Annotated in this window: 436 protein-coding genes, 8 tRNA genes, 20 pseudogenes, 2 riboswitches and 1 other annotated feature (1 of these 467 only partly in view); of the genes and pseudogenes, 175 read left to right on the top strand and 289 right to left on the bottom strand. The window is 50.2% G+C overall.

The window, feature by feature from the left end; all coding sequences use genetic code 11:
* Window positions 1–150 carry the 3' portion of a fructosamine kinase family protein gene (locus ABVN44_RS00885; RefSeq protein WP_000267686.1) on the top strand. It extends 711 nt beyond the left edge of the window, so 150 of the gene's 861 nt are visible here — the last part of the coding sequence; its start codon lies beyond the left edge, outside the window; the stop codon is at window positions 148–150.
* Window positions 151–192: 42 nt separating this feature from the next.
* Here ABVN44_RS00885 and ABVN44_RS00890 read toward each other — a convergent pair whose 3' ends face one another.
* On the bottom strand, window positions 193–729 hold the full coding sequence (locus tag ABVN44_RS00890; RefSeq protein WP_023231501.1) for a YniB family protein: 537 nt from the start codon (window positions 727–729) through the stop codon (window positions 193–195).
* 148 nt (window positions 730–877) lie between these two features.
* Here ABVN44_RS00890 and hxpB point away from each other — a divergent pair, with 148 nt between their 5' ends.
* The 3 genes from hxpB to tcyP all read left to right on the top strand — a co-directional run bounded on the left by hxpB (window position 878) and on the right by tcyP (window position 3811).
* Complete coding sequence (hxpB, locus tag ABVN44_RS00895) at window positions 878–1546, top strand: hexitol phosphatase HxpB (protein ID WP_000106854.1); 669 nt, start codon at window positions 878–880, stop codon at window positions 1544–1546.
* Between the two features lie 137 nt (window positions 1547–1683).
* The gene (locus ABVN44_RS00900; protein WP_000505804.1) at window positions 1684–2283 is read left to right on the top strand and encodes a metal-dependent hydrolase; all 600 of its coding nucleotides are present in this window, start codon (window positions 1684–1686) and stop codon (window positions 2281–2283) included.
* Between the two features lie 136 nt (window positions 2284–2419).
* Window positions 2420–3811 (top strand): cystine/sulfocysteine:cation symporter, encoded by a 1392-nt coding sequence (gene tcyP / locus ABVN44_RS00905; protein ID WP_001010662.1) that lies wholly within the window; start codon window positions 2420–2422, stop codon window positions 3809–3811.
* 102 nt (window positions 3812–3913) lie between these two features.
* Here tcyP and cedA read toward each other — a convergent pair whose 3' ends face one another.
* Window positions 3914–4156: a cell division activator CedA gene (gene cedA, locus ABVN44_RS00910; RefSeq protein ID WP_000977510.1), complete on the bottom strand. Its 243-nt coding sequence runs from the start codon at window positions 4154–4156 to the stop codon at window positions 3914–3916.
* A 364-nt stretch (window positions 4157–4520) separates the two neighbouring features.
* Here cedA and katE point away from each other — a divergent pair, with 364 nt between their 5' ends.
* Complete coding sequence (gene katE / locus ABVN44_RS00915; protein WP_023231503.1) at window positions 4521–6773, top strand: catalase HPII; 2253 nt, start codon at window positions 4521–4523, stop codon at window positions 6771–6773.
* Window positions 6774–6816: 43 nt separating this feature from the next.
* Here the strand turns inward: katE and chbG are convergent, their stop codons facing one another.
* The 7 genes from chbG to osmE form a co-directional block, all read right to left on the bottom strand.
* A complete protein-coding gene (gene chbG / locus ABVN44_RS00920; RefSeq protein WP_000442730.1) occupies window positions 6817–7575 on the bottom strand; it encodes a chitin disaccharide deacetylase in 759 nt (252 codons plus the stop codon).
* Window positions 7576–7587: 12 nt separating this feature from the next.
* The gene (locus ABVN44_RS00925) at window positions 7588–8943 is read right to left on the bottom strand and encodes a 6-phospho-beta-glucosidase (RefSeq protein WP_023231504.1); all 1356 of its coding nucleotides are present in this window, start codon (window positions 8941–8943) and stop codon (window positions 7588–7590) included.
* A gap of 124 nt (window positions 8944–9067) precedes the next feature.
* Complete coding sequence (gene chbR / locus ABVN44_RS00930; RefSeq protein ID WP_000983393.1) at window positions 9068–9910, bottom strand: transcriptional regulator ChbR; 843 nt, start codon at window positions 9908–9910, stop codon at window positions 9068–9070.
* A 10-nt stretch (window positions 9911–9920) separates the two neighbouring features.
* Window positions 9921–10268, bottom strand: a complete 348-nt coding sequence (gene chbA / locus ABVN44_RS00935; RefSeq protein ID WP_000459883.1) for a PTS N,N'-diacetylchitobiose transporter subunit IIA — start codon at window positions 10266–10268, stop codon at window positions 9921–9923.
* 50 nt (window positions 10269–10318) lie between these two features.
* Entirely contained in the window at window positions 10319–11677 is a 1359-nt protein-coding gene (gene chbC / locus ABVN44_RS00940) for a PTS N,N'-diacetylchitobiose transporter subunit IIC (protein WP_000073067.1), read from the bottom strand.
* An 82-nt stretch (window positions 11678–11759) separates the two neighbouring features.
* Window positions 11760–12080, bottom strand: a complete 321-nt coding sequence (chbB, locus tag ABVN44_RS00945; protein ID WP_000412161.1) for a PTS N,N'-diacetylchitobiose transporter subunit IIB — start codon at window positions 12078–12080, stop codon at window positions 11760–11762.
* Between the two features lie 300 nt (window positions 12081–12380).
* On the bottom strand, window positions 12381–12722 hold the full coding sequence (gene osmE / locus ABVN44_RS00950) for an osmotically-inducible lipoprotein OsmE (protein WP_001039301.1): 342 nt from the start codon (window positions 12720–12722) through the stop codon (window positions 12381–12383).
* 218 nt (window positions 12723–12940) lie between these two features.
* Between osmE and nadE the strand changes: the two genes are divergently transcribed.
* Together nadE and cho are read left to right on the top strand one after the other, a co-directional pair.
* Window positions 12941–13768 carry an ammonia-dependent NAD(+) synthetase gene (gene nadE / locus ABVN44_RS00955; protein ID WP_000174982.1) on the top strand — a complete coding sequence of 276 codons (828 nt, stop codon included), beginning with the start codon at window positions 12941–12943 and terminating at the stop codon, window positions 13766–13768.
* Window positions 13769–13888: 120 nt separating this feature from the next.
* Window positions 13889–14770: an excinuclease Cho gene (cho, locus tag ABVN44_RS00960; RefSeq protein WP_023231505.1), complete on the top strand. Its 882-nt coding sequence runs from the start codon at window positions 13889–13891 to the stop codon at window positions 14768–14770.
* A gap of 74 nt (window positions 14771–14844) precedes the next feature.
* Here cho and spy read toward each other — a convergent pair whose 3' ends face one another.
* The 6 genes and pseudogenes from spy to ABVN44_RS00990 all read right to left on the bottom strand — a co-directional run bounded on the left by spy (window position 14845) and on the right by ABVN44_RS00990 (window position 21693).
* On the bottom strand, window positions 14845–15330 hold the full coding sequence (gene spy, locus ABVN44_RS00965; protein ID WP_001229001.1) for an ATP-independent periplasmic protein-refolding chaperone Spy: 486 nt from the start codon (window positions 15328–15330) through the stop codon (window positions 14845–14847).
* A gap of 335 nt (window positions 15331–15665) precedes the next feature.
* On the bottom strand, window positions 15666–16634 hold the full coding sequence (gene astE, locus ABVN44_RS00970; protein ID WP_023231506.1) for a succinylglutamate desuccinylase: 969 nt from the start codon (window positions 16632–16634) through the stop codon (window positions 15666–15668).
* Window positions 16627–17970: an N-succinylarginine dihydrolase gene (astB, locus tag ABVN44_RS00975; protein ID WP_048348860.1), complete on the bottom strand. Its 1344-nt coding sequence runs from the start codon at window positions 17968–17970 to the stop codon at window positions 16627–16629. Before astB ends, astE begins: the two co-directional genes overlap by 8 nt.
* Window positions 17967–19445 (bottom strand): annotated as a pseudogene (gene astD, locus ABVN44_RS00980) (succinylglutamate-semialdehyde dehydrogenase). The gene astB and the pseudogene astD overlap by 4 nt, the downstream one beginning before the upstream one ends.
* Window positions 19442–20476: an arginine N-succinyltransferase gene (gene astA / locus ABVN44_RS00985; RefSeq protein ID WP_023231775.1), complete on the bottom strand. Its 1035-nt coding sequence runs from the start codon at window positions 20474–20476 to the stop codon at window positions 19442–19444. The pseudogene astD and the gene astA overlap by 4 nt, the downstream one beginning before the upstream one ends.
* Window positions 20467–21693, bottom strand: a complete 1227-nt coding sequence (locus ABVN44_RS00990) for an aspartate aminotransferase family protein (RefSeq protein ID WP_023231774.1) — start codon at window positions 21691–21693, stop codon at window positions 20467–20469. Before ABVN44_RS00990 ends, astA begins: the two co-directional genes overlap by 10 nt.
* Before the next feature lie 445 nt (window positions 21694–22138).
* On the opposite strand from ABVN44_RS00990, the gene xthA reads away from it, so the two are divergent.
* Complete coding sequence (gene xthA, locus ABVN44_RS00995; protein ID WP_000673954.1) at window positions 22139–22945, top strand: exodeoxyribonuclease III; 807 nt, start codon at window positions 22139–22141, stop codon at window positions 22943–22945.
* Between the two features lie 72 nt (window positions 22946–23017).
* Window positions 23018–23434: a pyrimidine (deoxy)nucleoside triphosphate diphosphatase gene (locus ABVN44_RS01000; RefSeq protein WP_001527820.1), complete on the top strand. Its 417-nt coding sequence runs from the start codon at window positions 23018–23020 to the stop codon at window positions 23432–23434.
* On the opposite strand, the gene ABVN44_RS01005 is transcribed toward ABVN44_RS01000, so the two are convergent.
* Window positions 23394–23669 carry a YnjH family protein gene (locus tag ABVN44_RS01005; protein ID WP_001254682.1) on the bottom strand — a complete coding sequence of 92 codons (276 nt, stop codon included), beginning with the start codon at window positions 23667–23669 and terminating at the stop codon, window positions 23394–23396. The genes ABVN44_RS01000 and ABVN44_RS01005 overlap by 41 nt on opposite strands.
* Window positions 23670–23907: 238 nt before the next feature.
* Here ABVN44_RS01005 and gdhA point away from each other — a divergent pair, with 238 nt between their 5' ends.
* A complete protein-coding gene (gene gdhA, locus ABVN44_RS01010) occupies window positions 23908–25251 on the top strand; it encodes an NADP-specific glutamate dehydrogenase (protein WP_129339441.1) in 1344 nt (447 codons plus the stop codon).
* 29 nt (window positions 25252–25280) lie between these two features.
* On the opposite strand, the gene topB is transcribed toward gdhA, so the two are convergent.
* From topB to ABVN44_RS01025, 3 genes are all read right to left on the bottom strand, one after another.
* The gene (gene topB / locus ABVN44_RS01015) at window positions 25281–27230 is read right to left on the bottom strand and encodes a DNA topoisomerase III (RefSeq protein WP_001235874.1); all 1950 of its coding nucleotides are present in this window, start codon (window positions 27228–27230) and stop codon (window positions 25281–25283) included.
* Between the two features lie 4 nt (window positions 27231–27234).
* Window positions 27235–28278: a selenide, water dikinase SelD gene (gene selD, locus ABVN44_RS01020; RefSeq protein WP_001294900.1), complete on the bottom strand. Its 1044-nt coding sequence runs from the start codon at window positions 28276–28278 to the stop codon at window positions 27235–27237.
* 117 nt (window positions 28279–28395) lie between these two features.
* Window positions 28396–28947, bottom strand: coding sequence for an NAD(P)H nitroreductase (locus ABVN44_RS01025; protein ID WP_023231453.1), 552 nt, complete (start codon window positions 28945–28947; stop codon window positions 28396–28398).
* A gap of 173 nt (window positions 28948–29120) precedes the next feature.
* Between ABVN44_RS01025 and sppA the strand changes: the two genes are divergently transcribed.
* The 3 genes from sppA to pncA all read left to right on the top strand — a co-directional run bounded on the left by sppA (window position 29121) and on the right by pncA (window position 32772).
* Window positions 29121–30977, top strand: coding sequence for a signal peptide peptidase SppA (gene sppA, locus ABVN44_RS01030; RefSeq protein ID WP_001259884.1), 1857 nt, complete (start codon window positions 29121–29123; stop codon window positions 30975–30977).
* Window positions 30978–31072: 95 nt separating this feature from the next.
* Window positions 31073–32089 (top strand): asparaginase, encoded by a 1017-nt coding sequence (gene ansA, locus ABVN44_RS01035; RefSeq protein ID WP_001170134.1) that lies wholly within the window; start codon window positions 31073–31075, stop codon window positions 32087–32089.
* A 26-nt stretch (window positions 32090–32115) separates the two neighbouring features.
* Window positions 32116–32772 carry a bifunctional nicotinamidase/pyrazinamidase gene (gene pncA / locus ABVN44_RS01040; protein WP_000184708.1) on the top strand — a complete coding sequence of 219 codons (657 nt, stop codon included), beginning with the start codon at window positions 32116–32118 and terminating at the stop codon, window positions 32770–32772.
* 351 nt (window positions 32773–33123) lie between these two features.
* Here the strand turns inward: pncA and ABVN44_RS01045 are convergent, their stop codons facing one another.
* Together ABVN44_RS01045 and msrB are read right to left on the bottom strand one after the other, a co-directional pair.
* Window positions 33124–33402, bottom strand: coding sequence for a YeaC family protein (locus ABVN44_RS01045; RefSeq protein WP_023232111.1), 279 nt, complete (start codon window positions 33400–33402; stop codon window positions 33124–33126).
* A 41-nt stretch (window positions 33403–33443) separates the two neighbouring features.
* The gene (msrB, locus tag ABVN44_RS01050) at window positions 33444–33857 is read right to left on the bottom strand and encodes a peptide-methionine (R)-S-oxide reductase MsrB (RefSeq protein WP_001519539.1); all 414 of its coding nucleotides are present in this window, start codon (window positions 33855–33857) and stop codon (window positions 33444–33446) included.
* Between the two features lie 341 nt (window positions 33858–34198).
* On the opposite strand from msrB, the gene gapA reads away from it, so the two are divergent.
* Window positions 34199–35194 (top strand): glyceraldehyde-3-phosphate dehydrogenase, encoded by a 996-nt coding sequence (gene gapA, locus ABVN44_RS01055; RefSeq protein WP_000153505.1) that lies wholly within the window; start codon window positions 34199–34201, stop codon window positions 35192–35194.
* A gap of 334 nt (window positions 35195–35528) precedes the next feature.
* Complete coding sequence (locus ABVN44_RS01060) at window positions 35529–36413, top strand: D-hexose-6-phosphate mutarotase (protein ID WP_000608659.1); 885 nt, start codon at window positions 35529–35531, stop codon at window positions 36411–36413.
* 98 nt (window positions 36414–36511) lie between these two features.
* Here ABVN44_RS01060 and ABVN44_RS01065 read toward each other — a convergent pair whose 3' ends face one another.
* The 3 genes from ABVN44_RS01065 to ABVN44_RS01075 form a co-directional block, all read right to left on the bottom strand.
* On the bottom strand, window positions 36512–37369 hold the full coding sequence (locus ABVN44_RS01065; RefSeq protein WP_023231334.1) for an aldo/keto reductase: 858 nt from the start codon (window positions 37367–37369) through the stop codon (window positions 36512–36514).
* A gap of 97 nt (window positions 37370–37466) precedes the next feature.
* Window positions 37467–38663 (bottom strand): anaerobic sulfatase maturase, encoded by a 1197-nt coding sequence (locus ABVN44_RS01070; RefSeq protein WP_000029234.1) that lies wholly within the window; start codon window positions 38661–38663, stop codon window positions 37467–37469.
* 289 nt (window positions 38664–38952) lie between these two features.
* Window positions 38953–39699 (bottom strand): MipA/OmpV family protein, encoded by a 747-nt coding sequence (locus ABVN44_RS01075; RefSeq protein WP_000163762.1) that lies wholly within the window; start codon window positions 39697–39699, stop codon window positions 38953–38955.
* A gap of 426 nt (window positions 39700–40125) precedes the next feature.
* Here ABVN44_RS01075 and yeaG point away from each other — a divergent pair, with 426 nt between their 5' ends.
* Both yeaG and ABVN44_RS01085 read left to right on the top strand, forming a co-directional pair.
* Entirely contained in the window at window positions 40126–42060 is a 1935-nt protein-coding gene (gene yeaG, locus ABVN44_RS01080) for a protein kinase YeaG (RefSeq protein ID WP_001518010.1), read from the top strand.
* Between the two features lie 122 nt (window positions 42061–42182).
* Window positions 42183–43469, top strand: coding sequence for a YeaH/YhbH family protein (locus ABVN44_RS01085; RefSeq protein ID WP_023258651.1), 1287 nt, complete (start codon window positions 42183–42185; stop codon window positions 43467–43469).
* Window positions 43470–43613: 144 nt separating this feature from the next.
* On the opposite strand, the gene ABVN44_RS01090 is transcribed toward ABVN44_RS01085, so the two are convergent.
* Window positions 43614–43814: a hypothetical protein gene (locus ABVN44_RS01090; protein ID WP_024148491.1), complete on the bottom strand. Its 201-nt coding sequence runs from the start codon at window positions 43812–43814 to the stop codon at window positions 43614–43616.
* Between the two features lie 294 nt (window positions 43815–44108).
* Between ABVN44_RS01090 and dgcJ the strand changes: the two genes are divergently transcribed.
* Window positions 44109–45602, top strand: coding sequence for a diguanylate cyclase DgcJ (dgcJ, locus tag ABVN44_RS01095; RefSeq protein WP_023182066.1), 1494 nt, complete (start codon window positions 44109–44111; stop codon window positions 45600–45602).
* Window positions 45603–45651: 49 nt separating this feature from the next.
* On the top strand, window positions 45652–46170 hold the full coding sequence (locus ABVN44_RS01100) for a YbaK/prolyl-tRNA synthetase associated domain-containing protein (protein WP_161397179.1): 519 nt from the start codon (window positions 45652–45654) through the stop codon (window positions 46168–46170).
* Between the two features lie 144 nt (window positions 46171–46314).
* On the opposite strand, the gene yoaI is transcribed toward ABVN44_RS01100, so the two are convergent.
* Entirely contained in the window at window positions 46315–46422 is a 108-nt protein-coding gene (yoaI, locus tag ABVN44_RS01105; RefSeq protein WP_000272239.1) for a small membrane protein YoaI, read from the bottom strand.
* 205 nt (window positions 46423–46627) lie between these two features.
* On the opposite strand from yoaI, the gene ABVN44_RS01110 reads away from it, so the two are divergent.
* Complete coding sequence (locus tag ABVN44_RS01110) at window positions 46628–47074, top strand: DUF441 domain-containing protein (RefSeq protein ID WP_000460698.1); 447 nt, start codon at window positions 46628–46630, stop codon at window positions 47072–47074.
* On the opposite strand, the gene ABVN44_RS01115 is transcribed toward ABVN44_RS01110, so the two are convergent.
* Complete coding sequence (locus ABVN44_RS01115; RefSeq protein ID WP_048348861.1) at window positions 47054–47848, bottom strand: helix-turn-helix transcriptional regulator; 795 nt, start codon at window positions 47846–47848, stop codon at window positions 47054–47056. The two genes, ABVN44_RS01110 and ABVN44_RS01115, sit on opposite strands and share 21 nt — an antisense overlap.
* 100 nt (window positions 47849–47948) lie before the next feature.
* On the opposite strand from ABVN44_RS01115, the gene ABVN44_RS01120 reads away from it, so the two are divergent.
* The gene (locus ABVN44_RS01120) at window positions 47949–49133 is read left to right on the top strand and encodes a CynX/NimT family MFS transporter (protein WP_000205342.1); all 1185 of its coding nucleotides are present in this window, start codon (window positions 47949–47951) and stop codon (window positions 49131–49133) included.
* A gap of 118 nt (window positions 49134–49251) precedes the next feature.
* The gene (locus tag ABVN44_RS01125; RefSeq protein ID WP_001222527.1) at window positions 49252–49599 is read left to right on the top strand and encodes a DUF488 domain-containing protein; all 348 of its coding nucleotides are present in this window, start codon (window positions 49252–49254) and stop codon (window positions 49597–49599) included.
* Here ABVN44_RS01125 and ABVN44_RS01130 read toward each other — a convergent pair.
* Both ABVN44_RS01130 and ABVN44_RS01135 read right to left on the bottom strand, forming a co-directional pair.
* A complete protein-coding gene (locus ABVN44_RS01130; RefSeq protein WP_000487126.1) occupies window positions 49585–49896 on the bottom strand; it encodes a hypothetical protein in 312 nt (103 codons plus the stop codon). The two genes, ABVN44_RS01125 and ABVN44_RS01130, sit on opposite strands and share 15 nt — an antisense overlap.
* A 68-nt stretch (window positions 49897–49964) precedes the next feature.
* A complete protein-coding gene (locus tag ABVN44_RS01135; protein ID WP_000673492.1) occupies window positions 49965–50216 on the bottom strand; it encodes a DUF333 domain-containing protein in 252 nt (83 codons plus the stop codon).
* Window positions 50217–50411: 195 nt separating this feature from the next.
* Between ABVN44_RS01135 and ABVN44_RS01140 the strand changes: the two genes are divergently transcribed.
* The gene (locus ABVN44_RS01140; RefSeq protein WP_001589065.1) at window positions 50412–50510 is read left to right on the top strand and encodes a YoaK family small membrane protein; all 99 of its coding nucleotides are present in this window, start codon (window positions 50412–50414) and stop codon (window positions 50508–50510) included.
* Between the two features lie 138 nt (window positions 50511–50648).
* Here the strand turns inward: ABVN44_RS01140 and ABVN44_RS01145 are convergent, their stop codons facing one another.
* The 6 genes from ABVN44_RS01145 to ABVN44_RS01170 form a co-directional block, all read right to left on the bottom strand.
* Complete coding sequence (locus ABVN44_RS01145) at window positions 50649–50897, bottom strand: GlsB/YeaQ/YmgE family stress response membrane protein (RefSeq protein ID WP_000512149.1); 249 nt, start codon at window positions 50895–50897, stop codon at window positions 50649–50651.
* 313 nt (window positions 50898–51210) lie between these two features.
* Window positions 51211–51852, bottom strand: coding sequence for a hypothetical protein (locus tag ABVN44_RS01150; protein ID WP_001532438.1), 642 nt, complete (start codon window positions 51850–51852; stop codon window positions 51211–51213).
* 229 nt (window positions 51853–52081) lie between these two features.
* Window positions 52082–52264, bottom strand: coding sequence for a DUF1869 domain-containing protein (locus ABVN44_RS01155; RefSeq protein WP_000513733.1), 183 nt, complete (start codon window positions 52262–52264; stop codon window positions 52082–52084).
* Window positions 52265–52266: 2 nt separating this feature from the next.
* The gene (gene yeaR / locus ABVN44_RS01160) at window positions 52267–52629 is read right to left on the bottom strand and encodes a DUF1971 domain-containing protein YeaR (RefSeq protein WP_001248993.1); all 363 of its coding nucleotides are present in this window, start codon (window positions 52627–52629) and stop codon (window positions 52267–52269) included.
* Between the two features lie 172 nt (window positions 52630–52801).
* Window positions 52802–53440 (bottom strand): leucine efflux protein LeuE, encoded by a 639-nt coding sequence (gene leuE, locus ABVN44_RS01165; RefSeq protein WP_000457190.1) that lies wholly within the window; start codon window positions 53438–53440, stop codon window positions 52802–52804.
* A gap of 196 nt (window positions 53441–53636) precedes the next feature.
* Window positions 53637–54182 carry a chorismate mutase gene (locus ABVN44_RS01170; protein WP_000617988.1) on the bottom strand — a complete coding sequence of 182 codons (546 nt, stop codon included), beginning with the start codon at window positions 54180–54182 and terminating at the stop codon, window positions 53637–53639.
* A gap of 82 nt (window positions 54183–54264) precedes the next feature.
* Between ABVN44_RS01170 and ABVN44_RS01175 the strand changes: the two are divergent.
* Together ABVN44_RS01175 and ABVN44_RS01180 are read left to right on the top strand one after the other, a co-directional pair.
* Window positions 54265–54419 (top strand): annotated as a pseudogene (locus ABVN44_RS01175) (hypothetical protein).
* 78 nt (window positions 54420–54497) lie between these two features.
* Window positions 54498–54746: a biofilm/acid-resistance regulator YmgB/AriR gene (locus ABVN44_RS01180; RefSeq protein WP_000208086.1), complete on the top strand. Its 249-nt coding sequence runs from the start codon at window positions 54498–54500 to the stop codon at window positions 54744–54746.
* 254 nt (window positions 54747–55000) lie between these two features.
* On the opposite strand, the gene ABVN44_RS01185 is transcribed toward ABVN44_RS01180, so the two are convergent.
* From ABVN44_RS01185 to ABVN44_RS01210, 6 genes are all read right to left on the bottom strand, one after another.
* Window positions 55001–55849 (bottom strand): MerR family transcriptional regulator, encoded by an 849-nt coding sequence (locus tag ABVN44_RS01185; RefSeq protein WP_000190260.1) that lies wholly within the window; start codon window positions 55847–55849, stop codon window positions 55001–55003.
* Window positions 55850–55917: 68 nt separating this feature from the next.
* Complete coding sequence (locus ABVN44_RS01190; RefSeq protein ID WP_023232223.1) at window positions 55918–56511, bottom strand: helix-turn-helix transcriptional regulator; 594 nt, start codon at window positions 56509–56511, stop codon at window positions 55918–55920.
* A gap of 144 nt (window positions 56512–56655) precedes the next feature.
* Complete coding sequence (gene aadA / locus ABVN44_RS01195; RefSeq protein WP_023232224.1) at window positions 56656–57444, bottom strand: cryptic aminoglycoside nucleotidyltransferase ANT(3'')/ANT(9); 789 nt, start codon at window positions 57442–57444, stop codon at window positions 56656–56658.
* 108 nt (window positions 57445–57552) lie between these two features.
* Window positions 57553–58200 carry a metal-binding protein ZinT gene (zinT, locus tag ABVN44_RS01200; RefSeq protein WP_164525745.1) on the bottom strand — a complete coding sequence of 216 codons (648 nt, stop codon included), beginning with the start codon at window positions 58198–58200 and terminating at the stop codon, window positions 57553–57555.
* Window positions 58201–58311: 111 nt separating this feature from the next.
* Window positions 58312–58388: transfer RNA gene (locus tag ABVN44_RS01205), tRNA-Arg, on the bottom strand.
* Between the two features lie 8 nt (window positions 58389–58396).
* Window positions 58397–58723, bottom strand: coding sequence for a four-helix bundle copper-binding protein (locus tag ABVN44_RS01210; protein ID WP_001183699.1), 327 nt, complete (start codon window positions 58721–58723; stop codon window positions 58397–58399).
* Window positions 58724–58916: 193 nt separating this feature from the next.
* Here ABVN44_RS01210 and ABVN44_RS01215 point away from each other — a divergent pair, with 193 nt between their 5' ends.
* Entirely contained in the window at window positions 58917–60050 is a 1134-nt protein-coding gene (locus ABVN44_RS01215) for a mechanosensitive ion channel family protein (RefSeq protein ID WP_048348862.1), read from the top strand.
* Window positions 60051–60131: 81 nt separating this feature from the next.
* Here ABVN44_RS01215 and ABVN44_RS01220 read toward each other — a convergent pair whose 3' ends face one another.
* Genes ABVN44_RS01220 through ABVN44_RS01240 form a run of 5 tightly spaced genes read right to left on the bottom strand, consistent with a single transcriptional unit; the run spans window position 60132 to window position 64917 of the window.
* The gene (locus ABVN44_RS01220) at window positions 60132–60722 is read right to left on the bottom strand and encodes an ATP-binding cassette domain-containing protein (protein WP_000947459.1); all 591 of its coding nucleotides are present in this window, start codon (window positions 60720–60722) and stop codon (window positions 60132–60134) included.
* A complete protein-coding gene (locus ABVN44_RS01225) occupies window positions 60716–61513 on the bottom strand; it encodes an ATP-binding cassette domain-containing protein (protein WP_000950209.1) in 798 nt (265 codons plus the stop codon). The genes ABVN44_RS01220 and ABVN44_RS01225 overlap by 7 nt, the downstream gene beginning before the upstream one ends.
* Complete coding sequence (locus ABVN44_RS01230) at window positions 61507–62319, bottom strand: ABC transporter permease (RefSeq protein ID WP_000966638.1); 813 nt, start codon at window positions 62317–62319, stop codon at window positions 61507–61509. Before ABVN44_RS01230 ends, ABVN44_RS01225 begins: the two co-directional genes overlap by 7 nt.
* Window positions 62309–63283, bottom strand: a complete 975-nt coding sequence (locus ABVN44_RS01235; protein WP_001520270.1) for an ABC transporter permease — start codon at window positions 63281–63283, stop codon at window positions 62309–62311. The genes ABVN44_RS01230 and ABVN44_RS01235 overlap by 11 nt, the downstream gene beginning before the upstream one ends.
* Window positions 63283–64917: an ABC transporter substrate-binding protein gene (locus tag ABVN44_RS01240; protein WP_000946087.1), complete on the bottom strand. Its 1635-nt coding sequence runs from the start codon at window positions 64915–64917 to the stop codon at window positions 63283–63285. Before ABVN44_RS01240 ends, ABVN44_RS01235 begins: the two co-directional genes overlap by 1 nt.
* Before the next feature lie 681 nt (window positions 64918–65598).
* On the opposite strand from ABVN44_RS01240, the gene ABVN44_RS01245 reads away from it, so the two are divergent.
* Entirely contained in the window at window positions 65599–65913 is a 315-nt protein-coding gene (locus ABVN44_RS01245) for a TRL-like family protein (protein ID WP_000182479.1), read from the top strand.
* 148 nt (window positions 65914–66061) lie between these two features.
* Window positions 66062–66592: a cytochrome b gene (locus tag ABVN44_RS01250; protein WP_000929974.1), complete on the top strand. Its 531-nt coding sequence runs from the start codon at window positions 66062–66064 to the stop codon at window positions 66590–66592.
* Window positions 66593–66674: 82 nt separating this feature from the next.
* Here ABVN44_RS01250 and ABVN44_RS01255 read toward each other — a convergent pair whose 3' ends face one another.
* The 4 genes from ABVN44_RS01255 to ABVN44_RS01270 form a co-directional block, all read right to left on the bottom strand.
* Entirely contained in the window at window positions 66675–67718 is a 1044-nt protein-coding gene (locus tag ABVN44_RS01255) for an exo-alpha-sialidase (protein WP_000761735.1), read from the bottom strand.
* A 338-nt stretch (window positions 67719–68056) separates the two neighbouring features.
* On the bottom strand, window positions 68057–68524 hold the full coding sequence (locus ABVN44_RS01260; RefSeq protein WP_001218120.1) for an Hsp20 family protein: 468 nt from the start codon (window positions 68522–68524) through the stop codon (window positions 68057–68059).
* Between the two features lie 152 nt (window positions 68525–68676).
* On the bottom strand, window positions 68677–68949 hold the full coding sequence (locus ABVN44_RS01265) for a hypothetical protein (RefSeq protein WP_000927827.1): 273 nt from the start codon (window positions 68947–68949) through the stop codon (window positions 68677–68679).
* 199 nt (window positions 68950–69148) lie between these two features.
* Complete coding sequence (locus tag ABVN44_RS01270; protein ID WP_000758947.1) at window positions 69149–69274, bottom strand: lipoprotein; 126 nt, start codon at window positions 69272–69274, stop codon at window positions 69149–69151.
* Between the two features lie 377 nt (window positions 69275–69651).
* Here ABVN44_RS01270 and ABVN44_RS01275 point away from each other — a divergent pair, with 377 nt between their 5' ends.
* A complete protein-coding gene (locus ABVN44_RS01275; RefSeq protein WP_000977722.1) occupies window positions 69652–69996 on the top strand; it encodes a c-type lysozyme inhibitor in 345 nt (114 codons plus the stop codon).
* A 754-nt stretch (window positions 69997–70750) separates the two neighbouring features.
* Here the strand turns inward: ABVN44_RS01275 and ABVN44_RS01280 are convergent.
* Together ABVN44_RS01280 and pagC are read right to left on the bottom strand one after the other, a co-directional pair.
* A tRNA-Arg gene (locus tag ABVN44_RS01280) sits at window positions 70751–70827 on the bottom strand.
* Between the two features lie 390 nt (window positions 70828–71217).
* Window positions 71218–71775: a virulence membrane protein PagC gene (gene pagC / locus ABVN44_RS01285; protein WP_000789471.1), complete on the bottom strand. Its 558-nt coding sequence runs from the start codon at window positions 71773–71775 to the stop codon at window positions 71218–71220.
* Between the two features lie 804 nt (window positions 71776–72579).
* Here pagC and pagD point away from each other — a divergent pair.
* From pagD to ABVN44_RS01325, 8 genes and pseudogenes are all read left to right on the top strand, one after another.
* Complete coding sequence (pagD, locus tag ABVN44_RS01290) at window positions 72580–72843, top strand: virulence protein PagD (protein WP_024148494.1); 264 nt, start codon at window positions 72580–72582, stop codon at window positions 72841–72843.
* 131 nt (window positions 72844–72974) lie between these two features.
* Window positions 72975–73187 carry a cold shock-like protein CspF gene (gene cspF, locus ABVN44_RS01295; RefSeq protein ID WP_001537306.1) on the top strand — a complete coding sequence of 71 codons (213 nt, stop codon included), beginning with the start codon at window positions 72975–72977 and terminating at the stop codon, window positions 73185–73187.
* Window positions 73188–73601: 414 nt separating this feature from the next.
* Window positions 73602–74123: an RICIN domain-containing protein gene (locus ABVN44_RS01300; RefSeq protein ID WP_001520581.1), complete on the top strand. Its 522-nt coding sequence runs from the start codon at window positions 73602–73604 to the stop codon at window positions 74121–74123.
* A gap of 180 nt (window positions 74124–74303) precedes the next feature.
* The gene (msgA, locus tag ABVN44_RS01305) at window positions 74304–74543 is read left to right on the top strand and encodes a virulence protein MsgA (RefSeq protein ID WP_000497451.1); all 240 of its coding nucleotides are present in this window, start codon (window positions 74304–74306) and stop codon (window positions 74541–74543) included.
* 488 nt (window positions 74544–75031) lie between these two features.
* Window positions 75032–75820 (top strand): hypothetical protein, encoded by a 789-nt coding sequence (locus ABVN44_RS01310; protein ID WP_001033410.1) that lies wholly within the window; start codon window positions 75032–75034, stop codon window positions 75818–75820.
* 321 nt (window positions 75821–76141) lie between these two features.
* On the top strand, window positions 76142–76348 hold the full coding sequence (locus ABVN44_RS01315) for a hypothetical protein (protein WP_048348863.1): 207 nt from the start codon (window positions 76142–76144) through the stop codon (window positions 76346–76348).
* Window positions 76349–76509: 161 nt separating this feature from the next.
* Window positions 76510–76611 (top strand): annotated as a pseudogene (locus tag ABVN44_RS01320) (tail fiber assembly protein); the annotation flags it as partial.
* Between the two features lie 394 nt (window positions 76612–77005).
* Window positions 77006–77188, top strand: a pseudogene (locus tag ABVN44_RS01325) (hypothetical protein); the annotation flags it as partial.
* A 285-nt stretch (window positions 77189–77473) separates the two neighbouring features.
* Here the strand turns inward: ABVN44_RS01325 and sopF are convergent.
* Window positions 77474–78598 (bottom strand): type III secretion system effector SopF, encoded by a 1125-nt coding sequence (gene sopF / locus ABVN44_RS01330; protein ID WP_000917279.1) that lies wholly within the window; start codon window positions 78596–78598, stop codon window positions 77474–77476.
* A 457-nt stretch (window positions 78599–79055) separates the two neighbouring features.
* A complete protein-coding gene (gene icd, locus ABVN44_RS01335) occupies window positions 79056–80306 on the bottom strand; it encodes an NADP-dependent isocitrate dehydrogenase (RefSeq protein ID WP_000444508.1) in 1251 nt (416 codons plus the stop codon).
* Window positions 80307–80477: 171 nt separating this feature from the next.
* Here icd and rluE point away from each other — a divergent pair, with 171 nt between their 5' ends.
* From rluE to ABVN44_RS01380, 9 genes are all read left to right on the top strand, one after another.
* On the top strand, window positions 80478–81143 hold the full coding sequence (gene rluE / locus ABVN44_RS01340) for a 23S rRNA pseudouridine(2457) synthase RluE (RefSeq protein ID WP_023232466.1): 666 nt from the start codon (window positions 80478–80480) through the stop codon (window positions 81141–81143).
* Complete coding sequence (locus tag ABVN44_RS01345) at window positions 81140–81469, top strand: lysozyme inhibitor LprI family protein (protein WP_000825956.1); 330 nt, start codon at window positions 81140–81142, stop codon at window positions 81467–81469. Before rluE ends, ABVN44_RS01345 begins: the two co-directional genes overlap by 4 nt.
* A gap of 11 nt (window positions 81470–81480) precedes the next feature.
* Window positions 81481–81942 carry an NUDIX hydrolase gene (locus ABVN44_RS01350; RefSeq protein WP_000476071.1) on the top strand — a complete coding sequence of 154 codons (462 nt, stop codon included), beginning with the start codon at window positions 81481–81483 and terminating at the stop codon, window positions 81940–81942.
* A gap of 53 nt (window positions 81943–81995) precedes the next feature.
* Complete coding sequence (gene mnmA / locus ABVN44_RS01355; RefSeq protein ID WP_000004540.1) at window positions 81996–83102, top strand: tRNA 2-thiouridine(34) synthase MnmA; 1107 nt, start codon at window positions 81996–81998, stop codon at window positions 83100–83102.
* An 86-nt stretch (window positions 83103–83188) separates the two neighbouring features.
* Window positions 83189–83830, top strand: a complete 642-nt coding sequence (gene hflD, locus ABVN44_RS01360) for a high frequency lysogenization protein HflD (RefSeq protein ID WP_001519653.1) — start codon at window positions 83189–83191, stop codon at window positions 83828–83830.
* Between the two features lie 3 nt (window positions 83831–83833).
* Window positions 83834–85204, top strand: coding sequence for an adenylosuccinate lyase (purB, locus tag ABVN44_RS01365; RefSeq protein ID WP_023232467.1), 1371 nt, complete (start codon window positions 83834–83836; stop codon window positions 85202–85204).
* 126 nt (window positions 85205–85330) lie between these two features.
* Window positions 85331–86002 carry a two-component system response regulator PhoP gene (gene phoP / locus ABVN44_RS01370; protein ID WP_001537766.1) on the top strand — a complete coding sequence of 224 codons (672 nt, stop codon included), beginning with the start codon at window positions 85331–85333 and terminating at the stop codon, window positions 86000–86002.
* The gene (gene phoQ / locus ABVN44_RS01375) at window positions 86002–87465 is read left to right on the top strand and encodes a two-component system sensor histidine kinase PhoQ (RefSeq protein ID WP_001031687.1); all 1464 of its coding nucleotides are present in this window, start codon (window positions 86002–86004) and stop codon (window positions 87463–87465) included. The genes phoP and phoQ overlap by 1 nt, the downstream gene beginning before the upstream one ends.
* Before the next feature lie 80 nt (window positions 87466–87545).
* The gene (locus ABVN44_RS01380) at window positions 87546–88667 is read left to right on the top strand and encodes a cupin domain-containing protein (protein ID WP_023232468.1); all 1122 of its coding nucleotides are present in this window, start codon (window positions 87546–87548) and stop codon (window positions 88665–88667) included.
* Between the two features lie 39 nt (window positions 88668–88706).
* On the opposite strand, the gene ABVN44_RS01385 is transcribed toward ABVN44_RS01380, so the two are convergent.
* Together ABVN44_RS01385 and pepT are read right to left on the bottom strand one after the other, a co-directional pair.
* Complete coding sequence (locus ABVN44_RS01385; RefSeq protein ID WP_023232469.1) at window positions 88707–90041, bottom strand: periplasmic protein; 1335 nt, start codon at window positions 90039–90041, stop codon at window positions 88707–88709.
* A 3-nt stretch (window positions 90042–90044) separates the two neighbouring features.
* Window positions 90045–91274 carry a peptidase T gene (gene pepT / locus ABVN44_RS01390; RefSeq protein ID WP_000359412.1) on the bottom strand — a complete coding sequence of 410 codons (1230 nt, stop codon included), beginning with the start codon at window positions 91272–91274 and terminating at the stop codon, window positions 90045–90047.
* A 250-nt stretch (window positions 91275–91524) separates the two neighbouring features.
* Here pepT and potA point away from each other — a divergent pair, with 250 nt between their 5' ends.
* The 5 genes from potA to potD all read left to right on the top strand — a co-directional run bounded on the left by potA (window position 91525) and on the right by potD (window position 97013).
* Window positions 91525–92661: a spermidine/putrescine ABC transporter ATP-binding protein PotA gene (gene potA, locus ABVN44_RS01395; protein WP_048348864.1), complete on the top strand. Its 1137-nt coding sequence runs from the start codon at window positions 91525–91527 to the stop codon at window positions 92659–92661.
* Window positions 92645–93508, top strand: coding sequence for a spermidine/putrescine ABC transporter permease PotB (potB, locus tag ABVN44_RS01400; protein WP_000799391.1), 864 nt, complete (start codon window positions 92645–92647; stop codon window positions 93506–93508). The genes potA and potB overlap by 17 nt, the downstream gene beginning before the upstream one ends.
* Window positions 93509–93836: 328 nt before the next feature.
* On the top strand, window positions 93837–94847 hold the full coding sequence (sifA, locus tag ABVN44_RS01405) for an SPI-2 type III secretion system effector SifA (RefSeq protein WP_023232336.1): 1011 nt from the start codon (window positions 93837–93839) through the stop codon (window positions 94845–94847).
* A 315-nt stretch (window positions 94848–95162) separates the two neighbouring features.
* Entirely contained in the window at window positions 95163–95942 is a 780-nt protein-coding gene (gene potC / locus ABVN44_RS01410) for a spermidine/putrescine ABC transporter permease PotC (RefSeq protein ID WP_000580299.1), read from the top strand.
* Between the two features lie 24 nt (window positions 95943–95966).
* Window positions 95967–97013 carry a spermidine/putrescine ABC transporter substrate-binding protein PotD gene (gene potD, locus ABVN44_RS01415; protein ID WP_000759329.1) on the top strand — a complete coding sequence of 349 codons (1047 nt, stop codon included), beginning with the start codon at window positions 95967–95969 and terminating at the stop codon, window positions 97011–97013.
* An 81-nt stretch (window positions 97014–97094) separates the two neighbouring features.
* On the opposite strand, the gene cobB is transcribed toward potD, so the two are convergent.
* The 5 genes from cobB to lolC are packed head-to-tail and all read right to left on the bottom strand — an operon-like array spanning window position 97095 to window position 102012.
* Entirely contained in the window at window positions 97095–97916 is an 822-nt protein-coding gene (cobB, locus tag ABVN44_RS01420; protein WP_001191856.1) for a Sir2 family NAD+-dependent deacetylase, read from the bottom strand.
* An 18-nt stretch (window positions 97917–97934) separates the two neighbouring features.
* Window positions 97935–98846 carry an N-acetylglucosamine kinase gene (gene nagK / locus ABVN44_RS01425; RefSeq protein ID WP_000291330.1) on the bottom strand — a complete coding sequence of 304 codons (912 nt, stop codon included), beginning with the start codon at window positions 98844–98846 and terminating at the stop codon, window positions 97935–97937.
* 28 nt (window positions 98847–98874) lie between these two features.
* Window positions 98875–100119 (bottom strand): lipoprotein-releasing ABC transporter permease subunit LolE, encoded by a 1245-nt coding sequence (gene lolE, locus ABVN44_RS01430; protein ID WP_000168091.1) that lies wholly within the window; start codon window positions 100117–100119, stop codon window positions 98875–98877.
* Window positions 100119–100820 carry a lipoprotein-releasing ABC transporter ATP-binding protein LolD gene (gene lolD / locus ABVN44_RS01435; RefSeq protein WP_001033714.1) on the bottom strand — a complete coding sequence of 234 codons (702 nt, stop codon included), beginning with the start codon at window positions 100818–100820 and terminating at the stop codon, window positions 100119–100121. Before lolD ends, lolE begins: the two co-directional genes overlap by 1 nt.
* Window positions 100813–102012: a lipoprotein-releasing ABC transporter permease subunit LolC gene (lolC, locus tag ABVN44_RS01440; RefSeq protein ID WP_001518787.1), complete on the bottom strand. Its 1200-nt coding sequence runs from the start codon at window positions 102010–102012 to the stop codon at window positions 100813–100815. Before lolC ends, lolD begins: the two co-directional genes overlap by 8 nt.
* A gap of 337 nt (window positions 102013–102349) precedes the next feature.
* Between lolC and mfd the strand changes: the two genes are divergently transcribed.
* Together mfd and ABVN44_RS01450 are read left to right on the top strand one after the other, a co-directional pair.
* Window positions 102350–105796 carry a transcription-repair coupling factor gene (gene mfd, locus ABVN44_RS01445; protein WP_001114323.1) on the top strand — a complete coding sequence of 1149 codons (3447 nt, stop codon included), beginning with the start codon at window positions 102350–102352 and terminating at the stop codon, window positions 105794–105796.
* A 148-nt stretch (window positions 105797–105944) separates the two neighbouring features.
* Window positions 105945–106910, top strand: a complete 966-nt coding sequence (locus ABVN44_RS01450; protein ID WP_000482967.1) for a L,D-transpeptidase family protein — start codon at window positions 105945–105947, stop codon at window positions 106908–106910.
* Window positions 106911–107006: 96 nt separating this feature from the next.
* Here ABVN44_RS01450 and bhsA read toward each other — a convergent pair whose 3' ends face one another.
* Window positions 107007–107264 (bottom strand): multiple stress resistance protein BhsA, encoded by a 258-nt coding sequence (gene bhsA, locus ABVN44_RS01455; protein ID WP_000800159.1) that lies wholly within the window; start codon window positions 107262–107264, stop codon window positions 107007–107009.
* A gap of 241 nt (window positions 107265–107505) precedes the next feature.
* Here bhsA and comR point away from each other — a divergent pair, with 241 nt between their 5' ends.
* Complete coding sequence (gene comR / locus ABVN44_RS01460) at window positions 107506–108141, top strand: TetR family copper-responsive transcriptional repressor ComR (RefSeq protein WP_000205986.1); 636 nt, start codon at window positions 107506–107508, stop codon at window positions 108139–108141.
* 74 nt (window positions 108142–108215) lie between these two features.
* Here the strand turns inward: comR and ABVN44_RS01465 are convergent, their stop codons facing one another.
* The 8 genes from ABVN44_RS01465 to hinT form a co-directional block, all read right to left on the bottom strand.
* Window positions 108216–108755 (bottom strand): glycine zipper 2TM domain-containing protein, encoded by a 540-nt coding sequence (locus ABVN44_RS01465; RefSeq protein ID WP_001043449.1) that lies wholly within the window; start codon window positions 108753–108755, stop codon window positions 108216–108218.
* 178 nt (window positions 108756–108933) lie between these two features.
* Window positions 108934–110238 (bottom strand): NADH-quinone dehydrogenase, encoded by a 1305-nt coding sequence (ndh, locus tag ABVN44_RS01470; protein ID WP_000211053.1) that lies wholly within the window; start codon window positions 110236–110238, stop codon window positions 108934–108936.
* Window positions 110239–110492: 254 nt separating this feature from the next.
* On the bottom strand, window positions 110493–111035 hold the full coding sequence (ycfP, locus tag ABVN44_RS01475) for an alpha/beta hydrolase YcfP (RefSeq protein ID WP_000587943.1): 543 nt from the start codon (window positions 111033–111035) through the stop codon (window positions 110493–110495).
* Between the two features lie 24 nt (window positions 111036–111059).
* The gene (gene nagZ, locus ABVN44_RS01480) at window positions 111060–112085 is read right to left on the bottom strand and encodes a beta-N-acetylhexosaminidase (RefSeq protein WP_000529340.1); all 1026 of its coding nucleotides are present in this window, start codon (window positions 112083–112085) and stop codon (window positions 111060–111062) included.
* 10 nt (window positions 112086–112095) lie between these two features.
* Window positions 112096–112920: a thiamine kinase gene (gene thiK, locus ABVN44_RS01485; protein ID WP_023232569.1), complete on the bottom strand. Its 825-nt coding sequence runs from the start codon at window positions 112918–112920 to the stop codon at window positions 112096–112098.
* On the bottom strand, window positions 112901–113539 hold the full coding sequence (lpoB, locus tag ABVN44_RS01490; RefSeq protein ID WP_000164359.1) for a penicillin-binding protein activator LpoB: 639 nt from the start codon (window positions 113537–113539) through the stop codon (window positions 112901–112903). The genes thiK and lpoB overlap by 20 nt, the downstream gene beginning before the upstream one ends.
* Before the next feature lie 13 nt (window positions 113540–113552).
* Window positions 113553–113927 (bottom strand): YcfL family protein, encoded by a 375-nt coding sequence (locus tag ABVN44_RS01495; protein WP_000589563.1) that lies wholly within the window; start codon window positions 113925–113927, stop codon window positions 113553–113555.
* Window positions 113928–113929: 2 nt separating this feature from the next.
* On the bottom strand, window positions 113930–114289 hold the full coding sequence (hinT, locus tag ABVN44_RS01500) for a purine nucleoside phosphoramidase (protein ID WP_001532068.1): 360 nt from the start codon (window positions 114287–114289) through the stop codon (window positions 113930–113932).
* Window positions 114290–114630: 341 nt separating this feature from the next.
* Between hinT and fhuE the strand changes: the two genes are divergently transcribed.
* On the top strand, window positions 114631–116805 hold the full coding sequence (fhuE, locus tag ABVN44_RS01505) for a ferric-rhodotorulic acid/ferric-coprogen receptor FhuE (protein ID WP_020839417.1): 2175 nt from the start codon (window positions 114631–114633) through the stop codon (window positions 116803–116805).
* Between the two features lie 84 nt (window positions 116806–116889).
* Here the strand turns inward: fhuE and ptsG are convergent, their stop codons facing one another.
* The 14 genes from ptsG to yceD form a co-directional block, all read right to left on the bottom strand.
* Complete coding sequence (gene ptsG, locus ABVN44_RS01510; RefSeq protein WP_000475705.1) at window positions 116890–118323, bottom strand: PTS glucose transporter subunit IIBC; 1434 nt, start codon at window positions 118321–118323, stop codon at window positions 116890–116892.
* Between the two features lie 294 nt (window positions 118324–118617).
* Complete coding sequence (locus ABVN44_RS01515) at window positions 118618–119415, bottom strand: metal-dependent hydrolase (RefSeq protein WP_000480277.1); 798 nt, start codon at window positions 119413–119415, stop codon at window positions 118618–118620.
* Window positions 119416–119425: 10 nt separating this feature from the next.
* Window positions 119426–120430 carry a DNA polymerase III subunit delta' gene (holB, locus tag ABVN44_RS01520; protein ID WP_000872450.1) on the bottom strand — a complete coding sequence of 335 codons (1005 nt, stop codon included), beginning with the start codon at window positions 120428–120430 and terminating at the stop codon, window positions 119426–119428.
* Complete coding sequence (gene tmk, locus ABVN44_RS01525) at window positions 120427–121068, bottom strand: dTMP kinase (protein WP_000535396.1); 642 nt, start codon at window positions 121066–121068, stop codon at window positions 120427–120429. The genes holB and tmk overlap by 4 nt, the downstream gene beginning before the upstream one ends.
* Entirely contained in the window at window positions 121058–122080 is a 1023-nt protein-coding gene (gene yceG / locus ABVN44_RS01530; protein WP_000736459.1) for a cell division protein YceG, read from the bottom strand. The genes tmk and yceG overlap by 11 nt, the downstream gene beginning before the upstream one ends.
* 2 nt (window positions 122081–122082) lie before the next feature.
* Entirely contained in the window at window positions 122083–122892 is an 810-nt protein-coding gene (pabC, locus tag ABVN44_RS01535) for an aminodeoxychorismate lyase (protein WP_023232719.1), read from the bottom strand.
* Window positions 122893–123015: 123 nt separating this feature from the next.
* Window positions 123016–124257 (bottom strand): beta-ketoacyl-ACP synthase II, encoded by a 1242-nt coding sequence (gene fabF, locus ABVN44_RS01540; RefSeq protein WP_052908369.1) that lies wholly within the window; start codon window positions 124255–124257, stop codon window positions 123016–123018.
* Between the two features lie 85 nt (window positions 124258–124342).
* On the bottom strand, window positions 124343–124579 hold the full coding sequence (acpP, locus tag ABVN44_RS01545) for an acyl carrier protein (protein ID WP_000103754.1): 237 nt from the start codon (window positions 124577–124579) through the stop codon (window positions 124343–124345).
* 155 nt (window positions 124580–124734) lie between these two features.
* Entirely contained in the window at window positions 124735–125469 is a 735-nt protein-coding gene (fabG, locus tag ABVN44_RS01550) for a 3-oxoacyl-ACP reductase FabG (protein WP_000007236.1), read from the bottom strand.
* A gap of 12 nt (window positions 125470–125481) precedes the next feature.
* On the bottom strand, window positions 125482–126411 hold the full coding sequence (fabD, locus tag ABVN44_RS01555; RefSeq protein ID WP_023232720.1) for an ACP S-malonyltransferase: 930 nt from the start codon (window positions 126409–126411) through the stop codon (window positions 125482–125484).
* Between the two features lie 15 nt (window positions 126412–126426).
* Window positions 126427–127380, bottom strand: coding sequence for a beta-ketoacyl-ACP synthase III (gene fabH / locus ABVN44_RS01560; RefSeq protein ID WP_000288148.1), 954 nt, complete (start codon window positions 127378–127380; stop codon window positions 126427–126429).
* A 79-nt stretch (window positions 127381–127459) separates the two neighbouring features.
* Window positions 127460–128539: a phosphate acyltransferase PlsX gene (gene plsX, locus ABVN44_RS01565; RefSeq protein WP_001518286.1), complete on the bottom strand. Its 1080-nt coding sequence runs from the start codon at window positions 128537–128539 to the stop codon at window positions 127460–127462.
* A gap of 133 nt (window positions 128540–128672) precedes the next feature.
* Complete coding sequence (gene rpmF / locus ABVN44_RS01570) at window positions 128673–128846, bottom strand: 50S ribosomal protein L32 (protein WP_023232721.1); 174 nt, start codon at window positions 128844–128846, stop codon at window positions 128673–128675.
* 51 nt (window positions 128847–128897) lie between these two features.
* The gene (yceD, locus tag ABVN44_RS01575; RefSeq protein WP_001174492.1) at window positions 128898–129419 is read right to left on the bottom strand and encodes a 23S rRNA accumulation protein YceD; all 522 of its coding nucleotides are present in this window, start codon (window positions 129417–129419) and stop codon (window positions 128898–128900) included.
* A gap of 197 nt (window positions 129420–129616) precedes the next feature.
* On the opposite strand from yceD, the gene ABVN44_RS01580 reads away from it, so the two are divergent.
* Window positions 129617–130201: a nucleoside triphosphate pyrophosphatase gene (locus ABVN44_RS01580; protein ID WP_001137607.1), complete on the top strand. Its 585-nt coding sequence runs from the start codon at window positions 129617–129619 to the stop codon at window positions 130199–130201.
* Between the two features lie 71 nt (window positions 130202–130272).
* Here ABVN44_RS01580 and ABVN44_RS01585 read toward each other — a convergent pair whose 3' ends face one another.
* The 3 genes from ABVN44_RS01585 to rluC all read right to left on the bottom strand — a co-directional run bounded on the left by ABVN44_RS01585 (window position 130273) and on the right by rluC (window position 132558).
* Complete coding sequence (locus tag ABVN44_RS01585) at window positions 130273–130497, bottom strand: hypothetical protein (RefSeq protein WP_023232722.1); 225 nt, start codon at window positions 130495–130497, stop codon at window positions 130273–130275.
* A gap of 202 nt (window positions 130498–130699) precedes the next feature.
* Window positions 130700–131443: a DUF3053 domain-containing protein gene (locus ABVN44_RS01590; protein ID WP_077248367.1), complete on the bottom strand. Its 744-nt coding sequence runs from the start codon at window positions 131441–131443 to the stop codon at window positions 130700–130702.
* Window positions 131444–131598: 155 nt separating this feature from the next.
* Complete coding sequence (gene rluC / locus ABVN44_RS01595; RefSeq protein WP_000846319.1) at window positions 131599–132558, bottom strand: 23S rRNA pseudouridine(955/2504/2580) synthase RluC; 960 nt, start codon at window positions 132556–132558, stop codon at window positions 131599–131601.
* A gap of 573 nt (window positions 132559–133131) precedes the next feature.
* Between rluC and rne the strand changes: the two genes are divergently transcribed.
* On the top strand, window positions 133132–136335 hold the full coding sequence (gene rne, locus ABVN44_RS01600; RefSeq protein WP_198870401.1) for a ribonuclease E: 3204 nt from the start codon (window positions 133132–133134) through the stop codon (window positions 136333–136335).
* Between the two features lie 256 nt (window positions 136336–136591).
* Here the strand turns inward: rne and flgL are convergent, their stop codons facing one another.
* The 11 genes from flgL to flgB form a co-directional block, all read right to left on the bottom strand.
* Window positions 136592–137545, bottom strand: a complete 954-nt coding sequence (gene flgL / locus ABVN44_RS01605; RefSeq protein ID WP_001223032.1) for a flagellar hook-associated protein FlgL — start codon at window positions 137543–137545, stop codon at window positions 136592–136594.
* A gap of 14 nt (window positions 137546–137559) precedes the next feature.
* A complete protein-coding gene (gene flgK / locus ABVN44_RS01610; protein ID WP_000096422.1) occupies window positions 137560–139221 on the bottom strand; it encodes a flagellar hook-associated protein FlgK in 1662 nt (553 codons plus the stop codon).
* Between the two features lie 64 nt (window positions 139222–139285).
* Complete coding sequence (gene flgJ / locus ABVN44_RS01615; RefSeq protein WP_000578685.1) at window positions 139286–140236, bottom strand: flagellar assembly peptidoglycan hydrolase FlgJ; 951 nt, start codon at window positions 140234–140236, stop codon at window positions 139286–139288.
* A complete protein-coding gene (locus ABVN44_RS01620; protein ID WP_001518955.1) occupies window positions 140236–141333 on the bottom strand; it encodes a flagellar basal body P-ring protein FlgI in 1098 nt (365 codons plus the stop codon). Before ABVN44_RS01620 ends, flgJ begins: the two co-directional genes overlap by 1 nt.
* A gap of 11 nt (window positions 141334–141344) precedes the next feature.
* Window positions 141345–142043, bottom strand: coding sequence for a flagellar basal body L-ring protein FlgH (flgH, locus tag ABVN44_RS01625; RefSeq protein ID WP_001174897.1), 699 nt, complete (start codon window positions 142041–142043; stop codon window positions 141345–141347).
* 53 nt (window positions 142044–142096) lie between these two features.
* Window positions 142097–142879 (bottom strand): flagellar basal-body rod protein FlgG, encoded by a 783-nt coding sequence (gene flgG / locus ABVN44_RS01630; RefSeq protein WP_000625851.1) that lies wholly within the window; start codon window positions 142877–142879, stop codon window positions 142097–142099.
* 13 nt (window positions 142880–142892) lie between these two features.
* A complete protein-coding gene (locus tag ABVN44_RS01635) occupies window positions 142893–143648 on the bottom strand; it encodes a flagellar basal body rod protein FlgF (protein WP_129339439.1) in 756 nt (251 codons plus the stop codon).
* A gap of 20 nt (window positions 143649–143668) precedes the next feature.
* Entirely contained in the window at window positions 143669–144880 is a 1212-nt protein-coding gene (gene flgE / locus ABVN44_RS01640) for a flagellar hook protein FlgE (RefSeq protein WP_000010567.1), read from the bottom strand.
* Between the two features lie 26 nt (window positions 144881–144906).
* Window positions 144907–145605, bottom strand: coding sequence for a flagellar hook assembly protein FlgD (gene flgD, locus ABVN44_RS01645; protein WP_000020450.1), 699 nt, complete (start codon window positions 145603–145605; stop codon window positions 144907–144909).
* An 11-nt stretch (window positions 145606–145616) separates the two neighbouring features.
* On the bottom strand, window positions 145617–146021 hold the full coding sequence (gene flgC, locus ABVN44_RS01650; protein WP_023231472.1) for a flagellar basal body rod protein FlgC: 405 nt from the start codon (window positions 146019–146021) through the stop codon (window positions 145617–145619).
* Window positions 146022–146024: 3 nt separating this feature from the next.
* A complete protein-coding gene (gene flgB, locus ABVN44_RS01655; protein ID WP_000887043.1) occupies window positions 146025–146441 on the bottom strand; it encodes a flagellar basal body rod protein FlgB in 417 nt (138 codons plus the stop codon).
* 156 nt (window positions 146442–146597) lie between these two features.
* On the opposite strand from flgB, the gene flgA reads away from it, so the two are divergent.
* From flgA to flgN, 3 genes are all read left to right on the top strand, one after another.
* Window positions 146598–147257: a flagellar basal body P-ring formation chaperone FlgA gene (gene flgA / locus ABVN44_RS01660; RefSeq protein WP_001194086.1), complete on the top strand. Its 660-nt coding sequence runs from the start codon at window positions 146598–146600 to the stop codon at window positions 147255–147257.
* A gap of 91 nt (window positions 147258–147348) precedes the next feature.
* On the top strand, window positions 147349–147642 hold the full coding sequence (gene flgM / locus ABVN44_RS01665) for a flagellar biosynthesis anti-sigma factor FlgM (RefSeq protein WP_000020893.1): 294 nt from the start codon (window positions 147349–147351) through the stop codon (window positions 147640–147642).
* A 4-nt stretch (window positions 147643–147646) separates the two neighbouring features.
* Window positions 147647–148069, top strand: coding sequence for a flagella biosynthesis chaperone FlgN (gene flgN / locus ABVN44_RS01670; RefSeq protein ID WP_000197547.1), 423 nt, complete (start codon window positions 147647–147649; stop codon window positions 148067–148069).
* An 81-nt stretch (window positions 148070–148150) separates the two neighbouring features.
* Here flgN and murJ read toward each other — a convergent pair whose 3' ends face one another.
* The 4 genes from murJ to rimJ form a co-directional block, all read right to left on the bottom strand.
* Window positions 148151–149686, bottom strand: a complete 1536-nt coding sequence (murJ, locus tag ABVN44_RS01675; protein WP_001537775.1) for a murein biosynthesis integral membrane protein MurJ — start codon at window positions 149684–149686, stop codon at window positions 148151–148153.
* Between the two features lie 303 nt (window positions 149687–149989).
* Window positions 149990–150913 (bottom strand): Gfo/Idh/MocA family protein, encoded by a 924-nt coding sequence (locus ABVN44_RS01680; RefSeq protein WP_001259725.1) that lies wholly within the window; start codon window positions 150911–150913, stop codon window positions 149990–149992.
* 1 nt (window position 150914) lies between these two features.
* Window positions 150915–151562 (bottom strand): YceH family protein, encoded by a 648-nt coding sequence (locus ABVN44_RS01685; RefSeq protein ID WP_000873048.1) that lies wholly within the window; start codon window positions 151560–151562, stop codon window positions 150915–150917.
* A 35-nt stretch (window positions 151563–151597) separates the two neighbouring features.
* On the bottom strand, window positions 151598–152182 hold the full coding sequence (gene rimJ / locus ABVN44_RS01690) for a ribosomal protein S5-alanine N-acetyltransferase (RefSeq protein WP_000468204.1): 585 nt from the start codon (window positions 152180–152182) through the stop codon (window positions 151598–151600).
* 236 nt (window positions 152183–152418) lie between these two features.
* Here rimJ and mdtH point away from each other — a divergent pair, with 236 nt between their 5' ends.
* From mdtH to ABVN44_RS01740, 10 genes are all read left to right on the top strand, one after another.
* On the top strand, window positions 152419–153627 hold the full coding sequence (gene mdtH / locus ABVN44_RS01695; protein WP_000092178.1) for a multidrug efflux MFS transporter MdtH: 1209 nt from the start codon (window positions 152419–152421) through the stop codon (window positions 153625–153627).
* Between the two features lie 63 nt (window positions 153628–153690).
* Window positions 153691–154338: a glutaredoxin 2 gene (grxB, locus tag ABVN44_RS01700; protein WP_000780893.1), complete on the top strand. Its 648-nt coding sequence runs from the start codon at window positions 153691–153693 to the stop codon at window positions 154336–154338.
* Window positions 154339–154462: 124 nt separating this feature from the next.
* Entirely contained in the window at window positions 154463–155023 is a 561-nt protein-coding gene (locus ABVN44_RS01705; RefSeq protein WP_000713057.1) for a lipoprotein, read from the top strand.
* 104 nt (window positions 155024–155127) lie between these two features.
* Window positions 155128–156174, top strand: coding sequence for a dihydroorotase (gene pyrC / locus ABVN44_RS01710; protein WP_000126604.1), 1047 nt, complete (start codon window positions 155128–155130; stop codon window positions 156172–156174).
* Window positions 156175–156247: 73 nt separating this feature from the next.
* Window positions 156248–156493 carry a DNA damage-inducible protein I gene (gene dinI, locus ABVN44_RS01715; protein WP_001217763.1) on the top strand — a complete coding sequence of 82 codons (246 nt, stop codon included), beginning with the start codon at window positions 156248–156250 and terminating at the stop codon, window positions 156491–156493.
* 289 nt (window positions 156494–156782) lie between these two features.
* A complete protein-coding gene (gene bssS, locus ABVN44_RS01720) occupies window positions 156783–157037 on the top strand; it encodes a biofilm formation regulator BssS (RefSeq protein WP_000414441.1) in 255 nt (84 codons plus the stop codon).
* A gap of 112 nt (window positions 157038–157149) precedes the next feature.
* Entirely contained in the window at window positions 157150–158268 is a 1119-nt protein-coding gene (gene solA / locus ABVN44_RS01725; RefSeq protein ID WP_023231287.1) for an N-methyl-L-tryptophan oxidase, read from the top strand.
* A gap of 40 nt (window positions 158269–158308) precedes the next feature.
* Window positions 158309–158422: a YceO family protein gene (locus tag ABVN44_RS01730; RefSeq protein WP_052908370.1), complete on the top strand. Its 114-nt coding sequence runs from the start codon at window positions 158309–158311 to the stop codon at window positions 158420–158422.
* A 262-nt stretch (window positions 158423–158684) separates the two neighbouring features.
* Complete coding sequence (locus ABVN44_RS01735) at window positions 158685–159257, top strand: cytochrome b (protein WP_001159784.1); 573 nt, start codon at window positions 158685–158687, stop codon at window positions 159255–159257.
* The gene (locus ABVN44_RS01740) at window positions 159254–159829 is read left to right on the top strand and encodes a YceI family protein (protein ID WP_000739886.1); all 576 of its coding nucleotides are present in this window, start codon (window positions 159254–159256) and stop codon (window positions 159827–159829) included. The genes ABVN44_RS01735 and ABVN44_RS01740 overlap by 4 nt, the downstream gene beginning before the upstream one ends.
* A 51-nt stretch (window positions 159830–159880) precedes the next feature.
* Here ABVN44_RS01740 and ABVN44_RS01745 read toward each other — a convergent pair whose 3' ends face one another.
* Entirely contained in the window at window positions 159881–160933 is a 1053-nt protein-coding gene (locus tag ABVN44_RS01745; RefSeq protein ID WP_001144624.1) for a rhodanese-related sulfurtransferase, read from the bottom strand.
* A gap of 219 nt (window positions 160934–161152) precedes the next feature.
* On the opposite strand from ABVN44_RS01745, the gene ABVN44_RS01750 reads away from it, so the two are divergent.
* The 3 genes from ABVN44_RS01750 to ABVN44_RS01760 all read left to right on the top strand — a co-directional run bounded on the left by ABVN44_RS01750 (window position 161153) and on the right by ABVN44_RS01760 (window position 163898).
* Window positions 161153–162073 (top strand): Kdo(2)-lipid IV(A) acyltransferase, encoded by a 921-nt coding sequence (locus ABVN44_RS01750; protein WP_000163977.1) that lies wholly within the window; start codon window positions 161153–161155, stop codon window positions 162071–162073.
* A 154-nt stretch (window positions 162074–162227) separates the two neighbouring features.
* Window positions 162228–163442, top strand: a complete 1215-nt coding sequence (mdtG, locus tag ABVN44_RS01755; RefSeq protein ID WP_000075053.1) for a multidrug efflux MFS transporter MdtG — start codon at window positions 162228–162230, stop codon at window positions 163440–163442.
* A gap of 81 nt (window positions 163443–163523) precedes the next feature.
* Window positions 163524–163898, top strand: coding sequence for a MysB family protein (locus ABVN44_RS01760; RefSeq protein ID WP_000180050.1), 375 nt, complete (start codon window positions 163524–163526; stop codon window positions 163896–163898).
* Here the strand turns inward: ABVN44_RS01760 and ABVN44_RS01765 are convergent, their stop codons facing one another.
* The 3 genes from ABVN44_RS01765 to mdoG all read right to left on the bottom strand — a co-directional run bounded on the left by ABVN44_RS01765 (window position 163899) and on the right by mdoG (window position 168271).
* Window positions 163899–164126 carry a YceK/YidQ family lipoprotein gene (locus ABVN44_RS01765; RefSeq protein ID WP_001217832.1) on the bottom strand — a complete coding sequence of 76 codons (228 nt, stop codon included), beginning with the start codon at window positions 164124–164126 and terminating at the stop codon, window positions 163899–163901.
* Window positions 164127–164199: 73 nt separating this feature from the next.
* Window positions 164200–166743, bottom strand: a complete 2544-nt coding sequence (gene mdoH, locus ABVN44_RS01770) for a glucans biosynthesis glucosyltransferase MdoH (RefSeq protein WP_023232327.1) — start codon at window positions 166741–166743, stop codon at window positions 164200–164202.
* The gene (gene mdoG, locus ABVN44_RS01775; RefSeq protein ID WP_001562609.1) at window positions 166736–168271 is read right to left on the bottom strand and encodes a glucans biosynthesis protein MdoG; all 1536 of its coding nucleotides are present in this window, start codon (window positions 168269–168271) and stop codon (window positions 166736–166738) included. The genes mdoH and mdoG overlap by 8 nt, the downstream gene beginning before the upstream one ends.
* Window positions 168272–168542: 271 nt before the next feature.
* Here mdoG and mdoC point away from each other — a divergent pair, with 271 nt between their 5' ends.
* Window positions 168543–169697, top strand: a complete 1155-nt coding sequence (mdoC, locus tag ABVN44_RS01780; RefSeq protein WP_048348866.1) for a glucans biosynthesis protein MdoC — start codon at window positions 168543–168545, stop codon at window positions 169695–169697.
* Window positions 169698–169713: 16 nt separating this feature from the next.
* On the opposite strand, the gene ABVN44_RS01785 is transcribed toward mdoC, so the two are convergent.
* The 6 genes from ABVN44_RS01785 to csgB all read right to left on the bottom strand — a co-directional run bounded on the left by ABVN44_RS01785 (window position 169714) and on the right by csgB (window position 173553).
* Window positions 169714–171201, bottom strand: a complete 1488-nt coding sequence (locus ABVN44_RS01785) for a phospholipase D family protein (protein ID WP_000976323.1) — start codon at window positions 171199–171201, stop codon at window positions 169714–169716.
* Window positions 171137–171676 (bottom strand): O-acetyl-ADP-ribose deacetylase, encoded by a 540-nt coding sequence (ymdB, locus tag ABVN44_RS01790; RefSeq protein WP_000203944.1) that lies wholly within the window; start codon window positions 171674–171676, stop codon window positions 171137–171139. Before ymdB ends, ABVN44_RS01785 begins: the two co-directional genes overlap by 65 nt.
* 85 nt (window positions 171677–171761) lie before the next feature.
* Complete coding sequence (locus tag ABVN44_RS01795) at window positions 171762–172082, bottom strand: type 1 fimbrial protein (RefSeq protein ID WP_000111254.1); 321 nt, start codon at window positions 172080–172082, stop codon at window positions 171762–171764.
* A gap of 130 nt (window positions 172083–172212) precedes the next feature.
* On the bottom strand, window positions 172213–172539 hold the full coding sequence (gene csgC / locus ABVN44_RS01800; protein ID WP_000557256.1) for a curli assembly chaperone CsgC: 327 nt from the start codon (window positions 172537–172539) through the stop codon (window positions 172213–172215).
* A gap of 61 nt (window positions 172540–172600) precedes the next feature.
* Complete coding sequence (gene csgA, locus ABVN44_RS01805) at window positions 172601–173056, bottom strand: curli major subunit CsgA (protein ID WP_000771416.1); 456 nt, start codon at window positions 173054–173056, stop codon at window positions 172601–172603.
* A gap of 41 nt (window positions 173057–173097) precedes the next feature.
* Window positions 173098–173553, bottom strand: a complete 456-nt coding sequence (gene csgB, locus ABVN44_RS01810; protein ID WP_000791655.1) for a curli minor subunit CsgB — start codon at window positions 173551–173553, stop codon at window positions 173098–173100.
* A 754-nt stretch (window positions 173554–174307) separates the two neighbouring features.
* Here csgB and csgD point away from each other — a divergent pair.
* From csgD to csgG, 4 genes are read left to right on the top strand one after another with little or no spacing between them, the layout of a single operon-like run.
* Complete coding sequence (csgD, locus tag ABVN44_RS01815; protein ID WP_000481517.1) at window positions 174308–174958, top strand: biofilm master transcriptional regulator CsgD; 651 nt, start codon at window positions 174308–174310, stop codon at window positions 174956–174958.
* Between the two features lie 4 nt (window positions 174959–174962).
* Window positions 174963–175358, top strand: a complete 396-nt coding sequence (csgE, locus tag ABVN44_RS01820; protein ID WP_000833307.1) for a curli production assembly/transport protein CsgE — start codon at window positions 174963–174965, stop codon at window positions 175356–175358.
* A 26-nt stretch (window positions 175359–175384) separates the two neighbouring features.
* A complete protein-coding gene (gene csgF / locus ABVN44_RS01825; protein WP_001264073.1) occupies window positions 175385–175801 on the top strand; it encodes a curli production assembly/transport protein CsgF in 417 nt (138 codons plus the stop codon).
* Between the two features lie 26 nt (window positions 175802–175827).
* Entirely contained in the window at window positions 175828–176661 is an 834-nt protein-coding gene (gene csgG / locus ABVN44_RS01830; RefSeq protein WP_001137620.1) for a curli production assembly/transport protein CsgG, read from the top strand.
* Between the two features lie 38 nt (window positions 176662–176699).
* Here the strand turns inward: csgG and ABVN44_RS01835 are convergent, their stop codons facing one another.
* The 4 genes from ABVN44_RS01835 to ghrA all read right to left on the bottom strand — a co-directional run bounded on the left by ABVN44_RS01835 (window position 176700) and on the right by ghrA (window position 179621).
* Window positions 176700–177182 carry a DUF1097 domain-containing protein gene (locus tag ABVN44_RS01835; RefSeq protein WP_023204999.1) on the bottom strand — a complete coding sequence of 161 codons (483 nt, stop codon included), beginning with the start codon at window positions 177180–177182 and terminating at the stop codon, window positions 176700–176702.
* Window positions 177183–177282: 100 nt separating this feature from the next.
* Entirely contained in the window at window positions 177283–177837 is a 555-nt protein-coding gene (locus ABVN44_RS01840) for a molecular chaperone (protein ID WP_001001890.1), read from the bottom strand.
* Window positions 177838–177860: 23 nt separating this feature from the next.
* Window positions 177861–178598: a phosphatase gene (locus tag ABVN44_RS01845; protein WP_000283643.1), complete on the bottom strand. Its 738-nt coding sequence runs from the start codon at window positions 178596–178598 to the stop codon at window positions 177861–177863.
* Between the two features lie 84 nt (window positions 178599–178682).
* Window positions 178683–179621 carry a glyoxylate/hydroxypyruvate reductase GhrA gene (gene ghrA, locus ABVN44_RS01850; protein ID WP_000402551.1) on the bottom strand — a complete coding sequence of 313 codons (939 nt, stop codon included), beginning with the start codon at window positions 179619–179621 and terminating at the stop codon, window positions 178683–178685.
* Window positions 179622–179856: 235 nt separating this feature from the next.
* Between ghrA and ABVN44_RS01855 the strand changes: the two genes are divergently transcribed.
* Window positions 179857–179944, top strand: a tRNA-Ser gene (locus ABVN44_RS01855).
* A 685-nt stretch (window positions 179945–180629) separates the two neighbouring features.
* A pseudogene (locus tag ABVN44_RS01860) lies at window positions 180630–180881 on the top strand (transposase); the annotation flags it as partial.
* A gap of 260 nt (window positions 180882–181141) precedes the next feature.
* On the opposite strand, the gene ABVN44_RS01865 reads toward ABVN44_RS01860, so the two are convergent.
* From ABVN44_RS01865 to ABVN44_RS01875, 3 genes and pseudogenes are all read right to left on the bottom strand, one after another.
* Window positions 181142–181960: a hypothetical protein gene (locus tag ABVN44_RS01865; RefSeq protein ID WP_023231764.1), complete on the bottom strand. Its 819-nt coding sequence runs from the start codon at window positions 181958–181960 to the stop codon at window positions 181142–181144.
* 480 nt (window positions 181961–182440) lie between these two features.
* Window positions 182441–182686: pseudogene (locus tag ABVN44_RS01870) on the bottom strand (hypothetical protein); the annotation flags it as partial.
* Between the two features lie 290 nt (window positions 182687–182976).
* Window positions 182977–183066: transfer RNA gene (locus ABVN44_RS01875), tRNA-Ser, on the bottom strand.
* Window positions 183067–183154: 88 nt separating this feature from the next.
* Between ABVN44_RS01875 and mtfA the strand changes: the two genes are divergently transcribed.
* From mtfA to ABVN44_RS01900, 5 genes and pseudogenes are all read left to right on the top strand, one after another.
* A complete protein-coding gene (gene mtfA / locus ABVN44_RS01880; RefSeq protein WP_000598920.1) occupies window positions 183155–183952 on the top strand; it encodes a DgsA anti-repressor MtfA in 798 nt (265 codons plus the stop codon).
* A gap of 100 nt (window positions 183953–184052) precedes the next feature.
* Window positions 184053–184128 (top strand) — tRNA-Asn (locus ABVN44_RS01885).
* A 167-nt stretch (window positions 184129–184295) separates the two neighbouring features.
* Window positions 184296–184601 (top strand): annotated as a pseudogene (locus ABVN44_RS01890) (Arm DNA-binding domain-containing protein); the annotation flags it as partial.
* Between the two features lie 421 nt (window positions 184602–185022).
* Window positions 185023–185098, top strand: a tRNA-Asn gene (locus tag ABVN44_RS01895).
* A 179-nt stretch (window positions 185099–185277) separates the two neighbouring features.
* Window positions 185278–186552: an integrase arm-type DNA-binding domain-containing protein gene (locus ABVN44_RS01900; RefSeq protein WP_023231763.1), complete on the top strand. Its 1275-nt coding sequence runs from the start codon at window positions 185278–185280 to the stop codon at window positions 186550–186552.
* A gap of 66 nt (window positions 186553–186618) precedes the next feature.
* Here ABVN44_RS01900 and ABVN44_RS01905 read toward each other — a convergent pair whose 3' ends face one another.
* The gene (locus ABVN44_RS01905; protein WP_000042271.1) at window positions 186619–186870 is read right to left on the bottom strand and encodes a hypothetical protein; all 252 of its coding nucleotides are present in this window, start codon (window positions 186868–186870) and stop codon (window positions 186619–186621) included.
* Window positions 186871–187798: 928 nt separating this feature from the next.
* On the opposite strand from ABVN44_RS01905, the gene ABVN44_RS01910 reads away from it, so the two are divergent.
* Window positions 187799–188911, top strand: coding sequence for an AIPR family protein (locus ABVN44_RS01910; RefSeq protein ID WP_023231762.1), 1113 nt, complete (start codon window positions 187799–187801; stop codon window positions 188909–188911).
* Window positions 188912–189149: 238 nt separating this feature from the next.
* On the opposite strand, the gene pilV is transcribed toward ABVN44_RS01910, so the two are convergent.
* The 3 genes from pilV to ABVN44_RS01925 form a co-directional block, all read right to left on the bottom strand.
* Entirely contained in the window at window positions 189150–190637 is a 1488-nt protein-coding gene (gene pilV, locus ABVN44_RS01915; protein WP_024148454.1) for a shufflon system plasmid conjugative transfer pilus tip adhesin PilV, read from the bottom strand.
* Between the two features lie 52 nt (window positions 190638–190689).
* Window positions 190690–191247 carry a type 4 pilus major pilin gene (locus tag ABVN44_RS01920; protein ID WP_023231760.1) on the bottom strand — a complete coding sequence of 186 codons (558 nt, stop codon included), beginning with the start codon at window positions 191245–191247 and terminating at the stop codon, window positions 190690–190692.
* Between the two features lie 406 nt (window positions 191248–191653).
* The gene (locus tag ABVN44_RS01925) at window positions 191654–191959 is read right to left on the bottom strand and encodes a conjugal transfer protein TraD (protein ID WP_023231759.1); all 306 of its coding nucleotides are present in this window, start codon (window positions 191957–191959) and stop codon (window positions 191654–191656) included.
* A 659-nt stretch (window positions 191960–192618) separates the two neighbouring features.
* On the opposite strand from ABVN44_RS01925, the gene mobQ reads away from it, so the two are divergent.
* Both mobQ and ABVN44_RS01935 read left to right on the top strand, forming a co-directional pair.
* Window positions 192619–194133 carry a MobQ family relaxase gene (gene mobQ / locus ABVN44_RS01930; RefSeq protein WP_024148453.1) on the top strand — a complete coding sequence of 505 codons (1515 nt, stop codon included), beginning with the start codon at window positions 192619–192621 and terminating at the stop codon, window positions 194131–194133.
* Between the two features lie 120 nt (window positions 194134–194253).
* Window positions 194254–194988: an abortive infection system antitoxin AbiGi family protein gene (locus ABVN44_RS01935; protein WP_052895215.1), complete on the top strand. Its 735-nt coding sequence runs from the start codon at window positions 194254–194256 to the stop codon at window positions 194986–194988.
* Between the two features lie 44 nt (window positions 194989–195032).
* Here ABVN44_RS01935 and ABVN44_RS01940 read toward each other — a convergent pair.
* The 3 genes and pseudogenes from ABVN44_RS01940 to ABVN44_RS01950 form a co-directional block, all read right to left on the bottom strand.
* Window positions 195033–195153 (bottom strand): annotated as a pseudogene (locus ABVN44_RS01940) (IS630 family transposase); the annotation flags it as partial.
* A gap of 193 nt (window positions 195154–195346) precedes the next feature.
* Window positions 195347–195922 carry a hypothetical protein gene (locus ABVN44_RS01945; protein ID WP_023231756.1) on the bottom strand — a complete coding sequence of 192 codons (576 nt, stop codon included), beginning with the start codon at window positions 195920–195922 and terminating at the stop codon, window positions 195347–195349.
* 403 nt (window positions 195923–196325) lie between these two features.
* Window positions 196326–196856, bottom strand: coding sequence for a hypothetical protein (locus ABVN44_RS01950; RefSeq protein WP_023231755.1), 531 nt, complete (start codon window positions 196854–196856; stop codon window positions 196326–196328).
* Window positions 196857–197145: 289 nt separating this feature from the next.
* On the opposite strand from ABVN44_RS01950, the gene ABVN44_RS01955 reads away from it, so the two are divergent.
* The 3 genes from ABVN44_RS01955 (at window position 197146) to ABVN44_RS01965 (ending at window position 198786) form a co-directional block, all read left to right on the top strand.
* A complete protein-coding gene (locus ABVN44_RS01955; RefSeq protein WP_071786839.1) occupies window positions 197146–197487 on the top strand; it encodes a hypothetical protein in 342 nt (113 codons plus the stop codon).
* Window positions 197488–197603: 116 nt separating this feature from the next.
* The gene (locus ABVN44_RS01960; protein WP_023231754.1) at window positions 197604–198074 is read left to right on the top strand and encodes a hypothetical protein; all 471 of its coding nucleotides are present in this window, start codon (window positions 197604–197606) and stop codon (window positions 198072–198074) included.
* A 160-nt stretch (window positions 198075–198234) separates the two neighbouring features.
* Entirely contained in the window at window positions 198235–198786 is a 552-nt protein-coding gene (locus ABVN44_RS01965) for a hypothetical protein (protein ID WP_023231753.1), read from the top strand.
* A gap of 709 nt (window positions 198787–199495) precedes the next feature.
* Here ABVN44_RS01965 and ABVN44_RS01970 read toward each other — a convergent pair.
* The 6 genes from ABVN44_RS01970 to ABVN44_RS01995 form a co-directional block, all read right to left on the bottom strand.
* Window positions 199496–200746, bottom strand: coding sequence for a hypothetical protein (locus tag ABVN44_RS01970; protein ID WP_023231751.1), 1251 nt, complete (start codon window positions 200744–200746; stop codon window positions 199496–199498).
* Window positions 200747–201103: 357 nt separating this feature from the next.
* Window positions 201104–201541: a hypothetical protein gene (locus ABVN44_RS01975; protein WP_023231750.1), complete on the bottom strand. Its 438-nt coding sequence runs from the start codon at window positions 201539–201541 to the stop codon at window positions 201104–201106.
* Between the two features lie 145 nt (window positions 201542–201686).
* A complete protein-coding gene (locus ABVN44_RS01980; RefSeq protein WP_094204684.1) occupies window positions 201687–202244 on the bottom strand; it encodes a hypothetical protein in 558 nt (185 codons plus the stop codon).
* Window positions 202245–203186: 942 nt separating this feature from the next.
* Window positions 203187–203915, bottom strand: coding sequence for a hypothetical protein (locus ABVN44_RS01985; RefSeq protein WP_023231747.1), 729 nt, complete (start codon window positions 203913–203915; stop codon window positions 203187–203189).
* A gap of 527 nt (window positions 203916–204442) precedes the next feature.
* A complete protein-coding gene (locus ABVN44_RS01990) occupies window positions 204443–207172 on the bottom strand; it encodes a DotA/TraY family protein (RefSeq protein ID WP_223174525.1) in 2730 nt (909 codons plus the stop codon).
* A gap of 107 nt (window positions 207173–207279) precedes the next feature.
* Window positions 207280–207783, bottom strand: coding sequence for a hypothetical protein (locus tag ABVN44_RS01995; protein ID WP_023231746.1), 504 nt, complete (start codon window positions 207781–207783; stop codon window positions 207280–207282).
* Window positions 207784–208128: 345 nt separating this feature from the next.
* On the opposite strand from ABVN44_RS01995, the gene ABVN44_RS02000 reads away from it, so the two are divergent.
* The gene (locus tag ABVN44_RS02000; RefSeq protein ID WP_023231745.1) at window positions 208129–208998 is read left to right on the top strand and encodes a restriction endonuclease; all 870 of its coding nucleotides are present in this window, start codon (window positions 208129–208131) and stop codon (window positions 208996–208998) included.
* A gap of 167 nt (window positions 208999–209165) precedes the next feature.
* Here ABVN44_RS02000 and ABVN44_RS02005 read toward each other — a convergent pair whose 3' ends face one another.
* From ABVN44_RS02005 to ABVN44_RS02025, 5 genes are all read right to left on the bottom strand, one after another.
* The gene (locus ABVN44_RS02005; RefSeq protein WP_023231744.1) at window positions 209166–209753 is read right to left on the bottom strand and encodes a hypothetical protein; all 588 of its coding nucleotides are present in this window, start codon (window positions 209751–209753) and stop codon (window positions 209166–209168) included.
* A gap of 378 nt (window positions 209754–210131) precedes the next feature.
* Window positions 210132–211115, bottom strand: a complete 984-nt coding sequence (locus ABVN44_RS02010; RefSeq protein ID WP_023231743.1) for a hypothetical protein — start codon at window positions 211113–211115, stop codon at window positions 210132–210134.
* Between the two features lie 35 nt (window positions 211116–211150).
* Window positions 211151–211594: an NUDIX hydrolase gene (locus tag ABVN44_RS02015; protein ID WP_023231742.1), complete on the bottom strand. Its 444-nt coding sequence runs from the start codon at window positions 211592–211594 to the stop codon at window positions 211151–211153.
* 39 nt (window positions 211595–211633) lie between these two features.
* Window positions 211634–212152, bottom strand: a complete 519-nt coding sequence (locus ABVN44_RS02020; protein WP_023231741.1) for a ClbS/DfsB family four-helix bundle protein — start codon at window positions 212150–212152, stop codon at window positions 211634–211636.
* A 284-nt stretch (window positions 212153–212436) separates the two neighbouring features.
* Entirely contained in the window at window positions 212437–212697 is a 261-nt protein-coding gene (locus tag ABVN44_RS02025; RefSeq protein ID WP_023231740.1) for a hypothetical protein, read from the bottom strand.
* 1354 nt (window positions 212698–214051) lie between these two features.
* On the opposite strand from ABVN44_RS02025, the gene ABVN44_RS02030 reads away from it, so the two are divergent.
* The 5 genes and pseudogenes from ABVN44_RS02030 to ABVN44_RS02050 form a co-directional block, all read left to right on the top strand.
* Window positions 214052–214786, top strand: coding sequence for a replication/maintenance protein RepL (locus ABVN44_RS02030; RefSeq protein WP_023231739.1), 735 nt, complete (start codon window positions 214052–214054; stop codon window positions 214784–214786).
* 30 nt (window positions 214787–214816) lie between these two features.
* Window positions 214817–215607, top strand: a pseudogene (locus ABVN44_RS02035) (hypothetical protein).
* 85 nt (window positions 215608–215692) lie between these two features.
* Entirely contained in the window at window positions 215693–216172 is a 480-nt protein-coding gene (locus ABVN44_RS02040; RefSeq protein ID WP_001233371.1) for a DUF4756 family protein, read from the top strand.
* Window positions 216173–216332: 160 nt separating this feature from the next.
* Window positions 216333–216737: an H-NS family nucleoid-associated regulatory protein gene (locus tag ABVN44_RS02045; protein ID WP_001287371.1), complete on the top strand. Its 405-nt coding sequence runs from the start codon at window positions 216333–216335 to the stop codon at window positions 216735–216737.
* 47 nt (window positions 216738–216784) lie between these two features.
* Window positions 216785–217061: pseudogene (locus ABVN44_RS02050) on the top strand (IS481 family transposase); the annotation flags it as partial.
* Between the two features lie 87 nt (window positions 217062–217148).
* On the opposite strand, the gene ABVN44_RS02055 reads toward ABVN44_RS02050, so the two are convergent.
* From ABVN44_RS02055 to ABVN44_RS02080, 6 genes are all read right to left on the bottom strand, one after another.
* Window positions 217149–217697: an SLATT domain-containing protein gene (locus ABVN44_RS02055; protein WP_000369761.1), complete on the bottom strand. Its 549-nt coding sequence runs from the start codon at window positions 217695–217697 to the stop codon at window positions 217149–217151.
* Window positions 217698–217761: 64 nt separating this feature from the next.
* Window positions 217762–219033, bottom strand: coding sequence for a nucleotidyltransferase (locus ABVN44_RS02060; RefSeq protein WP_000102010.1), 1272 nt, complete (start codon window positions 219031–219033; stop codon window positions 217762–217764).
* 245 nt (window positions 219034–219278) lie between these two features.
* Window positions 219279–219575 (bottom strand): hypothetical protein, encoded by a 297-nt coding sequence (locus tag ABVN44_RS02065; protein ID WP_023231737.1) that lies wholly within the window; start codon window positions 219573–219575, stop codon window positions 219279–219281.
* 52 nt (window positions 219576–219627) lie between these two features.
* Window positions 219628–219918: a hypothetical protein gene (locus tag ABVN44_RS02070; protein WP_024148450.1), complete on the bottom strand. Its 291-nt coding sequence runs from the start codon at window positions 219916–219918 to the stop codon at window positions 219628–219630.
* 80 nt (window positions 219919–219998) lie between these two features.
* On the bottom strand, window positions 219999–220217 hold the full coding sequence (locus tag ABVN44_RS02075) for an AlpA family transcriptional regulator (RefSeq protein ID WP_000240779.1): 219 nt from the start codon (window positions 220215–220217) through the stop codon (window positions 219999–220001).
* A 150-nt stretch (window positions 220218–220367) separates the two neighbouring features.
* A complete protein-coding gene (locus ABVN44_RS02080; RefSeq protein ID WP_000166882.1) occupies window positions 220368–221243 on the bottom strand; it encodes a DUF6387 family protein in 876 nt (291 codons plus the stop codon).
* A gap of 542 nt (window positions 221244–221785) precedes the next feature.
* Between ABVN44_RS02080 and ABVN44_RS02085 the strand changes: the two genes are divergently transcribed.
* A complete protein-coding gene (locus ABVN44_RS02085; RefSeq protein WP_001219023.1) occupies window positions 221786–222310 on the top strand; it encodes a peptidase in 525 nt (174 codons plus the stop codon).
* A 97-nt stretch (window positions 222311–222407) separates the two neighbouring features.
* Here the strand turns inward: ABVN44_RS02085 and ABVN44_RS02090 are convergent, their stop codons facing one another.
* A complete protein-coding gene (locus tag ABVN44_RS02090; protein WP_254889434.1) occupies window positions 222408–222542 on the bottom strand; it encodes a hypothetical protein in 135 nt (44 codons plus the stop codon).
* A gap of 242 nt (window positions 222543–222784) precedes the next feature.
* Between ABVN44_RS02090 and ABVN44_RS02095 the strand changes: the two genes are divergently transcribed.
* From ABVN44_RS02095 to ABVN44_RS02110, 4 genes and pseudogenes are all read left to right on the top strand, one after another.
* Entirely contained in the window at window positions 222785–223657 is an 873-nt protein-coding gene (locus tag ABVN44_RS02095; RefSeq protein WP_023231734.1) for an integrase domain-containing protein, read from the top strand.
* Window positions 223658–223680: 23 nt separating this feature from the next.
* Window positions 223681–223959 (top strand): annotated as a pseudogene (locus ABVN44_RS02100) (transposase); the annotation flags it as partial.
* Between the two features lie 683 nt (window positions 223960–224642).
* Window positions 224643–226337, top strand: coding sequence for an SEL1-like repeat protein (locus tag ABVN44_RS02105; protein WP_077248385.1), 1695 nt, complete (start codon window positions 224643–224645; stop codon window positions 226335–226337).
* A 56-nt stretch (window positions 226338–226393) separates the two neighbouring features.
* Entirely contained in the window at window positions 226394–228124 is a 1731-nt protein-coding gene (locus ABVN44_RS02110; RefSeq protein WP_023231732.1) for a hypothetical protein, read from the top strand.
* 57 nt (window positions 228125–228181) lie between these two features.
* On the opposite strand, the pseudogene ABVN44_RS02115 reads toward ABVN44_RS02110, so the two are convergent.
* Window positions 228182–228286 (bottom strand): annotated as a pseudogene (locus ABVN44_RS02115) (DUF520 family protein); the annotation flags it as partial.
* Window positions 228287–228333: 47 nt separating this feature from the next.
* Between ABVN44_RS02115 and ABVN44_RS02120 the strand changes: the two are divergent.
* Window positions 228334–228507, top strand: a complete 174-nt coding sequence (locus ABVN44_RS02120; protein ID WP_000957535.1) for a hypothetical protein — start codon at window positions 228334–228336, stop codon at window positions 228505–228507.
* 506 nt (window positions 228508–229013) lie between these two features.
* On the opposite strand, the gene ABVN44_RS02125 is transcribed toward ABVN44_RS02120, so the two are convergent.
* Window positions 229014–230468, bottom strand: a complete 1455-nt coding sequence (locus tag ABVN44_RS02125; RefSeq protein WP_017441829.1) for an AMP nucleosidase — start codon at window positions 230466–230468, stop codon at window positions 229014–229016.
* A 45-nt stretch (window positions 230469–230513) separates the two neighbouring features.
* Here ABVN44_RS02125 and ABVN44_RS02130 point away from each other — a divergent pair, with 45 nt between their 5' ends.
* Window positions 230514–230675 (top strand): hypothetical protein, encoded by a 162-nt coding sequence (locus tag ABVN44_RS02130; RefSeq protein ID WP_031602446.1) that lies wholly within the window; start codon window positions 230514–230516, stop codon window positions 230673–230675.
* Here the strand turns inward: ABVN44_RS02130 and ABVN44_RS02135 are convergent.
* From ABVN44_RS02135 to ABVN44_RS02150, 4 genes are all read right to left on the bottom strand, one after another.
* Window positions 230664–230990, bottom strand: a complete 327-nt coding sequence (locus ABVN44_RS02135; protein WP_000228159.1) for a DUF1493 family protein — start codon at window positions 230988–230990, stop codon at window positions 230664–230666. The genes ABVN44_RS02130 and ABVN44_RS02135 overlap by 12 nt on opposite strands.
* A complete protein-coding gene (locus tag ABVN44_RS02140) occupies window positions 230984–231448 on the bottom strand; it encodes an STM2901 family protein (RefSeq protein WP_000381834.1) in 465 nt (154 codons plus the stop codon). The genes ABVN44_RS02135 and ABVN44_RS02140 overlap by 7 nt, the downstream gene beginning before the upstream one ends.
* A 420-nt stretch (window positions 231449–231868) precedes the next feature.
* Window positions 231869–231944 (bottom strand) — tRNA-Asn (locus ABVN44_RS02145).
* 140 nt (window positions 231945–232084) lie between these two features.
* The gene (locus ABVN44_RS02150; RefSeq protein ID WP_023231731.1) at window positions 232085–233542 is read right to left on the bottom strand and encodes an EmmdR/YeeO family multidrug/toxin efflux MATE transporter; all 1458 of its coding nucleotides are present in this window, start codon (window positions 233540–233542) and stop codon (window positions 232085–232087) included.
* Window positions 233543–233701: 159 nt separating this feature from the next.
* Here ABVN44_RS02150 and ABVN44_RS02155 point away from each other — a divergent pair.
* Window positions 233702–233777, top strand: a tRNA-Asn gene (locus ABVN44_RS02155).
* 165 nt (window positions 233778–233942) lie between these two features.
* Window positions 233943–234245 carry an Arm DNA-binding domain-containing protein gene (locus ABVN44_RS02160; protein WP_023231730.1) on the top strand — a complete coding sequence of 101 codons (303 nt, stop codon included), beginning with the start codon at window positions 233943–233945 and terminating at the stop codon, window positions 234243–234245.
* Window positions 234246–234263: 18 nt separating this feature from the next.
* Here ABVN44_RS02160 and arsB read toward each other — a convergent pair whose 3' ends face one another.
* Genes arsB through ABVN44_RS02185 form a run of 5 tightly spaced genes read right to left on the bottom strand, consistent with a single transcriptional unit; the run spans window position 234264 to window position 238378 of the window.
* Window positions 234264–235313, bottom strand: a complete 1050-nt coding sequence (arsB, locus tag ABVN44_RS02165; protein ID WP_001276040.1) for an ACR3 family arsenite efflux transporter — start codon at window positions 235311–235313, stop codon at window positions 234264–234266.
* Window positions 235314–235330: 17 nt separating this feature from the next.
* Window positions 235331–237091 (bottom strand): arsenical pump-driving ATPase, encoded by a 1761-nt coding sequence (arsA, locus tag ABVN44_RS02170; RefSeq protein WP_023231729.1) that lies wholly within the window; start codon window positions 237089–237091, stop codon window positions 235331–235333.
* A gap of 43 nt (window positions 237092–237134) precedes the next feature.
* A complete protein-coding gene (gene arsD / locus ABVN44_RS02175; protein WP_000849418.1) occupies window positions 237135–237497 on the bottom strand; it encodes an arsenite efflux transporter metallochaperone ArsD in 363 nt (120 codons plus the stop codon).
* A gap of 33 nt (window positions 237498–237530) precedes the next feature.
* Window positions 237531–238007: an arsenate reductase ArsC gene (locus tag ABVN44_RS02180; RefSeq protein WP_001101540.1), complete on the bottom strand. Its 477-nt coding sequence runs from the start codon at window positions 238005–238007 to the stop codon at window positions 237531–237533.
* Window positions 238004–238378 carry a helix-turn-helix transcriptional regulator gene (locus ABVN44_RS02185; protein ID WP_001041817.1) on the bottom strand — a complete coding sequence of 125 codons (375 nt, stop codon included), beginning with the start codon at window positions 238376–238378 and terminating at the stop codon, window positions 238004–238006. The genes ABVN44_RS02180 and ABVN44_RS02185 overlap by 4 nt, the downstream gene beginning before the upstream one ends.
* A gap of 413 nt (window positions 238379–238791) precedes the next feature.
* Here ABVN44_RS02185 and ABVN44_RS02190 point away from each other — a divergent pair, with 413 nt between their 5' ends.
* A complete protein-coding gene (locus ABVN44_RS02190; protein WP_023231728.1) occupies window positions 238792–238977 on the top strand; it encodes an Arm DNA-binding domain-containing protein in 186 nt (61 codons plus the stop codon).
* 147 nt (window positions 238978–239124) lie between these two features.
* Here the strand turns inward: ABVN44_RS02190 and ldtA are convergent, their stop codons facing one another.
* The 23 genes from ldtA to pduF form a co-directional block, all read right to left on the bottom strand.
* Entirely contained in the window at window positions 239125–240054 is a 930-nt protein-coding gene (gene ldtA, locus ABVN44_RS02195) for a L,D-transpeptidase (RefSeq protein WP_023195176.1), read from the bottom strand.
* Window positions 240055–240131: 77 nt separating this feature from the next.
* Window positions 240132–241202, bottom strand: a complete 1071-nt coding sequence (gene cobT, locus ABVN44_RS02200; RefSeq protein ID WP_001193976.1) for a nicotinate-nucleotide--dimethylbenzimidazole phosphoribosyltransferase — start codon at window positions 241200–241202, stop codon at window positions 240132–240134.
* Between the two features lie 26 nt (window positions 241203–241228).
* Window positions 241229–241972 carry an adenosylcobinamide-GDP ribazoletransferase gene (gene cobS, locus ABVN44_RS02205; RefSeq protein WP_000040003.1) on the bottom strand — a complete coding sequence of 248 codons (744 nt, stop codon included), beginning with the start codon at window positions 241970–241972 and terminating at the stop codon, window positions 241229–241231.
* Window positions 241969–242514 carry a bifunctional adenosylcobinamide kinase/adenosylcobinamide-phosphate guanylyltransferase gene (cobU, locus tag ABVN44_RS02210; RefSeq protein ID WP_129339438.1) on the bottom strand — a complete coding sequence of 182 codons (546 nt, stop codon included), beginning with the start codon at window positions 242512–242514 and terminating at the stop codon, window positions 241969–241971. The genes cobS and cobU overlap by 4 nt, the downstream gene beginning before the upstream one ends.
* A complete protein-coding gene (locus tag ABVN44_RS02215; RefSeq protein ID WP_001528462.1) occupies window positions 242511–244031 on the bottom strand; it encodes a cobyric acid synthase in 1521 nt (506 codons plus the stop codon). Before ABVN44_RS02215 ends, cobU begins: the two co-directional genes overlap by 4 nt.
* Entirely contained in the window at window positions 244028–244843 is an 816-nt protein-coding gene (locus ABVN44_RS02220; protein ID WP_048348870.1) for an energy-coupling factor ABC transporter ATP-binding protein, read from the bottom strand. The genes ABVN44_RS02215 and ABVN44_RS02220 overlap by 4 nt, the downstream gene beginning before the upstream one ends.
* 8 nt (window positions 244844–244851) lie before the next feature.
* Window positions 244852–245529, bottom strand: a complete 678-nt coding sequence (locus tag ABVN44_RS02225; protein WP_000147137.1) for an energy-coupling factor ABC transporter transmembrane protein — start codon at window positions 245527–245529, stop codon at window positions 244852–244854.
* Window positions 245516–245797 (bottom strand): energy-coupling factor ABC transporter substrate-binding protein, encoded by a 282-nt coding sequence (locus tag ABVN44_RS02230; RefSeq protein WP_000753212.1) that lies wholly within the window; start codon window positions 245795–245797, stop codon window positions 245516–245518. Before ABVN44_RS02230 ends, ABVN44_RS02225 begins: the two co-directional genes overlap by 14 nt.
* A 1-nt stretch (window position 245798) precedes the next feature.
* Window positions 245799–246536: a cobalt ECF transporter S component CbiM gene (gene cbiM / locus ABVN44_RS02235; RefSeq protein WP_000764336.1), complete on the bottom strand. Its 738-nt coding sequence runs from the start codon at window positions 246534–246536 to the stop codon at window positions 245799–245801.
* Window positions 246533–247246 carry a cobalt-factor II C(20)-methyltransferase gene (locus tag ABVN44_RS02240; RefSeq protein ID WP_001013552.1) on the bottom strand — a complete coding sequence of 238 codons (714 nt, stop codon included), beginning with the start codon at window positions 247244–247246 and terminating at the stop codon, window positions 246533–246535. The genes cbiM and ABVN44_RS02240 overlap by 4 nt, the downstream gene beginning before the upstream one ends.
* Window positions 247243–248037, bottom strand: coding sequence for a sirohydrochlorin cobaltochelatase (locus tag ABVN44_RS02245; RefSeq protein WP_023231725.1), 795 nt, complete (start codon window positions 248035–248037; stop codon window positions 247243–247245). The genes ABVN44_RS02240 and ABVN44_RS02245 overlap by 4 nt, the downstream gene beginning before the upstream one ends.
* 2 nt (window positions 248038–248039) lie before the next feature.
* Window positions 248040–248831, bottom strand: a complete 792-nt coding sequence (locus tag ABVN44_RS02250) for a cobalt-precorrin-6A reductase (RefSeq protein ID WP_023231724.1) — start codon at window positions 248829–248831, stop codon at window positions 248040–248042.
* Window positions 248828–249553 (bottom strand): precorrin-3B C(17)-methyltransferase, encoded by a 726-nt coding sequence (locus ABVN44_RS02255; RefSeq protein ID WP_000953637.1) that lies wholly within the window; start codon window positions 249551–249553, stop codon window positions 248828–248830. The genes ABVN44_RS02250 and ABVN44_RS02255 overlap by 4 nt, the downstream gene beginning before the upstream one ends.
* Complete coding sequence (cbiG, locus tag ABVN44_RS02260) at window positions 249553–250608, bottom strand: cobalt-precorrin 5A hydrolase (protein WP_048348871.1); 1056 nt, start codon at window positions 250606–250608, stop codon at window positions 249553–249555. The genes ABVN44_RS02255 and cbiG overlap by 1 nt, the downstream gene beginning before the upstream one ends.
* Window positions 250589–251362: a cobalt-precorrin-4 methyltransferase gene (locus ABVN44_RS02265; RefSeq protein ID WP_000004867.1), complete on the bottom strand. Its 774-nt coding sequence runs from the start codon at window positions 251360–251362 to the stop codon at window positions 250589–250591. Before ABVN44_RS02265 ends, cbiG begins: the two co-directional genes overlap by 20 nt.
* Complete coding sequence (locus tag ABVN44_RS02270) at window positions 251346–251924, bottom strand: decarboxylating cobalt-precorrin-6B (C(15))-methyltransferase (RefSeq protein WP_023231721.1); 579 nt, start codon at window positions 251922–251924, stop codon at window positions 251346–251348. The genes ABVN44_RS02265 and ABVN44_RS02270 overlap by 17 nt, the downstream gene beginning before the upstream one ends.
* Window positions 251914–252519, bottom strand: a complete 606-nt coding sequence (locus ABVN44_RS02275; RefSeq protein WP_000958841.1) for a cobalt-precorrin-7 (C(5))-methyltransferase — start codon at window positions 252517–252519, stop codon at window positions 251914–251916. Before ABVN44_RS02275 ends, ABVN44_RS02270 begins: the two co-directional genes overlap by 11 nt.
* Complete coding sequence (cbiD, locus tag ABVN44_RS02280) at window positions 252513–253652, bottom strand: cobalt-precorrin-5B (C(1))-methyltransferase CbiD (RefSeq protein WP_001292917.1); 1140 nt, start codon at window positions 253650–253652, stop codon at window positions 252513–252515. The genes ABVN44_RS02275 and cbiD overlap by 7 nt, the downstream gene beginning before the upstream one ends.
* Window positions 253652–254284: a cobalt-precorrin-8 methylmutase gene (locus ABVN44_RS02285; protein ID WP_023214779.1), complete on the bottom strand. Its 633-nt coding sequence runs from the start codon at window positions 254282–254284 to the stop codon at window positions 253652–253654. The genes cbiD and ABVN44_RS02285 overlap by 1 nt, the downstream gene beginning before the upstream one ends.
* A gap of 10 nt (window positions 254285–254294) precedes the next feature.
* A complete protein-coding gene (gene cbiB / locus ABVN44_RS02290) occupies window positions 254295–255254 on the bottom strand; it encodes an adenosylcobinamide-phosphate synthase CbiB (protein ID WP_000153654.1) in 960 nt (319 codons plus the stop codon).
* Complete coding sequence (locus ABVN44_RS02295) at window positions 255251–256630, bottom strand: cobyrinate a,c-diamide synthase (protein ID WP_023231720.1); 1380 nt, start codon at window positions 256628–256630, stop codon at window positions 255251–255253. The genes cbiB and ABVN44_RS02295 overlap by 4 nt, the downstream gene beginning before the upstream one ends.
* A 96-nt stretch (window positions 256631–256726) precedes the next feature.
* Window positions 256727–256902: riboswitch (cobalamin riboswitch) on the bottom strand.
* A 325-nt stretch (window positions 256903–257227) separates the two neighbouring features.
* The gene (gene pocR / locus ABVN44_RS02300; RefSeq protein WP_023231719.1) at window positions 257228–258139 is read right to left on the bottom strand and encodes a regulatory protein PocR; all 912 of its coding nucleotides are present in this window, start codon (window positions 258137–258139) and stop codon (window positions 257228–257230) included.
* Between the two features lie 216 nt (window positions 258140–258355).
* Window positions 258356–259150, bottom strand: a complete 795-nt coding sequence (gene pduF / locus ABVN44_RS02305; RefSeq protein ID WP_001000023.1) for a propanediol diffusion facilitator PduF — start codon at window positions 259148–259150, stop codon at window positions 258356–258358.
* 524 nt (window positions 259151–259674) lie between these two features.
* On the opposite strand from pduF, the gene pduA reads away from it, so the two are divergent.
* From pduA to pduX, 21 genes are all read left to right on the top strand, one after another.
* Window positions 259675–259959: a propanediol utilization microcompartment protein PduA gene (gene pduA / locus ABVN44_RS02310; protein ID WP_001183618.1), complete on the top strand. Its 285-nt coding sequence runs from the start codon at window positions 259675–259677 to the stop codon at window positions 259957–259959.
* The gene (gene pduB / locus ABVN44_RS02315) at window positions 259956–260768 is read left to right on the top strand and encodes a propanediol utilization microcompartment protein PduB (RefSeq protein WP_000097492.1); all 813 of its coding nucleotides are present in this window, start codon (window positions 259956–259958) and stop codon (window positions 260766–260768) included. Before pduA ends, pduB begins: the two co-directional genes overlap by 4 nt.
* A gap of 18 nt (window positions 260769–260786) precedes the next feature.
* Entirely contained in the window at window positions 260787–262451 is a 1665-nt protein-coding gene (pduC, locus tag ABVN44_RS02320; RefSeq protein ID WP_001256899.1) for a propanediol dehydratase large subunit PduC, read from the top strand.
* A 10-nt stretch (window positions 262452–262461) separates the two neighbouring features.
* Window positions 262462–263136 (top strand): propanediol dehydratase medium subunit PduD, encoded by a 675-nt coding sequence (gene pduD, locus ABVN44_RS02325; RefSeq protein WP_000405048.1) that lies wholly within the window; start codon window positions 262462–262464, stop codon window positions 263134–263136.
* 14 nt (window positions 263137–263150) lie between these two features.
* Entirely contained in the window at window positions 263151–263672 is a 522-nt protein-coding gene (pduE, locus tag ABVN44_RS02330) for a propanediol dehydratase small subunit PduE (protein WP_001090599.1), read from the top strand.
* A 206-nt stretch (window positions 263673–263878) separates the two neighbouring features.
* Window positions 263879–265711: a propanediol dehydratase reactivase alpha subunit PduG gene (pduG, locus tag ABVN44_RS02335; RefSeq protein WP_023231718.1), complete on the top strand. Its 1833-nt coding sequence runs from the start codon at window positions 263879–263881 to the stop codon at window positions 265709–265711.
* On the top strand, window positions 265701–266051 hold the full coding sequence (pduH, locus tag ABVN44_RS02340) for a propanediol dehydratase reactivase beta subunit PduH (RefSeq protein ID WP_000377969.1): 351 nt from the start codon (window positions 265701–265703) through the stop codon (window positions 266049–266051). The genes pduG and pduH overlap by 11 nt, the downstream gene beginning before the upstream one ends.
* Window positions 266052–266069: 18 nt before the next feature.
* Window positions 266070–266345 (top strand): propanediol utilization microcompartment protein PduJ, encoded by a 276-nt coding sequence (pduJ, locus tag ABVN44_RS02345; protein WP_001057755.1) that lies wholly within the window; start codon window positions 266070–266072, stop codon window positions 266343–266345.
* A 3-nt stretch (window positions 266346–266348) separates the two neighbouring features.
* Entirely contained in the window at window positions 266349–266831 is a 483-nt protein-coding gene (gene pduK / locus ABVN44_RS02350) for a propanediol utilization microcompartment protein PduK (protein WP_077248383.1), read from the top strand.
* Window positions 266831–267463, top strand: a complete 633-nt coding sequence (locus tag ABVN44_RS02355) for a phosphate propanoyltransferase (RefSeq protein WP_023231315.1) — start codon at window positions 266831–266833, stop codon at window positions 267461–267463. Before pduK ends, ABVN44_RS02355 begins: the two co-directional genes overlap by 1 nt.
* Window positions 267460–267951: a propanediol utilization microcompartment protein PduM gene (gene pduM / locus ABVN44_RS02360; RefSeq protein WP_048348872.1), complete on the top strand. Its 492-nt coding sequence runs from the start codon at window positions 267460–267462 to the stop codon at window positions 267949–267951. The genes ABVN44_RS02355 and pduM overlap by 4 nt, the downstream gene beginning before the upstream one ends.
* Before the next feature lie 3 nt (window positions 267952–267954).
* Window positions 267955–268230: a propanediol utilization microcompartment protein PduN gene (gene pduN, locus ABVN44_RS02365; protein ID WP_000549825.1), complete on the top strand. Its 276-nt coding sequence runs from the start codon at window positions 267955–267957 to the stop codon at window positions 268228–268230.
* Between the two features lie 9 nt (window positions 268231–268239).
* A complete protein-coding gene (gene pduO / locus ABVN44_RS02370) occupies window positions 268240–269250 on the top strand; it encodes a two-domain cob(I)yrinic acid a,c-diamide adenosyltransferase PduO (RefSeq protein WP_023231312.1) in 1011 nt (336 codons plus the stop codon).
* Window positions 269247–270641 carry a CoA-acylating propionaldehyde dehydrogenase PduP gene (gene pduP, locus ABVN44_RS02375; protein WP_023202805.1) on the top strand — a complete coding sequence of 465 codons (1395 nt, stop codon included), beginning with the start codon at window positions 269247–269249 and terminating at the stop codon, window positions 270639–270641. Before pduO ends, pduP begins: the two co-directional genes overlap by 4 nt.
* A gap of 11 nt (window positions 270642–270652) precedes the next feature.
* Window positions 270653–271765 carry a 1-propanol dehydrogenase PduQ gene (gene pduQ / locus ABVN44_RS02380; RefSeq protein WP_023231311.1) on the top strand — a complete coding sequence of 371 codons (1113 nt, stop codon included), beginning with the start codon at window positions 270653–270655 and terminating at the stop codon, window positions 271763–271765.
* Window positions 271762–273117, top strand: a complete 1356-nt coding sequence (gene pduS / locus ABVN44_RS02385) for a cobalamin reductase PduS (protein ID WP_023231310.1) — start codon at window positions 271762–271764, stop codon at window positions 273115–273117. Before pduQ ends, pduS begins: the two co-directional genes overlap by 4 nt.
* A 2-nt stretch (window positions 273118–273119) precedes the next feature.
* On the top strand, window positions 273120–273674 hold the full coding sequence (pduT, locus tag ABVN44_RS02390; protein ID WP_000075777.1) for a propanediol utilization microcompartment protein PduT: 555 nt from the start codon (window positions 273120–273122) through the stop codon (window positions 273672–273674).
* Window positions 273674–274024 (top strand): propanediol utilization microcompartment protein PduU, encoded by a 351-nt coding sequence (gene pduU, locus ABVN44_RS02395; RefSeq protein ID WP_000441103.1) that lies wholly within the window; start codon window positions 273674–273676, stop codon window positions 274022–274024. Before pduT ends, pduU begins: the two co-directional genes overlap by 1 nt.
* A gap of 4 nt (window positions 274025–274028) precedes the next feature.
* The gene (gene pduV / locus ABVN44_RS02400) at window positions 274029–274481 is read left to right on the top strand and encodes a propanediol utilization protein PduV (protein ID WP_000826272.1); all 453 of its coding nucleotides are present in this window, start codon (window positions 274029–274031) and stop codon (window positions 274479–274481) included.
* On the top strand, window positions 274466–275680 hold the full coding sequence (pduW, locus tag ABVN44_RS02405) for a propanediol utilization propionate kinase PduW (RefSeq protein ID WP_023231309.1): 1215 nt from the start codon (window positions 274466–274468) through the stop codon (window positions 275678–275680). Before pduV ends, pduW begins: the two co-directional genes overlap by 16 nt.
* Window positions 275681–275773: 93 nt before the next feature.
* A complete protein-coding gene (gene pduX, locus ABVN44_RS02410; RefSeq protein WP_001805106.1) occupies window positions 275774–276640 on the top strand; it encodes an L-threonine kinase PduX in 867 nt (288 codons plus the stop codon).
* A 33-nt stretch (window positions 276641–276673) separates the two neighbouring features.
* Here the strand turns inward: pduX and ABVN44_RS02415 are convergent, their stop codons facing one another.
* The 8 genes and pseudogenes from ABVN44_RS02415 to ABVN44_RS02450 form a co-directional block, all read right to left on the bottom strand.
* A complete protein-coding gene (locus tag ABVN44_RS02415; RefSeq protein WP_000450405.1) occupies window positions 276674–277009 on the bottom strand; it encodes a DUF496 family protein in 336 nt (111 codons plus the stop codon).
* 244 nt (window positions 277010–277253) lie between these two features.
* Window positions 277254–278312: an FUSC family protein gene (locus ABVN44_RS02420; protein ID WP_001200858.1), complete on the bottom strand. Its 1059-nt coding sequence runs from the start codon at window positions 278310–278312 to the stop codon at window positions 277254–277256.
* Window positions 278313–278430: 118 nt separating this feature from the next.
* Window positions 278431–278898, bottom strand: a complete 468-nt coding sequence (gene sbmC / locus ABVN44_RS02425; RefSeq protein ID WP_020898962.1) for a DNA gyrase inhibitor SbmC — start codon at window positions 278896–278898, stop codon at window positions 278431–278433.
* A 150-nt stretch (window positions 278899–279048) separates the two neighbouring features.
* Window positions 279049–280221: a serine-type D-Ala-D-Ala carboxypeptidase DacD gene (gene dacD / locus ABVN44_RS02430; RefSeq protein WP_000925042.1), complete on the bottom strand. Its 1173-nt coding sequence runs from the start codon at window positions 280219–280221 to the stop codon at window positions 279049–279051.
* 123 nt (window positions 280222–280344) lie between these two features.
* Window positions 280345–281109: a thiosulfate reductase cytochrome B subunit gene (gene phsC, locus ABVN44_RS02435; protein ID WP_001092553.1), complete on the bottom strand. Its 765-nt coding sequence runs from the start codon at window positions 281107–281109 to the stop codon at window positions 280345–280347.
* The gene (gene phsB / locus ABVN44_RS02440; protein ID WP_001016236.1) at window positions 281106–281684 is read right to left on the bottom strand and encodes a thiosulfate reductase electron transport protein PhsB; all 579 of its coding nucleotides are present in this window, start codon (window positions 281682–281684) and stop codon (window positions 281106–281108) included. Before phsB ends, phsC begins: the two co-directional genes overlap by 4 nt.
* A 14-nt stretch (window positions 281685–281698) precedes the next feature.
* Complete coding sequence (gene phsA, locus ABVN44_RS02445) at window positions 281699–283975, bottom strand: thiosulfate reductase PhsA (protein ID WP_023231308.1); 2277 nt, start codon at window positions 283973–283975, stop codon at window positions 281699–281701.
* Window positions 283976–284234: 259 nt separating this feature from the next.
* Window positions 284235–284327 (bottom strand): annotated as a pseudogene (locus ABVN44_RS02450) (heavy metal-binding domain-containing protein); the annotation flags it as partial.
* A 266-nt stretch (window positions 284328–284593) separates the two neighbouring features.
* On the opposite strand from ABVN44_RS02450, the gene sopA reads away from it, so the two are divergent.
* Window positions 284594–286942, top strand: coding sequence for an SPI-1 type III secretion system effector HECT-type E3 ubiquitin transferase SopA (gene sopA, locus ABVN44_RS02455; RefSeq protein ID WP_023231307.1), 2349 nt, complete (start codon window positions 284594–284596; stop codon window positions 286940–286942).
* A 129-nt stretch (window positions 286943–287071) separates the two neighbouring features.
* Here the strand turns inward: sopA and ABVN44_RS02460 are convergent.
* Window positions 287072–287149, bottom strand: a pseudogene (locus tag ABVN44_RS02460) (hypothetical protein); the annotation flags it as partial.
* A 159-nt stretch (window positions 287150–287308) separates the two neighbouring features.
* Between ABVN44_RS02460 and sbcB the strand changes: the two are divergent.
* Window positions 287309–288739 carry an exodeoxyribonuclease I gene (sbcB, locus tag ABVN44_RS02465; protein ID WP_000216702.1) on the top strand — a complete coding sequence of 477 codons (1431 nt, stop codon included), beginning with the start codon at window positions 287309–287311 and terminating at the stop codon, window positions 288737–288739.
* 135 nt (window positions 288740–288874) lie between these two features.
* On the opposite strand, the gene plaP is transcribed toward sbcB, so the two are convergent.
* The 4 genes from plaP to ABVN44_RS02485 form a co-directional block, all read right to left on the bottom strand.
* A complete protein-coding gene (gene plaP, locus ABVN44_RS02470; protein ID WP_001519005.1) occupies window positions 288875–290233 on the bottom strand; it encodes a putrescine/proton symporter PlaP in 1359 nt (452 codons plus the stop codon).
* Window positions 290223–290285, bottom strand: coding sequence for a membrane protein YoeI (gene yoeI, locus ABVN44_RS02475; protein ID WP_096335044.1), 63 nt, complete (start codon window positions 290283–290285; stop codon window positions 290223–290225). The genes plaP and yoeI overlap by 11 nt, the downstream gene beginning before the upstream one ends.
* A gap of 233 nt (window positions 290286–290518) precedes the next feature.
* The gene (locus ABVN44_RS02480) at window positions 290519–291433 is read right to left on the bottom strand and encodes a LysR family transcriptional regulator (RefSeq protein WP_000803316.1); all 915 of its coding nucleotides are present in this window, start codon (window positions 291431–291433) and stop codon (window positions 290519–290521) included.
* A gap of 45 nt (window positions 291434–291478) precedes the next feature.
* Window positions 291479–292303: an SDR family oxidoreductase gene (locus tag ABVN44_RS02485; protein ID WP_000754712.1), complete on the bottom strand. Its 825-nt coding sequence runs from the start codon at window positions 292301–292303 to the stop codon at window positions 291479–291481.
* A 162-nt stretch (window positions 292304–292465) separates the two neighbouring features.
* On the opposite strand from ABVN44_RS02485, the gene hisL reads away from it, so the two are divergent.
* From hisL to hisIE, 9 genes are all read left to right on the top strand, one after another.
* Window positions 292466–292516 (top strand): his operon leader peptide, encoded by a 51-nt coding sequence (hisL, locus tag ABVN44_RS02490; RefSeq protein ID WP_001364200.1) that lies wholly within the window; start codon window positions 292466–292468, stop codon window positions 292514–292516.
* Window positions 292492–292615 (top strand) — a sequence feature (His leader region). Its footprint overlaps the gene before it by 25 nt.
* A 46-nt stretch (window positions 292616–292661) precedes the next feature.
* Window positions 292662–293561: an ATP phosphoribosyltransferase gene (hisG, locus tag ABVN44_RS02495; RefSeq protein ID WP_000886600.1), complete on the top strand. Its 900-nt coding sequence runs from the start codon at window positions 292662–292664 to the stop codon at window positions 293559–293561.
* A gap of 102 nt (window positions 293562–293663) precedes the next feature.
* Entirely contained in the window at window positions 293664–294968 is a 1305-nt protein-coding gene (hisD, locus tag ABVN44_RS02500; protein WP_023231306.1) for a histidinol dehydrogenase, read from the top strand.
* A complete protein-coding gene (gene hisC / locus ABVN44_RS02505; protein WP_000102715.1) occupies window positions 294965–296044 on the top strand; it encodes a histidinol-phosphate transaminase in 1080 nt (359 codons plus the stop codon). The genes hisD and hisC overlap by 4 nt, the downstream gene beginning before the upstream one ends.
* Entirely contained in the window at window positions 296041–297108 is a 1068-nt protein-coding gene (gene hisB / locus ABVN44_RS02510; protein WP_023231305.1) for a bifunctional histidinol-phosphatase/imidazoleglycerol-phosphate dehydratase HisB, read from the top strand. Before hisC ends, hisB begins: the two co-directional genes overlap by 4 nt.
* Window positions 297108–297698 (top strand): imidazole glycerol phosphate synthase subunit HisH, encoded by a 591-nt coding sequence (gene hisH / locus ABVN44_RS02515; RefSeq protein ID WP_001103591.1) that lies wholly within the window; start codon window positions 297108–297110, stop codon window positions 297696–297698. Before hisB ends, hisH begins: the two co-directional genes overlap by 1 nt.
* A complete protein-coding gene (gene hisA, locus ABVN44_RS02520) occupies window positions 297698–298435 on the top strand; it encodes a 1-(5-phosphoribosyl)-5-[(5-phosphoribosylamino)methylideneamino]imidazole-4-carboxamide isomerase (protein ID WP_000586406.1) in 738 nt (245 codons plus the stop codon). The genes hisH and hisA overlap by 1 nt, the downstream gene beginning before the upstream one ends.
* Complete coding sequence (gene hisF / locus ABVN44_RS02525) at window positions 298417–299193, top strand: imidazole glycerol phosphate synthase subunit HisF (protein ID WP_000880125.1); 777 nt, start codon at window positions 298417–298419, stop codon at window positions 299191–299193. The genes hisA and hisF overlap by 19 nt, the downstream gene beginning before the upstream one ends.
* A complete protein-coding gene (gene hisIE, locus ABVN44_RS02530; RefSeq protein ID WP_017441797.1) occupies window positions 299187–299798 on the top strand; it encodes a bifunctional phosphoribosyl-AMP cyclohydrolase/phosphoribosyl-ATP diphosphatase HisIE in 612 nt (203 codons plus the stop codon). Before hisF ends, hisIE begins: the two co-directional genes overlap by 7 nt.
* Window positions 299799–299877: 79 nt before the next feature.
* Here the strand turns inward: hisIE and wzzB are convergent, their stop codons facing one another.
* The 40 genes and pseudogenes from wzzB to ABVN44_RS02730 form a co-directional block, all read right to left on the bottom strand.
* A complete protein-coding gene (wzzB, locus tag ABVN44_RS02535) occupies window positions 299878–300861 on the bottom strand; it encodes an LPS O-antigen chain length determinant protein WzzB (protein ID WP_023231304.1) in 984 nt (327 codons plus the stop codon).
* Window positions 300862–301003: 142 nt separating this feature from the next.
* Complete coding sequence (gene ugd, locus ABVN44_RS02540) at window positions 301004–302170, bottom strand: UDP-glucose 6-dehydrogenase (RefSeq protein ID WP_000704825.1); 1167 nt, start codon at window positions 302168–302170, stop codon at window positions 301004–301006.
* A 236-nt stretch (window positions 302171–302406) separates the two neighbouring features.
* Window positions 302407–303813 carry an NADP-dependent phosphogluconate dehydrogenase gene (gndA, locus tag ABVN44_RS02545; RefSeq protein WP_023231303.1) on the bottom strand — a complete coding sequence of 469 codons (1407 nt, stop codon included), beginning with the start codon at window positions 303811–303813 and terminating at the stop codon, window positions 302407–302409.
* Between the two features lie 163 nt (window positions 303814–303976).
* Window positions 303977–305407, bottom strand: coding sequence for an undecaprenyl-phosphate galactose phosphotransferase (locus ABVN44_RS02550; RefSeq protein WP_023181972.1), 1431 nt, complete (start codon window positions 305405–305407; stop codon window positions 303977–303979).
* 71 nt (window positions 305408–305478) lie between these two features.
* Entirely contained in the window at window positions 305479–306912 is a 1434-nt protein-coding gene (gene rfbK / locus ABVN44_RS02555) for an O-antigen biosynthesis phosphomannomutase RfbK (RefSeq protein WP_023181971.1), read from the bottom strand.
* Window positions 306899–308338, bottom strand: coding sequence for a mannose-1-phosphate guanylyltransferase/mannose-6-phosphate isomerase (locus tag ABVN44_RS02560; protein ID WP_023231302.1), 1440 nt, complete (start codon window positions 308336–308338; stop codon window positions 306899–306901). Before ABVN44_RS02560 ends, rfbK begins: the two co-directional genes overlap by 14 nt.
* Window positions 308339–309283, bottom strand: a complete 945-nt coding sequence (gene rfbN, locus ABVN44_RS02565) for an O antigen biosynthesis rhamnosyltransferase RfbN (RefSeq protein WP_198870404.1) — start codon at window positions 309281–309283, stop codon at window positions 308339–308341.
* Entirely contained in the window at window positions 309284–310345 is a 1062-nt protein-coding gene (locus ABVN44_RS02570; protein ID WP_048348874.1) for a glycosyltransferase family 1 protein, read from the bottom strand.
* A gap of 318 nt (window positions 310346–310663) precedes the next feature.
* Window positions 310664–311665 carry an abequosyltransferase RfbV gene (rfbV, locus tag ABVN44_RS02575; RefSeq protein WP_023231300.1) on the bottom strand — a complete coding sequence of 334 codons (1002 nt, stop codon included), beginning with the start codon at window positions 311663–311665 and terminating at the stop codon, window positions 310664–310666.
* A 4-nt stretch (window positions 311666–311669) separates the two neighbouring features.
* Window positions 311670–312962 carry an MATE family efflux transporter gene (locus tag ABVN44_RS02580; RefSeq protein WP_077941719.1) on the bottom strand — a complete coding sequence of 431 codons (1293 nt, stop codon included), beginning with the start codon at window positions 312960–312962 and terminating at the stop codon, window positions 311670–311672.
* 81 nt (window positions 312963–313043) lie between these two features.
* Window positions 313044–313943: a CDP-abequose synthase gene (locus ABVN44_RS02585; protein WP_023231298.1), complete on the bottom strand. Its 900-nt coding sequence runs from the start codon at window positions 313941–313943 to the stop codon at window positions 313044–313046.
* A 27-nt stretch (window positions 313944–313970) separates the two neighbouring features.
* The gene (rfbH, locus tag ABVN44_RS02590) at window positions 313971–315284 is read right to left on the bottom strand and encodes a lipopolysaccharide biosynthesis protein RfbH (protein ID WP_023231297.1); all 1314 of its coding nucleotides are present in this window, start codon (window positions 315282–315284) and stop codon (window positions 313971–313973) included.
* Window positions 315285–315310: 26 nt separating this feature from the next.
* Window positions 315311–316390 carry a CDP-glucose 4,6-dehydratase gene (gene rfbG, locus ABVN44_RS02595; protein WP_023231296.1) on the bottom strand — a complete coding sequence of 360 codons (1080 nt, stop codon included), beginning with the start codon at window positions 316388–316390 and terminating at the stop codon, window positions 315311–315313.
* Window positions 316391–316394: 4 nt separating this feature from the next.
* Window positions 316395–317168 carry a glucose-1-phosphate cytidylyltransferase gene (gene rfbF / locus ABVN44_RS02600; protein WP_000648783.1) on the bottom strand — a complete coding sequence of 258 codons (774 nt, stop codon included), beginning with the start codon at window positions 317166–317168 and terminating at the stop codon, window positions 316395–316397.
* Window positions 317165–318158, bottom strand: a pseudogene (locus ABVN44_RS02605) (CDP-6-deoxy-delta-3,4-glucoseen reductase). Before ABVN44_RS02605 ends, rfbF begins: the two are co-directional and overlap by 4 nt.
* A gap of 5 nt (window positions 318159–318163) precedes the next feature.
* Window positions 318164–318715 (bottom strand): dTDP-4-dehydrorhamnose 3,5-epimerase, encoded by a 552-nt coding sequence (rfbC, locus tag ABVN44_RS02610; RefSeq protein ID WP_000973709.1) that lies wholly within the window; start codon window positions 318713–318715, stop codon window positions 318164–318166.
* Window positions 318716–319594: a glucose-1-phosphate thymidylyltransferase RfbA gene (rfbA, locus tag ABVN44_RS02615; protein ID WP_000857531.1), complete on the bottom strand. Its 879-nt coding sequence runs from the start codon at window positions 319592–319594 to the stop codon at window positions 318716–318718.
* A gap of 47 nt (window positions 319595–319641) precedes the next feature.
* Entirely contained in the window at window positions 319642–320541 is a 900-nt protein-coding gene (rfbD, locus tag ABVN44_RS02620; protein ID WP_001023658.1) for a dTDP-4-dehydrorhamnose reductase, read from the bottom strand.
* On the bottom strand, window positions 320541–321626 hold the full coding sequence (rfbB, locus tag ABVN44_RS02625; protein ID WP_023231295.1) for a dTDP-glucose 4,6-dehydratase: 1086 nt from the start codon (window positions 321624–321626) through the stop codon (window positions 320541–320543). The genes rfbD and rfbB overlap by 1 nt, the downstream gene beginning before the upstream one ends.
* Before the next feature lie 376 nt (window positions 321627–322002).
* On the bottom strand, window positions 322003–322896 hold the full coding sequence (gene galF / locus ABVN44_RS02630) for a GalU regulator GalF (RefSeq protein ID WP_000981469.1): 894 nt from the start codon (window positions 322894–322896) through the stop codon (window positions 322003–322005).
* Window positions 322897–323073: 177 nt separating this feature from the next.
* Window positions 323074–324477 carry a colanic acid biosynthesis protein WcaM gene (wcaM, locus tag ABVN44_RS02635; protein ID WP_023231294.1) on the bottom strand — a complete coding sequence of 468 codons (1404 nt, stop codon included), beginning with the start codon at window positions 324475–324477 and terminating at the stop codon, window positions 323074–323076.
* A 10-nt stretch (window positions 324478–324487) separates the two neighbouring features.
* The gene (gene wcaL, locus ABVN44_RS02640) at window positions 324488–325708 is read right to left on the bottom strand and encodes a colanic acid biosynthesis glycosyltransferase WcaL (RefSeq protein ID WP_023231293.1); all 1221 of its coding nucleotides are present in this window, start codon (window positions 325706–325708) and stop codon (window positions 324488–324490) included.
* Window positions 325705–326985 carry a colanic acid biosynthesis pyruvyl transferase WcaK gene (wcaK, locus tag ABVN44_RS02645; protein ID WP_023231292.1) on the bottom strand — a complete coding sequence of 427 codons (1281 nt, stop codon included), beginning with the start codon at window positions 326983–326985 and terminating at the stop codon, window positions 325705–325707. The genes wcaL and wcaK overlap by 4 nt, the downstream gene beginning before the upstream one ends.
* A 21-nt stretch (window positions 326986–327006) precedes the next feature.
* Window positions 327007–328485, bottom strand: coding sequence for a colanic acid undecaprenyl disphosphate flippase WzxC (gene wzxC / locus ABVN44_RS02650; RefSeq protein WP_000058681.1), 1479 nt, complete (start codon window positions 328483–328485; stop codon window positions 327007–327009).
* A gap of 101 nt (window positions 328486–328586) precedes the next feature.
* Complete coding sequence (gene wcaJ / locus ABVN44_RS02655; RefSeq protein ID WP_000183163.1) at window positions 328587–329981, bottom strand: undecaprenyl-phosphate glucose phosphotransferase; 1395 nt, start codon at window positions 329979–329981, stop codon at window positions 328587–328589.
* Window positions 329982–330034: 53 nt separating this feature from the next.
* Window positions 330035–331405, bottom strand: a complete 1371-nt coding sequence (cpsG, locus tag ABVN44_RS02660) for a colanic acid biosynthesis phosphomannomutase CpsG (protein ID WP_023231291.1) — start codon at window positions 331403–331405, stop codon at window positions 330035–330037.
* A gap of 110 nt (window positions 331406–331515) precedes the next feature.
* Window positions 331516–332958: a mannose-1-phosphate guanyltransferase gene (gene cpsB, locus ABVN44_RS02665; RefSeq protein WP_000605946.1), complete on the bottom strand. Its 1443-nt coding sequence runs from the start codon at window positions 332956–332958 to the stop codon at window positions 331516–331518.
* Window positions 332955–334178, bottom strand: a complete 1224-nt coding sequence (wcaI, locus tag ABVN44_RS02670) for a colanic acid biosynthesis fucosyltransferase WcaI (RefSeq protein ID WP_023231347.1) — start codon at window positions 334176–334178, stop codon at window positions 332955–332957. Before wcaI ends, cpsB begins: the two co-directional genes overlap by 4 nt.
* The gene (locus ABVN44_RS02675; RefSeq protein ID WP_001748574.1) at window positions 334175–334648 is read right to left on the bottom strand and encodes a GDP-mannose mannosyl hydrolase; all 474 of its coding nucleotides are present in this window, start codon (window positions 334646–334648) and stop codon (window positions 334175–334177) included. Before ABVN44_RS02675 ends, wcaI begins: the two co-directional genes overlap by 4 nt.
* Window positions 334649–334650: 2 nt before the next feature.
* Window positions 334651–335616: a GDP-L-fucose synthase gene (locus ABVN44_RS02680; protein WP_023231345.1), complete on the bottom strand. Its 966-nt coding sequence runs from the start codon at window positions 335614–335616 to the stop codon at window positions 334651–334653.
* A 2-nt stretch (window positions 335617–335618) separates the two neighbouring features.
* Complete coding sequence (gene gmd, locus ABVN44_RS02685) at window positions 335619–336740, bottom strand: GDP-mannose 4,6-dehydratase (RefSeq protein WP_000048165.1); 1122 nt, start codon at window positions 336738–336740, stop codon at window positions 335619–335621.
* A gap of 23 nt (window positions 336741–336763) precedes the next feature.
* Complete coding sequence (gene wcaF, locus ABVN44_RS02690) at window positions 336764–337318, bottom strand: colanic acid biosynthesis acetyltransferase WcaF (protein ID WP_001153603.1); 555 nt, start codon at window positions 337316–337318, stop codon at window positions 336764–336766.
* Between the two features lie 15 nt (window positions 337319–337333).
* Window positions 337334–338080, bottom strand: a complete 747-nt coding sequence (gene wcaE, locus ABVN44_RS02695) for a colanic acid biosynthesis glycosyltransferase WcaE (RefSeq protein WP_000480132.1) — start codon at window positions 338078–338080, stop codon at window positions 337334–337336.
* 12 nt (window positions 338081–338092) lie between these two features.
* Window positions 338093–339307 carry a colanic acid polymerase WcaD gene (wcaD, locus tag ABVN44_RS02700; RefSeq protein ID WP_000091392.1) on the bottom strand — a complete coding sequence of 405 codons (1215 nt, stop codon included), beginning with the start codon at window positions 339305–339307 and terminating at the stop codon, window positions 338093–338095.
* Entirely contained in the window at window positions 339282–340499 is a 1218-nt protein-coding gene (gene wcaC, locus ABVN44_RS02705) for a colanic acid biosynthesis glycosyltransferase WcaC (RefSeq protein ID WP_023231344.1), read from the bottom strand. The genes wcaD and wcaC overlap by 26 nt, the downstream gene beginning before the upstream one ends.
* Entirely contained in the window at window positions 340496–340984 is a 489-nt protein-coding gene (gene wcaB / locus ABVN44_RS02710; RefSeq protein WP_000888724.1) for a colanic acid biosynthesis acetyltransferase WcaB, read from the bottom strand. The genes wcaC and wcaB overlap by 4 nt, the downstream gene beginning before the upstream one ends.
* A gap of 2 nt (window positions 340985–340986) precedes the next feature.
* The gene (wcaA, locus tag ABVN44_RS02715; protein WP_000205695.1) at window positions 340987–341829 is read right to left on the bottom strand and encodes a colanic acid biosynthesis glycosyltransferase WcaA; all 843 of its coding nucleotides are present in this window, start codon (window positions 341827–341829) and stop codon (window positions 340987–340989) included.
* A gap of 86 nt (window positions 341830–341915) precedes the next feature.
* Window positions 341916–344075 (bottom strand): tyrosine-protein kinase Wzc, encoded by a 2160-nt coding sequence (gene wzc / locus ABVN44_RS02720; RefSeq protein WP_023231343.1) that lies wholly within the window; start codon window positions 344073–344075, stop codon window positions 341916–341918.
* On the bottom strand, window positions 344072–344521 hold the full coding sequence (gene wzb / locus ABVN44_RS02725) for a low molecular weight protein-tyrosine-phosphatase Wzb (RefSeq protein ID WP_000482226.1): 450 nt from the start codon (window positions 344519–344521) through the stop codon (window positions 344072–344074). The genes wzc and wzb overlap by 4 nt, the downstream gene beginning before the upstream one ends.
* Before the next feature lie 5 nt (window positions 344522–344526).
* Complete coding sequence (locus ABVN44_RS02730; RefSeq protein WP_000978076.1) at window positions 344527–345666, bottom strand: polysaccharide export protein; 1140 nt, start codon at window positions 345664–345666, stop codon at window positions 344527–344529.
* A 674-nt stretch (window positions 345667–346340) separates the two neighbouring features.
* On the opposite strand from ABVN44_RS02730, the gene ABVN44_RS02735 reads away from it, so the two are divergent.
* Complete coding sequence (locus tag ABVN44_RS02735) at window positions 346341–347921, top strand: TerC family protein (protein ID WP_023231342.1); 1581 nt, start codon at window positions 346341–346343, stop codon at window positions 347919–347921.
* Between the two features lie 85 nt (window positions 347922–348006).
* Here ABVN44_RS02735 and asmA read toward each other — a convergent pair whose 3' ends face one another.
* The 3 genes from asmA to udk form a co-directional block, all read right to left on the bottom strand.
* Window positions 348007–349863 (bottom strand): outer membrane assembly protein AsmA, encoded by a 1857-nt coding sequence (gene asmA / locus ABVN44_RS02740; RefSeq protein ID WP_023231341.1) that lies wholly within the window; start codon window positions 349861–349863, stop codon window positions 348007–348009.
* A 38-nt stretch (window positions 349864–349901) separates the two neighbouring features.
* Window positions 349902–350483, bottom strand: coding sequence for a dCTP deaminase (dcd, locus tag ABVN44_RS02745; RefSeq protein WP_001234783.1), 582 nt, complete (start codon window positions 350481–350483; stop codon window positions 349902–349904).
* A 90-nt stretch (window positions 350484–350573) separates the two neighbouring features.
* On the bottom strand, window positions 350574–351215 hold the full coding sequence (gene udk / locus ABVN44_RS02750) for a uridine kinase (RefSeq protein ID WP_000132082.1): 642 nt from the start codon (window positions 351213–351215) through the stop codon (window positions 350574–350576).
* A gap of 330 nt (window positions 351216–351545) precedes the next feature.
* On the opposite strand from udk, the gene ABVN44_RS02755 reads away from it, so the two are divergent.
* On the top strand, window positions 351546–354536 hold the full coding sequence (locus ABVN44_RS02755) for an MASE1 domain-containing protein (protein WP_023231340.1): 2991 nt from the start codon (window positions 351546–351548) through the stop codon (window positions 354534–354536).
* Here the strand turns inward: ABVN44_RS02755 and alkA are convergent.
* Window positions 354504–355373, bottom strand: a complete 870-nt coding sequence (alkA, locus tag ABVN44_RS02760; protein ID WP_023195399.1) for a DNA-3-methyladenine glycosylase 2 — start codon at window positions 355371–355373, stop codon at window positions 354504–354506. The genes ABVN44_RS02755 and alkA overlap by 33 nt on opposite strands.
* 133 nt (window positions 355374–355506) lie before the next feature.
* Between alkA and yegD the strand changes: the two genes are divergently transcribed.
* The gene (gene yegD / locus ABVN44_RS02765; protein WP_048348879.1) at window positions 355507–356859 is read left to right on the top strand and encodes a molecular chaperone; all 1353 of its coding nucleotides are present in this window, start codon (window positions 355507–355509) and stop codon (window positions 356857–356859) included.
* A 98-nt stretch (window positions 356860–356957) separates the two neighbouring features.
* Here the strand turns inward: yegD and ibsA are convergent, their stop codons facing one another.
* Entirely contained in the window at window positions 356958–357017 is a 60-nt protein-coding gene (gene ibsA / locus ABVN44_RS02770; protein ID WP_001805500.1) for a type I toxin-antitoxin system Ibs family toxin, read from the bottom strand.
* 282 nt (window positions 357018–357299) lie between these two features.
* Here ibsA and mdtA point away from each other — a divergent pair, with 282 nt between their 5' ends.
* The 10 genes from mdtA (at window position 357300) to ABVN44_RS02820 (ending at window position 373308) form a co-directional block, all read left to right on the top strand.
* Window positions 357300–358541, top strand: a complete 1242-nt coding sequence (mdtA, locus tag ABVN44_RS02775) for a multidrug efflux RND transporter subunit MdtA (protein WP_000678814.1) — start codon at window positions 357300–357302, stop codon at window positions 358539–358541.
* Complete coding sequence (gene mdtB / locus ABVN44_RS02780; protein ID WP_023231577.1) at window positions 358541–361663, top strand: multidrug efflux RND transporter permease subunit MdtB; 3123 nt, start codon at window positions 358541–358543, stop codon at window positions 361661–361663. The genes mdtA and mdtB overlap by 1 nt, the downstream gene beginning before the upstream one ends.
* Window positions 361664–364744 (top strand): multidrug efflux RND transporter permease subunit MdtC, encoded by a 3081-nt coding sequence (gene mdtC, locus ABVN44_RS02785; RefSeq protein ID WP_038390113.1) that lies wholly within the window; start codon window positions 361664–361666, stop codon window positions 364742–364744.
* Window positions 364741–366153, top strand: coding sequence for an MFS transporter (locus ABVN44_RS02790; RefSeq protein ID WP_000137826.1), 1413 nt, complete (start codon window positions 364741–364743; stop codon window positions 366151–366153). The genes mdtC and ABVN44_RS02790 overlap by 4 nt, the downstream gene beginning before the upstream one ends.
* The gene (gene baeS, locus ABVN44_RS02795) at window positions 366153–367556 is read left to right on the top strand and encodes a two-component system sensor histidine kinase BaeS (protein ID WP_000870077.1); all 1404 of its coding nucleotides are present in this window, start codon (window positions 366153–366155) and stop codon (window positions 367554–367556) included. Before ABVN44_RS02790 ends, baeS begins: the two co-directional genes overlap by 1 nt.
* A complete protein-coding gene (baeR, locus tag ABVN44_RS02800; RefSeq protein WP_000137854.1) occupies window positions 367553–368275 on the top strand; it encodes a two-component system response regulator BaeR in 723 nt (240 codons plus the stop codon). The genes baeS and baeR overlap by 4 nt, the downstream gene beginning before the upstream one ends.
* Before the next feature lie 268 nt (window positions 368276–368543).
* On the top strand, window positions 368544–369746 hold the full coding sequence (locus tag ABVN44_RS02805; protein ID WP_023232003.1) for a hypothetical protein: 1203 nt from the start codon (window positions 368544–368546) through the stop codon (window positions 369744–369746).
* Window positions 369746–370462 (top strand): DUF1266 domain-containing protein, encoded by a 717-nt coding sequence (locus ABVN44_RS02810; RefSeq protein WP_000498586.1) that lies wholly within the window; start codon window positions 369746–369748, stop codon window positions 370460–370462. The genes ABVN44_RS02805 and ABVN44_RS02810 overlap by 1 nt, the downstream gene beginning before the upstream one ends.
* Before the next feature lie 10 nt (window positions 370463–370472).
* Window positions 370473–372584: a DUF4034 domain-containing protein gene (locus ABVN44_RS02815; protein WP_023232004.1), complete on the top strand. Its 2112-nt coding sequence runs from the start codon at window positions 370473–370475 to the stop codon at window positions 372582–372584.
* A gap of 4 nt (window positions 372585–372588) precedes the next feature.
* Window positions 372589–373308, top strand: coding sequence for a tetratricopeptide repeat protein (locus ABVN44_RS02820; protein ID WP_023232005.1), 720 nt, complete (start codon window positions 372589–372591; stop codon window positions 373306–373308).
* A gap of 127 nt (window positions 373309–373435) precedes the next feature.
* Here ABVN44_RS02820 and ABVN44_RS02825 read toward each other — a convergent pair whose 3' ends face one another.
* The 20 genes and pseudogenes from ABVN44_RS02825 to ABVN44_RS02920 all read right to left on the bottom strand — a co-directional run bounded on the left by ABVN44_RS02825 (window position 373436) and on the right by ABVN44_RS02920 (window position 384115).
* Window positions 373436–374167, bottom strand: coding sequence for a hypothetical protein (locus ABVN44_RS02825; protein WP_170873654.1), 732 nt, complete (start codon window positions 374165–374167; stop codon window positions 373436–373438).
* Window positions 374168–374288: 121 nt separating this feature from the next.
* Window positions 374289–374489, bottom strand: a pseudogene (locus ABVN44_RS02830) (IS1-like element transposase); the annotation flags it as partial.
* Between the two features lie 139 nt (window positions 374490–374628).
* Window positions 374629–375126, bottom strand: coding sequence for a hypothetical protein (locus tag ABVN44_RS02835; protein ID WP_000037401.1), 498 nt, complete (start codon window positions 375124–375126; stop codon window positions 374629–374631).
* A 199-nt stretch (window positions 375127–375325) separates the two neighbouring features.
* A complete protein-coding gene (locus ABVN44_RS02840; protein WP_063054272.1) occupies window positions 375326–375703 on the bottom strand; it encodes a hypothetical protein in 378 nt (125 codons plus the stop codon).
* 374 nt (window positions 375704–376077) lie between these two features.
* Complete coding sequence (locus tag ABVN44_RS02845) at window positions 376078–376512, bottom strand: sel1 repeat family protein (protein ID WP_001213036.1); 435 nt, start codon at window positions 376510–376512, stop codon at window positions 376078–376080.
* A 204-nt stretch (window positions 376513–376716) separates the two neighbouring features.
* On the bottom strand, window positions 376717–377583 hold the full coding sequence (locus ABVN44_RS02850; RefSeq protein ID WP_023232010.1) for a HEAT repeat domain-containing protein: 867 nt from the start codon (window positions 377581–377583) through the stop codon (window positions 376717–376719).
* A gap of 61 nt (window positions 377584–377644) precedes the next feature.
* On the bottom strand, window positions 377645–377848 hold the full coding sequence (locus ABVN44_RS02855) for a polymorphic toxin type 34 domain-containing protein (protein WP_071786847.1): 204 nt from the start codon (window positions 377846–377848) through the stop codon (window positions 377645–377647).
* Window positions 377799–378027, bottom strand: a pseudogene (locus ABVN44_RS02860) (type IV secretion protein Rhs); the annotation flags it as partial. The gene ABVN44_RS02855 and the pseudogene ABVN44_RS02860, both read right to left, overlap by 50 nt.
* Window positions 378028–378084: 57 nt before the next feature.
* On the bottom strand, window positions 378085–378426 hold the full coding sequence (locus ABVN44_RS02865) for a hypothetical protein (RefSeq protein WP_023232012.1): 342 nt from the start codon (window positions 378424–378426) through the stop codon (window positions 378085–378087).
* Window positions 378426–378881: a hypothetical protein gene (locus ABVN44_RS02870; protein ID WP_179122116.1), complete on the bottom strand. Its 456-nt coding sequence runs from the start codon at window positions 378879–378881 to the stop codon at window positions 378426–378428. The genes ABVN44_RS02865 and ABVN44_RS02870 overlap by 1 nt, the downstream gene beginning before the upstream one ends.
* Before the next feature lie 54 nt (window positions 378882–378935).
* Window positions 378936–379112: pseudogene (locus ABVN44_RS02875) on the bottom strand (RHS repeat-associated core domain-containing protein); the annotation flags it as partial.
* Window positions 379113–379196: 84 nt separating this feature from the next.
* The gene (locus tag ABVN44_RS02880) at window positions 379197–379565 is read right to left on the bottom strand and encodes a hypothetical protein (protein WP_023232013.1); all 369 of its coding nucleotides are present in this window, start codon (window positions 379563–379565) and stop codon (window positions 379197–379199) included.
* Window positions 379566–379576: 11 nt separating this feature from the next.
* Window positions 379577–379816 carry a hypothetical protein gene (locus ABVN44_RS02885; protein ID WP_023232014.1) on the bottom strand — a complete coding sequence of 80 codons (240 nt, stop codon included), beginning with the start codon at window positions 379814–379816 and terminating at the stop codon, window positions 379577–379579.
* 173 nt (window positions 379817–379989) lie between these two features.
* Window positions 379990–380243 (bottom strand): annotated as a pseudogene (locus ABVN44_RS02890) (RHS repeat-associated core domain-containing protein); the annotation flags it as partial.
* A 52-nt stretch (window positions 380244–380295) separates the two neighbouring features.
* Window positions 380296–380619 carry a hypothetical protein gene (locus ABVN44_RS02895; protein WP_023232016.1) on the bottom strand — a complete coding sequence of 108 codons (324 nt, stop codon included), beginning with the start codon at window positions 380617–380619 and terminating at the stop codon, window positions 380296–380298.
* 115 nt (window positions 380620–380734) lie between these two features.
* Window positions 380735–380944 (bottom strand): ISAs1 family transposase, encoded by a 210-nt coding sequence (locus ABVN44_RS02900; protein ID WP_254889437.1) that lies wholly within the window; start codon window positions 380942–380944, stop codon window positions 380735–380737.
* A 488-nt stretch (window positions 380945–381432) separates the two neighbouring features.
* Window positions 381433–381876 carry a hypothetical protein gene (locus tag ABVN44_RS02905; protein ID WP_023232018.1) on the bottom strand — a complete coding sequence of 148 codons (444 nt, stop codon included), beginning with the start codon at window positions 381874–381876 and terminating at the stop codon, window positions 381433–381435.
* Between the two features lie 546 nt (window positions 381877–382422).
* On the bottom strand, window positions 382423–382842 hold the full coding sequence (locus ABVN44_RS02910) for a hypothetical protein (protein ID WP_001618914.1): 420 nt from the start codon (window positions 382840–382842) through the stop codon (window positions 382423–382425).
* A 433-nt stretch (window positions 382843–383275) separates the two neighbouring features.
* A pseudogene (locus ABVN44_RS02915) lies at window positions 383276–383473 on the bottom strand (hypothetical protein).
* A gap of 24 nt (window positions 383474–383497) precedes the next feature.
* Window positions 383498–384115: a hypothetical protein gene (locus ABVN44_RS02920; RefSeq protein ID WP_020437436.1), complete on the bottom strand. Its 618-nt coding sequence runs from the start codon at window positions 384113–384115 to the stop codon at window positions 383498–383500.
* A 163-nt stretch (window positions 384116–384278) separates the two neighbouring features.
* On the opposite strand from ABVN44_RS02920, the gene yegQ reads away from it, so the two are divergent.
* Window positions 384279–385640 (top strand): tRNA 5-hydroxyuridine modification protein YegQ, encoded by a 1362-nt coding sequence (gene yegQ, locus ABVN44_RS02925; RefSeq protein WP_001517981.1) that lies wholly within the window; start codon window positions 384279–384281, stop codon window positions 385638–385640.
* Window positions 385641–386090: 450 nt separating this feature from the next.
* A complete protein-coding gene (gene sseK2 / locus ABVN44_RS02930; RefSeq protein ID WP_077941720.1) occupies window positions 386091–387137 on the top strand; it encodes a type III secretion system effector arginine glycosyltransferase SseK2 in 1047 nt (348 codons plus the stop codon).
* A 35-nt stretch (window positions 387138–387172) separates the two neighbouring features.
* Here sseK2 and ABVN44_RS02935 read toward each other — a convergent pair whose 3' ends face one another.
* Window positions 387173–387589: a CesT family type III secretion system chaperone gene (locus ABVN44_RS02935; protein ID WP_001747580.1), complete on the bottom strand. Its 417-nt coding sequence runs from the start codon at window positions 387587–387589 to the stop codon at window positions 387173–387175.
* A 121-nt stretch (window positions 387590–387710) separates the two neighbouring features.
* Window positions 387711–388046, bottom strand: a complete 336-nt coding sequence (gene steD / locus ABVN44_RS02940; RefSeq protein WP_006497691.1) for a type III secretion system effector SteD — start codon at window positions 388044–388046, stop codon at window positions 387711–387713.
* A 564-nt stretch (window positions 388047–388610) separates the two neighbouring features.
* On the opposite strand from steD, the gene yegS reads away from it, so the two are divergent.
* The gene (gene yegS / locus ABVN44_RS02945) at window positions 388611–389510 is read left to right on the top strand and encodes a lipid kinase YegS (protein WP_001273393.1); all 900 of its coding nucleotides are present in this window, start codon (window positions 388611–388613) and stop codon (window positions 389508–389510) included.
* A 52-nt stretch (window positions 389511–389562) separates the two neighbouring features.
* On the opposite strand, the gene fbaB is transcribed toward yegS, so the two are convergent.
* A complete protein-coding gene (gene fbaB / locus ABVN44_RS02950) occupies window positions 389563–390615 on the bottom strand; it encodes a class I fructose-bisphosphate aldolase (protein ID WP_000129590.1) in 1053 nt (350 codons plus the stop codon).
* 253 nt (window positions 390616–390868) lie between these two features.
* Between fbaB and ABVN44_RS02955 the strand changes: the two genes are divergently transcribed.
* Genes ABVN44_RS02955 through ABVN44_RS02965 form a run of 3 tightly spaced genes read left to right on the top strand, consistent with a single transcriptional unit; the run spans window position 390869 to window position 394103 of the window.
* The gene (locus tag ABVN44_RS02955) at window positions 390869–392140 is read left to right on the top strand and encodes a nucleoside permease (RefSeq protein WP_000858692.1); all 1272 of its coding nucleotides are present in this window, start codon (window positions 390869–390871) and stop codon (window positions 392138–392140) included.
* Window positions 392137–393141, top strand: a complete 1005-nt coding sequence (locus ABVN44_RS02960) for an ADP-ribosylglycohydrolase family protein (protein ID WP_000642793.1) — start codon at window positions 392137–392139, stop codon at window positions 393139–393141. Before ABVN44_RS02955 ends, ABVN44_RS02960 begins: the two co-directional genes overlap by 4 nt.
* Window positions 393138–394103, top strand: a complete 966-nt coding sequence (locus ABVN44_RS02965; RefSeq protein WP_001012652.1) for a PfkB family carbohydrate kinase — start codon at window positions 393138–393140, stop codon at window positions 394101–394103. Before ABVN44_RS02960 ends, ABVN44_RS02965 begins: the two co-directional genes overlap by 4 nt.
* On the opposite strand, the gene ABVN44_RS02970 is transcribed toward ABVN44_RS02965, so the two are convergent.
* The 3 genes from ABVN44_RS02970 to thiM are packed head-to-tail and all read right to left on the bottom strand — an operon-like array spanning window position 394077 to window position 396443.
* On the bottom strand, window positions 394077–394823 hold the full coding sequence (locus ABVN44_RS02970; protein WP_000434062.1) for a GntR family transcriptional regulator: 747 nt from the start codon (window positions 394821–394823) through the stop codon (window positions 394077–394079). The genes ABVN44_RS02965 and ABVN44_RS02970 overlap by 27 nt on opposite strands.
* A gap of 35 nt (window positions 394824–394858) precedes the next feature.
* Entirely contained in the window at window positions 394859–395659 is an 801-nt protein-coding gene (thiD, locus tag ABVN44_RS02975; protein WP_001188955.1) for a bifunctional hydroxymethylpyrimidine kinase/phosphomethylpyrimidine kinase, read from the bottom strand.
* Window positions 395646–396443 (bottom strand): hydroxyethylthiazole kinase, encoded by a 798-nt coding sequence (thiM, locus tag ABVN44_RS02980; protein ID WP_001182156.1) that lies wholly within the window; start codon window positions 396441–396443, stop codon window positions 395646–395648. The genes thiD and thiM overlap by 14 nt, the downstream gene beginning before the upstream one ends.
* Window positions 396444–396474: 31 nt before the next feature.
* Window positions 396475–396571, bottom strand: a riboswitch (TPP riboswitch).
* A 281-nt stretch (window positions 396572–396852) separates the two neighbouring features.
* Here thiM and rcnB point away from each other — a divergent pair.
* Window positions 396853–397167: a Ni(II)/Co(II) efflux transporter accessory subunit RcnB gene (gene rcnB / locus ABVN44_RS02985; protein WP_000837534.1), complete on the top strand. Its 315-nt coding sequence runs from the start codon at window positions 396853–396855 to the stop codon at window positions 397165–397167.
* A gap of 43 nt (window positions 397168–397210) precedes the next feature.
* Here the strand turns inward: rcnB and ABVN44_RS02990 are convergent, their stop codons facing one another.
* From ABVN44_RS02990 to apbC, 6 genes are all read right to left on the bottom strand, one after another.
* Window positions 397211–398233, bottom strand: a complete 1023-nt coding sequence (locus ABVN44_RS02990; RefSeq protein WP_048348881.1) for a fimbrial protein — start codon at window positions 398231–398233, stop codon at window positions 397211–397213.
* Between the two features lie 15 nt (window positions 398234–398248).
* Window positions 398249–400735 carry a fimbrial biogenesis outer membrane usher protein gene (locus ABVN44_RS02995; protein ID WP_023232019.1) on the bottom strand — a complete coding sequence of 829 codons (2487 nt, stop codon included), beginning with the start codon at window positions 400733–400735 and terminating at the stop codon, window positions 398249–398251.
* A 28-nt stretch (window positions 400736–400763) separates the two neighbouring features.
* Window positions 400764–401444: a fimbrial assembly chaperone gene (locus ABVN44_RS03000; protein WP_023232020.1), complete on the bottom strand. Its 681-nt coding sequence runs from the start codon at window positions 401442–401444 to the stop codon at window positions 400764–400766.
* A 61-nt stretch (window positions 401445–401505) separates the two neighbouring features.
* Complete coding sequence (yehD, locus tag ABVN44_RS03005; protein ID WP_001606232.1) at window positions 401506–402039, bottom strand: fimbrial protein YehD; 534 nt, start codon at window positions 402037–402039, stop codon at window positions 401506–401508.
* Between the two features lie 278 nt (window positions 402040–402317).
* Complete coding sequence (locus tag ABVN44_RS03010) at window positions 402318–402599, bottom strand: YehE family protein (protein WP_000760404.1); 282 nt, start codon at window positions 402597–402599, stop codon at window positions 402318–402320.
* Window positions 402600–402876: 277 nt separating this feature from the next.
* The gene (gene apbC, locus ABVN44_RS03015; protein WP_001005424.1) at window positions 402877–403986 is read right to left on the bottom strand and encodes an iron-sulfur cluster carrier protein ApbC; all 1110 of its coding nucleotides are present in this window, start codon (window positions 403984–403986) and stop codon (window positions 402877–402879) included.
* Between the two features lie 164 nt (window positions 403987–404150).
* Between apbC and metG the strand changes: the two genes are divergently transcribed.
* The 3 genes from metG (at window position 404151) to ABVN44_RS03030 (ending at window position 407585) form a co-directional block, all read left to right on the top strand.
* Window positions 404151–406184 carry a methionine--tRNA ligase gene (metG, locus tag ABVN44_RS03020; protein ID WP_000195330.1) on the top strand — a complete coding sequence of 678 codons (2034 nt, stop codon included), beginning with the start codon at window positions 404151–404153 and terminating at the stop codon, window positions 406182–406184.
* 240 nt (window positions 406185–406424) lie between these two features.
* On the top strand, window positions 406425–406883 hold the full coding sequence (locus ABVN44_RS03025; protein WP_000703137.1) for a YehR family lipoprotein: 459 nt from the start codon (window positions 406425–406427) through the stop codon (window positions 406881–406883).
* Window positions 406884–407054: 171 nt separating this feature from the next.
* A complete protein-coding gene (locus ABVN44_RS03030) occupies window positions 407055–407585 on the top strand; it encodes a YehR family lipoprotein (RefSeq protein ID WP_023232021.1) in 531 nt (176 codons plus the stop codon).
* 56 nt (window positions 407586–407641) lie between these two features.
* Here ABVN44_RS03030 and ABVN44_RS03035 read toward each other — a convergent pair whose 3' ends face one another.
* Genes ABVN44_RS03035 through ABVN44_RS03045 form a run of 3 tightly spaced genes read right to left on the bottom strand, consistent with a single transcriptional unit; the run spans window position 407642 to window position 410557 of the window.
* Window positions 407642–408109 (bottom strand): DUF1456 family protein, encoded by a 468-nt coding sequence (locus ABVN44_RS03035; RefSeq protein WP_000950413.1) that lies wholly within the window; start codon window positions 408107–408109, stop codon window positions 407642–407644.
* 46 nt (window positions 408110–408155) lie between these two features.
* Window positions 408156–408875 carry a two-component system response regulator BtsR gene (gene btsR, locus ABVN44_RS03040; RefSeq protein ID WP_000598637.1) on the bottom strand — a complete coding sequence of 240 codons (720 nt, stop codon included), beginning with the start codon at window positions 408873–408875 and terminating at the stop codon, window positions 408156–408158.
* Entirely contained in the window at window positions 408872–410557 is a 1686-nt protein-coding gene (locus tag ABVN44_RS03045; protein WP_023232022.1) for a sensor histidine kinase, read from the bottom strand. Before ABVN44_RS03045 ends, btsR begins: the two co-directional genes overlap by 4 nt.
* A 222-nt stretch (window positions 410558–410779) precedes the next feature.
* On the opposite strand from ABVN44_RS03045, the gene mlrA reads away from it, so the two are divergent.
* The gene (gene mlrA / locus ABVN44_RS03050; protein WP_001240418.1) at window positions 410780–411511 is read left to right on the top strand and encodes an HTH-type transcriptional regulator MlrA; all 732 of its coding nucleotides are present in this window, start codon (window positions 410780–410782) and stop codon (window positions 411509–411511) included.
* A gap of 59 nt (window positions 411512–411570) precedes the next feature.
* A complete protein-coding gene (locus ABVN44_RS03055) occupies window positions 411571–411678 on the top strand; it encodes a protein YohO (RefSeq protein WP_001261696.1) in 108 nt (35 codons plus the stop codon).
* Here ABVN44_RS03055 and ABVN44_RS03060 read toward each other — a convergent pair.
* The 5 genes from ABVN44_RS03060 to bglX all read right to left on the bottom strand — a co-directional run bounded on the left by ABVN44_RS03060 (window position 411659) and on the right by bglX (window position 417882).
* Window positions 411659–412390 (bottom strand): ABC transporter permease, encoded by a 732-nt coding sequence (locus tag ABVN44_RS03060; RefSeq protein ID WP_000824854.1) that lies wholly within the window; start codon window positions 412388–412390, stop codon window positions 411659–411661. The two genes, ABVN44_RS03055 and ABVN44_RS03060, sit on opposite strands and share 20 nt — an antisense overlap.
* A complete protein-coding gene (locus ABVN44_RS03065; RefSeq protein ID WP_000569166.1) occupies window positions 412374–413321 on the bottom strand; it encodes an ABC transporter ATP-binding protein in 948 nt (315 codons plus the stop codon). The genes ABVN44_RS03060 and ABVN44_RS03065 overlap by 17 nt, the downstream gene beginning before the upstream one ends.
* The gene (locus ABVN44_RS03070; protein WP_048348882.1) at window positions 413314–414483 is read right to left on the bottom strand and encodes an ABC transporter permease; all 1170 of its coding nucleotides are present in this window, start codon (window positions 414481–414483) and stop codon (window positions 413314–413316) included. The genes ABVN44_RS03065 and ABVN44_RS03070 overlap by 8 nt, the downstream gene beginning before the upstream one ends.
* Window positions 414484–414486: 3 nt before the next feature.
* Entirely contained in the window at window positions 414487–415404 is a 918-nt protein-coding gene (locus tag ABVN44_RS03075) for an ABC transporter substrate-binding protein (RefSeq protein ID WP_023232024.1), read from the bottom strand.
* 180 nt (window positions 415405–415584) lie between these two features.
* On the bottom strand, window positions 415585–417882 hold the full coding sequence (gene bglX / locus ABVN44_RS03080; RefSeq protein ID WP_023232025.1) for a beta-glucosidase BglX: 2298 nt from the start codon (window positions 417880–417882) through the stop codon (window positions 415585–415587).
* 266 nt (window positions 417883–418148) lie between these two features.
* Between bglX and dld the strand changes: the two genes are divergently transcribed.
* Entirely contained in the window at window positions 418149–419879 is a 1731-nt protein-coding gene (dld, locus tag ABVN44_RS03085; RefSeq protein ID WP_000095232.1) for a D-lactate dehydrogenase, read from the top strand.
* Window positions 419880–419936: 57 nt separating this feature from the next.
* Here the strand turns inward: dld and pbpG are convergent, their stop codons facing one another.
* Window positions 419937–420884, bottom strand: a complete 948-nt coding sequence (pbpG, locus tag ABVN44_RS03090; protein ID WP_000911555.1) for a D-alanyl-D-alanine endopeptidase — start codon at window positions 420882–420884, stop codon at window positions 419937–419939.
* 165 nt (window positions 420885–421049) lie between these two features.
* A complete protein-coding gene (locus ABVN44_RS03095; RefSeq protein WP_001017057.1) occupies window positions 421050–421637 on the bottom strand; it encodes a Yip1 family protein in 588 nt (195 codons plus the stop codon).
* Window positions 421638–421795: 158 nt separating this feature from the next.
* Between ABVN44_RS03095 and ABVN44_RS03100 the strand changes: the two genes are divergently transcribed.
* Window positions 421796–422365, top strand: a complete 570-nt coding sequence (locus ABVN44_RS03100; protein ID WP_001523476.1) for a DedA family protein — start codon at window positions 421796–421798, stop codon at window positions 422363–422365.
* Window positions 422366–422413: 48 nt separating this feature from the next.
* Here ABVN44_RS03100 and ABVN44_RS03105 read toward each other — a convergent pair whose 3' ends face one another.
* On the bottom strand, window positions 422414–423175 hold the full coding sequence (locus ABVN44_RS03105; RefSeq protein ID WP_000169608.1) for an SDR family oxidoreductase: 762 nt from the start codon (window positions 423173–423175) through the stop codon (window positions 422414–422416).
* A 65-nt stretch (window positions 423176–423240) separates the two neighbouring features.
* Window positions 423241–424677 (bottom strand): multidrug resistance outer membrane protein MdtQ, encoded by a 1437-nt coding sequence (mdtQ, locus tag ABVN44_RS03110; protein WP_001081458.1) that lies wholly within the window; start codon window positions 424675–424677, stop codon window positions 423241–423243.
* A gap of 317 nt (window positions 424678–424994) precedes the next feature.
* Between mdtQ and yohP the strand changes: the two genes are divergently transcribed.
* Window positions 424995–425078 (top strand): small membrane protein YohP, encoded by an 84-nt coding sequence (yohP, locus tag ABVN44_RS03115; RefSeq protein ID WP_000698460.1) that lies wholly within the window; start codon window positions 424995–424997, stop codon window positions 425076–425078.
* A 57-nt stretch (window positions 425079–425135) separates the two neighbouring features.
* Here yohP and dusC read toward each other — a convergent pair whose 3' ends face one another.
* The 6 genes from dusC to ABVN44_RS03145 all read right to left on the bottom strand — a co-directional run bounded on the left by dusC (window position 425136) and on the right by ABVN44_RS03145 (window position 431168).
* Window positions 425136–426074 (bottom strand): tRNA dihydrouridine(16) synthase DusC, encoded by a 939-nt coding sequence (dusC, locus tag ABVN44_RS03120; RefSeq protein WP_023232026.1) that lies wholly within the window; start codon window positions 426072–426074, stop codon window positions 425136–425138.
* A gap of 108 nt (window positions 426075–426182) precedes the next feature.
* Window positions 426183–427376, bottom strand: a complete 1194-nt coding sequence (locus ABVN44_RS03125; protein WP_000150113.1) for a 3-hydroxybenzoate 6-monooxygenase — start codon at window positions 427374–427376, stop codon at window positions 426183–426185.
* A 14-nt stretch (window positions 427377–427390) separates the two neighbouring features.
* On the bottom strand, window positions 427391–428035 hold the full coding sequence (gene maiA / locus ABVN44_RS03130; protein ID WP_000781195.1) for a maleylacetoacetate isomerase: 645 nt from the start codon (window positions 428033–428035) through the stop codon (window positions 427391–427393).
* A gap of 8 nt (window positions 428036–428043) precedes the next feature.
* Window positions 428044–428745 (bottom strand): fumarylacetoacetate hydrolase family protein, encoded by a 702-nt coding sequence (locus tag ABVN44_RS03135; RefSeq protein ID WP_000170621.1) that lies wholly within the window; start codon window positions 428743–428745, stop codon window positions 428044–428046.
* Between the two features lie 15 nt (window positions 428746–428760).
* Window positions 428761–429798, bottom strand: coding sequence for a gentisate 1,2-dioxygenase (gene gtdA, locus ABVN44_RS03140; protein WP_001289857.1), 1038 nt, complete (start codon window positions 429796–429798; stop codon window positions 428761–428763).
* 11 nt (window positions 429799–429809) lie between these two features.
* Window positions 429810–431168 carry an aromatic acid/H+ symport family MFS transporter gene (locus ABVN44_RS03145; protein ID WP_023232027.1) on the bottom strand — a complete coding sequence of 453 codons (1359 nt, stop codon included), beginning with the start codon at window positions 431166–431168 and terminating at the stop codon, window positions 429810–429812.
* Between the two features lie 125 nt (window positions 431169–431293).
* Here ABVN44_RS03145 and ABVN44_RS03150 point away from each other — a divergent pair, with 125 nt between their 5' ends.
* The 8 genes from ABVN44_RS03150 (at window position 431294) to preA (ending at window position 438275) form a co-directional block, all read left to right on the top strand.
* Window positions 431294–432202, top strand: a complete 909-nt coding sequence (locus tag ABVN44_RS03150; RefSeq protein WP_000024658.1) for a LysR substrate-binding domain-containing protein — start codon at window positions 431294–431296, stop codon at window positions 432200–432202.
* A gap of 131 nt (window positions 432203–432333) precedes the next feature.
* Window positions 432334–432732: a CidA/LrgA family protein gene (locus tag ABVN44_RS03155; protein WP_000045719.1), complete on the top strand. Its 399-nt coding sequence runs from the start codon at window positions 432334–432336 to the stop codon at window positions 432730–432732.
* Window positions 432729–433424, top strand: a complete 696-nt coding sequence (locus ABVN44_RS03160; protein ID WP_000989296.1) for a CidB/LrgB family autolysis modulator — start codon at window positions 432729–432731, stop codon at window positions 433422–433424. The genes ABVN44_RS03155 and ABVN44_RS03160 overlap by 4 nt, the downstream gene beginning before the upstream one ends.
* 153 nt (window positions 433425–433577) lie before the next feature.
* On the top strand, window positions 433578–434462 hold the full coding sequence (gene cdd, locus ABVN44_RS03165) for a cytidine deaminase (RefSeq protein ID WP_000553526.1): 885 nt from the start codon (window positions 433578–433580) through the stop codon (window positions 434460–434462).
* Window positions 434463–434638: 176 nt separating this feature from the next.
* Window positions 434639–435358 (top strand): outer membrane permeability protein SanA, encoded by a 720-nt coding sequence (gene sanA, locus ABVN44_RS03170; RefSeq protein WP_000920081.1) that lies wholly within the window; start codon window positions 434639–434641, stop codon window positions 435356–435358.
* Window positions 435355–435600, top strand: coding sequence for a DUF2542 family protein (locus ABVN44_RS03175; protein WP_000605187.1), 246 nt, complete (start codon window positions 435355–435357; stop codon window positions 435598–435600). Before sanA ends, ABVN44_RS03175 begins: the two co-directional genes overlap by 4 nt.
* A gap of 204 nt (window positions 435601–435804) precedes the next feature.
* A complete protein-coding gene (locus ABVN44_RS03180; protein WP_023202763.1) occupies window positions 435805–437046 on the top strand; it encodes an NAD(P)-dependent oxidoreductase in 1242 nt (413 codons plus the stop codon).
* A complete protein-coding gene (gene preA / locus ABVN44_RS03185) occupies window positions 437040–438275 on the top strand; it encodes an NAD-dependent dihydropyrimidine dehydrogenase subunit PreA (protein ID WP_000956095.1) in 1236 nt (411 codons plus the stop codon). The genes ABVN44_RS03180 and preA overlap by 7 nt, the downstream gene beginning before the upstream one ends.
* 74 nt (window positions 438276–438349) lie before the next feature.
* Here preA and mglC read toward each other — a convergent pair whose 3' ends face one another.
* The 3 genes from mglC to mglB all read right to left on the bottom strand — a co-directional run bounded on the left by mglC (window position 438350) and on the right by mglB (window position 442028).
* The gene (gene mglC / locus ABVN44_RS03190) at window positions 438350–439360 is read right to left on the bottom strand and encodes a galactose/methyl galactoside ABC transporter permease MglC (RefSeq protein WP_001275101.1); all 1011 of its coding nucleotides are present in this window, start codon (window positions 439358–439360) and stop codon (window positions 438350–438352) included.
* 15 nt (window positions 439361–439375) lie between these two features.
* On the bottom strand, window positions 439376–440896 hold the full coding sequence (gene mglA, locus ABVN44_RS03195; protein ID WP_000535907.1) for a galactose/methyl galactoside ABC transporter ATP-binding protein MglA: 1521 nt from the start codon (window positions 440894–440896) through the stop codon (window positions 439376–439378).
* Window positions 440897–441029: 133 nt separating this feature from the next.
* Window positions 441030–442028 carry a galactose/glucose ABC transporter substrate-binding protein MglB gene (gene mglB, locus ABVN44_RS03200; RefSeq protein WP_023232028.1) on the bottom strand — a complete coding sequence of 333 codons (999 nt, stop codon included), beginning with the start codon at window positions 442026–442028 and terminating at the stop codon, window positions 441030–441032.
* Between the last annotated feature and the right edge of the window lie 215 nt (window positions 442029–442243).

The raw sequence follows: 442243 nt of genomic DNA on the forward strand, positions 1-442243 counted from the left end.
GGCTATCAGTCCGTTTCGCCGCTACCGCTGGATTTTCTCGACAGGCAGCCGATTTACCAGCTCTACACCCTGCTTAATCGGGCAAGGCTGTTTGGCGGTCAGCACCTGGCTACTGCGCAAAAAGCGATGGATCGGCTGCTTGCGGTATAGGTACAGCCCATGCCGGATACGGGCTATCCGGCATTTTTCAGTTTACATGAAGCCTAACAAGGAAAAGAAAAAGTAGCCGAGCACGATAATAATGACCGGCAAAATATAGAGCGGGAAAAACTGTAAAAAGATGGTATGGTGCGGCACCACGATACGTGACTCTATCTGCTCACGCGTTAGTCCTTCCGCGCCTTTTGCTTTTTCCAGGATCAACTGATCTTCCACGCCTTCACGTAAAAAACGTGACTGGCGGCTCATTCTGGCGCCGGAATCCTGCATCGCCAGCCCGACAAAAATCAGAATAAAAATGAGCCAGAAACCGATATTCAGGTTTCCCTGAAAATTCGGCGTCGGCGAGTTGTACCAAAAAACATTCAGAAACGGCGTATTCACGCGCATCATGTCTATCATTACGTGGGTAAAATCCAGCATTACCGCATTTATCCCCTCCTGCTTTTCACTGTGCGCATACATAAATTTAAGGACTGAGATGAGCGTGGAAAGCAGTGCCGGAATAAAAATAACCCACCCAACAACTCTTTTTAGGATTGCAATGCGTCCAGCTTGTTGATACGTCATGAGTTCCCCTTGATAAAGACGCGTCGTTTTGGCCTAAGTCTACCTGTTAATTCCCGTTTTCGCCTGATCTTTAAGGGCGATATACTAAGAACATGGTCATAATGAACGCTTAATTCGTTATTTTTTAATCTCAACAGGAGAGGTTGTGATGTCAACCCCACGTCAAATTCTTGCTGCAATTTTCGATATGGATGGACTACTGATCGATTCCGAACCGCTCTGGGATCGCGCTGAACTGGACGTGATGGCAAGTTTAGGCGTAGATATTACTCGGCGCCATGAGTTACCAGACACGCTTGGGCTACGCATTGATATGGTTGTCGATCTCTGGTTTGCGCAGCAACCGTGGAGCGGCCCCGATCGCCAGGAAGTGACAAACCGTGTTATTGCCCGCGCGATTACGCTTATCGAAGAGACGCGCCCTCTTTTGCCGGGTGTGCGCGAGGCCGTGGCACTGTGTAAAGCGCAGGGGTTATTAGTGGGGCTTGCCTCGGCATCGCCGCTGCATATGCTGGAAAAAGTGCTCACCATGTTTGAACTGCGCGACAGTTTTGACGCGCTGGCTTCTGCGGAAAAATTGCCCTACAGCAAACCGCACCCGCAGGTCTATCTGGATTGTGCGGCCAAATTAGGCGTTGATCCATTAACCTGCGTGGCGCTGGAAGATTCGGTGAATGGTTTAATCGCGGCAAAGGCGGCGCGAATGCGCGCCATTGTGGTGCCAGCAGAAGAAAACCAGCATGATCCGCGCTTTGCGCTGGCGAATGTCAAACTTAACTCACTGACAGAGCTGACGGCGGCGCATCTACTCGGTTAAGATGTTTCCGAAACAAAGTCAACGGGCAATTAGCCGCTGAGCCAGACGGCAAGCGGCTTTGACAGAGACAAAGAGTTACAACGTCACCACTTCCGCCTACTGTATAAAAACCCTATACTGTATGAATTGACAGTTTAATGGGTTTTATCATGACGGCGGAAGGACATCTTCTTTTTTCTATAGCCAGCGCGGTTTTCGCCAAGAATGCCGAGTTAACGCCCGTCCTTGCACACGGCGACTGGTGGCATATTATTCCTTCGGCTATTTTGACCTGTCTGCTGCCGGATATCGACCACCCCAAATCTTTTCTTGGTCAGCGCCTGAAATGGGTATCGAAACCGATCGCCCGCGCATTCGGTCACCGGGGGTTTACCCATAGTCTGCTGGCGGTCTTTGCCCTACTGGCGACCTTTTATCTCAAGGTTCCGGATACGTGGATTATCCCGGCGGATGCGCTGCAAGGCATGGTACTCGGCTATTTAAGCCATATCGTCGCGGATATGCTCACCCCCGCAGGCGTTCCCTTACTGTGGCCGTGCCGCTGGCGTTTCCGCCTGCCTATTCTGGCGCCGCGCAAAGGCAATCAACTGGAGCGATTTTTATGTATGGCGTTGTTTGCCTGGGCGGTGTGGATGCCGCAGTCCATGCCGGAAAACAACGTCATACGCTGGTCTTCGCAGATGATCACTATCCTGCAAATGCAGTTCAATCGTTTTATAAATCACCAGATTGATTAGTAAATCAACGCCAAAGTCATTTTTGGCATAAACCATTCCATTTGAATATAAGAGCCAGCTCACAGTTCTGCTAATCTTGCGCGAACAGAATCGCTAAAACACAGCGCTTCATAATAAAAAAATCAGGAGAACGGGGATGAATTTTCCATTAATTGCGAACATTGCGGTGTTCGTCATTCTGCTGTTTGTACTGGCGCAGGCCCGTCATAAACAGTGGAGTCTGGCTAAAAAAGTGCTTGTCGGCCTTGTGATGGGCGTGGTCTTTGGTCTGGCCCTGCACACCATTTATGGCGCTGACAGTCAGGTGTTAAAAGACTCCATTCAGTGGTTCAATATTGTCGGCAACGGCTATGTGCAATTGCTACAAATGATTGTGATGCCGCTGGTATTCGCCTCTATTTTAAGCGCCGTGGCACGACTGCATAACGCCTCTCAATTGGGGAAAATCAGTTTTCTGACTATCGGCACGCTGCTGTTTACTACCCTTATCGCAGCGCTGGTGGGCGTGCTGGTCACCAATCTGTTCGGACTGACGGCGGAAGGTCTGGTTCAGGGCGGCGCGGAAACCGCGCGTCTGAATGCCATTGAGACGAGCTATGTCGGCAAAGTGGCCGATCTCAGCGTGCCGCAACTGGTGCTGTCTTTTGTACCGAAAAATCCGTTTGCGGATCTGACTGGCGCAAATCCTACGTCTATTATCAGCGTGGTGATTTTCGCCGCATTCCTGGGCGTGGCCGCGCTTAAACTGCTGAAAGATGATGCGCCAAAAGGCGAGCGTGTGCTTGTTGCTATCGATACCCTGCAAAGCTGGGTGATGAAGCTGGTGCGTCTGGTGATGCAACTTACGCCTTATGGCGTACTGGCGCTGATGACGAAAGTGGTTGCCGGCTCTAATCTGCAGGACATCATTAAGCTTGGAAGCTTCGTGGTAGCGTCATATCTTGGTCTGGCGATAATGTTTGTGGTTCACGGCATACTATTGGGCGTGAACGGGATTAGCCCGCTGAAATATTTCCGCAAGGTGTGGCCGGTGCTGACATTTGCCTTTACCAGCCGCTCCAGCGCCGCCTCCATTCCACTTAATGTGGAAGCGCAAACCCGCCGCCTGGGCGTGCCGGAGTCCATCGCCAGCTTTGCTGCCTCTTTTGGCGCGACCATCGGCCAAAACGGTTGTGCCGGTCTTTATCCTGCGATGTTGGCGGTAATGGTTGCGCCGACGGTCGGCATCAACCCCTTAGACCCCGTATGGATAGCCACGCTGGTGGGTATCGTTACCGTAAGTTCGGCGGGTGTTGCCGGCGTTGGCGGCGGCGCGACCTTCGCCGCGCTGATTGTGCTGCCTGCCATGGGCTTACCGGTCACGCTGGTCGCGCTGTTAATCTCCGTCGAACCGTTGATTGATATGGGCCGTACCGCACTGAACGTGAGTGGCTCAATGACCGCGGGTACGCTGACCAGCCAGTGGCTGAAACAGACCGATAAAACCATTCTCGATAGCGAAGAAGACGCTGAACTGGCGCATCGATAATACATTATCGGGAGTTCACATCGTCTGAGACACGACGATCAGCAACTCAAAATGTCTGTCACTAAAAACGCCGGTCTCCAGTACCGGCGTTTTGTTTTTTTCTTAGTCAGCGATTTCGTTTTCCTGGCGAACCTGATTCGCCCAACGCTGCGCCGATTCTGGCACGCTAAAGGCGGGCGACCGTTGAAATGACTCCCCCGTCAGAACAAAGGCAACATATTTACCGCGCAGTATCCAGACGTCGCGAAACGTATCCATTTTTATCGCATGTTCCGGCGGCGCGGGTTCAACACGCGGAATATAGCTAATAATCTGGCGATTTTGCTGGCGAAGAGGTTTCATCATTAATGCTTCACTAAAAGAGGCTAAGAGCCTATCCCATTAGGGCTATTTTACTTGCCATTTTGGTCCTGGGCAGTGCTCAAAATCCTCACGTACTACGTGTACGCTCCGGTTTTTGCGCGCTGTCCGTGTCCAAACTGGCTGCGCCAATAACGCCTACTGGGATAGGCTCTAAGGCTAAAAATCAGAAAAACACTATTTTAGCCGATCTTCGCCCCCGACGTCCTGTTCCGCGCGTGCGATTTCCCTATTGAGCCTTGTCTGCCGTTCCGCTCTCCCCCGGCATAATTGCTGAAATGTTCTATAGTTAGAGTGATTTTGACTACTACCACGCCCATTTCAGTGATGAAAGCAGGAGACGAGTTCAATGTCGCATAATGAGAAATCCCCCCATCAGTCCCCCGTGCATGATACCCGTGAATCACAGCCCGGCCTGGACTCCCTGGCGCCGTCAGACGGTTCACATCGCCCCACGCCAGAACCGACGCCGCCGGGCGCGCAACCAACGGCCCCCGGCAGCTTAAAAGCGCCCGAGACCGCGAATGATAAGCTCACTGCCCTCGACGCCTTTCGTAAAGGCAGCGAAAATTATGCGCTGACCACCAATCAGGGCGTGCGCATCGCCGACGATCAAAATTCTCTTCGCGCCGGCAGCCGTGGCCCTACGCTGTTGGAAGATTTTATCCTGCGCGAGAAAATTACCCACTTTGACCATGAGCGTATCCCGGAGAGGATCGTTCACGCCCGCGGATCAGCAGCGCACGGCTATTTTCAGCCATATAAAGACCTGAGCGACATCACGAAAGCCGCGTTTCTGTGCGATCCACAGAAAATTACCCCGGTCTTTGTTCGCTTTTCGACAGTACAGGGCGGCGCGGGGTCTGCTGATACCGTACGTGATATCCGCGGTTTTGCGACCAAATTTTATACCGAAGAGGGAATTTTCGATCTCGTCGGTAATAACACGCCGATCTTTTTTATCCAGGATGCGCATAAGTTTCCGGATTTTGTGCACGCCGTTAAGCCCGAACCACATTGGGCTATTCCGCAAGGGCAGAGCGCGCACGACACCTTCTGGGACTATGTTTCCTTACAGCCTGAGACGCTGCACAACGTCATATGGGCAATGTCGGATCGCGGTATTCCACGGAGTTATCGGACGATGGAAGGGTTCGGCATTCACACCTTCCGTCTGATCAATGCGCAAGGGAAAGCGACCTTTGTCCGTTTCCACTGGAAACCGTTGGCAGGTAAAGCCTCGCTGGTGTGGGATGAGTCACAAAAACTGACCGGTCGCGATCCGGATTTTCACCGCCGGGATCTGTGGGAGGCCATCGAAGCGGGCGATTTCCCGGAATACGAGCTGGGCCTACAACTCATTGCCGAAGAGGATGAATTTAAATTCGATTTTGATCTGCTCGATCCGACCAAACTGATTCCGGAAGAGTTGGTGCCAGTACAACGCGTCGGCAAAATGGTGTTAAACCGTAATCCGGATAACTTTTTCGCTGAAAACGAACAGGCGGCATTTCATCCAGGACATATTGTTCCCGGCATTGATTTTACCAACGATCCGCTGTTACAGGGGCGTCTGTTCTCTTATACCGACACGCAAATCAGTCGCCTGGGCGGGCCAAACTTCCACGAAATTCCGATTAACCGCCCTACCTGCCCCTACCATAACTTCCAGCGTGACGGTATGCACCGGATGGATATCGACACCAATCCGGCGAACTATGAACCGAACTCCATTAATGACAACTGGCCGCGCGAAACGCCGCCAGCGCCAAAACGCGGCGGCTTCGAATCATACCAGGAACGCGTGGATGGCAATAAAATCCGCGAACGCAGCCCCTCTTTCGGTGAATATTACTCGCATCCTCGCCTGTTCTGGCTCAGTCAGACGCCGATAGAACAGCAGCATATTATTGACGCGTTCAGCTTTGAACTGGGTAAAGTCGCCCGCGCGTATATTCGGGAGCGGGTGGTCGATCAGTTAGCGCATATTGATGTTACGCTGGCTGAGGGCGTCGCGCATAATCTCGGTTTTGCACTCACCCAAGAGCAAACGCAAATTGCCCCGCCTCCTGATGTCAACGGTCTGAAAAAAGATCCGGCGCTCAGCCTGTATGCGGTGCCGGACGGCGATGTTAAAGGCCGCGTGGTCGCTATCCTGCTGAACGACAAGGTTAACGCCGCCGATCTGCTGACCATTTTGCAGGCTTTAAAAGCTAAAGGCGTCCACGCAAAACTGCTCTATTCACGGATGGGTGAAGTAACGGCTGATGACGGTTCAACATTAACTATTGCGGCAACCTTTGCCGGCGCGCCGTCGCTAACGGTCGATGCGGTAATAGTACCGTGCGGCAATATTGCCGATATCGAAAGTTGCGGCGATGCCCGTTACTACCTTCTGGAAGCCTACAAACATCTGAAGCCCATCGCACTGGCAGGCGACGCCCGACGGTTTAAGGCGCTTTTAAACATTGATAGCCAGGGGGAAGAAGGACTTGTTGAGGCAGATAACGTTGACCACCACTTTATGGACACTCTGCTGACGCTGATGGCGGCACACCGTGTCTGGTCGCGTGCGGGGAAAATTAACGCGATTCCTGCATAAACGGCAAAAAATGCGGCGCATTCTTGCGCCGCAAACTCAGGAGCTAAATATCAAGAAAACTGCCAGGACGATATCCACGTTCCGCAATCGCTGCCTTGAGTGACGCAGACGTCAACACCTCCAGTTCAGTTAAGCGGGGGTAACAATAGGCGCTCTGGCGAATAATGTTATCCACAAACGCCGGATGACACATCACCTCCAGAGAGGCTTCTCCTCGATGCGCCGAGGCATCCAGAATGCGTAAAAAGCACGCTTCGGTGATCTCCTCGCCGTAAAATTCACTACTAAATCCTTGAGTGCTGCGCAAATCCGACGGCAGATCGTCGGCGTTCAACACCGTCTGGCGGTCAATACGTAACGCAATCCCGCGCTGCGCCGCAAAGCGGGCGACGATGGGGAAAATTTGCGGGAACATATGCACATGATGGTGACTGTCGAGATGCGTTGGCTCGCGGCCAAATACGTCGATGAAACGCTGATACTGACACGCCAGTTCATGCGCAATTTCATCCAGCGGAAGCGTATCCTCCTCCGCCATTTGCCAGATCCATTTCCCCAACAGGCCGTCTCGCGTCAGGCCCGGCATCTCTGACACCGGTTTGCCTAACGTCAAAACAAAATGCATTCCCACCCCAAGCGCAGGCAGCTCGCGGCTAAGCTGCGCCGCATGGTCAATAGCCTCGCCATTGACCAGCGCCGTCGTGGAGGTCACAACGCCGTTGCGATATGCTTCAACAATGCCGTAATTTTGCCCTTTACTCAGGCCAAAATCATCGGCATTCACAATCAACACGCGTTCCATAGCCTACCTCTGTCAGTGGTGCTTACCTTTCAGCGCTTCGATGCAAGCGGCAAAATTAGGCAGCCATTTTTCATGCGCCAGAATGAGCTCACGCGCCAGGACTTCTGCGTCGCGGTCGGAATGCACCAGCGGACTCAGGTTAAGCGCCAGCAGCACATCATTAAAGTTTCCGCTCAGCGCCGCATTGCTGGCCGCGACCTCAAATCCTTTAATCGTGTGGATAAGCCCCAGCACTTTTTCGTCAAAACGGGTGATACGCGGGTGCGGCGTCGCGCCATTGCGTCCCAGAATGCAGGTCATTTCCACCGCCCAGTCCGCCGGGATATTCTCGACATGCCCATGATGTGGAATATTAACGTAATGCTCAGTCTGCTTGTCATTATAAATAGCGTTAATGACTTCACAAGCGGCATCAGAATAATAAGCGCCGCCGCGTTGCTCAAGCTCTTTCGGCTTCACGTTTAGCTCAGGATTTTTGTACAAGTCGAAGAGTTGTTTCTCCACTTTCTGTACGACCTGAGCGCGCGCGCCGCCTTTGTAATATTCGCCCATTTCAATCGCCAACATCTCTTTTTGCTTGAAGTAATACAACAAATAAGAGCACGGCAGCATGTTCAGCGAGCGAATCAATCCTTCACTAAACGGCAGATCAAAGATATTTTTTACGGTTGACGCTTTCAACTGACCGGACGCCACGCCATCCAGTAATTCTGCGAACCGTGAGGTGCCATTCACCAGCACATCTTTAATAAAGACCATATGGTTTAGACCAAACAGGTCAATGGAAAGATCGTCATTCTCATTCAGCGCCAGCACGTCATGAATAAACATTTTCATGCCGACAGGAATATTACATACGCCGATGAATTTTTTAAAGTTGGTATGACGATAAACCGCTTCCGTCACCATCCCCGCCGGGTTAGTAAAGTTAATGACCCACGCATTCGGACATAATTCTTCAACATCCTTAATGATGTCAAAAATAACCGGAATGGTACGCAACCCTTTAAATAAACCGCCAGCGCCGTTGGTTTCTTGCCCCAGATAGCCGTGGCTAAGCGGGATACGCTCGTCCAGTTCACGGGCTTTGAGTTGACCAACGCGTAGCTGGGTAGTGACAAAATTAGCGTCTTTCAGCGCTTCCCGGCGATCCAGCGTTTTATACAATTTTAGCGGAACGCCTGCTTTATTAATCATTCGCTGGCAGAGATCATAAATAATGTCCAGCTTCTCTTTCCCGTCTTCAACATCAACCAGCCATAATTCGGTGACAGGTAATTCATGGTAGCGCTTAATAAAGCCTTCAAGTAATTCAGGGGTGTAGCTGCTCCCGCCACCAATAGTGACGACTTTTAATTTCTGGCTCATAATATCTCCCTTCAGTGTATGACACTGATATGTATTACGCTATGCCCGCTCGTAAGAAATAGCGTGACGTTCCCCGCGCTATTGGGGCAAGCGTGAAATGTAATTAATCGAGCAATGCAAACCGTTACTCATTAATTTCCGTCAATCGTTTCCGATAACTATTCGGCGTAAATGAGGTCATCTTCTTAAACGTTTTAATAAACAGACTTGGACTACTATACCCGGCTTCATAAGCAATATCCGTAACCGAATAGTTGGTCATTTCCAACTGTTTCTTGGCAAAGTTAATGCGAATCTCATTAATGATTTGCATCGGCGTTTTGCTGTAATAACGTCGGGTGGCGCGCGTCAGATACTCCTGGGATTTTGCCGACAGGCGCACCATATTTTCCAGCGCATGTTCGCCAAACTGCGTTTTATCATGCATTATCTCCACGGTTGCTTTCAGCCATTGTGGAATATCATCATAAACCTGCTCTTCGCGGTAATGACGTAAGCGGTTTATAATATAAAATGTCACCACTTCGATAAATTCGTCGAGTCCATTGCCGCGAAAATTCAACGACGCAATCACCGTTTCAATATAGGTAAGGAAGGTGCTATTCGCCCTGTATACCTGCGATGCCACAAAACAAAACGGCAGTAACGGAAGATAATGCTGTTCAAAAAAACGTTTACTAATTCCTACGTTCAGAATACGCGTTGCGCCAAACTCATAGAAACTTTGGTGATTCGACCCCACCGGGATAAAAACAAAATCTCCACGTTCCAGCAGCACACGCTTCCCGTTAATCTCCTGGTAATAACGTCCGGTTAATACCAGGGTAAATTCATAGTAGTCGTGCTGATGCAGCCCGGTGACGCTTTCCGTCTTGTTATAGATAAACACATGGAAATTTTTGCCATTGAAGAGCTGCTGCTCATAAACCGTTTTGATTTCCGTTGCGTTAACCTGTAGCTGCATCATCCGCCCCCTGTTATTTCAGTTTCTCATGGAGCTCAATCAACTCGGCGATCAGTTCACGAGCCAGCATTGATGTCATCAAATGATCCTGAGCGTGAACCAGGACCAGACTGACTTTCATTTTGCCTTCGCCCTGATCGCCTTCGATGAGTTTTGTCTGCACAAGATGCGCTTCATTGAGCGCTATGCGCGACTGGTCCATCATCGCTTTCGCCGCCTCAAAATCGCCTTCTTTCGCTTTTCTGAGCGCGCCATATGCCAGGCTGCGCGCCTGACCAGAATTGATGATAAGCCCCATAACGACTTCTTCGAGTTCCTCAGCCGCTGTCTGGTTATCTACAACATTTTCAAGATCAAACATAGTCTTTCCTCTGATTCAGCCCGGCATGGCATCCCATGCCGACGCGGAGTTTAGAATTTCAGTGCGTTAGCGATATCTTCTTCGCTTTCTTCCTGCTCAATGGCGTTCTGCGCTTTGTTAGCCACCACCACGAAGGGGAGATAAATCAGGGTAGCGACCGCCAGGTTAAATAGCGCAACCAGTAATGCGGCAACGCTGCCGTTGGTGTTAAAGAACGCCCCCAGCCCGGTTGGCATGGTCCACGGCGCAATATTGGTAATCGGCGGAATAATACCCAAATAGTAAGCCACCAGCGTAATCGCCGCCAGAATCGGCTGTACCAGAATGAAGGGGATAAACATCACCGGGTTCATAATAATCGGCAGGCCAAACAGGATGGGTTCGTTAATCTGGAAGATACCTGACGGCAGCGCCAGTTTTGCCACCTGGCGATAGTCCGCGCGACGGGATGCCAGGAAGATAGCGATGATCAGACCCAGCGTTGCGCCGCTGCCACCGAGGAAGATATAAGAATCCAGCATCGGTTTCGCCCAGATATGGAACGTTTTACCGGCTTCCAGCGCCGCATCGACGGAGCCATACTGCTGGTAAATAGAGATATTTTCCAGCGCCCAGGGCGTCATGATGCCGCTATCCAGCGCGGTCAGCGCCAGCGAACCATGAATACCAAAGAACCACAGCAGCGGTACAAAAATGACATATGCCCACCCTACCACGCTACCCAGCGATGCCAGCGGCGTAGAGATAGTGTCCATAATAATCTGATGGAAGTTAGAACCGTAATTAGACAGCGCCCAGGCAATAATCCCCATAATAGAGAGAATAATAAAGCCGGGAATTAATGCTGAGAATGAACGAGACACAGAAGCCGGTACGCTGTCCGGTAGTTTAATCACCCAGTTGCGCCGGACAACAAATGTAAACATTTCCGCGACCACCAGGCCAATAATAATACCGGAGATAATATTCGCGCCGCCCAGCCAGTTAGCGCCTACGGCATAGGCCTCGCCGACACTATACGGCGTTACGGTCATAAATGCCGCCACGGAGAGCAGTCCGGCGGCCAGCGCATCAACCTTGCGCTCTTCCGCCAGCGCCATGCCGATAAAAAATGGCGCCATGAGCGACATAATGCCCAATGTGCCGTTATAGACGTTCCCGCCGATGCCTTTCAATCCATTAAGAGTTTCAATGGTTGAGGCATCAAGCCGAATGCCCATGGAATAAAAAAACGACCCCTCCCCAAAGCTCAGGAAAACGTTATTAATTAATACAAACATCGCCCCCGCAAGGGTTAATGGCATTAAACGAATAAAGCCGTTCTTGATTGCATTAACGTGTGGCTGCTTTCCTATTTTTACAGCAAAAGGAAGGAGTACCTTTTCAAGTGAAGCAATAACGTTACTCATAGAAAAATACCCTTAAATACCGCAATAAAATATTGCGGTTAGTGTATGAAATAACTCTTTGACGGGAAAAATTAAAAAATAATTAATTCGCGGCGGCTTTTTTAATTGCCGCTACCGCAGCTTTAAGCACGCCTAAGCCATCTACCTTGCCGTACAACATTGAATCAATGACTTCTACCGGTTTACCGGGTAATAAACGCTGAATTTCGGGGAGCATATAAGCAATTTGCGGGCCTAATAACACGACGTCCGCTGCCGGGCCTTTTTCACCGGCCAGGGTTTCAGGGAATGCTTCAATAATCACCGGCACTTCATATTTTTCAGCCTGAGCGCGCATTTTTGATACCAGTAACGATGTTGACATGCCCGCAGAACAAAACAGATAAATGTGTTTCTTTTCCATAAAAACCTTCCTCATGTGCGATTATCTGTCAACCAGATACGCCGCAAGCCTCAACCTGCATCCATACTCTGGGCGACTTGCGTAACCGGATTTACTTTTTTAGGTGGCTGAAATGAGTATACGGGATCGGACCGCCGGATGGTATTTCCTTGACCCACTAAATTGTCTCTCATTGACCTGGCGTTATGACCCCCCTCACATTTCGGGCAAATAATTCGCGATAATAAATAAGGTTATGGCAGGCACAAAAAAACCGGCTCGCAGGCCGGTTTCCTTGAATGTTCAGGCAATGTACAGTTGTTACTGCTTCGGCGCCTGTGGGTCAGTGTCGTACTCCGCACAGGTCTGGTAGCCGGAGTTAATCACGTGCCCGGTATCATCCAGCGCAACAAAGTAGGTTTCCGCTTTACCATCACGTTGACCCAGGATGTAGGTCTGACAGGTACCACGCGCATGAATCATGCTCACTTCAGATGACGGTTTGCCCGCAATCTGCGCAACTTGCGCCCTGCTCATTCCTTTTTTAACATCTTTAACGACAGGCTCAACAAATTGGTCTTTTGTACGATCATACGCCGTACAGCCTGCCAGCATAGTCATTACCGCCGCTGCGCTTAAAATTCCTGCTACGTTCTTGTTCATTTTCCGTCCTCTTGTTTATCAGCGTGTTATGTAAGCCTGGAATACATCAGAACATTTTTCAAGCCGCGCCTCGCCACAAAAAGTCTTTCGGAAAATTCTCTAACGCAGCGATATGTTGTTTTAAACACCGCTTAGCCCGCCAAACCTTGTCGTTTCAGCGGCGAAGGGTTAGCTTTAACAGGGTAAAGATTCATTTTTTTAATGTCGAAGGGGGTTAAATGACTCTGCAGCAAGAGATAATCCAGGCGCTTGGCGCGAAACCGCATATCAACCCTGAAGAAGAAATTCGCCGCAGCGTGGATTTTCTTAAAGCGTACCTGAAAACCTATCCCTTTTTGAAATCGCTGGTGTTAGGCATCAGCGGCGGGCAGGATTCGACGCTGGCCGGGAAACTTAGCCAGATGGCTATCGCCGAATTGCGGGAAGAGACTGGTGATAATGCGCTGCAGTTTATCGCCGTTCGTCTGCCTTATGGCGTACAGGCCGATGAACAGGATTGCCAGGACGCCATCGCTTTTATTCAGCCGGACAGAGTACTCACCGTCAATATTAAAGGCGCCGTCCTCGCCAGCGAACAGGCGCTGCGCGAAGCGGGAATTGAGCTGAGCGATTTTGTTCGCGGCAATGAAAAAGCGCGTGAGCGAATGAAAGCGCAATATAGCATCGCCGGTATGACTCACGGCGTCGTGGTGGGCACCGACCATGCGGCGGAAGCGATAACCGGGTTCTTCACCAAATATGGCGATGGCGGTACCGATATTAACCCGCTTCATCGCCTTAACAAACGCCAGGGCAAACAGCTTCTCGCAGCGCTGGGCTGTCCTGAGCATCTGTATAAAAAAGTCCCCACCGCCGATTTGGAAGACGACCGCCCTTCACTGCCTGATGAAGCCGCGCTGGGCGTAACGTATGACAATATTGACGATTACCTGGAAGGCAAAACGCTGGACTCCGCCATCGCTAAAACTATCGAAGGCTGGTATGTAAAAACTGAACATAAGCGCCGTTTGCCGATTACGGTATTCGACGACTTTTGGAAAAAGTAAGCGTACTTCTACTGTTGTGCCGGATATCGCTCGTCTATCCGGCCTCCTCTCTTCCCAGCCTCTTTTTTAATCACCCATCCGCTGTTATACTGGATGAATAACCAGTTAACGGAGATCACTGTGGTACGGCGTCAATCAGCCCCCCGCCTTGAGTTTGAAGCAGCGGCCATTTACGAATATCCAGAACATTTACGTCCTTTCCTCAGCGAAGCGCCAGCCTTACCGGGCGTCTATATATTTCATAGCGAAAGCGAGACGCTGCCGCTTTATATCGGTAAAAGCGTAAATATTCGCAGCCGGGTGCTCTCACATCTGCGAACGCCTGACGAGGCCGCTATGCTGCGACAGGCGCGGCGGATAAGCTGGATCTGCACCGCTGGGGAAATGGGCGCGTTGCTGCTGGAGGCGCGGCTGATCAAAGAACAACAGCCGCTGTTTAACAAGCGGTTACGGCGCAATCGCCAGCTTTGCTCTCTACAGTTGAGCGAACAAAAGATTGAGGTCGTTTCCGCCCGCAGCGTCGATTTTTCCCATGAGCCGAACCTGTTTGGGCTCTTCGCCAACCGTCGGGCAGCGCTGCAAAGCTTACAGAACCTCGCCGATGAACAAAAATTGTGTTATGGCCTGCTGGGGCTTGAACCGGTAAGCCGTGGGCGCGCCTGTTTTCGTTTCGCGCTGAAGCGCTGCGCTGGCGCGTGTTGTGGGCAAGAAACCCCGCAGGCGCATTTTCTTCGCCTGCAGGCCTCACTGGAACGGTTACGTGTGGTTTGCTGGCCCTGGAATGGCGCTATCGCGTTAAAAGAGAGCCGCCCACAAATGACCCAGTTCCACATTATCAACAACTGGTTATGGCTGGGGGCGGTACCCTCGCTGGATGAGGCCGCCACCCTGGTGCGCACCCCTGCGGGCTTTGATCAGGATGGCTATAAAATTCTCTGTAAGCCACTAATGTCAGGTCAATATGAGATCATTGAACTGCACACCGACTGTCGTCAGTCATAAAGAAAACCGCCGATCCTGTCCACCTCAACGATTGTGTTGTCGACAAGACCGGCGGTCTTAAATTATGCGGAAAGTTATTCTGCCGCAGCAGGCATTTTACCTTCTTGCGCCGGGCGTTCTGTCAGACGCTTCTCAAAATTAGCGTTATATTGCTTTTTCTGCTCCGGCGTCAGAACGTTATAAATTTTATTCTGGGTTTCCATATGCGCCAGCATATTGGCCTTGCGCTGCGCTTCCATTTTCGTAATTTGCGCTTCGGCTTTAGCTTTATCGAAGGTATCGCTGGCGATAATATCATGCATGGCGCGACGCTCTTCCAGCGGCGGACGTTTCATTTGCTCGCGCTGCGCTTTCATAATGTCGCGAATTTGTTGCTTCTGTGCGTCCGTCAGGTTCAGGTTTTTAAACATCATATCGTGATGTGGGCCAAATTTACCTTTATGCTGCATCATTGGCTTCGCATCCGCTGGCGCGGCGGTGGTAGTCTCAGCGGCATGAGCCAGATTCGCAGCACCCATCGCCAGGGTAGAGGCAACAAATAGAGCAGTCAGTTTACGCATATTTCCATCCTTCCTTTCAGTTATTTTTACGGCATATTTAAAACAGCGCCGTGTTGTCGTGATTAACTTTAACCGTCTTAGCGTCAATTAGTCATAACAACGGTAAAACAATGAAAGTATAAAAAACACTTTTTCGCCAATTGTGAAGAAAAAAAGAATAAATTGCGCAGAGTTGAAAGAGAAATATACAACAGCATGATATAGCAGAAATTATGCAGAACTATAACGCAGCAACGCTTATTAATAAAGCAATTCTCCAGGAATAATCCGTAATAGCATGAAACTGTGTCCCAAATCATCCCTGTAATCCTAACGTGAGCTTACAGGGACATTTATCAGGGAAGTCTTTCCAGCATTAATCCAGCCCGCAATCCGCAGGCGACAGAGGGATTAGGAAAGAGAACATATTCAACGTCATGCGTCACCGTCACGCGCTTATCCCCCTCCTCGGCCAGCAACGTTCCCTTCGCAAAGGCAGTAAAATTCAGCGTTTGCGCATCCATATAAAGCGCGAACTTGTCGCTGTGACGCGTGATTTGCGACACCACCCGATAGCGTAGCGGCGGCGAAAACGAGGTTGACGTTTCGACACCGCTCAGCAGCGCCGACAACGCCTGCGAGGTTACACTGAACTGCGTCAGATCGTTTTGCCCAAACGGCAACGCCTTTCCCAACTCCAGCGTACAGGAAAGCGCGCCGAAATGTTCAGAGCTAAAGTGCGTAAACGTACCGCCGGGCGCCTGATGAAATACCAACGCCTCCAGTCCTGCCGCGCCCAGCCACGCCAGAAAATCCGCCTCCCACGGGCGGTCGCGCTGCGGCAATACGCCAAAACGCAAATGATGCGAGCCACGAATGGCGGTATGCAGATCCAGATGCCAGCGTACCCGCGCCTGGCCAGATGAAAAGAAGGTCTCCAGACTTAGCTCCAGCTCACGCGCCCGCCGCGTTTCATCGCTTTCGGCAAAGGACTGCCAACGCCCGCCAAACATACGGTTCATATCGCTGTGACAATAGCGTATTCCCGCCGCCAGCGCCTGCGGATTGCCGAGTACCACCAGCACTCGCCACGTTAACGTCAAGCTGCCTGAGAACAGCGCCGACAGCAGCCTATCCAGCATCTCTACCGGCGCGGTTTCATTACCGTGTATCCCCGCAGAAAGAATTAACGCGCGGTCGACCGGCGCATCGGGCGTGAGTTCAAGCAGACCATGGCCTAACCAGCGCCAGCGAAAACCCGCGCCCTTCCCCTGCGTCACCCGTGGTGTCGTGCCGCTTAGCGTCAACGCCAGAAAGTTATCCATCAGCCGCCCCCGTTTGCTGGAAAGGATAAACCGACCCCAAATCCAGCAGACGCGTTAACACATCCAGCGCCTCCCGGCCTTCTCGCAATAATAACGGATCGGCCAGATCGGCAGCGGTCAGGCGATCGCGATAATAACGATCCGCCCACGCGTTAAGGGCCGTAAACAGAGCGTCATTCATCATTACCGCTGGATTCACCGCCCGTCGTTCTTCTTCTGTTAACACCACGCGTAATCGCAGACAGGCCGGGCCGCCGCCGTTGGCCATACTTTCTCGCAAATCAAACACCTGCATCGCGCTGATGGGGTTATCCTCCGCCACCAGCTTATTCAGATAGCGCCAGACGCCGGCATGGTCCTGACATTCCCGCGGCAACACTAACAGCATTGAGCCGTCGTCACGGCTTAACAACTGACTATTAAACAGGTAGGTCGCCACAGCATCTGATACAGAAACCTCGCCGGCGGGCACCTCTATCGCCATAAAACCGTCAACGCGCGTACGCAAATGATTAATGAGCACTTTCTGACGGGCAAACGCCGCTTCGTGACAAAACAATACCTGTCGATTCGAAACGGCGATGACATCATTATGGAATACGCCTTGATCGATGACCTCCGGGTTTTGCTGAGCGAAGATAACCTGTTGCGGATTCACCTGATTAAGACGCGCCACGGCCTCGCTGGCTTCGCGGCTCTGGCGCGCCGGATAACGAGCGGGTCGTATTTCATTCTCCTCTTCGCGCCCATAGACAAAAAGCTGCACGCCTGCCGAACCATACTCGCCGCCAAGACGGTTATGATTCGCCGCGCCTTCATCTCCCAATAATGCGACCTGCGGTAACGCGCTATGCACTGAAAACTGACTTTCATCGCGAAATATGGCGCGTAGCAGCGCTTCGGTAACAGGCGCCTCAAGAGCGCGATGAAATTTATTGTTTAAATTCGCCACCGTCAGGTGAACTTTCCCGTCCAGCGCGTCTGCCGATGGGCAAACCGTCGCCGCATTCGCAACCCACATTGGCGACGCGGAACTCACGCTAGAAAGCCAGCGTGGCGCCTGACGCGCAACCTTATCCAGAATCTGCTCATCGCTACCCGTGAAGCCGAGCTGACGCAACGCCGGAATAAAAGGCCGCTCATGCGGCGGGATCACCGCCTGGGGAAAGCCGGCATCCGCCAAAGCCTTCATCTTTAGCAGCCCCTGCTTTACCGCCAGACGAGGATTCGACATCTGAAAACGGTGGCGGGTCGATGCCTCATTGCCGAAGGATAGCCCGGCATAATGGTGCGTAAGCCCCACCAGCCCGTCAAAATTAACTTCATGCGCCGTCATACCGCCTCCCTGCGAGAAAAGTCGAGGCCGGGGCTTAATGTCGCAGGCAACGTCAGTTCGGGAGATTCCAGACTGGCCATCGGCCAGGCGCAATAATCGGCGGCATACCAGGCACTGGGTCGATGGTTGCCAGACGCGCCGACACCACCAAACGGCGCAGTACTCGCTGCCCCGGTGAGCGGTTTATTCCAGTTAACGATCCCTGCCCGTGCCTCCAGCAAGAGCTGTTCGAACTGCGCGCGATCCGTCGACACCAGCCCACACGACAGACCGAAACGGGTATTATTCGCCAGACGAATCGCCTCATCGAAATGCGCATAACGCCAGACGCTCAGCAGCGGACCAAACACCTCTTCATCCGGCACATCCGCGACGCCCGTCAGCTCAATGATGCCAGGCGTCAGCAGAGAGGTTCCCTCTTTGACCTTCCGCGGCGCCAGTAGCGTGCGACCACCTAATGCCTCTCGTTGACGCCAGGCCTCCATCACATGCTGTGCCGCCTGCGCTGAAATCAGTCCGCCGATAAACGGCTGCGGATCATCGTCCCATCTGCCGGGCTGCAGACGTCCGGCGACGTCAACCAGCCGCGCCAGAAATGCATCTCCCTGCGCACCCTGTTTTACCAGAAGGCGTCGCGCGCAGGTACAGCGCTGTCCGGCGGTAATAAACGCCGATTGCAGCGTCAGATGTACCGCCGCATCTATATTTGCCGCATCCTCAATAATGAGCGGATTGTTTCCGCCCATTTCAAGGGCCAGGATTTTTTCCGGCTGGCCGGATAGCTGGCGATGAAGCTGATATCCGGTACTGGCGCTGCCGGTAAACAGCAGTCCGTCGAGATCGTCGAGCGAACTCAGCGCTTGTCCGGTCTCCCGGCCGCCCTACACCAGATTAAGAACGCCTGCCGGTAGCCCGGCCCGTTCCCAGAATTTTATTACCGTTTCCCCGGTCCATGGCGTTAGCTCGCTAGGTTTGAAAATCAGCGTATTGCCTGCCAGCAACGCGGGCACAATATGGCCATTCGGTAAATGGCCGGGAAAGTTATAAGGGCCGAATACCGCCAGCACACCGTGAGGACGATGGCGCAACGTCGCGGCGCCATCGACAAGTTCGCTTTTTTGTTCGCCTGTTCTGGCATGGTAAGCCTTAATCGAGATGGCAATCTTATTGATCATCGCCGTCACTTCCGTTGCCGCCTCCCAGCGCGGTTTACCGGTTTCACGCGCGATGACCTCCGTGAGCTCGGCTTTATGCGCCTCCAGCAGGGCGGCAAATTTCTCTACGATAGCCTGTCGTGCCGCAAAAGGCTGTCTGGCCCAACGAGGAAACGCCGCGCGCGCCGCCTGACAGGCCTCGGCGACCTGTGCCGCATTAGCGTCATTCCCCTGCCAAAGTATCTCCGCGCTCACCGGGTTCGTTTTGCGGCGGCGTTCGCCCTGACCGGTTATCCAGTCGCCGTTTATCCATAGCGTCATACGGTTTTCTCCTCAGCGCAAAGGCGTACCAGCCGAACGTGGTCGCCCGCGCGACATTTCAGCGCATCCAACTGCGCGGCGGTAAGTACAAGTCGTGAAGTCTGCGGATCGGCACGCACCAGCGCGGCCCGAAAGTGGTGATAGTTTTCATTGGCGACCAGACATGCCGGATAGTCGCCAGGCGCGGGTTGCCCTTCCGCGACTTCCACCAGCCAGCTTTTACGAATGGCCCGCACGCGGTCAATATCACACTCCAGCGTCGGCCCGCCGTCGAAGATGTCGATATAGTGGCGATAGCGAAAACCTTCCTTTTCCAGCACCGCGCGGGCTGGCGCCGTTTGCGGGTGGACTTCGCCAATTACGGCCTGTGCCTCTTCAGATAAGAAGTGGGTATAAATAGGATGTTTGGGCATCAGCTCGGCGATAAACGCTTTTTGCCCGGTACCGCATAAAAAATCCGCCCGGCTGAAATCCATAGAGAAAAAGCGTTTGCCGAGACTTTGCCAGAAGGGAGAATAACCGTGCTCGTCAATGACGCCGCGCATTTCCGCCACCACTTTCTCATTGAATTTATCGCGAAACGCGGCCATAAACATAAAGCGCGATTTTGACAACAGGTAGCCGTTACCCTCTTTACGCCATTCGGGATCGAGAAACAGCGTGCAAAGCTCACTGCTGCCAGTGTGATCATTACTCAGGAATAATGTTGGCAACGCGTTATATACATTCAGCTCTTTGGAGGCATGAACCAGCGTACCGACACGATAGTTATACCAGGGGTCGTTAAGGCCGACCGCGACCTCAATGGCGCAGATCCCGCCGACCTCACCCGTTTCACTGTCTTCGAGAACGAATACATACCCTTGTTCGCCTTTTGGCAGCTCGCCGGACCAGGTTTTTAGCGCGCGTTCAATGCGGGCCGCCAGCGTCGCTTCATTTGCCGGTAGCGAGGTTAAGCCGCCGCCCGTTTTGCCTGCAAGCTGCATCAGCGCGGCGATATCCGCATGTTCGACAGGACGAATCACCCGCATGATGCGCCTCCCGTCTGAAGGCGTTCGCACGCCATGGCAAAACGATCAAGCCCGGTGGCTATCTCCTCGTCGCTCACATTTAACGCTGGCGCAAAACGCACCACGTCGCCACCGGCGATGAGCACCATCACGCCTGCTTTTGCCGCTTCCTGGGCGATGAGTTTGGCTTTTCCGGCAAACTCCGTCTGTAGCACACAACCAAGCAGTAGCCCCAGACCGCGAATTTCACTGAACATGCCAAAACGCACATTAAGGGTATTTAGACGTTCAATAAACGCATCGTGGCGCTGTCTGACGCCGTTTTGCATCTCCGGCGTATTGATGATATCCAGTACTTTTCCGGCAACTGCCGTCGCCAGCGGATTACCGCCGTAGGTGGTGCCATGCGTGCCTGGCGTCATAACGCTGGCATAGTCTTGCGTGGTCAGCATCGCGCCGATCGGGAAGCCGCCGCCCAACGCTTTAGCGGTCGTCAGGATATCGGGCGTAACGCCATAATGCATATATGCATACAGTTCGCCGGTACGTCCGACGCCCGTCTGCACCTCATCAAAAATCAGTAACGCCTGATGCCGGTCGCACAATTCACGCAGCCCCTGCAAAAAAGCTTTCGTGGCGGGGATCACGCCGCCCTCGCCCTGCACAGGTTCTACGATCACGGCGCAGGTATTGTCATCAATTAGCGCGCTGGCGGAGTTCAGATCGTTATAGGCTGCATGACGAATATCCGGCGGCAGCGGCGCAAAGTCCTGTGAATAGGTGGGTTGACCGCCAGCGCTGACGGTAAAGAGCGTGCGGCCATGGAACGCGTTTTTAAAGGCCACAATGCCGCTTTTATGATTGCCGACACGATCGTGGGCATATTTGCGCGCCAGTTTTAATGCTGCTTCATTTGCTTCAGCGCCTGAATTACAAAAGAAAACGCGTTCGGCGAAGGTCGCGTCGATCAGTTTTTTCGCCAGTCGCAGCGCCGGTTCATTGGTGTAACCGTTCCCGGTATGCCAGAAGCGATTCGCCTGTTCATTTAACGCCTCGCGCAGCGCCGGATGCGCATGTCCCAATGCGTTGACCGCGATCCCGCCAGCAAAATCAATGTACTCTTTCCCCTGCTGATCCCACAGGCGTGAGCCTTCTCCGCGTACAGGAATAAAAGGCGCGGGAACATATACCGGCACCATCCATTCATCAAACTTTTCGCGCGTAACTGACAGAGACATAGCGACCTCTTTTGGTAAAAATAAAGTTATTTATATGTTAATTAATATGAGTGTTTGCGCTGTAAATGTAGATTGCAGCATTCGTGCCAGCCAGCGTTAACATTGCATAAACAGAAGTGATAAACGGTAAATCAATGGGTTACAGCGTAGCGATATTCACTTTTACTGCATGAAAAGTGAATATCCCCGCATAATCGGCGGCCAAAAAGAGGAAAAAGCGAAATATTATTCAGTTGCCAAATATAATTCTGGAATTGTGATCTTATACGAAATTTACTGGAAATTACCGCCCCGTTCTGGCGCATCTGCACGCAAACTGTGCCATTTTCGCGCTATAGAAAACACCATACGCTTCCATTGGCCGAATCTGACGATGAGTGGCAGCCACCCGGTAAAATTTCTGCTACCATCCCAACACGATTCACCTTGCAAAGTGGCAGTGACTATGAAATTTGTCTCTTTTAATATCAACGGCCTGCGCGCCCGTCCCCATCAGCTTGAAGCGATTGTCGAAAAACACCAGCCCGATGTGATCGGTCTACAGGAGACAAAAGTCCACGACGAAATGTTCCCGCTCGAAGAGGTCGCGAAGCTGGGCTATAACGTTTTCTATCATGGACAAAAAGGCCATTACGGCGTCGCGCTGCTAACAAAAGCCACGCCCATTTCCGTCAGACGCGGTTTCCCGGATGATGGCGAAGAGGCGCAACGCCGCATTATCATGGCGGAAATCCCCTCGCCGCTGGGTAATATTACCGTCATTAACGGCTATTTCCCGCAGGGGGAAAGCCGGGATCATCCGTTGAAGTTCCCCGCGAAAGCGCAGTTTTATCAGAACTTGCAAAACTATCTTGAAACGGAACTCAAGTGCGATAATCCGGTATTAATTATGGGCGACATGAATATCAGCCCGACCGATCTGGATATTGGCATCGGCGAAGAAAACCGCAAACGCTGGCTGCGTACCGGTAAATGCTCCTTCCTGCCGGAGGAGCGTGAATGGATGTCACGGTTACTGAAGTGGGGATTAGTAGACACGTTCCGTCAGGCGAATCCGCAAACGATGGATAAATTTTCGTGGTTTGATTACCGCTCAAAAGGTTTCGTGGATAATCGCGGACTGCGTATCGACCTCTTGCTGGCAAGCGCTCCGCTGGCGGAACGTTGCGCAGAAACCGGTATAGACTACGACATTCGCAGTATGGAAAAACCCTCCGACCATGCGCCGGTCTGGGCGACGTTTCGTGTTTGATTCCGCTTTCTGATTAACCGTAAGGCCGGGATAGCGCGACGCTTCCCGGCAGGAATAACGACCTTAACGACAATGATAAAAAAACTCGATGTTGTTGCCGCCATCATTGAACGCGACGGCAAAATTCTGCTGGCCCAGCGCCCAGATCATGCGGATCAAGCCGGTTTATGGGAGTTTGCCGGCGGTAAAGTCGAACCCGGCGAAACCCAGCCGCAGGCGCTTGTCCGCGAGCTACGCGAAGAGTTAGGGATTGACGCCACGCCCGGCGTCTATATCGCCAGCCATCAACGCGACGTGTCTGGCCGACGAATTCATTTGCACGCCTGGCATGTGCCTGCTTTTAACGGTCTGATACGTGCGCTGGAACATCAGGCATTAGCCTGGTGTACGCCGGAAGAGGCGCTGGAGTACCCCCTCGCCCCGGCGGATATTCCGCTATTGCAGGCGTTTATGGCTTTACGCGACGCCAGACTAACGGATTCGTGCTGATGGTTTTTTCGTCACGCTGGCACTGGAGCAAGACGCCTTCCACTTTTATTACCGCACCTTCGGAGTAATTCTGATCCTGGTAAACGCAGCACTGAATGCAGGGCTGGGACGACTGACCGCGCGTGCTGAAAACTTCCGGCGGGACATTCACCTGAATATCAGGACGACTGTTCTGGTTTGCCAGCCCGACCATTGGCATTATCGCCATCACGGCGACCACGAGGCTTCGGCGCATAGGATTTCCTTATTTTTCTAAGCATATTCTCAGTATAACGGTAAGCCGCCGTGAAAACTTTAATCCTCTTTTGTCATCGCTTTTAGTTATGACCCTCGCCCCGTTATGAATTTACTTAGCAGCGTCATTTTTTTCTTGCTTACCGTCACATTGCTGATGGTATAGTCGAAAACTGCAAATACATATTCTGATAAAACGCAAATACAACCACATTAATATATAAGAGGTTTTTATATCTATGGATCAGACATGTTCTCTGGAATCGTTCCTCAACCATGTACAAAAGCGCGACCCGCATCAAACCGAGTTCGCGCAAGCCGTCCGTGAAGTCATGACCACCCTGTGGCCGTTTCTTGAACAAAACCCCCGTTACCGCCACATGTCTTTACTGGAACGTTTGGTTGAACCAGAGCGCGTAATTCAGTTTCGCGTAGTGTGGCTGGACGACAAAAACCAGGTGCAGGTAAATCGCGCCTGGCGCGTGCAGTTCAACTCTGCTATCGGCCCCTATAAAGGCGGTATGCGCTTTCATCCTTCGGTAAACCTTTCCATCCTTAAGTTCCTCGGCTTTGAGCAAACCTTTAAAAATGCCCTCACCACGTTGCCGATGGGCGGCGGTAAAGGCGGCAGTGATTTCGATCCGAAAGGGAAAAGCGAAGGCGAAGTGATGCGTTTCTGCCAGGCGCTGATGACTGAACTGTATCGCCATTTAGGGCCGGATACCGACGTACCTGCCGGGGATATCGGCGTGGGCGGGCGCGAAGTGGGCTTTATGGCGGGAATGATGCGCAAGCTTTCCAATAACAGCGCCTGCGTCTTCACCGGCAAAGGGCTTTCCTTCGGCGGCAGCCTGATTCGCCCGGAGGCGACGGGCTATGGCCTGGTCTACTTCACTGAAGCGATGCTTAAACGTCATGGTCTTGGTTTCGAAGGGATGCGCGTCGCCGTGTCCGGCTCCGGCAACGTAGCGCAATACGCCATTGAGAAAGCGATGGCCTTTGGCGCGCGCGTGGTTACCGCGTCGGATTCGAGCGGGACAGTGGTCGATGAAAGTGGCTTCACGCCAGAGAAGCTGGCGCGTCTGTGTGAAATTAAAGCCAGCCGTGACGGTCGCGTCGCTGACTACGCCCGTGAGTTTGGCTTAACCTATCTGGAAGGCCAGCAGCCCTGGAGCGTACCGGTGGATATCGCCCTGCCATGCGCGACGCAGAACGAACTGGACGTTGACGCCGCGCGCGTACTGATTGCCAATGGCGTAAAAGCCGTGGCGGAAGGGGCAAATATGCCAACCACGATTGAAGCGACCGATCTCTTCCTTGAGGCAGGCGTACTGTTTGCGCCGGGTAAAGCCGCCAACGCGGGCGGCGTGGCGACATCGGGGCTGGAAATGGCGCAGAACGCCGCGCGGTTGAGCTGGAAAGCCGAGAAAGTGGACGCCCGTCTGCATCACATTATGCTGGATATCCATCACGCCTGTGTCGAGTACGGCGGCGATAATAAGCATACCAACTACGTTCAGGGCGCCAACATCGCCGGTTTCGTGAAAGTCGCCGACGCCATGCTGGCGCTGGGCGTCATTTAATCCCGTCGTCAGGCCAGATGGCTTTACGCTTATTCGGTCTGACGGCCTGTCTCCTCAGCAGGCGGGCTTTTTTTGCCCGCTCGCTTACGCGGCGCGCTCTTTTTCTTGTCTCCACCGCCTGGCGCGACTATCCCTCTGAAGCGCTTCACCGGCGTGCGCTTAGCCTGCTCGATCAGCTGATATAACGTGCCGACCAGCGGTTGCATAAAATCCTGGTAACGGCACTGTTTTTCGCTGATTTGCGTCAAAACAGATTCCCAGTGAGCGGTCATATCTGGACGGGCCGCCATTTCCGGCAGCGAATGTATTAACGCTTTGCCAGCATCGGTAGAATGAATATAGCGCCCTTTTTTGGTCAGAAAGCTACGTTTGAACAGCAGCTCGATAATCCCGGCGCGCGTGGCTTCCGTCCCCAGCCCATCAGTCGCGCGCAGAATCTTTTTCAGATCTTTATCCTGCACGAAGCGGGCAATTCCGGTCATCGCGGAAAGCAATGTCGCATCGGTGAAATGACGCGGCGGCTGGGTTTGGCGCTCGACCACTTCCCCCTTTTCACACAGCAACTCATCACCTTTGGCGACAACCGGCAGCGGCGTACCGTCGTTTTCCTCGTCGCGCTCTTTACTGCCCAGTAACGTCCGCCAACCGGCCTCCGCCAGAAAACGCGCTTTGGCGACAAATTTCCCTTTGGCGATTTCCAGTTCAATAACGCATTTACGAAACACCGCGTCCGGGCAGAACTGCATCAGATACTGACGCGCAATCAGGGTGTACACTTTCGCTTCGTTTTCCGTCAGATGGACAGAAGAACTGCGCGCCGTCGGGATAATCGCGTGGTGCGCATCCACTTTTTTGTCATCCCAGCAGCGATTGCGCGTATCAGGATTAACCACAGACTGCGGCAGTAAATCCGGGGCGTGGACGCTAATCGCGTTCATGACCGCCTGCCGTCCGGCAAAGTGTTCTTCCGGCAGATAACGGCAGTCGGAACGCGGATAGGTAATCAGTTTGTGGGTTTCATATAGCTTCTGACAAATATCAAGCACGTTTTGCGCGCTCAGGCCAAAGCGTTTGGCGGCTTCAATCTGTAGCGTCGAGAGCGAAAACGGCAGCGGCGCGGATTCTGATTCCCGTTTATCATTATAACTGGTTACCAGCGCGGGCTGACCGTTGATTCGGTTCACTACATGCTCCGCCAGCGGACGATGCAGCAAGCGCCCTTCTTCATCCTGATAAGGTTCACACGCCTCGCTCGGCTGCCAGATAGCGGTAAAACGCTCGTCGGCAGGCGTAACGATGTGCGCCTTCACTTCAAAGAAGTCTTTGGCGACGAAGTTCTCAATCTCTTCGTCTCGCCGCACCACCAGCCCCAGTACCGGCGTCTGTACGCGTCCCACGGATAACACGCCCTGATAGCCAGCATTACGGCCCAGGATCGTGTAAGCGCGGGTCATATTAATGCCATACAGCCAGTCCGCTCGCGCTCGCGCCAGCGCGGAGACGCACAGCGGCACGAAGTCACTGTTCGCCCGCAGCCTGTCGATAGCACGCTCGACCGCCTGCGGATTAAGGTCGTTTATCAGACAACGCCGCACCTGCTGGCGCTTTTCGGCAGGAAGCTGGAGATAATCCAGCACTTCATCAACCAGAAGCTGTCCTTCGCGATCCGGGTCGCCAGCGTGAATAATTTCACCGGCTTGATGCAAAAAGCGCTTAATCACATTGAGTTGTTTGGTGACGGAAGGACGAGGCTGAAGCTGCCATTTTTCCGGCACGATAGGCAGGTCAGCCAGATTCCAGCGCGCATAACGGCTGTCATACGCATCCGGCTGCGCCTGTTCCAGCAAATGACCAATACACCAGGTGACGACCTGCCCGTTTCCGCACTCAATAAAACCATCGCCTTTACGGTGCGGTTTTGGCAGCACATCCGCAATGGCGCGCCCCAGACTCGGTTTTTCGGCAATAAACAACCGCATCAGGTTAACGAATCTCAACCATAGCGCGACCGCCGCGGGCCTCGACCAGTTCGCCAATCGCGGTCAGATCGATACCAAATTCCGCCGCGGTGGCTTTAACATCGTCTTCGGCGTCCGGCGTTACCGCCAACAACAGACCGCCTGACGTTTGCGGATCGCACAGCAGGCTACGAACTTCACGCGACATGTCGCCCATCAAATGACCATAGCTGGCGAAGTTGCGCTCTGTGCCGCCCGGTACGGCGCCCAGGGCAATATACTCTTCCACGCCCGGCAGTTTAGGGATGTCCTGATAGCAAAGCAGCGCCTGCACGCCTGCGCCCTGGCACATCTCGCTCAGGTGCCCCAGCAGGCCAAAACCGGTAACGTCAGTCATAGCTTTTACGCCATCGATATTGGCAAACGCCGCGCCAGCAACGTTCATCCGACACATGACTTCCGTCGCCAGCCCCTGATGTTCAGGCTTAAGCAGCGATTTTTTCTCGGCGGTGGTCAACACGCCAATCCCCAACGGTTTGGTCAGAAAGAGTTTGCATCCCGCCTGCGCGGTACTGTTTTTCTTCACCCGTTCGGTCGGCACTACGCCTGTGACCGCGAGACCAAAGATCGGCTCCGGGGCGTCAATAGAGTGTCCGCCCGCCAGCGCGATACCGGCCTGACGGCAGGCAAAGCGCCCCCCCTCGGTCACTTCACGCGCAATATCGGGCGACAGGGTATTAATCGGCCAGCCAAGGATCGCGATCGCCATAATCGGTTTGCCGCCCATCGCAAAAATATCGCTGATGGCGTTTGTTGCCGCAATGCGGCCAAAATCAAACGGGTTATCGACTATCGGCATAAAGAAGTCGGTGGTGCTGATAATACTGGTGCCATTACCCAGATCGTAAACCGCCGCATCATCGCGGGTTTCATTACCCACCAGCAGATTCGGGTCGACGAACTTCGCCTGCTCGCTATGCAGGATAGTCTCCAGCACTTTAGGGGAAATTTTACAACCGCAACCAGCGCCGTGGCTGTATTGCGTTAAACGAATGGCTTGCTCGCTCATGGACATCTCCTGTCATTGCATTCGCGCTATGGTAGCGCTCATTCCCTGATGTGGTAAGTATCACTGTCTGAATTACCGCGCCTTTGCTCAGAATCCAGACAGTTTTATCCCTCAGCGTCACAAATAACGCACAAACGGCGTGGGGTCGGGGGTACTGATCGTCGTTGACGCTTTGAGCTGCGGCGTGCCGAGATAGAGAAAACCAACAATTTTATCCTGCGGGCGGCACTCAAAGGCTTCCCGCACGATAGCGCTCTCCGTTAATGCGCCGCTACGCCAGATACCATTAAACCCTTGCGCAATCGCCGCCATTTGCATCGCCATCACCGCGCATCCGGCAGACATCTCCTGCTCCCACACTGGAACCTTATGGTTTTCTTCGCATTTCGCCACCACGGTAATGATCAGCGGTGCGCGAAACGGCGCATTACGCGCTTTTTCGATCGCTTTCTCATCGCCCCCGGCAGCGACAGCGCCTTGTTCAAGCACGGCGCTGAAGCGGTCGCGCCCCTCTCCTTCAATCACAAAAAAACGCCACGGCTGTAGAGATTTATGATCGGGAACACGCATTCCCGCCCGCAGAATGTTCTGTAATTGCTCTCCGACAGGCGCCGGTTCTGCGAGACGAGAGGCGCTACGACGGTTGACCAGCAGTTCTAGTGCATCCATTTGATTAACTCCAGCAATGATATTTATTCACAAAATTAACACGGGAGCGGATTTTGTTACAGCGCAGGCAGTGATTCCTGCTGACAACTGCCTGATGGGTCATTACGATAGCCACATCTTAATGCTTTATCCTCACCAAGGTATAAGCGTTGTTACTCAGATAGGGAGAATACATGCGAACCCTGTGGCGATTTATTGCCGGATTTTTTAAATGGACGTGGCGAGTGTTGAACCTCGTCCGTGAAATGGTACTCAACCTGTTCTTTATTTTTTTGGTTCTGGTGGGCGTTGGGATCTGGATGCAGATCGGTAACGGCAGCAACAGTGAGCAAACGGCGCGCGGCGCTTTGCTGCTGGATATTTCCGGCGTCATTGTGGATAAACCCTCCACCAATCACCGTCTGGGCGCGCTGGGACGCCAGTTATTTGGCGCCAGCTCCGACCGTCTGCAGGAAAACTCCCTGTTTGACATCGTCAACGCTATTCGTCAGGCGAAAGATGACCGTAACATCACGGGTATCGTTCTGGATCTGAAAAACTTCACCGGTGCCGATCAGCCGTCAATGCGCTATATCGGTAAAGCGCTGCGCGAATTCCGCGATAGCGGCAAACCGGTTTTCGCCGTGGGTGAAAACTACAGCCAGGGTCAGTATTACCTCGCCAGTTTCGCCAATAAAATTTGGCTTTCCCCACAGGGTCAGGTAGATCTTCACGGCTTCGCTACGAATGGCCTGTACTACAAAACGCTGCTGGATAAACTGAAAGTCTCTACCCACGTTTTCCGGGTCGGCACCTATAAATCCGCCGTCGAGCCGTTTATCCGCGACGATATGTCGCCCGCCGCCCGCGAGGCCGACAGCCGCTGGATAGGCGAACTGTGGCAGAACTACCTGCATACCGTTTCTGCCAATCGCCAGATTTCGCCGCAACAACTCTTCCCCGGCGCGCAGGCTATTATCGACGGGTTAACCAGCGTGGGCGGCGACACCGCCAAATATGCGCTCGACCATAAACTGGTGGACGCCCTCGCCTCCAGCGCAGATGTTGAAAAAGCGCTGACGAAGCAGTTTGGCTGGAGCAAAACCGAAAATAACTATCGCGCGATCAGCTATTACGATTATTCGCTGAAAACGCCTGCGGATACCGGCGGTACTATTGCGGTTATTTTCGCCAATGGCGCGATTATGGATGGCGAAGAAACGCCAGGGAATGTCGGCGGCGACACTACGGCATCGCAGATCCGCGACGCACGCCTTGATCCTAAAGTGAAAGCGATTGTGCTGCGCGTCAATAGCCCAGGCGGTAGCGTCAACGCCTCCGAAGTTATCCGCGCCGAACTGGCGGCAGCAAGAGCGGCTGGCAAACCGGTGGTGGTCTCAATGGGCGGCATGGCGGCCTCCGGCGGTTACTGGATCTCTACGCCGGCAAACTATATCGTGGCCAGCCCCAGCACGCTGACGGGTTCAATTGGCATCTTCGGCGTCATCAATACGGTGGAAAACAGCCTGTCGTCGATTGGCGTACACAGCGACGGCGTTTCCACCTCGCCGCTGGCGGATATTTCGATGACCAAAGCGCTGTCACCGGAAGTGCAGCAGATGATGCAACTCAGTATTGAGTACGGCTACAAACGCTTTATCACGCTGGTGGCAGACGCGCGTAAGCGTACGCCGGAGCAGATTGATAAAATCGCACAAGGCCATGTCTGGACCGGAGAAGACGCGAAAGCCAATGGTCTGGTGGACAGTCTCGGCGACTTTGACGACGCCGTCGCCAAAGCGGCGGAGCTGGCGAAACTGAAACAGTGGCATCTTGATTACTATCAGGACGAACCGACGGTCCTTGATATGGTCATGGACAGTATGACCGGATCAGTACGCGCCATGCTGCCGGAGGCCATTCAGGCGATGCTCCCGGCGCCGCTCGTTTCCGCCGCCAACACGGTGAAGGCCGAGGGGGATAAACTGGCGGCATTTAACGATCCGCAAAACCGTTATGCGTTCTGTTTGACTTGCGCGAACGTTCGCTAATGCTTCATCAATAGCCATATCGGATGGCGGCGTCTGCTCATAGCCGCCATCCGATAATCATTAATACGTCCTTCGCGACACGACTGAACATTATCATGCAAAAGAAATCAATTTACGTTGCCTATACCGGCGGTACTATCGGTATGCAGCGCTCAGATAAAGGGTATATCCCGGTGTCCGGGCACCTTCAGCGTCAGCTGGCGCTGATGCCGGAATTCCACCGCCCGGAGATGCCGGATTTTACCATCCATGAATATGCCCCGCTGATGGATTCATCAGATATGACGCCGGAAGACTGGCAGCATATCGCTGCAGATATCAAAGCGCACTACGATGAGTATGACGGTTTTGTTATTCTGCACGGCACCGACACGATGGCGTTTACCGCATCGGCGCTCTCTTTCATGCTGGAAAATCTGGGTAAACCGGTTATTGTGACAGGGTCACAAATTCCGCTGGCTGAGCTGCGCTCCGACGGGCAAATTAATTTGCTGAATGCGCTTTATGTCGCCGCCAACTATCCTATTAATGAAGTAACGCTGTTTTTTAATAATCGTCTGTTCCGCGGCAATCGCACGACCAAAGCCCATGCGGATGGTTTTGACGCTTTTGCCTCTCCTAATCTGCCGCCCTTGCTGGAAGCAGGAATTCACATTCGCCGTTTAAATACGCCTCCCGCGCCCTACGGTTCTGGTGAATTAATCGTTCACCCTATTACGCCGCAGCCGATAGGCGTAGTGACGATTTATCCGGGGATTTCCGCCGAGGTAGTACGTAACTTTCTGCGTCAGCCGGTAAAAGCGCTGATTCTGCGCTCTTATGGCGTAGGCAACGCGCCGCAAAATAAAGCGTTTTTACAGGAGCTGAAAGAGGCCAGTTCGCGCGGCATCGTGGTGGTTAACCTGACGCAATGCATGTCAGGGCGAGTCAATATGGGCGGGTACGCTACCGGTAATGCGCTGGCGCACGCTGGCGTGATTGGCGGTGCCGATATGACCGTCGAAGCTACCTTAACCAAACTGCATTATTTGTTAAGCCAGGGTCTGGACACTCAGGCGATTCGTAGCGCGATGGCGCAAAACTTGCGTGGTGAATTGACGCCGGATGATTAAAAAATCCCGACGACAAGGAGAAGATAATGACAAACCGGGCCTTATTACTGGTCGACTTGCAAAATGACTTTTGCGCCGGCGGCGCGCTGGCTGTAGCGGAAGGCGACAGCACCATCGACATCGCCAACGCTCTTATTGACTGGTGCCAGCCCCGGCAGATTCCGGTGCTGGCCAGCCAGGACTGGCATCCCGCGCAGCATGGCAGCTTCGCCAGCCAGCATCAGGCGGAACCCTATAGTCAGGGAAAGCTGGACGGGCTGCCGCAAACGCTCTGGCCGGATCACTGCGTTCAACATACCGACGGCGCGGCGTTACATCCCCTGCTTAACCAACATGCGATTGACGCCTGCATCTATAAGGGTGAAAACCCGCTGATTGATAGCTACAGCGCGTTTTTTGACAACGAACATCGGCAGAAAACTACCCTTGATACCTGGCTTCGCGAGCATGACGTTACCGAGCTTATCGTGATGGGGTTGGCGACCGATTACTGCGTAAAATTTACGGTGCTGGATGCGCTAGAGTTGGGCTATGCCGTTAACGTTATCACCGATGGCTGTCGCGGCGTGAATATTCACCCGCAGGATAGCGCACACGCGTTTATGGAGATGGCGTCGGCAGGCGCGACGCTGTATACGCTGGCAGACTGGGAAGAAACGCAGGGCCAGGCTGTCGCCAGGTAGCGGAGCAGGTATCGTATCCGGTCAATACATCACGCAACGGTGAGACCATTGCATAGATCTTTGGGCCGGATACGTCACGTCAGCGTCGCTACCAGGCAAAGCTCAACGCAGGCTGGAGAGCGCTTCTAACGAAACAGATTAAAAAGCGCGGGCTGGCTGGCGCAATGTTCTGGGAATAGGCCGCCGATGACAATAATCAGTTAGCGAAACAGTTGGCGGACTCGCTGTACATTAAGCGTTAATGGGTAAAAATATGGCGGGCCTGTGCCTGGCAGCAATGAGCAGGCCCGGTAAGCACAACGCATTGGCAATGAAACCGCCGGATGGCGGCTACCTCTTATCCGGCTGCCGTTACTGCATTTTCAATGTCGCAATCGGCTTTGACGTAATACCGAAATCCGCTTTGAGCTGCTCCTTGCTTTTCATCACCATCTGACCGTGAGTATCGATCGTCATATGTTGCGCTTCGGTATTGTGCCGCGCCTGCCATAGCATCACCAGTTGCAGGCTGTTTTCTTTCTGTTCCGGCGTCAACGCCACGCCATCCGGCCACTTACCCAGCTCAACGGCGGTGGATAAACGTTGATACACTTCCGGCGTCATGCTGTTAATGATCTCATCAAGATTCATGATGTGTCCGCTCCTGTGGAATAATTTGCTGAATCGTTTTTTCAGCCTTTCAGTTGATCGCCGTTTTTCTCGTCAGAAAAGGCCAGCGAGGCCGAGTTAACGCAATAGCGCTCACCGGTTGGCTGCGGCCCGTCCGGGAAAACGTGTCCGAGATGCGCATCGCAGTTACCGCAACGAATTTCGACACGCTGCATGCCATGAGAAAAATCGTCTATGTAACGAATCGCCTCTTCGCTGACGGGCTGGTAAAAGCTAGGCCAGCCGCAGCCTGAATCGTATTTGGTGTGGGAGTGAAAAAGCGGCGTATCACAGACCAGGCAGTGATAAACCCCATCGCGTTTATTATGTAGCAGGCGTCCGGTAAATGGCGGTTCTGTGCCACGATCCTGCGTCACATAGAATTGCATTTCGGACAATTTTTTCTTGAGTTCTTCTGCTGAAGGTTGGTTAGCCATTTGCTCACATCTCACTTTAAACGTGCTCACATTGCCTGACCGATTCTAACAAAACATTAACACCTCAGTACCAACTTTTGTTCTAAACTTGATCATTGCGAAATGGCGGCTCACGAATCGTGACTGATGTCACATTATTATCTCGGTTGCCCTTTAAAATTCGGGGCGGCGCCCCCATGTGGTTTCAAGCCGAAAGGAAGAGTGAGGCAAATCAGCCGCGCAAAGGTTGTGCAGAGGATTGATTTGTCGCAATGATTGACACGATTCCGCTTGACGCTGCGTAAGGTTTTTGTAATTTTACAGGCAACCTTTTATTCACTAACAAATAGCTGGTGGAATATATGACTATCAAAGTAGGTATCAACGGTTTTGGCCGTATCGGTCGCATTGTTTTCCGTGCTGCTCAGAAACGTTCTGACATCGAGATCGTTGCAATCAACGACCTGTTAGACGCAGAGTACATGGCATACATGCTGAAATATGACTCCACTCACGGCCGTTTCGACGGTACTGTTGAAGTGAAAGACGGTCATCTGATCGTTAACGGTAAAAAAATCCGTGTTACCGCTGAACGCGATCCGGCTAACCTGAAATGGGACGAAGTTGGTGTTGACGTAGTGGCTGAAGCTACCGGTATCTTCCTGACTGACGAAACCGCGCGTAAACACATCACCGCTGGCGCGAAAAAAGTGGTTCTGACGGGTCCGTCTAAAGACAACACCCCAATGTTTGTTAAAGGCGCTAACTTTGACAAATACGAAGGCCAGGACATCGTTTCCAACGCTTCCTGCACCACCAACTGCCTGGCGCCGCTGGCTAAAGTTATCAACGACAACTTCGGCATCATCGAAGGTCTGATGACCACTGTTCACGCGACTACCGCAACCCAGAAAACCGTTGACGGCCCGTCTCACAAAGACTGGCGCGGCGGCCGCGGCGCATCTCAGAACATCATCCCGTCCTCTACTGGCGCTGCTAAAGCGGTAGGTAAAGTACTGCCGGAACTGAATGGCAAACTGACTGGTATGGCGTTCCGCGTTCCTACTCCGAACGTATCCGTTGTTGACCTGACCGTTCGTCTGGAAAAAGCGGCTACCTACGAGCAGATCAAAGCTGCTGTTAAAGCTGCTGCCGAAGGCGAAATGAAAGGCGTTCTGGGTTACACCGAAGACGACGTTGTATCTACCGATTTCAACGGCGAAGTATGCACTTCCGTGTTCGATGCTAAAGCAGGCATCGCGCTGAACGACAACTTCGTGAAACTGGTCTCCTGGTACGATAACGAAACCGGTTACTCCAACAAAGTACTGGACCTGATTGCTCACATCTCCAAATAAGTTGAGATGACACAGTCATTGGTAAGAGCGACTCAGGTCGCTCTTTTTTTTGCTTAAAGATATACCCGTCATACTTCAAGTTGCAGGTGTGTTGGCTATGCTTTCTCACCCGAATCACTGACGGAAGTCGAACTTATCGGGATGAATCAGGGATGTCCATGTCCCTGGCCGGAGATGACCTACGGTTGTTCAAGTTCGTTCCCGATGAATTTGTCGTTCACTTGCCGCGTTACTCGGCCTGCGGCCTCGCCTCTACGGGCCAGCGCAAGCACTGGTCAAGGCACAAGCGCCTTGTCATGCAACTCGAATTATTTAGGGTTAAGAGGATTGCGTAATGATTAATAAAATTTTTGCCCTCCCGGTTATCGAACAGCTTACCCCTGTCCTTTCCCGTCGTCAGCTTGATGACCTGGATCTGATCGTCGTTGACCATCCGCAGGTTAAAGCCTCTTTTGCATTACAGGGCGCGCACCTTCTCTCCTGGAAACCCGTTGGCGAGGAAGAGGTATTGTGGCTCAGTAATAATACGCCTTTCAAAACCGGCGTGGCGCTACGCGGCGGCGTACCGATCTGCTGGCCCTGGTTTGGACCTGCGGCTCAACAGGGTCTGCCGTCACACGGCTTTGCGCGTAATCTTCCGTGGGCGCTAAAAGCGCATAATGAAGATGATAATGGCGTAATGCTGACATTTGAGCTGCAAAGCAGTGAGGCCACCCGGAAATACTGGCCGCACGATTTCACGCTGCTGGCACGTTTTAAAGTGGGTAAAACCTGTGAAATTGAACTGGAAGCGCATGGCGAATTTGCAACCACATCCGCGCTCCACAGCTATTTTAACGTTGGCGACATCGCCAACGTTAAGGTCAGCGGACTCGGCGATCGGTTTATTGATAAAGTTAACGACGCTAAAGAAGGTGTCCTGGCCGACGGTATACAAACCTTTCCGGACCGTACCGATCGCGTTTACCTCAATCCTGAAGCATGTAGCGTGATCCACGATGCGACATTAAACCGCACGATTGATGTGGTCCACCACCATCACCTTAACGTCGTAGGCTGGAACCCTGGCCCGGCGTTGTCCGTCAGCATGGGCGACATGCCGGATGACGGCTATAAAACGTTTGTCTGCGTTGAAACGGTTTACGCTACTGCGCCGCAACAAGCCACAGAAGAAAAACCCTCTCGTCTGGCGCAGACTATCTGCGTCGCTAAACGCTAAAAGTGAATGGATAACGGCGTTGCTATAGGATCTGAAAGGCGTCAGCCGCCATCAGGCATGACCTGCCGGATGGCGGCGCTTACACATTTTATCCGGCGTCACACCATATCCAACGAGGTTTTCCCTTTTGGCGCAGGCCAGGCGTTGTCCAGTAAGGCAAGTTCGTTTGCTGACAAGGCGATCTCAAGCGCCGCCGCATTTTGCTTCACGTGTTCTGTACTTCCGGCTTTCGGGATCGCCATCACGCCCGGATGCGCAATCACCCACGTCAGTAAGATTTGCGCCGCCGTAGCGTTATGCGCTTGCGCAATTTCACTCACCACCGGATGATTCAGTAAACCGCTACGTAACCGGCCAGCCTGCGCCAGCGGGCTATAGGCCATCACTGGCATTCGCTGTTGTTGACACCACGGCAATAAATCATACTCAATACCGCGTGACGCCAGATGATAGAGCACCTGATTTGTCGCGCATTGCTGTCCCCCAGGGATGCGCCACAGCGCCTGCATATCGTCATAATCAAGATTAGAGACTCCCCAACGGCGAATTTTTCCCTGCGCGATTAGCCGCTCCATACCTTCAACGGTCTCTTCGAATGAAAAGCTTCCGGCCCAGTGCAATAGATAGAGATCGAGATAATCTGTTTTCAGACGACGCAGGCTTTCCTCACAGGCGGCAACTATCTTCTGGCCGCCAGCGTTCCACGGGTACACTTTTGACACCAGAAATGCCTCATCGCGTCGCCCTGCTAACGCCTCGCCCACGACCTTTTCCGCCCCGCCGTCGGCATACATTTCCGCCGTATCAATAAGGCGTAACCCCAAATCCAGCCCCGCGCGCAGCGCCGAAACCTCGCGCTGACGTTGATCCGCGCGCTCGCCCATATACCATGTTCCCTGTCCGATGGCAGGAAGCGTCACCTGCCCGCAAAACGTTACGTTTTTCACTGATTTCATTTCCTTTTCAATGTCACTCGACGGTAAAACAATACAGGACTCTTAGACCCTACGGTAATGTCCGGCATCATACCGCGCAAGGGGGGCGATTTTCTTGTCACTGACGAACGTCATCTGCAATCATGTCGACGATGCGGGTAATATGCGCGGCGGGTCGCTGATTCAGTAATAATTGACGCATCACATTCATATAGGGCGTCACATGTTGAAAGAACTCCAGATATCCTTTACAGAGATAATTTTGCCGTTCGCCGCCGTCCATACAAATTCGATGTTTCGGACAACCGCCGTGACAGGCAAAGCGCCACGTACAGTTCTGGCAGCGTGAAGAAAGGTTTGCTTTAGCCGCGCCAAACTGCTGCTGAAAAGGAGAGGCCGCCATTTCTTCTAAAGAGTGTTGCTGCAGATTGCCCAGTTTATAGGCGGGAAAAACAAAATGGTCACAGCTAAACACGTCGCCATTCTGCTCCACCAGCAAACTTTGCCCGCAGGTCGACTGCATCGTACAAAGCGTGGCGGGCTCCCCCATCCAGACGCCAAGTAAGTTGTCAAAAAGCTGTACGAATATGCGTCCGACATCGTGACGTATCCATTGATCAAAAACATCGCACATAAAGGCGCCCCACCCTTCAGGCGTAACGGAAAAGGGCATCAGCGAAGGCGAATCCTCATTGTCAGATAACGTCAAAGAACGCTGCGCTTTTTGTGCGAGCGGCTCAACAATGGGAATAAATTGCAGATGTTTACTTTCCAGTTCCTGCGTCAAAAAATGATAAATAGCGTTGCCATGACGGCATGACGCATCATTCACGACAGTGAGCGTGTTGAACTCGACATCATTTGCCTGCAGAAGGCGGATAGCATTAACGACCCGGGAAAAAGACGCCCGCCCTGACGGCGTTTTCCGGTAATTATCATGAACGACTTGCGGCCCATCAATCGATATACCAATCAGGAACTGGTGCTGCGCAAAGAAAGCCGCCCACTCTTCATTGATTAATACGCCATTGGTTTGCAGACTGTTGTAGATAGTTTTGCCGTTGGCATAGCGTTGCTGCAAGCGCACCACTTTTTGGTAAAAAGAAAGACCGCATAGCGTCGGCTCTCCCCCCTGCCAGCAAAACGAGACCTCTGATGATGGCGTATCATCAATTACCCGGCGGATATACATCTCCAGCACATCGTCAGACATGACGCGCTGGCCCCGGGGTTTATCAAGATAGAAACAGTACTTGCAGGATAAGTTACACAGACTGCCGCTGGGCTTGGCTACGGTATTGAATACTATGCTCATTCGTCTTACTCGCTGTGAAGAATGGGTATAGCATAAGCGGGACGTGACAGGGCGATATCAGCCAGCATTGCAACAATTATTACGCTAATTGTTAGCGCAGTTGTAATCACCTGGGTTTTTCATATAAAAGGCTAGTTTTTTAAATTGATGTAACAAAGTATAAATCACGTAAGGCTGCGCCATACCCGGTCAACAGCGCATTTATGCAAGCCGCCATGTTCGCGTTTCAGACAGCACAAAGCCCGCATAACGCAGGCTTTGTCATGGTTTTTCCGGCAAATTCAATCAATCAGAATCTATAGGTCACGCCAGTAGAAAGGATACCGGTCCAGGATTTATCCACCATCGGGCTGTCGGTAATTTCATCCGACAGGCGGGTGTAGCGCGCAGTACCATATACGCTCCAGTTACCGGCGAAATTATAGTTAGCGCTAAGTTCAAGATACGGGTTCCAGCTATCGTTCGGGTTATAGCCGCGCAGGCCGCTACGCGAAGATTCTTTACGTGATACGCCGTAATAGTAATCGTTCTGGTTCTCGCTATTCCATTCAACCCCGATACCAGGCGTTAAGGTCAGCCCGCCATTGGTATACCGATACAGCCAGGCCAGATCCCAGACAATACCGTTACTGTTATCCAACGTATCCCCTGCCAGTGAGGTACGCAGGAATCCATACTGGGTGTGATGCGCGTAAGAAACGCCCGCCATCATAGTACTTTTACGCCTGTCCAGACGACGCAACTGATGGTCATCGCTGTCGCCCGGTTTGAAGTACATCGGGGACCAGTATGCCATGATTGACAACTTATCGGCATTGTCATTCCACAAGTAGTACCCGCCGCCCAGACCACGGAACCAGAAGTTTTCGCTTTCATAAGCGATGACCGGTATCGGATAAACATCGCTATCGTAATCTTTATAAGGGTGTTCAACCACACCAACGCCTGCGCCCAACGTCAGGTTGCTTTCAGCGTGCGCGACGCTGGCGGATGTTGCAATAAACACGCCAAGAGCCAGAAGTTTAAGTTTGGTCACAATCCATAATTCCTTATTCAAATGTTCTGCGGCAAAAGTGTAACCGCCAATACCTGTAAGCCCAACTATTTTACACAATGTAACCGTTTAATATCACCACCACCGATTATTTTCAGATGATCGGCTGATGATCGTTATGTGACCGGGAACGCTTTTTCTGATATCCACCAGCCTTTTCTACCTGATGAGTTATTGATATGTCATCGAAATCCACTGACGCGTACAGGCAAGTTTTGCAAATGCCATCTACGCTTAATGTTAAGAAGGTGTATCACCGGACACGTTGATCTTCTGACCAATAAAATGGCATGAGAGTTGCTTTTTTTTCCTTAGCAGAGACGGCGTTCAGTCTACCTCTTCCGGGAGCCTCTACTATTCATATGAACGGCTCTTAACATGTGCGAAAAAACGAAAGGATGGCATATCATGAATATATTCGATCACTATCGCCAGCGTTACGAAGCTGCCAAGGACGAAGAGTTCACACTGCAGGATTTTCTTACCATTTGTCGGCAAGATCGCAGTGCTTATGCCAACGCGGCAGAGCGGCTATTAATGGCTATCGGCGAGCCTAATATGGTCGACACTGCCCAGGAACCCCGACTTTCCCGACTCTTCTCCAACCGGGTTATTGCTCGCTATCCTGCGTTTGAAGAGTTTTACGGCATGGAAGACGCGATTGAACAGATTGTCTCTTATCTGAAACATGCGGCGCAAGGGCTGGAAGAGAAGAAGCAAATTCTCTATTTGCTGGGACCTGTGGGGGGTGGCAAATCATCGCTCGCTGAACGGCTGAAATCGCTAATGCAGCGCGTGCCAATTTATGTTTTAAGCGCCAACGGCGAGCGTAGTCCGGTCAACGATCATCCGTTATGCCTGTTTAATCCGCAGGAAGACGCGCAGATTCTGGAAAAAGAGTACGGTATTCCGCGCCGCTATCTCGGTACGATTATGTCCCCGTGGGCGGCCAAACGCCTGCATGAGTTTGGCGGCGATATTACTAAATTCCGCGTGGTGAAAGTCTGGCCCTCCATTCTGGAGCAAATTGCCATCGCCAAAACGGAACCCGGCGATGAAAACAACCAGGATATTTCGGCGCTGGTCGGCAAGGTGGATATTCGTAAACTCGAACATCACGCCCAGAACGATCCGGATGCGTATGGTTACTCTGGCGCGCTGTGCCGCGCTAACCAGGGGATCATGGAGTTCGTCGAGATGTTTAAAGCGCCTATTAAGGTGCTGCACCCCTTGCTGACCGCAACTCAGGAAGGTAACTACAATGGTACGGAAGGTATTTCCGCCCTGCCCTTTAATGGCATCATACTTGCCCACTCAAACGAATCTGAATGGGTGACTTTCCGTAACAATAAAAATAACGAAGCGTTCCTCGACCGTGTCTATATTGTGAAGGTGCCTTATTGCCTGCGAATCTCCGAAGAGATCAAAATCTACGAGAAACTACTTAATCATAGCGAGCTGGCTCATGCGCCCTGCGCGCCGGGCACATTGGAAACGCTTTCGCGCTTCTCGATTCTTTCCCGCCTGAAAGAGCCGGAAAATTCCAGTATTTACTCGAAAATGCGCGTTTATGACGGTGAAAGCCTGAAAGATACCGACCCTAAAGCCAAATCGTACCAGGAGTATCGCGACTATGCGGGCGTGGATGAAGGGATGAACGGTCTCTCCACCCGATTCGCCTTTAAGATCCTCTCCCGCGTATTCAACTTCGACCATGCGGAAGTAGCGGCAAACCCGGTACATCTGTTCTACGTTCTGGAACAACAAATCGAGCGTGAACAGTTCCCGCAGGAGCAGGCTGAGCGTTATCTGGAGTTCCTGAAAGGCTACCTGATCCCGAAATACGCCGAATTTATCGGCAAGGAGATCCAGACGGCCTATCTCGAATCTTACTCTGAGTACGGGCAGAACATTTTTGATCGTTACGTGACTTATGCGGATTTCTGGATTCAGGATCAGGAGTATCGCGACCCAGATACCGGTCAACTGTTCGATCGCGAGTCGCTGAACGCCGAACTGGAAAAAATTGAAAAACCAGCGGGTATCAGTAACCCGAAAGATTTCCGTAATGAGATAGTAAACTTTGTCCTGCGCGCCAGAGCCAACAATAGCGGCCGTAATCCAAACTGGACCAGTTACGAGAAGCTGCGCACGGTGATTGAGAAAAAAATGTTCTCTAATACTGAAGAGCTGTTGCCGGTCATTTCTTTTAACGCCAAAACGTCGACTGACGAGCAGAAAAAGCATGACGACTTTGTCGATCGGATGATGGAAAAAGGGTATACCCGTAAGCAGGTTCGTTTGCTGTGCGAGTGGTACCTGCGCGTGCGTAAATCGTCGTGATGTTAATGCCCGGTGGCGCTTGCGCTTACCGGGCCTACAAAGTAATGTTCTGTAGACTGGCTAAGCGTTAGCGCTATCCGGCACTAACAGAACAGGCGCTCAGTTGGCAGTACGGGGGGCATATGACCTGGTTCATAGACCGACGTCTTAACGGCAAAAATAAAAGCACGGTGAATCGCCAGCGCTTTTTGCGTCGTTATAAAGCACAAATTAAGCAGTCGATTTCCGAAGCGATTAATAAACGCTCAGTGACCGATGTCGACAGCGGAGAGTCCGTCTCTATTCCAACCGATGATATTAGCGAACCGATGTTTCATCAGGGGCGCGGCGGTCTGCGCCATCGCGTCCATCCGGGTAACGATCACTTTATCCAGAATGATCGCATTGAGCGTCCGCAAAGCGGTGGCGGCGGCGGTTCCGGCAGCGGTCAAGGTCAGGCCAGCCAGGACGGCGAAGGCCAGGATGAGTTTGTTTTTCAGATTTCAAAAGATGAGTATCTGGATCTGCTCTTTGAAGATTTAGCGCTGCCTAATCTGAAAAAAAACCAACATCGCCAGCTTAACGAGTATAAAACTCACCGCGCCGGTTTCACCTCAAACGGCGTGCCGGCCAATATCAGCGTGGTACGTTCGCTACAAAACTCTCTGGCGCGCCGTACAGCAATGACGGCAGGAAAACGCCGCGAACTGCACGCGCTGGAAACGGAACTGGAGACCATCAGCCACAGCGAACCAGCGCAACTGCTTGAAGAGGAGCGATTACGTCGGGAGATTGCCGAACTACGGGCTAAAATCGAGCGAGTGCCGTTTATCGACACCTTTGATTTACGCTATAAAAATTATGAAAAACGGCCTGAGCCCTCCAGCCAGGCGGTGATGTTCTGTCTGATGGACGTCTCGGGTTCGATGGACCAGGCAACCAAAGATATGGCCAAGCGTTTTTACATTCTGCTCTATCTGTTTTTGAGCCGAACATATAAGAACGTCGAAGTGGTTTATATCCGCCACCATACCCAGGCAAAGGAAGTGGACGAACATGAGTTCTTTTATTCGCAAGAGACCGGGGGGACGATTGTCTCCAGCGCGCTTAAACTCATGGATGAAGTGGTTAAAGAGCGCTACGACCCCGGTCAGTGGAACATCTATGCGGCACAAGCGTCAGACGGTGATAACTGGGCCGACGACTCACCGCTGTGCCATGAGATTCTGGCGAAAAAGCTGCTGCCGGTAGTGCGCTATTACAGCTATATCGAGATTACCCGCCGCGCCCACCAGACCTTATGGCGCGAGTATGAACATCTGCAGGCGACGTTCGATAACTTCGCCATGCAGCATATTCGCGATCAGGAGGATATTTATCCGGTATTCCGCGAATTGTTTCAGAAACAGAGCGCCAATCAAAGTGCATAAATAAATCCGCCCGTTCATATGTCGGGCGGGTTTTAATAAACCTGGTGTTCGGTTTTTATGACTGAAGCAATTACCCGCGAATAGTCTGAATGAAGGTATTCCGGCATATCGGGTAATTTAACCCATTAATAGAATTCCATCATGTTAATAACACCAAGGCCAAGACCAAGGCCCCAAATGTCCTGGTTGCCCCACTCCAGGAGGAACAATGTGACAGGCAGGGACTTTATCAAAAACATGATCCAAAACATGTGAAAAAGGATCATCCGCCATCGCCGACGACGTAAAACCTGCTGCCAGTAATGCAAAAAATAACATCACAGCCATCTCTTTAAATCGTTTCATAGAGCCTCAGAACGGAAGTAAATTATTATCCTTACCACTTCACACTCCTTTCATCATCATAATAAAGGTTATTTTCTTTTTGTCACAAATAGATCAGTATTGTTGGTTAAAAATTTAGTTTTTATCACAATAGTCACACATGAAAATATAAACACAGCGTATTAATTGGTTTATTAAATCGAGAATGATTTTTATTCCATAACATCAACGCGTTTTATTTTTAAACAGTCTATTAGAGGAATTCTCATCGCTATGGTAAACTAACGCATCCGACTTTCAGGGCTGTAGTTCATCATGAATTTGCATCATAAAGCGCTCAGGCACTTTATCTCGGCAAGCGTCATCGTTTTGACATCGTCCTTCCTGATTTACGAACTTATTGCTAGCGACAGGGCAATGAATGCCTATATGCGTTATATCATGGAGAGAGCCGATTCGTCGTTTTTGTACGATAAGTATCAGAATCAGAGCATCGCCGCACATTTGATGCGAACTTTTGAAGCGCCGGGAGACCCCGTCACCGCAGAAAAACGCCGCGCTTTTTGCGACGCCTTTGAGGCTATTAACGGTACGCACGGTGTCAACCTGACCCGGCATAATTACCCGGCGCTACATGGTACCCTGCAAACCGCCGCTACACAGTGTACCGATAATCTTGATGACGCCCTTTTACTGCCTGCATTTGATCAGGCGGTAAGCATCAACCGTTCGCAGGACGACCACAGTCACGGGCTGGGCACACTGGAGCTTAAATTCCGTTATTACGTTGATTTAAATAAACATTATGTCTATTTCTATGATTTAATCAACTCACGGCGCTTCGCCATGCATCGTTGGACTTTTTTACAAAAAGGCACAATGGGTATTAACAGAAAAGATATAGATAAACTTTTTACCGGCCGTACGGTTATTTCAAGTATTTACATGGATGATATTACCCAGGAAAACGTCATGAGCTTTTTAACGCCAGTCTATCTGGCGGGAACGTTAAAAGGTATCGTGATGGTGGATGTTAACCAGGATAATTTAAAAAATATTTTTTATACCCAGGACCGTCCGCTGGTTTGGCGTTATCTTAACGTAACACTAAAGGATATGGACTCCGGAAAAGAAATTATTATTAATCAAAGCAAAAATAATCTGTTTCAATATGTAAATTATAGCCATGATATCCCGGGTGGACTGCGCGTTTCGTTGTCCCTTGATTTAACCTATTTCCTTGTCTCGTCCTGGAAAGCGCTGGCCTTTTACTTACTGGCAACGGCGCTCCTGCTTAATATGGTACGGATGCACTTTCGGCTTTATCGTAACGTCACACGCGAAAATATTAGCGATGCCATGACCGGGCTTTACAACCGTAAAATATTAACACCGGAGCTGGAACAGCGACTGCAACGCCTGGTCAATACCGGGACGCCGGTGACATTTGTCGCTATTGATTGCGATAGGTTAAAACTGATCAACGATACCCAGGGGCACCAGGAAGGCGACCGAATTATAACCCTGTTGGCGAAAGCGATTAAAACATCGATTCGTAAAAGCGATTACGCCATTCGCCTCGGCGGCGATGAGTTCTGTATTATTCTTGTTGATTACGCGGCGGATTTGGCTATCCATCTGCCGGAGCGTATTATTCGTAACCTGCAAATTATCGCACCGGATAAGACAGTCCATTTTTCTGCCGGGATTTATAATATGCAGCCCAATGATACGATTAATGATGCCTACCAGGCTTCCGATGCGCAGCTCTATCTGAACAAACAACAAAAACAACATCGTTCATCATAGTGCTTCGCAGTAAATGTTCATATTGCACCAGGAGTAAGAAATGGCCGAAATGACTGAAGTCGCAAAGGGTGTCGCTACACACCAACGTTTAGTGGCTTTATTAACCCAGGAGAACGCGCGCTATCGTGTGGTGAACCATGAAGCGGTAGGGAAATGCGAAGCGGTATCTGAAATACGCGGTACTGCGCTGGGCCAGGGCGCAAAAGCGCTGGTCTGTAAAGTCAAAGGCAACGGCGTCAACCAGCACGTTCTTGCTATTCTGGCGGCCGATCAGCAAGCCGACCTCTCTCAGCTTGCTTCACATCTGGGCGGCTTACGCGCTTCCCTTGCCAGCCCGGCGGAAGTCGATATGTTGACCGGCTGCGTTTTTGGCGCGATCCCGCCTTTCAGTTTTCACCCCAATCTGAAACTGATCGCCGATCCGCTCCTGTTTGAGCGTTTCGATGAAATTGCCTTTAATGCCGGCCTGCTGGAAAAATCAGTCATTATGAATACACAGGACTATCTGCGCATCGCCCGACCAGAACTGGCAGTTTTCCGCCGCTTTCAGTCATCGCCAACGGCTTAGAGCCTATCCCACCAGGCGTTATTGGCGCAGCCAGTTTGGACACGGACAGCGCGCAAAAACCGGAGCGTACACGTAGTACGTGAGGATTTTGAGCACTGCCCAGGTCCAAAATGGCAAGTAAAATAGCCCTAATGGGATAGGCTCTTAGTCCCCTTCCCCTTCAAGGAGCAATACCGACACAACGATAATGATAAAAATGGCGAAAAACGACGCCGTAATCATCAGCGCTTCAAGAAACGGTGGATCGTACATAATTGTATCCTCAGGAAGACAACAATGACGGTTCACCTGTTAGCAATACGCGGCGTTGATGGCAATTTAATGACAACGCCGTTTTTCACGTAGAGATTGTCTTTCAGGCAGTTGCCTGAAATCCGCATCAATCGTTAAAAAGGCCTGTGCGCTTTGCCGTTTGGGCGTAAAGTAGTCAGGCTTACTTTTTGGCAAGGAAACCATAATGTTTGATGTCACTCTGCTGATCCTGCTCGGACTGGCAGCTCTGGGATTTATCAGCCACAACACCACTGTCGCCGTCTCAATTCTGGTGCTGATTATTGTCCGCGTAACCCCGTTGAATACCTTTTTTCCCTGGATTGAAAAACAGGGACTCACCGTCGGGATTATCATTCTGACCATCGGCGTGATGGCTCCCATCGCCAGCGGAACCCTACCGCCCTCCACATTGATCCACTCTTTTGTGAACTGGAAATCGCTGGTCGCGATTGCCGTCGGCGTTTTCGTCTCCTGGCTGGGCGGCCGCGGCATTACGCTGATGGGAAACCAACCGCAGCTCGTCGCCGGGCTGCTGGTCGGTACGGTACTTGGCGTCGCGCTGTTTCGCGGCGTGCCGGTCGGCCCACTGATTGCGGCGGGGTTGGTCTCTTTAATTGTGGGGAAACAGTAACTCGCCCGTCAGATACTGGCCTGGCGTCTGCCCCAGGCCTTTTTTAAACATGGTAATGAATGCCGTGGTGGAATCATAACCCAGCATTTGCGCCGTCTGCTGTACATTACGTCCCGCGATCAGCGCTTGTAGCGCCAGAATTAATTGCAACTGATGACGCCAGCGACGAAAGCTTAGTCCCGTCTCTTTGACGACCAACCGGGCAAGGTTACGCTCGCTCATCGCGAATACGCTGGCCCACTGCCCTAATGTATTCCATCGCGCGGGCTCCTGCGCCATTGTCTCAACCATTTGGCGGATTTTCGGATGCCCCGATACCGGTAATTGCAATTGTTCCTGCGGCTGCTGCGGCAGTTCATCAAACAACACCTGAATAAGGCGCTGCGTTGGCATTTGCGCTCTTTCGGGATCGGTTCTGCGCGCCAGCGACAAAATCAACTCCCGGCATAACGGCGAAATTTTCAGCGTGCAGCAACGCTCCGGCATGACGACCGCCGCAGGTTCAATAAATAAAAAGCACAGCTCCGCCCCTGCGGTCACATGATTACTGTGCGGCAGCGAGCCGGGGAGCCAGACGGCATACTGGGGCGGAACCATCCACATCGCATTTTCCACCTCGCAGGTAATCGCGCCGTGCAGAGCGAGAATCAACTGTCCCTTGCGATGCTGATGGCGAGGGCTAAACAGTTCATCATCCCTGGCGCGAATACAAAAGGCCACAGCGGCATCGTGGTGAAGGTCGGGATCGTAACCATCCAGTCTCAGGCCAATCATTATATTGTCCGATTTTAGCGATAAATTGTCATTTTAGCTTGATTCATCCAAACAGTAAAAACTGTTAAGGTATCGCCTCGCCTGACGAGATGAGAAAACGATGACGACAGCCCTTTCACCACGCGGCAAACAGGGCGCTTTACTGATTGCCGGTATTTTGATGATAGCCACTACGCTGCGCGTAACATTTACCGGCGCTGCGCCGTTGCTGGAGACAATCCGTTCGGATTACGGTCTTTCCACCGCCCAGACGGGCCTGCTAACAACCTTGCCGCTTCTGGCGTTTGCACTGGTTTCACCACTGGCGGCCGGTATTGCGCGCCGGTTCGGGATGGAACGTAGTCTGTTCGCCGCAATGCTGCTGATTTGCGCGGGTATTGCCCTCCGCTCCCTGCCCTCCGCTGCATTGTTATTTGCCGGAACTGCCATTATTGGGTGCGGGATCGCGCTGGGTAATGTGCTGCTACCAGGATTGATTAAGCGCGATTTTTCACAACATGTCGCCAGGCTGACGGGCGCGTACTCATTGACGATGGGCGCCGCCGCCGCGTTGGGGTCCGCGCTGGTGGTTCCGCTGGCGTTGCACGGTTTTGGCTGGCGCGGCGCGCTGTTAATGCTAATGCTGTTTCCGCTGTTGGCGTTTCTTATCTGGTTGCCGCAGTGGCGCACTACCCGCTCAGCTAACCTGAGTAGCTCCCGGGCATTACATGAACGCGGTATCTGGCGTTCGCCTTTAGCCTGGCAAGTTACGTTGTTTCTGGGACTTAACTCACTGATTTATTATGTGATTATCGGCTGGTTACCAACAATACTCATCAGCCACGGTTACAGCGAAGCACAGGCAGGATCGCTACATGGCCTGCTGCAACTGGCGACCGCGGCGCCTGGGTTAGCCATTCCGCTTATTTTGCATCGCTTTAACGATCAACGCTGGATTGCCGCGCTGGTCTCACTCTTGTGCGCGGTGGGCGCGGCGGGGCTTTGGTTTGTGCCGGGCCAGGCTGTCATCTGGACGCTACTGTTCGGCTTCGGTTCAGGCGCGACGATGATCCTCGGCCTGACGTTTATCGGCCTGCGCGCCAGTTCGGCGCATCAGGCGGCGGCGCTTTCCGGCATGGCGCAGTCGGTCGGGTATTTACTGGCGGCATGTGGGCCGCCCGTCATGGGAAAACTTCATGATGCCAGCGGTAGCTGGTATCTACCGCTGTCAGGCGTAACGGTTCTGGCTATCATCATGGCGATTTTCGGCCTCTACGCCGGACGCGATCGAGAGATAGCGTCATAAATAAACCTGATACCCACTTGAATGCCTGATGACGCTTCGTTTATCAGGCCTGATCCATTAAAATCATTACCGCTATCCGACAAAAGTACCGTAAGCGACACCAACACAGGAGGGAAAAATGCGAATCCAGTGTAAGCGCGTCTATTTCCCGGCGGAAAAAGACGATGGTTATCGGGTATTGGTTGACAGGCTATGGCCGCGCGGCATTAAAAAAGCAGCGCTGGTCTATGATGAATGGAATAAGGCCATTACGCCCTCCACCGAATTGCGCAAAGCCTTTCATAGCGAACTGATTGATTTTAACCACTTCGCGCAGCAATACCGGGCAGAACTTGCGCAACAGCATCAAGAAGGCAAACGTCTGGCGGATATTGCCCGACACCAGCCGCTAACGTTGCTATACGCCGCTAAAGATACTCGCCAGAACCATGCCATTGTGCTGGCAGAGTGGCTACGAGAGCTGTGATTGTCGTGCCGCCGCCTGGCCTGGTTGTCTGTCCGGGGACAACGGCATCAAATGTTCTGCCCGCACCCAGGCAAAACCGTGCTGGCCATCGGCGGAGGCTACATCGCCCGTGACCAGCCACAGCGCCCGAGGCGCTTCTTTCGGCAGTAAGGTGACGTGTCCATTTACCGGGTTAATGAATTCATCTCCGGGTTGACACAGGCAAAATAGCTCAACCGATTTACCAATATTCTGCCGTCCGGCGGGTGTTTTAGCGCCAATAACTATTGCCAACGCGCCCGGCTTTAACTGAAACATATTTTCTTGCGCCGCATGAAACTCATTATCAGATTGTTCTTAATCATATCCCGTCGGACCACAGGTTGTCACTTTTTCGTATCAGGGTGCTCTCTGCGCCATAACGTCCACTCATCAATGATTTCGCCATTGGGCAATTTGCAATCGGAACGCACGCCTTGTGGGGTCTGCACCGGCATCAGCGTACCGCCCTGTTGCTCACAGTAGACGGCTGCCGGATTAGGCATCCCAATGCGCGGCGGCCGGGGGGCGTTGGGTTGCGACGATGAACAAGCGCTCAGCAGCAATACGCCTGGCAACGCAATCCACGTAAATTTCATAACGACTCCTTAAAGCGATATTTTGTCCAGGATAACCTGGCGGGTACGCTATTTCCATACTTTCTGTCAGCGCTTTAGTGGGTGTTTATCCCGGGTTAAGTCAGTAATAGCCACGCCCTGTCACAAAGCAACCGACCTTTTGTCGCTGAGAAAACCCTGCTATTCTGGCGCCCCCTGAACAGTGAAGGTAATAGCATGAGAGTGGGTATCCTCTTCCCTGTCGTCATTTTCATTACGGCAATATTATTTTTGGCATGGTTTTTTATTGGCGGTTACGCCGCGCCGGGAGCATAACCATGAGGAAAACAACGATGGTGTTGATGGGCATCGCGCTAATTGCGGCGGCGGGTACCGAACTGGGCTGGTGGTAAATTCATTTTGAATAATAAAGGCTACCTGTCGTAGCCTTTATTATCTCTGAAAGTTCTGCGTTTAGCTTTTGATTTTTCTGTAGATTAACAGCACGACAATCGCACCGATCACCGCGACTGCAAAGCTGCCGAAGTTGAAACCATCCACTTTGCCAAAGCCAAAGAACGTACTGATCCATCCTCCGACTACCGCACCAACGATCCCCAGAATGATCGTCATAAAGAATCCGCCGCCATCTTTACCTGGCATGATCCACTTAGCCAAAATACCCGCAATAAGTCCAAAAATAATCCATGAAAGAATGCCCATTTTTTCCTCACTTATGTCTTAACGTTAGCGGTTTATTTGCCGTTAAAAAGAATAGCACATCGTCAGGAAAGTGAAGTTTGTGATATCCATCACCTTTTAGCGTCGTGGATAAAAGCGCATAAATATCAGGGTTGCAATCATTAATGATAACGATTATCTTTATCAATACCGAGTGGTTGAGTTTATAACCCACCTGTTCGGTACGACATTGCTCACATTGCTTCCAGTATTATTTGCCCGCCTCACCGAGTGCGGGCTTTTTTTGCTAACCGCTATCTATCCCATGCCGAATTCATGGTCTTTTTCAGCCGCGCTATTTTGCGTGATACGGGGTCATCTCCAGCGCAGTACATTCATCCTGCTTGTCCTGCTGCATAAACACCACGGTCACCATAAACAAACCGATCATAAATGGCACTTCATAAAGCTCTTCAATCAAATCTGTGTAACGAGCGTTATGCAGGAATATCGGCGACAACCACCGATGATGCTCGACAGTGTCGGAAATCAGATATGAACATGCCGTCACGGTAAACAGCCACAATGGCAGAGGAGCGTCCCGTAGGCGACGAACAATCTCCTTACGTAGCCCGGCAGAAAACAGGACTGGCAAGACTAACGCAGCAATTAATATCACTGAAATCGTTCTGAACAGCATACGCGGCTCGTCAGGGAAATAGTCACGCCCCCAACTGGTGCTTCTACCCAATAGCACCACCCACCAGACAACAGCCCATAGCCAAAACTGCTTTGCCCCTTCGGGACGGGAAAGTGGCCGTATATACCAGGCGGTAAATAGCGCCCCAAACAGTAACCATAACGCTTGTCCGTTTTCAATCCATCGGACCACCACGCCGTTAAGCAAAGGCAATTGCCAGTCCGCCGTAAACGGGATGACCACAGCGGCAAGCGCAAGAGTAAGTGCTGACGAAGTTAATCGGGTATCGAGTTTCATGATTATAAGACTCTTCTGGTTTTTAATACCCAATCATAAGTTTTATGAATACGCTCTCATTAGCAAACAATGCGATATTCTTAATGTTTTCTTAATGTTTCTTTTCAACCCATGTCTGATGTAAATAAACAGCGCTTTTCAATACGCAAAAACCGCATCACGCTGGCGACGCGCGATGCGGCTTCTGATTTAAAAAATCACTTTATATCAAATAGATACTACAAGATCCTTACCAACCGCAAACGTCGTGTTCGTTTTCGGTATCGTAGGAACGCACGGTATTGACCAAATCCTTCACAACTTCTGCTGCAACTTCAGGTACCAGCAACGTCATCGGTGCTTCCGTTTCATAGTCCACAGAGACGCCGTTGCTATTATTCGTGACCGTGACAGTATAAGTAGCTTTTCCCATTATTATTCTCTCCCGGCATGAATGACTTTTCGTGAGGTCGCCCCTTCCATCAGTACTTCCGGCGCGACAAAAAAGTCGATGTTAAAATAGGTATCATCCGTCATGACCTCAATATTGTGCCACTTTTCCGGAGGAAACACGCCAAACTCGCCGGCATTGATCACCATGATTTCTTCCGGCTCAGAGCAATGTTCATCAGCGTATCCGAGATATTTGACCGCCCCCTGCATCACCGAGAGACGAGGATAAACGCCGGGTCGCGTTCCCTTATCAAGGTGGCGTTCGAAAATTCCGGCAGGCGCCGTCTCTTTGTTCCAGAAGGGCGTGGAACGTGTATGGATATGATTTTGTGGAATTTGCCGCATTTGCTTCCCTCTTCCCGCAGGTTACTCAGCGATAATCTCATCGCTGTCGTAAAAAGGTTACGCTCCAAAAACAGCATTTTAAATACCATTTATTGGTTACTATTTTGCTGTTTTCCACGCAATAAAACCGAAAGGAGAGCAATGACCCGCCGTTGACGACGGGTCCAGGTGGTTAAGACTGGAGCGTTGCCAGCCGGGCGGCAAATCCGACGAAAAGAAGGCCAATCAAAGAATTGCCCACTTTTGCCAGTTTCTTTTTGGTACCAATATAGTGGGTTACAAAAGCGCCAGAAAGAATTAAAAAGCTCAGATAGCAAAAACTGACGATTTCAAGGGTGGTGGCCAAAATAAAAAATGACACGCCAGTATGCGGCGCAGTAACGTCAATAAATTGCACAAAAAAGGAAACATAAAAAAGTATGGCTTTAGGATTCGTCAGGCTAAGAATTAAAGCACGCTTAAAAATAGCGCCAAAAGGAACTACCGTTTCCGTCGCCGCACGCCCTTTTGAGGTCAGCGTGGCGTAAAGGATTTTTGCGCCAAGGTAGAGCAGATAAAACGCGCCGAGATAGCGAACAATGTTAAACAGAACCGGCGTTGTTTTGATCAGCGTCGCCACGCCCGCATACGCCAGAAACATTAATATCGCATCGCCGATAAACACGCCGCATGCGGCAAGATATCCTCCTTTAACCCCGCGTCCCACGCTGTTTTTAAGCACAAAAAGCGTATTCGGCCCCGGCACCAGAACGATAAAAATCGCCCCGACCAGGTACGTCCAATAATTCAGAACACCATACTCCGCGAACACATTAACCTCTTCCTGAAAACATTTACGCTTAGCTGCGAAACAGTATGCTAACGAATGCACCGGAAGATGGGAAGCGAAACCACGTCTCTCCAGCCGCTATTCCGCCACGCTTATATCCACATCACCCAAAAACGTTCTTGTATCGCGCCCCCCGCAGGTAATCACCAGGTATTGGCCCACGTTTCCTCATGGGGAATTAACGCGCGCGTCGTACCAAAGACAGGGCTGCCAACACATCACTGATATCGCTCTCATTCAGATTCGGCGCATTAAACTTCGCTCTCAGCCACACCATATCCTCGTGGCTGAAAGCGCCGACCATCAAGCGCTGGCTGATAATGATCAACATTTGATTATCAAGTTGTCGAATACGTTGCCGGGTGACCGACAAGGTTTGTATCGGAAAGGAGGGTTCTGAGCCGGTTCGCCACTGCGCTAAATAGCGGTACTGTATCGCTTTACTGGCATCCATTAGCGAACGAATAAAAGGGGTTATCGAATGCGGGTCCAGACCGTTATTTTTCGCTTCTTCTTCAGCCTCGGCGAAAACATTTTGTTCACGCGTGAAATCCTCTATCGGCAGATGGTGCTTCATTTTATAAGCAGCCACATCTTTCATTAATAACATGCGTTCATTGAGCGCGGTTAAGAGCGCGCCAAGCGATACCGACGTTACCGAATCGGCAAAAGTGGTGCTGCACATCAATAAAGAACAAAGAAAAATGGCGATATGACGAATCATTAATCAACCTCCTTTTACGGAGGCCTGACAGTAATTTACCTTTATTAAGATAACATTAAGTAATTATTACAGATGGGTATTAATGCTTATTCGTTTAAACTGGAGTGATAAAAAGAACAGGCCGTTGATTCTGCGGAATCTTCACCTTCATTTAAAGTGTATAAAATATACAACAAATCACACAAATGTGATGCATATCACGTTTTTATGATTTTTTATTACAGTTTTATGATATAGGTCTAACTTTAATAAGTCACTAATTTCTCTCCCCCGCTCAGGGAGATCGGCTTCAATTTACATCGAATATGGTGAAATATGACTACCATTACACTAGTCAACGAACAAAATAGTACTGGCAATCCTTTTTCTGCACATATGTTATGTGAACAGCGAGCTATTCAGGAAATTACTTACGAACTATTGCAATCGCAGCAGCATGTCTCAAATAAGGATATCATCGCCAAACTTATTGAAAAACTGGAAACAGAAAAAGACGTAGTGCAGCTTGATATTTACCGTAATGCCTTAGAAGCCGTTTTGTTTCAGACACCTGACGACATCTAATATATACCCAAAATAATTCGAGTTGCTTAAAGGCGGCAAGGGAGTGAGTCCCCAGAAGCATAGATAACTATATGACTGGGGTGAACGACAAATCTGCCGGGAGCAGATTTGAACGTCGCGTGCGACGGCCCGTCAGGGCGAGGCCCATGGATGGGCCGAGTAATCCGTAGCCAACACATAAGCAACTTGGAGTATGAAGGGTATAAACAAGGGAGGGGGTTACTCCTCCCCTGTTCGTTAATAATGCAGATGCCTCAACGTGCGGTGCCTGATTTTTCGTAGCCGTTTGCATGGATTTGCGGTGCAACATGCTGCATGCTTTCCGGCATCTCATGCTGCCGATATACGGCTGGCAGTAATGTTAAGCATGAGCCATTTTTCACATGAAGACTAAATTTACCCGATTCTTTTAAAGCCTGAATAAGATTTTCCTGCGCGGGAGTTAATGTCTCATCATGCCACAGAACAATATGCTCGAAAGACGTTGATAAAAGATCGGGCATCGGCGCCTGCCAGGGGATGACTTCAACTCGCATACCTTCACTACAATATTTAATCGTTTCCAGCCATAGCTCAATGGGGTCGTTCAGCGAAAACGCAGCAATAAGCATTGTGCCTGCTGGCGCCTTTCGTACGCTACTTAGCTGGAACGTGGCGTATTCAATAATCGCAGTATCCAGTAATGCCTTTTCAAATCGGCGTGCATCATCATCGCCTGCGGACAACCACAGCCGTAAAGGACGCAGTATTGACTCAATGACGATACACGGCGGAATTTCCCGACCATAACGCCAGAGTAATTTTCGCAATTTGGCGGGTTCGAATTTTCTACACTGCGCTAAAATCTCTTCCTGGTAGAATAACCATCCCGAGCGGCAATGCGTTTCTTCACCATAGAGGGCAGGTTTAATCTCTTTTAATGAGAAGCCTTTGCTTAACGCGTCGATAATATGCTGTATTCTGATAGCATCTTCTATGCAATAAAAACGATTGCCAGCTTCATCTTTGGTAGGTTGAAGCAGGCCATAGCGTTCCCAGGACCTGATATTTGCTGTTGTGACACCACACTGCGCCGCCATTGCGCTAATACTAAAAGTAGCCATGCCTGTCTGGCCTCATGATGATGTAAGAAAGCATAGTGAACCTAAACGCCATCAGAAGCAAATCATTATTAAGCAATGACCTTACTATTTACACGGGAAATTACATTATCAACATTATTTATTGTAAGCCAGTGCATAAAGGCTTTAGAGACGGACAGTATTTGATAATCCAGAACTGTTCTACAACCTAATTTAGTCAGAACATGGTAGCGTACTGAGTAAATAGTTTTTAAATGTACATTTAGCTCACAGCTTATTTGTCGGATATCCATTCCTTTAACAAGCATCGCCAAAACATTTCTTTCATTCGCCGTTAATCTGACTTTCTCTGACCTGGGAAAAAATTGACCAGCAGCGGCCAAAATCAGTAACTCACGCCACTCAGCAATAGAGGCATCGACCTTTATTCGATATATGACATGATGTTCATCAATAAAGTTATATTCATTATGGGTAACAATTCCAATGAGTACCGTTTTAAATGTGGAAGTAATATACTGCTGTACGGTGTAGTAATCGTCGATATCAAAAATAATATAATTTACGTTACCAGCTATTATTGCGACGTCCTTAAATAAGGACTCCAGACCATAATTAAGAAACAGGTTTTCGCTCAATAGTCTTGTATCTGTCTTTAAAACAGATGATGCGGAACCAGTCATATCCACCTCAACAAAACGAGAGCCATGTGGGAATATCCATTCGATGGCCCGCATAAGATCATCTGCTTACTTCAGCGATGAGAACCTATTAAGTAGTAGTTGAGGAACGCCGTTTGCGCAACCTGACAGACGTCCTGGGGCATCTTATGTGAACTGCGTGGGGATGTGCGCTTTCGCAAAATCCACAAAGCGTACGACCGCAGGCAGCAAAATATGCCAGTCCTGTTGCTCCAGACCTAAATATTCACGCTGCGCCGCACGCAACGTAGCAGCATACTCTTCTGGCAACTGAGGTAACAGCCAGTCAGCCGCCGCATCCTTAGAGGTAAATCTCCCGGTAGAAAGGGTGTACCAGATACGCGCCAGGGTTAAAACGATATGATACTCATCTCCCTGCACATCTGCCGTGGATTGCCAAAGGTCGAGGGGATAACGCAAGGCCTTCAGCAACTGCGCCGCAGGGGCTGGCGTGAACAGCCGTTCCGCGCGTTCTCCCTTTAGCGGTATACTGGTTTCCAGAATCTGGGTTATCAATAACACAATGTCCCAGTCCTGTTGCGCTGGTTCATAAATCCCCTGACAAATGTCCTCTCTTAGCCACTCGCCAAATTGCATTTCCCGGGAAGGTGGAAAACACCAGGGAACCAGCTGCGAATAAAGCACGACAGTGACCTCCAGAGCGCGTTTTTCTGCCGACGCCCCCGGCGGCGATGAAAGCGCCAGCAACTCCTGCATCAGCATTGCGCGTTGGGCCTCCGTCAGCGGCTGGCATATTGTCACCAGTAGATCAATGTCGCTGTTTGGCTTCAGACCGCCCGCGACAGCGGAACCATATAAATGAATAGCACGCAACGTATCGCCTGTGACACGAGTAATCAGGCGACATGCCGCTTCCGTTTGGCATTGAATCGAGGGCGGTATGGACAGCGTCATCATCGCTCCGGGGGCGCAGGTATTTTTTATATTGATTGCCAGAAATATGGCATAACGGCAGAAAAAAAGCTCGCTATTCATAGCGAGCTTTTAACATTGCAATCAGACTTAATGATGTAGCATTTCGTCAACGACCTCATTCGCCTTTAACTGATAAGGATAATAGGTAGGCCAGTTTTCCATCTCTTGCAACAATGCCTGCTGCGAGATATTTCCCATAAAGATATGGAAGTGCGCCGATTTGCGCGGGGCAATGATATGATCGCTAAACTGAACATATTTAGGCGCTTTGCTATTCGCATCTTTACATTCGAACAGGTAGCGCACCCCTTTTTTACCCGATGCGTAAGTCAGAATTTTATAGCCGGCATAATTGTATTTACAGGATGCAACGTTATTGTCGCGATGGAATTCTATAACGCCATTTTCAATGCCGATCGTCTCAACATTCGTCACGTATCCTTTGCGATAATACGCTTTAATATCCTCAAACGTTTTCTCCGGGTCTTTCTTCGCCTTTTGCCTGAAGACAGGGTCCAGCTCGCCGCTGACCAGATAAGGATAGACGGATTGCCACATACCATCCCAGTCGGTGAGCGCGCGATCGCGTACATTAGCGTCATCAAACACGCCCGCTGCCGCTTTTTGCTCAACCTCCGTCATCGGCGCGCCATGAGCATGATGACCATGCGCGAAGGCAGGACTATTTACCAACAGCATTCCCAGAAGCATTGTCAGTTTTTTTAAATGAATCACCAAAACGTTACCCTCATCTTTCTTAGAAAGATGATTGTTATATTATAACATTGCATTTATTTCAACAGAAACTCAGCGGCCACCGCGCAGGTGGCCTTTTTTGATATCAACTGGTCCGCCATCGAGGAATTGAACCCCGAACCTTAGAGGTAGAAGCTCTATGCTCTATCCGGTTGAGCTAATGGCGGAAGAAAAATTACGCGGCCATTTTAAGGCAGGCGTCTGCGCATTGGCTGCATGCCCGCGCGCAATTCTGGCAATGGTCGTGATCGTGCCTTGCACACTCTTCGGCGCAGGCTTTGCAGATATCCGCGCACAGGCGGCATAATTTTTGTGAGTACTCGCTTTCCAATGCCATAAATTGCGCCGCCAGGCGACAAATGGCCGCACATTGCATATCTAACTGGATGCAGTGCTTCATCATTTCGACGTTATCTTCACGCAGACAAGAAGAGGCGCAGATATCACACGCCGCCGCGCATTCATAACACTGCTCAATACACTCACGATGTTCTTGTTGCATAAATGACTCCTTATTTTATTAAGAGGAGTAGATAAGTCTGCACAGAAACGCCGGGATAGCCAAACGGCTACCCCTCTTTTTCATGCTTTTTGAACAAAAGTGCTGAATAAAACAGCAATAGTAAAGCCGGAAATCGGCCTCCGTGATGTGACGTCTATACTGTAATGTTCATCTGCTTTTCATCGGAGGTAAAATGGAGTATTTAGCACGACTAAATATCGTTGCGATGCTGATGTCAACGACGTTCTGGATCAATCTGGCGGTCGTTTTTTTCGTCACCCTCATTACTTACTGGCTCATCAACTGGCTACTTAATGTGGTCTATAAAGCGCTACAACGCCCGGATAAAAAGGATGATGCTCATGGGCGGCTGCGGCCTATTGTTTTCGAGATGCTGAAAAAGACCAGTAAGATGCTAATCTTTTTTGCCGCATTTCTCTTTAGCCTGCGCTTTGTCGCCCTGCCCGACCGGTTATTCTCTACCCTCTCTCACGCCTGGTTTTTAGTGGTTGCGATTCAAATGGCGATTTGGCTTGATCAGGGCGTACAGTCATGGATGCGTCATTTACTGTATGCCCCAGGCTCCAATAAAAACCCGGTGACGTTAGTCATTCTTGGTATGATTTTGCGCGTGCTCGTCTGGTCTATGATGTTGCTCTCCATCCTGGCGAACGTCGGCGTGGATATTACCGCACTGGTAGCCAGCCTCGGCGTGGGCGGTATTGCTATTGCCCTGGCGGTACAAACCGTTCTGAGCGATGTCTTCGCTTCGCTGTCGATTGGTTTCGATAAGCCCTTCGAGATCGGCGATTTCGTCGTCTTTAATGATGTAGCCGGTACGATTGAACATATCGGTTTGAAAACCACTCGCATCCGTAGCCTCAGCGGCGAACAGATCGTTTGTGCGAACGCGCAGTTGTTGCAGCAAACCATACACAACTATAAGCGGATGCAAACGCGTCGTATCGTGTTTACTTTTGGCGTCGCCACTGCGACACCGCCGGAAAAGTTACGCCTCATCGGCGATATGGTGAAAAAGATTATTACCGATGTCGGCGAAACACAATTCGACCGCGCCCATCTACTGGCCTTTGGTCAGGATCGGCTGACCTATGAGGTAGTGCATATCGTCAATACCGCGGATTACAATAAATACATGGATATTCAGCAAGAGATAAATATCCGTATTATTGAAAAACTCATTGAGAATGATATCGAACTGGCGCTGCCAAGTCTGGTCGTTAGAGCCCCTGTACAGGTTGAAGAGACCAGGGGCTACAGTAATACCGCTGATGCAAAAAACGCAGATAAACGCGTCATGCAATAAAATCTCTGCCGACAATACCGGGAACCTATGGGTTCCCGGTGCGTTAACGGCGACACGGCAATGCGGGGAAACGACTTGCGGCTATTCCACCTGTAAATGGCGGGTACAGACTTGATCAAGTAGCGCAGACTGATGACTAATCACCAACATCCCTAATGAACGGCTGCGGCACACCTCAAGCACGTATCCCCATATCGCTTTTTGAATAGACGGATCGAGTTGCGCCGTCATTTCGTCGGCAATCAGAAAACGCGTTCGTGGGTCAAGCGCGCGCAGTATCGCAATACGTGCCAACTCCCCGCCTGAGAGCTGCATTGGCCGACGCGTCAGCCACTCGGGCTGCACATGCAAACGCCTCATCGTTTCCGGGTCAGGCTGCCAGGCATCACGTACAGCGTCTCCGGCGCTTCGCCAGGGATTAAACGTCAGTTCAGGATGCTGGGGGACAAGCTGTACCGGACAATACTGATGCAGGGGTAACGGGCTGCCGTCCAGCAGAACGTCGCCCGCCGTCGGCTTTTGCCATCCGGCCAGGACGCGCCCCAACGTTGTTTTCCCCGTTCCGCTTGGCGCATGAATTCCTACCCGTTCACCGGCAGAAATCGTAAACGTCAGGTTCTGCCATAAGACTTTCCCGCCCTGACGAATAACGAGGTCGCGGCAGCTCAGCATTCTATTCCCTCTCCGGTTGGCATAAATAACGGGTTTAGTTCAGGCAATGCTTGCCATTGCCGTTTTAACGGCTCACTCATCTCTTCCGGCTGTAACTGCTCGCAGCGGATATTGTCCGTGATATAACCCTGATGCAGCGCCACAATGCGATCGGCATACCGCGCCGCCAGCAGCAGGTCATGAGTCACCCACAGCACGCCGCATCCCCGCTCGCAGAGACCTCGCAAGTGCTCAAGCAACTGGTTTGCCAGTGCGGTATCAAGCCAGGCGGTGATCTCATCCGCGAGGATATAACGAGCCTGGCTGAGCGAGGCGTGGCACGCCAGAATTCGTTTAGCCATCCCACCGGAGAGCTGGCGGGGAAAGCGTTCCAGGACTGTCGGTTCGAGATCGCTTTGCTGCAATAGCTGTACCATCTGCGTCTCATCCCAGGCGCGTCCGGTCAGATGACATGCTCTGCTCAAATGTTTTCTGATATTCAGCATGGGATTAAGCGCCTGTACCCCCTGCGGCACGTAGCTAAACGTATTGCCCCTAAGCTGCCTGATGGTATGCCTGTCCAGCCGGTTGCCATCAAGCGTAATTTCCCCCCGAAAGCGTAAATTTTCCGGCAGCAGATCGAGCAGACATTGCAGCAGCAGACTTTTGCCCTCCCCGCTGCCGCCAACCAATGCCACCATTTCGCCGGGCGCGATATCAAAAGAGACATTCTGTAATAACGGCGACCAGCGTCTCGCGCCATACCAGCGATAACGCGCACTTTCCAGCGTAACCTGTTGTAAACTCAGCATACGTCACTCCTTAGCCACAGCCGCTGAGTGGCGCGCGCAAACTGATCGAAGAGCATCACCAGCGTGAATAACATTAGGCCGGGAAACAGCACCAGCCACCAATTTCCATGGCTAATAAACCGTAACGCATCCGCCAGCAACAGCCCCAGCGAGGGCTCATGCGGCGCCAGCCCAAACCCTAGAAAACTTAATGCCGCGCTGTGTAATACCGCATGAGGAAACATCAATAACGTTCCCGTCAACCATTGCGGCAATAGCGCCGGAAAATAGTGATATCGCCAGCAATAAAGGTGTCCATGCCCCAGACGATAGGTCAATGTCAGGTAGTCACTCTGCGCTACCCGCTCCGCGTCGGCGCGCAGAATCAGCGCCAGACGGGGCCAGTGCGTTAACGCCACGGCCGCAATGACGCCGCTTTTACCGCCGCCGAGCGTAAAACAGATAAGGATCAGCAAAAGTAAATGCGGCATGGCGAGCATAGCATCGGTTATCAGCCGCATCAGGAGGTCCAGCCGGGGATGAATGCGCGCCACTGCCGCCATCACTAGCGCGATAACGCCGCTGCACAGCGCGGCGCCAACGCCAATTTGTAAACTGGTGAAGGCCCCCTGAAAGCAACGAAGCCATACATCACGCCCCAGATTATCGGTGCCAAACCAGTGCTGGATATCAGGCGACAGATGCCGGGCAAGCAGATTAACCTCTGGCGGCTGGCTCAACGTGGCATAACCGTATCCGGCAATAAACAGCAGACAGGTAACGGAGAGGATCAGACGAAACAACGTCGGGGCAGGATTATAGAGCATCGGGACGCTCCAGCGATCGATTAAGCACCACCACAAGCCAGGCTGAAATCGTATTTCCGGCAAACACTAATAGCGTACAGAATAAAACGATCCCCATGAGTAGCGGGACATCGCCACGCAGGCCGGCATCGATAGTGGCCTGTCCCAGCCCCGGATACGCAAAGACTTTTTCTGCCAGTAACGCTCCCCCCATCAGTTCTCCCAGAGAAGCAAACTGTAAACAGAGTGCTGGGGTAATCGCATGACGTAACACCTGGTGACGTAACAGCGACCATCCTTTATCCCCCTGAGCGCGCGCAAAACGAATAAATTCGCTCTTCATTACGCTGGCTATTTTTTCTCGCGTATGCAGCGCAATTTGCCCCATGCCCAACAGACTTAACGCACATACCGGCAACACAAGATGGCGTAAGCGTTCCGATAAAAGAGCTGTTCCTGCATTATTTCCGGGGTCCCAGGCGCAACAAACAGGTAATACCGGCCAGCGGACGGCAAACAGCGCCAGCAACAACATGGCTATCCAGAAAGTGGGCAACGATGACAATAAGTAGCTGATACGGCAAATCATCTTATCCGGCCAACGGTGGAGAAAACGTCCGGCCAGAAAACCCAATGTCACGCCCAGCACACCAGACAATAGCCAGGCGCCTGCCAGCAGCGCGAATGACGTCGCAAAACGTTCCCGGATCACACTGGCGACAGGCATGTTGAACAGCATGGAATACCCCATGTCGCCCTGGAGCAGACGCCAAAACCAGTGACCGAAACGCTCCCACAGCGGCTGGTCAAGCCCCCAGCGCGCCGCAATCCGCGCATATTGTTCTGGCGGAACATGGAGCAGATCGTTGCCAATATAAGCGCGGATAGGATCAACGGGCGAAAAGCTAAGCAAAATGAAGGTGCCGGCAGCCACCAGCACCAACAGAATAATCAGCCGCAAAAAATGACTGAAGAACAATTTCATCACCGACAGGTCCAGGTCCAGTCATCAAGATTGTTTAACACCGACCAGCTACCGTGGATTTCTGGCGCGCCTTTTCCCAGATCAATACAGGGGTTGGCCAGATAGGTATGCTGAATATTAAGCAGCCATGCCCATGCCGCATCGCCCTGGACGCCCGCGCCCTGCTTCCCATCCCACTCAACCTGCTGCCAGAAAGGGATCGCCTTTTGCCAGTCAGGCGCATCTATAGCCTGTTTCAGATGTGCTTCTACCGCAGGGTTGCTGTAATAGCCCGGGTTATAATATTCCACACCAGCGGCTTTCCCGCTGTAGTGATGGAAGAGTTCCATCGGGTCCAGACTTCCCCAGCCAAACAGCGTAGGGTTAGCGTGCATATGGCGCTCTACGGTTTCCCAGCTTCCCGATTGCAACGAGACGACAATGCCTAAAGGCTGCAACATGGCGCGCACCGCCTCGGCCAGATCCCGCCGGGTGCTGTCGCCACTGGCATACCATAAGGTCAGACGCGCTTCTTTACCTGCTTTTTCACGCACGCCCGCACTGTTTATCTTCCAGCCAGCCTCTTCCAGGATGGCGCGCGCTTTTGCAATATCGCCATCGCTGAATACCACTGAAGGATTTTGCCACGGCAATCCCTGCACCGCGCTATAGGCGGGTATCGCATGGCCTTCCATCACCTGTTCCGCCAGTTGCTTACGATTAATGGCATAGTTAATTGCGCGTCTGATAGCGACATCAGCGGTTACATCGTTGCCGACAGGATAACCGTTAGCATCCTTTTTACCGGCAGGCACCATCGGGAAGACAATGCCCCGGTTTTCAACGCTATCGCGTACCCAGAGTTTAAGATTATCCTGCTGCGGGGCCACCGCCATAGAAGGGGCAATGCGCACCAGACCTAACTGTCCGCTGCGCGCGGCGGCATAAGCATTATCTTCATCCAGAAAGACAAAAACCAGCCGGTTAAAGTCATTCTTTTTACCCGCATACCAGGGATTAGCTTCAACGATCAGTTGCTGACCCGGCTGAAAGCTGACCAGTCGGTATGGACCGGCGCCTATCGGTTCGCGGGCGAACGTTTTTTCATCATAACGGCTGGCCGGAACAATCCCTAACGATCCTAATACATTCACAAAGGTGCTCTGCGGATGGCTCAGCGTCATCTCAATTCGGCGCGCATCCAGCGCTCGCGCATGGCTAAAATTGCCCATGTCAATTTTACCACCGCTCTTCGCCGCTTTGTTGTATGTAAATACGACATCTTCGGCAGTTAATGGCGAGCCATCGGAGAATTTCAGCCCGGGCTTTAAGGTTAGCGTCCAGATTTTACCGTCGGGGCTGGTATCCACTTTTTCCGTCAGTAAATTACCCCAACTCATGTCGGCGTTTTGCTTAAGCAACGGCGCATGAAGCAATAAGTAGCTGCCGTGGCTCCAGCCCAGCATAGGATCAAAGCCTTCCGTTGGCTCAGGGCCAATGGCCAGCTTCAGGGTACGACCGTCTGCCGTGTCCGACGCGGCGAAAAGCGACGAAGTGAATACCAGAGTCAGCGCGCACGTCACGAGCGCCAGTTTGCCTTTAATCATCAATTTGTCCCAGATTATGCGTTGTTTTTGTTTCTCCCGGCGCAGCATAAACGTCGGGAGACCTCCTGAGGACGGCATTATGGCGAGCATTTGTAATGAAAAAATTGACGCAGAACAGAAAGTATGACGATCTTTTAAAAACATCATACGCACAAACGTCGGGAGCGCCAACGTGGGCTAAAGGCCGCTTTTGACGGGGATAAAACGCAAGGGAAATGACGCAAGGAATACCGGGTTAATTAACGCCATCTTATTCTCTTATTTCCTTTCTATTCTGTATTACGTCTTCCCATCCGACGCTGTTCATTTTCTCAACGTTATTAGTCAGTACTGAAACGTAAGAAGGTATCGTAATTAGCGCTTCCTGGCTTTAAACCTAAACCAATATTAAACGAACCGGGCGTTAATGAAACTTACCAGCAGAACGCCAGTCATATGGCAACCCGATGAAATGACATGCTATGGAGTCCAACCGAAAAATGTTAACGCCGCCAGGGCTCGTGATGATTTTTTTAGCCGTACTGTTCTCATTGCTGACAGGATGCGCAAGTTATAAAAACACGGCATGGGGAATATATCCGGCTTCAACGGATATTTGTCCATCAGGTACGACATCAACAGGAGGGTGCAAAGAGTAATATCGCATATTTAATATACACCACTTTTTAAATGACTGTCCGGACATTTTCGGACGGTAAGTTTTCTATTAATTTATAATGGACTAATCCCATGACAAATAAAAAACACATTTTTTCAATTATCTTTATTGGTTCTCTTTTAACGGGGTGTGCTACAGGACCATCACCGACAGGGATTGGCTTATATACGGATGTTAAAGGGCCAATTACTGCCACGAGTCTCCCGGCAACCAAAACCGGTAAAGCGTGTGCGCAAACGGTATTGGGTATTGTAAATACCGGCGACGCATCTATTGATTCAGCGAAAAAAGCGGGCGATATTTCTTTAGTGTCGAGTGTTGATTATGAAACTACAGGCTCATATCCGTTTTATGGTAAAACCTGTGTTGTCGTAAGAGGACAATAACAACAGTAAGCCGGCGATGCCGCCGGCTTTTTATCCCATTTTACGTGCCGCTATCTCTGTCTGTTCCTTGCGACTCAGCCCCCGCTTTAAGGTTCTGTTAAGATTTTACGCATACCCTACAAGCAGTTGTTAATAAAGGATAATAATAATGGCACATTTCTCAAGACTGCAAATAACGCTTCACTGGTTAACACTGCTCCTGACAGGCATCGCATATGCGGCTATTGAGTTACGGGGGTGGGCGCCAAAAGGCTCCAGCGTTTACCTGTTTATGAAAGACATGCACTATGACATGGGCGTTCTGGTCTGGGCGCTGATGTTTTTACGGTTATATCTTAAACACAAATACCCGGATCCGGTCATTACGCCTCCCCCTCCTCACTGGCAGCACGTAGCCGCTAAATTAATGCATATCGCGCTTTATCTCACTTTTCTCGCCTTACCGCTGCTGGGCGTCGCGATGATGGCGTCAGGCGGGAAAAGCTGGAGCTTTTTTGGTTTTACTGTACCGGTATTTTTGACGCCAGATAGCACCCTAAAATCGGATATAAAGCGTATTCATGAAATGCTGGCCAATATCGGCTATTTCCTGATTGCCATGCATGCAGCAGCGGCGTTGTTTCACCATTACATACAAAAAGATGATACATTTTCAAGGATGTTACCCGGTAAATCATGACTATTTCGGCCATCCCGGCGTGAGAGAGCACGCCGGGCAAGGCATTATTATTCCAGCGCTATCGGTTTCGACTGATAGCGCCTTACACCGTTTGTAATCGACAATATACGATATTTTTCCGGTTCCACGTGTAGGTGATATGTACGACGCCGCCCTCGCTAATAATAGCAGGATAAGAATACTCACCGCGGTCACTTTCCAGGTCCAGTAGCGGTAGCCATGATTCGCCATTATCCTGGGAAGCAATCAGTGAAAGCGGATAGCGCTTTCCCCAGTTGCCGTTGACCGGATTTAACGCAAGAATCAGCGTACCGTCCTGCATACTAACCAGATCGATACCACTATTATTATTCGGTAAAGATGTCGCGCGGGCAACAGACCAGGTAGCGCCATAGTCGATTGAATCACTGCGAAAAATTGCCCCGCGTGTGCTTCGTAACAACATATGGATATGCCCTGGAGAAGACTCCCACAGCGTAGGCTGAATAACGCCATCCCAGCGCAGGAGGTTTTCCAGACAACATTCCCACAACACCCCCTTTTTTATACCATCCCACAACGCTACGTTTGTCCCGGAAATAGCGTTATCAGGCTCCAGCGGAACAAAAGAGATATTCCAGTGTTTTCCTTCGTCAGAGGATCGATCCACAAATGCCCTCCACCGTTCAGGACTTTCAATCGACCCTGGCGCAATCCAGGCGCCATTTGATGCCAGCAGGAGTTTATTTTTTACGGGACCGCGCGGCAAAATATCATCGTTGACCAACGGAGCTGGCGTACTCCAGGTAAATCCTCGATCGCTGGAGGTGATAAACCAGGTTTTCCACACGTGTACGTCGCTGCCTACTTTATAAAATAACCACAATTTATCCGACGGGTAAAATAACACCGGATTCCAGTGCGCTTCCCCCTCGCGTGCCGCCACTCGCTGCGGTGTTGTCCAGATATTATGTTCATAGCGAGATAGCCAGATGGCTGTATCTTCGCTTCCTTCGCACAACCCCGCGAACCATGCGGCCACGAGCGTACCGCACGGTAGGCGAACAAGCGTAGAGGCATGACACTGGAAGGACTCGGTTCCGCTTTCCGGTAAAATGACCTGTCGATTGACGAGCGCTAATTTCATACCTGCCTCGATTAAATAAGGTAAAAAGCATCAGCTTTTTTACGTATGAAAGTAGTGTTAGCAGAAATAGCATCAACGCGGTGAAAACGATCAACCGCTATACGAATTTATGTTCAGGTATCGCGCCCATAACAGGCAGAATGTCGAGAGTGGACAAAAATTGGACTGACCTCGCGGATAATTCCAACTTACCGCCGTCCAATGGCGACGAGGTCAGTGGCACGGGATAATATAGAGGTCAGGGCTATAATATTTAGCGATCTGTGCCTACAAGCATGACGGGATACTTTTCGCTACAGACAATGAAGGCCCGTCTAAACGGGCCTCCATTAATGCTTTTATGATTTATGTTCAATCGCCTTTGGTTTGCTTTCTATGGCAATTTTTTTCGGTTTCTCGCTTTCAGGGATCTCCTGGTAAATCTCGACCAACAAGAGGCCCTGTTCCAGTTTCGCATTATTCACCTTAGCATGTTCAGGCAAAGAAAAACTCAACTGGAAATCCGCCTTACGAATACCACGATAAATCCAGTGCGTCTGATCCTCTACCGTCTCTTCAGTGTGTTTACCCGTAATATTCAGGTTGCCGCCAACCGTTTCAATTTCAAGCTCTTCCTCTTTCCAGCCAGGAACGCTCACGGTAAGCAGATAGTTATTCGCATCGCGCTTTTGCAGATCGTAAGCTGGCGTCGCAGTGACTGGCGTATCTCCTGTTAATTGACTGAAAAGTCTATCAATACGGTTGAAACGGTCAGAGAAAAGAGAATCAGCAAACACGGGAAGTGCTGACAAGGTTCTGAGTGCCATCATTAACCTCCTGAATCACTATTCAAAAGTTCAACATCAAGGCAAGCATTGCTTGTCCACTGACTACATAGGGACGGGAAAAACATTTTCAAGTCTATAAAAGCCTTTTTTTAGTCACGAATTTAAGTGGTTAACGAAAAATCTCATCCCGTTCATTGCCATTTCCGCTGTCCCTTCATCTTTACAATTTTTCTCCACCAGTACAATTGATAATGATTATCAATTGCATTAATGTATACAGGTTGGTTATGGCAGTGACCAACGCCCTTCTCCATTATCAAACCCAGCGCCGCCTTCGGGCGGCCTTTTGGGAGGAAATATGGTCGCCAAAAATAAAATTCACGGTCGTCGTATTCGTCAGTCTCTGCAACAGTTACATCATCGTTGTCTTTTTCAGCAACTGGCGGTAAGCCCACCAGGAGCAAAATATGTTTCAGTCACCGCTGAAACAAAAAACTGGCTTATTCATCTTGTGACTTCAGAGGGCCGTTAGCACGCGGTAGTGACTGTCCATGTTGTCGCTAAAATTTTAATGAAATGACATTTATACACCTACAATTTGCGCCCGGCTGCTCCGGGCGCCATACCTGAAGATATGACACCCGTTGCCAACTGACAGGAGTTTTAGTTATCGTCTCCGGCGTAGAAAACTTCGATATCTTTATTAAACCATTTATCAATGTTGTGCCACATCAGACAACCGGTCAGAAAACTTGCGATCAATATCCCTCCTATAAGCCACTTTTTCACATATACTCCTGAATAACCCCTGTTGATGCCATTATCTGATCGATAATAAAAAGACCATCATTTGAAGAAATAGTTTCACTGACAGATACCGTATGAAACGAGACAGTGAACAGTACCGTTTTCTTCGGTTTTTATGCCATAGTATTGAGCAGTGGTGACAATCATTTTCCATCGCGCCATAATGCTTTGCAGCCTATAGTTTATGATTTTAAGATTTGTCTACTCATCACATATGTCAGTGATGGATAAATTATAATACGCTTTTCTGGCGCACTTTTCGTCAGTAAACAGGAATACTACAGCATTCATCGTATTGATGCCGCTTTATCTCCCGCTCTTCAGGGAATTAACGACAATTTTATGCACAAAGGATACTAATGATGAAACGTAAATTGATCCCATTTACCCTCTTTCTCGCTGCGCTTAGCGCCAGTTCCACATCTATAGCAGCTTCGCAGGAGATTTCTAAATCTATATACACCTGTAATGATAACCAGGTTATGGAGGTGATTTACGTCAACACCGAGGCTGGAAACGCCTATGCGATTATCAGTCAGGTAAACGAGATGATCCCGATGCGGTTAATGAAAATGGCCTCCGGAGCAAATTACGAAGCCATAGACAAAAATTATACTTATAAACTTTATACCAAAGGCAAAACGGCTGAACTGGTGGAAGGTGATGATAAACCTGTTCTCAGTAACTGTTCCTTAGCTAACTAACCTTCAGAAATGCCTGAAGGCTCATCAGGCATTTCCACTTCAACCTTCCTGTAACGTAACGTTAAAGAATATGTGAATCACTACCGTAGTATAATGGCTAATTAGTAACCACTTTTAAGCATGGTTAATCCTATTTTTAAAGAAAAGTTCGAACTGTCTGAATTGTCGTTGTTGAGCGTTTAAATGTTTTGCTTTATTAAGTGACCCAGGTAGAATTCGCAGCGGCTGGTAACCATTCATATTCGCACTATTGAACGATCACCGGCCAACCGCGCCAGGGTCTTGCATACGCTCTGGCGCGGTTAAATCCCCAGGCCATAAACGAAATCACTGGTTTCTGCTATTGATCGTATCTTTCAAGTTAACCTGCATTATGCTTGCCCACCTGATGTAAAAAGACACCGCTCTGAACCATAGGGTGTGAATTTTATTTTATAAAAAATTGCGGTGCCGGGTGCCTCCCGGTGAACCATACCACAGTCAATATGGTTCGCGAGGAACATTAACTATTTGACTGGACGCCCCGCCGCAAAGGGGGATTCACCGCATAAGAAAAATCTACAACTCACAAGTAATAAAAGACAATAACATTTTTGTGCATTTTTTATAAATGACTATCTTGTCACGTAATAAATGAAATTATTCTGTAACAGGATTGCAAGACAATACTTATTCAAAACTGAAGTGGTCAGTGGGAGTCGAACCCACATCATCAGCCTGACACTGAGGTAATAACATTATACGATAACCACATTGGACCGCCACCGAGGCCTCGAACCTCGCACCATCAACTTAGGAGGTTGATGCTCTATCCAGCTGAGCTAGTGGCGGCTGGGGACTTCTGCCAGGCGCAAAAAAGGTGCTCTCCTGGATAAAATACATACCTTGCTACTTTTCAGTAGTCGTTCAACGGCAGGTACAATATGCGAAGGCGGTCACAAAATCTTGATGACATTGTGATTAATTCCAGGAAAATTTTTCAGAGTGAATCTTGTGAGATCTGGCGTTATTTACACCAGATTTTCCTTCCTGCTTATCACCTGCCTGAGCAACCTTGATTGCTTACCACAACCCCTTATCTGTGCTTATGCTGGTGAGATGTTATGTACAGCGTCACTATGACGAAGAGAGAAAAGACAGGCAGGTACGTGTTACTGGTAAAGAAGCCCTGTTTTGTGACTGGCGGTGCGGAAGGCGAACCTTCCGCATAGCTTATGCTTTTCAGAAACGGTATCCAACCCCGACGTTGAAGCCGTTTATTTTTGTAGAGGAGATGTTGCTTCCTTCATACCCAACATCGACGACGATATTCTCCAGCGGATTCATCTGTACACCCGCGCCCCAGGCAAATCCCGTTTTCCTTGAGGAAATTTTGTTAGAAAAAGAATCGCCATCCTGAGTGGAATGTTCTTTAAATGTCGCCTTTACCGTGCCGACACCCGCCAGCGCGTATAACGAAAAATTGTCAGACAATCGATAGGCTGGCCCAACCATTAAAGAACCGTACTTCACCTCAAACTTGTCATGGTAATGAATACCTTCAGGCTCAACAGACCCGGAAGCCTGTCTGTCTCCATATAAGTAACTTAGCGAGGAAATAAAACTTACCGGAGAGTCATCCTCATAACGGTATTTCACATTTACCCCTCGGATATTTTTGAAATCCTGAACTTTACTTTGTGCATACCCCACGGAAAAGGCGTTAGTATCGGCCTGTGCAACATTTACAACCAAAACGCTTGTAGTAATAACTAAAGTGGATAAAATAATATTTTTCATAACAACTCCTTAATACTACTTATTATTTACGGTGTATTTAAACACCTGCAGTACCGATCCGGCATTCAGTTATCGCCACTATGCCGAATCGACAAAACCACGAATAATTCACCACTATCGCTCCTGATGCGTTTACTTCCTGAAAGATATTTTTACTACCAAAGCGCTCTATCGCTCATTAAGGTAACCGGTTCTACAATGTCATCTAACTTTTATAGATTTGAATGCTAATTTTTCTCACGCATATATATTTAACAGAAACCATAAAGTGTTAAGCCACTATAGAACAACAAACTCGCCATACAACTATTTGATATTTAAAGAAAAAACCTCACAACCACATTAAGAAACCTGACGCCGATCGGCTAAAACATGTCATTAAGCAAACTCGCCATATAACCAGAACATCTCGCATTGTGCTTCACAGTCCTCACGTGACGCTCCAGCCGCAATACCGTATATGCCATCGCAGGCGCTGTAATCATATTCACCATGATGCTTAGCACGATTTATTCCCGCTCCGATTTAATCTTTTAATATGTCTATCAGTTACAACATTTCTTGTTATAAGAATAGAATCAACACCACAATTCCAACATAAATATCACCTGTGTTGAGAGAGAATTTACATTCCAGAAAAATAATAACGAACGCAAATATTGAACACGCGATAAAAAAGTCTATTTCGCTATAAAACCCATTATTATTAAGAGTGATTAACTCTTCGTTGAATAAAAAATGCCAGTGACGTTCCATAATTCATTAGATGAACTTCACAAGTCATTACATATAACAGGAGGTGCTATGAAACATCATGCTTTTATGCTTTGGACATTACTTATTTTTTCATTCCATGTTTTGGCCAGTTCAGACCATTGTTCTGGTTTACAACAGACATCATGGGAAATTTTTATCTACGATTTTGGTAGTAAAACCCCGCAACCACCTACAAATACCGATAAAAAGCAAGCCAGGCAGATTAGTTCACCACCCTGTCCGACGGCAAACCCCATGATGTCCGCACCAACCAACGACACCAGGAAAGGGAATACTTTCTCCAGAACATAATGTTATTTATCTACAATGGTGCCGAACGACTACTTTTAGCCATCCGGAAATCTTGATTGCCATCAAATATAGCTGGCATTATTTTTCCTGACGTGTATAGTGCGCCCCGTTATCCCCATTAAGGAATTTGTTTGTCTCGTAAAATGACAGGAATTGTCAAAACCTTTGATTGTAAAAGCGGTAAAGGTCTCATCACCCCCTCCGATGGACGCAAAGATGTTCAGGTCCACATTTCAGCATGTCGCCAACACGAAACAGAAGCGCTTATCCCCGGTATACGCGTTGAGTTTTGTCGTATTAATGGCCTCCGCGGACCTACCGCCGCCAACGTTTATCTTTCATAATTCGTCACTCGGCATTTTTTCAGAAAAATTTAGCGAGTACGTATACCTCCGCAGTTTGCTATGAGGCTTTGCCTGAAAGGCTGCAGAATGTTTTCAGTGGCGAAAATCTAAAGGATTTATTTTGCTAATGACTCCTGTGACCTCTTTTATCATATATCGGGTGCCCCCCCTTCTCACTTTGTTTAACGTGAAGAAATGTACAGCCGTTTTTCACTGTGATAGCATCTAATATTGCAAAAGTATTTAACGCTATATACCCATCGTCACAGGAGTGGCTGGCTGCGCGCATTTAACCGAAGTATTTATGTGATTCTATCGGAATTATCTCTATTGCCGCTCAATGCTACGTCATATTCAGTGGGTATAAATCGCCAATATAGTTGTAACGCTATTTATTTTTAGGGTAATAATTGAATGACTTTGCTTTCAGGAAAAACCACACTGGTTCTCTGCCTCTCCTCTATTTTATGTGGATGTACGACGAACGGCTTACCCACACCTTATAGTATTAATTTGTCGTTCCCGGTCATTACACAAAACCAGATTAATTCCGGTGGTTATTACATAAATGACGCGGAACAAATTCGGACAACTGATGGTCTGTGCCTTGATGCAGGCCCAGATCAACAGAATCGTTTGACGCTGCGGGAGTGTAAGCATGTGCAATCTCAGCTTTTCTCATTTCACCGAGACAGAATCACGCAGGGTGAGAAATGTCTGGATGCCGCAGGACAAGGTACAAAAGAAGGCACACCAATCATTCTTTATTCATGCACGGGTAATGATAACCAGCGCTGGCTCACTGATGATAACAAAATTAAGGGGAAACAGAGCCGAAAATGCCTGGGCACAAATAGCATTATTGTCAGAAAAGGCGACCCTGTTGTGTTGGCCGATTGCGATTTTAGTCGCGCCCTGGAATTTACCATCAGGTAGCAGGACATCGCTGTGAAGAGAGGGCCGCTAACCTCATGACACAACAACAGGTTAGCGACCTTTTCTTCCACGTGCGGTCACGTCCGCAACGTCAGGATGACAAAACGGCGGCTAAACCTTGACACCAGTTATATACCCAGCTTAAATACTGGTCATCCAACCAGTAAAAAGGAAATGGCGATGTTCGTCGAACTCGTTTATGACAAGCGAAATGTTGAAGGTTTGCCAGGCGCACGCGAAATCATCCTCAATGAACTCACAAAACGCGTACATCAACTTTTTCCCGATGCGCAAGTGAAAGTTAAGCCAATGCAGGCGAACGCATTAAACAGTGACTGTACAAAAACCGAGAAAGAACGACTGCACCGTATGCTGGAAGAGATGTTTGAAGAGGCTGATATGTGGCTGGTCGCCGAATAACGCCCCCTCCTGCGAAAGCGACATGTCCGATCGAAAACAGCGCCCTGAGGCGCTGTCTGTGACGATATAACGCAAACGCCACCACTCAGAACATGTTGTTGTTGATACCTCAGACCGGTATGTGGAACCGACATTCATCGCTTCACTGGCCTGTCTGTATGAGTAGCCCTTATCAACAATCAGCTATGCGCATTCCAGCCTGAACTCTGAAAGAACGTTTGGTTTTTTGTTTATTAAGAGCCTATCCCATTAGACTCTTTTATTCGCCAAACTGGCTTTAACGATTACGCCTACTGGGATAGGTTCTAAACTTATCATCAATACGTAAAATACCTATTTACGAACAAAAAGTAACAGGTAAAAATCCGAAATAAAACCAGCATAACTAAAACTTACTGCAGATATGCACACGCATTATTACTATGTTTCCAGGATAGTCTCGACCAGTCAAGACTATCTATTTTATATAAAAAAGGGAAATACTTCACATGAATAAAATACATGTTACATATAAAAATCTCTTACTTCCGATTACCTTCATCGCGGCAACTCTAATTAGCGCCTGTGATAACGATAAAGATGCCATGGCGGAAGATGAAAAAAATCAAGAGAAATACATGCAAGAAATCCAGCAAAAAGAGCACCAGCAATCAATGTTCTTTTATGACAAAGCCGAAATGCAAAAAGCTATTGCCAATATCAACGCAAAAGGTGGAGCCAATCTTGCGATTATTGAAGTCCGTTTCTTCAAGGGCGGGTATTCATTCATTCGACAGAGCGTTAACACCCCTGCTAAAGTAGAGATGTTTAAATTTAACAACGGCTACTGGGGGGGACCTTCGCCTGTCAACTTAACCATCTTTGGCACTATAACAGAGGAGCAAAAACAAGAAGCACTAAAAGAAGCTTTATTCAAATTCGACTCGATCAATTTCAGCATTATACCAGAGCGTATTCAGGAAACAATTAAACGCGCTAACGCCAGTGGCATCATTTCCGTTACGGAAGATAGCGATATCGTTGTACGAGCAGAGATAGCTCATAATGGCGAATTCGTCTATGACATTACCATTACTGCTAAAAATACAGGACGTGCGGTAATGACCTTAAATAAGGATGGTTCTATTGTCGGATATGAGACCAAAGAACCTTTCGACCCCAAAAAAGAAGCCGAAAAAGCACAGCAACTTGTTGAACAATCGAGAAAAGACATTGAAAGTCAGCGTAAAAAAGCAGCTGAAAAGATGAACGAAATACAGCAGACATTTAAAAAATAGCAGGCGATACAAACATTGATAAAAATTATAGCGCGAAAGAACGCGTGCCAGATACTAAAGCACTGCCTGAAGACAGCGAATCGCCATTTCATTCTCTGACACTGTAATTTTTCGTGCTCAAAATGTTTATTTATTGAGCCTTTTGTGGATAAACAGGTGACGTTATGTGACGCCAGGAACCTGGTCCAGTGGGCGTACTTGTTGGAGTCAGTCTGAAGCCGGGCAGCGCGCAGAAACCGGAGCGTACACGTTGTACGTGAGAATTTCGAGCACTGCCCGGCCTAAAAATGGCGAATAAGATAGATATTTTAAAGAGGTAATATGAAGAATTTTTTCAAAATAATTACTGATTTCATCGCGAATATTTCCCTTGATCTATTTGCTATATTTTTATGCATGTTATTCGTATACAAAAAAGGACCATCAATTGGTGTGATATCATTTTTTATTGCATTAATTATGTATCTCATTCTTCATTTTGTTTTTTACTCATTTCGTGAAAAAATCATAAAAAAAATATTCAAATAAGTATTGAAAATTATTTTTTTGAGGTACAAGTTCAGCGCAATAAAACAGAGCAACTCAAAAACAAAAAATTAGGCGTAGCGAAGTGGTAGAGGACTGTCATGTACTGGACCGTGAGCTGGTCGGGAGAGCAATGTACGGGAAAGAGTGCAATACTGTCATTGATGGCAACAGATGATGAGCGACAAATGGAAAAATACAGGGTGTTGGTAAACCGTGTGGACACATCAAAACCTGACTGGCCTGATAAGCCTGTAAGCCAGTAATATAACATTGTGAAAAATCAGGCTGGCGTTAATAAAACACACCAGCCTGAGTTAATATTCAGTTCAGGATGAGCTGATGAAACATAATAGCCTGATATACCCTCAGTCCTGATATGGTTGATATAGTTTTCTGTAAAAAACTAACAACCACAAACCTGACACCACCCCGGTGGCTTCAGCTCACCTTCTGGCCAATGTTCACACCATTCTGGGTGAATAAATGCTTCGGGGCCTAACGGCCAGCCACGGGAGGCGTGTTTTGTATTATCTGGTGGGGGTTTTGAATCACTGGCAGCCATCGCCGATGCCGAAAAGGCTGTAGCCGACAACACCAGAAGCAATGGGAAAAATACACGATGTCTCATAATATCACCCGTAAATATTAAGATTATCCTTGCTGTTAACTTCCCTCATTTTCAGCATAACTCATGCTTCATCATCATTGAATAAACAATTAAGTTTGTTGAACGAAAATTTACTTAAAGAAAAAATAATAAGCCTTAATATTTTTTGCAGTATTTTAATTTATAGCAGAATAAATGTACGTAGATGGCGTAAAAACCTGATGAGCAGGAATATCGATAGCCAGTAAATCACTCCTGTGGTAATGCAGGACACCTGATGACTGTTAAGGTCGCTTCATCTGTAGCGCCGGTGAATTCCAGCGATTTAAGTGAAAAGTAGCCAGCAGGCGCTTCTGCTGGTCCATATTCCTCTATTTTTCAGGCCATACTGAAGTGCCACACAGGTATCTGACAGAACGGTCCTGAGATAATAAATATAAAAGCAGTTACTGCCTACCTCAAGAAGTATGTGCTCATGATCATTTAAAGCTCTTTTAAAGAGACTGATAATAAGCTTGTCAATATAATATTATGCAGTCTCTATTAAGCGCCTGGTTTATTTGTTTTGCATAATCATATAGTTGACTTTTCGAGTAAGAATTTTCTTGCAAAGACAAATAAACGTGTTTTATATCTCTAAATAAGCATACATCACCATGAATATGAGCTTCTATATAATTCCCTTCATAGCCTTTACCATAATTAGAATGAGCTAAAAATTTTTCGCCCTTAGCCATTTTAACCAAACTCTTAAAGCAATTATAACCAAAAAAATCATTTTGACAGGATGCAATCAGGTTCTCCATATGGCAAAATGTAGATAATTTACTCGTATCCAGGCCAAATCTGTGGCCGTAGATATCAAAAGGTGAGAATGTACAATTTGTTTTTACATTATCATTTAATTCAAAAAATGATTTCCCATAGGCGCTGGCACCTCCATTTTCACCGTTCAGAAAGTCCAGTGCAGCATAAATTGGTCTGCTTGTAGGGCTAAAAATTCTACTGTTGGGAGTATATGCTACGGAAAAACCGCCTGTCTGACCATATGGGGCATAAGGTGAATCTGCAAGCTTCTCCAGTTCAAATGCTTTAGTTTCAACTGAATCACGTCCGACATTATAAGCAGGTAAATCTCCTGGTCTGCAACCTAATGCATAAGAGTTCAGATATTCTTTATTTTTTAAGAGAGAGACAAAGTCAATTTTGGCTGCATTAAAATTTATTGTCAGCCGGGCATTTTGTAAAACATCCACCATCTTATTTAGCAAGAGAGCGCAATCTATTTCGGCACCGCACTCACGGCTTATCCGCCTGAGCGCTTTTTCTCTTATTATGTCAGCGTCGCGCTGACACCTGGAATGAATATACGCAAGTACTTGTTTTCCAAAAAGGCGACCATACACCTTTTTACGCTCTTCATTGCTGAGACCGCAAAACACTTCGTCAAAAGAAAGCCTGTACGCTGCGCTTACAGAACCGCTCGCCGCTCTGCTTTCTGGAAATGGCGGAACATCTTCAACAACATTTTTAATTTGCTGAATATCTGAAGACAGAGAAGTACGTCCGACATTTTTTTCCTTATCTGTTTCCAGATATTCCGGAACCTTTACACTTCCACTATAGCAGATAGGCTTGAGCATATGTCTCCTGAATTTTTACGATTAATAGTATTCACTTTCGCTGACGTATTCTTTATCAGGCTGATATTTCAACACTTCTTAGCCGCCTTGTAGAAGTGCAAATAAAGCATACTAATAATTTCATAAAATGCTTAATCTACCCACTATTGCAGGCAATAAATTATCACCTTTTATTGAAATATTATCCTGATAATAAAAACAAATCTGATAAGGCACTTTCAAAAAATAGCCAAACCACACATCATAAAGAAAACCACCACAATCAAAATCGGTAACTATCAACTTTCAGCGGGGCTCAGGTTATCATGACGATCGGGGTAAAGGATGGATTACTATTGCGGTCAGAATTGAGGGAGTTTTGATAAATTTTTTTGATAAAGTTTTGATAACCGTTCGAATGCTAATAATAAAAACGGGGACGTTAAGTCCCCGTTTTTGTTTTTAACAATTATCGATATTACATATTCGCGATAATCGCGTCGCCAAACTCACTACATTTCAGCAGCTTAGCGCCTTCCATCAGGCGTTCAAAGTCATAGGTCACGGTCTTCGCGGCAATCGCGCCTTCCATACCTTTAACAATCAGGTCTGCGGCTTCGAACCACTGCATGTGGCGCAGCATCATCTCCGCAGACAGAATAATGGAGCCTGGGTTGACTTTATCCTGGCCCGCATATTTCGGCGCAGTCCCGTGAGTGGCTTCAAACAACGCGCATTCGTCGCCGATATTCGCACCCGGTGCAATACCGATACCGCCAACCTGAGCCGCCAGGGCATCGGAAATATAGTCACCGTTCAGGTTCATACAGGCGATAACGTCGTATTCCGCCGGACGCAACAGGATTTGTTGCAGGAACGCATCGGCGATAACGTCTTTAACCACGATCTCTTTACCCGTGTTCGGGTTCTTAATTTTCAGCCACGGACCGCCGTCAATAAGCTCACCGCCGAACTCGTCGCGCGCCAACTGGTAGCCCCAGTCTTTAAACGCGCCTTCGGTGAACTTCATGATATTGCCTTTATGTACCAGCGTAACGGAATCGCGATCGTTGGTAATAGCGTATTCAATCGCCGCGCGAACCAGACGTTTAGTGCCTTCTTCAGAACACGGTTTGATACCGATACCGCAGTGCTCCGGGAAGCGAATTTTCTTCACGCCCATCTCTTCGCGCAGGAACTTGATCACTTTCTCAGCGTCTGCAGAGTCAGCTTTCCATTCAATTCCGGCGTAGATGTCTTCAGAGTTTTCACGGAAGATGACCATATCGGTCAGCTCCGGATGTTTCACCGGACTTGGCGTGCCCTGATAGTAGCGAACGGGACGCAGACAAACGTACAGGTCAAGCTCCTGACGCAGGGCAACGTTCAGAGAGCGGATACCGCCGCCAACCGGCGTGGTCAACGGACCTTTAATCGCTACTCGGTAGTCACGAATTAAATCAAGGGTTTCAGCGGGAAGCCAGACATCCTGGCCGTAAACCTGTGTGGATTTTTCTCCGGTGTAAATTTCCATCCAGGAAATTTTACGCTCGCCTTTATAGGCTTTCTCGACGGCGGCATCGACCACTTTAAGCATGGCTGGAGTGACATCAACACCGATACCATCGCCTTCAATAAACGGGATAATCGGATTCTCAGGAACGTTGAGTTTGCCGTTTTGCAGGGTGATCTTCTTACCTTCCACCGGAACAACTACTTTGCTTTCCATTCACCTCTCCTTCGAGCGCTTCTGGTTTGCTCGTCTGTCATCGCGCTGCATGTGCAATGGCGTCCTGCTGCACGACTGCGTTAGAGCAATTTTTTGTTAATGTTTTGTAATGAGCATGTCAATACTACCCTATTGTTTGCCGCCATGAAAGACACTCATTATTGCGCTATAATGCGGCAATTAATAAGTTCTGAAAACACCATGCAAAAAACTTCTTTTAGAAATCACTACGTTAAGCGATTCAGCTCACGACAAGCATCTAAATCACGGAAAGAAAACCAGCCAAAACGCGTGGTTTTGTTCAATAAACCTTACGATGTGTTGCCGCAGTTCACGGATGAAGCAGGTCGCCGCACGTTAAAAGATTTTATTCCTGTGCAAGGCGTTTATGCCGCAGGCCGCCTGGACCGCGACAGCGAAGGGCTTTTGGTGCTGACTAATGACGGCGCGCTGCAGGCGCGCCTCACGCAACCGGGCAAACGCACCGGCAAGATTTACTATGTTCAGGTAGAAGGTATACCGGATAATGCAGCGCTGCAGGCGCTTCGTACTGGCGTCACGCTCAACGATGGCCCTACCCTGCCCGCCGGTATTGAGATTGTCGCGGAGCCTGACTGGCTGTGGCCGCGCACCCCGCCGATTCGCGAACGGAAGAATATTCCCACCAGTTGGCTAAAAGTCACCTTATATGAAGGCCGCAACCGCCAGGTAAGACGCATGACAGCGCATGTCGGTCATCCCACTCTACGATTAATTCGTTACAGCATGGGCGACTACACGCTCAGCGGCCTCGATAATGGACAGTGGCGCGAGATCGCACAGGAGAAAGACAGATGAAACGGCTTCTCATTGCTTTTGCTTTATTAACACCGTTATCCGTCAATGCGGCCAGCTTCGACTGCCAGAAAGCGCAGGCTGCGGATGAAAAGGCTATCTGCGCGCACCTGACGCTGAATGATAAAGACGTGGAAATGCACACCAAATATCAGTTTCTGAAAGGGTTGTTCGCGATGGGCAGTCGCGGCGCGCTGCAGGACGCCCAGCAGAGCTGGCTTAAACAGCGTCAGCAGTGCAAGGCCGACGTCACCTGCCTGACAAAAGCTTATAACGAGCGTCTGAAACAGCTTGACGCGATCTATGACCACATTGATAAACCGCTTTAATAAGGATGCCTATGTTCAAGCCGCACGTGACCGTTGCCTGCATCGTACATGCCGAAGATAAATTTCTGGTGGTGGAAGAGACCATCAACGGTAAATCGTTATGGAATCAACCTGCCGGACACCTGGAGGCAGATGAAACGCTGGCGCAGGCCGCCGCGCGAGAACTGTGGGAAGAGACTGGCATCACGGCGCAACCACAGTATTTTATCCGTATGCATCAGTGGATTGCGCCGGATAAAACCCCGTTCCTGCGCTTTTTATTCGCTATCAAGCTTGATCATATTTGCGCGACCAACCCCCATGACAATGACATCGATTGCTGCCATTGGGTGAGCGCCGACGAGATTCTGAACGCGCCTAATTTACGTTCTCCGCTGGTGGCTGAAAGCATTCGCAGTTATCAAACGGGACAATGTTACCCCTTATCTATAGTGGGCGAATTTAACTGGCCGTTTACAGAGGGTGTCAAGTAAAGGGCTGCGTGGTAGAATACGCCGCCTTGAAGTTCAATGTCGCGAGTATTCCAATGTCAGAAAGCCCAAAAAAAGTGATCGTCGGCATGTCCGGCGGTGTCGATTCCTCCGTTTCCGCCTGGCTGTTGCAACAACAGGGTTATCAGGTAGAAGGCCTGTTCATGAAGAACTGGGAAGAGGACGATGGTGAGGAATACTGTACCGCGGCAGCCGATCTGGCTGACGCGCAGGCCGTGTGCGACAAGCTTGGCATTGAACTGCATACCGTTAATTTTGCCGCAGAATATTGGGATAACGTCTTTGAACTGTTCCTTGAAGAGTACAAAGCGGGCCGTACGCCGAACCCGGATATTCTGTGCAATAAAGAGATCAAATTTAAAGCCTTCCTTGAATTTGCCGCAGAAGATTTAGGCGCCGACTATATCGCCACCGGTCACTACGTTCGCCGCGCGGATGTAAACGGCAAAAGCCGGTTGTTGCGCGGGCTCGACGGTAACAAAGATCAGAGCTACTTCCTCTATACGCTTGGCCATGAGCAGATTGCGCAAAGTCTGTTCCCGGTTGGCGAGCTGGAAAAACCGCAGGTGCGTAAAATCGCCGAAGATCTGGGGCTGGTAACCGCAAAGAAAAAAGATTCTACCGGTATCTGCTTTATCGGCGAGCGCAAATTCCGCGACTTTTTAGGGCGCTATCTGCCTGCGCAGCCGGGGAAAATCATTACCGTTGACGGCGATGAAATCGGCGAGCATCAGGGTCTGATGTATCATACGCTCGGTCAGCGTAAAGGGCTGGGAATCGGCGGCACCAAAGACGGTAGCGAAGACCCCTGGTATGTGGTGGATAAAGACGTTGAAAACAATGTGTTAATTGTCGCCCAGGGGCATGAGCACCCACGCCTGATGTCGGTAGGCCTCATCGCCCAGCAGCTACATTGGGTCGATCGCGAACCGTTCACCGGCACCCTGCGCTGTACGGTAAAAACCCGCTACCGCCAGACCGATATTCCGTGCACGATTAACGCGCTGGATGACGATCGTATCGAGGTCATTTTTGACGAGCCGGTTGCCGCCGTTACGCCGGGCCAGTCCGCTGTCTTTTACAGCGGCGAAGTCTGCCTGGGCGGTGGCATTATTGAGCAGCGACTGCCGCTGACGGTCTGATTATTCAATACACAACATCATTCAAGTCGCCTCAAAGCGGCTTAAAAGATGAAGTGTATTTTATTTGATACAAGGAAGCAGTGATTGTGGCAAAGAATTATTATGACATCACCCTCGCGCTGTCTGGCATTTGCCAGTCGGCACGCCTGGTACAACAACTGGCGCACCAGGGGCACTGTGATGCCGACGCGTTGCACGTTTCACTCAACAGTGTCATTGATATGAATCCCAGTTCTACTCTGGGCGTGTTCGGCGGCAGCGAAGCTAACCTGCGTCTTGGTCTGGAAACACTGCTCGGCGTGCTGAATGCCAGCAGCCGACAAGGACTTAACGCCGAACTGACGCGTTATACGCTTAGCCTGATGGTGCTGGAGCGCAAGCTGTCATCCGCCAAAGGCGCATTGAATACGTTAGGCGATCGCATTAACGGCCTGCAGCGCCAGCTTGATCATTTTGATTTACAGTCAGACACGTTAATGAGCGCCATGGCGGGCATCTACGTGGATGTGATTAGCCCATTGGGCCCGCGCATTCAGGTGACGGGCTCCCCGGCCGTTCTGCAAAGTCCGCAGGTGCAGGCCAAAGTCCGCGCCTCGCTACTGGCAGGCATCCGTGCAGCCGTGCTCTGGCATCAGGTAGGCGGTGGTCGCCTACAACTTATGTTTTCTCGTCATCGCCTGACGACTCAGGCAAAACAAATTCTTGCTCATTTAACCCCGGAGTTATGATCTATGGAATTATCCTCACTGACCGCCGTTTCCCCTGTCGATGGACGCTACGGCGATAAAGTCAGCGCGCTGCGCGGAATTTTTAGCGAATACGGTTTGCTGAAATTTCGTGTACAAGTCGAAGTACGTTGGCTGCAGAAATTAGCCGCGCACGCAGCGATCAAGGAAGTTCCTGCTTTTGCTGCCGACGCAAACGGTTACCTGGATACGCTTGTGGCAAACTTCAATGAAGAAGATGCCGCGCGCATTAAAACCATTGAGCGCACCACGAATCACGATGTGAAAGCGGTTGAGTATTTTCTGAAAGAAAAAGTCGCCGCGATCCCGGCGCTACATGACGTTTCCGAGTTTATCCACTTTGCCTGCACTTCTGAGGACATTAACAACCTGTCGCACGCGTTAATGCTCAAAACCGCGCGCGATGAAGTGCTCCTGCCTTACTGGCGTCAGGTGATTAACGCGGTTAAAGATCTCGCCACGCAGTATCGCGACATTCCTCTGCTCTCCCGCACCCACGGCCAGCCGGCAACGCCTTCCACTCTGGGTAAAGAGATGGCGAACGTGGCGTATCGTATGGAGCGTCAGTTCCGCCAGCTCAACCAGGTGGAGATCCTCGGTAAAATCAACGGTGCCGTAGGCAACTATAACGCGCATATCGCCGCCTATCCGGAAGTTGACTGGCATCAGTTCAGCGAAGAGTTCGTCACCTCGCTGGGCATCCAGTGGAACCCTTACACCACCCAGATTGAACCACATGATTATATTGCGGAACTGTTTGACTGTATCGCGCGCTTTAACACCATCCTGATCGATTTCGATCGCGATGTCTGGGGCTATATTGCGTTGAACCATTTCAAACAGAAAACCATCGCCGGGGAGATCGGTTCTTCTACTATGCCGCATAAAGTTAACCCCATTGACTTTGAAAACTCAGAAGGCAACCTCGGTCTGTCTAATGCAGTGTTGCACCATCTGGCAAACAAACTGCCGGTTTCCCGCTGGCAGCGCGATCTGACCGACTCAACCGTCCTGCGTAACCTGGGTGTCGGCATTGGCTATGCGCTTATCGCTTATCAGTCCACCCTGAAGGGCGTCAGCAAGCTGGAAGTAAACCGCGATCATCTGCTTGACGAACTGGATCACAACTGGGAAGTATTAGCCGAACCGATCCAGACCGTCATGCGCCGCTATGGTATTGAAAAACCCTATGAAAAACTGAAAGAGTTGACCCGTGGCAAGCGTGTTGATGCCGAAGGAATGAAACAGTTTATTGATAGTCTGGCCCTGCCGGAAGCAGAAAAAACGCGCCTTAAAGCCATGACGCCGGCAAATTATATCGGTCGCGCTGTGACTCTGGTCGACGAACTTAAATAATGTCTGCCTCACCCTCTTTTCTTCAGAAAGAGGGTGACTATTTGTCTGGTTTATTAACTGTTTATCCCCAAAGCACCATAATCAACGCTAGACTGTTCTTATTGTTAACACAAGGGAGAAGAGATGATGCGCGTACTGGTTGTAGAGGATAATGCATTATTACGCCACCACCTGAAGGTTCAGCTCCAGGATTCAGGTCACCAGGTCGATGCCGCAGAAGATGCCAGGGAAGCTGATTACTACCTTAATGAACACCTTCCGGATATCGCTATTGTCGATTTAGGTCTGCCGGATGAAGACGGCCTTTCCTTAATACGCCGCTGGCGCAGCAGTGATGTTTCACTGCCGGTTCTGGTGTTAACCGCGCGCGAAGGCTGGCAGGATAAAGTCGAGGTTCTCAGCTCCGGGGCCGATGACTACGTAACGAAGCCATTCCACATCGAAGAGGTAATGGCGCGTATGCAGGCGTTAATGCGCCGTAATAGCGGTCTGGCCTCCCAGGTGATCAACATCCCGCCTTTCCAGGTGGATCTCTCACGCCGGGAATTATCCGTCAATGAAGAGGTCATCAAACTCACGGCGTTCGAATACACCATTATGGAAACGCTTATCCGTAACAACGGTAAAGTGGTCAGCAAGGATTCGCTGATGCTTCAACTGTATCCGGATGCGGAACTGCGGGAAAGTCATACCATTGATGTTCTCATGGGGCGTCTGCGGAAAAAAATACAGGCCCAGTATCCGCACGATGTCATTACCACCGTACGCGGACAAGGATATCTTTTTGAATTGCGCTAATGAATAAATTTGCTCGCCATTTTCTGCCGCTGTCGCTGCGGGTTCGTTTTTTGCTGGCGACAGCCGGCGTCGTGCTGGTGCTTTCTTTGGCATATGGCATAGTGGCGCTGGTCGGCTATAGCGTAAGTTTTGATAAAACCACCTTTCGTTTGCTGCGCGGCGAAAGCAATCTGTTTTATACCCTCGCCAAATGGGAAAATAATAAAATCAGCGTTGAGCTGCCTGAAAATCTGGACATGCAAAGCCCGACCATGACCCTGATTTACGATGAAACGGGCAAATTATTATGGACGCAGCGCAACATCCCCTGGCTGATTAAAAGCATTCAACCGGAATGGTTAAAAACGAACGGCTTCCATGAAATTGAAACCAACGTAGACGCCACCAGCACGCTGTTGAGCGAGGACCATTCCGCGCAGGAAAAACTCAAAGAAGTACGTGAAGATGACGATGATGCCGAGATGACCCACTCGGTAGCGGTAAATATTTATCCTGCCACGGCGCGGATGCCGCAGTTAACCATCGTGGTGGTCGATACCATTCCGATAGAACTAAAACGCTCCTATATGGTGTGGAGCTGGTTCGTATACGTGCTGGCCGCCAATTTACTGTTAGTCATTCCTTTACTGTGGATCGCCGCCTGGTGGAGCTTACGCCCTATCGAGGCGCTGGCGCGGGAAGTCCGCGAGCTTGAAGATCATCACCGCGAAATGCTCAATCCGGAGACGACGCGTGAGTTGACCAGCCTTGTGCGCAACCTTAATCAACTGCTCAAAAGCGAGCGTGAACGTTATAACAAATACCGCACGACCCTGACCGACCTGACGCACAGTTTAAAAACGCCGCTCGCGGTTTTGCAGAGTACGTTACGCTCTTTACGCAACGAAAAGATGAGCGTCAGCAAAGCTGAACCGGTGATGCTGGAACAGATCAGCCGGATTTCCCAGCAGATCGGCTATTATCTGCATCGCGCCAGTATGCGCGGTAGCGGCGTGTTGTTAAGCCGCGAACTGCATCCCGTCGCGCCGTTGTTAGATAACCTGATCTCCGCGCTCAATAAAGTTTATCAGCGTAAAGGGGTGAATATCAGTATGGATATTTCACCAGAGATCAGTTTTGTCGGCGAGCAAAACGACTTTGTCGAAGTAATGGGCAACGTACTGGACAACGCTTGTAAATATTGTCTGGAGTTTGTCGAGATTTCGGCTCGCCAGACCGACGATCATTTGCATATTTTCGTCGAAGATGATGGCCCAGGCATTCCCCACAGTAAACGATCCCTGGTGTTTGATCGCGGTCAGCGCGCCGATACCCTACGACCAGGACAAGGCGTGGGGCTGGCTGTCGCGCGCGAGATTACGGAACAATACGCCGGGCAGATCATTGCCAGCGACAGTCTGCTCGGCGGTGCCCGTATGGAGGTCGTTTTTGGCCGACAGCACCCCACACAGAAAGAGGAATAAACATTTCTGTGCGTTCTTCCACGCATCTCGTTAAGCATCCGTTATAATCGGTGTCAGATACCAGCCTGCGGATACTTAACATGGAATACCAATTAACTCTTAACTGGCCCGACTTTCTTGAACGCCACTGGCAAAAACGCCCGGTGGTCTTAAAACGTGGGTTTACCAACTTTATCGATCCGCTCTCGCCGGATGAGCTGGCGGGGCTGGCGATGGAAAGCGAAATCGACAGCCGTCTCGTTAGCCATCAGGATGGCAAATGGCAGGTCAGCCATGGCCCTTTCGAAAGCTACGATCATCTGGGTGAGAGCAACTGGTCGCTGCTGGTACAGGCGGTAAACCACTGGCACGAACCCACCGCCGCCTTGATGCGCCCGTTCCGCGCTCTGCCGGACTGGCGTATCGACGATCTGATGATCTCCTTTTCCGTTCCCGGCGGCGGCGTTGGCCCGCATCTGGATCAGTATGATGTGTTTATTATCCAGGGAACCGGTCGCCGTCGCTGGCGCGTGGGCGAAAAGCTGCAAATGCGTCAGCACTGCCCGCATCCCGACCTGTTACAAGTCGATCCGTTCGAGGCCATTATTGATGAAGAGCTGGAGCCGGGCGACATTCTGTATATTCCGCCAGGATTCCCGCATGAAGGCTATGCGCTGGAAAACGCCATGAACTATTCGGTCGGTTTTCGCGCGCCCAATAGCCGTGAGCTGATCAGCGGTTTTGCCGATTACGTCCTGCAACGGGAGTTGGGCAATACATACTACAGCGATCCGGATATGCCGTCCCGCAAGCATCCGGCGGATATCCTGCCGCAGGAGATGGATAAACTGCGTAATATGATGCTCGATTTGATCAATCAACCCGCGCATTTCCAACAGTGGCTTGGCGAGTTTCTCTCTCAGTCACGCCACGAACTGGATATTGCGCCGCCGGAGCCGCCGTATCAGCCTGATGAAATTTACGATGCCTTAAAGCAAGGCGAGGTATTAGTACGTCTCGGCGGGCTTCGCGTATTGCGTATCGGCGATGAGGTCTATGCGAATGGCGAAAAAATAGACTCTCCGCATCGCCCCGCTCCGGAGGCGCTCGCCAGTCATATTGCACTGACCGCTGAAAACTTCGGCGATGCGCTGGAAGACCCGTCCTTCCTCGCGATGCTGGCGGCACTGGTGAATAGCGGGTACTGGTTCTTCGAAGGATAAGAACATCGCAATGCCCGGCGACCGCCGGGCTGACGCAAACTATCCACAACGATCGCCGCCAGGTTTGGCGACATCGTTATATTGCGGATCGCCCGGATAAATCGAGTGGGCCATTCGATGGCGAAATGACATTTGCCGATAGCGCCGCGCCAGTACGTTATCTCCAAGACCTTCCGCAATATTAGCCAGTTGCTGTAATCGTTCATACTGCATCTTTGCTGGATAAGCTACGGCATCAAGCGCAAAGGCGCGTTCCGCAAAGTCTTTTGCTTGTTCAAGCTGTTGATTATTCTTATAAAGCAGCGAAATACCATACAACACCATGGATACGTCGGACTGCCGACGTTTATATTCTTCCAGCAATGGGAGATAGGGGGAGGTACTGTCCAGGTCGATGTTTTCGGGCAAATAAAAGCGTAATCGTGATATTACCGTCGCCATTGGCGTTAAACGGCTCTGGTAATACGCGATAAGTTTAAGGTAGAGATCTTTCGCTTCCTTATAATGATGGCCCTGTGCATAAAAGCCAGCAAGATTATTGCTGTCAACCGTCATTTCGCCGAATTCGGCGCCATAAAGCGTTTGCTTAATTTTTAGCGCCTGACTTAGCGCATTAATCGCCTCGCTAATATGCCCTGCATTATAAGCAATATCCGCTTTCTGCTGCAAAAAAGAGGCGACGCGCTCACGATTATCCCAGGTTTTATCCCGTAAAATAACGCCCAACCACTGCCGCTCCGTTGCGTCTATCTTCGCCAAATAATAGGCTTTACGCGCACTATCACATTCGACATCCCGCTCTTCCAGCGCATCAGAATAAGCGTCGCGCATCCTGTTTAAGGTATAAACCAATGCCTCCGTCGATGCCTTTTTGTCTTTAAGACGCCACGTTAATGCCTGCTCTTGCCAGGCTATCCGCTGACGGTAATCAACCTTGATCTCGTATCGCCACTGCTCTGTAGATGAATACTCTATATGGCGATCGTCACTGTAAACATTAAAGGCCGCCAGGTGTTCAAACATATCGGCCCGATCGCCCGGATAAGTGCCCGCCGGAAATGTTTTCATGATTGCCCGCGCTCGCAGCAGCATTTGCGGCGTTAATTCAGGTTTACCCAGCCATTGATAAATATCACTTTGTAATAGCAGGCTACGAACAAGCTGTATTGAGCGTTTGCCATATTGCCGCGAGGCCAGCCTCACCGCATCATCAATAAACGTCATGCAGGTTTCATCGCCGGTCATAAAACATGCTGCAGATTGTTGCTGGCGCAGGGACCAGGAAGGCGTATATTCGGCGCTCCAGGCAGAAAAATTGATGGCGGAAAATATCCCGCCATAAATAATAAAACGCTTCACCACAATGCGTAACATTCGCTACTGGCCGCGCTTCGCCGTCAGCTCCGCGATACGTACAATCACCTGTACCGCTTTTTCCATCCCCTCCAGCGTCACAAACTCATGTTTACCATGATAGTTATATCCGCCGGTAAAGAGATTAGGACACGGCAAGCCCATAAACGACAGTTGCGCCCCGTCTGTACCGCCGCGAATCGGTTTCATCTCCGGCGTAATATGACAGTCGCGCATGGCCTGCTGGGCGATATCGAGAATATGCGGATGCTCAACCACTTTTTCGCGCATATTGTAATAACTGTCTTCAATCACCAGTTCGATATAGCAGTCCGGATGCAGCCCCTTACCGACTTTTTTGGCAATCTCCATCATTTTGCGTTTACGCGCTTCAAACTGCTTACGGTCGAAATCGCGAATGATGTAGTGCATTTCGGCCCGGTCAACGGTGCCTTTCATGCTGGCCAGATGATAAAACCCTTCGTAACCTTCAGTGGTTTCAGGCGCTTCATCCGCTGGCACTTCCGCGTGAATCCTCGCCGCCAACGACAACGCATTGACCATCACACCTTTCGCCGTACCAGGATGCACGTTATTGCCGACGATTTTGATATTCACCGAGGCGGCATTGAAGTTTTCAAACTCCAGTTCGCCCACGCCGCCGCCGTCGACCGTATAGGCCCACTGCGCGCCAAATTCCTCAACATCGAAGTGCTTCGCGCCTTTCCCTACCTCTTCGTCAGGCGTAAACGCCACTTTAATGTCGCCGTGGGGAATAGGATTACCTTTCAGCACCGCCAGCGCGGTCATGATCTCCGCAACACCGGCTTTATCGTCCGCGCCCAGCAATGTCTTACCATCGGTAGTAATCAGCGTCTGTCCCAGTAATTGATGCAGTACCGGGAACATCACGGGTGACAACACCTCATCGCCAATCCCTAATGCTATATCGCCGCCGCGATAATTCTCGACAATCTGCGGGTTAACGTTTTTACCGCTGAAATCCGGAGAGGTATCCACATGGGAGATAAAACCAATGGCGGGAATATCCCCCTCAACATTGGCCGGGAGCGTCGCCATCAACGTCCCTTTTTCACTTAATGTAATGTTAACCAGCCCCATCTCTTCGAGCTGCTGTTTGAGCAAACGTAGTAACTTCCACTGCCCCTCAGTGCTGGGAACCTGCCGAACACCCGACTTTGATTGGGTATCCAGCGATACGTAGTGTAAAAAACGCTCAAGTAGTTTATCCATGCAGTCACCCTCACTTTTCGTGACAACATTATTAATAAGCAAGAAAAGACAAATATTGCGTCAGGTCACTTTTATCCCTGCAAACAAGAATATTTCACTTTGACACGCTTTCTGACTATAAAGCTAAGTCAGTAATTCGCAACAAGGATTGGCGATCACAGTGGTTTGCCGTAGAATGACCGCCCTCATTAAGAGTGATTAAGGTGGTTAACCACAAACCCCGCAGCGGTCAGCCATCCGTTGCGTTTACATGGGACAGAGTAAGAAATTGAATAATCAACCGCGTTCGCTTTCACCGCTGGTGCTTTTGTCTGGAATTAGCAAAAGTTTCGATGGCAAAGAGGTCATTTCACAGCTGGATTTGACCATTAACAATGGCGAATTCCTCACGCTGCTTGGCCCTTCCGGCTGCGGTAAAACAACCGTTCTTCGCCTGATTGCCGGCCTGGAAACCGTTGATGCCGGGCATATCATGTTGGATAACCAGGATATCACCCACGTTCCCGCCGAAAATCGTTATGTAAATACCGTATTTCAAAGCTACGCTTTATTTCCGCATATGACGGTGTTTGAAAATGTCGCGTTTGGCTTACGGATGCAAAAAACGCCAGCCGCCGAGATAGCGCCTCGCGTGACCGATGCGCTGCGTATGGTGCAGCTTGAAGAGTTTGCACAACGTAAACCGCAACAGCTATCCGGCGGACAGCAGCAGCGTGTGGCTATCGCTCGCGCGGTGGTGAATAAACCTCGCCTGTTATTACTGGATGAATCGCTCTCCGCGCTGGACTATAAATTGCGCAAACAAATGCAGAACGAGCTTAAAGCATTACAGCGTAAACTCGGTATCACGTTTGTTTTTGTCACTCACGATCAGGAAGAAGCGCTCACCATGTCCGATCGTATCGTGGTAATGCGTAATGGCGTGATTGAGCAAGACGGCACGCCGCGTGAAATCTATGAAGAGCCAAAAAACCTGTTTGTCGCCGGTTTTATCGGCGAAATTAACCGCTTTGACGCAACCGTCATTGAACGGCTTGATGAACAGCGCGTCCGCGCCAGCGTAGAAGGTCGGGAGTGCAATATATACGTCAATTTCGCTGTCGAACCAGGCCAAAAACTGAACGTCCTGCTGCGACCGGAAGATCTACGCGTCGAAGAGATCAACGATGATAACCACATAGAAGGGCTTATCGGCTACGTGCGCGAGCGCAATTATAAAGGTATGACGCTGGAATCGGTGGTTGAACTGGAAAATGGCAAAATGGTGATGGTCAGCGAATTCTTCAACGAAGACGATCCTGACTTCGACCATTCACTTGACCAAAAAATGGCCATTAGTTGGGTAGAAAGCTGGGAGGTCGTACTGGCTGATGAAGAACACAAGTAAATTCCAGAATGTAGTGATTGTCACTATCGTCGGTTGGCTTGTGTTGTTTGTTTTTCTGCCCAACCTGATGATCATTGGCACCAGCTTTCTGACCCGTGACGACGCCAGTTTCGTCAAGATGGTCTTTACGCTGGATAACTACGCACGCCTGCTCGATCCGCTCTATTTTGAAGTGCTCCTGCACTCTCTGAATATGGCGCTGATCGCCACCCTCTCCTGCCTGGTGCTGGGCTATCCTTTTGCCTGGTTCCTGGCGAAGTTACCGGAAAAGATACGTCCGTTATTGCTGTTTTTGCTGATCGTTCCTTTCTGGACCAACTCACTGATCCGCATCTATGGGCTGAAAATATTCCTGAGCACTAAAGGTTATCTCAATGAATTCCTGCTGTGGCTGGGCGTGATTGATACGCCGATTCGCATCATGTTCACCCCGAGCGCCGTTATTATCGGCCTGGTTTACATTTTGCTGCCGTTTATGGTCATGCCGCTCTACTCCAGCATTGAGAAGCTCGACAAACCGCTACTGGAGGCCGCACGCGATCTCGGCGCCAGTAAAATGCAAACGTTCATCCGCATCATTATTCCATTAACCATGCCGGGCATTGTCGCCGGTTGCCTGCTCGTGATGCTACCGGCAATGGGCCTGTTCTACGTCTCCGATTTAATGGGTGGCGCGAAAAACCTGCTGATTGGTAACGTCATTAAGGTACAGTTCCTGAATATTCGCGACTGGCCGTTTGGCGCGGCGACCAGCATTACGCTGACCATTGTGATGGGACTCATGCTGTTGATTTACTGGCGGGCTTCCCGCTTGTTGAATAAGAAGGTGAGTGATATAAGCGATTAATTGCGCAACGCTAACAAATCCACGCGCATTCAGGCATGAAGTTTATTCAAGGGTAAACTTCATGCCTCCGACATAAAAAACGCATGAAAGCAGTTTCCGCCAGCATTGCAAATCTACAGCATTATCTGCGGCAGGCCTTCTATTACTTTTACCTGTAGCGACGCTATCACAGACAGTAATGCATTTATACGTGGAGCTCTCAGGTTTTATACTGATTGCCAGTCTCTTTTAAATATTATATTACATCTGATGCGCCCGCAGTTGAGATAAAAAGGGTCGATTTAATCAATTATGTAGTCATTTTTACTCCAGTTTAAGTGAGATTATTATGCCGATTACTATAGGGAATGGTTTTTTAAAAAGCGAAATACTTATCAATCCCCCAGGGAATACGAAAGAAACATGTTGCAAAGTTTTATGGGAAAAAATTAAAGACTTCTTTTTTTCTACTGGCAAAGCAAAAGCGGACCGTTGTCTACATGAGATGTTGTTTGCCGATTGCACCCCCACACGAGAGCGGCTTACAGAGATTTTTTTTGAGTTGAAGGCATTAGCCTGTGCATCGCAAAGAGATAGATTTCAGGTTCATAATCCTCATGAAAATGATGCCATCATGATTCTTCGTATCATGGATCAAAACGAAGAGAACGAATTGTTACGTATCACTCAAAATACCGATACCTTTAGCTGTGAAGTCATGGGGAAGGTCTATTTTTTAATGAAAGATCGCCCGGATATTTTAAAATCGCATCCACAAATGGCGGCCATGATTAATAGAAGATATAGCGACATCGCAGATTACCCCCTCCCTTCGACATTATGTCTCAATCTTGCTGGCGCGCCGACATTATCGGTTCCATTAGACAACATAGAGGGGTATTTATATTCTGAATTGAGAAAAGGACATTTAGATGAGTGGAAAACGCAAGAAAAGGTAACCTACCTGGCAGCGAAAATTCAGTCTGGGATTGAAAAGACAACGCGCATTTTACAGCATGCGAATATATCCGAAAGTACTCAGCAAAACGCATTTTTAGAAACAATGACGATGTGTGGCTTAAAACAGCTTGAAATACCACCACCGCATACCCACATACCTATTGAAAAAATGGTAGAAGAGGTTTTACTGGCGGATAAGACGTTTCAGGCGTTCCTCGTAACGGATCCCAGCGCCAGCCTAAGCATGTTAGGAGAGATAATCGAAACCCTCTCTGATCAGGTTTTTCACGCCATTTTTAGAATAGACCCCCAGGCTATACAAAAAATGGCGGAAGAACAGTTAACCACGCTACACGTTTGCTCAGAACAACAAAGCGGCTGTTTATGTTGTTTTTTATAAAATCAGACGACGCTTTCTCAAACGTCACGTTCAGGGTTTACTCACGTACTCCATGTTTGCCTACAGAGTAACCTCTTGCCTGGTGCAATAATGCCGCATATGACCGGATCGGATGAGAATAGTCATTTAAATGGCCTTTTTTTCCCGCTCGTCTGGCAATTTGTTGTAAAATTCGCGGCTTCAAGCGGCAGCTTGCTTCTTCCTGGCTGCTGATAACCGCGAGACGTTTTGGAGAGATTTTGGAGAAGAGAAAAAATTGATCATTTTCAATACTCTAAAAGCACCCCATCCTCTGAATAAGAAGGTGGAACTTGAATGATCGGTCGGCTGCTCCGTGGCGGTTTCATGACTGCCATCTATGCGTATCTGTATATTCCCATCATTATTCTGATCGTGAACTCCTTCAACAGTTCGCGGTTCGGCATTAACTGGCAGGGCTTTACCACTAAATGGTACGAACTCCTGGTCAATAACGACAGTCTGTTGCAGGCCGCTCAACATTCACTGACGATGGCGATTTTTTCAGCGACCTTCGCCACGTTGATTGGCTCGTTAACCGCGGTGGCGCTTTATCGCTACCGCTTTCGCGGGAAGCCATTCGTCAGCGGGATGCTGTTTGTAGTAATGATGTCGCCGGATATCGTGATGGCGATCTCCCTGCTGGTGCTGTTTATGTTACTCGGCATTCAACTGGGCTTTTGGTCGTTGCTGTTCTCGCACATCACCTTTAGCCTGCCGTTTGTGGTCGTCACGGTCTATTCGCGCCTGAAAGGCTTTGATGTCAGAATGCTGGAAGCCGCAAAAGACCTGGGGGCCAGTGAGGTAACGATTTTACGCAAAATCATTCTGCCGCTGGCGATGCCGGCGGTGGCGGCGGGCTGGTTGCTGAGCTTTACGTTGTCGATGGACGATGTAGTGGTCTCGTCGTTTGTCACCGGGCCGGGCTATGAAATTTTACCCTTAAAGATTTATTCCATGGTAAAAGTCGGCGTTTCACCAGAAGTGAACGCGCTGGCGACCGTTTTATTGGTGCTGTCTCTGGTAATGGTCATTGCCAGCCAGCTTATTGCTCGTGATAAAACCAAGGGCCGATAAGGCCCGTAATTCAGGGGACGTTAAATGAAAAAATGGTCACGCCACCTGCTCGCGGCGGGCGCCCTGGCGCTGGGTATGAGTGCCGCTCATGCCTCCGACAACGACACGCTCTATTTCTATAACTGGACTGAGTATGTACCGCCGGGCCTGCTGGAACAGTTCACTAAAGAGACCGGCATTAAGGTGATTTATTCGACCTACGAGTCGAACGAAACCATGTATGCCAAACTCAAAACCTATAAAGATGGCGCGTATGACCTGGTTGTTCCTTCTACATACTATGTCGACAAAATGCGCAAAGAAGGCATGATCCAGAAGATCGATAAGTCGAAATTAACCAATTTCCACAACCTCGATCCGGAAATGCTCAACAAACCGTTTGACCCCAACAACGATTATTCTGTTCCGTATATCTGGGGCGCAACGGCGATTGGCGTGAACAGCGATGCTATCGATCCAAAAACCATTACCAGCTGGGCTGACTTGTGGAAACCGGAATATAAAAACAGCCTGCTTTTAACCGACGATGCGCGAGAAGTCTTCCAGATGGCGCTGCGCAAGCTAGGTTATTCCGGTAACACTACCGATCCGAAAGAGATCGAAGCGGCATATGAAGAGTTGAAAAAACTGATGCCGAACGTAGCGGCCTTCAACTCCGATAATCCGGCGAATCCGTATATGGAAGGGGAAGTAAACCTGGGGATGGTGTGGAACGGTTCGGCCTTCGTTGCTCGTCAGGCTGGCACGCCGCTGGAGGTCGTCTGGCCGAAGGAAGGCGGTATTTTCTGGATGGATAGCCTGGCTATTCCGGCGAACGCGAAAAATAAAGAGGGCGCGCTGAAGCTAATCAACTTCCTGCTGCGTCCTGACGTCGCGAAAGAGGTGGCAGAAACCATCGGCTACCCTACCCCCAACCTGGCGGCGCGTAAGCTGTTAAGCCCGGAGGTCGCCAATGATAAGTCGCTCTATCCGGATGCGCAAACCATCAGCAAAGGCGAGTGGCAAAACGATGTCGGCGACGCCAGCGCCATTTATGAAGAGTATTATCAGAAGCTAAAAGCAGGACGCTAATTCAGCCAAAGCGCCTGTCGGGCCTACAGATGAACGTAACGTGAAATGTAGGCCGGATAAGGCGTTACCGGGCAAACAGCACTACAGCCCTTTCAGGAATTTATCAACAAATTCCGGCACAACCTGGCTTGCCGGGCCGTAGTGCTTCTCTTCAAACTCGCTGCCGACCTGGCTTGGCTCAAGATTCAGTTCCACCGTATGTGCGCCGTGCAGTTTTGCTTCATGCACAAACCCCGCAGCCGGATAGACATGACCGGATGTGCCAATGGCGATAAAAATATCCGCCATCGACAGCGCCATATAAATTTCATCCATGCCAAGCGGCATCTCGCCAAACCACACCACGTGCGGACGTAGCGGCGCCGGGAACTGGCAGCAGTGACATTTATCTTCCGGCATCACATCGCCGTTCCATTCCAGAATTTGGCCGCTTTGCGAACAGCGCACCTTCAACAGCTCGCCATGCATATGAATGATGTTGCGGTTGCCCGCGCGTTCATGCAAATTGTCGATGTTTTGCGTCACCAGCAAAAAGCGATCGCCAAGCGCTTCTTCAAGCTTCGCTAACGCCAGATGCGCCGCATTGGGTTGTATTTCCGGCTGTTGAAGCTGCTGACGGCGGGCATTATAAAATGTCTGCACTAGCCCCGGATTACGGGCGAATCCTTCCGGCGTTGCCACGTCTTCAACCCGATGCTCTTCCCAAAGGCCATCCGCCGCGCGAAACGTACGAATACCAGACTCTGCAGAAATTCCTGCACCTGTAAGGACTAATACTCTTGGGTTTTCCATCATTTCCGGCACCACTCTGTCTCTGAAAAAGATCCGCTGGCGCAGACGTTCACGCAACAGACGTTTATTTTTACGAAAGCGGCTTAATCGATGAAACCGACGCGACTGCATAACAACCTCTTTTTTTGATTAGTCGGTAAGATGTAAAAAAGCAGCACCGCGCATCCCACCTGCATCCCCATGCCGCGCACGCTCAATGCGCGGCGCGCGGGCAACAGGGAGGAGATGGCGCGGCAGTCTTTCCGCCAGTTGCGTTGTTATTGCCGTAAAGTTCGATAGTCCGCCGCCGATCACCAATAAATCGGGATCGACAATCGTCAGTATATTCCCCAGACAAACCGCCAGTAAATCCAGATAGCGCTCAACATGCGCGTGCGCCTGCTCATCACCCTGCTCCCACAACGCGATAATCTCCGGCGCCTGCAGCGATTGATCATAATAATGCTGATATAGCCACGCAAACCCGCGCCCGGACAGATAATTCTCAATGCAGCCCATCTGACCGCATCCACAACGGCGGAGAGGAAAATCAAACCCCATCAACGTTAGCGCGTCAACCGGCAAACGCATATGGCCAAACTCGCCGGTGATATAGCTCTGACCGGTAATCGGCTTCCCGTTTAGCACCAGGCCACCGCCGACGCCGGTGCCGAGGATAAGCCCCATAACCAAAGGATATTGCGTGAATTCATCATCCCAGGCTTCGGACAAGGCAAAACAGTTAGCGTCATTGTCCAGACGCACATCGCGATCCAGTCGGGCGCTGAGATCGGCGCGCAACGGCTTACCGCTGGCTGCCGGGACATTCGCGGCGTACAGCGTGCCGTCTTCGGTTTCCGGCATACCGGGTATGCCAATCCCTACCGACCCTTTTACGCCAAATCGCTGGTCGGCTTCCGCGACCAGTTCGCACACGGCGTCTAAAAAGGCGCTATAGCTGGTATGGGGCGTGGGAACCCGTTTTTCCCACTGCAGCCGCCGCGTTGAGTCAAATACGCCTAACGCAATCTTTGTTCCGCCAATGTCAAACCCGTAATACATCACCGCTCCTTGTTTTTATATTCCGCGATTACTGGCCGCTCAATACTCGCGCAGGGTCAATGTTGCTCGCCCGCCGCGCCGGATACCAGCTCGCCAGTAAGCTTAACAACAACGCCGTGACCAGTACGTAAACAACGTCCAGCCAATGTAATTCGGATGGCAGGAAGTCGATAAAATAGATATCGCCGGACAAAAACTGATGCCCGATCGCCTTTTCAATCCCATTAATAATGGCGGTAAGCTGAAGCGAAACGACAACGCCGATCGCCACGCCAATCAAACTGCCCAGCAAGCCCGCGAGTAGCCCGTACCAGACGAAAATGGCACGAATCAAACCATCTTTCGCCCCCAGCGTTCTTAATACCGCAATGTCGCCGCTTTTGTCTTTTACCGCCATCACTAAGGTGGAAACGATATTAAAACAGGCCACGCCGATCACCAGAATCATCGCCAGATACATAATGGCGCGAATCATCTGGATATCGCGATACATATAGCCGTAGGTGCCGATCCAGCTCTTAATGTAGACATAGCTGTTAGTCACTTCACCCGCATCACGCACCAGTTTGTTCGCATTAAACACGTCGTGGACTTTAAGCGCGATACCGGAAACGCTGGACCCCATATCCAGATACTGCTGCGCATCCTCAAGCGGGATCATGGCGAAGCTGTGATCGAGCTGGCCGCTCAGTTGCAGAATCCCGATGACATGCAAACGCACGCGTTTGGGCTGGAGCAGCTTATGGTCGGCATTCGCATTGGGGATCATGATGGACACCCAGTCGCCCTGTTTCACGTTCAGCGCATCGGCGACGCCTTTACCGATAATGATCTGCTGCTCGCCCGCTTTGAAATGATCCCAGGCGTGATTTTGCACAAATGACGGTAACGCGCTAAGCTGCTGCTCTTGCTTAGGGTCGACGCCTTTAACCTGAATGGCGCGCAAATTCGCCCCGCTCTCTACCAGGCCGGTAAAATTGATATACGGCGCGGCGGCGGCAATGCCCGGCACCTTCTGCACTTTTGCCAGCGCTTCACGCCAGTTGGTCCACGGCTGATTGACCGCTTCAATCTCCCCGTGCGGAACCACCGCCAGAATACGGTTATTCAACTCGCGTTCGAAACCGTTCATCGCGCTTAAACCGACAATCAATACCGCCACGCCCAGCGCGATACCGATGGTAGAAATGACGGAAATGAGCGAAACCATACCGCCGCGCCGCCGTCCACGGCTGAAACGCAAGCCAATTAACAATGATAAAGGCGACGCCATTACTCCGCCCCCATCAGGCTCAGTTCCGCCGTCAGGCGGCCATCGCGCATCTCAAGCTGGCGGCTCATACGTTTCGCCAGTTGCAAATCGTGAGTCACCACCAGAAACGCGGTTCCCTGCAGACGATTTAACTCGCCCAGAAGCTCAAAAATACTGTCGGCATTACGCGCATCCAGATTACCGGTCGGCTCATCCGCCAGTACCAGACGCGGGTTATTCACCAACGCGCGCGCTATCGCGACACGCTGGCGCTCACCGCCGGAAAGTTCCGAAGGTCGATGGGTTGCGCGATGCTCCAGCCCTACGGCGTGCAGCATTTCTCGCGCCCGAGCATCAATCTCCGCCGGTTTCTTTTTGCCAATCAATAATGGCATCGCCACGTTTTCCAGCGCCGTAAAATCCGGCAGGAGATGATGAAACTGATAGATAAACCCCAGTTTCTGGTTACGTAATTCCGCTTTTGCCGCAGAAGAGAGTTTGCTCATCGGCTGGCCGCTAAAAATCACATCGCCAGAGGTAGGCGTATCCAGCCCGCCTAACAGATGCAGCAACGTACTTTTACCCGAACCGGAACTGCCGACGATCGCCATCATTTCGCCTTCGCCGATACTGAAGCTGACATCGTGCAACACGTCGGTTTGTACGGTGCCTTCCTGATAGCGTTTGCACAGGTTGTCGCATTGCAACAGGATCTTATTCATAACGTAAAGCCTCAGCGGGTTGAGTGGCGGCAGCGCGCCAGGAAGGATAAAGCGTAGAAAGCAGCGCGATGGCCATTGCCACCAGCGCGATAACGATCACCTGTAACGGCTCTATCGCCACGGGCAACGCAGCGCCATCCAGAAACGCGCCGATGATCGGCATCAGGTTATTCAGTTGGCTGGCAAGCAATGCGCCCAGCGCGGCGCCCAACAGCGCGCCGATAATCCCGGCGCTGGCGCCCTGCACCATAAAGACCATCATAATTTGTCGCGGCGTCAGCCCTTGAGTTTGTAAAATCGCCACTTCGCCCTGCTTCTCCATGACCATCAGACCCAACGAAGTAATAATGTTAAAAGCCGCGACCGCCACGATGAGGCTCAGCAACAATCCCATCATGTTCTTTTCCATGCGCACAGCCTGGAACAACTCGCCTTTACGTTCGCGCCAGTCCTGCCACTTAGTGCCTTGCGGCAGCGTCTGTTGGCTGAGGGTATCGACTTGCAGCGGTTCATCCAGCCACAGACGCCAGCCGGTAATATTGCCTGCCGGATAGCGCATTAAACGCGATGCGTCCTGAATATTGACCAGCATTTCATAGCCATCGACCTCGCTATTGGCGGCAAATGTGCCAATCACCGTAAACAGACGCTGGCTGGGCAGACGTCCCATTGGCGTAAACTGGCTGGCAGATGGCACCATTAGCCGAATCTGATCGCCGCGGTTGACCCCTAACTGTCCGGCGAGCTGCTCGCCGAGGATGACATTATACTTACCCGGCTGTAATTCGCTTTGCTTCACATTGACCAGATACGGCGTTAACGGATCTTTTTGCGCCGGATCGATACCCAACATCACGCCAACCGCAACGCTACGCGCGCTTTGCAGTACGACATCGCCCGTCGTCAGCGGCGCAATACGGTTAACGCCTTGCAGATTCACCGCTTTTTCCGGCATCTGATTCGGGTTAAGAGAGCCATGTTCAGCAGAGAGGATGGCCTGAGGCATCAAACCAAGAATATTATTTTGCAGTTCGCGCTCAAAACCGTTCATCACCGACAATACCGTGACCAGCGCCATCACCCCCAGGGTAATGCCGATAGTGGAAAGCCAGGAAACGAAGCGACCGAAGCGATCTGCTGCACGCCCGCGCATGTAACGCAGGCCGATGAATAGAGCGACAGGTTGATACATGTAATCCGTCTGGTTGCTGTTAGCAAAGTCCCGAGTATATAAGCGAAAGCGGAATGCGTAAATGTCTGAACCGTAAGAGTTCGTCAGCGTTATTCTGAAAAAGGCCGACAAATCAAGTCACTTACATGTTCATACTTTACCTGTTCGGCGTGTTATGCGGCGGATTCAATTTGCTAATAAACAACGATCGCGGATAATAAAGAACATTGCTTATCAGTCATATGCCCCTGAATACCTGAGTCCTTCATGCTGTCCCGGCGCGCAGCCAACCATGAAGCAGCCTGAAGGGTGACGCGTAGAGTGCGGCGTAAAACAAAAAGAGATACTGACAACCGTTATGCCTGAAAAACAACGTTACACGCTGCCGACAAAAGCGGGCGATCAGCGCCAGTTGGGCGAACTTACCGGTGCCGCCTGCGCTACGCTGGTGGCGGAGATAGCCGAACGCCATGCCGGTCCGGTGGTACTCATAGCGCCTGACATGCAAAATGCTCTGCGATTGCATGATGAAATCCGCCAGTTTACCGATCAGATGGTCATGAACCTGGCGGACTGGGAAACGCTACCGTATGACAGCTTCTCCCCGCATCAGGAAATTATCTCTTCGCGTCTGTCCACGCTCTACCAGTTGCCGTCGATGCAGCGCGGCGTCTTGATTGTACCGGTAAACACCCTGATGCAGCGCGTTTGTCCGCATAGCTATCTGCATGGTCATGCACTGGTGATGAAAAAAGGCCAGCGGCTGTCCCGCGACGCTCTGCGCGCGCAGCTTGACAGCGCCGGTTATCGGCATGTCGATCAGGTGATGGAGCATGGCGAATACGCGACGCGCGGCGCGCTGTTGGATCTCTTTCCGATGGGCAGCGAACAGCCTTATCGCCTCGACTTTTTTGATGATGAAATCGACAGCCTGCGTCTGTTTGACGCGGATACCCAACGTACGCTGGAGGAGGTCGAGGCCATCAATTTGTTGCCCGCGCACGAATTTCCTACCGACAAAGCCGCTATTGAGCTTTTCCGTAGCCAGTGGCGCGATACCTTTGAGGTAAAACGCGACGCCGAGCACATCTATCAGCAGGTTAGCAAAGGCACCTTGCCCGCCGGGATCGAATACTGGCAGCCGCTCTTTTTCAGCGAACCGTTACCGCCATTATTTAGCTATTTCCCCGCCAATACTCTGGTGGTGAATACTGGCTCGCTGGAAACCAGCGCCGAACGCTTTCAGGCCGATACGCTGGCGCGTTTTGAAAATCGCGGCGTCGATCCTATGCGCCCGCTTTTGCCGCCGGAAGCCCTCTGGCTACGGGTAGATGAGCTCTTTTCCGAGCTTAAACGCTGGCCTCGCCTCCAGCTTAAAACCGACCATCTGCCGGAAAAAGCCGCCAATACCAATCTTGGTTTCCAGAAATTACCGGATTTGGCTATCCAGGCGCAGCAGAAAGCGCCGCTGGACGCGCTGCGTAAATTCCTCGAATCTTTCAGCGGTCCGGTGATTTTTTCGGTGGAAAGCGAAGGACGCCGCGAAGCGCTGGGAGAGCTCCTGGCTCGCATAAAAATCGCGCCGAAGCGAATATTACGCCTGGACGAGGCGCAGGATGCGGGACGCTATCTGATGATTGGCGCCGCAGAACATGGCTTTATCGACACCCAACGCAATCTGGCGCTGATTTGTGAAAGCGATCTCTTGGGTGAGCGGGTGGCGCGTCGCCGCCTGGATTCCCGCCGCACGATCAACCCGGATACGTTGATTCGTAACCTGGCGGAGCTCCACGTCGGTCAACCGGTAGTGCATCTGGAGCACGGCGTCGGACGCTATGCCGGCATGACCACTCTGGAGGCTGGCGGCATCAAGGGTGAATATCTGATGCTCACCTACGCCAATGACGCCAAACTGTATGTGCCGGTTTCCTCATTGCATCTGATTAGCCGCTATGCCGGCGGCGCGGAAGAAAGTGCGCCGCTGCATAAACTGGGCGGCGACGCCTGGTCGCGCGCCCGGCAGAAAGCGGCGGAAAAAGTGCGCGATGTCGCAGCGGAACTGTTGGATATTTATGCGCAACGGGCGGCAAAAGAGGGTTTTGCCTTTAAGCATGATCGTGAGCAGTATCAGTTATTCTGCGACAGCTTCCCGTTTGAAACGACGCCCGATCAGGCACAGGCGATTAACGCCGTATTGAGCGATATGTGCCAACCGCTGGCGATGGACAGGCTGGTGTGCGGCGACGTCGGCTTCGGCAAAACCGAAGTGGCGATGCGCGCCGCGTTCCTGGCAGTGGAAAACCATAAACAAGTAGCGGTACTGGTGCCGACTACGCTGCTGGCGCAGCAACACTATGACAACTTCCGCGACCGTTTCGCCAACTGGCCGGTACGCATTGAGATGCTGTCCCGCTTTCGCAGCGCCAAAGAGCAGACGCAAATCCTGGCGGAAGCCGCCGAGGGTAAGATCGATATTCTGATCGGTACGCATAAACTGCTACAAAGCGATGTGAAGCTGCGCGACCTCGGCCTGCTGATTGTCGATGAAGAGCACCGTTTCGGCGTGCGCCACAAAGAGCGAATTAAGGCGATGCGCGCCGATGTCGATATTCTGACGCTCACGGCGACGCCGATCCCACGGACGCTGAATATGGCGATGAGCGGTATGCGCGATCTCTCCATTATCGCCACCCCCCCTGCCCGTCGTCTGGCGGTAAAAACCTTTGTCCGCGAGTATGATAGCCTGGTGGTAAGGGAAGCGATTCTGCGTGAAATCCTGCGCGGCGGTCAGGTTTACTATTTGTACAATGACGTCGAAAATATTCAGAAAGCCGCAGAGCGGCTGGCGGAACTGGTGCCGGAAGCGCGAATCGCTATAGGCCACGGACAGATGCGCGAACGTGAGCTGGAACGGGTCATGAACGATTTCCACCATCAACGTTTTAACGTGCTGGTGTGTACTACCATTATCGAAACGGGGATCGACATCCCCACCGCTAACACGATCATCATTGAACGCGCGGATCATTTCGGCCTCGCGCAGTTGCACCAGCTGCGTGGCCGCGTTGGGCGCTCGCACCACCAGGCCTACGCCTGGCTGTTGACGCCACATCCTAAGGCCATGACCACCGATGCGCAAAAACGGCTGGAGGCGATTGCGTCGCTGGAGGATTTAGGCGCCGGGTTTGCGCTGGCGACCCACGATCTGGAGATCCGCGGCGCGGGCGAACTGCTTGGCGAAGAGCAAAGCGGCTCAATGGAAACCATTGGCTTCTCACTCTACATGGAACTGCTGGAAAACGCCGTTGATGCGCTGAAAGCAGGCCGCGAACCCTCGCTGGAAGATCTCACCAGTCAGCAAACGGAAGTCGAGCTGCGAATGCCGTCGTTACTGCCGGATGATTTTATTCCGGATGTTAATACCCGGCTGTCATTCTATAAACGCATTGCCAGCGCGAAGAACGAAAACGAGCTGGAGGAGATCAAAGTGGAATTGATCGATCGCTTCGGCCTGCTGCCCGATCCGGCGCGTAATCTGCTGGATATCGCCCGCCTGCGCCAACAGGCGCAAAAGCTCGGCATCCGAAAACTGGAGGGTAACGAGAAAGGCGGAACGATTGAGTTCGCCGAGAAAAACCACGTTGACCCCGCCTGGCTTATCGGGTTGCTGCAAAAACAGCCGCAGCATTTCCGTCTGGATGGCCCGACGCGCCTCAAGTTTATTCAGGATTTAAGCGAACGTAAAACGCGTATAGACTGGGTACGCCAGTTTATGCAGCAACTGGAAGAAAACGCTATTGCATAAGCGTCAGGCCGGGCGTCATTACTCTGCGTCCGGCCTAATCTTTACAAATTCTTTGCACTTCCCTGCAGTTCCAGACACAGCCAGCCGCCATAATTCTTATTTCCTCTTTTATAAAAAATAACCACATAATAATCATGGGTTTATTATAATGTTCAACAATACGCGACTCTCTCGCTGGTGGGCGTTGCTTGCGCTTACCGCGACCATCATGCTTGCCCTTCCCGCGCAGGCGAATACGTGGCCTCTTCCGCCCCCCGGCAGTCGACTGGTGGGAGAAAATAAATTCCATGTCGTTGAAGACGACGGCGGCTCGCTGGAGGCGATCGCCAAAAAATATAACGTGGGCTTTTTAGCCCTGTTACAGGCCAACCCTGGCATTGATCCTTACGTGCCACGCGCAGGCAGCGTGCTGACGATTCCGCTGCAAACGCTGCTACCGGACGCGCCACGTGAAGGTATCGTCATTAACCTCGCGGAATTACGGCTTTACTATTATCAACCGGGGAAAAATACGGTCACGGTCTACCCTATCGGGATTGGCCAACTGGGCGGCGATACCCTGACGCCAACGATGGTGACGACCATTTCGGATAAACGCGCCAATCCAACCTGGACGCCGACCGCCAATATTCGCGCCCGTTATAAAGCGCAAGGCATCGATCTCCCCGCCGTGGTGCCTGCCGGTCCCGATAACCCAATGGGGCATCACGCGATTCGTTTAGCGGCCTACGGCGGCGTCTATCTGTTACATGGCACGAATGCCGATTTTGGCATTGGTATGCGCGTCAGTTCCGGCTGTATCCGTCTGCGCGACGGTGATATAGAGACATTGTTCCGTCAGGTCACGCCGGGAACCAAAGTGAATATAATCAATACGCCGATTAAAGCCTCGGTGGAGCCAGGCGGCGTGCGACTGGTGGAAGTTCATCAGCCGCTGTCTAAAAATATAGGCGACGATCCGCAGGTGTTGCCGATTGTGCTGAATGGCCCGATGCAGGCCTTTAAGGACGCGCCGCAGACCGATGCTGCGGTGATGGAACATGTTATGGAAGTGCGTTCCGGAATGCCGGTGGATGTAACCCGTCAAGCAGAGGCGAAACCGCAGTCGCTGTAAGCGTGAATAGCTGACCGACAAAAAAGCCTCGCGATGCATCGCGAGGCTTTTTCTTTTTATTGTGGCAATCGCAGCGGCATTAATGAGGGTTAATGCTTACTTATAGATTACCGCCGTACCGTGGAGGGTATTCGGGCCGGTAACAGAGGTAATACGGAAAGACTTCGCCCCCATCTCCTGCGCTTTTTGCGCCAGCTGATCTTCCAGCGAGCCCAGATTCGTGCCGCCATTCGCGGAAATGGTGCCGAACTTCTGTTGACCTTCTGGCGTTGCCTGAACTTCAACGGCGGCGAAGCTGGCGAATGAGAGCGAACTCAGTACGGCAGCAGCGATGAGGGTTTTTACGTTTTTCATAGTGATGACCTTTAGCAGATGAATGGGTGTCGTAAGCATTAACTTAACGATCGATAAGTTAATCATAGATGTGATCTACATCACACGTCAACTTCTTTTTATAATGATCGTTATATAATTTATAAAGATGTTATTTTTCATGTGAATAGAATTGATTTATTTTTCTAATGAATACTCTGGAGCCAGAAGTGGTTTGTTTTTATAATAGAGAGACCGCTCTTTAAACAGGTACAACGGCATCATGACAACGGATACCACGAGTTGCGCGAAGAAAAGCCGTGGCCGACCAAAAGTGTTCGACAGGGAAGCCGCGCTTGATAAGGCCATGACTCTCTTCTGGCAGCACGGCTATGAAGCAACTTCGCTTGCCGATCTCGTAGAGGCTACCGGGGCGAAAGCGCCTACTCTCTATGCGGAATTCACTAACAAAGAAGGATTATTTCGCGCTGTCCTGGATCGCTACATCACTCGCTTTGCCTCAAAGCACGAAGCCCAGCTCTTTTGTGAAGAGAAAAGCGTGGAATCGGCGCTGGAAGATTACTTCACAGAAATTGCCGCCTGCTTTACCAGTACAGACACGCCAGCTGGCTGCTTTATGATTAATACGTCCGCCACCCTGGCCGCCTCCTCGCGCGATATCGCCCGCACGGTAAAATCACGCCACGCCATGCAGGAACAGACGCTCATCCAGTTTCTGCGCCAACGTCAGGAGCGCGGTGAAATTCCGGCGCACTGTAACCCGCAGGCGCTCGCAGAATATATAAACTGTATTTTACAGGGAATGTCGATCAGCGCCCGTGAAGGTGCCACCTTCGAACAACTGATGCAAATTACGCGTACGACTCTGCGCATCTGGCCTGAACTGCTCAAGTCCTGAACGACGCGGCTTCGGATAAAAAAAAGCCCCTCAGCCTGAGCGAATGAGGGGCTAACTTGCAGAGTACAGCTTTTTTATGCTTTGTTATTCAGAACCAGTTGGCCATTGCCGTCGAGGGGAATTTGCGTTCCGGGGTCTTTATCCATGCGGATTTTGCCCTGCTGATCGCCAATTTTGTAGGTCACGTCGTAGCCAAGCATCTTTTCAGATTTGTCATACACCGTCTTACAGCGTTGCTGCGTGGTAGTGTAGGTATCACTCTCCTGCATTGATCCCTGGATTTGATTGCCAGCATAACCGCCGCCCAGCGCCCCGACGACCGTCGCCACATCTTTACCACGACCGCCGCCAAATTGATGTCCAATCACGCCGCCTGCTACTGCGCCAAGCACCGAGCCGGCAATACGGTTTTCGTCCTGAACCGGTCTGCGATGCGTGACCGTGACATTACGGCACTCCTGACGCGGCGTTTTTACCGTCTCTTTAATCGGTTTAGCCGATATCACCTGCGCATACTGCGGACCACGATCAAATACGTTGAGACTGGCCACTGCCGCCACACCCAGCGCAGCCGCTACGCCAATCCCTATACCCGCCAACATTGATTTATTCACGGGAGCTCCTCCTTCGTTGCTATTGGTAACAATTTTGCAACCAGTATGCGAACAAAGCCAATCGGAATGAGGATGAAAAATGCGGGATGAGGCGGTAAAGCTGAAGGATTCGGACAACTCCGAAGCAAGAGATGGAGAAGCGCTCACCGGCGCGAGCAGCCGGTGAGGCGCAGAGAAATTAATGCAGTTTCAGGCGCGGACGAATGACGCGGTTAATACTACCCACCAGCATCATCAGGCCGGTTTTAAAGTATCCATGCAGCGCTATCTGGTGCATACGGTATAGCGAGATATACACGAAGCGGGCGATACGTCCTTCAATCATCATTGAACCGCGGGTCAGGTTCCCCATCAGACTACCCACGGTAGAGAAGTTGGACAGAGAGACCAGCGATCCATGATCTTTATACTGGTAAGCTTTCAGCGGTTTGCCATTCATCTGCGCCAGAATGTTATTCATCGCGCAGGTAGCCATCTGATGCGCCGCCTGAGCGCGAGGCGGCACAAAACCTCCCTCCGGACGTGCGCAGGAAGCGCAGTCGCCAATCGCATAAATATCAGGATCGCGCGTGGTTTGCAGCGTCGGTTCCACCACCAGTTGGTTAATGCGGTTCGTTTCCAGACCACCAATCTCTTTCATAAAATCTGGCGCTTTGATACCCGCCGCCCACACCATCAGATCGGCCTGAATATATTCACCTTCTTTCGTATGCAGACCGCCTTCGTCGGCGCTGGTGACCATAGTTTGCGTCAGCACGCGAACGCCCAGTTTGGTCAGTTCATTATGCGCGGCGCTGGAGATACGCGGCGGCAACGCAGGCAGAATACGCTCGCCAGCCTCAACCAACGTCACGTTCAGCGCGTCGTTGGTCAGCCCCTTATAACCATAGCTATGCAGCTGTTTTACCGCATTATGCAGTTCAGCCGACAGCTCAACCCCCGTCGCACCACCGCCAACGATGGCGATATTGACCTTACCGTTCGCGCCCAGATTAGCCGAATACTTGAGGAACAGGTTCAGCATCTCCTGGTGAAAACGGCGCGCCTGATGCGGGTTATCGAGGAAGATACAGTGCTCTTTCACGCCCGGCGTGTTGAAATCATTAGAGGTGCTGCCCAGCGCCATCACCAGCGTGTCATACGCGATTTTGCGCTCCGGCACCAGCAGTTCGCCCTTTTCATCACGCAACTCGGCAATGGTGATGGTTTTCGCTTCGCGATCGATATCCATCACCGACCCCAGCTGGAACTGGAAACCATGATTACGCGCATGAGCCAGATAGCTCAGCGCATCCACGCCTTCGTCCAGAGAGCCAGTCGCCACTTCGTGCAGCAATGGTTTCCACAGATGGCTGTGATTTCTGTCTACCAGCGTGATTTTCGCTTTTTTCTTGCGCCCCAGTTTATGGCCTAACTGCGTCGCCATTTCCAGCCCGCCAGCGCCGCCGCCGACAATCACGATCTTTTTTAATGGTGTAGTCAACGTGACCCCCTTAAATTTATTAACCAATTGTTAATTAAAAGTTATTAGCATAGCCTTTAATTAACAACAAGTTACGTTAATGAGAATAAGCTTCTGATATGAGAATAGCATGAACGGTGCATTGGTCATACCAAAATTGATGTGCATCAAGTTTTCATGCTGAAAAGATAGACAGTTTGCGAGAATTGAGCATAAAAAAACCAGCCGCAAGGCTGGTTATCCGGTCACTGATAACGCCATATTGCCGGATGGCGTTACCCCAGCGTTTTAAACGCTTTGATACGTTGCAAGTGCGGCGAAATATTTTTGAATTTGTGAGTCTGTTCCTCATCCCACACAATTTCATAAAACGGGTGAAGCGCTTGCGCTGAGCGTTGGCTGTCCAGCGCTTCATCATGACGCGAGAGGATCACCAGACAACGATCGCGATTTTTTTCGCGAAAGTTGGTCACGCACTTTGTAGCGATGTCCGCATATTCTTCCGGGCGATCGATTTTCCCCTCCATGTTTTCATAGGGGAACAGGTTCGGGTTAAAAACCACCTGACGGATATCGCACAAAAAGCCAATCCGCTCCGCCCAGTAACCGCCCAGCCCCACGCCACAGATTAAAGGGCGCTCGTCCACATTCAACTGCAACATTTTGTCCACTTCTTTCAGCAGATGCTGCATATCGTGCTTAGGATGCCGCGTACTGTAGCTTACCAGCCGAACATCCGGGTCGATAAACTGTAATTGCAACACTTTTTCATGGTTGCCCGGACTATTTGAATCAAAACCGTGTAAATAAATAATCATCTGGCACCCTCACGAAAACTCGAGTTAATGACCTGCTTTTTCTTCCTGCCAGCGTTCATGTAACTGGTTGAGCTGGGCGCTGGCTGTTTTCCAGCGTGCTGAGTCCATGAGCTCCCGGCGTGAAAATGAACCTTTATGATACAAACGTGTAACACGTTCTGCTTTGATCGGCGACAGATTATCCAGCACGCTGACTGCGCCTTTACGATTATTGCAGACCAGAATCATATCGCAACCCGCATCCAGCGACGCCTGAGCGCGCTCAGCATAGCTGCCCATAATCGCCGCGCCCTCCATCGACAGATCGTCGGAGAAAATGACGCCATCAAAGCCTAACTCCTGACGCAGCACCGTTTTCAGCCAGTACGGCGAACCGCTTGCCGGACGCGGATCGATAGCGCGGTAGATCACGTGGGCAGGCATAATCGCATCCAGTTTATTCTCGCTAATCAGCGTGCGGAACACCGACATATCTTTGCCACGGATGTCCGTTTCAGGACGTGGATCGCACGGCGTCTCTTTGTGGGAGTCCGCCGTGACCGCGCCGTGGCCGGGGAAATGCTTACCGGTCGTTTTCATCCCGGCGTCATGCATGCCGTCAATAAAGCGTGTTGCCATTGCCAACGCTTTTGCGGGATCGGCATGATAAGAACGCTCGCCAATTGCCGCGCTGATATGCCCGACGTCCAGCACTGGCGCAAAACTGATATCAATATCCATCGCGATCATTTCGCTGGCCATCAGCCACCCTGCCTCCTGCGCCAGTCGCCCCCCCTCTTCCAGCCCATGCAGCGCAAAAAAAGATTGCGCCGCGGGCAGGCGGGTAAACCCTTCACGGAAACGCTGTACGCGCCCGCCTTCCTGATCGACGGCCACCACCAGATGGTTACGCGATGCCGCCCGAATCTGGCGCACTAATTCGCGCAGCTGTTCCGGGTCATGGTAATTACGCGTGAACAGAATAAGCCCGCCAACCAGCGGATGCGCCAGTATCTCGCGCTCCTCCGCATCCAGCTCACATCCTTCGACATTCAACATTACTGGGCCCACACTGCTCTCCTTATCCTTTCATACGTAGCTGGCGCCAGGTTTCATCGGCCAGCCTGATAAATTGTTGCTCGCCGGTTTGTCGCCAGCGGTATTCGAACCACCCTGCTTTTAGCATAATGACCCAGGGGTGCCATAATCGTATCTGTCGCCATAGCTGCCGGGCGTCGATTCGCGCGCGCGCGGCATAAGCGTCTGCCAGTTGTCGGTGCTGGCGTTCATCCTCAACCCATACTGCCGCCAGCTCCAACGCAATATCGCCGTCGCCGGCATACTCCCAGTCAATCAGTCTCAACCCGGCGGACGTTAATACTATATTGTCGCCATGGACATCCATATGCAAAGGCGCGAGCCGCAGCGGGCGAGGTTCACCGTTTTTTTGCAACTGTTTGAGCCGCCGCAACCAAAACGGCGTATGCCTTGCCGGATCGCAACACGACCAGTACTGCGCCAATAGTGGCGATAGCGCGATACGCCAGCCAAAACGCGGCTGTTGATGCAAATGATACAGTAAGGCCGCCAGTTCGTCGGCATCTGGCAGAGCGGAATTTACCACACCATGCAGATATTCTACCGCCATCCAGCCCGGCGTATAAAAAAGCGCTCGCGGCGCCAGACTGGCCGGCAATTGGGATAAGGCGCGGTGATGACGTAAAAAATGGGCTGGTGGAGCGTCGGGGTCGTGATGACGGCGCAGCACGATACGGTGAGTATCGTGGGCAATAATACAGCTCCCGCCGCTTAGCCCCTGCGATGCGGCGACGGCGGGACGATACTGGGGAAAATAGCGCGACAGGATCTCGTCGCGCGTTAAGGGATTATTGTTGTTGGACCGCACCTTTACCTGACCAGATTATCTCGCCAGTTTGCACCAGCATTAACTGCATCTGTAATGCAGGCGCGTTAACGTTACCGGATGCGCTGGAGTAAAGTACATATTGCGCCCCGACATTGCGCGCAATGCCAATAGCTTTACTGCGCGTTCCCAGACTATCCTGCGGAGACAACCCTAACTGCTGTTTTGCCATCGAGAGTTGCTGTACAGAGACCAGCGTAAATTTACCGTTGTTCGCCAGCGCATTACGTAACGTTTCCGTTGCCTCGTTCGCATTTAACGACCCATTCGTCCGGTTATTCACGCTGTCGACAAGCAATACGCTTCCGGCCGTCACGCCATCAGCCTGCAACATTTTGCTGACCAGCGGTTGCATCGCGCCGTTCCAGTCATAGTGGCGCACCTTAGGCGCTGGCTGGCCCGTTTGATCTTCATGTTCGATCGGCCCCGGTTGCTGTGGAATGGTTGGCACAGACGGCACAACAGGAGGCTGCGGCGGCTGCGCGGGTTGTTCTGGCGCTGGTTTTACCTCTTCAACTGGCGCAGGTTGACGTTGCGCCATACACCCGGAGAGAAATATCGCCAGCGCAGCAATAGCAGCGTAGCGATGCATTTTTGTCATCAAAATTCACTCCTCACAAATAAAGATAAAGCCTGACCTTATGCGCCCCCAGATAATTGGCGCTGCCAAATAGCGTTACCGACGAACGCGCGGGTATGGTTACGCTACGCGGCGCCTCCAGCGGATGCATCTCCAGCCCCCGCGCGTCATACCAGTAAAACCGATAATGAACGGTTATGGGCTCTTGCCTTTCGTTATAGACGCGGGAAGAGGCTGATGGCTGGATATCAGACGCCGTCAGTTCAGGCGGCTCTGCGGTGACGCCCGCCGCCAGAACCGTGGACTCCATCACCAGCGACTGCGCGTCGCTTACCGGAATTTCAGGGTGTGACCGACAGCCGGTAAGCAGCAGCAAGCCCAGAGAAACCGCGATGCATCCTTTGATCATACTTACAAGCCTTTATGCGCCAGCATCGGGCCTAGCGGGCGGCCGCCCAGTAGGTGCATATGGATATGATAAACCTCCTGGCCCCCATGACGGTTGGTATTCATGATTAAACGATACCCATCTTCGGCAATGCCTTCCTGTTCGGCGATTTTCGCCGCCACGGTGATCATCCGACCTAACGCCTGTTCATGTTCCGCCGTCACGTCATTGACGGTTGGGATCAGGATATTGGGAATAATCAAGATATGCGTCGGCGCCTGCGGTGAAATATCACGAAAGGCGGTGACCAGCTCATCCTGATAAACGATATCCGAAGGGATTTCACGACGAATAATTTTGCTGAATATAGTTTCTTCTGCCACGACGTTTTCCTTTTTCATAATAGCCCTTGCAGCGCACATGCTACGCCGAGCCATACTGCGAGTATAGAGTATGAGCGAGTTACCGACGCTCTTTCAACTTTAACCCACGATTTATTAAGCGAAAAATGACTACATGCTGGACTTACCGCCATATCCCCCTGCCATGACGCCTTTGTACGCTTAAAAAATATTTCTAGTTTCCCTGGTTATACCGTTTTACACATTTAATACAAATGCGTATATTTCTCATTTTCATTTTTATGCGCATTAACTAGCAAAGAATGAAAAGGTTCAACGTCATACGTCCTGAACTTACCCCAATAACAAGCAAGGATTTTCAGATGTCTTTCATTCAATACCGCCGGGACAAACACCTTCCGTCCACCGCCGCACCGTCGCTGTTAGCTATGGGTATGGCGATGGCATTTATGCCTGCCGCCTTCGCGGCTGAGGATACCGTTATTGTCGAAGGCGCGACGACCGCTGACGCCGTAAACCGTGAAGAACAGGATTACAGCGTGAAAACGACCGCAGCGGGCACCAAAATGCCGATGACTCAGCGCGATATCCCGCAGTCGGTCAGTATTGTCAGCCAACAGCGTATGGAAGACCAGCAGTTGCAAACCCTGGGCGAGGTGATGACCAATACGCTGGGGATCAGCGGAAGCCAGGCTGACTCCGATCGCATCAGCTATTACTCGCGCGGGTTTGAAATTGACAACTATATGGTTGACGGTATTCCAACGTATTTTGAGTCCCGCTGGAATCTGGGAGATGCGCTAACGGATACCGCGCTGTATGAGCGCGTGGAGGTGGTTCGCGGCGCGAATGGGCTGATGACCGGAACCGGCAATCCTTCTGCCTCAATTAATATGATCCGTAAACACGCCACCAGTCGGGAGTTCAAAGGTAACGTCTCCACAGAATACGGTAGCTGGAATAAGCAGCGTTACGTCATGGATCTGCAAAGTCCGCTCACCGCAGACGGTAATGTCCGTGGGCGCATCGTGGCGGGTTATCAGAATAATGATTCCTGGCTGGACCGCTATAACAGTGAGAAAGCGTTCTTTTCCGGAATTGTCGATGCCGATCTGGGTGCAACCACCAGCCTTTCAGCCGGTTATGAATATCAAAAAATTGATGTCAACAGCCCGACCTGGGGCGGTCTGCCGCGCTGGAACACCGATGGCAGCAAAAATAGCTATGACCGCGCGCGTAGTACCGCCCCGGACTGGGCTTATAACAACAAAGAGATAAATAAATTCTTCGTCACGCTTAAACAGCGTTTTGCCGAAAGCTGGCAGGCGACCCTGAATGCGACCCATACTGAGGTCAAATTCGACAGTAAAATGATGTATATCGATGCGTTAGTCGATAAAGAGACAGGTACGCTGGTGAGTCCTTATGGCGCAAGCTACCCCGTGGTCGGCGGTACGGGCTGGAACAGCGGCAAACGCAAAGTAGATGCCATAGATCTCTTTGCCGATGGCGCTTATGAGCTGTTTGGCCGCCAGCACAATATGATGTTTGGCGGCAGTTATAGTAAGCAGAATAACCGCTATTTTAGCGCCTGGGCGAACGTCTTTCCGGACGACATTGGCAACTTCAGCGCCTTTAACGGTAATTTCCCCCAAACCCACTGGGCGCCACAAAATCTGGCGCAGGACGATACCACGCATATGAAATCGCTGTATGCCGCTACGCGCATTTCGCTGGCCGACCCGCTGCATCTGATTCTTGGCGCTCGTTATACCAACTGGCGTGTTGATACACTGACCTACAGCATGGAGAAAAACCATACCACGCCGTATGCCGGGCTGATTTATGATATCAACGACAACTGGTCCGCTTATGCCAGTTATACCTCTATCTTTCAGCCGCAGAATAAACGCGACAAAGCGGGTCAATATCTGGCTCCGATTACCGGTAATAACTATGAAGCGGGTCTGAAGTCCGACTGGATGAACAGCCGCCTCACCACCACGTTGTCCGTGTTCCGCATTGAGCAGAATAACGTCGCTCAGGCAACCACTATTCCCATCCCTGGCAGTAATGGGGAGTTTGCCTGGAAGTCTACTGACGGAACGGTGAGCAAAGGCGTCGAATTTGAAGTAAACGGCGCAATTACCGATAACTGGCAGATGACTTTCGGGGCTACCCGGTATGTTGCCGAGGACAATGAAGGTAACGCCGTGAACCCTAATCTTCCGCGCACCAGCGTGAAGTTATTCACCCGCTATCGTCTGCCGGCGATACCGGAGCTGACGGTCGGCGGCGGCGTGAACTGGCAGAATCGGGTTTACAAAGATACCACGACGCCGTACGGCACTTTCCGCGCCGAACAGGGCAGCTATGCGCTGGTCGATCTGTTTACCCGCTATCAGGTGACGAAAAATTTCTCCGTACAGGGAAACATCAACAACCTGTTTGATAAAACCTACGACACCAATATTGATGGTTCCATTGTTTACGGCGCGCCGCGTAACGTCAGCCTCACCGCCAATTATCAGTTCTGACAGACTGTCGGAGAGCGGCATGTAAAGCGCCATTAAAAAAGGCAGCCGAATGGCTGCCTTAATTCTCCCCAACATCATTACTGCTTAGCTGTTACGGATGTACTCATCCATTTCCGTTTTCAGGTTATCGGATTTCGTACCGAAAATAGCCTGAACGCCGGAACCCGCGACGACAACGCCTGCCGCGCCCAGTTTCTTCAGGCCAGCCTGATCCACTTTCGCTACATCGGCTACGCTCACGCGCAGACGCGTGATACAGGCATCCAGGTTAGTGATGTTCTCTTTACCGCCAAACGCCGCAACCAAAGCCGGCGCCATTTCGCTGGTCGCGCCCGCTTTTGCGTCATCAGTAGTGTCTTCACGACCCGGCGTTTTCAGATCCAGCGCTTTGATCAGCACGCGGAAGACGGTGTAGTACACAATCGCATAACCGGCGCCAACAATCGGGAACAGCCACAATTTGCTGCTGTTACCGGACAGCACGATAAAGTCGATCAGACCGTGGGAGAACGACGTACCGTCACGCATCCCCAGCAGGATACAGATCGGGAATGCCAGACCTGCCAGAATCGCGTGAATGATGTACAGGATCGGCGCCACGAACATGAAGGAGAACTCGATAGGCTCGGTAATACCCGTCAAAAACGAGGTCAGCGCGGCGGAAATCATGATACCGCCCACTTTTGCGCGGTTTTCCGGTTTAGCAGAGTGCCAGATAGCAATGGCCGCAGCCGGCAGACCGTACATTTTGAACAGGAAGCCGCCAGACAACATACCCGCCGTCGGGTCGCCCGCCATATAGCGCGGAATGTCGCCGTGGAATACCTGACCCGCTGCGTTGGTGTATTCGCCGATCTGCATCTGGAAAGGAACGTTCCAGATATGATGCAGACCAAACGGCACCAGGCAACGCTCGATAAAACCGTAAATACCAAACGCGACAACCGGATTCTGATAAGCCGCCCACTGCGAGAACGCCTGGATAGCCGTACCGATTGGCGGCCATACGAAAGACAGCACCACACCGGTAAAAATAGCGGCCAGACCCGAAATGATCGGCACGAAGCGTTTGCCCGCAAAGAAGCCCAGATACTCAGGCAGTTTGATACGGTAGAAGCGGTTAAACATATACGCTGCGATCGCACCGGAGATAATCCCCCCGAGAACACCCGTATCAGCAAGGTGTTTAGCGGCGATCTCTTCAGCAGGTAAATGCAGAACCAGCGGCGCAACCACAGCCATGGTTTTCACCATGATGCCATACGCTACTACCGCCGCCAGAGCCGAAACGCCGTCGTTGTTGGTAAAGCCCAACGCCACGCCGATAGCGAAAATCAGCGGCATATTGGCAAAAACAGATCCGCCCGCTTCTGCCATAACGTGCGATACAACGGCTGGCAGCCAGCTGAAGTTAGCGGAACCGACACCCAGCAGGATACCTGCGATAGGGAGTACGGATACCGGCAGCATCAGCGATTTACCGACCTTTTGCAGGTTAGCAAATGCATTCTTAAACATAATTGAGAGTGCTCCTGAGTATTTGTGCTTTTCTACGTTCTCACGCATTGGCGAGGGGGGAGAACCCCGCCGTGGACAGGACATCTAAGTGCCCTTTTATTTATTACACAGAGTAAAATAAATACGTCTGATTTTGTTTGACGGCTATCACGTTTCAGCGCCAGATAGCCTAAAAAGTATCACATTCTGCCAAAATGAGTTTCCGAATGTTTCCATAAGCTCGCTCACCGCCCCTTTTGTGGCGGTGAACTTTACGCGCTTTGCTTATTAATTACGAGCTTTAAAAAAACTCGTTTAACGGATTGATGACAGGCGAGACGCGTCAATATGGAACAGGCGAGCAAAGTTATCGGTGGTGATCTGCGCCAGTTCTTCAACGGCAACCCCTTTCAATACCGCCATATATTCTGCGACGTCGCGTACCATCGCAGGCTGGTTCTCTTTACCGCGATGCGGCACCGGTGCCAGATAAGGAGAATCGGTCTCGACTAACAACCGATCCAGCGGCACATAGCGCGCCGCATCACGCAACTGTTCAGCGTTACGGAACGTTACGATGCCGGAAAAAGAGATATAAAACCCCAGATCCAGCAATTTGCCGGCCGTTTCTCTGTCTTCTGTAAAACAGTGTAGTACGCCGCCGCAATCCGTCACTTTTTCTTCGCGCAGGATAGCCAGCGTATCGGCACGCGCGTCGCGAGTATGGACAATCACCGGTTTATGCAATTCGCGGCCAATCTGGATATGATGAATAAAAGACGCCTGCTGGCGGATTTTGGTCTCAGGCGTGTAAAAGTAATCAAGCCCGGTCTCGCCCATCGCCACCACATCGTCTTCTGCAGCAAGGAGGCGCAGTTCTTCTACGTCATATGCTTCATCCTGATTTAACGGATGCACGCCGCAGGAAAAGACCACATTATCGCGCTTGCCTACCAGCTTGCGCATATGGCGATACCCCGGCAGCGTCGTCGCCACCGCTAAACAGAACTTCACATCGCGCGCGGCGGCTTTTGCCAGCACATCGTCCACGTCCTTATGCAAAGATTGATAATCCAGACCATCAAGATGGCAGTGTGAGTCGACTAAAAACATAATGTCTCTCTCAAAGATGAGGAACAGGCAACAAGGTGCCTGGTTGCAGGTAATGCTCGATGCGGAGAATGAGATCGGTTAATACCAGTTCGCGGTTTAATCCGGTCACATGGAGTAATTGATCACGGCAATGGCAAACATCGTTCAGGATTGCCTGAATACGCGCCGGGGATAGCGGCCCCGCCAGCGCGGCAACAACCGCGTCCGCATCAACGTTTGTCAGGTACGACGCGCCGTGCTGACGTTTCAGCGCGTCTACCAGCAGCGTCGCCAGCCAATGCAGGCGCGCCGGGGCTTGCTCATGATTGAGCGCCGTTAATAACGCATACCAGTCGCCCGTATGCAAACTGTCCATTAACGCCTGACACAGCGCCTCACGCTGCGCCCAGCGTTCAGACTGCAACAGCGCCAGCGCGGCGCCGGGCGACCCCGCGTTCAGGCGTAGCGCCGTGAGCAATGCTTCTTGTGACGCCGTCACTTCTCGCGATAGCCATGACATCGCATACGATTCGGACGGCGGCGCCAGATGATGCAGCCGGCAGCGGCTGCGTAATGTCGCCAACAGACGAGCAGGCTCCGGGCTGGCAAGGAAAAACCAGGTTTGCTCCGGCGGCTCTTCCAGCGTTTTGAGCAACGCATTGGCGGCGGCGTCGGTTAATAGCGCCGCATCCGCAATCCACACCACCTTCGCGCCGCCCAGACGGGAGTGCTCGTACAATTTCTCGCTGACCTCGCGTACCGCATCTACGCCGAGGCTGCTTTTGCCTTTATCCGGCGTCAGCGTGTAATAGTCCGGATGCGTGCCAGCCTGCATAAGCTGACAGCCACGGCAATGCCCACAGCTTTTGTGGCCCTCAGGCTGCTGGCATAACAGATAACGGCTCAGCGCATAGCACAGCGCCTCGTCGCCCATGCCAGGTAAGGCCTGAATCAGTAGCGCATGGTGCCCACGTCCCGCCTGGTAACTTTCTACCAGTTTTTCATAGGCGGGCCGTAACCATGGATACCATTTCATGCCGCTTGCTCCTGCACCCACTTCGTCACCGTGGCGCGAATGTCGCGCATGACGGCATCCAGCGGCTGGGTCGCGTCAATGGTGCGGATACGCGAGTCTTGCGCCGCCAGTTCCAGATAGCGCGCGCGAGTCCGGTTAAAGAAATCAAAAGATTCCTGCTCAATGCGATCCAAATCGCCGCGCGCTCTGGCGCGTTTTAGCCCGACTTCCGGCGTGACATCCAGATACAGCGTCAGGTCAGGGCGAAAATCGCCCAGCACGGCATCGCGTAGTGTCGCCAGCATGGTTTGATCAATGCCGCGCCCTCCCCCCTGATACGCCTGGGTCGAGAGATCGTGGCGATCGCCGATCACCCATATGCCTTGCGCCAGCGCGGGTTTGATTACCGTTTCGACGAGCTGTACGCGAGCGGCATAAAACATCAGCACTTCCGCTTTATCGGTAATCACTTCGTCGCCTACCGATCGGATATCCAACACCAGACTTCGTAGTTTTTCGGCAAGCTGCGTACCGCCCGGCTCACGGGTAAAAATCATATTACGAATACCCAGTTGCTCAAGGGTCTCCACCACCACGTCGCGCGCAGTGGTTTTTCCGGCGCCTTCCAGGCCCTCGATGACGATATAATTACTGCCCATTTTTTTCCTTAAGCACTTTCAGGTACTCCTGCACTGACCGATTATGGCTGGCAAGATTGGTGTTAAATGTGTGACCACCTTTACCGTCGGCCACAAAATAGAGATACGGCGTTTTCGCCGGATGCGCCGCCGCCTGCAATGACGCTTCGCTGGGCGATGCGATCGGTCCTGGCGGCAGCCCGGTTATGGTATACGTGTTATAAGCCGTCGGCTTTTCCAGATCCGCACGCGACAAGTTACCATTATAACTCGTCCCCATCCCGTAAATCACGGTGGGATCGGTCTGAAGGCGCATACCGATTCTCAGGCGATTAATAAAGACTGAGGCCACCTGATCGCGTTCGCTGGCGACAGCCGTCTCTTTTTCAATAATCGAGGCCATTGTCACCAGTTGGTTCTGATCTTTATAAGGCAGCCCCTCGGCCCGGCCTTTCCAGACAGTATCGACAGCTTTCACCATCTTTTGATGCGCTCGCTTGAGAATAGCGACATCGCTGGTGTTGGCGGTATACATCCAGGTATCAGGCCAGAACCACCCTTCTACCCATTCCGGGTGCGCAAGCTTTAATGCCTGAGCGACAGTGGCATAGTCATCATCCGGCAATGTATGGCGAATATACGGCGCCTCTCGTAGCTGTTTCAGGTAATCGCTAAGGCGCATCCCTTCCACAAACCGCAACGGGAATTGCGCTTCTTTGCCGCTCTCCAGCAACTCAAGCATTTCCCGTACGGTCATCCCCGGCGTAAAACGGTAAGTTCCCGCTTTAAAGTGCGATAACTCAGGCTCCACGCGCAGCAGCCACTGAAATACCCGGGGGCGATTAATGATTTTTTCATCATAAAGCTGGTCGCCAAGCGCCAGCCGCCCCGTTCCCGCCTTGAGCGTAAAGATAGTCTCGTTTTTAATAAGTAACGTGCTGTTCGCCAGATGGCGAACTTTCCACATCCCCACGCCCGCGGCAATACCCAGCACAACCAACAGCAGAAGGAAAACGCCTGACAATTTTTTCATAACTAATTCGGATGCTCACAAAATGGGGCTAAAAATTGAAACAGTGTTCGCGAAGAATACGACGTCCCGAGATAGGCGCGTATGGGAATAATCGGCATTAGCGCGTTGCAGATGATAATCTCATCCGCCTGCCTGACTGCCTCCTCTCTCGCCTGTACTTCAAGAACCTGGAAAGGAGATTGCGCCAGTTGGCGTAAACAAAATTGTCGCATAATGCCGTTCACCCCGGCCTGATCCAGACGCGGCGTAAAAACAATGTCGCCTGTACGCCAGAACAAATTAGCCGCACAGCATTCCGTAACCCATCCCTCGCTGTCAAGAACCAGCGCCTCATCGGCGTCCGTCTGCTCAAGATGAGAGCGAATCAACACCTGTTCGAGACGGTTCAGATGTTTTAATCCGGCAAGATAAGGATTGCGCCCAAGCGGTATGGGACTAAGGGTAAGAGTGATGCCTTGCTTACGCCACTGAGAATAATAAGCGGGATAAGCAGAAACGGAGAGGATTCGGGTAGCTGCCTGACAATTCATGGCGCTGTATCCCCGGCCGCCGCTGCCACGGCTAATGATCACTTTCAACACGCCTGAATCATGCCCTGTGGCCAACATTGTCATCTCTTGCCGAAGGGTCGCCCAATGGCTAAAAGCGATCCGTAATTTTTCACAGGCAACCTGCAAGCGCTGAAGATGCGCTTCCAGATGGCAAATGTTGCCATCAACAATACGTGCGGTCGTAAAACTGCCATCGCCGAACTGCGTCGCCCGGTCGCTTACAGCAAGTTGATCCTGCGCATGGCCATTAATTAAAAACATAGTGGCTCCTTATCCGTCGCCTGCTAGTGTGGCAGGATGAATAACGCAGAACAAGAGATGATATGCCTGATAAAAAAGGCCCGACAAGCGGACCTTTTTATTAATGTCTGTCTCTGACTTAACTTAGATCTTTTTAAAAATCAAGGAACCGTTAGTTCCGCCAAAGCCAAAGGAGTTACACAGAGCATACTCCAGATCGCTGACCTGGCGCGCTTCATGCGGCACGAAGTCCAGATCGCAACCTTCATCCGGGTTATCCAGATTAATGGTTGGCGGAATGGCCTGATCGCGTAGCGCCAGAATAGAGAAAATAGACTCTACTGCGCCTGCGGCGCCCAACAGATGGCCGGTCATCGATTTGGTCGAGCTCACCATCACTCGGCTTGCAGCATCGCCAAAGACTAACTTAACCGCCTGCGTCTCAGCTTTGTCGCCGGCAGGCGTCGACGTGCCGTGCGCGTTGACGTAGCCAATCTGAGCAGGCTCAATCGCGGCATCACGCAACGCGTTAACCATCGCCAGCGCAGCGCCTGCGCCATTTTCCGGCGGCGACGTCATATGGTAAGCATCGCTGCTCATACCAAAGCCGACGATTTCGGCATAGATTTTCGCACCACGCGCTTTTGCATGTTCGTACTCTTCAAGCACCAACATACCGGCGCCGTCGCCCAGTACAAAACCATCGCGTTCTTTATCCCACGGACGGCTCGCCGCCTGTGGGTTATCGTTGCGGGTCGACAGCGCGCGCGCTGCGCCAAAACCACCTACGCCCAGCGGCGTACTGGCTTTTTCTGCGCCACCTGCCACCATCGCGTCCGCATCGCCATAGGCGATGATACGCGCGGCATGGCCGATGTTATGCACGCCTGAAGTACAGGCAGTCGCAATAGAGATGCTTGGCCCACGCAGGCCATACATGATAGTCAGATGGCCTGCTACCATGTTAACAATCGTCGACGGGACAAAGAACGGGCTAATCTTACGCGGTCCGCCTTTTACCAGCGAACTGTGGTTTTCTTCGATCAGACCGAGACCACCGATACCGGAGCCGATAGCGGCGCCAATACGGCTTGCGTTCTCTTCCGTCACTTCAAGGCCAGAATCCTGCATGGCCTGTACGCCAGCGACAATTCCATATTGAATGAAGGCATCCATCTTGCGCTGTTCTTTGCGCGAGATAATGTCATCACAGTTAAAATCCTTTACTAAGCCAGCAAATTTCGTTGCATAGGCGCTAGTATCGAAATGGTCGATCAGGCTGATGCCACTCTGACCGGCAAGGAGAGCTTTCCAGGTAGACTCTACGGTATTGCCGACAGGAGACAACATGCCCAGTCCGGTCACAACTACACGACGCTTAGACACGGTTGTCCTCCAGGGAGGGAAAATGATTCTAGTGGGACAAAAAGATAAAACTCAGGCGGTCGAACGACCGCCTGGAGATGTTCACTTACGCCTGGTGGCCGTTGATGTAATCAATGGCAGCCTGAACGGTGGTGATTTTCTCAGCTTCTTCGTCCGGAATCTCAGTATCAAACTCTTCTTCCAGAGCCATTACCAGCTCAACGGTGTCAAGAGAATCTGCGCCCAGGTCTTCAACGAAAGAAGCATTGTTGGTTACTTCTTCCTGCTTAACGCCCAGCTGTTCGCCGATAATTTTCTTAACGCGTTCTTCGATAGTGCTCATACTCTTAAATTTCCTATCAAAACTCGCTTTCGCGATGGTTTTCGTAGTGTATAAAATGTTGAAAAATTTGCAACTAAATCCCGGCAGGTCTTACCACGATTTTACGTTATTTTGCGGCCTTTCGCCCTAATAACGCAAATATTTTTCAATCGTGATTAAACCATGTACATTCCGCCGTTGACGTGCAGAGTCTCACCAGTGATGTAACTCGCTTCGTCAGAGGCTAAAAATGCAACCGCACTGGCGATTTCCTGAGCGCCGCCGAGGCGACCCGCAGGCACCTGCGCCAGGATACCCGCACGCTGATCGTCAGACAGCGCACGCGTCATGTCCGTTTCAATAAAACCCGGAGCCACAACATTGACAGTAATACCACGGGACGCAACTTCACGCGCCAGTGATTTACTGAAACCGATCAGGCCCGCTTTCGCCGCAGCGTAGTTTGCCTGACCTGCATTTCCCATGGTACCAACCACAGAACCAATAGTGATAATGCGACCACAACGCTTTTTCATCATAGCGCGCATTACCGCTTTTGACAGGCGGAAAACGGATGATAAATTGGTTTCGATAATATCGTTCCACTCATCATCTTTCATTCGCATCAACAGATTATCACGAGTGATACCGGCATTATTAACCAGGATATCCACTTCACCAAATTCTGCGCGAATATTTTCCAGAACAGATTCAATAGATGCAGGATCGGTCACATTCAACATCAAACCTTTCCCGTTAGCACCTAAATAGTCGCTAATGTTCTTCGCACCATTTTCACTGGTCGCAGTCCCGATAACTTTCGCGCCGCGGGCAACGAGAGTCTCTGCAATTGCGCGGCCTATGCCACGGCTTGCACCAGTCACCAGCGCAATCTTTCCTTCAAAGCTCATGGTTTTCCTCTTTTATTGCGTAAGTGCCGCAGACAGCGTCGCCGGCTCGTTCAGCGCCGACGCTGTCAGGGTGTCGACAATACGTTTCGTCAGACCAGTGAGGACTTTACCTGGACCCACTTCATAAAGATGTTCAACGCCCTGCGCCGCGATAAATTCCACGCTCTTCGTCCACTGTACCGGATTGTACAACTGGCGAACCAGCGCATCGCGGATAGCGGCGGCATCGGTTTCACATTTCACGTCAACGTTGTTTACTACCGGCACCGTTGGCGCGTTAAAGGTAATTTTGGCTAATTCAACCGCCAGCTTATCTGCCGCTGGTTTCATCAGCGCGCAGTGCGACGGTACGCTCACCGGCAGCGGCAGCGCGCGTTTCGCGCCAGCGGCTTTACAGGCTGCGCCCGCGCGTTCTACCGCCTCTTTATGCCCGGCGATAACCACCTGTCCCGGCGAGTTAAAGTTAACTGGCGATACAACCTGCCCTTCGGCAGATTCTTCACAGGCTTTAGCAATAGAGGCATCATCCAGACCGATGATCGCAGACATGCCGCCAGTACCTTCCGGAACCGCTTCCTGCATGAATTTACCACGCATTTCCACCAGACGAACGGCATCAGCAAAGTTGATGACGCCAGCGCAAACCAGCGCGGAATATTCGCCCAGGCTGTGACCTGCCATTAACGCAGGCATTTTACCGCCCTGCTGCTGCCAAACGCGCCAAAGCGCGACGGAAGCGGTTAATAACGCCGGCTGCGTCTGCCAGGTTTTATTCAGTTCTTCCGCTGGACCTTGCTGGGTGAGCGCCCACAGATCATATCCCAGAGCCGCAGAAGCTTCAGCAAACGTTTCTTCTACGATAGGGTAATTTGCCGCCATTTCGGCCAACATCCCAACGCTCTGAGAACCCTGACCGGGGAACACAAATGCAAATTGCGTCATGTTTAAATCCTTATACTAGAAACGAATCAGCGCGGAGCCCCAGGTGAATCCACCCCCGAAGGCTTCAAGCAATACCAGCTGACCGGCTTTAATTCGCCCGTCACGCACGGCTTCATCCAGCGCGCACGGCACAGAAGCTGCGGAGGTATTGCCGTGCCTGTCCAGCGTGACGACGACATTGTCCATCGACATGCCGAGTTTTTTCGCTGTCGCGCTAATGATACGCAGGTTAGCCTGATGCGGCACCAGCCAATCGAGTTCTGAGCGATCCAGGTTATTAGCCGCCAGCGTCTCATCGACAATATGCGCCAGTTCAGTGACCGCCACTTTAAAGACTTCATTGCCCGCCATCGTCAGGTAAATCGGGTTATCCGGATTTACGCGATCGGCATTCGGCAGGGTCAGTAATTCACCGTAACGGCCATCGGCATGAAGATGAGTGGAGATAATACCCGGTTCTTCAGAAGCGCTCAGTACGGCCGCGCCTGCGCCATCGCCGAAAATAATGATCGTACCGCGATCGCCAGGATCGCAAGTGCGGGCTAATACATCGGAACCGACCACCAGCGCGTGTTTAACCGCGCCGGATTTAACGTACTGGTCGGCGATGCTTAACGCGTAGGTGAAACCTGCGCACGCTGCCGCGACATCAAACGCCGGGCAACCTTTAATACCGAGCATACTTTGAATCTGACATGCCGCGCTTGGAAATGCATGCGTTGCTGATGTGGTAGCCACCACAATCAAGCCAATTTGGTCTTTATCGATCCCCGCCATCTCAATCGCGCGATTCGCAGCGGTAAAGCCCATCGTCGCGACAGTTTCATTCGGCGCGGCGATATGGCGTTCACGAATACCTGTACGAGTGACAATCCACTCGTCAGAGGTCTCAACCATTTTTTCCAGATCGGCGTTAGTCCGCACTTGTTCGGGCAGATAGCTGCCAGTACCAATAATCTTCGTATACATGTACGCTCAGTCACTTTTCGGTTATATACCGTTACCTGTAAACGTCTGGCACGCTGGCGGCGCCGGGGAGACAGCGATATTATCTGTGCGCCCGCAGGTTTACGCCTTTGCCATCGTCCAGCGGTTCAAATCCGGCTGGGTATACAGATTCCAGGCGAGCGGCAATTCGCTGAGGAACTTGTCGCTGCACCGCCTGCACTGCCTGTTCAATCGCGACTGCAAATGCTCGCTGATTGGCCGCACCATGACTTTTTATCACCGTGCCGCGCAATCCTAACAGACAGGCGCCATTATACTGGTCGGGGTTGAGGTGACTGAATCGCCTCGTCAGGCTTTTTTGTAACCAACGTTTTAATAACAGCAGCCACCACGACCGTTTTTTCCCCTCGCCCTGTGATTTCAGCAGTGAAAGGAACATTCTGACAACCCCCTCCATCGTTTTAAGTGTGACATTGCCTGTAAAGCCGTCACACACCAGTACATCGGTTTTTCCCGTCAGTAACTCATTCGCCTCAAGGTAGCCGATGTAATTGATGGTTGGGACTGTTTTTAACATTAAAGAGGCTTCGCGAATACTGTCGAGGCCTTTGGTTTCTTCTTCCCCGATATTGAGTAGCGCCACGCGGGGATTTTTGATCCCGACGACCTCTTCCGCCAAAACGGCGCCCATCACGGCAAACTGCACCAGCATGGTACTGTCACAGTCGACGTTGGCCCCCAAATCAAGCACTACCGTTTTGCCCTTTTGCTGGTGCGGTAATACCGTCACCAACGCCGGACGCTCAATCCCCTCAAGAGGCTTGAGCAATAATTTCGCCAGCCCCATCAGCGCCCCGGTATTACCGGCGCTAACGCAAGCTTCGGCTCGGCCTTCTTTCACAAGCTCCAGGGCCACACGCATGGATGTCCCGCGGCTGGCGCGGATCGCCTGCGAAGGCCGGGCATCACTGGCAATAACTGACTGTGCAGGGATAATCTGCAGACGCGAACGTTGTTCAAAGTCAGCTTTGGCAAGTAATGGCGTGATAATATCGGGATTCCCGACTAAAAGAAGAGTGAGCTGCGAATTAGCGTTCAGTGCCTGCAATGCTGCAGGCACCGTCACGGAAGGACCAAAATCGCCCCCCATGACATCTAACGCCAGGGTTAGACGTGTCAAGGTATCGTCGCTGCCTGGTTCGGTGTTCTCCGCTTACGCGGAGAAATCCTCACTAAGCTTTATCACGCTTGTACTCTTCGGCTTTTACACCACAGGCACGCCTGTGATGCAAAAGGCATCGAGTATCGCGCGATTACTTAGCGATGACCTTACGGCCGCGGTAGTAACCGTCGGCAGTGATGTGGTGACGCAGGTGTTTTTCACCAGAAGATTTGTCTACAGACAGGCTGGTGACTGCGGTCAGAGCGTCATGGGAACGACGCATGCCACGTTTGGAACGGGTTGGTTTATTCTGTTGTACGGCCATGGACCTTACTCCTCAATTACGGTTTATCCCTGCGTCCGCGGGGAAGACCTATTACTTACGCTTTAAGCTGGCTAATACGGCAAATGGGTTTGGCTTTTGCGCTTCATCAGGCAGTTCGCCAAAGACCATGTCCGCCTCGGACACTTCACAGTGTTCAGAATCATGCACCGGAACTACCGGCAAGGCGAGGATGATTTCATCTTCAACCGTCGCCAGCAGATCGATTTCGCCGAATTCGTTTACCTCAATCGGCTCATACGCTTCCGGCAGTGCTTCAGCCTGCTCGTCGGAACGGACAGGGCTAAAACAATACGTTGTGTGAACCTGATGGGTAAACGGTTTCCCGCAACGCTGGCATTCGAGCGACACCGTAACGACCGCATCGCCGGTTAAAACGGCGAGACGCTGGTTATCGATAGCGAACGACATGGAGCATTCCACATCACTGTCCACACTGACTACAGATTCGGCAACGCGCTCAACCTGATCGGGGGTATAGATACCCTGGTAATCAAGGCGTTTTTGAGCGGTACGAACCGGATCAAGAGTCAGGGGTAATTTTACCTTTTGCATAGGGCGCGCATATTAACTTCGTAACGTCATATAGTCAAAGAAAAAGGCAGCCTACGGTTGCCTTTTGCCAATAATTCGCACACATTGCGGGTTACAGACTTATTTTCGCTCAAGACGAGTCAGTATGACAGGCTTGAAGACCGAAGAGCATAGTTTAAGATGGCTCTCATCATTACGCTATATCTGAGGGAAAAAATATGCCCCGTCTCATCCTTGCGTCTACCTCTCCCTGGCGTCGCGCGCTGCTGGAAAAGCTGACGATTCCTTTCGAATGCGCCGCGCCGGATGTTGATGAAACCCCCATGCCGGGCGAAGCGCCGCGTCAGTTGGTGCTGCGGCTGGCGCAGGCGAAGGCGCAATCGCTCGCCGCGCGTTTCCCGAATCATTTGATTATTGGCTCCGACCAAATTTGTGTTCTGGACGGCGAAATCACCGGCAAACCGCTGACGGAAGAAAAAGCGCGTCAGCAATTAGCCAAAGCCAGCGGAAATATTGTGACGTTTTATACCGGACTGGCACTGTATAACTCCGCCTCCGGGCAATTACAAACCGAAGTGGAGCCTTTTGACGTTCATTTTCGCCATTTAAGCGAAGCGGAAATAGACGACTATGTCCGTAAAGAGCATCCGCTGCACTGCGCGGGAAGTTTTAAAAGCGAAGGTTTAGGCATTGCATTATTTGAGCGCTTAGAGGGCCGCGATCCGAACACGCTGATCGGCTTGCCGCTTATTGCCCTGTGCCAGATGCTGCGACGGGAGGGCTTCAACCCGCTACAGCAGTAAACGGCCTACTCTGTAGGCTTTTCAAATACCCCTAAAAGCCGTTTCTGCACGTGTTGGTAGTTATCTCCCGTTTATTGGGGAGCAGTTTCGACCGCTTCCAGTTCTAACCAACTGGAAAGCGCTTGTTGTGAACAACTTAGCGCCTGCCGATCTTCACTCTCTTCGTGCGGGCCCGTTTCCTGGTCAATCCATTCACCGATCAGAAAAAAAGCATTGGCATTACGAACCGATGTACGGTGCGTTTTATCCCATAGGGTATCAACAGCGGTGTACGTGCGCGTTAATGAATTCCCCATCTCAGTTCAGTTTTGTAAAAACACATGTTCTCAATACTCGCCTGACGCGCTCTACGGCGTCAAAAGCGGCTTACAAACTTATTCTCGCGAGCAACTCTCAGGACGTTTACTGTCCTGAAACCTTCCCTTTGCGACTCGTTAAATTCCATCTCGCGATGAGTTTACGCCCCCCTAACATTGCTTCACCTCACGACACATTCCTTTAATTAACGCCGCCAGCATCCGCCGCATCTTGTTGACTATTTATAAATTCAACCATCTGCTGAGTAAGATGGTTTATATCATTCTGCGTAATGAAAAAATTAAATTGTTGATCCTGAAAGTGTTCTTTTGCTGCCAGGTCGGCAAAAACCGCTTTTCCATTCGTTTCAAAGCGGACTTTATTTCCCTGTTTTTGCAGAAACTCGCCCATTGCGACCAGTTGGTCGAGCCGCTTTCCGCGCAGAAAATAATAGCGAGTCATCGTCTCATCCAGCGGTGTTACGGTTTTATTCCACGCAGCGTCAAAGACAGGCTTCACATCAGAGGGGAGCTTTAAAGCAGAATATTTTTTTCTGTTTTCACTACTCACATTTTTCAACCGAAGGATAAATCGATTGTTTACGTCACGAGCCACACGTAGCTCGTTCAGGAAAACCAGATTATCACGCTCAGACTGGATAACACCGGTGATCTTATCCTCCTGGCCGGTCTCATACACCACAGCAAAGATTTGCCCGTAGGCAGCTAATAGTACATCGTAGTCATCGGCGTAATGACCAAAAGCCTGACGTTGGGCTGGCGTCAACTCACAGACGCCCACCACGGGAGACGTAATGATTTGCGTATTCAAATACTCCACGAAAGCCCGTCGTGAACTATCGCCCTTCCCTTCGCAACCGGCCAACATCGCGATAACGAACGGCACGATAACGTATTTTCCCCAACGCTGTGTAAATGAGCGCATCCAGCTAGTGTTGGCCATCTGTTCGTCCTTAAACGCGCCGAAATCCGGATCGCAAGAATAAACAGTACACAACGGTAAAAATGCGTCGGATACAGCAAAACAAAAATATTATGAGAAAAGTGAGATTCGGGCAGATAACCTGCCCGAAAGAGGAACTATTTTGCGTTACGCAGCACCTGCAGACAGCGCTTCAGGGCGTTATCCATTGGCGCTTCAATGCGCATGACTTCGCCCGTTCCCGGATGCGTGAACTTCAGCGCCGCGGCGTGCAGAAAGAGACGTTTAAGACCGGTTCCCGCTTCGGTAAGCTGTTGATCAAACTCACGGTCGCCGTAGCGATCGTCGAACGCAATAGGGTGACCGGCATATTGGGTATGTACGCGAATCTGATGCGTACGGCCCGTGACCGGGCTACAGCGCACCAGCGTGGCGAAGGCATAGCGCTCTTCCACCTTGAAGCGCGTTTCTGACGGTTTGCCTTCCTGGCTCACGCGAACAATGCGTTCGCCGCTTTGCAGAATGTTCTTTAATAATGGCGCCTGTACGGTTTTAACGTGCGATTGCCACTGGCCGCGCACCAGCGCCAGATAATCTTTCTGCATTCCCTTTTCGCGCAGTTGTTCATGCAGCGAACGCAGCGCGGAGCGTTTTTTCGCCACCAACAGCACGCCGGAGGTATCGCGGTCAAGACGATGCACCAGTTCCAGGAATCGCGCTTCCGGACGCAACGCCCGCAGCCCTTCGATGACGCCAAAACTTAACCCGCTCCCGCCGTGTACGGCGGTGCCGGAAGGCTTATTCAGCACCAGAATATGGTCGTCTTCATACAAAATGACGTCCGCCAACGCCGCCACTTTTTGCAAATGCGGCGACACGGCCTCTTCTTCGCGTTCAGCAACGCGAACCGGCGGAATGCGGACTTCATCGCCCGCTTCCAGTTTGTATTCCGGTTTAATGCGTTTTTTGTTCACCCGCACCTCGCCTTTACGCAAGATGCGATAAATCATACTTTTTGGTACCCCTTTCAGTTGGGTGCGCAAAAAGTTATCAATGCGTTGCCCCGCTTCGTCAGCGGCGATAGCAACAATTTTTACGGATGGCGTTTCTGTTTTCATGGGGGGCGATTCTAAATAGCCTGTGAGATTCGCGCCACACATTTTTCTATGCTTATAGAGACGTCTACGCCAGTGGTTGAACATTTTTCACTGCGGTTTTGCTGGTTATTAAAGCGATTGGCTCGCGCTGGTGAAAAAACTGTGAGTAAGCGGGTGATAAATGGTAAAAGTCATCTTGCTATAACAAGGTTAGCAGTGGAATAATGATGCGGTTTCCGCACCGAAACTTGTTAAAACAAAAAGTTTAGCGGAATAACCCATTTTGTCTGACCGATCATCAACGCAGCAATGGCGTAAGACGTATTGATTTTTCAGACAGTTAGCGGGCTGCGGGTTGCAGTCCTTACCGGTAGATAGGATCTTCTCTGGAGAGTAATGCCCAGGCTGCTTCCCTGATAATTGCGCTGTGTTTCCGTATGAAATACAGGCAACCGACACTCTGCGCCTCTTTGAGCTGACGATAACCGTGAGGTTGGCGACGCGAAATAGTCACGAGGCCATCGGTTCATGCCCGGTAAGGCGTCACCATGCCCGCAGCTTAGTCGTCAACGTAAGAATAATGAGTAAGTTACGATGAAAAGAATGTTAATCAACGCGACTCAGCAGGAAGAGTTGCGCGTCGCCCTTGTAGATGGGCAGCGTCTGTACGATCTGGATATAGAAAGCCCCGGACACGAGCAGAAAAAAGCGAACATCTATAAAGGCAAAATTACCCGTATTGAACCGAGCCTGGAAGCGGCTTTTGTTGATTACGGCGCAGAACGCCACGGTTTCCTCCCGTTAAAAGAAATTGCCCGCGAATATTTCCCCGCTAACTACAGCGCTCATGGTCGCCCGAACATTAAAGACGTGTTACGCGAAGGCCAGGAAGTCATTGTTCAAATCGATAAAGAAGAGCGCGGCAACAAAGGCGCGGCGTTAACCACCTTTATCAGTCTGGCGGGCAGCTACCTGGTGCTGATGCCGAATAACCCGCGCGCGGGTGGTATTTCCCGTCGCATTGAAGGCGACGATCGTACCGAGTTAAAAGAAGCGTTGGCCAGTCTGGAACTTCCTGAAGGGATGGGGCTTATCGTGCGTACCGCGGGCGTGGGTAAATCCGCCGAAGCGTTGCAGTGGGATTTAAGCTTCCGCCTGAAACACTGGGAAGCCATTCAGAAAGCCGCTGAAAGCCGTCCCGCGCCGTTCCTGATCCATCAGGAAAGCAACGTCATCGTACGCGCGTTTCGCGACTATCTGCGTCAGGATATCGGTGAAATCCTGATCGACAATCCAAAAGTGATGGAAATGGCGCGTCAGCATATCGCCGCGTTGGGCCGCCCGGATTTTAGCAGCAAAATTAAGCTGTACACCGGTGAAATCCCGTTGTTCAGCCATTACCAGATCGAATCGCAGATCGAGTCTGCGTTCCAGCGTGAAGTGCGCCTGCCCTCCGGCGGCTCCATCGTCATTGACAGTACCGAAGCGTTAACCGCCATCGATATCAACTCCGCCCGCGCGACTCGCGGCGGCGATATCGAAGAAACGGCGTTTAATACCAACCTGGAAGCGGCCGATGAGATTGCCCGCCAGTTGCGTCTGCGCGACCTGGGCGGCCTGATCGTTATCGACTTTATCGATATGACGCCGGTACGTCACCAGCGCGCGGTAGAAAACCGCCTGCGTGAAGCGGTGCGTCAGGACCGGGCGCGTATTCAGATTAGCCATATTTCCCGCTTCGGCCTGCTCGAAATGTCGCGTCAGCGCCTGAGCCCGTCGCTGGGCGAATCCAGCCATCACGTGTGTCCGCGCTGTAGCGGTACCGGCACCGTGCGCGATAACGAATCTCTGTCGCTGTCCATTCTGCGCCTGATTGAAGAAGAAGCGCTGAAAGAGAATACGCAGGAAGTCCATGCCATTGTTCCGGTGCCGATCGCCTCTTATCTGCTTAACGAAAAACGGACGGCAGTGAACGCTATTGAGACGCGTCAGGATGGCGTCCGCTGTGTCATCGTCCCGAACGATCAGATGGAAACGCCGCACTATTCCGTGCTGCGCGTACGCAAAGGGGAAGAAACGCCGACCCTGAGCTACATGCTGCCGAAGCTGCACGAAGAAGCGATGGCGCTGCCTTCTGAAGAAGAGTACGCCGAGCGTAAACGCCCGGAACAGCCTGCGCTGGCGACATTCGCTATGCCAGATGTGCCTCCGGCGCCGACGCCTGTCGAACCGGCGGTTAGCGTCGCCACGGCGAAAAAGGATAATGTTGCCGCCGCGCAGCCTGCCCAGCCGGCTCTGTTTAGCCGCTTCCTTAACGCGCTGAAACAACTGTTCAGCGGTGAAGAAACGAAAGCCGTCGAAACAGCCGCGCCGAAAGCGGAAGAAAAAGCGGAGCGTCAGCAGGATCGTCGCAAGCCACGGCAGAACAACCGTCGCGATCGTAACGAACGCCGCGACACCCGTGATAACCGTGCCGGACGTGACGGCGGCGAGAGCCGCGACGATAATCGTCGTAACCGTCGCCAGGCGCAGCAGCAAAATGCGGAAGCGCGCGATACCCGCCAGCAGGAAACGGCGGAAAAAGTGAAAACCGGCGATGAGCAGCAACAGACGCCGCGTCGCGAACGCAGCCGCCGCCGCAATGATGACAAACGCCAGGCGCAGCAGGAAGTAAAAGCGCTTAACCGCGAAGAACAACCTGTCCAGGAGACCGAGCAGGAAGAACGCGTTCAGCAGGTTCAGCCGCGCCGCAAGCAGCGTCAGCTTAATCAGAAAGTCCGCTTTACCAACAGCGCAGTGGTTGAAACGGTTGACACGCCGGTCGTCGTCGACGAACCACGCCCGGTTGAAAACGTTGAACAGCCCGTTCCAGCGCCGCGTACCGAGCTGGCGAAAGTTGATTTACCTGTCGTCGCCGATATCGCGCCGGAGCAGGATGATAGCGTAGAACCTCGCGATAATACCGGTATGCCGCGTCGCTCCCGCCGTTCTCCGCGCCACCTGCGCGTAAGCGGTCAGCGTCGTCGTCGCTATCGTGACGAGCGCTACCCGACACAATCGCCGATGCCGCTAACCGTCGCCTGCGCGTCGCCGGAAATGGCGTCCGGTAAAGTCTGGATCCGCTACCCGATTGTCCGTCCTCAGGAAACGCAGGTTGTTGAAGAGCAGCGTGAAGCAGATCTGGCGCTGCCACAATCGGTTGTCGCTGAACAGCAGGTTATCGCTGCGACCGTAGCGCTCGAACCACAAGCGTCGGTACAGGCAGTAGAAAACGTTGCCGTTGAGCCGCAGACCGTCGCCGAACCACAGACGTCGGAAGTCGTCGAGGTCGAGACAACGCATCCGGAAGTCATTGCCGCGCCAGTTGATGAACAGCCGCAACTGATTGCCGAAAGCGATACGCCGGAAGCGCAAGAGGTTATTGCTGACGCCGAACCAGTAGCAGAAACCGCCGACGCGTCCATTACGGTGGCTGAAAACGTAGCTGATGTTGTCGTTGTCGAGCCAGAAGAAGAGACAAAAGCGGAAGCGGCTGTTGTGGAGCACACGGCAGAAGAAACCGTTATCGCACCGGCCCAGGTGGTGGAAAAACCGCAGGACGTTGTCTGCGTTGACGATCATAACCACGCCAGCGCGCCGATGACGCGTGCGCCAGCGCCGGAATATGTGCCGGAAACCCCGCACCATAGCGACTGGCAGCGCCCTTCCTTCCACTTTGAAGGTAAAGGCGCAGCAGGCGGACACAGCGCCACACGTCACGCCAGCGCCCCGGCGACACGACCACAGCCGGTAGAATGATGTAAATGCTGATACAAAGCCGACCGCCAGGTCGGCTTTTTTATGCCCCTTACAGGGCGATGCCTCACCCCATGGCGTCTTTTAGTCACTCCAGGCGTTTATGAGATCGGGCGGGATAATACGTACGGATGGCGTCGCTACGGGCGCGACAATATGACCACTAACTCAATGACGACTAAAAAAATGCCCGCGCCGGGGTGGATGGCGCGGGCAGACAAAACATATCCAGTTTCGTGATATGTTTCAAAAAGAGGCGTTACCGGTTCAACTGGAAAAGCGACATTCCCTGCATGTCGGTAAACGTTTTATAGGACGCCTGTAATGCCGCCTGTTGCATGACGTAGGAGGAAATGACCGAGTTCCAGTCCACATCTACCAGGTTGCTCATCTGCAGTTTCTGTCCCAGCGCACGATCGCTTCCCAGTGAATCCAGCGTACTGAGTTCGCTCAGTTGCGTTCCCAGTTCCGCACGAACGGTCAGGACGTTATTAAGCGAATTTTTTAAGCCGCGATTGGTTTTATCAATGGCGGCAGCGGCTTTTTCTTTTTCCACGTCATTGCCTTCCACCGGGGTCTTGAGCGCGGCAATTGCCGTATCGAGCATGACAAACAGATTCTTTTCGGAGTCCGAGCCATCCGGTTCCGGCACCGCATTGCTGGTGATGCTATTAAAAATTTGCGCTCCCGTATGGCCAATTACCATCGTGCGTGCGGAATCCACCTGCTGGGTAACACTTTTCTCGCCGCCATGATAACCACCTGTCGCCTGGTCGAATGGCGCCGCTTCCGTTTTATACCCGGCAAAGATATAGCGACCATTGCCGTCAGTGCTGTTTGCCAGGTTCATCAGCTGATCGCGGATCCCCTGTAAATCCGTCGCCAGCGACGCGCGGTCATCGTCGCTTAACGTGCCGTTTCCGGCATAGACGATTTTTTCCTGCGCGGTTTGAATCGCCGTCGTCACCTGACTGAGTACGCTTTCTTCCAGCGACACTTTTTGGGTGGCAAACGTACGCGCCAGGGCATACTGGCTATTCTGCGCCTGCGCCTGAGAGAGTACTACCGCCTGCGACGCGGCGATCGGATCGTCAGATGGGTTGGTAACGCGCTTACCGGTAGACATCTGCTCGCCCAGCTTCATCCATTCGGCCTGAGAATTAGTGATGCCGCTCATATTTTGTTCGTACATCATCTGGGTACTGATACGCATGTCATCCTTCTCCTTTAGCGAATATTCAGTAACGCATCAAACAGCGCATTCGCGGTCTGCAATACTTGCGCATTCGCCAGATAATACTGCTGATAACGCTGCAAATTGCCGTACTCTTCGTCGAGGTTAACGCCTGAAACTGACTGTTGCTGTTTATAAAGCTGTTTAACCACATTCGCCTGCGTGGTGCTGCTGGTTTTCAGCGTTGACGTTTTGTTACCCACATCGCTGACCAACGTGGCGTAAGCATCGTTAAAAGTTTTGTTGCCGCCCACTACATTGCTGTTTTGTAAGTCCAGCAATGCCTGACCATTGCGGTTATCGCTGTCGCCGGTATCCACGTCAGGATCGAGTTTTGACTCAGACGCCATCGCAATCTCGGCTTCATTCGTCACTTTAACGTTCATGTCGACGATAGCATTGCTGACCGGCTTGAGAAGAAAACTGTCGTTTTTCTGTGCGCCGGTCCCTACCGTCACTTTCAGACCGTCAATCTCCAGTTTTCCGTCAGCATCTTTTGTCGCCGTGAAGGTGGTGTTATCCGCAGTGCGAGTAACCTGCCAGTCTGTACCGTCAAAAACAATCTTATAATCCGTCGCCTGAACCTTCGTGCTGTCGACCACCTTAGCGGTTAGCGATACCGTTTTATCGGCATTATTACTGTTGCTATATACCACCGGCGAGCCAATGCTAAAGAAGTCTTTCCCTTTATTGCCGTCGGCGTCATAACCTTTGGTATGCTGCGCGTTAAACGCATCGGCAAACGCCAACGCCAACTGGCCCAGCGTATTACGAGTCTGATCCAGATCCTGAGAACGGAACGTCAGTAGCCCGCCGAGCGAACCGGTGTTCAGCAACTTTTCCGGAATTTCGATGTTACCGGCGGCCTCATCGACATAAGCGACAGTCGTTCGCGTCGGGTCGGCGCTGGAGGGAACCGCCGCCAACTGACGCGCCGTCGCCCCCTGCACCAGCGTATAGCCATTGGCCATCGTCAGGTTATAGGTGCCGCCGTCCTGTACACTCACCTCGACGCCAACGATCTTGTTAAGCTCGCTGACCAACTGATCACGCTGATCGAGCAGGTCGTTCGGCGATGCGCCCGCGCCTACGCCCGTCATACGGGAGATTTGATCGTTCAGGTTAGCTATCTGCTTCGCGTAATTGTTGATTTGCGCCACGCTGGAGCCAATCGCGATATTGACCTGTTTATCCTGATCGCGCAGATACTGATCGGTGGTTTTGAACTGGTTTACCAGCCCTTCCGCTTTACCAATCAGCGCCTGACGCGCCGCAGGATCTTCCGCATTACTGACTAACGTTTGCAGGCTGGTAAAAAAACTCTGCAACGAACCAGACAGTGAGCTGGATTTATCGGCCAGCAGGTTGTCGATTTTCGACATCTGTTCATAGCGCGTGGTCAAGCCGCTGCTCTGGTTTTGCGCGCCGCGTAGCTGATTAGTGATAAACGCATCATATTCGCGCTGTACGCCTGAAACGTAAACGCCATTACCTATCCAGCCGCCAGCCCCTAACGTACTGTTTGCCTGCGCCAGAATAGTTGTCTGCCGGGTATAACCCGCAACGTTATAATTGTTGATGTTATTACTGACCGTATTTAACGCGGCCTGCGCGGCGTTAAGTCCGCTCATGGCGTGATTAATCAAGCTGGACATGATGGTTCCTTTTAATCCTTCAATACTCGTTGTTATCGGCAGCGACTACGTGGACTTGAGCAATTTAAAAGAGATTGTCGAGATTCGCGCTGTAGGTTTTGCTGACCTTTTCACTCATCGCTTTCAACTGCTGAATCATGCTGGTCAATTTACGCGCGTAATTCGGGTCAGTGGCGTATCCGGCGTTTTGCAGAGCCACTGCGCCTTGCTCTGCCGTGGCGGCAGTGGTCACGGCAGCGTAGCGTGGGTTACGCGTTAACAGCGCGACATAATCCGATAACGCCTCCAGATACGAGCTATAGACGCGGAATTTCGCTTTCACTTTTTTCGCTTCGCCATTCTCGTATTCAGTGGTGGTGATTTCCGTCACCGGCCCTTTCCAACTGGCGGTCGCTTTCACGCCAAATACGTTATAGCTGGGTTCGCCATTCTCCCGCAGGATTTGCCGTTGCCCCCAGCCGGACTCCAGCGCCGCCTGCGCCAGAATCAGATGATGCGGCACCCCGCTTTGTTCGCTGGCCAGCCTCGCCGGGAGCGAAAGCCGGGCCAGAAAGTCTTTACTGTCGCCGGAGAGCGGCGCATCGCTGCTGTCCGGCGTTTTCGGTATGGCTTTGCGCACCAGTTGGGTCAGCGCCTGATTTTGATAGCTGTTTACCGTCTCCAGGGAGAATTTAAGCGGTACTTGCGGCGCATCATCCGCAGGCATCGTCTGCCCGCCCGTCATCTGTTTAACCATCATATCCGCCAGCCCCAATCCCTTACCGGCGGTCATCTGCTGGGCGATCTGCTGGTCATACATGCTGGTATACAGACGCGTCTGATCGCTGCTGAATAAACCATCTTTGGGTAAAGCCTCGCGCATACTTTTCAGCATCATCTGCACAAACATCCCTTCCACCTGACGGGCCACAGGACGGATATTCGCCGCCGGGTCCTGGCCCGCTTTCGCTTTCAGTTCGTTCAGAGATTGCGCATCCCAGGCCGCGCTGGCCAGCAATTTACCGTCTCCGATCATCAGATGATTTCCAGTTTGGCGCGTAGACAGCCCGCGCTCTGCATGGACTGCAAAATCGACATCAGGTCCATCGGCGTCGCGCCAAGCGCATTCAACGCGCGCACTACGCTGTTCAGATTGGCGCTGGAACGCACGCTCTGTAGCGATCCGCCGCTCTGACGCAAATCTATCTGAGTCTGTGGCGTCACCACGGTCTGCCCGCCGCCAAATGGCGTATTCGGCTGGTTGACGTTGAGCTGGCGATTGACTGTCACTGACAAATTGCCCTGCGCCACAGCGCAGCTATCCAGCGTGACTTCCCGATTCATGACCACCGAACCGGTACGCGAGTTGATCACGACTTTTGCATCCTGCGGCGTCACGTTGACTTCCATATTTTGAATGTCCGCCAGAAAACGCACCTGCGAGCTGTTGCCGCTGGGCACGCGTACCTGTACCGTTCGCGCATCAAGTGCAGTGGCGCTGCCGTAACCGCGGGCGCGGTTGATGGCGTCGGTAATTTGCTGCGCCATCGTAAAATCTTCGTCGTTCAATTGCAGATTAATGGTGTTGCCAGCGCCGAACTGAGTCGGCAACTCGCGTTCGATAATCGCGCCATTAGTGATGCGCCCGCCATTAAGCTGGTTAACCTGCACGCTACTGCCGCCTGCGGAAGCGCCCGCGCCGCCGACCAGAATATTGCCCTGCGCCAGAGCATACACCTGGCTGTCCACCCCTTTTAACGGCGTCATTAATAACGTCCCGCCACGCAGACTTTTAGCGTTCCCCATTGAGGAAACGACGACATCGATCGTTTGTCCCTGTCGCGCAAAAGGCGGATACGACGCCGTCACCATCACCGCCGCCACGTTTTTCAACTGCATGTTGGTGCCGGTGGGGACCGTAATCCCCAGTTGTGACAGCATGTTATTCAGCGTCTGGGTGGTAAATGGCGTCTGGGTCGTCTGGTCGCCCGTACCGTCCAGCCCAACCACCAGCCCGTAGCCGATCAGCGAGTTTTCCCGTACTCCCTGGACACTGGTCAGATCCCGGATACGCTCGGCATGCGCCAGAGTGGCAACCAGTGCCAGAACGATTCCTGCAAGAGCTTTAAACACATACACCTCGCTTACATCGGCGACAAATTAAGGAAGAAACGTTGCAGCCAGCCCATATTTTGCGCTTCGTTAATATAGCCGTTCCCGACATATTCAATCCGCGCATCCGCCACCTGTGTCGAGGGAACGGAGTTGCTGCCGCTGATGGTGCGTGGATTTACCACGCCGGAGAAGCGGATGAATTCCGTTCCCTGATTAATCGCGATCTGTTTTTCCCCCACGACGTGTAAATTGCCATTGGCCAGAACCTGATCGACGGTCACGGTCAGCGTGCCGCTAAAGGTATTGCTGGCATTCGCGCCGCCTTTGCCGTTAAAAGAGTTGCCGCCGGAGGCCTCCATATCCGCGCGGGAATTACCGAATAATCCCTGCAGATAACGCGGTACCGTATCAAAACCAAAACTGGTTTTGCCGTCGCGACTGGCATTTGCCGACGAGCTTTTACTGGCGCTGACGTTTTCCTGTAACACAATCGTGAGCGTATCGCCGATATTACGCGGTCGACGATCTTCAAAAAGCGGCTGATAGCCATAATTAATCGGCTGCGCAGACTGAAATATGGAGCCATTCGCCACCGGTACCGGGCCAGGTATCGGCTGCGCCGTGGTCGCCCCCTGCACGAGCGGTTTAGCGGGTATCCAGGCGCATCCTGTCAGCGTCGCGACCATCAGGGCCATAACTGGGTAAGCGTGAAGCGCGTATTTTTGCATTACCTTCATCTTCAAAATCAGGGAGCCGGTGGCGTATCCCCACCGGCGGCCCCTTAGAGTTGCGTCAGTTTCTGCAGCATCTGATCGGTCGTCGATACTGCTTTACTGTTAATTTCATAGGCGCGTTGAACCTGAATCATGTTCACCAGCTCTTCCGCCACGTTAACGTTCGACGTTTCGACATACCCTTGATACAACAACCCCGCGCCGTTGAGCCCCGGCGTGCTTTCGTTCGGCGCGCCGGACGATTGCGTTTCGATATAGAGGTTCTCGCCGATGCTTTCCAGCCCGGTGTCGTTCATAAAGGTGGTCAGGTTAAGCTGCCCGACCTGAACCGGCGCGGCCTGCCCCTGCTGGGTCACGCTGACCACGCCGTCGCGGCCAATCGTGATGCTTAACGCGTTGGCCGGAATGGTGATTGCCGGCTGCACCTGAAAACCGCCCGCCGTCACCAGTTGACCATTCTGATCCACCTGGAAAGAGCCATCGCGGGTATAAGCAGACGTACCGTCCGGCAGCATGACCTGGAAAAAGCCCTGCCCTTTAATCGCCACATCTTTACTGTTGTTGGTCTGCGACAGGTTCCCCTGACTGTGCAGACGCTCCGTGGCGACCGGACGCACGCCGGTACCGATTTGCAGCCCTGAAGGCAGCGTCGTCTGCTCGGACGACTGCGCGCCCGGCTGGCGGATGGTCTGATACAACAGATCTTCAAATACCGCGCGCTGACGCTTAAAACCATTGGTGCTGACGTTTGCCAGGTTATTGGCAATCACATCCATATTGGTTTGCTGCGCGTCCAGACCGGTTTTGGCGATCCATAATGAACTGATCATAAAATGTCCTGTATTAACTCATCGACAGCAGTTGGTTAGCTCGCCCTTCGTTCTCATCTACGCTGGTGATAACCTTCATCTGCATTTCAAAACGACGTGCGTTGGCGATCATGTCGGTCATCGCTTCAACCGGCTTGACGTTACTGCCCTCCAGCACGCCCGACATAATGCGAATTGACGGGTCGGCGGCCAGTACCGCCCCGCGTTCAGCCTGTGCCTCGGCGGTAAGGCGGAATAAACCGTTATCGCTCCGCTGCACCTCATTGCCTTCCGCTTTGACCAGCTTCAGTCGCCCAACGGGCGCCACCGTGTTTGGCGGGTCGCCGGGATTGAGCGCGGAGATCGTGCCGTCTGCCGCAATGGTGATTTCCGACCCTTCAGGAACGGTAATCGGGCCGCCTTCGCCGATAACCGGATGTCCCTGAATGGTTAACTGCCCGGTCGGACCCACCTGGATATTCCCGTTACGGGTATATCCTTCAGCGCCATCCGCCGCTTGCACTACCAGCCAGCCGTCCTGCTGTAACGCGACATCCAGCGGACGGGAGGTGTAGTCCAACTGACCCGGGGTCATATCCGCCCCGGGCGTCGACGCCGTAACCAGCGTGCGCGTTGCTAAAGAGAGGCCATCAACGGGCACCGCGCGTAGCGCGTTAAGCTGCGCGCGAAAGCCCGGCGTTGAGGCATTAGCCAGGTTGCTGGCCGTTACCGCCTGCTGGTTAAGCGTCTGGCTGGCCGCCCCCATGGCGGTATAAATTGCGTGATCCATTAAGCTATCCCGTCAGGCGCTTAGCGCAGGTTAACCAGCGTATTGAGGATCTGGTCCTGGGTTTTGATGGTCTGCGCATTCGACTGGTAGTTACGCTGCGCGACGATCATATTCACCAGCTCTTTACTCAAATCCACGTTAGAGGCTTCCAGCGCGCCGTTCGTCAGCTTACCGAAGTTGCCGGAACCGGCAGTCCCCAGCAGCGCAACCCCGGAAGCCTGCGTCGCCGCCCAGACGTTATCGCCCTGGGATGCCAGACCTTCGTTGTTGGCGAAGTTAGCCAGCACAATCTGCCCCAGCACCTGCTCCTGCTCGTTGGAGTAGTTGCCAACCACGGTGCCATCATTGTTAATCTGGTAGCTCACCAGGTCGCCAGGCTTATAGCCGTTTTGATTGGTGGCGACGATGTTATTAGCCCCGGTGTTCTGCTGCATGGAGTTAAGGAAGCTGAGGGAGAAGGTGGCCGCTGTCGCGCCATTAATCGTACCGGTGGTGATGTTCACCGTACCGCCAGACTCCAGAATCCCGTTTTCATTGAATTTCAGCGTAGTGGACGCCGTTGTTGGCGCAGTGGCTGCAGGATCGCTGCTGTCATGGGTGTACACAGCCCATTCATTATCTTTGGTTTTCACAAAATAGACGTTCATGTCATGGGCATTACCCTGGCTGTCATAAACGGTGACGGTGCCTTTTTTGTTATACGAATCCGCATCACTCACGCTAAAGGGCGTTTTAGACGGTACAGGGTCCGTTGAGTTCAGGTTGATCTGCATTGACGCGGTGGTAGTCGATTTCGCCGCCATCAGCGTGTTCGGAATGGTGATCGGCGCAGGATTCGCCCCCTGCTGAATGGTCGGCGGCGTACCGGTGGCCGGATAGCCGGTCAACTGCATCCCCTGCATATTGACCAGGTTACGGTTCTCGTCCAGTTTGAACTGGCCGTTGCGGCTATAGAACACGGAACCGTTGCTGTCTACCAGGCGGAAAAAACCGTTCTGGCTAATCGCGACATCCAGCCCGCGCCCGGTGTTCGTTGTCGTACCGTCGGTAAAATCCTGGGTAATCCCCGCCACTTTTACGCCCAGCCCCACTTTGGAACCGGCGAACATATCGGCAAATGATGCCGTACCGGACTTAAAGCCATAGGTGGCGGAGTTGGCGATGTTATTACCGATAACATCAAGGTTGGTGGCCGCAGCGTTCAGGCCGCTAACCGCTTGAGAAAAAGACATGACTGACTCCTGATAAGTGTAAGGGCTTAGATTATTTGCCGAACTTCGTCGAGTGTGGTGGTGCCGTAGGTACCCAGATCCAACAGGTTGCCGTTACTGCCCTTCGTCACGCCCTGTACCAGAGCGAATTGCAGCGGCTGCGCCACCAGTTGCGTCCCGCCATTGCTGGCGGTAATCGCAATGTTGTAAGAACCATTCGGTACCGTTGTTCCGTCCGTTTGCTTACCATCCCAGGTAAAGGTGTGTACCCCGGCTCGCAACTCACCGATCTCCAGCGTCCGTACCACCCGGCCATCTTTATCGGTAATGGTTGCCGTCACTTTGTCCGCAGGCTGTTGCAATTCCACGCCAAACGGCGTCGTGGACGTCACGGCCCCTTCTTCCGCGCCTTTACCCGCCAGAATTGTGGTGCCAGGCACCATAACGCCATGTCCAATCAGCGTGGTCGCCTGTAGGGACTGACTATTATCGATTTGCCCGGAAATAGCCCCCAGCGTCGTATTCAGTTTTTCAATGCCGCTCACGGTACTGATTTGCGCCAACTGCGTCGTTAACTCATTATTTTGTAATGGGTTAGTCGGGTCCTGGTTCTTCAATTGCGCGACCAGTAAGGTCAGGAAACTGCTTTGCAGATCGGCAGCGTTGCTTCCGGTCATCGATCCGCTGCCGGTCGTCGTTTTGACGCCCGTGTTGGTCGGGTCATTCATATTTACGGCAATAGACATACGCGCCTCCTTTACTGGCCTAATGTCAGCGTTTTAAGCATCATGCTTTTTACGGTATTCAGGACTTCGATATTTGCCTGATAGCTGCGCGAGGCTGACATCGTGTTGACCATTTCGCCGACCACATCGACGTTGGGCATTTTGACGTAACCATTAGCGTCCGCCAGCGGGTTGCCTGGCTCATAAACCAGCTTTTCCGGTGCCTGACTTTCAATCACGCTGGCGACCTTTACCCCGCCAGTGGCTTGACCCGGCACGGCGTCCACCTGAAAAACCACCTGTTTGGCGCGATAAGGCTGTCCGTCCGGGCCGGTGACGCTATCCGCATTCGCCAGGTTACTGGCCGCAACGTTCAACCGCTTGGACTGTGCGGCAAGCGCCGATCCGGCAATATCAAAAATGTTTAACAGCGCCACGAATTAGTTTCCTCCCTGTAGCACATTCATCATGCCTTTGAGTTGGCTACCCAGAACGGTAAGCCCCATCTGATATTTGAGACTGTTATCCGCAAACTGCGTACGTTCCCTGTCCATATCTACGGTGTTACCATCCAAAGAAGGCTGATCGGGTACGCGATAAAGCAGATCCACTGCGGGAGAAGAGACCGCCTGGGCGGGAATATGGTGAGAGGAAGTCAACGTTAACGCGACGCCGCCGGTTTCTTCCCGTCCACGCACCATCACCTTTTTTAACTCACTGGCAAAATCAATATCGCGCGCCTGATACCCCGGCGTATCGGCATTGGCGATATTCGCCGCTAATATTTCCTGACGTTGCGCGCGCAGATTTAGCGCTTCCTGCTGAAATCGTAAGGCGGCATCGAGCCTGTCGAGCATATCTCCTCCGCAAATGGCAAAATTCAGCCGACAGCTTAAATGCCTTCACGCGCGCGTTATCGCCGGAATAAACGCAAAATGCGTCGCTATTTATTGCGTTGATGCCTGCTTCACACGGGTAGAATCCTGTCATGACATCAACCAGGGGGAAGTACCATGCAAACGTTAAAACGAGGATTCGCCGTGGCGGCTTTGCTGTTCAGCCCCCTGACAATGGCGCAGGACATCAACGCCCAGCTGACCACGTGGTTTTCCCAGCGTCTGGCTGGCTTCAGCGACGAGGTGGTTGTCACGCTCCGTTCATCGCCCAATCTGCTACCGAGCTGCGAACAGCCAGCCTTCAGCATGACGGGCAGCGCGAAGCTGTGGGGCAACGTCAATGTGGTGGCGCGCTGCGCCAATGAAAAACGTTATTTGCAGGTGAATGTGCAAGCGACCGGCAATTATGTCGCCGTTGCCGCGCCCGTCGCGCGCGGCGGAAAATTGACGCCGGCCAACGTCACGCTAAAACGTGGCAGGCTGGATCAGTTACCGCCGCGGACGGTACTGGATATCCGTCAGATTCAGGATGCCGTCAGTTTGCGCGATCTCGCACCCGGGCAGCCGGTACAGCTTACGATGATACGTCAGGCCTGGCGCGTCAAAGCGGGGCAACGAGTACAGGTCATCGCCAATGGCGAGGGGTTCAGCGTCAATGCGGAAGGTCAGGCGATGAATAATGCCGCCGTCGCGCAAAATGCGCGCGTGCGCATGACATCGGGTCAAATCGTGAGTGGAACCGTCGATTCTGATGGGAATATTCTTATTAACCTATAATTGTGTAAAGATTTTGTCGCGGCTGCCGATGAGATATTCAACCATGATGGTAGCTGGCCGCTACAACGTAACCCTCGATGAGGATAAATAAATGAGCATTGACCGTACCTCACCTTTGAAACCCGTTAGCACTGTCCAGACGCGCGAAACCAGCGACACGCCGGTACAAAAAACGCGTCAGGAAAAAACGTCCGCCGCGACGAGCGCCAGCGTAACGTTAAGCGACGCGCAAGCGAAGCTCATGCAGCCAGGCGTCAGCGACATTAATATGGAACGCGTCGAAGCATTAAAAACGGCTATCCGTAACGGTGAGTTAAAAATGGATACGGGAAAAATAGCAGACTCGCTCATTCGCGAGGCGCAGAGCTACTTACAGAGTAAATAAGCGTATGACTCGTTTGTCAGAAATACTTGACCAGATGACCACCGTCCTGAATGACCTGAAGACGGTGATGGACGCCGAGCAACAACAGCTTTCCGTAGGCCAGATTAACGGCAGCCAGCTACAGCGTATTACAGAAGAAAAAAGCTCGTTGCTGGCGACGCTGGATTATCTGGAACAACAGCGCCGTCTGGAGCAGAACGCGCAGCGTAGCGCAAACGATGACATTGCAGAGCGCTGGCAGGCGATTACCGAAAAAACGCAGCATCTTCGCGACCTCAACCAGCACAACGGCTGGCTGCTGGAAGGGCAAATCGAGCGTAATCAACAGGCGCTGGAGGTGCTGAAACCTCACCAGGAGCCGACCTTGTACGGGGCTGACGGTCAGACTTCCGTCTCTCACCGCGGCGGTAAAAAAATTTCTATCTAATCATTGCCGGATGGCGACGTTGCGCCTTTCCGGCCTGAATGCCTTGTAGGCCTGATAGCACAGCGCTATCAGGCACTGAATTTACGCTGTCCGGCGAACAAACTCTTTCACTTTAAAGCCCAGCACGGCAAGCGCGGCGAAATAGGCCGCGATACCCGCGATCACTACCGCCATCAAACGCAGCAAACGCCATAACATCGACCCTTGCGACCACTCCGGCATAATATGCAACACGCCGAACAATACGGCGGCCATCACCAGTACGGAAATGATCAGACGCATCAGGAACCACATCCAGCCCGGTTGTGGCGTAAAGATATTCTGTTTACGCAGTTGCCAGTACAGCAACGACGCATTGAGACATGCCGCCAGACCAATAGAGAGCGACAGCCCGGCGTGTTTCAGCGGTCCAATAAACGCCAGGTTCATTAACTGCGTCATGATTAACGTCACTATGGCGATTTTCACCGGCGTTTTAATATCCTGGCGAGAATAGAAGCCCGGGGCCAACACTTTTACGACGATCAAGCCAATCAGCCCCACCGAATAGGCGATTAACGCCCGCTGCGTCATTGCCGCATCAAAGGCGGTGAATTTACCGTACTGAAACAGCGAGACCGTCAGCGGCTTCGCCAGAATGCCTAACGCTACCGCGCTCGGCAACGCCAGTAAAAAGCACAAACGCAGCCCCCAGTCCATCAGGCGGCAGTACTCATCATGATTGCCGCTGGCAAAGCTTTTCGACAATGACGGCAACAGGATGGTCCCCAACGCCACGCCCAGCACGCCGGACGGGAACTCCATCAACCGATCGGCATAGTACATCCATGAGACCGAGCCGGAGGCCAGAAACGAGGCAAAAATGGTATTGATGATAAGGGAAATCTGACTGACGGATACGCCCAAAATCGCCGGCCCCATCTGTTTGACCACCCGCATCGCCCCGGTGTCGCGAAAGTTAATGCGCGGCAGCACCAGCATACCGATCTTTTTCAAATACGGAAGTTGATACACCAGTTGCAGCACGCCGCCGACGGTGACTGCCCAGGCTAACGCCAGCACCGGCGGATTAAAGTATGGCGCGGCGAATAATGCAAAACCGATCATGCTGATATTAAGAAATGTCGGCGCAAAAGCGGGAATAGAGAAGCGATTCCAGGTGTTGAGAATGGCGCCAACCAGTGAAGCCAGCGAGATCAGCAGAATATAGGGAAACGTAATCCGCAGCAGTTGCGTCGTCAGCGCGAATTTATCCGCAGTATCGGCAAAACCCGGCGCGGTTACCATAATCACCCACGGGGCGGCCAGCATACCGGCCACCGTCACGACGGCCAATGCCAGCGTCAACAGGCCGGAAACGTAAGCGACAAAGATCCGCGTCGCTTCTTCACCCTGCTTGCTCTTATATTCCGCCAGGATAGGCACAAAGGCCTGAGAAAAAGCGCCTTCGGCAAAGATCCGGCGTAGTAGATTGGGGAGTTTAAACGCCACAAAAAAGGCGTCGGTCGCCATCCCTGCGCCAAAAATTCTGGCGACAATCGCATCACGGGCAAAGCCCAACACGCGTGAAAACATAGTCATCGAGCTGACGGCAGCCAGCGATTTCAATAAATTCATTTCTTTTGTATTCCAGACCCTGGCGTAAAACTCCTGCATGGCTGATCCATCGACCGGATAACGCAACTTCTGCCGTATCCGGCTGTATCACCGCGCCTGACGGCGACGTTAAAACGTCTTATCAGGCCTTACAGACTCCCCACGGTTTGCCATTATTCACTGTGAAAAGAGGTATTGTGTAGAGTGGGCATATATACCCGCCATACTTCGAGCTGCATGTGCGTTAGCTTTTCTGCAACTCGAATTATTGAGGGTATAGTACCTGGATTACGATGAATTACTACCGCCAGATGTTACAGAGGGTTATTCGCTGATGGCGTCCCGCCACAGCGCCTCCACGACGCGCTGGGCCAAAATCGCCTGCTCCCCCGCCGTTTCCGGAACCGTCTGATTTTGTACGCAGTCAATGAAATGCCGCGCGCATCCGACAAAACCACGCTGTTCAAGCGTCGTTTGCCAACCAGGAATGGGTTTGATGAGAATACCCTGCCCGCGCTCTTCGCGCCATTCACGCATATCCGTCACGTCATATAGCCCGCCGTCGGTGACGGCCTGGACCGATTCACGCTGACTTCCGGCGCGCCGGTGCATACTGGTGGTAATTTGTAGTTTGTCGGCGGAAAAATGATGTTCCGCATAGCACATTTCGCCGGACTCGCTGGTGAGCAACGTGCCGCTGGCAAGGCGCGCCTCGCCGCCCGCCAGCCACAGAGCGGTATCCACGACATGCAGATAGTCATCGAGCAAAGTAAAACGTAAGTCGTGCGGCCCGATGCTATCGGTACGATGTTTATCCATACGTAGTGACGCCGCAGTGCCGAGGCGCGTCTTCAGTTCGCGGTACAGCGGCGCGAAACGGCGATTAAAGCCAACCATCAGCGTCAATTTTTTTTGCGCCGCCAGCGCCACCAGCCGTTCGGCATCACGTAGATTTTCCGCCAGCGGTTTATCCACGCAAACATGGACGCCGGCATTGAGAAGTTCGCTGACCACGGCATAATGGCTTGCGGTACTGGAGTGGACGAAGACCGCATCGCAGCCGGACGCTAAATTCGCCAGCGAATCCACATACGGTATGCGCCAGCTTTCGCAGATACGTAAGGCTTTATCCCGCGAAGGAGACCAGGCGCCCTGTAACGTCCATCCGGCGGTGTTGGTTAATACCGGCAGCCAGGCCTTCTGCGCAATACCGCCTAATCCGACAATGCCAATCCGTAATGTTCTCACATTACTCCCCCAGGTGAGCTAACAAAGAATCCAGCCGCTGCTTTAACTCCGCCACTTCGCTTTCCAGCGCTTCGACGCGCGACTGAAGATCGCCCGACGCACTTTCCGGCGCAGACGTCTGGAGAGACAGTTCATCGACGTCGCCGCAAAAAAGGTGCATATAACGGCTTTCGCGCTTACCCGGTTCACGCGCCAGACGGACGACATACGGGCCGTCCTCACGACTGGCAAGCCGTTCCAGCGTGGATTCAACTTCCGTCATATCGCTGAATTCATGCATCCGCGACGCCCGGCTACGCAACTCGCCGGGCGTTTGCGCGCCGCGCAGCAGCAGCGTAGTGACGAGCGCCACTTCCGCCGCGCTAAGTTTCAGATCGCCAAATTCGGAATTACAGAAGCGCTGTTCATATTTGGTGACGCGGTTGCCAAACCCGCTGACCGTACGCAAAAAGTGGCGTTTCACCAGGTTATCGAGCTGTTCCTGCACCTCTTGTTCCGTCAGGTTCATCACCGGTTCACGGTTGGTTTTCTGATTACAGGCTGTCACCACCCCGTTGACGGAAAGCGGATACTGTTCCGGCGTTGTCACCTGCTTTTCCAGCAGACAGCCAATCACTCGCGCTTCAGTGGCGGTTAATTCATATTTCATCGTTTTCTCCCTTTGCCTCTCATTCCGTAAGCCGCTCAACGCCCCGGCGTCCATAACGGCGTGGTTAACGCCGTCAGGACATGGTCGCGCCATTGTCCATCAATCAACAGATAATCTTTCGCATAGCCTTCTTTTTCAAAGCCAAGCCGCGCCAGCAACGCGCCGCTACGTTTGTTGTGCGGCATATAGTTCGCCATGATACGGTGGATATGCTGAGTGCGCTGCATATAGCGAATCGCAGCGGTTAAGGCTTCAAACATCAGCCCTTGCCCCTGCCACTTTTGCGCAATGGAATAGCCCAGATAACAGGCATGAAAAGAACCGCGCACCACATTGGAAAAATTCGCCACGCCGATAATTTCTTTTTCTTCCGGATCAAGTAGCGCGAAATAGAAGGCGGAGCCCTGTTTGTGAAATTCACCGATCATTCCCAGACGCGCCTGCCATCCTGAAGGATAACAATGACTTTCATCACGGACCGGTTCCCAGGGTTTTAAAAAATGACGATTTTCCGCGTAATAATCGGCCAGACGCCAGGCATCACGCTCATGCACTAAACGTACCACCAGACGATCGGTGGTTAAGCGCACTTTTGGCACGTTACTACGATAGCCAAACATTCTATACCTACTCCTTCCTGTAACGTCTTCAGCACGCCAGTAACATTACTATACCTGCGCAACCAGGCTCTGTGAAAAGCGCAAATCGTCATTTTTTGAATTGCTGCCACATTTTGATGAAAACTCTCGATTAAAAAGGACTTTTGATAAAAAAATATTGTCCCGCTAACGGTAGGAAAAAACGAAACGCCGCCGCAGAATAGAAGACGCTCATCTTTTATTTCCCGGGAGGGGAAATGTCGCGCGTCTCGCAGGCGAGGAACCTGGGTAAATATTTTCTTCTCATCGATAACATGTTGGTGGTGCTGGGTTTTTTCGTCGTCTTCCCGCTCATCTCTATTCGCTTTGTCGATCAAATGGGGTGGGCTGCCGTAATGGTAGGGATCGCGCTCGGCCTGCGCCAGTTTATTCAACAAGGTCTGGGCATTTTTGGCGGCGCCATCGCCGATCGCTTTGGCGCGAAACCGATGATTGTCACCGGTATGCTGATGCGCGCCGCAGGCTTTGCCACCATGGGTATCGCGCATGAGCCCTGGCTCTTGTGGTTTTCCTGCTTTCTTTCCGGTCTCGGCGGTACGCTTTTCGACCCGCCGCGCTCAGCGCTGGTGGTCAAATTAATTCGTCCGGAGCAACGGGGCCGCTTCTTCTCTCTGTTGATGATGCAGGACAGCGCGGGCGCGGTGATTGGCGCGCTGCTGGGAAGCTGGTTGCTACAATACGATTTTCGTCTGGTCTGCGCGACAGGCGCTATTTTGTTCATATTATGCGCCCTTTTCAACGCATGGCTGCTTCCGGCCTGGAAGCTATCAACGGTCAGAACGCCGGTGCGTGAAGGAATGCGCCGCGTCATGAGCGATAAAAGGTTTGTCACCTACGTGCTGACGCTGGCGGGCTATTATATGCTGGCGGTACAGGTCATGTTAATGCTGCCGATTATGGTAAACGATATCGCCGGTTCGCCTGCTGCCGTGAAATGGATGTACGCTATCGAAGCGTGTCTCTCGCTGACGTTGCTCTACCCGATTGCCCGCTGGAGCGAAAAGCGTTTTCGGCTGGAGCATCGGCTGATGGCCGGTTTGCTCGTCATGTCGCTGAGCATGCTCCCCATCGGGATGGTGGGCAATTTACAGCAGCTTTTTACGCTTATTTGCGCTTTCTACATCGGCTCGGTTATCGCCGAACCGGCGCGCGAAACGCTCAGCGCGTCGCTCGCGGACGCGAGGGCGCGGGGAAGCTATATGGGCTTTAGCCGTCTGGGATTAGCCATTGGCGGCGCGATTGGTTATATCGGCGGCGGCTGGTTGTTTGATATGGGTAAAGCGCTTGCGCAGCCTGAACTACCGTGGATGATGCTCGGTATTATCGGCTTCATTACCTTTTTGGCTTTAGGCTGGCAATTTAGTCATAAACGCACGCCGCGCCGGATGCTGGAACCCGGCGCCTGATTTGATACCTGTCGCTATCTCCTCCATACTGGTCAGATACCGACAGTCAAATGGAGGAGAAACGTGAAGCTTTATATTTACGATCATTGCCCTTTCTGCGTTAAAGCCCGCATGATTTTCGGCCTGAAGAACATCCCCGTTGAACTTAACGTGTTACAAAATGACGACGAGGCGACGCCCACCCGGATGATTGGTCAAAAGATGGTGCCCATCCTGCAAAAAGATGATAGTCGCTACCTTCCTGAAAGTATGGATATTGTACATTATGTCGACAACCTCGACGGCAAACCGCTGTTAACCGGGAAACGCAATCCAGCCATTGAAGAGTGGTTGCGCAAAGTTAACGGTTACGTTAATCAGCTACTGCTGCCGCGATTTGCAAAATCCGCTTTCGATGAATTTTCTACCCCTGCGGCGCGCCAGTATTTTATCCGCAAAAAAGAAGCCTCATCTGGCAGTTTTGACAACCATCTTGCGCACTCTGCCGGACTGATTAAAAAGATCGGCGATGATTTACGTTTGCTGGATAAACTCATCGTACAGCCTAACGCCGTTAACGGCGAATTATCGGAAGATGATATTCATCTGTTTCCGCTTCTGCGTAATCTGACGCTGGTCGCCGGTATTCACTGGCCGACAAAAGTCGCGGACTATCGCGATAATATGGCAAAGCAGACGCAAATTAATTTACTCTCCTCAATGGCTATCTAACGCCCGCCAGGCGGCAACCCTTTCTTGCCGCCTTTTTCAGCTTTTTCTAGTGGCGCCATGTCCGCTGGCGCGACATGCTGCTTTGTGTCAAGATTAGGGCACAGGCAACATGCTAAGGAACGCCATGAAAAAGTTTTTTTTTGCCGCTGCGCTGGTAGTTAGCGGCCTGTTAGTGGGTTGTAATCAACTTACGCAATACACCATTAGCGAACAAGAAATCAATCAAGCGCTTGAAAAACGGAATAATTTCTCAAAAGATATTGGTCTGCCCGGCATTGCCGACGCGCATATCGTATTGACTAACCTTGTCAGCCAGATTGGTCGGGAAGAACCTAATAAAGTCACCCTTACTGGCGATGCCAGGCTGGATATGAATTCCCTGTTTGGCAGTCAAAAAGCGACGATGAAACTCAAGCTAAAAGCCCTGCCGGTCTTTGATAAAGAAAAAGGCGCCATCTATCTTCAGGAGATGGAAGTAGTAGACGCCACCGTGACGCCGGAGAAAATGCAATCGGTGCTACAAACGCTCCTGCCCTATTTAAATCAGTCTTTACGTAGCTACTTTAACCAGCGGCCCGCTTACGTGTTGCGTGAGGACAGTAGTAAAGGCGAAGCGTTAGCAAAGAAACTCGCGAAAGGCATTGAAGTTAAACCTGGTGAAATCGTTATTCCTTTCACCAATTGATTTCCGAGGGCGCGCTCGCGCCCTTTTTTTTACGTGCAAACGAAAACGTTTCCGCTTATCCTTTGTTTCCGGCAAAAAGACTATTCCTCAGCCGGAGCTTATTAATGACTGCACCATCCCAGGTTTTAAAGATCCGCCGCCCGGACGACTGGCACGTTCACCTTCGCGATGGCGACATGTTAAAAACGGTCGTACCCTATACCAGCGAAATTTATGGTCGCGCTATCGTGATGCCGAACCTGGCGTCCCCCATCACGACCGTTGATGCAGCGATCGCCTACCGCCAGCGTATTCTCGATGCGGTGCCCGCCGGGCATGATTTCACGCCGTTAATGACCTGCTATTTAACGGATTCGCTCGATGCCGATGAACTGGAGCGTGGTTTCCATGAAGGCGTGTTTACTGCGGCTAAGCTTTACCCGGCCAATGCCACCACTAACTCCAGTCATGGCGTAACGTCAGTCGACGCTATCATGCCGGTACTGGAGCGGATGGAAAAACTCGGAATGCCATTGCTGGTCCACGGTGAGGTGACCCATGCGGAGGTTGATATCTTCGATCGCGAAGCGCGTTTTATCGACACCGTAATGGAACCGCTACGCCAGCGTCTGACCGCGCTTAAAGTGGTCTTTGAGCACATCACGACCAAAGATGCCGCGCAGTATGTACGTGATGGCAACGACTACCTGGCGGCTACCATTACGCCTCAACATTTAATGTTTAACCGTAATGATATGCTGGTCGGCGGCATTCGTCCTCACCTGTACTGTCTGCCGATTCTGAAACGCAATATTCACCAACAGGCGTTACGCGAACTGGTTGCCAGTGGTTTTACGCGCGCCTTCCTGGGGACGGATTCAGCGCCGCATTCACGTCATCGTAAAGAGACCAGTTGCGGCTGCGCCGGTTGTTTCAACGCCCCCTCCGCCCTTGGCAGTTATGCCGCCGTGTTTGAGGAAATGAACGCGCTGGCGCACTTTGAAGCGTTCTGTTCACTGAATGGCCCGCAATTCTATGGCCTGCCGGTGAATACGGGGTGGGTGGAACTGGTTCGCGATGAACAACAGGTACCGGAAAATATCGCGCTGGCTGATGATTCGCTGGTGCCTTTTTTAGCGGGTGAAACAGTACGCTGGTCAGTAAAAAAATAAAAAATGCGCTTACCTGTTGCTATATATTGGATTTAACTGTATATATATCCAGTACATTCAGCAGGGGGCCATTATGCGTATTGAAGTCACTATAGCCAAAACGTCACCTCTGCCTGCCGGTGCGATTGATGCGCTGGCGGGCGAACTCTCCCGCCGTATTAGCCATCATTTTCCGGAGAATTTGGGTAACGTCACCGTGCGTTACGCTACCGCCAACAACTTGTCCGTCATTGGCGCATCAAAAGAGGACAAAGAACGCATTAGCGAGATTCTCCAGGAGACCTGGGAGAGCGCTGATGACTGGTTCATCAATGAATAAAAAATGATATGCAGTGATGTATGTTTGCCGGGTCGCCCCGGCTTTTTTATTTGCGCAACTGATGAATATTTCGCCTGACCGTCAAAATAATTGCACAACATCCTAAAAAAATATGAATGAACTGCCGCTTTATTGTTCATATAATTCTTAAAAAGAGAAATTTATCCTCCGGTCTCTTTAAAAACGCAGTGAATAGCCTTATTAATTGGTATACTGAAGTTGCTTCAGAAGAAAAACACGCATTGAACCTCGAGAACCGTTGTCTTATAACACGTACCAGGGGGGCATGATGGAAAAGAATAATGAAGTCATTCAGACCCATCCGCTTGTAGGATGGGACATCAGCACCGTCGATAGCTATGATGCGCTGATGCTGCGTTTACACTACCAGACCCCAAATCGTCCGGAACCGGAAGGGACTGAAGTTGGTCAAACGCTCTGGTTAACAACAGATGTAGCCAGGCAATTTATTTCAATATTAGAAGCCGGCATCGCCAAAATAGAATCAGGCGATTACCAGGAAAACGAGTATCGTCGCCATTAGCGTGACGCGCTCCCCCTCTCTCAGGCACCGTAAGGTGCCTCACTTATTTCTGGCTTGTATATCTCAGCGCAGTTATTTACCCTGAAATCATCGCGATAGCAGAGAGAAGCTGATGAAATACGACCTTATTATTATCGGCAGCGGTTCGGTTGGCGCCGCCGCTGGTTATTACGCCACCCGCGCCGGGCTAAAGGTCCTGATGACCGATGCGCATATGCCGCCTCATCAACAGGGCAGCCACCACGGCGATACCCGTCTTATCCGCCATGCTTATGGTGAAGGCGAAAAATATGTCCCACTGGTGCTTCGCGCCCAGGCGCTTTGGGATGAACTCTCCACACACAATGAAGAGCCTATTTTTGTCCGCTCCGGCGTCGTTAACCTCGGCCCGGCCGATTCCGCTTTCTTAGCCAACGTCGCACGAAGCGCACAACAGTGGCAATTGAACGTCGAGCGCCTGGACGCGACGGCCCTCATGACGCGCTGGCCGGAAATTCGCGTGCCCGATAATTATATCGGGCTGTTTGAAGCTGACTCCGGTTTCCTGCGCAGCGAATTAGCCATTACCACATGGCTTCGTCTGGCCCGAGAGGCAGGCTGCGCACAGCTATTCAACAGCCCGGTAAGCCATATTCACCATGATGATAACGGTGTGACGATAGAGACGAGTGAAGGCAGCTACCACGCCAGCAAGGCGCTGATTAGCGCGGGCACCTGGGTCAAAACGCTGGTACCGGAGCTGCCCGTTCAGCCCGTACGTAAAGTTTTTGCCTGGTTTAAGGCGGATGGACGTTACAGCACTAAAAACCGCTTTCCGGCCTTTACCGGCGAAATGCCCAACGGCGATCAATATTACGGTTTCCCGGCGGAGAACGACGAGTTAAAAATCGGCAAACACAATGGCGGACAGCTAATACAAGCTCCGGAAGAGCGCAAGCCCTTTGCCGCCGTTGCCAGCGATGGCGCGGAAGCATTTCCTTTCCTGCGTAACGTACTGCCGGGTATCGGCGGTTGTTTACATGGGGCGGCATGTACCTATGATAATTCGCCGGACGAGGATTTTATTATCGATACGCTGCCTGGCCATGAGAACACGCTTGTCATCACTGGACTCAGCGGACATGGTTTTAAATTCGCCCCGGTGTTAGGAGAAATCGCTGCGGATTTTGCGTTGGGAAAAACGCCCTCCTTTGATCTGACGCCGTTCCGGCTTTCCCGTTTTAGCCAATAATTTGTCGGCCCCGTAAAGGGGCTGTTTATTAAGGTAAGCTATGCGTCGTCTCTTTCATTTTCAGATGAATAATATTCGCGAACATTTCATGCTTTACGTTATTCTTTGGTCACTGCTGGCGGTGATGGATATTGTTTATCTCCTTTTCTTCTGATTGCTTTTCATTGACGTTAACTGACACTTCCTGAAAGTTCCTCACTTTTTATTTCATAACGTTGAAGCACGGCAATAATGTCAGTTCCTGCCGTTGTGCGGTTATCAGGGGGAAATATCTCGAAACTTCTGAAGCTGAACCGCAAACAACATCAAAATTATTGAAATAAAAATAAATATCATTTAAATTCTTATTTATAAGTTGCATTCGACGCTTTTCCACGCCATTTTCATTCTCTCGTGAAATATTCATTGGTGTGTTTATGCAATTTAAAAATACTCCACAGCGTTATGGCGTGGTTTCCGCCGCGCTCCACTGGCTGACCGCCCTGGTGGTCTATGGCATGTTTGCGTTGGGTTTATGGATGGTCACGCTCAGTTATTACGACGGCTGGTATCACCAGGCGCCGGAAATACATAAAAGTATTGGCATATTACTGATGATGGCGCTGATCGTGCGTATTATCTGGCGGCTTTATTCTCCGCCGCCCGTTGCGTTGACCAGCTATTCCCGTTTAACGCGCGCTGGCGCCGCCGCGGGTCATCTTCTCCTGTATCTCCTGCTCTTTGCGATAATCATTAGCGGCTACCTGATTTCCACCGCCGACGGTAAACCGATTAGCGTCTTTGGCTGGTTTGAGATTCCGGCCACGCTTACGGACGCGGGCGCGCAGGCTGACATCGCCGGAACGCTGCATCTGTGGTTTGCCTGGTCGCTGGTCATTATCTCGCTCTCGCATGGGGTTATGGCGCTAAAACACCATTTCATCGATAAAGACGACACACTGAAACGTATGACAGGAATGTCGTCATCTGACTATGGAGCTCAAAAATGAAAAAGAACCTGCTGGGATTCACCCTCGCATCCTTGTTATTCACGACCGGTTCCGCCGTGGCGGCGGAGTATAAAATTGATAAAGAAGGCCAACATGCGTTCGTCAATTTCCGCATTCAGCATCTGGGCTACAGCTGGCTGTACGGCACCTTTAAAGATTTCGACGGCACGTTCACTTTTGACGAAAAAAATCCGTCGGCAGACAAAGTGAACGTGACCATTAACACCAATAGCGTCGACACTAACCATGCCGAACGTGACAAACACCTGCGTAGCGCGGAATTTCTTAATGTTGCGAAATTCCCGCAGGCAACCTTCACCTCTACCAGCGTGAAAAAAGAGGGCGATGAACTGGATATTACCGGCAATCTAACGCTCAATGGCGTGACTAAACCGGTGACGCTGGAAGCGAAGCTGATGGGCCAGGGCGACGATCCGTGGGGCGGTAAGCGCGCGGGCTTTGAGGCCGAAGGAAAAATTAAGCTGAAGGATTTCAATATAACTACCGATCTCGGCCCGGCCTCACAAGAGGTTGAGCTTATCATCTCAGTAGAAGGCGTTCAGCAGAAGTAACGCCTGGCGAAATGCCGGATAGCAGCCTTTACGCTGCTATCCGGCAAAATATTACTCAGCCGGATCGGGAATGCTCAGTTTGCTATTAAGCCGACCCCGCGATTTATTAAAAATTTTGTTGCCGTTCTCACGACCCGCGCGACGTCGGCGCTGTTCTTCCTCCGGCAAGGCCAACTCTTCACAGCATTGTTCACTACAGCAGCCGTTAAATTTACTGGCGCACTGCGGACACTGGATAAACAGCAGATGGCAACCGTCGTTTTTGCAGTTGGTATGGCTATCGCAGGACGCGCCGCACTGATGGCAATGCGCGATAACCTCATCCGAGATGCGCTCGCCCATTCGCTCATCAAATACAAAGTTTTTGCCGATAAAGCGAACGGGAAGCCCCTGCTCGCGCGCGCGACGGGCGTACTCAATGATGCCACCCTCAATATGCCAGACTTTATTGAAACCGTTGTGTTTCATCCAGGCGCTGGCTTTCTCACAACGAATACCGCCGGTACAGTACATCACTATCTTTTTATCTGCATGTTCCCGCAGCATTTCAACCGCTTTTGGCAACTGTTCACGAAACGTATCCGCCGGGATTTCCAGAGCATTTTCGAAATGGCCGACTTCATACTCATAGTGGTTGCGCATATCAATAAAGACCGCGTCAGGATCGTCCAGCATCGCATTCACATCTGCCGCCTTCAGATAATCGCCGACATTACTGGCGTCAAAACTCGGATCATCAATACCGTCAGCAACGATACGGTCGCGAACTTTCATACGCAGCACCCAAAATGACTTTCCGTCATCCTCCAGCGCGATATTTAAACGCAGCCCGTCCAGCGCGGGATCGAACGTATAAAGCTGTTGACGAAAGGTCTCGAGCTTGCTTTGCGGCACGCTGATTTGCGCATTGATGCCTTCATGCGCCAGGTAAACGCGACCAAAAACGTCCAACGCCGTAAACACCTGATACAACGCGTCCCGCGTCTGTTGCGGAGAGGCGATAGTGAAATATTTATAAAAAGAAATTGTCGTACGCGGCTCGCTTTCCGCCAGCATTTTGGCTTTCAGCTCGTCATTAGAGATGCGGTTGTGTAACACTGGCATGGTGTACGTATCCTGCAATCAGCAAAAAATAAAGTGGGCAGGCATGATAAGGCAAGTCTCGCCAATTTACATCCACACATTTTGCGCTACATTTCCTGCTTTACACTAAATAATTAACAACAATTGTCGATTTAATCGCCACTCTCCTGCTACATATTTTTGCTCAACGCAAAAAGATGCGAGAATACGGGGAATTGTTCGTTGAAAGACAGGATAGAAATGACGAAGTTGCCTAAGTTCTCCGTGGCCTTACTGCACCCGCGCTATTGGTTAACCTGGTTGGGTATAGGCGCGCTTTGGTTGGTCGTGCAACTCCCCTACCCGGTCATCTATAAATTGGGTTGCGCATTGGGCCACCTGGCGCGACGCGTAATGAAACGCCGCGCGAAAATCGCCTATCGCAACCTTGAATTATGCTTTCCGGAAATGACCGCGCAGGAACGCCACACCATGGTGGTCAAAAACTTTGAATCCGTCGGTATGGGCGTGATGGAAACCGGCATGGCCTGGTTCTGGCCCGATCGGCGAGTGAACCGCTGGATGGAAGCGAGCGGTCTGGAGCATATCCGTGAAGTTAAGGCGCAGGGGCTGGGGTTCATTCTGGTAGGAATACATTTTCTTACCCTTGAGTTTGGCGCCCGCATGTTTGGTATGCATAACCCGGGGATCGGGGTTTATCGCCCGAATGATAATCCGTTGCTCGACTGGTTACAGACCTGGGGGCGCTTACGCTCCAATAAATCAATGTTGGATCGCAAAGATCTGAAAGGCATGGTTAAGGCATTGAAAAGCGGCGAATTGATCTGGTATGCGCCGGATCACGATTATGGCCCGCGCGCCAGCGTTTTTGTACCATTATTCGCTGTCGACCAGGCTGCCACGACCTCCGGTACCTGGATGCTCGCGCGCATGTCTAAAGCCTGTATTATCCCCTTCGTGCCTCGCCGTAAACCCGATGGGAAAGGCTACGAACTGATCATTCTTCCTGCGGAATATTCGCCTCCGCTGGAGAGCGCAGAAGCGACTGCCGCGTGGATGAATAAAATTGTTGAGCAGTGCATTATGATGGCGCCAGAGCAATATATGTGGCTGCATCGCCGCTTTAAAACTCGCCCTGAAGGCGTACCGTCGCGCTATTGACAGGATTGCAGCCGTCAGGCTGCAATTTTTCCCCTCTTTTAGCTTTAAAAGCTCCCCACATTGCGAGGCTGGTAAGGTCGGCGCATAATTATAATTAGTACGCTCATAATTAAATTGATGATAGCGCAAAACGCGCATCATACTGTGGAACACTATGTCACCCTCTGATGTCCCCATAAACTGGAAACGCAATCTAACCGTTACCTGGCTGGGCTGTTTTTTAACCGGCGCGGCATTCAGTCTGGTCATGCCTTTTCTCCCTCTCTACGTTGAGCAACTCGGCGTAACAGGCCATAGCGCGCTCAACATGTGGTCCGGGCTGGTCTTTAGTATTACGTTCCTCTTTTCAGCTATCGCTTCCCCTTTTTGGGGCGGTCTGGCGGATCGTAAAGGGCGTAAGATCATGCTGTTGCGTTCCGCTCTCGGCATGGCCATTGTGATGCTGTTAATGGGCATGGCGCAAAATATCTGGCAATTTCTGATCCTCCGCGCGTTATTAGGCCTGCTGGGCGGATTTATTCCCAACGCCAATGCGCTCATCGCCACTCAGGTGCCGCGCCACAAAAGCGGCTGGGCGTTAGGGACGCTCTCTACTGGCGGCGTCAGCGGCGCTCTGCTTGGCCCACTTGCGGGCGGTCTGCTCGCCGACCATTACGGCCTTCGTCCGGTCTTTTTTATTACCGCCAGCGTTTTGTTTATCTGTTTTCTGCTCACCTTCTTTTTCATTCGCGAGAATTTCCTGCCGGTGAGCAAAAAAGAGATGCTTCACGTTCGGGAAGTGGTCGCCTCGTTAAAAAATCCCCGCCTGGTGTTAAGCCTGTTTGTCACCACGCTGATTATTCAGGTGGCGACGGGGTCTATTGCGCCCATCCTGACGCTCTATGTGCGCGAACTCGCGGGAAATGTCAGTAATATTGCGTTCATTAGCGGGATGATAGCGTCCGTTCCCGGCGTGGCGGCATTACTTAGCGCCCCCCGGCTCGGCAAGCTTGGCGACAGAATTGGCCCGGAAAAGATCCTTATCGTCGCGCTGATTATTTCCGTACTGCTGCTGATTCCAATGTCTTTTGTGCAAACGCCATGGCAGCTCGCGCTATTGCGGTTTCTGCTTGGCGCGGCGGATGGCGCGCTGCTGCCAGCCGTTCAAACTCTGCTGGTTTACAACTCTACCAACCAGATAGCCGGGCGCATATTCAGTTACAACCAATCTTTCCGCGATATCGGCAACGTCACCGGCCCTCTCATGGGCGCCGCAATTTCCGCGAGCTATGGCTTCCGCGCCGTATTCTGCGTCACGGCAGGCGTGGTGTTGTTCAATGCTATCTATTCATGGAACAGCTTACGACGGCGCAGACTGGCAATAGAATAATTTTTGCGCTTTCATACTTGCAATATTACAGAATCAGCTATTCTTTCCCTAAATACCTCATCAAATCAAAGGGAGACACTGATGACCATGTATGCCACGCTGGAAGAAGCTATCGATGCAGCCCGGGAAGAATTTCTGGCTGACCATCCAGGCCTCGAACAAGATGAAGCGAATGTGCAGCAGTTCAACGTTCAGAAATATGTACTGCAGGATGGGGACATCATGTGGCAGGTCGAATTTTTCGCCGATGAAGGTGAAGATGGCGAATGTCTGCCGATGCTGAGTGGTGAAGCCGCGCAGAGCGTGTTTGACGGCGATTATGATGAGATAGAGATCCGCCAGGAGTGGCAGGAAGAGAATACTTTGCATGAATGGGATGAAGGGGAATTCCAGCTTGAACCCCCGCTTGATACCGAGGAAGGCCGTACTGCGGCAGACGAATGGGATGAGCGTTAATTACTCATAAGGCCCGTGGTGAATATCGAGCGGCAGTAGCAGTGTATCGAAGATCAGTGAGAAGGGCAGATCGAGGATAGTGATATAGCGCCATGCGGAATCACGCATATCCCACTGCACGCCAGGGTAATACTGGTTACCGTGTCCTTGTCCGGGGATCGTTCTGCTGATAATACTGCCGCAGCCGCTCAGGGTAATTACCATTATACTCACCGCGAATATACGCACCTGATACCTCATTTCACTATAAAAATACCGGCATCACGCCGGTATTTTTCACCTCACTCCAGACCTGAAGACCTTATCTCGCTGACGATGCTCGTCCCTGCAACGTCTGCGGATTCAGGACGAGAGACTGATAATGGTTTACCCAGGAAGAGTATCTCTCTGGCGCATTCCAGACCCGATAGTGTAAACGCGCCATCGTCACCGGATCGCTGAGCAAAACCAGACGCCGATCGCGGTTCAGTTTCTCCGGCGTTTCGTTTAGCGCCTGCTCCACATGACGATCGCGGGCTATTTCCAGCACCTTACTGGCGCGGTGACGCGCGGTGGCCATCGCGGTCGCCAGCGCATTAAGCGACGGGTTAAATACCGCATGCATAAAGCCATCGTCCAGAATACGGCGGCGATTCATCTCCAGATATTTATCGGTATCGACCAACACCTGAGGCGGCGAATACTCTTCCGGGATCAGGAACAGCTTCCAGCGTTTGGTGCGTAATCCTACCGTTGAACGACTGGAGATCACCGAAACAAATGGCGACAGAATCAGCGAAAAGACAATCGGCGCCAGCCAGAACAGAAAGCGTAAATCCAGCCACGCCATACCCACCGCCCAGACCAGCCCCAGCAGCAGTTGAGAGCCGTGACGCATAAAGGCTTCTCCCCACGGCGTAGAATCATCGTCGCGTTGCGGTGAGTTCCAGACCACTTCCCAGCCGAGGAACGCGCTGACCACAAACACGGTATGAAACAGCATACGCACCGGCGCCAGCAACACGGAGAACAGCACTTCCAGCAACAGCGACAGCGTAACGCGCCAGAAACCGCCATACTCTTTGGTGCCTTTACACCAGATCAGCATAATACTGAGCAGCTTCGGCAGGAACAGCAGCACCATCGTTGACGCAAACAGCGCGATTGCCAGTTCCGGACGCCACTGCGGCCAGACCGGAAAAAGCTGGCGCGGCTGAAGGAAATATTGCGGCTCTGTTAACGCATGAACGACCTGCAGCGCGGTAGAAAGCGCGAGGAACATAAACCATAACGGCGCGGACAGGTATGACATTACCCCGGTCAGGAACACGGCGCGATGCACCGGGTGCATTCCTTTCACCAGGAACAGACGAAAGTTCATCAGGTTGCCGTGACACCAGCGGCGGTCGCGTTTAAGCTCATCCAGCAGGTTTGGCGGCAGCTCTTCATAGGAGCCGGGGAGATCGTAGGCAATCCAGACGCCCCACCCTGCCCGACGCATTAGCGCCGCCTCCACAAAGTCGTGGGAAAGAATCGATCCGGCGAACGAACCTTCTCCCGGCAGCGGCGCCAGAGCGCAGTGCTCGATAAACGGCTTCACGCGGATAATGGCATTGTGCCCCCAGTAGTGCGACTCCCCCAACTGCCAGAAGTGCAGCCCGGCGGTAAACAGCGGCCCATAGACGCGGGTCGCGAACTGTTGGCAGCGGGCATACAGAGTATCCATCCCCGACGCTTTCGGCGAAGACTGGATAATCCCGGCGTTTGGATTCGCTTCCATCAGGCGCACCAGCCCGCTCAGACACTCGCCGCTCATCACTGAGTCCGCGTCCAGCACCACCATATAGCTGTACTGATTGCCCCAGCGGCGGCAAAAATCGTCAATATTGCCGCTTTTGCGTTTCATACGGCGGCGGCGGCGGCGGTAAAAAATTTGGCCTTCGCCCTGCACTTCCGCGATAAGCTCCATCCACGCCTTTTGCTCCGCCACGCAGATATCCGGGTTATAACTGTCGCTAAGGATATAGACGTCGAAATGCGCGGCGTTGCCTGTGGCTTTAACGGACTCCCAGGTCGCGCGCAGACCGGCGAAAACGCGGCTAACGTCTTCATTACAGATAGGCATGATCAGCGCCGTCCGGTGTTCCGGATTGAGGGGCTCATCGCCAACCGTAGACGCGGAGATGCTGTACTTATCGCGCCCGATAAGCAGTTGCAGGAAGCCCATCAGCGCCGTCCAGAATCCGGCTGACACCCAGCAGAACAGCACGGCAAACAAAATCAGGATACCGGTTTGCAGCATGTAGGGCAGGAGCTGCATAAAGGAGACCCAAATATCCTGCCCCACCATATCCATAGGATTGATGAGCGCCCATCCCTGATAAGGCAGAATGGTCTTCATATACCAGGTCGCGACGACGGTTTGCGCCAGAGTCAAAATTAACAGAACATAGCGGCGTATAGTGCCGACGGTACGCCATTTTTGCTCGCTCGCCTGCTCTTCTTTTGTCAGACGAGAAACATAGCGCGGCGTTACATCCCGCCCACGCAGACGATCCCAGAAACGGCCAACCGGGTTGGTTCGCCAGGGATCGGGAAACATCGAAGAGCGCGTCGCTTTTGGCATAGCCTGCAACTGATCGCGCCCTTCATCATCTTTAATTAACTGCCCCTTCGCTAATGAATCCGGCCAGGCGTGTTCAAGGCGGGCTTTTACGGAACCCTGCGGTGAATCGTCTTCTCGCGAGTAAGTCCGATGCTCGGCATCCAGCGCCTGATGTACGCCGCGGATGTCAGTTTTCGGCAATGCCGCTTTCTCACGTTCAGAAAGCAGCAGTGCGTCAATATACTCAGTTGTTTTATTCATTGGCAGGTAACTGGTAGCTCCAGGTTTCACTTAGCGTCTGATCGGCATTCACCAATGCGGCACGCATTTCCGTGGTTTTCTTCGCGTCTTTGACTTTCACGCGCAGCATTAAACGCCAGCCTTTAGTGACTGGGTTATAGCGTACATTACTGTCAACGATTTCACCGTTATCGCCAATGCTGGTTTGCGCAGCGACGGGCGTATCCGGCGGCAGTTTTTTCATGTCGGCGCCAACGAAATCTACCACAAAGGCAATAGTGCCGTCGGGCTGGCGAATCAGATTTGACTGTTTAACGTCGCCCGTTGAGCGGCGTGTTTGCAGCACCCAGGCATTATCCGGCGCATGAAGTTTATCTTCATCGCGGCTGAAGGTCAGAGTGTACTTGAAGTTCATCTCTTTACCCGGTTCCGGCAGTTGATCCGGAGTCCAGTAAGCGACGATGTTATCGTTGGTTTCATCATTGGTCGGAATTTCAACCAGTTCAACCTTACCTTTGCCCCAGTCGCCTTTCGGGGTAATCCAGGCGCTTGGACGCAGGTCGTAGCGATCGTCTAAATCTTCAAAGCGCGAGAACTCGCGACCACGCTGCAACAGGCCGAATCCCTGAGGGTTTTCCATTGCATAGCTGCTCACAGCGAGGTGTTTTGGATTGTTCAGCGGACGCCAAATCCACTCGCCATTACCCGCATGAATGGATAAGCCGTTCGAGTCATGCAGTTCCGGACGATAGTTGGTCGTCGGCGACGGCTGGTTTGGCCCAAACAGGAACATACTGGTTAATGGCGCAACGCCCAGCTTGCCCACTTTATCGCGCAGATAGACTTTTGATTGCACGTCCACCACGGTATCGCGGCCAGGAATGATCACAAAACGGTAAGCGCCGGTCGCGCGCGGAGAATCCAGTAATGCATAGACGGTCAAACGCTTATCGGTGGGTTTTGGACGCTCAATCCAGAACTCGCGAAAGCGGGGAAACTCTTCACCAGATGGTAAGGCGGTATCAATCGCCAGGCCGCGCGCAGATAAGCCATATACCTGGCCTGCGCCGATAACGCGGAAATAGCTGGCGCCAAGCATACTGACGATTTCGTCGTTCTTATCTTTACTGTTAATGGGGTACAGGACTTTGAACCCAGCGAAGCCTAAATCTTTTACCGTGTCTTTATCGTGCTGAACATTGCCAAAATTGAAGTAATCCGGGCTGTATTTGATTCTTTTGACCGTCGTCGCCGTCACTTCGTTAATCTTGACCGGCGTATCGAAGTACATCCCCTGATGGTAAAATTCGAGCTTAAAAGGGGTCTTTAAGTTGTTCCAGTAGGCTTTATCGCTGTTAAACTGGATCTGCTGATAATCCGCATATTTCATGTCGCGGAAAACGGAGGGCAAGTTGCTTTTAGGCGCCTCATAGCCTTTCCCGGCTAAAGATTGAGCTTGTTTTGCCACGTCATCAATACTGAACGCCCAGCTCGATGATGCGTAGAGCGTTAACATAATAGCTGCGCCCAACCAACGCATTTTCATCATTTGTCGTTTATGTTTCATAATAAGTAAGCACTTCCCCCTTTGTGTGCTTATATCGATCCGATCCATTTTAATGGATAATCAGGCATTACGACAACTGAATCCAGGCTTTGTTCAGCGCGCTGGCTCATGGATTAAGCACCTCCCGCGCCTGTTTTCACTTTGCGTGCTTATCCTGGAGACAGGTTGTCGGAGTTGGTGTAGGGTTGCTACCGAATGTAACTATAATTCGCCTTATGGATAAGGTGAAAAATCTGAGAATACGTGACCTTATATGAGCTCTATACCCGCGCCGCGTGAATATTTTCTTGACTCTATCCGCGCATGGCTGATGTTGTTAGGGATTCCCTTTCATATCTCGTTGATCTATTCCACTCACAGTTGGCATGTCAATAGCGCCACGCCATCGTGGTGGCTAACCCTGTTTAACGATTTTATCCACGCTTTTCGTATGCAGGTGTTTTTTGTTATTTCTGGTTATTTTTCGTACATGTTGTTTTTACGTTATCCGTTAAAACGCTGGTGGAAAGTACGGGTAGAACGTGTGGGTATTCCCATGCTTACCGCAATCCCTTTGCTTACCTTGCCGCAATTTATCCTGTTGCAATATGTCAAAGAGAAAACAGAGAACTGGCCTACACTCTCTGCCTATGAAAAATATAATACGTTAGCGTGGGAACTCATTTCACATCTATGGTTTTTACTGGTGCTGGTGATATTAACCACAGTCAGCATCGGGATTTTTACCTGGTTCCAAAAAAGGCAGGAAACAAGCAAGCCTCGTCCCGCCGCTATTTCACTGGCCAGGCTTTCGCTTATTTTTTTCCTGCTGGGGATGGCTTACGCCGCTATCAGGCGCATTATTTTCATCGTATATCCGGCAATCCTCAGTGACGGCATGTTCAATTTTATTGTGATGCAAACGCTATTTTATGTGCCGTTTTTTATTCTCGGCGCGTTGGCCTTCATTCACCCCGATCTGAAAGCGCGCTTCACCACGCCCTCACGCGGATGCACTTTAGGCGCTGCCGTTGCTTTTATCGCGTATCTGCTGAATCAACGTTATGGGAGCGGCGACGCCTGGATGTACGAAACCGAATCCGTGATTACGATGGTAATGGGGCTGTGGATGGTGAACGTGGTATTCTCACTGGGGCATCGCTTGTTAAACTTCCAGTCCGCGCGCGTCACCTATTTCGTGAATGCTTCGCTGTTTATTTATCTGGTGCATCATCCCTTAACGCTTTTCTTTGGCGCGTATATTACGCCGCATATCTCCTCCAACCTGATCGGGTTCTTGTGCGGGCTGATATTTGTTATGGGTATTGCGTTAATTCTGTATGAAATTCATTTACGCATCCCGCTCCTGAAATTTCTCTTTTCAGGTAAACCGCCGGTAAAACAAGAAAGCCGCGCCGCGATCGGGTAGTTTTCCGCGCGCGGGTTCACAGCAACCATTCCACAGGTAAAATTGCCGCCAACCGTACCAGAACTCGCTGCCAGAAACGCGTAGCGGGTTCTTTCTTTAACACCTTTTCCTCTTCTTGCTGACGATCGATCCAGTTAATTCGTCCCCAGCGATCCAGCCGCAGTTGCCAGGCCGCATCGCGTTGGCTCTGCGTAAAACGCTTATGAATAAGCGTCGCCAGCGTTTCACTTTCAATGACAAAGCCCATTTCGGTATTTAAAAGCGTTGAACGGGGATCAAAATTAAGCGACCCGATAAACACCTTACTACCATCAATACTGAACGTTTTAGCATGTAAGCTGGAACCTGAGTTCCCGGTGAGTCCGCGATCATGTACGGCGGTTTCATGTTCGCGGGTCGGTTTCAGTTCGTAGAGCTCCACGCCATAGCGCAGTAATTTCTTGCGCCAGCGCGCGTACCCTGCGTGAACGACCGCCACATCGTTGGCCGCCAGAGAGTTAGTTAAGATGGCGATCTTCACACCTTTCCTGACCAGATTAAGCAACTGCGCCACGCCTGCGCGCGTAGGGACAAAGTAAGCGGAAATAATGTCGATACGCTCCGTCGGCGACCCCATCACGTCAAATAATCGCTGCGGAAGAAGCGAATGGCGTTGCGCCTTCCCCTCGCCTTTAGAAGGGTCATCGCTAAGCAAGCGTGTTTTTGCCCAAATCAGCGGCAACGTTCCGCGATCGAGATCCGCCATAAACTGGCTGGTTTCCAGCTTATGCAGATAACGGCGGGTGATCTCATCGTTATACCAGGATTCGGGAAGTTCGATACGCTGCGTCAGTTCCTGCTCAGAAAGGGATAATACTTGCTGCAATGTCGACACTGAACTACAGCGCCAGTAACGTTCAAAATCATTGGCGACATCATTGACCACCGGGCCAATGGCCATCACGTCCAGATCGGAAAATAGCGGCTCCTCGCCAGCGCCGAAATAGGCATCGCCGATGTTGCGCCCACCGACCAGCGTCACTACGCCGTCGGCAGTGTAACTTTTATTGTGCATCCGCCGATTCAGCCGCGCAAAATCCGTCAAATATCCCAGCGCGCGTAGCGTACGAAAAGAGAAAGGATTAAACAGACGAACTTCGATATTAGGATGGCTATCCAGCAAGCGCAACGTATCATCCAGACCAGGCGTATTGTTATCATCCAGCAGCAGACGAACATGAACGCCGCGCTTCGCCGCCGACAGCAGAACCGAAAAGAGCAGCCGCCCGGACATATCGTCTTCCCAAATATAATACTGCACATCCAGCGTCCGCGCCGCCATTTCGGTCAGGCGGTAGCGGGCGGCAAAAGCGTCCAGACTGTTATCCAGCGCAAGAATGCCGCACTCTCCGGGATGGCGCGCGCATAGCGGTTCAACGGCACGCTCCAGGCGTGTTTTATCAGGCAGGGTCGTCGCCTTGCTGAGTAAGTAATCTTGCGTAAAGCCGGGCAGTTTCTTCATCATAACAGACAAAGTATACCTGTTCAGGCAGAGCGTAACGGGTAATAAAATCTGAAACCGTCCTGACGGCGACTTCAGCGGCCTGGGCGCGTGGATAGCCATAAACGCCGGTACTGATTGCCGGAAAAGCGATGGAACGAAAGTGATTCGCCTCGGCAAGCAGCAAACAATTCCGGTATGCCTCTTCGAGTAGCTCAGCTTCCTGGTGTTCGCCGCCTCGCCAGACGGGCCCCACTGTGTGAATAACCGCCTTTGCCGAAAGCTTGCCAGCAGGCGTGATAACCGCATGTCCCGTCTGACATTCGCCCTGTTGCTGACGGATGAGTTTACAGGCGTCCAGCAATGCCGGCCCCGCCGCGCGATGAATCGCGCCGTCTACGCCACCGCCGCCCATTAATGATGCGTTAGCGGCATTCACAATCGCATCGACGCTAAGTTGAGTGATATCACCCTGTATGACCTGAAGACGTGATGTCATAACCCCCCCTTTGTCTCACCTTATCTGCAAAGTGTACAGCAGGGCTTTCAACAGAGTCGCTCTTTTTATATCTATGACACCGCCGTTAACGGTACTCAATATTCATCACCGCCAGGCTTTTTTGCGCATCGAGATAATGCAGCCTCACCGTCGCAATGGACTGAATATCCTGCGGTAATCCAGATGCCTGCCGAAGGTCAATCCGGTGCATTTGCTTTTTACCTTCGCGTAGGCAGGTTAAATCAATATTTTCGGCGTGAGTAGAAATATCGCACAGTGGCTCAACAATCGCGCCGCGAAAATGGATAACGCCACCCTGTACCGTTTGTTGCCCTACCGCAGAATGGATAAAAAAAGCGCAGATACACAGGCCTATGGCAGGGATATTTTTCTTGATTACGGACATGTTAACTCCTCAATGATTAGTCATCCTCGAGGGTTCGGCGTTACCTTTTAGCGACATGCCGAGACGATGAGACGCTTTTATCGCCTCTTTATACCCAGGTCAGCCAATCCATTTCCGCCACCATCAAAAACTACTGTGCAGAAGGCGGCCATTGTTGTGATAAATGCAGTGATTGTCCGTCCGAAACAGTAACAATAATTTTAACCGAGTCCTCTGAAGATATATTTACACTAAGACGAGACAACTCAATCGGTTGATTAGCAGGTAAAGATAGCGTTTGTTTTTGCTGTGTATGGCTTTGTCCCCCGACGCCGTCGCGCACAGAGAGAATTTGCACCTGACAGACGCAGGGTTCGTTTAATGTGACCTGAGGGATCACCGTGTAAATATCGCCTTGCTGAGTCGTGGTAAACGTAATCTGATTTGAAAGTGCGGCAAGGAGCAATAAAGTATGCATAATTTCCTCCCGAAAAAAAACAGGGCTTATGCCCTGTTTTTTTATTAGCGCAGACGCTAAATTAATACTGGTTAGCCGTGGCGTTGTTGCCAAAACCAACCTGACGCACCATTACGCTGGAATCAGATGCGGTCTGATTAACCAGCGCGGCGTTATTACCGCCGTATTGGCCGACAGTAATATCGGAGTTTTTAGCGTTCCACTGGTCGATGGTGGCATTGTTTCTGAAACCATTCTGAGTCAGTTCAATAGTACTGTTATCCGCACCCTGGCCTACATCGGCGCCGTTACCATAACCGCTCTGGGTAATAGTCGTTTCAGATTTACGGGCATCGCTTTGCAGAGCTAGCGCAGCGTTAGCGGAACCGTACTGATAAATGCTCAACGTTGAGTCCGGGCCGGAACTATTGCCGCCGCCGTTATGATTACCGCCGCCGCCCCATTGTGGAACGACGCCAGCCAGAGCACTGCCAGAAACTACGATTGCTGCGAATGCTGCCACTTTTAAAAGTTTCATGGTAAAACCCCCATCGGATTGATTTAAAAGTCGTAACGGTATTAGCGTTGGGTGACGCGAATAGCCATATGCGACTGTTTCTGCACTACAACTGCTGTTTTCTGCGTACCGTACTGGGTAATATTGGCCTTATTTCCAGAACCTTTCTGGATAATAGCCGCACTATTACCGTAAGCGCTTTGCGATATACTGGCATCGTTGGCATTGCCCGTTTGCTCAATATACGCAAAGTTATAATTCCCTGCCTGGTCGACTTTCGCCCGATTATTTCCTCCTTCTTGTGAAATAACGGACAATAGTTTTGATCCTTCCTGGCGTACTCTGGCACTATTATCCGTGCCGACTTGACCAATAATGGCCGCCTGATTAAATGAAGACTTGCTTAATTCATTTACCGCAAAATTATACTCTGAGCGAGCCAGATCATAATTTGTCGCGGTTGCAATCCCAGGCGCACCCAGTATTGTCAACATCATAAATAACAATTTGTTTTTCATGCTGTCACCCTGGACCTGGTCGTACATAGCGAAATTTATCTATTACCTTGTTAGCGACATGCGTTTTTTGTTAACGCGTCGTTACGATGAAGAGTATGTCCGTGGAAACATTTTTAATAACTCACCCACGCGTGGTATTTTGTTATTTAAGCTCATACCAAAGTGCTAATAAAACGATAGCCATGTGATTTTTTATAATTTATTTTTGGCCATAGAAGATAGTGTATCGCGAACCCAAAAAATGGAGTGTTGGTGTGTGTTATGCCGCCATGGGGATGTTCTTATGCTTCCTATGGGGGGCAATACGCACAAGACGTGACACACTTCGTTTTTTTTGTCTTTGTGCTGTCCAGGTTAATGCCACGTCTCAAATTTTAAGAAAAAATAAAATCAAAACATGACATATAATAATTAAAATAATTAAAAATCAATGAATTATTATAATTTGTATGATTTTTTAAATCTATGCAATAACAGCAAAATGTACAACTTTACTATCAAATCTAAACTTCAAAAAAACCCAAAAACAACATTTTAATATATATTTTTACATATTGTTACAAGTTTAACACTTGTTTTAAGATTTGTAATGGCTAGATTGAAAACAGTTAAAAGTATTTTCGTAAATATTTTTCTCTTTCTGGATAATGGGCTATTTCAACCCACAGCAGTGCAACATCTGTCAGTACTTCTGGTGCCTTTATTTTATGGGGGCAGCTGTCAGATGTGCGATTAAAAAAAGTGGAGTTTCATCATGTTTAATGAAGTCCATAGTAGTCATGGTCACACACTATTGTTGATCACAAAGCCATCTCTGCAAGCTACGGCATTATTGCAACATTTAAAGCAATCGCTGGCCATAACCGGAAAACTGCATAATATTCAACGTTCTCTGGAAGATATCTCAGCCGGTTGCATTGTTTTAATGGATATGATGGAAGCGGATAAGAAGCTTATCCACTATTGGCAGGATAATTTAAGCCGCAAAAACAATAATATAAAAACATTATTGTTAAATACCCCTGACGATTATCCCTACCGTGAAATTGAAAACTGGCCTCATATTAACGGCGTGTTTTACGCCACTGAAGACCAGGAACACGTGGTCAGCGGATTACAGGGTATTCTGCGGGGCGAATGCTATTTTTCACAAAAATTAGCCAGTTACCTGATTACACACTCAGGAAATTACCGCTACAACAGCACCGAGTCCGCATTACTCACTCATCGCGAAAAAGAGATCCTCAATAAGTTACGTATTGGTGCCTCTAATAATGAAATCGCCAGGTCGCTATTTATCAGCGAGAATACGGTTAAGACACATCTTTATAATCTTTTCAAAAAGATAGCTGTCAAAAATCGCACCCAGGCAGTTTCATGGGCAAACGATAATCTCAGGCGGTAAGGCCATGAAACGCTATCTGACCTGGATTGTAGCAGCAGAGTTACTGTTCGCTACCGGAAACCTGCATGCCAATGAAGTTGAAGTCGAGGTTCCCGGATTGTTAACCGACCATACAGTCTCTTCGATAGGACATGAATTCTATCGTGCATTCAGCGACAAATGGGAAAGCGAATACACCGGCAATCTGACCATTAATGAAAGACCCAGTGCGCGTTGGGGAAGCTGGATCACCATAACGGTAAATCAGGACGTTATTTTCCAGACCTTTTTATTTCCAATGAAAAGAGACTTCGAGAAAACCGTCGTCTTCGCATTAGCGCAAACAGAGGAAGCATTAAATCGCCGACAAATAGATCAAACGCTATTAAGTACGAGTGATTTAGCGCGTGATGAATTCTAAAACATGATTTTTATCCGGAGGCTGTCATGCGTGTTAAACATGCAGTAGTGCTACTCATGCTTTTTTCGCCATTAACCTGGGCTGGAAATATGACGTTCCAGTTCCGTAATCCTAACTTTGGTGGAAACCCCAATAACGGTTCCTTTTTATTGAATAGCGCCCAGGCGCAAAATTCATATAAAGACCCCGCTTATGATAACGATTTTGGTATCGAAACCCCCTCAGCGTTGGATAACTTTACACAGGCTATTCAATCGCAAATTCTGGGCGGCTTGTTGACCAATATTAATACCGGGAAACCAGGACGTATGGTGACCAACGATTTTATTATCGATATCGCTAATCGCGACGGACAGCTCCAGCTCAACGTCACGGACAGAAAAACGGGAAGAACCTCGACCATCGAAGTGTCAGGTTTACAAACTCAGTCAACCGATTTTTAAGCTACAGTCACTAAAGGATATAAATCATGCCGCGCTTACTTATTTTGGTTGCCGTTTTATTGTTGAGCGGATGCTTAACTGCCCCGCCGAAACAAGCTGCGAAACCGACATTAATGCCCCGCGCACAAAGTTACAAAGATTTGACGCACTTACCTGCTCCCACCGGTAAGATCTTTGTTTCGGTATATAACATTCAGGATGAAACGGGCCAATTTAAACCTTACCCGGCAAGTAACTTTTCTACGGCTGTGCCGCAGAGCGCCACCGCTATGTTGGTCACTGCGCTGAAAGATTCGCGCTGGTTTATCCCGCTGGAACGACAAGGCTTACAGAATCTTTTGAATGAACGGAAAATTATTCGCGCAGCCCAGGAAAACGGCACCGTGGCGATGAATAACCGTATCCCGCTTCAGTCGCTGACGGCGGCAAATATTATGGTGGAAGGTTCTATTATTGGTTATGAAAGTAACGTCAAATCCGGCGGGGTCGGCGCAAGATATTTCGGTATTGGCGCCGATACGCAGTATCAGCTGGATCAGATTGCTGTCAACCTGCGCGTGGTTAACGTCAGTACGGGCGAGATCCTTTCTTCGGTGAACACCAGTAAAACTATCCTTTCCTATGAAGTACAGGCAGGCGTGTTCCGTTTTATTGATTACCAGCGCTTACTGGAAGGCGAAATCGGCTATACCTCGAACGAACCGGTGATGCTGTGTCTGATGTCAGCCATTGAAACCGGCGTTATCTTCCTCATTAATGATGGTATCGATCGCGGCCTGTGGGATTTGCAGAATAAAGCGGACAGGCAAAATGATATTCTGGTGAAATACCGTGAGCTGTCAGTACCGCCAGAATCCTGATGAATACGACAAAGCGTGGGGAAGACCCCACGCTTTTTTTATTTTGTGACCGCCGTATTCGCTGAATGTTGCTCGCGGCGTGATGCCAGCCATAGCCCACTATTTTTCATGGCATAGCCAAAGATTAGCCCCAGCGCCAGCGACGGTAATACCAACCGCCAGTCACCCTGCCCTGCAAATGTCGCGCAGGCGCCGATAAATGTTCCCGGAACAAAAGAAAGCAATAGCTGCTTTGCCTGGATACACATCAGGAATGCCACGACCCCCGTCAACACGTAACTGACAATTTCCAGATGCGGCGCCAACGCGCTACCGTGAATAATGACCAGCGCCCACACCATACCGCTTAACAGCGTACAGGCGGAAATCAACAATCCCTTAAAGCCGCCCTGCGGACAGGCGAAATAAGCCGTACAGCCTAAAAAACCGGCCCAGCTTAGTAACCCCAGGGAGACGGCCACCCATCCCCATATTCCAGAAAGGATGCCCGTCGTGATAGCAATAGAAAGAAGTATGTTCATGGCGCGCATCATAACAGAAAAGCGGCACATTAATGAGATCACGCACACATTTTATGCAATGATGTAAAACCAGTTGCAGTTAAAAGTGATTTACATCACATTATTCTTCGTCTTCTTCCTGAAGTTCATCCCACATGGCCCCTATCGCATCACGCGTTAGCGGCGCCAGAGTGCGCCAGAATGGCGTAACGGCATGGGCTTCAACTTTACCGAGGAAGGTATTGCACCAGGGAAGCAGATAATCGGCAAATAAGGTTTCCAGCGCTTCACTTTCATCTTCGGCAGACTGATCTTCCAGCCAGGAGGCCGCGAGCAATAAAGTGCCAATGTGATCGGCAGGCGTATCGGCCAGCGGCATCCCTCGCGACGTTAAAAAAGCGCGCACCTCAGACTCTTCCGCGCCTTCGACCCACGCACTGCGGTATGGCGCTACCGCGCACTCTTCCCCAACAAATAACGCATTGTAATCAGTGGAAATCTGCGTGATATCGCAGCTTTTCTGTAAACGCGCCAGCATGTCATCCTGCTCCAGCGGCCAGTTTGCCGCCAGTTTACCTTCACGGATTAACGTAAACAGCGGAACCAGTAAAGGATCTTGCGGTTGGCGGTAATACAACGATCCCAGCACACGGCACAGGATTGAAAACTCATTCATTGATATCTTCCCGTAACTAACGATTAAAGTTCGGCAAATTCCGGTACAGGCGCCATACCGCGTGATTCGAGGAAGGCCAGTAAGCGCTGCGGCGAGACGTTCAGGATTCGATCTTCCGGAAAATTCACCGCATCCAGAATTTTCCGGCATTCGGTGAAATCGCCAAGCGTAAAGGCCGTATGGGAATCAGATCCTAACGCTACCCAGCCTCCCGCATCGCGTACGGCAGCAGCGACCGCGCGGCAATTATCTTCGCTTCCTTTACGCGAATGCAGAAAAGAAGAGTTGTTGATTTCCAGCGCTACATGGTGTTTCGCCGCCGCCTGCGCGATGGCTTTAACCTCCACTGGATACTTTGGATTTCCGGGGTGACTAATTATATGCACCTTGCCGCTGGCGATGGTCGCGATCATCGCCTGAGTATTGGTTTCTTTATCATGCGGCGCAAAAACGGGCTCATGAAAGCCTGCGATAATCAGATCCAGCGAGTCGAACATCTTTCCGGAACAATCAATTTCACCGTTAATATTCTTGATATTCGCCTCAATGCCACGCAGTATCCCCACGCCGTCAACCAGACGCGGCCAGATGCGCATGTTAATAAAATGCCAGTGATGCGGCGCATCTTCCATGTCCGGACCATGATCGGTAATCGCAAAAAGTTTAATGCCTTTGCGTTTGGCTTCCGCGATATAATCGCTCAGAGTACTGTAGGCATGAGTGCTGGCGACGGTATGCATATGCAGGTCAACGGGATACATTGCTCTCTCCTGTAGTCATTTCCGACAAGGATAGCAGGTATCGCCAGCGTTTTTTAGCGAAACCCGGCCTGCGCCGGGTTGATATCAATATCCTCTCGCCCGATCCACCTGCCCCGTTACCGGCTCTCCCTTCTCCAGCTGGGTAATGGTGCGGCTAATATAATCGATGGCTTCCGCCGGACGGGTGACTGCCGCAATGTGCGGCGTCATGGCGACTCGCGGATGGCGCCATAATGGACTTTCCTGCGGTAACGGTTCCTGGCTAAAGACATCCAACATCGCGCCTTTTAGCTTACCGCTATCAAGCGCAGCCAGCAGATCCGCCTCCTGAACATGCACGCCGCGCGCGAGATTCAACACGTAAGCGCCATCCGGCAATTGATCCAACAATTCGCTATTAATAATTCCTACCGTTTGGGCCGTATTCGGCAGCAGATTAATCAGCACCCGCGTCTGGTTCAGGAAAGCGTGCAGCTCTTCACGCCCAACATAACTTTCCACGCCAGGCCAGGATTTGCGACTACGACTCCAGCAACGTAACGGGAACCCCCACGCCTGTAGACTTTCTGCCACTTTTGCACCCAGTACCCCTGCGCCCATGATACCGACGCTAAACTCTTCGCGGGTATATTCCGGCAACGGTTTCCATAGCGCCTGATTTTTCAGCGCCTGATAATCATCGAAACGACGGAACCAGTGTAATACCTGGCTGACGGCATACTCCTGCATTTGCAGGCCCATTCCGGTATCTTCCAGACGGAATAGAGGAATGGAGGCGTCCAGCATTTCCGGATGCGCATTTAATTTACTCAGAATTGCATCCACCCCCGCGCCCAGCGCAAAGACGGCTTTTAAGCGTCTTCCGGCCAGCATTTCAACCGGGGGCTGCCATACAAGCGCATAGTCTGCGGGGTTGTTATCACCGACCTTCCATTCACGAACGCGCGCATGTGGGAGAGCCTTCTCCAGCGCATTTACCCACCAGGCGGCGTTAAATGTCGGGTGATAAAAAATTATCTCCATGTTATCTCCTGAGCAGTATGGTGCGGAATGTGATTGCGCCTGTTATCAGCGTTTTCAACGGGATGTGCAGCATAGCAAATTTCCCGGCGCGGGCAAAAAAAGCAGTTTTCGCTTATTAAAACCACAGATTGGTGGAAGTTTGTATAAACGCGCTTTTTTTTAAAAAAGTTGATTGACGTAGAAAAGATATTTCCCTACATTAGCGCCCGTTCCAGTAATGCTGGAGCGACAATTTGGTGAGGTGTCCGAGTGGCTGAAGGAGCACGCCTGGAAAGTGTGTATACGGCAACGTATCGGGGGTTCGAATCCCCCCCTCACCGCCATATTTAAGTTGAGAGCCTGTACAGAAGTACGGGCTTTTTGCTTATATGTATCCCCCAAACCAAGGGGGGATGAGAACCACCGACCGGGGTTCGACACAAAAACGCCGGGAGCGTTTTTGAACAGAGCTTGCTCTGGCCCCGAAGGGGCGAGGCCCAGGGATGGGCTGAGTAGCGGCGCAGCCAGTTGGACAGACGACGAGCTTGCGAGGAGACTGCCCGAAGGGCGAGCGCAGCGAGTCAATCCCCCTCACCGCCATATTCGATACAAAATCAATCACTTACAATGTAATATTAGTTTTGTCCTGCATAAAATGCTGCATAAAGAAGCTCGTGTAAACGGGCTTTTTTGTATATTAAATTATTGTTTTTGCTGTGATTTTCATGATGAAAGGTTTGTTTTTGGACCTTTGGCTGCTATGGGGAAGTTGCTGTAGATTCTGTAAAAACCGCCCCACTCCCCTAGCTGAAACGCTTTAGAAAACTTTGCATAAGTATCTCTCGGTAGTAAAAAAGCACCAAGTTCCTCTGTCTGATGCTGCTGTTGTTTTATTAGAAGGCTTACCGCGTTTGAAAGATAACAATCAAGTATTCCCTGCCCCTCGCGCTTGACCTTCCCCCTGTAAACAGTGCCAGTCTAAACTGAAGTTTCCGGTCTTTCTTCCATCTCACAGAGAGGCGCATTGCCATGAAAAAGACCCGTTATACCGAAGAACAGATTGCATTTGCCCTGAAACAGGCTGAAACCGGCACCCGCGTCGGGGAAGTCTGCAGAAAGATGGGAATTTCTGAGGCCACATTTTACAACTAGAAGAAAAAATTTGCCGGGCCGGGCGTGACGGAACTGCGGCGTCTGCGGTAACTGGAGGATGAGGATCAGCGGCTGAAGAAGCTGGTCGCTGAGCTGAGTCTGGACAAGGAGATGCTGCAGGAGGTACTGAACTGACCAGAACACCATGATAAACACTGACAACAAATTAAAAGCGTAGTATTTTTGATTTGCAGCAACAAAATTAATAAGAGTCATGGTAACTAAAAAAACTCTTTTTCTTTTCCTGTACAAATAAGATAAAAATCGCTTCATCCACCACCGCAAGAATATGTATATTATCTGTTATTACTATTTCGATCACACAATATCAAATTAAATATATCTCTATTACCTATCCATTAGTGTAATTTTCTTAAACTGAAAATTTATCATTTACAGCCCAAACTCTTACGCATTTTTTCTTTTAATGGCTCGGCTACTTCTGGACGTAATTTTGAGTATAAATTTTGTACATTTTCACAGCCAGCAGGTTGGCCTGATGATAAAGGTTCTATTTTCGTCAGGATATTCCACAAAATATAAATTGCAAATGCGATTAGCATTATACTTAAAAAATAAATACGGATACCCCGAGCATTAAACAACGCAGGGACATTTGATGTTTCTTGTTTAACGGATGGCACATAATTTACGACTGGAGCAGCAACCTCAGGAATAACAAGTTGTTTTCCATACGGAACGAAGTATGCAGAAATATGCTCTGGGCTATAACGCTGTTCAACACGTTTCCATTCATCTGACGGAATGAGTAAGAACGATAATGTATCACTAAAAGTGCTGTTCTGATATACCCGAAAAGTATATCCACTGTTAGCCAATATATGCTCAATGCGCACCAGTTCTGTATCAAAACCATCACTTCCCATTGGGTAGTGATGAAACACATACTGCGTATCAACCAAATTTATCGTTGCTGTTTCAATCTCACTGTCATAATCGAATTTTACCGTGACAGGCTTCTCTCCCTGATTATCTGAAAGTGCCTCAAGCAGGCTAAAAGTCCCCTCTTTCCAGTCAATATTAATTCCGTAGATACTCATAAACAGCGCCTGGTAGTCCTCTAATGCAGACTCAGACAACCACAGTTCTTTATGTTTCTCCAAAAAAAACTTACGCCTTAAAGAGGCTTGTTCATCATCATTGGCAGCAAAAAAATCAGAAAACTCATCCTGTTCTGGTAATTGCATTATGGTTCCATCCAGTATTTTATTAATCAAAAATCGATCCCAGCACCCAATTTCCCCTGCTGTCTATGATAGAATAGAATATGTGATCTCAAAGCGTCAAGGTGACAAGACAAAACGAGCACGCATCCATTCAATAAATGAATAACCCCTGTTAATACAAATAGTTTTAAAAATAATTTATCTGGACAACTGAAATTATCTTTATACTGATAGCAGTACAGCCATTTCTGTAAGTTTAAATGACAAATAAAAAACACGGACAAATCGTTTTACGTTATTTCCAATATTTTTCATTGTCTGCCCTCTGTTTTTTACGTAATCTCTATGTTGTCGCGACGGGAACAATAATAGCGAATTCGCTTATGACGTTTTAGGGGCATTCATAAAAGAGTTTTTTGAAAAATATGAAGAGAGATGAACGGAAAAAGGTTCGTTAAGGCTGGATGCGATCACGTTCGCTTACGGCGAACGTAACCCTTTTTACCTGGCTGCTTTTTTCTTCTTCTTTTCGTCCTCAACATGCTTATCAACAGGTGAGTCTTTTAAGCGATTGTTTTGCATGATGTCATCTTCAAGCGATTTTAGATAGCTTGCATCAGTCAGCAAGGCTATTGCCAGCGTTTTCGCATAAAATTGCGCGTGGCTTCGTGTCGTAGGATTTACCGCGTAGGTTCTGGCAAGCTCATGTCCAGGGGAGGCGGTATCACAACTGAAAAAGATTTCGCCTCTTTTCCTCCATCCTCCAGCAATCCATTTCCTTTAAGATACCCTTACAAGATCCGTGTGAAGCAACGGCAGTTAAACTGTTTTGTCACCAGAGATGTGAGATGGGCGTTGCAAAAGAGTGTGAGCTTGTGAGCTAAAGAAGATAAAAGTGGATGCCCGACGCGCAGCAAAATGGTAAAAAACAGCATCAGTAGTAAGAAAAATCGAGCGAGTGAAAGAAATTTTAATGCAGGGATTTATGTATGACGAAATCAAAAACGCTTTGTCAGTGATTGATTTTGTTGAATGATTGGCGGAGAGAGGGGGATTTGAACCCCCGGTAGAGTTGCCCCTACTCCGGTTTTCGAGACCGGTCCGTTCAGCCGCTCCGGCATCTCTCCGTATATTGCAATGATGCCAGGTAATTTGGCATTTTAACAGACCCTATTCGGGTAATTTTGTTCAAGTGACGAGTTTACGAGCAAAACGATGATTAAGTGGCCCTGGAAAGCACAAGAAATAACCCAGAACGAAGACTGGCCGTGGGATGATGCGCTGGCTATACCTCTTCTGGTAAACCTCACCGCGCAAGAACAGGCTCGGCTTATTGCGCTAGCCGAACGTTTTTTGCAGCAGAAAAGACTGGTAGCGCTACAGGGATTTGAGCTCGACTCGTTAAAAAGTGCACGTATTGCGTTAATTTTTTGCTTACCGATCCTGGAGCTCGGTATTGAGTGGCTTGATGGTTTTCATGAAGTGCTCATTTATCCCGCGCCCTTTGTGGTAGATGATGAATGGGAAGATGACATAGGGCTGGTGCACAGCCAGCGTGTCGTACAGTCGGGGCAAAGCTGGCAACAAGGGCCCATCATTCTGAACTGGCTGGATATCCAGGACTCGTTCGATGCTTCGGGTTTCAACCTCATTATTCATGAAGTCGCGCACAAACTGGATATGCGTAATGGCGATCGCGCCAGCGGCATCCCTTTCATCCCGTTGCGCGATGTGGCTGGCTGGGAACACGATCTCCACGCGGCAATGAATAATATTCAGGATGAAATCGACCTTGTTGGCGAAAGCGCTGCCAGTATAGATGCCTATGCCGCCACCGACCCTGCAGAATGTTTTGCCGTGTTGTCAGAGTATTTTTTCAGCGCGCCAGAACTGTTTGCTCCACGTTTCCCGGCGCTATGGCAGCGTTTTTGCCAGTTCTATCGCCAGGATCCTTCTCAGCGCTTACGGGTAAGCGCTGCCGAAGGCGACTACGGCGAGGAATCCGAACATTAATTCCTCACTTTGTGGGTTAATTAACCAATTGAATTGGCGCGTTAATTTTACTGTTGACACGTTATAGCCGGCCCAGTATTATGCGCCTCGTTGAAACAATTCCTCTGTAGTTCAGTCGGTAGAACGGCGGACTGTTAATCCGTATGTCACTGGTTCGAGTCCAGTCAGAGGAGCCAAATTTAGGGAAGCAGACGTTCACTGACGTCTGCTTTCTGCATTTATATCAACTGATTAACCCCTTCTTCAGGTTCACTCTCGTTTACTAAAAACCACTCGAAGCTATACCCTTTTGCTGGTAAAGCTGGTTCGATTTGCGTTTTACCAGCACGCGGAGGGAACCGTCATGTCACTGACTGATACTAAAGTAAAAAATGCCAGACCAGCGGAAAAGGCCGTCAAGCTCGCTGACGGGTTTGGCCTCTATCGATTCAAAATACTGGCAGTCAGGCTATCGCTTTAATGGCAAATAGAAGGTGTTTTCTATTGGGGTTTACCCTGCGGTTTCTCTTGCTGATGCCAGACAACGCCGTGACGAGGTCAAAAGGCTGCTGGATCAGGGGATTGACCCGAACGCAAAAAACAGGCTGATGAAAAAATCCTTCAGGAAAAGCGCGATAAAACCCGCTCGTTCCGTGTCGTCGCCAAAAGCTGATGCACCATAATTCTGCCTATGATATTGACGGAAATCTTTTCGCCTTCACCAGAAATTTATCTGCCATTTCCGCTACCGGCGTCAGACTGCCTGTATCAACCATTTTCACAAAATATTTCACGTCTAAAGTTCATTCTACCCCCTGCCCTTAATCTCTACGGCGTTATGTCTCAGAATTATTTGCCAAGTGCCTGCCAGTTTTTCACGTTTCATCAGACGCTGGTACATGGCCATTGCGGTAAGGTCACAGCATTTGACTTGTGCAATTACAGACAAAGTTGCGCCATGCCGGGGCAAAGCAGGGATTAGATCAAAACTTCAACGTTTTGTTGTTTTTGTCAGCAAACAAACGCGCAATCTTATTTCCCCCTTTGACAAGCCGATCGCACATCGTTACTATGCGCCCCGTTCACACGATTCCTCTGTAGTTCAGTCGGTAGAACGGCGGACTGTTAATCCGTATGTCACTGGTTCGAGTCCAGTCAGAGGAGCCAAATTAAGGAAAGCAGACGTTCACTGACGTCTGCTTTCTGCATTTATATCAACTGGTTATTCCCTTCTTCAGGTTCACTCTCGTTCACTAAAAACCACTCGAAGCCATACCCTTTTGCTGGTAAAAATGCTGGTAAAGCTGGTTCGATTTGTGTTTTACCAGCACGCGGAGGGAACCGTCATGTCACTTACTGATACCAAAGTAAAAAATACCAGACCATCGGAAAAGGCCGTCAAGCTCACTGACGGGTTTGGCCTCTATCTGCTGGTGCATCCTAACGGTTCAAAATACTGGCAGTCAGGCTATCGCTTTGATGGCAAACAGAAGGTGTTTTCCATTGGGGTTTACCCTGCGGTTTCACTTGCCGATGCCAGACAACGCCGGGACGAGGCCAAAAGGCTGCTGGCTCAGGGGATTGACCCGAACGCTAAAAAACAGGCTGATGAAAAAGTCCTTCAGGAGAAGCGGGATAAAACCCGCTCGTTCCGTGTCGTCGCCAAAAGCTGGTTTGCCACCAAAACAAAATGGTCAGAAGATTACGCCGATACTGTCTGGAAGCGCCTTGAAACCTATGTCTTCCCGGATATAGGCGACAGAAACGTTTCAGAACTGGATACGGGTGATCTGCTTGTCCCGGTCAAAAAAGCGGAAACACTCGGCTACCTTGAAATTGCCATGCGGATTAAGCAATACATCACCGCGATCCTACGTCATGCCGTCCAGCAAAAGCTTATGCGTCATAATCCGGCCTATGATATGGAAGGCGCTGTCCAGAAACCAGAGACGGAACACCGCCCTGCACTGGAGCTGGAAGAGATCCCGCTACTGCTTGAACGTATTGATGCCTACAAAGGGCGTGGACTGACTACACTGGCGATTAAACTCAATCTGCTGATCTTCATTCGTTCCAGCGAACTTCGTTTCGCCCGGTGGTCGGAAATCGACTTCAAAAGCAAGTTATGGGTGATCCCCGAACAGCGGGAAGCGATTGAAAACGTCAAGCACTCGACTCGTGGGGCTAAAATGAAACGTCAGCACTTCGTTCCCCTTTGCAGGCAGGCTCTTAAGATACTGAAAGAGATCCGCCAGCTTACCTATGAAGAAGGTAACGAAGCCGGATTAATTTTTACTGGATGTTATGACTCATTCAAACCCATGAGTGAAAACACCATAAACAAGGCGCTGCGTAAGATGGGCTATGACACCACACAGGACATCTGCGGTCATGGCTTCCGCACACTGGCATGTAGCGCCTTAATTGAGTCTGGCCTATGGTCAGAAGACGCTGTGGAGCTTCAAATGAGCCACAAGGAAAGCAACAGCGTTCGCGCTGCCTATACCCATAAGGCCAAACACCTTGACCAACGCCGCCTGATGCTCCAGTGGTGGGCTGATTTTCTTGATGCGAATAGGGATGGAATGGTCAGGCCGTTTGAGTTTGCTCAGAAACAATAATCGCCTTCCCGCAAGTAAACAATCGCAATAAAAAATACAGGGAGGTTTTACTCTCCCTGCTACCTATCACTTACGCCCTTTGTTTGATTGTGCCAAAACAGAGGCTGCAAGTTGCTTCGTTAACTCGCTGGAGCGTGGGTTATCAAGAGCTGAGGAAGCCTTATGTTCCATTTTGCCACTGGTCTGGTTTGACGTCCCACGTTGAGAAAGCGCGGAACCGGCAAGGCTTTTCTGGATGGCTGAGGCATTAGGATCAGTCAGCGTTTTTGCAGCAGTGGAAGCCACATTTTCAGAAGTCTGTTTTACGTTTTTACTCATTAAACGAATCCCCAAAAGTCATGAACATCACTTATGTAGTGTTTTCATCAAAAAAAATCACTACATGCAGTGATAACCATGTTCTTTATAAGCCTTAATTCCACTAAAGACAACAATATTGCTGTATAAAATCACAGTACAAATGTAGTTAATTGATTTTATTTATAAAAATATTTTGTCTAACCAGAACAAGATACGCTAAAAGCTCACTATCTTCCTGAAATTGTTGTCTTCTGAAAATCAGGGCCGTATTTACATTACGCGGGGAAGGTCATTGAACATGCGTTAGCTCACCAGTTGGCAGATAAGGCTGAGGCAGCGTATCAACGTGAGACGTTGTGGCCTAAGCGGGTGTCGCTGATGGATGATTGATCGGAGTATTGCCTTGCCAAGGTTTAACTATTTCGTTTGAAAGTCACCAGCACAAAACTACCGTGCTGGTGATCGCATCATGAATCGCGATTATACGATTTATGCACCACAAAGTTTATTATTTGGTGAACACCTTAATCGGCGACAATCCCGGCAATACGACTGAGGTATTAAACGCTCTCCATTCACTGTTCTAAACCCGAACAAATTTTCTATTTTATTTAGGTCGCCGCTTGCGACTTTCTTACAGCATGGACAAATTGCTTCAATTTGATATGTCATAGTGCATCCTAACACATTTAAACTCTTCATCGGGGTTGAAACATATCTGAGAAGTAAAAACAATTATTATCTATTCATGCTTATAAAGTCATTGAACATTATGAATAGTCGAATGGCATATGTCGTTTGCCCTATAGGATAATCTCATAATATATGATAACTCCTTTGTATTTCAAATAAAGAAACAAATATAACATGTTTTTACATTACTTAATTTATATATTCACCATGTAAGGCATACCATTCATAAAAAATACATTACAGGATATATAAGATGAGTTTTGTTAATGAGTTATCTATAGAAGACAATGCGGCTCCTCCATCAGCCACAGCCAAAATTACTGCCCAGAGGATAGGTAATTTATTACGGAATAGGTATCAAGATTTTATACATAAAAGGGAAGCAGGAAATGGCACTTGGTCCAACTCAGATTTTTTATCTTTCAAAAATGCATGCGATAAATTGCAGAGCGAAGAGTATGAAAGATTTGATGAAATATTGAGAGAAAAACAGTCAGATATTTCAATGGCACTATCATCTTTTGATTATAAATTTTTATTTGTAATGATGCATACTGGTAAAAAAGGTGCTGCCGAGAACATATTGTCTGACATGAAGCAATGGCAAAGAGAACTTAATTTAGCATCTTTGATTGCGGATAATACCCCCAATGATGACTTACCATTCCAAGTGCATCTTGTCTCAGCAGAAGATATTCAGCAATGGTTAGCCGCAGGAACAAGAAGCAGTGTAGATTTAGATGACGTAGAAATAGAAAAATATGGACAAATAGATGAACCACATCAAGCATTTTATGGTTTAGTAAGTGGAGACCAAATTGCTGATTGGTGGAAAATATATGGAACCAGATTATTTACTAAAAATATAAGAAATTTATTAGGAAAAACAGAAGTTAACGATGCAATTAAAGTAACCGCATCACAAAATCCTGAATTATTTTGGTATTACAATAATGGTATCACTCTCTTGGTTAATAGTGTTGAACCACATAGACGTAATGCATCCAGAGGCTTCGAAAGAGGATGCTTCCGTTTTACTGACGTAAGTGTAATTAATGGTGCTCAAACTGTAAGTAGTTTAGGCATGATGGCCGGGTCTGTGGGGGAAAACTTATCTAATATAAAAATATCAGCTCGCTTCATAAAATTATCAGGAAATGAAGACATTGCAAATTCTATAACAAAGGCAAATAACTTCCAAAATAGAGTATTGGGTAGAGATTTTGCCTCTCAGCGTCCTGAACAACACCGACTTTCGAAAGAAATTGCAATTGAAGGATATCAATATCAGTTGCTACGTTCTGGGCCAAATGATACATCTGGCGATGCCTCCATTATTGATCTCGACGAAGCGCCGGGGCAATAGGATACATTATAAAAACCAATACTTTTATAATGTATTACTTTTTGGAAGTAAAATTTAAACACAAGCATAAAAATATTTGGTATATGTTCTACAGTGATCGTTTTACCACCACTACATGACTGTTGTGAATCCGTATTTATCAAAATACTGTTTAGCCATAATGAACAAGAACAATCATCTGTAGTTCTGTTAGGAACGTTATAGGGTCACTTTCCTATATTGTAATATCAAACATAAATTAACGACACTGATATAACATATAATATTTATTTACAGTATGAGTCGTAGGGCCTGCGCCATGACCCGGACTTCCGCCCCCTGACTCATAAGAATATGTTGTAAATGAAGGCATTAGCTCCACAGCATTTGCTCCTGAAGGGCAAGAGCATGCATTTGTATCTGGATTTTTGGTTATACAAGTCGCTGGATTATATCCATAAGAACCAGCAGCAGGATTATATTGGAACGTCACGGAATACAAACCAGCCCCTGCAGAAACATTTTTCCATTTACCACTAGCGCAAGATAATACTTTCCCCTCACTGTCTCGCCCCACCAGACCATTAGGCGTACATTTTGCATTTAACGTTGCCTGACCGTTCAGATGAAGATACTCACCGACTTTAACTCTTCCGGCTGATTCAATTGTCCCATTGGATTTTATCGTTCCAGCGGTAAGATTTCCTGACGCGAAAATATTACCCGCGCTGTTCATATAAGCATTGACCGTTTTCCCGGCTCCAGCCCCAACAGTTCCAGACGCATACAAGTCATAGGTGCGCACACCTCCAGCCCATCCTGACGGTAGATCGTTGGGATTGAGTCCGTTGGTTGCTATACGTCCTCCGAACTTCGCCAGTCCGGTTGTAGAAAGCGTGTTCAGATAGGTGTCGGATTTCACTTTCAGGTTATTATTGATATTCACCTGCCCGTTCAGAGTCGAGGTTCCACCAACAGCAAGATCTGATGCAACAGACGCTTTACCCGTTGTATTAAGTGTTCCGGTCGTTGTTGTTCCTGATGCCGTAATGTCTTGGATATTTTTGATGCTCTTACCGCCAAGATTCAGATCGCCAGTCATTGGCAATGTTCCATCACGACGCAGGTAAACAGAATACATAGAAGAGTTATAGCCCACGCGGTAAGCCAGCAATCCACCATCAGTAATATTGCTGTAGTTCCCTGAATTCTCACTCCACTGACCACCATAGCCAGAAGCGATCTTGGTGCTTCTGCTCATACCACCATCAACACCCGCAGCCTGAACCGCTTTACCCAGCAGGTCATAGCGAATGCGCCCACCTTCTTTCCAAGGACTACTGGTTGTTATCAGGCCATTAATCACGTAATCAGGCGCTGTTCCTGAACGCTTCAACAAAATCTTATACGTGGACTTTTGCGCATTGGTTCCGGTATAGCCTACGGGCAACAATCCTTCATTAATCAACGTCTGATAAGTGATTTCACAGCCATTAGCCGAACAGGTTCTTGGACCCGGATCGCTGCTCTGATTGTTGGTGGATGACAATGTTGAAACCTTGTCGTATCGAATACTGATATAACGGTTAACCGCCTCACCAAGCTGTTTCATTTGTATTCCGACGTTTTCAGCCATAGCCGTTTCCTGATTGTTTCTCATATCCTGAAACTTCATAAAAGCAATAAGGCTCCCGACGCCCAACACGATAATAACCTCTAATAATGTAAATCCTTTTTTCCTTATCATAATTATCTCTCCCATTTAAAAAATCACCAGAAAAGGGCAAGCGCCCTCTTCATTAAATAGACGTGAAAACTAATGTATTACTTGTGGCGTTATTACAGGCTGCTGCGGTAGCTGCCACATCGAGCGTTCCTCCTGCGGCTTTAACAACCTTGGTTCCAACTGTAGTAATGTAAAAATTACCTGCTGCCGCTGTCGCAATCTTCACACACTCTGCTGCTGGCACATTATCGTATGTGATAGTGAAAGAAGAGCCAGCCGCTGATGATGGTCCTGTAGCTGCCGCAGCCAGCGTCACATTCCCTTTGAAAGCGTTAATTGGTTTAGCTGCATTGCCTGTTCCACTTAGCATATTGTCAGGGAAGATTTTTGCCTGAACAGCTACTGTGTTCGTTAATCCGGTAAAGCTGGATGCTGACGTATAGAGTGCTTTAACACCTGCCTGTATGGTGGCTATGTTATTACTTTCCGCTTGCGCTCTTTGTGAAGCCTGAACCTTTGGATACACAATAAAAGCCGCAACGACTAATGCCGCAATGATACCTAACACAAGTAATAGTTCGAGTAGTGAGAAACCTTTCTTGCTTTTTCTTTTACTATTTAATAAAACCATTATTATCTCCTTTTTTGTTTTAATGATACCTTCTGTTATAACGCTTCTCTCATATCTGGCAATAGAAATAACAAGATATATTTAACTCTGTCTGACAGACGGATGAATTAAAAAAGGCAAAGATCGCTCTTTGCCTTTTGGGAGATTTAAATACAACATTTACTATCACAGCGTTTGTCATTATCACCTCTTCATGAGGTATATAATTATATCCGATGAAAAAATAATAATAATATCTACTGCATAAAGATAAAAATTAACAGATTACTGGTCGAACAGAACGCATGATTGATTGAAAAGGAAAAAATATGTATTAATAAAGGATTATCCTGCGTTCTGTTCTTCTATATAGATAACAGATATTAATTAGATATCAACCCCTGCCATGAAATTTATTTAATCTTTTTTATTTTTGTCTGCCATCCATTTGAGCAAGAAACCATCTCCCTGCTTTTATATATTTGATTCTTTCAATATCATTCAACTGAGGAGCAGAAAGTAAAATACCCATAACAAGTTCTTTATCCACCTGTTCGATGCCACAATTCATAACCTTAGCCACTTCCGCGCCAAGAATAATTTTTAGCCTTGTTTCAACTTTCTTTTGCTCTGATTTCTCCATTGATTTAAGGCGGTTAAGTTCAAGTTGAGCAAATGCCACCTTTTGTTTTAATGTTTTTTCTGTTCTTGATCTTTTAGTTTCATTATCCATGATTATTACCTCTTATTGTTTATACGTATTTAATTATCACAAAGGTAAATAACGTCAAATTTACACCGTTTTGTCAGAAGGAATAGTTCTGGAGCATCCATAAATAAAATAGTGCAATACATGCGATAGTAATCACTAACACAAAACATCTGGCACTCTCCGCGTTACTTATTTTTGTACTTTTGTTATTTTATTTTCACCTATCAGCTTTAAACTCTATTTTTCAACCTCAACCTGTGAATTGTGCAACACATAACACTCTCCGTTTTATTAGCTTTTTTCTTCAATTTTAGCTATCCCGCCTTTCGGCGGGAACAATTAATACTTCTTTTGCCCTTACGGGCCTTTTCTTTATTTTTTCCCTTCGGACGTGAAACCTACACCTTTAATCCAGTTCGTGTCGTTTAATTTAACGCATCATTTTACAACTATCAGTATATTTCGTATTAATTAACTAAGGGGGAGTTTTTACATTGGCTTATTTTTTAAAGACAATGCCCACCTACACACTGCTACGCAGTGTGTGGGGTCTACCGACGGTTGCTGCCGCAGGCTAAAAGCAAAACCAAGGTCAAGGTCAAGGTCAAGGTCAAGGTCAACCCCGAAGTTTTTCTTGCGAAAAACTAACAGCAGCATTTATATTTGAGGTTATATTTTTAATGGCGATTTTTCATCTGGATTTTAAAATTGTGAAACGAAGCGAAGGCATGACTTCCGTTGCGAAAGCTGCCTACCATGCCCGTACACGTATTACAGATGATCGCATTGGCGAAACATTTGATTTCAGCCACAGAACAGATCTTCATGGTCATATTTTATTAGCCCCTGTTTCAGCACCTGCTCACATTGTTGAAAGTTCCTCAGCACTCTGGAATGAAGTTGAAAGAGTGGAACGCCAGAATAACGGTCAAACAGCCCGTTATTTTGATGTTGCTATACCTATTGAACTCAACAACGATGACAAGAAAAAATTAGTTGCTGAATACTGCCAGAAGAACTTTGTTGATAAGGGGATGATAGCTGATATCGCATTTCATGATCTGGATAGTAAAAATCCCCATGCTCACGTTATGTTAACCCTGAAAACTATCACCGCTGCTGGCTTCGGTAAAAAAGACAGAAGCTGGAATGATAAGAAGATGATGCTCCAGTGGCGTGAGTCGTGGGCTACGATGTCAAACAGCTACCTTGAGACCGCAGGCAGTGAAGAACGTATCGATCACCGTTCTCTCAGGACACAATGTGCTGATGCCCTTGCTCAAGCAGAAGAAGCATTCAGCGCTGAAGAGAAAGCATTCTGGCTTGCCAAAGCAACAGAAACAAACCGCCCGGCAATGCAACGTGTTCATCGTGCTAAATGGAATGACAAAGAGTCTCAGGAACAGCGAGCCGCTGAACAAGCTCAACGCGATCATCAAATTGAGGAAGCAAAGAAGGTCTACACCACATTCTGTGAGCTACCACTGGAAATCGTGGTTGATGTAAGAAGCTTTACGATTACACATCTTGCTGAACCACAAGAGATTGTTATCCCTGACTCCCCGGCAACAGTAGAACAGCAACCTGCTATGGCGACACCATCCATAAGCAGAAGACCAGCAGCAAAATCTTACCGTGATCCCAATAAAGTCAGTAAGGTTAGTGCTGCAGGGAAGAAATCACCTGTTCTGGTTGCGCCTGAACCAAATACATCTACTAAATTGAAAAACCCATCTCTTCAAAACACCAGAGCGATGAACCGTGCTCCTGTGAGGAGTAGGAAACAGACTAAGCCCCGTCAGAGCGGTTTGTTTAAACGTTTCACGCTACTCATCGTGGATTTCTTAAAAGAGAGATTTGTATGGGCCAAAAGGAAAAACGATACCACTGACGCTGACCATGATAAGCGTATTGCCGAAAACTATGTCTTTGATGAGGTATTGGGTGTGTATGTTTCACGCGCTGAGTTTGAAAAACTCACTAAATTTAACAATGACCAAACATCACCACAATCAGGGTTCTGTGGAAACGTATCAGATAATGACAAGATTGTTCGTTTTCCAAGTCGCCCTAATAATGAACAGTATAAAGAAGAAAGCAGTATGAATCTCACACCATCTATATCCTCAAAACATCCAAAAACGGGTTATTCGGCGGCATTGAAACATAAAAAACAGTACAGAGATGGAAAATAAAATTTATCATTATAATTTTTTAACATTATTAAATTTAAATAAAATATTACATAAAAATCTTTATAATAAAACATCGTCATTATATAATAAACAGATGTTATAAATTAGATGGATCATATCATGAGTAAAAGTCTATACCCGAAAACTTTCTTCCACTTTACCAACGACATTGAAAAATTAGAATCAATAATTACATGCAAATTTTTTCGCCCCTCTTATGCAAGAGAAACAATCTATGGGAAAAACCAACAAAAGATAAGATACTTTGGAATCCCAATGGTTTCTTTCTGTAATATTAGATTATCCCTTTTATCAGAGCATACTCAGAAGTATGGAAGCTATGGCATCGGATTAACGTATGATTGGATCACCCGAAACAATCTTAACCCCGTATTTTATGTAAGTGAACACTCTAACGTCTTCCCTCAATTAGATGAGCAAATTCGAAATATTAAAGATGATTCAGTTATTACTAAGGAAAGTTATAATTCTTTATCCAATATATTGAGATATATTAAAAATCATACTGGTCCATTGATTCGAGATGAACAACAGGATAATAATTATTGTTTTGCTGATGAAATGGAATGGAGATATGTCCCAAAGAGTAGTACAAATATAATCCCTATTGTATTACAAAAAAATATTGATACAAAGAAGAAAAAAGAAAAACTCAATGACAAGATAAAACACATCCATCTTAAATTTACAATAGATGATATAAAATACATAATGTTAGAAAAGGAAAAGGATCTTATACCTTTTCTAGAGAAGTTAAGATCCCAAGGGTGTGATGTTAATGATAAACTAATTAGCAAAGTATTTTATACATCTCAAATCGAAGATGATCTATAAATATGTAAATTAGTCAGAGTTTCTTATAGTGCGATCATGGTCTAACTCCAACCCTCGGAAATAAGAAGAATAGCGTTAATACAATTACAAACGCGTTTATCACGACTGGAGTCATAAAGACGCTCAAGATCAGTTTTTTTGTTGACCAGTGATAAACATTTTCATGGAGGTCATTATGATCTCCTGTTGCCTTAAAATTAAGCACCTTCAATGATCACGGGTATATAATCACTCTAGCAAAAGTGAAATATAATTTTTTTCAAAACAAAAAACACTTAACATAATAACAAACTGGTTTTTTCACAAAATTTATAAATTTCCATTCCCCCTATATCCTAAAAGAGGAGACATTTTATCTTTATTCATCCTGAAACTTGCTATAGAGATGCCCGGTGAATTCAGCTAGCCATTTATCATATTCGAGCAAATGAACTATTAAACCACGAATATCAGCAATGTCTAAAATAGCATAAGCAATGTAATCTGAGTTCATTTCTTTACCAATCACTTTTTTATAATCCTGCGCATTACTGGTAATAAAAACCATAGCGTCTTCTTTAGGTATTCGCTTCGCCGCCCAATGCGCAAAAATATTTCTATAACTTCTACGAAGCTCTATCTCTCCTAGATTCTCAATAAAAAGAGAAATCTCTGATGGCTCTGTGATCACCTGATTAATCGACTTTTTCAACATATCCATTATATAAGGAACATTGATTTTAGTGCCTTTCTTTATTTTTATAATTCCATTTTCCTTAAGTTTTTGAAATATTCTCTGTATATTCAACTCAATAAAACAATATGTCTGTATATACATCCCCAACACTCTAAAATCTTCAGTGGTTAAGTTTTCAAGTTCTGTTATTTGATACTTCTTATATTGTTCTTCTAAATACTTAGATCTTTCAACTCTACATTCTTTCGGTAAGGCCATTTATTATTATCTCCACGCGTATAAGTTGGTATTATATCACACCATTCATTTTTTTCAATTTATTGGAGTCACACATTCAGAAAGTTCTCTACCGTGATTTCGTTGAAATTAATAATGTCAGCATTCGTCAGAATGGTATTACATGGGTAAGATCATTTCATCAAAACAACATTTTTCCTTCAGCAAAACCTATTACGGCAATGGCAGGTAGGCTGATAGCAGCATCAGCCATGCCTTTTGACACTACATTGAGGGAAGACAAACCAAAAGATAACTGGATGCATCAATGATGCATACCACTGCGGATACATTTCATATAAAACATGTGACTCAGCTCGTGCCAACATGCCCCCACTCTTGCTTTCCACTGATCAACAGGGGCATTTAACGATCCAGCATCCTTTTAGTTAGCTTTCCAGCCATTGCTGGTTTTAAAGAGATTAATTGCACTATCAGCAGGTTCATTCATCCCTTTAACGTTGGCGAACGCCTTTTTGTCAATCCAGCTCGGAACGTTAGTAAGCTTCCATGTATAAGATACGCGAACAACCTTCTGACCGCCGTTACCCGGTTCCGTCCATTCCTTGATCTCGTCAACAGCACGACGACCTACACAAGCACCATCTGTTGTGCTCCAGACTTTAGCTTTTTTGCCTTCTTCTGTTATCCCTAATACGTTCGAATCATAGCCCTGTTCAAAAACCATCAGGCCCTGCTCAACAAATCCATCGAGGATCACTGAATTCGTCCCTGTTCCAGTCTGATCAAATCGTGGTTTGGCAAGACGGATGGGGAAACTGGTGTTGTTGTTATCCAGCGAGAAACAGTATTTGTTCTGCCCGATCTTCGCGTTGATCGCTTTCTCGAAATCACCTTTTTCACCACATCCCGCCAGTGCCAGAGCTGCGCCAGCAACGAGTAAAATCATCTTCATGCCCTATCTCCTTTGTGATAGCGAACAGTACCGTCCCGCAGGACGTGAACAAGCGCCATACAAGGAGAGAACCGACTTTCGCTCTTAATAAAAACCACTAACAAATTGATATAATTAAATTAATTTTTCTGTTCGTCATATTATTTATATCGATCGATGGCGATCAATTGATAGACTTTAACTATCATAATTAACTTATCGATCTGTTATACCGATCGATTGCTTGCGTTAGAAATTTAGAATGTTATGCTTGGGCCGAGGCAGTTCAGAAGGATCAGGCGAGGTAGGAATGCAAACCACAAACAACCGAACAGATAGCACTCATGCAGAACCCGATGGTTCCGTTTTGTCTTATGAGTTCGGACTATCTGGATTCTCGATTGATTTGAAAAATTGTTCTGTGCGGCTCTTTAATAAGGAGCTGAATAACTTTTCTGTCTACAATTATTGCGACATCAGAGAAGTCAACTATACCTTGCCAACAACTGAATCCGATGATGCCGAAATATGTGTTCTTACTGAAGATATATTAATCCCCTCATGGAAATTCAAAATCCCATCAAACGCTCAAACTTATGATGTTTGTGAACAATGGATTGATATTTTCAATACTCATGTTGTTAATTATTAAAAAAGAGGATTTAAATAAAATATAAATTATTTATGTTAATTAACAAATTTATTTGCTTTTTAATACATTAATGTTTAATTATATACACATATAATATTTAAAAGTGAGGTATATTTATGTCTGGGAAAAACCCATTCTGGAATTATGATTATAATGCGGCACAACGCAACAGAGAGATTGTAGATTCATATCAGCAAGCTAACGAGGCAAGACTGGATTCTCAACAGGCTCAGTTTGAAGCATCAATGGCTAATGACAAAGCCCGTAATCTGCAGATGCGTCTTAACCAAACCATAGCCAGTCATAAGAGGGTGATGGATGGGTATGAGCAACAGTTGGAAGGATTTAAACATAACTTCTATAAAATAGCCCTTCAAAGGAATATTTTTAAGACAACGCTTGATCGCCTCCAAGAACAATGGCCCGAGCGCAAGGAGGATATTCTTGACGAAATCCAACGACAACGAGACCGCTGTAATATGCCTGAGTATCGTGAAAAATGGTGGAATGCTGTATCCCAAAATAATATCGGTGATAGCGTTTTGGAATTCCCTTATGCTAAACGCGAGCTAAAAAACAAGCCATAACATATGAAACATAGTATATGGTGATCATTATGTAATAACAAACACCACAAGAAGAAACTAATTGTTTTTATAACGACTATTAATTTCAATAAGATACTACCCGGTCGTATCTCCTACAAACACATCTAAATCCAATCATTTATCTTATGAAATCATCCGCATGTCTCATGAGAAAAAGCGGTATATAAAATCATACAAACATACACTGGTTGAGTATAGTGAATCCACCGAAGAGTTGAGTAGGCAAGATATAAAAAATAGTGATGATGATATACAAAATCATAGTAATGGCCTAAAAAACCGGCAAGCAAAATCTATTTTGTTAGATTTTTCACTAATCTTTATTCTAGTCCCTTTTATTGGATTCTTGCTTTATGTGATTATTAAATTTATGAACTCAACACAGCCGCGCATGATTTCTCCACCGGACAATTATGTTGATGTAGGGATCTTTTTATTTATAGGAACTGTTATATGGTTACTTTATATAATTAGAGGCAAATCATTTAAAAATTTAAATGATACAATATTATTTACTGGAACAGCTATTGGCTGCGTATTGTTCTTTCACAAAGATGCTCCAGTTCTAGATCATAACAACGCCACATGGATTTTTGGCCAAATAGTTTTAGCTGGTTGTTCTGTTGGCAAAGCTCTTATTGCATTTACAGAGTTTATTAGCGAACGAGTTGACGAAACAAAAAACCAGTAGAAAAGAAAACTGCTCCCCATCACTAACCTTACATACATCAGATATATTATTTCGGAATTAATATGACAGTTACCAGCTATTTATACAGGTTTCGGTCAGATTACATCTGGTTTAAATTTCGCTCAAAGCATTTGTTATTGCTCATTCTTATTCACCTCTTTACTATCACATACTGGTATGAAAATTGCTAATTTACAGAATGAATAAAAACTTAGTAGCATCATTACCACCAACCACAGGTATTTCAATGAGTTAAAAGAAAACCTCAGAAAACATTTCAGAAATAGCATCACCGCTTCATATTTTTTAGACATACTCTTATCCTTTTGTTATATATATCAACATTAAATAGCTGTAATCTGTTTTTGATTTTTATACGTATAGTCAATATATAGATCAATATCTGTCAAACATGATTTTTATTCATCGTGATTTTATAAAGCCCATGACAAGCACTGCCATTAACCCATAGAAAATCATGAATGATGCTATCTTTACCAAGACCTTATTTTTCTCAAAATGCTTAGAGAGCCACACCGAAAAAATGTCACTAATAAAAAACAAAGGAACGAGAACTAAGTACTCATGCTTGTTTCTGATACATGAATCAAACAAAATAAAAATCAGGATAAGAAAAATAAAATTCCCTCTCAGTTTATTCATTACACTATTAAATATCGTATATAGTTTTATCAATTATGCCACCATATTACTTAGCGGCCTGCGTTGATTTTGTGGCATTGATTTTCAGGTTATTCAGCATCACTTTATCAACAGGTTGTAGCTGTTGTCCTAATAGTGCGGCTAATAAAATATTTGTGTCTTCTGTTCTTTCTATTTGAAGCATCTGTAATCTTAGATCGATGGCCTGCATTCTTGCCTGCCCATGAGCTGTTTCTCTTTCATCCGAGCTACTGATTTTAACCTGCCATGCGTCAGCGCCAGTGGTATCCGCATAACGAGAATAAATCTCATACCTCAACATTTCCCATTCCGATGGCTTAGGCGGGAACTCTGCTCCGGGGAATAATGTCGCATACTTGGTTTTCACAGACGTATCGGTCCACGCCTGACTTGCTCCTGCTGTAGAACCAAGTCCTGAGCCTATATTTACCCCTCTTGAGTTTACTGATACATCCCCGGATTTCTTTATTGCCAGAATAGAATCAACAGCATTGGTTCCTGCGGTGCTTCTGGCAACAAAACTTGAGAATGCTGACAGGTATTCGCGCCCTTCTTTCGTGTCCTCAAGGTTCCTGTCATTTAGCTGCTGTAGCGGTAAATTACCAATCAGATTTCGCTTAGCAGCGTCAGCCACTTTCATCTGTTTAACGTCATAAGATTGGTTTGAAACTTTATTCCCCTGAGCATCAGATACAGATAGTGGCGGGGTTGTCAGTGATGAAGCTGATTTATCTCTGTCAGGATATTGGCCTATGGCACTACATCCACCTCTGTTGTACTTCACGTCTTCGCCAGAACAGACATCAATCGAGACTCGCCCCATCACGTTATTTTTGGCCTCATTTATGCCGGTGCTTGCTCCTGTAAACATTTTTACGCTGTTTTCAGCTAAAGCAGCTTTGGCAGCATTTGTGTTAGAACCAGCAGAACCACGACCTCCTGCTGCAGTCGCTTCCACACAAGCGTTAGCATCAGGTATTCTCTTCAAGACATTCTTCATGCGTTGTTCTTGTATAGCTTGGTTAGCATTACTCATAACAGTGTTCTTTTGATTCTCATTGGCAGTTATATTTGCCTGAGCCAACTTGTCATTCATTGAGACTAATGTTTCGATTAAACCATTTCCTAATGACAGTGGTGATCTCCCCATCAGGTAAGGATCAAGAGTGTAGTTTGTGACAGGATATGCAGAAAAAACATTACCTACATATAGCGTTGAAAAGCATAAAGTAAATATAGCTGTCATTCCCTTTATTTTAATCTGTTTATTCATCATTACAATACTCCCTTTAATTCATTACATTCTTTATTAATTAATAAATTAAAAAAGAATTGTCAATTGTTCTGACTATACTTAATGCCCCCTTATCGTGTTTAAAAAGCATAGATTTTCAAACCAACTCAGATTAATATATCCATTCCTAAATCATCATTAAGAGAGTTGCCATGTCTAGTTATAATATTGAAGTTAAGGTTGAAACAGATTCTGAAGGTTCGGAAATATCCAAGACGTGGAATATTTTTAGTCTGGATGGTTCATTAGTGAAAAGTGGGATACTTTCTGAATCTGAAGCGAAGAATTGGATTAAAGCTACCGAAGATAAAGAATTTTTATTCGATGTATCCAAAGATATTAAAGCCGATATATCTCATCCAAAAAAAATAAATGAAGCCTTAAATCCTGTGGTACAACCCACAGGGTGTATTTATTGGACTCTGAATTTATAGCTTCCCAGTAATCCATCCCTGAAATTATATGAATCAATTTATTTCTATATTCATCAAAAGCAATGCCTTCATGACACTTGAGCTTATTTAATACAGACAGTGTTATTTCTGTTTTATCCTCCCTTGATAAGGTAATATTATATTTTCTACATTGTTCAATATGATATCGTAAAGTATATGAGAAAGCATCAATATCCATCCCTGACAAAACCGAACCATAAAATGAGAGAACATTATCGTTATCACTGTGTTTGATGTAAAAATCAACAGACTTCTTTCCAATCACTTTTTGATCTTGTTCAGTAGTCCAATTATCAAATAACAGTTTCATTTCTTCATTCATTTAACCCTCCTAATTTATAAACTTTTATATTTTAAATATTTAGTTGATTAATAACCAGTTGTTAACTTTCAATAATACATAAAATATATCATTTCCACACAGCACCAATAAATTTAAAAAACGGCGTCTACGTTAATTTTTTGTTTTAGCGACGAGGAGAATCAGGGCGTTTCCATTCAAACACTGCAGCATGTCTTGCTTTAGTTCTTACACTTTTAATCTGATTCGCTTTACGTTGAGAACGAATCTGTTCGCGGGCAACACACAACACTTTCCTTCGTTCTTCATCTGTCAACTTTGACTCTTTTGCTTTTGTTGATTCCGATACTGCATTATTTATGAACTTTCTTTCTGATAATGATACTCTTCTCAAACGACCATACTCATCGATATTTCTGACTCGTGGTTTTCTTTCTTTTTTAACTTTAACAACATCAGATGTTGCTCCATCAACTTCATTGACTATTTCTTGTTCTGATACACCATTACCTTTATCCTCGTTAGTTTTATTTGCTTCTCTTATAGCAAGGACAACATCACGAAATCTATATATAACTTCACGTTTTTCTTTTTTAGTCACCCATCTTCTTTTAACCATTGCTGCTTCATTCAGCATGTTAACGAAAATTGATTGTTCATATTCAGTAAGATTTTTTATCCATCCTTTTCTTCTCTTCGTTTTTTTCTCAGATTTGTTTTTCATTTTATTTATCCTTTTCTTTTTACACTACTTACTTAATACAATTAAAACAAAAGATATTCAAATTAAACAATGTAATTATTACTGAATTATTTTTATCTGTGACTTTATGAAATAGCATCTTGTTTTTTATTTTTCTCATTAGGGATTTTTCTTTATTTTTTAATAAAATTTTTGTACTAGTTGTACTAATTAATTTAAAAGCATTGGGTTTTAGATAGCGACTTTCAGTCGTAGTAGTTTTCCGTCAGGAAAACTTAGTTTTTCTGCAAGCTTCCCCCCCCCTACCCCCCCGTAAAAAAATACTGTTGTAATATTTTTTCTTAGGTTCGCAGGTTGGCGTTTCTCACCGTAGCTATTGAGTTCCAGCATGTTTCCAACGCCGGGACTCCCCATCGGACTCCTACGGATACATCATGATCATTTAAAGCATTTTCTCGTTTTACTAAAGAAAATAACACTACCGCTTTATAGATTTTAGATGAACGCTTCAAGTTGATGGCTACCGACTTCCCCCCGTTTATATGCCACCTACAATAACCTAAGAACAAAACAGTTTTTAACACATGATATCCAAAGATTCTTAGACCCGTACAATCAGGTTTAACGTTATTGCTTTTGAGAACTAAAAAGGATTCTGGAAATGGTATTTAAAAGGCTTGTAAAAAGTTCGGATTTAGATTTGACAAATATGAAAAGATTATTTAATACTTTATTATATTTGTAATCACGTTCCTGTTTAACTGATTACAAGGCTTAAAAAAGTCGTCGAAACTTTTTTAGTCCTTAAAAAGTCAACTTTGATACGTTGGCTTTTTTTGTATCTTCATTCTATTTACATCCAAATATTTCATTTGTCAAATATAATATTTCAGCATGTGTAATTAAGCCATGATTTCTACATGGCTCATATTTGACATTTATATATAATAAATAACCTTATGCCTATATACCACCTTCATCTTCGACATCTTTCTTTATTCTTATTGTCAACTCAACAATTTCTTTCAGGTATAATTGATGGCTTGCAACTTTTTTCAACATTAATGCCCCCAGAGATATACCTAGCAAAAGTGCTAGTCCAAACATGATGACAGTATTAGTAGAATCCGCATTAGAAAGATCTCCAATAAATGTTTTACTCAATTTGTCAAAACCAATTAATGCCTGCACTGCCGAATAGCAAAGACCCAAAACCGAGAATACTGCTGTTTTTTCACCAAAAAAACTACTAACCCTCATCGTTATTCTATTAATCTTAAGTTGTATCCAGTGAACCGCATACAATAATTCTTTTTCTGAATAATCTAATAGAAGCTTTGCATTTTCTTCATCATGTGATATTTCACAAACAAAATCATTGAACGACTCTTTTTTCCAATCGACCAAATGCTTTATGCCTAAGATAGGTGGCAATACCATTATTATTAATCCTATTAGCATCCCTATAAAATACAATCCAAAAATAACATCTACTACCGTATCGGTTTTAAAACAACTGTTGAATTTATACAAAGCAATGCTTAAAGCGAGTAAAGCGATGATAAAAATTCCGAACCTGACTAATCTACCGTGTATTTTATCGACGAGTTTATCTGTTTTGCTTTTATATGTATAAGGGGCATATGCCTTCATGCCACCAAGGATCTTTATTATTTGATTGATTCTTAACATGTTATCCCCAGATTAATAATCGATGTGTATATGTAATATTTCTATTATTACATTAACTCAGGTTAAAGTGTAGAATTTCCCACCTTGCCAAAAATACCTTGAAAGTAATCCACTATCCAGAAACACGAACAACCAATGACAGTCAGGAAATTTAGCCCCACTCCGGTTTAACGACACGCCCGGTCTGGTCCTGTTAAAGAACAGCAATACGTCTCACATTAAATAGATTGAGGCTAAGCTAATTAGATATTTTATTCCTTAGACATATAGCATTTGCTCTTAAATGGATAGGAAAACTATATTTTGAGTAGCAGCGCTTTGTGATTGTTCCAAACAATCTCTTAGCTGTGAGGAATTTGTCCCTGTTAATGATGCATTTATCCAAAAAAAATCACACCAAAGGCGAAAATAGAGTAAGAATGAAATCAATTTATCTGTATTATCTCAGATCTGTTCTAATACACCTGATACTATAAATAATGAAGGATAACAACCAATAAGAAAGAGGACCGAAGCCCTCTTTCTTATTACTCATCACTACTCTCAGTTCGTGGTGATGATCCACCGCCATCACTTTTACCCGGAGCCTTAAAACTCTCTATAGGAGACGCTTTACTCTGAAGATTTAGTGGCAACAATGGCCTGTTATGATCACCAAAAGATACCGCTCTGTTAGCAGCCTTTTGAGCGACATCCATATAACCTGCAGCACCAACCGAATCTCCAACGGCATCTGCTGCCTCAGCCGCATTGTAAGCAGAGTTAGCACTTTCAAGGGATTGGTATTCATCCTGTTGGTCAAGCGGCCCTGCATTGCTCATATGCGTTCTGAATGCAGATCCCGTATTATTGGCTCTGCTGGAAGCCTGAGCTTTCCCCTGTTGAATTTGTTGTTGCTGTTGAAGTTCACGTTGCTGCTCACGGTCTTTATTCATTTGCCCGTTTCTGATCTGATTACCTAACGCATTAGAGGAATGTGATACCTGATCTAACACTGTTTTTGCGAACATAGCACCTTCCACACCTTTCGATGCCGACTGAGCATAACCCGCCATGCTCTGACCACTATGGACGCCAAGCCACTTCATAATTTCATCTGGAATAACATGGATCAGGGAAAGTGATTTCTTCACAACCGTAAACATCAGCGCAATATAAACAGCAATAAGAGCCAGTGATTCAATGATACCTATCCCGGCATTCGCGGACATCATGCCGAATGCACCTGAGAACGTTTCATTCACCACCCCACCAAGGATAGGCAGCATCGTATAGGCCGCTATCAGACCCGTGACCATCAATGCTGGTCTCATGGTTAGCGACAGGACCAGTCCGTATCCAGCGCCACCTCGACCCACAACGCCATCACCATCTGGATGTAAATGGGTGATGACCCATAATGGTGCTGCGATCATCGCTTCAAGACATAAAATCATCCAGCCCACGCAAACACCAAACCACATAACGTAAGGGAGCATAGGAATAACAACAGCTAAGGTATCGCCAGCTATCCATAATGGGATAACCAGTGGCATAACAATACCCATAGCACCAAATGCACCCGATACCCAGCTTGCAGTCCATGATGTCCATGCGCCAAGACCGGCACCGACAACCGCAGAACTCCCTAATAATGTCCAGCCAGCAGCACTGAGCGTATCTCCAAGCCCTTTAACCGCTAATAATGGGTTGATGGCCTGTAAATTTGCTGCTGTGGTATCTGTTGAAAATGCGACGATTTTCCCTTGTTTTCTACCATTGATTACGCTTGAACTCAGGAAACCCGCCATCGCGCCAGAAATACTCTTATTGGCTTCATTTTGAAGCGAGGATACAATTTTCCCTGCATCATCTGTTTTCGGCCCCTGCCCCCCCTTACCAGTGGTATTGACTTCTGTTCGGTTTTGCGCATCAATACCATTCGCGTATCTCGATGCCGTCGTCGATCTCGCCATGTCGTGAGACACCTTTGCCATTACAGCATTCAGGCTATTAAAAATATCGCCATATTCCATACTCTGTTGTCCCGCGACAGGAAGATTGTGAGCAGCACCATTAATCGCATCCTGAATACGAATAAGTTTCATACTCCACGCCCCCGCCATAAACCAGCCATCTTTCTGGACATTATCTTTAAAATCATCCCACTGGTTGCCTGTAGAAAATGCAGTTCTGACCGCCGTATCGATAACAGAAACGTAGGTAGCAGTTGCACTGTTTATATCAGACTGAATATCAATGTTATTATCAGCGACATATTTTTCTGCCAGTGTCATCATATTGTTATTCAGGGCAATAAAAGCTGTATTATGAGCTTCAACAACGGCTGATATATTGGTTTTGATTTCCTGCGGCATGTAGCTCATATACATTCCACCAGATGCGATAGCCGCCTGCGCCTGAGCATTAGCCTGTTCATCATAAGCCGCTTTAGCTTTCGGGTCTGTCAATGTGATACTTCCACACGCTGATTTGGATACCAGTAAGTTTTTGTTCATTTCATTACCCGCATTACTGGCACCGTAATTGTATCTGTATAAATACTTTCCTTTTTCTGGTGTCATCTCAAACACAGGCATAACACCGGGAAACAGTGCGCTTTCATGCGATTTTTTCCATAGCTGACCTGCCTTCAGCATGCAGACATTATTGATGAACGCAGTCTTCGCTATGCGATCAAGTTCCTGATAGGACGCTGACGTGGTGATAACCGCACCATCTGATGGGTTTGCGGCATACGTATTCCAGACCGTATCGGCAAGACCTACGCCCTGATTTATCAGCCATAACACCATAACCTGAGCTGCACAGAACCCACCGGCTGCTGGCAGTATCATTGCGGTTCCTAACGCCGTCCTGACCGGAAGCCACATGGAGGACCATTTCTTACCCAGCATCTCACCATCATGTGCTGTGGACATGGTTCCTGCGATAAGTGTATATGCAGCCAGAATACCACCAACAAGTAAAACCGCACTGTTGAGGATTGTCATCGTACTGGCTAATGGGCTTTGGGCTAAATTCTCAGGGAATAAAACATCCAAGAACCATAGCTTTGATTTATCCGTATCAGGGACTGTAAATAAATCTGCTGCGTATGCATTTTGCGTAATCAGCAAACAAAAAAACAATAAGGTAAAGATAGTAAGATATTTTATCGTGTTTATTGTGTTTTGCTCACAGAACCCTGTTCGTTGTCGTCTTTTGTCGTTTTTACGTAATATCGTAGGTATTTCGTTTTTCTTTATATTTTCCATTTTCTCTCCCTGTTTTATGCAACTCACAACGTGAGTTACATTCTTCTTTATATTTACTCACCCTTTTTGATGCAACTCACATCGTGGGTTACATTTTTCTTTATATTTTATTTCATCGCATCACTAATGCTGTTCCATACATCAGATCCTGACGTGGAGTTTCCGTTAACATTAATGCTTCCGCCAGTAGATGACCCTGTACCTGTTGAGATACTCCCTCCGGCAATATTCCCCAGACCGGGAACATCAAAGGATACGCTTTCAGATATGTTCCCCATTGCAGAGTTCATTTTCTCTCTGGCAATCGAACAGGCTTTACTTATCGCCGCTTCTTTTGCTTTTCTGATAATTGAATCAAAACTTGGCAGATTTATGCCGATGCTTCCTGTAGGCCATATGTCCGTACATCCGATAGTATTTAATGAGTTATTTATATTGGTCATAAAGCCTTCGGCGACAGGCTCCAGTTGCGCCGCATCGATTTTCATCGCATTGTATTGAGCCTGTTTTACTGCGGTTTCCATAACAGGCGTACAGACAGCAGCATTGGCGGTTGTCGTCATAAGTGTGATGGAAAACAGTGAAAATAAAATATATTTTCTTCTATTCATTCTTTACTCCTTCATTGAGTTTATTTCGCTTCACCTCATGTATTTAATTGGTTGTAAATAAAAGGGCTTATTTAATATATATTAAACATTGTGAAATTAATCAATAGAACAGAAGTTTTTTAAATTTGACAATCACTTTATTTTATAGTTAATATTAAAGGGTAAATAAATGACTACTCCGAATGATTTTATTACACTCTGCAAAGAGGCCGGGATTATGTTCTGGTCTCTTTTTATTCTTATGTTCCATAGAATTGATTGATTAGATTCAAGTGCAATGATAACATGCGGTATTAAATGGTGTTTTTTATTCAATGCTAAGATGGTAGAAACAAGGAACCTTGTATGGCTAATACAGGAAAAGAATATGAAGAACTTGTCAGAGATATTCAACGTTCTTTAATTAATGCAGAAAATATCCCTAGCCTTAAAAATATAAATATCGAGAAAAATAAAAAGATAAAAGACCGTTCAGGAATTGACAGAGAATTCGACATATATTGGGAGTTTGAAATCGGAGGCCATACCTATCGTTCAGTTATTGAGTGTAAGGACTATTCCTCTCCAGTGTCTATTGAAAAGATAGATGCTTTCATTGGTAAAACGAATGATATTCCGGGACTTAAACTGATCTACGCAACGCGGACAGGATATCAGAGCGGTGCAAAGATAAAAGCAGAGCAGCATAATATTCAACTGCTTGTTATCAGAGATCAACAAGCACAAGACTGGGTTGATGATGATGGAACGCCGCTTCTAAAGTCCATTCACTTCAAAATGACAGCAATATTACCGCCACGGATAATTAATTTTAATGTACATGTTGATAAAGAATGGTTTTACTCACAAAACGAATATACTGAAAACACATTACCATATCTTTTCAAAACCGAACTTTCTGATGCTATTTTTATTCGTAATATAAGCAAGGGCGAAAAATATAGTATTCATGATCTATCAAGGCTGCTTATGAAAAAAGTTGATAATATGGTATATGGAGAAAATATATATGCTGAAAAAATTGACAATGGATACATTGAAAATGCAAATTCAAGTGTAAAAATGAAAATAAAAGGTTATGACTGTACATACATTTATCGTAAACCAATTGAAGATGTTTCCATAATCGATTTCTCTGAGCAAATTAAAGCTATCGTAGAAGATTTCATAACAGGGAAGAAAAAATGGGTATTGAAAAATGGTATTGTAAAATGAATATTCATTTTTAATGAGGACTTCATATATCTATATGTATTAACTCAGAACTGCCTCAGTCCTGACTTAAAACCCATATACAAACAAGCCCCAGATATCTTTCGAGGCTTGTTTAGTTATATTAGATATCTTATCAGACTCATTTAGACGTAAAATATAGTTGCATTTTAATATACTCCGCTGACCCACTCGCGAAGCCATATTATATTATCATTAACTTCTATACATCGCATTTTAATTAGATCATCAATGATATCATCGAATGAAATATCCACTAACTCTTGCATTCCGTAAAAATTGAATTGTATGCCACTCTTTGCAAACGCATCATCTCTCTTTATTTTATTATACTCATCTCTTCCTTGCCATAAGGCGTACAAAACAGTAGCATGTTCTGGCGTAAGTTCTATTGAAGAATGACACCAAATCTTATTCCAAATACTTAATGCTGCAAAGAATACTAATTTTGGTTCAGCTGCAACACCTGCCGCTGTTAAGACTAAATCGGGAAGATCATTGAATAATTTTCTCCAATTAAGAACAAAATTACCCAATTTTCTTGATTTTCCGCCACGTCGGCCTGATGAGTTGACTGTAATATATTCCATTACAAATTTTTCTTTTTCAGGTGGCGTTAATCTACAGAATGAATCTACTAGGGAAATAGCTGCCTTATCATTCTCAGTAAATATTTCATGAACAATACTAATTATCTCATCTTTTTTGTTTTCTAATTTTTCATAGTCATAGCTCATTTATCACATAGTCCTTTTGATAACTAACATGGGTATCTTTATACCTAAGTCTATTTAGCATCTTTTATCAAATACTTCAATATATTAACCAAATGCTTAATTGATTGTATAGCCTATCAGCTCTACTACTGGCTGTTATGAAAAATGCTTAATGAAATTCCATCGTTGTCGTTGTCGTTGTCGTTGTCGTTGAACATCACTGTTATGAAAATGTAACAAAACCGAACTAAATCCGATCAAGTAAGCTCATCGATAGTAATCACTATTTAGATTGATTGAGATGGACCACTCGCTTTTGAAAATTAGTTCCAAAAATAGGGCTAACGCAAAAATAGTAAGCAAGCATAAGCCCCGGCAGGCGTCATGCTCACTGCTGTTCTATCCACGTATAATTTTCCCGCACAAGCGTAGCTCAGCAGGCTCAGCCATTTTAATACCGCCAATACGTATGGGCAGCTCATCTTCTCGTTGGCACAAGTTCTTAATTGATTGCCACTCCTCAGCTTCTGTTTCCATGTGAGCAGCAACCGAATCAAAAGCACCTTCGGCTACGACTATAGTAGGTTCTTTATCTGCTTCGTTGGCTACCAGCTCCGTTTTTGATACCTCGGCCAGTTCTTCTTCCAACTCAGCCACATTCGCTTTCAGTTCATCAAGACTACTGGCGGAGTCTCTTGGCGCATAGAAGAACAGCCCACTAATGAAGATGGCTTCCATAACCTCACTGAAAGAAAACGAGGTATCGCCATAAACGAAGCTGCTATACTTGACACTCTGCACCCCTGATACGTTCTTCTTCAACAATCCATCCTTCGACGAAGTCGTCAACGTTTGTTTGCTATAGAGGATTACAGGAAGATTTTTAATTTGTTGAACATCGCCGCTGATACTCCAGCGTTCTTTATCACCTTTAATGAAACCTGAAGCATCGCAGCTACTTTCTATGTCAAACTCATCAGTCGGAAACCGCTCGCGATTAAAATAGGTTGAAAAATCTTCCCCTTCTTCCATATCCTGACGCTTGTAAGCGCGATAAACCGAGCTACGACGGTCAATCCCAATCCATTCAATATCCCATGTCGTTGGCCCGGACGGTTTTCTTACCTCATCTATATAAGCACCAACATCTCTGTCCAGATAAGCTGCTAACAACGCCTTCCATGGCTCTATAGCCAAGAAGATACTTGCCAGCGTTGTTCCTTCTTCAATCAGAACGGTATGGTGGAAGAAACGGAGAAGAAAGAAGGGAGCTGTATTGGCTATCGCGTTCTGGATGGATAGCAATGGAACGGCAGCGGTTTCATCGTAATCGGACTGAAACCGTAGAATTGCATCGGAACAAAAAATTAATTGGCCTTCCATCTTTCATCGCCTCCTGATGTTATCAGACAAAACATTTACAGATCGGTAAGGATTTTGATAATCAAATCTCGCGGAAAAATCGTTTCCTTGGTCAGTTGAAGTTCTTCCAGCGTCCACCAGTATTGGTCGCGAATAACTTTCCTTTCATTGTTACTCCACCCTGATTTGTCAGTATCCGTTTTTTCAACGTTGACAATAAAGAAATGCTCTTCAGCAAGAACCGTTTCCCCACTCGGTAGCATCATAGGAAAGCTTCTGGTGGCTACTTGCGGTCCCACGTCATTTTTGATTATCCCCGTTTCTTCGCGTAGTTCTCGTAGCGCAGCCTGTTCAAAGGATTCATTGGACTCCAGCCCACCACCCGGAGTAGCCCAGTATGACTTTCCATTCAAAGCATCATTCTCATGGCTGAAAAAAAAGAGCAGCACCTGATTTTCAGGAGAGATAATGATTAACCGGGATGAAGGACGAATACGCATAATACTTCCTTATATCTATCCTTGAAAAACTCGTATTAACTATTTCAATCTAACATTATACTCTTTTGCCCATTTTCTTAAACGTCCACAGGCATTAGCATAGGGAGATGATGTATTGAATGAAATCATCCTTCCCATTGTCCATTTACCATACCACGGTTTTCCGTAGAGTACATTGTCATCACGGGCATTAATAAGCGCAACTACATTCTCTTTTGCTAACTTAAGATCCTGAATCAAAGTTATGTATTGAACACCTTCATAATCTTTGTAAAATTTTTGGGCCAGAAGGCCAAGCTGATTCCATTTATAACCGGTTTCAGGAAAATCAACTGATTCCCCTTTTTCATCATTTGTTATCCACTTTATGACTAACATATTCCAGCCCAAAAGATACGAGATAAGATCTCTGACACTCATCATCGTATCTTTCGCATGGCCTTCCATTGATTTTTCTGAGAGTAGTTCTGAAGGGATAGCATTCAGATAACCGATTAACTTACTAAAATCCTTATCCATCGCATTTAATAATTCTGATTTTGTTTGCGGCACGCCCATAAAATCCTTCCCTGCTATGTAAAATTAAGTTATTGATAATAGCTTGAGCTGGATGGAAAAAGTATCGTTCAAGTCAAAGAACTGATACTGCTGCTATACAAAATAAGAATTTTCGATGTTATTTTTATCGTTGAGTAGACACGGGAACTAAATGTTCTGGCAGAAGATTATATGGGAGAATTCCTTGCAGGTTGATAATAATAGTAGCAAGCATAGATAAGGAATATCAAAGAATGATAGAAAATTGTGCCCTAAATAGTGATTCACACTATCAAAATAGTACATTAAGCCTTCAATGTTTCCTCATTCATCAATGTGAGTTCTGAAACCAAGCGAATATAAATATTCTTTAACCTGTCTTTGTCGCAACGACTTACAGACTTAGATAACAGATAATGACTATAATTACTGACACAAATGCTATTTCCGTTTTCAAGAGTTAATTTTAAGCCGATTTCTGTATCTTCTACTTTGCTTACAATACAGATCATGAATGGTGTTTTGTCATGTGGATAGAAAAGAGTTATCACTTTAATATTGTTCATATCTGTTTTTTCCTTTTTTATTTATTACTATTAAATACTACATAGTGATCTTAAAAATAAAATATATTTGTGTTTCAATCATATTTTTAGACTTCTTTTTGAAAAGATCTTTATCTCTGTGCTTACGCACGGCTACGCCCTGACACTAGCATCTATTCATTAACTTCGAGATTGTAGTATTTGAAAAAATCTGTCCGATCATTCTTGGATCTGTTTTCACTATCAAGTTAGAATACAGATCCAATATTCTGAACAATGCATTTTCCCTCTGACATATAGCATTTGCTCTTAGACGTATAGGAAAACTATATCCTTAGTAGCAGCACTTCGTGATTGTTGCCAACAATCATTCTGCTGGACAGGGCTTGCCCCTGTTAAAGATGTTTTTTCAATTAATAATTTTTTCCATATAAAATTACTGCCTGTAATCAGTTATAAGAGCTTTAAGTGTGAAGATGGTTATATGTGTTATATTTCTGTTCCCAAGGTCTTACCAAGCTTCCTGTGCGGTTTATTAACAGTTTATAGAACACTCTTACTTATGCTTATTGATATTTATTTTTACCTGATACATTCAATTATTATTTTTTGAAAATACATCCATTGTGCTGGCGCACGGCTACGCCCCTGATACTGGTATAAAACTATTTTTCTTGTTCACTTATAAGTTATTAATATTTTATCAATGGAAAACAAAGCGACCAGTATAAAGATCATTCCCTCCACCAAGTTAGAATTCAGATCCTATGCTCGAACATAACATCCTCTCTCTGACATATAGCATTTGCTCTTAAACGCATAGGAAAACTATATCCTTAGTAGCAGCACTTCGTGATTGTTGGCAACAATCACTTTGCTGGACAGGGCTTGCCCCTGTTAATGATGGATTTATCCAAAAAAGATCGCGTCGAAGACGCATATAACGTAAAAGGAATATTAATTAAGCTCTCACAATAAAAAGCAGCGGTTCGTGATTGTTCAACACAATCACTTCGCTGATAGCAGTTATTAAGGAATACAACATCCCTTGTAAAACCACTAAAACATAACACAAAAGTAAAACTGGACTCTCTTAACTTCTTACTAATTATTTAATTATAAGCATAGTCCCGGACCAGTAAAATAGCGGCTTCGCAACTTTTTTTCCTATGTTCGAACATAGCAAACTCCTATGTTCAAACATAGATCCGTCCTATGTTCGAACATAGCAAGATCTATGTTCGAACATAGTTTTTTTAACATATAGCATTATCATAAAAATATACTTCCTATTTTATTTATAGTTCTACTATTGACTTTTATTTTTTTGCATAGTATTAAAATACATATAACAAAAATAATAAGAGAGAATAATATGAATACAAACGATGCTGATCTATTACACTTATTTGAATCATTAACCACCGAGCAAAAGATTGATATCGCAAGACGCTTACTACAAAACAAAGAAATAAAATCAACTACAGTTATTTCTTCTGAGGAAGATAAAGCGATCTCGTTTTCGCAACCTTATGTATTTGCTTTTACTTCCAACTTTCGTGTTTTCTCTGATCTTGATATATCCAAGAATGAATTCCGTGTATTAACCTATATCTTGGAGTATATGGAGTTTGGAAATCTGATCAACCTTTCACAATCATCGCTGTGCAAAGCATTGAATATCGCTTCCGGTAATATGTCTAACATTTTTAAAAAACTCAGACAGAAAGGAATACTCGTCGAGCATCATGGTCATCTCTATATCAACTCTAACATTTTCGCTAAAGGAATGAGTCATCAACTGGATCAGAAACGTAAAGAACAGTTGAGCAACGCTCGCAATCTTTGCGCAGAAATAGAACAGTATCCAGAAAGTTATTCAGCTATGTCAAAAAGTGAAAGAAGAACCCTATTCTTAGAAACTGAAACAAAAGAAATCTATACTGACGCATTTGTTTTCAGTAAGAAGAAAAAGAATAACGCTGTTCCTAATCCCAATAACAGCATACATGTTGATAAACCACGAAAAGTATATAAAAGAACAAAGGAAAATGAGGAAGCAAGAAGAAACGCTGTTGACGCAGACTCTCATATGCAGAAAGTATCCTGATAAAATAACAACAACAACAAGGAAATAACAATGAAAAAACTACCCGGTTCTCTTGAGATTAAGCTCCACGAAAAACTATCCAAGAGTGATATACTAAATATATTAGCTGAGCAGATGACCATGCTTGAGGAAACATTTGGCATTCAGGAGTTTAAGATTTTCTCTTATCTTGAATGCTATATTGGAGATAAGAAAAAAGCATTATATTACAGAAGTCGCAACAGTGCCGTAGCCACATTCAAATTAAAGGGTCTTGAATCCCCTGTGAACACGGCTAAACTCATATCAAAAGAAAACGGACAACGTATTGTTTCCTTTGATAAAGATCTGGATATAAACAGAATATCTGCTACAGTCCGAAACATACAAAACAATAATTCTTATCGTGGGTGGTCTGAAGGTATCAGTGTTGTTCCTGCCTCAATCATTAGTAAAATAATTGAAGTGGATATAATACGCGCGCAGGAAGAACAAGGCAGACTTTACCGTATTGAAGAACAGCGCAAGAAAGAAGAACAAATACGCAAAGCTAAAGAAAGAGAGGAGTATGAACGACCTTTAAAGGCTTTTATTTCTTCAAAAATAAAAGAAAGTGATTTATCTGAGAAGGATTTCAAAAAGCAGGTTTGTTCAAGCTGCGACTATCTGAAAGATCGCTCCACAAAATCAAGATATTTTACTGAACGACCAGACCTGTTAGACAAATATCATAATGAAAGATTAATTCGTTTCTCGATAAAAGGCACTGATGGGAAAGTAGGAAAATAGAAATTTATACAGATACAGGCGAGCTTATTTTTGAACGGTATAAAACCAAGTAATGTTTTTATGCCTATGCCAATTTGACACCTGAACCATATCTCGTAATATAAATATATCCACTATTTTATTTCCGAGGTATTGTTTATGAGAAAAGTAAAAACAGACAACAGTGATTTAATCGAATACGTAAATACAGTCAAAGAACTAAAAAATCATATTTCGATAGATGAATACAGGAATGAATATCGTAGGCTACGCTCTGATGACATTCCATTGGTTAAGTCTCAAAAATTTAAGTCTGCACATACTGAGCTTCGCAGACTTGAAAAGAAGAGAGAATCTCTTATTGAATACTTTATTGACGAGTTAAATCCTATTAGCAGTTCAAAAGCTAACACATCAGCGAGATCAACTGGTAATCTCGATTTATTTAACGAACGCGTGTTATACCGTAAAGCACTTTCAGAAAAAAGCGATGAAGAAATAATTGCCTTAGTCATAAAACAGCGTACAGAAGCCGCTGTTGAGTTCAAGCGTTCCATAGAACAAAGCCTGAATCAACTCTCTCACATCTCGTCAGAGTTCGACCCATCAAGCCAGAAGCGCAGGAAAATGTCTCTTTAAAGAAATGCCCTATGTTATCCGTGTTAAATAGGATGTTTTAAGATTGCTTAATCAATAATATTTACTATATTATTTACTGGTTGGTATTTTTTGACTGTTCAACAGCATTATATACATTAACCTTATTAATCACCTATTTTAAAACACCGGACAACATACTATGAGTGAAGCTCTCAAGGCACTGAACAATATTCGTACACTTCGCGCACATGCTCGTGAAACAGATCTGGCAACTCTGGAAGAGATGCTGGAAAAACTCTCCGCTGTCGTTGAAGATCGTCGTGAGGAAGAAAGTGCCGTCCGTAAGGAACAAGAAGAACGTCAGGCTAAGCTGGAAGCTTTCCGTCAGAAACTGTTAGAAGATGGTATTGACCCGGCAGAACTCCTTGCTGCTGTTGGCTCATCCCAACCTAAAACCAAATCGACCCGCGCTCCACGCCCTGCCAAATACAAATATACAGATGAAAACGGCAACGAGCAGACTTGGACAGGTCAGGGTCGCACTCCTAAAGCGATCGCTGCTGCTATCGAAGCAGGTAAAAAACTGGAAGACTTCGCACTCTGATCACAATAAAACCGTCAATCTAATTTGGCGGTTTTACTTTCGTTCGCTGTAAGCTCTACGTAATCAAAACGTTGATTACGGCGGCCGATTTACTGAAAAGTGGTGTATTGCCATTTTATTAGTCTCAGGACACTGCCAGTACTGAAGATAGAGACTGCCAAAGGAAGAGAAGGCTCTCTTGGATTATTACAAACAGATCTTGATGAATTGCTGGTTAACTATAATAATGAATAAATTCATCAGGGGAAAATGGGCTGTGGCCGGACACCAATGAAAATATTACCTGATGGAAAACGCATTCGGGCTAAAAAGAATTTAAGCTAAATAGAATCTGACAGATATCTGTATAAATAACTGATAACTGTCAGATCTGATTTGAGCCAATGCGAATTATCTAATCTATGAATAAATTCATTTCCGTTTCAATTCAGTGGGAAGAAATTTATCAATTTCCTCATCAGAGAAAGTCATATCCTCAAGTTCCTTCAGTGCCTTTTGAGCCATTGAATATGCCTTGTAATTCGTGGATGGTGCTCCGATATAAATTGCAGAAAGTTCAATCATCAAGGCGTCTCTTTCTTTAAGAATTTCCTCGATACTTTTAGTTTGCATTTTCAAGTCTGTGAGAAGAGATAAATATCTTTCCCTGATTAACCACATATCCCCAGCAGCTTGTCTGTGTTTTTGAGCTATAGAGCCTAAATCATAATCCTTTAAATATGAGTTTAAAAATAGGAGGATAGCGGAAAGTACTGACCCAATTATAGCACCTGTTTTAGCATCTCCCACCACTGTAGTTATAAAACTACCGGTAGTTATTGCTAAAAGAACTAACTGTAAATTTTTCATGCAGCCTAGTTTTTTTTGAAGGATATCTGCACATTTCTCGTGAGTTTTATGTGTGTAAACGACCCTTCCATAGCATTCTCTTAATTGCCCTTCTAATATATTATTATCCATCCGACTCACCATTATCATATGTTAGGTTAATGTTAGTTTAACACTAACCTAACATAAAGTGGGACTAATTATGTATAGGTACGTCGATTCTATCTCTTGCTACAACTTGATTACCATAAATAACATAACATTCAACAAAATGAGGTCCTGAGAAATCTGCGGTCTCGAAACGCTCAGAACCGCCTTCATCGTCTAAAATTTCACCTCTAACATTTCCTCGGCGCTCAGCTTCATCACCTACATTTTTTATTTTCCATTTAATCTTATATGGGTGAGATATATTATTTATCTCATCAACATAGAATCTTAACTTGCGATTCGTGCTAATATCATGCCCTTCGCCAAGAAGATTTGAAAGAAGAGCTTCCAGTAAATTATTCTTTCTAATCTCACATTCTATCGAAACATGACCATATAAATTCATCTCATATTGATCTTCAATAAACTGTTCAGATACATTGACATTACTGAGTGCTTTTGTCGTATAATTTGGAAAAGGCCTGCCAAAAACTTTTTTCCAAGCTAAGTTTCTTGAGTTTTCACTTGTAGCAGATAAAGCTTCTTCACAATATTCTTTTGTTAATTTTGCTACTTTATTAAATGATTTTTTTACGCTCACTTTTGAGCGACTACCGGGAGCATAATAAAATACTCGGTCACCTTCATTCTCTAAGAAAGTGAAAAAATCAAGCGAAAGTTGATCATAACTTTTGAAACTCTTATCATCATATTCAGTTAGATTAGAGAAAAAATTATAACACAGTGTATCAATTAAGAATCCACTTATCTCAACTTCATGACGAGCTTTCCATGCTCGAATCATTTTAGATAGACGTCTCAGATGTCCCTTCCTATCATCATTCAGTGCCCTAAAAGACGACATTTCGGCCCTAGGGTTACATACCTTCCACGATCCACCATCATGTGTATCCGGGTATGTAAAAGTGCCATCTTCATTACTGAATACAGGAACTACCTCAACCTCTTGATTCTTAAATTTAACAACAACAACTTGCCCATCACCGCGAATATCTGTATTTTTGAAAGTTTTCTTGATTTCTGTTTTCACAACCTGTAATAAATATGATTGTCGATCTCGGAATCTTGGCCATGCAGTTGCAGGTAGAAAGTAAAGCATATCAAGATCAGAGATCCCTCGAATCCCTGTGAAGCGCCCATAGGAACCAACCTGTAGTGAATTGGCTGTCTTAGAATCTAAGTTATAAAAGTATTGGTTCAAAGCCTTAGTTATACGACCATACCTTTTACTAATCTGGCCTGCATTATCTATTTTTATATTGTCGAGGAGTGTCTTAAAGTCAGTTGCGGTGCTCATGTAATTTCCTTGTTAAGGTCATCAATTACATATGCTTCCATAAAAGAGATTATCAATGTGTAATACGCTAATTTTCTATTAAAAAATGATCTCAATCAAATTTATAGTTATAAATAGAGTGCCCTGACCAGTTGTCAGACATTAGTCCAACCTTCGAACAGCAGCAAAACAAGTCTCGCCGCAGAACAGCACCTTAATTGTCCGGTTATCAGCCCCATGAAGGGGCCGGTATACGTCAGAACACATCAACATATTGACTCTGCCAGAACGGTGTAGTGCATTTTGGCTAATGCCTGCTTAACCCCTTTAAAATCCACCTCTGACAGTTTTTCAGCAGCGTTTTTTTTCCATGCTTTTTTCAGAAGGTGCTTCTCAGCATTTCTCATCGCCAGATCGATTAGTTTACAGATAAACTCATGGTCCATTACATGCGTTATAATCATATTACTGGTTGCTTTATCCTTTGAGTTAAAAAGCTCCGCATAGATATGCAAGGACACAACATAAAAGATTTCAGTAGATTTATTTTTAAATATATTCATTTTTATTTCCTCTTTAGTTTAATATTAAAATAGTCAAATGTTTATAGCGCCATCAGCGGTATACACACTTATAGACAATCCAAAGCTGACGAAGATGTTGCTTTACTTTCGCATAGTTAACATTCCCGGAGAACCGTTCTGCTTCTTGTTCACCTTCAGTCCCATAAAAACGGCTCTTTGTTTTCTTGATAATATTTTCAATCACTTCATTCATATCCTCCTTATTCTTCAGTAAGTGGTAAAAATGCACAGACTGGTTTCGTAGTCGTTTATTCATATAACGGTTATACGAATCCGCTGCTTCACTGACAAACTGCTCTGTCGTATTAAGTTCTATTTTCATATATTGCCCTTTCATTATTTAATGATAATAAGAGTCCCTGAGCGAAAATCATCTATCCGCCCGGAAACAGTATTTATGTTTTATGCTGCGTTCTGGCGTGAGTTTCGAATAGTCGCTTCAATCCATTCATCAATCTCACTTTCAATGAATGCCACTGCTCTTATCCCTGTTTTCACCTGAGATGGAAAACGCCCGGCCTTAATCAGTTCGTAAATCCACGTTTTACCAAATCCGGTGCGTTTTATTACTTCTGGCAAACGGATAAACGTTGTCTTTGCTTTTATTTCTCTTTTAACCATATTTATCTCCTGTGTTATTCGATGGAGATAATTGTATGGAGATCGCTTGTAAAAAACTACGTTGGTTCACCAGCCCTGAACCGGAGGGATGTTCAGGACCAGTGAGTTTAGGGGATGTTTATATAATATGAATACAGGGGAAGTTCAGGGTTAGTGGATGTCCCTTGTTTTCTTTTTTGTTTCTGGTTTGTCATTCATTGCGATGACATCAAGAATAGGCGAGTTTTTCACCAGATTGTTTTTTATGAAAAAATCATTCAATGACTTGAAATAATTGTCATTGTTTAAAAAACCGTGGGCAAGCGGATAATCAGTGTCTTTGATTTGCTCGCTACCTCTGGCATAACGCATATCAGGGTGTAGGATACCAGCCAATACAGGGTATTTGATTTTCTGATTGTTGAGCTGTTCCCAAGCGATGAGGTCCATTAGAGGGATAATCTTGTAATCAAGTATCTTCTGGAATGTTTTATGACCAAAACGAAAATCTTTTTCCGGTGGTTTAGGCACTTTCAGATGCTTTTGCCACTGACTGATAAGCACTTTCAGGTGTTCAGCCAGATCGTCACTGCTGGCTTCTTCCAAGTCAATTTCAATCAGCATTTTGTTCGCAGGATTCAGCCCTCCCTGTTTCAGGTATTCAGATATGTAATCCGAACTCACTGAAACATTTTCTTCTGGAGGTGTATTCTCCAGTCGATACATTGCCCGTCCATAGTTAAACAGTGAATCCCTTGTCATTGGCCTGACGGCATAGCTATGAGCCAGCATGTGGCTATCAGAGATCCATTTATCCTCCAGCAAGACCCTGCCAGAATGGATCATCGCATCATGGTGAATAACGGCATTACGATGCTTATCATCCAGTGTTTCCCATTGCTGTCTGGCTTTGTAGGCAAACATGCGCCTTTCCAGTTCCGCATAAATTTGTTCCAGAGTGAGGTTTTTCAGCGCATCATAGCGGCTAACATCAAACCATTTGCTTAATGCTTCCACTATCTCCGCAACAGGCATTCTTTTTGTCATTCTTTTCCCTAACATGTTGATGTTCATTACATTGACGTTAACGCATCCTGCAGCATAGAGAAAGGGAATAAAGATGGCTGGCTATCTCAGCATTGGTCATAACGTATCCTTCTGCCCTTACTTATCTTTCCGGGAGGAAACATATCGGGCAACAGCGGTAATCTTTTGAATAAACAAGATAAAATTTGTAGCAGAACAGGAAGTTCGTTCAGTGAGGTTTAGTGAAGCATATTGTCATAACTAATTGATAGTAATTGACTTTATGGTGATGCAGCATTAAAAATGCTGGTAAATATGATGGTAAAAACAGACACCATTTTTTGAAAGCCACTAACAGCAGGAGTTATAGATGAAGTTCGAGTCCAGTCAGAGAGCCAGATTTTAGTTTCGGGACATCCTGGTGAGTCCGGAGACGTTGAAAAAAACAAGAACTTATCTTTACCCGGTTAACCTGATAAGGTTTGCCGGGTTTTTTGATATCCATAGTTTTTGGGGCTTAATCGGGGCCTCACGGTTCGTTGAGTAAATAGAGCCCCCCTCCTATGGCATTAACCGATACCGCTGGCGGCACGCAGACCGATCCGGGTACAGGAAAACCGTCAGAAAATCCACCCGCCGATCCACCGTCAGATGGTCCCGCTTCTGAAAAACCACACGACCCACCCGCCGATCCCAATAAGCCCACTCCACCGAAAGAAGAAACGCCGCCCGGCGCGCCGGAGAAATACGCGTTCACCGCCCCTGAAGGTCAGGAACTCGATACCAGCGCGCTGGCGCAGTTCGAACCAGTGGCGCGTGAACTGAACCTGACGCAAGAGCAGGCGCAGAAGCTGGTGGACGTCTATCCGAAAGTGCTGGCGGGAGTGCAACAACAGCAAGCGGAGTCATGGCAGAAGCAAACAGAAGACTGGGCTGCGGCAGTTAAAGCCGATAAAGACATTGGCGGTGACAAGCTGGCGTCTAATCTCGGCGCAGCTCAGCGGGCTATCGACACGTTCGGTACCAAAGAACTGAAAGAGTATCTCGATGGTACCTGCGCCAGATCTCTGGTCAATGCTGCACCGTGACGGAAGCGATTCCACCCGGCACCCGTTACCACATCAGCGCCTTTTACTTTACGGGCTGCGGCCTGCATTGCCGCAAGGCTTTGCTGCCGCGTGACCGTCAATCTGCACCAGAATCCGCGATCTTTCGCGCCCGGCACCCGACCAGTGCGTCACTTTCGTCGCGTAAAGCGACAAAGTGACGCACAACCACTACACCGCGCCATGCCCCTGTTTTCGGGGTTCCGGCGTTCATTCCCGAATCTGACACGCCTTTTTGGGGCCGCTGTCAGCAAGAAAAAGGAGAAAAAGATCGATACCGAGGGGGGCATGATGCCCCGGAGAATCCCCTGCTCACGCAGGCAGCCTGTACCGCGTACAGTCTGAAACTCCCTATACCTCAACAAACTGCCACTCCGGCGTGAAGGTATCGTTCTGGCGCAGCCAAAAAGCATACGCCGGAGACTGTTCGTGTTCTCAAAATCATAGGAGAAGTGTATGGGCAAGTTAGGTGGTGAAATGAAGGCACTGGCAAAGCACTGTGGCGGTAGCCATAAAACGGTGAACGATCGCATTCATATCGTGCAGCGTTTCGATCACCACTTACGGGCTTTGAACGTCCATATCCAGCGGGTTGCGCAGATTAAGGTGCGCCACATTGAAAGCTATATTCATGAAAGGTTGGCGCAGGGGATCGGCAAACGCACGCTGCAAAATGAAATGGCCTCGCTGCGCGCTGTTCTGCAACAGGCCGGGCGTAAACAGGTGGCAGAGCATGAGTGGCTGACTAATAAATCGCTGGGTCTGGCTGGTGCATCGCGCAGCGGGACGCGACAGGCGATCACGCCGGAACATTGTCATCATGTGCTGGAGACGGCCCGCATGAAAGATCCGGGACTGGCGGCGGCGCTGGAACTGGCGAGGCTGATGGGCTTACGTTCACAGGAAGCGGTGCAGAGCGTGCAATCGCTGAAAACGTGGAAACAGGCCATTGAACGCAGCGATACGCGCTTAACCGTGGTGTTCGGCACCAAAGGCGGACGGCCCCGCGAAACGGTGATTCTGGATACTATAGCTGTCAGAAAAGCGCTGGATAATGCGCTGGCTATTGCAGAAAGCCGTCATGGCCGACTGATCGACAAACCGGATCTGAAAAGCGCGATGGACTACTGGCACAACCAGGCGGCGCGTATGGGTCTGACTGGAGCATATTCTCCGCATTCCCTGCGTTATGCGTGGGCGCAGGATGCCATTAGTCACTATCTGGCGCAGGGGTTCAACAGGAAAGAAGCGCTGGCAATTGTGGCAATGGATCTGGGGCATGGGGACGGGCGTGCGCGGTATGTGGCGCAGGTGTATGGGCAAATTTGACAGTTGGCTAAGAGCGAGCAGCGGATGGAGCAGGTTACCACAGTTCACAGTTAGTGAAAGACTGGGCGGAGGTGGTAAATATCAGGCTGCATTACCTTCCCCCTTACAGTCCAAACCTGAATCCGATAGAACGAATGTGGAAATTAATGAACGAACATGCCCGGAATAATCGCTACTTCAGCAGTACGCGAGAGTTCAGGGACACAATATCTGTCTTTTTTAACCAGACGCTGCCGGATATAGCGGACTCACTGACATCCCGAATTAAAGATCACTTTCAGGTGCTCACTCCCGCATCTTGAGGTTTATTGGGTATATAATCGTTAATAATCATCAGCGCGTTATTACCAAATTAAAAACAACGCGCTCGTAATACTTAAATTATTCTTACTGGTAACTGAAGCAAACTCTCTCCTGCCAGAATATGCTCCTCGCATCCTTTACATTAACTCTTTGTTTCTATAGCATGAAATAAGTTTCAGGGAGTTATTATTCATACAAGGAGAACATCTTGAAGAAAATATTCATAACAATTATAGTTTCATTATATTGCGCGAATATATGTGCAAAACAATCCCCCAGTACAGAATCCAAACCCGTTAATTTCATCGCCCAAATTGAAAATATCGATTTTAATAAAACCGCCATTAGCAGTGACCTGAAACTTTTACTCGCCGACCGTTATTATTTTAAAGATAAAACACCCTGTAATACTAATACCCTTTCTGCGCGCGCAGAATCAATGGGACTGACGACAGAAAAATATATTAATAAAATACGCAGTTTAAGGCCGGCTATTCTCGATGACCGTTATTTTTACCTGACGGTCGATCAGTGCGATGCTGGCGGCACGCCCATGCTGACTGGAATCGAGCTATGTACCGAAGCGCTGTGCGGTGCCGAATACATGAAAAGATCGTCTGACTTGTGGCTGGATGATGAACTGCAACCGACTGTTAAACGTCAGGCAACAACAATAGTCCATATGCCCCTCCCCTATGACAAAGAGAAAAAATTATGGAAAGTCACCGGCTGGTATCTGGAATCCTCAGAAGAAACAGGGGAGGTGATGCAGAGTAAACAGATAGCCTTTGAAGGCTATACTAACGAAGAAAACTTCGCTAACCGACAACGTGTTTCTGTATTTAAATCTTTCTATGAAAGCGGCAATCTCAAAAGTATTTATCATTATAATGCGCAAAATAAGCGTGACGGAAAAGCTGAAACTTACTTTGATGAAAAAGACAAAATAGCGGAAACGCTGACGTTTAAAGATGGTCAACCCGAAGGGGAATACATCGTATACCATGAAAACGGAGCCGTTGAAAGTAAACGTTACTTTGCCCAAGGTAAAATTAAAGATGGCGAATGCCCACATTTTTATGATAACGGCGTTTTAAAACAAAAACACAGCTATTTAAATCAGAAACTGGAAGGCCCGGCATTTGAATATTTCCCTGATGGGAAAATAAAGGAGAAATATTCATACAGTAAAGGCACCATTGTCGGCACTAGTACGGAATATTATTCTACCGGTAAAATTCGTGGTGTTTACCACAGAAATAACCAAGGTGAAAACGACGGAACGTTCGAACAATACAGTGAAGAGGGCAAACTCCTTTCTAAAGCGACCTATAAAAATGGCAAACAGCTTTCTGCTCAGAGCTGGTATGGAAATGGGCATCCCAAAGAAGAATCCTCTTTTGATAGTGAAGGCCGTAAACATGGTGCGGTCAAAGAATGGTTCAGCAACGGAAAGCCTGCCTCATCCAAAATGTATAAACATGATGTGTTAGACGGGGATTCCGAAAAGTGGTACGAAAATGGTCACCGCGAATCAGTCTATCCCTATAAAAACGGTATGCTAAATGGGGACGCTAAGCACTGGAATGAACAGGGCAAACTCACCTATACCACCGAATATAAAGACGATAAAAAGCAGGGAGCCGATCGCCGCTGGAGCGAACGTACCGGTAAACTTGTTGAAGAGGTTATGTTTGCTAATGATGAAAGAAACGGCCTGAAAAGAGAGTTTAACGATCGTACGGGTAAGGTCTTAAGTGCGCTGCCCTATGTCGATGGCGACAAGGAAGGTACAGAAGAAGCCTATGATGAAGACGGCATAAAATACATCCGTTGTTACCACAACGATGAAGAGCTTTCAGAGCTATATGCGCCGACTGACGTCACCAATAAGGCAAAGCAGGGTGACAGCACTGCGCAATATCATTTAGGTAAGTATGAGTTTGAATGCACAAACTACGATGCGGCGATGAAATGGTTAACTCAGTCCGCAGAGCAAAATCATCCCGGCGCGCTTCTCTTTTTGGCCTATGCGTACAACGACGGTGATGGCGTAACGCAAGACAGCAAAAAATATCTCTCCTATTTATTCAAAGCGGCAGAGCTTGGCGAAAGTGATGCGCAGTTAGAAGTGGGATATTTAAATCTTATCGGCGAAGGAATGCCGAAAAACCTGCCGGAAGCCTATAAGTGGATTAAAAAATCCGCTGACCAGGGAAATGCTCAGGCGCACTATAACCTTGGACTCATGTACAGGAATGGTGATGGCGTTGAGAAAGACCTCAACAAAGCCAAACTTCATCTTACAGCGGCGGTAAAAGGCGGCGTCAAACCTGCACTGGCAGCCTTAAAGGAATTAACGCCTCAAACTAAGTAAATATGACTTTGCTGTAAAGAGGCTATTCAAACGGAACTGAAAGGATACACATTGCTATGAAATTTAAATTCGCCACATTACTCACAGCCGCCACGGTTTTTTACTCTTATCAGAGCGTTGCACAAAGTCAGCAATCGCCTGATGTCTGGTCAGTTGTCGAACAGAAACTGCAAAATGCCGTCCCTTTAAATGAAAACACCACTTTTAAATCGCAGGCAGCCTGGTTTGAATTACATAGAGAACTGTTTATGTACGGCCCGATGAGCCGTGCGGATGCATTACTGAAAAAGCTGGACACACAATCGAATGATGCGAAGTTTTCGCTAAACCATGAGGCCTCGTGGATCGCTGAAAATAATAGCCCGGATGCCGCGATGGTTTTCCTGTCCAAAATTGGTCTCGATAAACCGTCGAGCATTACCGCCTACGAGAGCTACGTTGATGGCTGGGTTAATCGCAAACAGCCTGAAAAAGCCTTAGCCCTTCTTAGCAAAAATGCCGACGCGAGGAATTTTTATTTAGCCACTGTTTTAGAATCCTGGCACTCAGAGCCTGATAAAACCGCCGCTATTTATAATGAAAATTACGCTGATAAAATTGTTGTTCCTTATACTCAGCTAAAAATGCTGCTTATTATTGCGAAGCAGTACCATGCCAAGGGCGACACCGCAAAGGCATTGGTTTACGCAGATAGCGCGCTGAAAATGTTTGATACGGCTATTGCTCAACAACCGAGTGCTGAAGCCTACCGTTATCAGGAGTATCTCGACCTGATGGAGATCTATTACGCCACGGGTAATAAAGAGAAGGCGATGGCGTTGTCTGCGAGATTGCGCAAAGCAACCGGCAATAAAGGAAGCTATTTCCAGTATTCATTACCGGGATTGCTCTCTTTTTATAAGAAAAACGAGCTGACACAGAATTATCAGGAGACGCTTTCAACCTATGTGACGCAGGTCGATAAAATATTCAATTTTGCCCCTTCGCCGCGCATTGAAATGGAGCTGATTGATTTATTAAGCAAGCTTGATGATGTTGCGCTGATGAATAAGCGTATCGATTTGCTGATGAGCGCGCCGGAATATACCTGCTACGACGACAGGTATTGCTACGAGTACAAAATCAAAGCGCTGAAGAATCTCTTTCAGCATAAGCAGAATGCTGTGGCGGAAAAGCATATCGCAACCCTCTCCGCCGAGGCGCAAACCCTGACGTTCGCCGAATGGGAAGATGCAACAAATGAAATGGGTGAAGTACTCAAAGAAATTGGTCATCCTGAGGCAGCGCAAAAATTAGCCGTCAGCGCCGAGGCGATTTACCTCAGCCAGGCAAAAGCCTGGCCTGATGAAGATATGTCGCGTTCCTTTCAAAGACTTGCGGAGCTTTACGGCTATGGCAACGACACGGTGAATGCCAAACGGGTGTTACACCAGCACGTTCCCTCTCTCGAAGAGGAGGCGATGATCGACCACTACATGAATGCAAAACAGTGGAGTCAGGCAAGGGAATTGATGATTAACGCAGATAGGGTCGATAATAAAAACCTGATGCTGTTACGCCAGATTTGTGCTGAAAACACGCCCGAGTGTCAGGAACATATTACCTTTACGCTGAAAAAATTAACCACGCAGGCGTCGATTACCCGCCAGGACGACACCGGTAATCAGCAGCTTTATCAGATTGGGAATATTTTTCACAGATTGGGTATCATACCGGGAGCGGAACAGCAGGCGCTGATTCAGGCGTTGTATAACAAGGCCGCAGAGCCTAAAAAAGCCACGCCTTAATCGATTTACCCGCCCTGCCACCTTTCTCACATGCGGGAAGGCGGCGGGCGGGAAAAATCAATCGCGGAAGTTTTTGAACTGGAACGGCTGGCCCAGATTGCCGCCGCGCACCAGCGCCATCGCTGCCTGCAGATCGTCGCGGGATTTACCGGTCACACGCACTAACGTAAATTCGAATCCAAACCCACAGAGATTACCGCAAGATATTAATGTTGACCCAACACCGCCTGCCGGAAGACCCGCGCTGGAACGCCCTGCACGAGGAGTTCAGCTTTGACGACGACGACAACCTGCTGGGCATGAACATGCCGCCCGAAGGTGGCGAGCATCAGGCGAAAGTCAAAGGCGACCGCCTGCTGCTACAGGGCAGACCACCACTATGAGTACGGCGAGTTCGGCAATCCCATCGCTGACCGCTGGGGCAAGGCGCAGTGCCGGGAGCACCGATTTGAATGGAACGGCGAGCACCGGCTGGTGCGCTTTACCGACGTGCGCCAGCTTTGCGCGCCACTCGTGGCGCTATGAGTTCGATAATGACGTGACCACCCTATATCCCTGTCCAACGCGAAAATCCTCAGTATCAAGCCTTCTGACACCCCTTTAAGCTGACCGCTTCTCACGGTCGGTATCTGCTTGTTAATCCGGGCTTGTGGGTCAGGCGCTCAAGGAGCGTGAAGTGCGACGCAATGTTTTCGCCTTCCGGCGCGTTTCCTGGCGTAGACGCGATTATCGGCGACAGGTATCCGGCGATGGTGATGAAGCTCGCGGCACAATAAGGCCTTGGCGGGATGCAAAATCGCCTCCCGCTAAGGCTTCATTCAGCCGCTTTTCATATCACATAAATACGCCTCTTCCACTCCTGTCCAACAGCAGGCGACAGCTCATTTCGTTAGCGAAACGGTGGCTCATTAAACGTGCGTAATTTACGTGAGTGCAAACGATCACCTTCTGCGCGTAGTAAATCAATAGCACGAATACCAATTTGCAAATGTTCTGAAATAGCCCCCTCATAAAACCGGTTTGCCTGCCCGGGCAGTTTAATTTCACCGTGTAAAGGTTTGTCAGAAACACAAAGCAACGTGCCGTAAGGCACACGGAAGCGATAGCCCTGGGCTGCAATTGTCGCGCTCTCCATATCAATCGCGACCGCGCGGCTAAGGTTGAATCGCAGCGCCGATGCGGAATAACGAAGCTCCCAGTTACGATCATCCGTGGTGACGACCGTTCCCGTGCGCAGTCGCTGTTTCACCTCTTCACCGGGCATTCCGCTAACCGCTTTGGTAGCGTCGTACAGCGCACGCTGTACTTCCGCAATGCTTGGAATCGGAATATCAGGCGGCAGAACGGCATCCAGCACATGATCATCGCGTAAGTAGGCATGGGCCAGCACATAATCACCAATCGCCTGACTTTCTCGTAACCCTCCACAGTGCCCAATCATAAGCCAGACGTCAGGCCGCAACACGGCCAAATGGTCGCAAATCGTTTTAGCATTTGAAGGGCCGACACCGATATTTACCAGCGTAATCCCCTGCCCATCTGCCGTTACCAGGTGCCAGGCGGGCATCTGATGCTTCTTCCAGGCCAGATCGGAAATAGCCTCTTCCGGCGCTTCCGTTTCTGCCGTGATCCAAATTCCGCCAGCACAGGAAAGCGCGACATAGGGACTGTCAGGATCAAGAATTTGGCTGCATCCCCAGCGCACAAACTCATCGACATAGCGGGTGTAGTTGGTAAACAAAACGAAGGGCTGAAAATGTTCAACCGGCGTACCGGTATAGTGCCGTAACCGGGCCAACGAGAAGTCAACACGACGCGCGTCGAAGTGCGATAACGGATAGAATTCGCCGGGGTGGAACAGACCGTCTGCTGTCTCATCGCCAATCTGCGCCAGTTCTGTGGTAGGAAAATGGCGCGTTAGCCCAGCGCTCATAGAACGATCCAGCGTCAGAGCCGAGCCATCGATCACGTAAGGATACGGGATCTCATGGTGCGAGGCCTCCACCGCAATATGCGCGCCATAATCATGGTAAACGAGGTTAAGCTGTTCCAGAAGATAAGCGCGAAATAGCGCAGGCCGCGTAACGGTAGTGGTATAACAGCCAGGATGAGTAAAGCGTCCAAAAGCGCGTGTTTTAGGCGGGTTCGGTGTCGCGCCATCCCAGCTTACAGACAGCGAAGGATAAACAAACAGTCCGTTAAGCCTGGCGTGGGGATCGGGCAGCGTACCGTTATCAACATAGTCAGCGATGGCTTCACGGAGCGCGTTAACCGACTGCTCGTACAGCTCCTCCAGGCGATCCAGCGCCTGCTCGGGCGTCAGGTTTGTGCCTTTATTTTCCATATTATTCTCCTTAGCGTTCACAGGTGAGGCACGTCATTCGATAGTATGACAGCAAAGGAGGAAACTAAAGGGGTTAGCGTAAGGGTGGCGGCAGTAAACATGAACCCTTTAAAAAGAAAAGAGAGCTATCTTAGCGCCACCATCATCGCTCAAAAAGAAGGGTACTGGTACAGCCATTTGTTAAGTTCATTACAATTAGTCATATAACCATTTCCCGGCTTTTGCTGACTCGATCAGCATGCTGATAGTGAAATCTGGGACGGGTACAGGCTCCGTTTTCTTGAACGGATGCCATGAAAAAGGGTGATTAGGAAAATAGGTTTCTATTCTGAAGTTACCTCGCTCGACATTGAGTTTCTCGAAGAATTTATTCATGAGATCTTCGGCTTCAAGTTCATCAATGCTCAGATCAGTATCAAGGTCAATCTCTGGTGTTAATTCCACTTGCTTAATGTTGAAAAGATATGTGCCAGCATAAGGCCGTACAAGCTCGTAAACTTGCTGTTCAATATTGTCTACCATAACTTATCATTGCCCCGAGCAATGGTATTGTAGTCGCGTATAGTGCGATATGTTATTTGTGACACATCTGCGGCAAGGATAATTTCCCCGATCAAAGGAATGGAACGTCCAACAAACGGCGCAATGTTACGAACCATAACACGTCTGGCTGTCCATGGGGTGTAACCGCCTAACCATGTCGGAAGGGATATTCCAAAGGGAAATTTTGACTTTTTAAACACTGCACGTGCAGTCCTGGACGCGTATGATGTGCCTTTAGTCGCTCCAGCGGGTTTCGCCCTTGTCCAGAGATTATTACGACCTGATAGCAGAGCAACAACGGCCCCGAAATCTGCAACACCAATCCCAAACTGGCTTGCGGTATTCTCACAAAAAATCATAAACAGAAGTTCGGCAGCAGTCAGATTGGATTTTCCTGCATAGAAGTATGTTCCATTTAGTTCTTCTACTGTATCCATTAGAAACTCTATAGTTGCTATTTTGGTTTACTTATTGTACAGCCTTGTTTCGAATGAAAGAAATCAATCTTTTGGGAAAGAACGGATCAAGATCACGGGAAATATCTGAAATCAGATGAAAGAGACGGTCGCGATTCCCACCAGGGGCATCACCTCGCAAGCTTGTGTGATCGCTCCGTTTGAACCGAACGCATCTATATGTCAGCATACTGATACGGATTTGATCTTGCGGATAGCGGTATCGGTTAATGCCATAGGAGGGGGCTCCATTTACTCAACGAACCGTGAGGCCCCGATTAAGCCCCCAAAAACCATGGATGTCAAAAAACCCGGTAAACCTTCTCAGGTCAACCGGGTAAAGATAAGTTATTGTTTTTTTAAACGTCTCCGGACTCGCTGGGATATCCCGAAACTAAAATTTGGCTCCTCTGACTGGACTCGAACCAGTGACATACGGATTAACAGTCCGCCGTTCTACCGACTGAACTACAGAGGAATCGTGTGAACGGGGCGAATATTAACGAGGTGCCCCTGGCTTGTCAAAGCCTGTTTTCACAAAAAAAGTTCGTTTGCTGCTTTATTCCACACTTCGGTTAAAATTCACCGTTTCCTGATGATTTTCACAGCAAAAAGCGCTTACTCCCTCTTTACGCGCGGGTACCTCCACAGCCAGCGCCCGCTTACCAGACGCCAGTAAAACAGTGCGCCGCGCACGGCCCAGTCAAGAAACATCCCCAGCCAAACCCCTACAACCCCCATACCCAGCACAATACCAAGCGTATACCCTGCCACAACGCGACAGCCCCACATCCCCAGCATCGATACCCACATCGCAAATCGCACATCGCGCGCGCCTTTAAAACCCGACGGCAGCACCCACGCGGCCGCCCAAATTGGCATAAAGGCAGCATTAAGCCAGAGCAGAACTTTCACTACCTCTTTTACGTCCTGCTCCTGGGTATAAAATGAGGCAAACAGACCCGCGAACGGCGCTGTCCCCCAGGCGATTGCCGTAAGTACGATAGTCGACATCCAGAATACATGGCGCAGTTGACGCTCTGCCTGACCAATTTGTCCGGTACCAAGACGCTTACCGGTGATAATAGTCGACGCCGAACCAAGGGCGTTACCCGGCAGGTTGATAAGCGCCGCCACGGAAAAGGCAATAAAGTTACCCGCAATAACGTTAGTGCCCATTCCGGCGACAAACATTTGCGTCAGTAGCTTGCCACCGTTGAACAGCACTGATTCAATGCTCGCCGGAATACCGATACCCATCACTTCCCAGATAATGCCGAAATTCAGCGGCTTCAGATAGCTTTTCAGCGGAATGCGCAGCGCCGGATTCAAACCAATCATCAGCACCCAAATAATCGCTACCGCGCCGATGTAGCGCGAAATGGTTAATCCCAACCCCGCGCCGGCAAAACCCAGCCCTTGCCAGGAGAAAGCCCCGTAAATCAGGATGCTGCTGATGATAATATTGAGTATGTTCATCCCGCCGTTAATCATCAACGGGATTTTCGTATTCCCTGCCCCACGCAGCGCGCCGCTACCGATTAGCGCAATTGCCGCAGCCGGATAACTCAGCACCGTCAGTTCAAGGTACGTTAACGCCAGCCCCTTTACTTCTGGCGTCGCCTCGCCTGCGACAATATTAATAATTTCACTGCCGAAATAATGAATGACCACTGCCAGCACAACGGCAAATAGCGTCATAATCACCAGCGACTGGCGCGCCGCCGCCCTTGCCCGTCGCCTGTCGCGCTTGCCCAGGCTAAAGGCAACCACCACCGTAGTACCAAGATCGATAGCCGCAAAAAAAGCCATAATTACCATATTAAAACTGTCGGCAAGCCCCACGCCCGCCATTGCTTCCTTGCCCAGCCAACTGACGAGAAAAGTACTGAGCACGCCCATTAGCAAAACACAGGTATTTTCCAGAAAAATGGGGATAGCAAGTGGGGTGATTTCACGCCAGAACAACACTTTGTAGCTCTTGCGTTTGGCATACCAGGGCGTACGGACGACAGCCTGGCGTAAGGCAGTGGAGACGTTCAAAATGGACCTTAAAGAAGAGAGTTGAAACCACATTTCAATAATGAGCGAGAAATCGTAAGGCTGCAAAGCTTTTTGCAGAAAAAATGTCTGCAAATGCAACAAAGTGATGAGATAACCCGCAATCGAATCTGTAAGAGGTTAAATGGGGTTTGACAAAAATTTTTCCGCCGCTAATATACGACCCCACACGATTCCTCTGTAGTTCAGTCGGTAGAACGGCGGACTGTTAATCCGTATGTCACTGGTTCGAGTCCAGTCAGAGGAGCCAGATTTTAGTTTCGGGACATTCTGGTGAGTCCGGAGACGTTTAAAAAACAAGAATTTATCTTTACCCGGTTAACCTGATAAGGTTTGCCGGTTTTTTTTGACACCCATAGTTTTTGGGGACTTAATCGGGGGCCTCACGGTTCGTTGAGAAATAGAGCCCCCGCCGATGGCATTAACCGATACCGCTATCCGCAAGATCAAACCCACCGAGAAATCCTTCAAGATTACCGACAGTTCAGGACTCTACCTGCTGATCAAACCCAACGGCTCGAAACTCTGGTACATGAAGTACCGCATTGACGAGAAAGAGAAGAAGCTGGCTTTTGGCCCCTATGCGGTGAAAAAACAGTTAATCAGGTCGAACCCTGCGCGAAATCTGGATGGTGAGTTCACGCCGCCTGAAACACAGCATTACCCGGCCCTGCCCCTTGAGAAACTGCCTGAATGTTTGTCGCGAACGGATAATTAGAGAGGGATAATATCTCCGCTAAGCTCTCTCATACCACCCTTTCGAACGATTCACCACTCGCACAACCAGCAGCATCACCGGCACCTCAATGAGCACCCCAACCACGGTCGCCAGCGCCGCACCGGAATGAAAACCAAACAGGCTGATTGCCGCTGCGACAGCCAGTTCAAAGAAGTTCGATGCGCCGATCAGGCTGGATGGACAGGCAATATTGTGCTTTTCGCCCACCAGTCGATTCAACCCATAGGCCAGTGCCGAGTTAAACAGCACCTGAATCAGAATCGGCACCGCCAGCAGGGCAATGACCAGCGGCTGTTGCAGAATGGCTTCGCCCTGAAACGCAAACAGTAACACCAGCGTTGCCAGTAATGCCGCCATTGACCACGGGCCGATTTTCGTCAGCGCATTATCGAATGCCGCTTGCCCCTTGCGTAGCAGGGCCTTACGCCAGAGCTGGGCCAGAATAACCGGCACAACGATGTACAGTACCACGGAGGTTAACAGGGTGGCCCACGGCACGATGATTGAGGACAAGCCGAGCAGCAGCCCAACAATCGGCGCAAAGGCGAAAATCATGATGGCATCGTTCAGCGCCACCTGCGACAGCGTGAAATAAGGGTCGCCGTTGGTGAGTCGGCTCCAGACAAACACCATTGCCGTACAGGGCGCGGCGGCCAGCAGAATAAGCCCAGCGATGTAGCTGTCAAGCTGATCGGTTGGCAGCCACGGCGCAAACAGGTAACGGATAAACAGCCAGCCGAGCAGCGCCATTGAAAATGGTTTAACCAGCCAGTTGATAAACAACGTTACGCCGATCCCGCGCCAGTGCGCTTTGACCTGACCCAGCGCCCCGAAATCAATGCGCAGCAGCATAGGAATAATCATTACCCAGATAAGTAAACCGACCGGCAAATTGACGCGGGCAATCTCCAGACCGCCGATAACGCGAAAGACGCCCGGCATTACCTGCCCGAGCAGAATACCGATGGCGATGCAGAGCGCAACCCAGACGCTCAGGTAACGTTCAAACAGGTTCATGGCCGGAGCGGCCTGGGTTTGTGCGGACATAGCAGACTCCTTTGGGTTTATTTTCCCGTTGTGCTCAGTTGTAGTAAACGCTCAACGCCGACAGGCTCTTCCGCCTGTAGCGGCACCAGCGCACAGCGTCGGGCATGGTGGGTACAAACGGCATCAATCTGCGACCGTTCGCGTTCGGCACGCTGGCGCAGCAGCGGCGATGTAGTCGGCGTATTGATCAGGCTGTTATTAATGACCCAGCCCCACGGTTCAATCCCCGCGCGACGCAGGTCGTCCTGCAAATGAGCGGCTTCCAGCACCGGCGTGGTTTCCGCCAGCGTGGCGATGAGAACTTTCGTCTGCTCGCTGTCCTGTAGGCGCATCATGGGCGTCAGTACGGGCTGACCGTGTTCCCCGGCCAGTCGGGCAATCTCACGGTGGTAAGCGCCGGTGGCGTCAAGCAGTAGCAATGTATGGCCGGTTGGCGCTGTATCCATAACGACAAACTGCTTACCCGCTTCCTGAATGATGCGTGAAAAAGCCTGAAACACGGCAATTTCTTTCGTACAGGGAGAACGCAGATCTTCTTCAAGAACGGCACGCCCCTGTTCGTCGAGGTTTTTACCCTGCTCAGCCATCACCTGCTGCCGGTAACGCTCGGTTTCAGCCTGCGGGTCGATACGGCTGACGCTCAGACCGTCGAATGAGCCGTCCAGCGTGTCAGTCAGGTGCGCCGCCGGATCGGATGTGGACAGGTGAACAGGATAACCGCGACGAGCCAGTTCAACGGCAATCGCCGCTGCCAGCGTAGTTTTCCCCACGCCGCCTTTGCCCATCAGCATGATCAGGCCATGTCCCTGCGACGCGAATCCGTCGATCAGTGATGACAACGAAGGAAGATCTACGGGGGAGATATCTCCGACTTCCGCCGGGGTGCCAGTTGAACTGTCGTCCAGCAGACTCCGTAATGCCGCCAGCCCCACCATATTGAACGGTTTTAACGGCAGGCGATCGCAGGGCAATGCGCGCAGGTTATCAGGTAAATGTTGCAGCGCCTGTTGTTCACGCTGATACAGTGCCTGCGCCAGCTTATCGCGAGCGGTTTCCTGCTCAGGCAACAGGCCGTTAATGACCAGATACTGCTGCGTCAGACCAATGGCGGCCAGTTCGTCATAGGTACGCGATACTTCTTTCAGCGTTGCGGTTTGCGCTCTGGCGACCAGCACCATCCGCGTCAGTTCCGCATTCGCCAGTGCGTCTACGGCGGCGCGATACTGGCTGCGCTGTTTTTCCAGCCCGGCCAGCGGTCCGAGACAGGACGCACCGTGCTGGCTGTTGTCGAGATAACCGCTCCACGCGCCGGGCAGTTGCAGCATTCGTAGCGTATGCCCGGTTGGCGCGGTGTCGAACACAATATGATCGTACTCATCGCGCAGTTGCTGATTAGTCAGCAGCGCGGTGAATTCGTCAAAGGCGGCAATCTCGGTGGTACAGGCACCGGAGAGCTGTTCCTCAATACCCGCCACGATATCGTCCGGCAGAATTCCACGCACCGGTCCAACAATGCGCTCACGGTATGTCGCTGCGGCAGCGGACGGATCGACTTCCAGCGCAGCCAGTCCGTTGACCGCTGCAATCGGGGTTATCTGATGACCGATAGTCTGTTCAAATACCTGCGCCACATTGGAAGCCGGATCGGTGCTGACCAACAGTACACGTTTGCCAGAGGCGGTCAGATGAATCGCGGTAGCGCAGGCCAGCGATGTTTTACCCACACCGCCTTTACCGGTAAAAAACAAAAAGGGGGGCACCTGCCGAAGCATCAGCATAAAAAAGACTCCTTTAAATTAAATAAAGCGGGAAATCAGTCCATCAGCAGCACTTATCGCCACCGCAACAGGAGGAAGTCGCTGGCGTAAAACTCGAATAGACGGTAAGCCCCATCCAGCGCGCCAGTTCCTCTCTGCGAGGGTAACGACCAGCCAGTGCGACTTCACCATCCACCAGAATCAGCGGTAGCGCCTCTTTGCCGGAACGGGCCAGAAAGCCTTTAACGATTTCGTTCTGTGCGAAGAGCAATGGTTGCTGTGCCAGATTGAAACGCTCAATATTGACGCCCTGCGTTCTGGCCCACTCAAAATCAGCGGCAAACGCGACCAGCGCCGGATCGGTTTCCGGTCCACAGACACCGGAAGAACAGCATAAAGCGGGATCGAAAATCTGAATCGTCTTCATTTGACTCTCCATCAATTATTGAAATACAGGTCGTTAAAAAATTTCGCCAATACGATCCAGTTCGACTTTCAGACGAGCGCGATCGTGCAGTAATTCATTCAGCGGTAGCGCCAGAAAGGCTTCAATACGCGCACGTAATGTCTGGTAAGCAGTGACAAAAGCCGCATCGATTTCGGCATCGCTACCGGTAGCATGAGCCGGATCGTCAACGCCCCAATGGGTACGCATCACGTTACCGAGCCAGGCCGGACAGGTTTCTCCGGCAGCGTTTGAACAGACTGTCACGACAATATCCGGCGTCTGCGGCAGATCGTTCCACGATTTGCTGAAATAGCCTTCTGTTGAAATGCCTTCCCGCGCCAACAACGCCAGTGCTCGGGGATGTACGTAACCCGCCGGGTGACTGCCTGCGCTCATGGCGCGCCATCCGGCAGGAGCCAGATGGTTAAACGTGGCTTCGGCCAGCACGGAACGGCAGGAGTTGCCGGTACAGAGAAAAAGTACGTTCATGATTTACTCTTTTTCGTGGTGTTGAGTGGGGGTAAAACGGCTTCTGAGCAGGAAGAAGCCGAACGAAAACCTGCGCATTGTTCCGGGTGGCCTGAGCAGCACTCCTCGGTCAGCCAGCCGATTAAATCCAGCATCAGTGGGATGTTGGCACGATAACGCTGGTAACGACCTTCCTGTTCTACCGTCAGCATCCCGGCTTGCGTCAGCGCCTTTAAATGAAACGATAAGTTAGTCGGCGGGATATCCAGCGTTGAAGCGATCTCCCCGGCAACCATGCCCTCGGTACCCATTTTGATCAGTAGGCGATATACATCCAGACGCACGCCGGAGGAGAGGGATTCAAAGATGGTTGTGGCAGTTTGTTTGTTCATAATGTGGGGCAGCCCTCTATGATTCAATATTTCAATCATTATTGAATAATCGAATTAATTCAAGTATCCGTTAATAATATCTAGTGGAAATGGCAAGATGGGGGGAAATAATCCCACTTTTAAAATGTGATAAAAATCACATTCTTAGTGCATCATTACGATCGGGGCTTTTATAAGGGCCTTATTTTGAATTTAGAAAATAAATATTTTATTATTCAATGAGATAAAAAACGCACCCAGTCAGAGGAGCCAAATTCCTGTTTTCAGGCATCTCAGCATGTCTCAATAGTATTTTGATTCAGAGAGTTAGCGTAGAAAACTGCCTCAGTGCATATTGATTTATCTCTCCGCATCGGGACAAATTGGTGGTCTGATTTGGGGTCATTTCAGTTCGATAAAGGAGTGACCACCACATGCCCCTTACTGACAGTAAAATCCGCGCTACTAAACCTTCACCAACTCCCTTTAAACTGACCGCTTCTCACGGTCTGTATCTGCTTATCAATCCGGGCGGTTCCCGCCTCTGGTATCTCAAATATCATTTCGACCGAAAAGAATACTCGGCGCGGTGGATAAGAGAGCCTTGCAGACGCATATGAAAAACCTCCGGCGATGCCGGAGAAAAGATTTATGACTTGAGCTTAATCGGAGGGCTCGCGGTTCGCTGAGAAATGGAGCCCCTGCCATGACACTCACTACTAATACAGATGCTCCAGCCCATGAAAACCAGCAATGTGGCAGGATATTTAAAGGCCAGACCTGCCCGCGCTAATGTTGACCGGCATTCCGGAACGGCGCTCCAGCACCTCATTAACCCGCGAAGTATCAACGTTATCCCCTTTGATAAACGTGCGCAGCACTGGCGTAACGGGCAATGGAACTTTTTTGTCTGACTCAAATTCAGCACGGTTACGAGAAAGCGGTTCGTGTACTTCCAGCCAACGACTGCCATCCGGCTCTACCGAAAATTTAACGGGCCTGTCGATAATCTGAACGCGGGTTCCTACAGGAACATGGTCGAATAAATATTTAATATCGTCATTGCGTAAACGGATACAGCCCTGACTGACGCGAAGGCCAATGCCAAAGTTAGCATTAGTGCCATGGATGGCATATAACCTGCCGATATATATTGCGTATAGCCCCATAGGGTTATCCGGCCCCGCAGGCACCATCGCGGGCAGCGTTTTTCCCTCTTTAGCATATTCCCGACGCGTATTAGCCGTTGGCACCCAAACCGGGCCATCTTGTTTGCGTTCAACCGCAGTTACCCAGTTGCGCGGCGTTTCACGGCCAGCCTGACCAATACCAATGGGTAGCACCTCAACCGTATTCGTGCCTGCGGGATAATAATAAAGGCGCATCTCGGCGACGTTTACCACAATACCTTCACGAACGGTGTCAGGCAGAATCAACTGCTGCGGCACCACCAGTGTGGAACCAGACTGAGGTAAAAACACATCCACGCCGGGATTCGCTTCAAGCATATTACTCAGTCCCTGACCGTAGCGGGCGGCAAATGACTCTAAGGGCTGAGTATTGTTCTGCGGTACGGCGATTGTGACAGGCTGTCCTACCAGACGACTGCCTTCGGGCGGCAACGGATAGCTTATAGCCAGCGAGAAATGGCTTACCAACAAGACGAAAAACGGAAAAAAAGGTGTGATACGACGCATTATATCCCTTCCTTTGTCGCGGCAGGTGTGCGTTAAGTATAGCTTTTTTCTCACATGGCTGGTGTTGTGCGCCCGGGTTATGTTGCGTTTGCGTTCCCCTCCGGCAGGACAATATTACTGGCCGCTAACTCCCCCATATTGTGGAACATGGCGCACGCGGCTTCCACGATCGGCATCGCCAGCGCCGCGCCGCTTCCTTCACCTAACCGCATCGCCATATGCAAATAGGGTTCCATAGACAAATGCGCGAGCGCGATGCGGGCGCCCTTTTCCGCCGAAAAGTGCGACGGGATCAGATAAGGTCTCACGGCAGGCGCAATCTGACAGGCCGCCAGCGCTGCCGAGTAGGAAAGAAAACCATCCAGCAATACGGGTAAGCCACACCTTGCCGCGCCAAGCATCACGCCGGTCATCCCGACCAGATCGAAACCACCCACCTTCGACAACACATCAATGCCATCGCGCGGATTGGGCTGATTAATCGCAATCGCCCGCCGCACGACGTCCACTTTATTATCGATGCGGGAAGGCGGAAGATTCGCGCCAATCCCCACCACCTCTTTTGCATCACTTCCTGTAAAAACGCTGACCATCGCGGCGGCTGGCGTAGTGTTCGCCATTCCCAGCTCCCCTACGCCAAATAAGGTCACGCCGCGTTGCGCCAGGTCGCAGGTGTAGCGGGAAACCTCCAGCAAAAGCGCCTCAGCCTGCGAGCGACTCATCGCCGGGCCAACGGCAATATTTCCGCAGCCGCGCGCGACGCGCATATCAACTACGCCAGGAATAGGTTCGGCATCAATACCGACATCAATGACATGCACCTTCGCACCGGCCTGAGCGGCAAGCACACATACGCCGGTTGTTCCCCGCGTCATATTCGCCGCCTGAATCGCCGTCACGATTTTGGGCGAAACCGCTACGCCTTCATCCCAGACGCCATGGTCGGCGCACATCACCAGTACCGCCTTTTCACCTACCTGCGGCGTACCGTTAAGACCCGGCATTCCCGCGAGCTGAACGGCTAAGGTTTCCAGTCTGCCCAGGCTGCCCGGCGGTTTGAGCAGCCCGTCAATATGTTGCTGCGCACGCGCCATCGCCTCGGCGTCCGGCGCAGGAATGTCACGGAGTAAAGCGTGTAGTGTCTGCATAAGATGTCTCGTCCGTAATAATCGGCTCATAACAGAGCCAGCAGAAAGATCAATTCGCCAAGTTCGATCGCCGCGCCCAGCGTATCGCCGGTTTGACCGCCAAGCGTACGTTTAAGCAACTGGCCAAGGATGAAAATCGCCGCGCATGTGACCACCATTGCGGCCAGTCCTTGCATACCAGGCAGTAATACCGTGGCGATGATTATCGCCAATCCCAGAGTAATGCAGGTTTGCCGTCCGCTGACTTTACCGATAAATACATTGCCAAGCCCCTCTTCACGGGCGTAGCGATGACGGTACATCAATAAAACGGCGCTGCCGCGCCCAGCCGCACAGGCTGCTGCCAGCGCCGCCAACATTGGCGTTCCACGTAACGCCAGTTCGCTGACCACCAGAATTTTTGCCAGTAGCACAAAAATAAGCGCCAGCCCGCCATGGGTTCCCAGACGACTATCACGCATAATCTCCAGCATTCGCTCACGGCGGCGCGCGGAAAAAATACCATCGCAGGTATCGGCCAACCCATCCAGGTGAAAACCACCGGTCAGCAGCGCCAGCGCCAGAATACAGAACAACGCCGCTAGCGGAATACCGCACCAGGATTGCAGGAGGATGAAAATCAGGCCGCTTACGCCCCCCAGAATCAACCCGATAAAGGGAAACATCACGATCCCACGCGAATACTGCTCGAAATCCAGTCCCTGCGACCAGCGTGACGGCACGGGCAAGCGGCTAATAAAAGCGAGCATGGCCCAAAACAGCTTACTCATTTAATTTTGACTCCAATACCTGAGACTACCAGCCAGACCTCATCCGCCGCTGCCGCCAGTCGTTGGTTGGCCCGACCGGCAATATCACGAAAATGGCGCGCCAGACGGTTTTCCGGGACGATCCCCATTCCCACCTCATTTGTCACCAGTACCACTTTCGCCGGGCAGCGCTGGCAGGCTGCAATTAAAATCTGAATTTCATCGTCAATGGCGCGCTCCATCGCCGCATAATCCCACTGCTCGGGATCGTTTTCGCCTCCCAGCGCAAACAGCAGATTCGTCACCATGGTGGTAATACATTCCAGCAAAATCGCGTCGTCAGGGGCAAGATCCGCGGTAATCAACGTATCAAGATGCCGCCAGCATTCTGCGGTCCGCCAGTGTGCCGGCCTGCCATCTTTATGATGCTGAATTCTCGCCGCCATCTCGTCATCAAGAATCTGCGAGGTGGCGATATACAGTACCTGCGGCGCATCGCCAATTAAGGCTTCAGCATGACGGCTTTTACCACTACGCGCCCCGCCCGTCACCAGAATCATCATACCGGCTCCTGATGTTGTTGCATGATGGTATAAATTTTATCAATATCAATATGTTGCCGCATCGCTTCCGCCAGCAGATCAAATTGCCGCGCTTTATGCTCCGCATAACAAAAAGTCGTTTCCCACGGCGCAAGTCCTTTTCGCGCCCGTAACCCATTGACCACCGCACGGGTAAACGCATCGCTGTCAAACAGGCCGTGAAGGTAAGTGCCAAACGCCAGTCCGTCGGCGGTGACCGCGCCATCCGCCACAGAGCATCCATTTTTCTGTAACGTCATGGCCGTACAGCATCCTTCCTGTAGCACCGTTTCCCCCATGTGAATTTCATAACCGCGTACCGGTAGCCCCGCCGCGGCAGCCAGCCAGCCGGGCAGCTCGCCTGACATTGTCGCGTTAACCTGCGTCGTGGTTTTATCCTGTGCAAAGCGAGTGATCGTATTAAGCAGCCCCAGGCCCGGCTGCGTACCCAGCCCCGACTCCACCTCATCCACAATGGTGTCGCCCAGCATCTGGTAGCCGCCGCAAATTCCCATCACCGGCACGCCCTGCCGATGTGTCTGCAATACCGCATCCGCCATCCCGCTTTCGCGCAGCCAGGCGAGGTCGCTCAGCGTATTCTTACTGCCCGGCAGGATCACCAGATCAACGTCAGTCAACGCTTCCGGGCGGCGAATATAGCGTATGCGCACATCCGGCTGCGCCGCCAGAGCGTTAAAATCCGTAAAGTTAGAAATATGTGGCAGTTGCACAATGGCAATAGTGATATCACGGGGGGCGTTACCGCGATATTTATCGTTTTGCAGCGCGACGCCATCTTCATCTTCCAGATCCACATCCAGCCACGGCATCACCCCCAGAACCGGGACGCCGGTAAGCGATTCGATTTGTTCGATACCGGAATAGAGTAGCGCCACGTCGCCGCGGAATTTGTTGATAATGACGCCCTTTACTCTGTCACGCTCCTGTTTATGCAGCAGCGCCAGCGTGCCATAAATAGCGGCGAATACGCCGCCCCGGTCGATATCCGCCACCAGAATAACCGGACACTGGGCCATTTCCGCCATTCCCATATTGACGATATCGCGATCGCGCAGATTGATTTCCGCCGGGCTTCCGGCGCCTTCCAGCACAATAACGTCATATTCCTGCGCCAGGCTGTTATAGACCGCAAGGATTTGCTCACGCAAACGCGGTTTATAGTCATGGTAACTAACCGCATCCATATTGGTCGCCACTTTCCCCATCAGCACGACCTGCGCCTGGCGATCGCTGGTCGGTTTGAGCAGCACCGGGTTCATACGCACATCTGGCGTGATCCCCGCGGCTTCCGCCTGAAAAATTTGCGCCCGCCCCATCTCTTTACCATCCGGCGTAATACCAGAATTAAGCGCCATATTTTGCGATTTAAACGGCGCGGTACGCAGACCATCCTGATAAAAAATGCGGCATAAACCCGCCGCCAGCACACTTTTGCCGACGTCGGATGCCGTCCCCTGCAACATAACTGCCTGCGTCATGACGCCTCCCTGAATGCGCACTTTTGCATTCGATGAAAAAACTCCGTTTCTGTTTTACACAGCGGCAGTCCCAGTTGAGTATGAAGTTTGACCAGCCAGGGCTGGGTTAGCCCCGCTTGTTCCATCGCTTCCGTACACGCGAAAACCTCGCCAGGCACGCCATGCGTCAGGATCTGGCCCTGGCGTAATACGTATACGGCATCGCTAATTTCATAAATAAGATCGATATCATGGCTGGAGATAATGACATGATTGCCCTGCGCCACAATCCGCCTGATGATAGCAATCATCTGAGTGCGCCCTGCGGGATCGAGACCAGCAGTGGGTTCATCCAGCAATAGATAGCGCGCCTGTAGCACCAGCGCTCCGGCGATAGCCACACGTTTTTTTTGCCCATGACTCAAACACTGAATGGGCTGATGGCGAAAATGTTGGGCGTCAACCAGCGTTAGCGCCTCGTCGACGCGGCGCGTGATTTCCGCCTCCGGCACCCCCAAATTACGTAAACTAAATGCAATATCGCTATCGATATCAGTATAAAAAATCTGCTGTTCAGGGTCCTGAAAAACCGTCGCAACTTGCTGGCGCAGCGCCAGTAGTCCGCGCTTGCTGTAATCCAGCGGTTTTCCCTGCCACAACACGGCCCCTTTTTGCGGACGCAACAAGCCGCTCAGGTTCATAAAAAGCGTAGACTTCCCACAGCCGTTCGCGCCCACCAAACCGGTAACAGGCGAAAGCGAAAAATCCAGATTTAACCCTTTAAGTACCGGCTCATTCTGATAACGAAACCACAGGTCTGAAGTGGCAAGCATAATAGTCCTTACAGGTGAAAATCACCCTGATACAGTTTGATATCCAGCGTGGTGGTCATTTGCTGATAACGCATTAACACCCGCGTAAACAGGAGTCCAGCCAGCATCGCCAGAGATCGATAGCCGTTCGGCAGGCTGCAATAACCAAAACGCAGCGTTTGCGCACGACGGATTGCCACCGCCTCATCCAGAAGAATAAAGAGAAAGCGCCACGTTAACAGGATTTGCTCGGTAAGCAGGCGTGGAATATGCGCGCGCTTAAGCAAGCTAATTAACTGCGGAAACGGTAGGTTCATCACCAGCCACAACGTCGCGGACAGCGCCGTCAGGCTACGCCAGAACGTTTCATTCGCCGTAACCACGCCCGCACGGGTAATCCCGATCCAGTACGGCCCAACAGATATGCCAGCCAGCAGCATTTGCGGCTCGCGGCTGATGCTGAAGATAATCGTTATCACGCCGACCAACAAAAATCCAAAAGGTATCGCCATCCATCGACACCAGCGCCAGAGGGATATGCGCAATAGCCAACAGCTCAATCCGGCAATGATCAGCAGCTCAATGCCCTGCCCTACAGGCGGCAGAACAAACGCCAGTATCATCATCGCCAGCCACAGCAAAAACTTGCGCTGCGGCGCAACGTGTGCCCAGCGGCTTTGATAGCTGAGTCGATCAAGCCCGGTCATCACGGCGTTGTTTACCTTTGCAATACCCCAGGATATAAAAAATCACCGCCGCGCCAAGAGAGCCCTGAAGGGTAAACAGCAGGCTTTCAATTTCACCGCTGGCAGGTTCATATAACGGCTGAAACCAGGGTTTATACTGCGGCGCAATAGCCTGAATCTGGCTTTCCGCTTCGCCGTCTGAACCGCCATATTCACCGCCATGGTTAATAAAAAACGGCAGAATCACCAGCGCCACCACCATCGCTAACAACATCAACGTTTTTTTCATTTTAATGTCCTTGTACGGTAATCACTTGCCGTTTGGTTAACTGGTCATAAATCATGACGGTTAATAAACCTTCGGCAATGGCGACAGGAATCTGTGTGAGGCAGAAAATCCCCATAAACTTCACAACAGACCCTGTCGCTCCGGCATGGGGATCGGGAAACGCAACGCCAAGCTGGACTGAAGTCACAAAATAGGTCGCCAAATCCGCCAGCATCGCGCACAGAAAAACGGCGACATCACGGCGCAGTCCGGCACGGCAGGCCATTTTCCACACCAGATAACCGACAACCGGGCCAATCACCGCCATCGACATTCCATTTGCGCCAAGCGTCGTCAGGCCGCCGTGCGCCAGCAATAGCGCCTGAAACAACAGCACAACCGCGCCGAGAATCGCCACCACCCCGGGCCCGAACAAGATAACCGCCAGACCAACGCCGGTCGGATGTGAACAACTCCCCGTTACCGACGGAATTTTGAGCGCGGACAGGACAAAAATAAACGCGCCGCACAGCGCCAGCAGTACCTTCTGATGATTATCCTCCTGCACAATACGCCGTAAGCGCACCAGCCCATACCACAAGCAGGGTAAAAACAGTAACCACCAAGCCAGCGCCCACACTGGCGGTAAAAAGCCCTCCATGATATGCATCGCAAACGCCTGTTGCGGGACAACCATCAGCAATAGCGCTGCAGCCAGTCCACTGAAAGACAACTGTCGAAGCTGCTGTTCAAGTTTCATTCTGCATACTCCCACTGTTTATTGACCAGAATGGTCGAAAAATAGGGCAACGGTCGATCATCGTTGACCTCGTGGAGATGGCGCCAGCACTGCTCGCCGGGCAGCGTGGCCTCGGACATCATTAAGGCGCATTCCAGCAGGCCAGCCTGCGCCAGCAACGCTTTAATACGAGCGAACCGGCCATACACTTTCATCAGCACCAGGCTATCATGCTGTTGTAGCGCCTGGGCTATTTCCGCTTCCGGCGCGGTACAAGAAATAACCGCCAGCGATTGCCGTTCTATGGCGAGCGGCATTTTCGCGCGGGCGGCTATCGCGGCGAAGGACGTGACGCCGGGGACAATCTCCAGCCACTCCGGGCAGCCGATTCGCTGGAGTAAAAAAATCCAGGTACTGAATAGCATCGCATCGCCCAGGGTAATAAAACCGACCTGTTTACCCGCTTCCACCTCTGCAGTAAGCGCGGCGGCAACCTCGTTCCAGACCGCTTCTTTCTCGGCGCCGTCAGCGCTCATAGGGAAATGGCAACAACGTACTTCCGTCTGCTCGCCGAGATAGTCGCGCACAATCGACAGCGCCAGACTATCGCCCCCCTTACGACCGGCGGGCGCATACAGAATGTCCAGCGAGCCAAGAATCCGCGCTGCGCGGACGGTTATCAGGTCGGGCGCGCCTGGCCCGGTACTTAATGCGTATAATTTACCGTTCATGCCGCCTCCTCTACCGCCATGTTCAGCGCCTGGTGCAAATGCGCGACAAACATCGCCCGGATAGCCGGGTTTTCTCCCAGCCCGCTCAGCCACGGCGTCGCCGGAATGCCCGCCGCGTTAAAGCGCATTTTCCATGAGTCGCCGTCGTCTGAAGCCATATCATTAATGGCGTGATCGCCCGCCACCAGCATTAATGGCATCAAATGTACGCCGGTGACGCCTTCGTCACGCAGGCTGTCGATCAGGATGTCGACCTCCGGGTAGCTTTCTACGGCGCCGACGCGCGCCGGGAAGCGCTGCGCGGTCATCATATGATCGAGACAGGCATAAGCTGCGAATGCGTGATGGCTGGCGCCGTGGCCCATAAAAACGACTTTCTCCGTTTGTCTGAGCGATGGCATCTGTTGTCGCAACGCCTGCATTAGCTGCACATAATCGTTATGGCTGCTCAGCAGCGGTACGCCCAGCGCCAGGCGAGTGAATAACGGACGCAAGAGTTGTACTTCACGGACAATTTTTTCATATTCGTCGCCGTTAATAATGTGCAACGACTGAATCGCCACGTCCTGATATCCCTGTGCGGCAAGCTTTTGCAAAGCCTGTAATGGCGTATCGATGTCGATACCGTCACGCTGGCGAAGCTTGCGAATGATCATTCCGGAAGTGAAGGCGCGAAACAGGTCGCGATCGGGACAGGACGCCGCCAGATCACGTTCGCACGCCACAATGTTTTTTTCACAGGTGTCGTGATAGCTGGTGCCAAAACTGACTACCAGAAGCGCTTTTTTCATTTTTACTCCTTAGCTGTGGCCAGCCAGCGCGATAAACGCTGCGCAAAGGCGGCCTGGCTTTCCAGTAACTCATCACCCGTCACAAGCGGCGTCGGGCGCGCAATAACGATGCAGGGAATGCCCGCATCCAGACAGGGCTGAACTTTTTCCTGATATCCCCCCTCCGCGCCGGACGCTTTGGTAATGACTACGTCGGCCCGGCACTGGTGGTAAAACGCGGCGTTAAAATCAGCGCTGAACGGCCCACACAGTGCGAAAATTTCTCCAACGCCGAACCCCAGTTCGCTGCAGCGTTGAATCACCTCCGCCACGGGCAGTACGCGCGCCAGCAACGTTTTTTCCGCCAGCCCGGCACGCCAGGCGGCCAGATCTTTACTACCGGTCGTCAGTAACACGCGCGGACCAAAACGCCTCGCTATCTCGCAGGCATCGGCAATACTGCGCGCCGTATAGAGAAGCGGATGCGTCAGATTGCTAAGCTGCTCCGGACGCTGATAACGACTTAACAACACGCCCGCCGTTTCACAGGCGCGAAGGAGGTTATGGCTGACCATTTCTGCATAAGGATGCGATGCATCTATTACCCAACGAGTACGGTTTTCTTTTAGCCAGGCGACCATCTGCCCGTACTCCAGACGACCACAGCGCACCTGCCCTTTAATGTCGCCCGCCAGCGTTTTTCCGGCTGGCGTCGCCACGGATAAGGTGTACGCGACGTTCGCCGCATCCAGTTGTCGGCATAACGCGCGCGCATCGCTGGTGCCGCCCACCACCAGCACCTCCCCCTCATTCACAACGTGTAACCTCGCGGCGTTATCATCAGCCCATCCTGAACATAGGTCGTTTTATTACCAACGATGACCAGACTGGTCATATCTACCGGTTCAAAATCCATATCGCCGAGCGTAGTCAGCCATTTTTCCTCTTTCTTACGTCCGGCGGATTTCACCACGCCAACCGGCGTTTGCGCGCTTTTACTGGCGGCAAGCAGGTCAAACGCGCGCGCCAGATGCCCTTCGCGCCCGCGGCTGCGCGGGTTGTAAAAACAGATAACAAAGTCTGCCTCTCCGGCGGCAACGATGCGTTTTTCAATCACCGGCCACGGGGTCAGCAGGTCGCTGAGGCTGATATGACAGAAGTCATGCATCAACGGCGCGCCCAGTAAAGAGGCGGCGGCGATGCTGGCGGTCATGCCAGGAATGAGCCGCACCTCGACGTCCAGTTTTTGCTTGCCGACCAGTTCCAGCACCAGACCCGCCATGCCGTAAATTCCCGCATCCCCGCTGCTGATGAGCGCTACGTTATGCCCGGCCTGCGCCAGTTCAATAGCCGCCTGGCAGCGTTCAATTTCCTTACACATGCCGGTCTTGATCACCTGTTTGTCGCCGGTGAATGCTTTAACCAGATGGGTATAGGTTTTGTAGCCCACGACGATTTCCGCCGCCTGAAGCGCCTCAATCGCCTCCATCGTCATCATTGCCTGCGAACCGGGGCCAATACCAATTACGCTCAACATCAGTGTGCAACTCCCAAAGTAATAGTGACGCCCTGTTCTCGCAGGGTCTCGCCTAACAATTTTCCCTGGCTTAATAACCACGCAGCCGGGCCGGATACGCTGCCAACGCCCACCGTTTTTCTGACGAAGCCAGAACCGGGAAAATGGTGTTCGAATTCGCGCAACGCTTCGGCGGTAAAGGTTTTAAAAGGCACGCGGCAGCAGGAGGCGAGCTGAATAAGCCCCGGCTCCCCTTTTTTGAGCGTGACGCTGCCAATCGCTTTTAACGCCAGCGGATCGAGTTTCTGCGCTTCAAGCTGGCGCGCCAGTAATGTCGCTAACAGGGGAAATGGCGTATCGCGGCGACAGCCAATTCCCGCCACCACGCGCTGGGGCACCAGTTTCCAGTGCAGTACGGGAAGCTCAGGGAGGTCATTACGCAAAGAGACGCAGATAAGCGCATCCAGTTCAGGCAACCGCTGCAAATCATCAACAGGGATAAAACCGCGAATATCACACTGGCCGATCTCTTCCGTTAGTTCCGCATCCCACCATAACCCCACACGTTGATGACTGACCAACATCTGGTTAACGGTTTTTACCGCCGTTCGAAGATCGGACATGCGGGCGTTAAGCTGGAAAGCTAAGGTGTCCAACGCGGACATCTCATTGACATCCGTTGCCGTGGTAATCACCGGATCGGCGCCTAACATTCCTGCCAGGTAGCGCGTCAAGGCATTGGCCCCGCCCGCATGACCGGAAAGCAGGCTAATGACATGCTGACCACGTTCATCAATGACGACCACCGCCGGATCGCTGAACTTGTCGTTCACTAACGGCGCCAGGACACGAACGGCAATGCCGGTCGCGCCGATAAAAATAAGCGCGGTATAAGTGGTAAAAGCCTGCCGGGCGGTATTAGCGAATCCGCCATCGAAGGGAATAAATCCCTCTTCCCGCAGTTTTTCACTGGTAAAGCAGGTTAACGGCAGCATCGCGGCGAGTCTTTTTGCCAACGCCACGCCGCCGGGCGTCAGGCAAAACAACGCAATGGATTCAGGCTTTACGGTATTCATGGCTAAAGTCCGCTGCATAAAGTCTTGAGTAGTGATACTCCTTACCCAGAAAATTCCCGACCAGGATTAGCGCCGTCTTACGGATGCCAGCATCACGTACTTTGTCGCTAATATCCGCTAACGTGCCGCGAACGGTCTGACTTTCCGGCCAGGTAGCCTTATAGATGACCGCGACAGGCGTAGCTGCCGGATAACCGCCGGCAATGAGACGTTCCGCCACCCGATGAATACGCTGAACGGAGAGATAAATCGCCATCGACGTCTGGTGACTGGCGAACGCCTCCAGTTGTTCGCGCGCCGGTACTGGCGTACGCCCTTCCAGACGGGTAATAATGAGACTCTGCGATACCTCCGGTACGGTATATTCCACACCCAACTCCGCCGCAGCGCCGAGAAACGCGCTGACGCCAGGCACTACCTGCCAATCAATACCACGGCGGGTTAACTCTTCGCCTTGCTCACGCACGGAGCCGTACAGCGAAACATCGCCCGTTTGCAACCGCACCACCGTTTTTCCCGCTTTCACGCCCGCCGCCATCAGCTCGATAATCTGCTCAAGATGCAGTTCGGCGCTGTCATAGCGTTCTGCCTGCGCGGGGCAGTAATCCAGCAGTTCGGTATTGATCAGCGAACCGGCATAGATAACTACCTGCGCCTGTTGCAGCAGGCGGTAGCCTTTAAGCGTGATCAGCTCGCGATCGCCCGGCCCGGCGCCGACGAACCATACACAGCGTGGATCAAATGTCTCTGACATGGTTTTCTTCCTTCTGACAGGCGATAACAAAAACAGGATTGTTCGGTTTGAAATAGTGTCCCGCCCCCAGCGGCGTTAACGATGAAAGCTGAAGCTGTACACAGTCCATTCGACATGCGCCGATGAGCTCAAGATGCGCCAGCGCACTATGAAGGTTTTCCTGCAAGATAAAGGTCATCACCAGACGGCCACCGGGATGCAGATGACCCATCGCCCAGTCAATCAGCGCCGTCAGATGCCCGCCGCTGCCGCCCATAAACACCGCATCGGCTTTCCCGGTTATGGTCATTGGCGCTTCGCCGGGGAGAATATCGATATTGCCGCAGGCAAAGCGCTGACGATTCTCATCAAGCAGCCTTAGCGCGGCAGGATTACGCTCGATAGCCGTCACCTGCAACGAAGGAAACTGCAGCGCCGCTTCAATTGAGACGCTTCCCGTTCCCGCCCCGACGTCAATCAGGTGACTGGCGCGGTGGAGCTCAAGTTTCGACAGTGCCAGCGCCCGTACTGCCTCTTTGGTCATTGGCACGTTCTCGCCGCGCAGAAAAAGCTCATCTTTCATCCAGGATCACCACTGCATTCATTTCATAGTCGGCGTTGACCGCACTGACGGGTAGCCAGTGGATCCGCTCATTTTCCATCGCCAGATTTTCACCAATCACCATTAAGCGATGCCCTTTACCGCGCGCGACCAGCTCCCGCGCGATTTCTCGCGGCCCGCAGCGGGCATCCGTGACCATCGCCACTTTGCGATGGTTCGCCAACTGCTCGAAGCTGACGCAACGACCGTGGCTACTGGTCAACCACATGTCATTCATATCAATCCCAGCCTGTGCGCACAGATACTGTACGGCGCTGATGCCAGGGATAATGCGAACCTGTTCGATACCAAAATGCGCCACCAGGCGTGTACCGATGCCATAAAACAGCGGATCGCCGGAGGCCAGCACCACGATCCCTTTATCCCAACGGGCGGCAATCCAGGACAACAACGCGCCAATATCCGCGCCCAGCGTAAATCGTTCACCGCCAAACGCCGGAAACTGCGCCAAATGGCGTTTACCGCCTGCCAGCGCATCGGCGTGGTCTATCGCTTCCAGCGCCGCAGGCGTCATCAAATGCCGTCCAGCGGGCCCCATTCCCACGACCGTTAGCATTGCAGCTCCTTAGCAATCTCGTCGACGGGACGATTACTGCCGAGAATATGGTTATCAAAAGAAAACAGGATGGCGTCGCAGACAGGCGGCGTTTTGGTAAAACGCAGCATCTGCATGACTCGCAAACAAATACGCCTGGCAAGATGGTTATAGATATGCCCGAAGCCATATGCTTCAATGTGCTCCATTGCCGCTTCGGTGGTATCGCAATCGCTGACCAGGGTGAGTAACTCCAGCGGCGCGCCCAGTAAAGCTAAATGCGCGACCAGCGTTTCCATGCGCGCATCGGCAATATGGCTATGGGTATGAAAGATCCCGGCGGCGATTTTGATCAGTTTTCCAGGATGCCCCACCAGCACTATCTGGCAAAATCCCAGCCGTACCGCCTCTTCAATCATGTAGCCGACAAAATTGCTCATGGTGACGACTGCCTGTGTGTCGACGCCCATTTGTTCGCGAACAAACCGTTCGCCGTGGTTGCCCGGCACGAGTATCACCCGCGTTAATCCTGACGCCCGTTTGATCTCCAGTTCCAGCGATAGCGAGCGTTTCCAGCTTTCTTCCGACATCGGCGTCACAATGCCGGTAGTGCCAATAATGGAAATGCCGCCAAGAATGCCAAGCCGCGAGTTATACGTTTTTTGCGCCCGCGCTTCGCCTTCCGGGGCAAAAATCTCCACATCGGCCCCACGCGCCGGGCCTATCGCTTCGCGCACTGCAGACTCAATGGTATGGCGCGGCGTACGATTGATGGCGGCGCTCCCGAGCGGCAATCCAATCCCTTTACGCGTTACCGTACCAATACCTTCGCCGCCAGTGAGCGTAATCTCACCGCTGTCGTTGAGCGTAACGCGGGCAAAAATCAGCATTCCGTGCGTGGCATCCACGTCATCGCCGCCATCTTTACGAATTGCGGCTATCGCCTGCTGGCCTTCAATGTGCGGCGACTCCACGTTCAGGCATAGCGTGACGCCCGACGGCGTGACGATGGAGACCTGATGAATCAGATGTTGACGCAATACCATCAGCGCGGCGACTTTTGCCGCCGCCGTCGCGCAGGAACCGGTGGTATATCCTTTACGTAACGCTTTACCGTGGCGCCAGACCGGCGCGTCAAAAGAAAGCTCGCTCATCAGGCCTCCCGGAGGTGATAGAGCAGCGCATTGACGATAGCGGCAGCCACGTTACTGCCGCCTTTACGCCCTAACGCGGCAACCGCGGGGAAATGGCTATGGGTGAGCGCCTCTTTGGACTCCGCCGCGCCGACAAAGCCTACCGGTACGCCCACCACGCCGCTCACCGTCACGTTATGTTCAAGCAAACGGAACAGGGCCGTCGGCGCATTACCGAAAACAAAGAGCTTGTTTTTCTCCTCCTCGGCGATAGCAATATCGACGGCGGCCATTGAACGGGTAATCCCCTGCATTTTTGCGGCGCGCACCACGCGCGGATCGCTGATATAACAGCGACACTCGCCGCCAAACGTCGCCAGTAATCTTTTATTAATGCCGGACAGCGCCATCGTGGTATCGGTATAAATAATGCACGGTTGGCGTAGCGCATCACAAAGCTGCTCCAGCGCATCGGCAGAGAACCACAAAATGTCCAGCCAGTCGAAATCGGCGGTGGTATGAATAACCCGCTTGATAATGGCCTCATGGAGCGGACTGGCGAAACGGTAATCAGGACGCGTTTCGCGAATAATGTCGCTAATAATGGTGAAACTGTTGGCCTCAATGGTTTGGGGCTGCTGGATATAATGCATACTGTCGTCCTCAGGCCACGCCAGATAACCCGCACCGCGCCGCAATAAACAGCGCCAGCGCCAGGGTTGAAGCGACCCACATCAATCGAATCGTTCGGGAAATATCGTCCACGGAAATATCGCGCTGCGCGTCGCCTATCCAGGGCTTGTCCACACGCTCGCCAAAGTAGTTATTTGGGCCGCCGAGCTGGATTCCTAAGGCGCCGGCCACACACGCTTCCGACCAGGCGCAATTTGGGCTACTGTGGTTATAACGGTCACGCCAGCCAATACGTAGCGCCCGCCAACCACTCAGGCGACACAGTCCTGCCGCAATGCCCAGCAACAGCCAGCTCAGTCGGGCAGGAAGATAGTTCGCTACGTCGTCCATACGGGCGCTGACCATACCAATCGCCCGGTATTTTTCATGTTTGTAGCCCACCATTGAATCCAGGGTATTGACGGCTTTGTAGGCCATCGCCAGCGGCGCGCCGCCGAGAAAGAGGAAAAAGAGCGGCGCGATAATGCCGTCAACGGTGTTTTCTGCAACCGTTTCCACCACGGCGCGATTGATCTGCGCTGGCTGAAGTTGTGACGTATCGCGCCCGACGATCCAGGAGAGTTTTATTCGGCTTTCCGCAAGGTCGTTCTCCCGTAACGGTCGTTCAACCTCCTGCGCGGCGCGGGCCAGAGAGCGTCCGGCCAGCGTGGTAAAGATCATCCAGACTTCGACGCTCCAGCCAAACCAGGGGTGAATCCGCTGCGCCAGCGCCAGTACGCCCCATGCCACGCCCCAGGTCGCCCCGACAACCACAACCCACATTACGCCGCCGCCAATCCGCAGCGCTTTATCGCCGGGACAATAGCGACGCACAATACGCTGCACAAACGTGATTAAACGGCCTATCCAGCGTACCGGATGGGGCCAGTGTTGAGGGTCGCCGATGATAAAATCCAACACCCAGGCGATACACCAGGCAAGAATCGTCATAATACGCGCCTCGCCGCCGCCAGCCAGTGCTGCAACATTTCCGGACGCTGGGCGAAATGGACGTGCAGATAGCTGGCAAACGTGTTGCCTGTCTGCCAGCCGCCAGTCCATTCCTGTAACACGCGGCCATCGCGAACCTTACGACAGGCCATAACGGCGGGTGTTTCGGGGATAAAATCTGAGTAGTGAAATTCATGGCCGCGCACTATCTCGCCAGGCGCCGCCAATAGCGTTGGCTGCATAGCCTGCGCCTCACAGTAGCCAAAGCGGGTAAGTCGCTTACCCATTTTGCTGTGACCGGGGATAATATTCGCCATCTGATGAATTTCCCCACCGCTATCCTCCAGAGTGCTCCCCAGATACATCAGACCGCCACACTCCGCGTAAATCGCCACGCCGCGCTGATGCGCCGCCCGCAAATGTTTTAACATCGCCGTATTTGCCGCCAGATCCGCGGCGTATAATTCAGGATATCCACCGCCCAGCCAGATCATCTGACAATCAGGCAATGCGCGGTCATGCAGTGGGCTAAAACGCACAATGTTAACGCCGGCACGCTCCAGAAAATCGATGTTATCGGGATAATAAAAGTTAAAGGCCTCATCATCCGCCAGAGCAAGCGTCAGCCCTGCCCCCGCTGTGTTATCGGGGCGCTCAGGCCACATTCCCGTCGGAAGCGCTGATAACACGCTCAGCGAGAGTAGCGCATCCACATCCACTGTTTGTTCCAGCGAGGCGGCAAAATCATGCCATGATTGCTGATTGACGAGGGATTCTCTGGCGGTAATCAACCCCAGGTGGCGTTCAGGTAATGCGACGTCGTCGCAAGGAGGGACATACCCCAGTACCGGCAGTGAGCAATAATGTTCAATGGCATTTTTGAGGAGCTGATAGTGGGCGTCGCTAGTGACGCGATTCACAATCACGCCCGCGAGGTTGAGGGTCGGGTCGAAGTGCTGAAATCCCATAACGGTAGCCGCAAGCGACGTTGAAACAGCCTTGCCGTCCACCAGTAGGATGACCGGGCAACCAAGCTGTTTGGCCATCGCGGCTGTGCTGCAGTAATTGGGGTCGACGCCATAGCCGTCATACAGCCCCATGACCCCTTCAATGACAGCGATATCCGCCTGCCGCATTTGTTCGCAAAATAAGGCGTTGAGAACAGGAGGAGGAAGCATGAAACTGTCAAGATTACGGGACGCCACGCCACAGATAGCGGTATGCCAGCCGGTATCAAGGTAATCTGGCCCAACTTTAAACGGCTGTACGCGCAGCGCGCGTTTTTGCAGCAGCCTCAACAAACCAAGCGTCACCGTGGTTTTGCCGCAACCGCTTCCTGTGCCTGCAAGAATAAATGCGTGATGCCTTGCCGCCATTACCCTGATCCTGTTCAGGGTGGTAGGGGTATACAGGTACGCGCATGTTCAGCCTTTCGACTGTACGCGTCTTCGCAACCCACTTCCCACCGAAGTTGTTGGTTATCACCGACAGGCAGGTCTTCTGGCTTAGCGTCCTCCTCGCCCGTCCTTCCCAATCTTGCGATCAGTGGTCTTTACGGGGTCGTCAGCATCACAGCAGCGGGGGCTGCGGGGGATTTTCACCCCCTTCCCTACCACAAATGTGGCAAACCTGTTGGTTTACGTTATGGCTGTACGGCACACCCATAACGGCAATTAATAATGTGCTACGTTTTACATTTCTGTGAGCAATAGCCTGAGCGGTTGCTCATCTGACGTTAATCTACTCATCCTTACCGGTATATTGACGATAAAACGTATCGACAAAGCGTAATAAAACTTATCTTTCCTGACACTGTACTTCATCACAAAAATAAAAACTGGTGCAGTTTATGCCCTAAATTTTATTATTTTGTTGCGCTATGACAATTTATTGTTACACCAGATAAATTTTCTTTCTGAAATGATTAAGATACAAAAGACTATCAAAAATCGGCAATAGCAAAATATTGCTATTCATAACGATGGAGGATGAGAATTCTCATTTATCTGCTGGCGATAAGCCTGCGGCGTAACCTGATAGGTCTGGCGGAAGACTTTGCAAAAATAGCTGGTTTGCGAAAAGCCTAAATTACGCGCAATACTGGCAATACTCCAGTCACTATGGCAAAGCAATTCTCTGGCGCTAACCATTCTCTGGCGGTTTACCCACGCATTAAATCCGATTCCCTGATATTTCTTGAATAGCTTACTGAAGTAATAGGGGCTGAGATAGACATGTGAGGCGACATCCTCAAGACGAAGATCGTCGGACAAATGCGCATCAATATAGCGAAGCGCTTTTTTCATTTTACTGTCATGCGGAGTGGGACCACGAGTGGTTTTATTTGCCTCCGATTGCTGCGGATTGTCTTTGATAACCATGAAATTGAGCTGTTTTTTCAGGCAATTCTCAACTATCAGTTTAAGAAGATCGGCGGAAGCGATAACGCGTGAATAGTCCATCTCTGGCACATTCCGAAATTCATTCAAGAGCTCAGGATCAGCCTGCCAGCGATCGTCGACATTAAGAATGTTTACCAGCTCCACGTCATTACTTAAACGAACCTGCCCGCATAAAACAAAGCCAACTAAATGCCCTGCGATTACCAGCGGAATAGAAAAATCCGTTAGACCGGCATGACAACGATAAATACAGGGTTGATCGGACTTCGATGCCTCCAGTCCCCCGCAGCGATCGCTCATACGACAACGTGTACTATGCTGGGGATGCTGCCGCATCAACTGACAAAACGGCGTGAAATTGAATAGCTCAGATATTTCATCACCATGAATATTGACAACCACAACCGCCAGACCGGTGGCTTGTGCAAAATCCTGTGCGATTTTATTAATGAGTTCTGAGTTCAGAGCGCTCGCAGAAATCATGATAAAACCCCTCAGTTAATTTATTGTTATAAACAAAACACATTATTTACATTCACTTTTTATTAGCATTATCCTGGCCCTGATAAAAAGTACAATGACAATATCAAAAGTCTCCCATTGCCGGGAGACGTTTTGATCAGTTCGTGAAAGCAGATCACGAAATTATCTCACCTGTTTTTACGATACATCATTGCTGTGAATCTGGTTCGCATTTTCTTACAGTTCACAGCGGTTACAAGGTAAATTCTTACCAATAAAATAGCGATATATGGCTGCTCCGGCACAGGCGCCGATAACAGGCGCGACAATCGGCACGATAAAATAAGGGATCTCTCGCCCACCGCTCATCGCCATGTTCCCCCACCCCGCTAACCATGTGAACAGTTTGGGACCGAAATCACGCGCCGGGTTCATTGCAAAACCGGTAAGGGGTCCAGTAGACGCGCCGATAACGGCAACCAATATCCCAATAAGCAAAGGCGCAAGCGGCCCTTTAGGAATGCCATTGCCATCATCCGTCAATGCCATGATCATGCCCATCAGAATCGACGTAATGACCACTTCCACCAACGCAGCCTGCCATACATTTAGCGCTGCGGCCGGATAGGTACTGAAAATGCTGGCTAATTGCAAACTTTCGACGCTACCGCGCACCATATGATGCGCAGTCTCAAATTCAGTAAAAAGGCTACTATAAAGCACATACGCCAGCAGAGCGCCGCCAAAAGCGCCGGCAAACTGGGCAATAATATAAGGCAATACTTTCTGTTTGGGGAAGCAGGCAAACAGCCACAGCGCAATCGTCACCGCAGGGTTAAGATGTCCGCCGGAGATGCCGGCCGTAAGGTAAACGGCCAGTGAAATCCCAAGCCCCCAAATAATGCAAATCTCCCATAATCCGAGGCTGGCGCCTGCGACTTTGAGCGCGCTCAAACAACCGATACCAAAAAACAAAAAGAGTCCGGTGCCTAAAAATTCCGCACCACATTGCGCCTTTAGAGAATCATTCATGTGACACCTTCTGAGCAAAGTTCGTGTCCTGGCCAGCGCAAGTTTCGGCTGGCGGTAGTGTACAGCTAACCTCACTATAAAAAGTGCCGCCTGTAAATTGTTGGCAACCTGCGGGCCTGCCTTCCGGAAAAATCGTGTTGCGATAGCAAAATTTTGCTTTTCCGATATTTTTATCAGCCCATCACACGGGAAATTTGAGCTATAAAATACGCCTGTGGAAATAATAAAATATTGCACAAGCCAACTTATCAATTTCGAATAAACATCACATTTTGCGTCTTTCGCCATATCAAATAAAAATACTCTCGTCACTAACAAAAATGTAAAAATGAAATAATAAAAACAAAATAATCATATAGACAATAATAAATTAAATATTGATTATCAATGAGTTATAAAAATAAAAGGCAATTTAGTCATATTGCTTTCCCATTATTTTCTGATGCTCAACAGCAAGTCAGCCATTCTTTTTCCTCGCATCTTCTTATAGTCCCAACTATCGGAACACTCCATGCGAGGTCTTTATGCAACAAGAAGCACTAGGAATGGTAGAAACCAAAGGCTTAACCGCAGCCATAGAGGCCGCTGATGCAATGGTTAAGTCAGCCAATGTGATGTTAGTGGGCTATGAAAAGATTGGCTCCGGGCTGGTAACCGTCATCGTGCGCGGCGATGTTGGCGCGGTCAAAGCGGCCACCGATGCAGGTGCCGCAGCCGCACGCAACGTGGGTGAAGTGAAAGCCGTACACGTCATCCCACGCCCTCACACCGATGTAGAAAAAATCTTACCGAAGGGAATTAGCCAATGAGCAGCAATGAGCTGGTGGAACAGATCATGGCGCAGGTGATTGCCCGTGTGGCAACGCCGGAACAACAGGCCATCCCTGGTCAACCCCAACCTATACGAGAGACGGCTATGGCAGAAAAAAGCTGCAGTTTAACGGAATTTGTCGGGACCGCCATTGGCGATACCCTGGGCCTGGTTATCGCCAACGTCGATGCCGCCCTGCTGGACGCGATGAAGCTTGAGAAGCGCTATCGTTCCATCGGTATTCTCGGCGCCCGCACCGGCGCAGGCCCGCACATTATGGCGGCGGACGAAGCGGTGAAAGCCACCAACACCGAAGTGGTCAGCATTGAGCTGCCGCGCGATACCAAAGGCGGCGCGGGCCACGGTTCGCTGATTATTTTAGGCGGTAACGACGTGTCCGACGTCAAGCGCGGTATCGAAGTCGCGCTGAAAGAGCTGGACCGCACCTTCGGCGATGTTTACGGCAACGAAGCCGGGCATATCGAGCTGCAGTACACCGCTCGCGCCAGCTACGCCCTGGAAAAAGCGTTCGGCGCGCCGATTGGCCGTGCCTGCGGCGTCATCGTCGGCGCTCCGGCTTCCGTCGGCGTACTGATGGCCGATACCGCCCTGAAGTCAGCCAACGTTGAAGTCGTGGCGTACAGCTCGCCGGCGCACGGCACCAGCTTTAGTAACGAAGCCATTCTGGTGATTTCCGGCGACTCCGGCGCGGTTCGTCAGGCGGTGACCTCCGCCCGCGAAATTGGCAAAACCGTCCTTGCGACCCTCGGTTCTGAACCGAAAAACGATCGCCCGTCCTACATCTGATACCCACGAGGCTGATTCATGAGATCGAAAAGATTTGAAGCACTGGCGAAACGCCCTGTGAATCAGGACGGCTTTGTTAAGGAGTGGATCGAAGAAGGCTTTATCGCAATGGAAAGCCCGAACGATCCGAAACCGTCGATTAAAATCGTTAACGGCGCGGTAACCGAGCTGGACGGAAAACCGGTTAGCGAATTCGACCTGATCGACCACTTTATCGCCCGCTACGGCATCAACCTGAACCGCGCCGAAGAAGTGATGGCGATGGATTCGGTCAAGCTGGCTAATATGCTCTGCGATCCTAACGTCAAGCGCAGCGAAATCGTTCCGCTGACCACCGCCATGACCCCGGCGAAAATTGTTGAAGTGGTTTCGCATATGAACGTCGTCGAAATGATGATGTCGATGCAGAAAATGCGCGCTCGCCGCACGCCGTCTCAGCAGGCGCACGTCACCAACGTTAAAGACAACCCGGTGCAAATCGCCGCCGACGCCGCCGAAGGCGCATGGCGCGGGTTTGACGAACAAGAAACCACGGTTGCGGTAGCACGCTACGCGCCGTTCAACGCCATCGCGCTGTTGGTCGGCTCTCAGGTTGGTCGTCCGGGCGTACTGACGCAGTGCTCCCTGGAAGAAGCCACCGAGCTGAAGCTCGGCATGCTGGGCCACACCTGCTACGCCGAAACCATCTCCGTTTACGGCACCGAGCCGGTCTTCACCGACGGTGACGATACCCCATGGTCGAAGGGCTTCTTAGCCTCTTCCTACGCCTCTCGCGGCCTGAAAATGCGCTTCACCTCCGGTTCTGGCTCCGAAGTGCAGATGGGCTACGCCGAAGGCAAATCCATGCTGTATCTGGAAGCGCGCTGCATCTATATCACCAAAGCCGCGGGCGTTCAGGGGCTGCAAAACGGCTCCGTAAGCTGTATCGGCGTACCGTCTGCCGTGCCGTCAGGCATTCGTGCCGTGCTGGCGGAAAACCTGATCTGCTCTTCGCTGGATCTGGAATGCGCCTCCAGTAACGACCAGACCTTCACCCACTCCGATATGCGTCGTACCGCGCGCCTGCTGATGCAGTTCCTGCCGGGTACCGACTTTATCTCCTCCGGTTATTCCGCGGTGCCGAACTACGACAACATGTTCGCCGGTTCCAACGAAGATGCGGAAGACTTTGACGACTACAACGTTATCCAGCGTGACCTGAAAGTGGACGGTGGTCTGCGCCCGGTTCGCGAAGAGGACGTTATCGCCATCCGTAACAAAGCCGCCCGCGCGCTGCAGGCCGTGTTTGCCGGAATGGGACTACCGCCGATTACCGATGAAGAAGTTGAAGCCGCGACCTATGCCCACGGTTCGAAAGATATGCCGGAGCGTAACATCGTCGAAGACATCAAGTTCGCCCAGGAAATCATCAATAAAAACCGCAACGGTCTGGAAGTCGTTAAAGCGCTGGCGCAGGGCGGGTTTACCGACGTGGCCCAGGACATGCTCAACATCCAGAAAGCCAAGCTAACCGGCGACTATTTGCACACCTCCGCCATTATCGTCGGCGACGGACAAGTGCTCTCTGCGGTTAATGACGTCAATGACTATGCCGGTCCGGCAACAGGTTATCGCCTGCAGGGAGAACGCTGGGAAGAGATTAAAAACATCCCTGGCGCTCTTGATCCCAACGAGATTGATTAAGGGGTGAGAAATGGAAATTAATGAAAAATTGCTGCGCCAGATAATTGAAGACGTGCTCCGCGATATGAAGGGCAGCGATAAACCCGTCTCGTTTAATGCGCCTGCGGCATCCACAGCACCACAGACCGCTGCGCCTGCGGGCGACGGCTTTCTGACCGAAGTGGGCGAAGCGCGCCAGGGCACTCAGCAGGATGAAGTCATTATCGCCGTCGGCCCGGCATTTGGCCTGGCGCAAACCGTCAATATCGTCGGCTTACCGCATAAGAGCATTCTGCGCGAAGTCATTGCCGGTATTGAAGAAGAAGGCATCAAGGCGCGCGTGATTCGCTGCTTTAAATCTTCCGACGTGGCGTTCGTCGCCGTTGAAGGTAACCGCCTGAGCGGATCCGGCATCTCCATCGGCATCCAGTCGAAAGGTACTACGGTTATCCACCAGCAGGGGCTACCGCCGCTCTCCAACCTGGAGCTGTTCCCGCAGGCACCGCTGCTGACGCTGGAAACCTACCGTCAGATTGGTAAAAACGCCGCCCGTTATGCGAAACGCGAATCACCGCAGCCGGTCCCTACGCTCAATGACCAGATGGCACGCCCGAAGTACCAGGCAAAGTCGGCCATTTTGCACATTAAAGAGACCAAGTACGTCGTGACGGGCAAAAACCCGCAGGAACTGCGCGTGGCGCTTTGATAAAGGATAACTCCATGAATACCGACGCAATTGAATCGATGGTCCGGGACGTATTGAGCCGCATGAACAGCCTGCAGGGCGATGCGCCAGCAGCGGCTCCTGCGGCAGGCGGCACGTCCCGCAGCGCAAAGGTCAGCGACTACCCGCTGGCGAACAAACACCCGGAATGGGTGAAAACCGCCACCAATAAAACGCTGGACGACTTTACGCTGGAAAACGTGCTGAGCAATAAAGTCACCGCTCAGGATATGCGTATTACCCCGGAAACCCTGCGCTTACAGGCGTCTATCGCCAAAGATGCGGGCCGCGACCGGCTGGCGATGAACTTCGAACGCGCCGCCGAACTGACCGCGGTACCGGACGATCGCATTCTTGAAATCTACAACGCCCTTCGCCCCTATCGCTCGACGAAAGAAGAGCTGATGGCTATCGCCGACGATCTCGAAAACCGCTATCAGGCGAAGATCTGCGCAGCTTTCGTTCGTGAAGCAGCAGGGCTGTACGTTGAGCGTAAAAAACTCAAAGGCGACGATTAGCTTTCTCTAAGTAATTCGAGATGCATTGAGGCGGCAAGTGAGTGACAAATTCGTCTGGAACGAATTTGAACAGCCATAGGCTGGCTTTAGTGAGGGACAGGGATGTCCCTCATAACCCCGATGAGCTTACTGTAGTAAGTGATTCGGGTGAAAGAACGCAGCCAACAAAAAGGCAGTTTGAAGTACGACGAGAAAAAGGATATACGATGCGATATATAGCTGGCATTGACATCGGTAACTCATCAACGGAAGTCGCCCTGGCGCGGCAAGATGAGACTGGCGCACTGACAATCACCCACAGCGCGCTGGCGGAAACCACCGGGATCAAAGGCACGTTGCGTAACGTGTTCGGCATTCAGGAAGCGCTCGCCCTCGTCGCAAAGCGCGCGGGGATCAATGTCAGCGATATTTCGCTCATCCGCATTAACGAAGCCACGCCGGTGATTGGCGATGTGGCGATGGAAACCATTACCGAAACCATCATCACCGAATCGACAATGATCGGCCATAACCCAAAAACGCCGGGCGGAGCAGGCCTTGGTGTGGGTATCACGATTACGCCGGAGGAGCTGTTAACCCGCCCGGCGGACTCGTCCTATATTCTGGTGGTGTCATCGGCATTCGATTTTGCCGACATCGCCAATGTTATCAACGCCTCAATGCGCGCCGGATACCAGATTACCGGCGTCATTTTGCAGCGCGACGATGGCGTACTGGTCAGCAACCGGCTGGAAAAATCGCTACCGATCGTTGACGAAGTTCTGTACATCGACCGCATTCCGCTGGGGATGCTGGCGGCGATTGAAGTCGCCGTGCCGGGGAAGGTTATCGAAACCCTCTCCAACCCTTACGGCATCGCCACCGTATTCAACCTCAACGCCGATGAGACGAAAAACATCGTCCCGATGGCGCGCGCGCTGATTGGCAACCGTTCCGCCGTGGTCGTTAAAACGCCATCCGGAGACGTCAAAGCGCGCGCAATACCCGCCGGTAACCTGGAGCTGCAGGCTCAGGGTCGTACCGTGCGCGTGGATGTTGCCGCCTGTGCCGAAGCTATCATGAAAGCGGTGGACGGCTGCGGCAAGCTCGACAACGTCACCGGCGAGGCCGGGACCAATATCGGCGGCATGCTGGAGCACGTACGCCAGACCATGGCCGAGCTAACCAATAAGCCCAGCAGCGAGATTTTCATTCAGGATCTTCTGGCCGTTGACACCTCGGTTCCGGTGAGCGTCACCGGCGGTCTGGCCGGGGAGTTCTCGCTGGAGCAGGCCGTCGGCATCGCCTCGATGGTGAAATCAGACCGTCTGCAGATGGCGATGATTGCCCGTGAAATTGAGCAGAAGCTTAATATCGACGTGCAGATCGGCGGCGCTGAGGCTGAAGCCGCCATTCTGGGCGCGCTGACCACGCCGGGTACCACCCGACCGCTGGCGATCCTCGACCTCGGCGCGGGCTCCACCGATGCCTCCATCATCAACCCTAAAGGTGAAATCATCGCCACCCATCTCGCCGGGGCAGGCGACATGGTCACGATGATTATTGCCCGCGAACTGGGGCTGGAAGACCGCTATCTGGCGGAAGAGATCAAAAAATACCCGCTGGCTAAGGTCGAAAGCCTGTTCCACTTACGCCACGAGGACGGCAGCGTCCAGTTCTTCCCGACGCCGCTGCCTCCCGCCGTGTTCGCCCGCGTCTGCGTGGTGAAACCGGACGAACTGGTACCGCTTCCCGGCGACTTAGCGCTGGAAAAAGTGCGCGCCATTCGTCGCAGCGCCAAAGAGCGCGTCTTTGTCACCAACGCGCTGCGCGCGCTGCGCCAGGTCAGTCCAACCGGCAACATTCGCGATATTCCGTTCGTGGTGCTGGTCGGCGGCTCGTCGCTGGATTTCGAAGTTCCGCAGCTGGTCACCGATGCGCTGGCGCACTACCGCCTGGTCGCCGGGCGAGGAAATATTCGCGGCAGCGAAGGCCCAAGAAACGCGGTAGCCACCGGCCTGATTCTCTCCTGGCACAAGGAGTTTGCGCATGGACAGTAATCACAGCGCCCCGGCCATCGTCATTACCGTTATCAACGACTGCGCCAGCCTCTGGCACGAAGTGCTGCTGGGCATTGAAGAGGAAGGCATCCCTTTCCTGCTTCAGCATCACCCGGCTGGAGATGTCGTTGACAGCGCCTGGCAGGCGGCGCGCAGCTCGCCGCTGCTGGTTGGCATTGCCTGCGATCGACACTCGCTGGTCGTGCATTACAAGAATTTACCCGCATCGGCGCCGCTTTTTACGCTGATGCATCATCAGGACAGTCAGGCCCAACGCAACACCGGTAATAACGCGGCACGGCTGGTAAAAGGGATCCCCTTTCGGGATCTCCATGCTTAATCACAGGAGAACGGCAGTATGAATAACGCACTGGGACTGGTTGAAACAAAAGGGCTGGTCGGCGCCATTGAAGCCGCCGATGCAATGGTTAAATCCGCCAACGTACAGCTGGTGGGCTACGAAAAAATTGGTTCTGGCCTGGTTACCGTCATGGTTCGCGGCGATGTCGGCGCGGTTAAAGCAGCCGTAGATGCAGGCAGCGCGGCGGCAAGCGTCGTGGGTGAAGTGAAATCCTGCCACGTTATCCCGCGTCCGCACAGTGATGTTGAGGCCATTTTACCGAAATCAGCCTAATCGATGGCGAATAAGGAGCACCGCGTGAAGCAATCACTGGGATTACTTGAAGTTTGTGGTCTGGCACTGGCTATCAGCTGCGCCGATATCATGGCGAAATCCGCTTCTATCACGCTGCTCGCCCTCGAAAAGACCAATGGTTCAGGCTGGATGGTGATTAAAATTACCGGTGATGTGGCCTCCGTGCAGGCGGCCATCACCACCGGTGCGCATTTCGCCGAACAGCGGAATGGCCTGGTGGCCCACAAGGTTATCGCCAGGCCCGGAGAAGGGATCCTGCTCGCAGAAACGCCTCCCCCCTCCGTCATTGAACCTGAGCCTGAAGCGTCAGAGATAGCTGCTGTCGTTTCTGAAGCGCCAGCAGAAGAGGCCCCGCAGGAATCAGAACTGGTCAGCTGCAATCTGTGTCTGGATCCAAAATGTCCGCGCCAGAAGGGCGAACCTCGTACGCTTTGCATTCATTCCGGCAAGCGAGGTGAAGCGTAATGGATAAAGAGCTTCTGCAATCAACGGTCAGTAAAGTTCTCGACGAGATGCGCCAGCGGCCTATTCCGCTGGGCGTCTCAAACCGTCATATCCACCTGTCCGCGCAGGATTATGAGCAGCTGTTTCCCGGCCATCCCATCAGCGAAAAAAAAGCGCTGCTGCAGCCGGGACAATACGCTGCGGAGCAAACCGTCACCCTGGTGGGACCGAAAGGGCAGCTCAAAAATGTGCGCCTGCTCGGCCCGCTGCGCTCGGTAAGCCAGGTGGAAATTTCGCGTACCGATGCGAGAACGCTGGGGATTTCCGCGCCGCTGAGAATGTCCGGCAACCTGAAGGGGACGCCGGGCATCCGCCTGGTCAGCCCCTTTGCCGAACTGGAGCTGCCTTCCGGGGTTATCGTCGCGCAGCGGCATATCCATATGTCGCCGCTTGATGCGCTGATCCTGCGGGTTTCCCACGGCGATATGGTCTCCGTGGCGATTGAAGGCGACGATCGCGGGCTGATTTTCAACAACGTGGCGATTCGCGTTTCACCGGACATGCGCCTCGAAATGCACATTGATACCGATGAAGCCAACGCCGCTGGTGCCGATAACCCGCATGCCTTTGCCCGGCTGGTAGGCCCGCGATGAACGGCGAAATTTTGCAGCGCATTGTCGAGGAGATTGTCTCCCGACTGCAGCGCCGTGCCCAGAGCACGGCGACGCTGAGCGTTACGCAGCTTCGCGATGCCGACTGTCCAGCGCTGTTCTGTCAGCACGCGTCGCTGCGCATCCTGCTCGTCGACCTGCCGCTGCTGGGTCAGCTTGCGGATGCAGAAACCGACGATGCCGCCGCCCGGAAAATTCACGACGCGCTGGCGTTTGGCATCCGCGTACAGCTCAGCCTGCACAGCCAGCTGCTGCCGGTTATCCCGGTAAAAAAACTGGCTCGTCTGCCGCTGGTATTCACCGATGAGCACGGACTGCCGCTGGTTCTGCATGCGGGTTCGGTGCTGAGCTATCGCGATGTCGCGCTGCTAAGCCGGGGGCGTGTGGTTGTCCACCGCAAATGCATCGTGACCGCCATGGCGCGTGACGCGGCCAATGCGCGGAATATTCAATTAATTAAGCAGGAGTAAATCATGCATCTGGCACGAGTCACGGGCGCGGTTGTCTCCACGCAAAAATCACCTTCTTTGATTGGGAAAAAGCTGCTGCTGGTGCGTCGGGTCAGCGCCGATGGCGAACTCCCCGCCTCGCCTACCTCCGGCGATGAAGTGGCCGTGGACTCCGTCGGCGCGGGCGTCGGCGAACTGGTTTTGCTCAGCGGCGGCTCCAGCGCCAGGCACGTTTTTTCCGGGCCAAATGAGGCCATCGACCTCGCCGTTGTCGGCATTGTAGATACGCTTTCGCGTTAAGGGGCGGTTATGGCGATTTATACCCGAACAGGTGACGCTGGCACCACATCACTGTTTACCGGCCAGCGGGTGAGCAAAACCCACCCGCGGGTTGAAGCCTACGGCACGCTGGATGAGCTGAACGCCGCGCTGAGCCTGTGCGCCTGCGCCGCTGCGGATGAAAATCACCGCACCTTACTCGAGGCCATCCAGCAGCAACTTTTTTGGTTTAGCGCAGAGCTGGCCAGCGACAGCGAGCAGCCGTCGCCCAAACAGCTCTACATCAGCAGCGAAGAGATTTCGGCTCTGGAAGCCGCTATCGATCGGGCAATGGCCCGCGTCGAACCGCTGCACAGCTTTATTTTACCCGGACGCTGCGAAGCCGCGAGCCGCTTACATTTTGCCCGCACGCTGGCGCGCCGCGCCGAACGCCGTCTGGTTGAACTGGCAACTGAAGTCAACGTACGCCAGGTGCTGATGCGCTACATCAACCGCTTATCGGACTGCCTGTACGCCCTGGCCCGCGCGGAAGATAGCGATGCGCACCAGGTCAACATCATCCGTGAAGTTAGCAAGCGCTATCTGGCTGCCAGCCAGCCGACCCGCAGCAAGGAGACAACGCCCGTGGCCCTCTCATTCCACGATCTGCACCAGCTCACCCGCGCTGCCGTTGAACGCGCGCAGCAACTGCAGGTTCCGGTAGTCGTCAGCATCGTTGACGCGCACGGCACGGAAACTGTGACCTGGCGGATGCCGGACGCCCTGCTGGTCAGCAGCGAGCTGGCGCCGAAAAAGGCATGGACCGCAGTGGCGATGAAAACGGCGACCCATGAGCTGAGCGATGTCGTTCAGCCGGGCGCCGCGCTTTACGGTCTGGAAAGTCATTTACAGGGAAAAGTGGTCACCTTTGGCGGCGGTTACGCCCTGTGGCGCGACGGCATATTAATTGGGGGTCTTGGCATCAGCGGCGGCAGCGTTGAGCAGGACATGGACATAGCACAGACCGCCATCGCGGCTATTAACGTGGGAACTCATCAATGAATACTTCTGAACTCGAAACCCTGATTCGCACCATTCTTAGCGAGCAATTAACCACGTCGGCACAAACGCCGGCCCAGCCTCAGGGCAAAGGGATTTTCCAGTCCGTGAGCGAGGCCATCGACGCCGCGCACCAGGCGTTCTTACGTTATCAGCAGTGCCCGCTAAAAACCCGCAGCGCCATTATCAGCGCGATGCGTCAGGAGCTGACTCCACTGCTGGCGACCCTGGCGGAAGAGAGCGCCAATGAAACGGGGATGGGCAACAAAGAAGATAAATTCCTCAAAAACAAGGCTGCGCTGGACAACACGCCGGGCGTAGAAGATCTCACCACCACCGCGCTGACCGGTGACGGCGGCATGGTACTCTTTGAATACTCGCCGTTTGGCGTTATCGGTTCGGTCGCGCCGAGCACCAACCCGACGGAAACCATCATCAACAACAGCATCAGCATGTTGGCGGCGGGCAACAGCGTCTACTTTAGCCCGCATCCGGGGGCGAAAAAGGTCTCTCTGAAGCTGATTAGCCTGATTGAAGAGATTGCCTTCCGCTGCTGCGGCATCCGCAATCTGGTGGTGACCGTGGCTGAACCGACTTTCGAAGCAACCCAGCAGATGATGGCCCACCCGCGAATCGCAGTACTGGCAATTACCGGTGGCCCGGGCATTGTAGCAATGGGCATGAAGAGCGGTAAGAAGGTGATTGGCGCTGGCGCGGGTAACCCGCCCTGCATCGTCGATGAAACGGCAGACCTGGTGAAAGCGGCAGAAGATATCATTAACGGCGCGTCATTCGATTACAACCTGCCCTGCATTGCCGAGAAGAGCCTGATCGTAGTGGAGAGCGTCGCCGAGCGTCTGGTGCAGCAAATGCAAACCTTCGGTGCGCTGCTGCTAAGCCCTGCCGATACCGACAAACTCCGCGCCGCCTGCCTGCCAGAAGGCCAGGCGAATAAAAAACTGGTCGGCAAGAGCCCATCGGCCATGCTGGAAGCCGCCGGGATCGCTGTCCCTGCAAAAGCGCCGCGTCTGCTGATTGCGCTGGTTAACGCTGACGATCCGTGGGTCACCAGCGAACAGTTGATGCCGATGCTGCCGGTGGTAAAAGTCAGCGATTTCGATAGCGCGCTGGCGCTGGCGCTGAAGGTTGAAGAGGGGCTGCATCACACCGCTATCATGCACTCGCAGAACGTGTCGCGCCTGAACCTCGCGGCCCGCACGCTGCAAACCTCGATATTCGTCAAAAACGGCCCCTCCTATGCCGGGATCGGCGTCGGCGGCGAAGGCTTTACCACCTTCACTATCGCCACGCCAACCGGTGAAGGGACCACGTCAGCGCGTACTTTTGCCCGCTCCCGGCGCTGCGTGCTGACCAACGGCTTTTCTATTCGCTAACCGAGGTCGCGATGAATACCTTCTCACTACAAACGCGGTTGTACAGCGGTCAGGGCAGCCTGGCGGTGCTCAAGCGCTTTACCAATAAGCACATCTGGATAATCTGCGATGGTTTTCTGGCGCGCTCTCCGCTGCTGGATACCCTGCGTAACGCGCTGCCCGCAGATAACCGCATCAGCGTATTTAGCGAGATAACGCCGGACCCCACCATCCATACCGTGGTGCAGGGCATTGCGCAAATGCAGGCCCTGCAGCCGCAGGTGGTAATTGGTTTTGGCGGCGGCTCGGCAATGGACGCGGCGAAAGCGATTGTCTGGTTTAGCCAGCAGAGCGGAATCAACATCGAAACCTGCGTGGCGATCCCGACCACCAGCGGCACCGGTTCGGAAGTCACCAGCGCCTGCGTAATTAGCGACCCGGATAAAGGCATCAAGTACCCGCTGTTCAACAATGCGCTGTATCCGGATATGGCGATCCTTGACCCGGAGCTGGTGGTCAGCGTACCGCCGCAGATTACCGCCAACACCGGTATGGACGTGCTGACCCACGCCCTGGAAGCGTGGGTGTCACCGCACGCCAGCGACTTTACCGACGCGCTGGCGGAAAAGGCCGCCAAACTGGTGTTCCAGTATCTGCCCACGGCGGTGGAAAAAGGCGACTGCGTGGCGACGCGCGGGAAAATGCACAACGCTTCAACGCTCGCCGGGATGGCCTTCAGCCAGGCGGGGCTGGGGCTTAACCACGCGATAGCCCACCAGCTTGGCGGACAGTTTCATCTGCCGCACGGGCTGGCCAATGCGCTGCTGCTCACGACGGTGATCCGTTTTAACGCCGGAGTTCCGCGCGCCGCCAAACGCTACGCGCGGATGGCCAAAGCCTGCGGTTTTTGCCCGGCAGAAGCCAATGACGTTGCGGCAATCAATGCGCTGATTCAGCAAATCGAACTGCTTAAGCAACGCTGCGCCCTTCCCTCACTGGCCGTTGCGCTTAAAGAAGGAAGATCCGACTTTTCCGCACGTATTCCGGCGATGGTGCAGGCTGCGCTGGCTGACGTTACGCTGCGCACTAACCCGCGCCCGGCCAATGCCGAAGCCATTCGGGAACTGCTGGAGGAACTGCTATGAGTACCGCCGTCAACGTCGTTGAAATGTCTTATAGCGCTGATGAAATTCGCGAGCGCGTCCGCGCAGCGGGCGTTGTCGGCGCGGGCGGAGCAGGTTTTCCCGCTCACGTCAAACTACAGGCGCAGGTAGAGATTTTTCTGGTGAACGCCGCCGAGTGTGAACCGATGCTCAAAGTTGACCAGCAACTGATGTGGCAGCAGGCCGCGCGTCTTGTTCGCGGCGTGCAGTACGCGATGACGGCAACCGGCGCGCGCGAAGGGGTGATAGCCCTGAAAGAAAAATACCGCCGGGCCATCGACGCGCTCACCCCGCAGCTGCCAGCCGGTATCCGCCTGCATATCCTGCCGGATGTTTATCCTGCGGGCGATGAGGTGCTGACTATCTGGATGGCAACCGGCCGCCGGGTCGCCCCGGCTGCGCTACCGGCCAGCGTCGGCGTGGTCGTCAATAACGTGCAAACGGTGCTGAATATTGCCCGGGCGGTCGAGCAGCAGTTTCCGGTCACTCGTCGCACGTTGACCGTGAACGGCGCGGTCGCCAGACCGTTGACCGTTACCGTTCCTATCGGCATGTCACTGCATGAAGTGCTGGCGCTGGCGGGCGGCGCAACGGTCGACGCCCCTGGTTTTATTAACGGCGGCCCGATGATGGGTGGCCTGATTACCTCTCTTGATAACCCGGTGACGAAAACTACCGGCGGCCTGCTGGTGCTCCCCAAAAGCCATCCGCTTATCCAGCGGAGAATGCAGGACGAGCGCACGGTGCTTTCCGTCGCGCGCACCGTCTGCGAACAGTGCCGACTGTGTACCGATCTCTGTCCGCGACACCTGATCGGCCACGAACTCTCTCCGCACCTGCTGGTGCGGGCAGTGAACTTTCACCAGGCCGCCACGCCGCAGCTGCTGCTGAGCGCCCTTACCTGCTCGGAATGCAACGTTTGCGAAAGCGTGGCCTGCCCGGTGGGGATCTCGCCGATGCGCATCAACCGCATGTTAAAACGCGAGCTGCGGGCGCAAAACCAGCGCTACGAAGGGCCGCTGAATCCGGCCGACGAAATGGCGAAATATCGCCTGGTGCCGGTGAAGCGGCTGATCGCCAAACTGGGACTAAGCCCCTGGTACCAGGAAGCGCCGCTGGTTGAAGAAGAGCCGTCAGTAGAAAAAGTCACTTTGCAGCTGCGCCAGCATATTGGTGCCAGCGCAGTACCGACTGTTGCCGTCGGCGAGCGCGTGACGCGCGGGCAATGCGTTGCCGATATCCCGCCTGGCGCGCTCGGCGCACCCATTCACGCCAGCATCGACGGCATTGTTTCGGCCATCAGCGAACAGGCCATCACGGTTGTAAGAGGTTAACCATGTCTCAGGCTATAGGAATTTTAGAACTCACCAGCATCGCCAAAGGCATGGAGCTTGGTGATGCCATGCTGAAAAGCGCCAACGTTAATCTGCTGGTCAGCAAGACCATCTGCCCAGGTAAGTTTTTACTGATGCTGGGCGGTGATATCGGCGCTATCCAGCAGGCCATTGAAACCGGTACGTCGCAGGCCGGCGAGATGCTCGTCGACAGCCTGGTGCTGGCAAATATTCATCCCAGCGTACTTCCGGCCATCAGCGGCCTGAACAGCGTCGATAAGCGCCAGGCGGTCGGCATCGTCGAAACCTGGAGCGTAGCGGCCTGCATTAGCGCCGCAGACCGGGCGGTAAAAGGCTCAAACGTCACCCTGGTGCGAGTGCATATGGCCTTCGGCATCGGCGGTAAATGCTACATGGTGGTGGCGGGCGACGTTTCTGACGTCAATAACGCCGTGACGGTTGCCAGCGAAAGCGCGGGCGAGAAAGGGTTGCTGGTTTACCGCTCGGTGATCCCGCGCCCGCATGAAGCCATGTGGCGACAGATGGTGGAGGGATAATGGAAAGACAACCGACAACGGATCGCATGATTCAGGAATACGTTCCTGGAAAACAGGTCACCCTCGCGCACCTGATTGCTAATCCGGGAAAAGATTTATTTAAGAAGCTGGGCCTGCAGGATGCGGTGTCCGCCATTGGCATCCTTACCATTACGCCCAGCGAGGCGTCGATTATCGCCTGCGATATCGCCACTAAATCCGGCGCGGTGGAAATTGGTTTTCTCGATCGCTTTACCGGTGCCGTGGTGCTGACCGGCGACGTTTCCGCCGTCGAGTATGCCCTCAAGCAGGTAACGCGCACGCTGGGCGAAATGATGCAGTTCACCACCTGTTCGATCACCCGGACGTAACGTCATGAAGCGTTTGATGTTTATCGGCCCCAGCCAGTGCGGAAAAACCTCGCTGACCCAAAGCCTGCGCGGCGAAGCGCTCCATTATAAGAAAACCCAGGCCATTGAATGGTCGCCGATGGCCATCGACACGCCGGGCGAATACCTGGAGAACCGCTGCCTGTATAGCGCCCTGCTGACCAGCGCCTGCGAGGCCGACGTTATCGCCCTGGTGCTGAACGCCGACGCCCAGTGGTCGCCCTTTTCTCCGGGGTTTACCGCCCCGATGAACCGCCCGACGATTGGCCTGGTCACCAAGGCCGATCTCGCCGACCCGCAGCGTATTTCGCTGGTTGCGGAATGGCTTACGCAGGCTGGCGCCCGGCAGATTTTTATTACCAGCGCGTTGAATAATTCGGGTCTCGACGCCGTGCTGGATTTTCTGAATTCGAAGGAACCTTTATGTCTTACAAAATAATGGCCATTAACGCCGGTAGCTCATCGTTAAAATTTCAGCTGCTGGAGATGCCGCAGGGCGACATGCTCTGTCAGGGGCTGATTGAGCGTATCGATATGGCGGATGCGCAGGTGACAATTAAGACGCACAGCCAAAAATGGCAGGAAACCGTCCCCGTTGCCGATCATCGCGATGCGGTAACGCTGCTTCTGGAAAAGCTGCTGGGTTATCAAATCATTAACAGTTTGCGGGACATTGATGGGGTGGGCCATCGTGTGGCGCACGGCGGTGAGTTTTTTAAAGACTCGACGCTGGTCACGGATGAAACGTTAGCGCAAATCGAACGTCTTGCTGAACTGGCCCCGCTTCACAACCCGGTAAACGCGTTGGGTATTCACGTTTTTCGTCAACTGTTGCCTGATGCCCCTTCCGTAGCCGTGTTTGATACGGCATTTCACCAGACGCTGGATGAACCCGCCTATATTTACCCGCTTCCCTGGCATTATTACGCGGAACTGGGGATTCGCCGTTATGGCTTTCATGGCACCAGCCATAAGTATGTCAGCGGCGTTCTGGCGGAAAAGCTGGGCGTACCACTCAGCGCATTACGGGTGATTTGTTGTCATCTTGGAAACGGTAGCAGCATCTGCGCCATCAAGAACGGGCGTTCGGTCAATACGTCGATGGGCTTTACGCCGCAGTCAGGCGTGATGATGGGCACCCGTAGCGGAGATATTGATCCCTCTATTCTGCCGTGGATAGCCCAGCGCGAAAGCAAAACGCCGCAACAGTTGAATCAGTTATTAAATAATGAGTCAGGCTTGCTGGGCGTTTCTGGCGTGTCGTCTGATTACCGCGATGTCGAACAGGCAGCCAATACCGGTAACCGGCAGGCTAAACTCGCTCTCACTCTGTTTGCCGAACGCATTCGCGCCACCATTGGCAGCTATATTATGCAAATGGGAGGACTGGATGCGCTGGTATTCACTGGGGGAATTGGCGAGAACTCAGCGCGCGCCAGATCGGCGGTTTGCCATAATTTGCAATTTTTAGGCTTAGCCGTTGATGAAGAGAAAAATCAGCGTAATGCGACATTTATCCAGACGGAGAACGCCCTGGTGAAAGTCGCCGTCATCAACACCAACGAAGAGTTAATGATCGCACAAGACGTTATGCGCATTGCGCTACCGGCCTCGGAAGGGCTTTGTGTACCAGCCTGAGAGGGTTATACGACGCATTGCGGCAAGTCATGGTAATAACGCTTTTACCATGACACTATGCGCGCACACTATTCGTACCTGAAAGGTGATAACGTGGCTGTTGCGCAATGCCCCGCCTCATGCGGGGAACTTATCCAGGGATGGATTCTGGGCAGTGAGAAACTGGTCTCCTGCCCCGTTGACTGGTACAGCACCGTAGCAGTCACGGCTGCGCCGCCGTTGGTCAACGAGCGCCCATTGTCGCGGGCGATGGTGGAGCGCGTTCTGGCGCACTGGCAGTATCCTGCGCACTGGAGTAACGAGATTCGCGTCGATGTACGTTCGTCAATTCCCGTTGCCAAAGGCATGGCCAGCAGCACCGCAGATATTGCCGCTACGGCGGTGGCAACGGCGCATCATCTTGGCCATTCGCTGGATGAAACCACCCTTGCACAGCTTTGCGTCTCAATCGAACCCACTGATAGCACCGTTTTTCATCAGTTAACGCTGTTTGATCATAATAATGCGGTCACGCAAATCGCCTGCGAGCCACCGCCGCCAATCGATTTGCTGGTACTGGAAAGTCCGGTCACACTGCGCACGCAAGATTACCACCGTCTCCCTCGCCAGCAGAAATTAATAGCAAGTTCAGCAACCTTGCAGCAGGCCTGGAATCTGGTGCAGGAAGCCTGTATAACGCAAAATCCGCTCCGACTGGGTGAGGCGGCTACGCTTAGCGCTATCGCCAGCCAGACGCTGTTACCTAAGCCAGGATTTACCGCCCTGTTGTCGCTGGTCGAAGAGTGTGATTTATACGGATTGAACGTGGCACATAGCGGTAGCGTGGTGGGTCTGATGCTGGACCGGAAACATCATGATATTGCGCGCCTGAAAGGTAAGCTGGCAGAGAAAAAACTTACCCGACACTGGCCAAAACAACATTTACTCAAGATGGTCACTGGCGGGGTCAAACTGCAGTGAGAGCCTGATATACGCTCCCACTGCCGTAGCGCATTATTCGGCTTTTACATCGGCGTGTTTCATTTCGCCCATCGCTTTCAGCTTTTTGGAAATGTCGCGACGCTCTTTGGAGATTTCGGCATTTTTAATGATGTAGTCATCAACGCGATCTTCATAGTCGCTTTTCATGCTGGCGATGATACCCTGAATCGCCTCAACGCTCATACCTGGCTTGATGTAGTCGCTCAGGTTGTCCAGCAGCAGCACACGCTTCTGGTTGTCACGGATCTTCTTCTCAATGTCCTGAATTTCACGCTGCAGTTTATTTTTGCGACGGAACAGACGAACAAACTCCAGCACGTCCTGGAAAGAAGGCTTGGTTGTTTCCATTTTTACACCCCTGATAATGTGAGATTCGGATTCGTTAAGCAACTGCTAGTGGATAAACATTACGTTTATCCCCGTCATACTTCAAGCCGCCAGAGGAAACACCGTTACGTCGCCGTCTGGGGAAACCTGAAGGTTCGGGGATAAAATCGTTGCCAGTAGCACTCATTTTATCCTTATATTAGTATCATACTCTTAATCTTTGCTGAATCGAAGCAGCAACAAATTCATTCGCCCCATCTGCTTTTTATTTGCGCAAAGCCCGGCAGATCAAATGTGAAAGCAGTTCCAACTGTCGGGCAGTTTCCATACTTAGCCAAACATAGCCGTGGATGGGGGTTTCAGCCACCGCGTCGCCCTGCTGCTCGTTCATTAGCTGCCGCAACTCGGCAGCAATATCATTCAGTTTACCGGTGTTTGCCAGTACCGGCTGCGGGTTGCCTTCAAACAACGCGTGGGCGATCGTTAGCAAGGTTTGCTGCGTCATCTGCTGGGTTTCACGCAATGTGTGCGCGTTAAGCATCACAAAATGGCTGGCGCGCGTCGCCCAGTGGGCATTGATTTGTAATTCAAGCATACAAACCAGATTGCGGTTGATGGTCTGAATGGCCTCGAAAATAGATTTTTGTATCCGGGTTTCTTTACTGGCAGGCGTTATCAGCCCGCGCATTTTGACGACATCGTTCAGCAACCGTTGCAAATGTTTATCCAACCGGGGGCGCTCCAGCAAATTCGGCGACAGCGCTGCCTGATACACCCGATTATACGCCGTGACGCAATGCGCCAGTTGGATGCGCCAGTGCAAAAAGGCGCGCTGGGGCCAGATGCCGGTAAACAACATCGCCAGTAGCGACCCCAAAATCACATCCCCGCCACGCCATAATGCCGTATTCATATCACCAGCGGGAGCGCCGACAACAACGGCGAGCGTTATGCCTATCAGTAGCGCCTGATACGGTTTTTTCCCTAAGGCCAGCCAGCCGCACAAAAACATCGCTATCGCACACCACACCAGCATCAGCGGTAAGGAAAAGAGCTCCAGGCGTAGCGCCACCAGCCCTAACGCCGCGCCCAGGATCGTACCGCCTATGCGCTCAAAAGCACGAGGCACTACATTTCCCCAGAATGAGATGGGCCCCATAATCACCACTAACGTGATTAGCGGCCATGTGCCCTCGGGAATAGAAAACAGACGAACCAGCAGAAAGGTAAGAATGAACGCCAGGGCGATACGTATGCCATGCACGATGCGATAATGACGGTACAACCGTATTTCAAAAGGGCTTAATGACTTATCGGCACGCACGCTTGCGCTCCTTACGGGAATGGCAAAAAATGCATTGTACCTGCTTTATAGCAAAAATAGCGCACTGGCGGACGGAACACATTATCCGTCCGCTCTTTTCAGCCAGGAAACCAGTCGATCACTTCCGCTGTACCGGAATATACATTTCAATATCCCAGTATCCATCTTCCATGCCGTTATTCAGATAGGTTTCAAAACAGGGCGCAGAGGCTATCTGATAAGCGCTATCCTGCTCCAGGACGTCAAAAAACCGTTCCCACGGCTTCGCAAAGTCACGGTCTTCCACTCGCGCGACAGCAGTGGCATATTCGCCGCCTTCAATGGCGGTCACGATTACGCCTTCGCTATTGTCCGGCAGGATGAAATTCTCTGCCACGGACACCACGGTATCGCAGCGGAGTTTTTCCACAGGTACGACATCTGGATTGTCGTAATAGACGGCAATCCATTCAACTGGCACGATCCGCTGTCGATCCACCCACGTCATCAGTTGTTCAAAACCCTGCTTCACGGTGTGTTCCCATGGACCGACCATGTGGAAACCGGCTATCTTGCGTTTTTGTTCCTGCCTGATTTCGTAATCCATGCTGCCTCCGTCACTTTACTATACTGTATGAATGTACAGTATAATTACAGCCTTTTACGGTCACAAGGACAGCGTGATCATTTTGTGAGCAACCTCGCAATCCCGCCCTTTTGACACCTCAGATGACGGTGAACGGTGTGTGACAACGGCTTACGCTTTATGCTGAAAATAGTCGCTCAGACGAGAGAACATACCGCCTTTACCCACCGATTCCAGAGTGACCAGCGGCCACTGAGCGATCAGTTTATCCCGATCGTAGAGCTCTATTTCACCTACCTGTTGATGAGCAGCGATTGGCGCCTCCAGCTCTTTTCTATCCAGCACATATTTTGCTTTGATATGCGGAATTTCCGCTTTGGGCAGCGCCATCCAGAAATCCTGTTCCGTACCCAGCGCAATCTTTTCTTTGTCTCCATACCAGATTCGCTCGCTGCCCACTTTTTTACCGCTGTGCAAAATCTGCACCGTCGCAAAGTTTTGCTGGCCCCACTGCAACAGTTTTCGCGCCTGTTCCTCACGACCTTTCGAACTTTTCGCTCCCATCACGACGGCGATAAGTCGACGCTGCCCGTCCACCGCCGATGCGATAAGATTAAATCCCGCCCCCGATGTGTGTCCGGTTTTAAGCCCATCGATATGCATGGTCTTATCCCATAACAAGCCGTTGCGGTTCTGCTGCGTGATGCCGTTCCAGGTCAGGCTTTTCTCGCTGTACATGTGATAAAATTCAGGTTCGCCGTGAATAATCGCCCGGGAGAGTACGGCCAGATCATACGCGGAGCTATGTTGTCCCGGCGCATCCAGACCGTGGACGGTTTCAAAATGGGTATCCTGTAAATTGAGTTTTTTCACATAGCTGTTCATCATCGCCACAAACTGCGGCTGCCCGCCCGCGATATAATCCGCCAGCGCCACACAGGCATCGTTACCGGAATCCACGATTAAGCCACGACTTAAATCACGCACCGACACGCGATCCCCTTCTTTTAAAAACATCAACGAGGAGCCGACAAACACCGGATTATCCTTCGCCCAGGCGTCGCGCCCAACGGTGACGATATCGTCAGGGCTGATACGATGACTATCGATGGCGCGATCGACGACGTAGCCCGTCATGAGCTTGGTAAGGCTGGCGGGATTACGTTGCTGGTGTTCATTACCGGCGGTAAGAACCTGTCCCGTAGTGTAATCCATCAACACCCAGGCGCCTGCATCAATGGCTGGCGGTTGGGGAGCAAAACTTACGGCATCGGCCGCAAGCGCAGGAGAAAGGTGCATCGCGAATAAAGAAGCGGCAATAAACAAACGGCGTTTCAACAGCATGTCCTCAGGATGGTCTCAATTTGCCGTTCTTTTTACGGAAGTTCAGTTAAACAAACATGGATAAATTGCAAGAAAATGTGACACAAGGCACATTTTCTTGCTGACATTATTTTATGGATACGCTCAGACGGCGGACTTATCCCCGCGCGGCGCGGTACGATGACGATGATAGCCGTCAACCATGCTACGGAAAATTTGTCCCGGCGTGTCGCCAAGAGTACACAGATAGAGATGCGCGCAAATAAACAGTAAGCCGATGATAGCAAGCGCCATATGCAACACCAGCATCACAGGGCCCAGACCCGCAACCTGCGGATAGAGACACAGCAAACCGGTGATGATTAACAGCGGTACCAGCGCGTACATAATCGCCAGATATGCCAGTTGTTGCAGTGGATTGAACTTATTCTGCTCTGTTGCCGCGAACGGATGCGCTTCCCCTTTCATAATGCCAAAAAGGTAAAAACGCGTCTGGCGTATGCAGCGCGTTACCAGTCCGGAAAAATTTACCCGATAGTGACGCCCGTTACCTGTGGTGAGGTTGATCAGCACAAACCCGACCCAGAAAGCCAGTAAGGCAAAACCACACCAGGTATGCACTTGTACCATTAGCGCTACAGGGCCGAGAGAAAAATGACCAAATAAACCGCTTAACAGTAATAAAACAAACAGTAACGCATTTCCCCAATGCCAACGGCGAATCGCCAGCGAGTAGAGATAGTCACGATGCTCTTCGCCGCCCGCCGTTTTTGGCGCCAGCATCCGGCGCAATAACGCATGGATAACCAGCCCAACAAGCATGAGCAGCACCACGACGCCTGCGTAAATTAACCACAGCGGCCAATAATCTGGCGCATAATGTAGTTCCGCTCCCCAGATAGTATTCATGCTTTACCCTCCTGATGGACTTCTTTACGACGGTACAGACTGACCGCGCCGCTACGCGCCTCCTGCTGGCGATAGACCTCTTTCTGACCGACCCAGCGCTGGATCTCGCTCTCATCCAGTCTGCCGAATTTCAGCGCGTCCGTTGGGCAAACGGATACGCACGCCGGAGACTGGCCAGCCGCCAACCGCGTGTCGGCACAGAAGTTACACTTGTCGGCGACACCGGTTTGCGGATTCAAATAGCGCACATGGAAAGGACACGCGGCAACACAATAATCGCAGCCAATACAGCGCGATTTATCCACCTGCACGATCCCGTTTTCATCACGATATGACGCTCCGGTAGGACAAACGCTGACACATGGCGCATTTTCACAGTGCTGACAGGAGACGCGGACAAATTGAAAATGGGTTAGTGCGTTGGATGCCTGTTCAGGGGCGCGAATTTGTACCTGTACGCGGCTAAATCCCTCCGGTACGTCATTAAGCACTTTGCAGGCAACGGTACACGCCTGGCAGCCGATACAACGTTTTTCATCATGCAGCATGACGTACTGATTCGTTAAATGATTCATGGTTCCCTCCTCCCTCATGCCCGGCTCAGCGTCACGCCTGCGGTATGCACTACCGTACCGGATACCGGACTCGTCACGTGCGGCAGTAAATTGCCACAGTGGATACCGTGTGTCGTCGCCGCCGTTTTGGCCCCAGCTTTAGCGCCAAATCCCATATAGACAAAAAGCGTGTCCGGGCGGATTCCGGGCGTCACCAGCGCCTTACCTTTCTCTTTACCCGTAGCATTTTCCAGCCAGATCTCATCGCCGGTCTTAATGCCTTTTTCTTGCGCCGTTTGCGGATGGACCCAGACCGCGTTATCCCACATTAGCTCGCTGAGTAAAGGTACGTACTGCGTCGCGCCATTGGTATGCACGGCCACCTTGCCCTGAATGAAGTAAAGCTCATTCTCTTTTTTAAGCGCAAAGTCACGAACGCGCGGAACGCCGTAGCCTGGGAGCAATTCCTCCAGAGTTGAGGAATAAAGTTCGATTTTGCCGGAGGGCGATTTGAAGCGAAGCTGTTCGCCATAGGTGTTGTCGCTATCCGTCGCGATAGCGCCGGGGTAACGCGCCGTAAACTGACGAACGGATTCTGGTTCGCGTAATAGCAGCGGAACGCCCCATTCGAGATACCCTTTCTGTCGCAGTTCCTTCGCTAAGGCATGGTCGCCGTTCAACTGATAGAGTTGGCGCGTCTGCATATCCTGCCACGGATAGTACTGCCCTAATCCCAACTGCTCGCCCAGCTCTTTCCAGATTTGCCAGCTTGGACGCGCCTCGCCAATCGGCTCTACGACCTGTTGGCGCAGAGCGTAAGCCGGGTGCAGTCCCGACATATCCGATACCTCTTCGTCCCGTTCGAGATAAGTGCATTCCGGCAGCAGATAGTCGGCATACGCCGCGCTCTCGCTCAAATAGACATCGCAACTGACCACCAGATCCAGTTGCTCAACGGTTTTTACCAGGTCCGAACGACAGGTGACGGTCTGGAAAGGATTATGCCGCGACATAATCCACGCCTTTATCGGGTAAGGCTTCTGGGTTAACGCCGCGTCAATAATGCTTTGCACCACGCCGCCGCCAGCGGCGATATATTTAAACTGCGGTGCGACCAAATCGATGCGTTGCGCCGTCGGTTTCGGCATATTTTTAATGTTGAGTTTCGCCAGCGTTGGCGCGACCTTTTCTCCGGCCAGTTTATTGTAAACAGACGCGTTTTTTTTCTGATATAGCCCGCCTTCGCGCTCAATATTACCGAGCAGCACATTAAGCGTAAAAATCATACGCCGCATATCGATCTCTTCCTGCGAGAACGTCGCGCGATGACCAGGACTGACAATAGCGTGAGGCGCGCAGGCAGCCAGTTCGCGTGTCACCCGGACAATAACGTCGGCTGGGACATCGGCCTGCGCGGCGGCCCATTCCGGCGTCGTCTCTTTTACCGCCTGTGCTAACTGTTCAAATCCGCTGGTATAACGCTCAACAAAAGACGCATCGTAGAGCTGTTCATCAATCATGACATGGCACATCGCCAGCAGAACCGCTAAATCCCCCCCGGGACGAATAGCGTGCCACTCATCCGCCTTGCTGGAAAATATCGACAGACGCGGATCGAAGCTCACCATTTTGGCCCCCTTCTCCTGCGCGGTCATTAACTCATGGGTATCGGCAACTTCAATCCCTTCATACAAATTGTGGCCAAACGAAACCAGATAGCGCGTGTTAGCGATATCCATCGCCAGATCGCCGCCCATCATCACTTTTGCCGCAATGGCTTTCCCGGCAGGGCATGTTGAGGCGTGAGTAAAGGTATTAGGCGAACCAAAGGCCGTAGCCAGATGGAAAAGATGGCTGGAGAGCGAGCCCGATTTGGAAGAGAAAGCCACGCTCTCGGGGCCATGCTGCGCTTTGATGGCATTCATTTTCGCCGCGATTTCCTGGTAAGCCTGTTGCCAGCTAATCACCTGCCATTCACCGTCGCCGCGTGGCCCGGTGCGTTTCATAGGTTTTACAATCCGTTGCGGGTCATTGACCAGGCTGACGCCGCTCCCGCCCCTGGCGCATATGCGCGTCCCCTGCTGCGGCGCAGAAGGATTGCCCTGGATAAAAACGGTCTTGTTATTGACTACCTGCGCCTGAATAGGGCAACGAAAGGAACACATTTCGCACAAGCTTGGCGTTAGCGTGGTTTTACCGTTAATGCCGGCAATCGGGTTGCGCGCCAGCGCCCCGGGCGGAAAAGCGCCCAGCGCGCAGGCAGAGCAGCCGATGCCCACCCCCTGCAAAAAAGAACGACGACTAATGCTCATATAACCTCCTGTTATTAGATATAGCTGAAGATTATATTTAATTTGTATTATGAAATGTCGGCTTCAATCACAATTTGAAATAGTTGTTAAAATGAGCATGTCAACACGATAAAACCTTTTATTTTATAAATATTTTACATTTCCTGAACACGCACATGGACTGTCATTGAATAATCAGCAGAATTACCAAACAACCCGCTGTTAATTATAAAAATGATACAATTCCAATAACACGTAATAATATTTAAAAGAAAACGATTATTTCCTGAAAAGCGATTTCACGCGCTTTACGCAGTTCTTTCTCATACGCGCCGGAACGTCAGCCGACGATATCCCGAATGCCGGTGAAAAACGCTGGTTGCGCATCGAAGCGAGTTTACTTTTGCGTGCACACGGGCTTCGTTACCCGACCCGCTCCCTTATGCCTGGATTTTTCCGCAGATACGTCAGCGTCCCACAATACGGTGACATGATGACAGGATGGACACTTTCTGAAAGAAACCTGCCAGATAACATGGTGAATTGTGATCTCCATCGCCATACCGACATATGAAGCTTACTTTTAAGGCGTTAAAAATCCAGACCGTTTTTCCATAATGATGTTGATAAGGAATTCTAATGAAGATATCATCAGGCGCAATTAATTTTTCTACTATTCCTAACCAGGTTAAAAAATTAATTACCTCTATTCGTGAACATACGAAAAACGGGCTCGCCTCAAAAATAACCAGTGTTAAAAACACGCATACATCTTTAAATGAAAAATTTAAAACAGGAAAGGACTCACCGATTGAGTTCGCGTTACCACAAAAAATAAAAGACTTCTTTCAGCCGAAAGATAAAAACACCTTAAACAAAACATTGATTACTGTTAAAAATATTAAAGATACAAATAATGCAGTTAAGAAAAATATTTCAGCAGAAGATGTCTCAAAAATGAATGCAGCATTCATGCGTAAGCATATTGCAAATCAATCACGTGATTATAATTACAGAGTGACAGGTGCGGCCCCGCTCCCCGGTGGAGTCTCTGTATCAGCTAATAACAGGCCCACGGTTTCTGAAGGTAGAACACCACCAGTATCACCCTCCCTCTCACTTCAGGCTACGTCTTCCCCGTCATCACCTGCCGACTGGGCTAAGAAACTCACGGATGCACTTTTACGGCAGAAAGCCGGAGAAACCCTTACGACCGCAGATCGCGATTTTTCAAACGCAGATTTCCGTAATATTACATTCAGCAAAATATTGCCCACCAGCTTCATGGAGCGAGACGGCGATATTATTAAGGGGTTCAACTTTTCAAATTCAAAATTTACTTATTCTGATATATCTCATTTACATTTTGACGAATGCCGATTCACTTATTCGACACTGAGTGATGTAGTCTGCAGTAATACAAAATTTAGTAATTCAGACATGAATGAACTGATTTTACAGTATTCAATTACTACACGACAACAGCCGTCTTTTATTAATACAACATTAAAAAATACGTTTATACGTCACAAAGCCAACCTCTCTGGCGTTATTTTAAATGAACCGGATAATTCATCACCTCCGTCAGTGTCAGGGGGCGGAAATTTTATTCGTCTAGGTGATATCTGGCTGCAAATGCCACTCCTTTGGAGTGAGAACGCTGTGGATGGATTTTTAAATCATGAGCACAATAATGGTAAAAGTATTCTGATGACCATTGACAGCCTGCCCGATAAATACAGTCAGGAAAAAGTCCGGGCAATGGAAGACCTGGTGAAGTCATTGCGGGGTGGCCGCTTAACAGAAGCATGTATCCGGCCAGTTGAAAGTTCGCTGGTAAGCGTACTGGCCCACCCTCCCTATACGCAAAGTGCGCTTATCCGCGAGTGGCTCGGGCCTGTTCAGGAACGTTTTTTTGCCCACCAGTGCCAGACCTATAATGACGTTCCCCTGCCGACTCCTGACACATATTATCAGCAGCGCATACTGCCTGTGTTGCTGGATTCGTTTGACAGGAACAGCGCCGCCATGACCACTCACAGCGGACTCTTTAATCAGGTGATTTTACACTGTATGACAGGCGTGGACTGCACTGATGGCACCCGCCAGAAAGCTGCAGCGCTTTATGAACAGTATCTTGCTCACCCGGCGGTGTCTCCCCACATCCATAATGGGCTCTTCGGCAATTATGACGGCAGCCCGGACTGGACAACCCGCGCTGCAGATAATTTCCTGCTGCTTTCCTCCCAGGATTCAGACACGGCGATGATGCTCTCCACTGACACGCTGTTAACAATGCTAAACCCCACTCCTGACACTGCATGGGACAACTTTTACCTGCTGCGAGCCGGAGAGAACGTTTCCACCGCGCAAATCTCTCCGGTAGAGTTATTCCGTCATGACTTTCCGGTGTTTCTCGCCGCATTTAATCAGCAGGCCACGCAGCGACGCTTTGGGGAGCTGATTGATATCATCCTCAGCACTGAAGAGCACGGGGAGCTGAACCAGCAGTTTATTGCCGCCACGAACCAGAAACATTCCACCGTGAAGTTGATTGATGATGCCTCAGTGTCGCGTCTGGCCACCATTTTTGACCCCTTGCTTCCTGAAGGCAAACTCAGCCCGGCACACTACCAGCACATCCTCAGTGCTTATCACCTGACGGACGCCACCCCACAGAAGCAGGCGGAAACCCTGTTCTGTCTCAGTACCGCATTCGCACGCTATTCCTCCAGCGCCATTTTTGGCACTGAGCATGACTCTCCGCCGGCCCTGAGAGGCTATGCGGAGGCGCTGATGCAGAAAGCCTGGGAGCTGTCTCCGGCGATATTCCCATCCAGCGAACAGTTTACCGAGTGGTCCGACCGTTTTCACGGCCTCCATGGCGCCTTTACCTGTACCAGCGTTGTGGCGGATAGTATGCAACGTCATGCCAGAAAATATTTCCCGAGTGTTCTGTCATCCATCCTGCCACTGGCCTGGGCCTAGTCCAGCCTCAACCCGCATGAAATTAAGGGACACAGCGTTGTGTCCCTCTGTACATAGACCCGTTTTAGTCCATGCATTTTTTGAGATCCCGGCCAGATTGCCCCTGGCCTAAATTCCATACAGTACTAAATCAGAATCAGTAATTTCAGATGGACCGGAATATGGTTTACCATAGAGGGAGCGTAGCTTAGTGTCGCTGATGGTCATTTTAGTATTTTGTACTCAATGATTTTAATGTTTATGTACTCACCATCGCATGTACGAACATTAGCAACAATATCAATTGGTGTACAAATACAATCAATCAACGACAAAATAAAAGAATAAAATATTTCATATACAGATAACATCAGGCGTGTACATCAAGTGACAGTTAAAAACGACAGCATACAGAGCACATTCCTCTTCCACGATTACGAAACCTTCGGTACGCATCCGGCCCTCGACAGACCAGCGCAATTCGCCGCGCTCCGTACGGATAACGACTTCAACGTTATTGGCGAGCCGGAGGTGTTTTATTGCAAACCCGCCGATGATTATCTACCGCAGCCCGGCGCGGTGCTGATTACCGGCATCACGCCGCAGGAAGCGCGTGAGAAAGGAGAAAACGAAGCCGCTTTCGCCAGACGCATTCATGCGCTGTTTACCGTTCCTAAAACCTGCGTTGTGGGCTACAACAATGTGCGTTTTGATGATGAAGTCACGCGCAATATTTTTTATCGCAACTTTTACGATCCCTACGCCTGGAGCTGGCAGCATGATAATTCACGTTGGGATCTATTGGATGTCATGCGCGCCTGTTATGCGCTGCGCCCGGAGGGAATTAACTGGCCGGAAAACGACGACGGCCTGCCCAGCTTTCGTCTGGAACATTTAACCCAGGCGAACGGGATCGAACACAGCAACGCGCATGATGCGATGGCGGATGTCTACGCCACTATTGCGATGGCGCAACTGGTGAAAACACGCCAGCCGCGACTGTTTGATTATCTTTATAGCCACCGCAGTAAACATAAACTGGCGGCGCTGATTGACGTTCCGCAAATGAAGCCGCTGGTGCATGTCTCCGGCATGTTTGGCGCGTGGCGCGGTAATACAAGCTGGGTCGCGCCGCTGGCGTGGCATCCTGAAAACCGTAACGCGGTGATCATGGTCGATTTAGCAGGCGATATTTCTCCTCTTCTTGAGCTGGACAGCGACACCCTTCGCGAGCGGCTTTATACGGCCAAAGCCGATCTTGGCGATCACGTCGCAGTGCCGGTAAAGCTGGTGCATATCAATAAATGTCCGGTACTGGCGCAGGCGAATACCTTGCGCCCGGAGGATGCCGACCGACTGGGAATTAACCGCCAGCATTGCCTGGATAACCTGAAAGTGCTACGTGAAAACCCGCAGGTCCGCGACAAAGTGGTGGCGATTTTCGCCGAAGCCGAACCTTTTGCCGCCTCGGATAACGTTGATGCCCAGCTCTATGATGGTTTTTTCAGCGATGCCGATCGCGCAGCCATGAAAATCGTACTCGAAACCGAGCCGCGTAACCTACCCGCGCTGGACATTACTTTTGTCGATAAGCGCATTGAGAAGCTGCTGTTTAATTACCGCGCACGCAATTTTCCCGGTACGCTGGATGACGCAGAGCAGCAGCGCTGGCTGGAGCATCGCCGTCAGGTGCTGACGCCGGAGTTTTTACAACAGTATGCCAATGAATTGCAGATGCTTTCTCAGCAGTATGCGGAAGATAAAACGAAGCTGGGGTTGCTGAAATCACTGTGGCAGTACGCAACTGAGATTGTGTAATTGACCAATGCCTGACGGGCATTGTTAATTCAGAGCGGATAAATAGTGACGCCGCCATCCGGCAAACGTGCTGGATGACAGACAAAAAACCGGAGGCACTGCCTCCGGTTTTACTATTGCCGATAATACGCGCGATTACGCGACGTCTTCGTACTGTGGAACCGGGTTACGGAAGCTTTTAGTTACGCACGCCAGATAAATCAGCCCGATACCTGCCCAGATCAGGCCCAGTACCATTGAGCTCTCTTCCAGGTTAACCCACAACGCACCAACCGTGAGCGCGCCGCACATCGGCAGGAACAGATACTGGAAGTGATCTTTCAACGTTTTATTACGCTTCTCACGGATCCAGAACTGCGAAATCACCGACAGGTTAACAAAGGTAAACGCGACCAGCGCACCAAAGTTAATCAGCGCCGTCGCCATCACCAGGTCAAAATTAATCGCCAGCAGCGCGATCGCCCCGACCAGGATGATGTTCATCGCTGGCGTACGCCATTTCGGATGAACGTAACCGAAGAAGCTTTTCGGGAATACGCCGTCGCGCCCCATTACGTACATCAGGCGCGCTACGCCTGCATGCGCAGCCATACCGGAAGCCAGTACGGTGATAGTAGAGAAGATCAGCGCGCCCACCTGGAAGGTTTTACCCGCCACGTACAGCATGATTTCCGGCTGAGACGCATCCGGATCTTTAAAGCGAGAGATATCCGGGAAGTACAATTGCAGGAAATAGGTTGCAAAGATGAAGATCAGGCCGCCAATCAGCGCGGTCAGGAAAATCGCACGCGGGATCACGCGCTCAGCATCTTTGGTCTCTTCCGACAGGTTACTGATGCCGTCAAAGCCAGTAAAGGAGAAGCACAGGATCGTCGCTCCCGTAATCATCGGGATAACGTGCGCATCGCCGGACCAGAACGGACGGGTGCTCGCCAGCGTACCGGCGCCTTCGCCTTCAAATACGCCATAAACCACCATGCCCAGAATGACCGCAATCAGCACCACCTGTAGCACTACAATCACGGTGTTGAAGTTAGCGACCGATTTGAGGCTGCGCAGGTTAAAGGCCGTCATAAAGGCCACCAGCGCCACAACAAACACCCATGACGGAATGGAGGGCACCAGCGCTTCAAAATAAATTTTCGCCAACAGAATGTTGATCATCGGCGCGAACAGATAATCGAGCAGAGAAGACCAACCCACCATAAAGCCAACGGTCGGGCTGATGGATTTCTGGGCATAGGTGTACGCCGAACCCGCGGAAGGGTAGCGACGCACCAGTTTCCCGTAGCTCAACGCCGTAAACAGAATCGCGATTAACGCGAATGCATACGCCGTCGGTACGTGACCGTCAGTGAGGCCTGAAACGATACCAAATGTATCGAACAGCGTCATCGGCTGCATATAGGCAAGACCCATCATTACAACCGGAACTAACGTAAGCGTTTTACGTAATTCCACGCGAGAGGTGTTTGGAGTAACGTTATGCGACATGGTCATTCTCCTTTACGGCGAATGCCGTCGCGTAAGCAAAAAATTGCCCCATTTTCTGGATTCCTCAGCGACAACAACTGTCGATTTTTAAGTAAGTATCTATCCGGTACGAAGCCCGGCCTCTTGGTATTGAATGATGTGTTTGAAGCAAAAAAATAACCGACGCGTATTAAAACGTCGGTTAGTGTCATTTTTTGCAAGCGGCGTATTCTGCCCTAAATTGAAGTGAAATGACAAGAGAATGCGAGCGCGTTCAAAAAATTATTTTTCATAAGCGATTGATTTTTAAACCGGCGATTTTGCATACACCCCAGCAATAGCATTATTTGCTAAAATTTCATCCCGCCACCAGCCGCTGGCCAGCCCGGCGGTCTGTTCATTCCAGCCAACCCACACCGGTTCATAGACGATTTGCGCCACCACTTTCTTCTCTATAAGCGCGCCGCTTTCCAAAAATCGCTGCGCCAGATAACGCGGTAAATAGCCGCATCCCAGGCCGCTAATTTGCAGCTCCAGCTTGGTTTTAAAATCAAACACGGTAATCGCTTCCTGAGCGTCGAGCAGTTCAGACCCTATTGATCGCGAGGAATGGACGCTATCGCCAACCACAATCGCGCGAAAACGTTTGATCGTCTGGCGGCTAAGCGGTTCCTCTTCATGAACCAGCGGATGATGCGGAGCGACAGCAAACACCAGTTCAAGATCGCCCAGTCTTGCAAAGCCAAAGCCGGTGTCAGGCGGCGGCGCGCGCATGGCGCCAACAATAATATCCGCCCTTCCCTGCGTCAGCGTCTCCCATGAACCGCCGAGAACGCCATTAACAAATTTAAGGCGCGTTACGCTGTGGCGTTGATAAAAAGCGTCGATAAGCGGGGCCAGAAGAGAAAAGGGAAAGGTATCATCCACACCTATGACCAGTTCGTTCTCCCAGCCTTCATGCAGTTTAATCGCCTGCTTTTCCAGCTCGCGAACGGTGTGCAGCACTTCACGGCCTTTTTCCAGTAGCATCTTACCGGTTCGCGTAAATCGCGCGCGGTGCCCGCTACGGTCGAGCAGTTGGATATTAAGATCGTTTTCCAGCTTATGAACGGTATAACTGAGGGCGGACGGCGTTTTAAATAATTTTGCCGACGCCGCCGCGAAGCTGCCTTCTTTTTCTAACGCATCAAGAATAATCAGAACGTCCAGCAGTGGTTTCATACTCGTCCCCTTGCGCTATATGGCGACCACCTGCTGGACAGCGACTCACTCCATCGGCATCACCAACGGATCGGGATATTGATATTCAAATCCCAGCTCATTACAAATCCGGCTACCGTCGATAATCTTCCCTTTGCCGTTGTCCGGTGCGTCACGAAAATGCGGCGGCGCCATTCCCAGCAAGCGCGTCATTTGCGGATAAAACACATTGCGGGCTGGATGCGCCGGCGCACATATATTATAGATGTGCCCCCCTTTTGGCGCCTGTAGCAAGAGGGTAATTGCGCCAACCACGTCTTCAAGATGCACCAGATTGACCCCGTGTTGACCATCCGGCGCGGTTTTTCCGGCAAAGAAACGACCGGGATGGCGTCCAGGCCCGACCAACCCCGCCAGCCGCAGAATATCTACTGACGTGCCCGGCAGATTATGCAGCCAATCTTCCAGTTCCTTCAGGGTACGCCCGCTGGCCGTGACCGGATTACGCGGCGTATTCTCTTTCACCACGCCTTGCGCATCGCCGTAAACAGACGTCGAACTGGTAAAAATAATACGCGGGATACGATAAGCCAGCGCGCTGTCGACCAGCTCCTGCATCGCCTGCAGATAAAAATCCTCTCCCGGACCGCTACGGCGCGCGGGCAGTGTTATCACCAGCGCATCGACATCCAGCAGAGCGTCAAGATCGTCCGCCTCACAGACCAGCTCCGGCTCCAGACGCAGCGGATAGCTTTCAATTCCACTCATACGGGCCGCTTCCACCCCGTCAAGGGTGGTTTTGCTGCCGGTAACCTGCCAGCCTCTCGCTGCCAGCGACATTGCCAGCGGCATGCCTAACCAACCTAAACCGACAATTGCGACCTTTTTCATCCATTTTCTCCTGACTTTAACGCCTCATACATAAGGCTACGCCAGCCCGCCGTGACTGACAATTCATACTATAAATGCGAAATGAAAAAAGCGCTTGCTTTAAGGCGTAAAAGTGGTTTAGGTTAAAAGGTATCAAATGAATAAGCATTCATCGGAATTTTTATGACACGCGTTCAATTTAAACACCACCATCATCACCATCATCCTGACTAGTCTTTCAGGCGATGTGTGCTGGAAGACATTCAGATCTTCCAGTGGTGCATGAACGTATGAGAAAGCCCCCGGAAGATCATCTTCCGGGGGCTTTTTTTTGGCGCGCGATACAGACCGGTTCAGACAGGATAAAGAGGAACGCAGAATGTTAGACAACACCCGCTTACGCATAGCTATTCAGAAATCAGGCCGTTTAAGCGATGATTCACGAGAATTGCTGGCCCGCTGCGGCATAAAAATTAATTTACACACTCAGCGCCTGATTGCGATGGCGGAAAACATGCCGATTGATATCCTGCGCGTGCGTGATGATGACATTCCGGGTCTGGTGATGGATGGCGTGGTCGATCTCGGCATTATCGGCGAGAACGTGCTGGAAGAAGAGCTACTCAACCGCCGCGCGCAGGGCGAAGATCCGCGCTATTTTACCCTGCGCCGTCTTGACTTCGGCGGCTGCCGTTTATCGCTGGCAACGCCGGTTGACGAAGCCTGGGACGGCCCGGCCGCGCTGGACGGTAAACGTATCGCTACCTCTTATCCGCACCTCCTCAAACGCTACCTCGACCAGAAAGGCGTCTCTTTTAAATCGTGTCTGTTAAATGGTTCTGTCGAAGTCGCGCCGCGCGCGGGGCTGGCCGACGCTATCTGCGATTTGGTCTCTACCGGCGCGACGCTTGAAGCTAACGGCCTGCGTGAAGTCGAAGTTATCTACCGCTCTAAAGCCTGTCTGATTCAGCGCGACGGTGAGATGGCACAGAGCAAGCAACAGCTGATCGATAAATTGCTGACCCGTATTCAGGGCGTGATTCAGGCGCGCGAATCGAAATACATCATGATGCACGCGCCAAGCGAACGCCTGGAAGAGGTTATCGCCCTGCTGCCAGGCGCCGAAAGGCCGACAATCCTGCCGCTGGCGGGCGAGCAACAGCGCGTGGCGATGCACATGGTCAGCAGCGAAACGTTGTTCTGGGAAACCATGGAGAAACTGAAAGCGCTTGGCGCCAGCTCGATTCTGGTACTGCCGATCGAGAAGATGATGGAGTGATCTGACGCCTGATGGCGCTGCGCTTATCAGGCCTACGTAATGCGTTGATATTTTGGGTTCTGTAGGCCGGATAAGGCGGAACCCTGTGATGGAGTAAAGACCATGAGCTTCAATACCCTGATTGACTGGAACAGCTGTAGCCCTGAACAGCAGCGTGCGCTGCTGACGCGTCCGGCGATTTCCGCCTCTGACAATATTACCCGGACGGTCAGCGATATTCTGGATAATGTAAAAACGCGCGGTGACGATGCCCTGCGTGAATACAGCGCTAAATTTGATAAAACAGAAGTGACAGCGCTACGCGTCACCCCTGAAGAGATCGCCGCCACTGGCGCGCGTCTGAGCGACGAATTAAAACAGGCGATGGCCGCTGCCGTCAAAAATATTGAAACGTTCCATTCCGCGCAGACGCTACCGCCTGTAGATGTGGAAACCCAGCCAGGCGTGCGTTGCCAGCAGGTTACGCGTCCCGTCACGTCTGTCGGTCTGTATATTCCCGGCGGCTCGGCTCCGCTCTTCTCAACGGTGCTGATGCTGGCGACGCCGGCGCGCATTGCGGGATGTCAGAACGTGGTTCTGTGCTCGCCGCCGCCCATCGCTGATGAAATCCTCTATGCGGCACAACTGTGTGGCGTGCAGGAAATCTTTAACGTCGGCGGCGCGCAGGCGATTGCCGCTCTGGCCTTCGGCAGCGAGTCCGTACCGAAAGTGGATAAAATTTTTGGCCCCGGCAACGCCTTTGTAACCGAAGCCAAGCGTCAGGTCAGCCAGCGCCTCGACGGCGCGGCTATCGATATGCCTGCCGGGCCGTCTGAAGTACTGGTGATCGCCGACAGCGGCGCAACACCGGATTTCGTCGCTTCTGACCTGCTCTCCCAGGCTGAGCACGGTCCGGATTCCCAGGTGATTCTGCTGACGCCTGATGCTGACATTGCCCGCAAGGTGGCGGAGGCGGTAGAACGTCAACTTGCAGAACTGCCGCGCGCGGACACCGCCCGGCAGGCCCTGAGCGCCAGTCGTCTGATTGTGACCAAAGATTTAGCGCAGTGCGTCGCCATCTCTAATCAGTATGGGCCGGAACACTTAATCATCCAGACGCGCAATGCGCGCGATTTGGTGGATGCGATTACCAGCGCAGGCTCGGTATTTCTCGGCGACTGGTCGCCGGAATCCGCCGGTGATTACGCTTCCGGAACCAACCATGTCTTACCGACCTATGGCTATACTGCTACCTGTTCCAGCCTTGGGTTAGCGGATTTCCAGAAACGGATGACCGTTCAGGAACTGTCGAAAGCGGGCTTTTCCGCTCTGGCATCAACCATTGAAACATTGGCGGCGGCAGAACGTCTGACCGCCCATAAAAATGCCGTGACCCTGCGCGTAAACGCCCTCAAGGAGCAAGCATGAGCACTGAAAACACTCTCAGCGTCGCTGACTTAGCCCGTGAAAATGTCCGCAACCTGGTACCGTATCAGTCCGCCCGCCGTCTGGGCGGTAACGGCGATGTCTGGCTGAACGCGAATGAATTCCCGACAGCGGTGGAGTTTCAGCTCACCCAACAAACGCTTAACCGCTACCCGGAATGCCAGCCAAAGGCCGTGATTGAAAACTACGCGCAATATGCTGGCGTAAAGCCGGAGCAGGTGCTGGTCAGCCGCGGCGCGGATGAAGGGATCGAGCTGGTGATCCGCGCCTTCTGTGAACCGGGGAAAGACGCCATTCTCTACTGTCCGCCCACTTACGGTATGTACAGCGTCAGCGCCGAAACCATTGGCGTAGAGCGCCGGACGGTTCCCGCGCTTGAAAACTGGCAGCTGGATCTACAGGGGATTTCCGACAACCTTGACGGCACAAAAGTGGTATTCGTTTGTAGCCCCAATAACCCCACCGGGCAACTTATCAACCCGCAGGATCTGCGCACGCTGCTGGAGTTGACACGCGGTAAAGCGATAGTCGTCGCCGACGAAGCTTATATTGAGTTTTGCCCACAGGCCACGCTGACAGGCTGGCTGGTTGAATATCCTCATCTGGTTATCCTGCGCACATTGTCGAAAGCTTTTGCGCTGGCGGGTCTGCGCTGCGGCTTTACGCTGGCTAATGAAGAGGTGATCAACCTGCTGTTAAAAGTGATCGCCCCTTATCCGCTTTCTACGCCAGTGGCGGATATCGCCGCCCAGGCGCTGAGTCCGCAGGGAATAAACGCAATGCGCGATCGCGTGGCGCAGACAGTGCAGGAACGTCAGTATCTGGTGAATGCCCTGCAACAGACCGCCTGCGTAGAACACGTCTTTGACTCTGAAACCAACTATATTCTGGCGCGGTTTACCGCCTCCAGCAGCGTGTTTAAATCCTTATGGGATCAGGGCATTATCTTACGCGATCAGAATAAACAACCTTCTTTAAGCGGCTGCCTGCGGATTACGGTCGGCACCCGCCAGGAAAACCAGCGCGTCATTGACGCCTTACGTGCGGAGCCAGTATGAGTCAGAAGTATCTTTTCATCGACCGGGACGGAACCTTGATTTCCGAACCGCCGAGCGATTTTCAGGTAGACCGCTTTGATAAACTGGCCTTTGAGCCAGAGGTGATTCCCGTATTGCTGAAGCTGCAAAAAGCCGGTTTTAAGCTGGTGATGATCACTAACCAGGATGGACTTGGCACGCAAAGTTTCCCGCAGGCGGACTTCGACGGACCGCACAACCTGATGATGCAGATTTTCACCTCTCAGGGCGTACGCTTTGATGAGGTGCTGATCTGCCCTCACCTGCCCGCAGACGATTGCGACTGCCGCAAGCCCAAAGTGAAGCTGGTGAAGCGTTATCTTGCGGAACAAGCGATGGATAGCGCCAACAGCTATGTGATTGGCGATCGTGCGACCGATATCCAGCTCGCTGATAATATGGGCATTACTGGTTTACGCTATCACCGTGAAACATTGAACTGGACGATGATTGGCGAACAGCTAACGAAACGCGATCGTTATGCGCATGTGGTCCGCAACACCAAAGAGACACAGATTGATGTCAGCGTCTGGCTGGATCGCGAAGGCAACAGCAAGATTAATACCGGCGTCGGCTTCTTTGACCATATGCTCGATCAAATCGCCACCCACGGCGGCTTTCGCATGGAGATTACCGTTAAGGGCGATCTCTATATCGACGATCACCACACGGTAGAAGATACCGGACTGGCGCTCGGTGAGGCATTAAAACTGGCACTCGGCGACAAGCGCGGTATCTGCCGTTTTGGCTTTGTACTACCGATGGATGAATGTCTGGCGCGCTGCGCGCTGGATATTTCCGGTCGTCCGCATCTGGAATATAAAGCTGAATTTACCTACCAGCGTGTGGGCGATTTGAGCACAGAGATGATTGAACACTTTTTCCGCTCACTCTCTTACACGATGGGCGTCACTCTGCATCTCAAGACTAAAGGTAAAAACGATCACCACCGTGTCGAAAGTTTGTTTAAAGCCTTTGGTCGGACGCTACGCCAGGCTATTCGCGTGGAGGGCGATATATTACCGTCCTCGAAAGGAGTGCTGTGATGAACGTCGTCATCCTTGACACCGGCTGCGCCAATTTAAGCTCGGTAAAATCCGCCGTGGCGCGCCACGGTTACACCCCGGTGGTCAGCCGCGAAGCGGAAATCGTATTACGCGCTGACAAACTCTTTCTGCCCGGCGTCGGCACGGCGCAGGCCGCTATGGATCAACTGCGCGAACGTGAACTGATCGACTTAATTAAAGCGTGTACTCAGCCGGTACTGGGTATCTGCTTAGGGATGCAACTGCTGGGTCGTCGCAGCGAAGAGACGCGCGGCGTGGATCTGCTGAACATTATCGAACAAGACGTGCCGAAAATGACCGACTTTGGTCTGCCGCTGCCGCACATGGGCTGGAATCGCGTGTATCCGCAGGCGGGCAACCGGCTGTTTCAGGGCATTGAAGATGGCGCCTATTTTTACTTTGTTCACAGCTACGCGATGCCGGTCAACCCGTGGACTATCGCCCAGTGCAATTACGGCGAGCCGTTTACCGCGGCGGTACAGAAAGATAATTTCTTCGGCGTACAGTTCCATCCGGAACGTTCGGGCGCGGCGGGCGCACAGTTGCTGAAAAACTTCCTGGAGATGTAATGATTATTCCGGCATTAGATTTAATTGACGGCACCGTGGTGCGTCTCCACCAGGGCGACTACGCCCGGCAGCGGGATTACGGTAACGATCCCCTGCCCCGTTTGCAGGATTACGCCGCCCAGGGCGCCGGGGTGCTGCATCTGGTAGATCTGACCGGCGCTAAAGATCCGGCTAAGCGACAGATACCGCTGATTAAAACCCTGGTCGCGGGCGTGAACGTGCCTGTTCAGGTCGGCGGCGGCGTGCGTACCGAAGAAGACGTTGCGGCATTACTGAAAGCTGGCGTTGCCCGTGTGGTCATCGGTTCAACGGCGGTGAAATCCCCTGACGTGGTGAAAGGCTGGTTTGAACGTTTTGGCGCGCAGGCGCTGGTGCTGGCGCTGGACGTTCGCATAGACGAACACGGCAACAAGCAGGTGGCGGTTAGCGGCTGGCAGGAAAATTCCGGCGTCTCGCTGGAACAACTGGTGGAGACCTATCTCCCCGTCGGCCTGAAACATGTACTGTGTACCGATATTTCTCGCGACGGCACGCTGGCGGGCTCTAACGTTTCGCTGTACGAAGAGGTATGCGCCAGATATCCGCAGATCGCCTTTCAATCCTCCGGCGGTATTGGCGATATCGATGATATTGCCGCCCTGCGCGGCACCGGCGTGCGCGGGGTGATTGTCGGGCGCGCGCTGTTAGAAGGGAAATTTACCGTTAAGGAGGCCATCCAATGCTGGCAAAACGTATAATTCCGTGTCTGGATGTTCGTGATGGTCAGGTGGTAAAAGGCGTACAGTTTCGCAACCATGAGATCATTGGCGATATCGTTCCGCTGGCCAAACGCTATGCCGACGAAGGCGCGGACGAACTGGTGTTCTATGACATTACCGCCTCCAGCGATGGCCGCGTAGTCGATAAAAGCTGGGTGGCGCGCGTTGCCGAGGTGATCGACATTCCGTTTTGTGTAGCGGGCGGTATCCGGTCAATTGACGACGCCGCCAAAATTCTTTCTTTCGGGGCGGATAAGATCTCTATCAACTCCCCGGCGCTGGCTGACCCAACGCTGATTACCCGTCTGGCTGACCGTTTTGGCGTACAGTGCATTGTCGTCGGGATTGATACCTGGTTTGACGACGCCACGGGGAAATACCATGTTAACCAGTATACCGGCGATGAAAACCGTACCCGCGTGACGCAGTGGGAGACGCTGGATTGGGTGCAAGAGGTACAACAGCGCGGCGCGGGGGAAATCGTCCTGAATATGATGAACCAGGACGGTGTGCGTAACGGTTACGATCTGACGCAGTTGAAAAAAGTCCGTGACGTTTGCCGCGTGCCGCTGATCGCCTCCGGCGGCGCGGGCACGATGGAACACTTTCTTGAGGCATTCCGTGATGCCGATGTCGACGGCGCGCTTGCCGCCTCCGTTTTTCATAAGCAAATCATCAATATTGGCGAATTAAAAGCGTACCTGGCAGGCCAGGGCGTGGAGATCAGGATATGTTAACAGAGCAACAACGCCGCGAGCTGGACTGGGAAAAAACCGATGGCCTGATGCCAGCCATCGTGCAACATGCGGTATCCGGCGAAGTATTGATGCTGGGCTATATGAACCCACAAGCGCTGGACAAAACCATTGAATCCGGCCATGTCACGTTCTTCTCACGCACGAAACAGCGTTTATGGACCAAAGGCGAAACCTCAGGCCATGTGCTGAATGTCGTCAGCATTGCGGCAGATTGCGACAACGATACACTGCTGGTGCTGGCAAACCCTGTCGGGCCGACCTGCCACAAAGGTACCAGCAGTTGCTTTGGCGACGCCAGCCATCAGTGGTTATTCCTGTATCAACTGGAGCAGCTACTGGCAGAGCGCAAAACCGCCGATCCGGCCAGCTCTTACACGGCGAAACTGTACGCCAGCGGTACCAAACGTATTGCGCAAAAAGTTGGCGAAGAAGGTGTAGAAACCGCGCTGGCGGCCACCGTCAATGATCGTTTTGAATTAACCAATGAAGCGTCTGATTTGATGTACCACCTGCTGGTGCTGTTGCAGGATCAGGATCTCAACCTCACCACCGTGATCGACAATCTTCGTAAGCGTCATCAATAAGCGTAAAAAACCGGGCAATGCCCGGTTTTTTAATGAGAAATTTTACCTTTCGAAGCCGACCACCATCCGGCAAAGAAGCTTACAAGGCTTTTGGCTTATAGCTACGTAGCGCATTGCGCCCCAGCACAATCCCGGCGCCGATCATCCCGCCCAGCAACACAGCCAGCACGAGGGTAATGGCTTTTTTCGGGCTATCGCGACGGACCGGCAGCGTCGGCTTCATCACATAACGATAGACGTGCACCGTATCGGCAGTCACTTTCAGATTTTTAATGTCCAGCAGTGTCTGCTTCGTCTGGTAATAGGCCGGAGAAAAGACCAGTGGACGCGTCGCTTCGTTCTGTATCATCGATTTTAGCGCATCGCTCCCCAGCAGGAACATCGTGTCCTGGGTAACATCCTGGGTTTGCTGAATCTGCGGCTGCGTGATTTTAGCCTCATCCGCATAGCGCAACGCTTCTTCGATTTGCTTAATACGCAGATCTTTTTGCTCCTGCGCCACAACTTCCTGCGTCTCAAGGGACTCCTGCAACGTTTTGGTTTGCAGCGTGATATTATCTTTCAGGTCAACTTCCAGTTCCTTAGCGACCTCTTCATCCACCTGTTGGATATATTCCGCCAGCCGACGCTGCGCCCCTTCAGCGGTAGTACTCACATAAGAAACCGAGAGCGGCAGCGCCTGCCCCTTTACTGACTGTTCAATGGTGAGCTTTTCCGGCTCTTTCTGATTATCCAGCGCTTCCGATAATGCGGAAAACGCAGAGCTAAAGCGGCTTATAAAATTCGCCTGCACTTCAGAGATTTTGGGGGCATTCCCGCCATACAAGACGTTGAGCGCGTTGGTATAGGTGGCAACCTGCGCGGCATCAGGTTGGGTAATAATCGCCGTGGATGTCCATTTTTCTTTGGCTATCATCAGGTAGCCTACGGCCAGCAAAATGGCGATAATAACGGCTACAATAATGGTCATCTTCCCACGCCATAACTGTAGCAATAACTCAATCAAATCAATCTGTTCCGGATCGTTCCCACGCCCGGAAGACGTATTACTATCCACTGTCATAGATACCCTAACTAAAAAAAGGATGAAGCTGGAGACAGTGTAGTCATAAAGCAAATATATGCCATAGGATTAATGATAAAAATCAGACATTATTTCCATTTGGTCAATAAATCATCGGGACTCATCAGCCCCGATTGCCTTATTAATCACTACCGAAAAGATCGCGGGTATACACTTTTTCAGCGACATCCAAAAGCTCTGCCGCCATCCTGTTGGAAATAATGACATCCGCCTGCTGTTTAAAGCAGTGCAAATCACGTTCAAGACGTGAGTTAAAGAAAGTATCTTCTTCCATTACCGGCTCATAGATGATGACCTCTACGCCTTTCGCTTTAATGCGCTTCATAATCCCCTGAATCGATGAGGCGCGGAAGTTATCGGAGCCACTCTTCATAATCAGGCGATAAATGCCCACCACTTTAGGCTTTCTGGCGAGGATAGCGTCGGCAATAAAATCTTTACGCGTACGGTTTGCTTCAACGATAGCGGAGATAATATTATTAGGCACCGACTGATAATTAGCCAGCAACTGTTTGGTATCTTTTGGCAAACAATATCCGCCATAACCAAAAGAGGGATTATTATAATGATTGCCAATACGCGGGTCGAGGCACACCCCTTCAATAATTTGTCGGGTATTTAATCCTAACGTTTCAGCATAGCTGTCTAATTCATTAAAATAAGCGACTCGCATAGCGAGATAAGTATTGGCGAAAAGTTTAATGGCTTCCGCTTCAGTGGAGTCCGTAAACAGCGTTGGAATCTCCTGTTTAATAGCGCCTTCCTGGAGTAATGCGGCAAATTCTCTGGCGCGCTCAGACTGTTCCCCAATCACGATACGGGAGGGATAAAGGTTATCGTAAAGGGCTTTACCCTCACGTAAAAACTCCGGAGAGAAAATGATATTTTCTGTCGCAAACTTCTGACGCATTGCCGCCGTGAAGCCAACCGGCACCGTAGACTTAATAATCATCACGGCTGCGGGGTTGATGCTGATCACATCCTGAATGACCGATTCCACACTGGACGTATTAAAATAGTTGGTTTTGGGATCGTAATCCGTAGGCGTAGCAATAATGACGTAATCTGCATTCTGGTACGCATCAAACTTATCCAGCGTTGCCCTGAATCTGATGTTATCTTCCTTTAAAAATTGCTGAATTTCTTTATCAACAATCGGAGATATCCGATCATTTAACAGTTCAACACGGGAAGGAACAATGTCTAACGCCACCACATCATGATGTTGTGCAATAAGCAAACCATTAGACAAGCCAACATAACCCGTCCCGGATATCGTGATTTTCATTATTCGCTCTCAGAATTAACTTAATTATGAATCATGATGTATTTCGCATCCTGATAAGATATTAAAGTTTTAACGCCTGAGTATATAAAGTGCAACGCAGACGAAAACAATTCAGATTATCTTCATTACGATAAACACAGATTATTAAGTTAATATTAAGCAAAAGCGATAAATCAATAAGAATAGAGATAAAAAAAAGCCCGGTATTAAACCGGGCTTAAACATTTTTGCAGAAATTACTCCAACCATTCGGTATGGAAAATGCCTTCTTTATCAGTACGTTTATAGGTGTGCGCACCAAAGTAGTCACGCTGCGCCTGAATTAAGTTAGCTGGCAGTACTGCGGCGCGATAGCTGTCATAGTAGGCCACTGCCGCAGAGAATGTCGGCACCGGAATGCCGTTCTGCACCGCGTAAGCCACAACATCACGCAGCGCCTGCTGGTACTCATCAGCAATTTTCTTGAAGTAAGGCGCTAACAGCAAATTGGCAATACCAGCGTTTTCTGCGTAGGCATCGGTGATTTTCTGCAGGAACTGAGCGCGAATGATACAACCCGCACGGAAAATCTTAGCAATCTCGCCGTAGTTGAGATCCCAGTGATATTCATCAGACGCGGCGCGTAACTGCGAGAAGCCCTGCGCATAGGAGACGATCTTGCCAAGATACAGCGCGCGACGCACTTTCTCGATAAATTCCGCTTTGTCGCCCGCCGGCTGCGCTTTCGGGCCGGAGAGCACTTTAGATGCGGCAACACGTTGCGCTTTCAGCGAAGAGATGTAACGCGCAAAGACAGATTCGGTAATCAGCGACAGCGGTTCGCCCAGATCCAGCGCGCTCTGGCTGGTCCATTTACCGGTCCCTTTGTTGGCGGCTTCATCAAGAATGACATCCACCAGGTAGTTTCCGTTTTCATCTTTTTTAGTGAAGATGTCTTTAGTGATGTCGATCAGATAACTGCTCAGCTCGCCGTTATTCCACTCGGTAAAAGTGTTCGCCAACTCTTCATTGCTGAGGTTCAGGCCGCCTTTCAGCAGGGAGTAAGCTTCAGCGATAAGCTGCATATCGCCATATTCAATACCATTGTGGACCATCTTGACGTAGTGACCAGCACCATCGGCGCCGATATAGGTCACGCACGGTTCGCCATCTTCCGCCACAGCAGCAATCTTCGTCAGGATCGGCGCCACCAGTTCATAGGCATCTTTCTGACCGCCAGGCATGATAGATGGCCCTTTCAGCGCGCCCTCTTCACCACCGGAAACACCGGTACCGATAAAGTTAAAACCTTCCGCAGACAGCTCGCGATTGCGACGGATTGTGTCCTGGAAGAAGGTGTTACCGCCATCAATAATGATATCGCCTTTTTCCAGATACGGTTTCAGCGAATCGATAGCTGCATCAGTACCTGCGCCCGCTTTCACCATTAACAGGATACGACGAGGCGTTTCGAGGGATTCAACAAACTCTTTCACCGTGTAATAAGGCACCAGCTTTTTGCCGGGATTCTCGGCAATCACTTCTTCGGTCTTTTCACGGGAGCGGTTGAAAACGGAGACGGTATAACCACGGCTTTCGATGTTGAGCGCGAGGTTGCGCCCCATCACTGCCATACCGACGACGCCGATCTGTTGCTTGGACATTACATACTCCTGTCAGGTGTGGAAACCCTGCCACAAACGGTCATGGCAGGTTAAAGGTGAATAGTATGTTAACTCAAAGGTATGATATTAAGGTAGCGATTGATGCGTTCAGATTTTACGCAGGCTATTTTATACAATTATTATTCAGTACTTCTCGGTAAGCTTAATACGCACCATCTCGCCGCAAAACAACTTTCGCTGTTTTAAACAGAATGGCAATATCATTCCAAAGCGTCCAGTTTTTAACATACCAGGAATCAAAATAAACACGGGTGTCATAATCAACATCATTACGCCCACTCACTTGCCATAGACCTGTCATGCCCGGCTTTGCCATCAAATAATAATCAACATCATCACAATAACGCTCCAGTTCATCCGAAACGATAGGTCGTGGTCCAACCAGGCTCATATCACCTTTTAGTACATTAAAAAGTTGTGGCAACTCATCAAGGCTAGTTTTACGTATAAATCGACCTACAGCTGTGATTCGAGGATCATTTTTCAGTTTAAAATCTTTTTCCCATTCAGCCCTGGCAATAGGATCGTTAGCCAAAAGTTCTTTTAGTACCTCCTGAGAATTCATAACCATAGAACGAAATTTATAGCATGGAAAAAGTTTTCCATGCCGACCTACTCGCTGGTGACCATAAATAGCCGGACCACCATCTCGAGTAACTTTATACCACAGATAAATCATAAGTGGTGATGCAATTATAAGAATCATTATTGAGCAAACAATATCAAATGTCCGTTTGAGAAAACGGGACGATCTTTTAGCCAAGTTATTTTGTATCCTTAATAACATAACTTCATGGCTAAAGATAAAAGACATATCTGTATTATATAACGGCAATCCTCTAAACGAGGGGACGACAGTAACAGAACGGCAATGATGTTTTGAAAGTTCACGCAGCCAAAAATGTGTTTTCTCCAACTCGGTGTATTCATAAGCAAGGATATAATGGACATCACCTGTACGATTTAAATCCCAAATAGTCTCAGTGTCCTTTATCACCGGCAACATATTTATTTCAGCATCTGACGCATCCGTATCAAAAAAAGCGATAACATCAAACCCCATCATCTCCTCACTTTGCAGCGCAGAATATGCACCACGAGCATTCTGTCCGCTCCCCAGGATGATAGTTTTTTTCTTCCAGATACCTAGCTTGTTCAATAAATGCTTTGTAAGTGCGCGAAAAAAAGGCACCAGGATTATAGCAAAAGTCCAACAAAACACCCAGACATAGCGTGAAAACTGCCATTTTGTAAACGCTATCAGAGCCAAATCAAATATAGCAAAAATAACGATCGTACGAAAAATTTCTTTTAACTCATACCAAAATGGCTTGCGGTATGTATAATGTCGCAAACGAATCCAAAACCAACCGACACATACTACTGACAAAATAAAATGTGTAATAATTCTTGTATCTAATTGGTCTTGAGGAATAAATCGCTGTACTTGATCAAAAATAAAATAGACACATCCTAATGAAAACCATAAGGCTAAATTAAAAAAAATCAAATCCGATATAGCCAAAAAAATTTTACATAGCTGTGGATTATACTTATTATCAATATTATCCATTTAATCCTCACCCTCTGACCGTGCATAATGTAAATAAAATAGGCATATTAAGTAAATAACATTCAATTCTTTTACAGCAAGCATCGTTTTTTAATATTAGCAAGCGTTGTATTTACAAGATCCTGAGCTCTATTTAATAAATTAGCTTCTGCATAGCAGCGTAACTCAGGTGCATTACCAGAAGCGCGCAAATGCACAATACATCCATCACGTAAGGTAATTCGCATACCATCTGTCATATCTGTAGAAATTGCACCTTCATTCTCCAAGCCAATATAGCTTAAGAGGTTGCTCAGATTTTCTCTGCCCATACTAATTAAGGATTGGCTTTTATCAGTCGTAATCCCCTGTAATCTGTCAGAATGGGTGTAACGAGTTGGGAGTTCATTGACTAAAGCGCTAATGCTGGTATTCCTACTTTTGTAAAGCAGCATTATTGCCGGTAATACAGCATCACGAGTTGGTAAGGCATGAAGATTCTGCTCGTTAATACAGATGTCGCTTCCTAATAAAAAACCGCCATTGGCTTCAAAGCCGACAATACGACTATAACTCCGCGATAATTCATTAAAAGCTTCGATAACATAAGGCGAGCCAATTTTCGTAAGCTTAACATGTTTAAAAAAGCGGCCAGAAGAAATTATGCTATTACAACTAACAGGAATAGCGACGGCTTCTGCATCCAATGCAAGTGAACATAATAGACCTAATATATCGCCTCTCAACCACTCGCCTGCCTCATCAGCAATAAGAGGGCGATCACCATCCCCATCTGTTGAGAATATGGCATCTAAATCGAACTCTTTAGCCCATGAGCGTGCTTTTTCCCGATCCTCTTTGCTTACAGCCTCTGTATCTATAGGTACAAAGTTATCGCTTCTACCCAAGCTAATAACTTCAGCCCCCAATGCAATAAATAAAGGCTTATAAAGATCACGCCCAGCGCTTGAATGTTCGTAAATACCAATACGCTTATTTTTCAGGAATGGAGTAGAAAATAAAGATGTATAACGAGATATATAATTAACAGCAGCCATTTCTGAAACTATGAGTTCTTTAAGCTCTAAATGGCTACACGTATCTTCAACACTAAGGATCGCAGCCTCATCATGCTTCGTGATTTCACCATCGGGACGATAGAACTTGAGGCCGTTCCGCTCGAATGGAATATGACTTCCCGTAACCATTATCGCAGGCATATTGTCAGACATAGACTGAAAGGCCAAAGCTGGGGTTGGTACCACTCCATAAAAAATACAGTTAACGCCTTTATCCGCCAATGCAGCAGCACACGCCTGAGCCATCCCATAACTACTTGGACGATTATCTATTGCCAATGCTACGGTATCAAAGGAAAAATGTTCCTGCATAACGGCAACAAATGAAACTGTAAAAGCAGCACATACCTGAGGTGTAAAATCTTTTACAAGACCGCGAGCCCCACTCGTTCCAAACACAATACCTGATGAATGAATAACATCACGGCTATTATTAACTACGTTCATTAGTCCACTCCTTCGAAAATCCAGAACGTTGTTCTAAACGAATAATATCATCCTCACCAAGATAGGTACCTGATTGAATCTCAATTAACTTCAGGGGGATCATTCCGGGATTTTCCAGCGCGTGAATAGTATCCGGAGGAATAAATGTTGATTCATTTTCAGAAACCATATAAATCTGCTCTCCCTTTGTAACACGAGCAGTCCCGGATAATACTATCCAATGCTCAGCCCGGTGGTGATGCATCTGCGCCACAAATTTCTCACCCGGCTTAACAGTGATACATCTAACGAGGTAATTTTTGCCGCTATCAATCACATTATATTTTCCCCAGGGGCGGAAAACTTCTTGATGTTGTTTATATTCGTTCCTATCATTTCGTTTTAAATAATCAACAATTTTTTTAACATCTTGTACTGTATCTTTATTAGCCACCAGTAAAGCGTCTGTTGTTTGAACAATGACAAGATTGCTTACACCAATCGCACTTATAAACATATCTTCGGAATAAATGTAATTACCATTGCAAGCATGTGCGAAGATATCTCCTTTTAAAACATTTCTCTGATGATCTTTATTCGATATATCCCAAAGTGAGGACCAGGATCCCACATCCGACCAGCCAGCACTCATTGGTATCACCACGGCATGCTGTGTGTGCTCCATAACTGCATAATCGATAGAATCACTCGGGCATGAGATAAACTCTTCTTTATCAATACGAATAAAATCAAGATCGGGATTTATATGTCCTACCGCCTTTTCACAAGCTTTGTAAATTTCAGGTGATAAGTACTTCAATTCCTTTAAATAAGAGCTTGCACGAAATAAAAACATACCGCTATTCCAGTAATATTTCCCTGATTTGAAATAGTCATCGGCGGTATCGATATCCGGTTTCTCCACAAATTCAGCCACTGCATAAGCGTCATTTCCTATCAACTCACCACGACGAATATATCCATAACCAGTTTCAGCATGCGTTGGAACAATACCAAAAGTTACAAGCTTACCATTTGCGGCGTATTCTTCAGCATGTCTGACAGCTTTCGTAAAAGCTATTTCATCCTGGATCACATGATCTGCAGCAAGAACCAACAAAAGAGGATCAGCATTATCAGCATTCTGGAGCGCACAAAACGCGGCAAGAGCGATCGCTGGTGCAGTATTACGGCCTACCGGTTCGAGAATAATATTATTTGCTAACTTGTCAATTTCACGGAGTTGTTCAGCGACTAAGAAACGGTGTCTGTCATTGCAAATGACAACGGGTTCTTCTGTAGAAAGTGAAGCTAATCGCTTTATAGTATTTTGCAGCATTGATAGTTTACCTTCAACGCTTAGAAACTGCTTCGGATGATATTCGCGTGAAAGCGGCCATAAACGGCTACCTGTGCCGCCAGCCATAATTACGGGAAGAACAGACATTTATTTTATCTCTTTTGACGAAGAATACTGGATATTATTCCAATAACTCTTGTACATGCTAAAATAGCGACATGTAGACAACGGTAAAGATTGCCAATGCTTGCCTAATTTGTAACCCAGGAATTTAGCAAAAGTTGTTAATAAAGCTCTTGGAATCCAGAGCGGTGCATTTTTAAGCAGGAATTGAATCTCTGATTTTACGAAGTGGAAACCCTCACCACCGGCTCCGCCAAAGTCACGCTGAATCCACGGAGAACAAGCATGAAATACACCAGTATCAAAATATCGTTGAAACTCTTCTCGCGGGGTATAATTATGGGAGTGTCTTACCACCGCTTCAGCGCAGTAGGCGACCTTATAACCCGCCTGAATCATCTTAGCCGCCATAAACATATCCTCGGCAAGAATTGTATGTTCAGGAAACCCACTTAACTCTTCAAAAACGGAACGGCGATAGGCAGCAAAAGAATTGGACATAAATACAGTTTTAATACCCAATTTTTCTATATCTGCCTTACTTTTAACAATAGATTTTGAACTATAATTAAAATTTCTGGCATGCACTGCAAGGGGATTAGCATCTTTATGAGGAAGTTGTCTACCACAAACCGCTGCTATCAATGGATCTGAAAAATAATAAACCAAATTTTTAATTGCATCCGAATCCGCGAGAATTGCATCTTGCGTTAGAAAAATTATAACATCAGCGTCCAGAGTTTTTGCAACTGCTAAATTCCTGGTTCCTCCATGATTAAAATCTTTAGAGTCAATATTAAATATTGATATATTTTTCAGGTCTGAGGCTAACGGAACCGTTTCATCTTTAGAACCTGAGTCTATAACAATCAATTTATCCGGATATATAGTTTGCTGCTTAATCGCATCCAGAACATTAGGCCAAAGCGACCCTGCATTATATGTGGGAATAATTAATGTTATTTTCATTTATTTTGATTCCGTCAACCAATTGCCAACCATCTGCTTCATATTATCAAAGTCATACCGTGCGACATAGTTGTTAAATCGGAAAATTGCATCAGGCAACTGCTCTATATTTTTAATTGCACTCTGCCAGCTTTTTTCATCATCCGGATTCACATATAATGCACCATTGGTTAACACTTCATGAAATACCGGTATATCGGACACTATAACTGGAGTATTTGATGCCATCGCTTCAATAGGAGGTATGCCAAAACCCTCATCAATAGATGGATAAACAAGCGCGTAGGCTTTAGAATATAAAATCTTTAATTCATTAAATGAGACTTCATGTAAAAAAGTCACTTTATCTTTTAGTTCCAGATCAACGACCATTTGTTGGAGAGACATTGCATAGTCAGTACGACCACATACAATAATTAAATTATAAGAGTCAGACCAAACTTTTTTATTTTTTATGAATGAATGAATATTTTTATGTGGCCAACTTGCTCCAACAGCTAAAAAGTAATTCTCTTTTTCTTTTTTTTGTATAAAATCAGATTTATTAACGCTATTATAAATTACTGATATTTTCTCACTATCTACATTATAAGTTTTAGCAATGCTATCTTTAACGGTATAAGATACCGTTAAAATATGCTTACATCGCTTAACGGACATTTTTAATAAAAAGCGAAAATACACTTTCTGAATAAAACTATCTGGATAATAAAAAGGTCTTATATCATGTACGGTTATCGTTTGGTTTCTCAGTAAGGGGATAGTGTGATGCGTAGTACACACCAATTTTTTATTACCAAACTTAATTAAAACCCTCAGCGCAAGCCAGTAACTATATACATACCATACTAATGGTCTAAGTCGCGATGTTTTTGATGTGTTGCTAACAATATTCGGAACAGTAACTACTGCATAACCGAGCTTTTCAAAATAATCAGCGTGTACCTTGCTACAGATTATTGCGTCAACATCAGCTATTTCTCGCAGAGCCGTTAAAAATTTAATCGAGTATTGCCACATTCCCGTACCGCTTTTACCTAAACGTGATAGGTTTACGATCATTGAATAGCTCTCCGTTTTTCCATATGCATCTTTAAAGCAATAATCATAAGGATAAATAATATTACGAAGTTTACACTAGGTGTAATTCTTAATAATAGAGTTAATGTAATACCGGCAGTAAAACACCACAAAATAATCATAAGGAAAATATATTATTATACTAAAATTCCCCGAAAAAACATCTAAGTAGTTAAGCTATCCAAATTTATTTATATATATCAATTATGATTTTTCATTAAAAAGAAAAGTCAGTAACGTAAATCTAGCTGAATCCAGAAAGGTTAAATCTACATTTAATCTCAATATAATAACTTACTACTACTTAATTATCCGTTTAGTAAGATTCTTAAGCACGGTAATATTTTTCACTGCATATGCTAGTTTCCCAAATCGAAGTACAGTGTTAATCATATTTTTATTACAACCTAGCTTTGCATAAAATTCAGATAAATCTCTTTTTTCATCACTATTACCATAACATGCCATAGCCAAAGTTGTATATAACCATGGTCTCTCTTTTAGCAAAACATTTTCAAATGCTCGTTTTAAAGATATATTTTTACTGTAAAAATCATTAGCTAATTTTAAATATGCAATAAAATCAATTAATATTCGTCTGGCCTTTCCTTTCTTCTCGAAACTATCATTATCTCCTCGACATATTACGAGTGGTTTTGATATATAATGCAAAAGGCACCCAGGCGTATTAAATACGCTCATCATGATAAATACATGAGGATAGGAAGTGCCAATATAGGACGCATCAAAATCAATGGCATCCCATCGTTCTTTTTTTACTATTAAAGAACTTAGATAGCTAAATACACCACCAATAGATAAGCATCTACTGAGATAGATTTCCCTATCTAAATTATTATTAAACACATAAAGCTCATCATCTGTTCTGAGCCAGGAACGATGAGGATTTCTAATCTCAACTAAATCACAGCCGGTCTCTTTTCTGTCACATAAATATATATCTGCTTGAGAATCGAGATAAGTTTGTAATATCGCTAACGAGTCTTTCGCAAGAGCATCATCACTGCCAAATATCCAACAATAATCCCCATTCGCAAGGGATACTGAAGCAAGAAAATTCCTATCCGGTCCAAGGTTAACGCTATTACGCCGATATATTATTGGGAAATTATAATTATTCCTCCAAACATCAATCATTTCCTCTGTACCATCATTAGAGGCATTATCTGATATACATATCTCAATATCTAAATTAAATTTTTCCTGATTGTTTATACTATTCAACAACTCTTCAAGATATTCTTTTCTATTATAAGTTGGAATACAAAATGATATAAGCATATGATTATCCCTTATTTGCCTTAATTAAGTAAGTTAGTGGAAGCCCCCAAAAAACAGTTAAAGCAAAAGATATAATCAAGCCAAGCAGCACTCCACTGATTCCAAGCGTACTAGAAAAATACCATTGTGATATTCCACCAATTATTGCTTGTAGTGGTACTAATATCCAAAGTATTTTTAAATAATTCATACTTTGCAATAACATTGCGTAAGTGTCACACCAAACGCGAATACAGAAATATATGCCAATTAACATAAAAGATAAAATAGAAACTTGATAATTAATATCTTTGGCTATTACTGAAAATATCTGTTCTTTAAATAAATAAATAAATATTGTACATCCAACAACATATAGTGAGCCAAGCAAAATATTGACACCTATCATTTTGTTAAGTTTTTTCCATTGCTGTTTGACTCTCAATTCAGCACATATAGGCCATAATGCTTGCAAAATAGCAGTATAAATAAAAAAGACTAAACCAAAAATTTTCATCGTTACTGTATATTGGACAATATCAGCAGGAGTTAGCCTTTGAGAAATGACCATATAATCTGTTTGAAGCACCACTATCGATAATAAAGTAAAAAGAAAAAACCCTGAAGATCTACGTAAAATCGCTATATAATGAGATTTTGTTGTTTTAACATGATAAAGCTTTATGTATCTATATACAATATAGCACAATGAAATCATACCCACTGGAAGATACAGGACTATTAGTGATAATTTTATGTCAACTGAGATCCCCCTATAGTATATATATAGCAAGCCGAGCATACCTATCATATAAGATAATGCATTTAATAGATTAGCTTTCCACCCGACCAATTCGGCAAAAAGTATTTTATAAGCAATAGCTCCGATTCCAATAGAACTGAAAACCAGACATGAGGTAAAAAAGAGCATTCTGGTTTTGTCCTGTAATATCTCATGAAAAGAAGAAAGATATTTAGCGGAAATTACCCCAGAAAAAACATAAAATAAAGCAATAAAAAAAATAATAGCTATAAAGCTTAGATGTAATGCTGATTTAATATATGCATCATAACTTTTGTTTTTGGCTCTGCATTCTGATATATAATTTTGCAGTCCTGTACCTATGCCAAAATCAACAGCGCTACACCATACTAATAAACCAGTTAACAAACTAAAGATTGCATATTTCTCTTCACCTAGTATAGAAATAAGATATGAAATACTTGCTAACTGCACCCCGGCAATTATTATTTTGGATAACCATGATGAACCTGCAACAATTAAATGACTCGGAATTTTTAACAATTGAACTTTCACTATGCAATTAAACGACTTAGTTTTTACAACATAACGCGACTAATTTGTTAACGATTTATTTATTAAAAGATCATGAAAATCTCATAACCGTTTCAGTAGTTCTTCAATTCCTTTTTTATAATCGAAATTTGGTTTCCAGCCCATTGCTTTTAAATTTTTATTATTTGCTACAGAGAACATTATTTCATTATCTCTTTGCTCTATCGCACCAAATTCAAATATACTCGATGAACCTGGCATCATAGTATTTTGCAAATAAACCAGAAAATCTTTCAAACTTACCCCAGCACCAGTTCCAACTTGATACTCAGTATATGAAGGTACTTCTTTTCTATTTTCTAATATAGTTAAATAAGCATTTACCACATCATCTACAAAAATAAAGTCTCTTATCTGTTCGCCTGTTGTACATTTCACGCAACTCTGTTTTTTATTTAAGCAGTCGATAATGTATGGAATAAATTTATTTTCACCATCCCCAGGCCCATATACATGCTCTAATCGCATGTTTACAAATGAAATGTCATGCATATTAGCATAATAATGCCCAATTTCATCAAAGTGTCTTTTAGTAATTATATAAGGCCGCATATGTTGATAATTAAAATCTTTCTTGGCAAAAAAACTATCTGTATTTAAAAAGATATCCGCCCGATATTTTATTGCCAAATCAAGAAGCTTTAATGGTTTTATAACATTTGCATCTTCAATATTTATGAGAGTTGATGTTTTATGCCCATATTCTGTTGCCAAATGAATGATACCAATTAATGCAGAATCAATTGATAACTCCTCGACTAATAATTCGATATTATCCCAACTGCACCATCTAACATTAGCTAATGCATTACTATTATTTTTTATTACATCTCGAGTGATTGCGACAACTGAAATCCCCGATTTTTTTAGCGCTTCGAGTAAATGCTTACCAATAAAGCCGGAAGCCCCACTGACAATTACATATTCTTTCAAAAAGGTCATCGCAATCACCAGATAGAATAAATTGAATTAGAAATTCAAACCAAAGAACTCTTCAAACTTGCTAACTACATAATCTAAATGCTCTGTAGTCAAGCCTGGATAAATACCAATCCAGAACGTTTGATTCATTATACGGTCGGTATTTGTCAACTCACCCACTACACGATATTTCACATTAGCAAAATACGGTTGGCGAATCAGATTTCCAGCAAACAGTAAACGTGTACCGATTTTTGCTTCATCAAGGAATTTCACCAGTTCGACACGGTTAACACCGCTAGTTTCTTTCAGGGTGATAGGGAAGCCAAACCAGGATGGATCTGATTTCTCTGTTGCTTCTGGTAATTCGAGGAATTCAGTGCAAGATTGCAAGCCCTGTTTCAGATAGGAAAAGTTAGCTTTACGCTGCTCTACAAACTCTTCTACGCGCTCCAACTGAGCCAGACCACATGCTGCCTGCATGTCCGTGATTTTGAGATTATATCCGAGGTGGGAATAAGTATATTTGTGATCATAGCCTTGAGGAAGTGATCCCAATTGCTGACCAAAACGTTTACCGCAGGTGTTATCGCATCCTGGCGCACAATAACAATCCCGGCCCCAGTCACGGAACGACTCAATAATTTTCTTCAGTTCACCTGACTTGGTGAATACAGCACCGCCTTCACCCATTGTGATATGGTGAGCCGGATAAAAACTAACGGTTCCGATGTCACCAAAGGTACCTACCATCTGGCCTTCATAAGTCGTCCCAAGGGCATCACAGCAGTCTTCAATCAACCATAAGTTATATTTATCGGCAATCCGACGAACTTCACTCAGGTTAAATGCATTACCGAGTGTATGAGCGATCATTATCGCTTTTGATTTCTCAGTAACTGCAGCTTCAATGAGAGAGGCATCGATATTATATGTCGGGATATCAACATCCACGAATACCGGTATTAAACCATTCTGGATCGCCGGGTTAACTGTAGTCGGGAAGCCAGCAGCGACAGTAATAACCTCATCACCAGGTTTGAGAGCACGCTCGCCTAATTTTGGGGAAGTCAGCGCAGTCAGTGCCAGCAAGTTTGCCGAAGAGCCAGATGTAGTCGTTAAAAGATGAGGAACCCCAATAAATTCCCCAAGTTTTTTTTCAAAGGCATCATTGAAACGACCAGTAGTTAGCCATCCATCAAGAGACGCCTCAACCATCAATTGTAACTCTTTGGCACCAATAACCTTCCCGGAAGGAGGCACAACGCTTGTACCTGCAACAAAAGGTTTCGGGCTCAATGCCTCATTCGCATACTGAGCGACAAGCTGAGAGATTTGCTCACGCAGGTTATTTGCTGTCATTACTTTGATTCCTTAAACTTATTTTCTTAACGAGTAGTTGCGGACATATAGTCGCTGATTTCACGCTTTGAACAAATCAACATATCTTCGCCGCGAATCCATGCTTTATGCCATTTTACGATGCGACCAAGTGTTTCAGTCAATCCCCAACGCGGATGCCATCCTAATTGCATATTTGCTTTAGAGCAATCCAGTTTCAGGTAATGTGCCTCATGAGGATGATTCTCACCATCCAGTAACCAGCTTGCATCATCACCCCAAAGCGTGACCATCTTGTCAACAATAAATTCGACCGTCTTCGCATCTTCATCACGCGGGCCGAAATTCCATCCTTCAGAAAACTTAGCACCTTCTGTATATAAGCGTTGCGCCACCACAATGTAACCAGAAAGAGGCTCCAGTACATGCTGCCAGGGACGGATAGAATATGGGTTTCGAATAATAACCTGCTGGTTATTTTCAAATGAGCGCAGAATATCGGGAATTAAACGGTCTTTAGCCCAATCGCCTCCGCCTATGACATTACCAGCCCTCACAGACGCCAAACCAACGCCATGTTGCTCATAATTTGCAGGATTGAAGAATGAGTTCCGGAATGCAGACGCGACTAATTCTGCACAACCTTTACTATTAGAGTATGGATCGTACCCTCCCATGGGTTCGTTCTCACGATAGCCCCACACCCACTCACGATTGTCGTAGCACTTATCACTGGTGATATTTACGACTGCCTTTATGTTACCTACTTGCTTAACTGCTTCAAGCAAATGGACAGTACCCATAACATTTGTTGAGTATGTTTCGATTGGCTGTTCATAAGATAGGCGCACTAAAGGCTGGGCTGCCATATGGAAAACAATTTCTGGCTTAAATTCTGCAATAGAATTGTGCAGCTTTTCAAAATCACGAATGTCGCCAATATGAGATTCCATAAGATCATTAAGACGCACTATCTCAAATAAACTTGGAACAGTTGGCGCATCAAGTGCATAGCCTTTTACAATTGCACCCATTTCAGTCAGCCATAGCGAAAGCCAGCTTCCTTTAAAGCCAGTATGGCCGGTAACGAATACACGTTTACCTTGCCAAAAATTTTTATCAATCATCTAGTTACTCCCAGGTTTTCCACGGAGCTTTACCTTTTTCCCACAGCCCTTCGAGGTAAACTTTATCACGTAGGGTATCCATCGGCTGCCAGAAACCTGGGTGTTCAAAAGCCATTAACTCCCCCTGTTGTGCCAATGTCATTAATGGCTCTTGTTCCCAGGTTGTTGCATCGTTATCGATGAGATCGATAACCGATGGATTCAACACAAAGAAACCACCATTGATCATTGCCCCATCGCCTTTCGGTTTTTCCTGGAATGACCGGACCTGACCAGCTTGGATATCTAATGCGCCAAAGCGTCCTGGTGGAAAAGTAGCTGTTAAAGTCGCTTTCTTACCGTGAGCCTTATGGAAATCGATAGTCGCTTTGATATCAAGGTCGGCAACGCCATCACCATAAGTAAACAGGAAAGCCTCGTCATCTTTTACGTATTCAGCAACACGTTTCAGACGACCACCAGTCATTGAAGAATCACCCGTATCAACCAATGTGACATTCCATGGTTCAACACGTTTATGGTGAACTTCCATACGGTTTTCAGCCATATGGAATGTTACATCTGACATGTGAAGGAAGTAGTTCGCAAAATATTCTTTAATCACATATCCTTTATAACCACAGCAGATAATAAAATCCTTGATACCATGCACAGAATACATTTTCATAATGTGCCAAAGAATAGGCTTGCCACCAATTTCTACCATCGGTTTTGGTTTTACAATTGTTTCTTCACTTAGTCTGGTACCAAGTCCACCAGCCAGGATGACCGCTTTCATAAATTATCCTCAATATTATTTAGATGCGGTAAATGCATCAGAATAGAAATGTTCTACAGAGAGATTTTTCATCATAAAGTCCTTTTTACTGGCATCGATCATCACAGGTGAACCACATGCATATATATCGAAGAACTCTAGAGAATCAAAATCATCCATCACGGCATGATGGACAAATCCCTTTCTTCCCCCCCATTCGGCGTCATCACCAGAAACAACAGGGATATAATGAACGTTGTCGTGCTGTTCACTCCACTGCTGCGGTAATGCAGAGTAAAAATCTTTACTATCTTGCATTCCCCAGTAAATGTAGATCTCACGACGACATTTTCCCTGAATGAGATGCTCAACCATTGATTTAACTGGAGCGAATCCAGTACCGCCTGCAAGGAAGATTATAGGTCTGTCACTTTCACGAATAAAAAATGTTCCGCAAGGCCCTTCAATGCGCATAAGAGTATTTTCTTGTAACTCCCCAAAAATAAGCGAGCTCATCTGACCATTGGGAACATTCCTTACATGCAACTCAATACCATTCGACTCATCACTATTAGCGATAGAATAACTGCGAGTTACACCTTTATAATGTAAATTGACATACTGCCCTGGAAGGAAGCCAATTTTTGCTGTTGGTGGTGTGCGTAACTTCAAAGTCATAACATCGCCTGAAACCAGTACAACACTATCTACCTTGCATGGGACAATTTTTTTTGTCTGCCCAGCTAGTTCAGGAAAAAAATGCGCATTTAGCTCAAGGGCGGTTTTAGGTTTACAGCAGCAGGTTAGTATTTTATCACCCTGTCCAAAAATATTACCTTTGGAGTCAACAACTTCTCCCGCCAACAAATCGGACTCACAGATACCACAATCACCCGCTTTGCAGCTATGTTCAAGATGGATGCCAGCCGATAGCGCAGCATCGAGGATTGATTCATCCTCTCTACCGGAAAATTCAATATTTGATGGAAAAATCTTAATAATATGAGACACGATGCTTACTCTGTTAACAAGGCTTGATGCAGTAAAGGCGCTGCAGCATCTTTTGCTGAAAGCTCAGGCAGCTGAGAAAAAGGCCATTCAATACCTATTGTCTCATCATTCCATAGAATGCTACCTTCCGATGAAGGTGAGTAATAATTAGTTGCTTTGTACAGAAACTCTGCATACTCACTAAGAGTAACAAAACCATGAGCAAAACCTTCTGGAATCCAAAGCTGTCGCTTATTCTCAGCAGATAGATTTACGCCAACCCATTGACCAAAAGTAGGCGATTCTTTTCGGATATCGACCGCAACATCAAAAACCTCACCGACAGCACAACGAACTAACTTCCCCTGTGCATTTTCTCCTCTCTGAAAATGTAGCCCTCTGAGTACGTTCTTTTTGGATTTTGAATGATTATCTTGAACAAATGTAACTTTACGTCCAATCAACTCTTCAAAGGTCTGCTGGTTATAACTTTCAAAAAAGAATCCCCTCTCATCGCCAAAAACTTTAGGCTCTAAGATCAAGACATCTGGTATTGCTGTTTTAATCACAATCATCACTTATAAACCTTTCACCATCTTCAGCAAATATTTGCCATAATCATTTTTTGATAATGGCCCGGCCAGTTCTATAACCTGTTGTGCATTTATAAAATTTTTACGAAATGCGATCTCTTCCGGGCAGGACACTTTTAGTCCCTGGCGTTCTTCGATGGTTGCAATAAAATTACTGGCCTCTATCAAACTCTGATGCGTCCCTGTATCCAGCCAGGCATAACCGCGCCCCATCATGGCGACAGACAATCTTCCCTGATCCATATAGATACGGTTAATATCCGTGATTTCTAACTCACCGCGAGCGGAAGGCTTAAGATTTTTCGCCATCTCCACCACGCTATTATCATAAAAATACAGCCCCGTTACCGCGTAATTACTCTTCGGTTGTAACGGTTTTTCCTCCAGACTAACGGCTGTGCCACTTTGGTCAAACTCAACCACACCGTAGCGCTCTGGATCGTTTACATGATAAGCAAAGACGGTAGCACCACTTTCTTTATTAACGGCAGCTTCCATTAACTTTGGTAAATCATGACCATAGAAGATATTGTCACCCAGCACTAATGCACAATCATCATGACCAATGAACTCTTCACCAATAATAAACGCCTGTGCTAAGCCATCCGGGCTTGGCTGTACTTTATATTGAAGATTCAACCCCCACTGACTGCCGTCTCCCAGCAGTTGTTGAAAACGCGGCGTGTCCTGTGGCGTACTGATGATCAGGATATCCCGAATGCCTGCCAGCATAAGCGTGGAAAGGGGATAGTAAATCATCGGTTTATCATAAATTGGTAGCAATTGCTTACTTACCGCCATGGTCACCGGATAAAGACGGGTGCCGGAGCCCCCCGCTAAAATAATGCCCTTACGCGTTTTCATTTCCATTTCTCATTCATAGAAAATGCCCTGATGGGCATTTAAATTTATCAGATGGTTGTCGTCGTAAACATTTCAGTCAGCATACGCTTAACTCCTAATTCCCATTGCGGCAGAATAAGGTCAAAATTACGCTGAAACTTTTCAGTATTGAGACGCGAATTGCCTGGTCTGCTCGCCGGCGTCGGGTAGGCGCTGGTCGGCACAGCATTAAGCTCAGTAAGCGCAAGTGTTATCCCTGCCTTACGCGCCTCGTCAAAGACTAAGGCCGCGTAGTCATGCCAGGTTGTGGTTCCCCCGGCAACCAGATGGTAAAGACCTGCGACTTCTGGTTTCTTTAACGCCACACGGATCGCATGGGCCGTGCAGTCAGCCAGTAATTCCGCACCGGTTGGCGCACCGTACTGATCGTTGATGACTGAAAGTGTCTGACGCTCTTTCGCCAGACGAAGCATTGTCTTTGCGAAATTATTGCCCTTACCTGCATAAACCCAACTGGTGCGGAAGATAAGATGCTTAGGGCAGTTATCCTGCAGGGCCTTTTCTCCCGCCAGTTTGGTCTTGCCATAGACATTCAGCGGCGACGTAGCGTCCGTTTCCTGCCATGGGATATCGCCGGTACCAGGAAATACATAATCGGTTGAATAATGCACTACCCATGCGCCAGTTTCGTTGGCCGCTTTAGCGATGGCTTCCACACTGGTGGCGTTAAGTAACTGCGCCAGTTCTGGTTCAGACTCTGCTTTATCTACTGCAGTATGTGCTGCTGCGTTAACAATCACATCGGGACGAAGCTTACGAACGGTTTCGGCAACGCCTTTCGGATTACTAAAATCACCGCAAAACTCTTTTGAATGGACATCCAGGGCAATCAGATTCCCCACTGGTGCCAGAGAACGTTGCAACTCCCAGCCTACTTGCCCTGTCTTACCAAAAAGTAAGATATTCATTACTGGCGTCCTTCATAGTTCTGTTCTATCCAACTCTGATACGCCCCACTTTTAACATTGTTTACCCATTGAGTATTTGCAAGGTACCATTCCACTGTTTTACGAATACCGCTTTCAAAGGTCTCCAGCGGTTCCCAGCCTAATTCGCGGCTAATTTTACCTGCATCAATGGCATAACGACGATCATGGCCCGGACGATCGGCGACATAAGTGATTTGTTCACGATAAGAAGTCGCTTTGGGTACAATTTCATCCAGCAGATCACAGATGGTAAATACCACATCGAGATTTTTCTTCTCATTGTGGCCACCAATGTTATAAGTCTCCCCTGCCTTGCCTTCAGTCACTACCATATGAAGCGCGCGAGCATGATCTTCTACATATAGCCAATCGCGAATCTGATCCCCTTTGCCATAAATTGGCAAAGGCTTTCCTTCCAGTGCGTTCAAAATGACCAACGGAATCAGTTTTTCAGGGAAGTGATAAGGGCCATAGTTATTAGAACAATTGGTAACGATCGTTGGTAGACCATAGGTACGCCGCCAGGCACGGACTAAATGATCGCTGGATGCTTTTGACGCAGAATAGGGGCTACTTGGCGCATATGCCGTCGTTTCAGTAAATAACGGCAGCGTAACGCTGTTTTCAACTTCATCAGGATGCGGTAAATCGCCGTAAACTTCATCAGTGGAAATATGATGAAAACGAAAATTATTTTTTTTATCTTCGCCAAGCGCAGACCAGTATTTACGCGCAACTTCAAGAAGTACATAGGTGCCGACGATATTGGTTTCAATAAATGCTGCCGGCCCGGTAATCGAACGGTCCACATGACTTTCCGCAGCCAAATGCATCACCGCGTCCGGCTGGTACTGCTCAAAAATACGCGTTATTTCAGCGGAATCACAAATATCCGCGTGTTCAAAATTGTAGCGATTACTTTCAGAAATATCAGAAAGGGATTCAAGATTACCGGCGTAGGTTAATTTATCAATATTAACTACAGTGTCCTGTGTATTCTTAATAATATGGCGGACAACAGCTGATCCAATAAAACCTGCCCCGCCAGTAATAAGTATCTTCACTTTTCTATTCCATAAGGCGTATTTAATGTGGTATTTAATTTGCCAATAAAAATTAATTGCTCAAGTCGTTACACACGCTACCGCCCCTGGCTCATCAGCTACCAGTGCACTGCGTACATATCGACTTGTTACAGACCTCGCCCGGCAGGGCAAAGCTCACTAAAACTTAAACGCTAATTGTCTTATTAATTGCATCCGGAAACAAGGATTAATCTTATAAAATCAACATTAAAATGCTCCAGATAACCCCTTGTTACTTAAGCCCTTTATACAAAACTAAAACGGCAGTCAACACTCGTTTCAGCCAACTTGCCGCTTCGAATGTTCACTGCCGTTATTATGTTTATCACCAACCATTTATCACGGTTGTTAATACTTATTCATGCAGAAGCTGCTCTATGCTCTTACGGAACTTCGCTCCTTCTTTCAGGTTGCGCAGCCCGTACTTCACAAATGCCTGCATGTAGCCCATTTTTTTACCGCAGTCATAGCTGTCACCCGTCATTAGCATCGCGTCAACCGACTGTTTTTTCGCCAGTTCAGCAATAGCATCGGTGAGCTGGATGCGGCCCCAGGCGCCCGGTTCGGTTCTTTCCAGTTCCGCCCAGATGTCGGCTGAAAGCACATAACGGCCTACCGCCATCAAATCGGAATCCAGCGTCTGCGGCTGATCCGGTTTTTCGATAAACTCCACAATCCGGCTGACTTTGCCTTCATTATCCAGAGGTTCTTTCGTCTGGATAACGGAATACTCCGATAAATCACCTTTCATGCGCTTCGCCAGCACCTGGCTGCGACCCGTTTCATTGAAACGCGCCACCATCGCCGCAAGGTTATAGCGCAGCGGATCGGCGGTAGCATCATCAATAATAATATCCGGGAGTACCACAATGAAAGGGTTATCGCCCACGACCGGACGCGCGCACAGAATAGAGTGCCCCAGTCCTAACGGCTGTGCCTGGCGAACGTTCATAATCGTTACGCCCGGTGGGCAGATAGATTGCACTTCCGCCAAAAGCTGACGCTTAACGCGCTGTTCAAGAAGTGATTCAAGTTCATAAGAGGTGTCGAAGTGGTTCTCAACGGCGTTTTTGGACGCGTGAGTCACCAGTACGATTTCTTTGATCCCTGCAGCCACAATCTCATCGACAATGTACTGAATCATTGGCTTGTCGACGATCGGTAGCATCTCTTTTGGGATTGCCTTGGTGGCAGGCAACATATGCATACCCAAACCCGCTACCGGTATAACTGCTTTCAAATTCATCATTGTTTCTTCCACCTGTAAAATGGTTGCTGAATTATAGCTCTTTAGCTTGTTTTCGCCAGCATGAATTACTCTGCTGCCAGGGATAATGATGGCACGCTCTACATTACGTCTTAGTCGGCACCATAACATTAAGTATGAACAACTTTTTCCCAGGAATTTTCGTAAAAATAGCGGTGTTTACCCTCCCCGCTTCGGCAGCGAAAAATTCACTGCTTCGACATTCACGGTTTGGTGATTAATCCTGTCGATATCCACGGAACTCTGCCCGTTTTCATTGATGGCATGAACATTAGCGAGGGAAAGCAGCGTGTCCTGGCGGGCCATAAATTGACCACGGACATCTTTACGCAAATCGAAATGCATTTTTAACGCCGGGCCAATCGCTGAAGTTTGCATCACGTTGATATTGCGCAGAAAGAGGTGCTGCGGTTGATTATGCAGTTCCAGCGTAGCACGCGTCATCCGTACGTTGGTGATGGCGACAAAAGAGGGGGTGTTACCGGAGGAAATTTGAATGCCGCGTAATTTATAAGCAACCTGGCGATTATCCAACCGAATAGCGTTTAATTTAAAGTTTTGCGGAATTGACAGGTATTTTCCTTTAACGACGCCATAGCCGATGAGCATCCCAGCACTATTCGTCATATCAATATTATCAATGACGAAATTATCACAGCCATAAATTGCGATCGTTGCGTTATCAATACCCGCCTTTTTACTGAAATCGGGCGTGATGTTTTTGGCTTTGACATTGCGAATGACGAAATGTTTGCCATTTTCTACGTGCACCAGCTGTCGGCAATCAGATCCGGTAATATTGGCCACCACAAAGTTTTTTACTGCCTGGTCTTCAGGATAACTGTTGTCATAGGTGCTACCCGCCAGCCCGATGCCGATCCCCCAGTTGATTTTGCCATTGGTACAATCAATGCGTTCGATGACATGATCGGAAATCAGGATGTCGCGGTCGTGAATCGCGACATTCCACTCAATGGCGTCCCCCTGTAAATCGCTAAAGCGGCTATGCGTAATCCGCGCTCCATCCATTTGGTTATGAAATCCCTGGCGGAGAATGGCGTAGTTGGCGTGGGTAACGGTGATGCTATCGATAATGAGATTACGCATCACCTGCGGTTCCTTACCGCCGATGAAAATTTGCGCGACGGGGCCAAAGCCGCTCATCGTCACGCCTTTAATCACACAGTCCGACCCGCGAACATCCAGCGTCACATTGTGCAGACTGCCGCCCTGCTCCCCCACCACCTGACACCCGTCCTGCAAAATAAACCGTCCCCGGCCATTCCCACGCACCGCGCCCTGTACCCGCAGCGTTTTTCCCGCCGGAATCGTTATCGCCGCATTGATATTTTCACACACCCATCCTGGCGGTACGACCACGGTCTGTCCGTCGGCGAAGGCCTGTTTGAACGAGGCGATACCGTCATCCGCCGGATAATCCTTAATATCGACGGTCTCGCGAGGTTCACGCGCCTGTACCGGCAAGGCGCGCAGAAAAGGAAGAACAGCAAGCGCAGAACCTGCCGTCAGGAGGGTACGTCGGGAGAATTTAGTCGCGGGCATACCACCTCGTTTATATCGTTTGTAGCAGGCTGGCTAACTGGCGATTAATCGCCTGCTGATTAAAATCTTGCGCCACTTTTTCACGGGCGCGCGTGATCACCGACTCCAGCGTGTCGTGGTCAATCCGGCTGAACTCAGCGAGTCGGGCCGCCAGCGCCTGCGCATCGTTTTCCGGCACCAGCCAGCCGGATTTGCCGGCCTCCACCAGTTCCGGAATACCGCTATGCACGGTAGATACCACGGGAATCCCTACCGCCATTGCCTCCATCAGCGCCACCGGAATACCTTCCATATCGCCATCCGTACCGGTAATCGACGGCAGCAAAAAAACATCGGCGTCATCCAGCATCGCCTTCACTTCATGGCTCGGTTTAAACCCCGGCATCTCAATGACATCCTCTAGCTGATACTGCTCGATGAGCGTGCGCAGCCGACGTTCCCACGGGCCAATCCCCAGAATGCGGTAGCGAAACGCCACGCCCTGCGCTTTCAGTTGCCGACAGGCTTCAATCGCCACATGCAGGCCTTTTTTCTCGGTCAGGCGCGCGACGGAAATCATCTCCAGCGGCATCCCTGGCGCTTTCACCGGACGATGAGTAAAACGCGTCATGTCGACGCCCATGCGCGAAACGGCAATCTTTTCCGGCGGGCAGCCCATACTTTTCAGGCGACCGGCCCACAGATCGCTGATGGGCAGCATCAGATCGCCACGACGAAACAACTGCTGATACTCCGGCGTGTAATGACTGAGCACTTCGCGGCTGGAGATATCAATCCCGTGGAAAATAGTCGCAATTTTGCCGCGAAGCACGCCCAGTTCGCGTAGTTTGGCCGCCGTCACGCCCGCCGGACCAAAGTGTGCGATGAACACATCCGCCACAAAAGGGTGGCTCACCTGCGCGCAAATCGCGGAAAGGATCAAATTGCGTGATTCATCGCCATAGCGGGTAAAATTGAGCGCTTTCCAGGTCGCCGCCCGATGCAGCCCCGGCAGCGTTTTACATGCCCGGTAGCGCAGTTTCGCCAGCTGTCCCTGGGGCTCATCCTGTAACCAGCGGGTTTTCGCCGCCAGGCCATACTTCTCCCAGGCGGCGTGAGTATGTTGGGTATCGCCTTTTTGTAACGCGACAATCTCCACCTCATGGCCCATATCAATAAACGCAGTAATCTGATTCAGCACAAAGGTTTCCGATGAGAGTGGAAATTTCAGCAGAAAAAAGCTGACTTTCATTGTTCCTCCCGAATTCTGTCGAGAACGGATTTGATCATCGTGAACCCTTTCGCCCGCTCCTCGGTGACGGCGTTAGCCACTTTTGCCTTTAGCGCAGGCAATTGATTGAGCGTATCGGCCACCACGCTTTGTAATGAACCGTTCAGCAAGTGACGGATATCGATAGCCAATTCCGCCAGGCCTAGCTGCTGCATAATCCCGGCGGATTTATGTTCATAATTAATGGCGATAGCGGGCGTGCCAAAATTCATGGAGATAATGGCGGAATGCAGGCGCGTCCCGATGGTCAGTACGCAGGAGGCGAGGATCTTTCCGATTTCCACGTCATTGAGTTCGTCCATCGCGATATGGAAATGTTCTGAGTCGTTTACATACTTCGCCATCCGTAACGCAACCATCCGGTCATCGCGGTTATAGCGATCGATACTGGTGCAGGTCGACAGCGCCAGTACCTGATAACCGTCCGCAATCAGGCGATTCACGACCTGGGCAAATGCCTGCTCATAGGCCTGCTGAGTGGTGCCCAGGCGTTTATCAAACGGCTCCAGATCGCGCAACGTAATCGCGACGGTTTTGCGGCGCGCGGTGACGTCCAGCCAGTGCTGCACAGCATAACTGGCAACAAACTCGTCGTGACGGCGTTCGACTAACCAGGCAGTATCCACCCCCTGCTCCACTTTCCGGGTATCGATCTGCGCGGCGGCCATCAGATCGCGGCTGACGGTTTCACGCAGGATCAGCGCACTGGTGCGTCCAAAAACATAATTGGCGAGCTGGTTAAAGTCAGGGTTCTGGAAAGGGCCGACGCTATGTCCCACCATATAAATTGGTTTGTTCGCCATAAACGCGCACAGCGGATATTCAAAGTGAGTCAAACCGTATAAGTCGACATAGTTTGAACCGCCCACCTGAATGACGGCGTCATACTGCGCAATAAATTGTGCGAATTCGGCAAATTCCGGCGCGATAGCAAAATTACGCAGCGATCCTTCCTGGGCGACTTTAGACAATAAAATTTTATGCTGAAAACGACGGCGTAATACTTTTTTCACCCGACCGTTAAGCCCTGCCGCCGCCTGCTGTTTCTGGCTTAACTGATACAGCGGGTCGGCAATAATCGGGCGCCCCTGCAACCAGGCGGAACTCACCGGGAAACGGCTCATCACATCCATCTCCGCCTCTGGCGCCTGTTGACGGATGGCATCAAGCAAACCGCGCATAATGGCGCTATCACCACGGTTGCCGCATGTGTGGTTGCCTAAAATTAATAATTTCATAAATAGCCTCTTATATCCCCGTCATCCGACACGTAATAACTTTTTCAGTTTTGCACTGCCAACAAGCTGATTTTTAATTTCCATCACCAGCGCATTGCGTGAAAAAATAATCATTAAAATAAAACTCAAAATACCGACCATAACCTGTAGTGCGAATACCCCCGACAACGGTAAATAACCGTCGACCAGCTTTCCTGCGCCGTAGCTGGTAATAAATGTTGGCAATGAGAGATAAAACGGTAGCCACAGGCTGAGAATATACTGACGATAGCTGGAGCCGAGTACCGGCTTAATCATCACGAAATAGCTCAGAATGGTGTTGATAATTTGCACCACCAGGAACCCCAGCGTCACGCCAATCGCCCCCGCCAGATGGCCGCCAATGAGAATTGCCGGGATAAACAGAAACGTTTTAAAGACGTTGAATTTAAAGCTGATATCCACGCGCGCTTTCGCCATCAGCAGCGAACCAATCGGGTTGCCGACCGAACGCAGCAGCCCCACCACGCACAGCAATTGCAGGATCGGGATAATGCTGTTCCACTTCTCGCCAAACACTAACGGCACAAAATTGTTCGCCACTACCATCAGACCCAACAGCGCGGGAAAATTGATAATTCCCACCACGGAAAGCAACTTATAGAAGTTGACGCGCAGCTTCTCGGTATCGTCCTGGATTTTGGCGAATGCCGGAAATAGCACGCGAGTAATGATGGGGTTAAGCTTCGCCGGCGGCACAACCGCCACGTTGTACGCGAGGTTATATCCCCCGGCGACGCTTGCGCCGAGAATTCTCGCCAGTACCAGCGTCGATAAATTCGTGTTGATGTAATTGACGATACTGTCCGCCGTCAGCCACGCGCCAAAACGCAGGTTCGTGGACACCGATGCCAGCGAAAAATGCAGCCCCGGACGGTAAATCTTGCGGCCAAAGTAACCAAACAGCAGCGTTCGCACCGCGCTGTTCACCAGATAGCCGAGAATCGCGGTTAACGCCAGCGGCCAGTAATGGGCGCTAATCACCGTAAAGGTGAACCCCGCCAGCACGGAGGTCGTTTCGATCATGCCGATCTTATTGAACTCCAACTCTTTTTGCATCAGCGCGCGGAACTGCTGCCCGTGAGGGATCACGATAAACGCCAGCGACAACGTTTTGATTAACGGCGCGAGATCCGGGTTATGCAAAACATGGGCAATCGCATCGCTCAGCCAAAAGACCACCGCAAATACCACAATCCCAAGCCCAACGTTTAGCCAGTAAAGCGTGGTCAGCTCCAGATGCCCAATCGTTTTACGCTGGATAATCGAGTTCGCGATGCCAAAGTCCGAGATCGTGTCGGCCAGCGCGATAATCACCAGTGAGACGGTCAACAGGCCAAACTGGTGGTTGTCGATGATCCGCGCCAGCACCGTCATCTGAATTAACCCCAGACCGATAATCACTATCGTGGCGATAGCCGACCATTTAGCACCGCTGATCGTTTTTTGTCGTAAACTCATTCTTTTCTCCAGAACCTGTTCACAAGGCGTCATTGGCGCAGCCAGATTGAGCACTGCCCTGGTGCAATATGGCAAGTAAAATAGCCTTGTGGGTCAGGTTCTTAATACGCCGCTTTATTAACAAACCCTTTAAAAATCGTCAGAAAAACGATTTTGATATCGAACCAAATACTCCATTCGCGGATGTATTCCAGGTCGAATTCCACGCGTTTTTCCATTTTCTCCAGCGTATCGGTCTCACCGCGCCAGCCATTAATTTGCGCCCAGCCGGTGATGCCCGGCTTCATCTTGTGGCGTAGCATGTAACCTTCAATCAACTGACGATACTGTTCGTTATGCGCCACCGCGTGAGGGCGAGGACCGACGATGGACATCCCGCCAGTTAATACGTTGATAAACTGCGGCAATTCATCCAGCGAGGTACGACGCAAAAAGTTACCTACCCGGGTGACGCGCGGATCGTTTTGCGTCGCCTGGGTAACGACCTTATCGTTCTCCATCACCTTCATTGAGCGGAACTTCCAGACTTTGATCGGCTTGCCGTCCATCCCGTAGCGCGTTTGACGGAAAATCACCGGCCCGGGCGAGCTCAATTTGACCGCCAGCGCAATGCAGCACAGTACCGGTGAGATGAGCAGCAGAATCAGCGACGCCAGCACGATATCTTCTGCCCGTTTAAGCAGACGGTTAATCCCTGATAGCGGCGTGTCATATAGCGGAACGACCGGAACGCCGCTCATCTCCTCCACGCGCGAGTGGAGAATATTAAAGGTGAACACATCGGGAATAAGGATCACCGAGCAGGTGGTGTCGGCCAGCTCGCGCACCAGTTTTTTCACCATGGCGCCGTCGCTCATTGACATGGCGATATAAACATTGTGAATTCGCGAGGCTTTCGCATCGTCAATTAACTGCTCGAAGTTCCCGGCCCAGTCAGCAGAGACGCCGCCCGGTTTAGGATCGTGATAGACGCCCACCACCTCAAAACCCAGCCACGGCTCATTACGGAAGCTATCCAGCAACGCCTGACCCGCAGGCAAATCTCCGGCGACGGCGACCCGGCGAGTGTTATAACCACGATTGCGTAGCCAGCCCGCGCCGAAACGAATAAATGAACGGCATAACACTAAGCCCAGGCTGGACAGCGCATACCAGGCCAGCCAGGTGGCGAGGCGGTTGTCAAAGTCATCATTAAACGCCACCAGACCGGCGCTGAAGATCAGGCTCAGCGTCCAGTTTTGCAGTAACAGCGTTAACTCTGTCGACATTTTGACGCCGCGCCAGGAGCGATAAAAATCGGTCATCCCGCCCAGCATTTGAAAAACAACCAGCGTAATCAGCGCCACCAACAGGTGCATGTACAGGAATGGCAGTCCACTGACTTCACAGATGAACCACAGCCCGCCAAACATGATGGTGATATCTGAAAAGCGTTGCACCATAGAGATTAACGATGCATTGGTTTTGGCTCGTTCGCGCTTTTTTAGATTTGTCATCGTTGTTCCTGTGATTGGCCCCTTACCCGCAGGCGGTAAGGGGAGATCTGACGTTACTGATTCAGCAACGCCAGCAGAGTGCGTGTTCGCGCTTCCATCAGCGGTATATCGCCGCGTGATTCCACATTCAGGCGCACCACCGGTTCGGTGTTCGACGAGCGCAGGTTGAAACGCCAGTCCGGGAATGACATGCTGAGACCGTCCGTGCGATCCACCGCCTGCGCCTCTTCCGCGAAGTGCGCTTCCACCCGCGCAATGGCTGCCGCCGGCTCCGCCAGCCTGCTGTTGATTTCCCCGCTCGCCGGGAACGCCGCCATCCGGTCGCGGACCAGTTCACCCAGCGACTGCCCCTTCAGGCACACCAGCTCCGCCACCAGCAGCCACGGGATCATCCCGCTGTCGCAGTAGGCAAAATCACGAAAATAGTGATGCGCGCTCATTTCCCCGCCATAAATGGCATCCTCCGTACGCATCCGCTCCTTGATAAAGGCGTGCCCGGTTTTTGACATCACCGGCGTCCCACCCGCCGCCGTCACCACTGCCTCCGTGTTCCAGGTCAGGCGCGGGTCGTGGATAATCTTCGCCCCCGGGTGTTTTTCCAGAAACGCTTCCGCCAACAGCCCGACGATGTAGTACCCCTCGATAAACTGCCCTTTCTCATCGAACAGGAAGCAGCGGTCGAAGTCGCCGTCAAAGGCGATGCCCATGTCCGCCCCGTGTTCAATAACGGCCTTGCGGGTGTCGTCGCGACACTCCGGCAGCAACGGGTTGGGAATGCCGTTCGGGAAGGTGCCGTCCGGGGTGTTGTGGATTTTGATGAACTCCACCGGCGCGCCCAGCGCCTCCAGACGCGCTTCGATGGCGTCAATGACCGGCCCCGCCGCCCCATTGCCGGAATTCACCACCAGCTTCAGCGGGGTGAGATTGCTGACGCTGATATAGCCGAGCAGGTGGTCGATGTAGGCGTCGCGCAGGCTGATTTGTCTGTAGCTGCCGCGCGCGGCCTCGTTCACCGGCGGGAAGTCGCCCGCTTCCGCCAGACGCTGAACGTCGCGCAGACCGGTGTCGCCGCTTATCGGGCGGGCGCCCTCGCGCACCAGCTTCATGCCGTTGTAGTCCATCGGATTATGGCTGGCGGTCACCTCAATACCGCCGTCCACGCCGAGGTGGAAGGTGGCGAAGTAAATCTCTTCGGTGCCGGACATACCGATATCCAGCACGTCGACGCCCGCGTCCTGTAACCCTTTCGCCAGCGCCAGCTTCAGCGCCTCGCTGGTCAGACGCACGTCGCCGCCCAGCACGATGGTTTTCGGTTTTAAATATTCGCCGTAGGCGCGGCCAATCCGCCACGCGATATCTTCATTGAGCTCTTCGCCCAGCCTGCCGCGAATGTCGTAGGCCTTGAAACAGGTTAATTTTGTCATGTTCTTACCCTTCTTCAGGCAACAGTTAGCCCTGACCGTAAATGGCCAACATCGTTATTGTTATTCATTGCCGGATGGCGCGTTGCGCTTACCGGGCACCGTTGCAGGCGTCAGACCCGCCCGTAACGATCCTCGAACCGCACCACGTCGTCCTCTTCGAGATACGAGCCGGAACGCACTTCAATTAAATCGAGCGGTATTTTTCCCGGATTTTCCAGGCAGTGGGTCGCCCCCAGCGGAATATAGATGGACTCGTTTTCACCGAGCAGCTTAACCTCGCCGTTGATGGTGACTCTGGCGGTCCCCGCCACCACCACCCAGTGCTCGGCGCGGTGATGGTGCATCTGCACCGACAGTCCTTCCCCCGGCTTGACGGTAATACGCTTCACCTGATAGCGCTCGCCCGCGTCGATGGAGTCGTATTTGCCCCACGGACGGTAAACCTCGCGGTGCATGTGGTGCTCATGGCGTCCGTCGGCCTTGATCTTCTCCACCACCTTTTTCACGTCCTGCACCGCGTGGCGATCGGCAATCAGCACGGCGTCTTTGGTCTGCACTACCACCAGATCCTTCACGCCGACGGTGGTCACCAGGCCGGATTCGGCGTAAACGTAGCTGTTTTCCGTTTTATGGCTGATGACGTCGCCGTGGTGGACATTTCCCTCCGGGGTGTGGGCGCTGATTTCCCACAGCGAGGACCACGAGCCGACATCGCTCCAGCCCGCGTCCATTGGCATCACCACCGCGTCCGCCGTCCGCTCCATCACCGCGTAGTCAATGGACTCTTCCGGACAGGCGAGGAAGGCCTCTTCATCCACACGAATGAAGTCAAGATCCGGATCGACGCCGCGCATCGCCTGTTCACAGGCGGCCAGAATATCGGGGCGGAACTTTTTCAGCTCCTCCAGATAGCGTCCGGCGCGGAACAGAAACATGCCGCTGTTCCAGTAGTAATCGCCGCTGGCGACGTAGGCCTGAGCGGTTTCCAGCCCCGGCTTCTCAACGAACTGCGCCACCTCAAAAGCCACCGCATCCGTCGCGCCCGGCACGACATCACCACGCCGGATATAGCCATAGCCGGTTTCCGGCAGATCCGGCACGATACCGAAGGTCACCAGTTTGCCCGCGTCGGCATAGGGCATGGCGCCGCGCACCGCGTCGCGGAAGGCCTCTTCATTGGCGATTGCATGATCCGCCGCCAGTACCAGCATCAGCGGATCGCAGTCCGTATGCTGGCGCGTCGCCGCCAGCGCCGCCAGCGCAATCGCCGGCGCGGTATTGCGCCCGGCGGGCTCAAGAATAATGTTCTCCGTCAGCTTATTGAGCTGGCGGAGCTGCTCGGCAACGATAAAACGGTGCTGTTCGTTGCAGATAACCACCGGGCTTTCGCACTCCACGCCGTTCAGACGGCAAATGGTGGTTTGCAGCATGGTGAGATCGCCTTTCAGGCACAGAAACTGTTTTGGATAAAGCACGCGAGAAAGCGGCCACAATCGGCTACCGGAGCCACCGGCCATCACAACCGGGTAAAGTTTTGTCTGACGCATTATCATCCCCGAATATCTGCAATAAATTGGCGTAGCACGTTCTCTTTATTGAGCGTGCGTTCGGCGTATTCACGTGCCGTCATGTTGTTTTTCGGCATGGCGAGCGCCTGGCTAATCCCGTTGACCAGCGCGTCGGTCGACTCCGGTTCCACGCAAACGGCGATGCCCGGATAGCGCGCGCAAAGTTGTCCTAATTCGGTGTGCGGCTCAGCGGTAATCACCGCATTACCGCCGACCGCCAGAATGTTAGTCAGCTTGGAGGGCAGTACCGCATCCGCCGCGCCGCGCTTTTGCACCACCAGATGGCAGTCGCCCATTTTCAGCAGCGCGGGTAAGGCGTCGTAAGGCTGCAGCGGGAGGAATTTAATATTTGGCAGGCCGCGTTCGCGGGCCATGTTCTCCAGCCGCGCCTTGCCGCCCCCCTGGCCGACAATCGCAAAAATCAACGGTCGCTCGCGTAATCGTTCCGCGGCGTCAATCACCTTTTCCAGCCCTTGCTTTTCGCCGATATTGCCGGAATAAAGCACAATTTTTTTGCCCTCTGGCAAGCCAAGCTGCTGACGCAAAGCCGTCACGTTAGCGTCATTAACGTCCTGAAAGCGCGCCACTTCCGACCAGTTCGGAAAAAAGAGGATTTTTTCCGCCGCGACGCCCTTTTCCCGCGCTTTATTCATCATGGAGCGAGAGATGGTCGAAACATTATCAACGTTACGCAGCGCGCTGCGTTCAAAGGCCGTCGCTAACCGCGCTACGCTGCCGCGCTTGCCTTTTCCCGCCATTCCTAAGCCGAGCATGGCGTCCACTTCGTAATCCTGAATATGCAGTACGGTACGCGCGCCGGAGAGTGTCGCCAGCAGACGCATTCCCGGCGTACAAAAGAGCGTCGGTACAACGCCGATAATCCGATCCGGCTTCCAGCGACGCTGCGCCATCAGTGGGAAAAAACTGCTCAATGCAAAGCTCCCCAGATGAAGTAGTCGTTTTAGGGTGGAGGGCTGTTTCGGCACATACAGCGGGCAACGCCAGACGGTAGCCTCGCCCTCTTCCCGGCGATAGCGCCAGGCGGAATAGCGCTCGCCGACTTTCCACTGCGGGTAGTACGGCGGCGCAGTAATAACCCGCACCTCATGGCCTTCCTGCGCCATCCACGCCACCATTTCGCCGGTATATTTGCCGATACCGGTCAGTTCCGGTGAATAGTTAATGCCATAGACCAGGATCTTCATAGGCCCACCGCCGGCGCGTCAGGAGAGAAGTAGGCCCGACTGTTCTCATGAACATTATCGCTTGCCAGAAGCTGTTCCGGCGTCAGCCAGCGGTAACTGCCATGCTGGGTGTCAGGCAGGCGTAAATCGCTCTCCGCCACGCGCAGACGAAAGCCGAGCACGATGTAGTGAGTTGAAAAATCCTCACCGGAAAAGTTGTCGTCATAGAAGTGCTGCCAGACGCCATAAAACGTCCCTGCCGCCAGCGGCAGACGCACGCCCAGTTCCGCCTGCGTCAGGCGTGCAAAGGCGGCCTCCAGCGTTTCGTCTTTGCACACCCGCCCCCCCGGCACAAACCAGTAGCCCTGCGCCGGACGGTTGAGACGCTGGCCCAGTAAAATTTCCCCCTGGCCGTTTTCCACGATGAAATCGAGGGAGATGAGGGGCGTGGTCCGCACCACGGCGGCGAAATCTTCCTGACGTAAAAACATTGTCACCCCCGGAACCGGTGCTGATTCTCAAGGAACCACTGGTAAGTACCGGCAAGCCCTGCCTCCAGTGAAATTTCGTGATACCAGCCAAGCTGATGCAGGCGCGTGACGTCGAGCAATTTACGCGGCGTGCCGTCCGGCTTCGTGGCGTCGAACACCACCCGGCCCTGGTAACCCACCACCTTTGCGATAGTCTGCGCCAGCTCGCGGATGGTGCAGTCCACGCCAGTGCCGACGTTAATGTGCGACAGCATCGGAGCGGTGTTCTCCTGCCACACTTCGCGCGCCAGCTCCATCACGTGAATGCTGGCCGCCGCCATATCGTCAACGTGCAGAAATTCGCGCATCGGCGTGCCGCTGCCCCACACCACCACCTCCGGCGCGTGGCTCTGCGCGGCCTCATGAAAGCGGCGCAGCAGCGCCGGGATCACATGTGAATTGTCCGGATGGAAATTGTCATGCGGGCCGTACAGGTTGGTTGGCATCACCGAACGGTAGTCGCGACCGTACTGCCGGTTGTAGGACTCGCACAGTTTAATCCCGGCGATCTTGGCGATGGCATACGGCTCGTTGGTCGGCTCCAGCGTTCCCTGCAGCAGCTCGCTTTCCGCCATCGGCTGCCTTGCCAGTTTCGGATAGATACAGGACGAACCGAGAAACAGCAGTTTGTTCACGTTGTGCAGGTGCGCGGCGTGAATAATGTTGCTCTCTATCATCATGTTTTCATAAATAAAATCCGCCGGATACGTGTTGTTGGCGACAATGCCGCCCACTTTCGCCGCCGCCAGATAAACCTGGTCGATACCCGCCCCGGCAAAGAACGCCTGTACCGCACGCCCGTCGAGCAGATCCAGCTCATCGCGGGTGCACAGTACCAGTTCCACGTCGCCGCGCTGCGCAAGCTGCCGTACAATGGCGGAGCCCACCATCCCGCGATGGCCCGCCACAAAAATTCGTTGCTTATTCATTCTCAGGACTCCAGCGCGATGGCCACCTCGTAACCGTGAGATTTCAGCAGTGAGTGTTTTTTCGCGGCCTCCAGATCGTTCGCCACCATCTCGGAGACCATCTCCGACAGGGTGATTTCCGGTTTCCAGCCCAGTTTCTCATGCGCTTTGGACGGGTCGCCCAGCAGGGTTTCCACTTCCGCCGGACGGAAATAACGCGGATCAACGGCCACAATCACATCCCCCGGTTTCACGCCCGGCGCATCGTGTCCGGTAACGGATACCACGATCCCTTTCTCATTAATGCCTTCGCCTTCAAAGCGCAGTTTTATCCCCAGTTGCGCCGCCGCCAGCTCCACAAACTGGCGTACGGAATACTGCACGCCGGTGGCAATCACAAAATCTTCCGGCTGCTCCTGCTGTAACATCATCCACTGCATCCGTACGTAATCTTTCGCATGACCCCAGTCGCGCAGCGAGTCCATGTTGCCGAGATACAGGCAGGACTCCAGTCCCTGCGCGATATTGGCGATGGCGCGGGTGATCTTACGGGTAACGAAGGTTTCGCCACGACGTGGGGATTCGTGGTTAAACAGAATGCCGTTACAGGCGTAAATACCGTAGGATTCACGGTAGTTGACGGTGATCCAGTAGGCGTACAGTTTCGCCACCGCATAGGGGGAACGCGGGTAGAACGGCGTGGTCTCTTTCTGCGGGATTTCCTGCACCAGACCGTACAGTTCAGAGGTGGAGGCCTGGTAGAACCGCGTTTTCTTTTCAAGACCGAGGAAGCGGATCGCCTCCAGCAGGCGCAGCGTGCCCATCGCATCCACATCGGCGGTATATTCCGGCGACTCAAACGACACCGCCACGTGGCTCATCGCGCCCAGGTTGTAGACCTCATCCGGCTGCACTTCCCGTAAAATGCGGGTCAGGTTGGAGGCGTCGGTCAGGTCACCATAATGCAGATGAAATTTCGGGTTGCAGCTGTGCGGGTCCTGATAAATATGGTCCACGCGCTCGGTATTAAACGATGACGCGCGGCGCTTGATACCATGCACCTCATACCCTTTTTCCAGCAGAAATTCTGCCAGGTAAGACCCATCCTGTCCGGTTACGCCAGTAATGAGAGCGACTTTTGACATTTTCATTTCCTCAAATAGTCCCGTTAGGGAGTAACTTTCTGAACGCGCTGGCGCGTTACCACTGCGGGATTGCCCCGACAAATCGCATTTGCCGGTAATGATTTAAATACGCTGCTGCGCGCGCCGACGACGGTGCCATGACCTATCGTCACGCCGGGCGCGACAAAAACATCGGTCGCCAGCCAACATTTTTCGCCAATAACAATCGGCGCGGCATTAATATCGAAATGGGCGCTGGTATAATCATGGCTACCGGTACACAAATACCCTTTTTGTGAAATAACCGCATGTGCGCCAATATTAATTTCACCCAACGTATATAACACAGCGTCGTCGCCTACCCAGGCATAATCGCCGACGGTTAATTTCCACGGATAGGTAATTTTTACTGACGGTCGAATAACCACATTCTTTCCAATTTTGGCGCCAAACAGACGCAGCAAAAAGGCTCGCCAGCGATACAATATTTGCGGCGACCCGGCGAATAATGTCGCCTGTACCGCCCACCATAATTGTACTTTTAGCGCATTAGCGCCGCGGAACCCCTTCGGCACCGTAAAGCCGCTAAGATCCTGCATAATAACTCCCGGTGATTAGACTTTGTTATACCGCGCTTTTGTTTTACCCGTCGTTTTCAGACGTAATAAATAGGATAATTGCGCCCAAAATCCTGGCACACGTAATATTTTTCGCTGTACGTTTTTTGCATCCTGACATAATTCCAGATTATTCGAGGTTGACACGCCGCCCATTGAAAATTCAGATACCAGTCCGTTAATTCGCCGAAAAGGATAGCCTGCTTTATAGAGACGGGCCGCCAGCGCATAATCTGAAGAGACATGATATTGCAGATCATAAGGATACTTTTTTAACGCTGCCGTCGGGAAAAATATCGCCTGATGGCTGGCTGGCAAACTATGGTAGATATAATACCCGGGTTTAGCCTTCCGGCGTATTTTATGCCCGCCGCCAAAATCCAGCAGCGCGTCGCCAATATACATCGCCTCGCCCTTTTGTCGCGCCAGTTGGCGGACAAACAGCGCGGCATCATCATGGAACGCATCACCGGAATTAAGAAACAGGGTATAGCGCCCCTGCGCCAAGGCAATGCCTTTGTTCATGGCATCATAAATACCGCGATCCTTTTCACTGATAAAACGCAGGTTAAACTCACCGTGACGTTTTTGCAGAAATTCGCGCGTGCCGTCCTCCGAACCGCCATCCACTACGATCCATTCAAATGACAGACCCGGATCGCGCGCCAGATTGCGCAGCGAGCGCCAGGTTTTTACCACCCCTTCGTAATTGCGAAAGGCGACGGTAACGACGCTTAAAAACATGCCACCACCCCGTTATGAAATTTTTAACGCCTTGCGCAAAATGAACGGACAGACGATTAAAAAAGCATATTCCGGGCTAAATATTGAACCGGTAAAAAACAGCGACACCGGCGTAAAAAGATAGAGCTGTACCCGAAAATTGCGATTATCGCCAAACGCATTTAGCGCCATTTTTAAAACTTTCCCCATATACCACAGCGTCATTAGCACTGCGAACCAGGAAAAATAAATAATCAGCAGATACAATCCATTGTCTATGGTTTTCCCGACATCCGCACCGTTAAAGATTCCGAATGATGCGACATATTCATAAAGTGAGCCAAATCTGACTACACCATCAATATGGGTCAAGGAATATCCGACCATGACTAACGGGCCCACAATACGATAATAAGAAGATGAGCCTTCCGTCCCTAAATCGCCAAGTCGTGTCGCGATATAAGGAAATGCAATAATTACCCCAACCAAAAACAGGGTTAATGAGACCAGCGCCAGTGGAAGTTTTTTCTTTATCGCATCCTTATTCAAATATTGGAACGCCCACTCCAGAAGGTAAAACAGGATAAAGGTCATTACCCCTGAAAATGATCCTGATAATATTATCCCTGCCAGAATCATAGCATCGCTTTTCGGTGTTTTGATACCAAACTGTTTGATGCTCAGCCAAATTGAGATTAGTGCCAAAGCGAAAAATGCCGGTTCAAAATACAGCGCAGTGGTACGCTTACCGCCAAATTTTATGAAGTTCAGTACGTAGCTATTACTGTAAATGAGATATTTCGAAATTCCTTCCATAATACTGCTGCCGCCGGTAAGGATAATTTGCGCCATCTCAACCGCGGCGAGCGCGACCACTATACCCACCACCAGATAAAAAAAACGCAAAATCTTTCGGTGGTTATGCGCGGAAATGGTTTTGAATCGGATACTCCAGACCATCCCGATAATGACCACAATATAGACAAACAGCATCGTGGATGTGACATATTTACCGGCATTCAGCGACTGGCCGAACAGGAAGTTAAATGCCGTAAGCCCCGCGCCGATGCCTAAGGCGATCATCAATTTTTTTACGCTAATGCGTTCCACAAATAACAGCAGCAACAGCGGTAAAAAAGTGACGATGGTAATGGGAAAGCTTTCCCCCAGTTGGGCAATCTTGACATTGACCAGTAGGTAGATCAGCGGCAGCAGCAGATAGCTACAGATTCTGATAGAACGAGACATACTCCTCCAGCATCTGTTGACCGCTGTACGCGACGCGGCTACGCATACGAAAGGCGTCCAGCGTTGCGCCAAATACCGCCTGAGCAATCTCTGGCTTACGCCGCTGCGCCAGGCGCAGTACATCTGTAGCGGCAAAAGTCTGGCCGCCGGATTTCGCCAGCACCTCCTGCGCCGCCTCGCTGTGGGTAGCGAGCACCGGTACGCCGATCGAGAGCGCTTCACACAAGATCAGCGGATAGTTATCGACCCGCGAGCTAAAGACCAGCGCATCCATCTCATTGAGTGCGCTCATTAATTTGCGCTTATCGGTTTCAAAACCGTGATTAACAACGTTTTGGCCGGTAAAAGGCGAAAATTTACCGAAGGTATGCAGTTCAATTTTTTCGCCCAGCGCCATCATGTCGTGTACCAGACGCTGGTCAGTTTTGCCGTCGTAACGCAAGTCATGCGCCACAATGGCGATCCGCGGTTTGCCCGGATTCAGCGGCACAGGTGATAGTTGCGCGAGAATCGCCTCGGTCGCCAGATCGATACCGTTGTTAATCACCCGGCAGAGTCCCGCGCCATAAACGCTGTTAAAGGCCTCGGCCACGTGCTGGCTCGGCGAAATAAACCGGCAGCCCAGCCGCAGCATGTCCCGAAAGCGCTGACGTTTGCCGCCAATAAGCTGGTGCGCCCGATCCACCCTGACCGGCGGATAATTGCTTAGGGTCGGGCATTTTTGGCAGCCGTTTTTCCAGCCCTCGCAACCGTCGGTGAAGGCGCAACGCCCGGTGACGCTCCAGTGATCGTGCAACGTCCAGACCAGCGTGACGTCCGGTTTTTGCGCTTTGACTTTTTCGCAAAACGTCACGATGTCCGCCAGGTTTAGCCAGTAACTGTGGAGAACATGAAAATGCAGCACCAGCGGGCCGGATGTCTGGATAACCGTGCGGTAAAGATTGTCGAGATTGCCAAACAGATCGCGATTCAGGAAACGAAACAGCGCGATATTAGCGATTGCCGTGCCGCGCGGCGTCTGTTTTATCACCTGCGGATAACGGTGGTGGCTGACGCTTTTTTTTCCGCCTTTGCCATAACCGTAGACAAAACGTGACGTCAGCCCTTTTTGCAGCGCCCGCAGATGGAGATCCAACGCCACTCCCGCCGCGCCGCCTTCCGCCAGCCGTACATTAAATTGCAGAATATTCATGTGCTGACCTTCACCCGTGCTTTTTCTCCCACCACCAGCGCATGGTCCGGAATACTGTCAAGCACCACGCTACCCGCGCCAATCGTGACGTGATTACCGATAGTAATATCGCCAAGCAGGATGACATTCGCCCCCAGCTCAACGCCGTGACCAATCACCGGACAAGCCAGGCTGTCCGCGCCGCGATTGCCAATGGTGACGCCGTGACGAATGGTAAAATCGTCGCCGGCGACGACATGTTTGTTAATCACTACCGCGTAACCATGATGGATAGTGAACCGCCGACCAATGGTCGCGGCGGCCTGGATTTCATACCCGAACAGGCATTCCGTGATCACGCGATACAGCACCAGCACCGGCGCGGCCCACAGATTATTCAGCACATTCTTTTTGCGCCAGACGGAACAAAAATGAGCGATACGGTAGGCCAGCACCATGCAACAGGGGCGTAAGCTCCAGCTATTCGCGCGTAAGTCTTCCAGCATCGTTATCGCCCCCGCAGCCCGGCCGCCAGGCGTTTGCTGTTACGCACGGAGAGCAACGTCAGCAACGTGCGCCAGGTCATTCGCTTATTGCGAATTTGGTACAGCGTAAAAAGCTGGTATTTTTTGCTGGCGCGATCGAATTTATCTTTGTGCTTACGATAAAAATGGAAATAGCCGGAGAACTTTTTCGGCGAAGAGGTAATCTGCATCTCGCCGTGGTTGATATGTAAAATTTGCGTCGCCTCTTCGACTTTCCACGGTTCGCCATATTCCACCACCATACGCAGAAAAATGTCGTAATCCTGCGCCGCCTTGAGTTCGGTATCGAACAAACACGCTTTAAAACGCCAGGCCCAGGTAAAAACCTGATTGCCAATAATATTGCGCTTGTAGAATAAGCGGCGCGAATAAGGGGATTTCGGATACAGCGGCAGGCTGGCAGGCTGAGAGTAGACCTCGCCCTCGCACACATAGTCGTTGGCATACAAAAAGGCGTGCGTAGTCAACTGGTGTTTATGGGCCAGAAACACGCTCAGACGGTTGGGCGTCCATTCATCGTCATCATCAATACCGGTAATATAGTGTCCTTGCGCCTGCATAATGGCCTGGTTGCGAACCGCGCAGGCGCCGGTATTCCTGGCGTTATGAGTATAACGAACGCGCGGGTCGTTCAGCTCCTCAACAAATTGTTGTAGCTGCTGATAAGACGAGGAGCAATCATCCACGATGATCATCTCCCAGTGACGGTAGTCCTGACGTAGTACTGATTTAATCGCCCGGATAGCCAACTGCTGCCTGTTCCAGGTTGGCATATAAATTGAGATCAGCGGATTGTCTGTTGTCATGCTTATTCCCCAGATAGTTTTGCCGCATGGCGCTACGCTTGTCCGGCCTACAGTCACAGGCCGCGCCATCCGGCACGCCTTATTTTTTATTTGGAATCTGACTGGTATTCATACTCGTAATAGCCATAATCCTGGTAACCCGTCGCCCGGCGGAAAATGGAGTTGAGAATGACGCCTTTGACCTGAATGCCATTCTGGTCAAAACGGCTCAGACTGGTTTCCACCTCTTTTAAGGTGTTGACGGCATAACGCGCCACCATCAGCGTTGTCCCGACGTGACGACCCACAATCGCGGCGTCCGTCACGGCCAGAATCGGCGGCGTGTCGATTAATACCAGGTCGTAGCGGCTGCTTGCCCAGGCGATCAGCTCGCCGAAGCGCTCGCTCATCAGCAGTTCCGATGGATTAGGCGGCACCTGACCGCGCGGAATAAGATCAAAATTAGCGATCGCCGTAGGTTTCGCGCAGGAGGCTATCTCGCCTTTGCCCGCCAGAATATCAGATAAGCCGTCCACGTTATTGGTGCCGAGCAGTTCATGGGTGTAGCCCTTACGCATATCGCAGTCGATCAGTAATACCCGTTTATGCGTCTGGCTGATGACGGCCGCCAGGTTGGCGCAAACAAAGGTTTTGCCGATAGAGGGGCTGACGCCTGTGAGCATGAGTACATTATTTTGCGCCTGCATCATGGCGAAATGCAGGCTGGTGCGCAGGCTGCGAATCGCCTCAATCGCCAGATCGGTCGGATTGCCCACCGCCAGCAGTTGGCTCTGCTTGTAACGCTTAATTCCTTTAATGGTTTTGACGCTATCGCGCGCTTTTTGCCATTCCGACAGCGGAATACTGGCATAGACGCTGATCCCGTGCTCCTCCAGCGCCAGCGGGCTTTCAATACCGCGATTAAACAGCGAGCGCAGCAGCACGCCGACAATCGATAACATTAATCCCAGAATAATGCTGCCGAGAATAATCAACGCCTTTTTCGGCTTTAGCACGCCCGGCTGGGTAATCGCCGGGTCAACGATGCGCACGTCGCCAACGGTGCTGGCTTCGGTGATTTTCAGCTCCTGCTGTTTATTAAGCAGTTGCATATAAACCTGCTGGCCGGACTCCACATCACGGGTCAAACGCACAATCTCCTGCTGGGTTTTCGGCATTGCCGTCACCCGCCCGTTCAGTTTGGCTTTTTCATCTTCCAGCGCTTTACGTTTTTCCAGCAGGGTGCGGTAGGCCGGATGCGCTTTGGTAAAGAGCTTGGAAATTTCCGCCTCTTTAAACGTCAACTCATTCAACTGGGCGTCGATATTAACCATCGAATCGAGCACCGCCTTCGCCTCCAGCGGTAAATCCACCGAGTCTTTATCCTGGCGGAAAGCGTTTAGCTTGTTTTCCGCCACATCCAGACGGCTGCGGACTTCCGGCAGTTGTTTTGCCAGAAACGCCAGGCTCTTCCCCGCCTCTTCAGATTTCCGCGCAATATCCTGTTGCAGATAGTTACGGGTAATACTGTTGAGAATTTCGCGGATCTGGTCGCGATCCTCTCCCGTGAACGTCAGGCTCAGAACGCCGGTATCTTTGCCGGTTTCCGTTACGGTGAGGTTATTTTGCAGGTTATTAATCATGCCAAGCGTTGAGAATTTACTCACCGTAAATTCTGTATCAGGACGGGCGTCAATCGCCTCTACCTGCATCGTCACGCCGTCTTTATTGAGTGGCTGGCCCACAACGCCCTGCGCGCTAAATCCGCCGTCGCTAACCAACTGATAACGTTTGTCGCCCAGCACTTTGAGGGTGAAGATCTGTCCGCTCATCGTCTCTGGTCGGGTGAATGTCGTGACTTTCACCATTTCATTGTGACGTCCCATCAGCCGTTCCCACCCGGCGCCAAAGAGCGGAAAGGTGTTTTTGGTGACGGCAATATCCAGATCCAGATCGTCAACGGTCTTCCCCAGCACCAGGCGCGATCGAATGAGCTGAATTTCCGCATCGGAAGCCGGCGGCTTATTCGCTAATGCGCTATTGATATCCTGTACCAGCGAATTACCGGCGTTTTGTTCAATCTGTACCAGCGCATCGGCGCTATAGATGGGCGTGGCGAAGAACGTATAAATTACCGCGCACAGCGCAAATATGGCCGTCGTCCCCAACACCCACCAACGCGCTTCAATCACCGTTCCGACCAGGCGCCCGATATCGATTTCATCGCTACCCGTAACCGCCGCAGATTGTTTTACTTTTTCTGTCATGGTTTTCCCTGCTCTGCATTCAGTGCCTGCGCCCACTGGCGGGCAGACCTTTCCAGTAATGTGTACACCGCCTCAAACGCATCGCGGCTTTTGCGATACGGGTCCGGTATTTCACGCTCGCTGTCCCAGTGACCAAACAGCATTACCTTGCCGCGCATTTCCGGCGCAATGTCGCACAGGGCGGCGATGTGACGTTTCTCCATCGTCAGAATCAGGTCATATTCCCGGCACAGACGCGCGGAAATTTGCCTTGCGCAGTGATTTTCCAAAGACAGATTGTGGGCGCTCGCCACGCTCGCCGCCGCAGGATCGGCGCCTTTGCCGACCAGCGCGCCTAATCCTGCGGACGCAACCGTCAGCGAGGGATGAAAGCGTTTTAGCAAACGTTCCGCCGTCGGGGAACGGCAAACATTCCCCACACAGACCACTAAGATTTTGTTAAACATAACGATTACCAGGAATGAATGTCGCTGGCCGTATCCGTCATATAACGGACACCGCTAATGGTTGGCAGCAACTGATTGATCAGACGGTTCCAGCGAGCAACCGGCGCGGTCGTGACGTACACCACATCGTAAGGCTGAAGTCGGAATTCCGTCGCCATCACCAATGACGTGGCGTCAGACATATCAAGCTGGTAGATATTGGCGATCTTGCCGCCACGTTCCCCCTCGCCTTTCAACGGACGAATCACAAAAATGCCGCTGGCGTTGGAGGTGGTCAGATCGATGCCTTCCGCATTGCCCAATGCTTCGGTGAGCGTCATGCCGCTGAAATCCATTTTGAGGGTGCTCTGTTTTTTCACTTCGCCCATGACAAAGACTTTCAGATCGTCATTGCGCGGCACATACAGAATGTCGCCAGGGTAGAGCAAGCGGTTCTGACTAAGATCGCCATTTTGCATCAGCGCCTGTAGCGAAATGCGCTGTTCTTTGCCGTTGTGCGTCAACACGACGTTGCGCCAGTCCGCCATATCGGTCAGGCCGCCCGCGGCGTTAATCGCATCCAGGACGGTTAGCGGTACGTTAGTAATGGCCTGCTGACCGGATTTATTCACCTGGCCGGAGATATACGCTTTTTGCGAGCGGAAAGCGGCGATATTGACATCCACCTGCGGGTCCGCGATGTACTTCGCTAAACGCCCAGTAATATCGCTGCGAATCTCTGACAAAGTTTTACCGACGACGCTAACCTTGCCAATGTAGGGATAAAACATGGTGCCGTCCGGCTGTACCCAGTTGCCGGTATCGCTTGAGCTACGGTACTGGCCCGCTGGCGTGGTCAATTCCGGGTGATCCCAGACGGTGACATTCAGCACATCGCCAGGCCCGACGCGATACTGATAGCTGGCGATCTCCTGGTCCAGCGACATATTCGGTTGCGCGACATTGGGCCGCGGGCGTAATTGCTCAACCAGCCGTGGCGTCAGCGGATACACATTGACCATCCGGTCGAGATCAAAGTCAGCATCTTGCTGTTTGATCACATCTTTCCCCATCGTAGACATATTGCTGCCCGGAAGTACTGTGCAACCACTTATCAAGCTGAGCGACGCCAATAATGGCATCAATTTCATTTTGGATTTCATCATTGATTATTTATCACTTTGGCAGAGTCATTATCCTGTGCAATTTAAATAGCGGCTTCGTCCGTGCACATTTACCTTGCAGTTAATAGCAGAGAAAATTAACTGGCATCATTCTGAAAAAAAATCAATTCATCCGCAGGCTATTGACAGAATAATAAAGGCTTATATTCAGGCTTTCAGGCACGCTACCGCCCCTGGCTTCTTAGCTACCAATACACTGATTATTCTAAATTTTCGCATTCCCCTCCGATTTCATCCTCGTTCAGATAAAAATCTTCAGCGAAATAAAGGTTACGTATTAATAGTTTTCTCGATGTCGTGACAGGATATTTAAGCGCGCTATCTTAATCCTGCAAGAATTGTTGCAGCTAACCTAATGACAGGCAAGGTAACAAACCCGCCATTCTATATTTTTAAGATTAATATTAAATGAATTAACAGATGATTTTAGGATTTTATTGATGTTGACAATATTTATTTACTCCACTCCACCTGCGATATTTCCTAAATATATTCTTGACATTATTTAGTTTCCGACAGAAACATTACGGCTATTTTAAAGTTATTTTATAGCCGCGTAACAAAGATAAATTGCTCTGCGGCATTGCATTTTTCCGCCGTATTATCCATGATCGAATTGTGACAATTGTCATATTACAGAAGGTATTGCTCTTACTATGGAATGGATTGCCGATCCGTCAATCTGGGCCGGACTGGTGACGTTAATCGTTATCGAACTTGTTCTCGGCATTGATAACCTGGTCTTTATTGCCATCCTCGCTGAAAAACTACCGCCGGGGCAGCGCGACCGCGCGCGCATTACCGGCCTGATACTGGCGATGATCATGCGCCTGCTGCTGCTGGCGTCAATCTCGTGGCTGGTCACCTTGACTAAGCCGCTCTTTAGCGTACAGGCGTTAAGCTTTAGCGCCCGCGATCTGATTATGCTGTTCGGCGGCTTCTTCCTGCTCTTTAAAGCCACCATGGAGCTCAACGAACGGCTGGAAGGGAAAGATAGCGCCAACCCTACCCAGCGTAAGGGGGCGAAATTCTGGGCGGTGGTCGCGCAAATTGTGGTGCTGGACGCTATCTTTTCTCTCGACTCCGTGATTACCGCCGTGGGGATGGTCGATCACCTGGCGGTCATGATGGCGGCAGTGGTAATCGCCATTAGCCTGATGCTGCTCGCCAGCAAGTCACTGACCCGATTTGTGAACAACCATCCCACCATTGTCATTTTGTGTCTTAGCTTCTTGCTAATGATCGGCTTTAGCCTGGTGGCGGAAGGGTTTGGTTTCCATATTCCGAAAGGGTATCTGTACGCGGCTATCGGCTTCTCGGTGATGATCGAGGCGCTCAACCAACTGGCTATTTTTAACCGCCGCCGTTTTCTTTCCGCTAACCATACGCTGCGCCAGCGCACAACGGAGGCCGTGATGCGGCTGATTAGCGGTAAAAAAGAGGATGCCGAACTGGATGCCGAAACCGCCGCGATGCTGGCAGACCATGACGACAGCCAGATTTTTAATCCGCAGGAGCGCAGGATGATTGAGCGGGTGCTGAATCTCAACCAGCGCACCGTAAGTAGCATCATGACGTCGCGTCATGATATCGAGCATATCGATCTCAACGCGCCGGAAGCGGAAATCCGCGCTCTGCTGGAAAAGAACCAGCATACGCGTCTGGTCGTGACGGGTGAAAATGAACAGGAAGATTTACTCGGCGTCGTCCACGTCATCGATCTGTTGCAACAATCGCTGCGCGGCGAACCGCTCAACCTGCGGGCGCTGATTCGCCAACCGCTGGTTTTCCCTGAAACATTGCCGCTGCTGCCTGCGCTGGAGCAGTTCCGTAACGCCAGAACCCATTTTGCCTTTGTCGTAGATGAGTTTGGCTCGGTTGAAGGTATTGTGACATTAAGCGATGTCATGGAGACTATTGCCGGTAATCTGCCGAATGAAGTCGAGGAAATTGACGCCCGCCACGATATTCAGAAGAACCCGGACGGTTCCTGGACAGCAAACGGCCATATGCCGCTGGAGGATTTGGTGCAGTACGTGCCGCTACCGCTGGATGAAAAACGGGAATACCATACGATTGCCGGATTATTGATGGAATATTTGCAGCGCATACCGCAAACCGGTGAAGAGGTTCAGGTGGGTGATTATTTGCTGAAAACATTGCAGGTAGAAAGCCATCGAGTGCAGAAAGTGCAGTTAATTCCGCTGCATAACGGCGAGCCAGACCCGGAGATGTAACGTCTGTTCGCCTGCCCCGGCCTGCTTACCAGGCAGGCCGGAGGCGCGTTAGCCTCGCCATCCGGCTCTGCCCTTTGGCCAAAAACTAAAGCTTATTCAGCAGCTTCTTCACATCTTTACCGTTGCGGGTATCTTTATTGCGATCCGCCCAGTCATTGAGCCGACGCTTCGCCTCATCCTGTAAATGCTTACGCAATAACTGATCCACTTGCAGGGTATAGTTCAGCTCCTGCCACTTGCCATAGACGCGCAACGGCACCGGCGTCTCTTTCAGGAAGGTGATCAGGTTGCTATCGCCGTTCCAGCCGCCCAGCACACGCAGATTAAATTGTGTATCACAGCTCTGCTTAACCAGATCCAGCGTTCCGCTGCCGGTTAACGCCAGCATAGAAGATTGCCCGACCATGTCGTCGAGCGTCAGCGTGCCCTTATTTAGCGTCAGATCGGTCGTGAAGCGATCCAGTCGGGTCGCGTTGTCCATATTTTCCTGCGACTGCTGCGCGTCGCCGCCGCTTCGCTCTACGGCCTGCTGCACCAGTTGCTGGAAATTCATTCCTTCGAGGCGCGTATTGCTCATGTCAATATGCGCTTTTCCTTTCCAGCTGTGGCGAAATGCCTCCGCGTCAATATCTGCCCCGGAGAAATCGCCAACCAGCGACATCTTACCGGTCAGGCTAATCGGATAATTGAAGGCTTTCAGGATAGTCCCAATCTCAACATGGTTGAGGCGAGGGTGGAATTCGATGCGTGGACTGGCGGTGCGGGCGTCCAGCGTGCCGGGCAGCGACATCTCTCCGTCGGCCAGTTTCCCCTGCAACTCAGTAATATCCAGCAATCCGGCCTGATTAGACATCTTCGTCGAAACCTGGGTAAAGTCCATTCCCCGCCAGCGAACTGAATCCGCCTGTAAAGCAATCTCCGCCGTAAAGCTTTGCAGCCCCTGATAAGGCGGCGCACCAACACGCGACGCGATAACTGGCCTGGTCAGGGGGAGCGTATTTTGCCCCTGCGACACCGCGCCGCCCGTCTGAGCCACGGCGCTATGATGCGGCAACAGGTTGTCCAGATTAAGCTTGCTGGACCGGAGGTCAATTTGCCATTCCGGCTGCTCCGCCAGCGTTACCTGAACGTGTCCGGTCAGAGAACTGTCATTCGCCGTTAAATTTAAGTGGTTAAATGAAAGACGTTTTTGCGCTTCCTGCCACTGAGCCTGCAGTTGTCCCTGCCCCTCAATCCCCTGCGCCGGTAAATCCGCGCCCTGCAATTGCCAGCGCAGTTGCTCAATACCCGCGGTTAAATTATGCGGATAATCGGAAGCATCCACCGTTCCGCTGAACGATAAAGCAAGATCCCGCTGATCGCGGTTTACGCGTCCCGAAAAATCAAACGTGCCGCGATGCTCGGCATCTTGTTCCATATTCAGACGAATATCGCGCACCGTGACCTGATCATCATTTTCATGCTGGAAAACCAGCACGCTGTCGGCAACGCGCAGGCTACGAATATCAAACGACCAGCCGCGATCTTCCGCTACGTCCGGCAAGGTATTATCTTTCGGCGCGACCGGCGCATCATCGCTGCGTACCGCTTCCGTTTGCGGCGTCAGTTGAATCACCCCGCCCTTCAGCATCACCTGCTTAACATGAAGCTGATGACTCAACAGCGGCCATAAAGCGACATCCAGGCGCATATTGTCAGCCCGCACCAGCGGTTCGCTGGCGCCTCGCGCCGTTAGCGTCATTCGCCCGGAAAGGATGCTGAGTTGCGGCCATACGTGCCAGCGCAGCGGCCCGTCCAGTTGCAACTGATATTCACTACGCGCGGCAACCTGCTGCACCATATAGGCGCGGAAATCATTCGGATTGACCAACAATACCAACGCAGAGAATCCGGCCACCAGCACGACCAGGAGAATCATCAGCGTCGTCAGAAATCGTCTCATGCTACCCTCAATGGACCGGCAGTATTGCGCCGAATGGCTCAGTCTTTATCAATCCGGCTGGCAACAGCGCCCTGCTGATCGCGATATTTGGCATCCTGACGGCGGTTATAAGGCCGCGCCGCCGGGCCGGACAGCGGCTCAAAGCTCAACGCGCCGATGAGCATACCCGGACGCAACGCCAGCGGCAGCTTCCCGGAGTTGTAAAACTCAAGCACAATGCAGCCCGACCAGCCGGGATCAATACGGTGCGCCGTCACATGCACCATCAGCCCCAGACGCGCCAGCGAGGAACGACCATCCAGCCAGCCCACTAAATCCGGCGGCAGGGTAACGGATTCAAAGGTGACAGCCAGCGCCAACTCGCCCGGATGCAGATAAAATGCCTCGCCGTCCGGCAAAACGATTTCATCGCTCATCACGCGATCCAGCGCCGCGCTGACCTCGTCTTTCGGCCCGCTCAGATCGATAAACGCCGCCGTATGGCCACGGAAGGTTCGAAATTTATTGCCAAGACGTACATCGACCGTCGCGCCGTTAATGCGCTCTACGGGAGGTCGCGGGGTGATAGACAAACGGCCTTCATCCAGCCAGGCTTCAATATCTCGGTCGCATAAACGCATGGCACTTTCTCCTTTCGCGCATCAAGCCCTTAAATCAAGCACATCAAGGGCTAACCAGGTTATCACTGAACGGTACACAATTCGCCAGATTTATTCAAAGAACTGGCTGATTTTCGCTTTCAGAATATCAATAGCGATGCGGTTTTTACCGCCGCGCGGCACGATAATATCCGCATATTGTTTGGAAGGCTCAATAAATTGCAGGAACATCGGACGCACCGTTTTCTGATATTGCGCCATCACCGAATCCATTGAGCGACCACGCTCGTTCACATCGCGTTTGATACGGCGCATCAAACAGATATCCAGCGGCGTATCGACAAAAATAGAGAAGTTCATCTCTTCACGCAAACGCGCGTCGGTCAGTAACAGAATACCTTCAAGAATAATCACTTTCTTCGGTTCTACGCGAACCGTTTCCTGCATACGGGTATGCTCAACATAACTGTATACCGGTAATTCAATCGCCGAACCGCGCTTGAGCGCCTGAAGATGCTGAAATAGCAGGCTGTGATCCATCGCATTCGGATGGTCATAGTTGGTTTTTACGCGTTCTTCCATCGACAGATGGCTTTGATCTTTGTAATAACTGTCTTCGGGAATAACGCCAATATGTTCGTCACCCACTTGTTCACGCAATTCGCGGTAAAGGGTACTGGCAATAAGACTCTTGCCGGAAGCCGATGCGCCAGCGATACCGATAATGACGCACTGATGAGACTGATCAGTCATAAATTTAGCGACCTGATTAACCTGGATGTAAGGAAGGGGGGCGCCGAAACGCCAAACGCGGCAATTATAGGGATTTCAGCAGCGCGATACCAGTCCGGCGCTATGCCACGGTGAATTTGTTGGCGGCACATTCGACGTCGCGACGTAAAAGCGTTCAGTTTTAACGCGGGCAGCGGTTTTATCGACCCGTCTGGAGGAGGAATACGCCGGGAGCCACAATTTATATTCAGCCAGCGTATAAATCATTACGCGTTTATACTAGCATAATCACAGAGTAAACTGACGCGTCCGGTATTCCGCGACGTTACCGGCGATTCGGATAGAGTGGTAATGAGTAAACCATCCCAACATGTTTTCGTTACCGTCCCCCACCCGCTATTGCGTCTGGTCAGTTTAGGCCTGGTCGCGTTTGTCTTTACGCTCTTTTCGCTCGTATTATCGCGTGTCGGCACCCAACTGGCGCCGCTGTGGTTCCCCACCTCCATTATGATGGTCGCGTTTTACCGCCATGCGGGCCGTCTGTGGCCTGGGATCGCGGTCGCCTGCTCGCTCGGCAGCATCGGCGCCTCACTGACTTTATTTCCTGCCGCCTCGCTTAACTTTAGCTGGACGGCAATAAATATTATCGAGGCGGCCACTGGCGCGATACTGCTGCGAAAACTGCTCCCCAGCTACAACCCCTTACAAAATTTGAATGACTGGTTTCGTCTGGCTATCGGCAGCGCCGTGATTCCGCCACTACTCGGCGGCCTGTTATTTTGGCTGATAGCGCCGGAAGCGGTCGCCTCGAAAGCGTTTCTGATTTGGGTATTATCGGAAGCCATCGGCGCGCTGACGCTGGTGCCGTTAGGTTTACTGTTTAAACCACACTATCTGTTGCGTCATCGTGATCCGCATCTGTTGCTGGAAACGCTATTGACGCTGGTCATTACGCTGGCGCTAAGCTGGCTCGCTATGCGCTATATTCCGTGGCCGTTTACGTGCGTTATCGTCCTGTTGATGTGGAGTGCGGTGCGCCTGCCGCGAATGGAGGCGTTTTTAATTTTTTTAGCTACCGTTATCGTGGTCTCGCTCATGCTGGCCAATGACCCCACGCTGCTCGCTACGCCGAAAACCGACGTGATGGTCAACATGCCGTGGCTGCCTTTTTTAATGATCCTGCTGCCTGCCAATATGATGACGATGGTGATGTACGCGTTTCGCACGGAACGCAAACATATCACCGAGAGCGAATCCCGCTTTCGCAACGCGATGGAGTATTCCGCCATTGGTATGGCGCTGGTCGGTACGGAGGGTCAGTGGCTACAGGTCAATAAATCTCTGAGCCATTTTCTTGGCTATAGCCAGGATGAATTACGCACGATGACATTTCAGCAATTGACCTGGCCGGAAGACCTGAATAACGACCTTGAACAGCTAAACATGCTGGTGCGCGGCGACATCAATAGCTATTCCATGGAAAAACGCTACTACACCCGCAACGGCGATGTCGTCTGGGCGCTACTGGCCGTCTCGCTGGTTCGTCATAAAGACAATAAACCTCTCTATTTTATTGCTCAGATTGAAGATATTAACGATCTCAAGCAAAGCGAGCAGGAAAACCAGCGGTTGATGGAGCGTATTACACAGGCGAACGAGGCGCTGTTTCAGGAAAAAGAACGGTTGCACATCACGCTTGACTCTATCGGAGAAGCGGTGGTGTGTATTGATGTCGCGATGAATATCACCTTTATGAACCCGATCGCCGAGAAGATGAGCGGCTGGCGGCAAGAGGATGCTTTAGGCGCGCCATTATTAACGGTTCTGCGCATTACGTCAGGTGATAAGGGGCCGCTGCTGGAGGATATTTATCGCGCCGACAGGTCGCGATCGGACATGGAACAGGAGATAGTGCTCCATTGTCATAACGGCGGTAGCTACGATATTCATTACAGTATCACGCCGCTCAGTACGCTTGACGGCGATAAGATTGGTTCGGTTCTGGTTATCCAGGACGTTACCGAATCACGAAAAATGTTACGCCAGCTCAGCTACAGCGCAACGCATGACGCCCTCACCCATCTTGCCAACCGCGCCAGTTTTGAAAAGCAGCTTCAACAGCGCCTGCAAACAATACAGGAATCGCCTCAACATCATGCGCTGGTGTTTATCGATCTGGACCGTTTTAAAGCGGTTAACGACAGCGCGGGACATGCCGCCGGCGATGCCTTATTGCGCGAGCTCGCGTCACTGATGCTCAGTATGCTTCGCTCCGGCGATCTCCTGGCCCGTCTGGGTGGCGATGAGTTTGGCCTGTTGCTGCCGGATTGTAATAGTGACAGCGCGCGCTTTATCGTGACGCGGCTTATCAACGCCGTTAATGAGTATCACTTTATGTGGGAAGGACGCCTGCATCGGATCGGCGCCAGCGCCGGGATCACAATGATAAATGAACATAACTGCCAGCTCACAGAGGTCGTGTCTCAGGCCGATATTGCCTGCTACGCCGCGAAAAATAGCGGTCGAGGCCGTCTGACCGTGTACGAACCGCAGCACGCATTAACCTCCTCAAAGGGAATGATGCCGCTGGAAGAACAGTGGCATATGATTAAAAATAACCACCTGCTGATGCTTGCCAGAAACGTCGCGCCGCCGCGTACGCCGGAGGCCACCAGCTTTTGGCTGGTCTCACTCAGGCTGTGGACCAGCGAAGGGGAAGTGATGGAAGAGCGCGCGTTCCGGGCAGGGTTAGCCGACTCCGCGCTGCATCACGCGCTTGACCGACGGGTATTCCATGAGTTTTTCCACCATGCGGCGACCGCCGTCGCCAGCAAGGGATTAAGCGTTGCGCTGCCGCTGTCCGCCGCGGGATTATACAGCGCGACCCTTATTGATGAGCTGCTGGAACAACTGGAGCATAGCCCACTGCCGCCACGGTTATTACATCTGATTATCCCGGCTGACGTTATCGTTAAGCAGGCGCAGACCGCCGCTGCGACTCTGCGAAAACTGCGGCAACGCGGCTGCCAGGTGATTCTCAGCCATGTCGGGCGCGATTTACAGCTGTTTAATTTACTGACCCCGCATATCGCCGATTATTTACTGCTGGATAGCGACCTTATCGCCAACGTTCATGAAAGTTTAATGGATGAAATGCTGACCTCGATCATCCAGGGACACGCCCAGCATCTGGACATCAAAACGCTCGCCGGGCCAGTACAAAACCCACAGGTGCTGGATACGCTCTCCCGTATTGGCGTGGATCTGATTTATGGCGACACTATCGCCGAAGCGCAACCGCTGGATTTATTACTGAATACCAGCTATTTCGCTATCCATTGACGGTTGCCAGCCGTGGGTATACCAGATATGCAGTAGCGCGTAGGAACGCCACGGTTTCCAGCGCTCCGCGTAGCGACGGATCTGCGCGGCCGTCATCCCGGCGAAGCGCTGCTTAATTAAGTAATCATCGGGCAAAAAGATATCTTTTGCCTGCCAACCGCGCAGGGCGAAATAGTTCGCCGTCCAGCGGCCAATTCCCGGAAACGTTTGTAAATTTTTAACGCTCTGCTCAATATCCGGCGGCGCGGCGAGCGCCAGTTTTCCCGCCAGCGTCGCCTGCGCCAGATGAATCAGCGCTTCGGCGCGCCGCAGAGGCATCCCCAGAGCTTTAAGCGCCAGCGGATCGGCCAACGCCAGCGTTTCCGGACCGGGAAAACAGACATAATCGGGCGCATCCGGCAACGCCTCGCCATAGCGGCGCGCCACTTTCGCCGTCAACCTGGCCGCCATCGCGACACTCACCAGTTGCCCCAGTATCGCCCGCACGCCTTGTTCAAACGTATCAACCGATCCCGGTAAACGCAGCCCCGGTCTGTCCTCGCCCAGTGGCCCCAGCACGGCGGCAACCTGCGCGGGCTGGCAGTCAAGATCAAACAGACGCGAAACCTTCGCCAGACACGCCGGCGCGACGGGAAGTAATCCGGCGCTCACGCTAACCTGCACAGTGTGGGTGGGCAGATGGGGCCTCACGCTGACCAGTCCGCGATGCTCGCCCACCACCAGGCTGCGCGCATAAAAGCCCTCGCCTACTGTTTCCACGCCGTCCACCGCACGCGCGGCAAGAAAGCCCAACATCCACGACCAGTCGTAAGGCGGCTGCCAGCTCAGGGTAAACATACTTTTCTCCTTTATTTGACCTTTCAGCATAAACGCTAATCGCACGTAACGCCTTGCTTTCATATTCCAGTTGTCGCCGCGACGACATTTCGCTAAAGTCACGCCCCTTCTTCACTGGCATGGGGATTTTAAGGTGTTTATCGGATTTGATTACGGTACGGCAAACTGCTCGGTCGCCATTATGCGCGACGGGCATCCACAGTTGCTGACAATGGAGAATAACAGCGCATTACTGCCGTCTATGCTGTGCGCGCCGACGCGCGAAGCGGTGAGCGAGTGGCTGTATCGCCATCATGATGTGCCGGCAACGGGCGAAGAAACCCAGGCGCTGCTACGCCGCGCGATACGCTACAACCGCGAGGAAGATATTGAGGTTGGCGCGCAAAGCGTACAGTTTGGTCTGGCGTCGCTGGCGCACTATATTGACGATCCCCAGGAGGTCTGGTTTGTCAAATCGCCAAAATCCTTTTTAGGCGCCAGCGGCCTGAAGCCGCAGCAGGTCGCGCTGTTTGAAGATTTAGTCTGCGCCATGATGGTACATATTCGTCATACGGCGCACAGCCAATTGCCGGAGGCCATTACCCAGGCGGTGATCGGTCGCCCGATCAACTTTCAGGGACTCGGCGGCGATGACGCGAACCGCCAGGCGCAGGGTATTCTGGAGCGGGCGGCAAAACGCGCCGGTTTTCAGGAGGTGGTATTCCAGTACGAACCGGTCGCGGCGGGCCTGGACTACGAAGCTACGCTGCGGGAAGAGAAGCGTGTGCTGGTCGTGGATATTGGCGGCGGCACCACCGACTGTTCCATGCTGCTGATGGGGCCGCAGTGGCGTCAGCGCGCCGATCGTGAAAGCAGCCTGTTGGGGCACAGCGGTTGCCGCGTGGGCGGAAACGATCTGGATATCGCGCTGGCCTTTAAAAATCTGATGCCTTTGCTGGGCATGGGCGGCGAAACCGAAAAAGGTATCGCCCTGCCGGTGCTGCCATGGTGGAACGCCGTGGCGATTAACGACGTCCCGGCGCAAAGCGATTTTTACAGTAGCGCGAATGGTCGTCTGTTGAACGATTTGGTTCGCAACGCGCGTGAAGCAGACAAGGTCGCGTTGCTGCTCAAGGTCTGGTGCCAGCGACTTAGTTACCGCCTGGTACGCTGCGCGGAAGAGAGCAAAATCGCCCTTTCCGGCCAGGCGGATGTTACGGCGAGGCTGCCATTTATCAGCGACGACCTGGCGGTCGCTATCAGCCAGCAAGGACTGGAAGCGGCGCTGGATCAACCGCTGGCGCGTATTCTGGAACAGGTGCAACTGGCGCTGGACAGCGCGCAGGAAAAACCGGATGTCATCTATCTGACCGGCGGCAGCGCCCGTTCGCCATTGATTAAAAAAGCGCTTTCCGAACAGTTACCGGGCATACCCGTCGCTGGCGGCGATGATTTCGGCTCCGTCACCGCAGGACTGGCTCGCTGGGCAGAGGTCGTTTTCCGCTAAGCGCCTCGCAAGCCCAGCGCTGATGGATTGACATTATTCTTGATGTGGCTTAACGTCAGGAGTGAGGGTTAGGGAGGATTCCTCCTCCCCCTGGTGTCTTAGTAAGCCTGGAAGCTAATCACTAAGAGTATCACCAGTATGATGACTACCTTCATCATAACCCTTTCCTTATTTTGGCCCCTTCCTCGGGAGGGGCTTTCCCGTTTCAGCGTCCTGCTGAAATCGGTGGCTTACCTTTATTGCCGTGCCGCCACTTTACCGCACTCCGGCGCGTTAACGATTTTCACCGATGAGAGTTGCGTAGCGCCTCGCAAAGCGGGTCGCCATTCAGAATAATCCCGACCGTGTTCCATAATTCCTCCATTTTTCTCCCTTCCCTGCTGACTACAATAGAGGGAGCAACATTCCGCAAAACGTTTCAGGATGAGAAACTTATACCGATGAAAGGCAGTAATACTTTCCGCTGGGCAATAGCGATTGGGGTTGTAGTAGCCGCCGCCGCATTCTGGTTCTGGCATAGCCGTAGCGAAAGCCCGACCGCCGCGCCGGGCGTCGCCGCGCAAGCGCCGCATACCGCCGCCGCAGGTCGCCGCGGTATGCGCGACGGCCCTCTGGCGCCGGTACAGGCCGCGACCGCGACCACGCAAGCCGTACCGCGCTATCTGAGCGGGCTGGGTACCGTGACCGCCGCGAATACCGTTACGGTGCGTAGCCGCGTGGACGGTCAACTCATCGCCCTGCACTTTCAGGAAGGTCAGCAGGTCAACGCAGGCGATCTGCTGGCGCAAATCGATCCCAGCCAGTTTAAGGTCGCCCTGGCACAGGCTCAGGGACAGTTGGCGAAAGATAACGCTACGCTGGCGAATGCGCGTCGTGATTTGGCGCGCTATCAGCAACTGGCAAAAACCAATCTGGTTTCCCGTCAGGAACTGGATGCGCAACAGGCGCTGGTCAACGAAACCCAGGGAACCATTAAAGCGGATGAAGCCAATGTCGCCAGCGCGCAGTTACAGCTCGACTGGAGTCGTATCACGGCCCCGGTCTCGGGACGCGTGGGTCTGAAACAGGTGGATGTCGGCAACCAGATTTCCAGCAGCGATACCGCCGGTATTGTCGTCATTACGCAAACGCACCCGATTGATCTCATTTTTACTCTGCCGGAAAGCGATATCGCGACCGTGGTTCAGGCGCAAAAAGCGGGGAAAACGCTGGCCGTAGAAGCCTGGGATCGGACTAACTCGCACAAATTAAGCGAAGGCGTGTTGCTCAGTCTGGACAACCAGATTGATCCCACGACGGGAACGATCAAAATTAAAGCGCGCTTTACCAATCAGGACGATACGCTATTCCCCAATCAATTTGTGAACGCCCGGATGCTGGTCGATACCGAACAAAATGCCGTTGTGGTGCCTGCCGCGGCGGTGCAAATGGGCAATGAGGGCCACTTTGTGTGGGTGCTGAACGACGAAAATAACGTCAGCAAGAAGCGGGTAAAAATCGGTATTCAGGATAACCGAAACGTGGTGATCAGCGCAGGCTTATCGGCAGGCGATCGCGTCGTTACCGATGGTATTGATCGGCTGACGGAAGGCGCAAAAGTCGAGGTCGTTGAGCCGCAAACCACCGCGGCGGATGAAAAATCCCCTTCCCGCCATGAAGGTCAAAAAGGAGCGCGCGCCTGATGCAGGTATTACCTCCGGGCAGCACGGGCGGCCCCTCGCGTCTGTTTATTCTGCGCCCCGTGGCCACCACTCTGCTGATGGCGGCGATTTTACTCGCCGGGATTATCGGCTATCGCTTCCTGCCCGTCGCCGCTTTGCCGGAGGTCGACTACCCCACTATTCAGGTTGTTACGCTCTACCCTGGCGCCAGCCCGGATGTCATGACCTCCGCCGTCACCGCGCCGCTTGAGCGCCAGTTCGGCCAGATGTCAGGACTGAAGCAGATGTCGTCGCAAAGCTCCGGCGGCGCGTCGGTGGTGACGCTACAGTTTCAGTTGACGCTGCCGCTGGACGTTGCCGAGCAGGAGGTACAGGCGGCGATTAACGCAGCCACCAATTTATTGCCTTCCGACCTGCCGAATCCGCCGATTTACAGCAAAGTCAATCCGGCGGACCCGCCGATTATGACGCTTGCCGTCACCTCAAACGCGATGCCGATGACCCAGGTAGAGGACATGGTAGAAACCCGCGTGGCGCAGAAGATCTCACAGGTCTCCGGCGTCGGGCTGGTGACGCTTGCCGGCGGGCAGCGTCCTGCGGTACGCGTAAAACTGAATGCTCAGGCTGTCGCCGCGCTCGGTCTGACCAGCGAAACGGTCCGTACCGCAATTACCGGCGCCAACGTCAACTCGGCGAAAGGCAGTCTGGATGGCCCCGAACGGGCGGTGACGCTTTCTGCTAACGATCAGATGCAGTCTGCCGACGAATACCGCAGGCTTATCATCGCGTATCAAAACGGCGCGCCGGTACGGCTGGGCGATATCGCCACCGTCGAACAGGGGGCGGAAAATAGCTGGCTCGGCGCATGGGCGAATCAAGCGCCGGCTATCGTGATGAACGTTCAACGCCAGCCTGGCGCCAATATCATTGCGACAGCGGACAGCATTCGCCAGATGCTGCCCCAGCTTACCGAAAGCCTGCCGAAATCGGTGAAGGTCACGGTCCTGTCCGATCGCACCACCAATATTCGCGCTTCCGTGCGCGATACCCAGTTTGAACTGATGCTGGCGATCGCGCTGGTCGTCATGATTATCTATCTGTTTTTACGTAATATTCCCGCCACAATTATTCCCGGCGTCGCCGTACCGCTGTCGCTTATCGGCACCTTTGCGGTGATGGTATTTTTGGATTTTTCCATTAATAACCTGACGCTGATGGCGCTCACTATCGCCACGGGTTTCGTGGTGGACGATGCGATTGTGGTGATTGAGAACATCTCGCGCTACATCGAAAAAGGAGAAAAACCGCTGGCGGCGGCGCTCAAAGGCGCGGGCGAAATCGGCTTTACCATTATTTCCCTCACCTTTTCACTGATTGCAGTGCTGATCCCGTTGCTCTTTATGGGCGATATTGTTGGTCGACTATTCCGCGAATTTGCGGTGACGTTGGCGGTAGCGATTTTAATCTCCGCCGTCGTCTCTTTGACGCTCACGCCCATGATGTGCGCGCGTATGCTCAGCCAGCAGTCTCTGCGTAAACAAAACCGCTTTTCCCGCGCCTGCGAGCGGATGTTTGACCGCGTGATCGCCAGCTACGGACGCGGATTAGCGAAAGTGCTCAACCATCCGTGGCTTACATTGAGCGTGGCATTCGCCACGCTCCTGCTCAGCGTTATGCTGTGGATAGTCATCCCGAAAGGGTTCTTTCCGGTACAGGATAACGGCATTATCCAGGGGACGCTGCAGGCGCCGCAATCGTCATCGTATGCCAGTATGGCGCAACGTCAGCGCCAGGTGGCGGAGCGGATATTACAGGACCCGGCGGTGCAAAGCCTGACGACTTTTGTTGGCGTAGACGGCGCTAACCCCACGCTCAATAGCGCGCGCCTGCAAATTAACCTCAAGCCGCTGGATGCGCGTGATGACCGCGTGCAGCAGGTGATCTCCCGGCTGCAAACCGCCGTGGCGACGATTCCCGGCGTGGCGCTGTATCTCCAGCCGACGCAGGATTTAACCATCGACACGCAGGTCAGCCGCACGCAGTATCAGTTTACCCTGCAGGCCACGACGCTCGATGCGCTCAGCCACTGGGTGCCAAAACTGCAGAACGCGCTACAGTCGTTACCACAGCTCTCTGAGGTAAGCAGTGACTGGCAAGATCGAGGATTAGCGGCCTGGGTGAATGTCGACCGCGACAGCGCCAGCCGTCTGGGTATCAGCATGGCGGATGTGGATAACGCGCTCTACAACGCGTTCGGACAACGCCTGATTTCAACGATTTATACCCAGGCGAACCAGTACCGCGTCGTGCTGGAACATAATACCGCCAGCACGCCGGGCCTGGCGGCGCTGGAGACGATTCGCCTGACGAGCCGCGACGGCGGCACCGTGCCGCTCAGCGCGATTGCCCGCATTGAGCAGCGCTTCGCTCCGCTCTCCATCAATCATTTAGATCAGTTCCCGGTCACGACATTTTCGTTTAACGTGCCGGAGGGCTATTCGCTCGGCGATGCGGTGCAGGCGATTCTCGATACGGAAAAAACGCTCGCCCTGCCAGCGGATATTACAACGCAGTTTCAGGGCAGTACGCTCGCCTTCCAGGCGGCGCTGGGCAGCACCGTCTGGCTTATTGTCGCCGCCGTGGTGGCGATGTATATCGTGCTCGGCGTGCTGTATGAGAGTTTTATCCATCCGATCACGATTCTCTCAACGCTGCCTACGGCGGGCGTCGGCGCGCTGCTGGCGCTGATCATCGCTGGTAGCGAGCTCGATATTATCGCCATTATCGGCATTATTTTGCTGATCGGCATCGTGAAGAAAAACGCCATCATGATGATTGACTTCGCCCTCGCCGCCGAACGCGAACAGGGGATGAGCCCGCGCGACGCTATCTTCCAGGCCTGTCTGCTGCGTTTTCGACCGATTCTGATGACCACGCTGGCGGCGTTGCTCGGGGCATTGCCATTAATGTTGAGTACCGGCGTTGGCGCGGAATTACGTCGCCCGTTGGGGATCGCGATGGTAGGCGGCTTACTGGTCAGCCAGGTATTAACTCTGTTTACCACACCGGTGATTTATCTCCTGTTTGACCGCCTGTCGCTGTACGTGAAAAGTCGCTTTCCGCGCCATAAAGAGGAGGCGTAGATGCGCTTTTTCGCCCTTTTCATCTACCGCCCGGTCGCCACCATTTTGATTGCCGCCGCCATTACGCTGTGCGGCATTCTGGGCTTTCGTCTGCTGCCGGTCGCCCCGCTGCCGCAGGTCGATTTCCCGGTGATTATGGTTAGCGCCTCGCTGCCGGGCGCCTCGCCGGAAACCATGGCTTCGTCAGTGGCGACGCCGTTGGAACGCTCTTTGGGACGCATTGCAGGCGTCAATGAAATGACCTCCAGCAGCTCGCTCGGCAGTACGCGCATTATTCTCGAATTTAATTTCGATCGTGATATTAACGGTGCGGCGCGCGACGTGCAGGCCGCCATTAACGCCGCGCAAAGCTTATTGCCAGGCGGAATGCCCAGCCGCCCGACTTATCGCAAGGCCAACCCGTCCGACGCGCCGATTATGATTTTAACGCTCACCTCGGAGAGCTGGTCACAGGGCAAACTGTATGATTTCGCCTCTACCCAACTGGCGCAAACCATCGCGCAAATTGACGGCGTCGGCGATGTTGACGTCGGCGGCAGCTCCCTGCCCGCAGTACGTGTAGGCTTAAACCCGCAGGCGCTCTTTAACCAGGGCGTCTCGCTGGATGAGGTCCGCGAAGCGATCGACAGCGCCAACGTACGCCGACCGCAAGGCGCAATTGAAGATAGCGTCCACCGCTGGCAAATCCAGACCAACGACGAACTGAAAACCGCCGCCGAATACCAGCCGCTGATTATTCACTATAACAACGGCGCGGCGGTACGCCTGGGCGACGTCGCCAGCGTCACCGACTCGGTGCAGGATGTCCGTAACGCCGGGATGACGAACGCTAAACCCGCTATTTTGTTGATGATCCGCAAGCTGCCGGAGGCCAATATTATTCAGACGGTCGACGGCATCCGGGCAAAACTGCCGGAACTGCGGGCAATGATCCCCGCCGCTATCGATTTACAAATCGCCCAGGATCGTTCGCCGACGATTCGCGCGTCGCTGCAAGAGGTAGAAGAGACGCTGGCTATCTCTGTCGCACTGGTGATCCTGGTGGTGTTTTTATTCCTGCGTTCCGGGCGCGCCACGCTAATCCCCGCCGTCGCCGTTCCCGTTTCGCTCATCGGCACCTTCGCCGCCATGTATCTGTGCGGCTTCAGCCTCAACAATCTGTCGCTGATGGCGCTGACTATCGCGACCGGATTTGTCGTTGATGATGCCATTGTGGTGCTGGAAAATATCGCCCGCCATCTGGAGGCGGGAATGAAACCTTTGCAGGCGGCATTACAGGGTACGCGGGAAGTCGGGTTTACGGTCATCTCCATGAGTCTGTCGCTGGTGGCGGTATTTCTGCCGCTGCTGTTAATGGGCGGTCTGCCAGGACGCTTATTACGGGAATTCGCCGTTACCCTCTCGGTGGCGATTGGCATTTCGCTGGTGGTTTCGCTCACGCTGACGCCGATGATGTGCGGCTGGATGCTTAAATCAAGCAAACCGCGCACCCAACCGCGTAAACGGGGCGTTGGCCGTTTGCTGGTAGCTTTGCAACAGGGTTACGGCACGTCGTTAAAATGGGTGCTTAACCATACGCGTCTTGTCGGGGTGGTTTTTCTTGGTACCGTTGCGCTGAACATCTGGCTTTATATCGCCATCCCTAAAACATTCTTTCCGGAGCAGGATACCGGCGTGTTGATGGGCGGTATTCAGGCTGACCAGAGCATCTCTTTCCAGGCCATGCGCGGCAAGCTGCAGGATTTTATGAAAATTATTCGCGACGATCCGGCGGTGAATAATGTCACTGGTTTTACCGGCGGCTCGCGGGTGAATAGCGGCATGATGTTTATTACGCTGAAGCCGCGCGGCGAACGCAAAGAGACGGCGCAGCAAGTCATTGATCGACTGCGGGTCAAACTGGCAAAAGAACCCGGAGCCAGGCTGTTTCTGATGGCGGTACAGGATATTCGCGTCGGCGGGCGGCAGGCTAACGCCAGTTATCAATACACATTGCTGTCTGACTCCCTGGCGGCGCTGCGCGAGTGGGAGCCGAAAATACGCAAAGCGCTCTCGGCCCTGCCGCAACTGGCGGACGTAAACTCCGACCAGCAGGATAACGGCGCGGAGATGAACCTTATCTACGACCGCGACACCATGTCACGACTGGGCATTGATGTTCAGGCCGCAAACAGTCTGTTAAATAATGCTTTCGGCCAGCGGCAAATTTCCACCATTTATCAGCCGATGAACCAGTATAAAGTGGTGATGGAAGTCGATCCGCGCTATAGCCAGGATATCAGCGCGCTGGAGAAAATGTTCGTTATCAACCGTGACGGAAAAGCGATTCCCCTCTCTTATTTCGCCCAATGGCGGCCCGCCAATGCGCCGCTGTCGGTGAACCATCAGGGACTTTCCGCGGCGTCCACGATTGCCTTTAACCTGCCGACCGGCACATCGTTATCGCAGGCGACAGAGGCCATTAATCGCACCATGACGCAGCTTGGCGTCCCCTCGACGGTACGCGGCAGTTTTTCCGGAACGGCGCAAGTCTTCCAGCAGACCATGAATTCACAGCTTATTTTGATAGTGGCGGCGATCGCTACCGTCTACATTGTGCTGGGGATACTGTACGAAAGCTACGTCCATCCACTGACCATTCTCTCTACTCTACCATCGGCGGGCGTTGGGGCGCTTCTGGCGCTGGAGCTCTTCAATGCCCCTTTCAGCCTAATCGCCCTGATAGGGATCATGCTATTAATTGGCATTGTGAAGAAAAACGCCATTATGATGGTCGATTTTGCGCTTGAAGCGCAACGAAGCGGCGGCCTGACGCCGGAACAAGCCATTTTCCAGGCCTGCTTGTTACGCTTCCGTCCAATAATGATGACCACGCTGGCGGCGCTGTTCGGCGCACTGCCATTGGTGTTATCTGGCGGAGACGGTTCGGAATTACGGCAGCCGCTGGGGATAACCATTGTCGGCGGTTTGGTCATGAGCCAGCTCCTGACGCTCTATACCACGCCGGTGGTGTACCTCTTTTTCGATCGTCTGCGGCTGCGTTTTTCGCGTAAAAATAGCAAACCGGTAGTAGAGATATGACAGAACTTCCTGACAACACCCGCTGGCAACTCTGGATTGTGGCATTCGGCTTTTTTATGCAGTCACTGGATACCACCATCGTCAACACTGCGCTGCCCTCCATGGCGAAAAGCCTGGGGGAAAGCCCGCTGCATATGCACATGGTAGTGGTGTCATATGTTCTCACCGTCGCCGTGATGCTCCCCGCCAGCGGCTGGCTGGCAGATAAAATCGGCGTGCGTAATATTTTCTTTGCCGCCATTGTGCTGTTCACGTTGGGTTCGCTGTTTTGCGCCCTCTCCGGCACGCTTAATCAACTGGTATTAGCGCGGGTTTTACAAGGCGTAGGCGGCGCGATGATGGTGCCAGTCGGACGCCTGACGGTCATGAAAATCGTGCCGCGCACGCAATATATGGCGGCGATGACCTTCGTCACCCTACCGGGACAGATCGGGCCGTTACTCGGCCCCGCGCTGGGCGGGGTGCTGGTGGAATATGCTTCATGGCACTGGATCTTTCTGATCAATATCCCGGTGGGAATTGTCGGCGCTATGGCAACCTTTATGCTGATGCCAAACTACACCATAGAGACCCGGCGCTTTGATCTGCCGGGGTTCCTGCTGTTAGCTATCGGCATGGCGGTACTCACGCTGGCGCTGGACGGTAGTAAAAGCATGGGGATTTCGCCCTGGACATTAGCCGGACTTGCTGCGGGCGGCGCGGCAGCCATTCTGCTCTATCTCTTCCATGCCAAAAAAAACTCAGGCGCGTTATTCAGCCTGCGATTGTTCCGCACGCCCACGTTTTCACTGGGGTTGCTGGGCAGTTTTGCCGGGCGTATCGGCAGCGGTATGCTGCCGTTTATGACGCCGGTCTTTTTGCAAATTGGTCTTGGTTTTTCACCGTTTCATGCCGGTTTGATGATGATCCCCATGGTGCTGGGCAGCATGGGAATGAAGCGGATTGTAGTGCAGATAGTTAACCGTTTTGGCTATCGTCGGGTTCTGGTGGCGACTACGCTCGGACTGGCATTGGTTAGCCTGTTGTTTATGTCGGTCGCGCTGCTCGGCTGGTATTATCTCCTGCCGCTGGTACTGCTTTTGCAGGGAATGGTGAACTCGGCGCGCTTTTCTTCCATGAACACCTTAACGCTAAAAGACCTTCCCGATACGCTGGCCAGCAGCGGCAATAGCTTATTATCGATGATTATGCAGCTCTCGATGAGTATCGGCGTCACTATTGCCGGAATGCTGCTGGGTATGTTTGGCCAACAGCATATCGGGATAGACAGTAGCGCCACACATCACGTCTTTATGTACACCTGGTTATGTATGGCGGTTATTATCGCGCTACCAGCGATAATTTTTGCCCGCGTGCCGAACGATACACAGCAAAACATGGTCATTTCACGGCGTAAAAGGAGCCTGTAATGAAAGTCTGGCGGCCCGGAATCACCGGCAAGCTGTTTCTGGCGATCTTCGCCACCTGCATCGTGCTGCTGATCAGTATGCATTGGGCCGTGCGCGTCAGTTTTGAACGCGGATTTATTGACTATATCAAACACGGCAACGAGCAGCGGCTACAAATGCTGGGCGATGCGCTGGGCGACCAGTACCAGCAACACGGCAACTGGCGTTTTTTACGCAACAACGATCGCTTCGTTTTCCAGATTTTGCGTTCATTTGAGCATGACAACGACCGCGATAAACCCGGCCCCGGTATGCCGCCGCACGGTTGGCGCACCCAATTCTGGGTCGTCGATCAAAATGGCCGGGTGCTGGTCGGCCCACGCGGTCCGGTGCCGCATGACGGTACTCGTCGGCCCATTCTGGTCAATGGCGCCGAAGTCGGCGCGGTTATCGCCTCTCCTGTCGAGCGGCTGACGCGCAATACGGATATTAATTTTGATATGCAGCAGCGGCGCGCCAGCTGGATGATCGTGGCGTTATCAACGTTGCTGGCCGCGCTGGCGACATTTTTGCTGGCGCGTGGCCTGCTCGCCCCGGTCAAACGGTTGGTCGAGGGTACGCACAGACTGGCGGCGGGGGATTTTACCACGCGCGTGACCCCAACCAGCGCCGATGAGCTGGGAAAACTGGCGCAGGATTTTAACCAGCTTGCCAGCACGCTGGAAAAAAACCAGCAGATGCGCCGCGACTTTATGGCGGATATTTCCCACGAACTGCGCACGCCGCTGGCGGTATTGCGCGGCGAACTGGAAGCCATTCAGGATGGCGTTCGCCAGTTCACGCCAGAATCGGTTACCTCGCTACAGGCGGAAGTCGGTACGCTTACCAAACTGGTTGACGACCTGCATCAGCTGTCGTTGTCTGACGAGGGCGCGCTGGCTTATCAAAAAACGACCGTCGATCTTGTTCCCCTGTTGGAAGTCGCTGGCGGCGCGTTCAGAGAGCGCTTTACCAGCCGGGGGCTAACGTTACATTACGCGTTGCCGGATAGCATGACCGTCTTCGGCGACCCGGATCGCCTGATGCAACTGTTTAATAATCTGCTGGAAAACAGTCTGCGCTACACCGACAGCGGCGGCGGCCTGCATATTTCCGCCGAACAACGCGACAAATCATTATTCCTGACCTTTGCTGATTCTGCACCGGGCGTCAGCGATGAACAGTTACAAAAGCTTTTTGACCGTTTTTACCGCACGGAAGTGTCCCGTAACCGCGCCAGCGGCGGTTCTGGACTGGGGCTGGCAATATGCGTCAATATTGTACACGCGCATAACGGTCATCTTCACGCCGCTCATTCGCCTTTTGGCGGGGTTAGCATTACAGTAGAGTTACCGCTGGATCGCGATTTACAGAGAGAAGTATGACTGAATTACCCATTGATGAAAACACGCCGCGCATTTTGATTGTTGAAGATGAACCCAAGCTGGGACAGCTGCTTATTGACTACTTACGCGCGGCGAGTTACGCCCCCACGCTCATCAATCACGGCGACAAGGTACTGCCGTATGTGCGTCAAACGCCGCCGGATCTGATCCTGCTGGATCTGATGCTGCCGGGTACCGATGGTCTGACGCTATGCCGGGAGATTCGCCGTTTTTCCGACATCCCCATTGTGATGGTCACAGCCAAAATCGAAGAGATCGACCGGCTACTTGGGCTGGAAATCGGCGCCGATGATTATATCTGTAAGCCTTACAGCCCGCGCGAAGTCGTGGCCCGCGTGAAAACCATTTTGCGCCGCTGTAAACCGCAGCGCGAACTCCAGCAGCAGGATGCCGAAAGCCCGTTAATGATTGATGAAAGCCGCTTTCAGGCCTCCTGGTGTGGTAAAGCGCTGGATTTAACCCCCGCTGAATTCCGCCTGCTAAAAACCTTATCGCTTGAACCGGGTAAAGTTTTTTCCCGCGAGCAGTTGTTAAACCACCTCTACGACGACTACCGTGTGGTGACCGATCGTACTATCGACAGCCACATTAAAAACCTGCGCCGCAAGCTGGAATCGCTGGATGCCGAACAGTCATTTATCCGCGCGGTCTACGGGGTGGGATATCGCTGGGAAGCGGATGCGTGTCGCCTGGTATAATGATTATTGGCATAACAATAACAAGGTCGTAAGACGATATTTTCCGCCAACGCTATTCTGGCGGAATTAACACACTGTCCTCTTTCCTTTGGCCGAGCGGTATCCCGAAAACCACGACGAACGCGATCGGGGACAATAAATTATTTGGCCGCTCTTTTTAGTTTACCGATATACTGTGAGTAGTTTTTTAAACTTATTGCGCATTAATTCATTAAGTGAATCTAAAAATACATAAACATAACACCAGCTTAATTATACATGGATTTTTATGACAGAAACGTCATCTCACCGCTATAAACCACGCAATATAATAAATGCGCCAAATGTAAAATCGTCTATTTTTTCCCGGAGCCAACAACGCGGCGACAGCGAAAATATCCAGCGCTGGTTAAGCAACCATTTTTATCGTTGGATCATTGGTGACTTTCCTCACGTTTATCCTGTGCGCTCCGTCGCCGATTATGCCGTTTATTTTAGCCCTGATGCAGAAATCCCCGCCTGGCTGGTGCCAAAGCTGGGTGGCGATGAGCGCTTTTACTACCTTAACGTTCAGCACCCGCAACTCGTGGCAATGGAAAGAGATTTAGTGGAATTTCTTTCGCGTCAGGAAGGAACGCGGCTGGAAACTAAACTGCAGCGCATCAACTGCTTTACCGTGCTGGCAATGCGCGAAGCGGAGCATCAAAAAATGCAGCGCCTGCGTGAACAAGGTTGGTATCCCTCCAACAGCGAGGCGCTAAAACCGGTGATGACGGTGAATAACGGTGTGCTGGTTGAACTTGATGCAACAAATCCCGGCCTGCGCAGTGAGATGGCGTATGAATCCTGGCATATGCAACACTGCGTCGGAGATTTTGATAATAAAGGCGCGCTTTCCGGCGGCTACGGCGATTACTACGCCCGGCAAATTGAACAACAGAAACTTCGCCTGTTCAGCCTGCGCGACGGCAATAATATTCCCCACGTTACAATAAGCCTGGTGGTTGGTAATAACGGCCTGAGCATTGATCAGATTAAAGGTAAGCAAAATCGCCATCCTATTAAGAAATATGCTAACGATGTTTTATCTCTGTTACGCCATCTGCAACCACTTCCTGAGCGCCACGCTGATTGCGAAGGGATGGGAATAGTTTATGAATTGACGCCGGAATATTCAGGTTGGAAATTTATTACGCATATTCATGACCTCAATTTTCTGCTCAATGTGCTGCATGACAATTTTCACTTAATGGAACACTTCCCCACTCCCCCGGTAGCTTTACAGTGGCTGCTGCTGCACAGCGCCCCGGAGGCGCTGCGCTACCTTCAGGTTGTTGATCCTAACGTGGCGACGGCTGCGGAAATGCTGTTTCCGCAGCATGAATGGCATCCTACGCTTGCCGGGAAAAACACCAGTAGCGAACCTTTCGAAATTGAAAGCCTGACGCTACAAACCACGCGCTACCTCCCTGTCATCAAGGAGGTGCAATAATGTTCTGGATTGTTCTTATTATTGCCGCCCTATTTTTTAGCTGGCGCAACTACAAAAAAAACAAACCGCTGATTGCAGCCCGTATCGCCGAGGAGAAAGAAAAAGATCGCCTGAAAGACCTGCGTCGCGATACCCGACGGCGGCAATGGGCGCTGGCGCTAGCTGATATCCTCGCCCGGCGCAACGGGCTACCGATCAAAGGCGTTGAGCTGGTATTTAAACTTGACGATGACAAACGCCGCTATCTGGCACAGCAGGTAAAAAAAGAGCTGGGCTTGAGCGAAAACCTCGACGGCGCGGCGTTACGCCACAAGGTTGAGGATATCTTACGCCGCTGGCCTGCGGGCATCGGCAGCTCGCCGCGCACGTTTTATCATCATCTGGCGGCCCAGGGCCAGGTCCGCGACGCGCTGGCTTTCGACTGTATGCGCACCGCCTTTCTGACCCGCTGTATCGCCGGGCTCGGCTGGTGCGACGTACATCAGGCCTGGCTGGTGTTATTACTTAACGCCCAGCGCGCTCAGGACTGTTTTGATTCCTGGGAGGATTACGCCACCGCCTACGTTCGCGCCCGCCGGGTATGGCTCACGCTACGTGACACGCCAACAGCGCTTGCCGGACGGGATTTACAGGAAGCCACCCATTATCTGCAAGACCCGGTCAGCCGCTGGCGACAACTGCCGTGGAATGAATTCAAAATTTTCGAGCCGATTTAAAGGACGCTTTATGGAACAGGATGATCGTCTGCTCAACGCTATGTTTGAGATGTGCAACCACAAAAATCCCCTCAATGACGGGCAACGAGAGTGGCATATCGCCGATATTCCCGGCCTGCTGCGCGAAGAACGCTATGACGAACTGGACGAACGCTACAACCAGGCGCTGACGGAGAGCTTTACCAGCCGCGAAGCGGAAAAGCGCTATTTCTTCGCCTGGAATCAAATGGACAACCCTTTTTACGATATGGACACGCTGGTTGAGGCTGGGCCGCAAGGATTAGCGCTGATCAAAAACTGGCAGCGCGCTCGTCCCCGCTCCACTCACGCCTGGCTTGCCGAGGCGCAATACTGGAATCACCGTGCGTGGCTTTACCGCAGCTATGGCTGGGCGAGAGAAACCACCCGAGCGATGTGGATCTGCGCCGCCGCCTGCAACGAACGGATGGTCATCGCCGCGCTCAATGCTATCGACTGTGAACCGCGCCAGTGGATGGCGGCGGCCCTGACCAGCACCAACTCAAAAGTCTTCGGCCAGCCCGACTGGCTGGTTGAGTTCCTCGTGGGCGCGGATGTTGCCGGGCAGCCATTAATGGAAGATCTGGCTGAATATCATCGCCATTCACCGCAGGAGGTGGACGCGCTGATGGCCCATTCCGGGCTGTCGTTTGCCGACGCGGTTTGCCCAAATTTGCCGCGCCCGTCCGTGCTGCCGGAGTGCAATGACGATGCCGGGCAAAAATACTGGCTCGCCGTCTGCCTGGCTATTTTCCCGACGGCATTTTACGTGCTGGATGAATATATCCCGTTTCGTATGCCACGCTGGAGAGGGTCTCACGAGGAGATCCGCGAATTTCTGGAATCAAGCGTATGCGATCACCTTTCTGCCGCAGAACGTGAACATCTGGAGCTATTGATCTGGTGGGACGATCACCGCGATCTGCGCATCAAAGAGGTTGACTCCCCGGCAGAACAGGAACGTATTATCGCCAAAGCCGAAGAGATTAGCCTGCGAGCGCATATCCAGGAATCTCGCCACAACGCGCTGGAGTGGCTGCGGGTCTGCTATAGCGATCTGGACGATAATGACGCGCTCTGGCGAACCCTTCAGCGTTCGATCGTGGAAAAAGTTAAGCTCAACAATTACTTCTCTGATGACACGATAAAGTTCGCCCTGCGCGATTTTCCTGACACCTGGTGGATGTATAATTTTCTCTGCCAGAATGCGCAGCAAACGGAATTCGCAGTGCCGAAAATCCGCCGTGGCTACTTTCAGTACGCCGGGTTATTGGGTTTCGAAAAGGATGAGGCGCAAGGCCTCGCCTGGCTCGATAGCGTCGCCGACATTCAATATAACCATAGCTGGCGGGCGGCGATTAAAAATTTCGACTGGTTCGGGCTCCCGGAACATTTCGTGCCGCTGGCAGAGCTGGGCGCACAAAGAAATATACCCGCCGCGCTAAACCTGCTGGGCCTTGAACACAATAATAAAGAGAACAACGGCCTACTACCTTACGATCCTGCCATCGCGTTAGGGTATTTTCAGCGCGCGGCGGAGATTTTGCACCGGCAGTTAGCGCTGCGCGAGAGCACCCCGTACAAATTAATAGATAACGGAGGCTATACCGACTATGAAAATGACCTGCAAAATATTCATTTCAGCATCGGCGTCTGCAACCAGCGTCTGAGTAAACAAGAACCTGATACCGAAAAACGTTCCGCTTATGAAAAAGAACTGCTCGATAATCTCTGGCTGGCGCATCAGTTCGGGCATAAAGAAGCCTGGGGCTTGTTCCTGCTGAATATTTTTGAAGTGAAGGATATTACGCTGGCGCATAAGCATCTGGAACTGGTGCAACAAGAGGCCAACAAAGGCACGCTACATGCTATGGTGACCCTATCGCGCCTGCACGGTAATAAACACGATCGAACGCTGTTTAATATGAAGCTAAGCGCACGCTGGGCGCATTTTGCCTTCACACTTTACCCGGATAATGAAATCGTTATGGACTGCCTGGACCACCTGCATTTCGATTCTTTCTGGAAACGCTTTCGTTTCGCCTGGTATACCGTCCGTATCCCGAATTCAGAGCTGCCGGGACAGGTCAACTCAATGGTGTAATGGAGTGATAATACAAAGAAAATCTCTATTTCTTTGCGCCCTGCTTCTACTCTGCGCCACCGCCAGGGCTGAAATTACGGAGCAGCAGATCGAGGCCGACTGCGCAAAAATTCCAGTTTTTGCCAGCCAGGGCGAACAGCTTTACAAGACCCAAAAGTATGCCAAAGCGCGCGACGCTTTTGAACAGCAGGCCGCATGGAGCGAAAGCTGCGCCCTTGACGACAGCGCCATCGCGACGGCCTACAACAACGTGGCGCTAACCTGGATACGCGAAGGCGAGTGGCGTAAAGCCCGCGCCTGGCTGATGCTAAGGCCGAATGATAGCAAGTCGATCTACAACCTGAAACTTATCAAAGATAAGCTATCGGCCCTGCCGCCACCGGTTTTTGCGGCGGGGGAATACTGGCGCTATGCCGGACGCGCCTCCTGGAATGTGCTTAGCGTGAAGGCATTACCCACCCCATCGCGCTATCAGGTTAATTTTCAGGGTTACTGGTTCGGTTTAATGGGGATCTACTTCGGCCCCAATATCGGCGAGTTCTCCACAGCGGTAACGCTGGAAAACGATAAAACCATCGTGGCGCTTCGGGAAGGCGATGATATTCACTGCGACATTTCGCTGGCTTTTTCTTCTGAAACCATTGATGCCAGCACCGATACGTTTGTGGACTGCGGTTTTGGCGCAAATGTCCGCGCCGACGGGCACTATCTGCGCGTTGAATAAATCTGGCGTGGAAACTGAAATTTTATGATTAACCTGAGATCGGTTGAAATTAACAATCTATTTATAATTCTCATAACGTTCCTCATTCTTTCCTGATATCCATATTACCTTAACACCTCCATTACAATTATTCATGTCGTAAGCATGGTATATTTAACACTCGCTTCTTTTTTTCACCCTGTGATACTTCATTTCTGGATATCAATTTGAACCGACCATTTTCCATTTGATATTGTTCCTTTATATAAATCTGAGGCGCCTGATCTTTAAACTTTATAGTTACAAGATGACCATCTTTGCTGTCTTCATACCACCTATATATAACATAACTATCAATGCTTATTGTGTAATCCTGGCGGATGACAAAATCAGAAAAACGCACGATATCTTCATAAGCAAAAAAGCTACTAAGTAATAAAGCATCCACCAGGTTTCCTTTTGCATCATAACTATTTATTTGTACATTAAGTAATAACGTATCAGACTCTCCAATTTTATTATAAATTATCAATTTGTAAGTATTATCATCATGTTCAAAGCACCCTAATTCATAATAACGGACACCATCACCAATATACGGAGAAAGAAAATTCTCACCTTTTACCGGCACCTTAATTTCCTGTTGATTAAATAAGTTAGTTTTCTCTTTATATTCATCTGGTAATTTTAACTCCATTACATTACCATCGGAATTAATATCTTTATAATAACAAGCCAATTGTGCAAACTGCGTAGAATCAACAGGTAGAACCAATTCCTTGCTCTTTTGATTATTACAACCAACACTTGTTAAAATAATGCCAAACAATATGGCCGAACGCAGTAAACTTAAAGAAAAAGTTAATCTATAACTATTCATAGTCGGCAGTAATATTGGGTTATATGTAGAAAACTATATAATAAAATATTGTCATCATGCATTATTGTATTTTTCTTAAAAACTCATGATATGATTACTAAATAAGCGTCAATTATTAAGATGTGCAGATGACGGTGTTGATACCAATTTTTAGCGTTTTTGCTGTATCGCGCACGTCAGCACCATTGAAGGCCATATCAACAATATGGTCTTTGACGCCGGGCGTACGGGCTTCACAGGTATAAGACAACTGGAAAACACGTCTACATGACCGGCAACGAAAGCGCTCGTGCCGAGAAGAACTACGACCATGACGATAAATTTCATCTGAATGGCAACAGTAACCATAGAAAACCTAAAATAACAGTACATACTATAAATTCTATCGATTGAAGGCATTACCCCTGTATCCCCCACAAAACGTTGCCCCGGAGGATAGAGCTCGTTTACAAAACACCACATTATTCACACTTTATTCTTTCTGTACTATTTAAAGAACTTCCAAACTCATAAAAATAGTTCATATTAGTGATATAATCATGATAATTATCATCATTTAATTCACGTTCCTTCTGCATAACCAACGAAAACAATTCGCTGTCAGACTTAACATCATAGCAACCATGAACTGACATCACAGATAACAAATATATAATTGTCATTTTTTCAAAAGAACTATTTGTGGTGGAAAGTTTGTCTCTCAATAGAGGAATAGCCTTCGATCCCATAGGGGCAATACCATCAGCCATCCATAATGGATATGGTCTTTTAGCACGTGTACCATAATAATAAAAATCATACCTTTTATCTAAAGGCAATCCCTTCATATACACCAAAACATCCTGGATAGAGTGCCCGTTGAGGGTACTCCTGACATATTCAGGAATAGAAGACTGGCAAGCTGTTATCGCCGCAACGAATGATATGACCATAATTATAGAGAAAAATTTTTTTGACATAAATTATCACCTGCATCAGTTATTTTTTTCATATCAGATTTTATTTTATTCCCTGTCGCATAGGCATCCTTTTCAAAACCAATATTTCAAAGTCAGAAAAAATGCACGGCACGATAAGAACATTAGCTGGTATCTGACAATCAATCACTATCACTAAATTTGCGTCATTACCGGATTCTACATATTTAAATAAATACCATCATGATTTCCCAAAATTCCTCCAAGCCAGACCATGTTCCTTAGATTTTACTCCCAACAACCCCTCTATTTCCCCCCATAAATATTGATTGGCGTCTGTCGATGTAACTATTGCTTCAACAAGACCTGTTGCTATGGCAGTGGCTAATTCATCATTATCTGAAGCCATCCCATCTTCAATATATTTAAACAATAACTCTTTTTTAACACAATCAAGTTCAGAAAATATCGCTACCAAAGACTTACCAATCTGCGAAAATAGCATAATCAACGGTGACTCATCAGGAATCCAATACTCATTAACGGACCCAATTGTTTCTGATATAGAGTCCGAAAAAGAACTAAATTTATCCACATAGTCAGCAATAATTTTATCCATTACTCTCCCCTTAAAGCTCGCTGTAAATCTTTCAATATATTCTCTGTCGCCGACCTTCTCACCAGTAGACAATTCATAAAGCACAGCATCCGCAGTGCTTCTGCAAATAGACCCGTTTTAGTTCAATGCATTTTTTTAAGATCCCGGCCAAATTGACCCTGGTTGAGTTGTATCCATTTCTTGTTTGGACCAACATACCCTCCCCCCCAAGGCTCTACTTTTCCATCAGAATATGGTCACAGTGGCAAAGGTGGAGTTTTCTCTCCGGCTCATGGTGTGGCTCCAGTTGCCCCGTCATCTGCTCCGGCGTCAGTCCGTCCCTCTTGACTAAAATTTACACAATTCATTGATAATAAAAAATATTTAAATCATAGCTAATTCTTTAATTTTTTCAGTTCTTGTAGCTTGTTTTGAGCACCTATATCACCATTTTTTGAAGCCAATCCCATCCAATAAATAGCTTTGTTCAAATCATAATACTTTGAAAAGTCAGGGTTTGTATTGGATAAATAAATACCATAATTATATTGAGCTATGATATTTCCTTGAGATGCAGATATCTCCAAATACCTTAATTGTTCGTCAATGTTATTTATGGTGAAGCAATAATATTGATATAATCGAAATGATGCTTCCGAGTCTCCATCTTTCGATTTGTTTTCAAGCTCGAATTTTTGCTCATCCGTTAGATTATAGATGGTGGAAGTGGATTCCGACCTCCATTTATTACCGTCTTTAGACTTAGTCATTTTGCCACCAAATGTGTAAAATGATACTATTAACATTATAAATACAATAACAAATCGCATTTATTTCCTCATCATATAAATTTATTTTATATCTCCTGGTTTCTGAAGCGTTCTAGTGGTCGTTGATACGGGTTTAATCCCTCCATAAGCCCTATCGGGTCCTGTATGATATTCCTCCTTTGCAGAAAATCATACCATCGACATCAGTTGTAATCTCGACACCAGATAATTTTATATCTCATTAGCAGTAGCACAAATAGACTATTATTCACAAACATTTTCTTTTATTTTTTTTATCGATTCATTAATTTTGTCTATAATACGCTCATCTCTAAATTCATTTAATAGTTCATTTAGAATAGGAAGTAATTCTTTACTCCCGGCATTCCCGGCTGCAATAATAATTTCATCAAAAATCACATCTTTCTTAAGTTCTTTAATTATGGTTTCCAGAACACGTTCATCCTTTCTCTCTGCCAGACCTGATATAACCTCAATTCTTATATCATCATTCGTATCCAATAACATCCCCACAAACTCCTCTCTGATATCCTCGGTGTCATATTGATTGAAATTTATAGAAAATGCAGCCCAATTCTTCACGTCGCTATTATTATCACGAAGTAAACATAGCAATAAAGGTATTGTCGAGTTATCATTAATATTTGATAGTGCTGCTGCAATTGCACATCGAACATTTGCCGATTTATCATGAATTACTTTAGTGCATAAATTAATAAATTCCTTTTCGAAATGTTTGTCTTTTTTACAAAAATACCCTAACGCATTGATAATAGAGGCTCTTATCAAGACTGATTTATTGAGTTGGAACATGTTTTTTAAAAAACAAAAAGATTTTCGCAGTTTCTCATATGACATGGTCATTTGACTTAAAATAGTAACTCCAATTTTCTTTTTATAGTTATCCCTGGAATGACAAAGATTCATGGATAAATTAAAAACATCGTCTCCACTTAATATTTGCAGGCAAAATATAGCAGCATTTCTTTTTAAGGGGTCATTATCATACAAAATAGGAGTGAGTTGTTCTATTGTGTAGTTTTTATACTTTTCATATAGAAAAATCTCTCTTCTTTCTTTTTTTTGTTTGTATTTTTCAATAACTTTCATAACGATTATCACTTGGTAATTTTATCTTTGGATTGCCGTGTATGTTTGCATCCCCATGCCTTCATGGTGTACTTGTCTCCAGTGCAGTAAATCTACCATCTGCAATTAACTCTTCGAGCATCTCACATCGGCCAGGTTTCTTACCTGTACTTTGCCCTCGCTCACTTATTAATGAATCAACCAGCTTCTGTATTCCTGTGTTAGCTTGATTAGGCGCGGGTGAGTATGAACGGCAGCGGGCCGGGCGGCGTGAAGTCGGTCTCACCCGGCAGCACCTTCGCCCCCGGCAGCGGGTTTACCGGCCTCGCCGGACGTCATTCCGCCCGGACACACCGAGCACGCCACGCCTGTCGGCGCGCCTATCAGCCCCCCCCGCAGCCCCTGGACTATCGGGCCACCTTCTGCTGTCATATCATTCTGGCGCGCCGCTGGTTTTCCGCTCATCACTCAATTCCTTTTATTATTTAATTTGATGTGAGGAATAAGGTATGTACGTATTTATCACTTGTGATACTCCTCGTTTTTTATCATTTTCCCCACCAAAAAAAACCATTGAACATATCCACCAGATAAAAACCACCCCCATATTGCCACTGTCAAAACATATTCACTGTGAATGGTTGTAAAAATAAAACCAAAAGACAATAAAAATAAAAACAAAACAATAGCAAATATTATTCCTGTCGGAAATGATATTATTACCATCCCATACATCATAATACTATTCAGTTCACTTATATCATAATTTGAATCTAACTGAGAAAGTCTAAGTAAAGAAACACATAATATAGAGATTGACATTGTTATCCAGATCATTTTTATACTTCTAATAAAGTGTTTCATTATAACACTCCAGTTAAAATAAATCTCATAAGCCGTCCTGCATTATTCCCGGAACATTTCATCTGACATGTTTTTAAAGTATCATTAGACCAATCCTGACAATTATTGACCAATCCAAATTTCATCGGAAACATCCAGTCGGGTAATACGGTATAAAAAGGCCTTGCTCCTTTAACTTTTTCTTTTAGGCAGCTTTCAATACAATCATTATCTGGTTCGACCGATTCGCACCGGCTAGCACCTTCTCTCGTATCGTTGCTCGCTTTTCCTGGTCCTAACCTTCCATCAGTTGGCCATTCTCCTCGTTGATCCTGACCACCACAAACATATCCATTTTCCCCGTCAGGAACACAAAGATATTGATGATATAAAGGATTACCCCATATATCAGGGCCACTTTTTTCACTCGTACCTCCTAGTGAATGCAATGGTTTAGTACATTTTAGTGTTTCCAATCCTAATGGATCTATATCTGTGACCGGATTCAGCGGATATTTATAAAGGTTTCATCCCCCGGCTAATCCAATAGGATCCTGCGTGATATATATTCCCTGTTCCGGATTGTAATAACGGTACCGGTTGTAATACAGTCCCGACTCCTCATCGTATTGCTGCTCCGGCAGCCGTATCACCTGCTCCAGGTGCTCAGGGTTTTCCTCACCCGACAGGTTTTCCCATTCATTAAACGCTACTAACTTATACAATACTTCTATTAACGCCGATTAACATCTGCGATAGTCTCTAATAACCACGATAATATAGGTTTTTACCTACTGCTCACGATGCAAGCCTCTACTGGCTCTCCTCGTTTGCTGCGTTTTTTCATCACGTAAGTTTTCGATAAGAGCATCGACATCACGATCAAAGTGTGATGACTTTTTTATATATCGAATGATATCTTCCGATAAAAATTGGTCGGGATCAATAAGTGCCAACCTAACTAATTTCATCAATTCATCTTTAGATGGTTTCTTCTTTAACCACCAATGAAACGCGCCATTCCGATCATGTTCCGAACTATCCTCATGACCAACCTCATATCCATTAAGTTGTTTTAAAAACAATAAATCAGGATACATATCAAGGTCTAACCACTCCATTGGAAAAGACATTAATGTTATAAACACTATTTTGTTCATAAACCACCTTATTAAACAGGATCCGCACCAGTATATTGAATTTCTCCACCTAACCTTTCGAATATCTCACACATCGACACATCCCCACGCAAACACCCTTCTCGAGCAGCCCCCATTGATATATATTGTAATAGTAAAAGGTCAGCACTCAATAACTTACCAAATTTAAAAATCATCTTCTGCCTGGCAGATAGAATTTTCTTACTTGCATCAGATAGTTTTCTACAAAATGAGCTTTGTTCCTTTGTCATTTTAGTTGAATCTGCTTCAGAAAGAGGTTTCCATGTATCGGTACTTACACGAGGACCATCATTTTTCGCTAAGTGAATATGATCTGGAGCATGGTCAGGCCGAAATCTGTGGCCTCTGGGCCAGGGTTCGCATGTACCGAAGTAGGACCATTAGCCCCAGGGATACCTTGTCCAAGGTTAACCAGCCCCAAAGGGTCACTTCTGCTAATCGGATTTAGTGGATACTGGTACAGGTTCCATCCTCCCATCCTCCCATCAGCCCAATCGGATCCTGCGTGATGTACCTTCCCTGCCCCGGATTGTAATAACGGTGCCGGTTATAATACAGCCCCGACTCCTCATCGTATTGCTGACCCGGCAGCCGTATCACCTGCTCCAGGTGCGCCGGGTTTTCCTCACCCGACAGGTTTCCCCACTCACCATATTTCCGCACGTCGACAAATTTATCTTACGTCGACAAATTTATCTTAAATATCAGATCAGTCATGCCTATAGATTGTGTACCATGCGAAACATCGAGCCAACCTATCTGGAATATATGGAACATGATCTTTTACCCATTTTTCTATATTTTTTTCCTCTGATATTTCAGCCGCACCACTCCATATTGTGATAAAATCATCCTTAAACTCATCTCCAGAATAAAAAATAAACGCCTCATCGGCACCATATGTTTCTATATAGACGATTGAACTATTTTGCTCTTTAAAAAATTCGAGTATATTTAATCGTTCTGTTTTTAGTTGCCTTTTGATATTATTTTGCAAAAAATCTCTTTGTGCAGCACTCAATTTATCAGACATATTAGTACATGGTGTTTTTGCAAATGAAAAACCACAAGCCAGGCAAAATACTAACGTACATTTAAGTATATTTATTCTTATCCATCTCATTATCTCACATCCCCAAATTTCATATTCACTCGATTTTTATTATTTCAAAAAAACTCTTGACATTTCCCCTTCTTATTCTGCAATCATCCTCGTTCATCGCTACATCCAAACGCCAGTGCAATTTATTTTCCACATCCCAATGACTTCTCATCGCATTAGCAAATTTTTCTGCTGTTAAATCCGCTGAACTTATATAATATCTCACCCAACATTTCCGGTTCTTTCTTTCCACTATGTTTCTCTGAACGAAAAGATACCGCCACGCATAGTTTTTTTAACCCTTCCATTCAAATGTAAAAGAAATTAGCTCATCCGGAACATCACTGACAATATGAGTCACATGTTACTTAACATTCAATCAGAAATATATCTCTTTGTAATCTTTAAATAAGGGTGAATCCCCTACGCCCATAAAAATGAACATTATTTTTGTTGATGGTATGCCACCTCTGCCTGAAGGCACTGTTCTATCAGGGAAAGATCATAACAACCATAACTCAAACATTAATTTATGAATTTAGTAATAACGCAACATTAATCTGTAAAATCCAGCACTGACTTGTATTTAAAAAGTTGTATTTAACGTGCTAAATATACGATTCCTGGTTATTTTATTCTTTATACAGGCGTATGCAAAAATATACTCTCATACTCTCGTCATGATGCTGAAGGTTAAATTTAATTCATTTTAAAAGGCTAAAACCAGGATGAAGATCTACCTCGTCACCAAATCAATTTGCCACCACCACCTATATAACTCCGGCCTGGATATGGAAGTATAAACATGTCATCACATTTTTCCCTGGAACACCCCCAGTATATCGTTTCCTTACCATCGGACCATTCTGCCGTGGCGGCGGCATTAATAGAAAAATGCCAATTTTTCTTATTATAAATCAACTCACCCGTTATTTCACAAGGAAACCAGAGCCAAAATCCAGTCATGGTATCACTCATTTCCTTATATTTATCACTTAACGAAAATATTTTTTCTATCTGACTTGCATTTAAAACCCATTTATTGCATAAGTTTCTATCCCCAGGCTCTTTATTATAAGGACTCATATAATGGGACTGATTTATTTTTAATATCTTCATATCAGCAAAACAATAACTCACACAGGATAAAAATAGAATCACAAAAATAATCACATTATTCGCTTTCATATTAACACTCTATCCAGGTCGAACGCATACCTTTGTCGTTTAGTCGAGCGGCGGCGGGCATATAGTTTTCCTCATTATATATTGATGTAATTTTGTATCATTGCAATTATAATATTAAAGTTACCTTGCTCAGTTTAGTAAAAAAGCAGAATATGTTTGACGTCAATATTATCCAACGCTTCTATGAAGAAGTACAAATCCAAAATAACAGTTTGCACTTGCTTTTTGATTAAATAATGAGAAACTTTTACCTGACTTGTTCTTTGCCTAATTACTACAAATCCGTGAGTTTGTAATCGATTTTACATTGTTGTCGATAGTCAGGAATTATTGATATATAATTCAGTGAATTTGACAAATTCGTTTCAGAATGGCCTTGCTTTTATGTAAACTTCATTCATCTTTCAAACCATCTCATATAATGTTTTCATGCGAATTTTCTTGTCATACACATTGAAAACATATAACAAAAATATGTTCACGACATATTCAATTAATATTTAATACCATCGTCAACTTCATCATCATAATTTATGAAATATAGAATTATTTTAGTGTGATACGTTTGAGTGGCAACCACTTACCAGGCTGAGAATATGAAAACATTTTTCCTTTTATATAATATGCTTTTCCTTTATTGCTTATCTCAAATTGCGGTGATGGATATGGACATGCATTTTCCTCGTCGCCGTTATAGTATAATGCCAAAACATCAGAATTGATTTTTAAAGAGTAGTCACCAATGCATGTTATCCCCGCATGCCAGGTTGTCATGGATAAAGAAGCACGATTATTTTTACTATCTATCTTTAAATTATATTGTAAAAAAACCTGACTCCCATCATTTAACTGCTCACCAAGTTCCTCGACTCTAAAGTTACCATCCCATTGAGTTTGAGTAATCGCAAAAGAATTTGCGCACCATAAGCAAGGAAAAATAAATAGATATTTTATAAAATCGCTCATACCACTAACCCCTGATTTAATATGTAGAAGGTATCAATTCAGTATTCAGCATTGTCACACTATACACAAAATCACTCAAGTTGCATCAAGGCGGCAAGGATTTGCTATTGCGCAATGCGTAAAAAATATCAAGAAAAATATATTTTCATAATAAAATCTACTAATAAGTAGATTCAATGGATTCCATCTTATCAATACGTAATTATCATTTTCTGTTCAACTTCAACCTGATTTCCTCTTAGTACTGAGTATCGTCTGCGATCGTTAATTCTACATCTGATGATATCTCGTTAAAAAATAACGCTACCGCCATACCCTGGTTTACAAACCTGCACACCCTAAGATTACTCTCTTATCTGCATTAAGAATATTATTGTGTTTTTTTTCGGAATATATAAAGATTCCCCATAGTGGATACATAACGTGAGCCAAATTAGTTAAAGACGTAATCACTGACGCTATAATAAGTCAAATGACCTTTAGTATTTTCTTTAATGCATGTTGCCGAGGTAATTTCAAGTTTATTTTTAGTGAATTAGTTTAATATTCAAGAAATGCTTTATTTAAATCCTGAATATTGGGGGCAGTGTCATAACATCCTGATAGCAGAAAGATATAAATAAGCAGCTATTTACCCTGATTAAACATATATGCCTCACGCACTACAATCTTCCGTGACCAAATCCAGCAGCGTTAAACTCCACCCTTTGCCCAAGCCATGAAGTTCGCTCAGATGAAAAATCAAACCATCACCCCATTTTTTCGGCACTGCCACCACTCGCTCTGATTGCAGCTCAAGCCGCCTGGCGTTTGCTATACGGGTATCCGACGCCTGATCCCCACTATCCGCTCCATTCACCATGCTAAACGTCAGCAGCGCATTATTAGTACCGGTATAGCTGACAAAAAAACCGGCGTGATCCCATCCCTTTTCACAAACGTACTCAGCCTCCGTGTGGTGATCAAATTCGTTATCCACAGGAATATGCTCTGAAAACCAACCTACCTGCCCTAACAGGTAGTTAAAGTCAGGTATCGGTTTATTAATATCAAATTTTTTCATCCACTTATAATCAAACCCAGCCCCAATTCGGTACAGCACATACATCCCGACTTTTTTATCAATCAGGGCATTAATTTTCGCGTTGTCTCGCTGCTGAAAAGCGATAATCACCTGTCTTGCCGTCTCTTCAAACGACGGAGCGGCACAAACGGGATGCGCGGCCATTCCCAGCAGACTCAACGCGATGGCCGTGCGGCTCATTTTCATCATTGGCTCTCCATTAACATCCGGTGTTCTATTAGCGCCAATATACTCTCGCAATATTTACTCGGCCTGTCCGTAAGCGTACAATGCCCGCCCTTAAAGTGAGGACTCTCCTCAAGCCGCCTCATCAGGTGAGGCGGATCTGACCTGTCATCAGAACGAGAAAATGATGTTTAAACCAGAACTCCTTTCGCCGGCGGGAACGCTGAAAAATATGCGTTACGCTTTCGCTTACGGTGCCGATGCCGTCTATGCGGGCCAACCGCGCTACTCTTTACGCGTGCGTAATAACGAATTCAATCACGAAAATTTGCAGCTTGGCATCAACGAAGCCCACGCGCTCGGAAAAAAATTCTACGTGGTGGTGAACATCGCCCCGCATAACGCCAAGCTCAAAACCTTTATCCGTGACCTGAAACCCGTCGTCGAGATGGGCCCGGATGCGCTGATCATGTCCGATCCAGGGTTGATTATGCTGGTACGCGAGCACTTCCCGGCAATGCCGATTCACCTGTCGGTACAGGCTAATGCCGTAAACTGGGCGACGGTAAAATTCTGGCAGCAGATGGGGCTGACCCGTGTGATTCTCTCCCGCGAGCTGTCACTGGAAGAGATTGAGGAAATTCGCCAGCAGGTGCCGGATATGGAAATAGAAATTTTCGTCCACGGCGCGCTATGCATGGCCTATTCCGGCCGCTGCCTGCTTTCCGGCTACATCAATAAACGCGATCCGAATCAGGGCACCTGCACCAATGCCTGCCGTTGGGAATATAACGTGCAGGAAGGAAAAGAAGACGTTGTCGGCAACATCGTGCATAAGCATGAACCGATTCCGGTACAGAACGTTGAGCCGACGCTCGGTATCGGCGCGCCGACGGATAAAGTGTTTATGATAGAAGAGGCCCAAAGACCGGGCGAATACATGACCGCGTTCGAAGACGAGCATGGCACCTATATCATGAACTCAAAAGATTTGCGCGCTATCGCCCACGTGGAGCGCCTGACGAAAATGGGCGTCCACTCGCTGAAAATCGAAGGCCGCACCAAATCCTTTTATTACTGCGCCCGTACCGCCCAGGTCTACCGTAAGGCCATCGACGACGCCGCCGCGGGTAAACCCTTCGACCCTACGCTGCTGGAAACGCTGGAAGGTCTGGCTCATCGCGGCTATACCGAAGGTTTCCTGCGTCGCCATACGCACGACGATTACCAGAATTACGAGTACGGGTACTCCGTTTCCGAACGCCAGCAATTTGTCGGCGAGTTCACCGGTGAGCGTAAAGGCCAACTGGCGGCCGTGGCGGTGAAGAATAAATTCTCCGTTGGCGATAGTCTGGAGCTGATGACACCGCAGGGAAATATCAATTTCACCCTGGAACAGATGGAGAACGCCAAAGGCGACGCTATGCCGGTGGCACCTGGCGATGGCTATACCGTCTGGATGCCCGTCCCGCAGGACGTTACACTGGATTACGCACTATTGATGCGTAATTTCTCAGGCGAATCAACGCGTAACCCCCATGCTAAGTAGTTAATTGCGGTTATTTTTTCATGGCGGGAAGATTCTTAGAAATTGATCACATACCGCTTCGCTCAATGCGGGTATTATTCAACGCGCTGAAAAACATAACCCATAAATGCTAGCTGTACCAGGAACCACCTCCTTGGCCTGCGTAATCTCCCTTACGCAGGCTTATTTTTTGCGTATAATCAATAAAAAAGTGGTACTTTCCGCCACATCCAAAATTGACCACACTAACCAAAGCGCAAATGGGCGCTTAGGTTTACAGACCTCCCCTATTCATGGCCAGCCAGCAAGTCACAATCCTCCCCGCATCCGGTCAGACTAAGGACTTAGCATTCTGACGTTTACGTTTAATATCAGTGAATTAAATCAACAACTGCTTTGTGAGAACTTACACAAAAAGTTTCCAGGTTATTAAATTAAGGTTAAAAACTGATAATTTAAGCGTGTAAAAATATGGCACGTTTTAATGCCGCTTTTACAAGGATTAAAATAATGTTTTCCCGGATTAGAGGTTTGATTTCGTGTCAAAGTAATACTCAAACCATCGCACCTACGCTCAGTCCACCTTCATCAGGCCATGTAAGTTTTGCTGGGGTTGATTATCCTCTATTACCACTCGATCACCAAACGCCGCTCGTTTTTCAGTGGTTTGAACGCAATCCAGATAGATTTGGTCAAAACGAAATTCCCATTATCAATACGCAGAAAAACCCTTATCTTAATAATATTATCAATGCTGCTATAATAGAAAAAGAAAGAATTATCGGTATTTTCGTTGATGGCGATTTTAGCAAGGGACAAAGAAAAGCATTGGGAAAATTGGAACAAAATTATAGAAACATAAAGGTTATTTACAATTCTGACATTAATTATAGCATGTATGATAAAAAGTTAACGACGATTTATTTAGAAAACATCACCAAACTGGAAGCTCAGTCAGCAAGTGAACGAGATGAGGTCTTGCTTAACGGGGTAAAAAAAAACCTGGAAGATGTCTTGAAAAACAATCCGGAGGAAACGCTTATTTCATCTCATAATAAAGAAAAAGGTCACTTATGGTTTGACTTCTACAGAAATCTTTTCCTGCTAAAAGGAAGCGATGTTTTTCTGGAAGCTGGTAAACCTGGTTGTCATCATCTGCAACCAGGCGGCGGTTGCATATATCTTGATGCAGATATGTTACTTACTGATAAACTCGGCACGTTGTATTTACCTGATGGTATCGCTATCCATGTAAGTCGTAAAGATAATCATGTTAGCCTTGAAAATGGAATTATTGCTGTTAACCGCAGCGAGCATCCAGCATTAATAAAAGGACTCGAAATTATGCACAGTAAACCTTATGGCGATCCCTATAATGACTGGCTCAGTAAAGGGTTGAGGCATTATTTTGACGGTTCTCATATACAAGATTATGACGCATTTTGCGATTTCATTGAATTTAAACACGAAAATATCATTATGAACACAAGCAGTTTAACTGCCAGTTCTTGGAGGTAATCATGATAGCCTTGTTTTACTCGCCCTTACCACCGTCACGTATAATCGGTATCCAGAGTTATTCCTTTATCCTGTAAAATGTGATACAGATTCTCCATTGATCTAATAACTACCTCAATTTCACATTCAAGTTTCTCTACAGAACCTTCATTGAGTGAGAAGTTGAGAGCCAGTAATAATGATTGTGAGTTATTATCATAACACAAATGTGGTCCATTATTCTCTGCAAACCATAAATTAGCATTGAGAAATTCAAAAGCAAGATTATTATTATCCGGAGGTCTTCCGCAAAAACCGTATATCATTATATACTCGCTGTTAGTGCTTGTTAGTAAGATACGGTAACGGTTATCTATAATAAATGAGCATAATCTGTTTTCGTCAAAGGCAATTGAATCAGCATTTAATTTTAGTGAAAACTGTCTTAATAAGCGATCGGCTCTTGAATACATAACACCCCATACTCTATTTAAAGCGTTTCTATATAAGTCATAAGCCTCTGGTCTGGACGCTTAACACCCCGTGTCATCGTCAGAATTCGTCTTTTCCCTATGACTTGCTGTGTTTGCTCATTTATGGCCAGGCTGGCCGGGTTCTGACGCCATTTGCGCTAAGGTATAGTCCGGCGCATATTCCCATCATACCAATTCCCCCCATGCCAAACGATGCGCCTAAAACCGTCAGAGCGGTAGTATATGCAGCACCACTACTGACACTGGCGACAGCCCCTGAGCATACCCCACTGAAAATACCTGTAAACAATGCCGTGGTTCCCACGCATATTAAACATCTGGGTTTATTGCCGTGAGCGTTAAACTCAACGATTTCAGCTGCCGGAATTTCTTCATTACACCGTTCAGAAGGGGAGAGCAATGGCGTTTGCGCATTCACGCCTGAAGTAACATTCATATAAACCTCTTCATGCACATGCCTGTTTATGTTTATGAGAAAAGCGATACCTCAGGCAACGGTACGACTATAAGACACCGTGCTAAGTCATCATCTAAATAGGTTTTATTTGATAACAAGAATAGTGTACTGCTAATAGTGCGCCTTGTTCCTGCCAAAGCAGTCTAAAGAACATTTCGATTTTATGCTATTAAAAAGTATGTTTGGTAATAAATATCAGGTTTTTATCTGATATTATGAAGTTTGAAATTAATACTGATAACTGACGTATGTTCGTCTTGTTAATTCTCCGTTTCATTATTAAAGGCGCTATATCGGAAAGCGTCTGACTACCCCTTGTGGTTTCCTTGCACTCTTACAAGCGCTACTCAATGCGCATACCGGCATCTCTCTTGTCGCCATTTGCCTTAAACCATGCTTCGCTTACCGCTGCGTACAGCAGGAAGAAAAACGGTAAAGCAATAAGTGCGCAACATTTCAATTTTCATCCTGTTCTGACCTCGCTTTTTCATTTCTGCTATACACTTTCTGGAGATTGTTGTTCAACCTATTAAGGCATAACGGATGGCTAACTTTCCCGCCAGCTTACTGATCCTCAATGGCAAAAGCGCTGATAACCAGCCGCTACGTGAGGCCATTACTCTACTTCGCGACGAAGGCATACAGATTCACGTTCGGGTAACCTGGGAAAAAGGCGACGCGCAGCGTTACGTTGATGAAGCCCGTAGACTGGGCGTTGAAACGGTGATTGCCGGCGGCGGAGACGGTACCATTAATGAAGTGTCGACCGCGCTCATCCAGATCCGCGACGGCGTAGCCCCTGCACTGGGCCTTTTGCCGCTCGGCACTGCCAACGATTTTGCCACCAGCGCCGGTATTCCTGAAGCGCTGGACAAAGCGCTGAAACTGGCGATTGCCGGAAACGCGATGGAAATTGATATGGCCAGGGTCAATGATAAAACCTGTTTTATCAATATGGCGACGGGCGGTTTTGGCACCCGCATTACCACCGAAACGCCGGAAAAACTTAAAGCCGCGTTGGGCGGCGTCTCCTATCTTATTCACGGTCTGATGAGAATGGATACGCTGACCCCTGACCGCTGCGAAATACGTGGCGAAAACTTTCACTGGCAGGGAGATGCGCTGGTGATCGGCATCGGCAACGGTCGTCAGGCTGGCGGCGGGCAGCAATTATGTCCCACCGCGCTGATTAACGACGGGCTGTTACAGCTACGGATTTTTACCGGCGAAGAACTGCTGCCGGCGCTGTTTTCCACACTCACGCAGTCAGATGACAATCCGAATATTATTGACGGCGCCTCAGCGTGGTTTGATATTCATGCACCGCATGAAATCACGTTCAATCTGGATGGCGAACCACTCAGCGGGCAAGAATTTCATATTGAGGTGCTGCCTGGCGCATTACGCTGTCGGCTGCCGCCAGACTGCCCGTTGCTACGTTAATAACACCAGTCGCTGGCCGGATGCGCTCACATCCGGCTTTTCTTCGTTGAACTCAGGCGATGGTGACTTTGCTATCCAGATAGACATCTTGTACGGCGTTAATCAACTTCACGCCATCAGCCATCGATTTCTTAAAGGCTTTACGTCCCAGAATTAGCCCCATTCCACCGGCTCGTTTGTTGATCACCGCGGTACGAACCGCGTCGCCGAGATCAGTGTCGCCGCCGTCCGCGCCGCCGGAGTTGATAAGCCCGGCGCGTCCCATATAGCAGTTCGCCAACTGGTAACGTACCAAATCAATCGGGTTATCGCTGGTCAGTTTGCTGTACACGCGATCGTCGGTATAGCCGAAGTTGACCGCTTTATAACCGCCATTATTCTCGGCCATTTTCTGTTTCACAATATCCGCGCCAATCGTAGCGGCCAGATGGTTGGCTTGCCCCGTCAGGTCAGCGGATACATGGTAATCAACGCCGTCTTTTTTAAAGGAAGAATTACGCAGGTAAGCCCACAATACGGTCACCATACCCAGCTCATGCGCACGCTCAAAAGCGGCGGAGATCTCTTCAATCTGGCGACGAGACTGTTCCGAACCGAAATAGATCGTCGCGCCTACCGCCACGGCGCCCATATTGAACGCCTGCTCAACGCTGGCGTACAGGGTCTGATCGTACTCTGTCGGATAGCTCAATGTTTCGTTGTGATTCAGTTTGACCAAAAACGGAATACGGTGCGCATAGCGCCGTGAAACCGAGGCCAGTACGCCGTAGGTAGAGGCCACGCAGTTACAGCCGGCCTCAATCGCCAATTCAACAATGTTTTTTGGGTCAAAGTAGCGCGGGTTGGCCGCAAAAGAGGCGCCGGCGGAGTGCTCCACTCCCTGATCGACGGGCAGTATCGAAAGGTATCCTGTTCCCGCCAGGCGTCCAGTATTATAGAGCGTCTGCATATTACGCAGAACGGCTGGTGGACGATTATTGTCAATCATCACCCGGTCAACGTAATCCTTGCCGGGTAGATAAAGCTGATCGGAAGGAATGGTCATACAACGATGCTGTAAAAGGCTGTCGGCGTCTTTGCCAAGCAACTGCGCAATATCAGTCATAGCTATGCTCCCGTAAGTTCCGATAGGGTATCGGAAGGTGAATAGTCCTGCCCCGCAGATTGCGGGTCGCAATAAGCCTGGTACTGACCGACCATTTTTGCCAACTTTAGCGCATTTTTTCGGCGCTATCTGCTGACTCGATTCACGTCCGAAAAAGTGTTAGATCGGTCAAAATTAATGCTCAATGGTATTTAAAAGGTATTATTAAATGGTATTGTCGTGGCGTACCTTACCTGTCATGAAGGATTCAAAAATGAAAACGACCTTTAAACTGTCGTTCATGATGTTCGTGGAGTGGTTTATCTGGGGCGCCTGGTTCGTCCCCCTGTGGCTATGGCTAAATAAAAGCGGGTTTTCCGCCGGTGAAATAGGCTGGTCTTATGCCTGTACCGCCATTGCGGCGATCCTGTCGCCGATTCTGGTCGGCTCCGTTACCGACCGTTTTTTCTCAGCGCAAAAAGTCCTGGCGGTACTGATGTTTGCAGGCGCCGTGCTGATGTATTTCGCGGCGCAGCAAACCACCTTCGCCGGATTCTTTCCGCTGCTTCTGGCCTATTCATTGACCTATATGCCGACCATCGCGCTGACAAACAGCATTGCCTTCGCTAACGTACCGGACGTTGAACGCGATTTTCCACGCATTCGCGTTATGGGAACCATTGGGTGGATAGCCTCCGGCCTCGCCTGTGGATTCCTGCCGCAAATGTTAGGCTATAACGATATTTCCCCCACCAACATTCCACTGCTCATAACCGCCGCAAGTTCAGCGTTGCTGGGCGTATTTGCGTTCTGTCTGCCAGACACGCCGCCAAAAAGCACCGGCAAGATGGATATTAAAGTGATGCTGGGGCTGGATGCGCTGGTTCTGCTGCGCGATAAAAACTTTCTCGTTTTCTTCTTCTGTTCCTTTCTGTTTGCGATGCCGCTGGCCTTCTACTACATCTTCGCTAACGGCTATCTGACAGAAGTGGGAATGAAAAACGCCACCGGCTGGATGACGCTCGGCCAGTTCTCTGAAATCTTCTTTATGCTGGCGCTGCCCTTTTTCACTAAGCGATTTGGTATTAAAAAGGTATTATTGCTTGGTCTTATTACCGCCGCGATCCGCTACGGCTTTTTTGTCTATGGCGGCGCGGAGACGTACTTCACTTACGCCCTGCTGTTCCTCGGTATTTTGCTGCACGGCGTAAGTTACGATTTCTACTACGTCACCGCCTACATTTATGTCGATAAAAAAGCGCCGGTTCATATGCGTACCGCTGCGCAAGGGCTTATCACCCTCTGCTGTCAGGGATTCGGCAGCCTGCTGGGCTATCGCCTCGGCGGCGTGATGATGGAAAAAATGTTTGCTTATCCGCAACCGGTTAACGGTCTGACATTCAACTGGGCGGGCATGTGGACGTTTGGCGCAGTGATGATTGCCGTCATCGCGCTACTGTTTATGATTTTCTTTCGCGAATCGGACAAAGAGATCACTGCTATTGACGATCGCGATATTGCGTTGACACAAGGGGAAGTAAAATGAAAGCAGAACGTATTCTCGGTGCTCTTTACGGGCAAGCGTTAGGGGATGCGATGGGAATGCCCTCTGAGCTGTGGCCGAGAACGCGCGTCAAAGCGCATTTCGGCTGGATTGACCGCTTTCTGCCCGGGCCAAAAGAGAATAATGCCGCCTGCTATTTTAACCGCGCGGAGTTTACGGATGATACCGCAATGGCGCTCTGCCTGGCCGACGCGCTACTCGAATGCGAAGGCAACATTGATCCCGAGATTATTGGGCGTAACATCCTCGCCTGGGCGGAACGCTTTGATGCGTTCAATAAAAATGTACTCGGCCCGACGTCAAAAATTGCGCTGAACGCGATTCGCGACGGCAAACCCATCGCGGCGCTGGAAAACAACGGCGTGACTAACGGCGCGGCCATGCGCGTTTCGCCGTTGGGCTGCCTGTTGCCGCCAACTAACCTGACAGCCTTTATAGCAGAAGTAGCGTTAGCCTCCAGCCCGACGCATAAATCCGATCTGGCGGTGGCTGGCGCCGTGGTTGTCGCCTGGGCCGTCTCGCGAGCGGTTAACGGCGACACGTGGCAAAGTATTGCCGACTCGCTCCCCGCCGTCGCCCATCAGGCGCAGACAGCGCGTATTACCACGTTTAGCGCCTCGCTATCGGCACGTCTGGAACTGGCGCTAAACATTGTCCGCCACGCCGACGGCGTCGAATCTGCCAGCGAACAGCTCTATCAGATCATCGGCGCGGGAACCAGCACCATTGAATCGGTTCCCTGCGCTATCGCCATGGTGGAACTGGCGAATACCGATCCTAACCGCTGTGCCGTGCTGTGCGCTAACCTCGGCGGCGATACCGACACTATCGGCGCGATGGCTACCGCCATTTGCGGCGCGTTGCACGGGGTAAGCGCCATTAACCCCCAGTTAAAGCAAACGCTGGACGAGGTTAATCAGCTGGATTTTGCGCGCTATGCCGTTGCGCTGGCGAGTTATCGTCAACGGCGGGAGGCACTATGAACGGCGCACGGTTGCTGACATTATTACCGACCCTGCATACCCGCCGTCCGCTCACCGTTATCGGCGCGGCAGTGATCGATATCATTGCCGACGCCTGGACGTTGCCGCGTCGCGGAGGCGATATTGAACTGCAACAACAGAGCGTCAATGTCGGCGGCTGTGCGCTGAATATTGCCGTGGCGTTGAAACGACTGGGGATTGACGCCAGCAATGCGCTGCCGCTGGGCCAGGGCGTGTGGGCGGAGAGGATTCGCCGCCGTCTGGCAAAAGAGGGATTATCCAGCGTGATTGACGCGGTTGAAGGAGATAACGGCTGGTGTCTGGCGTTAGTCGAACCGGATGGCGAACGCACGTTTATGTCTTTTAGCGGCGTGGAAAACCAGTGGAATGCGGACTGGCTGTCGCAGCTCAGGACACCGCGGGGCAGTCTTGTCTACCTGTCCGGCTATCAACTGGCCTCGTCCTGTGGCGAGCCACTGATCCAGTGGCTGGAAACCGTCGACGATGTCACGCCTTTTATCGATTTTGGCCCACGAATCGGTGATATTACAGACGACGCAATGGCGCGCATTATGGCCTGCCGGCCCATCGTCTCCCTCAACCGCCAGGAAGCCATCATCGCTGCGGAACGCGCCGGGCTTGCGACCGATACGCGCACTTTCGGCGAAGCATGGGTAAAACGCTTTTCCGCGCCGCTGGTGGTGCGCCACGATAAAGACGGAGCGTGGTATTTTAGCGCGCAATCTTCCGGCGTTGTGCCAGCGTTTCCGGCAACCGTGGTGGATACCATCGGCGCGGGCGACAGCCATGCTGGCGGCGTGCTGGCAGGACTGGCGTCAGGCTGGCCGCTCGCGGATGCCGTACTGCTGGGAAATGCGGTGGCGAGCTGGGTGGTCGGGCATCGCGGCGGCGACTGCGCGCCCACGCGCGAGGCGCTACTCCTCGCACACAAAAACGTATAGGTCGCTACGACAATAACTGATGCTGTATTCAATAGGCCGCTGCTGCTGATCGAGCGCCACCTGCTTAATCACCAGCACCGGCACTTTACCATCCATTTGAATATGCGACTGAAACTCATCATCCGGCATCCGGGCGCTGACGCGGGATCGGGTACGCTGAGGGTAAATGTGCTGGCGACGAAAATAGTCATACAACGAAATGCCAATCGCGTCGACATCATGAATCAGATGCGCAGGCACCCAGGACTCTTCAATCGATACCGCGTCCTCATCAACATAACGAATGCGTTTGAGTAAAAAGACGTCGCTGCCTGCGGGGATCGCCAGATGCTGCGCGACCTCATCCGGACAACTTACCACGCGTTTGTTAACCCATAGCGTATCCGGTTTTTTGCCGCGCAAGACAACCTGCTGAGAAAATCCCCGCGCCTCTTTCAGGGAATATTCAAAGATATTATTGATTTGCGTACCGTAGCCGCGGGCGCGCGTGACAACACCCTCTTCTTCCAGCGCCTGCATCGCTTTTCGTACCGTGATGCGCGAGACGCCGGTAAGCTGGCTGAGATCGCGTTCGCCAGGCAAAATATTACCGTGCTCAAGAATACCGCTGCGCACGGCATCCTTTACCGTCTGGGCGAATTTCATGTATAGCGGCGTATTATCCGCCGCTGAAATTCGTTCATTCAGTTGCGCGATGAGCCGGGTATGCGCTTGTTCCATTTATCTTTCCTGACGACGGGTCTGTAGGCAGTATACTACCACCACGCGTGGAAATGATGTACCGGACCAATGCCCTTCCCCACTTCCAGCGTGTCCGCCTGCGCCAACGCCGCCGAAAGCCATGCCTTCGCCTCGTTTACCGTCTCTCCCCAACAGCGATGCCGGGGCCGTAACGCCGCCAGCGCCGCCGACAGCGTACAGCCCGTCCCATGCGTATTTTTGGTGTTCACACGCGGCGCGCTAAAACGTTGCTCGCCCTCACGGGTAAAGAGCCAGTCCGGGCTTTGCGCATCCTCTAAATGCCCACCTTTCATCAATACCGCTTCACACCCCATCGCCAGTAACGCCCGCCCCTGCGCCAGCATCTCCTGTTCCGTACGCGCATGGGGCGCATCCAGCAATGCTGCGGCTTCCGGCAAATTAGGCGTAATCAGCGATACCTGCGGCAACAGCCGGACGCGTAATGTTTCTATCGCAGAGGGCGAGAGCAGCGGATCGCCGCTTTTCGCCAGCATCACCGTATCCAGCACCACATTACGTACATGATGGCGCTGTAGTCGCTCCGCCACGGCCTCGACAATATCGGTTTCCGCCAGCATGCCGATTTTTGTGGTATCAATGCGCACATCGCTGAACACGGAATCAAGTTGAGCGGCGACAAAGTCCGGCTCTATCCGGTACACCGACTGTACGCCACAGGTATTTTGCGCCACCAGCGCGGTGATGACCGAACAGCCATATGCGCCCAGCGCGGAAAAGGTCTTGAGATCCGCCTGGATACCGGCCCCGCCGCTGGGATCGGTGCCAGCAATCGTCAGCGCGTTAATTCGTTGCATTGGCCGCCTCCACATCCAGATGATAGAGCGCATCAAGAAAAGCCGGGATGAAGCTGCCCGGTCCTTCGCTACGCTCTGCCGCGGCCTGTCCAGCCAGTTTCATCCAGCAGCAGGCCGACGCGACATTGTCCAGCGCGGCGCCCGGTAACGCGCAACTGGCGGCGACGACCGCCGACAACGCGCAGCCGGTGCCTACAATGCGAGTCATTAACGGATCGCCGCCGGGAATGCTCAGCGTGCGCTGACCATTAGTGACGTAATCTATCTCTCCGGTAACCACAACGATGCAGTCTATCTGACGCGCCAGCGCCTGCGCCGCAGGCAGTGCGGCCAACGCCGCCTCGGTGGTATCTACGCCACGTCCGCCCAGCGCCATGCCGGATAACGCCAGGATTTCCGAGGCGTTGCCGCGTATTGCCGCCGGGCGCAGGGACAAGAGATCCAGGCAAAATCGCCGACGAAATTCCAGCGCGCCCACCGCGACAGGATCAAGCGTCCACGGCGTTTTGGCATCATAAGCGCTTTCTACCGCCGCACGCATCGCGTCAGCGCGTGAGGCAGTTAATGTTCCGACATTAATCAGCAAGGCGTTGGCGATGGCGGCAAACGGTCTGGCCTCGACAGGATCAATCACCATGGCGGGTGAAGCGCCCAGCGCCAGCAACGTATTGGCGGTAAACGTTTGTACGACGTCATTCGTCATACAGTGCGTAAGCGGGGAGAGCGCGCGAAAGTGTTTTAACGTATGCGCCGCAAGCGTGCGGCAGTGCAGGTCAGGCTGCATGGTTCAGCTCCTGCCCGCGTGAAGAAGGGACACGAGCAGTGTCAGACTTCCCTACGCTGGCATTATCCAGATCAGGTGGTACGGGTATTTCTCAGCCTTCACAAAGAAGGGCACCCCGAGTCGTCAAGCCCCACCGTGTTAAGCGGGGTTTCGCTATTAAGCATACTGTCTGCGCCAGACAATGTAAATTTACAGTCAGCGGCGGACGATAATTTCAGCGTTATCAGATAGTTCTCAAAACCTATTCGGTTCTGGCAAACTTGCTGGCGGATATGTTGCTGCACGACGCTTTCGTTTACACTTTTTACGAAAAGGGGCGTGAGATAACAAAATAGCGCTTGTCAGATACGCCACCAGCAGAAATGATACACACGATGTTAACTGACCCGCATATGTGGAGGGTAAAAGTATGAAAAGTAAGTTGCTGCCTTGCGCGCTGTTGCTTGCAACCAGTTTTGCATGGGCCGCCCCCGCGACAACGGGCATTGATCAATATGAGTTAAAAAGCTTTATCGCCGACTTCACCCACTTCAAGCCCGGCGATACCGTTCCGCAGATGTACCGCACCGATGAGTACAATATTAAACAGTGGAAATTACGTAATCTGCCCGCGCCAGATGCCGGTACTCACTGGACCTATATGGGCGGCGCGTATGTACTGATTAACGATACCGATGGAAAAATTATCAAAGCCTATGATGGCGAGATTTTTTATCATCGATAATGATATACGCACTCTTTCTATAAAGAGTGCGTACCGCATAAATTTAATTATAAGATACCACGATTAATGCTTTCGATTGTAATGGCCCCGCTTTAACTTTTGCAGGATCGAGAACATAATATGTGGCAAAGACAGGAATAGCTTCCACCGAATTCACTGCGCTGCCTTTGGCATAGGTTTTGAAAATACTGTTTATTGTTGCTCCTTTGTTTATTTTAAGCAGACTCCGATTTGAATCTCTTAAGATAAACCCAACGCCATTATCGTTATCCGGTTTCAGGACTGCTTCATTCTCATCCCAGACTAAATCACTACGTAGATTTACCGCTATTTGCCGTGATGTCAGCATCGCATTCCGCACCTGATTTTTGCAATCCAGAATAATATCACCCTGCTTAGAAAACTCACTAACCTCTCCTTTAGCACGGAGTTTAGTCATAGGCACCGGGTCCAGTGTGATGGTGAGATTCTGGGGGGCGCAGGTAGTTTCTTTACGGTTGTAATTTATCGTTAAACTGGCTTTATAAACGCCTTTCCCATTCAGATCAGTGATAACGTTTGCAACACACTCTCTATTCCCCCAACAGCCAATATATCTTAAAATAAATACCACCCAATCGCTACTGTTCCATTGATTCTTTGCACCCGACATCACCGTTATATTATCTATCGTAACCGAGTATCCCCCCCTGGCAGACACAGTCACCGCCTCCAGTGAGTTTATTTCTGAAATCGTTATCTTATAGGGGGCTTCAATTACACCGTTTTGGTTGCGCATATTTATCGCACTACTGCTTTGCCATTCAACTTTTAATTTTAACTTAACACTATCATTCGGCCCCATACCGATAATATGATCGGATGTCTCTAATTTAGTCACAACATCACTATTAGAACAATTGGCATCAGTGAAACCATTTGTAATAATGGCTGACTCCTCCCCCCCCAGCATTAAGCTATCGGATTGAATCGTATAATCCTTCGTGTTGGTTAAGGTCGCATTACACGCCGCGTAACCCAACTGCGTAAACTGCATCATTATTAATAAAAATAGTAGTCTTTTCATGGCGTCACCTAAAGATTACCGACAAATATAAACGTTATTTTCATCAATCTGTTTATCAAAAGTGATCTTACAGAAAAGACCCTGTTGTTTATCTGTTGCGATTTTTACCGAAACGGGAACCTTTTCAGTACGAATAAATACCCGGCTCCCCTGACCTACCAGTCCTACATTATTTCCCTCGTCATCTTCCACTTCATAACCAAACGTTAAAGGCTCGCCATCTGCGCGCCGCGCCAGGAAATAAAAAGGTTTACTGGTCTCTGTTTCAAAATCAACCACCACTACGGCTCCGCGATAAGGCACTGTAACTTTACGGTTTCCCAGCAGGGCGACATCACTTTCACTCTCGGAGACATCAAGAGAGATAAAATTTTGCCGGTATGGCGTCAATGCTTCAAATACGGCATAACCTTTTGCATTGGTACGTAAATAGGGACGCCCCTGCACCGCCGCGCCTTCCAGGTACGGCGCGTTAATAATCGCGATAGTATCATTAAGGCGAGAGGCTAAATGCACGCCATCGGCCCATGCAACCAGCCCTCCCTGAATATTTCCGCCCACCTGATGGTATTTATTGGACTGGCTGTAACTGCCGCCGACTGTCGCCAGCGGGGCGTTCCAGGTTACCGATCCCCCGAATGTCGTTTGGTGTTCCTGTCGCTGCTGGCTGAGGTTAGTCGTATAATTAAACTGATCGCGATTACCGAACGTGCCGCTAAGGCTAGTGTTATTCGCCTCATAACCTTGATCGTCAAAGGTGGTGGAATTCGATAAATGGATATCACGATTTCCCCCATTCTCCTTTACTCCCCATGTTAAGGGAATCGATAAATAGATATTAAAGCGCTTATCTTCACGGTTATTGCTGTCATACGTCTGAGTTGCCGATAGCGTAAAACTGAGCCGCTGCCAGGTATTACTGTAGCTTAACTGATAATCCTTTCCTGTACCGCTACGCCCCCAATAGTCGCGCCACAGAGCGCTGGCAGTAAAATATCCCCACCCATCGGGTAACGTCTGATTAATATTGAGAGTGAAAGTATTTTTACGCCCAAAGTCATTCTCATAATAATCAGCAATATCATAAATATCGTCATCATCGCGACGATAGTTATCCCGGTTATTAGCCCAGACATGATCGTTAAAAGTGCGATAATCACGTGATGAGTAGCGATACGCTGCCAGAGAAAAATGGGTGGCCGATTGCGGGAGATATTTATTCCAGGCAACCTGGTAGCTTTCCCCATCAAAAACATCGCCATTATCCTGCTTGCTATGAGACAACGTACCGTCGACAGATACCGCGCCAATCAGCGTGTTCCATCCGGTGCCAAGGGTAAATGAGCGATAATCGCTGGCTAACATCGTTCCGCCATACAACGTTAGCAGGTTATTGACCCCGTACTGATAGGTTCCCTGGAGAAAATCAGTTTGCTGAGAGGCTCCTTCAATTCTGCTTCGTCCGGCGGCGAAATCATATTTTGCTACGCCGGGCTGCACCATATTGGGAACGGAAGAATACGGAACAATAAACCGTGAAACAGTACCGTCAGCCTCTTTAACGCTCACGTCCAGATCGGCTCCCCCCCCTGCCAGCTGAAGATCTTCAAATACAAAGGGGCCAGGCGGAACTTCTTTTTGATAAACAATGAAGCCATTCTGTTCAACCGTCACCAGGGCGTTACTTTGCGCCACGCCACGCACAACCGGAGCGAAATTTTGCTTAGAGTGCGGCAGCATTTGCATATCACGCCAGAAGCGCACCCCGCGAAAGCGCACCGTATCAAACATATCCCCGCTGGTGTACTGTTCCCCCAGACGCATTGTCCCCAGTACCGCCGGGAAATCACGTTCCAGATACAGAGTATTGCTCTGCCATTTGCCAGCTGAATTTTCACTTTTGGAAAAATTAGCGTTAGAATGTAATTGCCATCCAAGCAGATTCAATCCGCTGACAAAATTTGCGTAAGTATTTTTCTCACTACCGCCGCTTTTATAATGGCTGTAATATTCGCTGGCATAATACGATGTATAAAAAGCGTTAATTCCACGGTCCCATGTCTCTGGAGACGCATAGCCCGCTTCATATTCCAGCACATAAGCCTGAGGAACGCTCAGATAAAGGTTAAAAGCGGCAGTGTCATAAGAAACACTACCTCCATGAACCACCGTTTTCAGCGCAATACATTCATTTTCTACTGTTGTACTCTGCGGGGTAAATTTAATTCCCAGGCTGGCGATCAGATCCGGAGAAATACAGGTACTATCGGGGTCATCCTGAATATTAACCTCATAAGTTCCACGCCATTCTTTATTGACATAAACGTCCATCTCATAAACGCCAGCCATGGGTTTGGTGCTATCAATCTGATAACGAGACACCTTTTCACCTTTCAACCCACCGAACATAAAGTTAGTATCGAATGTTTCTTCTTCAGCCCAGGCGGGTGAAGTAAGCAACGCTGCAAAAAGTGACAGCGTGATGGCGTTTAACTTTTCCATTATCTATCCTTAGGTTAATTCCCCGCTTTTAATTTTCTATTTTGATAGTCTCGTTTAAATAATTCCCAGAATCATCAATTAGCGTCACGGTATAACTATTTACAACTGCCGTTGTGGTGATACTCTGCGATGACCATGGAGCCAGTAATAAGGTTTCTTTATTTACTTTACTTTTTGCTTTAACTTCCGGAATAGTGATCCAGTTTGCGGAATTATTTTTCACGCTAATACTCCCTGGCGCACGAAACAACTGCAAGCGGGAAAATGTCGCTTTATCAACTTTCTGTACCCCCGGTGGGCGATAGATCAACTTTATCCGGTTTTGTAACGCAAATTTAATGATATTTTTATCTTTGTTCTCGTCTGAATTTGGTGGAATATCCAATACATTGAGGTAGAAAAGACTTTCACGATCGCCAGGCAAGTTATTAGCGAGCTTCTTTATTTTTAATTGCTGACCTGAATTTGCCGCAACTCTAATTACAGGGGGGGTCATAATAAATGGAACCTGTAATTTTTCTGGCGGCAGGCTGGTATCACCGTTATCAATCCACGCCTGGATGAGTGAACTTCGTTTACCGTCATTCATTAATTGTACGGTAATATCTTTTTTCTGCGCCGGATAAATAATCCGTGTACCATATATATAAATGCCGCTCCACGCAGGCATAGCGGCACAAGCCAGGCATAATGCAATCATCCGTTTCATGGCCGATAACCTTATAAAAGAGATACAAGCGGCTAAAAGCTTAGCCGCCAAAAAACGATTGTTAATCAGTTAATACCGTCATCGTCAGTACAGATTCAACAGAACCTGGTGTTACAGTATTTTCAACGGCGGCATAGCGGGCAGAAAAGTTCAGGGTATATACACCATTTTCAAACTTACTTGAATTCAGAGTGTAATTCCCCGACTCATCCGGTTTCACCTGAATACCATCAAGATAAACAGCGAAGCCCGCACCATTATTAGTAGCATTATTTTTGGTGATTTGCATATTATCCACAAATTGAGAACGGTTAAAACTAATTCGTGGATTAGCTGTATTCGAACATTTTACTTTTAAAATCGCTTCGGGGCTAGTGTATCCTGTATATATATCGCCAGGGTTTAAGTCAGTCAATCTATCAACACCTACCTGGGATAATTCAATAGTCGCGCTATTTGCACCTTCGAAAGTACAGGATGTTCCCACCACTTCTCCGTTTATTTTTAATTCCCCCATATCTTCATCAGCAGCAAAAACCCCAGCGCTCATAAATACAGCAGACAATACAGAAGCAGCAATAAGTGAACGTTTCATAATCTCTTCCTTAATGAAGTAATTTCTATTTGTTAAGAGTTATTAACCCTTGCAACGAAAATTCTCATAGACAGGAAGTTATCGCAATGTAAACACGATGTTTTGTTGATTTAAAACAATTTACAGATTGCAATATAATTGCAACAAATAATCATTGCTTATCATTATTTTGTAAACTTATTAATTTCCGAAATTTACTGCCCTTAAACATAAACACAACAAATAAAAAAGCCCATATCATTGATACCAATGATATGGGCCTGCGGAATTAATAAGAATTAGTCGTAATGATTAACAACAATCTGTCGGGTGCTATCACCAGGCACCGTGTATAGCTGCGTTGTCACACCTCTCATCGGCGTAGCGGCGGGTGTTTGCAGAGTTGAAACGTGGATAGTGTTGCCGCAACGCTGCTGCAACTGTGCGTTTACCACTTCTGTACTGCACGTTGGCGCGGTCACTTTTCCACTGATGGTTAATGTTGCGGTGTCGGAGGCAAAAACAGGTACGCTTATCCCATAAGCCGAAACTATAATTCCCATCAGCAAATATTTTTTCATAGTGAGTAATTGTTCCTCTGGTGAACGTCAAACAGTATGCAGGCCGTCCTGATGAGCAGTATGAACGTATCGATACCTTAAAACCAATTGAAAAAATAAATCAGTAGGATAGGTATGATCAATTCAAATAATGTTTTTGCCGATTATTTCAGATAAACACCTGTCTGTTTAAGCAGGAATTAACAATGCGGGGGCTATTATTTTATTAATACATTCACTGCATCAATATATATTAATGCAGTGAATGTCATATTCTCTTTGGAATACGTCAGGAGGATTACACCGCGCGGAAGGCGATTTCTCCCGGAATCACTTCACCCTGCCAGTAAAGCTGTGCCGCAACGCGATCGGCCAGTTCGCGATAGATCGCGGTAAATTCGCTCTCCGGACGGCTAACCACCGTCGGCGTACCGCGATCGAGATCTTCACGCAGACTAATATGCAGCGGCATCTGACCCAGAAGCTGAGTATGGTATTTTTCCGCCAGCTTCTGCGCGCCGCCCGTGCCGAAGATCGGTTCGTGATGGCCGCAGTTGCTACAAATATGCATACTCATATTTTCCACAATGCCGAGCACCGGCACTTCCACCTTCTCGAACATCACGATACCTTTTTTGGCGTCGATTAGCGCGATATCCTGCGGCGTAGTCACCACCACCGCGCCGGTAACAGGAATGTTCTGCGCCAGCGTTAGCTGAATATCCCCGGTTCCCGGCGGCATATCCAGTACCAGATAATCCAGATCCGGCCACAGCGTCTCCTGCAACATCTGCATCAGCGCCTTACTGGCCATTGGGCCGCGCCATACCATTGCGTTATCGTCAGTCACCAGATAGCCGATCGAGTTGGTCGCCAGGCCGTGAGACATAATCGGCGCCATATGCGTACCGTCTGGCGATGTCGGGCGCTGATCTTCTGCGCCAAGCATGGTTGGAATCGACGGACCGTAAATATCGGCATCGAGAACCCCGACCTTTGCGCCTTCAGCCGCTAACGCCAGCGCCAGGTTTACCGCCGTGGACGATTTACCCACCCCGCCTTTACCGGAGCTCACGGCAATGATGTTTTTCACGCCATTAATGCCAGGCTGATTTTTGACGCGTTTCAGCGTCGCAATGTTGTACGACAGTTTCCAGTCGATCGCTTTTGCGCCTGTAATACGTAACAGATCGGCGCTGCATTGCTCTTTTAATACCTCAAACGCGCTGTTCCAGACAAACGGCATGACCAGCTCAACGTGCAGCGTATCATCCATCCAGGCGACGTGGTGCAACGCCTTAAGCGTGGTGAGGTTATGCTTCAGGGTTGGGTGCTGAAAATTCGCCAGCGTCCCGGCGACCATCGCTCGCAGGGTATCTGGTGATTTGGCCTGGGATTGTTCGTTCATCCCGACTCCTTTTGTAGTTCTGAAAAGTACGATTGTAACTTTGTAGTTTACTCCAGCGGTAACAATTATTCATTTACGGATAAATGCCCTTATCGATTGGCGCAGTAATTACCATTTTGGTACTATCAAAGCCCTTTTTTACAACAGAAGAAGTAATACCCACTATGACTCAAGTCGCGAAGAAAATTCTGGTAACGTGCGCGCTGCCGTACGCCAACGGCTCTATCCACCTCGGCCATATGCTGGAGCACATCCAGGCTGATGTCTGGGTCCGTTACCAGCGAATGCGCGGCCATGAGGTTAACTTCATCTGTGCCGATGACGCTCATGGCACGCCGATCATGCTGAAAGCGCAGCAGCTTGGTATTACGCCGGAGCAAATGATCGGTGAAATGAGCCAGGAGCACCAGACCGATTTCGCCGGTTTTAATATTAGCTACGACAACTACCACTCAACGCACAGCGACGAGAATCGCGAGCTGTCCGAGCTGATTTATACACGCCTGAAAGAGAACGGTTTTATTAAGAACCGCACCATCTCTCAACTCTACGATCCGGAAAAAGGCATGTTCCTGCCGGACCGATTTGTGAAAGGCACCTGCCCGAAATGTAAATCCGCAGACCAGTACGGCGATAACTGTGAAGTCTGCGGCGCAACTTACAGCCCGACCGAACTTATCGAACCGAAATCCGTGGTGTCCGGCGCGACGCCGGTAATGCGTGACTCCGAGCACTTTTTCTTTGACCTGCCGTCATTCAGCGAAATGTTGCAGGCGTGGACCCGCAGCGGCGCGCTGCAGGAGCAGGTGGCGAACAAAATGCAGGAGTGGTTTGAATCCGGCCTGCAACAGTGGGACATTTCCCGCGACGCGCCGTATTTTGGTTTCGAAATCCCGAACGCGCCGGGCAAATATTTCTACGTCTGGCTGGACGCGCCGATTGGCTATATGGGCTCCTTCAAAAATCTGTGCGATAAGCGCGGTGACACGACCAGTTTTGATGAGTACTGGAAAAAAGACTCCGATGCCGAGCTGTACCACTTTATCGGCAAAGACATCGTCTATTTCCACAGCCTGTTCTGGCCTGCCATGCTGGAAGGCAGCCACTTCCGTAAGCCGACCAACCTGTTCGTTCACGGTTACGTGACGGTGAACGGCGCGAAGATGTCTAAGTCTCGCGGCACCTTTATTAAGGCCAGCACCTGGCTGAAACACTTTGACGCCGACAGCCTGCGCTACTACTACACCGCGAAGCTTTCTTCACGCATTGATGACATCGACCTGAACCTGGAAGACTTTGTCCAGCGCGTCAATGCCGATATCGTCAATAAAGTAGTCAACCTGGCATCCCGTAACGCCGGTTTTATCAATAAGCGTTTCGACGGCGTGCTGGCGGCTGAACTGGCCGATCCGCAATTGTATAAAACCTTTACTGACGCCGCTGCGGTGATTGGCGAAGCATGGGAAAGCCGTGAATTCGGTAAAGCTATCCGTGAGATTATGGCGCTGGCCGACATCGCTAACCGTTATGTTGACGAGCAAGCGCCGTGGGTGGTGGCTAAACAAGAAGGCCGCGACGCGGACCTGCAGGCCATTTGCTCAATGGGCATCAACCTGTTCCGCGTGCTGATGACGTATCTGAAACCGGTACTGCCGACGCTTTCTGAACGCGTTGAAGCCTTCCTGAACAGCGAACTGAACTGGGATGCCATCGAACAGCCGCTGCTCGGTCACAAGGTCAACACCTTTAAGGCGCTCTACAATCGCATCGACATGAAGCAAGTTGAAGCGCTGGTTGAAGCGTCTAAAGAAGAGGTGAAAGCCGCAGCCGCGCCGGTTACCGGCCCGTTAGCCGACTTCCCGATTCAGGAAACCATCACCTTTGACGATTTCGCCAAAATTGACCTGCGCGTAGCATTGATTGAAAACGCTGAGTTCGTAGACGGTTCTGACAAATTGCTGCGCCTGACGCTGGATCTGGGCGGCGAGAAGCGTAACGTCTTCTCCGGCATTCGTTCCGCCTATCCGGACCCGCAGGCGCTGATTGGCCGCCAGACGGTAATGGTCGCCAACCTCGCGCCGCGCAAAATGCGCTTTGGCGTCTCCGAGGGAATGGTGATGGCCGCAGGACCTGGCGGGAAAGATATCTTCCTGTTAAGCCCTGATGACGGCGCGAAGCCTGGCCAACAGGTGAAATAAGCAACAAGCCGGAGCATGCTCCGGCTTTTTTAACCGCTTAATCCTGACTGGCATATCACCCCATCCGCGTGTTTTAACTTTTTCCTTAATAAGCAATAGCGTTAAGACTCCATATCCGGACTGCTAAATAACGGCTAAAAGTCATATTCTATCTCTCCCTGATACATTGCTATTACTGGGTTAAATTAATTCATTGAAATTATTTTAAAAACCCAATCATTATATAAAATGGAGTTTTAGATGAAAATTTCTGGCAAGTTATTGTCCGCGGCTTTGGCTTCCGTACTGGTGTTCTCTCTTGCTGGCTGTGGCGATAAAGAAGAATCAAAGACCTTTAACGCAAACCTGGCGGGGACAGAAATTTCAATTACTTACACCTATAAAGGTGACAAAATCATTAAGCAGACGTCTGAAAGTAAAATCAGCTATGCCACTGTAGGCGCTAAAACGAAAGAAGATGCCGCCAAAATTCTCGATCCGCTGAGCGCGAAATATAAAAATATCGCCGGAGTGGAAGAAAAATTAACCTATGAAGATACCTATGCCCAGGAAAACGTCTCTGTGGATATGGAAAAAGTGGACTTTAAAGCGTTACAGCAAATCTCAGGGACGATGGTGTCCGGCGATACCAGCAAAGGTATCAGCATGAAACAAACCCAGACGCTGCTGGAAGCTGCTGGTTTTAAAGAAGCGAAATAACTGGCAGGCATAATGTATTGCATCGACTGGTAAAGTCGCTCAGGGCGCTGCTTCGGCAGCGTCTTTTCTTTATGAATTCCGAAAAAAGACAGCCTCGCTGTAAGTCCCCTCGCCAAAGCCTATAATCCCTGAATTCCTGGCCACACCAATACTTAACGACAAGGAATTGTTATGCAGGTTCTACGTCTTATGGCACTGCCACTATTCGCGCTCTCTCTATCGGTTAGCATAACTGGCTGCGATCAGAAAAACGATACTCTCCAGGGAAACCAAAATAACATGACAGCGTTTATCAAGAAGATAGCCGCTAGCAAAGAGTCAGAGGAAACACAACGCTATGCAGGTAATCTCAACGGTATTGAAATCAAGTTAACCTATTACTACAAAGGGGATATCGTTTTACGTCAAACATCTGAACATAAAATACTTTATAAAACCCTGAAAGCCAATAATAAAGAAGAAGCACAAAAAATGCTGAGTCAAGTCGGCGAAGCTTATCAAGGTATACCGGGTTTGACTGAACGAATCGACTATTATGATAGCTATGCTACGGAATATGTGGATATTGATTTTACCCAGGCAAAAATGAGCGACCTCTGTAAATTGCCAGGATCATCAATTGACAACTGTTCCGCGTACTATCTGTCAATGATTCGCTCGCAGAAACTGTTGGAAGAGAGCGGGTATCATAGAATCAATTAGTATAATAATGCGTTTTCCCGGTCAGACAGGACGCTGCCGGGAACAATACCGCAGAATTACTTCGCCGCGTGTTCACGGGCTGCCAGACCGCGCAGAAAATAACGCATAAACTGATCGCCGCATTCGCGGAAGTTCTTATGATCCGGCGCGCGCATCATCGCGGTGATCTCTGGCATTGAGACACGAAACAACTGACCGGTAAGTATCGCCAGGATGTCATCTGTTTTTAGCGAAAAGGCAATACGCAGCTTTTTCAGCACAATATTGTTGTTGATACGACGTTCCGCCGTCAATGCAGGCGCCGCCTCATCTTTGCCGCGTTTTTCATAAATGAGGCCATTGAGAAATGAGGACAACACGATATCCGGGCAACGCTGAAACCCCTCTTCCTCTTCTTTGCGCAACCAGATTGCTATCTGCTCCGGCGTAGCATCAACGTTACCCAGCGCCAGGATACGCGCCAGATCGGTATTATTAGCTTTTAAAATGTAGCGCACGCTACGCAGAATATCGTTACTCAGCATGAGGCCTTCGGTCGTTTCTATGGCAAAACGATATTCTAACAGTCTTTTACAGGCCAATCGCCTCTTTTAAACTTTTCAGATAGCGACGGCTTACCGGCACCGTCAGGCCGTTGCGTAAAATCAGCTCTGCCTGCCCATTATCCTCCAGCCGAATTTCCTGCAAATGGGCCATATTCACCAGAAACTGACGATGACAACGCAGTAGCGGCGTCCGGCTTTCCAGCGTGCGCAGCGTCAGCTCGGTAAACCCCTCTTTCCCTTCACTGCTGGTCACATAAACGCCGCTCATACGGCTACTGACAAAGGCGACATCATCCATTTGCAACAAATAGATCCGGCTGTGTCCGGTACAGGGAATGAATTTAAGCGCCTGCTGGTTTTCCGGCAACAACGAAACATCCTGTTTACTGCGCTCCTGACGCAGACGATGTAACGTTTTTTCCAGCCGTTTCTCCTCTATCGGCTTGAGCAGATAATCAAAAGCGTGTTCTTCAAAGGCTTTGATGGCGTATTCGTCAAACGCGGTTAAAAAAACGATATACGGGCGGTGTTCCGGATCAAGCATTCCTACCATCTCCAGTCCACTGATACGCGGCATCTGAATATCCAGAAACAGCACATCAGGTCGCAGCTTATGTACCGCGCCAATCGCTTCTACCGCGTTCGCGCACTCCCCCACAATCTCAATGTCATCCTGCCCCTGGAGCAAAATCCGCAGATTTTCCCGCGCTAACGGCTCATCATCCACAATCAGCACTTTAATCATGCGTCCTCCTCCAGTGGAAGTCGTAATGTAATTCGGGTAAAACAGTCCGGCTCGCAGGCCACGCTAATACCATAATCATCGCCAAAGTGTTCGCGCAGACGTTTATCCACCAGACTCATCCCCAGCCCGCTACTGCCGGCGGAAGGCTGATACAGTCCCGCATTATCTTCAATATCTAACATCAAATACTGCCCTTCGCGCCGGGCGCGAATAGCGACGTTGCCGGTATCAAGCAGTTGCGACGTGCCATGTTTAATGGCGTTCTCAACAATCGGCTGTAACGTAAACGCAGGCAATTTCTGACGTGAAAGCGTCGATGGAACATCAAGCTGTACCTGCAGACGCGACTGAAAACGCGCTTTTTCAATTTGCAGATAAGCGTTCACGTGTTCAATTTCATCCGCCAGCGTGACGATTTCCGACGGGCGTTTTAAATTTTTGCGAAAAAAGGTCGACAAGTACTGCACCAGTTGGCTGGCCTGTTCGCTGTCGCGGCGAATCACCGCTTTAATGGTATTGAGTGCATTAAACAGAAAATGCGGATTCACCTGCGCGTGCAACAGCTTGATCTCTGACTGCGTCAGCAACGCCTTCTGCCGTTCATACTGCCCGGCCAGGATCTGCGCGGATAAAAGCTGCGCAATACCCTCCCCCAGAGTACGGTTAATTGAGCTGAACAGTCGGTTTTTCGCTTCGTACAATTTAATGGTGCCCATGACTCGCTGATTTTCGCCACGCAGCGGGATCACCAGCGTCGAGCCGAGTTTACACTGCGGGTGGAGCGAACAGCGGTACGGCACTTCGTTGCCATCGGCATAAACCACCTCTCCGGTTTCAATTGCTTTCAGCGTATAACCTGATGAAATGGGTTTGCCTGGTAGATGGTGATCGTCGCCAATACCAGTAAAAGCCAACAGTTTTTCGCGATCGGTGATGGCGACGGCGCCGATATCCAGCTCCTGATATAACACCTGCGCCACCTTCATACTGTTCACTTCGTTAAATCCCTGACGCAGAATCCCCTCCGTTGACGCGGCGACCTTCAGCGCGGTAGCAGAAAATGCCGAAGTATATTTTTCGAACATGGCGCGCTTATCGAGCAAAATACGCATGAACAGCGCGGCGCCAACGGTATTCGTCACCATCATCGGCGCGGCAATATTACTGACCAGATGCAGGGCATCGTCAAACGGCCTGGCTATCAATAAAATAATCAGCATCTGCACCAGTTCGGCAACACACGTAATTGCTCCCGCCGTCAGCGGGCTAAACACTTTGTCCGGGCGTCCGCGACGTATGAGAACGCTGTGTACCAACCCGCCCAGCAGCCCTTCGACGATGGTGGAAATCATACAGCTCAGCGCCGTCATGCCGCCCATAGAATACCGATGTAACCCACCGGTCAGGCCGACCAGCCCGCCGACGACCGGCCCGCCGAGTAGGCCGCCCATCACCGCGCCAATCGCGCGGGTATTGGCAATCGAATCTTCGATATGTAGCCCAAAATAAGTGCCCATAATGCAGAAGATAGAAAACGTGACGTAACACAGAAGCTTGTGCGGCAGACGAACCGTGACCTGCATAAGCGGGATGAACAGGCGCGTTTTACTCATTAGCCACGCAATGACCAGAAACACGCACATCTGCTGAAGCAGCAGCAACACCAGATTAAACTCGTACATACCCGCAAACCACACTTCAATTAAAAGCGCGTAACATACATTGAGTACGATTAACTTTCTTTGAACTGTTGCATAAAAATATGAATTCGTGAATACGATCACTTAAACGCCGCGCCGCAACCCGCTACTTCGCGTTTTAATGCATAAAAAACAGGCAAAACTTCCTGGTTCCTAAAAGAGCGTCTAAAGTTAAACCGGGACCTCGCGAGCAAGGGTGAAACGATGGCGCTTTACACAATTGGTGAAGTGGCTTTGCTTTGTGATATCAATCCTGTCACGTTGCGCGCGTGGCAGAGACGTTATGGACTTTTAAAACCACAGCGAACGGATGGCGGTCATCGTCTGTTTAACGATGCCGATATCGACAGAATCCGCGAAATCAAGCGCTGGATAGATAACGGCGTTCAGGTCAGCAAAGTCAAAGTGCTGCTCAGTAGCGACAGTAGCGAACAACCTAACGGCTGGCGCGAACAGCAGGAGATCCTGCTGCACTATCTGCAAAGCAGTAATCTGCACAGTTTACGGTTATGGGTCAAAGAACGCGGTCAGGATTATCCAGCCCAAACATTGACCACTAACCTGTTCGTCCCGCTGCGGCGACGATTACAGTGCCAACAACCTGCCCTTCAGGCGCTGCTCGGCATTCTTGACGGCATCCTGATCAACTATATTGCGCTCTGCCTGGCGTCTGCGCGTAAGAAACAGGGAAAAGATGCGTTGGTGATCGGCTGGAATATCCATGATACCACCCGCCTGTGGCTGGAAGGTTGGGTCGCCAGCCAACAGGGATGGCGAATCGACGTGCTGGCGCACTCGCTTAGCCAGTTCCGTCCGGAACTGTTTGACGGCAAGACGTTACTGGTATGGTGCGGAGAAAACCAGACGCTGGCGCAGCAGCAGCAACTTTTGGCCTGGCGCGCCCAGGGACGCGACATTCATCCCCTTGGCGTTTAAACAGCAGCTAACAAATTCGCTTTAATGTATACTCCTTTTATTAACATAAGGAGTACATAATGCGCGTAGCGAAAATCGGGGTGATCGCCCTTTTCCTGCTGATGGCTATTGGCGGTATCGGCGGCGTGATGCTGGCAGGTTACAGTTTTATTTTGCGTGCCGGGTAAGCGCGCGCGTCAGCCTTTCAAACAGGCGATCGATAATGATCGCCGCCAGCGCCACCAGCAGCGCCCCCTGGATAACATAGGCCGTATTAAAGCCGCTAAGCCCGATAATGATCGGCGTGCCTAACGTACTGGCCCCCACCGTTGAAGCGATGGTCGCCGTACCAATATTGATAATCACCGAGGTTCGGATGCCCGCCAGAATCACCGGCGCGGCCAGCGGCAGCTCAACCTGATACAACTGTTGGCGACGGCTCATTCCCATACCGCTGGCAACGCTCATCACGCTGGCAGGCACCGCGCCCAGCCCGGCCAGGGTCGCCTGCAGGATGGGCAACACCCCATACAGGATCAAGGCGATAATGGCCGGTTGCTGACCAAAACCCATGACGGGTACCGCGATCGCCAGTACCGCCACCGGGGGAAAGGTCTGCCCGACGGCGGCGATAGTCTCCACCAGGGGACGAAACTCTTTCCCACTTTCTCGCGTGACCGCAATCCCTGCGCCGACGCCCACCACGACGGCAAACAAACTTGAGATGCCCACCAACCAGAAATGGGCGAGCGCGAGGGCGGCAAAACTCTCCTGTTGGTAGACCGGGCGCGGTAAATCGGGAAACAGCGCGGCGAAGAACGGCTGGCTATAAGGCAATCCAAACAGCAGAAGCAAGAACAGAACAATAAGCCAGAGAAGCGGATCACACAGTCGTTTCACGGGGGGACGTCTCCGAAAGCAGATCGCGGAAATGGAGCGTACCGCAGGGCTCGCCCTGCTGATTCGCCACCGGCAGGACGTCGCACCGACGGGCGACAAACATCGATAGCGCATCGCGTAGCGTCATCTCTTCCACCAGCGCGTCGCCGCTGAGCTGTTCATGCCGGCGTACATAATCGCCTACGCTACGTAACGAAAGCAGCCTTACGCCCAGCTCGCTGCGGCCAAAAAACGCCTGCACGAAATCATTTTCCGGCGAGGTCAGCATAGAAAGCGGCGATCCCTGTTGGATAACGTGGCCCCCGTCCATCAGCACCAGATGGTCGGCGAGGCGTAGCGCCTCATCGATGTCGTGCGTCACCAGTACGATGGTGCGCCCCAGCAGCTGATGAATGCGGGTCATCTCCTGCTGCAATGCGCCGCGCGTTACCGGATCAAGCGCGCCGAAAGGCTCGTCCATCAGCAATACCTGCGGATCGGCAGCTAGCGCCCGCGCAACGCCGACCCGCTGCTGTTGCCCGCCGGAAAGCTGATGCGGATAACGATCGCGCAGCGCGCTTTCCAGACCCAATAATGCCATCAGTTCGTCAATACGATCGTTAATCCGCGCACGCGACCACTTTTGTAGTTGCGGTACGGTGGCGATATTTTGCGCCACCGTCCAGTGGGGAAAAAGACCGATAGACTGAATGGCATAGCCCATGCGACGGCGCAGTTCAAGCACCGGCAGGCTGCGGATCTCTTCCCCGGCAAAACGGATCGTTCCGCTATCATGCTCTACCAGCCGGTTAATCATCTTCAGAGTGGTCGATTTTCCCGAGCCGGAGGTGCCAATTAACACCGAAAAGCTGCCTTCGCTAAAGTGCAAATTGAGGTCGCTAACAGCCTGTTGATCGCCGAAGGTTTTACTGACATGGTTAAATTCAATCATCGGTTGCTCCCTTCAAAAACGCGATCCATAAATCAAACAGCGCGTCGATCACTACCGCCAGCGCAATCACCGGAATGACGCCCAACAGGACTAAATCAATGGCGCTGCTCAATAGCCCCTGAAACACCAGCGCGCCGAAACCTCCCGCGCCAATCAGCGCGGCGACGACGGCCATTCCCACTGTCTGGACCATGACTACCCGCAGGCTACGTAAAAAGACCGGCAGCGCCAGCGGCAGTTGCACATGCCTGAAGCGCTGGCCGCTACTCATTCCCATTGCTCTTGCGCTCTCCAGCACATCGCGCGGCACCTGATTGAGCCCGGCGACCACGCCGCGCACCAGCGGCAATAACGCATAGAGCACCAGCGCTATCAACGCAGGCGTCATGCCGGTTCCCGCGACGCCGAATGCGGCAAGCCACGGAAACTGTTTCACCAGTCCGGCCAACGGCGCAATCAGCAGGCCAAACAGCGCGACGGAAGGGATAGTCTGGATCACATTCAGCACGGTAAACACCGGCCCCTGGCGTGAGGCGGAAAAATAACACCAGACGCCCAATGGTAGTCCGATCGCCAGCGCCGGCAGCACCGTGCCCGCCAGTAACATCAAATGTTGCACCAACGCGGCATCGAAAACATCCTGGCGATTAGTATACTCTTTCAGAAGCGAGAGGTTGTCGAACGTGCCTGAAAACAGCAGCACCAGCGGGACAATGACAATTTGCGCGTGCAGCAACCAGCGCCACAGCGGCCCAACGGTAATACGGCGGATCGCATCGCTACAGGCCAGCAGCATCAGACCGAGGCCCAGCCACAATCCACTTCCCAGACTGGTACGCGCCAGCGGGCTGCCCTCCTGCGCCAACTGGGTCGCCGCCCTGCCGACTCCCCACAGCATGACAATAAAAAGCGTCTGCGCCATCATCAGCGTCAGTACGCTACCGCGTTTACCGGGTACAAAGCACAACGTAAACAGCGCGCATCCCGCGCCAGTCAGCATCCAGATGGTCGCCGGCCAGATCTCCCATAACTGGCGCCCCTCGCCGCTCACCAGACGATTCGGGGCGTAATTAATGAAAGGCAGCGCGACAGCAAGCAGGGTCAGAACAACCAACAGCAACAGCACACGATTAACCGTGATTTTTTTGGCAGCATCACTCACAGATTACTTCACCCACCCTTTTTGTCGGAGGTAATCTGCGGCGACTTTTTTCGCATCCAGCCCTTCTACGGCGATTCTGGCGTTCAACTGTTGCAGCGTTTTCTCATCAAGGCTGGCGAAAACGGGCTGCAGCCAGTCGGCTATCTGCGGATAGGCCTGTAACACCGATTCACGCACTACCGGCGCGGGGGCATAGATAGGCTGGACGCCTTTCGGGTCGCTCAGGGTTTGCAAACCCAGCGCGGCGACAGGGCCGTCGGTGCCATACGCCATCGCGGCGTTAACGCCGGATGTTTGTTGCGCGGCGGCTTTGATCGTGACCGCCGTATCGCCGCCCGCCAGCGACAAGAGCTGGTTCTGATTCAAGGTAAAATCATAGGCTTTTTCAAATGCCGGCAGCGCATCCGCCCGTTCGATAAATTCCGCAGACGCCGCCAGTTTAAAAGTGCCGCCCTCTTTCAGATAACGGCTGAGATCGGCAAGCGAGGAGAGTTTATTTTTTTCCGCGATGTCCTGGCGTACCGCGATGGTCCAGGTGTTGTTGGCCGGCGCAGGCGTCAACCAGACCAGCTTATTCTGCTCCGCATCCAGTTTTTTGACTTTATCAAAGCCTTGCTTTGCATTTTTCCATGCCGGATCGTTTTCATCTTTAAAAAAGAACGCCCCGTTACCGGTGTATTCCGGATAGATATCCAGCTCTCCGGCGGTAATCGCGCCACGAACGACTGGCGTCGTCCCGAGCTGAATTTTATTGACCGTTTTAACGCCGTGGCTTTCCAGTACCTGCAAAATCATGTTGCCGAGCAGCGCGCCTTCGGTATCAATCTTTGACCCGACCGTCACGGGCGATGCCGCCTGTAGAGGTAAACTCACCGTCGCCAGCAACGCCAGCGAACTTACCCATAGCTTTGAGATCGTCATGATGCTTTCCTCATCCTTTTACGGCCTTTTTCAGAGACTTGAGAAAAAAGCATAGTTGAAAAGTCTGCGTTTAACCTGGGATTTTCCGCCAGTTTAAGTGACGTGGCAGGCAATAAAAGGGGGGACAGGAAAAGTCATTGCCAGACAGGGCGCTGCTATCGCGCCCTGTTGACGGCAGGCTTACAGTAGCTCGAACGATCCTTGTTTAACGCGAGCGGAATCCACGCCGATAAAGACGTTGAACTTGCCGGGTTCCGCGTCATATTTCATCTGCTGATTCCAGAACTTCAACGCCTCGATATCAATCGGGAAACTCACGGTTTTACGTTCGCCGGGCTTGAGGGTGATTTTTTCAAAGCCTTTTAATTGCTTCACCGGGCGGCTCATTGACGCCGTGACATCCTGTAAGTACATCTGGATGACCGTAGCCCCTTCGCGTTTACCGGTGTTCGTGACCTCTACGCTGGCCGTGACTTTGCCGTCGCGTTGCATTGTCGGTGAGGAGAGCGTGACGTCAGACACCGTAAATGTGGTGTAGCTCAGACCGTAACCAAACGGATAGAGCGGGCCATTCGCTTCGTCAAAATAACGTGAGGTGTATTTGTTTGGCTTTTCAGGATTATACGGGCGTCCCGTATTGAGATGGCTGTAATAGACCGGAATTTGTCCCACCGAACGCGGGAAGGAGATCGGCAGTTTGCCTGACGGGTTGTAATCGCCAAACAGCACATCGGCAATGGCGTTGCCGCCTTCCGTCCCGGCAAACCAGGTCTCCAGAATCGCATCGGCCTGTTGATCTTCTTTTACCAGCGCCAGCGGTCTGCCGTTCATTAATACCAGTACCAGCGGCTTACCAGTGGCTTTCAGAGCGGTGATTAAGTCGCGCTGACTCTGCGGAATGGTGATATTGGTACGGCTGGAGGCTTCATGCGCCATCCCCTGCGACTCGCCTACCACTGCGACCACTACATCGGCCTGTTTCGCCGCCTGCACCGCCTCATCAATCATCGCCTGCGGTGAGCGCGGATCGATTTTCACCGCCTCTTCATACAGGTTTAAGAAATCGACGATGTCTTTATCGTTAGTGATATTCGCCCCTTTGGCATAGAGGATCTTCGCCCCGTCGCCGACGGCATTTTGAATACCCGCCAGCACCGTCACCGACTGATTCGCGACCCCAGCAGCAGACCAGCTCCCCATGACATCACGTTGACTGTCGGCCAGTGGCCCAACAACGGCAATGGTGCCCGATTTTTTCAGCGGCAGCGTTTCCAGCCGGTTTTTCAGCAGTACCACACTTTCCCGCGCCACTTCCCGCGCCTCATTACGATGCAGGCGGCTTTCGGCATTGGTGTCCACCGGGTCGCTCTCTTTCGGCCCCAGATGGCTATAGGGGTCGTTAAACAATCCCATGTCATATTTTACGTTGAGCACATGGCGCGTCGCGTCGTCCAGTTCCGCCATCGTCACTTTGCCCGACTTAATCAGACCCGGCAGATATTTGCTGTAATACTCATCCGCCATGCTCATATCCACCCCTGCCTTTAGCGCCACGCGCACCGCATCTTCCGGGTCGGCCGCGGTGCCGTGTTTAATCAGTTCTTTAATAGCGCCGTGGTCGGAAACGGTAATTCCCTTAAAGCCCCACTCATCGCGCAGGACATCTTTCAATAGCCAGGAATCTGACGTCGCAGGCGTGCCGTTCAGCGAGTTCAGCGCCACCATCACCGCGCCGCTCCCCGCATCCAGCCCCGCTTTGTAAGGCGGCATATAGTCATTAAACAGACGCTGGGAACTCATATCCACGGTGTTGTATTCTTTACCGCCTTCAACGGCGCCATAGGCGGCAAAATGTTTCACGCTGGTCATCACCGAATAGCGATCCGCCGGACTTTTGCCCTGCATCGCTTTCACCATGGTTTCGCCCATGATGGAGGTTAAATATGTATCTTCGCCAAAGCCTTCGGAGGCGCGTCCCCAACGCGGATCGCGGGAGACATCCACCATCGGCGCCCAGGTCATATTCAGACCGTCGTCCGCCGCTTCATACGCCGATACGCGTCCTACGGTTCTTACCGCATCCAGATTAAAAGAAGAAGCCAGACCGAGGCTTATTGGGAAGACGGTTCGCTGGCCGTGTACCACGTCATAGGCAAAAAAGAGAGGAATTTTCAGGCGGCTCAACGCCATCACCTGATCCTGCATTTGACGGATATCCTGGCGGGTGACGGTATTGAAAATCGCCCCTACCTGCCCGTCTTTGATCATCTCGCGAATCGCTTCTTTCGGGTTATCAGGGCCGACGCTAATCAGACGTAACTGACCAATTTTTTCATCGACAGTCATTTTCTTGAGTAAATCCGTGACGAACGCGTCGCGCGCTTCGGGCGTCAGCGGGTGATTGCCAAACAGGTTTTCCGCCAATGCTGGCTGCATCGCCAGACTCACAGCAACACCTACTGAACATAACCATTTCATGTTGAGTCTCTCTTTATCTTTATCCCGACGAGGCGGTAAAAACAGAATAAAAACCGCAGTTTGCCATAAGCCTAAACGCGAGAGGAGAAGAAAGCGAAGGTTATTCTCCTAATTTTCCGCACAGTCGAATACACAACCGCCAGCAAATGGTATCAAGGCGGCAAATGAATACCACTAACACAGAGACAATTTGAATGAGAAAGCGTATTGTCATACAAAGCGCTATGCTTAACGCTGATATTTTGTCCCACCACAAGGAGTGGAGAATGTCTTCCATAACAATGACTGATAATAAAACGTTCCTGAATGAGCTGGCCCGCCTGGTAGGCCATTCTCACCTGCTGACAGACCCCGCCAAAACCGCCCGCTATCGCAAGGGTTTCCGTTCCGGTCAGGGCGACGCGCTGGCCGTTGTTTTCCCGGGTTCATTACTGGAACTGTGGCGTGTGCTCAACGCCTGCGTTAACGCTGACAAAATTATTCTGATGCAGGCCGCCAACACCGGTCTGACGGAAGGCTCCACGCCGAACGGCAACGACTACGATCGCGATATTGTGATTATCAGCACCCAGCGGCTGGATAAGCTGCACTTACTGGATAACGGCCAACAGGTTCTGGCCTGGCCCGGTACGACGCTCTATGCGCTGGAAAAAGCGCTTAAACCGCTGGGCCGTGAACCGCACTCGGTGATTGGTTCGTCGTGCATCGGCGCGTCGGTCATCGGCGGTATCTGTAATAACTCCGGCGGCTCGCTGGTGCAGCGCGGCCCGGCCTATACCGAGATGTCGCTCTTTGCCCGTATTGACGACCAAGGCAAACTGCAACTGGTCAATCATCTGGGTATCGATCTTGGGCATACCCCGGAGCAGATCCTGAGCAAGCTGGATGACGAACGGATTAAAGATGAGGATGTGCGCCACGATGGTCGTCATGCGCACGATCACGACTACGTGACGCGGGTACGAGATATCAACGCCGATACGCCCGCCCGCTATAACGCCGACCCGGACCGTTTGTTTGAATCTTCCGGCTGCGCCGGAAAACTGGCGGTTTTTGCCGTTCGCCTTGATACCTTTGCAGCGGAAAAAAATCAGCAGGTTTTTTATATCGGCACCAATCAGCCCGCGGTACTGACTGAAATCCGTCGGCATATTCTGGCGAACTTCGACAATCTGCCAGTGGCGGGAGAATATATGCATCGCGATATCTACGATATTGCGGAGCAGTACGGTAAAGATACCTTTCTGATGATCGATAAACTCGGCACCGACAAGATGCCATTCTTTTTCACGCTAAAAGGCCGAACCGATGCGATGCTGGAAAAAGTAAAATTTTTCCGTCCGCATTTCACCGACCGCGCGATGCAGAAATTCGGCCATCTGTTTCCCAGCCATCTGCCGCCGCGAATGAAAAACTGGCGCGATAAATATGAGCATCATCTGCTGTTAAAAATGGCGGGAGACGGCGTCGCAGAAGCGCAACGCTGGCTGAATGAATTTTTTAAATCCGCTGAGGGCGGTTTCTTCACCTGTACGCCGGAAGAAGGCAGCAAAGCCTTCCTGCACCGCTTCGCCGCTGCTGGCGCGGCGATTCGTTATCAGGCCGTACACGCTGATGAAGTGGAAGATATCCTGGCGCTGGATATCGCTCTGCGCCGCAACGATACCGACTGGTTCGAGCATCTGCCGCCGGAAATCGACAGCCAACTGGTACATAAACTCTATTACGGTCACTTTATGTGCCACGTTTTTCATCAGGACTATATCGTGAAGAAAGGCGTCGACGTCCATGCGCTGAAAGCGCAAATGCTGGAGCTGTTGCAGGCGCGCGGGGCACAATACCCGGCGGAGCACAACGTTGGACATCTGTATAAAGCGCCGGAAACGCTGACGCGTTTTTATCGGCAAAATGACCCGACCAACAGTATGAACCCCGGTATCGGCAAAACGAGTAAGCGGAAATTCTGGCAGGAAAATACGCCCGACGAAACGCATTAACACCGTGCGGTTTACCGTGAAGCCCGGCGGCGCGATGCCTGCCGGGCCTGCGGCGACTTAATCGTTCTGTGCGGTTTGCGCTCCGGCACTGGCGCTGGCTGCCGCCATTTGCGCGGCTTTTTGCTTTTTATAGCTCAGCGCGGCAGCCGGAACGGGCATGACTTTACCGGTTTCAATCCATGTACGCAGGCGGCTGGCGTCCGCAAAGTGGGTATATTTGCCGAACGCGTCCATGACCACCAGCGCGACCGGTTTGTTATTGATCACGGTACGCATCACCAGGCAATGCCCCGCCGCATTGGTAAATCCGGTTTTCGTTAACTGGATATTCCAGTTATCACGGTAGACCAAATGGTTGGTATTGCGAAACGGCAGCGTATACGCCGGATGCGAGAATGTCGCCATGTCTTCGCGCGTGGTGCTTAGCTGGCCAATCAGCGGGTATTGCTTCGTGGCAATCAGCAATTTTGTTAAATCCCGCGCGGTCGAGACGTTATGAATCGACAGCCCCGTCGGCTCAACGAAGCGGGTATGCGTCATGCCCAGCGCTTTCGCCTTCGCATTCATCGCTTTAATAAATGCGTTATAACCGCCAGGATAATAGTGCGCCAGGCTTGCCGCCGCACGGTTTTCGGATGACATCAACGCCAGCAGCAACATATTTTTGCGGCTAATTTCGCTGTTCAGGCGCACGCGGGAGTAAACCCCTTTCATTTCCGGCGTCTGGCTGATATCGACCTTCAGTATTTCATCCAGCGGCAATCGCGCGTCGAGCACGACCATCGCCGTCATTAATTTGGTTATCGAGGCAATCGGACGCACCAGATCCGGGTGGTTCGAATAGATCACTTTATTGGTGTTGAGATCAACAATCATTGCGCTACCGGAGGCAATCTCAGGTTGAGACGCCGCGGTTGTCGCTGCCGTTTTCGCCACGGCCTGCGGGGCAAAAGGTACGGCCAACATCAGAGCAAGGCTCAGGAATGAAGCTCGGAATTTCAGCATGATGAGATTTCTGATAATGATTCACGCGCGTCGTAACGCACACCGCCTGAGCTAAGATTATACTCAAGCTAGCAGTGGCATCATAGCGGCACGCCAGCGTTGCCGCTACAGAAGAATCGTCAGCAAATGCTGCATTGCTGGCTTTTGCGCCAGCCCTTTTTCGCATCAGAACAGGCGGTAGCCGTATCCCCACAGGATCACGGTGATCGCCAGTAGCACCTCCAGGACCAGCACGCCGATAGCGAGCGTCGAACTGGAGAAGCTTAATCCTTCCTCTCTATTAATGTTAAGGAAAGTCGGAATACCCAAATACAGCAAATAGCCGGTGTAAAAGAGCGCGACAGCGCCGACCAGTGCGCATAGCCATACCAGGGGATAGAGCGCCACCAGACCACTTAAAAACAGCGGCGTCGCGACATAGCCGGCAAAAACCATACAGCGCGCAAGCGATGGCCGTTGCGGATAGTTTCGCGCCATCCACCAGATGACGCGTCCCATCACCGCGACGCCCGCCAGCATCACGCCGTAGAACAAGACCGCCAGCGCAAAAGCGGTAAACAGCGAGAGTTGTAACACGTTGCCGTCGCCAAAATTCCAGCCGATTTGCGTCGTGCCGATAAAGGCGCAGACGACGGGAATCGCCGCCATCAGCAAAACATGGTGCGTATAGTGATGCGAAACGGTTTCGTTTTCGCTTTTGATCACCTGCATTTCCCGATCGGGATGGGAAAAAAGCCCCCATACATGGTTCATACTGCCCCCTTCTGCTGCCTCAGATGCCAGTATGTTCAAGTATAATTCAGTTTCTGGTTATTTTATGAACAATGGCAAAATAGTCTCCGGCAAAACGTCGGCTTTGCCGCGCACGCCTCTTGCCAGGGTGTATGCTTAATGCCGGAGGTGGTTTACGCATGGATATCAACACGCTTATTACGCATTATGGCTATGCGGCGCTGGTTATCGGCAGTATGGCCGAAGGTGAAACCGTTACCCTGTTGGGGGGCGTCGCGGCGCATCAGGGATTACTCAAGTTTCCGCTGGTGGCGGCGGCCGTCGCGCTGGGAGGGATGATGGGCGATCAGCTACTTTACCTGTTAGGACGATGCTATGGCGGGAAGATCCTGCGTCGTTTCCCGCGTTATCATACGAAGATTCGTCGCGCGCAGAAAATGATCCAACGCCATCCGTATCTGTTTGTGATCGGCACGCGTTTTATGTATGGCTTCCGGGTGGTTGGCCCGCTGCTGATTGGCGCCAGCCGCCTGCCGCCTAAAATTTTTCTGCCGCTGAATATTGTAGGCGCGCTGATCTGGGCGCTGCTGTTTACCACGCTGGGATATCTTGGCGGCGAGGTGATCGCGCCATGGCTGCACGACCTCGATCAGCATCTCAGGCACGGGGTCTGGCTGATTCTGGCCATCGTCCTGGTGGTGGGCGTGCGCTGGTGGCTGAAAAGACGCGGCAAAGCGGAGGCCCGTTAAACCCGATGGTATCCGGATGGCATAACGCCGCCATCCGGCCCCCGGCGTTTATTTGGCGTTGAATTGCGGATTCGCCAGCATAAACCCGCCGTCGACAATCAGCGACTGACCGGTGGTATAGCTTGCTCCTTCCGAACACAGCCAGGCGACGAGGCTGGCTATTTCATGCGTAGAACCCGGTCGGGCAATAGGGATCGAGGGTTCCGATCCCGGCTCAATGTCGCTGTCATCCATATCATTCATCGGCGTGGCGATAGCGCCTGGCGCGACGGCGTTGACCAAAATATGATGTTCAATCAGTTCCAGCGCCATGGATTTAGTCAATCCGCCCAGCGCATGTTTCGCCGCGGTATAGGCGCTGGCTTGCGGAAGCGGCGTATGCTCATGGACGGAGGTGATGTTGATAATGCGCCCTCCCTCTCCTTGTTTAATCATATGCCGGGCGGCGATCTGCGCGCAGAGAAACGCGCCATCGACGTCCACGGTAAAAATTTGCCGCCACTGCGTAAACGGCATATCAATAAACGCGGATTTGGTCATCGCCCCGGCATTATTGACCAGCACGTCAACGCGCCCCAGGCGCTGAATAAGATGTTCAATGGCCTGCGCGCCCTCGGGCAACTGGCTCAGGTCAAGATGAATGGTCTCAGCCCGCACACCAAATTGCGCCGCTTTTTTCGCCGTTTCCTGCGCGCCGCGTTCATCGGAATGCCAGGTGATACCAATATCAAAACCGTTTTGTGCTAATAACAACGCACACGCTTTGCCAATTCCCGAATCTGATGCCGTTACAATTGCGACTTTGGTCATATTCCTCTCCGGATGATTCATACACAGCCTAAGTATAGGAACCCTGTCTGAATCATCCGGAAAAATCAGGAATGATAACCGCCGCCCAGCGCGCTGGTAAGCTGAATAGAGGCATCCAGCCACTGGCCCTGCAACAGCAAGCCGTTACACTGCTCGCGCAGTGCCGGGATTTTGGCCTCGCTCACGCGGGAACCCGCAATAATACCGGCATTAAAGCGCGCTTGCGCCAGACCGACCACACGCTGCGAGTCATGCTCAATCTGCTGCTGATGCTGATTTTTCTGCGCCAGCGTCTCTACCTGACTGGCGGCGCGCGCCACATCATTAACCGCATCTACCACCGCTTTGTTGTAGTTGGCGATAGAAAGGTTGCTTTGCGCTTTGGCGATATCGAGGTTGGCATTCAGCCTGCCGCTGTCGAAAATCGGCAGCGTCAGCCCGCCGGTAATGCCATATTGCTGTGCGGAATGGCGGAACAGATCGCTCAGATGTAACGCATCCTGCTGTAAAAAAGCCATCAGGTTGATATCGGGATAAAACGCGGCCTTCGCGGCGTCAATGCTGCTCAACGAGGATTCAATGTACCAGTGCGCGGCCTGTAGATCCGCCCGGCGCGCCAGCAACGAATACCCCAGTTGCGACGGTAACTGGCTTTCAACGGCGGGGAGACTCACCTGACGCAGCTTGAGCGCCGCCGATTGCGTATTGGTTAACGCGCTGAGCCGCGCTTCAATAACCTTCATTTTACCGTTAACGTCATTCAACTGCTGCTGGGTTTTGCTGGCGTCGATATCGGTCTCGACCCCTTCAACAGAAGAAGTAATGCCGTGTTGATACAGCTCCCGGTTTACCGTCACCACGTTTTGCTGCTCATGCTCGATTTGCATCAGCACATTTTTCAGCGCCGCCTGCGTCTGCCACTCCCAGTAGAGTCGCGCCACGCCGCTTGCCAGCAATTGTCGGGTCTGCTCCTGCTCCGCTTCGCGCGCTTTGACCGCCCCGATCCGCGCGGTAACTTCAGCGCGGTTTTTCCCCCATAAATCCAGATCCCAGCCTGCCGTCAGGCCGAATGTACCGTTGGTATACCACGGCCCGGTCGTTCCCGCCGCGGGGTCGGTAATCGCGAATGGCCCCATCAGCCCTTCCGCGGACATTCGCTGGCGCTCAATGTCGGCAGAAAAGTCGAGCTGCGGGCCGTCCTGCGCCTCAACCGCTTTCGCCTGCGCTTCCGCCAGTTGAATACGCTGTTCAGCCACCTGCATATCCGGCGAATGCTGTATGGCATTATCAATCAGCGCGTCAAGCTGCGCATCGTGATACGCCTTCCACCACTGGCTATCCGGCCAACCGTTTTTCAATGCCGCTGGCAGGCTGGAATCAACATGAGAAGAGGGCGTCTGCTGGGTCAGCGACTGGCGGGTATCGTGCATGGGGGCGCAGCCCGCCAGCAAAATAAAAAGCGGTAAGCTCGCTGTCGCGGCAAGGAAAGAATTACGATTCATGGAGGTGTTCTGATAAAAAAAGGTGCGCAGAGAGTACGTCTTACGGCGATCTATTTTTTAGTTACGCGTGGCAATACATCATCAGACAACAAAAGACATATTTTGAAATTTATATGATTAGCAAATAATTTCATCTGATACATTTTTTGATGTAATACTTCAATGAAAAGTCCCACTAACCCGTTCATAAATGAACGATTTTGCTGCAATACGCACCAGCAGCCTTCATGAGTTAAACGTCGCCGCGCCCAACAAAGCAGCAGATGGCTTAATACTTTCCTATACTTTGTTTGTATTTACCAATAAAGGGACAAACAATGAAAATTCTTCTATGGGCAATCTTAATTATTTTTCTGATTGGGCTGTTGGTGGTAACGGGCGTGTTTAAGATGATTTTCTGATTCCTGCGCCGGGCAGCGATAATGTCTGTCCGGCACACGTTCTGGACGCTGTAGAGATTAGATTTTAATAGCCTGAATCGCCCGCGCAATCTCGGACGAACGGTTTAACGCCCGAATCGACTGAAAGAGTTCCGTCGCCTCAATATATTCCTTACGTAAATATCCCAGCCACTGTTTAATACGCGCGACATGATATAAACCGGTATCGCCCTGCTTTTCCAGTCGGGTATATTTTTGTAATAACATCACCACTTCCGGCCACGGCATACGCGGCTCGTTATACTTCACCACCCGGCTCAGGTTAGGAATATTTAACGCCCCACGGCCAATCATCACCGCATCGCAGCCGCTGGTCGCCATACATGCCTGCGCGCTCTGCCAGTCCCAGATTTCGCCATTCGCGATAACCGGAATAGTCAGACGCTGGCGTATTTCGCCGATCGCCTGCCAGTCGATATGCTCGGCGCGGTAGCCCTGCGCTTTAGTACGGCCATGCACCACCAGTTCACTGGCGCCGGCCTGCTGCACCGCATCGGCGATTTCAAATTTTCTATCGCCGCTATCCCAGCCGAGACGCACTTTTACCGTCACCGGCAGATGCGACGGTACCGCGGCCCGCATCGCTTTCGCGCCCTGATAGATGAGTTCGGGATCTTTGAGCAATGTCGCGCCGCCGCCGCTGCCGTTCACCACTTTTGACGGACAGCCGCAGTTCAGGTCCACGCCATACGATCCCAACGCCGTCGCCCGCGCGGCGTTTTCCGCCAGCCACTGCGGATGCTGGCCCAGAAGCTGAATACGCACTGGCGTGCCGGACGGCGTGCGGCTGGCGTGATGCAACTCCGGGCAGATGCGATGAAACACTTTTACCGGCAGCAGCTGATCCACCACGCGCACAAATTCGGTGATGCAGAGATCGTAATCATTCACTTCGGTCAGCAGCTCGCGCACTAACGCGTCGAGCACGCCTTCCATCGGCGCCAGTAAAACACGCATATCGGTATCCACAGCAAAAAAAGAGGCGCTATCATAACGCCTCTCTGCGATGAGCAAAACTTTTTGCCGGGTGGCGGCACAAACGCCACGCTACGTCACATAAAGTGCTCAACGCGGCTCAAGACAGTTATCTTCTTTCCAGCCGTACAGCCATTCGATACCGCGATAAAACGCCTCCTGCGATTTCCCTTTCCACAGCAGATTACGTACCTGACGCTCCACCCCGGCGGCGTGATAGAGACGCCCCATCTCGCGGGTAGACCAGACGATACGCGCTGTGCGGGGAATACGCACCGACTCATACAGCGCAAATGCCTGCTGCGCGTCGCCGTCGCAGCGTTCCAGCGCTTTGCCCAGCGTGACGGCGTCTTCCAGCGCCATACAGGCGCCCTGGGCCATATATTGCGCCACCGGATGCGCGGCGTCGCCCACCAGAGTGATACGCTCGGTTCCCCATTTTGCGACCGGCTCGCGATCGGCGGTCGACCAGCGGCGCCAGGAGGTCGGCTTATCCAGCATCTGGCGCGGGCGGGGATGAATGCCGGCAAAATAAGAGAGCACCTCTTCTTTACTGCCGTCTTTCACGCCCCACTCTTCTTGCTGGCGGCTGTGGAATGTCACCACCAGATTGTACTGTTGGCCTCCGCGCAGCGGATAATGAACCAGGTGACAATGCGGGCCTGCCCACAGCACCGGTGCGTTAATACGTAAATCGTCCGGCATATCGTCGCAATCAATCACCGCCCGATAGACTACATGCCCCGTTACGCGCGGCGCGTCGCCGAGTAAACTTTGCCGCACGACCGATTTAACGCCGTCGCAGCCCACAAGAATATCCGCCGTCCAGCTATTTCCCTGCTCATCAAACACCGTAACGTCATCCGGCGTCTGGCGGATATCGACAATATGGGTCGAGGTACGATACTCCACGCCAGGGTGCGTCAGCACCGCTTCCCATACCGTTGCATGAATATCTACCCGGTGAATTACCGCATACGGCCCGCCAAAATGGTCGCGGAACGCCTGTCCGGTTTCAATGCGTACCACTTCTTCGGCATTCACGGCATCCATCATGGTAATGTGATCGGTAAACACCGCACGCTGGCGGGCAACATCGCCCACACCGAGACTATCCAGCGCCGAAAAAGCGTTCGGCCCAAGCTGAATACCCGCGCCAATCTCGCCAATTTCGTGCGCTTTTTCCAACAGCATGACTTTTATTCCCTGGCGCGCCAGCGACAGCGCGGTCGCCGCGCCGCCGATTCCGCCACCTACAATAATTGCGCTTGTCACGTGAGTCATGGTCATTCTCCTTTTCAGGCCGGGATTTTATCTTGTTGATTTTCCGGCGCGGCGGCAATAAACGCCGGTAGCTGTACGCAGGCGTCATAAACGGCTTTACAGCGCGGATAGCCTGATAAATCGCAGCCCATCCTGAGCGCATTCGCCCACTGAGGAATCAGGCAGCAGTCCGCAAGTCCTGGCGCGTCGCCCACGCAGAATCGTCCGGACTGACTTTTACGCAATAGCTGCTCTACCGCGCTTAACCCTTGCTGTATCCAGTGGGCGTACCAGCGTTTTTTATCCTCTTCGCTAACCTTCAGCTCATCGGTCAGGTAGCGCAACACGCGCATGTTATTGATTGGGTGTATATCGCAGGCGATAGCGTAGACAATTTCCAGCGCCTGGCTGCGCGCCGGGTCGCTCGTCGGCAGCAGCGGCGTTTGCGGAAAATGTCGGTCCAGCCAGTCGACGATGGCCAGCGATTGCCCCAACGATTCGCCGTCATCAGTGACCAGCGTCGGCACCAGGCCTACCGGATTCATCCGTCGGTAGGCCAGCTCATTCTGCTGGCCGATACGAATATTGACGCCCACCGTCTGGTAATCAATCCCCTTTAACGCCAGCGCAATACGTACACGATAAGACGCCGAACTATTAAAGAAACTGTACAGCTTCATCGTTCACCTCAGACAATTTTCACAGCAATCGGCGTCAGACCTTCTACGTTCCCGGTGATGACATCCCCTTTCACCACGGCGCCCACCCCCTCTGGCGTACCGGTGAAAATCAAATCACCTGGCTGCAATTCAAAGAAGCCGGACAAATAGCTGATGGTTTCATTCACCGACCAAATCAGATGACGAATATCGCTGCGCTGATGGTCTTCGCCGTTAACCTGTAGCCAAATAGGGGCGTTATCCACATTATGCGTTTCAGCAGCTTTGTGTAATGGCGCAATGGGCGCGGAGAGATCGAACGCTTTGCCAATTTCCCACGGGCGTCCCATCTGACGCATTTCCATCTGACGATCGCGACGCGTCATGTCCAGACCGGTGGCGTATCCCCAGACATATTCATGGGCTTTTTCCAGCGGAATATCGCTCCCCTTTTTACCAATCGCCACCACCAGCTCAATTTCATAATGGTAGTTATCGGTCTGCGCCGGATACGGCAGTTCCAGGGTATCCCCCGCCGCTACCGGGACGACAGCGTCCGCTGGTTTACAAAAGAAGAACGGCGGTTCGCGATCGGGATCAAAGCCCATTTCACGGGCATGGGCGGCATAGTTGCGACCCACGCAGTAAACGCGACGTACCGGAAACTGCTCATCACTGCCCGCCACGGGTACTGTTACCGGGGCCTGCGGCTGGAATACATATTTGGTCATGTTCTCTCTCCCTAATTAATAACGTGCTTCGCGGAACAGCCCCAGGGCTTCCTGAACCGGCTTGTCCGAAAAACTGAATAACACCGTGTCTTCGCTGCTGCGAAACGACACCTCATGCCAGGTCGGCGCCACAAAAATGTCTTTTGCGGAAAAATGAAAAGTTTCGTTGCCGATAGTGACCTGCCCTGCCCCTTCAACGACGTGGTAGATAGTGCTGTCGGTGCTCCGCGCCACACGCGAGGCAAAGCCTTTTGGCAGCAGTTGCAGGAACGCGCCCATCGACGGCATCGGATAACCGCCGGTGACGGGATTAACGTAACGCAGCTTGTAACCTTCCCACTCATCCGGATCGCCCATACGGGTCAGATCGTGCAGCGCCTCGCGGCTGCGGTCGTAACGGTAGTTGAAAATCGGCGACGAGTTCCCGCGCTGGTGGCGCAGCGGCAGCATATTCGCTGCATAGCGCGGCAGATAATCGCCCTCTTTTCGCGTTACCGGCTGCTGATCTTCGGGATAGTCTTCCGCAAACCCACAGCCCAGGAGGTTGACTAACGGCAGATCCAGACCATCCAGCCATACCACCGGCTCTGACCCCGGATTACCATGATCGTGCCAGCGCCACTGCGGCGTCAGGATAAAATCGCCGGTATGCATTGGCGTGCGCTCGCCGTCCACCGCGGTAAATGCGCCTTTACCTTCGACGATAAAACGCAGCGCCGACTGGTTATGGCGATGACTCGGCGCGACTTCGCCGGGCAGGATCAGCTGTAAACCAGCATATAAGGTCGCCGTGATCGACGACTGACCGCGCAATGCCGGATTTTCCAGCACCAGCACCCGGCGGATCGCCTCTTTCGCGCCAATGACATTGCCGCTTTCCATCAGTAGCGGACGAATTTCCTGATAATTCCAGTAGGCCGGCGCGCAGTTGGCGTTTGGCGTCTGCGGTACCAGGTGATGTAACGATTCCCACAGCGGCGTCAGATTCTGCCCGGAAATATGCTGGTAATACTGCTGACGGCTATCTTTTACGTTCTGATTTATTTCAGACATGGAGATTCTCCTTATTCGTTTACGACGCTGGCACGCGGCAGGTCGTCAGGTACAGAAATCGAAAGGCGGACAACCACCGTCAGCAGGGTAAGCATTACCGCGCTGATAGCCGCCGGAATAGCAATGACAAAAAACAACGTATCGAAAGAGAAATTGAGGGCCATCATCATGCCGCCGGAGAGCGAACCGACAATCGCCCCGCAGCGTCCAATGGCGTTCGACCAGCTCACGCCCGTCGCCCGGCTTTGGGTGGGGTACAGCGTCGCCGTCAGAGCATTAAACCCGACCTGGGAACCGCTAATACCGATGCCGGTACCAAAAATCGCCAGCGCCATCAGCCAAAGGCCGTTTTCGCTCAGGCCTATCATGACAATGCAAACCGCGCCCAGCGCATAGCTCACCGCCAGTACCCGGAACGGGTTAAGCCGATCCATCAACACGCCGAGTAACAGCGCGCCAAGCGTGCCGCCAACCTGGAATGCAGCAGTCACCCACGACGCCTGTTGCAGATCAATACCGCGATGGTTAAGTAACGTCGGCATCCAGCTGGAAAGCAGATAGATAATGAGCAGGCTCATAAAGAACACCACCCATAACATCAGGGTAATGACAAGCTGTCGCCCGGCAAAAAGCTGGCGAATACTGCCTTTGGCGACGGCTGCCGTCTCATGCAGAAAGAATTGCGTATCGTGATAGCGCTCGCCGGTAATGGCGCTGACCGTCCGGGCGACAACGGCTTGCGGTAGTTGGCGGCGTACCTGCCAGCGGGGAGATTCCGGCAGCGCGAACAGCAGGCCGAAAAACAGCATCAAAGGCAAGATGCCGCCTAGCGCCAGAATTCCGTGCCAGCCAATCAGCGGCACCAGTTGCGCGCTCACAATCCCGCCCATCGCCGACCCCAGGGTAAAACCGCAGAACATCAGCGTGACCAGCGCTCCGCGTCGACGAGCGGGAAGGTATTCCGACGTCATGGTGATGGTATTCGGCATCGCTCCGCCCAGTCCCAGACCGGTTAAGAAGCGCAGCAACACCAGGGTTTCTATATCCGGCGAGAAAGCGGAAAGCAGGCTCAATGCGCCGAATAGCGCCACGCAAAGCTCAATGACCCGCTTGCGGCCAAAGCGATCCGCCAGCGGCCCGCATAGCAGCGCGCCGGCCGTAAGCCCCAGCAGCCCTGCGCCAAACAGCGGCGCAAGTTCGCTGGCGCTTAGCTGCCAGTGGGTACGAATATCCGGGGCGATGAAGCCAATCGCGGCGGTGTCGAAACCGTCGAGCATAACCACCAGAAAACAGCAGATGATAACGCGCCACTGCATTTTGCCGACGGGCGCGGCATCAATAAGGGCTTGTAGATCACGTCGTTGAGTCATAGCTAATGCCTCAGTGCAGGGAGATAGATGTTGTTTTTATGTTTGCTATGTTACGAGTTTGTAGAGTGAGCGATAAAATGTACAATGGCTTTTCAGGCAGAGACATAACCTGGAGGTTATAGCGAATGGCGAACTGGGCGCAGAAATTGAAATTACATCACCTGCAAACGCTGGTTGCGCTGGGCGAACAGGGCAACCTGACGCACGTCGCCCGGATGATGAATATCTCCCAGCCGGCGCTATCGAAGTGGTTATCTCAACTCGAAGATGAGATAGGCATCACGCTTTTTGAGCGCCACAGTAAAGGGCTACGCCCCTCGGAAGGCGGTAAATTACTGCTCCAGCACGCCCAGCGCCTAATTAACGATCTGGAGCGTTCACAGTATGAAATCGCCCGTTTCAAGCAGGGCGGCCTGGTTGGCAGCCTGAAGATCGGCTGTTCGCCCGTGGCGACTGACTGCGTATCACAGGCGATTCTGAGCCTGCTTAACGAAATGCCGACGCTGCATCTGAATATTGAAGAAAAGGTAATGACGCCGCTGCTGCACGATTTGCTTGCCGGTCAGGTGGATGTGGTGGTAGGGCGTGTCGGCGGACGCGCCCTGCAACTGCCGCTTAATTATCAGGTACTTTATACCGAGCCGGTCTGCTTTGTGGCGCGTCCGCACCATCCGCTGGCCGCGCGAGCGCAGATTGCCTGGAGCGATCTGGCGCACTGGCGGTGGATAGTCTGGCCAACCGGCACCCCTATTCGCATCAGTATTGATAACGCCCTCGTCGATAACGGCGTCATGCTCCCGGAAAACACCATTGAATCGGCGTCAATGAACGTCAGCACCAATTTGCTGCAAAGCAGCGATATGATCTCTATTCTTTCTTTACGGCTGGCGCAACGCTATGCCAGCCAGGGGCAACTGGCGATTTTAAACTTGCCAAAAATTGAGCAAAAAGGCAGCGTAGGGATGTTCTGGCGTAAGAATGAGACGCCGTCTTTGGCCCTGAGTCGCTTTTTGTATTTTTTAGCCCAGGTTTAGCGCCGCCGACCAGGGGCATTGCCCGATGTTCCTGCTGTCTATACCCACTATGCTAAGAATTCATGATGTGATCGGTAGCACGTTTTAACGTTTAATTGTATGATGAATCCATCTCATCAAGGGCTTTAAACATGAGTAAGTCACTGAATATTATCTGGCAATATATACGCGCTTTTGTATTGATTTATGCCTGTTTGTACGCAGGCATTTTTCTTGCATCACTGCTTCCTATCACTATTCCCGGCAGCATTATCGGGATGTTAATTCTGTTTGTGTTGCTGGCGCTGCAAATTCTGCCGGCAAAGTGGGTTAACCCCGGCTGTTATGTGCTGATTCGTTATATGGCGTTGCTGTTTGTGCCGATTGGCGTTGGGGTCATGCAATATTTTGACTTACTGCGCGCGCAATTCGGCCCGGTGGTGGTCTCTTGCGCTATCAGTACGCTGGTCGTTTTTGTGGTCGTAAGCTGGAGTTCACATCTGATACACGGTGAGCGTAAAGTGGTTGGGCAGAAGGGAACGAAAAAATGATGACATATATCTGGTGGTCGTTACCGCTGACGCTGGCGGTATTTTTCGCCGCCCGCCGACTGGCGGCGCATTTTAAAATGCCGTTGCTGAATCCGCTGCTGGTGGCAATGGTAGTCATTATTCCTTTTCTGTTGCTGACCGGTATTCCCTACGAGCACTACTTCAAAGGCAGCGAAGTACTTAACGATCTGCTGCAACCGGCGGTGGTGGCGCTGGCCTATCCCCTTTATGAACAGTTGCACCAGATTCGCGCGCGTTGGAAATCCATTATTAGCATCTGTTTTGTCGGCAGTCTGGTAGCGATGATTACCGGAACATCCGTTGCCTTGCTGATGGGCGCAACGCCTGAAATCGCGGCATCGGTACTGCCTAAATCCGTGACTACGCCTATCGCGATGGCGGTGGGCGGCAGCATCGGCGGCATCCCCGCGATCAGCGCGGTATGCGTAATTTTTGTCGGTATTCTGGGCGCGGTGTTTGGCCACACGCTGTTAAACGCGATGCACATCCGTACTAAAGCCGCACGCGGGCTGGCAATGGGGACCGCCTCACATGCGCTCGGTACTGCGCGCTGCGCCGAGCTGGATTACCAGGAAGGCGCGTTTAGCTCCCTGGCGCTGGTGATTTGCGGCATTATTACCTCGCTGGTAGCGCCCTTTTTGTTTCCGCTCATTCTGGCGGTAATGCGCTAACGACGGGACAAAAGACCGGGTTAAAATTTGCGATACGTCGCGCATTTTTCATTTAAGTTTCACAAGTTGCATAAGCAATGAGATTTAGATCACATATTAAGACATGACAGGCCCGTAAACTACGGTTCCATTACATTGTTATGAGGCAACGCCATGCATCCACGTTTTCAAACTGCTTTTGCCCAGCTTGCGGATAATTTGCAATCAGCGCTGGCCCCTATCCTGGCGGACCACCATTTTCCCGCCATGCTGACCGCAGAGCAGGTCTCGACGCTTAAAAATACGGCGGGACTGGACGAAGACGCGCTGGCTTTCGCACTGTTACCTCTGGCGGCGGCCTGCGCCCGTACCGATTTGTCCCATTTTAACGTCGGCGCGATTGCGCGCGGCGTTAGCGGCAACTGGTATTTCGGCGCGAATATGGAGTTCCTGGGCGCCACCATGCAACAAACTGTGCATGCTGAACAAAGCGCGATTAGCCACGCCTGGCTACGCGGCGAAAAAGGGCTCGCCGCCGTCACCGTTAACTACACGCCTTGCGGCCACTGTCGCCAGTTTATGAACGAGCTGAACAGCGGTCTGGATCTGCGCATTCATCTGCCGGGCCGCGCGCCGCATACGTTACGCGATTATCTGCCTGACGCTTTCGGGCCAAAAGATCTGGAGATCAAAACGCTGCTGATGGACGAGCAGGATCATGGCTTTACGTTAACGGGCGATACGCTAACGCAAGCGGCGATTACGGCAGCCAATAAGAGCCATATGCCTTATAGCCACTCACCGAGCGGCGTGGCGCTGGAATGTAAAGATGGCCGTATTTTCACCGGCAGCTATGCGGAAAACGCCGCCTTTAACCCTACGCTCCCCCCGCTGCAAGGCGCGCTAAACCTGCTGAGTCTCAATGGTTATGACTATGCGGATATTCAGCGTGCGATTCTGGCGGAAAAAGGCGATGCGGCATTAATTCAATGGGATGCCACCGCCGCAACGCTGAAAGCGTTAGGTTGCCATAATATTGACCGCGTCCTTCTCGGCTAAGCAAATGTGCCGGATAGCGACGCACTGGCGTCTTATCCGGCCTGACTCTCCTCTCCCGCGACCCGATACAAGGGAAATCATGCTGAAAATCTCCGCAATCAGACGGCGGTTTCTTGCGCTACGTCTTCGGGTACAGTAGCCTGATCGTACTTTCATCCTGGTATCGAGTTTCCTGCATGTTAAAGCGCGTGTTTTACAGCCTGTTGGTCCTGGTAGGCTTGCTGCTGTTGACGGTGCTTGGCCTCGATCGGTGGATGAGCTGGAAAACAGCGCCCTATATCTATGACGAGCTACAGGATCTCCCCTACCGCCAGGTTGGCGTCGTGTTAGGGACAGCCAAATACTATCGCAAGGGTGTCATTAATCAGTACTATCGTTACCGTATCCAGGGCGCGTTAAACGCTTACAATAGCGGTAAAGTCAATTACCTGCTGCTCAGCGGCGACAATGCCCTGCAAAGCTATAACGAACCGATGACCATGCGCAAAGACCTTATCGCGGCGGGCGTCGATCCTGCGGACATTGTGCTTGATTACGCTGGCTTCCGTACGCTTGACTCCATTGTGCGTACCCGCAAAGTGTTTGATACCAACGACTTTATTATCATCACTCAGCGCTTCCACTGCGAACGCGCCTTGTTTATTGCGTTGCATATGGGCATTCAGGCGCAGTGTTACGCGGTACCTTCACCCAAAAATATGCTGACAGTGCGCCTGCGCGAATTTGGCGCCCGCTTTAGCGCGCTGGCGGATCTCTATATTTTTAAACGCGAACCGCGTTTTTTAGGCCCGCTGGTACCTATTCCCACGCAGCATCAGGTGCCGAATGACGCCCAGGGGTATCCGGCCGTTACGCCGGAACAATTGCTTGAACTGGAAAAGAAAAAAGGGAAATGATTATGGATGTACAGACGATATTTGTCATATTAGCCTTTCTGCTACTCCCGCTTTTTTGCTTCCGTGAGGCCTGGAAAGGCTGGCGAACCGGCGCGGTAGATAAAGTTGTCAAAAATGCGCGAAAACCGGTTTATGTTTATCGCCATGCCGATCCCGTACAATATTGGTCTTATCTTTTTCTTTATACCGGTTGCGGTTTTTTATTTACTGGAATGATTATTTATCTTCTTTTTTATCGTTAATCTATTTATTATCCCTTTAAAATTGAGAATAGTTATTATTATGATATAAGGAACAAATGCTGTTTTGCATTCTGGTTTCATTTTTTTGTGAATTCTTTCACAGAATACCCTTCTTTCAATGCTTAGGCTGGCGGTAGATTTTAGATCATTAAAACGCGTTATTTGCGTTTCGCCTTAATTTATTCAAGCATTAAGGAAGATTATATGCCGCAACAAAATTATCTGGATGAACTCACGCCTGGTTTTACGCCATTACTGGCAATAAAAGAGGCTTCACGTTGTTTATTATGTCACGATGCGCCCTGTAGTCAGGCTTGCCCGGCGCAAACCGATCCGGGGAAATTTATTCGTTCTATTTACTTTCGCAATTTTAAAGGCGCAGCGGAAACTATCCGGGAAAATAACGCGCTTGGCGCTGTCTGCGCCAGAGTCTGTCCGACGGAAAAATTATGCCAGCGCGGATGTACACGTTCCGGAATAGATAAACCTATTGATATTGCACGCCTGCAACGTTTTATTACCGATTTTGAACAGCAGACTGCCATGCAGATTTATCAGCCCGGGAGTAAAACACGCGGGAAAGTCGCGATTATTGGCGCGGGTCCGGCAGGTTTGCAGGCAAGCGTGACGCTCACGCATTTAGGCTATGACGTCACCATTTACGAAAAACAGCCGCAGCCCGGCGGATGGCTGCGTCACGGCATCCCGGCATTTCGTCTGCCGCAAAGCGTACTCGATCAGGAAATTGCCCGCATTGTAGAAATGGGCGTCAATATTAAATGTAATTGTGAGGTGGGCGGGTCGCTATCGCTTGCGCAACTCAAAGCCGAATATCGCGCCGTGCTGATGACCGTCGGGATGTCCTGTGGATCTGATTTACCGTTATTTGAGCAAGCCAGTCACGTAGAGATTGCCGTTGATTTTTTACAGCGCGCCCGTCAGGCCGACGGCGATATTAGCGTTCCGCATAGCGCATTAATTATTGGCGGCGGCGACGTAGCGATGGATGTCGCCAGTACGTTAAAAATTCTCGGCTGTCCTTCCGTCACCTGCGTGGCGCGGGAAGAATTAGCCGAATTCCCCGCCAGCGAAAAAGAATTTACCAGCACGCAGGCATTAGGCGTATCGATTATTGATGGCTTTACGCCTGTCGCCGTCAGCGGAAATAAAGTGACCTTCCACCATGTACGCCACTCAGGAGAACTGACGCTGGAAGCGGAAAATATTATTTTGGCCGTGGGGCAGCACGCGCGACTGGATAACTTTGCGGAGATAAAAGCGCAGCATAATATTATCGACACGCACAATTATCAAACCGACGACCCGGCGATCTTTGCCGCTGGCGATATTGTTAAAGGTGATAAGACCGTCGTTTATGCGGTAAAAACCGGAAAAGAAGCCGCTCAGGCTATTCATCATTATTTAGAGGAGGCCTGCTCATGTTAACAAAAGATTTGTCTGTTACCTTTTGCGGCGTTAAGTTTCCCAATCCGTTTTGCCTTTCTTCTTCTCCGGTAGGCAATTGTTATGAGATGTGCGCCAAAGCCTATGATACCGGCTGGGGCGGGATCGTTTTTAAAACCATTGGTTTTTTTATTGCCAACGAAGTCTCTCCACGTTTTGACCACCTGACGAAAGAAGATACCGGTTTTATTGGTTTCAAAAACATGGAGCAAATTGCTGAGCATCCGCTGGAAGAGAATCTGGCCGCCATTCGACGGCTAAAACAGGATTATCCGGATAAGGTGCTGATTGCTTCCATCATGGGGGAAAATGAGCAGCAGTGGCAGGAACTGGCGCGTCTGGTTGAAGAAGCCGGCGCGGATATGATTGAGTGTAACTTCTCTTGCCCGCAGATGACCTCGCACGCCATGGGAAGCGATGTAGGGCAAAGCCCGGAGCTGGTTGAAAAATACTGCCGCGCCGTAAAACGCGGTTCATCTTTGCCAATGCTGGCGAAAATGACGCCGAATATTGGCGATATGTGCGAAGTCGCGCTGGCCGCCAAACGCGGCGGAGCCGACGGTATCGCCACCATCAACACCGTGAAATCCATTACTAACATCGACCTGAACCGCAAAATCGGGATGCCGGTGGTTAACGGTAAATCCAGTATCTCCGGTTATTCAGGAAAAGCGGTGAAACCCATTGCGCTGCGTTTTATCCAGCAGTTGCGAATGCACCCTGAACTGCGCGATTTCCCGATTAGCGGTATCGGCGGCATTGAAACCTGGGAAGACGCTGCCGAATTTCTGCTGCTGGGCGCGGCGACCCTACAGGTGACGACAGGCATTATGCAATACGGTTACCGCATTGTAGAAGATATGGCGAGCGGCCTCAGCCACTATCTGGCCGATCAGGGATTTGCCTCATTACAGGAGATGATCGGGCTGGCGAATGGCAATATTATCCCGGCGGAAGATCTGGATCGCAGCTATATCGTCTATCCGCGGATTAATCAGGAGAAATGCGTCGGCTGCGGACGTTGCTATATCTCCTGCTATGACGGCGGTCATCAGGCGATGGAGTGGGATGAACACAGCCGCACGCCGCATTGCAATACGGAAAAATGCGTCGGTTGTCTGCTGTGCGGTCATGTCTGCCCGGTCGCCTGTATTGATTTAGGCGAGGTCAAATTTAAAAAAGGCGAAAAAGAGCACGCGTTAACGCTGTAGCTCGCGGTATGAAGCCCGGCGCGCAGTTTCGCTGCGCCGGGTTATCTGATAAGCAAAGTAATAGGTCTGGATAACTACTTCTTACGCGCGTATTTCAGCGAGTCCAGCGCCACGGCGAAAATGATAATGCCGCCTTTGATAATGTACTGCCAGTACGGGTTTACCCCGATATAGGTCAGGCCATAGTTGATGACGGTAAAGATAATGACGCCGGTCACCACGCCGAAGACCGTCCCCACTCCGCCGCTAAACGATACTCCCCCGACAACGCACGCGGCAATCGCATCCAGTTCATACATAAAGCCGAGGTTGTTGGTGGCAGAACCAATACGCCCTGCTTCCAGTAAGCCGCCGAAGGCATAAAACACGCCGGAGAGCGCATAAATCATCAGCAGGTTCAGCGCCACGTTTACGCCAGAAACTTTCGCCGCCTCCGGGTTGCCGCCAATAGCAAAAATGTTTTTACCAAAACGGGTCTTATTCCACAGCACCCAGACAAACGCTACCGCAATCAGAGCGTAAAAGGTGATGTATGAGAGCCGGAAACTGCCCATCGCCACAAAGCCCTGTGCAAAGGTGGAAAAGCCGCTGTCAAAGCCGGAAATGGGCGAAGCGCCGACAAAGTCATAGTAAAGGGAGTTGATCCCATAAACGATAATCATCGTGCCAAGCGTGGTAATAAACGGCGTCACGTTCAGGTAAGCAATGATGATGCCGTTCACCAGGCCAATCACCGCGCCAATCGCGCAGACAATCAGGATGACCAGCGCAATCGGCATGGTCGCCATTTCCGGAAACACTTTATTGGCGTTTTCCATTGATTGCAGTAATGTTGCCGCCACGACCGCCGCCAGCCCTACCTGACGCCCCGCCGACAGGTCTGTCCCCTGGGTGACGATGAGTCCCGCCACGCCCAGCGCGATAATAATACGTACCGAAGATTGCGTCAGAATATTACTTAAATTCAGCAAACTTAAAAAAGTCGGGTCCTGGAAAATAATAATCGCCAGCAGCACTAAAAGAACGACGTAAATTCCGCCCTCTTTCAGCCAGGTCAAAAAGCTTTTCTTGTTTAACGCACTCATAAGGAGCCCCTGATCTTAAAGGTGCAAAGAAGCAAGACGCAAAATTTCGTTTTGCGTTGTTGTTTTAGTATCGACAATGCCGGAAACGAGACCGTTACTCATCACCAGGATACGATCGGTAATCCCTAACAGCTCCGGCATTTCAGAAGAGATAATGATGATCCCCTTGCCTTTTTTCGCCAGTTCCGCAATAAGCTGATAAATTTCAAATTTTGCGCCGACATCAATGCCGCGGGTCGGTTCGTCCAGCATTAATATTTCCGGCTGCGTTAATAGCCAGCGACCAATGATCACCTTTTGCTGATTGCCGCCGGAAAGCGAACCAATTTGCGTGCGATGCCCCGGCGTTTTTACCCGCATGGAATCAATGACCCATTGGGTGTCGCTTTTCATCCGGGAATTATCCAGTAACCCCACTTTATTTTTATAATTACGGATATTCGAAATTAATGAGTTAAATCCGATATCCAGATAGGCATAAATTCCGGTAGAACGACGCTCTTCTGTCACCAGCGCAAAACCGTGGTTAATCGCTTCGTTCGCAGTGTGATTATTAATTTTCTTGCCATGTAAAGTGATTGTCCCGGACGACTTCTCACGAATGCCAAACAGCGTTTCGACGATATCGGTACGCTTTGCCCCAACCAGACCGGCAATGCCCAGAATTTCGCCCTTGTGCAAATCAAAGGAGACATCGCGAATGGAAGGCTGGCGCAGCGAGGTCAGGTGACGAACCTCCAGAATCACGTCGCCCGGCTTATTTTCTTTATCCGGAAAGCGCTGGTTCAGGGAACGCCCGACCATCATCGCAATGATCTTATCCATATCCAGCCCTTCCAGCGGCTGGGTGGCAATCCACTGACCGTCGCGCAAGATAGTAATTTCATCGCACAATTGAAAAATTTCTTCCATTTTATGCGAGATATAAACAATTCCGCAGCCACGTTCTTTCAGCTTGCGAATAATGGTGAACAGATGATTAACCTCTTTCTCAGTTAACGATGAGGTCGGTTCATCCATAATAACGATCTTAGCGTTATAGGAAAACGCTTTCGCAATTTCGATCATCTGCATTTGCGAAACGGATAACGTTCCTACGCGCGCGCGTGGGTCAATATCGATATCCAGTTCATCAAATATCGCTTTGGTATCCTGGTACATTTTATCCTGGTCGACAAACATACCTTTGGTGGGATAACGTCCCAGCCACATGTTATCCATGACCGAACGTTGTAATACCAGGTTTAACTCCTGGTGTACCATCGAAATCCCATTCTCCAGCGCTTCTTTCGCCGAATGGAAGTCCACTTCTTTTCCCTGAAATACAATGCTGCCGGAATCTTTTTGGTAAATACCAAAAAGACATTTTAATAATGTTGATTTGCCTGCGCCGTTTTCGCCCATTAATGCATGAATAGAGTGCGGACGAACGTTTAAGTTGACATTATCAAGCGCTTTCACGCCGGGAAATGATTTGTTAATGCCACGCATTTCCAACAAATATTCACCCGACGGCGGAGAGATCGTGCTGCCCATAATGATACCCTGTCGGCCTTTTTAATTATGACTATCCGCGCCGGATGGCAAAAGAAATACGCTATCCGGTCTGCGGCGCGTCACCCTTCCACGGTTTCAGGGCGCAACAAAATTGCGCCCACAGACGGAAAAGTTATTTTTGGGTAAATTCGCTCAGATTGTCTTTGTCCACGCCGACATAAGGCACGCGCACGATTTTGTTCTCAATCTTCCAGTTGGTGCCGTCAGCCGCGCCCTTGCCTTCGGCGAGGTTTTTCGCCAGATCGAATGTCGCTTTCGCCTGATTGTTGGCGTCATTCAGTACCGTACCGACCATCGCGCCCGATTTCACCAGCGCCAAAGCTTCCGGTAACGCATCGACGCCAAAGACCGGAATCGACGATTTATTATGCGCTTTCAGCGCCTCTACCGCGCCCATCGCCATCGCATCGTTATTCGCGATAACCACTTCAATCTTGTTAGCGTTCGGGCCAGACAGCCAGGCATCCATCTTATCTTTTGCCTGCGCGGTATCCCACATGGCGGTGTCTAACGCCAGTTGCTCGGTCTGAATACCTTTAGCATTTAACTCTTTCACCACATACGTCGTACGGGCTTCAGCATCCGGGTGCCCCGGCTCGCCTTTCAGCAGAACATACTGAATTTTACCGTCTTTATTCAGATCCCAACCCTGATTCGCCTGCCAGTGTTTGGCAATCAAGTCGCCCTGAATCACACCGGATTCTTTAGAGTCAGTCCCGACATAATACGCCTTGTCATAGCTGTCCAGCGCTTTGCGGGAAGGCTCTTTGTTAAAGAACACCACCGGCACATTTTGCCCGCGCGCTTTCTCAATCACCGTACCGGCGGCTGCCGGGTCGACCAGGTTAATCGCCAGAGCTTTAACCCCTTTCGCCAATAAAACGTCAATTTGATCATTCTGTTTAGATTGATCGTTTTGCGAGTCATTCATCAGTAGCTGAACATCCGGCGCGGATTTGCCATCTTTTTCAATAGCCTTACGCACCACGGACATAAAGTTATCGTCATATTTATAAATCGTCACGCCAATACGAGTATCAGCCGCGTGCGCGTGCGCGCCGAATAACAGACTTGCCATCACGGCAGAAAGGGTCAGTACCTTCTTATTCATGGTAGCTCCGGTTTTATTATGTAGGGTATAGCGTAAAAAAATGCCCGGCTGTTCAGCACGTTAACGCGTGTTACTGAACGCCGAAGCGTATTTAGAGCCTATCCCACCAGGCGTTATTGGCGCAGCCAGTTTGGACACGGACAGCGCGCAAAAACCGGAGCGTACACGTAGTACGTGAGGTTTGACTCGCTACGCTCGCCCTTCGGGCCGCCGCA

This window comes from Salmonella sp. SJTUF15570, assembly GCF_043357055.1.
Taxonomy (GTDB): domain Bacteria; phylum Pseudomonadota; class Gammaproteobacteria; order Enterobacterales; family Enterobacteriaceae; genus Salmonella; species Salmonella enterica.

Excerpts from the sequence above, each read along its gene's own strand:
- ABVN44_RS00890 (WP_023231501.1), bottom strand. The coding sequence starts at position 729 with ATGACGTATCAACAAGCTGGACGCATTGCAATCCTAAAAAGAGTTGTT.
- hxpB (WP_000106854.1), top strand. The coding sequence starts at position 878 with ATGTCAACCCCACGTCAAATTCTTGCTGCAATTTTCGATATGGATGGA.
- ABVN44_RS00900 (WP_000505804.1), top strand. The coding sequence starts at position 1,684 with ATGGGTTTTATCATGACGGCGGAAGGACATCTTCTTTTTTCTATAGCC.
- tcyP (WP_001010662.1), top strand. The coding sequence starts at position 2,420 with ATGAATTTTCCATTAATTGCGAACATTGCGGTGTTCGTCATTCTGCTG.
- cedA (WP_000977510.1), bottom strand. The coding sequence starts at position 4,156 with ATGATGAAACCTCTTCGCCAGCAAAATCGCCAGATTATTAGCTATATT.
- katE (WP_023231503.1), top strand. The coding sequence starts at position 4,521 with ATGTCGCATAATGAGAAATCCCCCCATCAGTCCCCCGTGCATGATACC.
- chbG (WP_000442730.1), bottom strand. The coding sequence starts at position 7,575 with ATGGAACGCGTGTTGATTGTGAATGCCGATGATTTTGGCCTGAGTAAA.
- ABVN44_RS00925 (WP_023231504.1), bottom strand. The coding sequence starts at position 8,943 with ATGAGCCAGAAATTAAAAGTCGTCACTATTGGTGGCGGGAGCAGCTAC.
- chbR (WP_000983393.1), bottom strand. The coding sequence starts at position 9,910 with ATGATGCAGCTACAGGTTAACGCAACGGAAATCAAAACGGTTTATGAG.
- chbA (WP_000459883.1), bottom strand. The coding sequence starts at position 10,268 with ATGTTTGATCTTGAAAATGTTGTAGATAACCAGACAGCGGCTGAGGAA.
- chbC (WP_000073067.1), bottom strand. The coding sequence starts at position 11,677 with ATGAGTAACGTTATTGCTTCACTTGAAAAGGTACTCCTTCCTTTTGCT.
- chbB (WP_000412161.1), bottom strand. The coding sequence starts at position 12,080 with ATGGAAAAGAAACACATTTATCTGTTTTGTTCTGCGGGCATGTCAACA.
- osmE (WP_001039301.1), bottom strand. The coding sequence starts at position 12,722 with ATGAACAAGAACGTAGCAGGAATTTTAAGCGCAGCGGCGGTAATGACT.
- nadE (WP_000174982.1), top strand. The coding sequence starts at position 12,941 with ATGACTCTGCAGCAAGAGATAATCCAGGCGCTTGGCGCGAAACCGCAT.
- spy (WP_001229001.1), bottom strand. The coding sequence starts at position 15,330 with ATGCGTAAACTGACTGCTCTATTTGTTGCCTCTACCCTGGCGATGGGT.
- astE (WP_023231506.1), bottom strand. The coding sequence starts at position 16,634 with ATGGATAACTTTCTGGCGTTGACGCTAAGCGGCACGACACCACGGGTG.
- astB (WP_048348860.1), bottom strand. The coding sequence starts at position 17,970 with ATGACGGCGCATGAAGTTAATTTTGACGGGCTGGTGGGGCTTACGCAC.
- astA (WP_023231775.1), bottom strand. The coding sequence starts at position 20,476 with ATGCGGGTGATTCGTCCTGTCGAACATGCGGATATCGCCGCGCTGATG.
- ABVN44_RS00990 (WP_023231774.1), bottom strand. The coding sequence starts at position 21,693 with ATGTCTCTGTCAGTTACGCGCGAAAAGTTTGATGAATGGATGGTGCCG.
- xthA (WP_000673954.1), top strand. The coding sequence starts at position 22,139 with ATGAAATTTGTCTCTTTTAATATCAACGGCCTGCGCGCCCGTCCCCAT.
- ABVN44_RS01000 (WP_001527820.1), top strand. The coding sequence starts at position 23,018 with ATGATAAAAAAACTCGATGTTGTTGCCGCCATCATTGAACGCGACGGC.
- ABVN44_RS01005 (WP_001254682.1), bottom strand. The coding sequence starts at position 23,669 with ATGCGCCGAAGCCTCGTGGTCGCCGTGATGGCGATAATGCCAATGGTC.
- gdhA (WP_129339441.1), top strand. The coding sequence starts at position 23,908 with ATGGATCAGACATGTTCTCTGGAATCGTTCCTCAACCATGTACAAAAG.
- topB (WP_001235874.1), bottom strand. The coding sequence starts at position 27,230 with ATGCGGTTGTTTATTGCCGAAAAACCGAGTCTGGGGCGCGCCATTGCG.
- selD (WP_001294900.1), bottom strand. The coding sequence starts at position 28,278 with ATGAGCGAGCAAGCCATTCGTTTAACGCAATACAGCCACGGCGCTGGT.
- ABVN44_RS01025 (WP_023231453.1), bottom strand. The coding sequence starts at position 28,947 with ATGGATGCACTAGAACTGCTGGTCAACCGTCGTAGCGCCTCTCGTCTC.
- sppA (WP_001259884.1), top strand. The coding sequence starts at position 29,121 with ATGCGAACCCTGTGGCGATTTATTGCCGGATTTTTTAAATGGACGTGG.
- ansA (WP_001170134.1), top strand. The coding sequence starts at position 31,073 with ATGCAAAAGAAATCAATTTACGTTGCCTATACCGGCGGTACTATCGGT.
- pncA (WP_000184708.1), top strand. The coding sequence starts at position 32,116 with ATGACAAACCGGGCCTTATTACTGGTCGACTTGCAAAATGACTTTTGC.
- ABVN44_RS01045 (WP_023232111.1), bottom strand. The coding sequence starts at position 33,402 with ATGAATCTTGATGAGATCATTAACAGCATGACGCCGGAAGTGTATCAA.
- msrB (WP_001519539.1), bottom strand. The coding sequence starts at position 33,857 with ATGGCTAACCAACCTTCAGCAGAAGAACTCAAGAAAAAATTGTCCGAA.
- gapA (WP_000153505.1), top strand. The coding sequence starts at position 34,199 with ATGACTATCAAAGTAGGTATCAACGGTTTTGGCCGTATCGGTCGCATT.
- ABVN44_RS01060 (WP_000608659.1), top strand. The coding sequence starts at position 35,529 with ATGATTAATAAAATTTTTGCCCTCCCGGTTATCGAACAGCTTACCCCT.
- ABVN44_RS01065 (WP_023231334.1), bottom strand. The coding sequence starts at position 37,369 with ATGAAATCAGTGAAAAACGTAACGTTTTGCGGGCAGGTGACGCTTCCT.
- ABVN44_RS01070 (WP_000029234.1), bottom strand. The coding sequence starts at position 38,663 with ATGAGCATAGTATTCAATACCGTAGCCAAGCCCAGCGGCAGTCTGTGT.
- yeaG (WP_001518010.1), top strand. The coding sequence starts at position 40,126 with ATGAATATATTCGATCACTATCGCCAGCGTTACGAAGCTGCCAAGGAC.
- ABVN44_RS01085 (WP_023258651.1), top strand. The coding sequence starts at position 42,183 with ATGACCTGGTTCATAGACCGACGTCTTAACGGCAAAAATAAAAGCACG.
- ABVN44_RS01090 (WP_024148491.1), bottom strand. The coding sequence starts at position 43,814 with ATGAAACGATTTAAAGAGATGGCTGTGATGTTATTTTTTGCATTACTG.
- dgcJ (WP_023182066.1), top strand. The coding sequence starts at position 44,109 with ATGAATTTGCATCATAAAGCGCTCAGGCACTTTATCTCGGCAAGCGTC.
- ABVN44_RS01100 (WP_161397179.1), top strand. The coding sequence starts at position 45,652 with ATGACTGAAGTCGCAAAGGGTGTCGCTACACACCAACGTTTAGTGGCT.
- yoaI (WP_000272239.1), bottom strand. The coding sequence starts at position 46,422 with ATGTACGATCCACCGTTTCTTGAAGCGCTGATGATTACGGCGTCGTTT.
- ABVN44_RS01110 (WP_000460698.1), top strand. The coding sequence starts at position 46,628 with ATGTTTGATGTCACTCTGCTGATCCTGCTCGGACTGGCAGCTCTGGGA.
- ABVN44_RS01115 (WP_048348861.1), bottom strand. The coding sequence starts at position 47,848 with ATGATTGGCCTGAGACTGGATGGTTACGATCCCGACCTTCACCACGAT.
- ABVN44_RS01120 (WP_000205342.1), top strand. The coding sequence starts at position 47,949 with ATGACGACAGCCCTTTCACCACGCGGCAAACAGGGCGCTTTACTGATT.
- ABVN44_RS01125 (WP_001222527.1), top strand. The coding sequence starts at position 49,252 with ATGCGAATCCAGTGTAAGCGCGTCTATTTCCCGGCGGAAAAAGACGAT.
- ABVN44_RS01130 (WP_000487126.1), bottom strand. The coding sequence starts at position 49,896 with ATGTTTCAGTTAAAGCCGGGCGCGTTGGCAATAGTTATTGGCGCTAAA.
- ABVN44_RS01135 (WP_000673492.1), bottom strand. The coding sequence starts at position 50,216 with ATGAAATTTACGTGGATTGCGTTGCCAGGCGTATTGCTGCTGAGCGCT.
- ABVN44_RS01140 (WP_001589065.1), top strand. The coding sequence starts at position 50,412 with ATGAGAGTGGGTATCCTCTTCCCTGTCGTCATTTTCATTACGGCAATA.
- ABVN44_RS01145 (WP_000512149.1), bottom strand. The coding sequence starts at position 50,897 with ATGGGCATTCTTTCATGGATTATTTTTGGACTTATTGCGGGTATTTTG.
- ABVN44_RS01150 (WP_001532438.1), bottom strand. The coding sequence starts at position 51,852 with ATGAAACTCGATACCCGATTAACTTCGTCAGCACTTACTCTTGCGCTT.
- ABVN44_RS01155 (WP_000513733.1), bottom strand. The coding sequence starts at position 52,264 with ATGGGAAAAGCTACTTATACTGTCACGGTCACGAATAATAGCAACGGC.
- yeaR (WP_001248993.1), bottom strand. The coding sequence starts at position 52,629 with ATGCGGCAAATTCCACAAAATCATATCCATACACGTTCCACGCCCTTC.
- ABVN44_RS01170 (WP_000617988.1), bottom strand. The coding sequence starts at position 54,182 with ATGATTCGTCATATCGCCATTTTTCTTTGTTCTTTATTGATGTGCAGC.
- ABVN44_RS01180 (WP_000208086.1), top strand. The coding sequence starts at position 54,498 with ATGACTACCATTACACTAGTCAACGAACAAAATAGTACTGGCAATCCT.
- ABVN44_RS01185 (WP_000190260.1), bottom strand. The coding sequence starts at position 55,849 with ATGGCTACTTTTAGTATTAGCGCAATGGCGGCGCAGTGTGGTGTCACA.
- ABVN44_RS01190 (WP_023232223.1), bottom strand. The coding sequence starts at position 56,511 with ATGACTGGTTCCGCATCATCTGTTTTAAAGACAGATACAAGACTATTG.
- aadA (WP_023232224.1), bottom strand. The coding sequence starts at position 57,444 with ATGACGCTGTCCATACCGCCCTCGATTCAATGCCAAACGGAAGCGGCA.
- ABVN44_RS01210 (WP_001183699.1), bottom strand. The coding sequence starts at position 58,723 with ATGCAACAAGAACATCGTGAGTGTATTGAGCAGTGTTATGAATGCGCG.
- ABVN44_RS01215 (WP_048348862.1), top strand. The coding sequence starts at position 58,917 with ATGGAGTATTTAGCACGACTAAATATCGTTGCGATGCTGATGTCAACG.
- ABVN44_RS01220 (WP_000947459.1), bottom strand. The coding sequence starts at position 60,722 with ATGCTGAGCTGCCGCGACCTCGTTATTCGTCAGGGCGGGAAAGTCTTA.
- ABVN44_RS01225 (WP_000950209.1), bottom strand. The coding sequence starts at position 61,513 with ATGCTGAGTTTACAACAGGTTACGCTGGAAAGTGCGCGTTATCGCTGG.
- ABVN44_RS01230 (WP_000966638.1), bottom strand. The coding sequence starts at position 62,319 with ATGCTCTATAATCCTGCCCCGACGTTGTTTCGTCTGATCCTCTCCGTT.
- ABVN44_RS01235 (WP_001520270.1), bottom strand. The coding sequence starts at position 63,283 with ATGAAATTGTTCTTCAGTCATTTTTTGCGGCTGATTATTCTGTTGGTG.
- ABVN44_RS01240 (WP_000946087.1), bottom strand. The coding sequence starts at position 64,917 with ATGCTGCGCCGGGAGAAACAAAAACAACGCATAATCTGGGACAAATTG.
- ABVN44_RS01245 (WP_000182479.1), top strand. The coding sequence starts at position 65,599 with ATGACAAATAAAAAACACATTTTTTCAATTATCTTTATTGGTTCTCTT.
- ABVN44_RS01250 (WP_000929974.1), top strand. The coding sequence starts at position 66,062 with ATGGCACATTTCTCAAGACTGCAAATAACGCTTCACTGGTTAACACTG.
- ABVN44_RS01255 (WP_000761735.1), bottom strand. The coding sequence starts at position 67,718 with ATGAAATTAGCGCTCGTCAATCGACAGGTCATTTTACCGGAAAGCGGA.
- ABVN44_RS01260 (WP_001218120.1), bottom strand. The coding sequence starts at position 68,524 with ATGGCACTCAGAACCTTGTCAGCACTTCCCGTGTTTGCTGATTCTCTT.
- ABVN44_RS01275 (WP_000977722.1), top strand. The coding sequence starts at position 69,652 with ATGATGAAACGTAAATTGATCCCATTTACCCTCTTTCTCGCTGCGCTT.
- pagC (WP_000789471.1), bottom strand. The coding sequence starts at position 71,775 with ATGAAAAATATTATTTTATCCACTTTAGTTATTACTACAAGCGTTTTG.
- pagD (WP_024148494.1), top strand. The coding sequence starts at position 72,580 with ATGAAACATCATGCTTTTATGCTTTGGACATTACTTATTTTTTCATTC.
- ABVN44_RS01300 (WP_001520581.1), top strand. The coding sequence starts at position 73,602 with ATGACTTTGCTTTCAGGAAAAACCACACTGGTTCTCTGCCTCTCCTCT.
- msgA (WP_000497451.1), top strand. The coding sequence starts at position 74,304 with ATGTTCGTCGAACTCGTTTATGACAAGCGAAATGTTGAAGGTTTGCCA.
- ABVN44_RS01310 (WP_001033410.1), top strand. The coding sequence starts at position 75,032 with ATGAATAAAATACATGTTACATATAAAAATCTCTTACTTCCGATTACC.
- ABVN44_RS01315 (WP_048348863.1), top strand. The coding sequence starts at position 76,142 with ATGAAGAATTTTTTCAAAATAATTACTGATTTCATCGCGAATATTTCC.
- sopF (WP_000917279.1), bottom strand. The coding sequence starts at position 78,598 with ATGCTCAAGCCTATCTGCTATAGTGGAAGTGTAAAGGTTCCGGAATAT.
- icd (WP_000444508.1), bottom strand. The coding sequence starts at position 80,306 with ATGGAAAGCAAAGTAGTTGTTCCGGTGGAAGGTAAGAAGATCACCCTG.
- rluE (WP_023232466.1), top strand. The coding sequence starts at position 80,478 with ATGCGGCAATTAATAAGTTCTGAAAACACCATGCAAAAAACTTCTTTT.
- ABVN44_RS01345 (WP_000825956.1), top strand. The coding sequence starts at position 81,140 with ATGAAACGGCTTCTCATTGCTTTTGCTTTATTAACACCGTTATCCGTC.
- ABVN44_RS01350 (WP_000476071.1), top strand. The coding sequence starts at position 81,481 with ATGTTCAAGCCGCACGTGACCGTTGCCTGCATCGTACATGCCGAAGAT.
- mnmA (WP_000004540.1), top strand. The coding sequence starts at position 81,996 with ATGTCAGAAAGCCCAAAAAAAGTGATCGTCGGCATGTCCGGCGGTGTC.
- purB (WP_023232467.1), top strand. The coding sequence starts at position 83,834 with ATGGAATTATCCTCACTGACCGCCGTTTCCCCTGTCGATGGACGCTAC.
- phoP (WP_001537766.1), top strand. The coding sequence starts at position 85,331 with ATGCGCGTACTGGTTGTAGAGGATAATGCATTATTACGCCACCACCTG.
- phoQ (WP_001031687.1), top strand. The coding sequence starts at position 86,002 with ATGAATAAATTTGCTCGCCATTTTCTGCCGCTGTCGCTGCGGGTTCGT.
- ABVN44_RS01380 (WP_023232468.1), top strand. The coding sequence starts at position 87,546 with ATGGAATACCAATTAACTCTTAACTGGCCCGACTTTCTTGAACGCCAC.
- ABVN44_RS01385 (WP_023232469.1), bottom strand. The coding sequence starts at position 90,041 with ATGTTACGCATTGTGGTGAAGCGTTTTATTATTTATGGCGGGATATTT.
- pepT (WP_000359412.1), bottom strand. The coding sequence starts at position 91,274 with ATGGATAAACTACTTGAGCGTTTTTTACACTACGTATCGCTGGATACC.
- potA (WP_048348864.1), top strand. The coding sequence starts at position 91,525 with ATGGGACAGAGTAAGAAATTGAATAATCAACCGCGTTCGCTTTCACCG.
- potB (WP_000799391.1), top strand. The coding sequence starts at position 92,645 with ATGAAGAACACAAGTAAATTCCAGAATGTAGTGATTGTCACTATCGTC.
- sifA (WP_023232336.1), top strand. The coding sequence starts at position 93,837 with ATGCCGATTACTATAGGGAATGGTTTTTTAAAAAGCGAAATACTTATC.
- potC (WP_000580299.1), top strand. The coding sequence starts at position 95,163 with ATGATCGGTCGGCTGCTCCGTGGCGGTTTCATGACTGCCATCTATGCG.
- potD (WP_000759329.1), top strand. The coding sequence starts at position 95,967 with ATGAAAAAATGGTCACGCCACCTGCTCGCGGCGGGCGCCCTGGCGCTG.
- cobB (WP_001191856.1), bottom strand. The coding sequence starts at position 97,916 with ATGCAGTCGCGTCGGTTTCATCGATTAAGCCGCTTTCGTAAAAATAAA.
- nagK (WP_000291330.1), bottom strand. The coding sequence starts at position 98,846 with ATGTATTACGGGTTTGACATTGGCGGAACAAAGATTGCGTTAGGCGTA.
- lolE (WP_000168091.1), bottom strand. The coding sequence starts at position 100,119 with ATGGCGTCGCCTTTATCATTGTTAATTGGCTTGCGTTTCAGCCGTGGA.
- lolD (WP_001033714.1), bottom strand. The coding sequence starts at position 100,820 with ATGAATAAGATCCTGTTGCAATGCGACAACCTGTGCAAACGCTATCAG.
- lolC (WP_001518787.1), bottom strand. The coding sequence starts at position 102,012 with ATGTATCAACCTGTCGCTCTATTCATCGGCCTGCGTTACATGCGCGGG.
- mfd (WP_001114323.1), top strand. The coding sequence starts at position 102,350 with ATGCCTGAAAAACAACGTTACACGCTGCCGACAAAAGCGGGCGATCAG.
- ABVN44_RS01450 (WP_000482967.1), top strand. The coding sequence starts at position 105,945 with ATGTTCAACAATACGCGACTCTCTCGCTGGTGGGCGTTGCTTGCGCTT.
- bhsA (WP_000800159.1), bottom strand. The coding sequence starts at position 107,264 with ATGAAAAACGTAAAAACCCTCATCGCTGCTGCCGTACTGAGTTCGCTC.
- comR (WP_000205986.1), top strand. The coding sequence starts at position 107,506 with ATGACAACGGATACCACGAGTTGCGCGAAGAAAAGCCGTGGCCGACCA.
- ycfP (WP_000587943.1), bottom strand. The coding sequence starts at position 111,035 with ATGATTATTTATTTACACGGTTTTGATTCAAATAGTCCGGGCAACCAT.
- lpoB (WP_000164359.1), bottom strand. The coding sequence starts at position 113,539 with ATGACAAAAATGCATCGCTACGCTGCTATTGCTGCGCTGGCGATATTT.
- ABVN44_RS01495 (WP_000589563.1), bottom strand. The coding sequence starts at position 113,927 with ATGATCAAAGGATGCATCGCGGTTTCTCTGGGCTTGCTGCTGCTTACC.
- fhuE (WP_020839417.1), top strand. The coding sequence starts at position 114,631 with ATGTCTTTCATTCAATACCGCCGGGACAAACACCTTCCGTCCACCGCC.
- ptsG (WP_000475705.1), bottom strand. The coding sequence starts at position 118,323 with ATGTTTAAGAATGCATTTGCTAACCTGCAAAAGGTCGGTAAATCGCTG.
- ABVN44_RS01515 (WP_000480277.1), bottom strand. The coding sequence starts at position 119,415 with ATGTTTTTAGTCGACTCACACTGCCATCTTGATGGTCTGGATTATCAA.
- holB (WP_000872450.1), bottom strand. The coding sequence starts at position 120,430 with ATGAAATGGTATCCATGGTTACGGCCCGCCTATGAAAAACTGGTAGAA.
- tmk (WP_000535396.1), bottom strand. The coding sequence starts at position 121,068 with ATGGGCAGTAATTATATCGTCATCGAGGGCCTGGAAGGCGCCGGAAAA.
- yceG (WP_000736459.1), bottom strand. The coding sequence starts at position 122,080 with ATGAAAAAATTGTCAGGCGTTTTCCTTCTGCTGTTGGTTGTGCTGGGT.
- pabC (WP_023232719.1), bottom strand. The coding sequence starts at position 122,892 with ATGTTTTTAATTAATGGCCATGCGCAGGATCAACTTGCTGTAAGCGAC.
- acpP (WP_000103754.1), bottom strand. The coding sequence starts at position 124,579 with ATGAGCACTATCGAAGAACGCGTTAAGAAAATTATCGGCGAACAGCTG.
- fabG (WP_000007236.1), bottom strand. The coding sequence starts at position 125,469 with ATGAGCTTTGAAGGAAAGATTGCGCTGGTGACTGGTGCAAGCCGTGGC.
- fabD (WP_023232720.1), bottom strand. The coding sequence starts at position 126,411 with ATGACGCAATTTGCATTTGTGTTCCCCGGTCAGGGTTCTCAGAGCGTT.
- fabH (WP_000288148.1), bottom strand. The coding sequence starts at position 127,380 with ATGTATACGAAGATTATTGGTACTGGCAGCTATCTGCCCGAACAAGTG.
- rpmF (WP_023232721.1), bottom strand. The coding sequence starts at position 128,846 with ATGGCCGTACAACAGAATAAACCAACCCGTTCCAAACGTGGCATGCGT.
- yceD (WP_001174492.1), bottom strand. The coding sequence starts at position 129,419 with ATGCAAAAGGTAAAATTACCCCTGACTCTTGATCCGGTTCGTACCGCT.
- ABVN44_RS01580 (WP_001137607.1), top strand. The coding sequence starts at position 129,617 with ATGCCCCGTCTCATCCTTGCGTCTACCTCTCCCTGGCGTCGCGCGCTG.
- ABVN44_RS01585 (WP_023232722.1), bottom strand. The coding sequence starts at position 130,497 with ATGGGGAATTCATTAACGCGCACGTACACCGCTGTTGATACCCTATGG.
- ABVN44_RS01590 (WP_077248367.1), bottom strand. The coding sequence starts at position 131,443 with ATGCGCTCATTTACACAGCGTTGGGGAAAATACGTTATCGTGCCGTTC.
- rluC (WP_000846319.1), bottom strand. The coding sequence starts at position 132,558 with ATGAAAACAGAAACGCCATCCGTAAAAATTGTTGCTATCGCCGCTGAC.
- rne (WP_198870401.1), top strand. The coding sequence starts at position 133,132 with ATGAAAAGAATGTTAATCAACGCGACTCAGCAGGAAGAGTTGCGCGTC.
- flgL (WP_001223032.1), bottom strand. The coding sequence starts at position 137,545 with ATGCGTATCAGTACCCAGATGATGTACGAACAAAATATGAGCGGCATC.
- flgK (WP_000096422.1), bottom strand. The coding sequence starts at position 139,221 with ATGTCCAGCTTGATTAATCACGCCATGAGCGGACTTAACGCCGCGCAG.
- flgJ (WP_000578685.1), bottom strand. The coding sequence starts at position 140,236 with ATGATCGGAGACGGTAAATTGCTGGCCAGCGCGGCCTGGGATGCGCAA.
- flgH (WP_001174897.1), bottom strand. The coding sequence starts at position 142,043 with ATGCAAAAATACGCGCTTCACGCTTACCCAGTTATGGCCCTGATGGTC.
- flgG (WP_000625851.1), bottom strand. The coding sequence starts at position 142,879 with ATGATCAGTTCATTATGGATCGCCAAAACCGGTCTGGACGCGCAGCAA.
- ABVN44_RS01635 (WP_129339439.1), bottom strand. The coding sequence starts at position 143,648 with ATGGATCACGCAATTTATACCGCCATGGGGGCGGCCAGCCAGACGCTT.
- flgE (WP_000010567.1), bottom strand. The coding sequence starts at position 144,880 with ATGTCTTTTTCTCAAGCGGTTAGCGGCCTGAACGCTGCGGCCACCAAC.
- flgD (WP_000020450.1), bottom strand. The coding sequence starts at position 145,605 with ATGTCTATTGCCGTAAATATGAATGACCCGACCAACACGGGCGTCAAA.
- flgB (WP_000887043.1), bottom strand. The coding sequence starts at position 146,441 with ATGCTCGACAGGCTCGATGCCGCCTTACGATTTCAGCAGGAAGCGCTA.
- flgA (WP_001194086.1), top strand. The coding sequence starts at position 146,598 with ATGCAAACGTTAAAACGAGGATTCGCCGTGGCGGCTTTGCTGTTCAGC.
- flgM (WP_000020893.1), top strand. The coding sequence starts at position 147,349 with ATGAGCATTGACCGTACCTCACCTTTGAAACCCGTTAGCACTGTCCAG.
- flgN (WP_000197547.1), top strand. The coding sequence starts at position 147,647 with ATGACTCGTTTGTCAGAAATACTTGACCAGATGACCACCGTCCTGAAT.
- murJ (WP_001537775.1), bottom strand. The coding sequence starts at position 149,686 with ATGAATTTATTGAAATCGCTGGCTGCCGTCAGCTCGATGACTATGTTT.
- ABVN44_RS01685 (WP_000873048.1), bottom strand. The coding sequence starts at position 151,562 with ATGAAATATGAATTAACCGCCACTGAAGCGCGAGTGATTGGCTGTCTG.
- rimJ (WP_000468204.1), bottom strand. The coding sequence starts at position 152,182 with ATGTTTGGCTATCGTAGTAACGTGCCAAAAGTGCGCTTAACCACCGAT.
- mdtH (WP_000092178.1), top strand. The coding sequence starts at position 152,419 with ATGTCGCGCGTCTCGCAGGCGAGGAACCTGGGTAAATATTTTCTTCTC.
- ABVN44_RS01705 (WP_000713057.1), top strand. The coding sequence starts at position 154,463 with ATGAAAAAGTTTTTTTTTGCCGCTGCGCTGGTAGTTAGCGGCCTGTTA.
- pyrC (WP_000126604.1), top strand. The coding sequence starts at position 155,128 with ATGACTGCACCATCCCAGGTTTTAAAGATCCGCCGCCCGGACGACTGG.
- dinI (WP_001217763.1), top strand. The coding sequence starts at position 156,248 with ATGCGTATTGAAGTCACTATAGCCAAAACGTCACCTCTGCCTGCCGGT.
- bssS (WP_000414441.1), top strand. The coding sequence starts at position 156,783 with ATGGAAAAGAATAATGAAGTCATTCAGACCCATCCGCTTGTAGGATGG.
- solA (WP_023231287.1), top strand. The coding sequence starts at position 157,150 with ATGAAATACGACCTTATTATTATCGGCAGCGGTTCGGTTGGCGCCGCC.
- ABVN44_RS01730 (WP_052908370.1), top strand. The coding sequence starts at position 158,309 with ATGCGTCGTCTCTTTCATTTTCAGATGAATAATATTCGCGAACATTTC.
- ABVN44_RS01735 (WP_001159784.1), top strand. The coding sequence starts at position 158,685 with ATGCAATTTAAAAATACTCCACAGCGTTATGGCGTGGTTTCCGCCGCG.
- ABVN44_RS01740 (WP_000739886.1), top strand. The coding sequence starts at position 159,254 with ATGAAAAAGAACCTGCTGGGATTCACCCTCGCATCCTTGTTATTCACG.
- ABVN44_RS01745 (WP_001144624.1), bottom strand. The coding sequence starts at position 160,933 with ATGCCAGTGTTACACAACCGCATCTCTAATGACGAGCTGAAAGCCAAA.
- ABVN44_RS01750 (WP_000163977.1), top strand. The coding sequence starts at position 161,153 with ATGACGAAGTTGCCTAAGTTCTCCGTGGCCTTACTGCACCCGCGCTAT.
- mdtG (WP_000075053.1), top strand. The coding sequence starts at position 162,228 with ATGTCACCCTCTGATGTCCCCATAAACTGGAAACGCAATCTAACCGTT.
- ABVN44_RS01760 (WP_000180050.1), top strand. The coding sequence starts at position 163,524 with ATGACCATGTATGCCACGCTGGAAGAAGCTATCGATGCAGCCCGGGAA.
- mdoH (WP_023232327.1), bottom strand. The coding sequence starts at position 166,743 with ATGAATAAAACAACTGAGTATATTGACGCACTGCTGCTTTCTGAACGT.
- mdoG (WP_001562609.1), bottom strand. The coding sequence starts at position 168,271 with ATGATGAAAATGCGTTGGTTGGGCGCAGCTATTATGTTAACGCTCTAC.
- mdoC (WP_048348866.1), top strand. The coding sequence starts at position 168,543 with ATGAGCTCTATACCCGCGCCGCGTGAATATTTTCTTGACTCTATCCGC.
- ABVN44_RS01785 (WP_000976323.1), bottom strand. The coding sequence starts at position 171,201 with ATGATGAAGAAACTGCCCGGCTTTACGCAAGATTACTTACTCAGCAAG.
- ymdB (WP_000203944.1), bottom strand. The coding sequence starts at position 171,676 with ATGACATCACGTCTTCAGGTCATACAGGGTGATATCACTCAACTTAGC.
- ABVN44_RS01795 (WP_000111254.1), bottom strand. The coding sequence starts at position 172,082 with ATGTCCGTAATCAAGAAAAATATCCCTGCCATAGGCCTGTGTATCTGC.
- csgC (WP_000557256.1), bottom strand. The coding sequence starts at position 172,539 with ATGCATACTTTATTGCTCCTTGCCGCACTTTCAAATCAGATTACGTTT.
- csgA (WP_000771416.1), bottom strand. The coding sequence starts at position 173,056 with ATGAAACTTTTAAAAGTGGCAGCATTCGCAGCAATCGTAGTTTCTGGC.
- csgB (WP_000791655.1), bottom strand. The coding sequence starts at position 173,553 with ATGAAAAACAAATTGTTATTTATGATGTTGACAATACTGGGTGCGCCT.
- csgD (WP_000481517.1), top strand. The coding sequence starts at position 174,308 with ATGTTTAATGAAGTCCATAGTAGTCATGGTCACACACTATTGTTGATC.
- csgE (WP_000833307.1), top strand. The coding sequence starts at position 174,963 with ATGAAACGCTATCTGACCTGGATTGTAGCAGCAGAGTTACTGTTCGCT.
- csgF (WP_001264073.1), top strand. The coding sequence starts at position 175,385 with ATGCGTGTTAAACATGCAGTAGTGCTACTCATGCTTTTTTCGCCATTA.
- csgG (WP_001137620.1), top strand. The coding sequence starts at position 175,828 with ATGCCGCGCTTACTTATTTTGGTTGCCGTTTTATTGTTGAGCGGATGC.
- ABVN44_RS01835 (WP_023204999.1), bottom strand. The coding sequence starts at position 177,182 with ATGAACATACTTCTTTCTATTGCTATCACGACGGGCATCCTTTCTGGA.
- ABVN44_RS01840 (WP_001001890.1), bottom strand. The coding sequence starts at position 177,837 with ATGAATGAGTTTTCAATCCTGTGCCGTGTGCTGGGATCGTTGTATTAC.
- ABVN44_RS01845 (WP_000283643.1), bottom strand. The coding sequence starts at position 178,598 with ATGTATCCCGTTGACCTGCATATGCATACCGTCGCCAGCACTCATGCC.
- ghrA (WP_000402551.1), bottom strand. The coding sequence starts at position 179,621 with ATGGAGATAATTTTTTATCACCCGACATTTAACGCCGCCTGGTGGGTA.
- ABVN44_RS01865 (WP_023231764.1), bottom strand. The coding sequence starts at position 181,960 with ATGCAATTACCAGAACAGGATGAGTTTTCTGATTTTTTTGCTGCCAAT.
- mtfA (WP_000598920.1), top strand. The coding sequence starts at position 183,155 with ATGATTAAGTGGCCCTGGAAAGCACAAGAAATAACCCAGAACGAAGAC.
- ABVN44_RS01900 (WP_023231763.1), top strand. The coding sequence starts at position 185,278 with ATGTCACTTACTGATACCAAAGTAAAAAATACCAGACCATCGGAAAAG.
- ABVN44_RS01905 (WP_000042271.1), bottom strand. The coding sequence starts at position 186,870 with ATGAGTAAAAACGTAAAACAGACTTCTGAAAATGTGGCTTCCACTGCT.
- ABVN44_RS01910 (WP_023231762.1), top strand. The coding sequence starts at position 187,799 with ATGAGTTTTGTTAATGAGTTATCTATAGAAGACAATGCGGCTCCTCCA.
- pilV (WP_024148454.1), bottom strand. The coding sequence starts at position 190,637 with ATGATAAGGAAAAAAGGATTTACATTATTAGAGGTTATTATCGTGTTG.
- ABVN44_RS01920 (WP_023231760.1), bottom strand. The coding sequence starts at position 191,247 with ATGGTTTTATTAAATAGTAAAAGAAAAAGCAAGAAAGGTTTCTCACTA.
- ABVN44_RS01925 (WP_023231759.1), bottom strand. The coding sequence starts at position 191,959 with ATGGATAATGAAACTAAAAGATCAAGAACAGAAAAAACATTAAAACAA.
- mobQ (WP_024148453.1), top strand. The coding sequence starts at position 192,619 with ATGGCGATTTTTCATCTGGATTTTAAAATTGTGAAACGAAGCGAAGGC.
- ABVN44_RS01935 (WP_052895215.1), top strand. The coding sequence starts at position 194,254 with ATGAGTAAAAGTCTATACCCGAAAACTTTCTTCCACTTTACCAACGAC.
- ABVN44_RS01945 (WP_023231756.1), bottom strand. The coding sequence starts at position 195,922 with ATGGCCTTACCGAAAGAATGTAGAGTTGAAAGATCTAAGTATTTAGAA.
- ABVN44_RS01950 (WP_023231755.1), bottom strand. The coding sequence starts at position 196,856 with ATGAAGATGATTTTACTCGTTGCTGGCGCAGCTCTGGCACTGGCGGGA.
- ABVN44_RS01955 (WP_071786839.1), top strand. The coding sequence starts at position 197,146 with ATGCAAACCACAAACAACCGAACAGATAGCACTCATGCAGAACCCGAT.
- ABVN44_RS01960 (WP_023231754.1), top strand. The coding sequence starts at position 197,604 with ATGTCTGGGAAAAACCCATTCTGGAATTATGATTATAATGCGGCACAA.
- ABVN44_RS01965 (WP_023231753.1), top strand. The coding sequence starts at position 198,235 with ATGTCTCATGAGAAAAAGCGGTATATAAAATCATACAAACATACACTG.
- ABVN44_RS01970 (WP_023231751.1), bottom strand. The coding sequence starts at position 200,746 with ATGATGAATAAACAGATTAAAATAAAGGGAATGACAGCTATATTTACT.
- ABVN44_RS01975 (WP_023231750.1), bottom strand. The coding sequence starts at position 201,541 with ATGAATGAAGAAATGAAACTGTTATTTGATAATTGGACTACTGAACAA.
- ABVN44_RS01980 (WP_094204684.1), bottom strand. The coding sequence starts at position 202,244 with ATGAAAAACAAATCTGAGAAAAAAACGAAGAGAAGAAAAGGATGGATA.
- ABVN44_RS01985 (WP_023231747.1), bottom strand. The coding sequence starts at position 203,915 with ATGTTAAGAATCAATCAAATAATAAAGATCCTTGGTGGCATGAAGGCA.
- ABVN44_RS01990 (WP_223174525.1), bottom strand. The coding sequence starts at position 207,172 with ATGGAAAATATAAAGAAAAACGAAATACCTACGATATTACGTAAAAAC.
- ABVN44_RS01995 (WP_023231746.1), bottom strand. The coding sequence starts at position 207,783 with ATGAATAGAAGAAAATATATTTTATTTTCACTGTTTTCCATCACACTT.
- ABVN44_RS02000 (WP_023231745.1), top strand. The coding sequence starts at position 208,129 with ATGGCTAATACAGGAAAAGAATATGAAGAACTTGTCAGAGATATTCAA.
- ABVN44_RS02005 (WP_023231744.1), bottom strand. The coding sequence starts at position 209,753 with ATGAGCTATGACTATGAAAAATTAGAAAACAAAAAAGATGAGATAATT.
- ABVN44_RS02010 (WP_023231743.1), bottom strand. The coding sequence starts at position 211,115 with ATGGAAGGCCAATTAATTTTTTGTTCCGATGCAATTCTACGGTTTCAG.
- ABVN44_RS02015 (WP_023231742.1), bottom strand. The coding sequence starts at position 211,594 with ATGCGTATTCGTCCTTCATCCCGGTTAATCATTATCTCTCCTGAAAAT.
- ABVN44_RS02020 (WP_023231741.1), bottom strand. The coding sequence starts at position 212,152 with ATGGGCGTGCCGCAAACAAAATCAGAATTATTAAATGCGATGGATAAG.
- ABVN44_RS02025 (WP_023231740.1), bottom strand. The coding sequence starts at position 212,697 with ATGAACAATATTAAAGTGATAACTCTTTTCTATCCACATGACAAAACA.
- ABVN44_RS02030 (WP_023231739.1), top strand. The coding sequence starts at position 214,052 with ATGAATACAAACGATGCTGATCTATTACACTTATTTGAATCATTAACC.
- ABVN44_RS02040 (WP_001233371.1), top strand. The coding sequence starts at position 215,693 with ATGAGAAAAGTAAAAACAGACAACAGTGATTTAATCGAATACGTAAAT.
- ABVN44_RS02045 (WP_001287371.1), top strand. The coding sequence starts at position 216,333 with ATGAGTGAAGCTCTCAAGGCACTGAACAATATTCGTACACTTCGCGCA.
- ABVN44_RS02055 (WP_000369761.1), bottom strand. The coding sequence starts at position 217,697 with ATGGATAATAATATATTAGAAGGGCAATTAAGAGAATGCTATGGAAGG.
- ABVN44_RS02060 (WP_000102010.1), bottom strand. The coding sequence starts at position 219,033 with ATGAGCACCGCAACTGACTTTAAGACACTCCTCGACAATATAAAAATA.
- ABVN44_RS02065 (WP_023231737.1), bottom strand. The coding sequence starts at position 219,575 with ATGAATATATTTAAAAATAAATCTACTGAAATCTTTTATGTTGTGTCC.
- ABVN44_RS02070 (WP_024148450.1), bottom strand. The coding sequence starts at position 219,918 with ATGAAAATAGAACTTAATACGACAGAGCAGTTTGTCAGTGAAGCAGCG.
- ABVN44_RS02075 (WP_000240779.1), bottom strand. The coding sequence starts at position 220,217 with ATGGTTAAAAGAGAAATAAAAGCAAAGACAACGTTTATCCGTTTGCCA.
- ABVN44_RS02080 (WP_000166882.1), bottom strand. The coding sequence starts at position 221,243 with ATGACAAAAAGAATGCCTGTTGCGGAGATAGTGGAAGCATTAAGCAAA.
- ABVN44_RS02085 (WP_001219023.1), top strand. The coding sequence starts at position 221,786 with ATGGCATTAACCGATACCGCTGGCGGCACGCAGACCGATCCGGGTACA.
- ABVN44_RS02090 (WP_254889434.1), bottom strand. The coding sequence starts at position 222,542 with ATGAACGCCGGAACCCCGAAAACAGGGGCATGGCGCGGTGTAGTGGTT.
- ABVN44_RS02095 (WP_023231734.1), top strand. The coding sequence starts at position 222,785 with ATGGGCAAGTTAGGTGGTGAAATGAAGGCACTGGCAAAGCACTGTGGC.
- ABVN44_RS02105 (WP_077248385.1), top strand. The coding sequence starts at position 224,643 with ATGCCCCTCCCCTATGACAAAGAGAAAAAATTATGGAAAGTCACCGGC.
- ABVN44_RS02110 (WP_023231732.1), top strand. The coding sequence starts at position 226,394 with ATGAAATTTAAATTCGCCACATTACTCACAGCCGCCACGGTTTTTTAC.
- ABVN44_RS02120 (WP_000957535.1), top strand. The coding sequence starts at position 228,334 with ATGTTGACCCAACACCGCCTGCCGGAAGACCCGCGCTGGAACGCCCTG.
- ABVN44_RS02125 (WP_017441829.1), bottom strand. The coding sequence starts at position 230,468 with ATGGAAAATAAAGGCACAAACCTGACGCCCGAGCAGGCGCTGGATCGC.
- ABVN44_RS02130 (WP_031602446.1), top strand. The coding sequence starts at position 230,514 with ATGACAGCAAAGGAGGAAACTAAAGGGGTTAGCGTAAGGGTGGCGGCA.
- ABVN44_RS02135 (WP_000228159.1), bottom strand. The coding sequence starts at position 230,990 with ATGGTAGACAATATTGAACAGCAAGTTTACGAGCTTGTACGGCCTTAT.
- ABVN44_RS02140 (WP_000381834.1), bottom strand. The coding sequence starts at position 231,448 with ATGGATACAGTAGAAGAACTAAATGGAACATACTTCTATGCAGGAAAA.
- ABVN44_RS02150 (WP_023231731.1), bottom strand. The coding sequence starts at position 233,542 with ATGTGGTTTCAACTCTCTTCTTTAAGGTCCATTTTGAACGTCTCCACT.
- ABVN44_RS02160 (WP_023231730.1), top strand. The coding sequence starts at position 233,943 with ATGGCATTAACCGATACCGCTATCCGCAAGATCAAACCCACCGAGAAA.
- arsB (WP_001276040.1), bottom strand. The coding sequence starts at position 235,313 with ATGTCCGCACAAACCCAGGCCGCTCCGGCCATGAACCTGTTTGAACGT.
- arsA (WP_023231729.1), bottom strand. The coding sequence starts at position 237,091 with ATGCTGATGCTTCGGCAGGTGCCCCCCTTTTTGTTTTTTACCGGTAAA.
- arsD (WP_000849418.1), bottom strand. The coding sequence starts at position 237,497 with ATGAAGACGATTCAGATTTTCGATCCCGCTTTATGCTGTTCTTCCGGT.
- ABVN44_RS02180 (WP_001101540.1), bottom strand. The coding sequence starts at position 238,007 with ATGAACGTACTTTTTCTCTGTACCGGCAACTCCTGCCGTTCCGTGCTG.
- ABVN44_RS02185 (WP_001041817.1), bottom strand. The coding sequence starts at position 238,378 with ATGAACAAACAAACTGCCACAACCATCTTTGAATCCCTCTCCTCCGGC.
- ABVN44_RS02190 (WP_023231728.1), top strand. The coding sequence starts at position 238,792 with ATGCCCCTTACTGACAGTAAAATCCGCGCTACTAAACCTTCACCAACT.
- ldtA (WP_023195176.1), bottom strand. The coding sequence starts at position 240,054 with ATGCGTCGTATCACACCTTTTTTTCCGTTTTTCGTCTTGTTGGTAAGC.
- cobT (WP_001193976.1), bottom strand. The coding sequence starts at position 241,202 with ATGCAGACACTACACGCTTTACTCCGTGACATTCCTGCGCCGGACGCC.
- cobS (WP_000040003.1), bottom strand. The coding sequence starts at position 241,972 with ATGAGTAAGCTGTTTTGGGCCATGCTCGCTTTTATTAGCCGCTTGCCC.
- cobU (WP_129339438.1), bottom strand. The coding sequence starts at position 242,514 with ATGATGATTCTGGTGACGGGCGGGGCGCGTAGTGGTAAAAGCCGTCAT.
- ABVN44_RS02215 (WP_001528462.1), bottom strand. The coding sequence starts at position 244,031 with ATGACGCAGGCAGTTATGTTGCAGGGGACGGCATCCGACGTCGGCAAA.
- ABVN44_RS02220 (WP_048348870.1), bottom strand. The coding sequence starts at position 244,843 with ATGCTTGCCACTTCAGACCTGTGGTTTCGTTATCAGAATGAGCCGGTA.
- ABVN44_RS02225 (WP_000147137.1), bottom strand. The coding sequence starts at position 245,529 with ATGACCGGGCTTGATCGACTCAGCTATCAAAGCCGCTGGGCACACGTT.
- ABVN44_RS02230 (WP_000753212.1), bottom strand. The coding sequence starts at position 245,797 with ATGAAAAAAACGTTGATGTTGTTAGCGATGGTGGTGGCGCTGGTGATT.
- cbiM (WP_000764336.1), bottom strand. The coding sequence starts at position 246,536 with ATGAAACTTGAACAGCAGCTTCGACAGTTGTCTTTCAGTGGACTGGCT.
- ABVN44_RS02240 (WP_001013552.1), bottom strand. The coding sequence starts at position 247,246 with ATGAACGGTAAATTATACGCATTAAGTACCGGGCCAGGCGCGCCCGAC.
- ABVN44_RS02245 (WP_023231725.1), bottom strand. The coding sequence starts at position 248,037 with ATGAAAAAAGCGCTTCTGGTAGTCAGTTTTGGCACCAGCTATCACGAC.
- ABVN44_RS02255 (WP_000953637.1), bottom strand. The coding sequence starts at position 249,553 with ATGTTGAGCGTAATTGGTATTGGCCCCGGTTCGCAGGCAATGATGACG.
- cbiG (WP_048348871.1), bottom strand. The coding sequence starts at position 250,608 with ATGAATACCGTAAAGCCTGAATCCATTGCGTTGTTTTGCCTGACGCCC.
- ABVN44_RS02265 (WP_000004867.1), bottom strand. The coding sequence starts at position 251,362 with ATGTCAGAGACATTTGATCCACGCTGTGTATGGTTCGTCGGCGCCGGG.
- ABVN44_RS02270 (WP_023231721.1), bottom strand. The coding sequence starts at position 251,924 with ATGAAAGATGAGCTTTTTCTGCGCGGCGAGAACGTGCCAATGACCAAA.
- ABVN44_RS02275 (WP_000958841.1), bottom strand. The coding sequence starts at position 252,519 with ATGCTAACGGTCGTGGGAATGGGGCCCGCTGGACGGCATTTGATGACG.
- cbiD (WP_001292917.1), bottom strand. The coding sequence starts at position 253,652 with ATGAGCGAGCTTTCTTTTGACGCGCCGGTCTGGCGCCACGGTAAAGCG.
- ABVN44_RS02285 (WP_023214779.1), bottom strand. The coding sequence starts at position 254,284 with ATGCATTATATCCAGCAGCCCCAAACCATTGAGGCCAACAGTTTCACC.
- cbiB (WP_000153654.1), bottom strand. The coding sequence starts at position 255,254 with ATGACGATTCTTGCCTGGTGTATCGCCTGGGTGTTGGATTTTATCATC.
- ABVN44_RS02295 (WP_023231720.1), bottom strand. The coding sequence starts at position 256,630 with ATGGCGGCAAGGCATCACGCATTTATTCTTGCAGGCACAGGAAGCGGT.
- pocR (WP_023231719.1), bottom strand. The coding sequence starts at position 258,139 with ATGATTTCTGCGAGCGCTCTGAACTCAGAACTCATTAATAAAATCGCA.
- pduF (WP_001000023.1), bottom strand. The coding sequence starts at position 259,150 with ATGAATGATTCTCTAAAGGCGCAATGTGGTGCGGAATTTTTAGGCACC.
- pduA (WP_001183618.1), top strand. The coding sequence starts at position 259,675 with ATGCAACAAGAAGCACTAGGAATGGTAGAAACCAAAGGCTTAACCGCA.
- pduB (WP_000097492.1), top strand. The coding sequence starts at position 259,956 with ATGAGCAGCAATGAGCTGGTGGAACAGATCATGGCGCAGGTGATTGCC.
- pduC (WP_001256899.1), top strand. The coding sequence starts at position 260,787 with ATGAGATCGAAAAGATTTGAAGCACTGGCGAAACGCCCTGTGAATCAG.
- pduD (WP_000405048.1), top strand. The coding sequence starts at position 262,462 with ATGGAAATTAATGAAAAATTGCTGCGCCAGATAATTGAAGACGTGCTC.
- pduE (WP_001090599.1), top strand. The coding sequence starts at position 263,151 with ATGAATACCGACGCAATTGAATCGATGGTCCGGGACGTATTGAGCCGC.
- pduG (WP_023231718.1), top strand. The coding sequence starts at position 263,879 with ATGCGATATATAGCTGGCATTGACATCGGTAACTCATCAACGGAAGTC.
- pduH (WP_000377969.1), top strand. The coding sequence starts at position 265,701 with ATGGACAGTAATCACAGCGCCCCGGCCATCGTCATTACCGTTATCAAC.
- pduJ (WP_001057755.1), top strand. The coding sequence starts at position 266,070 with ATGAATAACGCACTGGGACTGGTTGAAACAAAAGGGCTGGTCGGCGCC.
- pduK (WP_077248383.1), top strand. The coding sequence starts at position 266,349 with ATGGCGAATAAGGAGCACCGCGTGAAGCAATCACTGGGATTACTTGAA.
- ABVN44_RS02355 (WP_023231315.1), top strand. The coding sequence starts at position 266,831 with ATGGATAAAGAGCTTCTGCAATCAACGGTCAGTAAAGTTCTCGACGAG.
- pduM (WP_048348872.1), top strand. The coding sequence starts at position 267,460 with ATGAACGGCGAAATTTTGCAGCGCATTGTCGAGGAGATTGTCTCCCGA.
- pduN (WP_000549825.1), top strand. The coding sequence starts at position 267,955 with ATGCATCTGGCACGAGTCACGGGCGCGGTTGTCTCCACGCAAAAATCA.
- pduO (WP_023231312.1), top strand. The coding sequence starts at position 268,240 with ATGGCGATTTATACCCGAACAGGTGACGCTGGCACCACATCACTGTTT.
- pduP (WP_023202805.1), top strand. The coding sequence starts at position 269,247 with ATGAATACTTCTGAACTCGAAACCCTGATTCGCACCATTCTTAGCGAG.
- pduQ (WP_023231311.1), top strand. The coding sequence starts at position 270,653 with ATGAATACCTTCTCACTACAAACGCGGTTGTACAGCGGTCAGGGCAGC.
- pduS (WP_023231310.1), top strand. The coding sequence starts at position 271,762 with ATGAGTACCGCCGTCAACGTCGTTGAAATGTCTTATAGCGCTGATGAA.
- pduT (WP_000075777.1), top strand. The coding sequence starts at position 273,120 with ATGTCTCAGGCTATAGGAATTTTAGAACTCACCAGCATCGCCAAAGGC.
- pduU (WP_000441103.1), top strand. The coding sequence starts at position 273,674 with ATGGAAAGACAACCGACAACGGATCGCATGATTCAGGAATACGTTCCT.
- pduV (WP_000826272.1), top strand. The coding sequence starts at position 274,029 with ATGAAGCGTTTGATGTTTATCGGCCCCAGCCAGTGCGGAAAAACCTCG.
- pduW (WP_023231309.1), top strand. The coding sequence starts at position 274,466 with ATGTCTTACAAAATAATGGCCATTAACGCCGGTAGCTCATCGTTAAAA.
- ABVN44_RS02415 (WP_000450405.1), bottom strand. The coding sequence starts at position 277,009 with ATGGAAACAACCAAGCCTTCTTTCCAGGACGTGCTGGAGTTTGTTCGT.
- sbmC (WP_020898962.1), bottom strand. The coding sequence starts at position 278,898 with ATGGATTACGAAATCAGGCAGGAACAAAAACGCAAGATAGCCGGTTTC.
- dacD (WP_000925042.1), bottom strand. The coding sequence starts at position 280,221 with ATGCTGTTGAAACGCCGTTTGTTTATTGCCGCTTCTTTATTCGCGATG.
- phsC (WP_001092553.1), bottom strand. The coding sequence starts at position 281,109 with ATGAATACTATCTGGGGAGCGGAACTACATTATGCGCCAGATTATTGG.
- phsB (WP_001016236.1), bottom strand. The coding sequence starts at position 281,684 with ATGAATCATTTAACGAATCAGTACGTCATGCTGCATGATGAAAAACGT.
- phsA (WP_023231308.1), bottom strand. The coding sequence starts at position 283,975 with ATGAGCATTAGTCGTCGTTCTTTTTTGCAGGGGGTGGGCATCGGCTGC.
- sopA (WP_023231307.1), top strand. The coding sequence starts at position 284,594 with ATGAAGATATCATCAGGCGCAATTAATTTTTCTACTATTCCTAACCAG.
- plaP (WP_001519005.1), bottom strand. The coding sequence starts at position 290,233 with ATGTCGCATAACGTTACTCCAAACACCTCTCGCGTGGAATTACGTAAA.
- ABVN44_RS02480 (WP_000803316.1), bottom strand. The coding sequence starts at position 291,433 with ATGAAACCACTGCTGGACGTTCTGATTATTCTTGATGCGTTAGAAAAA.
- ABVN44_RS02485 (WP_000754712.1), bottom strand. The coding sequence starts at position 292,303 with ATGAAAAAGGTCGCAATTGTCGGTTTAGGTTGGTTAGGCATGCCGCTG.
- hisG (WP_000886600.1), top strand. The coding sequence starts at position 292,662 with ATGTTAGACAACACCCGCTTACGCATAGCTATTCAGAAATCAGGCCGT.
- hisD (WP_023231306.1), top strand. The coding sequence starts at position 293,664 with ATGAGCTTCAATACCCTGATTGACTGGAACAGCTGTAGCCCTGAACAG.
- hisC (WP_000102715.1), top strand. The coding sequence starts at position 294,965 with ATGAGCACTGAAAACACTCTCAGCGTCGCTGACTTAGCCCGTGAAAAT.
- hisB (WP_023231305.1), top strand. The coding sequence starts at position 296,041 with ATGAGTCAGAAGTATCTTTTCATCGACCGGGACGGAACCTTGATTTCC.
- hisH (WP_001103591.1), top strand. The coding sequence starts at position 297,108 with ATGAACGTCGTCATCCTTGACACCGGCTGCGCCAATTTAAGCTCGGTA.
- hisA (WP_000586406.1), top strand. The coding sequence starts at position 297,698 with ATGATTATTCCGGCATTAGATTTAATTGACGGCACCGTGGTGCGTCTC.
- hisF (WP_000880125.1), top strand. The coding sequence starts at position 298,417 with ATGCTGGCAAAACGTATAATTCCGTGTCTGGATGTTCGTGATGGTCAG.
- hisIE (WP_017441797.1), top strand. The coding sequence starts at position 299,187 with ATGTTAACAGAGCAACAACGCCGCGAGCTGGACTGGGAAAAAACCGAT.
- wzzB (WP_023231304.1), bottom strand. The coding sequence starts at position 300,861 with ATGACAGTGGATAGTAATACGTCTTCCGGGCGTGGGAACGATCCGGAA.
- ugd (WP_000704825.1), bottom strand. The coding sequence starts at position 302,170 with ATGAAAATCACGATATCCGGGACGGGTTATGTTGGCTTGTCTAATGGT.
- gndA (WP_023231303.1), bottom strand. The coding sequence starts at position 303,813 with ATGTCCAAGCAACAGATCGGCGTCGTCGGTATGGCAGTGATGGGGCGC.
- ABVN44_RS02550 (WP_023181972.1), bottom strand. The coding sequence starts at position 305,407 with ATGGATAATATTGATAATAAGTATAATCCACAGCTATGTAAAATTTTT.
- rfbK (WP_023181971.1), bottom strand. The coding sequence starts at position 306,912 with ATGAACGTAGTTAATAATAGCCGTGATGTTATTCATTCATCAGGTATT.
- ABVN44_RS02560 (WP_023231302.1), bottom strand. The coding sequence starts at position 308,338 with ATGTCTGTTCTTCCCGTAATTATGGCTGGCGGCACAGGTAGCCGTTTA.
- rfbN (WP_198870404.1), bottom strand. The coding sequence starts at position 309,283 with ATGAAAATAACATTAATTATTCCCACATATAATGCAGGGTCGCTTTGG.
- ABVN44_RS02570 (WP_048348874.1), bottom strand. The coding sequence starts at position 310,345 with ATGATCGTAAACCTATCACGTTTAGGTAAAAGCGGTACGGGAATGTGG.
- rfbV (WP_023231300.1), bottom strand. The coding sequence starts at position 311,665 with ATGCTTATATCATTTTGTATTCCAACTTATAATAGAAAAGAATATCTT.
- ABVN44_RS02585 (WP_023231298.1), bottom strand. The coding sequence starts at position 313,943 with ATGACCTTTTTGAAAGAATATGTAATTGTCAGTGGGGCTTCCGGCTTT.
- rfbH (WP_023231297.1), bottom strand. The coding sequence starts at position 315,284 with ATGACAGCAAATAACCTGCGTGAGCAAATCTCTCAGCTTGTCGCTCAG.
- rfbG (WP_023231296.1), bottom strand. The coding sequence starts at position 316,390 with ATGATTGATAAAAATTTTTGGCAAGGTAAACGTGTATTCGTTACCGGC.
- rfbF (WP_000648783.1), bottom strand. The coding sequence starts at position 317,168 with ATGAAAGCGGTCATCCTGGCTGGTGGACTTGGTACCAGACTAAGTGAA.
- rfbA (WP_000857531.1), bottom strand. The coding sequence starts at position 319,594 with ATGAAAACGCGTAAGGGCATTATTTTAGCGGGGGGCTCCGGCACCCGT.
- rfbD (WP_001023658.1), bottom strand. The coding sequence starts at position 320,541 with ATGAATATCTTACTTTTTGGTAAGACAGGGCAAGTAGGCTGGGAGTTG.
- galF (WP_000981469.1), bottom strand. The coding sequence starts at position 322,896 with ATGATGAATTTGAAAGCAGTTATACCGGTAGCGGGTTTGGGTATGCAT.
- wcaM (WP_023231294.1), bottom strand. The coding sequence starts at position 324,477 with ATGCCCGCGACTAAATTCTCCCGACGTACCCTCCTGACGGCAGGTTCT.
- wcaL (WP_023231293.1), bottom strand. The coding sequence starts at position 325,708 with ATGAAAGTCAGCTTTTTTCTGCTGAAATTTCCACTCTCATCGGAAACC.
- wcaK (WP_023231292.1), bottom strand. The coding sequence starts at position 326,985 with ATGAAATTATTAATTTTAGGCAACCACACATGCGGCAACCGTGGTGAT.
- wzxC (WP_000058681.1), bottom strand. The coding sequence starts at position 328,485 with ATGAGTTTACGACAAAAAACGATCAGCGGTGCTAAATGGTCGGCTATC.
- wcaJ (WP_000183163.1), bottom strand. The coding sequence starts at position 329,981 with ATGACAAATCTAAAAAAGCGCGAACGAGCCAAAACCAATGCATCGTTA.
- cpsG (WP_023231291.1), bottom strand. The coding sequence starts at position 331,405 with ATGACAAAATTAACCTGTTTCAAGGCCTACGACATTCGCGGCAGGCTG.
- cpsB (WP_000605946.1), bottom strand. The coding sequence starts at position 332,958 with ATGATAATGCGTCAGACAAAACTTTACCCGGTTGTGATGGCCGGTGGC.
- wcaI (WP_023231347.1), bottom strand. The coding sequence starts at position 334,178 with ATGAAGATCCTGGTCTATGGCATTAACTATTCACCGGAACTGACCGGT.
- ABVN44_RS02675 (WP_001748574.1), bottom strand. The coding sequence starts at position 334,648 with ATGTTTTTACGTCAGGAAGATTTCGCCGCCGTGGTGCGGACCACGCCC.
- ABVN44_RS02680 (WP_023231345.1), bottom strand. The coding sequence starts at position 335,616 with ATGAATAAGCAACGAATTTTTGTGGCGGGCCATCGCGGGATGGTGGGC.
- gmd (WP_000048165.1), bottom strand. The coding sequence starts at position 336,740 with ATGTCAAAAGTCGCTCTCATTACTGGCGTAACCGGACAGGATGGGTCT.
- wcaF (WP_001153603.1), bottom strand. The coding sequence starts at position 337,318 with ATGCAGGATCTTAGCGGCTTTACGGTGCCGAAGGGGTTCCGCGGCGCT.
- wcaE (WP_000480132.1), bottom strand. The coding sequence starts at position 338,080 with ATGTTTTTAAGCGTCGTTACCGTCGCCTTTCGCAATTACGAAGGGGTG.
- wcaD (WP_000091392.1), bottom strand. The coding sequence starts at position 339,307 with ATGTCTCGTTCTATCAGAATCTGTAGCTATCTGCTGCTGCCGCTGATC.
- wcaC (WP_023231344.1), bottom strand. The coding sequence starts at position 340,499 with ATGAATATTCTGCAATTTAATGTACGGCTGGCGGAAGGCGGCGCGGCG.
- wcaB (WP_000888724.1), bottom strand. The coding sequence starts at position 340,984 with ATGCTGGAAGACTTACGCGCGAATAGCTGGAGCTTACGCCCCTGTTGC.
- wcaA (WP_000205695.1), bottom strand. The coding sequence starts at position 341,829 with ATGACAACAGACAATCCGCTGATCTCAATTTATATGCCAACCTGGAAC.
- wzc (WP_023231343.1), bottom strand. The coding sequence starts at position 344,075 with ATGACAGAAAAAGTAAAACAATCTGCGGCGGTTACGGGTAGCGATGAA.
- wzb (WP_000482226.1), bottom strand. The coding sequence starts at position 344,521 with ATGTTTAACAAAATCTTAGTGGTCTGTGTGGGGAATGTTTGCCGTTCC.
- ABVN44_RS02730 (WP_000978076.1), bottom strand. The coding sequence starts at position 345,666 with ATGATGAAATCCAAAATGAAATTGATGCCATTATTGGCGTCGCTCAGC.
- ABVN44_RS02735 (WP_023231342.1), top strand. The coding sequence starts at position 346,341 with ATGGAATGGATTGCCGATCCGTCAATCTGGGCCGGACTGGTGACGTTA.
- asmA (WP_023231341.1), bottom strand. The coding sequence starts at position 349,863 with ATGAGACGATTTCTGACGACGCTGATGATTCTCCTGGTCGTGCTGGTG.
- dcd (WP_001234783.1), bottom strand. The coding sequence starts at position 350,483 with ATGCGTTTATGCGACCGAGATATTGAAGCCTGGCTGGATGAAGGCCGT.
- udk (WP_000132082.1), bottom strand. The coding sequence starts at position 351,215 with ATGACTGATCAGTCTCATCAGTGCGTCATTATCGGTATCGCTGGCGCA.
- ABVN44_RS02755 (WP_023231340.1), top strand. The coding sequence starts at position 351,546 with ATGAGTAAACCATCCCAACATGTTTTCGTTACCGTCCCCCACCCGCTA.
- alkA (WP_023195399.1), bottom strand. The coding sequence starts at position 355,373 with ATGTTTACCCTGAGCTGGCAGCCGCCTTACGACTGGTCGTGGATGTTG.
- mdtA (WP_000678814.1), top strand. The coding sequence starts at position 357,300 with ATGAAAGGCAGTAATACTTTCCGCTGGGCAATAGCGATTGGGGTTGTA.
- mdtB (WP_023231577.1), top strand. The coding sequence starts at position 358,541 with ATGCAGGTATTACCTCCGGGCAGCACGGGCGGCCCCTCGCGTCTGTTT.
- mdtC (WP_038390113.1), top strand. The coding sequence starts at position 361,664 with ATGCGCTTTTTCGCCCTTTTCATCTACCGCCCGGTCGCCACCATTTTG.
- ABVN44_RS02790 (WP_000137826.1), top strand. The coding sequence starts at position 364,741 with ATGACAGAACTTCCTGACAACACCCGCTGGCAACTCTGGATTGTGGCA.
- baeS (WP_000870077.1), top strand. The coding sequence starts at position 366,153 with ATGAAAGTCTGGCGGCCCGGAATCACCGGCAAGCTGTTTCTGGCGATC.
- baeR (WP_000137854.1), top strand. The coding sequence starts at position 367,553 with ATGACTGAATTACCCATTGATGAAAACACGCCGCGCATTTTGATTGTT.
- ABVN44_RS02805 (WP_023232003.1), top strand. The coding sequence starts at position 368,544 with ATGACAGAAACGTCATCTCACCGCTATAAACCACGCAATATAATAAAT.
- ABVN44_RS02810 (WP_000498586.1), top strand. The coding sequence starts at position 369,746 with ATGTTCTGGATTGTTCTTATTATTGCCGCCCTATTTTTTAGCTGGCGC.
- ABVN44_RS02815 (WP_023232004.1), top strand. The coding sequence starts at position 370,473 with ATGGAACAGGATGATCGTCTGCTCAACGCTATGTTTGAGATGTGCAAC.
- ABVN44_RS02825 (WP_170873654.1), bottom strand. The coding sequence starts at position 374,167 with ATGAATAGTTATAGATTAACTTTTTCTTTAAGTTTACTGCGTTCGGCC.
- ABVN44_RS02835 (WP_000037401.1), bottom strand. The coding sequence starts at position 375,126 with ATGTCAAAAAAATTTTTCTCTATAATTATGGTCATATCATTCGTTGCG.
- ABVN44_RS02840 (WP_063054272.1), bottom strand. The coding sequence starts at position 375,703 with ATGGATAAAATTATTGCTGACTATGTGGATAAATTTAGTTCTTTTTCG.
- ABVN44_RS02845 (WP_001213036.1), bottom strand. The coding sequence starts at position 376,512 with ATGCGATTTGTTATTGTATTTATAATGTTAATAGTATCATTTTACACA.
- ABVN44_RS02850 (WP_023232010.1), bottom strand. The coding sequence starts at position 377,583 with ATGAAAGTTATTGAAAAATACAAACAAAAAAAAGAAAGAAGAGAGATT.
- ABVN44_RS02865 (WP_023232012.1), bottom strand. The coding sequence starts at position 378,426 with ATGAAACACTTTATTAGAAGTATAAAAATGATCTGGATAACAATGTCA.
- ABVN44_RS02880 (WP_023232013.1), bottom strand. The coding sequence starts at position 379,565 with ATGAACAAAATAGTGTTTATAACATTAATGTCTTTTCCAATGGAGTGG.
- ABVN44_RS02885 (WP_023232014.1), bottom strand. The coding sequence starts at position 379,816 with ATGACAAAGGAACAAAGCTCATTTTGTAGAAAACTATCTGATGCAAGT.
- ABVN44_RS02895 (WP_023232016.1), bottom strand. The coding sequence starts at position 380,619 with ATGTCTGATAAATTGAGTGCTGCACAAAGAGATTTTTTGCAAAATAAT.
- ABVN44_RS02905 (WP_023232018.1), bottom strand. The coding sequence starts at position 381,876 with ATGAAAGCGAATAATGTGATTATTTTTGTGATTCTATTTTTATCCTGT.
- ABVN44_RS02910 (WP_001618914.1), bottom strand. The coding sequence starts at position 382,842 with ATGAGCGATTTTATAAAATATCTATTTATTTTTCCTTGCTTATGGTGC.
- ABVN44_RS02920 (WP_020437436.1), bottom strand. The coding sequence starts at position 384,115 with ATGATGAAAATGAGCCGCACGGCCATCGCGTTGAGTCTGCTGGGAATG.
- yegQ (WP_001517981.1), top strand. The coding sequence starts at position 384,279 with ATGTTTAAACCAGAACTCCTTTCGCCGGCGGGAACGCTGAAAAATATG.
- sseK2 (WP_077941720.1), top strand. The coding sequence starts at position 386,091 with ATGGCACGTTTTAATGCCGCTTTTACAAGGATTAAAATAATGTTTTCC.
- ABVN44_RS02935 (WP_001747580.1), bottom strand. The coding sequence starts at position 387,589 with ATGTATTCAAGAGCCGATCGCTTATTAAGACAGTTTTCACTAAAATTA.
- steD (WP_006497691.1), bottom strand. The coding sequence starts at position 388,046 with ATGAATGTTACTTCAGGCGTGAATGCGCAAACGCCATTGCTCTCCCCT.
- yegS (WP_001273393.1), top strand. The coding sequence starts at position 388,611 with ATGGCTAACTTTCCCGCCAGCTTACTGATCCTCAATGGCAAAAGCGCT.
- fbaB (WP_000129590.1), bottom strand. The coding sequence starts at position 390,615 with ATGACTGATATTGCGCAGTTGCTTGGCAAAGACGCCGACAGCCTTTTA.
- ABVN44_RS02955 (WP_000858692.1), top strand. The coding sequence starts at position 390,869 with ATGAAAACGACCTTTAAACTGTCGTTCATGATGTTCGTGGAGTGGTTT.
- ABVN44_RS02960 (WP_000642793.1), top strand. The coding sequence starts at position 392,137 with ATGAAAGCAGAACGTATTCTCGGTGCTCTTTACGGGCAAGCGTTAGGG.
- ABVN44_RS02965 (WP_001012652.1), top strand. The coding sequence starts at position 393,138 with ATGAACGGCGCACGGTTGCTGACATTATTACCGACCCTGCATACCCGC.
- ABVN44_RS02970 (WP_000434062.1), bottom strand. The coding sequence starts at position 394,823 with ATGGAACAAGCGCATACCCGGCTCATCGCGCAACTGAATGAACGAATT.
- thiD (WP_001188955.1), bottom strand. The coding sequence starts at position 395,659 with ATGCAACGAATTAACGCGCTGACGATTGCTGGCACCGATCCCAGCGGC.
- thiM (WP_001182156.1), bottom strand. The coding sequence starts at position 396,443 with ATGCAGCCTGACCTGCACTGCCGCACGCTTGCGGCGCATACGTTAAAA.
- rcnB (WP_000837534.1), top strand. The coding sequence starts at position 396,853 with ATGAAAAGTAAGTTGCTGCCTTGCGCGCTGTTGCTTGCAACCAGTTTT.
- ABVN44_RS02990 (WP_048348881.1), bottom strand. The coding sequence starts at position 398,233 with ATGAAAAGACTACTATTTTTATTAATAATGATGCAGTTTACGCAGTTG.
- ABVN44_RS02995 (WP_023232019.1), bottom strand. The coding sequence starts at position 400,735 with ATGGAAAAGTTAAACGCCATCACGCTGTCACTTTTTGCAGCGTTGCTT.
- ABVN44_RS03000 (WP_023232020.1), bottom strand. The coding sequence starts at position 401,444 with ATGAAACGGATGATTGCATTATGCCTGGCTTGTGCCGCTATGCCTGCG.
- yehD (WP_001606232.1), bottom strand. The coding sequence starts at position 402,039 with ATGAAACGTTCACTTATTGCTGCTTCTGTATTGTCTGCTGTATTTATG.
- ABVN44_RS03010 (WP_000760404.1), bottom strand. The coding sequence starts at position 402,599 with ATGAAAAAATATTTGCTGATGGGAATTATAGTTTCGGCTTATGGGATA.
- apbC (WP_001005424.1), bottom strand. The coding sequence starts at position 403,986 with ATGAACGAACAATCCCAGGCCAAATCACCAGATACCCTGCGAGCGATG.
- metG (WP_000195330.1), top strand. The coding sequence starts at position 404,151 with ATGACTCAAGTCGCGAAGAAAATTCTGGTAACGTGCGCGCTGCCGTAC.
- ABVN44_RS03025 (WP_000703137.1), top strand. The coding sequence starts at position 406,425 with ATGAAAATTTCTGGCAAGTTATTGTCCGCGGCTTTGGCTTCCGTACTG.
- ABVN44_RS03030 (WP_023232021.1), top strand. The coding sequence starts at position 407,055 with ATGCAGGTTCTACGTCTTATGGCACTGCCACTATTCGCGCTCTCTCTA.
- ABVN44_RS03035 (WP_000950413.1), bottom strand. The coding sequence starts at position 408,109 with ATGCTGAGTAACGATATTCTGCGTAGCGTGCGCTACATTTTAAAAGCT.
- btsR (WP_000598637.1), bottom strand. The coding sequence starts at position 408,875 with ATGATTAAAGTGCTGATTGTGGATGATGAGCCGTTAGCGCGGGAAAAT.
- ABVN44_RS03045 (WP_023232022.1), bottom strand. The coding sequence starts at position 410,557 with ATGTACGAGTTTAATCTGGTGTTGCTGCTGCTTCAGCAGATGTGCGTG.
- mlrA (WP_001240418.1), top strand. The coding sequence starts at position 410,780 with ATGGCGCTTTACACAATTGGTGAAGTGGCTTTGCTTTGTGATATCAAT.
- ABVN44_RS03055 (WP_001261696.1), top strand. The coding sequence starts at position 411,571 with ATGCGCGTAGCGAAAATCGGGGTGATCGCCCTTTTCCTGCTGATGGCT.
- ABVN44_RS03065 (WP_000569166.1), bottom strand. The coding sequence starts at position 413,321 with ATGATTGAATTTAACCATGTCAGTAAAACCTTCGGCGATCAACAGGCT.
- ABVN44_RS03075 (WP_023232024.1), bottom strand. The coding sequence starts at position 415,404 with ATGACGATCTCAAAGCTATGGGTAAGTTCGCTGGCGTTGCTGGCGACG.
- bglX (WP_023232025.1), bottom strand. The coding sequence starts at position 417,882 with ATGAAATGGTTATGTTCAGTAGGTGTTGCTGTGAGTCTGGCGATGCAG.
- dld (WP_000095232.1), top strand. The coding sequence starts at position 418,149 with ATGTCTTCCATAACAATGACTGATAATAAAACGTTCCTGAATGAGCTG.
- pbpG (WP_000911555.1), bottom strand. The coding sequence starts at position 420,884 with ATGCTGAAATTCCGAGCTTCATTCCTGAGCCTTGCTCTGATGTTGGCC.
- ABVN44_RS03095 (WP_001017057.1), bottom strand. The coding sequence starts at position 421,637 with ATGAACCATGTATGGGGGCTTTTTTCCCATCCCGATCGGGAAATGCAG.
- ABVN44_RS03100 (WP_001523476.1), top strand. The coding sequence starts at position 421,796 with ATGGATATCAACACGCTTATTACGCATTATGGCTATGCGGCGCTGGTT.
- ABVN44_RS03105 (WP_000169608.1), bottom strand. The coding sequence starts at position 423,175 with ATGACCAAAGTCGCAATTGTAACGGCATCAGATTCGGGAATTGGCAAA.
- mdtQ (WP_001081458.1), bottom strand. The coding sequence starts at position 424,677 with ATGAATCGTAATTCTTTCCTTGCCGCGACAGCGAGCTTACCGCTTTTT.
- yohP (WP_000698460.1), top strand. The coding sequence starts at position 424,995 with ATGAAAATTCTTCTATGGGCAATCTTAATTATTTTTCTGATTGGGCTG.
- dusC (WP_023232026.1), bottom strand. The coding sequence starts at position 426,074 with ATGCGTGTTTTACTGGCGCCGATGGAAGGCGTGCTCGACGCGTTAGTG.
- ABVN44_RS03125 (WP_000150113.1), bottom strand. The coding sequence starts at position 427,376 with ATGACTCACGTGACAAGCGCAATTATTGTAGGTGGCGGAATCGGCGGC.
- maiA (WP_000781195.1), bottom strand. The coding sequence starts at position 428,035 with ATGAAGCTGTACAGTTTCTTTAATAGTTCGGCGTCTTATCGTGTACGT.
- ABVN44_RS03135 (WP_000170621.1), bottom strand. The coding sequence starts at position 428,745 with ATGACCAAATATGTATTCCAGCCGCAGGCCCCGGTAACAGTACCCGTG.
- gtdA (WP_001289857.1), bottom strand. The coding sequence starts at position 429,798 with ATGTCTGAAATAAATCAGAACGTAAAAGATAGCCGTCAGCAGTATTAC.
- ABVN44_RS03145 (WP_023232027.1), bottom strand. The coding sequence starts at position 431,168 with ATGACTCAACGACGTGATCTACAAGCCCTTATTGATGCCGCGCCCGTC.
- ABVN44_RS03150 (WP_000024658.1), top strand. The coding sequence starts at position 431,294 with ATGGCGAACTGGGCGCAGAAATTGAAATTACATCACCTGCAAACGCTG.
- ABVN44_RS03155 (WP_000045719.1), top strand. The coding sequence starts at position 432,334 with ATGAGTAAGTCACTGAATATTATCTGGCAATATATACGCGCTTTTGTA.
- ABVN44_RS03160 (WP_000989296.1), top strand. The coding sequence starts at position 432,729 with ATGATGACATATATCTGGTGGTCGTTACCGCTGACGCTGGCGGTATTT.
- cdd (WP_000553526.1), top strand. The coding sequence starts at position 433,578 with ATGCATCCACGTTTTCAAACTGCTTTTGCCCAGCTTGCGGATAATTTG.
- sanA (WP_000920081.1), top strand. The coding sequence starts at position 434,639 with ATGTTAAAGCGCGTGTTTTACAGCCTGTTGGTCCTGGTAGGCTTGCTG.
- ABVN44_RS03175 (WP_000605187.1), top strand. The coding sequence starts at position 435,355 with ATGATTATGGATGTACAGACGATATTTGTCATATTAGCCTTTCTGCTA.
- ABVN44_RS03180 (WP_023202763.1), top strand. The coding sequence starts at position 435,805 with ATGCCGCAACAAAATTATCTGGATGAACTCACGCCTGGTTTTACGCCA.
- preA (WP_000956095.1), top strand. The coding sequence starts at position 437,040 with ATGTTAACAAAAGATTTGTCTGTTACCTTTTGCGGCGTTAAGTTTCCC.
- mglC (WP_001275101.1), bottom strand. The coding sequence starts at position 439,360 with ATGAGTGCGTTAAACAAGAAAAGCTTTTTGACCTGGCTGAAAGAGGGC.
- mglA (WP_000535907.1), bottom strand. The coding sequence starts at position 440,896 with ATGGGCAGCACGATCTCTCCGCCGTCGGGTGAATATTTGTTGGAAATG.
- mglB (WP_023232028.1), bottom strand. The coding sequence starts at position 442,028 with ATGAATAAGAAGGTACTGACCCTTTCTGCCGTGATGGCAAGTCTGTTA.